The 442090-nt window shown below is 66.0% G+C and carries 483 protein-coding genes, 10 tRNA genes and 2 pseudogenes (1 of these 495 cut by a window edge); 233 read left to right on the forward strand and 262 right to left on the reverse strand.

Translation table 11 applies throughout. The annotated features are described in order from the left end of the window. Positions 1 to 6 precede the first annotated feature (6 nt). From DM818_RS15100 to DM818_RS00015, 3 genes are all read left to right on the forward strand, one after another. On the forward strand, positions 7 to 150 hold the full coding sequence (locus DM818_RS15100; RefSeq protein ID WP_268891831.1) for a YegP family protein: 144 nt from the start codon (positions 7 to 9) through the stop codon (positions 148 to 150). A gap of 148 nt (positions 151 to 298) precedes the next feature. Next, the gene (locus DM818_RS00010; RefSeq protein ID WP_079988834.1) at positions 299 to 757 is read left to right on the forward strand and encodes a type IV pilin; all 459 of its coding nucleotides are present in this window, start codon (positions 299 to 301) and stop codon (positions 755 to 757) included. Positions 758 to 1208: 451 nt separating this feature from the next. After that, positions 1209 to 1415: a cold-shock protein gene (locus DM818_RS00015; protein ID WP_075936280.1), complete on the forward strand. Its 207-nt coding sequence runs from the start codon at positions 1209 to 1211 to the stop codon at positions 1413 to 1415. A gap of 39 nt (positions 1416 to 1454) precedes the next feature. Here DM818_RS00015 and DM818_RS00020 read toward each other — a convergent pair whose 3' ends face one another. Together DM818_RS00020 and DM818_RS00025 are read right to left on the reverse strand one after the other, a co-directional pair. After that, positions 1455 to 2021: a metallophosphoesterase gene (locus DM818_RS00020; protein WP_075936279.1), complete on the reverse strand. Its 567-nt coding sequence runs from the start codon at positions 2019 to 2021 to the stop codon at positions 1455 to 1457. A 100-nt stretch (positions 2022 to 2121) separates the two neighbouring features. Then, positions 2122 to 3564: an amidase gene (locus DM818_RS00025; RefSeq protein ID WP_075936278.1), complete on the reverse strand. Its 1443-nt coding sequence runs from the start codon at positions 3562 to 3564 to the stop codon at positions 2122 to 2124. A gap of 395 nt (positions 3565 to 3959) precedes the next feature. Here DM818_RS00025 and DM818_RS00030 point away from each other — a divergent pair, with 395 nt between their 5' ends. Then, the gene (locus DM818_RS00030; RefSeq protein WP_153952177.1) at positions 3960 to 8534 is read left to right on the forward strand and encodes a hypothetical protein; all 4575 of its coding nucleotides are present in this window, start codon (positions 3960 to 3962) and stop codon (positions 8532 to 8534) included. A gap of 34 nt (positions 8535 to 8568) precedes the next feature. Here the strand turns inward: DM818_RS00030 and DM818_RS00035 are convergent, their stop codons facing one another. Together DM818_RS00035 and DM818_RS00040 are read right to left on the reverse strand one after the other, a co-directional pair. Further along, positions 8569 to 8748: a DUF1040 family protein gene (locus tag DM818_RS00035; protein ID WP_075936276.1), complete on the reverse strand. Its 180-nt coding sequence runs from the start codon at positions 8746 to 8748 to the stop codon at positions 8569 to 8571. A gap of 164 nt (positions 8749 to 8912) precedes the next feature. After that, positions 8913 to 9851: an HFX_2341 family transcriptional regulator domain-containing protein gene (locus DM818_RS00040; protein ID WP_153952178.1), complete on the reverse strand. Its 939-nt coding sequence runs from the start codon at positions 9849 to 9851 to the stop codon at positions 8913 to 8915. A gap of 139 nt (positions 9852 to 9990) precedes the next feature. Here DM818_RS00040 and DM818_RS00045 point away from each other — a divergent pair, with 139 nt between their 5' ends. From DM818_RS00045 to DM818_RS00065, 5 genes are all read left to right on the forward strand, one after another. After that, positions 9991 to 11310 (forward strand): hypothetical protein, encoded by a 1320-nt coding sequence (locus tag DM818_RS00045; protein WP_153952179.1) that lies wholly within the window; start codon positions 9991 to 9993, stop codon positions 11308 to 11310. 86 nt (positions 11311 to 11396) lie between these two features. Further along, on the forward strand, positions 11397 to 13019 hold the full coding sequence (locus tag DM818_RS00050; protein ID WP_153952180.1) for a type IV secretory system conjugative DNA transfer family protein: 1623 nt from the start codon (positions 11397 to 11399) through the stop codon (positions 13017 to 13019). A gap of 29 nt (positions 13020 to 13048) precedes the next feature. Next, entirely contained in the window at positions 13049 to 13342 is a 294-nt protein-coding gene (locus DM818_RS00055) for a hypothetical protein (RefSeq protein WP_153952181.1), read from the forward strand. A 122-nt stretch (positions 13343 to 13464) separates the two neighbouring features. Beyond that, a complete protein-coding gene (locus tag DM818_RS00060) occupies positions 13465 to 14391 on the forward strand; it encodes a hypothetical protein (protein WP_075936271.1) in 927 nt (308 codons plus the stop codon). A 117-nt stretch (positions 14392 to 14508) separates the two neighbouring features. Then, positions 14509 to 15498, forward strand: a complete 990-nt coding sequence (locus DM818_RS00065) for a DUF3179 domain-containing (seleno)protein (RefSeq protein ID WP_123124054.1) — start codon at positions 14509 to 14511, stop codon at positions 15496 to 15498. 229 nt (positions 15499 to 15727) lie between these two features. Here the strand turns inward: DM818_RS00065 and DM818_RS15105 are convergent. Continuing rightward, positions 15728 to 16039: pseudogene (locus DM818_RS15105) on the reverse strand (ParA family protein); the annotation flags it as partial. Here DM818_RS15105 and DM818_RS15110 point away from each other — a divergent pair. Together DM818_RS15110 and DM818_RS15115 are read left to right on the forward strand one after the other, a co-directional pair. Then, positions 16020 to 16181 (forward strand): hypothetical protein, encoded by a 162-nt coding sequence (locus DM818_RS15110; RefSeq protein WP_233571947.1) that lies wholly within the window; start codon positions 16020 to 16022, stop codon positions 16179 to 16181. The pseudogene DM818_RS15105 and the gene DM818_RS15110 overlap by 20 nt on opposite strands. A gap of 55 nt (positions 16182 to 16236) precedes the next feature. Continuing rightward, positions 16237 to 16347 (forward strand): hypothetical protein, encoded by a 111-nt coding sequence (locus DM818_RS15115; RefSeq protein ID WP_233571946.1) that lies wholly within the window; start codon positions 16237 to 16239, stop codon positions 16345 to 16347. 236 nt (positions 16348 to 16583) lie between these two features. Here DM818_RS15115 and DM818_RS00075 read toward each other — a convergent pair whose 3' ends face one another. From DM818_RS00075 to DM818_RS00085, 3 genes are all read right to left on the reverse strand, one after another. Beyond that, entirely contained in the window at positions 16584 to 17555 is a 972-nt protein-coding gene (locus DM818_RS00075) for a calcium/sodium antiporter (RefSeq protein WP_123124053.1), read from the reverse strand. Between the two features lie 71 nt (positions 17556 to 17626). Beyond that, positions 17627 to 18142 (reverse strand): PAS domain-containing protein, encoded by a 516-nt coding sequence (locus tag DM818_RS00080; protein ID WP_123124052.1) that lies wholly within the window; start codon positions 18140 to 18142, stop codon positions 17627 to 17629. Between the two features lie 51 nt (positions 18143 to 18193). Beyond that, entirely contained in the window at positions 18194 to 19093 is a 900-nt protein-coding gene (locus DM818_RS00085) for an acyltransferase (protein ID WP_123124051.1), read from the reverse strand. A gap of 453 nt (positions 19094 to 19546) precedes the next feature. Between DM818_RS00085 and DM818_RS00090 the strand changes: the two genes are divergently transcribed. After that, positions 19547 to 19804, forward strand: a complete 258-nt coding sequence (locus tag DM818_RS00090; RefSeq protein ID WP_075936265.1) for a hypothetical protein — start codon at positions 19547 to 19549, stop codon at positions 19802 to 19804. Between the two features lie 14 nt (positions 19805 to 19818). On the opposite strand, the gene DM818_RS00095 is transcribed toward DM818_RS00090, so the two are convergent. From DM818_RS00095 to DM818_RS00120, 6 genes are read right to left on the reverse strand one after another with little or no spacing between them, the layout of a single operon-like run. Continuing rightward, on the reverse strand, positions 19819 to 20217 hold the full coding sequence (locus DM818_RS00095; RefSeq protein ID WP_197738595.1) for a hypothetical protein: 399 nt from the start codon (positions 20215 to 20217) through the stop codon (positions 19819 to 19821). A 9-nt stretch (positions 20218 to 20226) separates the two neighbouring features. After that, positions 20227 to 20904 (reverse strand): carbonic anhydrase, encoded by a 678-nt coding sequence (locus DM818_RS00100; protein WP_123124049.1) that lies wholly within the window; start codon positions 20902 to 20904, stop codon positions 20227 to 20229. A gap of 48 nt (positions 20905 to 20952) precedes the next feature. Next, positions 20953 to 21735: a 5'/3'-nucleotidase SurE gene (gene surE / locus DM818_RS00105; protein WP_123124048.1), complete on the reverse strand. Its 783-nt coding sequence runs from the start codon at positions 21733 to 21735 to the stop codon at positions 20953 to 20955. Positions 21736 to 21772: 37 nt separating this feature from the next. Then, complete coding sequence (locus DM818_RS00110) at positions 21773 to 23164, reverse strand: small ribosomal subunit Rsm22 family protein (protein ID WP_075936262.1); 1392 nt, start codon at positions 23162 to 23164, stop codon at positions 21773 to 21775. Continuing rightward, positions 23161 to 23877 (reverse strand): NAD(P)-binding domain-containing protein, encoded by a 717-nt coding sequence (locus DM818_RS00115; protein WP_075936261.1) that lies wholly within the window; start codon positions 23875 to 23877, stop codon positions 23161 to 23163. Before DM818_RS00115 ends, DM818_RS00110 begins: the two co-directional genes overlap by 4 nt. Before the next feature lie 40 nt (positions 23878 to 23917). Further along, complete coding sequence (locus DM818_RS00120) at positions 23918 to 25090, reverse strand: M24 family metallopeptidase (RefSeq protein WP_075936260.1); 1173 nt, start codon at positions 25088 to 25090, stop codon at positions 23918 to 23920. An 89-nt stretch (positions 25091 to 25179) separates the two neighbouring features. On the opposite strand from DM818_RS00120, the gene aroA reads away from it, so the two are divergent. Both aroA and aroC read left to right on the forward strand, forming a co-directional pair. Continuing rightward, entirely contained in the window at positions 25180 to 26463 is a 1284-nt protein-coding gene (gene aroA, locus DM818_RS00125; RefSeq protein ID WP_075936259.1) for a 3-phosphoshikimate 1-carboxyvinyltransferase, read from the forward strand. 162 nt (positions 26464 to 26625) lie between these two features. Beyond that, complete coding sequence (gene aroC / locus DM818_RS00130) at positions 26626 to 27849, forward strand: chorismate synthase (RefSeq protein WP_075936258.1); 1224 nt, start codon at positions 26626 to 26628, stop codon at positions 27847 to 27849. Here aroC and DM818_RS00135 read toward each other — a convergent pair whose 3' ends face one another. Continuing rightward, entirely contained in the window at positions 27850 to 28059 is a 210-nt protein-coding gene (locus DM818_RS00135) for a hypothetical protein (RefSeq protein WP_075936257.1), read from the reverse strand. Between the two features lie 59 nt (positions 28060 to 28118). Here DM818_RS00135 and DM818_RS00140 point away from each other — a divergent pair, with 59 nt between their 5' ends. Together DM818_RS00140 and DM818_RS00145 are read left to right on the forward strand one after the other, a co-directional pair. Further along, positions 28119 to 28859: a hypothetical protein gene (locus DM818_RS00140; protein WP_075936256.1), complete on the forward strand. Its 741-nt coding sequence runs from the start codon at positions 28119 to 28121 to the stop codon at positions 28857 to 28859. Between the two features lie 40 nt (positions 28860 to 28899). Next, positions 28900 to 28983, forward strand: a tRNA-Ser gene (locus tag DM818_RS00145). 4 nt (positions 28984 to 28987) lie between these two features. Here the strand turns inward: DM818_RS00145 and DM818_RS00150 are convergent. Beyond that, entirely contained in the window at positions 28988 to 29728 is a 741-nt protein-coding gene (locus DM818_RS00150; RefSeq protein ID WP_075936255.1) for a competence/damage-inducible protein A, read from the reverse strand. Positions 29729 to 29819: 91 nt separating this feature from the next. Between DM818_RS00150 and DM818_RS00155 the strand changes: the two genes are divergently transcribed. Next, positions 29820 to 30134, forward strand: a complete 315-nt coding sequence (locus tag DM818_RS00155) for a DUF5785 family protein (protein WP_075936254.1) — start codon at positions 29820 to 29822, stop codon at positions 30132 to 30134. On the opposite strand, the gene udk is transcribed toward DM818_RS00155, so the two are convergent. From udk to DM818_RS00170, 3 genes are all read right to left on the reverse strand, one after another. Then, a complete protein-coding gene (gene udk, locus DM818_RS00160) occupies positions 30131 to 30760 on the reverse strand; it encodes a uridine kinase (protein WP_075936253.1) in 630 nt (209 codons plus the stop codon). The genes DM818_RS00155 and udk overlap by 4 nt on opposite strands. Positions 30761 to 31468: 708 nt before the next feature. Next, a complete protein-coding gene (locus tag DM818_RS00165; RefSeq protein ID WP_075936252.1) occupies positions 31469 to 33106 on the reverse strand; it encodes a tRNA uridine(34) 5-carboxymethylaminomethyl modification radical SAM/GNAT enzyme Elp3 in 1638 nt (545 codons plus the stop codon). Between the two features lie 89 nt (positions 33107 to 33195). Then, positions 33196 to 35406 carry an OB-fold nucleic acid binding domain-containing protein gene (locus tag DM818_RS00170; protein WP_153952182.1) on the reverse strand — a complete coding sequence of 737 codons (2211 nt, stop codon included), beginning with the start codon at positions 35404 to 35406 and terminating at the stop codon, positions 33196 to 33198. A gap of 121 nt (positions 35407 to 35527) precedes the next feature. Here DM818_RS00170 and DM818_RS00175 point away from each other — a divergent pair, with 121 nt between their 5' ends. Beyond that, on the forward strand, positions 35528 to 36349 hold the full coding sequence (locus DM818_RS00175) for a succinylglutamate desuccinylase/aspartoacylase domain-containing protein (protein ID WP_123124046.1): 822 nt from the start codon (positions 35528 to 35530) through the stop codon (positions 36347 to 36349). Here the strand turns inward: DM818_RS00175 and DM818_RS00180 are convergent. Then, complete coding sequence (locus DM818_RS00180) at positions 36346 to 37113, reverse strand: SDR family NAD(P)-dependent oxidoreductase (RefSeq protein ID WP_075936249.1); 768 nt, start codon at positions 37111 to 37113, stop codon at positions 36346 to 36348. The genes DM818_RS00175 and DM818_RS00180 overlap by 4 nt on opposite strands. A gap of 180 nt (positions 37114 to 37293) precedes the next feature. Here DM818_RS00180 and DM818_RS00185 point away from each other — a divergent pair, with 180 nt between their 5' ends. From DM818_RS00185 to DM818_RS00195, 3 genes are all read left to right on the forward strand, one after another. Further along, a complete protein-coding gene (locus DM818_RS00185) occupies positions 37294 to 38613 on the forward strand; it encodes an MFS transporter (RefSeq protein ID WP_075936248.1) in 1320 nt (439 codons plus the stop codon). A gap of 151 nt (positions 38614 to 38764) precedes the next feature. Next, positions 38765 to 39460 carry an amphi-Trp domain-containing protein gene (locus DM818_RS00190; RefSeq protein ID WP_075936247.1) on the forward strand — a complete coding sequence of 232 codons (696 nt, stop codon included), beginning with the start codon at positions 38765 to 38767 and terminating at the stop codon, positions 39458 to 39460. A gap of 65 nt (positions 39461 to 39525) precedes the next feature. Further along, on the forward strand, positions 39526 to 40887 hold the full coding sequence (locus DM818_RS00195; RefSeq protein WP_075936246.1) for a restriction endonuclease: 1362 nt from the start codon (positions 39526 to 39528) through the stop codon (positions 40885 to 40887). A 9-nt stretch (positions 40888 to 40896) separates the two neighbouring features. On the opposite strand, the gene DM818_RS00200 is transcribed toward DM818_RS00195, so the two are convergent. The 3 genes from DM818_RS00200 to DM818_RS15420 form a co-directional block, all read right to left on the reverse strand. Next, entirely contained in the window at positions 40897 to 41844 is a 948-nt protein-coding gene (locus DM818_RS00200) for a mechanosensitive ion channel family protein (RefSeq protein ID WP_153952183.1), read from the reverse strand. Between the two features lie 619 nt (positions 41845 to 42463). Next, positions 42464 to 43282, reverse strand: a complete 819-nt coding sequence (locus tag DM818_RS00205; protein WP_153952184.1) for a transcriptional regulator TbsP domain-containing protein — start codon at positions 43280 to 43282, stop codon at positions 42464 to 42466. A gap of 148 nt (positions 43283 to 43430) precedes the next feature. Continuing rightward, entirely contained in the window at positions 43431 to 43565 is a 135-nt protein-coding gene (locus tag DM818_RS15420) for a DUF7503 family protein (RefSeq protein WP_449272345.1), read from the reverse strand. A 371-nt stretch (positions 43566 to 43936) separates the two neighbouring features. Here DM818_RS15420 and DM818_RS00210 point away from each other — a divergent pair, with 371 nt between their 5' ends. Both DM818_RS00210 and DM818_RS00215 read left to right on the forward strand, forming a co-directional pair. Next, positions 43937 to 45847, forward strand: coding sequence for a hypothetical protein (locus DM818_RS00210; protein ID WP_172977265.1), 1911 nt, complete (start codon positions 43937 to 43939; stop codon positions 45845 to 45847). 42 nt (positions 45848 to 45889) lie between these two features. Next, positions 45890 to 46855, forward strand: a complete 966-nt coding sequence (locus tag DM818_RS00215) for a hypothetical protein (RefSeq protein ID WP_143823764.1) — start codon at positions 45890 to 45892, stop codon at positions 46853 to 46855. 108 nt (positions 46856 to 46963) lie between these two features. On the opposite strand, the gene DM818_RS00220 is transcribed toward DM818_RS00215, so the two are convergent. Next, on the reverse strand, positions 46964 to 47302 hold the full coding sequence (locus DM818_RS00220; protein WP_143823763.1) for a hypothetical protein: 339 nt from the start codon (positions 47300 to 47302) through the stop codon (positions 46964 to 46966). Positions 47303 to 47384: 82 nt separating this feature from the next. Then, positions 47385 to 48311 (reverse strand): sulfide-dependent adenosine diphosphate thiazole synthase, encoded by a 927-nt coding sequence (locus DM818_RS00225; RefSeq protein ID WP_075936240.1) that lies wholly within the window; start codon positions 48309 to 48311, stop codon positions 47385 to 47387. Positions 48312 to 48467: 156 nt separating this feature from the next. Here DM818_RS00225 and DM818_RS00230 point away from each other — a divergent pair, with 156 nt between their 5' ends. Further along, positions 48468 to 49106, forward strand: a complete 639-nt coding sequence (locus tag DM818_RS00230) for a class I SAM-dependent methyltransferase (RefSeq protein ID WP_123124045.1) — start codon at positions 48468 to 48470, stop codon at positions 49104 to 49106. 82 nt (positions 49107 to 49188) lie between these two features. On the opposite strand, the gene DM818_RS00235 is transcribed toward DM818_RS00230, so the two are convergent. The 8 genes from DM818_RS00235 to DM818_RS00270 all read right to left on the reverse strand — a co-directional run bounded on the left by DM818_RS00235 (position 49189) and on the right by DM818_RS00270 (position 57697). Then, positions 49189 to 50358: a branched-chain amino acid ABC transporter permease gene (locus DM818_RS00235; protein WP_172977326.1), complete on the reverse strand. Its 1170-nt coding sequence runs from the start codon at positions 50356 to 50358 to the stop codon at positions 49189 to 49191. A 151-nt stretch (positions 50359 to 50509) separates the two neighbouring features. Then, positions 50510 to 51496, reverse strand: a complete 987-nt coding sequence (locus DM818_RS00240; RefSeq protein WP_123124606.1) for a branched-chain amino acid ABC transporter permease — start codon at positions 51494 to 51496, stop codon at positions 50510 to 50512. A gap of 8 nt (positions 51497 to 51504) precedes the next feature. Further along, positions 51505 to 52218 carry an ABC transporter ATP-binding protein gene (locus DM818_RS00245; protein ID WP_123124044.1) on the reverse strand — a complete coding sequence of 238 codons (714 nt, stop codon included), beginning with the start codon at positions 52216 to 52218 and terminating at the stop codon, positions 51505 to 51507. Next, positions 52215 to 53006 (reverse strand): ABC transporter ATP-binding protein, encoded by a 792-nt coding sequence (locus DM818_RS00250; protein WP_075936237.1) that lies wholly within the window; start codon positions 53004 to 53006, stop codon positions 52215 to 52217. The genes DM818_RS00245 and DM818_RS00250 overlap by 4 nt, the downstream gene beginning before the upstream one ends. Next, positions 53007 to 54416 (reverse strand): ABC transporter substrate-binding protein, encoded by a 1410-nt coding sequence (locus DM818_RS00255; protein ID WP_075936236.1) that lies wholly within the window; start codon positions 54414 to 54416, stop codon positions 53007 to 53009. A gap of 157 nt (positions 54417 to 54573) precedes the next feature. Next, entirely contained in the window at positions 54574 to 55278 is a 705-nt protein-coding gene (locus DM818_RS00260; protein ID WP_075936235.1) for a helix-turn-helix domain-containing protein, read from the reverse strand. A 69-nt stretch (positions 55279 to 55347) separates the two neighbouring features. Further along, positions 55348 to 56901 carry an AMP-binding protein gene (locus DM818_RS00265; RefSeq protein WP_153952185.1) on the reverse strand — a complete coding sequence of 518 codons (1554 nt, stop codon included), beginning with the start codon at positions 56899 to 56901 and terminating at the stop codon, positions 55348 to 55350. Further along, positions 56894 to 57697, reverse strand: a complete 804-nt coding sequence (locus tag DM818_RS00270) for an alpha/beta fold hydrolase (protein ID WP_075936233.1) — start codon at positions 57695 to 57697, stop codon at positions 56894 to 56896. The genes DM818_RS00265 and DM818_RS00270 overlap by 8 nt, the downstream gene beginning before the upstream one ends. Positions 57698 to 57981: 284 nt before the next feature. Here DM818_RS00270 and DM818_RS00275 point away from each other — a divergent pair, with 284 nt between their 5' ends. Then, a complete protein-coding gene (locus DM818_RS00275) occupies positions 57982 to 60054 on the forward strand; it encodes a PAS domain S-box protein (protein ID WP_449272348.1) in 2073 nt (690 codons plus the stop codon). A gap of 9 nt (positions 60055 to 60063) precedes the next feature. On the opposite strand, the gene DM818_RS00280 is transcribed toward DM818_RS00275, so the two are convergent. The 3 genes from DM818_RS00280 to DM818_RS00290 all read right to left on the reverse strand — a co-directional run bounded on the left by DM818_RS00280 (position 60064) and on the right by DM818_RS00290 (position 65124). Next, positions 60064 to 61617, reverse strand: a complete 1554-nt coding sequence (locus DM818_RS00280) for an ATPase domain-containing protein (RefSeq protein ID WP_153952187.1) — start codon at positions 61615 to 61617, stop codon at positions 60064 to 60066. 60 nt (positions 61618 to 61677) lie between these two features. Then, a complete protein-coding gene (locus DM818_RS00285) occupies positions 61678 to 62943 on the reverse strand; it encodes a saccharopine dehydrogenase family protein (protein WP_153952188.1) in 1266 nt (421 codons plus the stop codon). Positions 62944 to 63030: 87 nt separating this feature from the next. After that, positions 63031 to 65124 carry a hypothetical protein gene (locus tag DM818_RS00290; protein ID WP_153952189.1) on the reverse strand — a complete coding sequence of 698 codons (2094 nt, stop codon included), beginning with the start codon at positions 65122 to 65124 and terminating at the stop codon, positions 63031 to 63033. Between the two features lie 228 nt (positions 65125 to 65352). Here DM818_RS00290 and DM818_RS00295 point away from each other — a divergent pair, with 228 nt between their 5' ends. The 3 genes from DM818_RS00295 (at position 65353) to DM818_RS00305 (ending at position 69199) form a co-directional block, all read left to right on the forward strand. Beyond that, entirely contained in the window at positions 65353 to 66978 is a 1626-nt protein-coding gene (locus DM818_RS00295) for a spermidine synthase (RefSeq protein WP_153952190.1), read from the forward strand. A gap of 45 nt (positions 66979 to 67023) precedes the next feature. Next, on the forward strand, positions 67024 to 67998 hold the full coding sequence (locus tag DM818_RS00300; RefSeq protein WP_075936227.1) for a DHH family phosphoesterase: 975 nt from the start codon (positions 67024 to 67026) through the stop codon (positions 67996 to 67998). Between the two features lie 196 nt (positions 67999 to 68194). Next, positions 68195 to 69199 (forward strand): HEAT repeat domain-containing protein, encoded by a 1005-nt coding sequence (locus DM818_RS00305; protein ID WP_153952191.1) that lies wholly within the window; start codon positions 68195 to 68197, stop codon positions 69197 to 69199. 98 nt (positions 69200 to 69297) lie between these two features. On the opposite strand, the gene DM818_RS15265 is transcribed toward DM818_RS00305, so the two are convergent. The 5 genes from DM818_RS15265 to DM818_RS00325 form a co-directional block, all read right to left on the reverse strand. Then, complete coding sequence (locus DM818_RS15265) at positions 69298 to 69429, reverse strand: hypothetical protein (RefSeq protein ID WP_268891802.1); 132 nt, start codon at positions 69427 to 69429, stop codon at positions 69298 to 69300. A gap of 17 nt (positions 69430 to 69446) precedes the next feature. Next, complete coding sequence (locus tag DM818_RS00310; RefSeq protein ID WP_153952192.1) at positions 69447 to 69917, reverse strand: hypothetical protein; 471 nt, start codon at positions 69915 to 69917, stop codon at positions 69447 to 69449. Beyond that, positions 69917 to 70480, reverse strand: a complete 564-nt coding sequence (locus tag DM818_RS00315) for a signal peptidase I (RefSeq protein ID WP_153952193.1) — start codon at positions 70478 to 70480, stop codon at positions 69917 to 69919. Before DM818_RS00315 ends, DM818_RS00310 begins: the two co-directional genes overlap by 1 nt. Positions 70481 to 70526: 46 nt before the next feature. Next, positions 70527 to 71492 (reverse strand): TasA family protein, encoded by a 966-nt coding sequence (locus DM818_RS00320; protein ID WP_153952194.1) that lies wholly within the window; start codon positions 71490 to 71492, stop codon positions 70527 to 70529. Positions 71493 to 71585: 93 nt separating this feature from the next. Further along, complete coding sequence (locus DM818_RS00325) at positions 71586 to 72926, reverse strand: TasA family protein (protein ID WP_153952195.1); 1341 nt, start codon at positions 72924 to 72926, stop codon at positions 71586 to 71588. Positions 72927 to 73236: 310 nt separating this feature from the next. On the opposite strand from DM818_RS00325, the gene DM818_RS00330 reads away from it, so the two are divergent. After that, positions 73237 to 73764 (forward strand): DUF7344 domain-containing protein, encoded by a 528-nt coding sequence (locus DM818_RS00330; protein WP_123124038.1) that lies wholly within the window; start codon positions 73237 to 73239, stop codon positions 73762 to 73764. A 28-nt stretch (positions 73765 to 73792) separates the two neighbouring features. On the opposite strand, the gene DM818_RS00335 is transcribed toward DM818_RS00330, so the two are convergent. The 9 genes from DM818_RS00335 to DM818_RS00375 all read right to left on the reverse strand — a co-directional run bounded on the left by DM818_RS00335 (position 73793) and on the right by DM818_RS00375 (position 84453). Further along, complete coding sequence (locus DM818_RS00335) at positions 73793 to 75589, reverse strand: L-aspartate oxidase (RefSeq protein WP_153952196.1); 1797 nt, start codon at positions 75587 to 75589, stop codon at positions 73793 to 73795. A gap of 166 nt (positions 75590 to 75755) precedes the next feature. Beyond that, positions 75756 to 76748, reverse strand: a complete 993-nt coding sequence (locus DM818_RS00340) for a DoxX family protein (protein ID WP_153952197.1) — start codon at positions 76746 to 76748, stop codon at positions 75756 to 75758. Positions 76749 to 77101: 353 nt separating this feature from the next. Continuing rightward, positions 77102 to 78352 (reverse strand): RNA-guided endonuclease InsQ/TnpB family protein, encoded by a 1251-nt coding sequence (locus DM818_RS00345; RefSeq protein WP_153952198.1) that lies wholly within the window; start codon positions 78350 to 78352, stop codon positions 77102 to 77104. A 188-nt stretch (positions 78353 to 78540) separates the two neighbouring features. Then, positions 78541 to 80235, reverse strand: coding sequence for a ribonucleoside-diphosphate reductase subunit alpha (locus DM818_RS00350; protein ID WP_123124036.1), 1695 nt, complete (start codon positions 80233 to 80235; stop codon positions 78541 to 78543). Between the two features lie 2 nt (positions 80236 to 80237). Then, positions 80238 to 81248 (reverse strand): ribonucleotide-diphosphate reductase subunit beta, encoded by a 1011-nt coding sequence (locus tag DM818_RS00355; RefSeq protein ID WP_123124035.1) that lies wholly within the window; start codon positions 81246 to 81248, stop codon positions 80238 to 80240. 150 nt (positions 81249 to 81398) lie between these two features. Beyond that, the gene (gene nrdR, locus DM818_RS00360) at positions 81399 to 81902 is read right to left on the reverse strand and encodes a transcriptional regulator NrdR (protein ID WP_075938382.1); all 504 of its coding nucleotides are present in this window, start codon (positions 81900 to 81902) and stop codon (positions 81399 to 81401) included. 187 nt (positions 81903 to 82089) lie between these two features. Then, positions 82090 to 82590 carry an acyl-CoA thioesterase gene (locus tag DM818_RS00365; RefSeq protein ID WP_075936217.1) on the reverse strand — a complete coding sequence of 167 codons (501 nt, stop codon included), beginning with the start codon at positions 82588 to 82590 and terminating at the stop codon, positions 82090 to 82092. A gap of 185 nt (positions 82591 to 82775) precedes the next feature. Then, positions 82776 to 83534, reverse strand: coding sequence for a CoA-transferase subunit beta (locus tag DM818_RS00370; protein WP_075936216.1), 759 nt, complete (start codon positions 83532 to 83534; stop codon positions 82776 to 82778). A 1-nt stretch (position 83535) separates the two neighbouring features. Beyond that, a complete protein-coding gene (locus DM818_RS00375) occupies positions 83536 to 84453 on the reverse strand; it encodes a CoA transferase subunit A (RefSeq protein WP_197738597.1) in 918 nt (305 codons plus the stop codon). A 206-nt stretch (positions 84454 to 84659) separates the two neighbouring features. Here DM818_RS00375 and DM818_RS00380 point away from each other — a divergent pair, with 206 nt between their 5' ends. Then, the gene (locus tag DM818_RS00380) at positions 84660 to 85475 is read left to right on the forward strand and encodes an alpha/beta fold hydrolase (RefSeq protein WP_075936215.1); all 816 of its coding nucleotides are present in this window, start codon (positions 84660 to 84662) and stop codon (positions 85473 to 85475) included. Here the strand turns inward: DM818_RS00380 and DM818_RS15120 are convergent, their stop codons facing one another. Beyond that, entirely contained in the window at positions 85476 to 85940 is a 465-nt protein-coding gene (locus DM818_RS15120; protein ID WP_075936214.1) for an iron-containing alcohol dehydrogenase, read from the reverse strand. On the opposite strand from DM818_RS15120, the gene DM818_RS00390 reads away from it, so the two are divergent. Continuing rightward, the gene (locus DM818_RS00390; RefSeq protein WP_075936213.1) at positions 85920 to 86279 is read left to right on the forward strand and encodes a glutathione S-transferase C-terminal domain-containing protein; all 360 of its coding nucleotides are present in this window, start codon (positions 85920 to 85922) and stop codon (positions 86277 to 86279) included. The two genes, DM818_RS15120 and DM818_RS00390, sit on opposite strands and share 21 nt — an antisense overlap. Positions 86280 to 86291: 12 nt before the next feature. Here DM818_RS00390 and DM818_RS15270 read toward each other — a convergent pair whose 3' ends face one another. Then, positions 86292 to 86417: a hypothetical protein gene (locus tag DM818_RS15270; RefSeq protein WP_268891803.1), complete on the reverse strand. Its 126-nt coding sequence runs from the start codon at positions 86415 to 86417 to the stop codon at positions 86292 to 86294. Between the two features lie 228 nt (positions 86418 to 86645). On the opposite strand from DM818_RS15270, the gene DM818_RS00395 reads away from it, so the two are divergent. The 3 genes from DM818_RS00395 to DM818_RS00405 all read left to right on the forward strand — a co-directional run bounded on the left by DM818_RS00395 (position 86646) and on the right by DM818_RS00405 (position 91669). After that, positions 86646 to 88655, forward strand: a complete 2010-nt coding sequence (locus DM818_RS00395; RefSeq protein ID WP_153952199.1) for a hydantoinase/oxoprolinase family protein — start codon at positions 86646 to 86648, stop codon at positions 88653 to 88655. Next, entirely contained in the window at positions 88652 to 90262 is a 1611-nt protein-coding gene (locus DM818_RS00400) for a hydantoinase B/oxoprolinase family protein (protein WP_123124033.1), read from the forward strand. Before DM818_RS00395 ends, DM818_RS00400 begins: the two co-directional genes overlap by 4 nt. Before the next feature lie 102 nt (positions 90263 to 90364). Beyond that, positions 90365 to 91669, forward strand: a complete 1305-nt coding sequence (locus DM818_RS00405; protein ID WP_123124032.1) for an acetamidase/formamidase family protein — start codon at positions 90365 to 90367, stop codon at positions 91667 to 91669. A 27-nt stretch (positions 91670 to 91696) separates the two neighbouring features. Here DM818_RS00405 and DM818_RS00410 read toward each other — a convergent pair whose 3' ends face one another. After that, a complete protein-coding gene (locus tag DM818_RS00410; protein ID WP_123124031.1) occupies positions 91697 to 91957 on the reverse strand; it encodes a ubiquitin-like small modifier protein 1 in 261 nt (86 codons plus the stop codon). Between the two features lie 76 nt (positions 91958 to 92033). Next, positions 92034 to 93905 carry an ATP-binding protein gene (locus DM818_RS00415; protein WP_153952200.1) on the reverse strand — a complete coding sequence of 624 codons (1872 nt, stop codon included), beginning with the start codon at positions 93903 to 93905 and terminating at the stop codon, positions 92034 to 92036. 199 nt (positions 93906 to 94104) lie between these two features. On the opposite strand from DM818_RS00415, the gene DM818_RS00420 reads away from it, so the two are divergent. The 5 genes from DM818_RS00420 to DM818_RS00440 all read left to right on the forward strand — a co-directional run bounded on the left by DM818_RS00420 (position 94105) and on the right by DM818_RS00440 (position 97484). Next, entirely contained in the window at positions 94105 to 94671 is a 567-nt protein-coding gene (locus tag DM818_RS00420) for a hypothetical protein (protein WP_123124028.1), read from the forward strand. A gap of 51 nt (positions 94672 to 94722) precedes the next feature. Then, the gene (locus tag DM818_RS00425) at positions 94723 to 95175 is read left to right on the forward strand and encodes a hypothetical protein (protein WP_123124027.1); all 453 of its coding nucleotides are present in this window, start codon (positions 94723 to 94725) and stop codon (positions 95173 to 95175) included. After that, a complete protein-coding gene (locus tag DM818_RS00430; RefSeq protein WP_075936206.1) occupies positions 95172 to 95387 on the forward strand; it encodes a hypothetical protein in 216 nt (71 codons plus the stop codon). Before DM818_RS00425 ends, DM818_RS00430 begins: the two co-directional genes overlap by 4 nt. Before the next feature lie 48 nt (positions 95388 to 95435). After that, positions 95436 to 96347 (forward strand): DUF7139 domain-containing protein, encoded by a 912-nt coding sequence (locus DM818_RS00435; protein WP_123124026.1) that lies wholly within the window; start codon positions 95436 to 95438, stop codon positions 96345 to 96347. Between the two features lie 114 nt (positions 96348 to 96461). Further along, positions 96462 to 97484: a hypothetical protein gene (locus tag DM818_RS00440; protein WP_075936204.1), complete on the forward strand. Its 1023-nt coding sequence runs from the start codon at positions 96462 to 96464 to the stop codon at positions 97482 to 97484. A 30-nt stretch (positions 97485 to 97514) separates the two neighbouring features. Here DM818_RS00440 and DM818_RS00445 read toward each other — a convergent pair whose 3' ends face one another. Then, positions 97515 to 98882, reverse strand: a complete 1368-nt coding sequence (locus DM818_RS00445; RefSeq protein WP_153952201.1) for an outer membrane protein assembly factor BamB family protein — start codon at positions 98880 to 98882, stop codon at positions 97515 to 97517. Positions 98883 to 99192: 310 nt separating this feature from the next. Here DM818_RS00445 and DM818_RS00450 point away from each other — a divergent pair, with 310 nt between their 5' ends. Further along, complete coding sequence (locus tag DM818_RS00450; RefSeq protein ID WP_075936202.1) at positions 99193 to 99567, forward strand: tautomerase family protein; 375 nt, start codon at positions 99193 to 99195, stop codon at positions 99565 to 99567. Positions 99568 to 99638: 71 nt separating this feature from the next. Here DM818_RS00450 and DM818_RS15275 read toward each other — a convergent pair whose 3' ends face one another. The 6 genes from DM818_RS15275 to DM818_RS00475 form a co-directional block, all read right to left on the reverse strand. Beyond that, positions 99639 to 99764 carry a hypothetical protein gene (locus DM818_RS15275; RefSeq protein WP_268891804.1) on the reverse strand — a complete coding sequence of 42 codons (126 nt, stop codon included), beginning with the start codon at positions 99762 to 99764 and terminating at the stop codon, positions 99639 to 99641. A gap of 111 nt (positions 99765 to 99875) precedes the next feature. Further along, a complete protein-coding gene (locus DM818_RS00455; RefSeq protein WP_123124024.1) occupies positions 99876 to 102203 on the reverse strand; it encodes a PAS domain S-box protein in 2328 nt (775 codons plus the stop codon). A gap of 57 nt (positions 102204 to 102260) precedes the next feature. Further along, complete coding sequence (locus DM818_RS00460; protein ID WP_075936199.1) at positions 102261 to 103040, reverse strand: TSUP family transporter; 780 nt, start codon at positions 103038 to 103040, stop codon at positions 102261 to 102263. Positions 103041 to 103082: 42 nt separating this feature from the next. Further along, positions 103083 to 103454, reverse strand: coding sequence for a DUF7522 family protein (locus DM818_RS00465; RefSeq protein WP_123124604.1), 372 nt, complete (start codon positions 103452 to 103454; stop codon positions 103083 to 103085). A gap of 118 nt (positions 103455 to 103572) precedes the next feature. Next, on the reverse strand, positions 103573 to 103872 hold the full coding sequence (locus tag DM818_RS00470; protein WP_123124023.1) for a MarR family transcriptional regulator: 300 nt from the start codon (positions 103870 to 103872) through the stop codon (positions 103573 to 103575). 134 nt (positions 103873 to 104006) lie between these two features. Further along, positions 104007 to 104363, reverse strand: a complete 357-nt coding sequence (locus DM818_RS00475) for a DsrE family protein (protein ID WP_123124022.1) — start codon at positions 104361 to 104363, stop codon at positions 104007 to 104009. Between the two features lie 124 nt (positions 104364 to 104487). Here DM818_RS00475 and DM818_RS00480 point away from each other — a divergent pair, with 124 nt between their 5' ends. Beyond that, entirely contained in the window at positions 104488 to 105888 is a 1401-nt protein-coding gene (locus DM818_RS00480; protein WP_153952202.1) for a dihydrolipoyl dehydrogenase, read from the forward strand. Here the strand turns inward: DM818_RS00480 and DM818_RS00485 are convergent, their stop codons facing one another. Together DM818_RS00485 and DM818_RS00490 are read right to left on the reverse strand one after the other, a co-directional pair. Further along, positions 105889 to 106338 carry a UPF0179 family protein gene (locus DM818_RS00485; protein ID WP_075936195.1) on the reverse strand — a complete coding sequence of 150 codons (450 nt, stop codon included), beginning with the start codon at positions 106336 to 106338 and terminating at the stop codon, positions 105889 to 105891. Between the two features lie 25 nt (positions 106339 to 106363). After that, a complete protein-coding gene (locus tag DM818_RS00490) occupies positions 106364 to 106774 on the reverse strand; it encodes a DUF5820 family protein (RefSeq protein ID WP_075936194.1) in 411 nt (136 codons plus the stop codon). Positions 106775 to 106854: 80 nt separating this feature from the next. Here DM818_RS00490 and DM818_RS00495 point away from each other — a divergent pair, with 80 nt between their 5' ends. Both DM818_RS00495 and DM818_RS00500 read left to right on the forward strand, forming a co-directional pair. Next, positions 106855 to 107229 (forward strand): secondary thiamine-phosphate synthase enzyme YjbQ, encoded by a 375-nt coding sequence (locus DM818_RS00495; RefSeq protein WP_075936193.1) that lies wholly within the window; start codon positions 106855 to 106857, stop codon positions 107227 to 107229. 39 nt (positions 107230 to 107268) lie between these two features. Continuing rightward, positions 107269 to 108699: a DASH family cryptochrome gene (locus DM818_RS00500; protein ID WP_123124021.1), complete on the forward strand. Its 1431-nt coding sequence runs from the start codon at positions 107269 to 107271 to the stop codon at positions 108697 to 108699. Here DM818_RS00500 and DM818_RS00505 read toward each other — a convergent pair. The 8 genes and pseudogenes from DM818_RS00505 to DM818_RS00540 form a co-directional block, all read right to left on the reverse strand. Then, complete coding sequence (locus DM818_RS00505; protein WP_075936191.1) at positions 108696 to 109070, reverse strand: hypothetical protein; 375 nt, start codon at positions 109068 to 109070, stop codon at positions 108696 to 108698. The genes DM818_RS00500 and DM818_RS00505 overlap by 4 nt on opposite strands. A 74-nt stretch (positions 109071 to 109144) precedes the next feature. Beyond that, a complete protein-coding gene (locus DM818_RS00510) occupies positions 109145 to 111133 on the reverse strand; it encodes an AMP-dependent synthetase/ligase (protein WP_153952203.1) in 1989 nt (662 codons plus the stop codon). 75 nt (positions 111134 to 111208) lie between these two features. Next, positions 111209 to 111646, reverse strand: a complete 438-nt coding sequence (locus DM818_RS00515) for an Hsp20/alpha crystallin family protein (protein WP_123124020.1) — start codon at positions 111644 to 111646, stop codon at positions 111209 to 111211. Between the two features lie 90 nt (positions 111647 to 111736). Next, positions 111737 to 111811 (reverse strand) — tRNA-Glu (locus tag DM818_RS00520). A 103-nt stretch (positions 111812 to 111914) separates the two neighbouring features. Then, positions 111915 to 112739 (reverse strand): annotated as a pseudogene (locus tag DM818_RS00525) (fumarylacetoacetate hydrolase family protein). Continuing rightward, positions 112736 to 113083, reverse strand: a complete 348-nt coding sequence (locus tag DM818_RS00530) for a cupin domain-containing protein (RefSeq protein ID WP_123124019.1) — start codon at positions 113081 to 113083, stop codon at positions 112736 to 112738. The pseudogene DM818_RS00525 and the gene DM818_RS00530 overlap by 4 nt, the downstream one beginning before the upstream one ends. Continuing rightward, a complete protein-coding gene (locus tag DM818_RS00535; protein ID WP_123124018.1) occupies positions 113080 to 113868 on the reverse strand; it encodes an SDR family oxidoreductase in 789 nt (262 codons plus the stop codon). Before DM818_RS00535 ends, DM818_RS00530 begins: the two co-directional genes overlap by 4 nt. Positions 113869 to 113912: 44 nt before the next feature. After that, positions 113913 to 115880: a 3-hydroxyacyl-CoA dehydrogenase/enoyl-CoA hydratase family protein gene (locus DM818_RS00540; protein WP_123124017.1), complete on the reverse strand. Its 1968-nt coding sequence runs from the start codon at positions 115878 to 115880 to the stop codon at positions 113913 to 113915. A gap of 140 nt (positions 115881 to 116020) precedes the next feature. Here DM818_RS00540 and DM818_RS00545 point away from each other — a divergent pair, with 140 nt between their 5' ends. The 4 genes from DM818_RS00545 to cysE all read left to right on the forward strand — a co-directional run bounded on the left by DM818_RS00545 (position 116021) and on the right by cysE (position 120844). After that, positions 116021 to 117493, forward strand: coding sequence for an ATP-binding protein (locus tag DM818_RS00545; protein WP_123124016.1), 1473 nt, complete (start codon positions 116021 to 116023; stop codon positions 117491 to 117493). A 27-nt stretch (positions 117494 to 117520) separates the two neighbouring features. After that, positions 117521 to 118198 (forward strand): TIGR00266 family protein, encoded by a 678-nt coding sequence (locus DM818_RS00550; protein ID WP_123124015.1) that lies wholly within the window; start codon positions 117521 to 117523, stop codon positions 118196 to 118198. 72 nt (positions 118199 to 118270) lie between these two features. Continuing rightward, complete coding sequence (locus tag DM818_RS00555; protein ID WP_123124014.1) at positions 118271 to 120208, forward strand: serine hydrolase domain-containing protein; 1938 nt, start codon at positions 118271 to 118273, stop codon at positions 120206 to 120208. Positions 120209 to 120337: 129 nt separating this feature from the next. Beyond that, entirely contained in the window at positions 120338 to 120844 is a 507-nt protein-coding gene (cysE, locus tag DM818_RS00560) for a serine O-acetyltransferase (protein ID WP_075936183.1), read from the forward strand. On the opposite strand, the gene DM818_RS00565 is transcribed toward cysE, so the two are convergent. Beyond that, positions 120841 to 121419, reverse strand: coding sequence for a DNA-3-methyladenine glycosylase family protein (locus tag DM818_RS00565; RefSeq protein ID WP_153952204.1), 579 nt, complete (start codon positions 121417 to 121419; stop codon positions 120841 to 120843). The genes cysE and DM818_RS00565 overlap by 4 nt on opposite strands. A gap of 3 nt (positions 121420 to 121422) precedes the next feature. Beyond that, entirely contained in the window at positions 121423 to 122766 is a 1344-nt protein-coding gene (locus DM818_RS00570; RefSeq protein WP_075936181.1) for a RimK family alpha-L-glutamate ligase, read from the reverse strand. An 83-nt stretch (positions 122767 to 122849) separates the two neighbouring features. On the opposite strand from DM818_RS00570, the gene DM818_RS00575 reads away from it, so the two are divergent. The 8 genes from DM818_RS00575 (at position 122850) to DM818_RS00610 (ending at position 130070) form a co-directional block, all read left to right on the forward strand. Further along, the gene (locus DM818_RS00575; protein ID WP_075936180.1) at positions 122850 to 123869 is read left to right on the forward strand and encodes a succinylglutamate desuccinylase/aspartoacylase family protein; all 1020 of its coding nucleotides are present in this window, start codon (positions 122850 to 122852) and stop codon (positions 123867 to 123869) included. Positions 123870 to 123933: 64 nt separating this feature from the next. After that, positions 123934 to 124329, forward strand: a complete 396-nt coding sequence (gene sdhC / locus DM818_RS00580) for a succinate dehydrogenase, cytochrome b556 subunit (protein WP_075936179.1) — start codon at positions 123934 to 123936, stop codon at positions 124327 to 124329. After that, positions 124326 to 124697, forward strand: a complete 372-nt coding sequence (locus DM818_RS00585; RefSeq protein ID WP_075936178.1) for a succinate dehydrogenase hydrophobic membrane anchor subunit — start codon at positions 124326 to 124328, stop codon at positions 124695 to 124697. The genes sdhC and DM818_RS00585 overlap by 4 nt, the downstream gene beginning before the upstream one ends. Next, entirely contained in the window at positions 124694 to 125602 is a 909-nt protein-coding gene (locus tag DM818_RS00590) for a succinate dehydrogenase/fumarate reductase iron-sulfur subunit (protein ID WP_075936177.1), read from the forward strand. The genes DM818_RS00585 and DM818_RS00590 overlap by 4 nt, the downstream gene beginning before the upstream one ends. A gap of 51 nt (positions 125603 to 125653) precedes the next feature. Continuing rightward, positions 125654 to 127489, forward strand: a complete 1836-nt coding sequence (locus tag DM818_RS00595; RefSeq protein ID WP_075936176.1) for an FAD-binding protein — start codon at positions 125654 to 125656, stop codon at positions 127487 to 127489. Between the two features lie 268 nt (positions 127490 to 127757). Next, positions 127758 to 128942: a bifunctional sugar-1-phosphate nucleotidylyltransferase/acetyltransferase gene (glmU, locus tag DM818_RS00600; RefSeq protein ID WP_075936175.1), complete on the forward strand. Its 1185-nt coding sequence runs from the start codon at positions 127758 to 127760 to the stop codon at positions 128940 to 128942. A 34-nt stretch (positions 128943 to 128976) separates the two neighbouring features. Further along, positions 128977 to 129828 carry an SDR family oxidoreductase gene (locus tag DM818_RS00605; RefSeq protein ID WP_075936174.1) on the forward strand — a complete coding sequence of 284 codons (852 nt, stop codon included), beginning with the start codon at positions 128977 to 128979 and terminating at the stop codon, positions 129826 to 129828. Between the two features lie 50 nt (positions 129829 to 129878). Further along, a complete protein-coding gene (locus DM818_RS00610; RefSeq protein WP_075936173.1) occupies positions 129879 to 130070 on the forward strand; it encodes a DUF7576 family protein in 192 nt (63 codons plus the stop codon). On the opposite strand, the gene DM818_RS00615 is transcribed toward DM818_RS00610, so the two are convergent. From DM818_RS00615 to DM818_RS00635, 5 genes are all read right to left on the reverse strand, one after another. Further along, entirely contained in the window at positions 130059 to 130439 is a 381-nt protein-coding gene (locus tag DM818_RS00615; RefSeq protein ID WP_153952205.1) for a hypothetical protein, read from the reverse strand. The two genes, DM818_RS00610 and DM818_RS00615, sit on opposite strands and share 12 nt — an antisense overlap. Before the next feature lie 52 nt (positions 130440 to 130491). Next, positions 130492 to 130635, reverse strand: coding sequence for a hypothetical protein (locus tag DM818_RS00620; RefSeq protein ID WP_153952206.1), 144 nt, complete (start codon positions 130633 to 130635; stop codon positions 130492 to 130494). Between the two features lie 83 nt (positions 130636 to 130718). Next, a tRNA-Thr gene (locus DM818_RS00625) sits at positions 130719 to 130792 on the reverse strand. A gap of 41 nt (positions 130793 to 130833) precedes the next feature. Continuing rightward, positions 130834 to 131286: a GNAT family N-acetyltransferase gene (locus tag DM818_RS00630; RefSeq protein WP_075936171.1), complete on the reverse strand. Its 453-nt coding sequence runs from the start codon at positions 131284 to 131286 to the stop codon at positions 130834 to 130836. Next, positions 131286 to 132473 carry a phosphoglycerate kinase gene (locus DM818_RS00635; RefSeq protein WP_075936170.1) on the reverse strand — a complete coding sequence of 396 codons (1188 nt, stop codon included), beginning with the start codon at positions 132471 to 132473 and terminating at the stop codon, positions 131286 to 131288. The genes DM818_RS00630 and DM818_RS00635 overlap by 1 nt, the downstream gene beginning before the upstream one ends. A gap of 119 nt (positions 132474 to 132592) precedes the next feature. Here DM818_RS00635 and DM818_RS00640 point away from each other — a divergent pair, with 119 nt between their 5' ends. Genes DM818_RS00640 through DM818_RS00655 form a run of 4 tightly spaced genes read left to right on the forward strand, consistent with a single transcriptional unit; the run spans position 132593 to position 136602 of the window. Then, positions 132593 to 133699 carry a branched-chain amino acid ABC transporter permease gene (locus DM818_RS00640; RefSeq protein ID WP_075936169.1) on the forward strand — a complete coding sequence of 369 codons (1107 nt, stop codon included), beginning with the start codon at positions 132593 to 132595 and terminating at the stop codon, positions 133697 to 133699. Beyond that, positions 133696 to 134994 carry a branched-chain amino acid ABC transporter permease gene (locus DM818_RS00645; protein ID WP_075936168.1) on the forward strand — a complete coding sequence of 433 codons (1299 nt, stop codon included), beginning with the start codon at positions 133696 to 133698 and terminating at the stop codon, positions 134992 to 134994. Before DM818_RS00640 ends, DM818_RS00645 begins: the two co-directional genes overlap by 4 nt. Beyond that, on the forward strand, positions 134987 to 135877 hold the full coding sequence (locus tag DM818_RS00650) for an ABC transporter ATP-binding protein (protein WP_079988828.1): 891 nt from the start codon (positions 134987 to 134989) through the stop codon (positions 135875 to 135877). Before DM818_RS00645 ends, DM818_RS00650 begins: the two co-directional genes overlap by 8 nt. Continuing rightward, complete coding sequence (locus DM818_RS00655) at positions 135874 to 136602, forward strand: ABC transporter ATP-binding protein (RefSeq protein WP_075936167.1); 729 nt, start codon at positions 135874 to 135876, stop codon at positions 136600 to 136602. The genes DM818_RS00650 and DM818_RS00655 overlap by 4 nt, the downstream gene beginning before the upstream one ends. Before the next feature lie 3 nt (positions 136603 to 136605). Here DM818_RS00655 and DM818_RS00660 read toward each other — a convergent pair whose 3' ends face one another. Genes DM818_RS00660 through DM818_RS00675 form a run of 4 tightly spaced genes read right to left on the reverse strand, consistent with a single transcriptional unit; the run spans position 136606 to position 140048 of the window. Continuing rightward, entirely contained in the window at positions 136606 to 137904 is a 1299-nt protein-coding gene (locus DM818_RS00660) for an ABC transporter substrate-binding protein (protein ID WP_123124013.1), read from the reverse strand. 60 nt (positions 137905 to 137964) lie between these two features. Continuing rightward, positions 137965 to 138723 carry a GTP cyclohydrolase III gene (locus DM818_RS00665; RefSeq protein ID WP_123124012.1) on the reverse strand — a complete coding sequence of 253 codons (759 nt, stop codon included), beginning with the start codon at positions 138721 to 138723 and terminating at the stop codon, positions 137965 to 137967. Further along, on the reverse strand, positions 138720 to 139424 hold the full coding sequence (locus tag DM818_RS00670; protein ID WP_075936164.1) for a YIP1 family protein: 705 nt from the start codon (positions 139422 to 139424) through the stop codon (positions 138720 to 138722). Before DM818_RS00670 ends, DM818_RS00665 begins: the two co-directional genes overlap by 4 nt. Positions 139425 to 139463: 39 nt before the next feature. Next, complete coding sequence (locus DM818_RS00675) at positions 139464 to 140048, reverse strand: thymidine kinase (protein WP_075936163.1); 585 nt, start codon at positions 140046 to 140048, stop codon at positions 139464 to 139466. An 85-nt stretch (positions 140049 to 140133) separates the two neighbouring features. On the opposite strand from DM818_RS00675, the gene DM818_RS00680 reads away from it, so the two are divergent. Further along, the gene (locus DM818_RS00680) at positions 140134 to 141150 is read left to right on the forward strand and encodes a hypothetical protein (protein WP_075936162.1); all 1017 of its coding nucleotides are present in this window, start codon (positions 140134 to 140136) and stop codon (positions 141148 to 141150) included. Here DM818_RS00680 and DM818_RS00685 read toward each other — a convergent pair whose 3' ends face one another. Continuing rightward, on the reverse strand, positions 141151 to 141705 hold the full coding sequence (locus DM818_RS00685) for an NADPH-dependent FMN reductase (RefSeq protein ID WP_075936161.1): 555 nt from the start codon (positions 141703 to 141705) through the stop codon (positions 141151 to 141153). 105 nt (positions 141706 to 141810) lie between these two features. Between DM818_RS00685 and DM818_RS00690 the strand changes: the two genes are divergently transcribed. Continuing rightward, positions 141811 to 142410 carry a hypothetical protein gene (locus DM818_RS00690; RefSeq protein WP_153952207.1) on the forward strand — a complete coding sequence of 200 codons (600 nt, stop codon included), beginning with the start codon at positions 141811 to 141813 and terminating at the stop codon, positions 142408 to 142410. A 9-nt stretch (positions 142411 to 142419) separates the two neighbouring features. Here the strand turns inward: DM818_RS00690 and DM818_RS00695 are convergent, their stop codons facing one another. Next, entirely contained in the window at positions 142420 to 143334 is a 915-nt protein-coding gene (locus tag DM818_RS00695; protein ID WP_075936159.1) for an A/G-specific adenine glycosylase, read from the reverse strand. Positions 143335 to 143419: 85 nt separating this feature from the next. Between DM818_RS00695 and DM818_RS00700 the strand changes: the two genes are divergently transcribed. Next, the gene (locus tag DM818_RS00700) at positions 143420 to 143740 is read left to right on the forward strand and encodes a hypothetical protein (protein ID WP_075936158.1); all 321 of its coding nucleotides are present in this window, start codon (positions 143420 to 143422) and stop codon (positions 143738 to 143740) included. A gap of 12 nt (positions 143741 to 143752) precedes the next feature. Here the strand turns inward: DM818_RS00700 and DM818_RS00705 are convergent, their stop codons facing one another. Together DM818_RS00705 and DM818_RS00710 are read right to left on the reverse strand one after the other, a co-directional pair. Continuing rightward, positions 143753 to 144475, reverse strand: coding sequence for a DUF547 domain-containing protein (locus DM818_RS00705; protein WP_123124011.1), 723 nt, complete (start codon positions 144473 to 144475; stop codon positions 143753 to 143755). Positions 144476 to 144532: 57 nt separating this feature from the next. Then, entirely contained in the window at positions 144533 to 145486 is a 954-nt protein-coding gene (locus tag DM818_RS00710; RefSeq protein ID WP_123124603.1) for a prenyltransferase, read from the reverse strand. A 65-nt stretch (positions 145487 to 145551) separates the two neighbouring features. On the opposite strand from DM818_RS00710, the gene DM818_RS00715 reads away from it, so the two are divergent. The 3 genes from DM818_RS00715 (at position 145552) to DM818_RS00725 (ending at position 148019) form a co-directional block, all read left to right on the forward strand. Next, positions 145552 to 146256 (forward strand): hypothetical protein, encoded by a 705-nt coding sequence (locus DM818_RS00715; protein WP_123124010.1) that lies wholly within the window; start codon positions 145552 to 145554, stop codon positions 146254 to 146256. A gap of 30 nt (positions 146257 to 146286) precedes the next feature. Further along, positions 146287 to 146790, forward strand: coding sequence for a peroxiredoxin family protein (locus tag DM818_RS00720; RefSeq protein WP_075936155.1), 504 nt, complete (start codon positions 146287 to 146289; stop codon positions 146788 to 146790). Between the two features lie 65 nt (positions 146791 to 146855). Continuing rightward, positions 146856 to 148019, forward strand: a complete 1164-nt coding sequence (locus tag DM818_RS00725; RefSeq protein ID WP_123124009.1) for an AI-2E family transporter — start codon at positions 146856 to 146858, stop codon at positions 148017 to 148019. Here the strand turns inward: DM818_RS00725 and DM818_RS00730 are convergent, their stop codons facing one another. Next, entirely contained in the window at positions 148020 to 148304 is a 285-nt protein-coding gene (locus DM818_RS00730) for a PadR family transcriptional regulator (protein ID WP_075936154.1), read from the reverse strand. 161 nt (positions 148305 to 148465) lie between these two features. On the opposite strand from DM818_RS00730, the gene DM818_RS00735 reads away from it, so the two are divergent. Beyond that, positions 148466 to 148735 (forward strand): amphi-Trp domain-containing protein, encoded by a 270-nt coding sequence (locus DM818_RS00735; RefSeq protein ID WP_075936153.1) that lies wholly within the window; start codon positions 148466 to 148468, stop codon positions 148733 to 148735. 178 nt (positions 148736 to 148913) lie between these two features. On the opposite strand, the gene DM818_RS14850 is transcribed toward DM818_RS00735, so the two are convergent. Genes DM818_RS14850 through DM818_RS15425 form a run of 3 tightly spaced genes read right to left on the reverse strand, consistent with a single transcriptional unit; the run spans position 148914 to position 150462 of the window. Then, positions 148914 to 149060 (reverse strand): hypothetical protein, encoded by a 147-nt coding sequence (locus DM818_RS14850; protein WP_172967132.1) that lies wholly within the window; start codon positions 149058 to 149060, stop codon positions 148914 to 148916. Between the two features lie 37 nt (positions 149061 to 149097). Continuing rightward, positions 149098 to 150009, reverse strand: a complete 912-nt coding sequence (locus DM818_RS00740; RefSeq protein ID WP_075936152.1) for a DUF1028 domain-containing protein — start codon at positions 150007 to 150009, stop codon at positions 149098 to 149100. 30 nt (positions 150010 to 150039) lie between these two features. Then, positions 150040 to 150462 (reverse strand): DUF7528 family protein, encoded by a 423-nt coding sequence (locus DM818_RS15425; protein WP_449272349.1) that lies wholly within the window; start codon positions 150460 to 150462, stop codon positions 150040 to 150042. Between the two features lie 152 nt (positions 150463 to 150614). Here DM818_RS15425 and DM818_RS00750 point away from each other — a divergent pair, with 152 nt between their 5' ends. From DM818_RS00750 to DM818_RS00760, 3 genes are read left to right on the forward strand one after another with little or no spacing between them, the layout of a single operon-like run. Next, a complete protein-coding gene (locus DM818_RS00750) occupies positions 150615 to 151328 on the forward strand; it encodes a DUF7117 family protein (RefSeq protein ID WP_075936150.1) in 714 nt (237 codons plus the stop codon). 43 nt (positions 151329 to 151371) lie between these two features. Further along, entirely contained in the window at positions 151372 to 152559 is a 1188-nt protein-coding gene (locus DM818_RS00755) for a CaiB/BaiF CoA transferase family protein (protein ID WP_123124008.1), read from the forward strand. Beyond that, the gene (locus DM818_RS00760; RefSeq protein ID WP_075936148.1) at positions 152556 to 153632 is read left to right on the forward strand and encodes a LeuA family protein; all 1077 of its coding nucleotides are present in this window, start codon (positions 152556 to 152558) and stop codon (positions 153630 to 153632) included. The genes DM818_RS00755 and DM818_RS00760 overlap by 4 nt, the downstream gene beginning before the upstream one ends. A gap of 108 nt (positions 153633 to 153740) precedes the next feature. On the opposite strand, the gene DM818_RS00765 is transcribed toward DM818_RS00760, so the two are convergent. Together DM818_RS00765 and DM818_RS00770 are read right to left on the reverse strand one after the other, a co-directional pair. Further along, positions 153741 to 154235 (reverse strand): NUDIX hydrolase, encoded by a 495-nt coding sequence (locus tag DM818_RS00765; RefSeq protein WP_123124007.1) that lies wholly within the window; start codon positions 154233 to 154235, stop codon positions 153741 to 153743. Beyond that, positions 154235 to 155134 (reverse strand): tetrahydrofolate dehydrogenase/cyclohydrolase catalytic domain-containing protein, encoded by a 900-nt coding sequence (locus tag DM818_RS00770; RefSeq protein WP_075936147.1) that lies wholly within the window; start codon positions 155132 to 155134, stop codon positions 154235 to 154237. The genes DM818_RS00765 and DM818_RS00770 overlap by 1 nt, the downstream gene beginning before the upstream one ends. Positions 155135 to 155310: 176 nt before the next feature. On the opposite strand from DM818_RS00770, the gene DM818_RS00775 reads away from it, so the two are divergent. Further along, positions 155311 to 155616: a hypothetical protein gene (locus DM818_RS00775; RefSeq protein WP_075936146.1), complete on the forward strand. Its 306-nt coding sequence runs from the start codon at positions 155311 to 155313 to the stop codon at positions 155614 to 155616. Here the strand turns inward: DM818_RS00775 and glyA are convergent, their stop codons facing one another. Continuing rightward, positions 155617 to 156888, reverse strand: a complete 1272-nt coding sequence (glyA, locus tag DM818_RS00780) for a serine hydroxymethyltransferase (protein WP_075936145.1) — start codon at positions 156886 to 156888, stop codon at positions 155617 to 155619. Positions 156889 to 157218: 330 nt separating this feature from the next. Here glyA and tbsP point away from each other — a divergent pair, with 330 nt between their 5' ends. Together tbsP and DM818_RS00790 are read left to right on the forward strand one after the other, a co-directional pair. Continuing rightward, on the forward strand, positions 157219 to 158028 hold the full coding sequence (tbsP, locus tag DM818_RS00785; protein ID WP_075938374.1) for a transcriptional regulator TbsP: 810 nt from the start codon (positions 157219 to 157221) through the stop codon (positions 158026 to 158028). 44 nt (positions 158029 to 158072) lie between these two features. Next, positions 158073 to 159791, forward strand: coding sequence for a YcaO-like family protein (locus DM818_RS00790; RefSeq protein WP_075936144.1), 1719 nt, complete (start codon positions 158073 to 158075; stop codon positions 159789 to 159791). On the opposite strand, the gene DM818_RS00795 is transcribed toward DM818_RS00790, so the two are convergent. Together DM818_RS00795 and DM818_RS00800 are read right to left on the reverse strand one after the other, a co-directional pair. Further along, positions 159788 to 160951, reverse strand: coding sequence for a DUF63 family protein (locus tag DM818_RS00795; protein ID WP_123124005.1), 1164 nt, complete (start codon positions 160949 to 160951; stop codon positions 159788 to 159790). The genes DM818_RS00790 and DM818_RS00795 overlap by 4 nt on opposite strands. Positions 160952 to 160976: 25 nt before the next feature. Further along, positions 160977 to 161798, reverse strand: coding sequence for an inositol monophosphatase family protein (locus DM818_RS00800; RefSeq protein ID WP_123124004.1), 822 nt, complete (start codon positions 161796 to 161798; stop codon positions 160977 to 160979). A 64-nt stretch (positions 161799 to 161862) separates the two neighbouring features. Between DM818_RS00800 and DM818_RS00805 the strand changes: the two genes are divergently transcribed. Beyond that, the gene (locus DM818_RS00805; RefSeq protein WP_075936141.1) at positions 161863 to 162123 is read left to right on the forward strand and encodes a hypothetical protein; all 261 of its coding nucleotides are present in this window, start codon (positions 161863 to 161865) and stop codon (positions 162121 to 162123) included. Positions 162124 to 162153: 30 nt separating this feature from the next. Further along, the gene (locus tag DM818_RS00810; RefSeq protein ID WP_123124003.1) at positions 162154 to 162597 is read left to right on the forward strand and encodes a hypothetical protein; all 444 of its coding nucleotides are present in this window, start codon (positions 162154 to 162156) and stop codon (positions 162595 to 162597) included. Between the two features lie 275 nt (positions 162598 to 162872). Here the strand turns inward: DM818_RS00810 and DM818_RS00815 are convergent. Continuing rightward, positions 162873 to 162956: transfer RNA gene (locus tag DM818_RS00815), tRNA-Leu, on the reverse strand. Positions 162957 to 163038: 82 nt separating this feature from the next. On the opposite strand from DM818_RS00815, the gene DM818_RS00820 reads away from it, so the two are divergent. The 3 genes from DM818_RS00820 to DM818_RS00830 are packed head-to-tail and all read left to right on the forward strand — an operon-like array spanning position 163039 to position 165157. Beyond that, a complete protein-coding gene (locus tag DM818_RS00820) occupies positions 163039 to 163524 on the forward strand; it encodes a DUF309 domain-containing protein (protein ID WP_123124002.1) in 486 nt (161 codons plus the stop codon). Positions 163525 to 163561: 37 nt separating this feature from the next. After that, positions 163562 to 164428, forward strand: a complete 867-nt coding sequence (locus tag DM818_RS00825; RefSeq protein ID WP_075936138.1) for a hypothetical protein — start codon at positions 163562 to 163564, stop codon at positions 164426 to 164428. A gap of 39 nt (positions 164429 to 164467) precedes the next feature. Next, positions 164468 to 165157: an MBL fold metallo-hydrolase gene (locus DM818_RS00830; RefSeq protein WP_075936137.1), complete on the forward strand. Its 690-nt coding sequence runs from the start codon at positions 164468 to 164470 to the stop codon at positions 165155 to 165157. Here DM818_RS00830 and DM818_RS00835 read toward each other — a convergent pair whose 3' ends face one another. Next, entirely contained in the window at positions 165158 to 165775 is a 618-nt protein-coding gene (locus DM818_RS00835; RefSeq protein ID WP_075936136.1) for an MBL fold metallo-hydrolase, read from the reverse strand. An 80-nt stretch (positions 165776 to 165855) separates the two neighbouring features. On the opposite strand from DM818_RS00835, the gene rqcH reads away from it, so the two are divergent. Genes rqcH through DM818_RS00850 form a run of 3 tightly spaced genes read left to right on the forward strand, consistent with a single transcriptional unit; the run spans position 165856 to position 169784 of the window. After that, positions 165856 to 167958 (forward strand): ribosome rescue protein RqcH, encoded by a 2103-nt coding sequence (rqcH, locus tag DM818_RS00840; RefSeq protein WP_123124001.1) that lies wholly within the window; start codon positions 165856 to 165858, stop codon positions 167956 to 167958. Between the two features lie 40 nt (positions 167959 to 167998). Next, positions 167999 to 168682, forward strand: a complete 684-nt coding sequence (locus tag DM818_RS00845) for a DUF4013 domain-containing protein (RefSeq protein WP_075936134.1) — start codon at positions 167999 to 168001, stop codon at positions 168680 to 168682. A gap of 34 nt (positions 168683 to 168716) precedes the next feature. Further along, the gene (locus DM818_RS00850; RefSeq protein ID WP_075936133.1) at positions 168717 to 169784 is read left to right on the forward strand and encodes an mRNA surveillance protein pelota; all 1068 of its coding nucleotides are present in this window, start codon (positions 168717 to 168719) and stop codon (positions 169782 to 169784) included. Between the two features lie 101 nt (positions 169785 to 169885). Here DM818_RS00850 and DM818_RS00855 read toward each other — a convergent pair whose 3' ends face one another. After that, complete coding sequence (locus DM818_RS00855) at positions 169886 to 170632, reverse strand: MBL fold metallo-hydrolase (RefSeq protein WP_075936132.1); 747 nt, start codon at positions 170630 to 170632, stop codon at positions 169886 to 169888. An 83-nt stretch (positions 170633 to 170715) separates the two neighbouring features. Here DM818_RS00855 and DM818_RS00860 point away from each other — a divergent pair, with 83 nt between their 5' ends. Continuing rightward, a complete protein-coding gene (locus DM818_RS00860) occupies positions 170716 to 173433 on the forward strand; it encodes an ATP-dependent helicase (RefSeq protein WP_153952208.1) in 2718 nt (905 codons plus the stop codon). On the opposite strand, the gene DM818_RS00865 is transcribed toward DM818_RS00860, so the two are convergent. Both DM818_RS00865 and DM818_RS00870 read right to left on the reverse strand, forming a co-directional pair. Beyond that, complete coding sequence (locus DM818_RS00865) at positions 173430 to 173624, reverse strand: hypothetical protein (protein WP_075936130.1); 195 nt, start codon at positions 173622 to 173624, stop codon at positions 173430 to 173432. The genes DM818_RS00860 and DM818_RS00865 overlap by 4 nt on opposite strands. Positions 173625 to 173667: 43 nt before the next feature. Beyond that, on the reverse strand, positions 173668 to 176349 hold the full coding sequence (locus DM818_RS00870; RefSeq protein ID WP_153952209.1) for an AAA domain-containing protein: 2682 nt from the start codon (positions 176347 to 176349) through the stop codon (positions 173668 to 173670). 79 nt (positions 176350 to 176428) lie between these two features. On the opposite strand from DM818_RS00870, the gene DM818_RS00875 reads away from it, so the two are divergent. Next, entirely contained in the window at positions 176429 to 177043 is a 615-nt protein-coding gene (locus DM818_RS00875; RefSeq protein ID WP_123124000.1) for a hypothetical protein, read from the forward strand. Here the strand turns inward: DM818_RS00875 and DM818_RS14855 are convergent. Continuing rightward, positions 177040 to 177192, reverse strand: coding sequence for a hypothetical protein (locus DM818_RS14855; protein WP_172977269.1), 153 nt, complete (start codon positions 177190 to 177192; stop codon positions 177040 to 177042). The genes DM818_RS00875 and DM818_RS14855 overlap by 4 nt on opposite strands. Before the next feature lie 82 nt (positions 177193 to 177274). On the opposite strand from DM818_RS14855, the gene DM818_RS00880 reads away from it, so the two are divergent. The 3 genes from DM818_RS00880 (at position 177275) to DM818_RS00890 (ending at position 178494) form a co-directional block, all read left to right on the forward strand. Beyond that, positions 177275 to 177727, forward strand: coding sequence for a hypothetical protein (locus tag DM818_RS00880; protein ID WP_123123999.1), 453 nt, complete (start codon positions 177275 to 177277; stop codon positions 177725 to 177727). Between the two features lie 114 nt (positions 177728 to 177841). Then, positions 177842 to 178117, forward strand: coding sequence for an AbrB/MazE/SpoVT family DNA-binding domain-containing protein (locus DM818_RS00885; RefSeq protein WP_123123998.1), 276 nt, complete (start codon positions 177842 to 177844; stop codon positions 178115 to 178117). Further along, positions 178114 to 178494, forward strand: coding sequence for a PIN domain-containing protein (locus DM818_RS00890; protein WP_123123997.1), 381 nt, complete (start codon positions 178114 to 178116; stop codon positions 178492 to 178494). Before DM818_RS00885 ends, DM818_RS00890 begins: the two co-directional genes overlap by 4 nt. On the opposite strand, the gene moaA is transcribed toward DM818_RS00890, so the two are convergent. The 3 genes from moaA to DM818_RS00905 are packed head-to-tail and all read right to left on the reverse strand — an operon-like array spanning position 178495 to position 180921. Continuing rightward, the gene (gene moaA / locus DM818_RS00895; protein WP_123123996.1) at positions 178495 to 179472 is read right to left on the reverse strand and encodes a GTP 3',8-cyclase MoaA; all 978 of its coding nucleotides are present in this window, start codon (positions 179470 to 179472) and stop codon (positions 178495 to 178497) included. It abuts the gene before it with no gap. 40 nt (positions 179473 to 179512) lie between these two features. Continuing rightward, positions 179513 to 180283 carry an archaeal proteasome endopeptidase complex subunit alpha gene (locus DM818_RS00900; protein WP_075936125.1) on the reverse strand — a complete coding sequence of 257 codons (771 nt, stop codon included), beginning with the start codon at positions 180281 to 180283 and terminating at the stop codon, positions 179513 to 179515. Positions 180284 to 180285: 2 nt separating this feature from the next. Continuing rightward, a complete protein-coding gene (locus DM818_RS00905; protein WP_075936124.1) occupies positions 180286 to 180921 on the reverse strand; it encodes a proteasome subunit beta in 636 nt (211 codons plus the stop codon). A 126-nt stretch (positions 180922 to 181047) separates the two neighbouring features. Between DM818_RS00905 and DM818_RS00910 the strand changes: the two genes are divergently transcribed. Next, entirely contained in the window at positions 181048 to 181377 is a 330-nt protein-coding gene (locus DM818_RS00910) for a 4Fe-4S dicluster domain-containing protein (RefSeq protein ID WP_075936123.1), read from the forward strand. 42 nt (positions 181378 to 181419) lie between these two features. Continuing rightward, on the forward strand, positions 181420 to 183270 hold the full coding sequence (locus tag DM818_RS00915) for a PAS domain-containing sensor histidine kinase (protein ID WP_079988827.1): 1851 nt from the start codon (positions 181420 to 181422) through the stop codon (positions 183268 to 183270). Here the strand turns inward: DM818_RS00915 and tmcA are convergent. After that, on the reverse strand, positions 183261 to 185558 hold the full coding sequence (gene tmcA / locus DM818_RS00920; protein WP_075936122.1) for a tRNA(Met) cytidine acetyltransferase TmcA: 2298 nt from the start codon (positions 185556 to 185558) through the stop codon (positions 183261 to 183263). The two genes, DM818_RS00915 and tmcA, sit on opposite strands and share 10 nt — an antisense overlap. A 72-nt stretch (positions 185559 to 185630) precedes the next feature. On the opposite strand from tmcA, the gene DM818_RS00925 reads away from it, so the two are divergent. From DM818_RS00925 to DM818_RS00965, 9 genes are all read left to right on the forward strand, one after another. After that, positions 185631 to 186653, forward strand: a complete 1023-nt coding sequence (locus DM818_RS00925) for an NADP-dependent oxidoreductase (RefSeq protein WP_075936121.1) — start codon at positions 185631 to 185633, stop codon at positions 186651 to 186653. Positions 186654 to 186853: 200 nt separating this feature from the next. Further along, positions 186854 to 187216 (forward strand): 50S ribosomal protein L7Ae, encoded by a 363-nt coding sequence (gene rpl7ae / locus DM818_RS00930; RefSeq protein WP_075938372.1) that lies wholly within the window; start codon positions 186854 to 186856, stop codon positions 187214 to 187216. Positions 187217 to 187220: 4 nt separating this feature from the next. Next, positions 187221 to 187445, forward strand: a complete 225-nt coding sequence (locus DM818_RS00935) for a 30S ribosomal protein S28e (protein WP_075936120.1) — start codon at positions 187221 to 187223, stop codon at positions 187443 to 187445. Further along, complete coding sequence (locus tag DM818_RS00940) at positions 187445 to 187825, forward strand: 50S ribosomal protein L24e (protein WP_075936119.1); 381 nt, start codon at positions 187445 to 187447, stop codon at positions 187823 to 187825. The genes DM818_RS00935 and DM818_RS00940 overlap by 1 nt, the downstream gene beginning before the upstream one ends. After that, positions 187822 to 188301 carry a nucleoside-diphosphate kinase gene (gene ndk, locus DM818_RS00945; protein ID WP_075936118.1) on the forward strand — a complete coding sequence of 160 codons (480 nt, stop codon included), beginning with the start codon at positions 187822 to 187824 and terminating at the stop codon, positions 188299 to 188301. The genes DM818_RS00940 and ndk overlap by 4 nt, the downstream gene beginning before the upstream one ends. A 71-nt stretch (positions 188302 to 188372) precedes the next feature. After that, complete coding sequence (locus DM818_RS00950) at positions 188373 to 188621, forward strand: hypothetical protein (protein WP_075936117.1); 249 nt, start codon at positions 188373 to 188375, stop codon at positions 188619 to 188621. A 306-nt stretch (positions 188622 to 188927) separates the two neighbouring features. Beyond that, a complete protein-coding gene (locus DM818_RS00955) occupies positions 188928 to 190586 on the forward strand; it encodes a hypothetical protein (protein WP_075936116.1) in 1659 nt (552 codons plus the stop codon). Between the two features lie 108 nt (positions 190587 to 190694). Beyond that, positions 190695 to 191147 carry a hypothetical protein gene (locus DM818_RS00960; RefSeq protein WP_075936115.1) on the forward strand — a complete coding sequence of 151 codons (453 nt, stop codon included), beginning with the start codon at positions 190695 to 190697 and terminating at the stop codon, positions 191145 to 191147. 72 nt (positions 191148 to 191219) lie between these two features. Further along, complete coding sequence (locus DM818_RS00965; RefSeq protein ID WP_075936114.1) at positions 191220 to 191783, forward strand: hypothetical protein; 564 nt, start codon at positions 191220 to 191222, stop codon at positions 191781 to 191783. Between the two features lie 7 nt (positions 191784 to 191790). Here DM818_RS00965 and DM818_RS00970 read toward each other — a convergent pair whose 3' ends face one another. The 5 genes from DM818_RS00970 to DM818_RS00990 are packed head-to-tail and all read right to left on the reverse strand — an operon-like array spanning position 191791 to position 195045. Beyond that, positions 191791 to 192498 (reverse strand): DUF2270 domain-containing protein, encoded by a 708-nt coding sequence (locus DM818_RS00970; protein ID WP_123123995.1) that lies wholly within the window; start codon positions 192496 to 192498, stop codon positions 191791 to 191793. Then, the gene (locus tag DM818_RS00975; protein ID WP_123123994.1) at positions 192495 to 192911 is read right to left on the reverse strand and encodes a helix-turn-helix domain-containing protein; all 417 of its coding nucleotides are present in this window, start codon (positions 192909 to 192911) and stop codon (positions 192495 to 192497) included. Before DM818_RS00975 ends, DM818_RS00970 begins: the two co-directional genes overlap by 4 nt. Before the next feature lie 46 nt (positions 192912 to 192957). Continuing rightward, positions 192958 to 193419: a DUF6691 family protein gene (locus DM818_RS00980; protein WP_075936111.1), complete on the reverse strand. Its 462-nt coding sequence runs from the start codon at positions 193417 to 193419 to the stop codon at positions 192958 to 192960. Then, the gene (locus tag DM818_RS00985; RefSeq protein ID WP_075938371.1) at positions 193416 to 193871 is read right to left on the reverse strand and encodes a YeeE/YedE family protein; all 456 of its coding nucleotides are present in this window, start codon (positions 193869 to 193871) and stop codon (positions 193416 to 193418) included. Before DM818_RS00985 ends, DM818_RS00980 begins: the two co-directional genes overlap by 4 nt. Before the next feature lies 1 nt (position 193872). After that, positions 193873 to 195045, reverse strand: a complete 1173-nt coding sequence (locus tag DM818_RS00990) for an MBL fold metallo-hydrolase (protein WP_153952210.1) — start codon at positions 195043 to 195045, stop codon at positions 193873 to 193875. Between the two features lie 242 nt (positions 195046 to 195287). On the opposite strand from DM818_RS00990, the gene DM818_RS00995 reads away from it, so the two are divergent. From DM818_RS00995 to DM818_RS01005, 3 genes are read left to right on the forward strand one after another with little or no spacing between them, the layout of a single operon-like run. Beyond that, the gene (locus DM818_RS00995) at positions 195288 to 195536 is read left to right on the forward strand and encodes a sulfurtransferase TusA family protein (RefSeq protein WP_075936109.1); all 249 of its coding nucleotides are present in this window, start codon (positions 195288 to 195290) and stop codon (positions 195534 to 195536) included. Continuing rightward, entirely contained in the window at positions 195533 to 196078 is a 546-nt protein-coding gene (locus tag DM818_RS01000) for a DsrE/DsrF/DrsH-like family protein (RefSeq protein ID WP_075936108.1), read from the forward strand. The genes DM818_RS00995 and DM818_RS01000 overlap by 4 nt, the downstream gene beginning before the upstream one ends. Before the next feature lie 39 nt (positions 196079 to 196117). Next, positions 196118 to 196681: a class I SAM-dependent methyltransferase gene (locus tag DM818_RS01005; protein WP_075936107.1), complete on the forward strand. Its 564-nt coding sequence runs from the start codon at positions 196118 to 196120 to the stop codon at positions 196679 to 196681. A gap of 2 nt (positions 196682 to 196683) precedes the next feature. Here DM818_RS01005 and DM818_RS01010 read toward each other — a convergent pair whose 3' ends face one another. From DM818_RS01010 to mvk, 20 genes are all read right to left on the reverse strand, one after another. After that, on the reverse strand, positions 196684 to 197757 hold the full coding sequence (locus DM818_RS01010) for a methionine synthase (protein WP_075936106.1): 1074 nt from the start codon (positions 197755 to 197757) through the stop codon (positions 196684 to 196686). Beyond that, positions 197754 to 198749, reverse strand: coding sequence for a 5-methyltetrahydropteroyltriglutamate--homocysteine methyltransferase (locus tag DM818_RS01015; protein ID WP_075936105.1), 996 nt, complete (start codon positions 198747 to 198749; stop codon positions 197754 to 197756). Before DM818_RS01015 ends, DM818_RS01010 begins: the two co-directional genes overlap by 4 nt. 44 nt (positions 198750 to 198793) lie before the next feature. Beyond that, positions 198794 to 199393: a HemK2/MTQ2 family protein methyltransferase gene (locus DM818_RS01020; protein WP_075936104.1), complete on the reverse strand. Its 600-nt coding sequence runs from the start codon at positions 199391 to 199393 to the stop codon at positions 198794 to 198796. Then, the gene (locus tag DM818_RS01025; protein ID WP_079988826.1) at positions 199386 to 200573 is read right to left on the reverse strand and encodes a mechanosensitive ion channel family protein; all 1188 of its coding nucleotides are present in this window, start codon (positions 200571 to 200573) and stop codon (positions 199386 to 199388) included. Before DM818_RS01025 ends, DM818_RS01020 begins: the two co-directional genes overlap by 8 nt. After that, positions 200573 to 201409: a 16S ribosomal RNA methyltransferase A gene (locus DM818_RS01030; protein ID WP_123123992.1), complete on the reverse strand. Its 837-nt coding sequence runs from the start codon at positions 201407 to 201409 to the stop codon at positions 200573 to 200575. The genes DM818_RS01025 and DM818_RS01030 overlap by 1 nt, the downstream gene beginning before the upstream one ends. A 46-nt stretch (positions 201410 to 201455) precedes the next feature. Next, positions 201456 to 202037 carry a DUF655 domain-containing protein gene (locus DM818_RS01035; RefSeq protein WP_075936102.1) on the reverse strand — a complete coding sequence of 194 codons (582 nt, stop codon included), beginning with the start codon at positions 202035 to 202037 and terminating at the stop codon, positions 201456 to 201458. A 41-nt stretch (positions 202038 to 202078) separates the two neighbouring features. After that, on the reverse strand, positions 202079 to 202435 hold the full coding sequence (locus DM818_RS01040) for an RNA polymerase Rpb4 family protein (protein ID WP_075936101.1): 357 nt from the start codon (positions 202433 to 202435) through the stop codon (positions 202079 to 202081). 4 nt (positions 202436 to 202439) lie between these two features. Beyond that, a complete protein-coding gene (locus DM818_RS01045; RefSeq protein ID WP_075936100.1) occupies positions 202440 to 202730 on the reverse strand; it encodes a 50S ribosomal protein L21e in 291 nt (96 codons plus the stop codon). Between the two features lie 100 nt (positions 202731 to 202830). Further along, the gene (locus tag DM818_RS01050) at positions 202831 to 203097 is read right to left on the reverse strand and encodes an elongation factor 1-beta (protein WP_075936099.1); all 267 of its coding nucleotides are present in this window, start codon (positions 203095 to 203097) and stop codon (positions 202831 to 202833) included. 2 nt (positions 203098 to 203099) lie between these two features. Further along, positions 203100 to 203279, reverse strand: coding sequence for an HVO_2753 family zinc finger protein (locus DM818_RS01055; protein WP_075936098.1), 180 nt, complete (start codon positions 203277 to 203279; stop codon positions 203100 to 203102). Positions 203280 to 203327: 48 nt separating this feature from the next. Continuing rightward, on the reverse strand, positions 203328 to 203873 hold the full coding sequence (locus DM818_RS01060) for a DUF2391 family protein (RefSeq protein ID WP_075936097.1): 546 nt from the start codon (positions 203871 to 203873) through the stop codon (positions 203328 to 203330). Next, the gene (locus DM818_RS01065) at positions 203874 to 204731 is read right to left on the reverse strand and encodes a 3-hydroxyacyl-CoA dehydrogenase family protein (protein ID WP_075936096.1); all 858 of its coding nucleotides are present in this window, start codon (positions 204729 to 204731) and stop codon (positions 203874 to 203876) included. A 37-nt stretch (positions 204732 to 204768) separates the two neighbouring features. Further along, positions 204769 to 206166: a zinc ribbon domain-containing protein gene (locus DM818_RS01070; protein WP_123123991.1), complete on the reverse strand. Its 1398-nt coding sequence runs from the start codon at positions 206164 to 206166 to the stop codon at positions 204769 to 204771. Then, on the reverse strand, positions 206163 to 207341 hold the full coding sequence (locus tag DM818_RS01075; RefSeq protein WP_075936094.1) for a thiolase domain-containing protein: 1179 nt from the start codon (positions 207339 to 207341) through the stop codon (positions 206163 to 206165). Before DM818_RS01075 ends, DM818_RS01070 begins: the two co-directional genes overlap by 4 nt. Before the next feature lie 62 nt (positions 207342 to 207403). Further along, entirely contained in the window at positions 207404 to 209113 is a 1710-nt protein-coding gene (locus DM818_RS01080; RefSeq protein ID WP_123123990.1) for a glutamate--tRNA ligase, read from the reverse strand. Positions 209114 to 209158: 45 nt separating this feature from the next. Further along, a complete protein-coding gene (idsA3, locus tag DM818_RS01085) occupies positions 209159 to 210196 on the reverse strand; it encodes a geranylfarnesyl diphosphate synthase (protein WP_123123989.1) in 1038 nt (345 codons plus the stop codon). Further along, positions 210193 to 211545: a ribonuclease J gene (locus DM818_RS01090; RefSeq protein WP_123123988.1), complete on the reverse strand. Its 1353-nt coding sequence runs from the start codon at positions 211543 to 211545 to the stop codon at positions 210193 to 210195. Before DM818_RS01090 ends, idsA3 begins: the two co-directional genes overlap by 4 nt. A 219-nt stretch (positions 211546 to 211764) precedes the next feature. Then, on the reverse strand, positions 211765 to 212556 hold the full coding sequence (locus tag DM818_RS01095) for a GIDE domain-containing protein (protein ID WP_123123987.1): 792 nt from the start codon (positions 212554 to 212556) through the stop codon (positions 211765 to 211767). 62 nt (positions 212557 to 212618) lie between these two features. Next, the gene (locus tag DM818_RS01100) at positions 212619 to 213356 is read right to left on the reverse strand and encodes an isopentenyl phosphate kinase (RefSeq protein WP_143823759.1); all 738 of its coding nucleotides are present in this window, start codon (positions 213354 to 213356) and stop codon (positions 212619 to 212621) included. Then, positions 213349 to 214332 carry a mevalonate kinase gene (mvk, locus tag DM818_RS01105; RefSeq protein ID WP_075936089.1) on the reverse strand — a complete coding sequence of 328 codons (984 nt, stop codon included), beginning with the start codon at positions 214330 to 214332 and terminating at the stop codon, positions 213349 to 213351. The genes DM818_RS01100 and mvk overlap by 8 nt, the downstream gene beginning before the upstream one ends. Before the next feature lie 84 nt (positions 214333 to 214416). On the opposite strand from mvk, the gene DM818_RS01110 reads away from it, so the two are divergent. Further along, positions 214417 to 214923, forward strand: coding sequence for a hypothetical protein (locus DM818_RS01110; protein ID WP_075936088.1), 507 nt, complete (start codon positions 214417 to 214419; stop codon positions 214921 to 214923). 10 nt (positions 214924 to 214933) lie between these two features. Here the strand turns inward: DM818_RS01110 and rpsB are convergent, their stop codons facing one another. From rpsB to DM818_RS01190, 16 genes are all read right to left on the reverse strand, one after another. Further along, on the reverse strand, positions 214934 to 215689 hold the full coding sequence (gene rpsB, locus DM818_RS01115) for a 30S ribosomal protein S2 (RefSeq protein ID WP_075936087.1): 756 nt from the start codon (positions 215687 to 215689) through the stop codon (positions 214934 to 214936). Then, on the reverse strand, positions 215686 to 216882 hold the full coding sequence (gene eno / locus DM818_RS01120) for a phosphopyruvate hydratase (RefSeq protein ID WP_123123986.1): 1197 nt from the start codon (positions 216880 to 216882) through the stop codon (positions 215686 to 215688). Before eno ends, rpsB begins: the two co-directional genes overlap by 4 nt. After that, positions 216879 to 217055, reverse strand: coding sequence for a DNA-directed RNA polymerase subunit K (locus DM818_RS01125; RefSeq protein ID WP_123123985.1), 177 nt, complete (start codon positions 217053 to 217055; stop codon positions 216879 to 216881). Before DM818_RS01125 ends, eno begins: the two co-directional genes overlap by 4 nt. Further along, entirely contained in the window at positions 217052 to 217246 is a 195-nt protein-coding gene (locus tag DM818_RS01130; RefSeq protein ID WP_075936084.1) for a DNA-directed RNA polymerase subunit N, read from the reverse strand. Before DM818_RS01130 ends, DM818_RS01125 begins: the two co-directional genes overlap by 4 nt. An 11-nt stretch (positions 217247 to 217257) precedes the next feature. Next, the gene (locus DM818_RS01135; protein ID WP_075936083.1) at positions 217258 to 217656 is read right to left on the reverse strand and encodes a 30S ribosomal protein S9; all 399 of its coding nucleotides are present in this window, start codon (positions 217654 to 217656) and stop codon (positions 217258 to 217260) included. Then, a complete protein-coding gene (locus tag DM818_RS01140; RefSeq protein WP_075936082.1) occupies positions 217650 to 218087 on the reverse strand; it encodes a 50S ribosomal protein L13 in 438 nt (145 codons plus the stop codon). The genes DM818_RS01135 and DM818_RS01140 overlap by 7 nt, the downstream gene beginning before the upstream one ends. Then, positions 218084 to 218434, reverse strand: a complete 351-nt coding sequence (locus DM818_RS01145) for a 50S ribosomal protein L18e (protein ID WP_075936081.1) — start codon at positions 218432 to 218434, stop codon at positions 218084 to 218086. Before DM818_RS01145 ends, DM818_RS01140 begins: the two co-directional genes overlap by 4 nt. Before the next feature lie 33 nt (positions 218435 to 218467). Continuing rightward, positions 218468 to 218552, reverse strand: a tRNA-Leu gene (locus DM818_RS01150). A gap of 101 nt (positions 218553 to 218653) precedes the next feature. Then, positions 218654 to 219400 (reverse strand): DNA-directed RNA polymerase subunit D, encoded by a 747-nt coding sequence (locus DM818_RS01155; protein ID WP_123123984.1) that lies wholly within the window; start codon positions 219398 to 219400, stop codon positions 218654 to 218656. A gap of 1 nt (position 219401) precedes the next feature. Continuing rightward, entirely contained in the window at positions 219402 to 219782 is a 381-nt protein-coding gene (locus DM818_RS01160; RefSeq protein ID WP_075936079.1) for a 30S ribosomal protein S11, read from the reverse strand. Continuing rightward, a complete protein-coding gene (locus DM818_RS01165; protein WP_075936078.1) occupies positions 219779 to 220309 on the reverse strand; it encodes a 30S ribosomal protein S4 in 531 nt (176 codons plus the stop codon). The genes DM818_RS01160 and DM818_RS01165 overlap by 4 nt, the downstream gene beginning before the upstream one ends. Continuing rightward, complete coding sequence (locus tag DM818_RS01170) at positions 220309 to 220827, reverse strand: 30S ribosomal protein S13 (RefSeq protein WP_075936077.1); 519 nt, start codon at positions 220825 to 220827, stop codon at positions 220309 to 220311. The genes DM818_RS01165 and DM818_RS01170 overlap by 1 nt, the downstream gene beginning before the upstream one ends. A 24-nt stretch (positions 220828 to 220851) precedes the next feature. Further along, positions 220852 to 220934 (reverse strand) — tRNA-Ser (locus DM818_RS01175). 127 nt (positions 220935 to 221061) lie between these two features. Then, the gene (locus tag DM818_RS01180) at positions 221062 to 221613 is read right to left on the reverse strand and encodes a hypothetical protein (protein WP_123123983.1); all 552 of its coding nucleotides are present in this window, start codon (positions 221611 to 221613) and stop codon (positions 221062 to 221064) included. A 208-nt stretch (positions 221614 to 221821) separates the two neighbouring features. Continuing rightward, complete coding sequence (locus DM818_RS01185) at positions 221822 to 222031, reverse strand: hypothetical protein (protein WP_075936075.1); 210 nt, start codon at positions 222029 to 222031, stop codon at positions 221822 to 221824. Beyond that, positions 222028 to 223068, reverse strand: coding sequence for an Mrp/NBP35 family ATP-binding protein (locus DM818_RS01190; RefSeq protein WP_075936074.1), 1041 nt, complete (start codon positions 223066 to 223068; stop codon positions 222028 to 222030). Before DM818_RS01190 ends, DM818_RS01185 begins: the two co-directional genes overlap by 4 nt. Before the next feature lie 137 nt (positions 223069 to 223205). Here DM818_RS01190 and DM818_RS01195 point away from each other — a divergent pair, with 137 nt between their 5' ends. Together DM818_RS01195 and DM818_RS01200 are read left to right on the forward strand one after the other, a co-directional pair. After that, positions 223206 to 223979, forward strand: coding sequence for an alpha/beta fold hydrolase (locus DM818_RS01195; protein WP_159436318.1), 774 nt, complete (start codon positions 223206 to 223208; stop codon positions 223977 to 223979). Positions 223980 to 224173: 194 nt separating this feature from the next. Next, positions 224174 to 226057: a sensor histidine kinase gene (locus DM818_RS01200; RefSeq protein WP_153952211.1), complete on the forward strand. Its 1884-nt coding sequence runs from the start codon at positions 224174 to 224176 to the stop codon at positions 226055 to 226057. A gap of 7 nt (positions 226058 to 226064) precedes the next feature. Here DM818_RS01200 and DM818_RS01205 read toward each other — a convergent pair whose 3' ends face one another. Further along, on the reverse strand, positions 226065 to 227096 hold the full coding sequence (locus DM818_RS01205) for a tyrosine--tRNA ligase (RefSeq protein WP_075936071.1): 1032 nt from the start codon (positions 227094 to 227096) through the stop codon (positions 226065 to 226067). Between the two features lie 142 nt (positions 227097 to 227238). Between DM818_RS01205 and DM818_RS01210 the strand changes: the two genes are divergently transcribed. The 3 genes from DM818_RS01210 to DM818_RS01220 are packed head-to-tail and all read left to right on the forward strand — an operon-like array spanning position 227239 to position 229060. Continuing rightward, positions 227239 to 227481, forward strand: a complete 243-nt coding sequence (locus DM818_RS01210) for a hypothetical protein (RefSeq protein ID WP_075936070.1) — start codon at positions 227239 to 227241, stop codon at positions 227479 to 227481. 47 nt (positions 227482 to 227528) lie between these two features. After that, entirely contained in the window at positions 227529 to 228695 is a 1167-nt protein-coding gene (locus tag DM818_RS01215; protein WP_075936069.1) for a thiolase C-terminal domain-containing protein, read from the forward strand. Next, positions 228692 to 229060 carry a Zn-ribbon domain-containing OB-fold protein gene (locus DM818_RS01220; protein WP_075936068.1) on the forward strand — a complete coding sequence of 123 codons (369 nt, stop codon included), beginning with the start codon at positions 228692 to 228694 and terminating at the stop codon, positions 229058 to 229060. Before DM818_RS01215 ends, DM818_RS01220 begins: the two co-directional genes overlap by 4 nt. On the opposite strand, the gene DM818_RS01225 is transcribed toward DM818_RS01220, so the two are convergent. Continuing rightward, positions 229057 to 229425, reverse strand: coding sequence for a thioredoxin family protein (locus tag DM818_RS01225; RefSeq protein WP_075936067.1), 369 nt, complete (start codon positions 229423 to 229425; stop codon positions 229057 to 229059). The two genes, DM818_RS01220 and DM818_RS01225, sit on opposite strands and share 4 nt — an antisense overlap. Before the next feature lie 115 nt (positions 229426 to 229540). On the opposite strand from DM818_RS01225, the gene DM818_RS01230 reads away from it, so the two are divergent. Beyond that, positions 229541 to 230680 carry an acyl-CoA dehydrogenase family protein gene (locus tag DM818_RS01230; protein WP_123123980.1) on the forward strand — a complete coding sequence of 380 codons (1140 nt, stop codon included), beginning with the start codon at positions 229541 to 229543 and terminating at the stop codon, positions 230678 to 230680. Here the strand turns inward: DM818_RS01230 and DM818_RS01235 are convergent. Further along, a complete protein-coding gene (locus tag DM818_RS01235) occupies positions 230677 to 231450 on the reverse strand; it encodes an enoyl-CoA hydratase/isomerase family protein (RefSeq protein WP_075936065.1) in 774 nt (257 codons plus the stop codon). The genes DM818_RS01230 and DM818_RS01235 overlap by 4 nt on opposite strands. A gap of 87 nt (positions 231451 to 231537) precedes the next feature. Here DM818_RS01235 and DM818_RS01240 point away from each other — a divergent pair, with 87 nt between their 5' ends. Continuing rightward, on the forward strand, positions 231538 to 232515 hold the full coding sequence (locus DM818_RS01240; RefSeq protein WP_075936064.1) for a PLP-dependent cysteine synthase family protein: 978 nt from the start codon (positions 231538 to 231540) through the stop codon (positions 232513 to 232515). Here the strand turns inward: DM818_RS01240 and DM818_RS01245 are convergent. From DM818_RS01245 to cyaB, 5 genes are all read right to left on the reverse strand, one after another. Continuing rightward, entirely contained in the window at positions 232512 to 233201 is a 690-nt protein-coding gene (locus tag DM818_RS01245; protein ID WP_123123979.1) for a hypothetical protein, read from the reverse strand. The two genes, DM818_RS01240 and DM818_RS01245, sit on opposite strands and share 4 nt — an antisense overlap. Beyond that, positions 233198 to 234034, reverse strand: a complete 837-nt coding sequence (locus tag DM818_RS01250; RefSeq protein WP_123123978.1) for a hypothetical protein — start codon at positions 234032 to 234034, stop codon at positions 233198 to 233200. The genes DM818_RS01245 and DM818_RS01250 overlap by 4 nt, the downstream gene beginning before the upstream one ends. Positions 234035 to 234068: 34 nt before the next feature. Then, positions 234069 to 234521: a DUF5804 family protein gene (locus DM818_RS01255; protein ID WP_075936061.1), complete on the reverse strand. Its 453-nt coding sequence runs from the start codon at positions 234519 to 234521 to the stop codon at positions 234069 to 234071. A gap of 196 nt (positions 234522 to 234717) precedes the next feature. Next, a complete protein-coding gene (locus DM818_RS01260; RefSeq protein ID WP_123123977.1) occupies positions 234718 to 235950 on the reverse strand; it encodes a methionine adenosyltransferase in 1233 nt (410 codons plus the stop codon). A gap of 59 nt (positions 235951 to 236009) precedes the next feature. Then, a complete protein-coding gene (gene cyaB, locus DM818_RS01265) occupies positions 236010 to 236561 on the reverse strand; it encodes a class IV adenylate cyclase (RefSeq protein WP_123123976.1) in 552 nt (183 codons plus the stop codon). An 84-nt stretch (positions 236562 to 236645) separates the two neighbouring features. On the opposite strand from cyaB, the gene DM818_RS01270 reads away from it, so the two are divergent. After that, positions 236646 to 237566: an FKBP-type peptidyl-prolyl cis-trans isomerase gene (locus DM818_RS01270; protein WP_075936058.1), complete on the forward strand. Its 921-nt coding sequence runs from the start codon at positions 236646 to 236648 to the stop codon at positions 237564 to 237566. 45 nt (positions 237567 to 237611) lie between these two features. Further along, on the forward strand, positions 237612 to 237908 hold the full coding sequence (locus DM818_RS01275) for an HNH endonuclease (RefSeq protein WP_075936057.1): 297 nt from the start codon (positions 237612 to 237614) through the stop codon (positions 237906 to 237908). Here DM818_RS01275 and DM818_RS01280 read toward each other — a convergent pair. Continuing rightward, positions 237905 to 238504 carry a MinD/ParA family ATP-binding protein gene (locus tag DM818_RS01280; RefSeq protein ID WP_075936056.1) on the reverse strand — a complete coding sequence of 200 codons (600 nt, stop codon included), beginning with the start codon at positions 238502 to 238504 and terminating at the stop codon, positions 237905 to 237907. The two genes, DM818_RS01275 and DM818_RS01280, sit on opposite strands and share 4 nt — an antisense overlap. 107 nt (positions 238505 to 238611) lie before the next feature. Here DM818_RS01280 and pyrB point away from each other — a divergent pair, with 107 nt between their 5' ends. From pyrB to DM818_RS01305, 5 genes are all read left to right on the forward strand, one after another. Further along, positions 238612 to 239514 (forward strand): aspartate carbamoyltransferase, encoded by a 903-nt coding sequence (gene pyrB / locus DM818_RS01285; RefSeq protein WP_075936055.1) that lies wholly within the window; start codon positions 238612 to 238614, stop codon positions 239512 to 239514. Continuing rightward, positions 239511 to 239972, forward strand: coding sequence for an aspartate carbamoyltransferase regulatory subunit (gene pyrI / locus DM818_RS01290; protein WP_075936054.1), 462 nt, complete (start codon positions 239511 to 239513; stop codon positions 239970 to 239972). The genes pyrB and pyrI overlap by 4 nt, the downstream gene beginning before the upstream one ends. Before the next feature lie 162 nt (positions 239973 to 240134). Next, the gene (locus DM818_RS01295) at positions 240135 to 241001 is read left to right on the forward strand and encodes a hypothetical protein (RefSeq protein WP_075936053.1); all 867 of its coding nucleotides are present in this window, start codon (positions 240135 to 240137) and stop codon (positions 240999 to 241001) included. Positions 241002 to 241047: 46 nt separating this feature from the next. Continuing rightward, positions 241048 to 241251 (forward strand): DUF1918 domain-containing protein, encoded by a 204-nt coding sequence (locus DM818_RS01300; RefSeq protein WP_075936052.1) that lies wholly within the window; start codon positions 241048 to 241050, stop codon positions 241249 to 241251. Position 241252: 1 nt separating this feature from the next. Beyond that, entirely contained in the window at positions 241253 to 241693 is a 441-nt protein-coding gene (locus tag DM818_RS01305) for an RNA-binding protein (protein ID WP_075936051.1), read from the forward strand. A gap of 3 nt (positions 241694 to 241696) precedes the next feature. Here DM818_RS01305 and DM818_RS01310 read toward each other — a convergent pair whose 3' ends face one another. The 3 genes from DM818_RS01310 to DM818_RS01320 form a co-directional block, all read right to left on the reverse strand. Next, positions 241697 to 243295 (reverse strand): BCCT family transporter, encoded by a 1599-nt coding sequence (locus DM818_RS01310; RefSeq protein ID WP_153952212.1) that lies wholly within the window; start codon positions 243293 to 243295, stop codon positions 241697 to 241699. 249 nt (positions 243296 to 243544) lie between these two features. After that, a tRNA-Leu gene (locus DM818_RS01315) sits at positions 243545 to 243629 on the reverse strand. 33 nt (positions 243630 to 243662) lie between these two features. Beyond that, on the reverse strand, positions 243663 to 244181 hold the full coding sequence (locus DM818_RS01320; protein WP_075936049.1) for an MOSC domain-containing protein: 519 nt from the start codon (positions 244179 to 244181) through the stop codon (positions 243663 to 243665). A 72-nt stretch (positions 244182 to 244253) separates the two neighbouring features. Here DM818_RS01320 and DM818_RS01325 point away from each other — a divergent pair, with 72 nt between their 5' ends. After that, complete coding sequence (locus tag DM818_RS01325; protein WP_075936048.1) at positions 244254 to 244604, forward strand: hypothetical protein; 351 nt, start codon at positions 244254 to 244256, stop codon at positions 244602 to 244604. Positions 244605 to 244729: 125 nt separating this feature from the next. After that, complete coding sequence (locus tag DM818_RS01330) at positions 244730 to 245038, forward strand: cyclin (protein WP_075936047.1); 309 nt, start codon at positions 244730 to 244732, stop codon at positions 245036 to 245038. On the opposite strand, the gene DM818_RS01335 is transcribed toward DM818_RS01330, so the two are convergent. Genes DM818_RS01335 through DM818_RS01355 form a run of 5 tightly spaced genes read right to left on the reverse strand, consistent with a single transcriptional unit; the run spans position 245039 to position 248677 of the window. Continuing rightward, a complete protein-coding gene (locus DM818_RS01335) occupies positions 245039 to 245530 on the reverse strand; it encodes a phosphopantetheine adenylyltransferase (protein ID WP_075936046.1) in 492 nt (163 codons plus the stop codon). A gap of 47 nt (positions 245531 to 245577) precedes the next feature. Next, positions 245578 to 246033 carry a helix-turn-helix domain-containing protein gene (locus tag DM818_RS01340; protein ID WP_075936045.1) on the reverse strand — a complete coding sequence of 152 codons (456 nt, stop codon included), beginning with the start codon at positions 246031 to 246033 and terminating at the stop codon, positions 245578 to 245580. Positions 246034 to 246088: 55 nt separating this feature from the next. Further along, positions 246089 to 247159, reverse strand: a complete 1071-nt coding sequence (locus DM818_RS01345; RefSeq protein WP_075936044.1) for a glutamate--cysteine ligase — start codon at positions 247157 to 247159, stop codon at positions 246089 to 246091. A 44-nt stretch (positions 247160 to 247203) separates the two neighbouring features. Beyond that, the gene (locus DM818_RS01350) at positions 247204 to 247833 is read right to left on the reverse strand and encodes a fibrillarin-like rRNA/tRNA 2'-O-methyltransferase (RefSeq protein ID WP_075936043.1); all 630 of its coding nucleotides are present in this window, start codon (positions 247831 to 247833) and stop codon (positions 247204 to 247206) included. Then, positions 247826 to 248677: an NOP5/NOP56 family protein gene (locus tag DM818_RS01355; RefSeq protein WP_075936042.1), complete on the reverse strand. Its 852-nt coding sequence runs from the start codon at positions 248675 to 248677 to the stop codon at positions 247826 to 247828. The genes DM818_RS01350 and DM818_RS01355 overlap by 8 nt, the downstream gene beginning before the upstream one ends. 97 nt (positions 248678 to 248774) lie before the next feature. Between DM818_RS01355 and DM818_RS01360 the strand changes: the two genes are divergently transcribed. Then, complete coding sequence (locus tag DM818_RS01360) at positions 248775 to 251234, forward strand: PAS domain-containing protein (RefSeq protein ID WP_153952213.1); 2460 nt, start codon at positions 248775 to 248777, stop codon at positions 251232 to 251234. Between the two features lie 53 nt (positions 251235 to 251287). After that, the gene (locus DM818_RS01365) at positions 251288 to 251770 is read left to right on the forward strand and encodes a dihydrofolate reductase (protein WP_075936040.1); all 483 of its coding nucleotides are present in this window, start codon (positions 251288 to 251290) and stop codon (positions 251768 to 251770) included. 1 nt (position 251771) lies between these two features. On the opposite strand, the gene DM818_RS01370 is transcribed toward DM818_RS01365, so the two are convergent. Then, positions 251772 to 252773 carry a lysylphosphatidylglycerol synthase domain-containing protein gene (locus tag DM818_RS01370; RefSeq protein ID WP_075936039.1) on the reverse strand — a complete coding sequence of 334 codons (1002 nt, stop codon included), beginning with the start codon at positions 252771 to 252773 and terminating at the stop codon, positions 251772 to 251774. 245 nt (positions 252774 to 253018) lie between these two features. Between DM818_RS01370 and DM818_RS01375 the strand changes: the two genes are divergently transcribed. From DM818_RS01375 to DM818_RS01430, 12 genes are all read left to right on the forward strand, one after another. Further along, complete coding sequence (locus DM818_RS01375) at positions 253019 to 253465, forward strand: DoxX family protein (RefSeq protein WP_075936038.1); 447 nt, start codon at positions 253019 to 253021, stop codon at positions 253463 to 253465. A gap of 48 nt (positions 253466 to 253513) precedes the next feature. Further along, a complete protein-coding gene (locus DM818_RS01380) occupies positions 253514 to 254086 on the forward strand; it encodes a flavin reductase family protein (RefSeq protein WP_075936037.1) in 573 nt (190 codons plus the stop codon). Positions 254087 to 254152: 66 nt separating this feature from the next. Next, positions 254153 to 255130 carry an aldo/keto reductase gene (locus DM818_RS01385; RefSeq protein WP_123123975.1) on the forward strand — a complete coding sequence of 326 codons (978 nt, stop codon included), beginning with the start codon at positions 254153 to 254155 and terminating at the stop codon, positions 255128 to 255130. A 42-nt stretch (positions 255131 to 255172) separates the two neighbouring features. Beyond that, positions 255173 to 255880, forward strand: a complete 708-nt coding sequence (locus DM818_RS01390; protein ID WP_153952214.1) for a YqjF family protein — start codon at positions 255173 to 255175, stop codon at positions 255878 to 255880. A gap of 27 nt (positions 255881 to 255907) precedes the next feature. After that, a complete protein-coding gene (locus DM818_RS01395; protein WP_233571937.1) occupies positions 255908 to 256390 on the forward strand; it encodes a PH domain-containing protein in 483 nt (160 codons plus the stop codon). Further along, complete coding sequence (locus DM818_RS01400) at positions 256380 to 257933, forward strand: PH domain-containing protein (protein WP_075936034.1); 1554 nt, start codon at positions 256380 to 256382, stop codon at positions 257931 to 257933. The genes DM818_RS01395 and DM818_RS01400 overlap by 11 nt, the downstream gene beginning before the upstream one ends. A 37-nt stretch (positions 257934 to 257970) precedes the next feature. After that, positions 257971 to 258549 carry a DUF998 domain-containing protein gene (locus DM818_RS01405; RefSeq protein ID WP_075936033.1) on the forward strand — a complete coding sequence of 193 codons (579 nt, stop codon included), beginning with the start codon at positions 257971 to 257973 and terminating at the stop codon, positions 258547 to 258549. 39 nt (positions 258550 to 258588) lie between these two features. Then, positions 258589 to 260226, forward strand: coding sequence for a potassium channel family protein (locus tag DM818_RS01410; protein ID WP_075936032.1), 1638 nt, complete (start codon positions 258589 to 258591; stop codon positions 260224 to 260226). 40 nt (positions 260227 to 260266) lie between these two features. Continuing rightward, the gene (locus DM818_RS01415; RefSeq protein ID WP_123123974.1) at positions 260267 to 262720 is read left to right on the forward strand and encodes a penicillin acylase family protein; all 2454 of its coding nucleotides are present in this window, start codon (positions 260267 to 260269) and stop codon (positions 262718 to 262720) included. Further along, positions 262717 to 263061 (forward strand): hypothetical protein, encoded by a 345-nt coding sequence (locus DM818_RS01420; RefSeq protein ID WP_075936030.1) that lies wholly within the window; start codon positions 262717 to 262719, stop codon positions 263059 to 263061. The genes DM818_RS01415 and DM818_RS01420 overlap by 4 nt, the downstream gene beginning before the upstream one ends. A gap of 33 nt (positions 263062 to 263094) precedes the next feature. Next, on the forward strand, positions 263095 to 263889 hold the full coding sequence (locus tag DM818_RS01425; protein WP_075936029.1) for an HAD-IIA family hydrolase: 795 nt from the start codon (positions 263095 to 263097) through the stop codon (positions 263887 to 263889). A 36-nt stretch (positions 263890 to 263925) separates the two neighbouring features. After that, positions 263926 to 264084, forward strand: coding sequence for a hypothetical protein (locus tag DM818_RS01430; protein ID WP_153952215.1), 159 nt, complete (start codon positions 263926 to 263928; stop codon positions 264082 to 264084). An 89-nt stretch (positions 264085 to 264173) separates the two neighbouring features. Here the strand turns inward: DM818_RS01430 and DM818_RS01435 are convergent, their stop codons facing one another. Next, positions 264174 to 264557 (reverse strand): Hsp20/alpha crystallin family protein, encoded by a 384-nt coding sequence (locus DM818_RS01435; RefSeq protein WP_075938367.1) that lies wholly within the window; start codon positions 264555 to 264557, stop codon positions 264174 to 264176. 241 nt (positions 264558 to 264798) lie between these two features. On the opposite strand from DM818_RS01435, the gene DM818_RS01440 reads away from it, so the two are divergent. Continuing rightward, on the forward strand, positions 264799 to 265050 hold the full coding sequence (locus DM818_RS01440; protein WP_075936028.1) for an MTH865 family protein: 252 nt from the start codon (positions 264799 to 264801) through the stop codon (positions 265048 to 265050). 40 nt (positions 265051 to 265090) lie between these two features. After that, entirely contained in the window at positions 265091 to 265660 is a 570-nt protein-coding gene (locus DM818_RS01445; protein ID WP_075936027.1) for a peroxidase-related enzyme, read from the forward strand. Here DM818_RS01445 and DM818_RS01450 read toward each other — a convergent pair whose 3' ends face one another. Continuing rightward, positions 265661 to 266317 carry a DUF4396 domain-containing protein gene (locus DM818_RS01450; protein ID WP_075936026.1) on the reverse strand — a complete coding sequence of 219 codons (657 nt, stop codon included), beginning with the start codon at positions 266315 to 266317 and terminating at the stop codon, positions 265661 to 265663. It abuts the gene before it with no gap. A gap of 113 nt (positions 266318 to 266430) precedes the next feature. Here DM818_RS01450 and DM818_RS01455 point away from each other — a divergent pair, with 113 nt between their 5' ends. Next, positions 266431 to 267000 (forward strand): AsnC family transcriptional regulator, encoded by a 570-nt coding sequence (locus tag DM818_RS01455; protein ID WP_075936025.1) that lies wholly within the window; start codon positions 266431 to 266433, stop codon positions 266998 to 267000. A gap of 38 nt (positions 267001 to 267038) precedes the next feature. Continuing rightward, on the forward strand, positions 267039 to 267434 hold the full coding sequence (locus tag DM818_RS01460) for a hypothetical protein (protein WP_153952216.1): 396 nt from the start codon (positions 267039 to 267041) through the stop codon (positions 267432 to 267434). On the opposite strand, the gene DM818_RS01465 is transcribed toward DM818_RS01460, so the two are convergent. Further along, positions 267435 to 268961 (reverse strand): cryptochrome/photolyase family protein, encoded by a 1527-nt coding sequence (locus DM818_RS01465; protein WP_075936023.1) that lies wholly within the window; start codon positions 268959 to 268961, stop codon positions 267435 to 267437. It lies immediately after the preceding gene. A gap of 96 nt (positions 268962 to 269057) precedes the next feature. Between DM818_RS01465 and DM818_RS01470 the strand changes: the two genes are divergently transcribed. Beyond that, a complete protein-coding gene (locus DM818_RS01470; RefSeq protein WP_075936022.1) occupies positions 269058 to 269534 on the forward strand; it encodes a halocyanin domain-containing protein in 477 nt (158 codons plus the stop codon). Between the two features lie 40 nt (positions 269535 to 269574). After that, positions 269575 to 270174: a uracil-DNA glycosylase family protein gene (locus tag DM818_RS01475; RefSeq protein WP_075936021.1), complete on the forward strand. Its 600-nt coding sequence runs from the start codon at positions 269575 to 269577 to the stop codon at positions 270172 to 270174. Here DM818_RS01475 and DM818_RS01480 read toward each other — a convergent pair. Then, positions 270171 to 271055, reverse strand: a complete 885-nt coding sequence (locus tag DM818_RS01480; RefSeq protein WP_153952217.1) for a haloalkane dehalogenase — start codon at positions 271053 to 271055, stop codon at positions 270171 to 270173. The two genes, DM818_RS01475 and DM818_RS01480, sit on opposite strands and share 4 nt — an antisense overlap. 76 nt (positions 271056 to 271131) lie before the next feature. On the opposite strand from DM818_RS01480, the gene DM818_RS01485 reads away from it, so the two are divergent. Continuing rightward, positions 271132 to 272445 (forward strand): ubiquitin-like small modifier protein 1, encoded by a 1314-nt coding sequence (locus DM818_RS01485; RefSeq protein WP_153952218.1) that lies wholly within the window; start codon positions 271132 to 271134, stop codon positions 272443 to 272445. Here the strand turns inward: DM818_RS01485 and DM818_RS01490 are convergent. The 4 genes from DM818_RS01490 to DM818_RS01505 form a co-directional block, all read right to left on the reverse strand. After that, on the reverse strand, positions 272439 to 273044 hold the full coding sequence (locus tag DM818_RS01490) for a hypothetical protein (protein ID WP_153952219.1): 606 nt from the start codon (positions 273042 to 273044) through the stop codon (positions 272439 to 272441). The genes DM818_RS01485 and DM818_RS01490 overlap by 7 nt on opposite strands. 311 nt (positions 273045 to 273355) lie before the next feature. Continuing rightward, positions 273356 to 273429: transfer RNA gene (locus DM818_RS01495), tRNA-Arg, on the reverse strand. 52 nt (positions 273430 to 273481) lie between these two features. Then, positions 273482 to 273766, reverse strand: a complete 285-nt coding sequence (locus tag DM818_RS01500; RefSeq protein ID WP_075936018.1) for a twin-arginine translocase TatA/TatE family subunit — start codon at positions 273764 to 273766, stop codon at positions 273482 to 273484. A 108-nt stretch (positions 273767 to 273874) separates the two neighbouring features. Beyond that, positions 273875 to 274102, reverse strand: a complete 228-nt coding sequence (locus DM818_RS01505; RefSeq protein ID WP_075938365.1) for a twin-arginine translocase TatA/TatE family subunit — start codon at positions 274100 to 274102, stop codon at positions 273875 to 273877. 85 nt (positions 274103 to 274187) lie between these two features. On the opposite strand from DM818_RS01505, the gene DM818_RS01510 reads away from it, so the two are divergent. Continuing rightward, entirely contained in the window at positions 274188 to 274997 is an 810-nt protein-coding gene (locus DM818_RS01510; protein ID WP_075936017.1) for an HD domain-containing protein, read from the forward strand. Positions 274998 to 275085: 88 nt separating this feature from the next. Continuing rightward, positions 275086 to 276336, forward strand: coding sequence for an MFS transporter (locus DM818_RS01515; RefSeq protein ID WP_123124599.1), 1251 nt, complete (start codon positions 275086 to 275088; stop codon positions 276334 to 276336). Here DM818_RS01515 and DM818_RS01520 read toward each other — a convergent pair. The 7 genes from DM818_RS01520 to DM818_RS01550 all read right to left on the reverse strand — a co-directional run bounded on the left by DM818_RS01520 (position 276333) and on the right by DM818_RS01550 (position 283159). Further along, positions 276333 to 276938 (reverse strand): RAD55 family ATPase, encoded by a 606-nt coding sequence (locus DM818_RS01520; protein ID WP_075936016.1) that lies wholly within the window; start codon positions 276936 to 276938, stop codon positions 276333 to 276335. The genes DM818_RS01515 and DM818_RS01520 overlap by 4 nt on opposite strands. Next, positions 276935 to 277672, reverse strand: a complete 738-nt coding sequence (locus tag DM818_RS01525; protein WP_235907900.1) for a response regulator — start codon at positions 277670 to 277672, stop codon at positions 276935 to 276937. Before DM818_RS01525 ends, DM818_RS01520 begins: the two co-directional genes overlap by 4 nt. Positions 277673 to 277788: 116 nt before the next feature. After that, positions 277789 to 277859: transfer RNA gene (locus tag DM818_RS01530), tRNA-Gly, on the reverse strand. A gap of 233 nt (positions 277860 to 278092) precedes the next feature. After that, complete coding sequence (locus tag DM818_RS01535) at positions 278093 to 278746, reverse strand: class I SAM-dependent methyltransferase (protein WP_153952220.1); 654 nt, start codon at positions 278744 to 278746, stop codon at positions 278093 to 278095. 37 nt (positions 278747 to 278783) lie between these two features. Next, positions 278784 to 280898, reverse strand: a complete 2115-nt coding sequence (locus DM818_RS01540) for a type II secretion system F family protein (protein ID WP_123123968.1) — start codon at positions 280896 to 280898, stop codon at positions 278784 to 278786. Continuing rightward, positions 280898 to 282544 carry a type II/IV secretion system ATPase subunit gene (locus DM818_RS01545; RefSeq protein ID WP_079988948.1) on the reverse strand — a complete coding sequence of 549 codons (1647 nt, stop codon included), beginning with the start codon at positions 282542 to 282544 and terminating at the stop codon, positions 280898 to 280900. Before DM818_RS01545 ends, DM818_RS01540 begins: the two co-directional genes overlap by 1 nt. Positions 282545 to 282643: 99 nt before the next feature. After that, positions 282644 to 283159 carry a DUF7549 family protein gene (locus DM818_RS01550; RefSeq protein WP_075936011.1) on the reverse strand — a complete coding sequence of 172 codons (516 nt, stop codon included), beginning with the start codon at positions 283157 to 283159 and terminating at the stop codon, positions 282644 to 282646. 92 nt (positions 283160 to 283251) lie between these two features. On the opposite strand from DM818_RS01550, the gene DM818_RS01555 reads away from it, so the two are divergent. From DM818_RS01555 to DM818_RS01595, 9 genes are all read left to right on the forward strand, one after another. Continuing rightward, the gene (locus DM818_RS01555) at positions 283252 to 283701 is read left to right on the forward strand and encodes a DUF5793 family protein (RefSeq protein WP_153952221.1); all 450 of its coding nucleotides are present in this window, start codon (positions 283252 to 283254) and stop codon (positions 283699 to 283701) included. Positions 283702 to 283738: 37 nt separating this feature from the next. Continuing rightward, the gene (locus tag DM818_RS01560; RefSeq protein ID WP_075936009.1) at positions 283739 to 285097 is read left to right on the forward strand and encodes a phosphomannomutase; all 1359 of its coding nucleotides are present in this window, start codon (positions 283739 to 283741) and stop codon (positions 285095 to 285097) included. An 87-nt stretch (positions 285098 to 285184) separates the two neighbouring features. Beyond that, the gene (locus DM818_RS01565) at positions 285185 to 286315 is read left to right on the forward strand and encodes a BMP family lipoprotein (RefSeq protein WP_172977270.1); all 1131 of its coding nucleotides are present in this window, start codon (positions 285185 to 285187) and stop codon (positions 286313 to 286315) included. 7 nt (positions 286316 to 286322) lie between these two features. After that, positions 286323 to 287879, forward strand: coding sequence for an ABC transporter ATP-binding protein (locus DM818_RS01570; RefSeq protein ID WP_153952222.1), 1557 nt, complete (start codon positions 286323 to 286325; stop codon positions 287877 to 287879). Continuing rightward, positions 287876 to 289132, forward strand: coding sequence for an ABC transporter permease (locus DM818_RS01575; protein ID WP_123123965.1), 1257 nt, complete (start codon positions 287876 to 287878; stop codon positions 289130 to 289132). Before DM818_RS01570 ends, DM818_RS01575 begins: the two co-directional genes overlap by 4 nt. Then, complete coding sequence (locus tag DM818_RS01580; RefSeq protein ID WP_123123964.1) at positions 289125 to 290303, forward strand: ABC transporter permease; 1179 nt, start codon at positions 289125 to 289127, stop codon at positions 290301 to 290303. Before DM818_RS01575 ends, DM818_RS01580 begins: the two co-directional genes overlap by 8 nt. A gap of 35 nt (positions 290304 to 290338) precedes the next feature. After that, a complete protein-coding gene (cdd, locus tag DM818_RS01585; RefSeq protein WP_123123963.1) occupies positions 290339 to 290731 on the forward strand; it encodes a cytidine deaminase in 393 nt (130 codons plus the stop codon). A gap of 48 nt (positions 290732 to 290779) precedes the next feature. After that, the gene (locus DM818_RS01590) at positions 290780 to 291601 is read left to right on the forward strand and encodes a nucleoside phosphorylase (RefSeq protein ID WP_075936004.1); all 822 of its coding nucleotides are present in this window, start codon (positions 290780 to 290782) and stop codon (positions 291599 to 291601) included. Between the two features lie 96 nt (positions 291602 to 291697). After that, positions 291698 to 292897, forward strand: coding sequence for a sensor histidine kinase (locus tag DM818_RS01595; RefSeq protein ID WP_075936003.1), 1200 nt, complete (start codon positions 291698 to 291700; stop codon positions 292895 to 292897). A gap of 16 nt (positions 292898 to 292913) precedes the next feature. Here DM818_RS01595 and DM818_RS01600 read toward each other — a convergent pair whose 3' ends face one another. Further along, positions 292914 to 294086, reverse strand: coding sequence for an NAD(P)/FAD-dependent oxidoreductase (locus DM818_RS01600; RefSeq protein ID WP_075936002.1), 1173 nt, complete (start codon positions 294084 to 294086; stop codon positions 292914 to 292916). A gap of 47 nt (positions 294087 to 294133) precedes the next feature. Beyond that, the gene (locus DM818_RS01605; RefSeq protein WP_075936001.1) at positions 294134 to 294673 is read right to left on the reverse strand and encodes an Rrf2 family transcriptional regulator; all 540 of its coding nucleotides are present in this window, start codon (positions 294671 to 294673) and stop codon (positions 294134 to 294136) included. 106 nt (positions 294674 to 294779) lie between these two features. Between DM818_RS01605 and DM818_RS01610 the strand changes: the two genes are divergently transcribed. Continuing rightward, positions 294780 to 295700 carry an NAD-dependent epimerase/dehydratase family protein gene (locus DM818_RS01610; protein WP_075936000.1) on the forward strand — a complete coding sequence of 307 codons (921 nt, stop codon included), beginning with the start codon at positions 294780 to 294782 and terminating at the stop codon, positions 295698 to 295700. Between the two features lie 35 nt (positions 295701 to 295735). After that, a complete protein-coding gene (gene rocF / locus DM818_RS01615; RefSeq protein ID WP_153952223.1) occupies positions 295736 to 296623 on the forward strand; it encodes an arginase in 888 nt (295 codons plus the stop codon). Here rocF and DM818_RS01620 read toward each other — a convergent pair. Continuing rightward, positions 296620 to 296814: a heavy-metal-associated domain-containing protein gene (locus tag DM818_RS01620; RefSeq protein WP_075935998.1), complete on the reverse strand. Its 195-nt coding sequence runs from the start codon at positions 296812 to 296814 to the stop codon at positions 296620 to 296622. The two genes, rocF and DM818_RS01620, sit on opposite strands and share 4 nt — an antisense overlap. A gap of 72 nt (positions 296815 to 296886) precedes the next feature. On the opposite strand from DM818_RS01620, the gene DM818_RS01625 reads away from it, so the two are divergent. After that, on the forward strand, positions 296887 to 297168 hold the full coding sequence (locus DM818_RS01625) for a hypothetical protein (protein ID WP_075935997.1): 282 nt from the start codon (positions 296887 to 296889) through the stop codon (positions 297166 to 297168). Here DM818_RS01625 and gyrA read toward each other — a convergent pair whose 3' ends face one another. Both gyrA and gyrB read right to left on the reverse strand, forming a co-directional pair. Then, entirely contained in the window at positions 297169 to 299643 is a 2475-nt protein-coding gene (gyrA, locus tag DM818_RS01630; protein ID WP_075935996.1) for a DNA gyrase subunit A, read from the reverse strand. It lies immediately after the preceding gene. After that, on the reverse strand, positions 299640 to 301553 hold the full coding sequence (gene gyrB, locus DM818_RS01635; protein ID WP_075935995.1) for a DNA topoisomerase (ATP-hydrolyzing) subunit B: 1914 nt from the start codon (positions 301551 to 301553) through the stop codon (positions 299640 to 299642). The genes gyrA and gyrB overlap by 4 nt, the downstream gene beginning before the upstream one ends. Before the next feature lie 174 nt (positions 301554 to 301727). Between gyrB and DM818_RS01640 the strand changes: the two genes are divergently transcribed. The 5 genes from DM818_RS01640 (at position 301728) to DM818_RS01660 (ending at position 308761) form a co-directional block, all read left to right on the forward strand. Continuing rightward, positions 301728 to 304121, forward strand: coding sequence for a DNA topoisomerase VI subunit B (locus DM818_RS01640; protein ID WP_075935994.1), 2394 nt, complete (start codon positions 301728 to 301730; stop codon positions 304119 to 304121). Position 304122: 1 nt separating this feature from the next. After that, positions 304123 to 305226, forward strand: coding sequence for a DNA topoisomerase IV subunit A (locus DM818_RS01645; protein WP_075935993.1), 1104 nt, complete (start codon positions 304123 to 304125; stop codon positions 305224 to 305226). A 664-nt stretch (positions 305227 to 305890) separates the two neighbouring features. After that, positions 305891 to 307126: a carboxylate--amine ligase gene (locus DM818_RS01650; protein ID WP_075935992.1), complete on the forward strand. Its 1236-nt coding sequence runs from the start codon at positions 305891 to 305893 to the stop codon at positions 307124 to 307126. A gap of 46 nt (positions 307127 to 307172) precedes the next feature. Then, positions 307173 to 308510, forward strand: a complete 1338-nt coding sequence (locus DM818_RS01655) for an LLM class flavin-dependent oxidoreductase (RefSeq protein WP_075935991.1) — start codon at positions 307173 to 307175, stop codon at positions 308508 to 308510. A gap of 65 nt (positions 308511 to 308575) precedes the next feature. Beyond that, a complete protein-coding gene (locus tag DM818_RS01660; protein ID WP_075935990.1) occupies positions 308576 to 308761 on the forward strand; it encodes a hypothetical protein in 186 nt (61 codons plus the stop codon). On the opposite strand, the gene DM818_RS01665 is transcribed toward DM818_RS01660, so the two are convergent. Genes DM818_RS01665 through DM818_RS14860 form a run of 3 tightly spaced genes read right to left on the reverse strand, consistent with a single transcriptional unit; the run spans position 308762 to position 310455 of the window. After that, positions 308762 to 309496 carry an MBL fold metallo-hydrolase gene (locus tag DM818_RS01665; protein ID WP_075935989.1) on the reverse strand — a complete coding sequence of 245 codons (735 nt, stop codon included), beginning with the start codon at positions 309494 to 309496 and terminating at the stop codon, positions 308762 to 308764. It lies immediately after the preceding gene. Continuing rightward, the gene (gene psmB, locus DM818_RS01670) at positions 309497 to 310252 is read right to left on the reverse strand and encodes an archaeal proteasome endopeptidase complex subunit beta (protein WP_075935988.1); all 756 of its coding nucleotides are present in this window, start codon (positions 310250 to 310252) and stop codon (positions 309497 to 309499) included. A gap of 47 nt (positions 310253 to 310299) precedes the next feature. Then, a complete protein-coding gene (locus DM818_RS14860) occupies positions 310300 to 310455 on the reverse strand; it encodes a hypothetical protein (RefSeq protein ID WP_172977271.1) in 156 nt (51 codons plus the stop codon). Here DM818_RS14860 and DM818_RS01675 point away from each other — a divergent pair, their 5' ends adjacent. From DM818_RS01675 to DM818_RS01685, 3 genes are read left to right on the forward strand one after another with little or no spacing between them, the layout of a single operon-like run. Further along, complete coding sequence (locus DM818_RS01675) at positions 310456 to 310719, forward strand: hypothetical protein (RefSeq protein ID WP_143823757.1); 264 nt, start codon at positions 310456 to 310458, stop codon at positions 310717 to 310719. Continuing rightward, positions 310716 to 311072 (forward strand): DUF555 domain-containing protein, encoded by a 357-nt coding sequence (locus DM818_RS01680; RefSeq protein WP_075935987.1) that lies wholly within the window; start codon positions 310716 to 310718, stop codon positions 311070 to 311072. The genes DM818_RS01675 and DM818_RS01680 overlap by 4 nt, the downstream gene beginning before the upstream one ends. A gap of 49 nt (positions 311073 to 311121) precedes the next feature. Continuing rightward, positions 311122 to 311661 (forward strand): CBS domain-containing protein, encoded by a 540-nt coding sequence (locus tag DM818_RS01685; RefSeq protein WP_075935986.1) that lies wholly within the window; start codon positions 311122 to 311124, stop codon positions 311659 to 311661. On the opposite strand, the gene cmk (DM818_RS01690) is transcribed toward DM818_RS01685, so the two are convergent. From cmk (DM818_RS01690) to DM818_RS01705, 4 genes are read right to left on the reverse strand one after another with little or no spacing between them, the layout of a single operon-like run. Then, positions 311658 to 312269, reverse strand: a complete 612-nt coding sequence (gene cmk / locus DM818_RS01690) for a (d)CMP kinase (RefSeq protein ID WP_123123959.1) — start codon at positions 312267 to 312269, stop codon at positions 311658 to 311660. The two genes, DM818_RS01685 and cmk (DM818_RS01690), sit on opposite strands and share 4 nt — an antisense overlap. Positions 312270 to 312303: 34 nt before the next feature. Continuing rightward, positions 312304 to 313278, reverse strand: coding sequence for a phosphoribosylformylglycinamidine cyclo-ligase (purM, locus tag DM818_RS01695; protein WP_075935984.1), 975 nt, complete (start codon positions 313276 to 313278; stop codon positions 312304 to 312306). A gap of 39 nt (positions 313279 to 313317) precedes the next feature. After that, complete coding sequence (locus DM818_RS01700) at positions 313318 to 313944, reverse strand: metalloprotease (RefSeq protein WP_075935983.1); 627 nt, start codon at positions 313942 to 313944, stop codon at positions 313318 to 313320. Next, complete coding sequence (locus DM818_RS01705; RefSeq protein ID WP_153952225.1) at positions 313941 to 315443, reverse strand: TraB/GumN family protein; 1503 nt, start codon at positions 315441 to 315443, stop codon at positions 313941 to 313943. The genes DM818_RS01700 and DM818_RS01705 overlap by 4 nt, the downstream gene beginning before the upstream one ends. A gap of 135 nt (positions 315444 to 315578) precedes the next feature. Here DM818_RS01705 and DM818_RS01710 point away from each other — a divergent pair, with 135 nt between their 5' ends. After that, the gene (locus DM818_RS01710) at positions 315579 to 316139 is read left to right on the forward strand and encodes a response regulator (protein ID WP_075935981.1); all 561 of its coding nucleotides are present in this window, start codon (positions 315579 to 315581) and stop codon (positions 316137 to 316139) included. Here the strand turns inward: DM818_RS01710 and DM818_RS01715 are convergent. Further along, positions 316114 to 317151: a PAS domain-containing sensor histidine kinase gene (locus DM818_RS01715; protein ID WP_172977272.1), complete on the reverse strand. Its 1038-nt coding sequence runs from the start codon at positions 317149 to 317151 to the stop codon at positions 316114 to 316116. The genes DM818_RS01710 and DM818_RS01715 overlap by 26 nt on opposite strands. An 85-nt stretch (positions 317152 to 317236) precedes the next feature. Here DM818_RS01715 and DM818_RS01720 point away from each other — a divergent pair, with 85 nt between their 5' ends. After that, positions 317237 to 317716, forward strand: a complete 480-nt coding sequence (locus DM818_RS01720; RefSeq protein WP_153952227.1) for an acyl-CoA thioesterase — start codon at positions 317237 to 317239, stop codon at positions 317714 to 317716. 5 nt (positions 317717 to 317721) lie between these two features. Here the strand turns inward: DM818_RS01720 and DM818_RS01725 are convergent, their stop codons facing one another. After that, complete coding sequence (locus DM818_RS01725) at positions 317722 to 318162, reverse strand: universal stress protein (protein ID WP_075935977.1); 441 nt, start codon at positions 318160 to 318162, stop codon at positions 317722 to 317724. Between the two features lie 69 nt (positions 318163 to 318231). Between DM818_RS01725 and DM818_RS01730 the strand changes: the two genes are divergently transcribed. After that, on the forward strand, positions 318232 to 318690 hold the full coding sequence (locus DM818_RS01730; protein ID WP_075935976.1) for a hypothetical protein: 459 nt from the start codon (positions 318232 to 318234) through the stop codon (positions 318688 to 318690). 6 nt (positions 318691 to 318696) lie between these two features. On the opposite strand, the gene DM818_RS01735 is transcribed toward DM818_RS01730, so the two are convergent. Beyond that, positions 318697 to 319254, reverse strand: coding sequence for a YbhB/YbcL family Raf kinase inhibitor-like protein (locus DM818_RS01735; RefSeq protein WP_075935975.1), 558 nt, complete (start codon positions 319252 to 319254; stop codon positions 318697 to 318699). 80 nt (positions 319255 to 319334) lie between these two features. Here DM818_RS01735 and DM818_RS14865 point away from each other — a divergent pair, with 80 nt between their 5' ends. Beyond that, positions 319335 to 319508 (forward strand): HEWD family protein, encoded by a 174-nt coding sequence (locus DM818_RS14865; RefSeq protein ID WP_172977273.1) that lies wholly within the window; start codon positions 319335 to 319337, stop codon positions 319506 to 319508. A 65-nt stretch (positions 319509 to 319573) separates the two neighbouring features. Next, a complete protein-coding gene (locus tag DM818_RS01740; protein WP_153952228.1) occupies positions 319574 to 319744 on the forward strand; it encodes a hypothetical protein in 171 nt (56 codons plus the stop codon). Here the strand turns inward: DM818_RS01740 and DM818_RS01745 are convergent. Genes DM818_RS01745 through DM818_RS01760 form a run of 4 tightly spaced genes read right to left on the reverse strand, consistent with a single transcriptional unit; the run spans position 319741 to position 324616 of the window. After that, a complete protein-coding gene (locus DM818_RS01745) occupies positions 319741 to 320175 on the reverse strand; it encodes a universal stress protein (RefSeq protein ID WP_075935974.1) in 435 nt (144 codons plus the stop codon). The genes DM818_RS01740 and DM818_RS01745 overlap by 4 nt on opposite strands. Positions 320176 to 320205: 30 nt before the next feature. Next, complete coding sequence (locus DM818_RS01750; RefSeq protein WP_075935973.1) at positions 320206 to 320715, reverse strand: gamma carbonic anhydrase family protein; 510 nt, start codon at positions 320713 to 320715, stop codon at positions 320206 to 320208. Between the two features lie 37 nt (positions 320716 to 320752). Then, positions 320753 to 321712 (reverse strand): DUF368 domain-containing protein, encoded by a 960-nt coding sequence (locus tag DM818_RS01755; RefSeq protein ID WP_153952229.1) that lies wholly within the window; start codon positions 321710 to 321712, stop codon positions 320753 to 320755. A 6-nt stretch (positions 321713 to 321718) separates the two neighbouring features. Then, positions 321719 to 324616, reverse strand: a complete 2898-nt coding sequence (locus DM818_RS01760) for an oligosaccharyl transferase, archaeosortase A system-associated (RefSeq protein WP_172977274.1) — start codon at positions 324614 to 324616, stop codon at positions 321719 to 321721. Between the two features lie 89 nt (positions 324617 to 324705). Here DM818_RS01760 and DM818_RS01765 point away from each other — a divergent pair, with 89 nt between their 5' ends. The 4 genes from DM818_RS01765 (at position 324706) to DM818_RS01780 (ending at position 328032) form a co-directional block, all read left to right on the forward strand. Then, positions 324706 to 325641 carry a glycosyltransferase family 2 protein gene (locus DM818_RS01765; RefSeq protein WP_075935970.1) on the forward strand — a complete coding sequence of 312 codons (936 nt, stop codon included), beginning with the start codon at positions 324706 to 324708 and terminating at the stop codon, positions 325639 to 325641. A gap of 62 nt (positions 325642 to 325703) precedes the next feature. Next, the gene (locus DM818_RS01770; protein WP_075935969.1) at positions 325704 to 326795 is read left to right on the forward strand and encodes a glycosyltransferase; all 1092 of its coding nucleotides are present in this window, start codon (positions 325704 to 325706) and stop codon (positions 326793 to 326795) included. A 45-nt stretch (positions 326796 to 326840) separates the two neighbouring features. Beyond that, positions 326841 to 327818 (forward strand): S-layer glycoprotein N-glycosyltransferase AglJ, encoded by a 978-nt coding sequence (aglJ, locus tag DM818_RS01775; protein ID WP_075935968.1) that lies wholly within the window; start codon positions 326841 to 326843, stop codon positions 327816 to 327818. Between the two features lie 4 nt (positions 327819 to 327822). Continuing rightward, positions 327823 to 328032: a ribbon-helix-helix domain-containing protein gene (locus DM818_RS01780; RefSeq protein ID WP_075935967.1), complete on the forward strand. Its 210-nt coding sequence runs from the start codon at positions 327823 to 327825 to the stop codon at positions 328030 to 328032. Here the strand turns inward: DM818_RS01780 and DM818_RS01785 are convergent. Continuing rightward, positions 328029 to 328394, reverse strand: a complete 366-nt coding sequence (locus DM818_RS01785; protein ID WP_394329547.1) for a hypothetical protein — start codon at positions 328392 to 328394, stop codon at positions 328029 to 328031. The genes DM818_RS01780 and DM818_RS01785 overlap by 4 nt on opposite strands. 78 nt (positions 328395 to 328472) lie before the next feature. After that, entirely contained in the window at positions 328473 to 329132 is a 660-nt protein-coding gene (locus DM818_RS01790) for a hypothetical protein (RefSeq protein ID WP_075935965.1), read from the reverse strand. A gap of 75 nt (positions 329133 to 329207) precedes the next feature. On the opposite strand from DM818_RS01790, the gene DM818_RS01795 reads away from it, so the two are divergent. After that, positions 329208 to 329696: a cupin domain-containing protein gene (locus DM818_RS01795; protein ID WP_075935964.1), complete on the forward strand. Its 489-nt coding sequence runs from the start codon at positions 329208 to 329210 to the stop codon at positions 329694 to 329696. Here the strand turns inward: DM818_RS01795 and DM818_RS01800 are convergent. Continuing rightward, on the reverse strand, positions 329693 to 329977 hold the full coding sequence (locus tag DM818_RS01800) for a DUF5779 family protein (protein ID WP_075935963.1): 285 nt from the start codon (positions 329975 to 329977) through the stop codon (positions 329693 to 329695). The genes DM818_RS01795 and DM818_RS01800 overlap by 4 nt on opposite strands. Positions 329978 to 330233: 256 nt before the next feature. On the opposite strand from DM818_RS01800, the gene DM818_RS01805 reads away from it, so the two are divergent. The 8 genes from DM818_RS01805 (at position 330234) to DM818_RS01840 (ending at position 338356) form a co-directional block, all read left to right on the forward strand. Continuing rightward, on the forward strand, positions 330234 to 331430 hold the full coding sequence (locus DM818_RS01805; protein WP_075935962.1) for a LeuA family protein: 1197 nt from the start codon (positions 330234 to 330236) through the stop codon (positions 331428 to 331430). A gap of 271 nt (positions 331431 to 331701) precedes the next feature. Then, the gene (ilvB, locus tag DM818_RS01810; protein ID WP_075935961.1) at positions 331702 to 333438 is read left to right on the forward strand and encodes a biosynthetic-type acetolactate synthase large subunit; all 1737 of its coding nucleotides are present in this window, start codon (positions 331702 to 331704) and stop codon (positions 333436 to 333438) included. Continuing rightward, positions 333435 to 334070 carry an acetolactate synthase small subunit gene (gene ilvN / locus DM818_RS01815; RefSeq protein ID WP_075935960.1) on the forward strand — a complete coding sequence of 212 codons (636 nt, stop codon included), beginning with the start codon at positions 333435 to 333437 and terminating at the stop codon, positions 334068 to 334070. The genes ilvB and ilvN overlap by 4 nt, the downstream gene beginning before the upstream one ends. Then, entirely contained in the window at positions 334070 to 335098 is a 1029-nt protein-coding gene (ilvC, locus tag DM818_RS01820; protein WP_075935959.1) for a ketol-acid reductoisomerase, read from the forward strand. The genes ilvN and ilvC overlap by 1 nt, the downstream gene beginning before the upstream one ends. Then, a complete protein-coding gene (locus tag DM818_RS01825; RefSeq protein ID WP_075935958.1) occupies positions 335091 to 335306 on the forward strand; it encodes a hypothetical protein in 216 nt (71 codons plus the stop codon). Before ilvC ends, DM818_RS01825 begins: the two co-directional genes overlap by 8 nt. Positions 335307 to 335379: 73 nt before the next feature. Next, on the forward strand, positions 335380 to 336798 hold the full coding sequence (gene leuC, locus DM818_RS01830; RefSeq protein ID WP_153952231.1) for a 3-isopropylmalate dehydratase large subunit: 1419 nt from the start codon (positions 335380 to 335382) through the stop codon (positions 336796 to 336798). Beyond that, complete coding sequence (gene leuD / locus DM818_RS01835) at positions 336798 to 337394, forward strand: 3-isopropylmalate dehydratase small subunit (RefSeq protein ID WP_153952232.1); 597 nt, start codon at positions 336798 to 336800, stop codon at positions 337392 to 337394. Before leuC ends, leuD begins: the two co-directional genes overlap by 1 nt. Further along, complete coding sequence (locus tag DM818_RS01840; protein WP_123123955.1) at positions 337391 to 338356, forward strand: isocitrate/isopropylmalate dehydrogenase family protein; 966 nt, start codon at positions 337391 to 337393, stop codon at positions 338354 to 338356. The genes leuD and DM818_RS01840 overlap by 4 nt, the downstream gene beginning before the upstream one ends. Before the next feature lies 1 nt (position 338357). Here DM818_RS01840 and DM818_RS01845 read toward each other — a convergent pair whose 3' ends face one another. From DM818_RS01845 to DM818_RS01875, 7 genes are all read right to left on the reverse strand, one after another. Beyond that, positions 338358 to 338543, reverse strand: coding sequence for a hypothetical protein (locus DM818_RS01845; protein ID WP_123123954.1), 186 nt, complete (start codon positions 338541 to 338543; stop codon positions 338358 to 338360). Continuing rightward, entirely contained in the window at positions 338540 to 338983 is a 444-nt protein-coding gene (locus DM818_RS01850; RefSeq protein WP_153952233.1) for a DUF5799 family protein, read from the reverse strand. The genes DM818_RS01845 and DM818_RS01850 overlap by 4 nt, the downstream gene beginning before the upstream one ends. A gap of 108 nt (positions 338984 to 339091) precedes the next feature. After that, positions 339092 to 339484 carry an OsmC family protein gene (locus tag DM818_RS01855; protein WP_123123953.1) on the reverse strand — a complete coding sequence of 131 codons (393 nt, stop codon included), beginning with the start codon at positions 339482 to 339484 and terminating at the stop codon, positions 339092 to 339094. Positions 339485 to 339553: 69 nt separating this feature from the next. Continuing rightward, on the reverse strand, positions 339554 to 340276 hold the full coding sequence (locus DM818_RS01860) for a metal-dependent hydrolase (protein ID WP_123123952.1): 723 nt from the start codon (positions 340274 to 340276) through the stop codon (positions 339554 to 339556). A 137-nt stretch (positions 340277 to 340413) separates the two neighbouring features. After that, a complete protein-coding gene (locus DM818_RS01865) occupies positions 340414 to 340719 on the reverse strand; it encodes a hypothetical protein (RefSeq protein WP_075938358.1) in 306 nt (101 codons plus the stop codon). Between the two features lie 40 nt (positions 340720 to 340759). Further along, entirely contained in the window at positions 340760 to 341038 is a 279-nt protein-coding gene (locus DM818_RS01870; RefSeq protein WP_075938357.1) for an ArsR/SmtB family transcription factor, read from the reverse strand. 46 nt (positions 341039 to 341084) lie between these two features. Then, the gene (locus DM818_RS01875; RefSeq protein ID WP_123123950.1) at positions 341085 to 342371 is read right to left on the reverse strand and encodes a ferritin-like domain-containing protein; all 1287 of its coding nucleotides are present in this window, start codon (positions 342369 to 342371) and stop codon (positions 341085 to 341087) included. 158 nt (positions 342372 to 342529) lie between these two features. Between DM818_RS01875 and DM818_RS01880 the strand changes: the two genes are divergently transcribed. From DM818_RS01880 to DM818_RS01910, 7 genes are all read left to right on the forward strand, one after another. After that, positions 342530 to 343519 carry a PLP-dependent cysteine synthase family protein gene (locus DM818_RS01880; protein WP_123123949.1) on the forward strand — a complete coding sequence of 330 codons (990 nt, stop codon included), beginning with the start codon at positions 342530 to 342532 and terminating at the stop codon, positions 343517 to 343519. 51 nt (positions 343520 to 343570) lie between these two features. Beyond that, the gene (locus tag DM818_RS01885; protein ID WP_153952234.1) at positions 343571 to 343750 is read left to right on the forward strand and encodes an HVO_2922 family protein; all 180 of its coding nucleotides are present in this window, start codon (positions 343571 to 343573) and stop codon (positions 343748 to 343750) included. A 40-nt stretch (positions 343751 to 343790) separates the two neighbouring features. After that, on the forward strand, positions 343791 to 344216 hold the full coding sequence (locus DM818_RS01890; RefSeq protein ID WP_075938353.1) for a GNAT family N-acetyltransferase: 426 nt from the start codon (positions 343791 to 343793) through the stop codon (positions 344214 to 344216). 77 nt (positions 344217 to 344293) lie between these two features. Further along, positions 344294 to 345517, forward strand: a complete 1224-nt coding sequence (locus tag DM818_RS01895; protein ID WP_123123948.1) for a sensor histidine kinase — start codon at positions 344294 to 344296, stop codon at positions 345515 to 345517. 220 nt (positions 345518 to 345737) lie between these two features. Continuing rightward, positions 345738 to 346898: an ABC transporter substrate-binding protein gene (locus DM818_RS01900; protein ID WP_123123947.1), complete on the forward strand. Its 1161-nt coding sequence runs from the start codon at positions 345738 to 345740 to the stop codon at positions 346896 to 346898. Next, positions 346891 to 347811, forward strand: a complete 921-nt coding sequence (locus DM818_RS01905) for a thioredoxin reductase (protein ID WP_123123946.1) — start codon at positions 346891 to 346893, stop codon at positions 347809 to 347811. Before DM818_RS01900 ends, DM818_RS01905 begins: the two co-directional genes overlap by 8 nt. A 54-nt stretch (positions 347812 to 347865) precedes the next feature. After that, entirely contained in the window at positions 347866 to 348453 is a 588-nt protein-coding gene (locus DM818_RS01910) for an NAD(P)/FAD-dependent oxidoreductase (protein WP_123123945.1), read from the forward strand. A 22-nt stretch (positions 348454 to 348475) separates the two neighbouring features. On the opposite strand, the gene DM818_RS01915 is transcribed toward DM818_RS01910, so the two are convergent. Next, positions 348476 to 349255 carry a helix-turn-helix transcriptional regulator gene (locus DM818_RS01915; RefSeq protein ID WP_123123944.1) on the reverse strand — a complete coding sequence of 260 codons (780 nt, stop codon included), beginning with the start codon at positions 349253 to 349255 and terminating at the stop codon, positions 348476 to 348478. A gap of 157 nt (positions 349256 to 349412) precedes the next feature. On the opposite strand from DM818_RS01915, the gene DM818_RS01920 reads away from it, so the two are divergent. Further along, positions 349413 to 349898, forward strand: coding sequence for a universal stress protein (locus DM818_RS01920; protein ID WP_075938347.1), 486 nt, complete (start codon positions 349413 to 349415; stop codon positions 349896 to 349898). 1 nt (position 349899) lies between these two features. Here DM818_RS01920 and DM818_RS01925 read toward each other — a convergent pair whose 3' ends face one another. Continuing rightward, the gene (locus tag DM818_RS01925) at positions 349900 to 351282 is read right to left on the reverse strand and encodes a hypothetical protein (protein ID WP_075938346.1); all 1383 of its coding nucleotides are present in this window, start codon (positions 351280 to 351282) and stop codon (positions 349900 to 349902) included. A 96-nt stretch (positions 351283 to 351378) separates the two neighbouring features. On the opposite strand from DM818_RS01925, the gene DM818_RS01930 reads away from it, so the two are divergent. Next, positions 351379 to 352647, forward strand: coding sequence for an outer membrane protein assembly factor BamB family protein (locus DM818_RS01930; RefSeq protein ID WP_123123942.1), 1269 nt, complete (start codon positions 351379 to 351381; stop codon positions 352645 to 352647). A 44-nt stretch (positions 352648 to 352691) separates the two neighbouring features. After that, the gene (locus DM818_RS01935; RefSeq protein ID WP_075938344.1) at positions 352692 to 353759 is read left to right on the forward strand and encodes a hemolysin family protein; all 1068 of its coding nucleotides are present in this window, start codon (positions 352692 to 352694) and stop codon (positions 353757 to 353759) included. Here the strand turns inward: DM818_RS01935 and DM818_RS01940 are convergent. Then, entirely contained in the window at positions 353753 to 354652 is a 900-nt protein-coding gene (locus DM818_RS01940; protein ID WP_075938343.1) for an SDR family NAD(P)-dependent oxidoreductase, read from the reverse strand. The two genes, DM818_RS01935 and DM818_RS01940, sit on opposite strands and share 7 nt — an antisense overlap. Positions 354653 to 354754: 102 nt before the next feature. Between DM818_RS01940 and DM818_RS01945 the strand changes: the two genes are divergently transcribed. Together DM818_RS01945 and cbiE are read left to right on the forward strand one after the other, a co-directional pair. After that, positions 354755 to 356050: a cobyrinic acid a,c-diamide synthase gene (locus tag DM818_RS01945; protein ID WP_123123941.1), complete on the forward strand. Its 1296-nt coding sequence runs from the start codon at positions 354755 to 354757 to the stop codon at positions 356048 to 356050. Positions 356051 to 356132: 82 nt separating this feature from the next. After that, entirely contained in the window at positions 356133 to 356822 is a 690-nt protein-coding gene (gene cbiE / locus DM818_RS01950; protein ID WP_123123940.1) for a precorrin-6y C5,15-methyltransferase (decarboxylating) subunit CbiE, read from the forward strand. Here the strand turns inward: cbiE and DM818_RS01955 are convergent. Genes DM818_RS01955 through DM818_RS01965 form a run of 3 tightly spaced genes read right to left on the reverse strand, consistent with a single transcriptional unit; the run spans position 356819 to position 358340 of the window. Then, entirely contained in the window at positions 356819 to 357265 is a 447-nt protein-coding gene (locus DM818_RS01955) for a protein-tyrosine phosphatase family protein (protein ID WP_123123939.1), read from the reverse strand. The genes cbiE and DM818_RS01955 overlap by 4 nt on opposite strands. Positions 357266 to 357299: 34 nt before the next feature. Continuing rightward, complete coding sequence (locus DM818_RS01960; RefSeq protein ID WP_075938339.1) at positions 357300 to 358103, reverse strand: SDR family oxidoreductase; 804 nt, start codon at positions 358101 to 358103, stop codon at positions 357300 to 357302. A gap of 30 nt (positions 358104 to 358133) precedes the next feature. After that, positions 358134 to 358340 carry a hypothetical protein gene (locus DM818_RS01965; protein ID WP_075938338.1) on the reverse strand — a complete coding sequence of 69 codons (207 nt, stop codon included), beginning with the start codon at positions 358338 to 358340 and terminating at the stop codon, positions 358134 to 358136. 70 nt (positions 358341 to 358410) lie between these two features. Here DM818_RS01965 and DM818_RS01970 point away from each other — a divergent pair, with 70 nt between their 5' ends. The 7 genes from DM818_RS01970 (at position 358411) to hflX (ending at position 365752) form a co-directional block, all read left to right on the forward strand. Continuing rightward, complete coding sequence (locus tag DM818_RS01970) at positions 358411 to 359169, forward strand: fumarylacetoacetate hydrolase family protein (RefSeq protein ID WP_153952235.1); 759 nt, start codon at positions 358411 to 358413, stop codon at positions 359167 to 359169. A gap of 45 nt (positions 359170 to 359214) precedes the next feature. Further along, positions 359215 to 359625, forward strand: coding sequence for a DUF1648 domain-containing protein (locus DM818_RS14870; RefSeq protein ID WP_075938336.1), 411 nt, complete (start codon positions 359215 to 359217; stop codon positions 359623 to 359625). Next, on the forward strand, positions 359622 to 360248 hold the full coding sequence (locus DM818_RS14875) for a DUF1648 domain-containing protein (protein ID WP_075938335.1): 627 nt from the start codon (positions 359622 to 359624) through the stop codon (positions 360246 to 360248). Before DM818_RS14870 ends, DM818_RS14875 begins: the two co-directional genes overlap by 4 nt. Before the next feature lie 26 nt (positions 360249 to 360274). Continuing rightward, entirely contained in the window at positions 360275 to 361591 is a 1317-nt protein-coding gene (locus tag DM818_RS01980) for a phosphoribosylamine--glycine ligase (RefSeq protein ID WP_123123936.1), read from the forward strand. A 149-nt stretch (positions 361592 to 361740) separates the two neighbouring features. Then, on the forward strand, positions 361741 to 362565 hold the full coding sequence (locus tag DM818_RS01985) for a molybdopterin synthase (RefSeq protein WP_123123935.1): 825 nt from the start codon (positions 361741 to 361743) through the stop codon (positions 362563 to 362565). Positions 362566 to 362758: 193 nt separating this feature from the next. Beyond that, the gene (locus DM818_RS01990) at positions 362759 to 364360 is read left to right on the forward strand and encodes a GMC family oxidoreductase (protein ID WP_233571936.1); all 1602 of its coding nucleotides are present in this window, start codon (positions 362759 to 362761) and stop codon (positions 364358 to 364360) included. 135 nt (positions 364361 to 364495) lie between these two features. Then, a complete protein-coding gene (gene hflX / locus DM818_RS01995; RefSeq protein WP_123123934.1) occupies positions 364496 to 365752 on the forward strand; it encodes a GTPase HflX in 1257 nt (418 codons plus the stop codon). Here hflX and DM818_RS02000 read toward each other — a convergent pair. Genes DM818_RS02000 through DM818_RS02010 form a run of 3 tightly spaced genes read right to left on the reverse strand, consistent with a single transcriptional unit; the run spans position 365746 to position 369000 of the window. Next, positions 365746 to 367218 (reverse strand): CoA-acylating methylmalonate-semialdehyde dehydrogenase, encoded by a 1473-nt coding sequence (locus DM818_RS02000; protein WP_123123933.1) that lies wholly within the window; start codon positions 367216 to 367218, stop codon positions 365746 to 365748. The two genes, hflX and DM818_RS02000, sit on opposite strands and share 7 nt — an antisense overlap. A gap of 42 nt (positions 367219 to 367260) precedes the next feature. Beyond that, positions 367261 to 368493, reverse strand: a complete 1233-nt coding sequence (locus DM818_RS02005; RefSeq protein WP_153952237.1) for an iron-containing alcohol dehydrogenase — start codon at positions 368491 to 368493, stop codon at positions 367261 to 367263. Positions 368494 to 368541: 48 nt separating this feature from the next. Further along, positions 368542 to 369000, reverse strand: a complete 459-nt coding sequence (locus DM818_RS02010; RefSeq protein ID WP_075938329.1) for a CopD family protein — start codon at positions 368998 to 369000, stop codon at positions 368542 to 368544. Positions 369001 to 369189: 189 nt separating this feature from the next. Between DM818_RS02010 and hisC the strand changes: the two genes are divergently transcribed. Genes hisC through DM818_RS02035 form a run of 5 tightly spaced genes read left to right on the forward strand, consistent with a single transcriptional unit; the run spans position 369190 to position 373548 of the window. Further along, complete coding sequence (gene hisC, locus DM818_RS02015) at positions 369190 to 370257, forward strand: histidinol-phosphate transaminase (RefSeq protein WP_075938328.1); 1068 nt, start codon at positions 369190 to 369192, stop codon at positions 370255 to 370257. Continuing rightward, positions 370254 to 370757: an adenylate kinase family protein gene (locus DM818_RS02020; RefSeq protein WP_153952238.1), complete on the forward strand. Its 504-nt coding sequence runs from the start codon at positions 370254 to 370256 to the stop codon at positions 370755 to 370757. Before hisC ends, DM818_RS02020 begins: the two co-directional genes overlap by 4 nt. Then, positions 370754 to 371362 carry a CDP-alcohol phosphatidyltransferase family protein gene (locus tag DM818_RS02025; protein WP_075938326.1) on the forward strand — a complete coding sequence of 203 codons (609 nt, stop codon included), beginning with the start codon at positions 370754 to 370756 and terminating at the stop codon, positions 371360 to 371362. Before DM818_RS02020 ends, DM818_RS02025 begins: the two co-directional genes overlap by 4 nt. A gap of 42 nt (positions 371363 to 371404) precedes the next feature. Further along, positions 371405 to 372373 carry a phosphomevalonate decarboxylase MvaD gene (gene mvaD, locus DM818_RS02030; RefSeq protein WP_153952239.1) on the forward strand — a complete coding sequence of 323 codons (969 nt, stop codon included), beginning with the start codon at positions 371405 to 371407 and terminating at the stop codon, positions 372371 to 372373. Between the two features lie 56 nt (positions 372374 to 372429). Further along, the gene (locus tag DM818_RS02035) at positions 372430 to 373548 is read left to right on the forward strand and encodes an NAD(P)/FAD-dependent oxidoreductase (RefSeq protein WP_123123930.1); all 1119 of its coding nucleotides are present in this window, start codon (positions 372430 to 372432) and stop codon (positions 373546 to 373548) included. On the opposite strand, the gene DM818_RS02040 is transcribed toward DM818_RS02035, so the two are convergent. Genes DM818_RS02040 through thiE form a run of 5 tightly spaced genes read right to left on the reverse strand, consistent with a single transcriptional unit; the run spans position 373549 to position 376938 of the window. Then, positions 373549 to 373908: a hypothetical protein gene (locus DM818_RS02040; protein ID WP_123123929.1), complete on the reverse strand. Its 360-nt coding sequence runs from the start codon at positions 373906 to 373908 to the stop codon at positions 373549 to 373551. Next, positions 373908 to 374717 (reverse strand): hypothetical protein, encoded by an 810-nt coding sequence (locus DM818_RS02045; protein ID WP_123123928.1) that lies wholly within the window; start codon positions 374715 to 374717, stop codon positions 373908 to 373910. Before DM818_RS02045 ends, DM818_RS02040 begins: the two co-directional genes overlap by 1 nt. Positions 374718 to 374768: 51 nt before the next feature. After that, positions 374769 to 375491, reverse strand: coding sequence for an SDR family oxidoreductase (locus tag DM818_RS02050; RefSeq protein ID WP_123123927.1), 723 nt, complete (start codon positions 375489 to 375491; stop codon positions 374769 to 374771). Continuing rightward, positions 375491 to 376306, reverse strand: coding sequence for a hydroxyethylthiazole kinase (thiM, locus tag DM818_RS02055; RefSeq protein ID WP_075938320.1), 816 nt, complete (start codon positions 376304 to 376306; stop codon positions 375491 to 375493). Before thiM ends, DM818_RS02050 begins: the two co-directional genes overlap by 1 nt. Continuing rightward, positions 376303 to 376938, reverse strand: a complete 636-nt coding sequence (gene thiE / locus DM818_RS02060) for a thiamine phosphate synthase (RefSeq protein WP_075938319.1) — start codon at positions 376936 to 376938, stop codon at positions 376303 to 376305. The genes thiM and thiE overlap by 4 nt, the downstream gene beginning before the upstream one ends. A 184-nt stretch (positions 376939 to 377122) precedes the next feature. On the opposite strand from thiE, the gene DM818_RS02065 reads away from it, so the two are divergent. After that, positions 377123 to 378778 carry a thiamine pyrophosphate-binding protein gene (locus DM818_RS02065; protein ID WP_153952240.1) on the forward strand — a complete coding sequence of 552 codons (1656 nt, stop codon included), beginning with the start codon at positions 377123 to 377125 and terminating at the stop codon, positions 378776 to 378778. A gap of 2 nt (positions 378779 to 378780) precedes the next feature. On the opposite strand, the gene DM818_RS02070 is transcribed toward DM818_RS02065, so the two are convergent. Together DM818_RS02070 and DM818_RS02075 are read right to left on the reverse strand one after the other, a co-directional pair. Next, the gene (locus DM818_RS02070) at positions 378781 to 378960 is read right to left on the reverse strand and encodes a hypothetical protein (RefSeq protein WP_153952241.1); all 180 of its coding nucleotides are present in this window, start codon (positions 378958 to 378960) and stop codon (positions 378781 to 378783) included. Between the two features lie 7 nt (positions 378961 to 378967). Continuing rightward, positions 378968 to 379456 carry an Lrp/AsnC family transcriptional regulator gene (locus DM818_RS02075; protein ID WP_075938316.1) on the reverse strand — a complete coding sequence of 163 codons (489 nt, stop codon included), beginning with the start codon at positions 379454 to 379456 and terminating at the stop codon, positions 378968 to 378970. A gap of 312 nt (positions 379457 to 379768) precedes the next feature. Here DM818_RS02075 and DM818_RS02080 point away from each other — a divergent pair, with 312 nt between their 5' ends. Further along, on the forward strand, positions 379769 to 381940 hold the full coding sequence (locus tag DM818_RS02080) for an amino acid permease (RefSeq protein WP_153952242.1): 2172 nt from the start codon (positions 379769 to 379771) through the stop codon (positions 381938 to 381940). Positions 381941 to 381949: 9 nt separating this feature from the next. On the opposite strand, the gene DM818_RS02085 is transcribed toward DM818_RS02080, so the two are convergent. From DM818_RS02085 to DM818_RS02105, 5 genes are all read right to left on the reverse strand, one after another. Then, positions 381950 to 383329, reverse strand: a complete 1380-nt coding sequence (locus DM818_RS02085; RefSeq protein ID WP_075938314.1) for a PAS domain-containing sensor histidine kinase — start codon at positions 383327 to 383329, stop codon at positions 381950 to 381952. A 199-nt stretch (positions 383330 to 383528) separates the two neighbouring features. After that, complete coding sequence (locus tag DM818_RS02090; RefSeq protein WP_153952243.1) at positions 383529 to 384758, reverse strand: ABC transporter substrate-binding protein; 1230 nt, start codon at positions 384756 to 384758, stop codon at positions 383529 to 383531. Positions 384759 to 384989: 231 nt separating this feature from the next. Continuing rightward, the gene (locus DM818_RS02095; protein WP_394338841.1) at positions 384990 to 385985 is read right to left on the reverse strand and encodes a metal ABC transporter permease; all 996 of its coding nucleotides are present in this window, start codon (positions 385983 to 385985) and stop codon (positions 384990 to 384992) included. Next, on the reverse strand, positions 385982 to 386734 hold the full coding sequence (locus tag DM818_RS02100) for a metal ABC transporter ATP-binding protein (RefSeq protein ID WP_233571935.1): 753 nt from the start codon (positions 386732 to 386734) through the stop codon (positions 385982 to 385984). Before DM818_RS02100 ends, DM818_RS02095 begins: the two co-directional genes overlap by 4 nt. After that, positions 386716 to 387765: a metal ABC transporter substrate-binding protein gene (locus DM818_RS02105; protein WP_123123923.1), complete on the reverse strand. Its 1050-nt coding sequence runs from the start codon at positions 387763 to 387765 to the stop codon at positions 386716 to 386718. Before DM818_RS02105 ends, DM818_RS02100 begins: the two co-directional genes overlap by 19 nt. Before the next feature lie 217 nt (positions 387766 to 387982). Here DM818_RS02105 and katG point away from each other — a divergent pair, with 217 nt between their 5' ends. From katG to DM818_RS02125, 4 genes are all read left to right on the forward strand, one after another. Further along, entirely contained in the window at positions 387983 to 390139 is a 2157-nt protein-coding gene (gene katG, locus DM818_RS02110) for a catalase/peroxidase HPI (protein WP_268891832.1), read from the forward strand. 123 nt (positions 390140 to 390262) lie between these two features. Then, the gene (locus tag DM818_RS02115; RefSeq protein WP_123123922.1) at positions 390263 to 391375 is read left to right on the forward strand and encodes an aminopeptidase P family protein; all 1113 of its coding nucleotides are present in this window, start codon (positions 390263 to 390265) and stop codon (positions 391373 to 391375) included. Positions 391376 to 391488: 113 nt separating this feature from the next. After that, positions 391489 to 391785: a DUF7552 domain-containing protein gene (locus DM818_RS02120; RefSeq protein WP_075938308.1), complete on the forward strand. Its 297-nt coding sequence runs from the start codon at positions 391489 to 391491 to the stop codon at positions 391783 to 391785. Between the two features lies 1 nt (position 391786). Next, positions 391787 to 392572 (forward strand): DUF7260 family protein, encoded by a 786-nt coding sequence (locus DM818_RS02125; RefSeq protein WP_153952244.1) that lies wholly within the window; start codon positions 391787 to 391789, stop codon positions 392570 to 392572. 6 nt (positions 392573 to 392578) lie between these two features. Here DM818_RS02125 and DM818_RS02130 read toward each other — a convergent pair whose 3' ends face one another. Both DM818_RS02130 and DM818_RS02135 read right to left on the reverse strand, forming a co-directional pair. Continuing rightward, complete coding sequence (locus DM818_RS02130) at positions 392579 to 392953, reverse strand: DUF7475 family protein (RefSeq protein ID WP_123123921.1); 375 nt, start codon at positions 392951 to 392953, stop codon at positions 392579 to 392581. Between the two features lie 27 nt (positions 392954 to 392980). Continuing rightward, positions 392981 to 394087, reverse strand: a complete 1107-nt coding sequence (locus DM818_RS02135; protein WP_153952245.1) for a glycosyltransferase family 4 protein — start codon at positions 394085 to 394087, stop codon at positions 392981 to 392983. A gap of 82 nt (positions 394088 to 394169) precedes the next feature. On the opposite strand from DM818_RS02135, the gene DM818_RS02140 reads away from it, so the two are divergent. Genes DM818_RS02140 through DM818_RS02165 form a run of 6 tightly spaced genes read left to right on the forward strand, consistent with a single transcriptional unit; the run spans position 394170 to position 399872 of the window. Then, positions 394170 to 396104 carry an aldo/keto reductase gene (locus DM818_RS02140; protein WP_123123919.1) on the forward strand — a complete coding sequence of 645 codons (1935 nt, stop codon included), beginning with the start codon at positions 394170 to 394172 and terminating at the stop codon, positions 396102 to 396104. Further along, positions 396101 to 396907 carry a CDP-alcohol phosphatidyltransferase family protein gene (locus DM818_RS02145; RefSeq protein ID WP_075938303.1) on the forward strand — a complete coding sequence of 269 codons (807 nt, stop codon included), beginning with the start codon at positions 396101 to 396103 and terminating at the stop codon, positions 396905 to 396907. The genes DM818_RS02140 and DM818_RS02145 overlap by 4 nt, the downstream gene beginning before the upstream one ends. 22 nt (positions 396908 to 396929) lie before the next feature. Beyond that, positions 396930 to 397685, forward strand: a complete 756-nt coding sequence (locus DM818_RS02150) for a GTP cyclohydrolase IIa (protein WP_153952683.1) — start codon at positions 396930 to 396932, stop codon at positions 397683 to 397685. Further along, positions 397682 to 398683 (forward strand): zinc-dependent alcohol dehydrogenase, encoded by a 1002-nt coding sequence (locus tag DM818_RS02155; protein WP_075938301.1) that lies wholly within the window; start codon positions 397682 to 397684, stop codon positions 398681 to 398683. The genes DM818_RS02150 and DM818_RS02155 overlap by 4 nt, the downstream gene beginning before the upstream one ends. Further along, a complete protein-coding gene (locus tag DM818_RS02160) occupies positions 398680 to 399075 on the forward strand; it encodes a 6-pyruvoyl trahydropterin synthase family protein (RefSeq protein ID WP_075938300.1) in 396 nt (131 codons plus the stop codon). The genes DM818_RS02155 and DM818_RS02160 overlap by 4 nt, the downstream gene beginning before the upstream one ends. Continuing rightward, positions 399072 to 399872: an SAM-dependent methyltransferase gene (locus DM818_RS02165; RefSeq protein WP_153952246.1), complete on the forward strand. Its 801-nt coding sequence runs from the start codon at positions 399072 to 399074 to the stop codon at positions 399870 to 399872. The genes DM818_RS02160 and DM818_RS02165 overlap by 4 nt, the downstream gene beginning before the upstream one ends. Here the strand turns inward: DM818_RS02165 and DM818_RS02170 are convergent, their stop codons facing one another. The 12 genes from DM818_RS02170 to DM818_RS02225 form a co-directional block, all read right to left on the reverse strand. Further along, the gene (locus tag DM818_RS02170; protein ID WP_153952247.1) at positions 399873 to 400412 is read right to left on the reverse strand and encodes a phosphatase PAP2 family protein; all 540 of its coding nucleotides are present in this window, start codon (positions 400410 to 400412) and stop codon (positions 399873 to 399875) included. A 31-nt stretch (positions 400413 to 400443) separates the two neighbouring features. Beyond that, positions 400444 to 400908, reverse strand: a complete 465-nt coding sequence (locus DM818_RS02175; RefSeq protein ID WP_153952248.1) for a metal-dependent hydrolase — start codon at positions 400906 to 400908, stop codon at positions 400444 to 400446. A 7-nt stretch (positions 400909 to 400915) separates the two neighbouring features. Continuing rightward, positions 400916 to 401986 (reverse strand): phosphotransacetylase family protein, encoded by a 1071-nt coding sequence (locus tag DM818_RS02180; protein ID WP_153952249.1) that lies wholly within the window; start codon positions 401984 to 401986, stop codon positions 400916 to 400918. Further along, complete coding sequence (locus tag DM818_RS02185; RefSeq protein WP_153952250.1) at positions 401983 to 404094, reverse strand: acetate--CoA ligase family protein; 2112 nt, start codon at positions 404092 to 404094, stop codon at positions 401983 to 401985. Before DM818_RS02185 ends, DM818_RS02180 begins: the two co-directional genes overlap by 4 nt. 120 nt (positions 404095 to 404214) lie before the next feature. Next, positions 404215 to 405483, reverse strand: coding sequence for a Glu/Leu/Phe/Val family dehydrogenase (locus DM818_RS02190; RefSeq protein WP_075938294.1), 1269 nt, complete (start codon positions 405481 to 405483; stop codon positions 404215 to 404217). 68 nt (positions 405484 to 405551) lie between these two features. Beyond that, positions 405552 to 406982 (reverse strand): NAD(P)H-hydrate dehydratase, encoded by a 1431-nt coding sequence (locus DM818_RS02195; protein ID WP_123123917.1) that lies wholly within the window; start codon positions 406980 to 406982, stop codon positions 405552 to 405554. 38 nt (positions 406983 to 407020) lie between these two features. Next, positions 407021 to 407302 (reverse strand): acylphosphatase, encoded by a 282-nt coding sequence (locus DM818_RS02200; RefSeq protein WP_123123916.1) that lies wholly within the window; start codon positions 407300 to 407302, stop codon positions 407021 to 407023. Positions 407303 to 407339: 37 nt separating this feature from the next. Further along, positions 407340 to 407738: an arsenate-mycothiol transferase ArsC gene (locus tag DM818_RS02205; protein ID WP_153952251.1), complete on the reverse strand. Its 399-nt coding sequence runs from the start codon at positions 407736 to 407738 to the stop codon at positions 407340 to 407342. Further along, on the reverse strand, positions 407735 to 408862 hold the full coding sequence (gene arsB / locus DM818_RS02210) for an ACR3 family arsenite efflux transporter (protein ID WP_123123915.1): 1128 nt from the start codon (positions 408860 to 408862) through the stop codon (positions 407735 to 407737). Before arsB ends, DM818_RS02205 begins: the two co-directional genes overlap by 4 nt. After that, the gene (locus DM818_RS02215; RefSeq protein WP_153952252.1) at positions 408855 to 409232 is read right to left on the reverse strand and encodes an ArsR/SmtB family transcription factor; all 378 of its coding nucleotides are present in this window, start codon (positions 409230 to 409232) and stop codon (positions 408855 to 408857) included. The genes arsB and DM818_RS02215 overlap by 8 nt, the downstream gene beginning before the upstream one ends. Before the next feature lie 99 nt (positions 409233 to 409331). Then, positions 409332 to 410249, reverse strand: a complete 918-nt coding sequence (locus tag DM818_RS02220) for a DNA-3-methyladenine glycosylase family protein (protein ID WP_153952253.1) — start codon at positions 410247 to 410249, stop codon at positions 409332 to 409334. Between the two features lie 87 nt (positions 410250 to 410336). Continuing rightward, complete coding sequence (locus DM818_RS02225) at positions 410337 to 410576, reverse strand: UPF0058 family protein (RefSeq protein ID WP_075938287.1); 240 nt, start codon at positions 410574 to 410576, stop codon at positions 410337 to 410339. Between the two features lie 152 nt (positions 410577 to 410728). On the opposite strand from DM818_RS02225, the gene DM818_RS02230 reads away from it, so the two are divergent. Beyond that, positions 410729 to 411127 carry a translation initiation factor IF-2 subunit beta gene (locus DM818_RS02230; RefSeq protein WP_075938286.1) on the forward strand — a complete coding sequence of 133 codons (399 nt, stop codon included), beginning with the start codon at positions 410729 to 410731 and terminating at the stop codon, positions 411125 to 411127. Here the strand turns inward: DM818_RS02230 and DM818_RS14880 are convergent. From DM818_RS14880 to DM818_RS02240, 3 genes are all read right to left on the reverse strand, one after another. Further along, complete coding sequence (locus tag DM818_RS14880; RefSeq protein WP_172977275.1) at positions 411124 to 411300, reverse strand: DUF7836 family putative zinc-binding protein; 177 nt, start codon at positions 411298 to 411300, stop codon at positions 411124 to 411126. The genes DM818_RS02230 and DM818_RS14880 overlap by 4 nt on opposite strands. A 43-nt stretch (positions 411301 to 411343) precedes the next feature. After that, a complete protein-coding gene (locus tag DM818_RS02235) occupies positions 411344 to 412324 on the reverse strand; it encodes a transcription initiation factor IIB (RefSeq protein ID WP_075938285.1) in 981 nt (326 codons plus the stop codon). 212 nt (positions 412325 to 412536) lie between these two features. Further along, a complete protein-coding gene (locus DM818_RS02240) occupies positions 412537 to 412764 on the reverse strand; it encodes a hypothetical protein (RefSeq protein ID WP_075938284.1) in 228 nt (75 codons plus the stop codon). A 73-nt stretch (positions 412765 to 412837) separates the two neighbouring features. Between DM818_RS02240 and DM818_RS02245 the strand changes: the two genes are divergently transcribed. Continuing rightward, positions 412838 to 413350 (forward strand): RDD family protein, encoded by a 513-nt coding sequence (locus tag DM818_RS02245; protein WP_123123913.1) that lies wholly within the window; start codon positions 412838 to 412840, stop codon positions 413348 to 413350. Here the strand turns inward: DM818_RS02245 and DM818_RS02250 are convergent. The 5 genes from DM818_RS02250 to DM818_RS02270 form a co-directional block, all read right to left on the reverse strand. Then, positions 413342 to 414463 (reverse strand): ABC transporter ATP-binding protein, encoded by a 1122-nt coding sequence (locus DM818_RS02250; protein ID WP_075938283.1) that lies wholly within the window; start codon positions 414461 to 414463, stop codon positions 413342 to 413344. The two genes, DM818_RS02245 and DM818_RS02250, sit on opposite strands and share 9 nt — an antisense overlap. After that, positions 414460 to 415356, reverse strand: a complete 897-nt coding sequence (locus DM818_RS02255) for a carbohydrate ABC transporter permease (protein WP_075938282.1) — start codon at positions 415354 to 415356, stop codon at positions 414460 to 414462. The genes DM818_RS02250 and DM818_RS02255 overlap by 4 nt, the downstream gene beginning before the upstream one ends. After that, positions 415353 to 416288, reverse strand: a complete 936-nt coding sequence (locus tag DM818_RS02260; protein WP_153952254.1) for a carbohydrate ABC transporter permease — start codon at positions 416286 to 416288, stop codon at positions 415353 to 415355. The genes DM818_RS02255 and DM818_RS02260 overlap by 4 nt, the downstream gene beginning before the upstream one ends. A 33-nt stretch (positions 416289 to 416321) precedes the next feature. Further along, on the reverse strand, positions 416322 to 417866 hold the full coding sequence (locus tag DM818_RS02265) for an ABC transporter substrate-binding protein (RefSeq protein ID WP_153952255.1): 1545 nt from the start codon (positions 417864 to 417866) through the stop codon (positions 416322 to 416324). 132 nt (positions 417867 to 417998) lie between these two features. Further along, positions 417999 to 418283, reverse strand: a complete 285-nt coding sequence (locus DM818_RS02270) for a DUF357 domain-containing protein (protein WP_075938280.1) — start codon at positions 418281 to 418283, stop codon at positions 417999 to 418001. Positions 418284 to 418365: 82 nt separating this feature from the next. Between DM818_RS02270 and DM818_RS02275 the strand changes: the two genes are divergently transcribed. Genes DM818_RS02275 through DM818_RS02300 form a run of 6 tightly spaced genes read left to right on the forward strand, consistent with a single transcriptional unit; the run spans position 418366 to position 422612 of the window. Beyond that, positions 418366 to 419412: an NAD(P)/FAD-dependent oxidoreductase gene (locus DM818_RS02275; protein WP_075938279.1), complete on the forward strand. Its 1047-nt coding sequence runs from the start codon at positions 418366 to 418368 to the stop codon at positions 419410 to 419412. Between the two features lie 57 nt (positions 419413 to 419469). Further along, complete coding sequence (locus DM818_RS02280; RefSeq protein WP_075938278.1) at positions 419470 to 419754, forward strand: DUF7545 family protein; 285 nt, start codon at positions 419470 to 419472, stop codon at positions 419752 to 419754. Positions 419755 to 419800: 46 nt separating this feature from the next. Continuing rightward, the gene (locus tag DM818_RS02285; RefSeq protein ID WP_075938277.1) at positions 419801 to 420178 is read left to right on the forward strand and encodes an FAS1-like dehydratase domain-containing protein; all 378 of its coding nucleotides are present in this window, start codon (positions 419801 to 419803) and stop codon (positions 420176 to 420178) included. A 50-nt stretch (positions 420179 to 420228) separates the two neighbouring features. Next, the gene (locus tag DM818_RS02290) at positions 420229 to 421107 is read left to right on the forward strand and encodes a DUF106 domain-containing protein (RefSeq protein WP_075938276.1); all 879 of its coding nucleotides are present in this window, start codon (positions 420229 to 420231) and stop codon (positions 421105 to 421107) included. Positions 421108 to 421167: 60 nt separating this feature from the next. Continuing rightward, entirely contained in the window at positions 421168 to 421743 is a 576-nt protein-coding gene (cmk, locus tag DM818_RS02295; protein ID WP_075938275.1) for a (d)CMP kinase, read from the forward strand. Next, positions 421740 to 422612: an RNA-guided pseudouridylation complex pseudouridine synthase subunit Cbf5 gene (locus tag DM818_RS02300; protein WP_075938274.1), complete on the forward strand. Its 873-nt coding sequence runs from the start codon at positions 421740 to 421742 to the stop codon at positions 422610 to 422612. The genes cmk (DM818_RS02295) and DM818_RS02300 overlap by 4 nt, the downstream gene beginning before the upstream one ends. Here DM818_RS02300 and DM818_RS02305 read toward each other — a convergent pair. Continuing rightward, the gene (locus DM818_RS02305; protein WP_075938273.1) at positions 422604 to 423506 is read right to left on the reverse strand and encodes a mechanosensitive ion channel family protein; all 903 of its coding nucleotides are present in this window, start codon (positions 423504 to 423506) and stop codon (positions 422604 to 422606) included. The two genes, DM818_RS02300 and DM818_RS02305, sit on opposite strands and share 9 nt — an antisense overlap. Positions 423507 to 423592: 86 nt before the next feature. Here DM818_RS02305 and DM818_RS02310 point away from each other — a divergent pair. Both DM818_RS02310 and DM818_RS02315 read left to right on the forward strand, forming a co-directional pair. Then, positions 423593 to 423663: transfer RNA gene (locus DM818_RS02310), tRNA-Pro, on the forward strand. Positions 423664 to 423934: 271 nt separating this feature from the next. Beyond that, positions 423935 to 424375 (forward strand): type IV pilin, encoded by a 441-nt coding sequence (locus DM818_RS02315; RefSeq protein ID WP_123123908.1) that lies wholly within the window; start codon positions 423935 to 423937, stop codon positions 424373 to 424375. 294 nt (positions 424376 to 424669) lie between these two features. Here the strand turns inward: DM818_RS02315 and DM818_RS02320 are convergent, their stop codons facing one another. Next, positions 424670 to 425704: an LLM class flavin-dependent oxidoreductase gene (locus tag DM818_RS02320; protein WP_123123907.1), complete on the reverse strand. Its 1035-nt coding sequence runs from the start codon at positions 425702 to 425704 to the stop codon at positions 424670 to 424672. Between the two features lie 61 nt (positions 425705 to 425765). Then, positions 425766 to 425993 carry a hypothetical protein gene (locus DM818_RS02325; protein WP_075938271.1) on the reverse strand — a complete coding sequence of 76 codons (228 nt, stop codon included), beginning with the start codon at positions 425991 to 425993 and terminating at the stop codon, positions 425766 to 425768. Positions 425994 to 426166: 173 nt separating this feature from the next. Here DM818_RS02325 and DM818_RS02330 point away from each other — a divergent pair, with 173 nt between their 5' ends. Continuing rightward, a complete protein-coding gene (locus tag DM818_RS02330; protein WP_148040768.1) occupies positions 426167 to 428077 on the forward strand; it encodes a PGF-CTERM sorting domain-containing protein in 1911 nt (636 codons plus the stop codon). Between the two features lie 85 nt (positions 428078 to 428162). Here DM818_RS02330 and ilvD read toward each other — a convergent pair whose 3' ends face one another. Next, positions 428163 to 429914 (reverse strand): dihydroxy-acid dehydratase, encoded by a 1752-nt coding sequence (ilvD, locus tag DM818_RS02335; RefSeq protein ID WP_153952256.1) that lies wholly within the window; start codon positions 429912 to 429914, stop codon positions 428163 to 428165. A gap of 105 nt (positions 429915 to 430019) precedes the next feature. On the opposite strand from ilvD, the gene DM818_RS02340 reads away from it, so the two are divergent. Genes DM818_RS02340 through DM818_RS02350 form a run of 3 tightly spaced genes read left to right on the forward strand, consistent with a single transcriptional unit; the run spans position 430020 to position 431972 of the window. Next, complete coding sequence (locus DM818_RS02340) at positions 430020 to 430841, forward strand: aldo/keto reductase (protein WP_123123905.1); 822 nt, start codon at positions 430020 to 430022, stop codon at positions 430839 to 430841. A 29-nt stretch (positions 430842 to 430870) separates the two neighbouring features. Continuing rightward, entirely contained in the window at positions 430871 to 431551 is a 681-nt protein-coding gene (locus DM818_RS02345; RefSeq protein WP_075938267.1) for an MBL fold metallo-hydrolase, read from the forward strand. A gap of 46 nt (positions 431552 to 431597) precedes the next feature. Then, positions 431598 to 431972, forward strand: a complete 375-nt coding sequence (locus tag DM818_RS02350; protein ID WP_075938266.1) for a hypothetical protein — start codon at positions 431598 to 431600, stop codon at positions 431970 to 431972. On the opposite strand, the gene DM818_RS02355 is transcribed toward DM818_RS02350, so the two are convergent. From DM818_RS02355 to pyrG, 3 genes are read right to left on the reverse strand one after another with little or no spacing between them, the layout of a single operon-like run. Next, on the reverse strand, positions 431973 to 432299 hold the full coding sequence (locus DM818_RS02355) for a DUF7126 family protein (RefSeq protein ID WP_075938265.1): 327 nt from the start codon (positions 432297 to 432299) through the stop codon (positions 431973 to 431975). 40 nt (positions 432300 to 432339) lie between these two features. Then, entirely contained in the window at positions 432340 to 433257 is a 918-nt protein-coding gene (gene guaA / locus DM818_RS02360; RefSeq protein ID WP_075938264.1) for a glutamine-hydrolyzing GMP synthase, read from the reverse strand. Then, positions 433257 to 434879, reverse strand: a complete 1623-nt coding sequence (pyrG, locus tag DM818_RS02365) for a glutamine hydrolyzing CTP synthase (protein ID WP_075938263.1) — start codon at positions 434877 to 434879, stop codon at positions 433257 to 433259. Before pyrG ends, guaA begins: the two co-directional genes overlap by 1 nt. Before the next feature lie 170 nt (positions 434880 to 435049). On the opposite strand from pyrG, the gene DM818_RS02370 reads away from it, so the two are divergent. From DM818_RS02370 to DM818_RS02385, 4 genes are read left to right on the forward strand one after another with little or no spacing between them, the layout of a single operon-like run. Next, on the forward strand, positions 435050 to 435469 hold the full coding sequence (locus DM818_RS02370) for a universal stress protein (protein WP_123124592.1): 420 nt from the start codon (positions 435050 to 435052) through the stop codon (positions 435467 to 435469). After that, a complete protein-coding gene (locus tag DM818_RS02375; RefSeq protein ID WP_075938261.1) occupies positions 435466 to 437697 on the forward strand; it encodes an amino acid permease in 2232 nt (743 codons plus the stop codon). The genes DM818_RS02370 and DM818_RS02375 overlap by 4 nt, the downstream gene beginning before the upstream one ends. Positions 437698 to 437756: 59 nt before the next feature. Beyond that, positions 437757 to 438380 (forward strand): rhomboid family intramembrane serine protease, encoded by a 624-nt coding sequence (locus DM818_RS02380; protein ID WP_075938260.1) that lies wholly within the window; start codon positions 437757 to 437759, stop codon positions 438378 to 438380. Between the two features lie 23 nt (positions 438381 to 438403). Beyond that, on the forward strand, positions 438404 to 438667 hold the full coding sequence (locus DM818_RS02385) for a hypothetical protein (RefSeq protein WP_075938259.1): 264 nt from the start codon (positions 438404 to 438406) through the stop codon (positions 438665 to 438667). Positions 438668 to 438674: 7 nt separating this feature from the next. Here the strand turns inward: DM818_RS02385 and DM818_RS02390 are convergent, their stop codons facing one another. The 3 genes from DM818_RS02390 to DM818_RS02400 are packed head-to-tail and all read right to left on the reverse strand — an operon-like array spanning position 438675 to position 440389. Beyond that, positions 438675 to 439271 (reverse strand): alpha/beta hydrolase, encoded by a 597-nt coding sequence (locus DM818_RS02390; protein ID WP_075938258.1) that lies wholly within the window; start codon positions 439269 to 439271, stop codon positions 438675 to 438677. A 20-nt stretch (positions 439272 to 439291) separates the two neighbouring features. Further along, positions 439292 to 439927 carry a MogA/MoaB family molybdenum cofactor biosynthesis protein gene (locus DM818_RS02395; protein ID WP_075938257.1) on the reverse strand — a complete coding sequence of 212 codons (636 nt, stop codon included), beginning with the start codon at positions 439925 to 439927 and terminating at the stop codon, positions 439292 to 439294. 24 nt (positions 439928 to 439951) lie between these two features. Beyond that, on the reverse strand, positions 439952 to 440389 hold the full coding sequence (locus tag DM818_RS02400) for a hypothetical protein (protein WP_075938256.1): 438 nt from the start codon (positions 440387 to 440389) through the stop codon (positions 439952 to 439954). Between the two features lie 89 nt (positions 440390 to 440478). Between DM818_RS02400 and DM818_RS02405 the strand changes: the two genes are divergently transcribed. Together DM818_RS02405 and DM818_RS02410 are read left to right on the forward strand one after the other, a co-directional pair. Then, positions 440479 to 441516 (forward strand): zinc-binding dehydrogenase, encoded by a 1038-nt coding sequence (locus DM818_RS02405; protein WP_153952257.1) that lies wholly within the window; start codon positions 440479 to 440481, stop codon positions 441514 to 441516. Further along, positions 441513 to 441794, forward strand: coding sequence for a hypothetical protein (locus DM818_RS02410; RefSeq protein ID WP_123123902.1), 282 nt, complete (start codon positions 441513 to 441515; stop codon positions 441792 to 441794). Before DM818_RS02405 ends, DM818_RS02410 begins: the two co-directional genes overlap by 4 nt. Here the strand turns inward: DM818_RS02410 and DM818_RS02415 are convergent. After that, positions 441791 to 442090 carry the 3' portion of a MaoC/PaaZ C-terminal domain-containing protein gene (locus DM818_RS02415; RefSeq protein WP_075938253.1) on the reverse strand. Its footprint extends 138 nt past the window's final position, so the window shows 300 of its 438 coding nt (coding positions 139-438); the start codon falls outside the window, past its right edge; it ends in the stop codon at positions 441791 to 441793. The genes DM818_RS02410 and DM818_RS02415 overlap by 4 nt on opposite strands.

Here is a 442090-nt window from a genome sequence, read left to right on the forward strand (position 1 = left end):
ATCAAGATGTTCCCATTCCGGTGGCGGAGTCGCTATCGGAATGGGAACATCTTGATGGACGGCGGTGAAGGGTACGCGAGTCGGAGTGGCGCTCGCGACGGTATCGAGAGTGTCAAGCGAAACGCACCCAACGCCAAGCGAACGGAGTAGGCGGGTAGAAGGCCAGTACACGCGGGATTGATACTGGCAAGCTGTATTCTGCCTTCTTTCAACCGATCAATCCAGCAGTGTCTCGGGAGAGACAGTCGGCTTCTTCGGTGGTTTGATTAAATCCGTTGGCTAAGAGAACAGTACGACAGTGGGGGGAGACGGTGAACTACGGGATGACTCGCGAGGAGTCTCATCTGTTGTCGGTGTCGTGCTGGTCGTCGCGCTGGCGGTAGCTCTGGCAGGCATTATCTCGACCTTTGCACTCGGATTCACCGACGGGCTTCGAGAGCCCGCACCGAACATCGCACAGTCAAGTGGGGCATTCGTGCCACAGGACGGCACCGACGGTGGAATCGTGTTACTCACGCACGAAGCCGGAGATACCGTCCAGATCGCAGATGTGGAAATCGCAGTACGGGCCAACTGCCGTGAGGGGACCAAGCAGGGGCGAATCGTGAATCTTCCTGCTGGAAACGAGAATGCGATTCGGGTCCCTGATGGGCAAATCGAAGGGCAGAATATCTTTGACGAGCGGTCGCTGAACGCGATCGATAATCCGGTGAGTCAGGTCAATGACGGAGGAGCCTTGTTGCAATCAGCGTACTAGGCCGGCGAGACGATCCTCTTTCGGCTCCCGAAGAACAAGTGCGAACTGACGTCAGGTAATACGGTGACTCTCCGAGTGGTGCACACACCGTCAGAATCGGTGATTATCAGAAAGCAGCTGACAGCGTGAGTTAGCGCGTGAAAGCAGGTTTATCAGCCGCACCAGCACTGATGTGCGGATTCTCTCGTGTGGACCGATCGTGACTCACTGCTCTGCACGGATTGCAACGAGGGCACGGATGAAGCAAACGGTGAACGATCGACTGCAGACACACACCTCGTTTCCGGTGAGATACGTTCACGAAATAACATTAATCGTACACTTTCTACAGTTGATGGGCAGCGTATATCTACCCGGATAAAAGCAGAAATTGTGGTTTTGTCAGCGAGGGGGTCGTGGTACCTTGACTCTCGGAAGGGTTATACCTTACACCGGCCTTGATTTGTTTGCAATGGCAAACGGAAAGGTTGATTTCTTCAACGACACTGGCGGCTACGGTTTCATCTCGACTGACGACGGCGACCTCGACGACGACGAAGACGTGTTCTTCCACATGGAAGACGTCGGCGGCCCGGATCTCGAAGAAGGGACTGAGGTTGAGTTCGATATTGAGTCGTCCCCCAAGGGACCTCGCGCATCGAACGTCGTTCGGCAATAACGAGGACTACACTGTTGCCTCTGGCAACAGACGTGTTCTTCAATTTTTATTTGTGTCTAGTGCTCGCTCAGCAGCGGCACGGTCACTGAACTGTTCACCACAAGCGAGATACTCGACGAGACGATCAACTGCCAGCGGCCGGTACCCCAGCAACTCAACCGAGAAATTCACGCGCCGGGAACCATGGTCGATGAACGGGAATTCCTCCGGCCAGTTGTTGTGGTGGTGTCCGTGGAGGAGCCAGCCCGTCGGATTCGACGGGCCGGCTGCTGGGTCGTGAACGACGTGGAACGGAACACCGCGGTGAGTAAACCGCGTTTCCTCAACGAACTGCACGTGATCCAACTGGTCCAAGACGATGTTGTCGTGGTTCCCGAGGACGAAGACCATCTCGCCGTTGAGCTGTTCCAGCCAATCGAGCAGTGCAGCCGCTTGTGAACGGATCGTCAAATCGCCACCGTATACGACGGTATCGTCTGGGGCAATCTGACCGTTCCACCGCTCGACCAGCGTCTCGTTCATCTCTTCGATTGAACTGAACGGCCGGTCGCAGTACTCGATGATATTGGTGTGGTCGAGATGGAGATCAGAGATGAGGTAATCCATTATCTGTCAGTGTGGATTCGACTACTCATACGTTCCCCTAGGGCGCGTGATAATATCTCACTCGCTGGTGGGATATTGGTGTCTTCTCCGGTGCTCACACTCAGGCCGGATAGCGATCCTGCCACGGCCGCACCCGTTCGTACGCCGCACTTGCAGCGAGGACCGTCTCCTCCGCAAGTCGTGGCCCGACGAGTTGGAAGCCGACCGGCAATCCATCGTCGGTTAGACCCGCAGGCAGGGTTCCAACCGGCTGCCCGGTCATGTTGAACGGTTGAGTGAGTAGCCAACCACGGCGTGGCTCGATCGACTCACCGGCAATCTCGGTCGGTAGCTCACCAATCTCGAACGGTGGCACGCCAAGCGTCGGGCACACGAGTAGATCATACTCGTCGAACAGGTCGGTCATGCCTGCCAGCACCTGCGTCCGAACGCGTTGGGCGGCGGTGAGCGCCTGTGTCGACACCGACTCGGCGTCCAGAATCGTCTCCATCGTCGAGTCAGTCAGTTTGTCGCGGTCGGCACCGCGTGGGTCAAGCCCCTCTTCCGTAAGCCCGTCGAGCAGCCCTTCCCACAACACCGTCGCAAAGGTGTAGTACGCATCGAGGATGTCCTCGTTGGAGAGCCCGAAGTCGGGGTCAGCACGCTCGACGGTCGCACCAGCGGTGGCAAATGCATCGACTGCGTCGCCAACAAGCGTGCGAACGGACTCGGCGACTGGATACACACCCAAATCGGGACTGTAGGCGATTGAGAGGTCAGCAATCGGCTCATCTATCGCATCAGTGTACGAGTGAGTCGGTGTCGGTAGCGAGAACGGATCGGCTGGATGGTCGCCAGCCATCACGTCAAGCATGAGCGCGGCATCCTCGACTGTCCGTGCGAGCGGGCCGATATGGCTGAACGGCGTGTGATGGCTGTACGCGTTCCGCGTGTCTGCAATCGGCACGCGACCAAACGTTGGCTTGAATCCGAATACGCCACAACAGGACGCTGGTGTTCGAATCGACCCACCAGTGTCCGACCCCTGCGCGAGAGGGACAAGGCCGTCTGCCAGCGCTGCTGCGGCACCGCCCGATGACCCACCGGCGACGTAGTCTGGATTGAACGGGGTCCCAGTGTCGCCAGCAACTCGGTTGTGCGTTGTACACCCCAGCCCGAACTCCGGCGTATTCGTCTTGCCGACGACGATTGCGCCGGCGTCGATGAGCCGTTGAGCAAACGGATCCGTTCGCTCTGCGACATTGTCCTCGAACAGGAGTGACCCAGACGTTGTGCGGACGCCTTCCACATCATCCAGGTCCTTGATCGCAATTGGGACGCCGTGGAGCGGGCCATGTGGCTCTCCAGCAGCGAGTGCTTGTTCAGCCTCCACTGCGGTCTCGCGAGCGCGGTCAGCCGTGACGGTGACGAACGCGTTGGTCCGGTCGTTTCGGGCCCGAATCCGTGCGAGCGTTTCGTCGACAACGGTCGTGATCGAGCGGTCGCCCGCACGTATCTCGCGTGCAAGCTCTGCTGCCGACTGGCGGTGGAGTGGTGGACTCATGCTACTCTGGCCGTCACCGGGGTAGTTTGAAAAGCTATCTGCTACTGTGGCGGTGCATCTGTTCGCTAAGCCGATCTTATCATCACTGCTGTTAGTTTATCTGGTTGGTCTGATTAGCTAACCAACAGATTTCCAGCACGACACACCGCAGCGTTCAGTCCACAGCGTATTAAGAGAACGACCCTGACGCTACGTGGCTGTCCCTACCGCGGAACTCCTGATACGGGAACACGGCTGGTCGTCGTTTCAGTGGTGAGAGACTGTGTATCGGGCGCTGCGAACTAATCTTAATTATTGTTATCGTTTACCACGGGGATATTTATCACCATGGCGATAACGGCCCGACATGCTGTCATCGAACAAGGAGGAAACTGGGAGGAGAGACCGCTAAGCAGATGGCTTGCCGCTTTGCTGTCAATATCGATGGCGAGTACAGTGGAGCCGAATATCTCGACCTGGACCACGAGGACTCGGGGCTAATTACGACCGACCGACGCGATGGGGACCGGTACCACGAGTGTCCGCGGGAAACAATCGGTGACGACGAGTTCTGTCTGTTTCACCAGCTCCCGCACGAAGATCCACGGGAGCCAGACGATGTGTATCCGTGGCTGGACGCAGCACCAAGACGCCGCGACGACAAATTCACCGACGGCGTTGTGAGTCGCGTCTTCCGGCGGGCGGTCGAGGGGACGCTCGGGCCTGATGATCCACCCTGTGACGTTGTCGACGGATTTTCCTCGGAGCAACGCACGCACCTTCGCCGTGTCTTCATCGGTAGTCAATTCGATTACTTGGATCTCAAAGACCGGGAACTCGACACTCCCGGACGCCATTCGATCGATCTCCGGCTTAGCCACATTCGAATCTGCAATCTGAACTACGTTCGGATTCGGACGACACTGCAGATGGATGGGGCAGAAATCGGGATTTTCACGGCCAGAAACGGGCATATTGACGAGAGTCTCATCCTCGATGGAATCACCTGTGGCGAGATGGGGCTCAGCGGTGAGGGGGTCCGGACATCGCCCCGGTCTAACTTCGGTGAGCGCGAGCACACGAAATGCTCTATCCACGGGTCCGAGATTGGCTTCATCTTCAGCATGAAAGACGCCCACGTCAACTCGGATGTCACATTCTCCTACGCACATACACACGCCCATCTGGACCTTGCAAACAGTGATATCTCGGGAAAACTGTGGGGCAGCGGGTTCCACGCGGACAACTACGTCTCGCTGGACGGTATCGACATTAGCGGCGACTGCAACATAAAAAATCTCGCGAGCGACCGGTATCTGTCCATCCGGGAAGCCCGCGTTGATGGCGACTGTGAGAGCCAGCGTGTCGATACTGGTCGCTATATCTCGTTGCAAGCGAGTGAGATCGGCGGTGACTGTAATCTGCGCGAGGCATCGACGGGGAGCTACGTGCGGGTCAACGCTGTGATCGGTGGCGGACTCTCGCTTTCGCGAGCGACGATTGAAGACGATATCAAGCTTGGCGAGTGTCACGTGGGGGGCGTGTGTACGCTCCAGAAGACGATTCTCACGCAGGATTTAAATTTCGAAGGGCTAGCCGGAGGCTTCGACATTCGAGCGGCACAGGTTGGCGGAAACATCAATTTCGAGGAGGGGTCCGTCGCGCCCCAGGCCGCAGTCTCTGGACTCCCCGAGTGGATGGATATGCCGACGCCCGCCGATCGAGAGTACGAGCTACGGGTGCGAAAGACACAGGTCGACGGTGGGATCTTCGCTCCGGAAGCTGTCATTCGTGGGTCGGTTAGCATAGACGAGTCAGACATCGACTATCAGTTATCGCTGACCAGTGCGCTCATCACCAACTCGCTGGAAGTGATTCACAGCACGACACAGGTCGTCATCGGGGATGCAGTGCAAGCGGGGTCGATAACACTAGATTACACGACCGTCGATCTGTCCGTCCGGATTCGACGCGCAACCGTCTTTGGGGGCATCTCTCTCGACCATCTCATCGTCGGCGACGACGTTCCCGCAGGCGGGCTTGACTACGGGCTGACACGCACGAACGAACGCGCCTCGCTCGGTGGTGTGAATCTCACCGGGAGCTTTGTCGGTGGACTCTCGCTCGAGCGGAGCGAACTCGACGGCGGCGTTGAGATGTCGTATCTCACGAACACCGGTAACGTTAATCTCGTGAACGCGACGCTCGGGGAGGCATTTGTCGCGAAGTACACGACGACGTTTGGAGATCTCAATGCCGAGTTCGCAACTATCGGTGATCAGGCCAACATCACAGACTCGCTCGTCTGTGGCACCGTGAATCTAAATCACGCTACAGTCGCCAATTCACTGGTGCTGGGGAGTGCGAGCACGTTCGGGAGCGTGCTAATGCGAGCGGCCGAAATTGGCACGGGCGCTGCCCAGTCGAGCGCTGCTGTTCAGCTGTCAAACGCTGCCATTGGTGGCCATCTGAACGCCCGTGAGTCGACGTTCGGTGCAGATTTCAATTTAGCCGGTGCGACAGTCGGTGGCGGCGTCTATCTTGAACAGACGACCTTCGAATCTACCCTCAGGCTTCTTGAGGCCGACTCTGTCCGGCAAGGACGCATTTCGACAACGATCGAAGATAGTATCCGGTTGAACAATGCCGTCATCGAGGGGAACTTCGAACTCTCGGTTACAGATCAAACGCGCACGCAGATTCGAGGCATTATCGACCTTGACGGCGTGACCGTTCACAGTGAAACCGAGGTCGAACTCCCGGCGGCACGATACAGCCCGCGAGTGGTGTCGCTCCGCGGTGCGGAGCTACAGCATGGGACGTTTAGTTATGCCGAGTCTGCAGACACCCTTCCGGGACGATACATCCCCGAGTCTGCGTCACAAGAGACGACGGACGATCCAGACGCCTCCGAGACTGACGCTGCGGGGGACACACCCCAAACGGATGATGATGAGTCGCTTCCGATGCTTCCGGACCTATCCATTTCGAGAGACGAGTATACAGATGTTCCGAGGACCGTCCTCAATCTTGAGCGGGCTACGGTTGGCGACCTCTCGCTGTTTCCGGAGACGCCACAGCCGACCGACCATGTCCACATCCTCGAGACGACATTCAACGGCTTTCGATTCAGTGCCGTCAGGGAAGATTTCAGAAACAGCGATTGGTCGGTCCATGAGGTGCGTGGCGGACAAGAGGGCTACCGGGACTTAGCGGTCGCGAACGCACTGCATGAAATTATCGGTGAGGACGACGAATCACCTGTTGACCGCGAGCACATTGCAGATCGCGCGCTGGAGTTGTTCACCGCCGGACTCGATGACCCAGACTCACTCCGCGAGATGATCTCGCTACCGGCGGACGCGCGCAATCAAAACTCCGCAGAGATTGAGGTCGCAGTCGAGAGCATGGCCGCGCTGGCGGCTGAATCCGACCGGCCCGTCGTCTCGCCACTAATCGCCTCAATCAAGCAAGGTGAGTTTTCGACGACGCGACAGCCACTCACTGCATGTATCCCGTTCACGCGGCTGGCGCGGCAGCTCAACCGCCTGCTGGCTCGCCAGATCATCTTGGATATCCCGGAAGACACAGCGATTGACGCGCCGAACGACACCCGACGCGGCATCGGGCTGATCGCCCAGCAATTCATGATTGCACTTCGGACGTCACAGACCGCTCGAGAGCTGATCTACACGGGAGACCAGAACAACGACCGGCCGACGGTGGGCGACGTGCTTCTGGAAGCGGGCATCGAACCACAACAAGCTGTCAAACCGATACTACAAGCCTCAGTTCCCGACTTATCCGTCGCGCTTGCGTACGCGTTAGATTCCGATTATGAGGGTCTGGACCTCCCACGGGCCGGGATGGACACAGTCGTATACCTCGCAGCAAGTCCCCACCGACCTGGTGGTGCGCTGTTATTACCCAAGGGCGAAGAGATGACGTATCACAATCCCGACCTGGCTCCCGGGGGCATCGGCTATGATGCAGTCACCATCGAAGGGCTTGTCAATCAGGCCCGGTGGCGTGTGTCGGTGCTGGCTGCCATTGAGGAAGCCGACCCGGGTGTGGTCAGACCTACACCTGACCGGATCGAGGCGACATACCTCGCGTTGAAAAACGCCGCGAGCGATGTCGGTGATAATCGAGCAGCGGGTGAATTCTTCACACAGGAAAAGACCTGGGCACGTGCTCGACACCGGCTGTTGAGTAGTCGTCGCCTCCGAGCCAGAGTTGCGCAGTATCGACGACGGCTACGGACGGTGTTACCGCAGGCCGTCCAACCAACCCCGACCGGGCAGGGTGGTGACTCGTCTGATGGGTCAGCAAGTCACGGCGATGGAACCAATGCTGACGCGGGCGATGAAGCGGCCGACACTGAGGCGAACGGAAACGGCGAGCCGGTTGAAGCGACGACTGAGTCAGCCAATCCCGATATCGAAGCGCAGGATGACTCCTCTACCGAAGCTCAAACCACCGCCGAGACGAGCTCTGCAGACACGGCAGAAAACGCGCAAGAGGACGCTCCTCCCGAAGAAGCAGACCCGGCAGAAACGGACGCAACGGCCGTCACGTCGAGCCGGAATCGGTCGCTCGCAGCCGACTCAGAGCAGAAAGCGCTCAACGAGCCACTGGTTCCCGTCCTGTACGCCTACGTGGCGAACAAATTCTTTGACCTGATCGCTGAGTACGGGGAGAAGCCACAGCGTGTCATCGGCTATTCGATACTCGTGGTTATCGCGTTCGCCGGTGCCTTCGGTGGGATCTGGGGGCCAGCCGGCTTCGATACCGGGGGAACGGCTCCGTACGAGCAGCCAATCCTCGGGTACGTGATTGTGAGCCTTGCCTCATTCACGGCATTCGTCATGGGCGGGTCAACCATCATCGCAGCGCCGCTGCTTCGGTTCGTGGCGTTGGTGGAAGCGTTCCTCGGGGCGTTCCTCGTGGGACTGTTCATCTTCGCCCTCACCCGATCAGTGCACCGCTGACGACGCGGCTTTCCTCGAACCGTGGCAGATGCCGCTATTCGACGTCGTCTTCGATGACTGCCAGCAATTCGTCCTCCTCCATGTAGAAGGGGTCTTCATATCCGCACTCATTCGCAATCTTGTAGAGTAGCTGTCCGAGTCGCAGGTCTGGATGCTCCTGCCAGTACTCTTCAACAGCCTCCAGGGTCACCGGAATGCGGTCTGGGTCGCGCATTGGGCGTGTGGACCGTCTGAGCGAACTTGATTTATCGGGCTGGCTTTCTCACGGGGCGCGAACAGTGAGACCAACCCATGCGAGATCACCTGGATGAAGCGACCAGACCCTTGAGTTGCTGTGCTGGCTCACAGCGTTCACGGCTTGTTCAGTTCACAAGCGATTCAATCGCCATCATCAACTGGCGGCTCGGCTCCATCGGCTTGCATCGATCTGAATCCAGAGACGAGCCAATCCGGCAGCGAGCCACCGTGGCGACGGCGTTGTTGATTTTCGAACGCGATGACGTCCTCGACTTTGTGTCGGAACGCCCGAAGGACGTTTTCTCCGGCCTCCGTGAGCTGGAGCTGGCTTGACCGGCCGACTGATTCCACCTCGATGTATCCCCGCTCGGCAAGCGGGTTCACGATGTCCGTGTTGATGTACCGATAGGCGCTGTTCCGGTGGTCGCCGACGGCGTCGAACCCGTCGCGGACAAGTGCGTCCTTGGCGGTGCCATCTTCAGTAACCAGCGTCTCGACGACCGATGCTAACCCAGTAAACTTCGTCTCGTACTCGGAACTTGCTGTGAGCTTGAGTCCGTGGTCGATGAGATGCCGCTTTTTCATCCGCGCAGGGCCGCGGTTGACACCTGCGATAATCGCCATTCCGGCGACGAGCTGCCAGCCCGGTGACTGAATGACGTGATCGGGGAGCATACTTCCGGAGACGAACTCACGGGCCTCTGCACCGTGTTCGACGTCGATATCGAAGGCCCGGGCGTCGGTCGCAGCATCCATGCACGCGAGTGACGCGCCGACCGCGGCGACGCGACCCCCGGCTGCGATATTCACGAACACAGCATCCTGGTCGTTGTCATACTCACTCGCCAGTGTCGTCACTAGCCCCATGACAACGTAGAGGTCGTCGTGTGGACACGGGTGCGTCTCGACGTCGATACCTGCAGCACCGAGTTCATCGGTAAGCGTGGCGACCGTCTCACCGTTCGCGAGCGAGGCGTCGGAGAGAAGATGAACGACGTCGGCCCCCTGCTCGACTGCCGGTTCGACGACAAATTCGACTTCCCGCTGGACGGGCACGATGTGAACGCTCTCCCCGAACATACACGTGGTATGCTCGGACACGGCATAAAATACTGTTTGCGACTATCCTGACAATCAGCATGCCTGATGGGTTTGGTCAGTGCTCCTCGCTTGGCGTAGCCGGGGGAAGGCTAAGTACTCGGCTGCAGAGACACCGAGCGTGGGTGACCCCGACCCAGCAGATGACGCCGACGAGGCGGAGACGTTGGTGGATGAGCTCGCCCAAGCGCGGTCTGAAGACATTCCCCATCACGTCCTCGCGATGGATGCAGACGCACTTCGGCACCGCATTGCAACGGCCGAGGACGTGATGGTGGTCCACGAGAGTCTGCGAGCGCTGACGGTCCAAGTTGACGTCGGGCCGACGCCTCACGATGAACGTACAACTGAGGCACTCATGACGGCGCTCACTCGCCACGACAACGAGCGACTTGCCGTCGCAGCCGTCTCGTACTGCCACCAAGTCAGCCAGGTCGTTCCGGAGCGCGTCGACGAGTACACACGACCGCTCGCAGTTGTGTTAGCTCACGACCAGCCACCGGTGCTGAGTGACCTCTCCACCGACGCGCATCATGGCAGCCTTCGAACGATAATACGCACGCTCAACACGGCGGCTGAGGTGGATGCCAGCGCGGTCGTCCCGTGTATCTCAGGACTTGCGCATTATCTCGACGCCTGGCCGTCACAGCGGAGTCTCCTCGGGTGGATTGTCCAACTGTTCGAACAGGTCGCGATTCCCGATACGGAGACCATCCAATCACGGCCAGCCCATCGACCCTTTTACCGCTGGGGGGTTGTCACGGGCCACGCGACGGCGTTTGCTCCGCACGTGCAGACGCTCGCAAGTGTGACCGATATCTGGGATGAGGTGTGTCGTGGTGCGCTCACAGTCTTGTACGCCGTCACCCGTGCATCGCCGGCGGCTATCGAACCGGCACTTCCAACTGTGATTGACACCTGGCATGCTGCTCACTCCGACCGGCGGTCGTGGATTTGGCTGTACGGCATCCTCTCGGTGGCTCTTGACGAGACACCGGCACTGTTCGACGGCCACGTAGACCGGATTGTCGATGGGATCGCCCGTGACGTGGCCCGGCTGTACGCGCCTCCGCTCGTCTCCCGAGAGCGGTTGACCCGGGCACGGGCCGCACTCCCTGGACAGATGGCGGTGCTCGTTGCCCTCTCGGCTGTGTTTCCAGCGTCGACGGCACGAGCGATGCGCGAGACACGGCTGGCTGAAGTACTGCGCGGTGTTGATGGTGCGATTGATGATCTCACTCCGATGTTAGTGCAGCCCCTCTCGAACAGCGAGCACAGAGCGTGTCACGTGCAATTTTTGGAGCTATTGCATTCCATCGCAACTCGCTATCCAGCGGCAATCGAATCGCACACTGACGTCTTGCAACCGCTTGCAACAGATGGCTCACCAGATGTCTCCCAAGCCGCTAGAAGACTCCTCGCTGCTGCTGGCCTGAACTGATCAGACACGGCGATTGTCAGGACTGTCATGACAGTCTGGACTGTCAGTAACAAGCACCCTTACCGGCTCTCTCCCTCCGACTGTGTATGGGAGAGCGCTACGGCAAGACCGATGGCGACCGACTGGACGTGTCGAACATTCGCGATGGGGACCACGTCGCTGTCGTGTCCGAAATTGTCACGGAAACCCACCAGTCGACACGAACGGCACACCTCAAAGTGAGCGCTACGGGACCGGAAGCCACCGCAGCACCGATCGACGTGGCGGTGCCGTGTGACGCCCTCGACGTTTCGAGGTCGCTGCAGCAGGGGTCACGGCTCCGACTTTCGGTTCGCGACGGTAAGCTCACGGACGCGACATTTGCGCTTGACAAAACGATTCGCGCAGCTGCTGCCCAGTTGCCCACTGATCGCTATGCCGTTCCCGTGACCTGGAGCGGGACGTCAGCTGGGCAGACCCAGCTGACAAACCACGTCCAGCCACTGGCCCGGAACCACTCACTGCTGGTGACAGGTGAACCGGGCGCTGGCAAGACCGAGTTCATCAAACTGCTCCTCCCACAAATCGAGGCCCGACCGGATGAGCCGGTGGTCGTGTTCAATTTCAAAGACGACTACTCCGAGTGGGCACTCCACGAGACGAATCGCGAGGTCGTTCGCCTCTCGCTTGACGGCTCGACGGACTACTGGAATATCTTCCGCGAGGTCGAAGACGAAGATACGTTCGCTCAACTCGGCCATACGCTGTTTGATGAGGCCGAACGCACTGCGAAGAACCCGTTCTTTCCCCGCACAGCCCGACAGCTCACCGTCGCGGTCATGACGTATCTCCACCGTGAGGCGAAGCGAAGCAAACACAGCGCCGACAATCGGGAACTCGTCTCGTTCCTGAATCGGTTCGGGAACAAGGACGTCCACCAGCTCCTCGACAGCGACGAACACGCGGATCTACGCGGGGCAATCAGCGCAATCAACCCGGATGCATCGAAGCAATCGGTCGGGGTGTACTCGACGCTCCAATCAATCGTTCAGGAGGTGCTTACGGGCGATTTCGCAGCAGCAGATGGCGAGTTTTCAATTCGGGAGTACATCGAGAACCCCGATAACCGACTACTGCTGCTCGATTATCCGATTCGAGAGGGCGACCGAATGGGGCCCATCTACAAGTTCTTCATCGACCGAGCGATCCAGCTCATGATTGATGACCCCAACCGAGGTGGGTACTTCGTCCTCGATGAGTTTGCTCGTGTCCCGCAGTTGGAGATGCTCGACACACTCGTGGCCACCGGACGGGCCCAACAGACCCAAGCCATCCTGGGCGTCCAGAGCCTCTCCCAGCTCGCGCAGCAGTACGGCGACGCGACAGTGGATTCGATCCTGAGCGGGCTCACACAGGAGGTGCATCTCCGGTCGGGTGACCAGCGGACCGTCGAGTACGTCCGCGACCGGCTCGGGACGAGCGACCAGGTGACGTACTCGTTTGCCGATGAAGCGAGCGTGAACGGCAAGCCGGTCACGAAGACGGTGTCAAGCACACCGATGACCGGCCAGCTACAGCGACTCGGTGACGGCGAAGCGATTATCTACGCGACACGTGGGTGGGTCCACGCGAAGCTTCCCATGTGGAATGAACTCTCCGAGGCGACCCAGCGTGAACTCAGGAAAACGCCTCACCACTCGCTCGGTCGGACGGGTCGGGACGATGACTAACTGAATACAGGTCACTAGCGATCAGCACAATGACAGAGACGTTAGACGCCCGGTACAACTACGCCGACGACGTCGACCCGACAGCCGCCGAGTTTCTCGGTAGCGCCCACGATATCGCCTACGGCGAATCGGGGCGCACGGCAACCGGTGTGAAGGAGATTTACTCCGCAGAGGGCGAACGGCTCGGCGACATTGTCGTCTGGGCGCGCGACCTCCCGGCCGGCCTGAATGATATCTATCGAGTCGAAACGGATGCCGACGGCGAATTTGTCTCCGTTGAGACGGGCGACGATATTGCCGACGCCTTTTATACCGTCCGTTAGCTCAGCCTCTGGTCACGTAGAGGGATAGTCTGCGCTCAGCCCTTGGCGGTTGAATAAATCGACGAGCGTTCCCACGACAGTATACGAGCCACTTACACTGGCGGTCTTCTTACTGACGGGTGATGCTCACGGATCGCCTCCGTCGCTGGGTCCTCTTTGATGGGTCACGGCTCACCGTGACCGCTGTCGGGCTCATCGTCGCATATCTGCTCCTCGGGCCAATCGGGCACATTCTGCTCTCGCAGGTGATCACGCCCGACCACAGTATTCAGGGCTCTATTCCGCTGGTAACGACGTTCCTGAGTGGCGATCTCCTGCTCGTCTCTATCGTCGTCTCGGTTAACTCACTGTACACGAGTCAGGAACAGACGCCACTCGACCAGCAGGCTGAGCGGATCGAGGCTGTCGGTGAGTTCCGAAACGAGTTCGAGGAGCTCGTCGATGAACCGATTAGCCCGTCTGAGCCGGTTCGGTTTCTCCAACTGCTCACCGGCGCGATTCTCTCGGAGGCGCAGACACTCAGGAACGGTGGCGCTGATAACGTGGATGTCGATGCTGACGTGAAGGAGTTCGTCGCCGAAATCAGCGAGCAAACCGAGCGCGTCAACAGCCAACTGGAAGATGCAACCACGTCCCTCGATCTGGTGTTAGCGACGCTGAGCTACGAGTACAGCCGACTTGCAAACGGCCTACGGCGCTTCCGGAGCCAGTACGGTGATGACCTGACCGACGCGGAGCGCGAGCGAATCGAACGGATGCTCGCGTTGCTCCGACACTTCGCCACCGCACGCGAGTATTTCAAGACCCTGTATCTCAGCCGCGAGTTCGCACGCCTCTCGAAACAGCTCCTGTATCTCTCACTTCCGGTGATTCTGATGGCGTCGTTCGTGCTCCTACACAGCAGTATCATCCCCGAGACGCACGACATTACGACGGTGCTCATCATCTTCGCGCTGTCGCCGTTCTTCCTGTTGGCGGCATTCACCGTCCGCGTGGCGACGGTGACAATCAGGACACGGGCAGCCGGGCAGTTCGTCGTCGAGGAGTAATCCTCCGAACCACGCCCGCCGTGCAATCGCGGCGTCTGCGTTCCTCGCATTGCAGTCCGTTTCGGTCCGCCAAGCAGGGGACCCAGCGGTTATACACACGCCAATCGTGTGCTGCATATGGATATCCAGGACGTGCTTCCGCAAGATTCGATTCCGAGTATCGACGAGCCGTCGTTTGGCGCGTCGTACTTCGGTGACGACGACGATGACGTCATCGTCGTTGGAAGCGATCCGCCACGCGCGTATCCGGTTCGCATCCTCAGCTATCACGAAATCGTCAACGACGTACTCGATGGAAGCTTCCACTCCGGTACGTTCACATCTTCAGACGCCTCCGACGAGCAGCTTCCAATCGCGGTTACGTGGTGTCCCATCTGTGCCAGCGGCATTGTCTACGTCCGCGCGGCGGGTGGGCAGGTACTGACGTTCGGTACCTCCGGAAAGCTCGCTGACGACGCGCTCGTGATGTACGACCAGGAGACCGAATCGGAGTGGAAACAACCGCTCGGAGAAGCCATCACTGGGCCGCTCGACGGGGAGTCACTGCCGGTCGTCCCTGCGTCCATGATGCCATGGCACCAGTTCCGCGAGGCGTATCCGGATGGCATCGTGCTACAGCCTGTGTACGGCGGCGAGCGCGACCCGCGGGAGGGCTCGCCCAAAACGGCGTACGACATGACGCCATACGAGCGATACGAGTCGAAGGAGGCATTCGGCCTGCGAGCGATGCGTGGCGAAGGACCGGAACGGACGTGGGACAGAGACGACATCAGCGCGAAAACGACGGTACTGGGCATTGTCCACGATGGCGACGCGGTGGGGTACCCGCTGCCCATGATTCAATCGGAAGGCGGTGTCGTCTCTGATTCCGTCGGTGGACGCAGCGTGCTCATCGTCAGTAGTGGCGATAATATTCACGCCTTCGCGCATCCAGGCGGCCAGTTCGAATTTCGCGACGAGACGCTGTACGGCGACGGTGTGTCGTGGAACCTCGCGACCGGAGAAAGCAGCGACGGCCGGCAGTTGACACGGCTTCCAGCCCGCCGTCTTTACGCGTTCGCGTGGCAAGATGACCACGGCCGAGAGAGCTTTTACGGACTCAACTGACTCCTCTGGAGTGCATCTCAGGTTGTGGTAGTGTCTTCTGTCCGCTCACAATCTGCACAGAATCGCGTATGCCGCCGGAAATGCCCTGAGCGGATATTTGTGGTAATTTCCACCGCGTTGCACGATAGATAGTTTCGTTCAAATCCAGGGGCATTAGCTGATGTCCTGGCCCCATTCGCGAAACTGCTCAGTGATTGCCTCAGGGTCCGCAGTGGCCACAGTTGCTTCGGAAGATTTCGCCCATTGGCTCTGCTTGATCGGCCTCGCGCTGGAGACACTCGTTAAGATCGGCCAGCATGTTGTGTTCCGAAACGATGTCTATGTCGTGTTCTGCAGTCCTGATGAGGTCGTGGAACTCCCCCTTCGGTCGACGACTCATGTGTCGAACGAGGGTATCAACTGGTTCACTGCGGTCCAGATCCGCCCCAAGGAGACGGCTCAAGCCGCCGTCCTGTGGGTCCAATGGGACCACGAGCACGTCCAGGCCGGCGCGGGCGTGTGCGACGGCGAGATTCGCGGTAGTGGTTGACTGGTTCAGCAAGCGTGCTGAGGAGGCGCTCCGGACCCGCGTGTCACGATTCGACTCACGGCTCGGACTCGATGACGTGCCCGTATGGGTCGGAGAAATTGATGACCGGTGGGTGAGTACGACGATGAAACGGTTCGTCTCAGTTGGCGGTTGATTTTGGTACCTTTCGAATCCAAGATTATGCCATCGTTCACGAATTAGCCCACTCAGTGCATGGAGAACACGTCGACGCGTTCCGGAATACGGTCGGTGCTCTTCTCCCCGACTACGAAGATCGTCGTGAATGGCTCAGAGTGAACGGGAACGCTCTGGCTATGTGATAGCCTCCGCCCTGTCCTGTGCGTATTTGCGTGCATGAGCGCACAATCAGTCCTCGTTTGAGGAACTCAACAACGAAGTTATGCTCACCATCGCTCTCTGTTTACATCCGGTTGGGTTCTGAGGCCTAGGACGGCTGATTTCGGCACCATCAAATCTAAAACGCCGCTATTTTTCACAGGACTCCGTAACGGATCTCATCGAGCTGAACAAAGTCGAACAGCGCGAGAGCCGGTAGCTACCGGATTCCGAGCACCCACCGTACGATTTCTGAGGCGGTGAACAGCCCACCCTCCAGCCGCGACAACACCCGACCGGTCCAGAGCGCAGCGACCATGAGCAGGGAGACGACAGCCAGCCACGCGAACGTCTCCAGTGCCACGCCACTCACCGCGAGTGGACGCACGACGGCCGCAACGCCGAGTATTCCGGTGACGTTGTAGATGTTGCTCCCGACGACGTTGCCGACCGAGACGCCGAGACTCCCCCGCTGGATGGCGACGAGCGAGACGGCAAACTCCGGGGTCGAGGTGCCGGCCGCGACGATAGTGCCGCCGATGACCCACTCGGAGATGCCGGCGCCGCGCGCGAGTTCGGAGGCAGCGACCACCATGAAGTCGCCGCTCACCAACACCACCGCCAGCCCGCCGACGAGGAGCGCGACGTCGCGGCCGCGGAAGCTGACCTGCTCGGTGACCGCACGGGTCAGGCTCGGGGTGTCGGCCGAGTCGTCGGCCGCCGACGGCTCCGGGCGATTAGTGCGGAGCAGATAGGCGGTGTAGCCGGCGAACAGCCCCACCAGCACGACGCCCTCCAGTCGCGTGACCTGGAGGTCGGCGAGGGCGATACCGCCGACGGCCGTGGCTGCGAGTAACGCGAGTCCGTCGCGGTGGAGCAGCGACTTCTGAATCGGTATCACGCGCAACAGCGAGACCACCCCGAGGATGAAGGCCAGATTGTAGATGTTCGAGCCGAGCACGTTCGCGACCGCGATATCGCCGATTCCCTTGAGCGCGGCATCGACCGAGACCGACAGCTCCGGCGTGGAGGTGCCCATCGCGACGATGGTGAGCCCGATAGTCAAATCCGAGAGCCCGAACCGGCGCGCCAGTCGGACGACGGCGTCGACCAGCAGCCGCGCTCCGACCCACAGCCCGAGTATCGAGAGGACGATGACGCCGAGTTGGACGACTGGCCCACCTTGTACCATCGCACGTAGAGACCAGGCAGCGACCAATCAATGTTTGGTACTCGTCCACACGTGTACCCGACGCTATCGTCTCACCCGTCAAGCCGCTCTTGAATCCCGAACCAATGGGTGACGGTACCGGCGTCGTCGGGAACCGGCACGAGCGAGACGCGATTCCGGAACCGCTCGCCGTCCTGTCGGTAGTTCCACAGCTCGACGGTCGCCGGCTCCCACGTCCGGAGAGCCTCGTGGAGTCGTTCGAGGGGGTCGGGTTCGGTGTCTGGCCCCTGGAGAAATCGGGGGTTTTCCCCGACGAGAGCATCGAGGTCATAACCCGATAGCTCCCGGAAGTAGCGGTTCGCGTAGAGAATCGGATTATCCTCGTAGGCGGCACCGGACAGTACCACGCCGAAGGGGGCGTCGTCGAGCACCCACGCCTTCCAGAGCAGCCGTCGCTCGCGGTCGAGGAGTTCGTCGGTGGGAACGGGGACGGCGTCGGGGTCGAACGACTCGTACGGCTCGACCGAGGCGACGTACTCGGTCGCGGCGGCGGCGAAGGTCGCCGGCTCGCTGGTGAGTAGCTCACGGAGCGCCGCTCGGTCGATCATCACACGCGTGTCGGTGGGCGACGAGAAAGGGGCTGTCGGTTGTCGATATCGTCAGCTCTCGCCGGGCGGTGAGAGCGTCCGGCCGAACTCGTCGAACTCCTCCAGCGAGTCGGGGTACTCACTCGGGAGGGCGCGCTGCTCGCGGTTGTCGGTGAGCGGGCCGATTTCCTCGGCGACGGGTTCCCAGCCGGGTTTGACCTTCACGCTCTTTGCCGGCGTGCCGGTGGCGATGTGGTGGGCGGGCACGTCACCGAGCGTCGTGGAGCCGGAGCCGACCATCGCGTTCTCGCCGATGCGACAGCCGGCCGTTATCATGGCCCCGTAGCCGAGTCGCACGTCGTCGGCCAGTATCGTCTCGTAGTTCGTCACGTCCGTCTGGTCGACGGTGTCGTGGTTGTGGGTGTGTATGTGCGCCTCGTCGGCGACGGAGACGCGGTCGCCGATGGTGAGCTTCCCCCGGTCGTCGAGCAACACGTTGTTGTGGACGACCGCGTTGTCGCCCATCTCGATGTTGTGACCGCACTGAATCTTGATACCGCCGAAGAGCCGGAGCCCGTCGCCGGCCTCGGCAAAGAGGTGGTCGGCGAGCACCTGCCGGAACGGAAGCGCGAAGGCGAGGTTGTTCGCCAGCGGCGACTGGTCGAAGCCGTTCCAGAGATAGCGGAGACACTTCGCCTCCTGAAGCGCCGACAGCTCCTGTTCTGCCCAGCGCTCCGTCTCGATGAGCGCGTGTTCGGGGTTGTAGCTCTCGACGCGCATCCGCGTCATCGGCGGGAGCGACTCCCCGGAGAGATACCGCTCGTACGTCTCCGTGTCGTCGTACAAGTCGGCGAGAATCTCTCCGACCGCCGCGGCGGTGTCTCCCGCAGAGAGCCGTCGGTCGACGTACTCGACGGTCTCGTCGATTGTCGCCTGTACCGCGGGCGGCACCTCGACGTGCCGCTTCGTCATTCGTGGGTCGCCCCCGCGCTCGCGACGACAGCAGTTTGTGACTCGGTCCAGCCCACTATCCGGACATCCGCTCTCATATCTCCTTCTATGACTAATATCCGATAAGTGCTTTGGCGGTACGCATATGTTTCGTATCAGTTTCTGCCGTATATCTGTGTGAACATACAGTTATTTGAACTCATCCAGGAGTAGCCAGCGACTCGATAGGGCGCGCTGGGGGATAATCACGGCTGGCTCGTACAGTCGAGTGTCGGAGGGGTTTTACGGCGTCGGGGACCAACAGTAAACTGACGGCACGGTTGGACAGCCACCTTTCAGCCTACGTGGTTTCCACGTGGGTGTGCCGCTGTCTTCCCTACCCCGTCTTTCCCAACACCGACGAGCGGCGCGGCCGTGTCTGGATGTTACGTGCGTATGCGACGGGTCTATATTCCACGCATGGTAGTAGGTAGCGTGGCACGTGAGGAGCTGTCCTCGACCGGACGCCGACTGTTGGGGGCCATCGCCCAACTGCAGCGGCGCGGACGGCTCGAAGACATCAGAGAGCGGGCGCCACACACGCAGCGACTCCAGTATCACCTCGCGATGCTCGTTCGGGACGGCTACCTGACCGTGACCAACCGTCACCCCCAGGAGTACATCCTCACCGACGCCGGAACGAGGGCGCTGACGGAGAGAGACACAGCGACGCATCCGAGCGTCGGCGTCTGAGCGCAGCATCCTCGTTATCGTGAGTCGATACACTCGCCGGCAGTCTCGACCGCCGTCTCGGTGACTCGCACCTGCCCGTCGTACAGCAGACAGTCGTCGGCGTTCCACGCGAGCGACCCCGACCAGTCGTCGCCCGTGACCGTGAGTTCGTGGCGACCGCTCTCGCCGACGACGACCTCGAACGCCCGAGCGACGCCGGCGTCGATTCGGTCCGTCTCCTCCTCGTAGGTTTCGCCGTCCGGCCCGGTGACGGTCACCCGTGCGTCGACCGGGTCGGCAGTGTCGTTGCTGACCGTGAGGTCGAGTCGTCCGGGGTCTCGGGTCGAGGAACAGCCCGCGAGCGCGGACGCGAGCGCCGCGCCCCCGAGCAGAAGGGTTCGTCTGGTCGACCCTGATGGGGTGTGTGGTGGCACGAAAATCACTCAGTAGTCCCAGTAGCGGTTCACGCGGGAAGCAATTTCGGGGTGCGTCTCGCGGATGGTCTCGGAGTTGCGCTCGCCGTCGACGTTGATGACGTGGACCTCCCCGCGGTCGCCCCCGTAGCGGTCCTGGAAGTCGTACACACAGCCGGCGAGGGTTACGTCCTCGGAGACGTGTGGGCTGTCGGAGAGTGCCGAAATCTGTGCGTCGACGTTGTACTCGACCAGCCGGTCGATGGCGGCAGCGCGGTCGAGGTCGTGCGGGAGACGTTCAACGCCCGCCTCCAGTCGGGGGGCGAGCAGGTCGATGCAGTGTTCGATGCCCGGCGGCTCGGATACGTCACCGGCGAGAGCGTCGTACGTCGCGGTGACGGCTCCACAGCCGGTGTGCCCGAGGACGACGGCCGTCTTCGTGTCGGTGTGAACGAGCGGATACAACACGTCACCCGAGACGACGGTCGCGCCGTCGTGGACTTGGACGACGCGATTCCCGATGTTGCCGACGGTGAACACCTCCCCCGGCTGGTCGGTGCCGAAGGCGTCGGCCTGGAGCACGCGCGAGTCGGAACAGCAGACGGTGACGGCGTCCGGCTGTTGGCCCTCCTGCAAGTGGCCGAAGGAGCCGGCCACGCGTTTCGTGTGCTCCCGGTTGCCGGCGAGCAGCGAGGCGAGGGTACTCATGCCGGCGCTACGCCAGGGGTGTAGTTGGCTCTCCGAGAACCGGCAATCTTAGCCGTCGAACTCGGCGGCCAGCGCGTCGAGACCGGGGTGAAACTCGGTGGTGTGGGGAGCGGTGAGCGGGGAAACCGACACTTTTCCGTCGACGACGGTGCGGCGGTCGGTCCCTTCGGCGTCGGGGATGTCGCCGTCGGCCATGCGCTTCCAGATGCGGTCTTTGATGTGGATGGTGTCGCCGTCGCGTTCGGCGTCCATGTCGTAGGTGTGGCTCGGCCGCGTGACGACCATCTCGGTCGGGGCCTGCTCCGCGACCGGACAGTTGACGTTGAGGTAGTCGGCGTGTTCGAAGACGCCGGAATCGAGCGTGTTAGCGACGAGATACTCGGTCGTGTCGGCGGCGAGGGCGTAGGCGCTCGCGGGCGTCTCCGTCTCTGCGAAGACGAAGTCCTCCGACAGGGGGACGTACAGCGAGACGGCGATTGCGGGCACGTCGAAGAACGCGGCCTCGACGGCAGCGGAGACCGTGCCGGAGCGACCGAGCACGTACTCGCCGAGGTTCGCGCCCCGGTTGCAGCCGGAGACGACGATGTCCGGGTCGATATCGAGTGCGCCAAGCGCCGCAACGACGCAGTCGGTCGGCGTCCCTTCGACGGCGTAGCCGTACTCGTGGGTGCGGATATCGACCTCGTGGTTGAGCGCGCGGCCGACGGCGGACTGGTCGTCGACGGGAGCGACGGCCGTGACGGTCACGTCGTCCATCGCGTCGAGCGTGCGGTAGAGAACGCCGAGTCCGGCGGCGTCGATGCCGTCGTCGTTCGTGAGGAGTACGTCCATGCTGGCCGTTCGGGGCCGAACGGAAAAGGGTACCCGACTATCCGGCGCGGTCGACGACCGTCTCGTCGTCGACGACCAGATTGTACGACTCCTCGTCGTCGTTCCACAACAGGAGCGCGTTCTCGAACACCAGCGGGTCGCCGTAGTCGGCCCGCGAGAGGTCGGCGTTCAACATCGACTCCCGGGTGAGGACGGCGTAGTGGTCGGTCGACTCGGAGCCGTCGCTCACCTTGTACAGTGGGTTGCCGCCGTCGCTCAGGTCGTGAGAGAGCTTGAGCGCGACGCAGTCGACGCGGTTGGAGACGTGCGACTCGCTCTCCGCGAAGCGGGCGAACCGGCCCGTATCGAGGGCGATATCCACCATCTGTGCGTCGTCGTGGCGAACCACCGAGAAGGCGTACTGTACGTCGACGTTGACGAACTCACCCTCGCGGCCGGCCGCGGCGTCGAGCGCCTGCTGGAACGCCGGCACGTCGAGGTCCGGACGCACGTCGAAGCTCCAGCCGCGGTCGGTCGGGCGGGCGTTCTCCCAGAGTCGAACCTGCGGCCCCCAGACGCCGTAGCCGTCGCGTTCGAGCGCGCGCTCGGTCTCGCGCAGCCCGATAGCTGCCTCGCGGTCGGCCGGCGCAATCCCCACGAGCGAGCCGTCGGGCGCGACCGACTCCATGTAGCGACCGGCGACGGCAGCCGGGTCGGCCAGCTCCGAGAGCACGTTCGCGAACAACACCACGTCGAACTCACCCTCGGGCGTGAACGCCTCGGCCGTCTCGCGGTGGAGCGTCACGTCGAAGCCGGTGCGCGTCTCCTCGGCGACGCGCTCGAACACGTCGGCCGCGGCGGACGGCTCGACGGCGTGATACTCCACGAGCGTCTCCTCGGGGAGGAGATCGTGGATACCAAGCATCGGGCCGCCGACGCCAGCACCAACGTCCAGAACTCGAAGCCGGGTCGAGAGCAGGTCGGCGTCGGCGAGCCGCGAGAGCACGTACTGGACGACGGCGTAGTTGTCGGGGAGGTGATACAGCGCGTACGCGAGTGCGGTCTGGCGGTCGTACTCGACCGGGCTTCCCGCGAAGTACTCCGTTTTCATGTCGCGAATCGTCTCCCGTAGCGAGTCGCCGCTCTCGCCGTCGGGCCAGCCGCGACCGTACGCATCGACGAGCAACTCCTCGAGCACGGTGCCGTACTCGAACGGGAACGAGTCGACGCCGGTGAACGTGACCGACAGCGGCTCCTCCTCGACGGGGACGAACGTGCCGTCGTCGCGCTCGCGGACCCCGAGTTCGACGGTCGATTCGCGCAGAATCTGGCGGACGACAGCCGGATGCGGTTGGCCGTCGACGTACTCCCAGATCTCCTCGGGGTCGATGGGGCGCACCTCACGAAGATATCGGGCGTTGTCCCGCACGGACTGGCGTTTGTCCGTCATTCCGCCACCTCCGAGAACAGGTCGGCAAGCGAGTCGGGGTCGGACGCGACGCGCTCGGCCGCCGCGGCCACCTCCTCGGCTCCGTCAAAGCGGCGCTGAATCTCGGCGTAGACGGTCGGGTCGCCCGACGTAACGGCGTCCGAGAGCTCCGACAGCGGTCCGGAGATGGGCGTGTGGAACGGTTCCGGCACCTCGTCGGCCGCGAGCGCGAAGGCGAGGACGGCGGCGTGGGTCTTCGCCTGTACCGTCTCCATCGCCTCGTCGTGTTCGCTCGCGGTCGTCTCGTAGAGTTCGTTGCCTGCAGCCGTGAGCGCGTCGAGCGCTGCGGTCGTCCGGTCGTCGGGGGCGTCCTCGACGACGGCGATAGTTCCGGGTTCGTTATCGGGTGCGAACAGCGGATGCGTCGAGACGCGCGCTGCGTCGGGGAACGAGTCGCGCAGTGCGGCGAGCGTGTCGCGCATCTCGCCGGTCACGTCGATGACGGCGTCGGCGCGGCCGGCATACTCGCGGGCCGCCGGCTCGATTGCCGACATCGGGACGGCGAAGGCGAGGAGGTCGTACGAGCCGCCGGTGTCGGTGCCGACTCCGAGGTCGGCGGCGACGGCGTCGGCGCGGTCGGTGTCGGTGTCGGTGACGGCGACGGTGTGTGTCGCGGCGAGTCGCTCCGCGAGCCACCGACCCATCGCCCCGGCTCCGACGACGAGAACGTTCATACACGCGGTTGCGCCGAGCGGCGCAAAAGCCGTTCGTTCGCTACAGGACGAGTTGTTCGGGATACTCGGTGTAGTTCTCGTAGCCGTCCTCGCGGACGATGACGATGTCCTCGATGCGGACGCCGCCGAATTCGGGGTCGTAAACGCCCGGTTCGATGGTGACCACCATCCCGGCTTCGAGTTCGTTCTCCGTCGTGGAGACGCGCGGGAACTCGTGGATGTCGAGCCCGACGCCGTGGCCGGTCGTGTGGATGAACCCGGTGCTCGTCTCGGGGTCGTCACGGAGCGTCGGAATACCGTTGTCCTGATACACGTCACAGACCGCGTCGTGTACGTCACTGCCGGAGACACCCGCTTCGAGCGTGTCAAGGGCCGCCTCCTTCGCCTCCTGCGTGATGTCGTACCACTCCCGGATGGTGTCGGAGGGTTCACCCTTCACGAAGGTCCGGGTCATGTCGGCGTAGTAGCCGGTGGCCTTCGAGCGCGGGAAGATGTCGATGACGATTGACTCGTTCGCGCGTAGCGGTCCGGAGCCGCGGTCGTGTGGGTCGGCGGCGTCGGCACCGCAGGCGACGATGGTCGTATCCAGCGCGTGGCCCTCACGGATGAGCGACACTTCGATTTCCTCGGTGACGCGCTCGCTGGTGAGCGTCTCGCCCTCGTAGATGAGCGTGCCGTCGTCGGCAACCTCCGCGTCGGCGATGAGCGACTCGGCGGTCGCCATCGCGCGCTCGTTGGCGCGCTGGGCCGTTCGCATGTGCTCGAGTTCTTCCTCGTGTTTGACCGCGCGAATCTCCTGTATCACGTCGTCCTCGTCGGGCGCGACCGAGATGCCCTGCTCGCGGAGGCCGTCGGCCAGCCCGACCGGGAAATCAGATGGCGTGGCGACGGACTCCACGTCATAGGTGTCACAGAACTCCGTGCGGATGCGGTGGCCGGCCTCCGAGGCACCATGCTCCTGTACCTTCGCCCGATAATCGTAGTCTGCGGTGCGTTCGACGGTCGCGGCGCGGGCCTCGCGCTCTGCGCGGCCGTACTCGAGCGAGCTCACGAGGAGATGTACCTCGCCGTCGTACAGCGTCGTGAACGGATCCGGCGCGGTGAACCCGGAGAGGTACCGCTGGTTCGCGTCGCTTTCGTCTGCCACGACGAGATAGCCGTCGAGGTCGTGTTCGTCGAGATACTCGTCGAGGTCGGTGAAGTCGGGGTCCATGTTCCGGAATCGGACGCCCCGAGGCAAATGCCTACCGCCCGCGTGGTCGGGGTCGGCAGGCTGATTAGTCCCCCCGAGCGAGACGGAGTATGCAACGCACGATTCACCCGTCCACGGTCGACGGGGTCGTCCGCGCGCCGCCGTCGAAGAGCTACACGCACCGGGCGATACTGGCTGCCGGCTATGCGGGCGAGACGACCGTCACGAACCCGCTCGACTCGGCAGACACACGGGCAACGGCACGGGCTGTCGAAGCCTACGGCGGGACGGTTACCCGCGGCGAATCGCAGGTCGTGGTCGAGGGGTTCGACGGCAGGCCGGAGGTCCCCGACGACGTTATCGACTGTGCGAACTCCGGGACGACGATGCGGCTGACGACGGCAACCGCATCGCTTGCCGACGGATTGACCGTCCTCACGGGGGACGGGTCGCTCCGGTCGCGCCCGCAGGGGCCACTCCTTGACGCGCTCGGTGACCTCGGTGGACGGGCGGAGTCGACGCGCGGGAACGGACAGGCACCGCTCGTCGTTGGTGGAAACATCGACGGCGGCGAGGTCGCGATTCCCGGCGACGTGTCCTCACAGTACATCACTGCGCTGTTGATGGCTGGCGCGGTGACCGAGGAGGGTATCGACATCGAGCTGACGACGGAACTGAAGTCAGCGCCGTACGTCGAGATAACGCTGGAGTTGCTCGACGCGTTCGACATCGAGACGCACCGGACGGACGACGGCTTTCGCGTGCCCGGCGGCCAGCAGTACGCGACCGAGGCAGGGACGTACGCCGTGCCGGGCGACTTCTCGTCGATGTCGTATCTGCTCGCTGCTGGGGCGCTCGCTGCCGACGAGGACGGCCTGCTCGTCGAGGGAGCCGAGCCGAGCGCGCAGGGAGATTCGGCCATCGTCTCGATTCTCGACGAGATGGGCGCGACGCTCGATTGGGACCGCGACGCGGGCGAGATTCGCGTCGAGCAGTCGGCGCTGTCGGGTGTCGAGGTCGACGTGGGCGATACGCCGGACCTGCTGCCGACGATTGCGGCGCTCGGCGCGGTCGCTGACGAGACGACGCGCATCGTGAACTGCGAGCACGTCCGCTACAAGGAGACGGACCGCGTGAGCGCGATGGCCGACGAGCTAACGACGCTCGGTGCGTCGGTCGAGGAACAGCAGGACGTGCTCACGATTCACGGCGGCGAATCGTCGCTGACCGGCGGGACGGTCGCCGGACACGACGACCACCGCATCATCATGGCGCTCTCGCTCGTCGGACTCGTCGCCGGGCCGGTGACGGTCGAGGGAAGCGACCACGTCGACGTCTCGTTTCCGGGCTACTTCGAGACGCTGCGGTCGCTGGGCGTCGACGTTCGCGAGTAGGGGCACACAGGTGACGGCCGCGGGTCCCGGCCGAGTCGTCACGCACCCGCCTCGGTCGACCGGGGCAGTTCACCAGCGCATGACGCCGGTGGTCCCGGCCTGCTATTTGAACGCTCGCCTCTATTGCAAGGTTCAAATGGGCGCACGCCCGACTTCGTGGTAATGAACGGCAATCGCTTCGGGCGGCTCTTCCAGTTCACGACGTACGGCGAGAGCCACGGGGACGCGATGGGTGTGACCGTCTCCGGCTGTCCCGCCGGCGTCGAACTCGACGAGGAGCAGATTCAGGAAGACCTCGACCGCCGGAAACCCGGCCAGTCGATGATTACCACCTCCCGTGGCGAACCGGACGAGGTCACCATCAACTCCGGGACGCTAGAGGGGTACACGACGGGCACGCCAATCGGGATGGTCATCCAGAACAAGGACGCCCGCTCCGGCAAGTACGAGCCGTTCGTGACGGCTCCCCGCCCGAGCCACGGCGACTACACCTACTCCTCGAAGTTCGGCACGCGAAACTGGGGCGGCGGCGGTCGGTCGTCTGCGCGAGAGACGGTGAACTGGGTCGCGGCCGGCGCGGTCGCGAAGGCCGTGCTGGACCAGTCGGAGCACGATGTCGAAATCAAGGCCCACGTCAACCGCATCGGCGATATCGAAGCCCCGGAAGTGAGCTTCGAGCAGATTCTCGAACACAGCGAGACGAACGAGGTTCGGTGTGCAGACCCCGACACGGCCGAGGAGATGCGCGAGGCCATCGACCGCTACCAGCAGGAGGGCGACTCCATCGGCGGCTCCATCTACTTCGAGGCGCGCGGCGTGCCACGCGGGCTGGGTGCGCCCCGGTTCGATTCGTTCCCGGCGCGGCTCGGCCAGGCGATGTTCTCGATTCCAGCAACGACCGCCGTCGAGTACGGCCAGGGGAAAGAGACCGCGAGCGTGCGCGGGAGCGACCGCAACGAGGACTGGGAGTTCGACGACGGAAGCCGCGACGACGTGGTGAGCGAGAAGGGCGACCCGGTTCCGGTCGGCAACGACCACGGCGGGCTACAGGGCGGTATCACGACCGGCGAGCCGATTTACGGCGAGGCGACGTGGCACGCGCCGACCTCGATTCCGAAGGAACAGCGCACCGTCGACTGGGAGAGCGGAGAGGAGAAGGACGTACAGGTCGTCGGCCGCCACGACCCGTCGCTGCCGCCGCGTGCGGTCCCGGTCGTGGAAGCGATGCTCTACTGTACGGTGCTCGACTTCATGCTGCTGGGCGGTCGCATCAACCCCGATCGGCTCGACGGCCAGCCGGGCGAGTACGAGACGGCGTATCACCCGTCGTCGCCACAGGAAGACCCCGACGACGCCGCGACGAGCGCGGAGTCCGTCGACGAGTAACTACCAGTAGCCCGGATTGCGGAGCCACTCGCGACCTCTCATGCCGAGGACGGAACCGACGAGCAGCGACAGGATGAGCAGTCCGACGACCGCACCGGCCTGTGTCGGAAACATCCCGAGGGTGTTGCGAGCGAGGACGGTGAGCGAGCCGACGACGAGCACGACGATACCGGCTCCGAGTAGCGCAATGAGCGGGCGTTCTCCGTTCATACCTCTTCTCGTCGCCCCCGAGATAAAAAGCTCAAGGTGACGCCGCGTCTCCTGCCGGTATGACAACTATCGCGGTTCTCGTCGACCCGCCTCGACCGGGACTCGTCGTACCCGACATCGCCGAGGCGACGCCGCTGTCGCCAGAGCAGTGTGGAGACCTCTACGCCGCGATGACACGCGACGTGGTTCGGACGATTACGACGAGCGGTGGGGACCTGCTCGTGAACTTCCGGCCCGACGAATCGCTTCCAGAGTCCCACCGTCGCGGCGATGGAACGGCCGAAACCGAGATTCGCGAGGTCGTCTCATCGGTCGTGGACGACGCCCGCTTCGAGCGACAGGTCGGCGAGACGTTCGCCGGCCGCGCGGGCAACACCGCGAGCCACCTGCTCGACGCCGAGGAGGTGCAGTCGGTCGGCATCCTCACGCCCGAAGCCGTCTTCACCGCGCGCCAGCAGGTGGACGCCGCAGCGATGAAGATTCGCACGACCGAGACGGTTCTCGGTCCGACGACCGACGGCCGGGTGTACTACGCCGCCTTCCGTGAGGAAATCGACTTCCAGGGCGCGTACGACGCGCCGGCGGTCGAGTCGCTCACCGACCGCACGCTCGATATGGGCAACGACGTGGATTTCCTCGCGTATCTCCCGGTCGTGGAGACGGCCGCTGACCTCGCGAACGCGGTCACGACGATTCGGACGCGCCAGCGCGCGGGCAGTCGCGTCCCCGAGTCGACCGCCGCGTGGCTCGACGAGGTCGGGCTGTTCGTCGACGCCGACGGCGGCCTCCGGCTGGACTAACCGAAAGGTCGAAACCCCCTCGTCTGATACCGACGGGTGTGGTGGGATGGCAGAGCGGCCTATTGCGCCGGTCTTGAAAACCGGTATCCTCACGGATTCCTGGGTTCAAATCCCAGTCCCACCGTCTTCTACTCCGGTTCCGGAACCGTCTCGACGCGCTCGCGGAGCCACGCGACCGTCCGCTCGATTTCAGCTTCGTCCTCGCCGACGACCTTCAGCCGGTTCGGGGTGTCCGGGTCCGCCGGATAGCTCCCGACCTCGGTGTCGAACTTCTCCCGCACCTCGGTGAGCACGTCACCCATCGCGCCCTCTGGAGTCGGCGTGTACAGCGTCCGGGAGTCGGTGTCACCGTCGAACTCGTCGGCCACGAGTTCGAACATCGCCTTCATCTCGTCCGGGATGCCCGGGAGGACGTAGACGCCGTCGACGGCACAGCCGGGGGCCCAGCCCGCGTCGGTGACGAGCGGGCGCGCACCGGCCGGGAGCGAGGCGCTGTCCTCGAAGTCCATGTCGAACTCGTACTCGCTGGCCAGGTCCGGATTCGCATCGCGGAACGCCTCGCTCTTGGCGAGCAGTCCGTCGCGCACGTCCTCGAACAGCTCGCGCTCGCGCCCGAGCCCGTCGGCGACGGCGACCATCGTCACGTCGTCGGGGGTACCGCCGAGACCGCCGGTGACGACGACGGCGTCGTACTCCTCGCGGAACTGGCGGGTCCAGCGCGCGATGGTGTCGTGGTCGTCGGGGACGGTGAGGATTCGCCTGACGGTCGCGCCGCGTGTCGTAATCTCGTTGGCGAGCCACGCGGCGTTCGTGTTCGTCGTGTCGCCGGCGAGAATCTCGTCGCCGACGGTGAGTAGGGCTACGTCCATACCCACATTCGCAGAGGGAGCGACAAAAGGGGTCTCTCCCCGCGCCGGGGTGGACGAAAACGCTTTTGCGACCGCTGGCCCCACCTTCGGTATGGACTGGCCGCACGACCCCGACGGGGAGGAAGGAAGCGAAGGGATGCGAAAGTTCGGACACGCCGTCATCGTCAAGAAGATCGACGAAGACGAGTCGTTCCCGCTCCAGAAGTCCGAGTTCGTCGAGGAGTACGGCGACGACCCGGTCCGGATGGACCACGAGACCGTCGTCTCGCTTGCCGACGTGTTCGAGTACGTCGAGGAGGACACCTTCGACGACCTCCTTCACTTCCACAAGTGCATCGGGCAGGGGCTGCGCGACTCGCCACACTGGAAGTACAACCCGTTCGTCGGCGAAGACCAGACCGCCTAGAAGGGTCGTTCCTCGCCACCGACGACGCCGTGGACCTGCTCGCGAAGTAATCCGACTGCCGTGTCGTTTGCCCCCTCGGGGATGATGAGGTCGGCTTCCTTCTTCGTCGGCTCGACGAACTGCTCGTGCATCGGCTTCACCGTCGAGAGATACTGCGAGATGACGCCGTCGAGTTCCCGCCCGCGCTCGATGACGTCGCGGCGAATCCGCCGGATGATGCGCACGTCCGCGTCGGTCTCGACGTAGAGATTGATATCCAACAGCTCGCGGACCGTCTCGTCGTGCAGCGTGAGGATTCCCTCGACCATCACCACGTCGCCGGGGTCGACCGTCGTCGTCTCGTCCGTGCGGTTGTGAATCGAGAAGTCGTATTCGGGCATCTCGATTGTTCGGCCCTCACACAGCGCGAGCAGGTGCTCGCGGAGGAGTTCCCAGTCGAAGGCGTCGGGGTGGTCGTAGTTGATCTGTTCGCGTTCGGCCATCGGCGTGCCCGACCGGTCGGCGTAGTAGTTGTCGAGCGGGACGAGCGTGACGGAGTCGACGCCCGACGTGATTTCGTGGGCGATGGTCGTCTTCCCCGCGCCGGTCCCCCCGGCGATTCCGATAACGAGTGACGGCACTGGCATTGTCCCTTATTCTGTGTTGGTCGTGATGAGCGTGTGGATTTCGCGCTGTTTGGTATGAATTCGACAGCACCGCGACCACGCTCGTTGCTTGGCTTCGGGACCGCACTGTTTGCTCCGATTTCGACGGTACCGCGACCACCCTCATTGCTTGGCACCGGGGAAACAGCACCGCAACCGCACGCTCGCGTGTCGCTACGCTCCCGCTCGCTAGCCCGCGGCCTCCGGCCGCTCTCCCAACCTTTCCCCACACCGCACACGCGCCACGGGCGCGGTGCGGTAGGCCACCGCCACGGTTGCCTGTGCGGTTGGCGTGAGCCGGCGCGCCTCGTGCGCGCCTGTCGTCGCGAGGGCACCGAGCGACGGCTTGTCAGAGCGTGCTCTGACAGTGGACGAGCGAATGCAGTGAGCGAATCGGTTGGGGAGGTGTGTGGGCTGTTGCTGTGAGTGGGGCAGAAAGGGGCGGGCGTGTCGCGCGTGTTCGGTCGGGTCCGTGACCTCTATCAGGAGCGAGCACCGCGAGCGACCGATATGTCACGGGGACAGAGGGAGAGCGACGCTCTCCCAGGCAGCCGGCGGTGCAACCGCCGGCAAGACCGCGACACGCCCGGGGCTTTCAAGATGTGCTCACCGACGTAGCAACATCCAGCAAGCGACGCGCTCGAAGAACTCGGACAGTTCACCACACAGCAGTCAAAGCAATCAGAACGTTCAGAGTCGGGTACTGACGTACGGGCCGTCCTGATAGTAACCCAGCTTCTCGCGGTAGTACTGGCGAACGCCAATCCCCGAAATCACGGAGAGCTTCTCGTAGCCGGCATCGCGAGCCAGCTTCTCGGCGCGGGCGAGCAACTGCTTCCCGTAGCCGCTGTGCTGGTGGGTGTCGTCGCTCTCAGATTTACCGACCCCGACCTCGCTGCCGTAGACGTGAAGCTCCCGAACGATTGCGCCGTCCTGTAGCTCGCGGCGAACGGGGTCGTTCGGGAACCGGAGCCGACAGAACCCGACCAGCAGGTCCTTCTCGAAGTCCTCGACGGAGATGAAGTGTTCCGTGCCGCCGCCGGCCTCGTACGTCTGGACGCGAAGCTCGATGTTCTCGGGCGTCTCGTCGTTCATGCCGGCCTCGCGACACCGGATACACTCACACTCCCAGCCGTGTTTCTCCATCTCCTTCCACGCGAGCTGGCGGAGATTCGACTTCCAGACGCCGGCGTCGATGTGGTCGGCCGGGATGTCGCGCTGGACGCGCTGGAGCCGGGTGTACCGGGGCACCATCGACTTGATTTCCGCGACCAACTCGGCGGCCTCGTCGTTCGTCAGCGGTTCGTACTCGCCGCGTCGCCACATGTCGTAGGTGAGCGTGTCGCGGACGACGAGCGTCGGGTAAATCTTCAGGTAATCCGGCTTCCAGTCGGCGTGTTCGAAGATGCGGCGGAAGTCCTCCAGACACATCTCCTTCGACATGCCGGGCTGGCCGGGCATCATGTGGAAGCCGACTTTGAATCCGGCGTCGCGGAGCCGACGGTTGGCGTCGATGCTCGCCTGCACGCCGTGGCCGCGGTGCATCTCGCGGTTGACGCGCTCGTAGGTCGTCTGCACCCCGACCTCCACCTTCGTCCCGCCCAAATCGAGCATCCGGTCGATCTGCTCGGGGTCACACCAGTCGGGCTTGGTCTCGAACGTCGTGCCGATGTTGCGGACGGCCGCCGTCTCGTTTTCCGCAATCACGTCCTCCAGATACCGGAACGGGTAGTCGTCTTGCGCGAACGACTCCGTCTCGGAGGGGTTCGGCTCCGCCGTCGGGTCGAACTCGTTCATCGCCTCCAGACACCGCTTCACGAACCACTCCTGGTAGTCGTGGCTCCGGGCGGTCATCGTCCCGCCCATCACGATGAGTTCCACCTTGTCGACGGGGTGGCCGATTTGGCGAAGCTGGTTCAGGCGGAGCGTCACCATCCCGTAGGGGTCGTAATCGTTCTGAACACCGCGGGCCGCCGCCGGCTCGTGGCCGGTGTAGCTCTGGCTCGAATCGAACTCCGAGGCCGGTCCCCCCGGACAGTAGAGACACTTCCCGTGCGGGCAGGTGTGCGGGGAGGTCATCACGGCCACTGGCGAGACGCCCGACGCGGTGCGCACCGGCTTGCGCTGGAGCACGGCTTCGAGGTCCTCGCGCTTCCCGTCCGGTGCGGCATCGAGGATGTCCGCGTGTTTCGGCACGGAGTCCGCGCCGAACTTCGAGCAGGCGTCGAGCTTCGCGCTCTCGATGTCGTCTTTCTCCAGTTCACCCGCGAGCACGCGCTCGGCGAGGTGGCGACACACCTGCTCGAACGGTTCCGCCTCGGTACTCATTACCCCCGCTTGGCTATCCACCGGCAAGTGTCACACGGTTCTGCGAGCAGAGCGGGGCGCGAAAAGCGAAAGTCAGACCGCGACGACGACTACAGCTGGTCGACGACCGCGTCGAGCACCGCGTCGACGCTGTCCTCGCGGCGACCCGAGAGGAACGAGAGCTTGCCGACGCGCAGCGCCGTCACGTCGATGCCGGCGTCGCCGACGGTCTCGGCGGCCTCCTCGGCGACCTCGGTCAGGTCAATGTCCTCGGTGGTGCGGACGTACAGTTCGTCTTTCCCGTAGCCGACGACAACCGGCGTGTCGTCGCGGTGGCGGCGGTGGAGCGTATCGAGCAGGAGGAACTTCGGCGGGAAGTCGTACCGGTGGGTGTACGCCTCCATGTCGAGGACGGACACCTCGGTGTCGCCGACGGTTCGCGTCTCGATGTTCTCCTCTGCGGTCGTCAACTCGGCGTCGAGCTTCTCCGTGAACTGCTCGGAGACGTTCGCCGCGAGTCCGACCTCCTGGTCGAACAGCAGGTCGATGATGAGTTCGCGCTTGTCCTCGTAGCTCTGGTAGAACGCCTCCAGCGCGATTGCCTCGCGGAGCTGGCGGGCGGCCTCGGCGTCGATGCCGGCCTCGGCAGCGAGGTCGGCGTACGCCTCCGGCGTCTCCTCCCAGAACGTCACGGCGGGCAGGTGACCCAGGTCAGCGCGCACGTCGTCGTTGACGGCGGCGGCGACGTTCGCCGCGACGGTGCCGGCGGTCCGGTCGGTGACCGTCGCGGTCGCAGTCGCGAGTTCGTCCGCCCGGTCGGCGGTCGCGAGCGAGTCGACGACGACCGACTCGACGCCGTAGATGTCGAGCATCTCCAGCCCGTCGAGTGAGTCCTCGGTGGAGCCGGCGGCGGCGAAGACGAACAGCGGGAGCTTCTCGTCGTGGCGCTCCTTGTTGTCCAGCATGCGGCTGGTGTCTTTCGTCGCGTCGGCCATCCCGTAGCTGCCCTCTTCGAGCGGGCGGCGGTCGAAGTAGTGGTAGGCGGCGTCGGAGCTGGCGTGCTCCTCGCGCACGAGCGGCAGGACGGCGCGCTCGATTGCCGCTCCGGCCACGTAGCCGTCCGTCGTGGCCGCGTGGCGCACGACGACCGGGCGCGACGCGAAGACGGCGCGGCGAATCGCGGTCGCGACCGACTCGATGTCGTCCGTCGCGGCGACGACGGTCTCGTCGTCTGCGAGCGGTTCGAACGCGTCGGGAGAGGCCTCGGCGTCGAGCGCCTCCTGCATGCGCGATTCGACCGTCGCCTTCTCCTCGCCCTCGAGTTCGACGAGTCCTTCGGTCTCGACCTGGAGTTCGTCGCGGCGGACGCGCACCTCGCCGTCGAGTCGGACGATGTCGCCCGTCTCGATATCCGGGTAGGCGCGGACGCCGGCCTCGACGAAGGCCGCACAGTCAACGACGCCCGACTCGTCACCGAGTTCGAACACCGTCGGGCCGGAGGTCTGGCGCACGGAGACGACCTCGCCTTCGAGTCGCACGTCGGCGCCGACGTGTTCACGCAGCGCGTCGACGGCGACGCGGGCGTACTCGTCGTCGGATTCCTGGTCGGCTTCGGTCGTTGCTTCGACCTGCACGGCACCGCCGTCGTTCGGCTCCGCCGGCTCTGCCGGCTCCGTCGCCTCGTCGGTCTCCGCGTCGGCGGTGACGGGCTCCGAATCGGATTCGGCGTCGGCGGGTTCGGCTACCGGCTCCGATTCTGGTTCTGTTTCCGGTTCTGGCTCCGGTTCGGCTTCGTCCGCTGCGTCTGGCGTCTCGCTCACGTCATCGGGGTCAGCGGCAACCTCCGCGTCCGCGTCGGTGGCGACGCGCGACTCCTGGTGCGTCTCCGCCGGCTCGGTTGCCTCACTCGCGTTTCCCGAATCAGCCTCCTCCTCGTCGTCCTCGTTCTTAAGGCGGTCGCCCTCCGGCTCGTCGACGAGCGTGCCGCGGAACTCGCGGTCGGTCTGGCGGATGGACCAGCCGAGGTCGACGTCGCCGTTGTCGCGCACGTTCGTCACCTGCACGCAGACGGCGTCGCCCGGCTCCCAGTCGAGAGATTCGAGCCGCTTGTCGAGCTTCGAGCGGTGGAGTAGCCCGGTCACGCGGGGCGAGAGGTCGACGAAGACGCCGAAGTCGGCGTAGCCGTCGACGACACCGCGGTAGAAACGGCCCTCGGTGAGTTGGTTCGCGCTATCGCCGCGGAAATCGAACAGTACGTCCTCTTGGTGGGTGTCACAGATCGGCCCGTCAGTCGACGTGCCGCAGACAATACAGGTTCCCATTATCGGGTAGTGTGGTCGGGGGGTAAAACTGTTGTCGGAATCCGCGCGTTTCTCGGCTCCTGGCCCGCAGGTCCACCGCATCCGGGGCTCTCATATGCCCCCGTCGCGAACCTCCGGGTAGATGCGCGTCGAGCAACTGGGTGAGGGAACGCCAGAAATCGCAGTCGTCGGCTCGATTCACGGCGACGAACCGTGTGGTGCACGTGCCGTCGAGCGGCTGCTCGCCGAGTCGCCAACGCTCGACAGACCCGTCAAGTTCGTCATCGCGAACGAGCGCGCGCTCGCCGAGAACGTCCGCTACGTCGACGAGGACCTGAATCGCGCGTTCCCGGGCGACCCCGACGCCGACACACACGAGGGACGGCTCGCGCACGAACTCACACAGGAGCTGCGCGACTCCACTATCTTCTCGATGCACTCCACGCAGTCGTACGCCGCGCCCTTCGCGCTCGTCGACGAACTCGACCCGCTTGCCGCCTCGGTCGTCCCGTATCTCACCGTCGAGGCGCTCATCGAGACGGTGAACTTCTCCGAGGGCCGACTCATCGAGTCACAGGACGTTATCGAGGTGGAGTGTGGATTACAGGGAAGCGAACGCGCCGCCGAGAACGCCTACGACCTCACTCGGCAGTTCCTGGGTGCGGTCGGGGCAATCGAACCGCCACAGGAGCCGCGCGACGACGTTCCCGTCTTCCGGATGGAGCGCATGCTCCCGAAGCCGCCCGCGAGGGAGTACGAGACGTTCGTGACCAACTTCGAGCGCGTCGCGGAAGGCGAGACGTACGCCCGGGCCGACGACGAGCTGTTCGTCGCCGACCGACCCTTCTATCCCATCCTGCTCTCGCCGTACGGCTACGAGACGGAGTTCGGCTACACCGGCGACCTCGTCGGCCGACTCGACGAACAGGCGATTCCCGGCCCGGAGCCGACGCCCGAACGCTAGTACCAGGTCGCGCCGCCGTCGACGCCGATTTCCTGGCCCGTGATGCGTCGCGCGTTCGGCCCGGCGAGGAAGGCGACCTGTGCTGCCACCTCCGCTTTGCTTGCGGTGTAGTCGGGAAGCGCGAAGTCGTCGGGACCGATACGGAACGGCTCCGCGTCCGCTACGTCCGCGAGCCGCTCCTGTTTCGCGATGACGTCCTCGATGCGGTCCCCCTCGACTGGCCCGGGCAACACCGTGTTGACGGTCACGTCGTCGCGGCCGAGTTCGCGCGACAGGGTGCGCGTCACGCCGACCAGCCCCATCTTCGATATCGCGTAGGGAAGCCGGTTCGGATACGGCTGTTTCCCGCCGATGGAACCGATGTTGATGACGCTGGCCTGTCCGCTCGCGCGGAGGTGGTCGCTCGCGTGTTTCGCACACATCGCCGCGCCGGTCGTGTTGACCGCCACGGTCTCCTGGATGTCCTCGGGCGAGAGCCGGTCGAACGGCTGTGTCGGACCGGCGACGCCCGCGTTGTTGACGAGACAGTCGAGTCCGCCGAACGTCTCGACCGTCTCGGCGACCGCCGCCTCGATGCTCTCCTCGTCGGTTACGTCCGTCTCGACGGCGAGTCCCTGCTCGCCGAGGGCGTCGGCCGTCTCGTAGATGCCGTCACTCCTGGCCGCACACGCGACGGACGCGCCGTGGTCCGCGAAGGTGTGTGCGATCTCTCTCCCGATGCCGCCGCTCGCGCCGGTGACGAAGGCCGTGATATTCTCTAGCACGAGCGGTGACCCACCGGCTGTGAACAAAAACGTATCTCCGTGGCTGTTCAGCGAGCGGCGAACGGTCGCTCGTCCGACGGCTCAGACCGTGATGATTTCGTCGTCGTCCTCGCGAGCGAACTGCTCGCCTGACCGAGCAGACGGTACCGCTATACCGCGAGAGGACAACCGTCGTCCCTAGTGGCGTCATCTCAGGCCGCGGCGAGTGGGCAAGCGGAGCCAGTCCCATCTCCGTCGGCCCGGCGACGGGTGGCGGTGGTCGTCGCAATCGTCTTCATCGACCTGCTCGGGTTCGGCATCATCATCCCCGTGCTCCCGTTTTACGTCCGCTCGTTCGGCGTCAGCGACGTGTTCATCGGCCTGCTCGCGGCGTCGTACTCCTTCGCCCAGTTCGTCGCTGCGCCGGTCTTGGGGCGCATCTCAGACGAGCGGGGCCGCCGACCGGTTCTCATGCTCTCGGTCGGAGTGGCGGGCGTCGCCTGGATTCTCTTCGGATTCGCATCGGAAATCGGGACGACGGTCGGGACGACAGTCGGACTGGGCGTGCTCTTCGGCGCGCGACTGATAGCCGGGGCCGCAGGGGGGAACATCGCAACGGCGCAGGCGTATATCGCCGATGTCACGCGGCCCGAAGAGCGCACTGGTGCACTCGGACTCGTCGGTGCGGCATTCGGACTCGGATTCGTGTTCGGGCCGGCCGTCGGTGGCCTGCTCGCGAGCGACGCCGTCGTCACAACCGCGCGGAGCGTGCTCCCAGGGTTCGTCCCGGTGACGCAGTTCTCGCTGCCGAGTTTCGCCGCGGCCGGCTTCTCGTTTCTCGCGCTCGCCGCGACGGCCGTCGTGCTAGAGGAACCGGAGCGCGTGCGGACCGGCGGCCGGCACACGACGTTCGTCACGCAGTTCCGGACGGCGCTTGCCGACCAGACGCTCCGCCCGCTCGTCGTCGCGTTCTTTCTCACCTCCCTCGCGTTCGCCGGCATGACCGTGATGTTCGTTCCGCTGCTCGCGGATTTCTTCGGCTACGACGCCACGACGGCCGCCCTCTTTCTCGCGTATCTGGGCGTCCTCGGCATCATCAATCAGGGTGTGCTCATCGGATGGCTCTCGCGACGCCTCGGGGTTCGACGAGTAGTGCGGGTCGGCGTCGCGGCGTTGTTCTGTGCGCTCGTCCTGCTCGGCGTCTCACCGCTTGCAGGCACCGCGCCACTCGTCGCCGGCGCGCCCGACTGGCTCACGGGCGGGCTCGCAGTGTTGCTCGTGTTCGGGGCCCTCGCCTCGTTCGGCAACGGTGCCATCACGGTCGGACTCGCAGCCCTCGTTTCGGAGGGGGCATCCGAGGGGACACAGGGTGCAGCGTTCGGTGTCACACAGGGTGCCGGGAGTCTCGGTCGAACGATCGGTCCCCCGCTCGCGTCGGTAGCGTACGTGCTCGTCTACTGGTCCCCGTTCATCGCCGGGGCACTGGTGTTGATTCCGGTCGCGGTCTTGCTGCGGCGGTGAGTGCCGGTGGCAAGAGGGAGGAGAAAGAGGGAGCGAGTGTTACGCAGCGAGCGAGCCTTCGTGTGACTCACGGCCGACGCTATCGAGAAAGACAGATTGCTCCAGGTTCGTCGTGGCGAAGGCTTATCGCGACGCCTGCTCGGGTGTTCGTATGACACAGTCGACCGAGTACGAACACGAACTGACGGGGAGTCGCGACGAGATTGCCGCCCTTCTCACCGGGGTCGCGGACGGACTCCGGACGGGAGCGATTCGACTAGGTGACACGGCCGACGCCGTGGCCGTCACCACCCCGGAGGAACTCACGCTCGAAATCGAACTGGAAGTCGAGGACGACGCGGTCGAACTAGAGCTGGAACTCGAGTGGCCGGCCGAGGCGGGCTCCGTGTCCGCCGTCGAGGCGGCGGCTTCTGAACCGTCACCGCGGACCGAGGCCGACGGGACCGACCCGACGAACGAAGAGGCGGACAGCGGGAGAGCAGGCGAATCCGAGTCCGAATCCGAGCAAGCCGCAGAGGACCCGGACGACGCGGAAGCGACGATAGGCGAGCAGACACCGGGTACAGAGACAGACAGTGCAGCGTCGACGAGTGAGGAGTCCGGCGACATGGACTCGCTCATCGGGGCCGCGGACGAGTCACGCTCGCTCGCGCAGTTCGAAGTGTACCGGGCGCGCGACAGCACGTGGCGCTGGCGACTTCGCCATCGCAACGGCAACATCATCGCGACCGGCGGTCAGGGGTACACCCGCAAGCACAACGCCGTGAAGGGTCTCCGCAGTGTCATGGTGAACTCGCCGGACGCGCCAATCGGTGAGGAGGCAGCCGACGCGTGGCCGCTGGAGTGACCACCGACGGCGTCTCCACCACGGGAAGGGCTAAGCCACGCCCGCTGTAGGGTACTGTAACAGCCATGCCGATTCTGGATGAGCTCTCCGGCTTCGAGTTCGAGGACGTGATGGAGGACGTGTTCCGGAACCTCGGCTACACGAACGTCCGACAGGCAGCGAAAACCGCCGACGAGGGGCGGGATATCCTGATGGACGAACAGGTGAACGGCACGACCCGGGGGGTGGTCGTCGAGTGCAAACACACCGGGACTGTCGGCCGGCCGGTGGTCCAGAAGCTCCACTCGGCGATTGCGACCTACGACTTCGACGGCCCCAAGCGGGGTATCGTCGTCACGACCGGGACGTTTACCGGTCCGGCGACGGAGTACACACAGCGGCTCCGGGACAACGACGACCCGTATCCGATCGAGCTCATTGACGGGAAGCGGCTCCGGTCTATCGCCGAGGAGGTCGGACTCGACCTGTACAACGGTCGAATCGAAATCCTGTGTGACGAGACGCTCCGGCCGACCGACCCGACCGGCGGCATCGGTGCGCCCGTGCGAGAGGCGTTTCGCGACATCGAGAACCTCGACGGGGCGACGCTCCCGGCGCCGACGACACACGCCACCTTCGAGCCGGTCGTCCTGATTACGGCGACCGTTGATGCCGTCTTCGAGACCTCCGTCGGCGTCATCCACCGCATCAACGAACGGACACAGTTCGTCGTCCGGGCCGGTCGCACGCGACCGCAGATACTCGACAGCGCAGTCGCGACGCTCGTCTCGGAGAACCGCAGACAGACCGTCGCGCTGGACGAACTCGACCTCGCGGACGAGTTCGACGACCACGAGGTGCACCGCTTCGGTCAGACGGAAACCGAGTACAAGGAGTGGGCCGTCGACCGCCTCCGGCAACACCACACGACGACGGTCTCGTATACCGGTGACAACAACGTCGATTACGAGAGGGAGTGCGTGCCGAACCAGTCGGATATTTCGGTCCGGTCGATCGAGCCGGTGTATCTCCCCGACGTTCGCCAGACGACGGAGATTCACGCCCACTCGTACCCGTACGGATACTACGCCGCCGGCCCCTCTCGCGTCACCCACGAGGATGGCATCCACGAGTGCGTCCAGTGTGGCGACACGGACGCGGCGACGTTCACGTTCTGTGCGAACTGCGGGAGCATCAACTGCGAGTCGCACATCAAGACGGAGCGGCTGGAACAGGACCCCGTCTGTACTGGCTGTGCCGTGACCGACCGGTTTGCCTTCCGAACGAAGTACTTCTACAGCGAGGCGAACCGGGACGCGTTTGCAGCCGAGTACGACGCGATGGCCGTCCACGAGAAGGCACAGGAGAACGTGCCCGCGGCGATTGGAGCGGTCGTCGGACTCGTCGGCGTGCTCGCGCTACTGCTGGTGCAGGCGGGCGTGGTGTGAGGTGGACGTTTACCGATTCCGGCTCACCGGGAACTTCACGCGCTCGGGATGGTCGTTGAATCGCGCTAAGATCGTCTCGTAGAGGGCATTCTTCGCACGGGTCCCGCGACGCGGGTGGACGATGTAGCGCAGTCGAAGCTCGACCCACGACTCCTGTTGGACGATATTGACGGTCGGCTTGTCGTTCACGTCGAGTTCGACCGGGGTTTCGTGTAACCGCTCGCGGTACTCCGCTACCTGTTGGGCCATCTCCTCGCCGAGCTGCTCCGTCGCCGTCTCGACCATCAACTCCGAGGCGAACGCCACGTCCGTCTCGTAGGCCACCTGCACCGAGAGCTCGTTCCAGACCGACTGGACCCCCTCGCCGTAGAAGTTCACGACGCGGGCGGACAGGACGGTACTGTTCGGGACAGTGACGATGCGTCCGGAGGGTTGATTCGTCGAGACGAGGTCGCCGCCGATCTCCCACACCTCCGTGACGAAGAAATCGATAGAAACGACATCGCCGCGCATCTCCTCGATCGCGATGCGGTCGCCGACCCGGTACGGTCGCTTCACGATGATGTACAGCCAGCCGATGAGCGAAAACAGCGGCTGCTGGAGCGCGAAGGTGATTGCGAAGCCGAGGACGCCCAGCGAAAACAGGACGCTCACCCACTCGCGGGTGATGATACCGAAGCCCGTGATGAGGGCGAGCCCGCCGAACACCAGTCGGAGCAGGTTCCGAACGTCGTGGCGACGGCGCTTGCTCTCCGTCCGTGCAAGCAGGTAGCTTCCGAAGATGTCGTAGCCGGCAAGCAACGCGAACAGCACGGCCGCCATCGAGAGCCCCGTGAGTAGTACCGGCTCCAAGCCAGTATCGAGAACGCGTGTCCCGATGCCGACGCGGTCCACCAACCGCCGGCCGGCGTACAGCGCTCCAGCCCCCACCAGTGCGAGATAGCCAGTTCGACCCATACTGTCGGACCTCGCCCCACGGCCAGAAAGGTGTCCATCCGCGGGTCGCGATTGAGGCCAGTCGAGTGCTTCCCCACAGCGTTCGCCATCGCGACGAATCGTCGCACGTCCGGGAGACGCTGTGACTACGCTCGCGACCACCGGGTCGGTAGAGTAGCAGATGTCCAGAGTACGAGAAACGACCGATTCAGCGCGACGGCACCAGTGAGTGGACCCACGCCGCCGCCGACAGTCAGGACGGGGGTCCAACGGCGCGGCGACCACGCAGCGATTCACGCCTGGGTGGCCGATAGACGGCTTGCGAAGGCCGTCCTCCAGTCGTGACGAGGCCGTCGGATTCATCCCACACAATTATTCATTTGGAATCAGTACGGTTCAGCCATGCAGTGTCAGGTGTGTGGGTGGACTCCCGACGAGGCAGTTCCGAAGCCGGAACAGACGGCGGTGATGGTCGACCACTTCGAAGCGGCGCACCCAGAGAAGCTGGAGTGACGCCGACGGAGGTGAACCTCCGGACGTGGTTCTGCGCCGCCAGACAGGCAACTGGCAAAAGCAGCAGGTCACGAGGCTGTTGTTCCGTGTCCATTCCCGGGAGAAAGCCGACGGGGAAACCGGCTACTCAGAGAACGGCCTGCGCGGTCGCGACCAACTCGTTCAACGGCGCATCTTGGAGGTCTTGATCGGTCAACAGTAGCCGTTGACGCGGGCGACCGACGGTCTCGCGTTCGATCTTCTCGGTCGTGAGTAGTCCGGCGTTCTCGAGTTCCTTCTTCCGAGTCGAAAACCGCGCGGGGCTTCCGATCTGGATCCGCTCTGCCCACTTCGTCAGCTCTCGGTACTGCGCTCGGTTGCGCGCCGCGAGGAGGAGGAACGCGTGGACTTCGTCGAGCCCGTCGGACATCGCACGGCTCCCCATCGCGGTGCTCAACATCGTCTGGACGTCCGTCTCGAAGCTCTCGTCGAAGTTCTCGCCGACGGTTTTCATCACCCGCGAGTACGGCGGGGTACTGATATCGGCCGTCTGGGCCGACTTCCACAGCGACGCGACGGTCTCGCGGACGTTCTCCAACACCGGCACCGCCGACGTTCGCAGCGTCGGGACGGATTCCATCCCCGACAACAGAACCGTCGTCACCTGTGACTCGGTGAGCACGAGCGGCTGGAGCGTCCCATCTTGGTCCTCGATAGTCCGGATGGTTACGTCGTTGCGGGACGAAATTTCGGCGATACGCGTCGCCGTCGTGAATTCATGCCGCAACCGCTTCAGTGGCTGTGGCGTCGTGAGAATCCGCACGTGGTCTCCCCAATCCGGATCGTTGAGCCGACCGAGCGCCTGGAGCGTTTCGAAGTTCGGCGCGACGACCGTGACTTCGGCGTTCGTCGTCTCGATTGCCTGCTGGAGGCTTTCCTCGCGAGTAATTACTTCGGCGTTTGTCATGGCTCAAACTATCGCTCAATACTATTATGCGTTGTCCAGAAATTGAACATCCAGCCTACCGGTAGACATCGAATACTGTCCAGAGCTACCTGAGATAAACCCCAGATAATCAAATAGCCAAACAGATTAGCAACACAAAGTTCCAGAATCAGGGACCTGAAACGGTTATACCGCCCATTGCGGCAACGGAACCAGTTATCTGCGACAACACCAGTAGCGTCGTCAGGAGTACCGCTGTTAGTCGTGGGCTATTCTTGAGGTGGGTGCGAATGGTGTCTTTCATCAACAGCAGCACGTCAAGTCGCCTGCGTATTATACGTCGTGTCTACAATTCAAATAAATATATGTATTTCTCACTGAAATTAAGTCCGGACGCAGTATTACTATCGTCAAGATATAACACGTTCCTAATGGAAATATGCGTATTATGAATCAGATAAATTTCTCATCAACGTCCCGTCCTGTGATTAACGCGATTATATGACGGGCGAGGCTGGAATCTCTATTCGGGCAAACTCACAAAGACTCCAGATAGCCGACCCCGTCACTGGCGAGCAATACACAATTCAGACGGATCAAATCCTACGTCCGTCGCAAACTGATGGCTCACTCGGTGTACCAATCTCAGAGACAGTCCGTATTTACGCAAGTTCGATGGTGATTGATACCCCTGCAATGACTTATATCCGGAATTCAAACGGCGAAATTACTGACGAACTTACATACGATGATACTGTCTCATACCAAGCAGGATCGTGGCTAGTCGACCTCCACACTCCTGTTAAGACATACATCCGTGTAGAAGGTCCATTCTCAGTGACTGTCACCACTGATACTGTCGAAATTGAGACCAAGCACCTTTCAGATGTCACAATCGGTGTCCGAACCTATCGCCGTCATCCTACAACAACAATCACCACGACTGAGAATCCATCTGACATTGCATCTACAATCTCGCACCTCTCAGCGGGGTTGGAGACGCGATCACCAGAGCGATCGTTTCCGACCCTCCGGAACCATCCTCCGGCGGTTGAGGTTGGCGAACAGCTCTCGATCCCGTCGGCCATCGAGGGTTCAACTTCACCAGTCACTATCTCCCACCCATACACATACTCAAACCTCTATGCTGTCGCCCCACTTGCGTACTATCTCGATGCAACACTAACTGAGGGCGACCCCGCAATCCATGTTGACGGTCACGGCACTTGGGAACTTCCCCCCGACACATTCTCTGACCGATGCGCACAGTTGCTGAAGCAGTGTGTCTTGCTTGATTGTTTGACACGGACAGAAGGCCTCTATCCGACAATCCTTGAAGAACGGGTGCAGGTAGACTCTACTCTCGATATCGACTGGAAGACCATCTATTCTACCTCATTTGCGAACCGTACGGCGACGTACCTTGATATCGAGTATACAGAAATCGAGGACGTAGTACCGACGTGGCATGCGCGCGGATATGTACCACCTCAAGGCCAGTCTGTAGAGTACCTGCCGCATTTTTTGGATCAACTTACACCGATTGAAGCAATCGAACCAGAGCAGGTGCGTGGTGACGATGCCCGAAGACTTGCCTTACAACGGTTTCGCGAGAGTAACGATGTCCTGATGCGATCGGGGTCTGGGCAGTCGACATTTGACCAACAAATTCCTTTCGTCGATATTCCGACGCCGCCAGAGCGTGAGGCCCTGTGGGTTGGTGAGAGTATTCCGTTCGGTGCAAATCATCTACTCGCTGCCGGCATCCAGCGGTATCACGAGGCTGACCAGCCTGATGATTCTGAGATCACTGTTACCCTCGTGTGTAACGACAGCGAGATGACCGAGGAGATTGAAAGCGCCGAAGATATCTACGGCGCTCGCGAGAACGTTCGTCTCCGGGTCGATGCGTATCGAAATTTGACGACCGAACAGCTTGCAAAGCGGCTCACAGAGCCTTCTGATTTATTCCACTTCGTTGGCCACGCGTCGACTTCGGGTCTGCACTGTCCAGACGGTGTGCTCTCGCCTGCAACAGTGGATTCTGTTGGAACGCGCGCATTCTTTCTTAATGCGTGTTCGTCGTATCTGCCAGGGCGGGAACTCATTGAAGCCGGTGCAATCGGGGGTGTCGTTACATTGAGCGACGTAAACGAGCAGTCTGCACAACAGGTCGGTGTGATGACGGCGAATCTCCTCAGTATCGGATTCTCCCTACGAAATGCGCTGTGGATCGCTCGCGAGCAGAGTGTCGTCGGTAGCCAGTATATTTGCGTGGGGATGGATAGTCTCTGGCTAACACATCCGGACGGAGGCGGACTATACGCTGTTGACCTCACAGAGAGTTCGGTTGGCTGGCGCATTCGAGGGGCAAGCTATCCATCACTTCACGTTGGTATCGGTTCGATGATTGGCTACCCACTCGACGCAGAGGATCGAATGTCCCTCGTCGGTGGCAGTTTCCTTCGTCAAGAAATATCCGATGACGTTCTCAAATCCTTTCTTGAAGCCGATGAGAGCCCTGTACGGTACGACGGTGAGTGGACGTGGAGCGACCAGTTGCTCGAGACGTTGTGGGAGACCTGAGCATGGACGAAAGTTGAAGTCGGCGTACTCACAGCGACTCGTATGAAAGACATCGTCGCGACGGCCCTCGACAGTGCACGACAGCACCCCGATGCGTCTTCCTCTGCCGACGCCGGCGAGTTCGGTTTGCCTCGCTTCTGTTACATCGGCTGTGGCTCGTGGGGGTGTCAACGCGTTGCGGGCGGACTAGCCGACCGGAGCTACGACAGCCCCCCGCAGCTACCGCTCCAAGAACTTACCAGAAATATCTGCGTTGGAGACCGAGAAGCGATGCCTCCAGTCCGCGCCGACGAGTGGGTTGGTCACGACGCTGTCCGTAACGGGGAGTGCGATGGCTGTCACGACCAGCTTGCTGTAGACGCCACCGACGCCGACATCTGTCTGCTCGCGCTATCGCTCACGGACGCAACTGCAGTGGCGACAGCCGTTACCCTCGCGAGGAACGCGGAGGAGACGCCGGTCCTCGTCTTTGCGGCAACCGACGGGGAGCACGAGGACGGGACACTACAGCGTCTCGCGGCCGCCGCAAACGCGACGCTCCTGTTTGACGAGACTGTCGTTCGTGGTGGTCCCCTCGGCACCGCGGCGACACCCGCTAGCGAACTTGTTGCGCGGCTCGTTCGCGAGTTCGTGACGGACGCCGTCGAGCTGCCGACCATCTCTAGCGCGATCGGGACCCGGTATCCGCGCGTCGCCTCGCGCTGGGACACCGGCGGGCTGGCGATTCCCTCACTCGCACGACTGAGCTCCGAGACCACGACCGCGTCGACGCTCCGCGAGTCGCTGCTACCGCTCGCCCGCACGTCCGTGGAGACGGAGGCCTGGGTCGGGTACGTCGTCGGTGGAGAACAGTTCACGCTAGACGAATTCAATCGGCTTCGAACTGCCCTCCGGGCGACTGTTGGGGAGCGTGCGGCCGAAGAGGGGGTGCTTGCCGGACGCATCCATCCCGACTTGGACGACGCGCGCTACCTCACGCTTCTACGGATGGTCGGCGACCGCAGCTAGTTCGCCGGGGCAAGCGACACCTGTGGCTGCTCGCGCGTGGAGCCTACACACGGTCCGACCGAGACTGTTCCGGGTCACGAGGATAACTACAGCAGGTGTGTCGTTGCCCTACCACCGCACCGACCGGACGAACGTCGCCGCCCGCGACGGTGAGGGACACTCGATCTGTCCGGCGGTGTCCGCGACGACCCAGTTGTGTTGTTCCCGGCGGAGCGTCATCGAGCCGGTGGGACCGATTGCCACGAAGCGCCGCTCGGCGTCGCGGTCCCGATACACGGTCCACGACTCGGCCGCATCGACCTGCTGTAACGCCGTGACCAACACCGCCGGCGTGTCGCCGACGCGTGTTTCCGCGAGCGGCTCCATCGAACTGCGGCGTGCACAGCGCTCGTGATACCGTTGCATCCGGAAGCTCCGACCAGTGTCGTCCCCACCACGAGGTGCCACATGTTCACAACGGATTCCGAGTACAAAAGCGGTACTCGGGAACCGACGCTCGGGTGGGCGTTCGCTCGGCCGTCCGGGCCGTTCAGTCGTCAGCAGGTGTCGGACTCGACAGTTCGACCGCGCCGGCGTCGACACCCAACTCGTCCATGGCGGCCTGGGCGACGCGCTTGCCGGACACCAACATCGCGCCGAAGGTCGGTCCCATCCGTGGGAGTCCGTGGACCGTTGCGGCTGCCATTCCGGATGCCAACAGGCCGTCGTGGACCTTCCCGGTGTGCTCGACGACGGCGTCTTCGCTCTCGGCGACCCACATCGAATCGTGGCCGGGGGAGTCGTGGCCGGGTGCGCCGTAGCTCTCGTCGTCGGTCTGGTCCATCCCGGTCGAGTGCTCGGTGGCGTGTGCGATTCCGTCGGCCGTAATCACGTCTCGCTCGTGGAGCTTCGAGACGACGACCGCGTCGTGGCCGGTCGCGTCGATGACCAGGTCCGACTCGACGGCGATGGGGTCGACGCACGTGATCTCGCGCGGGAGCGCGTGGACCGGCGTCCAGTTCATCACGATGCCGCCGACACGGTGGTCGTCTCGAATCACCACGTCGGTGAACTCGGTCATGTTCTGGACGCGCGCACCGGCATCACACGCGGCCTTGATGAGCCCCGAACACGCTTCCGGCCCGCTCGCGACGTACAGCCCGTCGGCCTCGTCGGTCGCCTCGTACTCGACGCCGAGGTCGCCGAGAATCGTCTGTGCCGGCGACCGGACCGTCACCTTGTTCATCAGGAAGCCGCCGAGCCAGAACCCGCCGCCGAGGTAGTTGTTCTTCTCGACGACGGTCACGTCGACGTCGCGGTCGGCAAGCTCTTTCGCGGCCATCAGCCCCGATGGACCGCCACCGACGATGATGACCTCGGCTTCGGTGCTGTCCATGAACTCGTCGTGCCAGTCGTCTGCGATTGCACGGGTCACTTCCGCTTCGTCGACAGGCGCGAACCCATCAAAGTCGAACATACAACTAGGTAGTATTGCTAAGTAATAATAAAGCCCAGGGAGTGGTCGCGTCCCAGTTAAGAACAGCTGCACCGTTGAGGAAGCGAGACCTCAGGCAGATACGTCCCCACAACAGCCAAGATAGCCCCCGTGGTGTAGGTTTATAATGTGTGTGAGATGGTGAGCGACACCCCAGAACATCGGTTCTTTGCGGCGATATACGACCCTGCAACGGCGGTGGCTGAACGGACCGTCCTGCGTCCCCACCGAGAGTATCTCGTCGAAGAGCTCGGCGAGTCTGTGCTCGATCTCGGTGCCGGAACCGGCGGGATGTTTCCCTATCTCCCGACCGGAGGAGAGCGGAGGCTCCACGCTGTCGAACCGGATCCGCATATGTGCCGGCAGGCCCTCGCGAAAGCAGCAGAGCTGAACCTCGATATCGACATCAGTGACGCGAGTGCCGAGTCGCTTCCGTACGCTGACGACCGGTTCGACACCGTGATCGCCTCGATGGTCTTCTGTACGATTCCGGACATTGAGACTGCACTAACGGAAGTGTCGCGCGTACTGAAGCCCGGCGGGGAGTTCAGGTTCTTCGAGCACGTCCACGCCGACGGCTGGCGGGGCCGGGTGCAGACTCTCGCCACGCCAATATGGCGACGCCTCGCCGGCGGGTGTCATCTGAACCGGCGAACTGTTTCGCACCTGACCGCATCACGGTCGTTCGATGTCGTCGAAATCGACCGGCTGGACTTCGGAGTGACACCTGTTTGGCCGTTCGTTCGCGGGCGGCTCAGAAAGCGTCGCGGACCGTAGTCGAGTCTCAATCGTGTGTTGTGCTGTTGGACGGAAGCCACGGCGAGAACGCAGTCGACAGAATAAGGAGAACGCGTGTCCGTTAGCTTCGCCACCACTGCTGAACGCGGCGTGGAATCGCTTTCGCGAGCACGCCGCCGTATCGCATCCGTAGCGTCCCGAGCACGCCGTTGGGGACGTACAACACGAAGAGGACGAACAGGACACCGACGAACAAGGCGGCGTGCCCGTTCAGGAACGTGTCGATTGCCTCGGAGACGGTCACACCGTTGAACAGTTCGGTCGATAGTGTTCCTTCGCCAAGATTGGCACGGAGGTAGGGGAGGAGGCCGCCGCCACCGCCTTCCTTCGAGAGGAACTCACGCGCGCCTTGGTCGAACAGCCGTCCGTAGAGTGGCCCCGCAAGCGTGCCGAAGCCGCCGAGAATTGACGCGAGGAGCGCATCACCTGCGACGAGGAAGTAGAATCCGTTCTCGGGCGTGACGGACCGACGGAAGCCCGCGAAGAGTGCACCAGCAACGCCGGCGAAGAAGCCAGACATCACGAACGCGGACAGCTTGTACACGTAGGTGTTGTAGCCGATTGCGCGTGCCCGTTCCTCGTTTTCCCGAATCGCAATCAGTACACGACCGAACGGCGAGTGAACCAGTCGCTGGAGCAGCAGATAACAGACGAGAACGACCGCGCCGATAGCATAAAACGACACCTCAGTTGCCGACAGCGAGATGAAGCCAAACAAGCCCTCGATGGAGTCGCCCGTGAGCTGACCGATTGCCACGCTGAGCGATTCGACGCCGGGGATACCGATTCTGAACCCCTCGGTCGTCCCGGTCACAGCGACACCGTTCCGTGGCGCTGAGCCGACGAAGTCCCAGTCGCGGATGAACACGTACAGCACCTGTGAGAAGCCGAGCGTAATCATCGCGAAGTAGACGCCCGAAAGGCGGAACGATACGCTCCCGATGAGGAGTGCAACAACGGCTGCTGCAACGCCGGCAATCACTAACAGGAGCATGAACGGTGTCTCCGGGCCGAGAAGCGGAAGCTTCCCGTTCGCCGCGAGCACGACGAGATAGGCACCTGTTCCGTAAAATGCCGCGTGGCCGAAGGAGAGATACCCCGTGTATCCGCTGATGAAGTCGAACGACATCGCAAAGAGCGCGAAAAACAACACGACCACGAGCGTCTCGATTCGCGGGAGGAGTGCGGTGAACTCTGCGGACAGCGGTGAATTGACCGCCAGCGTGTAGATACCCGGATAGACGGCGAATACGAACACGACTGCCAGGTGGACCAGGTGGTCGCGCGCGTAGCGTAGCGGCCACGCGATGTCCGATTCCACCCGGTCGCCGTGTGGTTCGGACTGTCCGTCGGCAGCATCCGACGAGACAGCGTCGGAGGAGCTAATGGCCCCCCACCTCCGAGACGCCGTAGAGACCCTGCGGTTTCACGATGAGCATGACCACGAGCACGAGGAACACCATCATCTCGGGGAGTCCTGTGAAGTTGATGTGGTTCTGGAACCACCACGTCATGGTAGAGTCGACGAAACCGACCAACAGCGCAGCCACGACGGTCCCACGGAACGTCCCCAGCCCGCCCACGATAACGACAACGAAGGCGGGGAGGAGCGTCTCTGCGGCGAGGGGGACCGACGCGCCCCACGCGGGATCCCAGGCGAGTAACACACCGGCCGCGCCGGCGATACCGGTTCCCAGTGCAAACACGACGGTGAAGACCCGCCGAACGTCCACACCAAGTGCCGAGAGCATCTCGCTGTCCTCACTCCCGGCCCGGATGAACAGGCCGTACCGTGTCTGAGTCAAGAAGAGGTGCACGCCGGCGACAGTCAAGACGCCGAACAGAATCTGGAACAGTTCGAGACCGCCGATTGACGCACCGAAGATATCGACCGACTCGCGCAACACCGTCGGTTTCGTCCCGAGGACCGCCTGCCAGACGGTCGACGGCTGCAGCCCGTAAAACAGGATGACGATACGGGCGAGTTCGTCTAAGACGAGCGCGACGCCGAACGTCAGGAGAATCTGATACAGCGGTGGCCGGTCGTAGATGCGCCGGACCAGCTGTGTCTCGATTCCGGCCCCGAGCGCGGCGAGCACGCCGAACGCGACGACAATCGCGACGGCAAAGCCCAACAGCCCGGTCACGGTGGTACCGCCAGCAGCCAACGTCACCAAGACGAGTCCACCGAGGTACGCACCAATCATCGTAATCGAGCCGTGAGCGAAGTTCAACACCCCCATGAGACCGAAGACGAGCGTCAGCCCGGAGGCAATCATCACGTACAGTCCAGCCTCGGCGAGGCCACGCACGAGCACGTCGACTACGTTCCCCGGCGAGAGGAACTCGACGAGCGCATCGATAAACAGCAGTGACATCATGCCGAGAGATACCTCCGGAGCCGATCCGAGTCAGTGTCTACGTCTGCCGTTGCGCCGCTGTCGACGACCGTCCCGTGGTCGAGAATATAGAACCGGTCAGCGACATCGAGGGCCAACGGAAGGTTCTGCTCGACGAGAAGTATCGTCGTTTCCGCCGCCGTTTCTGCAAGGGTATTCGCGACGGTTTCGACAATCTTCGGAGCAAGCCCCTCGCTGGGCTCGTCAATCAACAGGAGGTCGTTCTCACCGACGAGGCCGCGAGCGATTGCGACCATCTGCTGTTGGCCGCCCGACAACGCCCCGGCGCGCGCGTTCTGTCGCTCGTCGAGGGCGGGGAACGTCTCGAACACGAGGTCGAGTTTTTCTTCAACCGCGGCCGCGTCCGGCACTGCAGCCCGAATGTTCTCGGTGACGGTAAGCTGTGAGAACATCCGTCGGTCCTCCGGAATCCACCCGATACCGCGCTCGGCTACCTCGTTGGTGTCGAGCCCGACGAGGTCCTCGCCGCGGTAGCGAACAGCTCCGTCGCGCGGCTGCGTGAGTTGGAGCACAGACCGAATCGTCGTCGTTTTGCCGACGCCGTTGCGCCCCATCAGAGCCACGACCTCACCTTCGTGTACCTCGAGGTCGACACCCTCGAGAATGTGGCTGTCGCCGTAGTAGCTGTGGACGTTCTCCAGCTCTAACAGCGGTGGCTCCCCTTCACTCATGCTGGCTCACCATCGGTCGCCAAGTCGCTCTCCGTCGGGTCGTAGCCGCCGAGATACGCCTCCTGAACGGCCGGGTCGCCGCGGACGGCTTCGGGCTCGTCGTCGGCAATCACCGCACCTTGGTTCAACACGACTACGCGGTCGGACACCTCCATCACGATGTCCATGTTGTGTTCGACCAGCAGCACGGCGTGGTCGGTTGCGACGTCCTCGATGAGGTCGATAATCCGTCCGACACTTTCTGAGGAGACGCCTGCATTCGGCTCATCCAAGAGGAGTACGTCCGGGTCGCCCGCGAGCGCGATACCGACTTCCAGTTGGCGCTTTGCGCCGTGAGAGAGCGCACTCGCCGGGGTCTCAGCTGCGTCGGCGAGCCCGACGCGGTCGAGGACTGCGTACGCCTCGTCGAGATACCGGTCGAGCGCGCCCGCGTTACGCCAGATGTTGAGCCGGTCCGGGCCGGCCGCTTGAGCCGCGACGCGAACGTTCTCCAGGACGGTTGCCCCGGGAAACACGTTCGTCACCTGGTACGACCGGTGGATACCCATCGCCGCAATCTCGTGCGGCTCAGCGCCGACGAGTGACCGCTGAGCACCGTCGTGGGGCGTGAATTCGATTTCGCCGTCGGTCGGGGAGAGGGCTCCCGTGAGGAGATTGAAGAAGGTCGTCTTCCCGGCTCCGTTGGGGCCGATTAGCGAGCAGAGCTCATTCTCCGCAAGCTCGAAGTCGACGCTATCGACGGCGGTGAGACCCCCGAACCGCTTCGTGAGTCCGTTGGTCCGGAGCATCTACAGCGAGCAGTTCATCTCGTCACTGTCGGCCGGGATAGTCGTCTCGTCCGCGGAGACGCGCGCGACCGGCTCGCTCGGCTGAACAGCCGCACCCCACGCGTCACTCCACTCGTCTGCCGTCGGCACGACGTCTGCGACGGTCATCTCGGAGCGCGCCTGGTTGTTGTACCCCTGGAAGGTGTACCCGCCTTCGCCTTTCGGGGTGTCTGTGACGGTCATCTCCCGCATCGCACTCGCGATGTCTGCCCCGTCGGTCGAACCGCTCTCCTCGACCCCCTGCACGATTGCCGAGGCGGCGGTGAACGTTCCAGAGGTAAACAGGTCTGGCACCCGGCCGTAGGCGTTGACGTACCTGTCGACGAACGTGTTGTTGATTTCGTTGTCGTACTGGTTCCAGTGGTAGCGGGTGGTGAACGGTCCGACACCGAGTCCGTCCAGCTTCTCCTGTGTCAGCGGCGTTCCCAACTGATTCTGGAGCAAGCCGCCGACGACGTTGTTGGTGATTTCGGTCGCGAAGCCACCGAACACCGTGAAGTCGTAATCACCCTGCAGATACGACGTGAACAGCGCCGGCAGCGTCGCGACGGTGAACCCGCCGACGATGCCCTCTGCACCCGCCTCGACGGCGTTGTCGAGCAGTCCCTCCCACTCGCCGTACCCCTGTGGAACGAACCGCTTCCCGACGATTTCGACCCCCTCGTTCCGGAGAACCGACTCGTAGTTGTTGACGACTGCGCGACCGAACGAGTAATCAGCGCCGAACAGAAAAACTCGCGAGACGTCGGATTCGCGTGCCACGTACTTGCCGCCGGAGCGCGCATCCATCGCCGTGTTCTCCGAGGCGCGGAAGATTTGTTCCCCACAGGTTTCTGCAGTTGCCGTCGCGGATGCGGACGCAGCAGGTCCCATCATGTACGGGACGCCCGCCTGCTTGGCGACGGTTTCGGCAACGCGGCTGGCCGCGCCTGAGGACGCACATCCAAACAGCATATCCACGTCTTCGCCGGTGACGAGGTTCGTCGCCAGCGACTGCGCGTTGTCGGCCGAGAACTGCGTATCTCGGATGTACAGCTCGTAATCGACGTCACCGACTGTGACCGTCTGTGAGCCGGATTCCGCGGTGACGCTCGGCTCCTCACCCGCCTTGTACGCGAGACCAGACGAGAACCCCCACACGCCCTGCTGGCCGTAGTACTGGAGGTCTCCCGAGATTGGTTGTAGTACGCCGATTTTGACCGTTCCTGCTGCGTTTGTCCCTTCCATTGTCGTTCCTGTTGGCGTCGTGTCTGTGTCTGTTCCGTTGCCACCGCCGTCGCCGTCGGTGCTGCTGGAACAGCCAGCGAGGCCAGCGAGGCCCGCCGCCCCAACTGTCGCCAGTGCACGTCGTCGTGTGATACCTGGGCTCATACAAAACTACCCTCATTGTATACCCCCATCAACTGCATCGTTAATATGTGAACATTGCCCACAGCAGCCGGTAGACGCGCTGCTATCGGCAAACGAGTGCGAACCTAGTCACAGCGGTGGTCCACCACTGAAAGTGGGGTCGAAGCGCGCAGTTACGTCACTTGTCGAGTTCGGTCATCACGTCGACCACCCGGGAGAGCATCTTCCGTTGCCCGCGCCGGAGATTCTTCGAGACCGCTGGCTTCGAGACATCGAACTCATCAGCGAGGGTGCTGAGTGTCGCGGACCGGGGACTCTCGAAATACCCCTCGTTGGCGGCCGTCTCAAGCGTCTGTCGCTCGACATCCGAGAGGTCCTGACACCCTTCGATGAGCTTCATCGCCGCGCCGGCGTTCTGGACGAACCCCTGTAAGTCGGGCATCTCCGGCGTCGTCCGTTCTAAGACGGTGTACTCGTTGTCTCTGTCGAGTCGAGAGAGCGTTCCGTCCGCCTCACCAGCGTCGTCGAAGCCGACGTGCCACACCTCGGAGCCGTCTGCGATATAAAACGGACCGGTGATGTATCCGCCCCCTTCGCGAATCGTTCCCATCGCAGCCGTCTCGTCAATCGCGGTTCGGATGTGAGCAACACCGTCCGTCTTCGAGATGAGATCGTACTCGTGGAGTGCATCGTGGTCGTGGAGCGTGTCGAGACCCTCATCGAGTGCGAAGGGGTCACTCGCCTCGACAGCCATTCGGGTTTGTAGCTGTTGTCGCGCCGTATCGAACTCCCAGTGAACCGCGGAGAAGGCTAGCTCGTGTTCCTCTGTCGCGTGGATGAACGGACAGTCGTACTGCTCCATATCCAGCGTGACATCAATCATAGCGCTCCCCGTTTCCGGTAACATTTGCACCGCAGAACATAAATCTATCCCAAACAATCATGTTGATGTCTACGATGAGTCGCCAAACCGGTCGCTAACGGCGTCTCTATCGATTTTCGACGGCCCGGCGTGAGGGAACTCGTCGACGAACGCGAGCGTCTTCGGATGTTTGAACCGCGCCAGCCGGTCGTCGAGAAACGTTTCGAGCCGCTCGATTGTGAGCGACTCGTCGCCTTTGATGACCGCTCGTCCGACCGTGCCCCAGGTCTCGTCTGGGACGCCGATAACGATTGCCTCCTCGATGTCTGGGTGGTCGGTGAGCGCATCCTCGACCTCGGCAGGGTAGACGTTCTCCCCGCCGCTCACGAACATGTTCTTCTTCCGTCCCTCGATGTAGTAGTAGCCGTCACCGTCGGCCCGGGCCAGGTCGCCGGTGGACACCCAGCCGCCGCCGAAGGTCGCTTCTGATTCGCTCGGGGATGCGAGGTATCCGTCGGCCGCAGCGGGGCTGGACAGTTCGAGCTCGCCCACATCGCCCGTCGGAACGGTGTTCCCGTCGTCGTCGACGACGCGGACACTGACGTGCGGACCGGGGACCCCAACTGAGGCTGCCTTCTCACGCGGCCAGTCGTCGGGCATCGCGAAGTTGTTCGGCCCACACTCCGTCAGCCCGTACCCTTGCGAGAGGTCGACGCCGCGGTCCCACCACGTCTCCAAGACATCACGCCGGCAGGGGCCACCGCCGGATTTGGCAAATCGGAGCGAGGAGAGGTCGGTCGCGTCCCACTGCTCGTGAGTCGCCATCATGCGTAACACGGCAGGAACAGCGACTAACACGGTGGCGTTTCGCTGAGCGAGCACTCGCAACACCTCCCCGGGGTCGAACTCCCGAGCGATAACGACGGTTCCGCCGACGTGGAAGAGTGGCACCGTCAACACGTTCCACCCCCCGGTGTGGAACATCGGGAACGGCATCGGCGTCGTGTCGGTCTGACCGAGGCCCCAGGCGGCGATTGTCGTCATCGAGTTCCAGTACACCGCTCTGTGGGGGATGACCGTCTCTTTGGGTGTTCCGGTCGACCCACCGGTGTGCAAGAGCAAGTGTGGGTCTTCGAGGCTGGCCGGTGACTCCGTTGGCGTCGCTGGCGCCCTCGTTCGAGCAGTATCCAGCGATGTTCCACAGGGCGTGTCGGTTTTCGCGTCCGGATTCTGTTCACCGACGAGGAACGTTTCGGGGTCATTGGCCCCCGACAGCAGCGGGTCGAACAGCTCTGTAAGCGACGCCTCAACCACGAGAGCAACGGGGTCGACTCGCGCTGCTAACTCTTCGAGTTCGGGAGGGGCCAATCGGTGGGAGACGGGGGCGAGCACCGCCCCGAGTTTTCCCGTCGCAAAAAAGAGGTCGACCAGTGCGGGCCGGTTTCGCGAGACAGCAAGCACGTGGTCGCCGGCTTCTACGCCCGCCTCAGTGAGGGCTGTAGCCGTTTTCTCGGCGCGCTCATCGAGCGCTGCGTACGTGTACTCCGTTCCGGTCGTCGCGTCGACGAGTCCGACCCGGTCCGGGGAGAGTGACGCGCGCCGGCGGCTCCAGTCACCGACCCAGTCGGGGGCGAACTCAGCCATCGGTGAGAAATGCGCTCAGTCGCTCGTTCACTCGGTCGGCCTCCTCGATGAAAAAGAGGTGTGAGCCGCCCTCGACGATCATGGCGTCGGCGTCGTCGATTCCATCGAGTAGGAGTTCACTGTTCTCGACGGGGAGCACGCGGTCGGCCGTACCATGCATCACAAGCGTCGGCACAGCAACGTCGTCCAGCCGGTCTGCCACGTCGAACGCAGCGACAGCGCCCGCCTGCGCCTCACGCGCGACTGGAGGCGCATCCGAGTCGACCCTCGCGTCGATAATCGACTCGATGAGGTCCGGATTCGCGTCCATGAAGCCGTCTGTCACCGCCGGAGCCATCTTGTGTCGGATGGCCTCGCGTTCGGTCGCGCCTTCCGGTACGTCGAACATCCGTGCCATCGTCTCGTCTGGTGTCGGGACGGCGTCGTCCCCGCCCGGTGACGTACACGCGAGCGTGAGCGACGCAGCCCGGTCGTACGCGAGTGCGTACTGAAGCGCGACCATACCACCCATCGACGCTCCGACGACGTGTGCCGCGGTCGTGTCGGTTGCATCGAGGACCGCTTCCAGGTCCCCGGCCATCGCTTCGATACTGTACGGCGGGTCGGGGACCGTCGATTCGCCGGTGCCGCGATTATCCCACAAAACAACGCGATACTCGTCGGCGAGCGCGTCTGCCTGCCACTGCCACATCCAGCGCCCGTAGCCGAGTCCTTCACAGAAGACCACCGTCGGGGCAGACGCCTGCCCACGAACCTCGTAGGCGATCTCGACCCCGTCGTGTTCTGCCAGAGGCATATCTACTCCCACAACACCCCCCACTATCAACAGGTCCATTCACATGTTAACCCAGTCGCGAGCGGGAGCACACCGCTCACCAGTAGCTCGGTTACTGAAGTGACGACCCGCGTCCGGCAGAAATGATGTATTCTCAATGTATCAGAGTCACCGGTAGCATTTTATTAGTGAACTGCTTGGCTGCGTACGCACCGACTACCAAGCAGTTCGCTCGACTCACCCCAGTGTCCACACCCAGCCCAATCCGCGTCCTGCACGTCGATGACGAGCCAGGCTTCGGCGACATGGTCGCAGAGTTCCTCGAACGAGAAGATGCGCACCTCGACGTGACGACAGCGACGAGTGCCGCTGACGGTATCGAGCGGCTGGAGGAGACCCAGTTTGACTGTATCGTCTCCGACTACGACATGCCCGACCAGAACGGGCTCCAGTTTTTCGAGTCGGTCCGAGACGCCCACCCGAATCTCCCGTTCATTCTATTCACGGGTAAGGGGAGCGAGGAAATTGCGAGCGATGCAATCTCGGCCGGCGTCGACGACTACTTACAAAAGCAGGGTGGCACTGGCCAGTACACGCTGCTCGCCCACCGAATCACGAACGCGGTCGCACAGTATCGGTCCGAACAGGAGATAGAGGCCAGCCAGGAACGGCTCTCGCTGTTCTTCGAACAGTCACCGCTCGGCGCGCTCGAGTGGACCGCGGAGTTCGATATCGCGCGGGCTAACGAACAGGCCGAGGAGATTCTCGGATTCGCCGAGGAAGAACTGGTCGGCAGCTCGTGGCGGCGGCTCATCCCGGAGGCCGAACAGGACGGCGTCGCCGAGATGTTCTCCGAGATGCTCGCCGAGTCGAAGGCGTACGACGTCGAACAGGAGACCATCACCAGCGACGGCGAGCGAATCATCTGTGAGTGGCACCACCGCGTCGTCAGGGACGAGCTCGGTGACATCGTCACGGTGTTCTCGAAGTTCCAGAACATCAGCCAGCGAGTCCGACGTGAGGAGAAGCTCGCCAAGGAGCGTGCGTTTACCGAACAGGCACTCGACACGCTCGACGACGTGTTCTACGTCGTCGAGGCCGACGGGACGCTCACGCGGTGGAACGAGCGCTTGAGCGATATCACCGGCCGCTCCGACGTCGAACTGGATGGGAAAGACGTTCAGACGCTGTTTTCACCAGCCGACCGCGACAGCGTCAGCGACGCAATCGAGACGGCTGTCGAGGCGGGGACAGCGACCGTCGAGGCGAGCTTGCTCACCGCGGCGGGTGAACCGACCCCGTACGAGCTCACCGGCAGGCGGTTGACCGACCCGCACGGCGAGTTCGTCGGCATCGTCGGCATCGGGAGGGACCTCTCGGAACGCAAAGAGCGCAAGGCGGAGCTTCAGTTCGTTCACGACCTGCTGGACCAGACCGAACAGATTGCCGATGTCGGCGGGTGGGAACTCGAGATGGAGACGGGAGAGATGTTCTGGACGGCGCATCTGTTCGAGATGCTGGGCGTCGACTACGAGGACGCGCCGCCGCTCGACGAGGCGCTCGACGTGTACGTCGAAGAAGACCGGGAACGCGTCGCAAACGCAATCGAGACGGTGGTCGCGACGGGCGAACCAGCCAAGGTCGAAGCCCGGTACGAGCGTCCGGACGGGGAAATTCGGTGGTTCGGCGTGCAGGGCGAGCCCGGTATCGAGGACGGCGAGGTGACGCGGATTCGCGGGGCCGTACAGGACATCACCGAGCACAAGCAGCGCGAGGCGCAACTGGAGCAGTTCGCATCCATCGTGAGCCACGACCTCCGAAACCCGCTGAACGTGGCAGAAGGGCGGCTCGAACTCGCACGACAAGAGTGCGACAGCGAGCACTTGCCCCGCGTCGCACAGGCCCACGAGCGGATGAGCGACCTCATCGCGGACCTCCTCGACCTGGCGCGGGGAGACGGGCGGGTGGGCGTGATAGAGCGTATCGACCTCGGAGCGCTTGCGGGAGAGTGCTGGGACGCAGTCGAGACGGGGGACGCGACGCTGGTGAACGACGCCGAGAGCCATTTCCACGCCGACCAGAGCCAGCTCAAGCAGTTGCTCGAGAATCTGATTCGAAACGCAATCGAACACGGCGGCGACGACGTGACGATTACGATAGGCGACCAGCCCGGCGGCTTCTACGTCGCCGACGACGGCCCGGGAATTCCACCCGAAGACCGCGAGCAGGTGTTCGAGCCGGGGTACTCGACATCGACGGACGGGACCGGATTCGGACTGAGCATCATCAAACAGATTACCGAAGCCCACGGCTGGACCGTCAACATCAACACCAGCGCCGACGGCGGGGTACGGTTCGAAGTTACGGGCGTCGAGTGACCCTGTCGGTCAGTGGTCGTCGTCGACGTACGGGTTCGCTTCGGCGTACGGGTTCTCGCGCGTCTGCGGTGGGTGTTGGACGCGGACGTACGGCGGTTCGTCGATGTACTCCACGAGCGAGGTCGTTCCGACGAAGCCACACGGTGATTTCCGGAGCGCGAGATACTGTCGCCCGGCGTCATCCACCCACGTGTCGAGAACCTGCTCGACGGAGTCGCGGTAAAACGCCGCGACCTCGTCGGGCACCGTGTTCGGATTCAGCACTTCGAGCAGGGCGCTGTCGGGGTCGAGGAGTTGCGCCTCCTCGAAGTACCGGACCCGGCGGGCGGCCTCGTGACCCAGCGTGTGGACGATGGCGTTCCCGTTCACCAGCGAGTACGTCGTCCCGTCGGTTTCGTCGTGGAGGCGCTTGAGTAGCTCCGTCACCGTCTCGGGGTCGTGTTCGGGGGTGAAGACACACGACCGGCTCTCGTCCCACGTGCCCACGAGGTCGACGACCGCGAGCTGCCCGGAGTCGAGAAACGCCTCGACGTCGTAGCCGTGGCCCGACAGGAGCTGTTGGGTGCGACTTTCCCGTAGCTCGATCGTCGGCACGAGAATTACTTTCTCGTCCGTTTCGAGCCCGTGACGCAGGAGCGCGCTGAAGAAGACGTTGAGATTCGCCCGGCCGTCGTGTTCGAGTAAGACGCCCGCACCACGCACCAGTCCGCCGCCGGCGAGTGCGTCGAGTCCATCGATACCGACTGGCGTGTGTGCGTGGTCTTTCAGCGCCGGGGGTTGTGAACGCCGTTCCGGAGCCAGCCGAAGCCCGTCGGTCCCGAACTCGACTTCCATCTCGCGGCGGTCGTAGTCGACGCCCCGCATCTTCGTGATTCGGAGGAAGTTGTGCGGGTCGTCCTCGATGGGCCGCTGCGCGAGTTCGATAACGCCGTGGGTCGTGAACTCGAGCGTCTCCGTCGTCCTGTCGTTCCCCTGCTCGGCCGTGAACAGACTCGTCGCGCCGAACTCGTCGGAGAAGAACCGAATCAGGTCCAGGACGGACCGGCGGAACCGCTGTGGGTCGTTCGCGATGACCGAAAGCCCGGAGACGCTGTCAAGGACGACGCGGTCGACCGGGCCGAACCGTCCGAGATACTCGCGGACGTACTCGGGGGTAAAGGGGAGACTGAACCCCTCGGCGAGCATCTCGTCACCCTCGTCGTCGGCCGCCAGCGTCTGGAGGGTGAGTTCCTCCTCGCCGCTTTCGATCGTCTTGCCCACGCTGGCGTGGATCGAGGTGACGGAGAGGTTCTCGTGTTCGAGTTCGAACGCGAAGTCGGCAAACGACTGTCGGAGTTCGTCGATGGTCTGTTCGGTGCTGATGTAGAGACACTCCTCGCCTGCATTGAGTCCCGCCTGGAGGAACTGCATCGACAGCGTCGACTTGCCGCTTCCGGGACCACCGATGAGTAGCGTCGATCGGTTTGCCGGGTAGCCGCCGTCGAGCATTCCATCAAGCACGCGCGACCCGCTGGAGACAGAAGTATGACCCGTCATCTGTCCCCGTATACGGTCAACGCACATAATAAAACCACCTCTCAGTATCTGGGCTGCAACCGCCCCAGCGTCTCCCGTGGGAACTGCTCAGTCGCTGTGGCTCACTGTCTCGACGCTCGCAGTGAAGCCGACATCGCGAAGCCGGGCCGCGAGCGGCAGGCCGATACCCGACGCCGGCGTCAGGACGCCGCCGCTCAGTGGCGAATCCACCTCGCCGCGAACCAGACACACGCCCGCCTCACCGAGCATGCGTGCGGTCGCGCCGTAGCCCGGGTCCCGGTCGGCACCGAACTCGGCCTCCACGGTGAACGGTCCGGCCGTCGCCGTGCCGCGTCCGACGATGCGGACCGTAAAGTGTCCGTTTTCGATCTGCTCGTCGCTCGGCCCCTCGCCCGGGTCAGGGAACACGTACCGCTGAATCCCGTTTCGAATCGGGTCGACAGACATGGCTGCCGTGAACGCGCCGAGTCCGCCGGCGATGAGTGTTGCACGAGCGGCCCCGCCAACGCCGGAGCCGGTCGGGATGCGCTCCGTGCAGCGGAACTCGCGGCCCCACGGGTAGCCGAGCACGGCGTTGCTCCGTCGGACGATACGCTCGTTCACCGGAGCCATCGGCGACGGGCTGGTCCAGCTCGACCGAAGCCGGTCGTTTCGCGGCAACGGGTGTGTTCCCGGGTCGACGCCGCTCCGTTCGCCAGGCGGCGCCAGCGAGTACGGATTCCGTAGCGTCTGTCTGGCGAGCGGGTCGTTCGACACGGCGGCGAACAGTTCGCCGAAGCTGGCGAGCGTGCCACCGCTGACCCCACCACTACTTCGTTCTAGGTAGATGCGAACCGTCTCGCAGGCCCCGCCGAACTCCGCTCGCGCGTGCGACTGAACGAGCAGCGTCCCGATGTCGGCCGGCACCGAATCGAACCCGCAGCTGTGGATGATGCGCGTCTCCGACTCGACCGCGTCGTCGTGATACCGGTCGATGATTTCTCGGACCCAGTTCACCTCGCCGGTGAGGTCACAGTAGTCGGTTCCGGCGGTGACACAGGCGTCGACCAACGGCGTTCCGTACCGCGTGTACGGTCCGACGGTCGTACAGACGACGCGCGTCTGTTCGGCCATCGCGCGAAGCGTCTCAGGCTCCGTCGCGTCGGCAATCACGGTGGGGAGTTCGTCCCACTCGGCAGCTTGCTCGACCAGTTCGGTCTCGACGGCGGCGAGTCGGTCGCGGTTCCGACCGCCCAGAGCGAGCGACAGCTCGTCGGGAGTGTACTGCCTGGTAAGATACTCGGCCACGAGATTGCCGGCGACGCCGGTCGCACCCCAGACCACGAGGTCGTACGGTCGCTGTGAGTCGGTCATCTACCCGGTGTTGGACCTATACCGTCGTAAATCACCGCGGTGGTCGGTGGGGAGTCAGTAGTGGTGGCCGACTCGCGTTTGCATGTGTTAGGCTTGTTCGTCGGTTTCCCACAGCCTCTCGATGAGCTCATCGCCCCACGTCCATTCTCCGTCGTACCAAACTGGAGATGGTTCAACAGAGAGGTAATCGCGGAGGATTGCGTCCGACACGTCATCTCGAATAATTGATTTACCGACAATTGAGGTCGTACCGTCTTGTGTGAACTTGTGCGTGATTAACGAACCAACGCCGAAATGTAGTGAGGGATACGTTTCTGCTTCCACCCGCCATCCCGTCTCGTTTTTATTTAATTGTATGCTGCTGTCCATACTCGATTCCTTCGGGGTGAGCCAGAGGCTATCCATGCCAACACACATATACTGTCCACCGGTGACGCTCTGCGTGCGGGCAATCAACAGTGCATTTCGGAGCGAGAATCCAATACTCAGCAAGTTTGCTGTCATCACTCCAACCTGTGTAGCTGCTTCTTCGGTCACGTCACTGAGCGTCACGACGCCACCAATTGCTCCCTGCTCAACGAGTTCACGACCGGGAATGTACGACGAGCACGCGTTCAGTACGAACGCTCGGGTCCCAACCGAATCCAATGTTTGAGGCGAGAGAATACCGTCCGGGCAGTGTAATCCCTCTATTGAGGCGTGACCAACAAAATGGAACAGGTCTGAGGATTTCTTGAGCCGTTCAGCAAGCTGGTCCGTTGTCAGGTTCTGATACACATCGACGCTCAACTGGAGGTTCTCACGCGATCCGTAGATGGCCTCAGCCTGTTCGACTTCACTTTGCATCTCACCCTCGTTACAGACCAGGGTCACGCTGATTTCTGATCCGCTTGGCTGCTCTGCCGCGTGATAACGCCGAACTCCTGTTTCCAGCAGATGGTTCGCTCCGAAAGGAATCTCTGCCCCTGTCCACAGTGCTTCTCGTTCTGGTGGTTCCGGTATCTCAGTAAATGGGAGTTCTTGACTGAATGTTGACTGGCCCACTGCTGCGCGATCAAGTACATTTTCGGTTTGGACAAATTGACCCAGTGCTGCGTCCCGTGCATCATCTCCCTGAATCGGGATTGGGCGGTGTACTTCGACCGGTATCAACTGGTCGAGTAAGTGAGGTAATATGCTCGCACTGTCGGCAGTCGGCGGTACATATCCCCGTGCAGGCCACTCCGGGACCAGATCAGAAATTGTATCGTACTCGACATTAAGATACTGTGCAGTTCGTTCAGCTAACGAAACGTCGTACAGTTCTGTCCAATCGAAATTCAGTTTCTCTTTCAGTTCCGTCTCTGCTTCCAGCGTCGTCGGATACAACCCATCAGAACGGGTGAGACAGTCGAGAAACACACACTGCTTGAGAAGTTCCACACACTGCTCGGCGAACGACTCCCGTGGTAAGTTCCACGTTCCGTAGCTATCGATATGAATCGCTGGCTCCCCCTCGGTCAGCGTCGCGTTCAGATAAAACGTAACCGGGGCTGCAGCGTAAAGATACTCGTACTGAAACGGCAACGAGAGCGTAATCGACGAGTCGTGGCGTGTTACACTATCAGGAATCCGCAGTTCGTCACCGATTTCGATATCTGGCGGGTGGTTCCGAAGCGTCTGGAACGAACGTTCGGGCGAGAGCGTTTCGAGTCCCGCCGAGAGTTGCGAAATCGCCGTTGCGATGTCTGCTGGCTCGCGGGTTGTAGTAATCGTATCTGTTGGGTGGCGGCGAAGACTACGCACGGCCAGCACGATTTCGCTTGATGTTTCCCACTCAATCGTTACATCGTCCGGGGTGGTCGTGACCCTGAACGGGCCATGAATCTTAGCGTACGATTTTATTGGGCCTGCCAACTCCAGAAGCCACGTACCATCTTGTCGTGAGATAGTCTCGTTAAATCTCAGTGTATGTATATTCGTGCCATCCTCCTCACGTAGACGCACCCAGGCTGCCGCATCCACAGTGAGTCTTTTCGCCTTCAGCCGAACGGTCTGTGACACCGGAACAGCGAGGTCGTCGTCGCTCGGCGTCGGCGTCACCGGCTGATCGGCGTGAATCGCATACTGCTCGCCAGTGACCGGGTCCGCAATCCTGAGTGTCGACCCGTCTGCCTGTATCGAGATGGCGGTATCAGTCACAATGAGTTACTTCCACGCCGACACCCGTAATGTAGATTGCTATTTGATTGCTAGAAGACGATTGTTAATGGAACATACCAGAGCATCTGTGATTATACGTCACGCACTGGTAGCTACCCGAAATCGCTTCGCTGAGTAGCCGCTGACGACTCGAGCGACCAGTCTGGGGTCGAACTTAACAAATCTGCACACGTTAAGCGGGTAATGGGTTTCGTGAATCGGTTTCGGATGAGTGGGCCCGAGGTTGCGGTGTTCGTCTCCGGGGTGTCGAGTATGGGGCTCGAAATCCTCGCGGGACGGGTCGTCGCGCCGCAGTTCGGGAGCTCGATCTACACGTGGGGGAGCATCATCGCCGTCTTTCTCGCCGCGCTGAGTCTGGGGTATCATCTCGGTGGGAAACGCGCAGGAACGCGGGCGACGACCGACCGGCTCGTGCGCCTGCTCGTCGGCACGGCCGGCTACGTGGCGCTGCTCATCTTCTTCGGCGACCAGCTACTGCTCTCGACGACCGCGTTCCCCCTCCCGAGTCGCTTCGCCTCCCTTCCGGCGGTGATACTCATGTTCGGGCCGCCGACCTACCTGCTCGGGTTCATCAGTCCCTACGCCGCACAGCTCTCACAGAAGGAGGGAATCGGCGAAGCCTCCGGACACGTGTACGCGCTCGGCACTATCGGGAGCATCGTCGGGGCCTTCGGTACGACGTTCTTCCTGATTCCGTACCTTTCGGTGACGTACATCTACCTCACGCTGGGGGGCGTCGCAGTTCTGACGGCGCTGTATCTGGCGCTGCCCGACGACAGCGTCTCGGTGCTCCCCGCGATTGGCGCGGTCGTCCTCTTGATCGCCGCGACGACGACCGGGGCGCTCGGCTACACTGCCCGCGGCGAGGTGGTGTACGAGACACAGACGGCGTATCAGGAACTGGAGGTCATCGACGGGGGTGACACCCGGACGTTGTATCTGGACGGCCAGCGCCACAGTGCGATGGACAAGTCGAATCCGACGCGACACGTCTTCGAGTACACCCGCTACTTCCACCTGCCGTATCTCTACGCCTCCGACCCCGACGACATCGACAGGGTGCTGTTCATCGGCGGCGGGGGATTCAGCGGTCCCAAGCGCTTCGCCGCCGAGTACGATGCCACGGTCGACGTCGCGGAGCTCGACCCCGAAGTCGTTCGGGTCGCCGAGGAGTACTTCCGCGCCAACGAGTACGACATCAACACCTACGTCCAGGGGGGTCGCCAGTTCCTCCAGGGGACCGACAACAGCTACGACCTCGTGGTGTTGGACGCCTACAAGCGCGACAAGGTACCGTTCCAGCTCACGACGCGCGAGTTCATGGACCTCGTGACGGAGCGGCTCTCGCCAGACGGGATGGCGGTCGCGAACATCATCTCCTCGCCGTCCGGGCCGGCCTCCGAGTTCTACCGGGCGGAGTACAAGACGATGAACGCGTCCTTGGAGCAGGTGTACGCCTTCCCGACCAGCGACACCGGAGCCATCCAGAATATCGAACTCGTCGCGACCAAGAGCGACACGCGGGTGACACAGGAACAGCTTCGCGAGCGCAACCAGGACCGCGAGATCGGCATCGACCTCGCGGACGCAATCGACGGCTACACGACGGACGTGCCGACCGACGACGTGCCCGTGTTGCGCGACGACCGCGCGCCCGTCGACAGACTGCTGGACTCGATGGTCGGCCAGCGCTACGTCATCGAAGAGACCGGCTCCGGGAGCGGAGACGACGACACGAATACGACTGAGCCTGCTGCGGCCCGGGGTGACCCAGCGCTGACGGTCCGTGATAGTGGGGCCGTCACCCGCGGGCAGGGTCTACACATACGTTAACACAGCCCCGGAGAGGTTTTCTATCCCGCCTGGCTTGTGTGTCGCATGTCCGTCGAGGCGGTCGCGACCGTACTCGCGCGCCACGACCACATCTCCGTCGTTCCGCACCAACAGGCGGACGCCGATGCGCTCGGGAGTGCAATCGGTCTCGCGACGACCGTCGCTACCGATGCCGACATCGTTCTCCCCGATGGCCTCGCACAGGGAGGCCGCCGACTCGCCGACGGGCTCGACGTAACACTCACTGGCGTCGACTCGTGGACGCCGCCGTCGGACACTGTCGCCGTCGCCGTCGATACACCCTCGACGGCCCGCCTTCCCGGACTCGACGTCGGGACGGTTGACGCCCCGCTCGTTGTCATCGACCACCACGAGCCCGGGGACCTCTCCGCGCTCGCGACCGCAGAGTACCGGAGTACGGCGGCTGGAGCGACAGCCGCGCTCGTTCCGACCGTGGCGGCGGCGCTGGACCGGCCGCTTCCCCCGACGGGTGCGATTGGGCTTGCGGTCGGCCTGTACGCCGACACGCAGGGGTTAGCCGGCGCTGCCAAGTCGGAACTGCAGTGTTTCGGGGAGTGTGTCGCCACAGCCGGGTCGCGGGCGGGTGAAATCCCACCGTTGTTGAGGAGCCGTAGCCCGGGCTTCAGCCGTCGGATGGCGGGCGTCAAAGGCGTCGTCCGTGCAGACGGCTTTCGTGCCGGCGAGACGCTCGCACTCGTGACGACTGTCGGTGGAGAACAGAGCGCCGTCGCGACGGCGTTGCGGAGCGCCGGCGCGGACTACGCGTTCGTCGTCTCCGACCGCGACGCCGAGACGTGGGTCGTCGGACGCACCCGCGAGGAGACGGCACCGCTCCAGTCCATCCTCGACCCGTTGGTCGAGGGGTTCGGCGGCCAGTCGGGCGGACACCCGGAGGCCGCAGTCGCGAAATTACAGACGACGGAGACGGAAGCTGTGCGAGCGGCTGTGCGTGACCATCTGGCGACGGTACTCGACAAGTCGCTGACCGAGCTTTCCTGACGCACTCGGCCGTGTCTAGTGTTCAGACGACGTAGGCGAGTGTAGCGAGACCGGCCGTTTCGAGCACCAGTATCAGCATCGTCAAGCGGACTGCGAGCGGCGAGCCGGATACACGGGCGTGGACCACTCCTCACCGGCGCGGAACCACCGGATTGAAGCGACCGGTCGCGAAAGCCAGCCACGTACGGCTACGCCGATGAGCGACCTGGACCAGCCGCCGACGCCCGATTGCCTGCTTGAGCGTCTCAGACGAGGGGCCCGAGAAGCGACCGCGTGTCTCGACCGCCTCGACGCGGCCGACGCTGAAACCCGCAAGCGTGCCCTGCAGGCAGTTCAGGCTGTGGCTGAGGAGTCGCCACGCTCTTTTTCCGCGCTCACCCGTCCGCTCTCGGTGTTCCTGACCGACGACGACCGAGCCGTCCGGCTCACGGTCGCGAAGCTGTTCGTCACGCTGGCACAGTCCGAGCCTGCGGCCGTCGTTTCTGTCGCGGACGAACTCGCCGACCGGCTGGCCGACGAGGGGGAGTTCTACTACGTCCGGGCGCGGAGTGCGGAAGCGCTCGGCTACGTGGCAGCCGACTCGCCCGACGCTGTCACCGACCCGGAGACGCTGGCCGACCTCCACATCGGACTGGCGTTCGATGAACCCGAGGTGAGAGAGAAGCTCGCGAAGGCGCTGGCGTACGTCGCAGTCGGTACTCCGGAGCGACTGCGCCACCACGTCGATTCGCTGGCCGACCAGCTCGACGACGACAACGAACTCGTCCGGTACCATCTCTGTACGGCGCTGGTCGTCGTCGGCTGTGCGTCTCCGGAGACGTTGCTCGACGTCGCGAAGCCGCTCCGACGGCAACTCGGTGACGAGAATCCGTACGTGCGGGGGCGGGCGGCCGAAGCGCTTGGCCTGCTCGCAGTGTCCGACGCTGGCGTCGAGATAGAACGCGAATTAGAGAGTGTCGCAACCGAGGACGACGCTCCGCCGTTCCTGACCGACCGGGTAGCGTTCTGTCGCCGGCAGTTAGCGACCGAAACCTCTGTCGAACCCCCCGACGGAGTCGGCACTATCGAGTCGGTTCGAACGGGAACCGACGACGTGGTCGAGGAGATGAACGCGTCCGCGGACGGAGTGTGTTCCCACTGCGGACTCGTGTTGTCCGAGACAGGGCCACCGATGTGTCCACAGTGTGGTGCGCCCCGCTGACGGTCTCTGACACCCCGATTTCGAGCGAAGGCGTCTCACCCGCGAGCGAACACCTCGCTCGACGGACCCGGGTACTCACAGCAGAGCTATCGACATCCTCACGGCAACGCCGGCAGCAACTGTGTGGCGCTGAGGTGCGTGTCGACGACGCCACCCAACGCGAGCAGTAGGAATGCGACGGTGAGGAGCAACAACACGTCCCGTTTCGATATCCCTTGTGCGCTGGACATCGTTCCTCGGTTCCTGCTTATCCTGTTGGTGTACTGGTCGTGTTCGTCGCCGGCGTTCCGGTCGGTCCGGGCGTCGGCGTCGGACTTGCTGTCGGCGTCGGACTCGCTGTCGGCGTCGGGGTCTGCGTCGCCGTTGAGGTGGTAGTACTCGTTTGTGTCGGAGTATCCGTTGCTGTTGGGGTCGGCGTCGGAGTATCCGTCGCCGTCGGGGTTGGGCTCGGTGTAGCCGTCGGTGTCGGTGCCGCCGTCGGCGTTGGGGTAGCCGTAGGTGTCGGGGTCTCCGTCGGTGTATCGGTGTCCGCTGGCGTATCGGTACTCGTCGGCGTCGAGGTGGCTGTCGGGGAATCGTCGCCGACGAACTCTACCCCGATACCGATGCTCGAGGAGAAGCCTGCACCGCTGCCACCGCCACCGAGCACACCGGCACCGAGCAGCGCGACGGCGACCAGCAGCGCCGCGAGTAGCGTGCGAGCGCGAGCGCTACCCATCAGTCACCACCCCCGTCGGGGAGTTCGTTCGCGTCGCTGGACTCTCCGCTATCTGCTCCACTCGCCGTCGCGTCGCGGTACAGCGAGACGACCTCGCTGACCGCCAGTCCAGTCGCGGGGAGTATCACGAACACCAGGAGGCCGGCGTCGGAGCTCGCAAACGAGACGACGTGTCCGATGAGCGGGATGTGGAACTGCACCACCCCGACGACGTTCTCCGTCGGCACGGGTTGCGGGTCGACGTCCTCATTCGCGTCGCCCTTCGTTCGGAACGCCGTCTCCCCGTTCTCGTCCAACACCGCGACGACGCGGTGGGTAACGAGCTGGTCGCTTTCGGGGCGCTCGTAGGTGATGACTTGGTTCTGTTCGATCTGTGGCGTCGGCTGATCATCGACGACGACAACGTCGCCGGCATTGATTTCAGGCGACATACTGTCGGAGAGCACGACGTAGCTGTGGCTCGCGCCCGCGACCTGCGGGACGGCGTAGACGACGAACGGCAACACGGCTAGTATGAGGACGATAGCCCCGATTGTCTGACCGCTCGGGAGTCGAGCTGTCATTCGATGGTCACCCGCTGTCCCGTCGTTCGATTGCAGCGACTCGGAGTCATGCTTGTAGGTTCACCTCGATGTCGAGTTCGACGGTCTGACCCGCCAACTCCTCGGCATCGTCGTCGACCTCCCAGTCGACGAACAGTTCGGTCGTGGCGCCGCTGGCTAACCGAGCGGCGGCGGCAGTGCATCTCTCGCCGCCCCCGTCCGTCAGTTCCGCCAGTTTCCGTGGGCCGAAGAGCACTTCCCGGCCACCGTCGTCGGTGTCCAGACCGATTTCGACCGTCAGGACCTCGGCCAGGGAATCGCTGTCACTGTCGTCGTCAGCCCGTTGGTCCTCTTCCTCTTCCTCTTCCTCTTCCTCGGTATTCTTTGATTTGTTATTCTTGCTACCCTTCTCCTCGGCGCGGTCGGAGTTACCCTGTCGTTGCCCGTTTCCGTCGCCGGTCTCTGAAGCGTGCTTGCACGCGTCGTTCTCGTAGGTGATTCCGCCGATGGAAACAGACGCGATATACCCGTTCTTGCCGCCCGACTTCTTGAGTAATCTCGTCTCTCCGCCGGGCGAGACGGTCCGCTTGCTCGTCTCGCCGTCTCCGTACTCGACAGTTGCCCGGACGGGGTCAGCAGATTCGTCCTCGAACTCGACTTCCGCTGTCCCACAGCCGTTGAAGTCAACATCGGCGACGGCGTCGGCGTCCGTCCCACTGGATGCCCCACCGTTCGGATGGCTAACATCAGATACGCAGAGTGCGAGACCCGCATCCAGCGTGCCGGTGTTCCTGAGAGTCACCCGCTCAGTGTCCCCTGCTCCGGGCGCCACGCCGTCAATGGTGATGACTGGGTCCGCACCCTCGTCGACAGAGAGTGACACCGTCCCGGCCTTGACCGAGATATTCCGCTGTTCGTCGTCCGAGAACAGCGACCACGTTCCGACGCCCGCGGCGCTCATCGAGCCACCGATGGTGGCGAGACCCGCCAGTAGTCGCCGCCGCGAAAGCGTTGTGAGGGTATCGTCCGTCATTCGCGTTTCCCGTGTAGACGACCCACCGGCGGATTTGAACCGCCGTAATATCAAGATGGGCCAGATATGATTACAACATTTTAATAACCCATCTCAGGGCTCAAGATCGAGAGATAGTTCCTCACCAGTTGCAAGCTTGACTGTGACATCATCAATCCATGCCTCTAGGTCCGGCGATGTACTGTTGGTTTGGAGAGAAAGCGCCTTGACTTCCTGATTTTGGTAGTCAAAGGTTGACGACAAGCTACTGTCGTAGTTCGTCCAATCAATCGGGCCGCTCCCGAGGTCAGAGAGCGTCGGGAGCACCGGGCCACCAACACTATTACCGCCCTTATGACCGGAATCGTCGAATACCAGTGTATTCGAGGCGCCATTTCTGGTGCTGAATGTGTTCCATTCTCCGGTGGTGAAGTTTGGACTGCCTGCCCCGTTGGCGTCTGATGGTAATGCAACTAGTCGGCTGTCGTACCAGCTAGCGCCGTCATTTCCATCGCCTTCTGGTCGTGTGTAGATTAAGAGGTAGATGTCATTCCCAGCGAGCGGGGCATCTTTGTATAAGGAGTAGGAAATTTCGGTGATTTCATCAATTGTATAGCCAGAGAGCGTTGAGATTGATGAGAAATCACCTGCAAAGTAGAAACCTTGCTTGTACTCGCCACCAGTTGCGTTGCCAGTACCAGAGGATGAGTGATCAACAGTCCCCCACGCACCACTACCGCTAACCGAGATGTCAGGCGTGCCTGAGTCTCCGGTGGTATCCCACGGGTTGGAGAATCCAGCCCCCTGACCGTACGGCGTGTCGCCGCTGAGAACGACATCTTTGCCCTGTGCCTCCTGAAGCAACTCAAGGGTAAAATCGACAGAAACACTGTCGGTTTGAATTACGTTTCCAGCGGCTTCGTCAATCTCCCACTGGATATTAAAGTCCTTGACGCTGCTGCCAGAAATAGGCTCGTTAGGGTTGAACTGAACGTTCTCCATCCCAGAAACCAATCCGGATGTGAACATATTACCGCCGATGTCTAACTCTAGACTGAGATAATCTGCAAGTTCCCCAGAACTCCCTCCAGTGGATGAATCGCCGGCCTGTCTCTCTGGCTCAACTAAGCCATTTTCAGCGCTTGAAACAGAATCAATGTCAACATTTAGAAATCCACTGATATTCCCGGCGTTTCGTAGTGTGGTTGTTGCGATCCCTGTGTCGCCCGGTGCTGCGCCGGTAACGCTCAGCGTTGTCGTTTCAGAGCCGTCGTTACCATCTGCAGTGAGGTTGAGTGTACCTGCAGTAACACTATTTCCAGTGCTTTCCTCGGTATCACTAAACAGGGCAAACGTCCCCGCGCCCGCACCTGCGGACGCGACGCCGATGGTGCCCAGTCCCGCGAGTACTCGTCGCCGATTCAGCTCGATCGTAGAGTCGCTTTCGTCTGACATAGTGTAGCCCCCACACACCCACCAGAACGGGGTGTGTTACAGGAGATGCCTGGGGCTACACCCCCTTTTTAATGAACTGCTTACACGTCTGTAAGCGACGAGTACAGAACTGTACGGCGAGTCTAGCCAGATTCAAGCCGAGCTTTCGGAAGTGTAACGGCCGCTTAATCACCGTAGAGACGGTCTGTGGCCAACCCCGCAACAACCGGTCGGATAATTCAACCCGGGGAAACTGTTAAGTAACAAGTTGTTCGTGATTAACATGATGGGGATTGCTCAGTCGTCCACATCGTCGGGGATCGGGGGAGAGATGAGCCGAACGGAGGTTTTCGATATACTCAGTAACGACAGACGACGACACGCGCTTCATTACCTACTCTCCCGCGAGAGCGGGGCCGAGATTGGTGAGTTGTCAGAACAGATTGCCGCGTGGGAAAACGACGAAGCTATCGAAGAGGTCACCGCCGACGAGCGGCGACGCGTCTACGTCTCGCTCCACCAGACCCATCTCCCGCGGATGGACGAGGCCGGCGTGTTGCAGTACGAAAACTCCAGGGACACCATCGAGTTGACCGAGCGCGGCGAATCGCTGCGCGTGTACATGGAAATCGTCGAGGGGAACGATATTCCGTGGAGCGAGTTCTACCTCGGGCTCAGCGCGCTGTCGGCATCACTCCTTGCTGCGCTCTGGATGGACGCGGCGCTGCTCAGTCTGGTTCCCGATCTCGCGTGGATGTGTGTGGTCGTCCTGCTGTTCGGCATTACCAGCGTCGCGCACATCTACTACGCGGACCAGCGCCGACTGGGGAGCGACGGCGCGCCACCGAGCGCGAAATGAGCCGGGCGACGACAGAAACCGAACTGCGTTACTCCAGTTGGTGGTAGTCCAGCTCGTACCCCTTATCGAGCGCTTCTTGGACCGTCTCGCTAGGAGTACCGACTGCCGCAGTGTGTGTCGCCATCCCGCCAACGTCAGCACGCTCGAAGTAGATGTTCTGCTGCCACTCGGGGTCGGTGTTCGGGTGGTCGGTCCGGTAGTGTGCCCCACGGGACTCAGTTCGCTGGAGCGCACCGCGCAGGACGGCTTCTGCGTTCCACAGCATGAATCCGACGTTGACAGCGAACTCGAAGGAGTCGCTGGTGACCGGGCCAACGTCCATGTCGGAGGTTCGCTCTCGGAGCGCATCCAGTTCGTCAAGCCCCGTCTGCAGTGACTCTTCGTCGCGGAGGATGCCGGCGTGCTCCCACAAGAGGTCCTGCAGGTCGACGAACACCTCCATCACATCGTGGCTACCGTCTTGTTCGGCCAGCGACGCGAGGTCGCGAAGCTGTGGCTCTACCATATCACCGATAACGCGGTCCGAGAGCCGACTCGGGCCGTCGACGCGCTCGGCGATGTGCTTGCCGGCGACGGTACCGAACGCGACGGTCTCTGCCAGCGAGTTGCCGCCCAGACGGTTCGCGCCGTGGACGCCCGCCATCGTCTCTCCGATAGCGAACAGTCCGTCGACGCTCGTCTCGCCGTGTTCGTCGACGGCAACGCCGCCCATCCCGTAGTGGGCGGTCGGGGCGACTTCGACCGGCTCGGACGCCATGTCGACGCCGAGACTCTGGAACCGCTCGTACATTCTCGGCAGTCGCTCGCGGATGAACGACGCGTCTCTGTGTGAGATGTCCAGATACACGCCGCCGTTCTCGGTGCCGCGCCCCTCGGCGACCTCCTGTGCAATCGCTCTCGCCACGACATCGCGCGCGTCGAGTTCCATCTGGTCGGGCGAATACCGCTCCATGAATCGCTCGCCCTCGGCGTTGTACAACCGTCCGCCCTCCCCCCGGACCGCCTCGGTCACGAGCCGTCCACCCCACGGTGCCCACTCGGGGTCGTCCTCGTCGACGGCCATCCCCGTCGGGTGAAACTGAACGAACTCCATGTCCATCAGCTCCGCACCAGCATCGTACGCCAGCGCCGGTCCATCACCGTTGTTCTCGTCGTCGCGAGAGGTGTGACGGTTGTAGATAGCCGCGTAGCCGCCGGCTGCGAGCACGACCGTCCCGGCGTTGAAAACGACGTATTCGCCGGTGTCCATGTCGAAGCCGACGGCCCCGTATGCCTCCTCGCCGTCGGAGAGCACGGAGGTGATCATCACGTTCTCGCGGTAGGGGACGGATAGGTCCTGCGCGCGGTTGACGAGTGCGTTCAGCATGGACTCGCCGGTGTGGTCACCGGCAAAGGCCGTGCGGCGGAACGACTGTGCGCCGAAGTAGCGCTGGTCGATGTCGCCGTCGTCGGTGCGGGAGAAGTCCATTCCCCACTCGTCGAGTTCACGAAGCCGGTCGGGCATCTGCTTCGTGACCGTCTCGACCTTGTCGGGGTCGTTGAGGAAGTGTCCCTCGTTGAGCGTGTCGGCTGCGTGAATCGCCCACGAGTCTTCGGGGTCGTGGGTCCCGAGTGCACCGTTAACCCCACCGCGCGCCCACGTGGTGTGTGCGTCGCCGTGGCCCCGCTTCCCGAGGACCAACACGTCATCGACACCACGTTCTGCGAGTTCGATCGCCGTACGAGCGCCGGCCGCGCCGGCCCCGATAACGAGGACGGACACGTCGACGATGTCGTACTCCGGAACGCTCGTGCGGTCGCTTCCGGTCGTCGCTGAGTGGTTCACACTGTAGATAGGGGACTGTAGCGGTTTAGGGGTTGCGCGCGTGCGTGCGCGCGGACCAGCAACTCTCTCCGGCTACGACCGACATAGACCGTTTTAGCTGGTATTAATCACAGTACCAGCTGCTCGTATTCCTGAAAAGAGGCGCACCGGCGTCCCGAACTCCGGGTCAGGTGGTCGGGGACAGGCGTTGCGTAACCGATGACACCGACAGTGCGAACGGCCCGCTCCCAGTGACCATGAGGACGGACGCTAGCCCGAACAGCGAGATGTGCGCGAGCACCGGGTCGTCCGGAAGTCCGAACAGCGTCAGCGTGAACAACACGAAGGCGACGGCGGCAACCCCGCGGGTCGCGACGCCGGCAATCAGAAGCACCCCGACTGCCATCTCGGCGAGACCGGCCCCGACGACCCACAGTTCGGCGCTGACCGGGACGACACTCGTCAGGTCGTACTTCGCGACCACGGCGAGCGCCTGTCCGCCGTTGAGCAGTTTCTGCGTCAGTCCCAGGTAGATGAAGTTCACGCCGAGGGTGGCACGAACTACCGGGCCGACGAGCGACCCCGAGACGCCGACGGAGTTCAACAGCGCGTCGGGGCGATACCGCTGGAGGTCTAGCCGGCGCACGAGCGTCCCGTCGGTGACTGCGAGCCGCCGGACCATTCCGTCCGCACTCGGCTGGCCCGCCCCGAGTAAGATGATTGCGAGGAAGCCGCCGACGTACTCGAACGCGAGAAACAGCGGCGGCTGGAACGGCAAGACGACGAGATACGCGAGTAATCCGGCCGCGGCAGTCAGCCGGGTCGCAAGCCCGAACAGCAACAGGAAGCCGAGCCCGACCTGAAGGATGCGCGCCGGGATTGGCACCGCCGGAGTGATGAAATACCCCGCGAAGCCAGCGCCGACGAGCGGTAATCCCAGCGAGAGCCGGACCATCCACGGCAGATACGGTCGGTACGAGGCCAGCGTCTGTCGGGCGACGCGAATGTCAGGGAATTCGCTCAGTCGGGGCGCGAGCAGGAGCCCGACGAGTCCAGCGACTGCACCCCCGGCGAGCAGGACGACGGCGACGGGGTCTGCGAGCACGTCGTCGAGAAGGTTGACGAACTCCCGGGCCGCCTCTGCGGGGGCGACGTATCGAACGTGGAGAGGGAATATCATGCTCGTCTCCCGGGTTCAGTTGCTCGTTCGAACACGCCCGCGGAGTGTCTGTCTGCGCTGTGTGTCTCCGCGGGGCTCGCGTGGAGTCTGCACATACCGTCGCTACGGGCTTGCGACCGTTGAACGTTCCCACCACCCCCACGGCAGGACAAGCCCGTCATGCTCGTGATACTGGGCTTGTCCTGTTCACAGCGGAGCCTACCAGTCGAGACTGCCCCCTGCTCTGGTGCTCCGTCACCTGCGTCTCGAAGGAGTTTTTCTCCTTGTTCGAATCGATTCGTTCAGACATCCGTGACATCCTCCCCGCCGTGAACGGCGGGGCTTCCCGTCCCGCAGGTGGGATATTTGCCGGTCTACGACACGACCTGTTCTCTCGTGGTGAACGTCCCGCTCTCGCGGTCGAACAGGTGTGTCGATGGCTGTGCCACACAGCCGTTACTCCTATCCTCTCCGTGAGGACTCGGAGTTATTTTCTGGCGCATATTTTCCGCCCCGTTGCAATCCGCGTTGGCTACCAACTCACACGACGAGCAGACGTACAAGCCACGTTCAACACGGTTTGACTTCGTGTCGTCACCACATTGTGAACACGTTTTCGAAGTGTCCCACTCGTTCTCTTTCAGCACCTCGACACCGCGAATCTCTCCTTTGTAGTCGAGGTACTGGTAGATGCGGTCGAACGCCCACGAGTGCAGCTTCTTGTTGCCGGTCTTGCCCCAATCCGACTCACGAACCTTCTCGGGCCAACTCACCGCGAGCGTGCCGACACCGCGTTCGACACACTCTGTGATGATGGCGTCTGTCAGGGTGTGGTAGAAGTGCGTCTCGCGCTCTGTGAGTTTTCGACGTGCCCACATCGACTTTTCAGATGGGCCGTTTTCCCCTTCGGTGTCGTACTCTGCTCGGGTGAAGTAGTGCTTGTCTTGCTTGAGCGAGTTGCCAGGATACAGGACGTATTCGTTGGGGAAGGCGACCGTGGCGATGTTCTTAATTCCGAGATCGATTCCCGCCACTCCGTTGCCAGCAGAGCCGGTGGTTTCGAGTTCGACTTTGCAGACGAAGTGCAGTTCCCACTCCCCACCATTCCAGACGGCGCGAACGTTCTGCACCTTGGTTACTTCTGAGAGGTCAACGTCGGGGCGGGTCTGGTACTCGCAGAGCAGGAAGTCCGAGCGGTGGTCTTTCAGGTTCTTCCCCTTCGAGAGACGAACGCGGTTGTTCTCTGGGTCGTGTTTGAACCCGTCTGTTTTGAACGTGACCGTACTCTTGGGGCGAGTGTCGCCATGTTTGCGGTAGCCGGGCGGATTCGCCGTGTCGTCTTTGTGTCGCAGGTCGAACCACGACTGGAAAGCGTCGGAAAGTTCTTCGATGACTTTCTGACTGGATTGTGCGTTCAGGTCTTTCCAGCACTCCCGGTTCTTCATGTACGCTTTGAGCGTTCCTTCGTCTGGGATTTCGCCGGTTGCGTTCCAGATTCGGTCGGCTGTCCAGCGTGCGACGTTCCAGATTTTTGAGGCGAAGTCTCCGAGCGAATCGAGGCCATCGCGTACCTGTCGCTGGTTCTGAATGGACCCAACATAGGCGCGCGTGACCTCAATCGCCATACATAGCCTATGTTGACAAAATTACTTAATGGTACGGATGAACGTTGAATATCCGGTCTGCCATCGGCAGTGGGTTGTGAGAGAGTTGTCGGATTCATTCCCGCCCTGAAGGGCGGGATTCTCTCCTCGCAGAAAGATAGGGTGGCGTAGGTTACACAGACCACCGTATCATACCGACCAATGGGAGATCAACTCTCACAGGCCTTGCATTCGAGAATGTCCCGGCTGAATTTCTGTGCAGCGTTCACGCTATTTTGATAGTAGAGACTCTTCACCCCCTTCTCCCAGGCCGAAATGTAGAGCTGATTGATCTCCTTGACGCTCACCTCACTCGGGTCGATGGAGATGTTCAGGCTCTGTGCCTGGTCGATGTACGTCTGCCGCTGTGCTGCCTGATTGATAATCGCCATCTGTGGGATTTCGGCGAAGGTTTTGAACACGTCTTTTTCTTCGTCGGTCAGGCAATCGAGATGCTGCACGCTCCCGTCTTTCTGTGCGATACTGTCCCAAACTTCTCGCTCGTCTCTGCCTCGCTTCTTCAGGATCGCCTCGAGGAACCGATTTTTCTGCGTCGACTTCAGCTTCGCGCCGTCGCGGACGAAGTAGTTCGACTTCAGCGGTTCGATGCTCGGACTGACCTGGCCCAGGATGACACTGCTGGACTTCGTCGGGGCCACGCTCATCGTCGTCGTGTTCCGGCGACCGTACCCCTCGAGCACCTCCGGTTCGCCGAACTCGTCGGCAAGCCGGCGACTCTCCTCGTAGCTCCGCTCTCTGATGGTGCTGAATATCTCCTGGTTTTTCTCCATCGCCTCCATGCTGTCGAACGGAATCATCTCGCTCTGGAGGTAGCTGTGCCAGCCGAGGACGCCGATACCGATTGCTCTGTGCCGTTTCGCAAACCGCACCGGGCGCTCCATGAACTGCGTCCCCTCCGCCTCCTGTATGAACTCCTCCATGACGGCATCGAGGAACCGCGTCAGCGTCTCCACTGCGTCGGTGTCCTTCCACTCGTCGTAGTGGAGCGCGTTCATCGACGAGAGACAGCAGACGAAGCTCTCGTCCTGCGTGGCCGGCAGTGCAATCTCGGTACACAGGTTCGAGGCGTTGATCTCGTATCCCTTGTCTTTGTAGACCTGTGGCTTCCCCTCGTTCATGTTGTCCCGGAAGATGATGTACGGGACACCGATGTTGATCCGTGTCTCGATGATCTCCGCCCACGTCTCTCGCTTCGCTTCGTCGCCGTCGACCATCGCCTGGAACCAGTCGTCACCGATGATGACGCCGTAGTAGATGTCCTGGACGGGATCTCCCTCGGTTTTGATGTTGAGCCACTCCTCCAAGTCGTCGTGCTCAACATCGATGTACCCCGCGAACTGGCCCCGCCGCGTCTCACCCTGGCTGACGACGTTGATGATCGTGTCGAACAGCTCGGTGAAGCTGTAACTCCCGTTGCTCTTGCCGTTGTTCGTGATGGGGCTGCCTCGGGGCCGGATTTCGCCAAAGTACCCGCTGGTGCCGCCACCCAGCTTGGTCATCTCGCCCACTTCGGCCTGCGTGTAGAGGATGCTCTCCATGTTATCCTCCATGTAGCTCCCGAAGCAGCTGATCGGGAGCCCCCGGTCCAGACCGAAGTTCGACCACACGGGACTCGCGAGGCTGTAGAACCCCCGGCTCATGTACTCGTAGAACTTGTCCGCGAAGCCGTCGTCGTCTAGGATCTCTTCAGCCCGCTCCCCGATCTCCCTGACGCGCTCTTCGGCCGTGACGCCCTCCAGCAGGTACCCCTCGTCGAGGAACGCCCTGCTATCCTCGTTCAGCCAATAGAATGGTTCCTCGTGCTGCCGTTTCACATCGTCGAGTGCTGGCTCTAATTGTGACATCGTTAAAACATATCCTCCGCGGTCACGCTCTGCGCGTGCTTGTTGTACGTGGTCGATCGCTTGCTGAAGAAGTCGTTGTCCTTCGTCATCAGAATCTCCTCATCGAACCATCGCGTTTCCTCAAGCAGGTCCTCGTCCGGCTCGAATATCGGCTCTACACCGACGTTCTTGAGACTCTGGTTGAACCGGTCCCGCAGGAACGTGTCGACGTGTTCCCGAGGGAGGAACTCCAGTTCGCCCTCAGCAAATATCCAGTCCAGTATCTCCATTTCGGCCTCGAACGCCTGTCGACAGGCCTCCTGCACCTCTTCGTCGAACCCCTCACCGAAGAGGCCTGGATTCTCCTCGCGAATCGTCTCCACTAGTTCGACGCCGAACAGTCCGTGGATCTGCTCCTCCTTGCTGGTCGCTTCGACGGCATTCGCGATCCCTTTGAACTTCTTCTCGTGTTTATCGAAGCTCATCATGATGAGGAACTGCGAGAACAGCGAGACGTGCTCGACGAACGCGGAGAACAGCAGGATACTCATCACGTACTCCTGTTCGTCGTCACTCTCACCCTTTTCAAGGTACTCGTCAAGGTACTCGATTCGCTTCTCGATTGCCGGCACATCGGTCACCGCCTCGAAGTCCTCCGTAATCCCCAAGATGTCGAGGAGGTGGCTGTACGCGTCCATATGTCTGACCTCACTCTCCGCGAAGGTCATGCCGACGTTCCCGACTTCCGCCTTGGGCATCTCGTCGTAGATATCTGCCCAGAACGTTTTGACCTGAACCTCGATCTGTGCGATAGCCAACATCGTCCGTTTCATGACGGTTTTCTCGCCAGGAGTTGTGTTGGTCTTGAAATCTTGAACGTCTCCTGAGAAGTTGAACTCCGTGTGAACCCAGTAGCTGTTCCGTATCGCATCCTTGTAGTCGAGGAAATCGGCGTACTCGTACGGTTTCAGCTGCGTTCGTTCTGAGAAGATGTCGGTCTCTGTCTCTCTCCCTGTCGTTTTGTTTTCAGTCATTAGCACGTCCCCCGGAGGAATCGGCCCCTGTTGGTCGGGTTCTGTTTCCGTCGTTCATTGGTTCAGTGCGTTCGAGTACAGTCGTCTCGATGTCTGTGCGTGTCCGGTCGAGAATCGACCGGCTGTCCGGTGTCGTCGTTAATCGTTGGCTCATGAGTTCGGTGGATCGTCGTCTGGTGCGGCCGGTTCGAAGTCGTCGACTTCGGCATCGAGCACCGCATCGAGCTCGCGGAGAAACTCCTCCGGCTCTGAGAACGCTTTGTACACCGAGACGAATCGGATGTACGCGACCTTGTCAATCTCGCGCAGCCGCTCGGAGACGAGCTCGCCGACGAACGTCGAGGAGACAATTTGGGTGTCGCGACCCTGTACCGTCGCCTCGATTTCGTCGACGAGCTCCGCCACCGCCGTCGCCGACACGTCTCGCTTCTCGACTGCTCGGTCGATGCCCGCGCGGAGTTTCGCCCGGTCGAAGGGTTCGATGGTTCCGTCGCGTTTCTTCACCTGGAGCGAGTCCCACTCCGGGCGCTCGTACGTCGTGAACCGGAACGAACAGCGCTGACACTCGCGGCGTCGTCGGACCGACGACCCGTCGCCGCTGCTCTCGGTGTCGATGACGCGCGTTCGCTCGTGGCCGCAGTCGGGACAGTTCATAATTGCCATTAGTCGTCACTCCAGGCTCTTAACCCCCATATGTAGGGGCTTCAGATGTGAGCCGCAATATCTGGTGTTGGCGCGATTCACATAAACCCTTCCCAAATAATTTGATGTAATACAATCTTACTTGTTCTACGTCGTCACACGGGGGGTGAGACGCCCGCGAGAACCGTCGTGGCGATTATCAGTCGTCGGCTGTCTCGGCGAGCGCCTGCCGGCGCTCCTGTCGGCGGGCCAGGGCCTCGTCCCGCAGTTCCTGTTGTGCCGTCGACGGACACTCCAGGTCCGGGACGGCGGCGGGCGTCTCGTCTGCATCCAGCGCGACGAAGCTGAAGAAGGACGTCGCCGCGTCGGCCGATTCGCCCTCGGCCGGGCGCTCTGCTTGTACGTCTACCTTGATGTCCATGCTCGTCTCGCCGGTGTCGAACACGTAGCCGGTGATGGTCACGACATCGCCCAAGTCGATGGGGGCGATGAAGTCGACGTGGTCCATCGCGGCCGTGACGACCTGACAGTTGGAGAACCGTCGCGCGGAGATTGCCCCACAGATATCCATCCAGTGGAGGACAGAACCGCCGAGCGCGCGGCCGAGGTTGTTCGTGTCGTTCGGCATCAGAATCTCGCTCATCTCCGTGTGGGAGCTATCGAGCGTCGCCGTCTCGCTCGTGTGTCGCGTCGATGGCATACGTCCCCTGCGGCGAACGGCTACAAAATACTATTCAAATTGCAATTACACAAGCTAGCTTGTTCTTCCGGGGCATCATATCGGCCGCTGGCCGCTGTTCGACTCGACAGCTGCTCCGCGGCGCGGGTCGGTCCACAGTCGAGTCTCGCGGGAACGAATCAAAACGAGAACACGAGGAATCCGGGTTACTCCGTGTAGATGCCGTCGGGGTCGAGGTCCTCGCGGATGAGAGCAATCTCTTCCGGCGTCGGGGTCCGCGTCTCCGACACGTCGTCGGCAACGGTGAGGTCCCAGCCGGTCGCCTCCTGAATCGCTGCTTCCGTCGAACTCGGGTGAATCGCGGCGAGATACATCTCGCCCGACTCGTCGAACCGGAGGACGCCCTTGTCGGTGATGACGGCCTCCGGCCCGCCGCGAAGCCCCAGCTCCGTGCGATTCTCTCGTCCGCCGACGTAGCCGGGACTCGTGATGAAATCCACCTCCTCGGGGAATCGCCGCTTCGTGTGTGGCGTAATCATAATGGTCCGGTGGGTGTTGCTCGCGATTTCACACGCGCCGCCACTCCCCGGCAGTCGGACGGTCGGGTCGTCGTAGTCGCCGATAACGGTGGAGTTGATGTTGCCCTCGCGGTCGATTTGTGCCCCGCCGAGAAAGCCCACGTCGATGCGTCCGGCCTGTAGATAGTTCCCGAAGCTCTGTGTCATCGGCACGACGCTCTTGGCGTTCGACGCCAGCACGGGGTCACCGATCGACAGCGGTAGCTGTGAGGGGTTCGAGTCGATAGTTCCCGACTCGTATATCATCTCCAACTCCGGCGCGTGGGTCCGCTTCGCCAGGTTGCAGGCGATGTTCGGGACCCCGACGCCCACGAGCGTCGTGTCGCCGTCTTCGAGTTCCTGTGCCGCGCGGGTTATCATCAGTTCGGTGTCAGTGTACGGTGGCATCTCAGTACTCCCCCATGTCGATGGGCGTCGCGTAGTTGGTCGTCGGCTCCAAGTCGAGCAGTCGCTTCGGCGTCAGCTTCTCCAGATACTCGCGACGGTTGTCGACGCCGTAGACCCACTCGTCGAGCCACTCCTGTGTCCCCTCGTGGCTCTGGCTCTGCTCGTCCCACGTCAGGTACGCCTCGTTGTCACGGCCGTAGTACCCCTGCGCGTACGAGGGGTGTGAGCCGTACGGCTCCTCGACGACGTAATCGACGACCGAATCGGGGATGAACGTCCGGTTCGGGTCGGACCGAATCACGTCCTCGTCGACGATTTCCTCGACGCTCAACACGACCGTGTCGGCGGCGAAGGCCGCCTCGACGATTTCGCCCAAAATCCCCCACAGCTGTGCGCTGCCGTCCTCGGTGGCCCGCTGTGCGCGGACGATCGCCACGTCGGGGTTGAGCGCCGGCACGACGGGAATCTCGTCGAGGTCGCCGTCGTAGGGGTTGTCGATCAGTCGTATCGCGTCGGTGTGCTCGATGTAATCGGAGCCGACGTACGAGCGCAACGGGAGGAACGGAAGCCGTCGCGCACCGGCCTCAAGGCGGGTGACTAACCCGAAGTGCGAGTACTCCTCGAGCCCGATGGCGTGGGGTACCGCCTCCTCGACGGCGCGTCGGAACGCGCGGAGACTTCCGACGCCGGGGTTGCCGGCCCACGAGAAAATCACGTCGTCCACGCAGCCCGCTGCGATGAGCTGGTCGTAGATGAGGTCCGGTGTCGCTCGTGCGGCCGTGAGTCCCTCGTACCCCTGCCGGATGATTTCGTGTCCCGCAGCGAAGGGTATCAGGTGGGTGAACCCGCCGAGATAGATGGTCTGGCCGTCCTCGACGGCGGCGTCGATTGCCCCCGCCATGTCCAGTTGTTTCGACATCTCACACGCCCCGCGGAGCTTCGATTGTATCTCTGTTGACAGCCATGACACAGAGTACCGAGGACACCAACATAAAGTCACAGATGCCGGCGGGGGCCTCTCATGTTCGTGAGCCGACTGTCACAGCGCGGTCGCGACCGCCGGTGTCGCACAACACAGCCCGGCCCCGGGAAACAGTGAAGTCCCCGGCAGTGCAGCGTGTTCCAATGGACTCCTGGACCGTCTCGGGCGGTGACAACACCGATATTCGCGTGGATGCGACGGGACCGGCAGACGCTCGCCGGGTCGTCTTCCTGCACGGCTACTCACAGAGCCGCTTGTCGTGGCGCGAGCAGTTCGACTCCCGGCTGGCCGAGTCGTATCGTCTGGTCGCCCCGGACCTTCGGGGTCACGGGCGCTCGGGAAAACCCGAGGACGCCTACGACGAGTCGGCGCTGTGGGCGGCCGACCTAGCGGCCGTGTTCGACAGCGCCGGCGCCGACGCGCCGGTGGTGGTCGCGTGGTCCTACGGCGGGTTGGCCCTGCTCGATTACCTCGCCGAGCGTGGGACCGACAGGGTTGCCGGCATCAATCTCGTCGGGGCGGTGTCGGCGATCGGAACCGAGTCGGCGACCGAGCGGCTGGGGAGCGAGTACATCGCGCTCATGGACGGACTGACAGACACCGACGCCGAACGGAGCATCGAAGCAATCGAGGGACTCGTCCGAGTGTGTCAGGCGGAGCCGCCCTCGGAGCGGGAACTCGCGTTGATGGCCGGCTACAACGCGCTCTGTCCACCACGCGTCCGCGACGCGCTCCGGTCACGGACGGTCGACCACGAGGCGCTTGCGACCAGCGTCGACCTCCCCGTGCTCGTCACCCACGGCGCGGACGACCGAGTGGTCGACCCGGCGACCGGTGAGCTACACGCGGAGAACCCCCGCGCGCAACACAGCGTCTACCGCGGCGTCGGACACTCGCCGTTTCTCGAACGGCCGGAGCGGTTCACTCGTGAGCTGCTCGCGTTTCTCGACGACCTGTAGCTACCACGCGTCGCGGAGCACGCCCTCGACGGCGTCGGCGTCGACCGCCACGCCCTCCGGCCGGGCGTCCATCAGGCCGTCCTCGACGATTTCCACGGCGATGCTCGGAAGCGACGCCTCGCGCAGTTCGTCGATGTCGCGCAGCCGGCTCGGGAGCCCGAGGTCGTCACGGACCGACTCGACGCCTGCGACGGCCGCCTCAGCGAGTTCGCCGTCGTCCGTGGCCTCGGTTCGTGCGCCGAACGCTCGCGCCAGCGCGGTCCGACTCCCGTCGACCTGCTCGAAGACGAATCGGAGGACGTGGGGCGCGACGACCGCGTGGATGGTCCCCTGGTGAACGTCGTAGTCGTGGGAGAAGCCGTGGCCGAACGCGTGGATGATCGAGGCCTTGTACCGGCCGGGAGTGGAGATGCCGTACTGTGCGAGCACGACGCCGTCGCCGACGTGTTCGACGCCCTCGACCACTGGGACGACGTGCTCGCCGACCAGCGGTATCTCGCCGATGACCGACTCACGCTCGCCGACGTGCGCATGTTCCCGACGCTGATTCGGTTCGACGAGTGTTACCACACGGCGTTCAAGTGCAACAGGCAGTATCTCCACCAGTACGACAACCTGTGGCCGTATCTGCGCGACCTCTACCAGACGCCGGGCGTCGCCGAGACCGTCCGCATGGAGCATATCAAAGACGACGGCTACTACCAGGGGGAGCTCACGCCGATTGGCCCACAGCTCGATTACGAGGCCGCACACGACCGAGACCGGCTTCCGACGGCAGCCGACGTGTCGTCGCAGTCGCCGTAGCGCGCCGGGCGGCTAAATCGCGGCTCCGATGAGGAAGACGATCGCCGCGAGAACGAGCGCGCCGATGGCGACGTACGGGAGCGGAATCCCGGCCACGCTAGCGGAGGTCTCCGCCTCATCGTCCGGCGACTCAGCCATTCAGACTCGCGCCTCGGTCGGGACGGCGCGGTCGGCTGCGGGAAACGACGACGCGCGTGGGAGCGGTGGGACGAGCACAGTCGTAGTACGGACGCTCGGAACGTATCTCTTCTGGACGACGGGAGACGCACACCGACGGCGTCCCCAGCAACGCTTTTGATGAAATCGCTGTTGTATACCCACGAGCGACACGGACATGAGCAAGCAACGAACTGGACGGGAGCGCTCGTGGTAGCGGTGCCACGCGTGAGCGTCGATGTCGGTGGCACCTTCACCGATGTCGCGCTGCTGACGGAGGCGGGGCTCGCGACCGCGAAGGTCCCGTCGACGGAAGCACAGAGCGAGGGCGTCGTAGCTGGCATCGAGAAGGCGTGCGAGCGGGCGAACATCGCCCCGAGCGATATCGAGGCGTTCACCCACGCGATGACCGTCTCGGTGAACGCGCTGTTGGAGCGAACGGGGGCCGAAACGGCCCTCGTGACGACGGCCGGGTTTCGTGACGTGCTCGAAATCGGCCGCCAGACGCGGCCGTCGCTGTACGACCTCGACGCCGAGAAGACGCCGCCGCTCGTCCCGCGCAGGAACCGGTTCGAAATCGCCGAACGGACGACCGTCGACGGCATCGAGGAGCCGGTCGACACGGCGGACGTACACGCGCTCGCCGACGAACTCGAGGACGCGGAGAGCGTGGCGATCTCGCTGCTTCACGCCTACAGGGACGGTGCCAACGAATCCACGGTCGCCGAGATACTCAGAGAGAGGCTGGACGTTCCGGTTTCGGTCTCACACGAGGTGTTGTCCGCCTTCCGCGAGTACGAGCGCACGTCGACGACGGTAGCCGACGCGTACGTCCGGCCGGCGATCGATTCGTATCTGGGCGAACTCACCAGCCGAGCCGAGCGGCTCGGGATTCCGTCACCTCGGGTGATGCAGTCGAACGGCGGGATTGCCGACGCCGAGACCGTGCGAGACCACGCGGTCACCACCGTGCTGTCGGGACCGGCGGCGGGCGTCGTCGGGGCGGCGACGAGCGCCGAGCGGTCGGTCGACCCGACCGAATTCGAGGGGTTCGTCACGTTCGACATGGGTGGTACCTCCAGCGACGTGAGTCTCGTCCGAGATGGGGAAATCGCCCGCACGACGGACGGTGAAGTCGGCGGCCACCCGATTGCGACACCGATGGTCGACGTGACGACGGTCGGGTCCGGCGGCGGCTCGATTGCGTGGGTCGATGCCGGCGGTGCACTCCGCGTCGGACCGGAGTCGGCCGGCGCAACCCCCGGCCCGGCCTGCTACGGGCGCGGTGGCACCGAGCCGACGGTGACCGACGCAAACCTCCTGTTGGGGTATCTCGGCGAGGACGCGACCCTCGGCGGCGAGGTGTCACTCGACGCGGACGCTGCACGCGAGGCGTTGGCATCGCTGGCCGACGAGGCGGGGCTGGATTCCGCCCGCGAGGCAGCGGCCGGCGTGTACCGAGTCGCGAACGCGAAGATGACGCGTGCGATTCGCTCCGTGACGGTGGAACGCGGCTACGACCCTCGGGAGTTCGGTCTCGTGGCCTTCGGTGGGGCCGGCCCGATGCACGCGACCGCACTCGCCGAACGCCTCGACATCGACTGCGTCGTCGTGCCGCTCGCAGGCGGTGTCCTATCCGCGTACGGGCTGCTCGGCGCAGACGAACAACACGACGCCGTACGGACCCATCGGACCGGACTCGCCGAAACGGAGCCCGGTGAGCTGGAAGCGGTGTACGATGACCTCACCGAAGACGCCCGCGGTCAGAGCACGCTCGGCTCCGAGCAGCACGTCGAGCGGACGGCTGACCTCCGGTACGCCGGACAGAGCTTCGAACTGGAGGTCGGGGTGGACGACCCGCTCTCAATCGAGGCGATGCGGGACCGGTTCCACACGGCCCACGAGCGCGCATACGGGTACCAGATGGACGAGCAGGTCGAACTCGTCACGCTCCGCGTCGCTGCGAGCGTCGAAAACGACGTTCCTCCGACTAGCTACACGGGTGGCGATGACACGCCGGTACGGAACCGATACGGCGTGTTCGACGGGAGCCGCCGGACGATACCGGTGTACGTCCGGGAGAGCCTCGCTCCGGACGAGAGAATCGACGGACCAGCGGTCGTCGAGGACGACGAGAGCACCGTCGTCGTCCGCCCGAGCTGGACCGGTACCGTCCGCCCGGACGGAACGCTGGTGTTGAATCGGGGTGAGCAGGCGTGAGTCTCGACGCGGTCTCGCTCGAAGTGCTCCGCCACCAGCTGTCGGGCATCGCCGAGGAGATGGGCCACGTCCTGATTCACGGCGCGTACTCTCCGAACATCAAGGAGCGACAGGACTGCTCGACTGCCCTCTTCGATGCTGAGGGACGGATGGTCGCACAGGCGGAGCATATCCCCGTCCATCTCGGAGCGATGCCGGAGGCCGTCGAGACCGTGATGGCTCGCGACCCCCAGCCCGGCGATGCATACGTGCTCAACGACCCGTTCGACGGCGGGACACACCTCCCGGACGTGACGATTGTTGCGCCCCTCGTCGTCGAGGGAGAGATCCTCGGATACGGGGTCACGCGCGCCCACCACGGCGATATCGGAGGAATGACTCCCGGCAGTATGCCCGCCGGTGCGACGGAAATCTATCAGGAGGGGCTTCGGCTGCCCGCAGTCAGGCTCGTGGAGAACGGCACCCTCGACGAGGACGTGGTGTCGCTCGTCCTCGCGAACGTTCGCAACCCCGACGAGCGGCGGGCCGACCTGCGGGCACAGTTGGCGGCCAACGACCGCGCGAACGAGCGGATCGCCGAGTTGGTCGAGAGCCACGGTCGCGAGCGAATTCTCGATGCGTTCGACGCGGTCATCGACTACTCCCGCGAGCGCACCGAGAACGAAATCGCGACGATTCCCGACGGGACCTACGAGGCGCGCGACGTGCTCGAAGGGGACGGCGTCACCGACGAGCCGATTCCGATCGCGGTGACCGTCACGGTCGACGGGGAGACGGTCGCGGTTGATTTCGACGGGACCGCCGACCAGGTGGACGGCAACATGAACGCGCCGTTGTCAGTCGCGAAGAGCGCAGTCTACTTCGTCGTTCGTGCGGTGACCGACCCGGACATCCCACCCACGGACGGCTGTTACCAGCCGGTCACGGTGCGTGCGCCGGCAGGGTCGTTGCTCAACCCGACACAGCCAGCCGCTGTCGTCGGTGGAAACGTCGAGACGAGCCAGCGTGTCACGGATGTCGTGCTGGCCGCCTTCGCCGAGGCGCTCCCCGAGGAGATACCGGCACAGGGGCAGGGAACGATGAACAACCTCATCATCGGTGGTCGCACCGAGACCGACTTCACGTACTACGAGACGATTGCTGGTGGCTTCGGCGGGCGACCGGCCCGCGACGGCATGGACGGCGTGCAAGTCGGCATGACGAATACGCTCAACACACCGATTGAGGCGCTTGAAGCGGAGTATCCGCTGCGCGTCGAATCCTACACGCTTCGTCCAAACAGTGGTGGCGATGGCCGCTACCGTGGTGGGCTCGGACTCGTCCGGTCGGTGACCGTCGAAGCGGATGCGACCGTCTCGCTACTCACCGAGCGCCGGCAGGTCTCCCCGGCAGGGACGCGCGGCGGCAACGACGGGACGACGGGCGAGAATTACATCGACGGCCAGAGAGTGCCCGCAAAGACGACCGAGACGGTTTCGGCGGGAACGACGGTGACGGTGAAGACGCCCGGCGGGGGCGGCTACGGCGACCCTGACGAGCGAGCAGCCGAAGCCCGAGCGAACGACCGCCGGGACGAGAAGACGGGAGCCGATGCCGACGACACCTGAACTCGAAGAGCCGAGGCGAACCGCCGGAGAATCGACCGAGAGACGGCAAAACGGCCGTGGTGCATCAACGGTTAAGCTGGATGCTACCGATACACACACCGTATGTCTCAACAGGTTCAGGAGGAGTTAGACGTCGACGTGTTCACGCTGGGACTGGTCGGTCCCGAGCAGGAGTGGGCTGGCACGGTCGCCGACGGAGGCACGGTCCGCACCCACACGCCGCCGGCCTGCTGGGGGCCGATGATTACGCCGGAGTTCCGCGGCGGCCACGAGGTGACCCGGCCGATTCGCGTCGAGAACGCCGAGCCCGGCGACGCGCTCGTGGTCGAAATCAACGACGTGGAGGTGACGAGTCTCGCGACCTCGACGGGGAGCATGGCCGAACGCGAGGGTGCCTTCGGCGACGACCCGTTCGTCGACCACGTCTGTCCGGAGTGTGGCACCGAGTGGCCCGACAGCATCGTCGAGGGGACGGGCGAGGAGTCGATTCGGTGCGCGGAGTGTGGCGCGAACGCCTCCTCGTTCGGCTTCGAGTACGGCTACACGGTGGCGTTCGACGACGACCACACGGTCGGCGTGACGGTCGGGCGCGACGGCGCGGATATGCTCGCCGACGACGCCCACGAGGCGATGCAGCTCCCGGACAACTCGCGTCAACATCCGATTTTGCTCTACGGTCCCGACGAGATGCCGGGGGCACTCGGTCGGCTGCGGCCGTTCATCGGCAACATCGGCACGACGCCGGGCGAGGAGTATCCCGACTCGCACAACGCCGGCGACTTCGGCCAGTTCCTCATCGGTGCCGAACACGACTGGGGCGTCGAGGACGAGGCGGCCCTGGAGTCGCGAACGGACGGCCACATGGACTCGAACGACGTGCGCGCCGGGGCGACGCTCATCTGTCCGGTGCGCATCGAGGGCGGCGGGCTGTACGTCGGTGACCTCCACGCCAATCAGGGCGACGGCGAACTCTCTCTGCACACGACGGACGTGAGCGGGAAGACGGAACTGGAGGTCTCCGTCGTCAAGGACGTGAATCTCGACGGTCCGCTGCTGTTGCCGAACGAGGAGGACCTCCCGCACATCGCGAAGCCGTACACCGACGCCGAGCGCGAGGCCGGAGCGGCTGTCGCCGACGAGTACGACGTCGACGAGCTTGCCGACGCCGCACCGGTCCAGTTCATCGGCTCCGGCGCGACGATTAACGAAGCCACCGAGAACGCCTTCGACCGGGCCGGGAACCTCCTCGGGATGACCGAAGGCGAGGTGCGCGGCCGCTGTACGTTCACCGGCGGCGTCGAGGTTGCACGCCTGCCGGGAGTCGTCCAGCTATCCATGCTCGTCCCGATGGACCTGCTCGAGGAGACGGGGCTGGCCGAGACTGTCCGGGCGACGTACGACCTGTAACGTTCGGCGCGGGACTCGGAGGCGTCGTCACCCGCCCTGCATCGCGGGAAACAGCTTCACGTCTGCGTCTGGCGGACAGTCAGTGTCCATCGTCGCTTTCTCGCCGTCGACGACGACGCGCACGCTCGGTCGAAGCTCCCCGTCGCAGTCGACCAGATGCGAATCGAGCTTCGGGTACGACTCGCGGAGCGCAGCGACGACCCCGCCGACCGTCTGGTCTGCCGGCGAGAGCGCGACCGTCTTGCTCCCGGTCACGGACCGCAGCTGTCCGTACACCTGAATCTTCATAGGCCGAGTATCGGGGAGTAGCGACAAGAGTTGTGTGGCGCGGGAAACGGTACAGTTCGACCGCCTCGGAGACGCGTTACGCCTTCGCGGGCGAGGAGGACCGCACTCCAGTCACCTCGAACCGTGCACCGCCGGTCTCGCTGTCCGTGACACGGACCTGCCAGCCGTGGGCGTGGGCGATGGACCTGACGATGCTCAGTCCGAGTCCGGTGCCCTGCTCTCGGGTCGAGTACTCCCACCCGAAGACGTCGTCGCGTGCGTCCGGCGGAACACCGGGACCGTCGTCCTCGATGAAGAAGCCGTCCGGGAGCGATCCGACGCGAACCTGCACGTCGTCGCCCCCGTGTTCGACGGCGTTTCGCAACAGGTTCTCCAAGAGCTGCTTCACGCGTGACCTGTCACCGAAGAACGCCTCGTCGACGTCACCGCCGGTGGTCAGTGTGGCATCGTCCGTCGCGACCACCTCCCAGCACTCGTCGGCCAGCGAGTCGAGGGTGATCGGCTCCGTCTCCTCGATTTCCATCTCCGCTCTGGTCAACGAGAGGAGGTCCTCGATGAGTTGTTGCATGCGGTTGAGGGCGCGTTCGACGGCGTCGAAGTGTTCGGCGTCGCCCGTCTCGCGGGCCATCTCGAGCCGGCCCTCGAAGACGCTCAACGGATTGCGGAGGTCGTGGCTGACGATCGAGGCGAACCGGTCGAGCCGTCGGTTCTGCTCGGTGAGCTGTTCGGTCGTCTGTTCTCGCTGGAGTTCGTAGCTCGCCCAGTGGGCAAGCAGGTCGACGATGGTGACCTCCCAGTCGCCGAACTGCTGTTCGCGCGGCTCGGTGTCGTAGAAACAGAACGTCCCGTACACCTTGCCGTCGACGATTACGGGGGCACCGAGATAACACGATACGCCCCACTCTGCGTAGCCCGCGCGCTCGGTCTCCTCGGGCGTATCTCGTTGCACGTTGCCGGCGACCAACGTCTCGGTCTCGCTGGCGACGCGTTCACAGTTCGTCGCCTCGACCGGAACCACGTCGCCTGCTTCGATATCATCGTTGTCGGTGTCGACGACTTCGAAGATGTACTCGTCGCCGTCGATGTGCGACAGCGAGCCGTACTCCGTGCCGAGTTCGTCCCGGCCGAGCGCGAGCAGCGCCTGAATCTTCTCGGTGAACGACGTGTCGCGGTTGGCGGTGAGAGTGTGCATCTCACGCAGGACGCGTTCTCGGTGTTCGAGCGTCTGCTCGCGCGGTCGTTGCTCGGTGATGTCGCGGAAATAGATGGACAACCCCTGTTCGGACGGGTAGGTGCGAATCGAGAGCCACGCATCCAGCGGCTCGTAGTACTCCTCGAACGTGACCGGCGTCTGTTTCTTCAGCGCCTGATGGTGCTTGTTGTAGAACGTCGTCCCGACGGCCTCGGGAACTTCCTTCCAGAGGTGGCGGCCTTCGAACACCGCGGTCTCCGGATTGTATCCCATCGCGCGGCCGAGAATTTCCCGTCCCGCGTCGTTCGTGTACGTAATCTTCCACTCTCGGTCGACGGCGAAGAAGCCGTCGGTCATCCGGTCGAGGATGTCCGAGCGGTCCTGCTCGGCCGCCTTTCGCTTCTCGATGCTGTGGCTATCGACGACGTAGCCACCGAGTTCGGACACCGGCTCGGCCGTGCCGCGCGATTCGACCCAGTGCCACGACCCGTCGCTCTCCCGAAATCGGTACTCGACCGCTTCGACGTCGCCATCGACCGCACCGGTCGTCAGTCGCTTGAACGAATCGAGGACGCGCTCTCGGTCCTCGGGGTGGACGTGCAGAAAGACGTTTTCGCCGACGAGGTCGGCATCGGCGTAGCCGAGAAGGCCGAGTCCGGGACTCTGGTACCGAACGTCTCCGGTTTCGTCGATGACCGTCAACATCCCCGTCGACTGCGAGAGAAGAGCTTCATACGCAGACGTGGACAACTCCATGCTAGAGGGAGCCGGCCGGTGGATATAAGCATTCTTGCGGTGGGTTAATCGCCGTTTTCGGAGCCATGGGGCCGGCTTTCGCGTGAATCGGAGTTGCGACACCGCTCGCGGTCTCTGCCCCGCCTCGGCAGGACCGGCAACCGCCGGTCCCGGCGTAGCGACCACGAATGATTTGTCGCTCCGAGATATACCCGGACGTATGGACTGTCCCCGGTGTGGTGGCGACGTAACCGTCTTCGAGCTCGACGAGGCGGTTTCGCAGGTGTGCGAGGAGTGCTCGCACGTGGGGGTGCTGGCCGACCACCGGCGAGAGGACGCTCCAATCGAGTCGTGGGATGACGCGTTAACCCGGTTCCAGGCGGTGTTCCCGGAGGCTATCCCGGACGGTATCGCCCGCGTCGACGATGACACCGCACCGCCGGACGCACCGACGGACGACGATTCGTCTGCCGGCGGCGAGTTCCAGTTCCGCGGCACTCTCGAGTCGACGACGGTTACTGAATCGGAGCCGGGTATCGACGTTTCGGCCGGCGACTCGCGGCGGGACACACTCCAACGCGGCGACGCAACCGTCGTCGCAGTCTCTGACCCTGACGCGAGCGATGCGGACGGGGACCCTGCGGCCAACGCCGGCGACGGTGCCGGTGACACAGACTCCGCGGCCGCTGCTACCGAAGAAGCCTCGAACGGCTCTGCCGGGTCGGCTGCGGGTGATACGGAGAGCGGCGACGGGGACGCGGCAACCGACCCGGACGAGACGGCGTGACAACCCCGTGTGAGTGCCGACTGTTTTGTACCGTCCCGAGAAGAGGGAGATATGCCGACCGTTGAAATCACGGACGACCAACAGGAGCGGTTCGCTGCGATTCGAGACCAACTGACGGCGGCACACGCCGGCGAGTACACCTCGGTCCAACCGACCGACGTGATGGCGTACCTGCTCGACGTGGCCGAAGCGGCCGACGACCCGACGGCTGCGACGGGAGACGCGCCGAGTGCGGCTGCCGACACGGCGGCGACAGCCGACGATGCGGCGACGGACGAGACGGAGCCGTCCGACGGCGGGTCGGAGAGCGACCAGGAATCCAGTGGTCCGGCCGGCGGTGTCGGAGCGGGCCCCGGGATGTTGAATCTGCTCGAAGACCACGAGGAGAAGTGGCACGAGGCCGAGGGCGATGCACGCTACGAGGTCGAGTTGCCCGACGATACCACCGAGACGGCCCGGACGCGTGACGACGTGAAGGCGATTCTGTTCAAACACTACCGATGACGCTACTCGACCGCGTGCGACGGTGGCTGTTCGGTGGAGACGACGCCGAGTCGTCGGAGACCGAGTCGGAGTCGGCGTCGGCAAACGCCGGCGAGCAGCGGCTCGACCCCGATAACGTCACGCAGACCCGAACCACGAGCGACGACGACGCCGTCTCGCAGTTGCAGGATGTCAAACGTGAGGAGACGGACGAGGAGCGTTCCGACGGCTGAGGGGTTCGAGCCAAACTATCATATTCACCGGGTGAGTACCGTCGCTCGATGACCGAGGACGACACCACCGACACGCCCCCGGAGAATGCGCTGCTCGGGCTCTACGAGCGATACATCGGTGAGCCGGAAACAGAGTCAGAGGTGTATCTCGGCTTCGGTCTCTTCTTCGCGGGCGTCGCGTGTGCCGCGATCGGACTCGTGTTGTTCGTCGCCGGAGCCAGCCTCTACGGTCTCCGGACCGCCGGCTACTTCGCGCTGGCACAGCCGGGGTATCTCCTCGGAATGCTCTCGGTCCCCCTCGCGCTGCTTTCGGTCGTGGTGCTGTTGCCAACCGAACGCCGGGCACAGGTCGCCGGACTCGTCGGCATCGCCATCACCGTCGTCGCGAGCATCGCCTTCCTGCTCTCGTACCCCGAACGGTGGTTCGAGTTCGGGACACAGAACACGCTTCTGGTGGTCGGGACCTACGCAGTCGGCCTCGCGCTCTTGGCCGCCGTCACCGGAAGCGCGCTCGTCGCCCACCAGCTGGAGCGGGCACAGACGACCGCGACCGTCCCTGACGAGACCGCGACCGAAGAGCCGGAAGAACACATCAGCGACGAGGAGGTGCAGGCCGACATCGACGCGGCCATGTCCGACGTCGAACTCTCCTGGGGCGGTGTCGAGAAAGATAACAACCGGGACCTCTCGTTTCGCGAAGACTACGCCGACGACGCGGGCGGGAGCCTGAACGCCGAGGCCGAAACGACGGTCAACCCCGGGGGCGTCGACGCGCAGGTCGAGGGGCTTCGACAGCTCAAGGGCGGCGACCGTGACGTACAGACATCGGAGTCGACGGTCGACGACCAGACCGCGGCGCTGAACGAGCTCAGAGAGCAGAAGCGCGACGACGAGGTCGACCCCGTGGCCGACGACTCCGAAGGTGTCGTCGCGCGGCTGCGCTCGTGGCTGTCGAACTGAGTCGTCGCGCTACAGTGAGCTGTATTGACGTACAGACCGCGGGAGAGATGGCAGCAATTACGCTGAACGAAAACGGCGAATAGATTTATGAGATAGGGCCGCCGGGGTATCTGTATGGCAATTGGTCTCGACGTGGGCACGATGAATATCCTGTCGGCGAGTCAAGAGGGAACCGACACGGTGTTCGTCCAGCAGCGAAACTCATTCGTGGAAATCGAGTACTCCGACATGGCCGAGCAGATGCTCTCCCGGAGTGACGTGCTCCACATCCGCAAGGACGACAAGGTGTACGTCGTCGGTGACGACGCGTTGAACTTCGCGAACATCTTCAACAAGGAGACGCGCCGTCCGATGCAACACGGCATCCTCTCCAGCGACGAGCAGTCGGCCATCCCGATGATGAAGCTCATCATCGAGCAGGTGGTCGGCGAGCCGGACCGCCCCGGCGAGCGGCTGTACTTCTCCTCGCCCGCGGACCCCATCGACAGCGACCTCTCGACGCTGTACCACCAGAAGACCATCGAGTCGTTCCTGAACGACATGGGGTACGACGCCGAGCCGATCAACGAGGGGATGGCCGTCATCTACTCCGAGCTGGCAGACCACTCGTTCACCGGGCTGGGCATCTCCTTCGGTGCCGGGATGACGAACGTCTGTCTCTCCTACTACGCGGTGCCGGTGATGAAGTTCTCCGTCGCCCGCGGTGGCGACTGGGTCGACGAACAGGCCGCTCAGGCGACCGGCACGCCGGTCGATAAGGTCACCTCAATCAAGGAGGAGGACTTCGCGCTGGACTTCCAGACCGACGTCGGCGGCGTCGAGGGCGCGCTGTCCATCTACTACGAGAACCTGCTCGAGTACGTCATCGAGAACATCGTCGCGGAGGTCGACGAGGAGGACATCGAGGAGGGTCTCGACGTCCCGGTCGTCGTCACCGGTGGGACCGCCAGCCCGGACGGGTTCAAAGAGCTGTTCCAGGACCACCTCGAAGGCTCCAACATCCCGTTCAGCATCAGCGAGGTGATGCACGTGGACGAACCGCTCTACAGCGTTGCTCGTGGCGGGCTCGTGGCCGCTCGCTCGGACGAACAGGACGACAGCGCCGGCCAACAGCAAGCCGAGGCCGGCGAGGACTGAGTCGCTGTCCGGTCGACCGGACCGGGTCGCTCAGTCGTCGCGGAGCTGGCCCCCGCAGTGTGGGCAGTACGCGTCTCCCGGAGCGTCCGTCATATCGGCTCCGCAGTGAGGACAGAAGCTCACGCTGTCGGCACCGGCGCTCGATGACGCTGCAGTGGGCTCTCGGTTGGCCGTCGCAGTCGACTGACCGGCCGGCTCGGCTCTGTCGAAGACGTTGGTGTTCGACGCGCCGGCGTCCGCTCGGTCGGGCGTGTCGGAGACACGCTTGTCGACCGTCTTCGATGCCGTCGTTCGGCCGTCGTGGTGGCCGAGCGTGCCCAAGAGCACTCGCGACCCACGGCTGTCGACATCGGGGGACTCTGCAGCGATAGCGTACACCGTGGCATCCTGCCCGCCTACGTAGACGGTTCCGTCTTTGACCGTCGGCGAAGACTGGACCGGGTCGTCCGTTTCGAACGCCCAGCGTTGCCGACCGGTCTCCGTATCGACCGCGTACAGACGCGTATCGTGGCTGCCGATGTACACCGTCGATCCCGCCACCGTCGGCGAGGAACGTATCGAATCGGCTGTTTCGAACTGCCAGCGCCGTCTCCCGGTCGCCGCGTCGATCGCCTCGAGATTCGTCGTCCCGACGTACACGGTTCCGTCGGCGACCGTGGGAGAGGTTCGTATCGACCCCGCTTCCGGATCGAACCGCCACCGTTGTGTTCCGGTCTGCGCGTCGATCGCGTACACCTTTCCGGAGTAGTCAATCCCCCCTGCGGAATCGCTGGCGACGTACACCGTTCCGTTTACCACTGTCGGCGAGGACCGAACCTGGTCGTTCGCCTCGAATGCCCACCGCTGTCTCCCGTTCGCCGTATCGAACGCATACACGTGGTCGTCGTCACACCCGACGTAGACGGTGTCGTCCACGACCGTCGGGGACGAATTGAACCCCGCTTCGAACGTCTGTGTCCACCGCTGTGCCCCGGTCGCTCGGTCCACGGCGTAGAAGCCGCTGGACCCGTCGTACAGATCCACATCGCCGAAGAACACCGTATCTTCAGAAATCGTCGCGGACGTAAAGACCGTACTTCCGTTCTCGAAGGACCAGCGGAACTCTCCGGTGCGCGCGTCGACAGCGCACAGACAGCCGCTCGTGCCCAGCGAGACTTGGAAGTAGACCGTCCCGTCAGCCACGACTGGCGAGGAGTTCCGAAAGGTGCCAGAGAACACGTCTTCCACATCCGAGATGTCGAACTGCCACTCCTGTCGCCCCGTACTCGCCTGCAGCGCGTGGAGATGGCCGGCGTCGTCGCCGACGTACACGGTCCCGTCGACAATCGTCGGAGACGAGTTGACGGCGTCGTCGGCGGTGAAACGCCACTGCTCGGTACCGGCGGCGTTGGTGTTCATGGTACGGGATGTATCGCCATCCCCTATAATTCATAGTTGTGGACGGTACGCCCGACAGCACCTCGTGGAGAGACCGGTGGGCGACCAGTGCATTCGGCGACACTACACCGCCCACCGACGCACAGTTCACCTTCTGACACTGTTGTGCGTTCCAGCCAGCATCATTATGCTCCACAGCTATCGTATAAAGAGCACGCGAGCCTGATGCCGCGGCGTCCGCGGTTCGGTCGGTGGGGTTGGATTCGTGGATGTGTCCGCTGAACGCCGGCGTCAGCGGAAGCTAAATCCGTCTTCACGGACGACTACGCTCATGCCGTTGTTGCAGTTCGACACGAGTGCACCGCTATCCGACGCTGACAAGAGCGCATTTGCAGCCCGCGTCACGGAGTTGTACACCGCCGAGATGGACACGACAGCCGGGCACGTCGCCGTGACGTTCCGCGACCGCGAGCGGTCGGACCTCTATCTCGGGCGAGCCGTCGACGGTCCGCTGCTGTTTCTCGACGCCGAGATTCGCCGCGGCCGGTCACACGAGCGCAAACGCGCGTTCGGACTCGCCACGATGGAGTACGCCGGCGCGGAGTTCGACATCCCCGAGGAGAATATGAAAGTCGTCTTCACCGAACACCCCGGCGAGTCGATGATGGGCGTCAACCGCGTCGGGGGCGAGTGGCGTCCGGAGTAAGCCCTCCCGACCGTGGGTCAGAGACCGGAGTGCTCGGGTGTGACCGTTCTCTGTGCTCGCGTGCGCCGTTGTTACCTCCCGAACCAGCGGAGCACCGCACCCACGAGTGCGACAACCGCACCGAGCGTGAACGTTCCGGGAAGCGGGAGGGCGAACAAGACGCCACCGAGCGCCACGACGGCCGTGGACGTTCGCATTGTGCTGATATCTCTCCCGGGCCATTTGTGTCTACTGGCGAGCGGCACCAACTCCATCGGCCTCGAACGGTACAGAAACGACGGCGGAGCCGCTCGATTAAGACAAGGAACTCACGATGGGTCGAGCACCTCGACCCCGGTTATCTCGAACCGAGCACCGCCGGCTGGACCGTCAATCACGTGAACGTCCCAGCCGTGCGCCTCGACGACTTGCTCGACGATCTGTAATCCGAAGCCGGTGCCGTTCGTCGATGTCGAGTAGCCTACGTCGAACACCCGGTGGCGTTCCTCGGGCGGGATACCCGGCCCGTCGTCTGCAATCGCGAAGCCGCGGTCGGTCTTGTGAACGCGGACTGTGACCGCTGGTCCGGCGTGGTCGATGGCGTTCCGAAAGAGGTTTTCGAGCACCTGTCTGAGTCGGTCCTCGTCGGCCAGGACGTGCGACCACTCGCCGGCTCCCTCGCCGTCGACGATGAGTTCGGCGTCCTCGTGGGCGTCGGCGACGAGACGCCACGCAGCGTCGACAGTCGCACGGAAGTCGACAGGCTCCGTCGCTCCGATGTCCTGTCCCTCCGAACTGAGCCAGAGCATATCCTCAATCAGCCGTTGCATCCGGTCGAGCGCGTCGCCGATCTGGTCGAGGTCTTGGCTATCGCAGTCGGCCCGGGCCAGTTCCAACCGTCCCTTGGCGACGCTCATCGGGTTCTGCAGGTCGTGAGAGACCACTTCCGCGAACTCTTCGAGCCGCTCGTTTTGCCGTTCGAGCTGGCGCTCGTTCGCCTTCTGTCGGCTGATGTCACGCCCGACGCCCACGAGTCCGACCGTCTCCCCGTCCGGGTCGGTGAGCCGCGCGCCGGTGAACTCGTAGGGGATTCGCTCGTCGTCGGCCGTGAGCAGTTCTGCCTCGATCGTCGCCCGGCCGGTCTCGAACGTCTCTTCGATCGCGCCCGCAATTTGTCGTCTCTCGTCGGGCGGGAAGAGTTCGACAGCCGCCATCGTATCAAGTTCGTCGTCGTCGTAGCCGGTGACCGTCGAGAGATGGCTGTTCCAGCGTCGGAACGTCCCGTCGACGTTGACGACGTAGAAGATGTCGTTCAGCGTATCCAGCGCCTGCTCGATGAACAGCTGTTCTTCCTCCAGCTTGGCCTCTCGCTCCCGCCGCTGTTCGTTCCGGCGCGCGCGATGTACCAGGTCGGCGATGTTGCCGGCGAACTGGATTTCGTCCTCGGTCCAGTCGCGCGCGCCGTCGACGTGTTCGTGACACACCATCCCGACGAACTCACCTTCCGACCGAAGCGTTGCATCCAGCAGGGCGTCGATATCGTTGGGTGCCAGATACTCGTCGGTGAGGTGGGTCGTGCGGGGGTCCGCGTCGGTGTCCTCGACCGCGAGCGCCCAGTTATCTTGGAGGGTGTCGAAGTAGTGAGGGTAGTCGTCGACGGCCAGTTCCATTCCGCGCTCGTGGCTCCCGGACGCTCGGTCGTAGTGGTCGACGCACCGGACGACCCCGTCCGTCTCGTCCAGCAGCCAGACGTTGACTCGCTGGACGTCCAGAACGTCCGCCGCCGTTTCCGTAATCCGTCTGACCGCGGGCTCGAAGGCCCCCGCTGTGACGGCGTCGTCGGTCGCTAACTCGACGAGCGCCTCGCGCTGGCGCTGTTGGCGGGTCTGTCGGCGGTGGGCTTCGGTGATGTCGCGAAACTGCGAGAAGACCGCCACCACGTCGCCGGCGTCGTCGGTGACCGCACGGTTGTGCCACTCGCAGACGATTCGCTCACCGTCGCCGGTGACGTTTTCGTTGACGCTGTGGTATCCGCCGGAGGCGTTCAGGATATCCGTCACGACCGCGGCGACGTCTTCCCGGTCGGATTCTGGGACAATCGTCTCCCACTGCTCCCCGACCAGCTCCGCTTCCGACCGCCCGAGAATCGCCTGGGCGGCCTCGTTGACCCGCTGGAAGCGGAACTGGTCGTCGAACTCGATGACACCGAGGGGGGACTGCTCGAAGAACAGCGACAGCCGCTCCTGGCTCGCGTCCAGCCGGCGCTGCGAGCGGTACTGCTCGACGGCGTTGATGATGCGGTTGGCGAGAATCGTGTACTGGCTCTTTCCGGTGTCTTTCTGGAGGTAATCCGTCACGCCGGCCGAAATCGCCTCGCTGGCGATTTCTTCGGACCCTTTGCCGGTGTAGAGAATGAACGGAAGATCCGGATACTTCTCGCGGACGGTCTTGAGAATCTCCAACCCGTTCATTTGGGGGATGTCATAATCGGAGACGATACAGTCCAGGTCGGTCTCGGCTAAGATACGCAGCCCCTCGTCGGGCGTCGTCGCGGTTTGGACCGTGAACCGGTCGTCCTCTCGCTGTAAGAAGGTCGCGGCCATCTCACTCAAACTGGGTTCGTCGTCGATGTGCAGGACGGAGATTGCATCGGCCATCCGTGTACGTCCCCGAATCGAGACGTGCGAGCACAATGTAGGTTGGGAAAGCGGGATTCAGCTGAGACCGACCTGTAGCAGCCGGAGTCCGATGCCGGTGAGCAGCAGGAGGACGAACCGGTCTCGATGGGCGTCTGCGACCGCCGTCTGCAGTCGTTTGCCGATTTCCACGCCGACGATCGCCGGTGCGGCCGCAGCGACCGACGCGAGGACGACAGTCCGCGACGGATACAGCCCGAGCACCCCCGCCGCGGCGACGCGAACCCCGTTGAGACCCAGAAACACCAGCGCGACGACGCTGACGAACAGCCCATGGGACAGGTCTCGGCTCTTGAAATACGCGATGAGCTGGACACCGACGTTCGTCCCGCCGAAGACGAGCCCGGAGAGCGTCCCGACTACGCCCATCATCCACCACCGTTCGACGAAACACCGTTGTTTCATCCAGTCAACTCCGGGCACATCGACGACCGTCTGTGCGGTCGCGACGAACGCCAGCGTCACGACGCCGAGTCCGACTCGGAGCGGACCCGCGGGCACTTCCTCAAGCACCACCATCCCGAGGAGCGTTCCGAGGGCTGCAGTCGCGAACACCGGAAAGAAGCGACGGCCACAGCTCCGGAGGTCAGCCGGCGAGACATCACGGGCAATCGAGAGATTCACCCCCAAGATGGGGAGAATCATGAACACGACGGCGGTGGACGGCTCGATTCGACTCGCCAGCGCCATCGTCCCGACGAGCGCGAAGCCGAAGCCGGCGACGCCGTTGACGACGCCCGCGAGCAGAATCACGGCCGCGAACGCCACGAGGACCGCGGGTGCGAGACCGAGTACCATCAGTTGCGAGTGGGGTTGCGCGTCACGTACCGAAGGGGCGAATCACTCATCGTAGATGTCCCCTCTGATGTCCTCGACGAACGTCGCGAGCCTGCTCGCTGCGACCGTGTCCAAGAGGACGACGGTCCCGCTTGCGTCGTCCCGAGGGAGATGGACGATAACTCGCTTCTTGAACAGGCGGACAGTAGCGGTTAGCTCCCCTTCGCGTGCTGTCGCGGCCGGGCTCTCACGCCGCCCCTGGTCGGTACGGATATCTGCCAACAGCTCCGCTTCGAGGTCTGACCCGTGAAGCTCGGCGACATCGTCTCGCCGGTACAGGTCCCGATGGTCGTCGCCGTCGTAGATGATGACGGCCTGAAGCGCGTCGCCGGCGTGTGAACGCAGATGTGCGACGAGGGCATCGGGCGTCGTCATATCCACACCACTCCGGTTGAGCGCCGGCGTTTCGAAGTGAACGGAGACACGGGCATGACGGCCCGTTCGTTAGCCCGCGGTGACATAACACTACTGTCTCGCGCGCCGTCTAGGGCGTTCACTCCGCGACCAGCGGGCGGCGCCGTCGGGAGCGATCGTCGCTGTTGTCGGTCGTGACCGAGTACAGCGTCTGTCTGGCGTCCATGATCAGCGGTCGGGTTTCGACGACCCCAGCGTCTTGCAGTTCCGCGAGCGCGTCGCGGACGGTTCGAGCGGGCAGCAGCGTTTCATCGACGAGCTGGCGTTGCGTCGCTTCCCCTTGGTTGGCGAGCACCAGCGCGACCAGCTTCACGCTCGGCGGATACCCCTCGATTGCCTCGCTGAGCGCCGGGAGGTCGGTGAATGTGAGTCCAGCCATGTCCGGAGGGACGCGAGTATCGTATTTATCAGTACAGCGGCAGTGCATCCGTACTGCACAGCCGCGCCGCTGGCGTGTCCGTTCGCGTGTAAAAATCGCCGCTGACCGACGCGACTATCCCGCTGATTGCCGCGTTAGAACGTGATGATTTCGTAGTCGTCGTCGACGAGCGAGCGGATGCTGGGGTGGCCGTCGTTGTCGTCGATCTGGACGACGCCGGCGTCGGCGACGGCCTCGTCGACGCCGAAGGCTCCCGAACAGTAGTCACAGGCGGAGGCGTCGGCCTTGACGCTCTGATACAGGTCGTGATAATCGTGGTCTTCGGCTTCCAGTTCCGGAATCCACTGGGTCCCTGCGCCGTCGAAGATGAGTTCGAGCTCGTCCTCGTCGTTGTCGGCGAACTCCTTTGCGGCCTCCAGCCCGTTGACGAGGCGACCGAGGTTCGTGTGTCCGTCCGTTCCTGCCAGAATTACAACTGCTGCGTTTGCCATTGTACACCGACCAACGCCGGGGGAGGTAAAAGCGAGTCGGGTCCCGGAACCGAGGTGTGGACAGCGTATCCCGGTGTGCAGCCGGTTACCGTAGCTTGATACCCGTGCCCGGCGACCGGCGAGTATGGACGACGTGGACTTTCTCGTCATCGGTTCCGGCTCTGGACTCGACGTGGCGAACGCGGCCGCGAGCCGCGGCCAGTCGGTCGCCGTCGTGGAGAAGGGACCGATGGGCGGAACCTGTCTGAATCGTGGCTGCATCCCATCGAAACAGCTGCTGTATCACGCCGAGGTGATGGAAACCATCGAGGAGGCGGGCGAGTTCGGTATCGACGCCGCGGTCGAGGACGTGGCCTTCGCCGACATCGTCCGCGAGGTGAACGAAGACGTGTCGGGCGACTCGGAGTCCATCCGTCGGGGGCTGGAATCGTCCGCACGACACACCGTCTACGACGGGGAAGGACGGTTCGTCGACGACCGGACGGTCGAAGTCGTCGACGGCCCGGACGCGGGCGCGACGGTCCGCGCCGAGACGGTGCTCGTTGCCGCGGGCACCCGTCCGAGCGTGCCGGACATTGACAGACTTGACGAGGTGTCGTATCTGACGAGCACGGAGGCGCTCCAGTTGACCACGCCGCCCGAGGAGCTTGTCATCGTCGGCGGCGGCTACATCGCCGCCGAACTCGGTCACTTCTTCGAGACGTTCGGCAGCGACGTGACGATCGTCGGTAGACGGCCGAACCTCCTTCCGGAGGCCGACGAAGAGGTCGCCACGGCGTTCACCGACCGCTACGCCGACCGATTCACGCTCCACACGGGCCACGCTGCGACGCGCGTCACGGAAACCGAGACGGGTATCGAACTCGACGCGCGCCCGTACGAGTACGGCGACGACGGCGCGGGCGTCCACGGCGACCCGGTGACCGTGACCGGCGACGAACTGCTGGTCGCGGCGGGGCGAACCCCGAACACAGACACTCTGAATCTGGACGCGACGGGCGTCGAGACCGACGACCGGGGGTACGTCGAGACGGACGAGTATCTCCAGACGGACGCGGAGGGCGTGTGGGCGCTCGGCGACATCGTCGGCGAGTATCTGTTGAAACACAGCGCGAACCACGAGGCGAAGGCCGTCGTCAGAAATCTGTTCGGCGACGACCCGGAGCCGGTGGCGTACGACGCGATGCCGTTTGCCGTCTTCGCCTCGCCCGAGGTCGCCGGCGTCGGCGCGACGGAGGCCGACCTCGACGGCGACTACGCGGTCCGGACCTACGAGTACGGCGACACCGCGCGGGGGGATGCGATGCACGCCGACGGCTTCGTGAAGGTCATCATCGACCTGGAGGGGGCGATTCTCGGCTGTCACATCATCGGGCCGGAGGCGTCGAACCTGATTCAGGAGGTCGTCGTCGCGATGACCGCCGGCTCGGGGACGGTGCGGGATATCCGCGAGGCGATCCACATCCACCCGGCGCTGTCGGAGGTCGTCCAGCGCGCGTTCTCGGGGTCCTTCTCCCGCCCCTGATTACTCCTCGGCGGCGGCAAACTCCACGAGCGTGAGGTCGCGGTCGAGCATGCAGTAGTCGTGTGGCGGCTCGCCCTCGACCTCGGCGATGCGGTACTCGGCGTCGAACGACGCGCCGGCCGGCTCGCAGAACTCGTGGCTCGGACACCCCGTGTGCGGGCAGGGACCGGCGAGTTCGGCCGTCGAGCCGGCGTACGCCGACTTCGAGAGCACGTTCGCCCGAATCGGCGCGGGCGTCACCTCGACTGCCTGTACCCCTTCGTCGTGGACCGCACAGTCGAGCGTCTGCGTGTTCTCGCGCACCGTCTCGACGGTGTAGCGGCGACCCTCGGTCAGATTGAGACACTGGTCGCGGTAGGGACACCCCTCGCAGGCCGTCGCCTCCCCGCCGTAGACGAACTCGGTCCCCGGCTCGGCGAGCCGTGTCCCGATGAGCGTGACCGTAGTCATAGCCGACGAGAGGCGTCCCGCGACCCTAAAGCTCCCGTTCCGGGGAGTCGGTTGCTCCGTCGCGGCCGGTCAGTTCGTCCAGCTTCGCGAAGTACGTCTCGCGAGGCACCTGATACAGTCGGCGGTAGTCGACATCTCCCTCGGTGAAGCGGGCGGCGAGGTCGCGTGCGCCAGCCAGCGCGCTGTCGCGCGAGGGGAACGTCTCGTCGTCGCGGGCGACCTCCGGCTCCAGATACAGGGTGACGTACCACGGGGTGTCGGGGGAGGGGTCGCGCTCGGCTCCGGGCCGGCGCGTCCGCTTGCCCTGCGTGATGTAGATGGTCGGCAGACAGGCCGCCGGGAAGCTGCTGCCGTTGAACACGTCCGGACGGTACGCCCACACGAGCTTCGTCTCTCCGTCGTTCCAGCGGTCCCACCCGTCGGGGAGGTCATCCATACCGGTGGTTCGCCGGCCGACACAATCAGTACGGCGGTCCGGGGTGTGGCTTCTTGTCGCCGGAACGCGTGGGCCAGCCCATGCAGTTCGAGGTCGAGACGGACGAGGACACGAGCGTCACCGACATCACCGACGAGGTCTCCGGAGCAGTCCCGACTGGGCGCAACGGAACCGTCTCGGTGTTCGTCCCGCACACGACGGCGGGCGTCGTCATCAACGAGGCGGAGCCGCGGCTCGAAGCCGACATCGCGCGGTTCGTCGGCGGCATGGTCCCCGACGCCGAGTGGCACCACGACGAAGTCGACGACAACGCACGGGCACACCTCGCCTCGATGGTCCTCGGCCGGGACGTGACGGTTCCGGTCATGGACGGTGCACTCGACATCGGCCGGTATCAGTCTCTCCTGCTCGTCGACTGTGACGGGCCGCGGGTCCGGAGCGTCGACGTGGTGTGAGTCCCCCACGGCTTTGTCGCGAGCAGCCGTACGTGGGGTATGGACACTGCCGTCGTCTGGTTTCGGCGCGATTTGCGACTTCACGACAACGAGACGCTCGCCCGCGCGGTCGCGGACGCGGACCGCGTCGTCCCGCTGTACGTCTTCGACGATAGCGAGTACGCCGACTCGCGCTACATCGACGAACCGAAGACCGGTGAGTACCGCGCCCAGTTCGTCCGCGAGTCCGTCGCCGACCTCCGCGCGAACCTCCGGGCCCGTGGCGGCGACCTGCTCGTGCGCCACGGCGACCCGACCGACCTCGTCCCGGCGGTGGCAGCCGAGCACGACGCCGACGCGGTCTACTTCCAGACGATGCCCGCGACCGAGGAGCTGACGACGGAGAACGCGACGAAGGCCGCCCTCGCGGATGCGGGAATCCCGACCGAACGGTTCTGGACCCACACGCTGTATCACCTCAACGACCTGCCCACGGGGGTCGATTCCATCGACGACACGTACACGCCGTGGCGCAAGGAAGTCGAGCGCGAGGCGACGGTTCGCGACACCACCGAGACCCCGGCGAGCGTCGAGACGCCGGACCTCGATGTCGGCGGGATTCCGACGCTCGCCGACCTGGGGCGGTCGGAGTCGGAGCCGGACGACCGGCGAGCAATCGACCACCGGGGCGGCGAGTCCGCGGGCCGCGAGCGCGCTCAGACGTACATCTGGGAGGAGGACCGCCTGCGCGAGTACAAGGAGACCCGCAACGGGCTGCTCGGCGCGGACTACTCCTCGAAGTTCTCGGCGTGGCTGTCACAGGGATGTCTCTCGCCCCGGTGGCTCCACGAACAGGTCGAGGAGTACGAGACCGAGCGCGTCTCGAACGACTCGACCTACTGGCTCATCTTCGAGTTGCTGTGGCGCGATTTCTTCCAGTTCCAGTTCATCAAACACGGCGGCGACTTCTTCGGACCACAAGGGATTCGCGGCCGCGACGCGGGCAAGGAGTGGCGACGCGACGAACAGGCCTTCGAGCGGTGGGCCGCCGGCGAGACGGGCGTCCCGTTCGTGGACGCGAACATGCGGGAACTGAACGAGACGGGGTACATGTCGAACCGCGGCCGCCAGAACGTCGCCTCCTTCCTCACCGACGTGCTCGAAGTCGACTGGCGGTGGGGTGCGGCGTACTTCGAATCCCGGCTCGTCGACTACGACGTGTGCTCGAACTGGGGCAACTGGGCGTATCAGTCCGGCGTCGGCAACGACTCGCGGGACAACTATTTCAACGTCCTCGGGCAGGGGGAACGGTACGACTCCGGGGCGGCGTACATCAGCCACTGGCTTCCCGAACTCGCCGAGCTACCGGCGGAGTACGCCCACCGACCGTGGAAGCTGAGCGACGAGGAGCAGGCGCGCCACGGCGTACAGGTCGGAATCGACTACCCGCGGCCGATGGTCGACATCGAAGAGTGGTATCGGATGCACTAGCTGTAGTGTTGTTCTGCGAGCGTGAGCAGCGCACGCGGTGACACCTCGGTGTCGGTACCGAAGGCGACGAAGACGCCGTCGCTCACGTCGCCCGTGGGCCAGAAGTGCGCGACGAGTCCGTCCTCAAACAGTCGGAGCTTCCCCCTGATTTCCCCAAGCTCGTGAAACAGCGACTCCTGGAACGGCTGTTCGATGTCCTGTAACACCACGTCGTCGTGGATATCATCGAAGTCGACGGTAGTGTATGCATCGGTGGCGTCTTCGTCGATGTAGTGGATCTCGTAGCTACCCTCGTTGTACGTCGCCACGACGCGTAGCCCGTCGCCGTGTCGCTCGCGCAACTGCTCTACGAGTGCCGTCGCCTCGCTCACTGTTGCTCACCGTGTATGTCCATACCACGGATAACACGCGGCCCGTTGATAAGGTCGGTGGGCAGTCGTGGAGATTACTCCTCGTCGCGGCCGTACATCTCCTCAATTTTGTGGTCGTACTCCTCCATCACGTTCCGGCGCTTGAGCTTCATCGACGGCGTGAGCATGTCGTTGTCGGGCGTCCACTCGACGCCGACCAGCCGGAACTCCTTGATCTGTTCGTGTTTCGACAGCGACTCGTTCACCTCGTCCACCTCGGCTTGGACCCACTCGCGGACGCGCTCGTCGGCCGCGATGGCCTCCTCGTCGTCGGGCAGGTCGATGTCGTTCTTGTCGGCCCAGCGTTCGAGCGCCTCCATGTCCGGGACGAACAGCGCCGCGATGAACTTCTCGTTGTCGCCGACGACCATCGCCTGTGCGATGCGTTCGCTGGTGGCGAACTCGTCTTCGATCGGACCGGGCGCGACGTTTTTCCCCGTGTCGAGGACGATGAGCTGTTTGAGTCGGTCGTGATAGACGAGATAGCCGTCGTCTGCCGCCTCGATGATGTCGCCCGAGCGGAACCACGGCTCGTCGCCCTCGCCCTCTTCCGGGTCGGTGAAGGCGCTCTCCGTCGCGTCCGGGCGGTTCCAGTAGCCGTCGGTGACGTTCGGCCCGCGAAGCAGGAGTTCACCGATTTCGCCCTCGGCTTTCGCCTTCTGGTCGCCCGAGACGACCGACGGGTCGAGCTTCGCCTCCATCTCCGTCAGCGGCGGACCGAGCGTCCCCGACCGGAGGTCGTCCGGCGGGTTCGTCGACACGACTGGGGAGGTCTCCGTCAGCCCGTACCCCTCGTGGATGGGTAGCCCCATCCCCTCGAACAGCTCGGCGAGCCGCTGGGAGAGCGAGCCGCCCCCGGAGATGAACATCTCGATGTTGCCGCCCATCGTCTCCTTCACCGAGGAGTAGACGAGTCGGTCGGCGAGGGCGTGTTTCGCCCGGAGACCGAGTCCCGGATTCTCCGCGCGTGCGTAATCGCGTGCGACGCCGATGGACCACTCGAAGATGGACTCGCTCACGTCCGAGCCGCTTGCCTGCTCGCGCATCGTCGCGAAGACGCGCTCGTAGATGCGCGGGACGGAGGTCGCGGAGGTCGGTTTCACCGTCGCGAGGTCGTCTGCAATCGTGTCCGTCGACTCGGCGTACGCGACCGTCGCGCCCGAGGCGAACATGACGAAGTGACCGGACGTGCGCTCGTACACGTGCGCGAGCGGGAGGAACGAGAGCGCGCGGGTGTCGGTACTGAGCGTCGGTACGTCGTCGTCCCGGTCGGGCCGGTCGGCGAAGCGCCGCCGGACCTGATTCACGTTCGCGCGGAAGTTCCGGTGTGTCAGTTGGACGCCCTTCGGCTTGCCCGTCGTGCCGGAGGTGTAGATGAGCGACGCGAGGTCGTCCATCGACTGCTCGTCGAGCCACCCCTCGAACGCCGCGTCGTCGTACGCCTCGCTGCCCTGCTCGTACACCTCGCCCAGCGAGAGGATGTCGTCGCGGTCCTCGTGACCCTCGAACTCGTCGATGACGACGATGAACTCCAGGTCGAGGTCCTCCTCGATTTCGAGCAGCGTGTCGAGCAGCTCGGCGTTCTCACAGACGACGCCGGTCGCGCTCGGGTCGTCGAGCAGATACTGGGTCTGCTCTGCCGACGACTCCGTGTAGACGGTCGTGACGGTCGCGCCGGCGGACAACAGCGCGAGGTCGGACTGCGCCCACTCCATGCGCGTGTTGGCGTAGATGCCGACGCGGTCGTCGTGTTCGACGCCCAGCTCGCGGAACCCGGCCGCGAGCGAGCGGACGATGTCGGCCAGCTCGTCGTACGTGACGGACGCAAACTCACCGGTCGTCGCGGTCGGGAGCACGTCCGGCGTGAGCGAGCGGTCGTAGACCCCACCCTTGTACCACTGGGCGTCGCGCGGGCCGTTCCGGTCGACGCTGTCGAAGAACATTCGGGGGATAGTGGTCTCGCCGATGCTGGGGTCCGAGTAGGAGGATTCCGCGCGGAACCACTCGGTATCTGTCTCAATCATTGCTTACAGACTCCTCTACGGGCTAGGGCTTCAATCTACGCCCTCGGAGCCTCCGGGGGCGGCCGGAAAATCGGGTCAGTCGATGTCGATGCGGTGGCTGTCGACCGGCTCGTCGACTGGGAGGTGGATGTCGAGGACGCCGTTCTGGTAGCTCGCCTCGATGCTCTCTGCGTCGATGGTGCCGGGGACGTACAGGGATTCGCTCACGCGTCGCGAGCGGCTGTGTGTGCCGTGTTCGTCGTTCGTCTCGACTTCGTTGGTCGCGGTCAGGGTGAGCCGACCGTCGTCGAATCGGAGGTCGATATCCTCGGTATCGAAGCCGGGGAGGTCCGCCACGATGCGGTAATCCTCGCCGTCGGCCTCGAGCGTCAACAGCCCGTATCGGTCCGCGGCCGACCGCTGGGGCCGCCACGACCGCACGTCGCCGACGCTGTCCGCCATCGACTGGCGCATCCGGTCCATCAGTTCCTCCATCTCGCTGAACATCTCGAACGAACTACGTCGGGTACTCATGTTTTCTTTCACCAACTATCATAAAGGACCGCTGCGGGCTTAACCCTCGCGAGAGCCGTGATAGCACGCGCTCGGCGGTTGAGAAGTATGTGCACCATTAGGGATTTGAACCCTAGTCCTCGCCTCGAAAGGGCAAGATGATTGGCCGGACTACACCAATGGTGCGCACTTCGGGGTAGTGGGGAGGTATGAATAAATGCTTCCTTCTCGGGTGGGGGCGCGACCGCAACCGCCGGCGGGCGCGAGCGTACGGCTGCTCGCGCACCGCTCACTCGCGCACGACCGGCGCGGCGACGGAGCCGACGGACTCGACTACTGCCTCGACGGTGTCGCCGGGGTCGATGTGGGCTGCGCCGGGAGTTCCGGTCGAGAAGAGGTCGCCGGGGCGGAGCGTCGCGACCCGCGAGTGGAACGCGACCACCTCGCGGGGCGAAAACAGCATGTTCCCGACGCGGTTCGCGGCGCGTTGCTCCCCGTTATACCGCGTCTCGACGGTGAGCGAGTCGAGCTTCAACGGCTCGTCGGGCACGGCAATCGCGCGACCGGGAACGAGGAACGTATCGTAGCTCTTCGCGCGCGTCAGAAACCGTGGATTCCGCCGGAGCACGTCCTCGGCGGTCATATCGATGAGCGGGAGGTAGCCGGCGACGACATCGTCAACGTCGGCTTCTGAAACGTTTCGTCAGGTGCGCCCGACAACGACACCGAGTTCACCCTCGGCCGTGACCCGCTCCGTCTCGCTCGGCGGCGGGAGCCGAATCGGGCCGCCGGGCGCGGTGAGTGCGCTCTGCGGCTTGAGGAAGCTGGCCGGCTCCTCGGGACCGTCCTCGTCTAACTCGCCCGCGTGTTCGACGTAGTTCAGCCCGATACCCCAGAGTTTGCCGAACGCAGCGAGCGGCGCGCCGAACGCGAGACTCGATTCGCTCGTCCGTGTGGCCGTCGCGTCGTCGGGGGACCCGAGTGTCCCCGCGGCAGCACGCGGGAGGGCGTCACGCACGGAATCGAGGTCGGGATGGACCGAATCGAGTGGCACGTATCCTTCGTCGTCACCGAGCAGCGGGTCGCCGGTCGCGGTGCGGGCGAGATATCTCATTCCTCGCGGTCGGTCCAGAAGTCGAAGTCACGTCCGGGCGCGAACACGTCGAGCCCGACCGCGAGCTCCTCGCTCTCGTTCTCGACGCGGTGAGGCTCGTTCGCCTCCAGCAGGACGGAGTCGTTCTGTTCGAGGGTGACGGAGTCGTCTTCGGTGACGACGGTGAGTTCTCCCTCCAGACAGAGACACACCTGCTCGTTCTCGTGGTCGTGCATCGGCGAGGAGTGGCCCGGCGGCTTCTCGAACCACTCGAAGCTGAACCGGTCGCTGCCGGCCATCGAGACGCGCCGCCAGCCGTCCTCGGGTTCGTACGTCTCGGCCTCCTCGAACGGGACTGGCTTCATAGATTTGCGCCGGTCGCGCCGCCGTCGATTGGGATGGCCGTCCCGTTGATGAAGCCCGACAGCGGCGAGGAGAGGAACGCAACGGTGTCGCCCAACTCCATCGGGTCGCCGATGCGTTCGAGCGGGTTCCCCGCCCACTCGTCGAGTCCCTCCTCGTAGCTGTCGTACTCGCCGCGCTCGACGGCCGCGTCGACGAGATTCTCGATGCGGGCCGTCTCGTGTGGGCCCGGTAGGACCGCGTTGGCCCGAACCTCGGGCGCGAACTCCTTCGAGAGGGTCTTTTCGAGCCCGATGACGCCCATCCGGACGGAGTTTGACAAGACGAGCGAATCCAGCGCTTCCTTCACGCTCCGGGAGGTGATGGTGACGATGGTGCCGCCATCACCAGCTTCGAGATGTGGTTTCGCGGCACGCGCCAGTCGGACGACGCTCATCACGAGCAGGTCGTACGCCTCCTGCCAGTCCTCGTCGTCGGTGTCTATGAACGCACCCGACGGTGGGCCGCCGGCGGAGGTGACGAGGTGGTCGAGACCGTCGAAGGCGTCGACGGTCTCCTCGACGAGGCGCTCGGCGTCGTCGGCATCAGTCAAGTCACCGGGGAGGGCGATGACCTCGCCGGTCGCGACGGCCTCGACCTCGGCTTTCGCGTCGGCGAGTCGCTCCTCATCGCGGCCGTTGATGGCGACGTTGGCTCCCTCGCGGGCGAGCGCCTTGGCCGATGCTTTGCCGAGTCCGCTGGAGGAGGCAGTCACGAGTGCTGCGTTTCCGTCAATGGCTAAATCCATGGCTCGGATACCACAAGCGAGCGAAAAAACGATTCCGGAGGCGGTTATTTGCCTTCGAACTCCGGCTCGGAGTCACCCATGAAGGCCGTGATACCCTCCATCAGGTCGTCCGTGCCGAGCAGGTGGCCGAAGGACTGGGCTTCAAGTTCCAGTCCGGCGTCGAGGTCCTCCGCGCCCTTCAGCATGACCTGCTTCGTGAGCGCACGCGAGACCGGCGGACCGGCCGCCATATCCGCGGCGAGTTCGTGAGCGCGCTCCTCGAACTGGTCCGTCTCGACGACCTCGTTCACCACGTCGTACTCGTACATGGTGTCGGCGTCGAACCGCTCTGCGGTGAAGATAATCTCCTTGGCGCGGGACATCCCGACGAGTCGCTGGAGCCGCTGGGTGCCGCCCCAGCCGGGGAGCAGCCCGAGGTTGTGCTCCGGCAGACCGAGTTCCGAGCGCTCGGAGGCGAGTCGATAGTCGGCACACATCGCCAACTCGAAGCCGCCGCCGAGGGCGAATCCGTCGATGGCGGCGACAATCGGAAGCGGCGACTCCTCGAACGCGCCGAAGGTCGACTGCCCGTTGCGCGACAGTTCGATACCGTCGAGCGGGCTGGCCGAGGAGGCCATCGAGGACACGTCGGCCCCGGCCGAGAAGGCGCGGTCGCCCTTGCCGGTGATGAGGACCGCACGCACCTCGTCGTCGTCCTCGAACTCAGCGAGCGCGTCGCCGAGTTCCTCCAGCATCTCGGCGTTGACGGTGTTCATCCGTGCCTCGCGGGAGAGCTCGATGTGGCCGACCATGTCTCCCGGGTACGCGAGGTCGATGGTAGAGTAGCTGCGCGTCTCCTCGGTGTCGCCGTCGCCGTAGAAGCCGCCCTGCTCGGCCGCTTCGCGCAGCGCGTTGCTCACGTCGAAGCGGGAGTGGCCGTCCGTCTCGCCGAGCGATTCGAGCATCTCGACCAGCCGGTCGAGCCCGATGTTGTCGGCGAGCTTCGCCGGTCCCTCCGGGAAGCCGGCACCGAGCATGACCGCCTCGTCGATGTCGCCCGGGTTCGACACGTCGTTCTCGACGAGGTGGCCGACCTCGTTTGCCATGATGGCCGCGAGTCGCACCTTGATATCCTCGCTGCCGGCGTCCGTCGGGATGTCGACGCCGCCGTTCTCGTAGTCGTAGAAGCCCTCGCCAGACTTCTTGCCGTACTGCTCTGCGTCGACGGTCTCCTTCAGGAAGGGGGCCGGCTCGTAGGCGTCACCGAGCACCTCGTAGAGATACTGGAGCACGTGGTAGGTCACGTCGTTGCCGACCTGATCGCCGAGTTCGAAGGCACCCATCGGCAGCCCCATGTCGAACTTCGTCGTCGAGTCGATTTCGGCGACGGTCGCCTCGTCGTCGGAGACCATCCAACAGGCCTCGTTCATCAGCGGGACGAGGATGCGGTTAACGATGAAGCCGGGCGAGTCCTTGTGGACGCGAATCGGCGTCTTACCGAACGACTCGGCCAGCTGCTCGACGGCGTCGAGCGTCGACTCGGCCGTATGCGCGCCGGTGATGACCTCGACCAACTGCATCCGAACGGGCGGATTGAAGAAGTGCATCCCGCAGAACTGCTCGGGACGGTCGGTCACCTCCGAGAGGTCCGTAATCGACAGCGAGGAGGTGTTGGTCGCGAAGATGGTGCGGTCGGGCGCGTACGCCTCTACCTCGCTGTACACGTCCTTCTTAATCTCCATCTTCTCCGGCACCGCTTCGATGACCACGTCGGTGTCGTCGACGGCTTCCTCCACGTCGACGAGCGGGGTGACGCGGTCGGCAGCGGCGTCGGCCTCCTCCTCGCTTATCTGTTCTTTCTCCGCGAGCTTGTCGAGCGACCAGACCAGCTGTTCGTAGCCGTTCTCGACGAACTCGCTTTTGATGTCGCGCAGTCGCACCTCGTAGCCGGCGAGGGCAGCCACTTCGGCGATGCCGTGGCCCATGCTCCCCGCGCCGAGTACGGTAATTGTCTCGATATCGTCGAACTCCATGTCTCATGGTCTCTCGGCGACCGTTTCAACGTTTCCGTCCGCCGAACGAGGAACGCGTCGACCGTGGTCCGGTGTTTATTTTCACCCGACGCCCGGCCCCCTACTTAATTACTGGAGGCGTGAGATGGGATGGGTGAGCGATGACGAACGAAGAGGGACGAGCACGTGCTGGGCTCGTGTTGGTGGCGGTCGGGCTGGTACTGCTCGCCGTCTCGGCGTACAACACCTACGAGAACGTCGCCATCAGGGGCGATCCGATGTTGCCGGCCGCGGCGGAACTCGTCGTGCCGCTCGTCGCCGAGCTAGCGCTCATCGGCTGTGGCCTGTGGGTGTACAGACGGCCGGGGCTGCGACCCTACCAGCGGGAGATTCTGACGTGGACCGGCGTCTCGGCGCTGGGCGTCGTCGTAGTCATCGGCTGGCAGGTGTTTCTCCAGCAGTTTCTCACCGGCTTCCAGCCGATCTACATTCTCCCGAGCGTGCTCGCAATCGCGGCCGCCATCGGCGCTGCGGCTGGGGTCTACGCTAGCCTTCAAGCAGGCCGGCGCGCCGAACTCAACGAGATGCGCAACCAGTTCCGGACGCTGTTCGACAACGTCCCCGACCCTGTCGTCGGGGTGAGCGACGACGAGAAGCTCACCGTCCAGCTGGTGAACCCGGCCTTCGAGGAGGTGCTCGGTATGCCCGAGACCCGTATCGTTGACACCAATCTGGCCGAGCACATCGTCGACCGCGACACGACCTCCGCACGATTCCCGCGCCAGACCCCGACCGAGGAGGCGTGGGTCGCGGAGGACATCCTCGTAGAACTCAACGGGCGGCGACGGCGACTCGCTAGACTGGAGGCCCCGTTCGATGGGGCCGATTCCCCCGCACAGACCGGCTACGTGTTGTACGTGGACGTGACCGACGAGCGGATGCGCACCGAACGGCTCCGGGTGCTCACCAGAATCCTCAGACACAACATCCGCAACAAGATGACCGTCATCAACGGGATGGCCGGCTCACTCGGTGAGGATATCGCCAGCGCGAAGCGACAAGAGCAGCTCGACCGGCTGACACAGGCGAGCCGCGAGCTGACTGAACTCGCCGAGCAGGCACGCAACATTGACGAACTGGTCACGGAAGCCGAGGAACGACCCGTCGACCTCGCCGAGACGCTGCGAAAGGTGGTCGACGGACTCCGCGAACAACACCCGGAGGTGACCTTCTCGCTGGACGAACTCACCCCGGCCACCGTAACGGCGACGGCCGCACTCCCGGCAGGTATCGAGGCCATCGTCCAGAATGGCGCAGAACACAACGAGAATCCCGACCCGCGCGTCGATATCGCGCTCGACGTGGTGGACGGCGACTACGCCGAGATTCGGGTTGCGGACAACGGGCCCGGCCTGGACGAGGAAACCCACGCTCTGGTAACTGGGCAACAGGAGCCGACGCAACTCTCCCATCTCGACGGCCTCGGCTTGTGGCTGGCGCGGTGGGCTGTCGCCGACGCCGGCGGGAGTCTGGAGTTCGACAGCGACAGCGGGCTGACCGTCAGGATTCGACTCCCGATAACCGATACCGTCGACGTTGGGGACAAAGAGTTGCTGACCCAACAGGTTAAGTAGCTGAGCGACAACTCACTGTCCGAAACGATGGAGTACGAGTTTACACACCAACCGTCGTTTACGCAGTTGACAGTCACGCTGGACGCGGGCGAGTCGGTCGTCGCCGAGCCGGGGGCGATGGTCGGTCACTCCTCTAGCGTCACGATGGAGACGGGAACGAGCCGCGATGGACTGCTCAGTTCGGCGAAGTCGCTTCTGGGAGGCGAATCGGCGTTCGCCAACGAGTTCACCGCGAGCGACGGCCCGGGGACGGTGCGGCTCGCCCCGCCGTCGCCGGGAGATGTGATGGCCCAAGAGCTACACGACGAGACGTTGTACACTGTCGACGGGGCCTTCCTCGCGGCGACCGGCGATATCGATATCGACTCTGAACTCGGCGGGCTGAAGTCGATGCTCGGCGAGGCGAGTCTCACCCCGCTGGCGCTGAAGGGGACGGGCACGGCCTTCGTCGACGCCTACGGCGGGCTGGCGAAACTCGAACTCGACGCCGGAGAATCGTACGTCCTCGACAACGAGCATCTCATCGCGTGGGACGACGACATCGAGTACTCCGTCGAGCGGGTCGGCGGGCTGAAATCCACGCTGTTGAGCGGCGAAGGACTGGTGTTCGAGTTCACCGGCCCGGGAACCGCGTGGTATCAGACCCGGGACCTCGACGCGCTGGTGTCGGTGCTCGCGCCCCGGCTGCCGAGCCAACAGGAGTAACCGCGTCGGAGGGAGGAGCGCTATCACGTCACTCATCCGAACGTATTTGTACCCGCCTGCAGAGACGCGGGTGTGAAACAGCCGTCAGTCTCCCGGCGGCGCGTCCTCGCCGGGGCAGGGGCGTGTGCTGTTGCAGCCAGCGGCTCGTCGGTAGCGAGTGGCGCGGCCTCACCCCCACAGTCAGGACCACAGCCCGAGCTTGAGACGCGCGTCGATGAGCTAGTCGCCGCAAGTCTGGAGGAGTACGACGTTCCGGGTGCGACCGTCGCCGTGGTGTCGGGCCGCGGTGCCCCGCTTACGAAGGGGTACGGTCGGGCAAATCGCGAGCGTGACACGCCGGTGGATTCGACGACGACCTTCCGGGTCGGCTCCGTATCGAAGCCGGTGGTCGCGACGGCACTGATGAACCGTGTCGAGCACGGGGAACTCGACCCAACGACGCCTGTCTCGGTCTATCTCGACGCGCCGATTCGCGGGCATCCGGGCAAACCGCCTACGCTCGAACAGCTCATCACCCACCGTGGTGGGTTCGAATCGACGAACCGCGGACTCTGGATTCCGGAGTCGGCACCGCTCAAGTCGCTGGCGGCGTACCTGCGAGAAGAGCCACACCATCAGGTTCGGGAGCCGGGGACCGTCGGCTCGTACTCGAACTTCGGCTACGCGCTTGCCGGCCAACTGCTCGCTGCGACAAGCGACAAAGCGTTCGCCGGCGCAATCGCCGACGAGCTGCTGCAGCCGGCGGGGATGACGCGAAGCAGCTTCCGGCAGCCGCTGCCGGACGCCGTCGCGGAAGCGCACGCCACCGGCTACGGCTCCAGTGGTAGCTACGCGCAAGCCTCGTTCCCGCGTGTCGGACTGCGACCGGCGGGGTCGCTGTCGACGACGGCGGAGGATATGGCGCGGTTTCTCCAGCTTCATCTCCGAGACGGTGTTCTCGACGGCGAGCAGGTGCTCGAACCCGGCACCGTCGCCGCGATGCACGAACAGTGGGCGACACACGACGAGCAGCTCGACGGGATGGCATTCGGGTTCATCGAGGACGAACACGGCGACACGAGAACGCTGTGGCACAACGGGGCGACACTGTCGTTCTACAGCGAGCTGGTCATCGTTCCGGAGCACGATTTCGGCGTGTTCGTCGCATTCAACACCGACTCCGCGAGGAACGCGGCGACGGATATCATCGACGGACTACTCGACTGGGCGCTGCCCGAGCAGACGGAATCGACGCGCACTCCCGACGGGACTCCGACCCGTGCCGAGGAGCTGACGGGAACATACCGGTCGCTCCAGCAGTCACACACGTGGCACGACGCCCTCACCTCGACGCTGAACGCGCCGACGGTAGAGATTCACGTCGCCGACGACGGCGCGCTCGTCACTGACGCGGGGGGAACGACGAGCCGGTGGATCGAGATTGCGCCGCTGGTCTTCGAGCGAACGGACGGGAGCCGTCGTCTCGCCTTCGGAGAGCGTGACGGCGATATCGAGTATCTGTATCGGGGCGGGAGTCCAACCGCGTTTGCGCGCATCCGCACCCTCGACCGGCTGTGGCTCCACGGACTGTTCGTCCTCGCCACGGTAATCGGGATGCTTTCGACCTCTCTGCGGTGGTCAGAGACGACCCTGTATCAGCTCCTCCGAGATGGTGACGGAGCAGTGAGCAGACGGTTGTACACGGCGCTCGATGACCGGACGACACGGGCGCGGCTGGTCGCCAGAACCGCCGTGACGCTGTTGACGGGGGGACTCACGCTGGCGTTCGTCCATCTATCGGTGAACCCGTTGGCCGTACTCTCTGCGCCGCCGTTCAGCTTCCGCGTGCTGTTCGTCGGGACGGTTGCTGGGCTCGTCGGAACGCTCGCGAGCGTCGGCTACGCGGTCGACGAACTCCGGCACGACAGGTGGGAGCGTGGCGAGCGTGTCTACTACGGCCTCACGACAGCGGCCCTCGCGGGCTTTTGTTTGTTCCTGTGGCGGTGGAATCTGCTGTTCCCGCCGGCGTGACCGGCCTACGCGCCCGGTGAAACCACGTCGCAGGACAACGGTAGCGTTTTCTTCGCGGGCGGGTGAGACGGGCGTAGATTCGCGTGTCCCGGCCGGGCATCCGGCGAGGGACAGCGTCCCCGCTCGTCTATGTTCAACCGAGTTCGCGACGATATCCGGACCGCGCTCGCGACCGACCCCGCCGCCACGTCGGTCCCCGAGGCACTGCTGTATCCGGGGCTGTACGCCGTCTGGCTCCACGTCTTGCTCGTTCACCCGCTGTGGACGCGGGGGTGGCGGTTCACTGCGCGACTGCTCTCGCAGCTCGGTCGGGGACTCACCGGCATCGAGATTCACCCCGGCGCGACCGTCGGCGAGCGCGTCTTCATCGACCACGGGATGGGCGTCGTCATCGGCGAGACGGCCGAGGTCGGCGACGACGTGAACATGTACCACGGCGTCACGCTCGGCGGGCGGTCCAGCGAGCGCGTGAAGCGACACCCGACCGTCGAGGACGACGTGACGCTCGGGGCGAACGCGACGCTCATCGGCGATATCACGATTGGAGAGGGTGCGACCGTCGGTGCTGGCGCGGTCGTCGTCGACGACGTTCCTGCGGGCGCGACGGTCGTCGGGAACCCGGCCCGGGAGGTCTAATCGACGGCGCGCCAGAGATACCGGCTCGCGTACGACCGGTACGGCTGCCAGCGCTCGGCGTGGGCACGCATTCCGGCGCGGTCGTCCGTGTCGTAGCCGTACAGTTCGGCCATCCCCTTTCGGATGCCGAGGTCCCCGACCGGAAACACGTCCTCGCGAGCGAGCACGAAGATGAGAAACATGTCCGCGGTCCACGGACCGACGCCGCGAATCTCGGTGAGTCGGTCGCGCACGCCGTCGTCGGCCGTCTCGCGCAACTGCGCCACGGAGAGGTCGCCCTCGGCGAACGCGCGGGCGATGTTCTCGACGTACTCGACCTTCTGGCCCGAGAGACCGACCTCGCGGAGCGCGTCCGAGTCGGCAGCGAGTATCGCCTCCGGGGTCACTTCGAACCGGTCGAAGAGCCGCTGTTCGATAGCGGCCGCCGAGTCGGTCGAGAGCTGCTGGTTGCACACCGAGACGATGAGCCGTGCGAACGGGTCCGCGGCGGGGGTCACGTCGAGTGGGCCGTGGTGCTCGACCAGCGGCGCGAGTTCGGGGTCGCGCGCGAGCACGTCGTACGGGTCGTCGGCCACGGTTTACTCCTCCAGTACGCCCTCTGTGGGCTGGGCGTCCTCGTCGTCGGCGCGCCGACGCACGTCGACGCGGTAGTGTTGGAGGATGTCGCGCCCGAGCAAGAGGGGGTACTCCATGTGGCTGCGGTCCTCGATGCTCGCCGTCACGGTGTGTTGTCGGCCGCCGATACCGACCACGAGGTCGACGACCGGGCGTGATTTCCCGCTCTTCATCGAGCCGGATTTCACCGTGACGATATCCTTGATCGGGCCGGTGCCGATGTCGGCGGCGAGCTTCGAGTCGATGCTCGTCCGGGTCGCGCCGGTGTCGGACTTGGCGAAGACGGTGTCCTGTCCGCGCGTCCCCATCGCGACGACCTCTTCGATGTAGCCGATTGGCGCTTGTTCGTCGGCGGGGGCGGGCTGTTTGCGTGGCATGCAGTCGGGCTTGGAGTCGTCGAGCGTCGCCGCGAGTTCGTACACCGCTTCTTCGTTCACCTCGCCGCCGGCACGCTCGATAGCGAGCCGAGCGATGAACGGTGCGGGCGAGCGGCCGGTCGCCTCGAACAGCCCTTTGAATCCGGCCGTCGGGTTCACTTCGAGGATGTAGTAGCCGTCTTCGCCTTCGACGATGTCGACGCCGGCGCAGTCGAGACCGACCACGTCGGCGGCGCGCTTCGAGAGCTGTCGCACCTCGTCGTTGAGGGCGTCTGTCGCGTCCGTCACGTCGCCGCCGAGCGCGACGTTCGTCCGCCAGTCGCCCTCCGGCGCGTAGCGGTTCATCGCGCCGACGACCTGTTCGCCGACGACGTAGACGCGGAGGTCGGAGTGGCGCTGTTCGTCGTGGTCGATGAACCGCTGGAGAAACGCCTGCCGCGACCCGACCATCGGGTTCACCGGCTCGCCGGCGTCGATCTTCCACGTCCCGCCGCCGTGGGTGCCGATAGCCGTCTTGTAGACGACCTCCTCGCCGAACTTCTCGCGGTCGGCGTTGAGCAGGTCGGCGGACAGCGCCATGAACGCGTCCGGAACGGGAAGGCCGGCCTCTGCGAGGGCGGTGCCAGCGGCGAACTTGTGCATCGCCGTCATCGTCTCGGTCGGGTGGTTCAACATCGGGCGCATCCGGTCGAGCATCGTCGCGAGACCGAGCGCCTCCGCCGGCTGTTCCTCCTTCGAGAGGAGCAGTCGGTTGATGATGATATCCACGTCCGGTTCGAGCGTCACGTCGCCGTCGGCGATGTCGACCGAGAGCGTGTCGGCACGGAGCCACGCGGCCTCGAAGCCGAGCCGTTCCACCGCGTTCAGGATTGCTTTCGTCTCCTTGGAGTTGTGGAGACTCAACACGCCAACGGAGATGTCGTCGTTCATATCTGAGGAGTGCGTCGCGGTCTGAAAACCCTGCCGGATAGCGTCCGACGCGGCTTTTTGTGCGCTCACGGCGGAGACTCCGTATGGCAGACTCGTTCACGTACGATGGGGGAAGCGTCGCACCCGGCGAGACGCAGAACCTCCGCTATTCGGTCTCCGAGACCTACCTCGGTGACCCGGTCCGGATTCCCGTCACGGTCGTCAACGGTGAGCGCGACGGGCCGACCGTCGTCCTCTCGGCGGCGGCCCACGGCGACGAACTCAACGGTATCGAGGTGGTGCGGGAGGTGGCACACGAGTGGGACCACGCCGACCTGGTCGGCACGCTCGTCTGTCTCCCCGTCCTGAACGTGCAGGGGTTCATCGCCCAACAGCGGTATCTGCCGATACACGACCGCGACCTGAACCGGTCGTTTCCGGGGAGTCCAGACTCCACGAGCGCGAAGCGAATCGCCCACCGCATCTTCCAGAACTTCATCGCGCCCTGTGATTTGGGCATCGACTTCCACACCTCGACGCGCGGACGGACGAACGCGGTTCACGTCCGTGCGGACATGGACGACGAGGGTGTGTCCCGTGTCGCGAACGCGTTCGCCTCGCACGTCATCATCGACTCGACCGGGCCGTCGGGGGCACTCCGGCGCGAGGCGACCGCCGCAGGCGTCCCGACCGTGACAGTCGAGATGGGCGAGGCACACCGGTTCCAGCGGTCGCTCATCGACCGGGCGCTGGCCGGGACGTTGTCGGTGCTCAACGAGTTCGGCGCGCGGACGGACGGCGTCGTCTCGTGGCCCGGCTGGCGGACCGTCATCGGCGACGACGACGAGAAGACGTGGCTCCGGGCCGACGTTGGTGGGCTGGTGGAGATGCACCACGAGCGGAGCGCGCTGGTCGAGGCTGGAGAGCGCGTCTGTACGATTACGAACCCGTTCAAGCGGGAGTCGGGGGCGATACGCGCGCCGTTTACCGGGCTGCTCGTCGGCGTGTTGGAGAATCCGCTCGTCTATCCGGGGAATCCGGTGTGTCACCTCGTCGAGTTGGACGAAGCGACCCGGCACGCGGTGGAGATGCACCGGTCGTCGCGGTCGGAGCCGCAGGGGTGAGCCGGTCAACGTAGACCGCCGAGAAGGCAACTACTATGTCGAGGCGGTCCTGACACACAGACGCATGAGTCAATCGTACGACCGAGGCCTCGTTGAGGACTTCGGTCGGTGGACGGAGTTCTCCGCCGGGATGTGGGCGTGGATCTTCCACAAGTTCACCGGCTGGGTCCTTGTCGGCTATCTGTTCACCCACATCGCTGTCCTCTCGACGGCGATGCAGGGGTCACAAGCCTACAATAGCACGATTCAGGGCCTCGAAGGACTGCTCCTCGTCCGATTCCTCGAAGTCGGCCTGCTGGCGGTCGCCGTGTTCCACATTCTCAACGGCATCCGCCTGCTGCTGGTCGACCTCGGGCTCGGACTGGAGTCACAGGACCGCACCTTCTACGCGTCGCTCGTCGTCACGGGCGTCATCGTAGTCGCGAGTATTCCGACGTTCCTGATGGGGAAACTGGCATGAGTGAACGCTACTCTTCGTTCGAACCGAAAGGCACGCGCTGGCTGCTGCAGCGTCTCACGGCGGCGTTTCTCGTCATCGTGTTGGCGTTCCACTTCATGCAGCTGCACTTCGTGAACCACGCCGCAGACGTGACGTTCGCCGGCACGAGCGCCCGGATGAGCCAGCCCGGCTACTTCGCCGCGATGGTCGGCTTTGGCCTGACGGCGACGTTCCACGGCGTCAACGGCGTCTACAACGGACTCGTCAATCAGGGACTCGACGGCACCGGCAAGCGGGTCGTGAAGTACGGCCTCATCGTCGCCGGACTGCTGCTTTCCGCACAGATTCTCCGACTGGCGTTCGTTATGGCAGGAGGGAGTATCTCATGAGCACAGGAATCACCGAAACCGAAGACGACGGTACAGAGACGCAGACGCAGGCCGTGGGGGCCGCGCGCGCTGCCGGTGAGACGTACACCGAGATGGACAGCCAGGAGATCGAGGCGGCAAACGAGGAAGCGCGACGGCGCACCCGCGAACTCGTCGAGGAGGCGGACCGCACGGTCAAGCTGAAGGTGTTCCGCTTCGACCCCGAGGTTCCCGAGAAGGAGGAGCCACGGTTCGACACGTTCACCGTTCCGTTCTCGAAGGGGATGACGGTGCTCGACGCGCTCATGTGGGCGCGCGACCAGTACGACTCCTCGCTCACGTTCCGCCACTCCTGTCGACAGGCGGTGTGTGGCTCGGACGCGCTGTTCGTCAACGGGCGACAGCGCCTCGGCTGTAAGACGCAGGTCGCAGACCTCGCCGACAGCGGCATCCCGAAGAAGGTCCGCATCGAGCCGCTCCCGCACGCCGAGGTCGTCAAGGACCTCGTCGTCGACATGGAGCACTTCTACGACCAGATGGAGTCCGTCGAGCCGTACTTCCAGGGGGAAGACACCCCTGACGGACTCGAAGAGCAGTACCAGTCGCGTGAGAACCGCGAGAAGGTGAAGATGTCCACGCGCTGTATCTGGTGTGGCGCGTGTATGTCCTCGTGTAACATCGCGGCGGGCAACAACGATTATCTCGGCCCGGCGGCCATCAACAAGGCCTACCGGTTCGCGATGGACGACCGCGAGGGCGAGGACCTCACCGAGCACCGACTCAACATCATCGAACAGGAGCACGGCGTCTGGCGGTGTCAGACCCAGTTCTCCTGTACTGAGGTGTGTCCGAAGGATATCCCCCTGACGGAACACATCCAGGAACTGAAGCGTGAAGCGGTCAAGAAGAACCTGAAGTTCTGGTAACCGCGTCACTCCTAAACGTATCCAACACCAACCAACAATAACCACAGACCAATGCACGAACACGACGTAATCGTGGTCGGTGGCGGCGGAGCCGGACTCCGTGCTGCCATCGCTGCCCACGAAGAAGGCGCGGATGTCGCCATCGTGACGAAGCTCCACCCGGTTCGCTCGCACACCGGTGCGGCGGAGGGTGGAATCAACGCGGCGCTTCGCGACGGCGACGACCCGAAGGACCACGCGTACGACACGATGAAGGGGTCGGATTACCTCGGCGACGCCCCGGCGATTGAGACGCTGTGTGAGATGAGCCCCGAAGAGACCATCCAGCTCGAACACTGGGGAATGCCGTTCTCGCGAGAGGACGACGGGCGCGTCTCACAGCGACCGTTCGGCGGCCTGTCGTTCCCGCGGACGACGTACGCGGGCGCGGAAACCGGCCACCACCTGCTCCACACGATGTACGAGCAGGTCGTCAAGCGAGGGATTACCGTGTACGACGAGTTCTACGTCACCGAACTCGCGACCACCGACCACCCGGATCCCGAGGAACGGGAGTGTCACGGCTGTATCGCCTACGACATCAAGAGCGGCGACCTCGTCGGCTTCGAGGCGTCGGGCGGCGTCATCCTCGCCACCGGCGGCGACGGACAGGCGTTCGACCACACGACCAACGCGGTCGCCAACACCGGCGACGGACTGGCGATGGCCTACCGCGCGGGCGTTCCGGTCGAGGACCCCGAGTTCGTCCAGTTCCACCCGACCACCCTCCCGAGCACGGGCGTGCTCATCTCCGAGGGTGTCCGCGGTGAGGGCGGCATCCTCTACAACGGCGACGGCGAGCGGTTCATGTTCGAACACGGCTACGCCAACAACGACGGCGAACTCGCCTCTCGCGACGTCGTGTCGCGCGCCGAACTCACCGAGGTGAACGAGGGCCGCGGCATCGAAGACGAGTACGTCTATCTCGACATGCGCCACCTCGGCGAGGAGCGCGTCGTCGACCGCCTCGAAAACATTCTGCACCTCGCAGAAGACTTCGAGGGCGTCGACGGGCTGGACGAGCCGATGCCGGTCAAGCCCGGCCAGCACTACCACATGGGCGGCATCGAGACGAACGAGAACGGCCACACCTGCATCGACGGGCTGTACGCCGCCGGCGAGTGCGCCTGTGTCTCGGTCCACGGCTCGAACCGACTGGGCGGCAACGCGCTGCCGGAGCTCATCGTGTTCGGTGCACGTGCGGGCTACCACGCCGCGGGGCGCGACCTCGGTGAAGCGCGTATTCCGACCGGCCCGAGCGCTCGTACCGAAGACGAGACGGGTCTCGACACCCCCGTCTCTCCGGGCGCAATCGACCAGCCGGACCCCGATGCCGTCGCCGACGGCGGCGCGATGACCGCCGACCCGGCCGCGACGGTCGAACGCACGCTCGACGGCGAGCGAGCCCGCGTTGAGGAGATGATGGAGCGAGACGGCATCAACCACGCCGAGATTCGCTCCGACCTGCAGGACGCGATGACGCAGAACGTCAACGTGTTCCGCGAGAAGGAGGGCATCCAGGACGCGCTGGAGACGATTCGCGACTGCCGCGAACGCTACCAGAACGTCGCGGTCGCCGACCCCTCGCGCACGTTCAACACGGACCTGCTCCACACCATCGAGACGCGCAACCTCATCGACGTGGCCGAGACCATCGCGCTCGGCGCGCTCGCACGCGAGGAGTTCCGCGGTGCCCACTGGCGCGCGGAGCATCAGGCGCGCGACGACGAGGACTGGCTCAAACACACCATGATTGCGTGGAACGACGGCGAGCCCGACCTCTACTACACCGACGTGCTGCTCGAAGGCGAGGAGAAGACGTACGAGCCGAAGATTCGCTCCTACTGACGCACTTTTTTGCTGTTCGGGTGCGCTTCGCGCACCACTCACAGCAAAAACCTGCACTAAAAATACGCAGCCGGCGCTCACGCCGTTCGCGCCGGTGAACCGCTCGCACGGCGAGCGGATGCTTATGTGTGAAGCCGCGGCCAACGAGCGCATGCGCTGGTAATCCGTCGGTCACGGGACGAGACGGGAGTGCGACGCACCGTGGCCGGCGTCGAGTCGCCTGTTCGCCAAGCAGTACACCTAACGACGTGGCCGGCCAGCCACCGGTATGCACGCTGTCATCCTCGCCGCCGGAGAGGGGACGCGGATGCGTCCGCTCACCGAGTCGATACCGAAGCCGATGTTGCCGGTCGCCGACCGGCCGCTCGTCGCCCACACCGCCGACGCTGCCGTGGCTGCGGGCGCAGACCGACTCGTGTTCGTCGTCGGCTACGAGGCCGACCGCGTTCGCGACCACTTCGGCGAGTCGTATCGAGGGGTTCCGGTCGCGTACGCCACGCAGGACGAACAGTTGGGGACGGCACACGCGGCCGCCGCGGCCCGCGAGTATCTCGACGACGACTTCGTGGTCCTGAACGGCGACGACCTCTACGACGAGGACGCGCTAACTGCGCTGTTCGAGCAGTGTCCCGCCGTCGGAGCCTACACGGTCGAGGACCCGCGGCCCTACGGCGTCTTCTCGATCGACGACGGTGTGGTGACGGATATCGTCGAGAAACCCGCGGACCCGCCCAGCAGCCGCGTCAACGTCGGCGCGTACCACTTTCCGGCCGAGGCCGCCGACTGGCTCACCGAGGTCGACCGCTCCGACCGCGGCGAGTACGAGATTACCGACGTGCTCGCGCGCGTCATCGACGCCGCCGAGGTGTCGGCCGTTCCGGTACGCCGGTGGCTCGGCGTCGGGCGCCCGTGGGAGCTGCTGGAAGCCAACGAGTGGAAGCTCGCGGAACTGGACCGACACGTCGACGGCGAGGTTCACGAGCGGGCAGAGCTACGCGGCTCTGTCGTGGTCGAAGCCGGTGCGACAGTCGACGCTGGCGTCGTCGTCGAGGGACCGGCGCTGATTCGGTCGGGAGCCGATGTTGGCCCGAACGCGTACGTCCGCGGTGCGACACACATCGGGCAAAACGCCCACGTCGGCAACGGCGTCGAGCTGAAAAACACCGTCGTGATGCGGGAGACGAACGTGCCGCATCTCTCTTACGTCGGCGACAGCGTCCTCGGCGAGCGAGTCAACCTCGGCGCTGGAACGCAGGTGGCGAACCTCCGCCACGACGGCGAACCCGTCGAAACCACGGTGAAAGGTGAGCGCGTCTCGACGGGTCGCCGGAAGTTCGGCGTCGTCGCCGGACCGGACGCGAAGACGGCCATCAACACCTCACTGAACGCCGGCGTCGTCCTCTCGGCCGGCGCGACGACCACGCCCGGCGAGTCGGTTCTGCGGGACCGGTAGGGACACCTATTATCTAGGGGGCCGTTGTGCCGGTGTGTCACTGAGCAAACCCGACCTGAGCGGACAGACGGCGTTCATCACAGGAACGACCCGCGGCATCGGCAAGCAGTTCGCGCTCGCGCTCGCGGAGTGTGGCTGTAACATCGTCTCGACCGGCAAAACGACCGACGACACCGACGACCAGCGGCTCGAAGGGACAATCGAACAGACTGCCCGCGAGGTTCGCGACATCGGCCCGGGGGCGCTCGCAATCGAGTTGAACGTCCGCGAGGAGGAGAACGTCGAGCGCGCGGTCGAGAAGGCGATCGACGAGTTCGGCCAGATTGACATCGTCATCAACAACGCCAGCGCCATCCAGGCCGTCTCGACGGTCGACCTGCCGGCCAACCGATTCGACCTGCTGACTGACGTGAACGTCCGGGGAACGCAGCTCGTCTCGCGAGCGTTCGCGGACCACCTACGCGGACAGGAGTCGTCGTGGCTGTTCGCGAACGCGCCGCCGGTCACCGTCGACCGTGCGCCGGGGTCCGGCCCGTATGCGTGGTCGAAGCTCGGGATGTCGTTTCTCACCCTGTCGCTGGCGGACGAGCTCGCCGGCGACGACGTTGCGTGCAACACCATCTGGCCGGTCACGGCAATCGACACGCGCGCGACCCGCTACTTCGAGATGGGCACCGAAGACGACTGGCGGACGCCCGAAGTCATGTCCGACGCGCTCCTCGAGATTCTTTCCCGTGACCCGGCGACGTGTACGGGCAACAGCTTCTACGACGAGGAGGTGTTGCGAGAGGCTGGCGTGACGGATTTCTCGGAGTACAACCTCACCGAGGGCGACCCGGCACCGACCTCCGCACACATGTTCGACCCGAGCTACGAACGCCCGTAGGAATCGCCGCCGTGGGTACGGCTAAGTGTGCGTGGCAGTAGATATCGACAATGAAGGACCCGACCTCCGATCTGGGCGAGGATATCTCGCCGGACGAGGCCCCCGCCTGTGAGTGGTGTGGCGACTCACTCGCGAACGCACCCAACCGTCGCACCCGGACGTGGGTCGAAGACGGAGAAGTACAGCGGCTACAGTTTTGCGACGACGCGTGTCTCCGGTCGTTGCGCGACTCACAGGAGTGACTCGCCCAACACGATGACAGAGAGGTTGTTGGCGAAGACGACCAGCCCGGCGAGGAGGAGAAGGCCGACGAACGCTTCGATGCCGTAGGCGAACGCCCGCTGGTATCGCTCGTCGGTGGCTTCGAGCAGGAGAATCATCGCTCGGAAGCTCACGACCACGGCGACCAACACGACGAGGTGAACGGCCACGATGGTGGCGAACCGACGGGTCAACAGCCACCGCATTAGCGGATTCGTCTCGGCTTGAGCGCCGTAGAGCGTCGCTGCACCGGCCGTCGTGAGCAGGTCGACGGGGATGAGCAGGAACAACACGACGGCGACCCAGCTCCAGTAGTCGTCGGTCCACTCGTCGAGGTGGTCGCGCTCCATGTCGGAAAGACGGTCGCAGAAGGGATAGGTTCGGGTGCTTCGAGCGCGGCGGTCAGTGGCTCGCGCCGCCGTGGTCGCCGTCGCCGTCGTTGACCTCCGACAGGATGTCGGTGACGTAGTGGACGCTGGCGACGGCAAAGAGGATCAACACGAGGACGACAATCGCGATCGATGCGAGGACGACGGTTTGGCTCATATCCGTACGTTCGTCCGGTGTCGGACAAGAAAGTATCTATGCATCGTCGTTGTGTCGGTGCCACGAGGACGTGGGCCGCCTGAAGCCAAGGGGGGGATTTGAACCCCCGAACTCCCGATTACAAATCGGGTGCGTGCACCACCCACGCTCCCTTGGCACATCTGCTCTTCCGTTGTCGACCCTTGTATCGGTTTCGCGTTACGGTCGCCGTTCCATCTCGACTCGATGAGGCTCGAAACCGTGGTCGCGGTAGAACGACCGCGCGCGCTCGTTCGCCGCCAACACGTCGAGCGCGATTCGGTCTGCACCGCCCTCGCGGAGCGCGTCGACCGCAGCCTCCAACAGCGCCGTGCCGATTCCGTTACCGCGGTGTGGCGCTGTGACGTACAGGTTCTCGATGATTCCCCTGTCGTACTCCTGCTCGAAGACGCCTTGCTCCGGATAGAACGTGGCGAAGCCGACCGGTTCGTCGTCGACGCGCGCAATCCGGACCCCGCCGACCACGAGCCGCTGTGAAAGCGACTCGCGAATCTGGTTTTCGTTCGCCGTGACGCACAGGTGCGAGCCGTGTGCTCGCTGGTCGCGCGCGAGGTCGAGCCACAACTCGACGAGTGCGTCGAGCGCACTCGCGGTCGGCGTAGTGAGTTCCATCAGTCGTCGAGAACCTCGACCGCGGGGAGGGTCCCGCCGGTCAGCATCCGCAGCGCGGCCCCCCCGCCCGTCGAGACGTGTGTGAAGCCGTCGAGGCCGAGCGAGCGGAGCGCGGCAGCAGTGTCGCCGCCCCCGACGATACTGTGGTCGGCGCGGATCGCTGCCTCGTACAGCTCTCGGGTCCCGAAGGCGAACAGGTCGTCCTCGAAGACGCCGGCGGGTCCGTTCAGGATGACGGTACCGGCGTCTTCGAGGATGTCGGCGTACGCCGAGACCGTCCGGGCACCGATATCCATCGCCGGCTCTGTGGCCGGCAGCGACTCGGTGTCGATTTCGACGCGCTCACCGTCGCGCTCGACGGCCACGTCGCGCGGGAGATACAACCGGTGGCCGAACTCGTCTAGGAGTTCGCCGGCCTGCTTGACCGCCTCGGGCGAGCGGTCGTTGACGATTTCGGCGGAGGCGGCACCGAGCGTGACGCCGTTCGCGAGCAGGAAGGCGTTGCCGACGATGCCCGCGGTGAGAACGGCGTCGGCGAGCCCGCGTTCGAGGACCGACCGCGCTACGTCGATGGAGTCTGCGACCTTCGCGCCCCCGAGAACGTAGACGCGCGGCTCCGGCGATTCGTCGATACCGCCGAGCACGTCGAGCTCCGTCTCCATCACGCGCCCGGCGTAGGACGGGAGTCGCTGCGGGAAGCCGACGAGCGACGGCTGTGACCGGTGTGCAGCGGCGAAGGCGTCGTTGACGTACGCGTCGAGCACCGGCGCGAGCTTCCCGACGAGGTGGGTGTCGGCCGCCTCGCTCGGCTCCCACTCCATGTACTCCTCGCTGTAGAAACGGGTGTTCTCCAACACGAGAATCGTACCGTCATCGAGAGCTCGGACGCGCGAGCGCGCGTTCGCGGAGAAGGTAGAATCACAGTACTCGACGGGCGCGTCGAGCAGTTCGTCGAGCCGCTCGGCGTGCGGTTCGAGAGTTTCGAACTCGTCGCCCCCGGGTCGTCCCTGGTGGGCGAGGACGACGGTCCGAGCGTCGGCGGCGGCGAGTTCGGTGAGCGTCTCGATGTGTGCCCGCAGACGGGCGTCATCGGCGAGCGTCGCCGCCTCCGTGAGCGGACTGTTGATGTCCACTCGAACCCCGACAGCCGCGCCGGCTGCGTCGAGCGAATCGAGCGTCCGTACCATACCCGAGGTTCCCGCCGGTCCGGTCAAAGGTGTTTCCTTTAGCAGTCTGTGTCGGGCGTTCTGTGGAACGATAACCCTTTATACGATGCACGTCGGACGAATGAGCATGATTCACACACATGGGAGCTAGTGCAGCAACCGCACGCAGTCGGGAACTTCTGGCCCGCCTCGCCCTCGTCCTCACGGTCGGTGGCGCCGCGGTGTTACTGCTCGATCTGCTCGCACAGCTCGCGCGGGTGGATCTCTGGATACTAGGCGGTGAGCTGGCATTCTCACAGCTCGTGACGTATCTCTGGACGGGGCTTATCCTCGGATTGATTATCGGACTCGCCGGGGTCGGGCTCTCCTTGACGTACAGCATTCTCAACTTCGCCAACTTCGCGCACGGCGATTATCTGACGCTGGGTGCCTTCTCCGGCTGGTCGGTCGCGTACGTCATCGCCGGGCTCGGCACCATCGACCTCGCGAGTCTCATCCTCGTGGACGCACCGTCGAGTAACGTGGGCGCGAGCGTGACCAGCACGCCCGTTGCCGTCATCTTCGGACTGCTCGCCGCAATCATCGTGACAATCGTGCTCGGGCTGGGGCTCGATAGAGTGGTGTACAAGCCGATGCGCAACTCCGAGGGCATCTCGCTGCTCATCGCCAGCATCGGTGTCGCGTTCATCCTCCGATACCTCGCGGCGCTCATCTTCGGAACGGGTCGCCGTGGCGTCACGGCCGCAGGCGAGGTTCCGAGCATGACCCTGCTCGGCGTCAGCGTCAACGCTCACCAACTGACAATCGTCGTCGTGGCCATCGTCGCGATGTTGGCCATCCATCTCCTCTTACAGCGGACGAAAATCGGGAAGGCGATGCGAGCGATGGCCGACAACCGCGACCTCGCACGGATTACCGGAATTCCGACCGAGCGCATGATTACCGCGACGTGGGTGCTCGGCAGCGGGCTCGCGGGGGCATCGGGGTACATGCTCGTGCTCACGCGCGGGACCCTCGGCTTCAACGACGGGTATCTGCTCTTGTTGCTCATCTTCGCTGCGGTCATCCTCGGCGGAATCGGGTCCGTCTACGGGGCCATCGTCGGTGGCCTGCTCATCGGTATCACGAGCCGTGTCGCACTCGTCTGGGTGCCCGGTGAGTTCGGTCGCCCGGTCGCGTTCGGGCTGATGATTCTGCTCCTGTTGTTCCGACCGTCCGGCCTGTTCGGGGGGGTGGAGACAGCATGAGCACCGACACAGAGGGCCGCTCGCGGCTCGTGACGGATTCGGGATACATCGCGGGAGCGATGTTGCTGTTGTACGTCGTCTTCCTCATCCTGGGGACACTGCAGGGATACCCGCTTGAGGGTATCATCTCCAGTCTCCAGCGCGTGACCTTCCTCGTCGCGGTGTACGGACTCGCCGTGCTCGCGTTGAACCTCCACTGGGGATACGCTGGGCTGTTCAACATCGGCGTTGCCGGCTTCATGGCCGTCGGTGTGTACACCAGCATCATGCTGACCGCGCCGGTGGGTGCGAGTCCGCCGGGACTCGGTCTGCCGCTTCCGATTGGTATCATCGGCGGGATGCTCGCGGCCGCATTCGTCGGACTCATCGCCGGATTGCCGGCGCTGCGGCTTCGTTCCGATTATCTCGCCATCATGACGGTCGCAGTGAGCGAGATTATCCGATTTACCTACAACTCCAACACGTTCAGCCAGTACACCGGCGGTGCAAGCGGCTTCGGCTCGATTCCGCCGAGCCCGATTCGAGAGCTGCTCTTACAGGACGCCTCGTCGATCATCTCGGAGCCGACCGCGCTCGGTGCAGCCGTCTTCGGATTCATGGAGTTCCCGGGCATCGAGCAGCTCGAAATCGGGCGAGCGCTCACGATAAACATCTTCTCGACGCTGCTCATCGTGCTCGTCTTGATCGTCGTCTATCTGTTCCTCGTGCGGGCGGTGAACTCACCGTACGGGCGCGTCCTCAAGTCGATTCGCGAAGACGAGGTCGCGGCCCAGTCGCTCGGGAAGAACACGAGCCGCTTCAAGCTGAAGACGTTCATGCTCGGGTGTGCCCTGATGGGACTTGCCGGCATCATGTGGTTCGGCGCAGTCGGGCAGAGCTCCGTCTACCCGAACGCCTTCCGCCCGGAGATTACGTTCTACATCTTCATCGCGCTCATCATCGGCGGGGCCGGCTCGAACACCGGGAGCATCCTCGGTGGTGCGCTGTTTGCCGGCTTGCTGTTCGAGGCTCCGCCGCGGGTCGCGACCATCCTCACCGACGCGCTCGGCGTCTCGAACACGCCAGACACGATTATCGCCGCGTTGGCACCGATAGCGAGCGGGCAACTCACCCCGATGCTCGGCTTCCTGCTCGACAACATGAGTCAACTCCGATTCATCTTCGTGGGCGTACTGCTCATCTACCTGATACAGCGGCGACCGGACGGGCTGTTGGGCCACCGCTCGGAGATTGCGGCGGCCACGGACCTCTCGGTCCGCCCGTCACAGTCACAGGGAGGTGAGACCGATGAGTGACGAACCCGGACCGGCGACGACGAACATCCCGGACGACGTGGAGACGCCCGACGAACTCGACCCGGAGAGCCACGACTCGGCGGTCGAGGAGGCGGCAAAGCGAACCCCGCGGGGAATCCCGCTGCGCGTCGACGGGCTTCGCAAGGAGTTCGGCGGTATCACCGCCGTCGACGGGGCCAGCTTCCAGGTCGAAGCCGGCTCGCTGACGGGCCTCATCGGCCCGAACGGGGCCGGCAAGTCGACGACGTTCAACTGCATCACTGGCGTCCACAGGCCGACGGCCGGGCAGGTCCAGTTCAACGGCGAGAACATCACCGGGCTGGAGCCACACGAGGTCGCAAACCGCGGGCTCGTTCGCACGTTCCAGATTGCCCGTGAACTCGAGGAGATGACCGTCCTCGAGAACATGATGCTCGCGCCGAAACACCAGCGCGGCGAGTCGATTGTCCGGTCGGTGACGCCGGGGCTTCGGCGCGACGTGATCAGTCAGGAAGAGGAACTCCGCGAGGAGGTCTGGGAGATGTTGGAGTTCTTCGAGTTAGACCACCTCGCCGAGACGGAAGCCGGAACGCTCTCCGGTGGCCAACGGAAGCTGCTGGAGATGGCGCGCGCGCTGATGACCGACCCCGAGATGGTGTTGCTCGACGAGCCACTCGCGGGGGTGAATCCGACGTTAGAGGAGAAGCTCCTCGAACGGATTCACGAGCTACGGGAGGACGGGTACACCTTCCTCTTCGTCGAGCACGATATGGATATCATCATGGAACACTGTGAACACATCATCGTCATGCACCAAGGGAAGGTGTTGGCCGAGGGTGACGCCGACGACATCCGCAACAACGAAGCTGTCGTCGAGGCGTACCTCGGGGAGGATATCTCGTGAGCGACTTCAAGACGAGCGACGAGGGATTGTTGCAGGTGTCGGCGCTGGACGCCGGCTACGGCGACCTCCAGATTCTCACCGGCGTGGACATGAACGTCGACGACGGCGAGTACGTCACCATTGTCGGCCCGAACGGGGCCGGCAAGTCGACGGTGATGAAGTCGGTGTTCGGCCTCACGACGTACATGGACGGCACCATCGAGTTCCGCGGCGACGAGATCCAGGGAAGCAACCCCGAGGACATCATCCACCTCGGACTCAGCTACGTCCCACAGAACGGGAACATCTTCGAGTCGCTCAGCGTGCGGGAGAACCTGGAGATGGGTGCGTACATCCTCGACTCGGTGCCCGAAGACCAGATTCAGGCGGTGTACGACCGCTTCCCCATCCTCGAAGAGCGGAGCGAACAGGAGGCCGGCACGATGTCCGGCGGTCAACGCCAGATGCTCGCGATGGGTCGGGCGCTGATGCTCGACCCCGACCTGCTCATGTTGGACGAGCCGTCGGCCGGGCTCGCGCCCGACCTCGTTGAGGAGATGTTCGACCGCATCGACCGTATCAACGAGGCCGGTACCTCGGTGTTGATGGTCGAGCAGAACGCCAAGGAGGCGCTGCGCCGCTGTGACCGCGGCTACGTGCTGGTCAACGGCGAAAATAGATACATGGATTCAGGTGAAGCCCTGCTCGGAGACGAGCAGGTCAGACAGGATTTCCTCGGCGGCTGAGGATTAGCTGTACTGAATCTCGTCGATGGTGCGGATACCGCCGCCTTCTTCGAAGCCGAAGTACTGGTAGGTCGCCGCCTGCAGGTCGCCGTTCTCGTCGAAGTCGACGGCGCTGGAGGCACCGACGTACTGAATCTCGGTTCCCTCTGCGGCCATCGCGAGCCCCTCGCCGAGGTTGCTCGGCATCACTTCCTCGCCGCCGGGGTTGGCGACGTTCTGCATCTCCTGGGCGATCGCCGCACCGTCGTTCTCACCGGCGGCCGCGTTGGCGAGCAGACAGACTGCGGTCGCGTCGAACGCCTGCGAGGTGAACACGCCCGGCTCGCTGTCGTACTCGTTTTGATACTGTTCGGCGAAGTAGTCACGACCCGGTCCGGCGGCGAGGGGAGCCGTGCCCTTCACGTTCTCCATCGCGTTGCCGACCTCCGAGGGGAGCGCCGAGTCCTGGAGGCCGTCCGTGACGAGAATCGGGAGCGAGCCGTCGTAGTTGGAGTAGTAGTCGCGGAACAGCTGAATCCCCGATTCGGGGTAGCCGATGACGATGAGGATATCCGGGTCGTCGGCGAGCGCGTCCGAGAGTCGCGCGGCGTAGGAGCTCTGTGACTGCTCGAAGGCGACCGTCGTCTGGACGGTGCCGCCGTCGCTCTCGAATGCCGACGAGAAGCTCTCGGACAGCAGCTGTCCGTAGGAGTTGTTGACGTACAGCGTCGCGGCCGTACTCGCGTTTTCACGCTCCATCGCGACCTGCGAGAGCACCTCACCCTGAAGCGCGTCCGTCGGCGGGGTGCGGTAAACGAGACCGTTGTCTTCGAGGTCCGTAATCGCGGGGGAGGTGGACGCCGGCGAGCAGCCGACGATGCCGTTCGGGATGAGGACGTTCTCGTACACGGCGATGGAAACCTCGGAGGAGGCGGCTCCCGTAATCGCCGGGTACCCCTGATTGTTCAGGTTGTTCGCAGCCGAGACCCCGGCATTGGGGTTCGTCTGGGTGTCGCCGACGGTGTAGTCGAGTTCGAAGGGGTTGTCCTCGTCGTCCTCGAGCAGGGCGAACGGGAGAATCGCACCGTCGCGAATCGCGGTGCCGAGGCTGGCGAGGTCGCCGGTCTCGGGCATCAGGACGCCCTGTCGGAGCGTGCGGTCGGTGGAACCGCCGCCACCGCCGCCACCACCACCGCCGCTGCTGTTGTCGCCACCGTCGCCGCCATCTCCGTTGTCGCCGCCACTGGAACAGCCGGCGAGTCCGGCCATCCCGGCGACGCCGAGACCGCGAAGCACAGTTCGTCGATTGAGTCGTTCTGACATACCACGCGTGGGTAACGTGGGAGGGGTAATAAACGTGCGCACCGGTGCGACCGTTGCGGGTTACCGGAACTCGACGGTCGTCTCCTCGTGGCGACAGGTTTCGAGCGCGTGTTTCGCGTCCATGCCGGCCGCCTGCGCGGTTCGTGCTCGACCGACACCGACCTTCAGTTCGACGCCGACGTCCTCGCGGACGTGGTCGATAGCCGACTGGTAGGCGTCGCCGTCCATCGCCGGACAGACCGCGATGATGTTGTCGCCCCCGACGAAGAAGGAGAGCCCGTCGTGTTCCTCGCGCATGTGCTTCATCAGGCTCGCGTACCCCTGCTCGATCTGGATGAAGGAGTCGTACTCGTTGAGCTGGTCGGTGTACTTGCCCGTGGCGTCGTTCACGTCGAAGTGCGCAATCTGTACGTCCTCGTCGGTGCGGTCGGCCTCGGCGAGCGGGTCACCACGGAGCACCTCGGTCCGGGCGGCGTCCTGTGCGGAGCCGGCCTCCTGGAGGTGTTCGGTGGCCGTTCCGAGCGCTCTCGTGGGGTTGGCGTCCGTCTCGACGCCCAGCGAGATGGTGACGGGGTAGCGGTTGCTGACCGACTCCTGAATCAGGGCGTGGTCGTCGGCGTCCAGCCCGTTCGTCACGGCGATCATGTTGTCGAAGCGGGTGAAGAAGACGTACCCCTCGCGGTTGCCGAACAGCTGTGAGAGATCGGCGTACAGCCGGGACTGGAGCGTCTGGAGGTCCACCTCGCGGCGCGGCTCCGGCGTCACCGTCCACGGTCCGTAGTTGTCGATTTGGATGAGCGTAATCTGCGTGTTCGTCACACCGGCGGTTCGCGGGCGGCGAGTAACTGTGTTTCCATCTCTCCCGCCGGCGGCGAACGCGAGATGATATCGACGCCGACGAGCGCCTCCAGCGAGTAGAGCCCGCCGAAGAAGTAGCCGAACACGATGACGGCCGGAATCGCCACGACGACGACTGCACGCGGGGTCGAGATATTGTGGACGGTCGCCATCCCGACGACGAGCAGTCCACAGCCCCACAGCGCGAGGCCGACACGCCACGCGGCCACGACCTCGGCAACAAGGGGTGTTCCCGCGAGCATCGGTGGCACCCCGACGCCGGCGAGTGCCATCGGCGCGGTCGCGTACGCGAGCACCTGCACGGTCTTGCTCACCCCGCCGCGGTCGCGCACGAGCGCGATGGTCAACACGACCTGCAGTGCGGCGACGAGGTGGAGACCGACCGGGCCGATGATGAACGTCGCGAGGAGCAATCCCACGAGGACGGACGCCGCCTCGCTCGCGAAGAACCCGGGGCGAGCGGAAGGAAGCGTGGCGAACCGCGTCGCCGTGTAACAGAAGGAGACGACGATGACGAAGCTGAGTCCCGGCGACTGGTCGCCCGGCGAGATGCCGTTGTGGAAGAAGCGCCGCGGTCGCGTGAGCAGTTCCAGCCACGCCCGCACCAGCCCGCGCGGTCCGCGCTCGCGGCCCCCTTCGGGATTCTCGACCCACGTAGTCACACCGAGACGTTACAGGGGCCCGGACTAAGCGGTTCCGGGCTAGTCCCGTCGGACGACGTGGCAGTTGCGACACCGCGCCTCGTAGGACTCCTCCGCGCCGACGAGCACCGTCGGGTCGTCGTAGTGGGCCGGCTCCCCCTCGATGAGTCGCTGATTGCGAGAGGCCGGCTCGCCACACTGCGAGCAGATCGCTTGGTACTTGTCGACGTACTCGGCGATAGCCATCAGCTCCGGGAGCGGGTGAAACGGCTCGCCGCGGAACGTCTGGTCCGTGCCCGAGACGAGGACGCGTCTCCCCTCGGCGGCCAACTCCTCGCAGGCGTCGACCAGCGACCCCGAAAAGAAGTTCGCCTCGTCGATGGCGACGACCTCCTCGCCGTTGAGCGCGTCGTGAATCCCGGGACCGGGGTCGTCGCTGTCGACGACGGTGGCCTGAATCTGTTGGCCGACGTGGCTCCCGATGGTGGCCGTGCCGTAGCGGTCGTCGAGCGCGGGCGTGAAGGCGGCGACCGACTGGCCCGCGATTTCCGCGCGACGGACGCGACGGAGGAGCTCCTCCGTCTTTCCGGAGAACATCGAGCCGGTCACGACCTCGACCCACCCGCTGTTCGTGATGGCGTGCATACTCGGGTGCACGCGGTCACGGAGAAAGTCGTTGCGTTCGTCAGTGGTCGTGCGTGTTTTTATTCCCGGACCCCACGCGACGGGTATGCCCTCCAGACGAACAGTGCTTGCCGCCCTCGGTACCGTCGCCGTCGCCGGCTGTACGCAGTCGGGCGAGATGGGAACGGCTCCGGCGACCCCGTCGCCGACCCCGACGCCGGAACCCACCCTGCCGACCGGCGTCACACGGGTCGACAGCGGGTTCACCATCGACGCGTCGGCGATAGCCGCGACCGACGTGACGGTCGATGCGAGCACGGTCCAGTACACCGAGCCGACTGAAATCACGTACGGCTTCAACGGGATTGTCGACGGAACCCGACTCTACGAGCCGACCGGCGACGACCGGCTCCACTACGGACAGGCGATACCGACGGACGAGACTCCGGGCGTGCGGCTCATTCCGGTGTACGACGGCGAGCAGTTCACCTATCGGGCGTACGCCAACGCCGCGTTCCGGGCGGCGGCGGAGTGGCACCTCGCGGTGCTTCGGCTCCCGGAGTTCGCCCCCGACGGGGAGACAGGCGTCGTCGAATCCCGACAGGTGACCTTCGAGTCGGTGGCGAACACGGCGTTGGGCGTGGTGTCGGCACGAAACGAGCCGCTGGGTGTGCCCCCGACGGAGCCGGCCGGCGTCGCCGTGTTGAACTACGAGTACGACACACAGGAGCGCCAGCCGGACGACGCGGTGGGAGTCGCGCTCGTGCCCGCAGCCCGGACGAGTCCGACGCCAGACACACCGGCGGTGGCGTTCGCCTTCGAGTTCGACGGGGGCGGTGACGGCTTCGGCACGGGGACGAACGACCGCGTGACGATTACCCACGAGGGTGGCGACACCGTCTCGGGCGAGTCGCTGTCGGTGACGGTCGACGGGAGGGCGGTCGCTGCGACCACAGGAGTCGCGTACGAGACGCAGTTCCCGTCGTCGGTGCAGGCGGGTGACGCGGCCGTCGTCACGGCGACGGAGGCGGGGGCGCTCGAATCGGGTGCCGAGCTTCGCGTCGTCTGGTCGGGCGAACGGTCGAAGCAGGTGCTCGCCGCGGCGGCGCTTCCCGAATCGTGACTACTCGCGGACGCGCTCGTCCGGTTCGATCGCCGCGTACGCGACCAGCTGTTCGCCCAGTTTCGCGACGCGGTCGGCGTACTGCTGGTCGGTGAGCACGCCGTCCTCGAACCGGGAGCTCGCGTTCTGTATCGCGACCTGGTGGGGGACGACCCACGCGCCGACGGCGCGCGCGACGATGCGCAGGTGGTCGAGCGGGCTGGAGGAGTAGCCGCCGCCGGCGACGGTGAGCAGGCCGACGGTCGTCTCGTCGAACTCGTCGAAGCCACAGTAGTCGAGCGCGTTCTTCAACACGCCCGAGTAGGAGGCGTGGTAGTTCGGCGTTCCGAGGATGACGGCGTCGGCGCGTTCGATCCGCGCGAGCAGGTCGGCGCTGTCGCCCGGTGCATCCTGGTCGTGGTTGTACGGCGGGAGGTCGAACGCCCGCAGGTCGATGAGGTCGGTCTCGACGTGGTCGTAGTCGGCCGCAGTATCGAGGGCGTGCTCGCAGGCGAGTCGCGTGTAGCTGGTCTCGCGGAGGCTGCCGACGAGCGCGGCGACGCGAACGGTGTCCATACTCCCACTGTCGGGTCGCCGTACATATCGGCTGTTGTCGGGGACGCGCTCTCGGCGGCGAAGGTTTTTGTTCTCCGGCTATATGTCGTTCAGCCGTGGGGAAATATGTCACTTGCTGATGCACATCGACCGACGAATCGTCGCGAACGCTACAGTTTGATGGCCGACGCCGCCTCTCGACCCTTCGCCGCGGGCGCGGTCGCGGTTCCGCTCGTGCTGCCGGTCGTGGGGTATCTCTCGGGTGACGTTCGTGTCATGTTCGCCGTCCATCTGTTCCTCGGGGCGTTCTGGTTCGGGACCGCGGTGCTCGGTGCGGTCGTGCTGGGACCGGTCATGGGGTCGCTCTCCGAGGGTGCGAACGTCGAGTTCGCCAAGGGGTTCGTCCCGCGGATGAACCTCCTCATGGAGCCGGTATCGGTCGGCGTCGTCGGGTCGGGCATCGGGCTCGCGGCCATGATGGGGCTGTGGGCGTCGCCGTCGCCGTCGCTGTGGGCCGCACTGGCAATCGCGACCGCGCTGCTCGTGCTCGGCTTCGGCCCGCTCCACTCGTTTACCGCCGGGATGTTCGATGAAATCGCGGCCCAGGACACCGACCACGAGCGGCTCGCGGAGCTGAACAAGAAGTACGGCATGTTGAGTCTCGTCGAACTCGTCTTGATGATTGCCATCGTCGGGACGATGGTCGGGCTGCGGTGGGGCGTCTAAGCTACTGAGTTAGCTTCGGAGCCGGACCGTCGCGTCCTCGGTTTCGTCCTCGATATCGACCAGTCCGTCGTCCGCGAGGTCAGAAAGCAGTCCACGCAGCCACTCGCGGCCGTACTCGCCGTCCGGCGTGTAGTCGACGCGGACCCGGTGGCCGAGGGTGTCGAGTGGCAGTTCCTCGTGTTCGCCGAGGAGCTTGACCACGCGCCCCCGCATCTGTCGGCGGCTCCCCTCGAAGCTCGGCTGTGTCGGCACGTCCGGCGCGGTGAAATCACCGGTCCGGTAGGCGTGACACCACTCGCGGAGGGGGCAACTCGCCTCGTCACACTCGGGCGTCTTCCCGCAGGCGACGCCGCCCAACTCCATGATGGCGTTGTTCCAGACCCGGGACTCGCCGGCGGGCATGAGGTCGTTCGCCGCCTCTTCGAAGGCGCTGTCGTCGTCGGGCACGTCGAACACCCGATGGAGGACGCGTTTCACGTTCGTGTCGACGACGGCGTCGCCGTTGTTGAACGCGAAGGAGGCGACGGCGTTGGCGGTGTAGGGACCGACGCCCATCAGCTCCTGTAGCTCGTCGGGCGACTCGGGAAAGGAGCCGCCGTACTCGTCGCGGACCTGCCGGGCGGCCTCGTGGAGATACGTCGCACGATTGTTGTAGCCGAGCGAGTGGCTGCTCCAAAAGCCGACCACGTCAGACTGGGCCGCGGCGGCGAGCGCATCCACGTCGGGCCACTCCGCGAGGAAATCGTGGTACGCCGCCTCGACACGCGAAAGCTGTGTCTGCTGACTCATCACCTCGCTCACGAGAATCCGGTAGGGGTCGGTCGTCTCGCGCCAGGGAAACGAGCGGTGGTCGGTCTCGTACCACTCGACGAGCGCGGACTGCACGGCCGACACGTCCTCGGGTAGCGGGCCGGACTCCGTCATTACCCCGTGTAGCCGTGACGCCCGTTTTAGCGTGACGTTTACCCAAACCGGGGGTAGTTATGCGGCTCGACCGCGTTCGTGAGGTATGACGCTCGACCACCTCCAGACGGACGTAGCAAACGCGGCTCGCGAGTTGGGCGACGAGTGTGTCGTCGACCTCGACGCCGAGACGCGCAACGAACTCGCGCTGTTGTCCGCGGCGTACGGCACCGACGACCCCGCCGAACTGTTCCGGCGCGCGATTCACGGCCTGTTCCAGCGACAGGTCGAGACCGGAAACATCGACTTCCATCTCCGCTCGGAGTACGACTGCACCTACGACGAGTATCTCTCCGGGATGACGTTCGCCGAGATGACGGGCCAGCAGACTCCCGAGCCGAACGACGACCGCCGCTATCAGTTCTGAGTCCCGTCGACGCTACTCTCGCGTGTCGAACTGCCGGGGAACGCGCGTCCAGTCGTACCCGTCGAAGCTGAGCGACGGACTCGCCCCGCGTGGAACCTGGCCGTAGTCGCGCAGAAACGCCCGCAGTCCCGAGGGGCCGCCGAAGTCTCCGATGAACCAGAGACAGACCCGCGGGACGCGGACGCGGTCGGTCGCGGCGTCGTACTGTACGTGCTGGGCGAGATACTGCTCGGTGGCGTCGTCGAGGGCTCGGTCGACCGTCTCGGCGTCGTACGAGAGAATCGCCGGGCAGCTCGCCGCTCCGCAGTTGAGCGCGAAGTGAATCCGCGGGTCGACCGGAAGCCGGTAGGCCGGGCCGAAGCCACACCGAGCGAGCCGCGGGAGGTAGCCGAGCCCGTACTTCGACTGTCTGTTTCGCATGAGGCCATGTTCGATGTCGTCGAGGCTCACGTCGATGCCAGCGACGGTGATGGCGGTCGTACGGAAGAAGCGCCAGCGCGACTCGAACAGTTCGGGCCGACGGTCCAACAAGAGCTGTGCACCGGCGTTGTAGACGTTGAGCCAGAAGGCGAGCGCGGTTCGGCGGTCGGTCCGTACCTCGGCGAGCGCGTCCTCGTCGAACGCGGCGAGGGTTTGTTCGTGTGCCTCCGTCGGCTGTTCGCGCCGGACGCGTTCGAGAAGCTGTCGGGCGACTGTCGAGGGTGTCGCTGCCGTGTCGCCCGTCGTGCTACTCATTGCCCCGGCGTAGGCGGTATCGGAACTAAACCGTTGTGCGGGCGCGCTCGGGAGATCTCAGACGCCGGCCCACCACCAGCCCGCGGTCAGGGCGACCGCGAGGACGACCATCGCGGCGACGGCCGGTAGCGGACTCCGTCGCCGGGTCAACGTCGTCCAGCCCCACAGGAGGAACGGTACCGGTGTGAGGTGGGCCGCGGCGACGACGGGCGGAAGGAGTCCACCCCGCCAGAGTGCGAGCGTCGCAAGCGCGGCCGACACGGCGAGAGCGGCGTACGCGCGTCTGAGCCGCGTCGGTCCCCACCGGACGGCGAGCGTTCGCTTGCCGACGCGTTCGTCGGCCGCTCTGTCGGGCCAGTGGACCGCGAGCAGATTACAACCGACGACGAGCGTGAACGGGACGACGACCGCCGCGGCGCTCGGCGTCGGAGGTGCGACGACCGCAACCCCGTACACCGGGAGGAGTAGCCCGCCGAGCACCATGTTCACCGGTTCGCCGAGCCCGCGTCTGACGAGTGCGACCGGCGGAAGCGAGTAGGCGACGCCGGCAACGAGGATGGTCGCGGCGAGCGCGACGGCAATCGGGGAGAGCGGTCCAACACCACCCACAGCGAGCAGTGCGACGGCAACGGCTCCGGTCCCGAGGGTCGCCCGTCCGAGAAACGACGCCGGAAGGCCGGTTTCGGCGAGTGCGCCGCTCCCTCCGGAGAAGGGAGTTCGGTCGGCGAGCGCGTCCGTGTCGGCGTCGGCGTACTCGTTCGCGTAGTGGACCGCGACCGCGACGGCGAGCAGGACGACCCCACCGACGAGCACGGCGGGGGTGAGCCGCGGAACGAACGTCGCGGCTGCGACTGGCCGGCCCGTCGTCGCCATCCCGACGCCGAGCGCGTACAGCAGGCCGATGAGTGCGAGCTGGCTCGGGCGACTGGCCGCCCACAGCGCCCACAGGTGGGGAACGCGTTCGACGAGCCAGGAACGAAGTGTGTCGATGCCGTCTCTTGTGTGCGACATCGGGTAGATGTACCGGCGCGTCGGAGTGACCGACACGCTGATTGTGACGCCAGCGAAGAGTGTGTATGAGTCGCAGAGCCGCCGAATCGGGGTTCGAACTGTTCTTGGACCCGACGATGACGGCCGTTCGCCGCGAGTTCAGCGTCGAGCGCGCGCCCCGGGGAACCGGCTTCGGACTCGGGGGGCGGGTCGTCGACAGACTGCGGGAGAACAACGACGCAATCGAGCGACAGCTCGTCGCCGGCGAGTTCGACGCCTACCGCGAGCGGTCGCTCGCGCAGTTTCGCGTCCTGCTCGATGCCGTCGAGAGCGACGAGGAAATCGAGGCGTTCGCCGATGAGTTACTCGCACACGACAGCTACGTGGAGGCGGTCGACGAGACGGCGACGCCGGCACAGCGAGCAGCCGTCGAGGAGGACGTGCTCTCGCGACTGGAACGGCTCGGCACGGGACTCGAACCCGTTCTCGACCGGCCGGAAGACGACTTCTGGGCGGCCGCGAACGCGGCGTACAGCCGGGAGGCAGCGACGACGCTCGTGCAGGAGGCGTTTCCGTTCACCGAGCCGCTGTCGACACACCGGAACGTGTTGACCTTCGAGGTCGAGGCCGACCCGAACGAGCTGCTCGACAGCGCGCTGCTGCCGACGCTGCCGACCGCGAGCATCGACTACACGGACGAGGCGATTCACGCGATGACGCGGGCCGAACGACAGGTGGTCGCCGACCTCACCGACGAGGTTCGCTCGCGGTTCGAGGCCGAGGAGGAGTGAACCTTTGCCGATTGCCGGCGTAGGTCGGGTATGAGTACACAGGTGCCGGAGTTCTCGCTGCCGAACGTCGCCGTCGGTCCGGACCCGTTCTCGCTGTCGGCGCTGTCAGACGACGTTGCGTTCGTCGTCGTGTTCTTCCAGCGCGACCACTACTGCACGAACTGCCGGAAGCAGGTCCGGGACGTGGCCGAGCGCTACGACGCGTTCCGACAGCGGGACGCCGAAGTGGTCTCTATCGTTCCGGAGCCGCGCGAGCAGGTCGAAACGTGGCAGGAGCGCTACGACCTCCCGTATCCGCTGTTGGCCGACCCGGACGCCGCGGTGGGAGACGCGTACGACCAGCCCGTGCGATTCGGGCTGTTGGGTCGGTTCAGCGACTTCTTCGGCCGGATGCCGGAGGTCGTCATCATCGACCGGCGCGGTCCCGAGCCGGAACTCGCGTACGCCTACGAGGGGAGTTCGACGTTCGACCGGCCGGATATCGACACGCTGCTCGCGGAGCTTGACGACCTCCGCGAGGAGTCAGCCGAATAGGGGAAGGCTGTGCCGTCGGTCGACCTCGTAGGAGGACTTATCGGCCGGGCCTCACATCAGGGGGTATGAGACTCAGGGACGTGAGCCGGGGGACGGTCGCGTGGTGGGCGCTCGGCGGGTTTCTGGCCGTCCTGCTCGCGTCGGTCGCCAACCGGTTCCTCGGGACGCTCGCGGTCGCGCTGTTCGTCTACTACGTCTCGCGACCGGTCTACCGACGGCTCCGAGTCCGGCTGCCCGCCTCGCTGGCCGCCGTCAGTTCCATCCTCGTGTTGGTGGTGCCGCTGTTTCTGCTCGTGGGCTACTCGCTCACTATCGGCTTGCGGGAGTTCAACGCCGTCGCCAGCGGCACCGACCTGAGTCGGTTCGAGTCGGTGGTCAGGCCGTACACGAACGTCACGGCGAGCGTGAGCGACCCGGCCGCGCTGCTCGACGACCCGGACCTCGTCGCGACGCTGCAGAACACGCTTGCGACCGGCCTCGACTATCTCGGCCTGATTGGGTCGGTGTTGCTCCGGCTGTTCATCATCGTCGCTATCGTCTTCTATCTGCTCCGCGACGGCCCGCGGCTCGGTCGCTGGCTCCTGAACCGGTTCGGCGACGACGCCGGTATCTTCGAGCAGTACACCCGGGCGGTGGACCGCGACCTCTACCGCGTCTTCTCTGGCAACATCCTCAACGCCGTGTTCACGGCCGCCATCGGCGCAATCGTCTACTCGGTGTTGAACGTCCTCGCCATCGGCGGCCCGCAGATACCGTATCCCGCACTCATCGGTCTACTGGCCGGAGCCGCCTCGCTCATCCCGGTCATCGGGATGAAGCTGGTGTACGTCCCCGTCTCCGGCTACCTCGTCGCGACGGCCGCGTCGAGTCCAGACCCGGTGTTCGCGATGCCGATTATCTTCACCGCGTTGTCGTTCGTCGTCGTGGACACGATTCCGGACCTCGTGTTGCGTCCGTACGTCTCGGGGCGGAATCTCCACGTCGGATTAGTCATGTTCGCGTACATCTTCGGCCCGCTGGTGTTCGGCTGGTACGGCATCTTCCTCGGCCCGCTGGTGTTGATTTTCATCGTCCACTTCGCGCGGGTGGTGTTGCCGGAGCTCATCTCCGGAACGGAGATACGCCCCTTCGCCGTCGACCCGGCGGTCGCGACCGAGCCGGTCGAAGAGGTGCGCGAGGAGTCGACTGTCGAGTCGGCCGTCGAACGAATCGAAGACGGCGAGTCGTAATCAGGCCTCGTCGCCCTCGAGATACTGTCGTTCCCAGTCGCGGCGCGCGTCGATCTCCCGCCGGCCGCGCCGCGTCAGGGTGTAGTAGTTCGTCCGCTGGTCGATTTCGCCCTTTTCGACCAGCCCTTTCTCCACGAGCGTGTCGAGATTCGGGTAGAGTCGGCCGTGGTGAATCTCCTTCTCGTAGTACTCCTCTAACTCCTCTTTGATCTGGAGTCCGTGGGGTTCCTCGTTGCCGGCGATGACGTACATGAGATCACGCTGGAAGCCTGTCAGGTCGTACATACCGGCCACGTACGTGGCGAGAAATAAATATATCTTCGGAGTTACACGCCCGCGAACCGTGGTTCGACGGCGTCTCCCCGGTGACGCGGCCCAGTGATTCGTGACACGCACGGTATAGGTCCGACGGGATAGCTTATTCGTGTCCGCGACGTGTACATAGTATGGAAGAACAGTTGTTCACGTTCGAGCGCGATACCGACCGAGCGACCATCGCACAACTGCTCCGCGACGTGGCCGACAATCTCGCGGCCGGGGAGCCGGTGCAACTGTCCGCCGGCGAGGAGTCAATCACGCTCGACGTACCGAGCCAGGCCGAGTTCGAGGTGCAGGTGGAACGGGAAACCGAAGGCGACGAGACGGAACTATCGGTCGAGTTCGAAATCGAGTGGGACGAGACCGACGGCGGAGACGCGCCGCTGTCTGTCGAGTGAACGGAAAGCGAGTGGAAAGCGGCCACCCAGAGAAAACCTGGGTAGCCGCTTGCCGCCCTGAATTGGTCCCCGCTGACGCTTCGGCCCTCCAAAGCGAAGCGTCACCAGATGAAACACGTCTGTGTGGTATAAAGCTGCCGACCGTGACACACGATGTCAAACGGACTGACAGTTCTACTCAGATGTACTCCTCTTCGAGCACCCAGCCGAGCGACCGCTTGTAGTAGGTGAACATCTGTCTGACCCGTTCGTGGTTCATCTCCTCGCTCTCGAGCTGCTCTTTGATGAATTCGTACTGCTCGCGCACCTCTGCTTCGTCACGCATACGTCCCCGTTCGGGGGGGAGGGGCAAAAGCCCCGGCCTACACGCGGTCGAGTCGCGAGAGCCCGTGCCAGATAGCGTCGACGAGCTGGGATTCCCCCTCGCCGTCGGCGTCGTCCCAGCCGTTGGCGAGTGCATCCTCGAGCACGTCGAGCGAGTGGTTCTCGAAGTTGTTCAGCCCGCGGAACGACTCCAGGGCATCGCGTGCGCTTGCGTCGAACGTCTCCGACGGGTCGCCCTCGTAGAGCCCGAGGTCCGCGAGCGTCTGCTGGACGGCCTGTGCAGTCTCTCCGGTCAGGTCGGTCGTCTCGGCCGGCGGCTCGCGTTCGAGCAGCGTCACGTCGTAGAGCTTGAACACGCGTTCCAGTTCGTCGATGGGCGCATCGTGGTCGTCGACGCGCACGTCGATCCAGCGGTCGTTACCGCCGTCGTAGCCGCCCTCGGGCTTGACGACGTACATGGCGGCCGACTGCTCGCCGCGGGAGTCGCCGCCGGCCTCGTTACCCGCATGGAGCGCAGCGAGCAGGCGCTCGGGAAGCCCGCCGTCGGTCTCCTCGTAGGTGTCGGCCATCGCGTGGAGGGTTGCCTCGTTTTCGAGGATATTTCCCTGGACCGTGTACGTCTCACCCTGGATGTCGCCGGCGGTGTCGAAACACTCGTCGCCGGTGAAGGCGGCGACGGAGCCGTTGCGACCGACCACGCCGACCTGCCGGGATTCGGCCTCGCTGTCGCCGGCGGTGAGCGTCTCGACCACGGCCTCGGCGTCGTGGCCGCGACGGAGCAGGTCCAGTCCGGCGGGCCCGTACTCGACGTTGGCGAACGACTGGGTGGCGATTGCGCCGGCGTCGGCGCTGGCAAAGGGGACGACGGAGCCGACGCTGACGAACTTCGACTGGACGCCGACGCCGACGGCGCGGGTTTCGGGGTCGCGAGCGACGATAGAGAACGTCATACGCCAGCCTCGCCCGCCCGCGACAAAAGATTAGAGCTTCCGGACGGTGAGCGGCTGGCGACTCGACAGCTCACAGTCGAAGCGCGGATGCTCGACGAAGTGGCGCAACACGATGTGTCGCCGGCTGTCGGTCAACCCGCTGCCGGAGAGGTCGTCTGCGGTGAAATCCGTCGAGAGTGATTCGTACAGGTCGGTGAGCGCTTCGAAGCTCTCGAACACCTTGCGGTGGCCGGCGGAGCCAGCGCCGCGGCGCGCGACGACGTAGCTGCCGTCGGCGCGACACTCCCCGCTGGTGTAGACGTACTCGCGGGTGCCGGTCAGGGCGTCGCCGAGCTGCTGGCGAAGCTCCGTGGCCGTCTCGGTGTCGAGTACGTGTTCCTCACCGTCGACGTGTAGAAGCAGTTCCTGTGAGTCCCGGGAGACAGTTACATTACCGTCGAATTTCCCGGCCAGCCGCCTCGCGGCGACTTACTCTATCCTCGTGTAGCGTCGGTGTATCCGACATATCCACTCGTGGGAGCCTCTAGTACTTAAACCCACGTGGTGTGGCAGATTTCGACACGGTCGGACAGAGGGGTTTTCAGCCGGCGGGTCGACCACGGAGTATGAAGGTTCGCGGCCACCGCGAGTGTCAGGACTGTGGCACGCGCTGGACGTACTACGAGACCGGCAGCGTGGAGTGTCCGAGCTGTGGGAGCCTCCGCAGCGTCGGCGTCGACGAGGAGCGGCAACTCCACACCGCGACGGCCGCGACGCTCGATTTGCGCGAGGCGCAGTCGCTTGTCGACGAGCAGCCGCTCCGGACGGTCGCCGAGCGGGCCGTCGAGGCGACCAGGGAGTTCACCCGCGGCTACGGCTTCATCAGCGGCGGTGAGGTGCAGCCGCTCGACGACACGTATCTGGCTGCGATGGAACTTCGGACGGTCGCGGACACGGTCGGGCGGGCGACGAGTGTCACCGACAGCGAGGAGTCGTACTTCCTCGCGCTGTTGGCGGGCGCAGCGGACGGCGAGCGACCCCCACGCGAGCAGGTCCCCGACTCGCTGACCGACTCGCGGGGACTCGCGTACGCCAAGGCGGTCGAGCAGTACCGCGAGGACCTCCGGACGTATCTGGACGAACACCCCGACGAGGCGGCGAGTGACCTGCTGGGTCGCCTGCGCGGCCACGTGAAGCGCGCGCTCGCGCTCGACGGCGCGATTCCGACCCGAGACGCCGAGACGCTAGTCGAGGCGGCCCGTGGTATCGGGTCGTACGTCGCCGACAGTGACGAGACGGCACTCGCAACGGCAGAGTCACGACTCGACGCGCTTGCGTGACCGCCGGGATAGCTTATTTGCGCCGTCGCGTGCTGGCTTCGGTATGAACGGACCGCTCGCCGGCCTCCGGGTACTCGACTTGTCAGGGATGATCGCCGGCGGCTTCGCGACGATGACGCTCGCAGACCACGGTGCCGACGTGGTGATGGTCGAACATCCCGAACACGGCGACCCCATCCGCGAGTGGCCTCCCTTCGACGGCGACCACTCGCTGTGGTGGAAGGCGCTCGCCCGAAACAAGCGCTGTGTCACCCTCGACATGAACTCCGACGAGGGGACCGCCCTCGTGCACGAGCTGGCCGCCGAGGCCGACGTCGTCATCGAGAACTTCCGACCCGGGACGCTCGAATCGTGGGGACTCGGTCCCGACGCCTTACACGAGACGAACGAGGACCTCGTCGTCGTCCGCATCTCCGGCTACGGGCAGGACGGGCCACTCGCCGAACAACCCGGCTTCGGAACCGTCGCGGAGGCGATGTCCGGCTTCGCACACGTCAACGGATTCCCCGACAGCGAGCCGCTCCTGCCGCCCATTTCGCTCGCTGACCTCGCGGCTGGCCAGTACGCCACGATGGGTGCGCTGTTCGGTGTGTTCGACACCCTGACCGGCGGGACCGGCCGGGTCGTGGACGTGTCGCTGCTGGAGTCGCTGTTCCGGATGTTCCCGAGCGTGCCCGAGAAGTACGACCGGCTGGACGAGGTGGACGAACGCACCGGCAACCGCCACCCGAACGCCGCACCGCGCAACGTCTACGAGGCCAGCGACGGCTACGTCGCGCTGTCGGCTTCCTCACAGCCCATCTTCGAGCGGGTCGCCGAGTGTATCGGCCGTCCCGAACTCATCGAGGCGGACCGGTTCGCGACGAATCGCAAGCGCGTCGAACACGCCGCCGAGCTCGACGGCTACATCGAGGCGTGGATGCAGGAGCGAACCGCGACGGAGGCGGTCGCGGCACTCACCGACGCCGACGCCGTCGCCTCCGAGATCTACGACATCTCCGATATCCACGCCGACGCGCAGTACGACGCCCGGGAGGCAATCGTCACGGTCGAAGATTCCGACCTCGGACCGGTGGAGACCCACGGTGTCGTCCCGAAGTTCTCGGGCGAAACGCGGGGTGTCGACCGGCTCGGACCGGGTCACGGCGAACACAACGACGAGGTGTATCTCGACGAGGTCGGACTCGACGAGGACACCTATACGTCGCTGCGCGAGGAAGGCGTGATATGAGACTCTGTGACGTGACGCTGCGAGAGGCGGTCCAGCTCTCCGACCGCGAGTACACGGTCGACCAGCGCGTCGCCGCTGGCGAGGCGCTCGACCGGCTCGACCTGCCGTTCGTGCAAGCCGGGTTCCCGGCCGTCGGCGAGGCGGAACGGGAGGTGACGGCGACGCTGACGGACCGACTCGACGCCGACGTGGTCGCTATTGCCCGCGGCGTCGAGTCGGACGTGACCGCGGCGCTGGAGACGGGCGCAGACGTGGTCGAACTGTTCGTTCCCGTCTCGGACAAACAGTTAGCACACGTCGTCGGCAGGTCGCGCGAGGAGATGTACGAAACCGCCAGCGAGCAGATTGCACAGATTCGCGACGGCGGCGCACAGCCGCACCTGACCCTGATGGACGGGTTCCGGACCGACGAACGAGCAATCGCGTCGGCCTTCGAGCGATTCGACTGCCCGATCGTCGTCGCCGACACCGTCGGTGCACGGACGCCCTCGTACGTGGCCGGCTATCTCCGGACCCTCGCAGACCTCGGCGTGGACCTCTCGCGGGCAGGCGTCCACTTCCACGACGACCTCGGATGTGCGACGGCGAACGCGCTCGTCGCCGCACAGACGGGCGTCGACCGCATCGACGTGTCGGTAGCGTCGCTCGGTGAACGCGCCGGCAACCCCGCGACGGAGGAGGTCGTCACGGCAATCGTACAGGAAGGTGGCGACCCCGGGGTACAGACCGAGCAGCTGATTCCGACCGCGGAGTCGGCACTCGACGCGCTGGGCGAGTCGGTCGACGCACGCAAGCCCGTGTTGGGGCGGGAGGTAACGACCCACGAGTCGGGCATCCACACGGACGCGATGCTCGCCGACCCGTCGACGTTCGAGCCGTTCGACCCCGCGACCTTCGGCGGCCAGCGCCGGCTCGTCTTCGGCGCTGGAACGGGACGGGGCGCGGCCCGCAAGCTGCTGGAACGCGTGGAGCGTGAGGCGACCGACGAGCGCGTCGAGACCCTGCTCGACAGGCTCGCCGCCGAGGGGCCGGTCGAACTGGACGAGGCGCTGTCGCTCGCGAACGACGTGTAGCGAACAGGCGACCATTCCTCCGACAGCGGTCGGTCGCGCACCCGCCTCGGCGCGCTGTCGGCACGTTCCTATCGCACACGGCGGGTGGTGCGGCTTCGCGTATGAACCTCAGTCCCGCAGGCGGGTGACGAGGTCGCGGTCGAAGGTGTTCTCGGGAAGCGTCTCGCGCCACGCCACGTCGTCGATTGTCTCTCCGTCGATGCCGGGGTCGGTAGCGAGCGTCGTGTCGGTCGGCTCACCGCGGAAGGTGGCGAACCGGAACGCGAACTCGCGGTCGTCCTCAGCGTGGACGAACGTCTGTTCGGTGACGGCGAGCAGGTCCGTGATCTCGACCGTCACGCCCGTCTCCTCCCGCACTTCTCGGGCCGCACCTTCCGCGTGGGTTTCACCGCGCTCGTGCATCCCGCCGGGGAGAAACCACTTGTCGCCCTGCTGGACGAGCAGGACGCCCGCGTCGGTCTCGACGAGCGCACCGACCCCCCACGAGGTCTCGTGTTCCTCGCGACTCCGGGCAGACTCCCAGCGGTCGGGCGCGAGCGTCTCGTGCTTGTTCGGCCGGGCGCGGACGCCGTCGTAGCGCGCGATGAGGTCGTCGGGGTCCACTACGGCAGGGCAACGTCGACGCCGGTCTGCTCGCTCGCGGCCTTGACCGTGTTCCACAGGAGCATCGCACGGGTCATCGGACCGACGCCACCCGGCACTGGCGTGATGGTGTCGGCCACCTCGCGAGCGCTGGCGAACTCCACGTCGCCGACGAGTTCGTACCCCTTCTCCGTCTCGGCGTCGACGCGGTTGATACCCACGTCGATGACGGTTGCGCCCTCTTTCAGCATCGTGCCGTCGATGAACTCCGGAACTCCGACCGCCGCGACGACGATGTCGGCGCGTTTCGTGTGGGCTTCCAGATTCTCGGTCCGGGAGTGACACACCGTCACGGTCGCGTTGCCGGTGTCGTCGTTCTGTGCGAGCAGATTCGCCATCGGCTTGCCAACGATGTTCGACCGACCGACGACGACGGCCTCTGCACCCTCGGTTTCAACGTCGTACTGCTCCAGCAGTTTGAGAATCCCGTGGGGCGTACACGGCTTGAACCGGGCGTGCGACGGGCCAGCGACCATCCGCCCGACGTTCTCGGGGTGGAAGCAGTCCACGTCCTTCTCCGGGGTGACGGCGCGGAACGCCTCCCGTTCGTTCACCTGCTCGACGAGCGGACTCTGGACGAGAATCCCGTGTACCTCGTCGTCGGCGTTCAGGTCGGCGATGGTCTCATACAGTTCGTCGGCGGGCGCGTCGTTGTCGAGTTCGACGTGGATGCCGTTGATGCCGACCTCCTCGCAGTCGCGCTGTTTCATCGACACGTACGTCTCGCTCGCGGGGTCGTCGCTCATTAACACCGTCGCGAGTCCCGGCACCGTCCCCGCCTGCTTGAGCGTCGAGATGGCGTCCGAGAGGTCCTCGCGAATCTCCGCAGCGACGGCGTTGCCGTCGATGACTTCGGTCATACCCGACGGTCCGAGTCCCACCGGTATCAAACTCCCGCATTCGTGTCTACACTCCCCGACCGAGACACAAAAATATGCAAGAGTGTGCTATTTTCGCCCTTGCTCGCGACGCCAACACGCGCTATCGTGTCCCTTTCGGCACAATTCTTACCCGCGAATCAGCCCTACATTCGGGTATGGACCGAGGCCGTCTCCTCGCCGGGGTGTCGGTCGTCGCCGTCCTCGCGACCGGCGTCGTCGCGACCGTCTCACGCGGGTCGGCCGTCGGTATCGTCACCCACGCCGCGGCGACGCTGCTCGCGGCGGTCGCTCCCGTGCTCGCGCTTGCACGAAAGCAGTGGCTCGTGCTCGGCGGATTGCTCGCGATTGCGATAATAACGGGCGTCGCGTGGACAGTCGGGAGTCTCGGCGGCGCGGCCCATCTCGTCGCCGGATTCGCGTGGTGTGTCGCGACGGCGGTGCTCGTCCTCGAAACGGGGTAGCTACTCGTACAGCGGGTGAGCGTCGGTCAGCTCGTCGACCTCGTCGCTGGCGGCGGCGAGCACGTCCTCGTCGTTCGGCGCGTCGACCACGTCGGCGATGATGTTGGCGACGCGGACCATCTCGGCCTCGCCGAAGCCGCGCGTCGTGAGCGCGGGCGTGCCGGCGCGGATGCCCGAGGGGTTGAACGGCGAGCGCGTCTCGCCGGGGACGGTGTTCGCGTTGAGCACCAGCCCGATCGATTCGAGCGCTTCCTCGGCGTCGCTGCCGGTCGTATCGGGATGTGAGGGTCGCAGGTCCACGAGCACGAGGTGGGTGTCCGTGCCGCCGGAGACGATTTCGAGCCCGCGCTCGTCGAGGTGGTCGGCAAGGGTACGGGCGTTCTCGACGACCCGCTCGGCGTAGTCCTCGAAGCCGGGCTGGAGGGCTTCTTTGAAGCCGACGGCCTTGCCCGCGACGTTGTGCATCAGGGGACCGCCCTGCGCGCCGGGGAAGACGGCCGCGTCGATGTCGTCGGCGTACTCCTCGTCGCACATGATGATGCCACCCCGACCCGCGCGGATGGTCTTGTGCGTCGAGCCGGTGACGAAGTCCGCGACGCCGACGGGCGACTGGTGGACGCCCGCGGCGACGAGTCCCGTGATGTGGGCGATGTCGGCGAGGTGGTAGGCGTCGACGGCCGCTGCGGCCTCCTGGACGCGTTCGAACTCGACCTCGCGCGGGTACGCGGAGTAGCCCGAGACGATGATGTCGGGGTCGAACGACTCGGCCGTCTCGCGCAGCCCGTCGTAGTCGATGTAGCCGGTGTCGGGGTCGACCTCGTACTGTTCGACCTCGTAGGTCTTGCCCGTGAAGTTGGCCGGGTGACCGTGGCTGAGGTGGCCACCGTGGTCGAGTTCCAGCGAGAGAATCTTGTCGCCGGGGTCGAGGACGGCGGTGTAGACGCCCATGTTCGCCTGCGTGCCGGAGTGGGGCTGGACGTTGACGTGGTCTGCACCCCACAGCTCCTCGGCGCGCTCGATGGCGAGTTCCTCGACGGTGTCGGAGGGACCGCAGCCGGCGTAGTAGCGCGCGCCGGGATAGCCCTCGGCGTACTTGTTCGTGAACGCGGACCCCTGTGCCTCCATGACGGCCTCGGAGACGTGGTTCTCGCTCGCAATCATCGCGAGGGTGTCGCGCTGGCGCTGTTTCTCCTCGCCGAGCGCGTCGGCGATCTCGGGGTCGATGTCGCGGACCGTCTCCGGCCGCGGCTCGCGGGCAGACTCCTGGCTCATGGATACCGCTTCGACCCGACCCGTAAGAATGTACTCGTCTCCGGCAACCTGGGAAGCAGAAGCCATTGCTTCACCGATGCGCGACTCCAAACAATTCTTCGACGCTGACTCTGTCGTTCGTCGCGAGCAAGCGAACTTTCACGTGTCCAAGTTCCGGTGACGTCCTACCACCGGGTGTTATCAGTCGCGTTCGCCGACTCCGTCTGTCGGTCTGTTCGGACATCGAACGGGCATGGACGGGGGGATGCGTCGTCACGGGGTGTGATACCGCAAGACGTAGCCGACCCAGCAACTTTATATCACGATATTACGTAACGATTTCTAATGTCTATCGAGACAAACGTATTCGGGGACACCGTCGACGGCGTTCTGGGGGAAGTCCTCGGGGGAGCCAGCGACGAGGTGTTCCTCGTCAATCCGACGGTGGGGACGCTTGAGGCACTACTTGACGTGCTCGACACGGCGACGGTGCGCGTGAACGTACTGGCCGCCGAGTCGCAGCTCAAGGAGCTTTCTCGTGACTTCAAGCTCGCGAGCCGGGCGGCGGACTACGAGGACGACGGCCGGCTCACGCTGTCTATCTACGACGAGCCGGCAAACACCGTCGTCGTGACCGAGTCGTTCACGACCGCGCTCGTCGCCGGCGGGTCACAGGTCGCCGGGCTCACGACGACCGAAGAAGGGTTCGTCGACGCCACGTACGACCGGTACGCAGCCGCCTTCGAGGACGCGAACGCGTTCGACCTCCGGACCCCCGGGACGACCCACGTGAGCGAGACGCTGGCCGAGAGTCTCGGCGAGCAGACCGCGGCGGACTTCGAGGCGGCACTCGCCGCGATGGAGACGGCTCGGGGCGACGGAACCGACCTGAGTGAGGTGACCGTCGCGCTGCTCGTCGCCGCTAGAAACGAACAGCTCCTGTACGACATCTCGAAGTGGGGCGAGGACACGGGCGTCGCCTCGAAGGCCACCTTCTCGCGCACCAAGACCGACCTCGAAGAGCGCGGAATCATCGACACCGAGAAAGTCCCCATCGACGTCGGCCGCCCGCGGCTCCGCCTGAAGCTCGCCGACGACCGACTCAAGAACGTGTCGGCCTCCGAACTCGCCTCCGTTGCGCAGTCCGTTCTCGCCAAGTAGACCGGATAGCCGGGCTTTTTCTCGCGGCAGCCGCGAGTCGGAGTATGCACGTAGGACTCGTCGGAAGCGGCCACGCCGCCACCGCCGTCCGACAGACCGTCGCGGGCGCGGTCGACTCGGTCACCGACATCGACCCCCGCGCGCTCGGCGAGGTCGACTTCGCCGTCGCCGTCGGCCCGGCGGGCGCGACCGGCTTCGAGACCGCAACCGAGACCGCGCGCGAAACGGGAACGCCGTGGCTGGCGGTCGAACTCGGCGGCGTCGGCGGCCACGCACTCGACGGCGTCGACGCGGCCGTCTCTGGATTCGCCCCCGGACAGGGCTGTTTCGACTGTCTCCGGGCGCGCGTCGCAGCAAACGGCGGAGACGTGGAGCGGGCACGGACGAGCGACGCCGACGCGCGCCTCGCCGGTACGCTCGCCGGACGCGAACTCATCCGACTGGCGAACGGCGAGGAGTCGGCAGCACTCGGGGGAGTCATCGAACTCCCCTACGCGACCCGACGACTTCTGCCGGTTCCGGGCTGTGACTGTGCCGGCCCGCGCAGCCACGACCTCGACCGCGAGCACGCGCCCCGGGACCTCGACGGCGCGCTCGCGGCCGCAGAACGGACCGTCGACTCGCGGGTCGGTCTCGTCCACGAGGTCGGCGAGGCCGAATCGTTCCCCGCACCCTACTATCTCGCGACGCTCGCCGACACGACCGGTTTCTCCGACGCGCAGGCGAACCGACAGGCCGCCGGCGTCGCGACCGACTGGAACCGCGCGTACATGAAGGCGCTCGGGGAGGGGCTGGAACGCTACGCCGCAGGCGTCTACCGCGAAGACGCGTTCGAGCGCGGGTCGCCGGCGGAGACCCCCGACGGCGTCGCACCCTCGGCGTTCATCACCTCGCCCTCGTTTACCGCCCCCGACGCCGAGCGCTCGATTCGCTGGTACCCGGGCGAGCACATCGAGACGGGCGCACGCGTCAAACTGCCGGCCGAGTTCGTCCAGTTCCCGCCGCCGGAGACGCGCCATCGACCCTCCATCACGACCGGACTGGGGCTCGGGAACGGCGGTATCGAGGCGCTGCTCTCGGGGCTGTACGAGGTCATCGAGCGCGACGCCGCGATGTTGGCGTGGTACTCGACGTTCGAGCCGCTCGGGCTGGCCGTCGACGACGAGCGCTACCGCGACATCGAGAAGCGCGCGCGCTCGGAGTCGCTGTCGGCGACGGCGCTGCTCGTCACCCAGGACGTGGACGTGCCGGTCGTCGTTGCGTGTCTCCACCGCGAATCCGGGGAGTGGCCTCGTTTCGCAGCGGGGATGAGCGCCGACCTCGACGCCGACGCCGCCGCGGCTGGCGCGCTGGAGGAGGCACTGCAAAACTGGCTCGAACTCCGCGGGATGGGGAAACAGGAGGCGACGGCGCAGCCGGGGGCTATCGGTTCGTACGCGGAGTTCCCGCCGACGGCCCGCGAGTTCGTCGCCCCCGAGACGACGATTCCGGCCGACTCGGTCGGCCCGGACGAATCGCTGGCTGGCGAGGCGGAACTCGACGCGCTCGTCTCGCGAGCCATCGACGCGGGGCTTGACCCGTACGCCGCGCGGCTCACGCCACGCGACTTAGCACAGCAGGGCTTCGAGGCGGTGCGCGTGCTCGTCCCGACGGCACAGCCGCTGTTCACCGACGAGGCGTACTTCGGGGAGCGAGCAGAGCGCGTTCCGGGTGAGTTGGGCTTCGAGCCGCGACTCGACCGCGACCACCACCCGTATCCTTAGATACCGAAGGTGACCCGGAGCATGTCGCGCGTTCCGGGACCGAGTCCGACCGCGAGAATCGCGACGAGCAGAAGGATGGCGTAGCGCGGCTCGTCATCGAAGATGGTGTCGTCGAACACCCAGACGACGGCTGTCGCGGCGACCAGTTTCACGACGAGGAACCCCCACGAGAGCCCGATGACGGAATCGAGGCCGGCCGGCTGAATCGCGTCGACCACGCCGACGATGATGTCGTTGAACGGGTGTTTCGCGCCGTACTGGAGCGCGTTGCCCGCGCTGTCCACGACGCCCAGTTCCCCCGTCCAGTCGGCTGCGATGACGTTCGCCACCCCGTCGATTGCGTGACCGAAGATAACGACCAGCCCGACGTAGCCGGTACCGGCGTTGATACCCGGCTTGTACCGCTGTGCGAGCCGGTAGATGCTGACGGCGAAGAGAACGGAGAGACCGACGGTGACGCCGGTCACCTGCGGGTAAAAGCCCGCGCCGTCGACGGTCCCGGTGAGCCGCGTCGGGACGAAGTAGAGGAGGTAGCCGACGGAGCAAAGTACGAGCACCCAGCCGGTCGCGAACAGCTGCCGGCCGTAGCGCTCGACGTAGCCGCGCCGTTCGGCGAGGACGCTGGCGACGACGGTCGCGAGCGTGATGAAGAAGACGGTGAAGTAGATAATCGGCGAGATGATGAGCGTGTTCCACGGGTACGCGAGAATCTGGGCCGCCCCCTCCGGAATGGAGTCGTTGGCGTCCTCGATGACGCGCAGTGCCCCGCCGAAGAACATGAACGGGACGAGCGCGAAAAACAGCTGTTTCGTGTCGCCGATTTCGAGCCGGTGGAGCAGCGTGAGCACGCCGACGAGGAAGAAGACGAGCGAAATCGCGTACCCGGCCTCGCTGACGAGCGTATAGCCCGGCTCCGCGACGATGCCGGACGCGTCCTGACAGGCGACGGTCGAGTAGAACAGCTCGGTCGTGCCGCCGTCCATGACGACACAGACGGCGTTGTTGGCGTCGGCGTACACCGGACCCCAGAAGTAGTGCCAGAGGAAGCGGTCCCAGACGAGCTCGGGCGCGAGCAGGACGCCGAACCCGAACGCGAGCAGGGCGGTCGTGAACGTCGCGAGCCACGCCTGCGCACGCGACCACGAGCGGGGCGAATCCATACCGGCGAAGCGGGGCGGGAAGGTTTCAGGATTCCGGTCGCCCGGTTCGAACCGCCTCCACGGCCTGTGTCGCGTCGAGCAGTTCCTCGTGGGCGTGCCCGTTCGAGGCGACCAGCCCGCGGGAGTCGTGTCGCCACGGGTCGCCGTGTACGTCGGTCACGGTGCCGCCCGCCTGTTCGACGAGGAAGACGCCGGCGACTGTGTCCCACGGGTTCGTCGTCGTGTTGGTGAACGCGCCGTCGAGTTGGCCCGCGGCGACCATCGAGAGCGCGGCCTGTGCGCTCCCGTAGCGGCGGCAGTCGCCGAACCGCTCTGCCGTCTCCCGGCACGCGGCGGCGTACTCGTCCCGGCGGTCGTGGGGCCACCACACCGTCGGCGAGACGGCCATCGCCTCGGGGTCGGTGCGGTCGCTGACCTCGATTGGCTCGCCGTTCATCGCCGCGCCGTCACCGTCGCTGGTGTACACGTCACCGAGCACGGGGAGGACGTTCGCGGCGGCGACGGGGCTGCCGTCCTCGACGGCGGCCACGCTCGTCACCCACAGCGGGATGTCGCGCACGAAGTTGCTCGTCCCGTCGATCGGGTCGACAATCCACGCCGCGCCCGACTCCGGCACCTCCTTCAGCTCGTCGTCCTCCTCGCCGACGACCGCGTCCTCGGGGTACTCGGTCGAGATCGCGGCGACGACCTGCCGCTGGGCGTCGCGGTCGGCCCGGGTCACTACGTCCGTCTGGTTCGCCTTCGTCTCGACGGGTACGTCACGCCGGAAGAATCCCTCCGCGACGGCACCACCTGCACGAGCGGCCCGCTCCGCGAGGTCCGCTCTCCGTGTTCCGTTCTCGCTCATGCTCACCCACGAACACCGGCGCGCAAAGGGGCACCGATTTGTGTGCCGACACGAATCGCCCGGTATGCACACGCTCGCGAAGCGGATTCACAACATCACGCCCCGGCCGATGGTGCTCACCTTCGATGACGAGACGACCCGCCGAATGGAGATTTCCTCGGCTGAGTTCTTCCAAGAGGCGTTCCAGGCAGAAGGCGAGAGCGACGGCACGCGCTACCGGTTCGTCTCCGACGGCGACGACGACCCGCTCGTGGCCGCCCGCGAGACCGACGACGGCTGGGAGCCGGTCGGCGAGGTCGTTGCCGTCGAGCGCGTCGAGTCGTAATCTACTCCCCGCTGTAGACGTACCCTCGGTATGGCCCAACTACCCCACCTCGTCGAGGACCGCGGCGAGCTGAAGCTGAACGCGTCCATCAACGGGACGCGCCGCGACCTCGTGCTCTCGGACCGCGGTAAATCCCTCCTCGTCGACGACCTCGAGTACGAGAAGGCCGACGTCGTCCCCTTCACCGTCGTGAAGGCGCTCGTGCTCGCCGGCGGCGCGTCGGTTCCCGAGGGACAGGACGCCCGCGACGCGGCGTGGGGATTGAGCGGTGCGGACGGCGGCCGAGACCCCACCGCAGAGGACTGTTATCGAACTGCGGAGTATCTCCGCGCCGTCGAGGTGAGCGAACGCGCCGTCGAGACGCTCCGTGAACACGTCCGCGAGACCGACCTCTCGACGTATCTCAACGCCGACGAGATTACCTCGAACGCCGAACGGGTCGGCAAGCTCTCGGATATCGCTCGCGACCTGTAGCTATCGCTCGACGGTGTGAAGGTAGGATGATGCGGGGGAAGACCACTCCGAGAGTCGTCTTCCTGCACTGCCGAGGCAGTGCGGGGGAGGGGATTTGAACCCCTGGACCTCCGTGAGACGTACCGTCTCACGTGCTCTCGTTCGCTTCGCTCACGAGAACTCTACAGGAGCGGAACTTGAGTCCGCCGCGTGCTGTTTTCAGCAACCGCTAGTGAGGATTGAGAGATGCGGGGGAAGACCACTCCGAGAGTTGTCTTCCTGCACTGCCGAGGCAGTGCGGGGGAGGGGATTTGAACCCCTGGACCTCTACAGGAGCGGAACTTGAGTCCGCCGCGTTTTCCAGGCTTTGCTACCCCCGCACGCATCCCCGAGTCGGTGGTCGGGTGTCAAAACGATTGCGACCGCCGACGGAGTTACCACGCTGGACGGTGAGAGACACCCGTGGACGACCACACCACCGACCCGGACGTACCACCGCCGATTCGCGGCCAGCCGACGGGCTTTCTCCCCGACACGGGTCGGTGGGAACACGACACGCTCCGGCGCGCGACCGCACACGGGGTTCGGCTGTTCAACGCCGGGCAGTACCACGAGGCCCACGACTGCTTCGAGGACGAGTGGTACAACTACGGCCGCGGCACGACGGAATCGAAGTTCCTCCACGGGATGGTGCAGGTCGCCGCCGGCGCGTACAAACACTACGACTTCGAGAACGACGCCGGCATGCGGTCGCTGTTCGAGACGGCGCTCGAGTATCTGCAGGACGTTCCCGGTGACTTCTACGGCGTCGACGTGCGGGACGTGCGAGAGACGATGACGGCGGCGCTGTCCGACCCCGACAGGCTCGACGGCTGGCGCATCGAACTCGACGGCGACACGCCCGACGCCGACCGGTGGGACGAGGCGTACGCCGAGCGACTCCACTGACTCGGTGCGTTGATACCGCCGGAGGCGAATACGCTGTATGGAGTGGTACTGCACCGAGTGTGGCCGCCCCAGCGACACCAACGGCGGGACCTGTGAGTGTGGCTCCACCTCCTTCGAGCGGGCGGTCGTGCAGGTGGCAAAGGAGTGTACGACCTGCGGGACCCGCGTCCCGGAACACACCACCACCTGTCCCGACTGCGGGTTCACCGGCTTCGAACCGCTCGGTGAACCACAACCCCGCGACGAGGGGAGCTACATCGAGTGGCGGTGTGAGAAGTGCGGCAACGAACACCCCCGCCACACCCCGCCGTGTGACCGCTGTGGCCACGAGGTGTTGGAACGCGTCCGCGTCGACGCCGCCGACTTCGACGTGGACGAACACGTCGCGGGCTACGACGAGCCCGGCGACGGCGGCCTGTTCGGCTTCTCGCGCTCGCAGGCGTTCGGCGGTGTGCTCATCGGCAGTATCGTCGTCGTCTTCCTCCTCGGGACGGCGGGCATCGGTCCGGCGGCCGACCTCGGTGGCCCGGCTCCCCCCGACCCGGCGGTCGTCGAATCGAGTCTCGTCGCCGAGGTGAACGACCAGCGGACGGCCGCCGGGCTCGACCCGCTCGTCGAGGACGGTGAACTGACGCGTATCGCGGCGACGCGCACCGAGCGCGCGGCCGGCGACGGCCAACCGCAGGGTGCGAGTGCGGCCTTCAGCGAGGCGGGCTACGACTGCGCCGAGCCGATACTCACCGGCTATCGGATTCCCGACGCCAGCGCCGACGCGGACCTCGGTGCGCGCATCGCCGACCGGGTGACGGACGACGAGCCGCGGCTCGGTGGCGCGGCAGAGCGCGTCGGCGTCGACGCGCGGGTCGTCGACGGAACGCTATACGTTGCCGTCGCCGCCTGCTGACGGGGACACAGATATACGCTCGCGCGCCGAGTTGTCGGTATGGTACGCCGGCTCGCCGACGGGCTGTGGCTCCTTGAGTTGGGGCTGGTCCCACCGTTCGCGACGAACTGTTATCTGGTGGACGACGGCGAGGCGGTGACGCTTGTCGACGCCGGGCTGCCGATAAATTATCCGTCGCTCGCGACGGAACTCGGTCGCGTCGGCTACGAACGGCTCGACATCGACCGCGTGCTCTTCACGCACTACGACATCGACCACGTCGGCGGGGCGCGCGCGCTGCGCGACCGCGACGTGCCGATGTACATGGGCGAGCGCGACGTGGCCCTCGTCACCGGCGAGTGGGACCCGAACCTCGTCCACCACAAGGGGCTGTTCCACCGCATCGCGCGGCGACTGTTCCCGCTCGACGGCCACGACCTCCGACCGATAGCCGACGGGGAGGCGGTCGGGAACTTCACGGCTCACCACACGCCGGGACACAACCCCGGCCACACCGTCTACACCCACGAGGGGTTGGACGCGGCCTTCCTCGGTGACCTCGTGTGGGCCACTGACGGGGAGTTCACGACCCCGTTCTGGCTGGACTCCTACGAGATGCGGGCCGTCCGCGAGAGCGCACACGCATTCGCCCGCAACCACGAGTTCGCGCGCGGGCTCGCGGCCCACGGGGAGCCGGTTCTCTCGGGCGCGAGCGACCACCTCCGGGCCGTGACCGACGAGTTCTGGTAGCTACTCCGCGGGCAGGACGTACCGGTCGAGCTTCGCAGACGCATTGGAGAGCACGTTCGAGCCGTGGAAGACGAGTCCGGTATCGAACGCGTAATCGGTGAGTTTTTCGAGCGACTGCTCCGCCTGCCCGAGGTCCTGGGTGTACTTCCCGGGCGGGAGGTGAAAGCCGCCGGCGAGACCGCGCTGGTCGGAGCCCGACACCGCGTCGGCGAGAATCGCGTAGTCGTCGTCCGTCGCAATCAGGGCGTGCTGGTGGCCGACGTGACCCGGCACGTGGACGGCCTCGAACGGTCCGACCGCATCCCCGTCACCGTAGAAGCGGTCGACGGACGGTGTCTCCTCGGGGTCGGCTCCGACCGGGAGAGCGAGGTCGGCGTCGTAGCTGTCGAGGACAGCAGCGATACCACCGCTGTGGTCGCCGTGCATGTGAGTGATGACGACCCGCTCCGGGACGATGCCGGTCTCCTCGATTTCCGCGAGCAGCGTCTCGGTCGTGTCCGGGAGGCCGGTATCCACGAGCGTGCCGTCGTCGGTCAGATACGCTCGGATGCGGTCGTACGCGTCGGGCTCGCCGCGACACAGCAGTTCGTGGACACCGTCGATGGGTTCAGTCGCCATACCGGGTGGACGGTCGGCCGGCGCAAAACTGTGTGGCCCGAAGGCGACAACGGTTTCCTCCCGACCCGAGAATGGTGGCTATGGACCAGAAGCGAGCCATGTCGAGCGTGGATATCCGTGCGCTCGCGACCGAGCTTCGCGACTACGAGGGCGCGAAGGTCGACAAGGCGTATCTCTACGACGACGACCTCCTCCGGCTCAAGATGCGGGACTTCGACCGCGGCCGCGTCGAACTTATCATCGAGGTGGGCGACCCCAAGCGCGCCCACGTCGCCGACCCCGACAACGTCCCCGACGCACCCGGCCGGCCGCCGAACTTCGCGATGATGCTTCGCAACCGGCTCTCGGGGGCCGACCTCGTCGACGTGCGCCAGTACGAGTTCGACCGCATCCTCGTCTTCGAGTTCGCGCGCGAGGACGCGAACACGCTCGTGCTCGCGGAGCTGTTCGGCGACGGCAACATCGTCGTGATGAACAAGGATAGAGAGGTTATCGACTGTCTGGACACGGTGCGGCTCAAGTCGCGGACGGTCGCCCCCGGCTCCGTCTACGGCTTCCCGTCCTCGCGATTCAATCCGATGACCTGCTCGCGGGAGGCGTTCGACGCGAAGATGCGCGATTCCGACACGGACGTGGTGCGGACCCTCGCCACCCAGCACAATCTCGGGGGGCTGTGGGCCGAGGAAATCTGCACCCGTGCCGGCGTGGACAAGGAACTCGACATCGACGACGCGGACGACGAGACCCTCGCCGAGGTGTTCGGTGCGCTCGAACGGCTGCGCGAGTCGATTCGAAACGGCCAGTTCGACCCGCGCGTCTACTGGGAGAGCGACGACGACGGCGAGCGCACCCGGCCGGTCGACGTGACGCCCGTCCCGATGGACGAACACGAGGGGATGGACTGTGACAGCTACGACCGGTTCACGGGCGCGCTCGACGAGTACTTCTTCGAACTCGACCGCGAGGAGCCGACGCCGGGCAGTTCCCGCCCGGAGTTCGAAGAAGAGATCGCGAAGTTCGAGCGCATTATCGAACAGCAGAAGGGCGCTATCGAGGGGTTCGAACGGGAAGCCAACGAGGTGCGGGAGCGCGCGGAGACGCTGTACGGCAACTACGACCTCGTGGACGAGATTCTGACGACGGTGCGCGAGGCGCGCGAATCCGGCGTCCCGTGGGAGGAGTTGGAGACGACGTTCGCCGAGGCGGCCGAGGCCGGCAACGAACGCGCCGAACGCGTCGTCGGCGTCAATCCGGAAGCCGGCGAGGTGACCGTCGAACTCGACGGAACGCGGATCGACCTCGTGCCGGAAGACGGCGTCGAGAAGAACGCCGACCGACTGTATCAGGAGGCGAAACGCATCGAAGGGAAGAAAGAGGGCGCACTCGCGGCCATCGAGGATACGCGCGAGGATCTCGAAGACGCCAAACAGCGCCGCGACGAGTGGACGGCCGACGACGCCGAACCCGACCCCGAGCCCGAACGGACGGGCGAGACCGACTGGCTCGCGAAACAGAACATCCCGATTCGTTACGACGAGCAGTGGTACGAGCGGTTCCGGTGGTTCCACACCAGCGACGGCTTCCTCGTCATCGGAGGGCGCAACGCCGACCAGAACGAAGAAATTGTCAAGAAGTACATGGAAAGCGGCGACCGCTTCTTCCACGCACAGGCCCACGGTGGACCAGTGACGGTACTGAAAGCGACCGGCCCCTCCGAGCCGTCGAAGGATATCGACCTGCCCCAGTCCTCGAAGGAGGAGGCCGCCCGGTTTGCGGTCACCAACTCCTCGGTCTGGAAGGACGGGAAGTTCGACGGCGACGTGTACATGGTCGAGCCGAGTCAGGTGTCGAAGACGCCCGAATCCGGCGAATACCTCGAAAAGGGCGGCTTCACGATTCGGGGCGACCGCACCTACTTCGAATCGACGAGCGTCGACTGTGCGGTCGGCATCCAGTGTGAACCCGAAACGCGCGTCCTCGGCGGGCCGGAACGCGCCATCGAGGACGACGTGGAGACGTACGTCACGCTCGAACCCGGGCAGTACGCCCAAAACGACATCGCGAAGCTGTTGTACCGAGAGTTCAAGGGTCGCTTCGCCGACGAGTCGTTCCTCCGGAAGGTGGCCTCCCCGGACCGGATTCAGGAGTTTTGCCCGCCGGGCGGGTCCCGGATTCGCGAGTAACGCCGGCAACGTTCATATCCTCGGCGAGCCACGGAGACGTATGTTCGAGGATGCCCTCCGATTCCCGTTCGCCGGCGACGACAGCGCACGCAGTCTCCTCATCGGCGGTGTGTTGGTGTTGCTCTCGCCGTTCGTGTTGCCCTTGCTCCCCCTGTTCGGCTACTACCTTCGCGTGGTGAAGGCGGGCATCGACGGCGACGAGACGCCGCCGGTGTTCGAGGAGTGGGTCGAACTCAGCGTGGACGGGCTGAAGGCCGTCGTCGTCAGCTTCGTCTACTTCCTCCTCCCGCTGGCGTTCACCGTCATCGGCGCGCTCGTCGTCGGGGCCGGGGCGATACTCGCACAGGAGCGTGCGGTCACGGGAGTCGCTACCGGCATCGGCATCGTCGGTGCACTGTTCGCACTCGCGAGCTTCGTGACGATTCTGCTCGCCACCTACGTGTTCCCGGCCGCGCTGGCGAACATGGCTCGCAGCGGCGATATCGCCGATGCGTTCGAACTCTCGACCGTCCTCGGCGTGGCCTTTTCGGTCGAGTATCTCGTCGCCGGACTGCTCGGTATCGCGGCCGTCATCCTCATCGGTATCGTGAACACCGTCGTGACCGTGTTCACGCTGGGGCTGTTCCTCCTGCTTGCCGTCTTCGTCCAGTTTTACGCGCAGGCGGTGTTCTTCTATCTGTTCGGCCGCGGCTACGCGAACGCGCGCGGCCTGCAGCCCGAATAACAGGGTCTTTTTCTTCGGCTCTCACAGTCGAGGTATGCGTATTGCCGACCGCCAACAGCGCGAGGGCGACCGCGAGCGAATCACGGTCGTCCCCGAGAGTCTCGATGACCTGTGGCATCTCACCTACGTCATCGAGCCGGGCGACCGGGTCGGCGGCGACACGACGCGGCGCATCCAGCGCAACGACGACCAACTGCGGGATTCCGGCGGCGAGCGCGAACACATGTGGGTCGAACTCGCCGTCGACGACGTGGAGTTCGCGAAGTTCGCGAACCGACTGCGCGTCGGTGGAGAGATCGCCGACTGCTCGCGAGAGGACCAGCTCGGCTTCCACCACACGCTCAACGTCGAGGAGCGCACCGAGCTCGAAATCGAAAAGCAGTGGCAAACCGACCAGCTCGAACGGCTCCAGGAGGCCGTCGAAGCGACCGAAAACCCCGAGGTCGCCATCGCCACCGTCGAGGAAGGGGAGGCGTACGTCCACACCGTCGAGCAGTACGGCGTCGAGGAGCGCGCTGCCATCACTAAGCCGACCGGAAAAGGGGAGTACGCCCGCCCGCGCGAGGAACTGTTCGACGAGCTCGGGGCCGTCCTCCGGCGTACGGACGCCGAGGCAATCATCCTCGCCGGACCGGGGTTTACCAAGCAGGACGCGCTCGATTACTTCAGCGAGGAGTACCCGTCGCTCACGGAGCGCATCACGACGGTCGACACCTCGGCGGCGGGTGGCCGTGGCGTCCACGAGGTGCTCAAGCGCGGCGCTGTCGAGGAGGTGCAGGTCGAGACGCGCATCGCCGAGGAGGCGGGACTCATCGACGAGCTCACCCAGCGCATCGGCGAGGGAGCGAAAGCCACCTACGGCATCGACGAGACGATGCAGGCCGCCGAGTTCGGGGCGGTCGAGGAGCTGCTCATCCTCGACAGCCGGCTCCGGAAGGAGCGCGCCGGCGAGGGAGAGTGGGACGTGGACGCGAACGAACTCATCCGGAGCGTCGAGCAGAAGGGCGGTGACGTGACCGTCTTCTCCAGCGAGTTCGACCCCGGTCGCCAGCTCCAGAATCTGGGCGGGGTCGCCGCGCTGTTGCGGTATCGGCTCGAATAAGCGAACAGACGAGCGGCCGCGGCGCCGGGATTGCTCGTACCACGCCCTCGTCTCCCGGCGGCCAGCGGTCAGGTCACGCGGCCGGTGGGGCGGCTTCGGTGTTAAATCTCGACCGCCAGCCCGTCGCGAGCCATCCGGACTCGCCCCTCGAAGTTCTCGCGCACGGCGTCGGTCATCTCCCGGTGTCTGCCGTCGGTGTGCGGGTAGAGGTGGGTGAGATACACCTCCTCGATGTCGCGTCCGGCGAGCAGCTCGCCGAGTGCAGTGGGCGTCGGATGATTTGACACGTCGACGTCGTCGGGAAACGAGCAGTCGTGGGCCAGGACGCTCGCGCCGTCCGCGAGGTCGGCGACTGGTTCGGTCGCCTCCGAGTCGCCGGAAAAGCAGAACGCCCCGTCCGTCGAGTCGTGCGTGACTCGGTAGGCGAGACAGTCCATCGAGTGGACGGTCTCCGTGGCCTCGATGTCAAAGCCGGCGACGGTCGCGGTTCCGGGTTCGATGTCTCGCACCGTGAGGTCGACGCGGCCGCGGAGATACTCGTGCGCGTCGAGCAGGTCATCGAGGAGCGATTCGGTGCCGGCCGGCCCGACGACGGTGAGGTGTTCCTCGCCGACGAGCCAGCGCGCCTTCAGCAGGGCGAGCAGGTCGGAGACGTGGTCGAGGTGGTGGTGGGTCAACAGGACCGTATCGGTGGTCTCGTAGCCGCCGCGGGTGTCGGCGAGCGCCCCGAGGACGCCGCTCCCGCAATCTACGAGCAGGCGGTCGCCGTCGGCGTCGAGCAGGAGGCCGGTCTGGTTTCGCTCGCCGGTGGGCATGGCGCTGCCGGTGCCGAGAAACGTGACGCGCATATCCGAAGCTGTGCGGGTAGCGTCTTGTGCGTTGGCCTTCGACGGGCACAACGGACTTCAGGGTGCCAGCCCTACCAGTGTGTATGAGTGCGCGCGAGCGGCTCGCCACGCGGGAGGACATCGAGTTCGACCCCGAGCGCGTCGACATCGACGACGGCCACGTGCTCGACCGGCTCGAACCCGAGACCCAGGAGTGGTGGCTCGACCAGTTCGGCGAGTTCGTCCCCGAGAACGGCGGCTTCTTCACCCCGCCACAGAAGGAGGCGATTCCGCTCATCGACGAGGAGCACAACGCCCTCGTCTGTGCGCCCACCGGCTCGGGGAAGACGCTCGCCTCCTTCACCGCCATCATCGACGACCTCGTCGGCCGCGCCCGCACCGACGAGTTGGATAATTCTGTGTACTGTCTGTACGTCTCGCCGCTGAAGTCACTCGCCAACGACATCCACCGAAATCTGGCCGAGCCGCTTGCGGGCATCTCCGAGCGGTGTCCCGAGGACGTCGACGTGCGACAGGCGATTCGCCACGGCGACACCTCCGATTCCGAGCGCCAGAAGATGTTGAAGGAGACGCCGCACATCCTCAACACCACCCCAGAGACGCTCGCCATCCTGCTGAACTCGCCGAAGTTCAAGAAGAAGTTAGAGAGCGTCGAGTACGTCGTCGTCGACGAGATTCACTCGCTGGCAGAGAACAAGCGCGGGACCCACCTCTCGGTGTCGCTGGAACGACTGGAGGCGATGTGTGACACCTCGCCGACGCGCATCGGCTGTTCGGCGACGGTCGAACCCCTCGACGCGGTCGGGGAGTTCCTCGTCGGCTACGAGGACGGGGAGGCGCGCGAGTTCGAGATTGTGGATGCACGATTCGTCCGCGAGTTCGACATGGAGCTGGCGTGTCCGACCGACGACCTCATCGACACGCCTCCGGAGGTGGTGAGCGAGCGCTTCTACGACGACTTGGCGGGACTCATCGACGACCACGAGAACACGCTCGTGTTCACGAACACGCGCTCCGGAGCCGAGCGGGTCCTCTCGAATCTGCGGGAACACCACGGCTTCGACGAGTCGGATTCGGGGTGTCACCACGGCTCGCTCTCGAAGGAACGGCGACAGGAGATCGAGGGGCGGCTGAAGGAGGGAGGCATCGACGTGGTGACCACGTCCACGTCGCTGGAACTCGGCATCGACATGCCCCACATCGACCTCGTGGTGCAGGTCGGTTCGCCGAAATCGGTGGCGTCGCTGCTCCAGCGCGTGGGACGGGCGGGCCACCAGCTCGGCGAGACGGTCAAGGGGCGCGTGTACGCGCTCGACCGCGACGAACTCGTGGAGTGTGCCGTCATGCTGAAGAAGGCCGAAGAGGGGTTCGTCGACCGGGTGTTTCTCCCCGAGGGCGCACACGACGTGGCGACCCAACACGTCTACGGGATGGCCATCAATCAGGTGCGGCCCGAGACCGAGGTGCGAGAGATTCTCCGGTCGGCGTATCCGTACCGCGACTACGGCGACGCGGAGTTCGAGTCGCTGTTCGCGTACATGACCGGCGACTACGACGGACTGGAGGAGAAGAACGTCTACCCCAAGGTTTGGCGCGACACCAACGACCCGCCGAGCGGCGACCACCACTACGAGGAGTACGACGTCGGACAGGACCTCATCGGCAAGCGCGGCCGGATGGCACGCGTCATCTACATGACGAACCTCGGGACCATCCCCGACTCCTTCGACATCGACGTGTACGTGCGCGGCTCCGACGAGTGGGTCGGCCAACTCGACGAGGAGTATCTCGACACGCTGGAGAAGGGGGACGTGTTCGTGCTCGGCGGCTCGAACTACCAGTACAGCTACCGCCGGGGGACGAAGGCGTACGTCGACCCGACGAGCAAGGCCGCGACGGTCCCGTCGTGGTACTCCGAGCGACTCCCTCTCTCGTATGATCTCGGCCGCGAGATTCTCGACTTCCAGCGGGAGATGGTCGCCACCCTTCAAGAGGGTGGTCCGCCGGCCGTCCGCGAGTGGCTCCGTGACCTCCCGATGGACGAGAACACGGTTCGGGCGCTCGCCCGGATGTACGACGAACAGCTCCGGTACGCGGGACCGGCGTCTGTCTCGACGCACGACCGGCTGGCCGTCGAGGTGGCGTTAGACCGCGACGAGTACCGCCGCCACTACCACGTCCACTCGGCGTACGGCCGGCGGTTCAACGACGGGCTGTCGCGGCTGCTCGCCTATCACGTCGCCCAGCAGACGAACGCGAACGTCCAGCTCGCGGTCGCGGACAACGGCTTCACGCTCACGCTCCCGCTGAACCGGAAGGTCGACCTCCGGCGCATTATCGAGGGAATCGACCCCTCGGAGATACGCGAGGACCTCCGGGCGAGTCTCGACGGCTCGGACCTGCTCAAGCGCTACTTCCGTATCAACGCCACGCGGTCGCTCATGATTCTGAAGCGGTACAAGGGCCACGAGAAGACCGCCGCCCAACAGCAGGTCTCCTCGGAGATGCTGCTGTCGTTCGCGCAAGAGCTCGAGAACTTCGCCGTCATGGAGGAGACGTACCGCGAGATTCTGGAGGACAAGCTCAACGTCGCCGCGCTGGAGGACGTGCTCGCGTCGGTGTCGGACGGCGAGCTGGAAGTGGCGACCCAGACGGTCGATTCCCCCTCGCCGCGGGCGTTCGGGCTGGCGACGCTGATGGCCAGTGACGTGGTGTTGGCTGAAGACGAGTCGGCGGTGCTACAGGAGTTCCACGCCCGCGTGCTGGAGGAAATCGGCGACGACGCGACGGTCCACGACTAACCGCGGATGCCGTAGTAGCCGGCGACGACCCCGACCGTCGCCGGGATGATGATGACGGAGACCGCGTTGAGCAGGCTGACGTTCGGGTCCGCGTAGAGGAGCTGCCACCCCCACGTCGTCGCGGTAATCGAGACGACGGCGAGCGACAGGAGCAACAGCCGCCGTCCCGTCCCCATGTCCACGCGGTTCACACTGGAGCTACGTCTCACTCGAATTAACCTTTTTCCGACGGCGTCACGCGCGTGCCCAGTCGAGCAGGCGGTCGTAAAACGGCTCGCTCGCCAGCGTCTCGGCGTCGCCGACGAGCGCGAGCGCCTTCTTCGCCCGCGTCAGCGCGACGTTCATCCGGCGGGTGTCCTCGAAGATGGGACCGTCGAAGCCGCCCGTCGCGACGAAGGAGATGACGATGACCTCCGTTGCCGACCCCTGAAACCGGTCGACGGTGTCGACGGTCGTATCCGGGAGCCGCTTCGACAGTTCGGCGACCTGTGCCCGGAACGGCGCGATGACGCCGATTTCCGAGCGCGGAACGCCCGCCGCGACGTACGACTCCACGATGTCGGCGACGCGGTCCGCTTCGGTGCGGTTCGTGTTCCCCGTCTGCTCGCCGTCGGGGTCGACGAACGCCACCTGTTCGCGGAGTTCGGGGGGCAGGTCGTCGGTGTCGACGCCGATGTCGGCGAGCGTCTGGCCGGCGACCTCGGGGGTCGCCGGGCGCAGTTGCCCGTCGTAGAACTCCCGTGAGGAGAACCACTGAATCTGTTGTGCCATCCGGTACTGGCGGTCGAGCAGCACGCCGGCCTCTGGAGCCTGCTCGATGAGTCGCTCGAACAGCGAGGTCTGGAGGTCGTTTTCCGCCCGCACGACGGGCGGGAGCTGTTGGTGGTCGCCAACGAGCACGAACCGGTCGGCGCGGTTGACGGCGGCGAGCGTCCCCGGTTCGGTGAGTTGGCCGGCTTCGTCGACGACGGCCACGTCGAACTCCTGTTCGCGGACGGCGCGACTCCCGCAGGAGGCGGTCGTCGCGGCGACCACCTGCGCGTCGGCGAGCGTGCCGGTCACCTCCTTCGGGTCGCCGGTCGTCGCGAGCCGTTTGTCCTGCATGTCGGCGCGGACGCCCGACTCGGTGCCCACGCGGACGAACGACTCGAAGCCCTGCTCGCGGAGCGCTTCGAGCGCGTTGTCGACCGCGCGATTCGTGAACGCGCTCAGAAGGACGCGCTGGCCGTCGGCGACGAGGGCACGGACCGTCTGGGCGAGGGTGTAGGTCTTACCCGTTCCCGGTGGACCGTGGACGAGCGCGAAGTCGTCGGCGCGCACGGCCTTGTTGACGGCCGCGTCCTGTGCGTCGTTGTTGTCGATGTAGGTGCGTTCGGGCCCGGAGAACTCCGGCGGGCGCTGTCCGAACAGCACGTCCTTCTCGTCGGGGTCGCCCTTCAGAATCGCGTCGTGGAGGGCGGCGAGCTGACGGGCGACGTTGAGTTCCGAGGGGTACACGTCGAGCCGCCGGAGGTCGAACGGTTCGTCGGCCGTGACGACCACCTCGTCGTCCAATCGCTGGATGCGCGCGAGTTCGGCCGTTCCCCGGGTCGGGTGGCCGTCGCTCGCGAGCGCGATATCGCCCTCGCGCAGCTTCGACACTGCCTCCGAGGTTCGGCGCGCGCGCAGTTCCCACGAGCCGTCGGGGCGTTCCGTCCGGCCGACCGGGTCGAGGTCGACGAGCGCGCGGTCGTCGTCGGCGCGTTCGGCCGCCGTCTGTTCCCACAGCTTCCGGTACTCGGCGTGGACCTCGCGGCGCTCCTCTTCGAGCGCGCGATAGAACCGGTCGAAGTAGTCGCGCTCGTGGTCGGGGACCGGCGTTCCAATCTGGCCGGCCTTCGACTCCTGGTCCAAGCGGCCGGAGACGACCATGCAGGTGTCCTGCTCGAAGCAGTACTCACAGACTGCGTCGGCCTCGTAGCCGGTCGGCACGTCGAAGTCGTGTTCCATCGCGGCGATTTCGTTGCGCTGGCGGACGACGTACTTCAGGAGGCCGACGCCCATGGAGAACTCCTTGGCCGGCGAGAGGTCGCCGTTCTCCTCCGTGCGGTCGAGGGCGTTGTTCTTGGTGTACAGCAGCGTGCCCGTGTCGGGGGCCGCCGCGCCGATGCTCGTTCCCTCGCGGCGAGCCTCGTGTTCCCCGAGCACGAGCGCGTAGCAGGCTGCCTGCACCTTGTCGTGAAAGCGGGGGTCGCGCTTGAGATTCTTTCCGGTCTTGAGTTCGACGGGCATCCCGCGGCGAACCGCGTCCGCCCGGCCCTTGATGCCGAACGTCTCCGAGAGCAGCGTCTGCTCTGAACGCCACTCGTCTTCCTCCGTGAGCGTCCCTTGCGCGAGCCACCCCTCGATAGCGCCGGCGTTCTGTCGCACCTCCTCGGCGACGGCGTCGCGCTCCTTCTCGAGCAGGCCGATATCGAGTCCGGCCTCGGCGACCCGCTCCTCGATGGACTCGTCGAGGTCGTGTCCCCGCAACAGGTCGCCGAACACCTCGTGGACGACGGTCCCGCGCACGACCGGGTACGCGAGCGGGGTCGCGGACAGCTTGTTCAGGTAGTACATCCGCGGACACTGGACCCACGCGCGCACGTCGGTCACGTCCACGAGGAAATCCGGATTCACGACGACGAAGGTGTCACGGCCGGTGGCGTACTGCGTCTCGCCCTGGTACTCGCGCTCGTCGGGGTCGACGACGAGCAGGTCCATCCCGGCTTCGAGCACGGCGGCCGTCTCGGTCCACTTCCCCCACAGCGTGACCGTGACCGGGTCGCGTGTTCCCCCTTCGGGGCGAATCTCCACCTCGGCGAGCTCGCCGGTCCCGTTCGGGGTGTCGACTGTCCGTGGCTCCTCGCAGGCGACGACGGGACCGCGAATGTTCACGGCCGAAGGTGGCTCGCGCTGTGAAAAACGCTGTCGGTCGACCCGGTTCGTTAAGCCCTGTCGCGAGTAGAGTCGACGTATGGAGTATCTCGCCTTCGCGCTGGCGTGGCCCCGGTTCATCGACAAGCCGCTTCGCGAGGCGAAACGCGAGGCGCTCACCGACCACGTCGCCCCGCTGTTCGACGCGCTCGAACTCGACGGCGACATCGAACACTGGTCACACAGCTTCTGGGGCGGTGACGAACTCGGGACGAAGGTGATTCGCGTCGTCGCCGCGAGCGACGACCCCGAACACGCCGCCGCACAGACCCGGGCCGCCCTGACGAGCTACGACTCCGAACACTACCGCATCGAGGCCCCTCACGAGCCGGAGCGATTCCGCGCCTTCTGGGGAGACGGTCTCGACACGTGGCTGGAGGCGCGGGCGCGACTGTCGTCGCTGTCGGTCGCGGCTATCGAGGAGGAACTCGGCAAGCCGCTCGCGTGGCACGCCCGACAGAACCGGCCGGGCCACATCTGGGCGAACCAGCTCGGTCTGACCTACATGGACGAGGCGTCGGTGTACGCTCGCCTCGCCGACGGCTATCTCGAACAGCTCCCGCTGGAGAACGCCGACGAGGAGACGAAGGCCGCGATGGCGAAGGTACGCGACCACCTCGGCGAAGCAATCGACGGGCTACCGGAGCTGGGTTAACGCCACTCGTACACCCACCAGCTGAGTCCCAACAGCAGGACGCCGAAGCCGAGCGTCGTCGTCGCCGGCTCGGGGAAGATGACGAGTGCAGCGCCCGCGGCGATGAGCGTCGACGGTGCGAGTTCGCCGGTGTACCCTCGTGGTGCCATGTTCGAGCGGGCGGACGCGAGCCTGAAAATAGTGTGTGGGGGAGGCCGCGAGGATTATGGGTCCCCCGTTCCAAACTCGGGCATGTACACTGGGCAGACGGAACAGCCCTGCTGTCTCTGTGACGACCCCGAGACGGCCCACCGTATCGATATCTTCCCGCGGGCCGTCCAACTACTGAAAAACAGCGGCCCAATCGCGTGGCGCGACATCGAGGGCGAAGTCTCCTTGCACTTCTGTGAGAGCGACTGGGAGGTCGTCCGCGAACTCGTCTTGGAGATGGGGATGCTCCCCCTGGGACGGTGTAACGCCGCCCGCGCGTCGATGGTGTTCCGCGAGGACTTCGAGGCGCTGCTCAACGACGTGCGCGACGAACCGAACCAGACGCCGCTGGAGCGTCGCAAGCGCGAGCAGGCCGAGGAACACGTCGCAGAGTACCCCGATAGCAACGTCAGCGAGCGCGACCTCGTGGAGGCGCGGATCATCCTCGATGCGCTCAAAGAGTTGGGCGTAGACGAACAGCGCGCCGAGCCGTAGCGTTCGTCGTTATCGAGAGATCACAGACGCGAAGTCGGAGGAAGATGAGCAAGTAGTTCCACAGAAGCGAGATATGTGGTAAAGATACTTATTTCGTGACACATAACCACGAGTATGTCAGTGGAAACCGACGCGAACGGTCGCCTGTATCTCTCCTCGGAGATGCGCGAAAAGTACGGCGAGCGGTTTCACATCGTCGAGTACGAGGATAGAATCGAACTCATTCCGATTGATGACGACCCGCTGGAGGCAGTTCGTGAGGCTGCAGGCGACGCGTTCGACGACAAGTCGGTGGAGACCCTCCGCCGAGAGGCACGCGAACAGGCGGCCGAAGACGCCACAGCAGGCTTCGAGCGCGAGCGCGACGAGTCCAGTGAGGGCGAGTCGTGACGACGTACGTCGAAACAGATGTTGTGTTGGCACTCACCAAGGAGTCAGACTGGCTCAAGGAGCAAGCAGAACAGGCACTCGACGAATACGACCTCGTTACGGCTCCGTACACGTATCTCGAACTGCTCCTCATCCACGAACGCCACGAGTACGATTACACCGCGTTGATATCGAATATGCTTGAACTGGTTCCGGTCAACAGCGATGAAGACCACCAAGTCGTCCTGAAGGCTGTTCGCTACTTCGAGGAAGGGATGACAGCGTTCGACGCGTTCCACGCGGCGACGGCCGAGGGTCACGGCTATCGGATTCTCGGCTCGGACAGCGCCTACGACGATATTGACGTGGAACGAATACCACTAGAGCCAGACGGATAGTCAGTCCGCAGTCCCGGTCTCCAGATACGCCTCGTTCACGGTCCACTCGCCGTCCTCCTCGACCAGATACTCGCCGTAGTAGGGAACGCGATTGGCGACCGTCTCGCGGAACGTCTCGCGCATCTCGGCGTTCGTCTCGCCGAGCGGCCGGTGGTCGTCGTGGCGGTTGAGACACCCCTTGAGCTTGCCGTCGTGGGTGACGCGCACCCGGTGGCAGTTAGCACAGAAGTCGCGGTTCCCGACGGGGTCGACGATTTCGACGAGTCCTTCGTCGCTCTCTCCGTCGATATGGTAGCGCCGGCGGTCGTGCATCTCGCGGTGTTCGACGCGGGCGGCTTGCTCTTCGAGCCAGTCGTGCACCCGGTCGATGTCGATTGCCCACTCGGGGTGCCCGGCAATTTCGGGCATATACTCGATGAGCTGGAGCCGAAGCCCGTCCGTGTTCGCCACGCGGTCGACCATCTCGGGGACGTAGCCGGCCGTCTGCTCGAAGACCACCATGTTCAGCTTCACGGGCGCGAGTCCGGCATCGAGCGCCGCGTCGACGCCGTCGATGACCGACTCGTAGGCTCCAGACTGCGTGAGTTCGCGGAAGGCGTCGGGGTCGAGCGTGTCCTGTGAGATGTTGACCCGCGAAAGTCCGGCCTCGCGGAGCGTCTCTGCCCGGCCGGGGAGAAAGGTCCCGTTCGTCGTGAGCGAGGTCGTCATCGAGTCGGGGGTCCGGCGGACGATTTCCTCCAGGTCACGCCGGAGCATCGGCTCGCCGCCGGTGAACTTCACCGAGTCGATGCCGAACTCGGCGGCGACTTCGAGGGTCCGGACGACCGCGTCGGTGCTCATTTCGGCGTCGCTGGGGTCGAGGGGGCCGCGCGTGTCACCGAGTCCTTCGTTGTGACAGTAAACGCAGTCGAAGTTACACCGGTCGGTGAGCGAGACGCGGAGTCCGGATACCTCGCGGTCGAAATCGTCCGACAACACGGACGCAGAAAGTGGTGGGAGCTACTTAGCTTCGCCGTCGTTACTCCTCGTCGTCCTCGTCGCTCTCCTCGTCGGGCGCGAGACCGTTCCCCTCAATCATCTCGTGGAGTTCGGCGTCCGATACGGAGCGGAACCCGTCGCCGCTCACGATAGATGCGCTCATGCCCTCGGATTCGAGACCGCCCTCGCTGGCGTCTTCGAGCGCGTGGAGCGCGAGTTCGAGCGCGCCGTCGGCGTCGGTGTCGCCCTCGTACTCGGCCTCGAGATACCCCTGAATCTTCTCGGAGTTCCCCCCGATGGCGACGGCCTCCCACTCGTACGGGGTGCCGGACGGGTCGGTCTCGAACAGGTGCGGGCTGCCGTCCTCGTCGATACCGCCGACGAGCAGGGCCGCGCCGAACGGGCGCGCGCCGCCGGCCTGGGTGTACTCCTGAATGTAGCCCGTAATCTCCTTCGTCAGCGCCTCGATACCGGCGTCTTCACCGAATCGGAGCCGCTCGACCTGCGCCTGTCGGCGCGCAACGTCGACGAGCTGGCGGGCGTCGGCGACGTGACCGGCGCTCGCGACGCCGACGTGGTCATCGACTTTGTGAATCTTCTCGATACTGTCTGCGACCTGTAGCGACGAGCGGAGCCGCCCGCTGGCGACGAAGACGACACCCGCGTCGTCGTCGTTCTCGTAGCGGATACCGATGCTCGGCGAGCCGCGCTTGATTGCTTCACGCGCGTACTCGACCTGATACAGTCGCCCGTCGGGGCTGAAGATGTTCGTCCCGCGGTCGTACGCCTGCTGTTGTGAGTTTCCTTGCATGATTAGAGTTCCTCCGCAGAGAGTTCCTCGCGCTCGATACCCTCACTCGTAATGTGCGCGACGAGCGCGCCGTTGCCGGACGCGGTGTCGCGTGCGCTCGCTGCCTTCACCGCCTTCAGCGCGGCCTCCTCGGCCTCGTCCATGCTCATGCCGTCCTCGTACTCGCCTTCGAGCACGCCGTAGGCCATCTGCATCCCGGAGCCGGTCGCGCCGTAGGTGTCTTCCATGAGCCCGCCGGCCGGGTCGAGCGAGTAGAGGTGGCCGCCCGACTCGTCGACGCCGCCCAACAGCGGGACGACGCGCATCCCGCGGATGGCGTTGGCCGCCGTGGTCGAGAGCGCCTCCATGCTCATCTCCTTGCCGCGGCGCGTCTCGTACAGGCTGGTCTGGGCCTGCAGTTGGTCGGCGAAGTTCTGGCCCGCGCCGACGCTGCCGGAGATGGTGATGGCCGCCGACGGGTGAATCTCGATGATTTTGTCGGCGTTCTTGTTCGAGACGAACCGGCCGCCGAGACTCGCCCGGCGGTCGGTGGCGAGCACGACCCCCTCGTCGGCGACGATGCCGACCGTGGTCGTGCCGGTCTTGAATTCCTCGGGGGTACTCTCGGATGTACCCTTACCTGAAGTGAATCCTTCCATACTCACCCACTAGGAGGGGGGCCTTCATATACTCTTTCGAATATCCGGATTCGCCCGCTGACAAAAGGGCTATACGCGCTGATGGGAGGTGCCCGAGGTTAAGTGGTCGCCGGGCGAACCACCTGTATGGCAATCGACCCGCAGTTCGAGCAGTCACGAGAGGTGGTCGAGGAACACGACGGACACCGCGTGTGGGGACCAGTCGAGGAGCCCGAGGAGCTGGGCATCCACGGCACCCACGTCGCCGTCGACTTCGATATCTGTCTGGAGGACGGCGCGTGTCTGGAGGACTGTCCCGTCGACGTGTTCGAGTGGGTCGACACGCCGGGCCACCCCGAGTCCGAGCGCAAGGCCGACCCCGCGAACGAGTCGCAGTGTATCGACTGTATGCTGTGTGTTGACGTGTGTCCCGTCGACGCCATCGACGTGGACCCCGGCCGAGAGAACCGCATCTGAGCGCGGAGATACTGTTTTCACTCTCGGAACCCTCTCTCGGGTATGACCGCGCCGACTCGTGTCGTCTACGCTGGGACGACGGCTGAGAGCCCTCCCGAGGGTGTTACCGACGCGTTCGACGTGGAGGTCGCGACCGAACACGACGCCGTCATCACCGCGGTGGCGACCGCCGACTGTCTCGTCGTCGCCGACATCGACTCGCCGCTCTCGCTCGTCGCGTCCGTGCGCACGGTGTCGTCGCTGCCCGTCGTCCTCTACGGCGACGGCGACGAGCGGTTCGTCAGCGACGCCGTCTCCGTCGGCATCAGCGAGTACGTCGCCCGGAGCCGCGACGGCGACGCGGCGAGACTGGCGACAGCGATAGCCGACGTCGTCGCCGACAGACTGGGGACGGCGCTGCTCCAGACCGCCCTCGACCGCTCGCCAATCGGGACGCTCATCCTCGACAGCGAGCGCCGAATCACGTGGGCGAACGACGCCGTCTGTGACTACTTCGGCCTCGACCGCGAGACGATTGTCGGGCGGTCGAAGCCGGAGCTCCTGCGGGAGGATATGGCCGACGTGCTCGCGCCGGGCCAGACGTTGACGCGCGACGTGCTGGCCAGCTACGACGCCGGCGAGGATATCGAGCGCTTGGAGCTACACGTCACGGGAGGGTCGGTCCCCGAGCGGTGGCTGGACTACTGGAGCATCCGGCTCACACCGGGAGACCAGCCCAGCCCCCGCGTCGAGCAGTTCTACGACATCACCGAGCGCAAGCGGCTCGAAGCCGAACTCTCCTCGGAGCTCGACGCGCTCGAACAGCTCTATGAGGTGTCGGCGAGCGACCGACCGTTCCGCGAGAAGGTGACCGAGCTGCTCGAATACGGCACGGAGCGGATGGACGCGAGCATCGGAGCACTCAATCAGATCGACGGCGACGTACAGCGGAACGTCGTGGCCGTCGGCGACGGCGCGGCGTCGATACCAACCGTGACGCCGGCCAACGAGGCGTTCTGTCGCCGGACCGTCGAGAGCGACGGTCTCGTCGCGGCCAAGAACACCGCCGACGAGTTCGGCGACGACACGGCCGTCGAGCGGTGGGGAGCAGTCTGTTACATCGGCGGCAAGGTCGTCGTTGACGGCGAGCCGTTCGGGTCGCTGTGTTTCATGGACGGCGAACCCAAGAGCCGGGAGTTCTCCGCGTTCGACGAGACGTTCGTCCGCCTGCTCGCGCGGTGGGTGAGCTACGAGCTAGAGCGCGAACAGGCTGCCGCGGAGCTGGCGCGGGAAAACGAGCGGCTCGAACGGTTCGCGTCGGTCGTGAGCCACGACCTCCGGTCCCCGCTGTCGGTGGCGACGGGCTACATGCAGATGGCCTACGAAGACGGCGACGAGGACGCCTACGAGCGCGTCGTCAACTCGCTCGAACGCATGGACGACATCATCGACGACGTGCTGGCGGTGACGCGCCAGGGCGGCGAGGTGACGGACCCGACGACGGTCGACCTCGCCGCCCTCGCGCGGAGTGCGTGGGAGGTGACTGACGCCGACGCCGCGACGCTCACAGCCGACTCCGTCACCGTCGAGGGTGACGCCGACCGGCTCCAGCGGCTGTTCGAGAACCTCTTTCGCAACGCCGTCGAGCACGGCGGCGCGACGGAGATACGCGTGGGGCCCCTCGACGACGAGGACGGCTTCTACGTCGAGGACGACGGCTCCGGCATCCCGGCCGAGGACCGCGAGCAGGTGTTCGACGACGGCTTCACCACCTCCGACAGCGGAACGGGGTTCGGACTCGCCATCGTGAAGGCCGCCGCCGAGGCCCACGGCTGGGAGCCGTCGGTCACCGAGAGCGCGTCCGGCGGGGCGCGCTTCGAGTTCACGCCGCGGACGAGCAGCATCTACGCCTGATACCGGGCGCGTTCGCGGGCGACCGTCTCCGTGCCGTACGCGTCGAGTAGCGTTTTCATCGCCTCGCCGAACGCGAGCGCACACTGCCGAGTGGAGACGTAGTCGAGGTCGTCTGCGACCTCTTCCCACGGGCGACACTGGAGCGCCTTCGCGACGAGCAGTGCGGCATCGTCGCCTGTCACGACCCCGTCCGCGAGTCCACGGAGCGCGAGCGTCTGGAACGGTCGCGGGGCGAAGTCGTAGTGGCCCGGGCCGTAGGCGGCCGCGGCGACGGCACGCCACTCCCGCTGCGTCAAATCGAGCGAGAACTCGCCGTCGACGGCCCGAAGCGTTCCGGCGACGATGGCCGGCTCACACCCGGCGAGCCCGTCAGCGAGCACGGAGCCGATGCGCCGGCGGAACCACCGGTCGTTGCGCGCGAGCAGGTCGTCGCCGGCCTCGGTCAGCGGGTGAACCAACAGCGTCGAGTGTTCGCCGGAGCGGTCGTTGCGCGTCGTGGACAGGTGGACCGTCCGGTAGCCGGCCGCCCGCCAGAACCGGAGCAGCGGCGGGGTCGCACCGAAGCCGACGCCGAGATAATCGAAGGGACCGCCCGCTCGTTCGTGACGGACGGCGAGCGGGTCGCGGGCGTCGGTGTTGCCGGCGTGGGGTGCGCTCGTCCCGGCGGTCGAGAACTCCTCGCGAATCGAATCGAGGAGCTTGGTACCGAGCCCAGCGTCGCGAGCGCGTTCGTGGACGGCGATGCGAACGACGCGAAGCCCGCGCGGCAGTCCGGCCTCGGGGTCGCGAAGTTGCGAGGTGAGCAGGTCCGGCAGCATGTTGCCGGGGACGCGCTCGCCCTCGTACATCCGTTCACAGCGGCCGGGCGAGAGTCCACCCTCCCACCCGAGGAGGGCGACGGCGACGACGTGGCCCTCGTGGCGGAGCGCGCGCACGGTGAGATTCGGCCCGTCGAGCAGTCGGGCGAGGTCGTCCGGCTCCGTCCGGTAGTGGGCGGCCACGAGCAGCCCGAACGTCTCGCGCAACAGGTGTTCGTCTGCGAGCAGCGCGTCCGGGTGAGTTTGAACGTACTCGGTCGTCTCCGGGGTTGCATCCGCAACGAGCGGGGCGACCGGCGGACGGGCGTCGAAACACAGCGCCCGGAACGCCCACACCTCGATTGGGTCACAGGGCGCGTACCGAATCGGGTCGGCGAGGGTCGGCTCCGAAATCGTGCGGTCGGTGTCGCGGAGCCAGTCGCGAAAGCGCACGTCGAAGCCGCGACCGGCCCCCTCGTACCCGTGGACGGTGGTGGTGAACGCGATCGGAACCTCGGTCTCGACGAGCGACTGGAGGATTCGAACGGGGACGGCGGCGGCCTCGTCCACCAGAATCACATCTGCCGTCTCGTCGTCAACAGCCTCCGGCGGTGGGGCGTACCTGATTCGCCCGTTCGTTGCGAGCACGGGGTGTTCTGCGGGGCGGTCGCGGAACGCGTCGAGGCTCCGGAGCGTCGTCTCGGCGCGGTCGAACACCTCGGCGGCGTTCTGGTAGCCCGGTGCGGTGACGAGCACCTCGTTTCCCTCGGCAGCGAGGGCAGCGGCGGCGAGTCCGGCGGCGGCGGATTTCCCGCGCCCGCGGTCGGCCTCCACGACGACGACACCGTCCGGGTCGCGCAGCGCCTCTAGCGCGTGGACGGCGTCGCGCTGGTCGGCCGTGAGACACGCCTCGTACACCGCCGCCGGGAAGTCGTGGGCGTCGGGAACGTCGGGAGCCGGGGTCGGTCGACGCGGAGCCGGGTGAGTACGCCCGTCAGCCGCCCACGTCTCGGCGTCGGCGTCGTAGACGGCGATACCGCGGTGGGCGCGCATCGTCGCGGCGAGTCGCTCGCGGAACCGACCGGTCACGTCCGCCCGCTCGAAGGGGGGTATCGCGAGCCGTTCGGTGAAGCTATCGTCGGTCGTCGGCCACGCGTCGAGCGGCGGGGCGAGCACGAGCAGGAGTCCGCCGCCGTCGACGGCACCGACGGCGCGGCCGAGGGCGTTCGGCCGGCAGCTATCGTGACAGTCCGCGACGACGGCCTCGCGGGTGCGCCCGAGCAAGTCGTCGGAGCTATCGGTGCGCAGATGCTCGGCCGGACAAATGTCGCCGTCGCTGAGACAGGTGGTGTCGGTACCGTCGATGTCGGCGGCTTCGAGAACCCGGCGAGCCGCGGCGTAGCAGTGCTCACGCGACCCGTGGACGAGGAGCGCCCGGCGCTCGTTCGTCGTCCGGGCTTCCTCACGTAGTGCGCGCACGGTCGCGTCCATACCCGTGAACGGGCGAGCGAGCCGAAAGCCGGTTTCGGTACGGTCAAGGGGGCCCCGCGTGGAGACGGGTGCATGGAGACACGACAGTGGACGCTGGCCTCGCGGCCGACGGGAGAACCGACGATAGAGAACTTCGAACTGCAGAGCGTGGAGCTGGACGACCCAGGTCAGGGCGAGGTGCTGGTCCACACCCTGTATCAGTCCGTGGACCCCTACATGCGCGGCCGGATGCGAGACGCCGAGAGCTACGCCGACCCGTGGGAGGTCGGGGACCCGATGCGCGCCGCGGTCGTCGGTGAGGTCGTCGAGTCTGCCCACCCGCAGTTCGAGCAGGGCGACGTGGTGCAGGCCGAGGAGGGGTTGTGGGCCGAACACGCCGTCCTCGACGGCGACAGCCTCCGTCCCGCACGGACGGGCGCGGCCCCGGTCTCGACCGCACTCGGCGTGCTCGGGATGCCGGGCGTGACGGGCTACTGGGGGATTCTCGACGTCGGCTCCCCACAGCCGGGCGACACGGTCGTCGTCAGCGCGGCCGCCGGCGCGGTCGGCAGCGTCGTCGGACAGGTCGCCAAGCTCGGTGGGTGTGACGTGGTCGGCATCGCCGGCGCGGACGAGAAGCTGGAGTGGCTCACCGAGGACCTCGGCTTCGACGCGGCAATCAACTACAAGACGGAGAACGTCCACAAGCGCCTGCGCGAAGAGACCGACGGCGTCGACGTCTACTTCGACAACGTCGGCGGCGAGGTGACCGACGCGGTGTGGGACCTGCTGAACGTCCGCGCCCGCGTCGTCGTCTGTGGCCAGATTGCGCTGTACAACGCGACGGAGGTGCCGACCGGGCCGCGAAAGCTCGCGAAGCTCATCGAGACGCGCGCGACGGTCGAGGGCGTGCTCGTGCGCGACTACGGTCCCGAGCAGTGGGGCGAGGCGCTCCAGCAGCTGGGCGAGTGGGTCGCGACCGGCGAGGTCGACTACCGCGAGAACGTGGTCGACGGGTTCGAGAACGCGCCCGACGCGTTCCTCGGCTTGTTCGAGGGGGTCAACATCGGCAAGCAGGTCGTGAAGGTGAGCGACGCCGAGTACGCCGATATCTGACGAACGGCCGTGCGACAGCGGCCCACAGCCGGCCGCGTTCGGACACCCTTTTATGCTCGCGTTCGGTATGACAGGCTACAGCCGACACGCAGTTGTGATGCCCCTAGCCAAGGATTAACGCGGTACGGGAAACTGTGCCGTAGACCCACTCGGGTCGAGGCGGGGGGGTGCGAGCTGACGTGTCGGAGGTGACCACACACATGCCAGTATACGTAGACTACGACGTTCCTGCAGACCTCGAAGACGACGCCCTCGCGGCGCTCGAGGTTGCACGGGACACAGGCGCGGTGAAGAAGGGTACGAACGAAACGACGAAGGCAGTCGAGCGCGGCAACGCCGAGCTCGTCTTTGTCGCAGAGGATGTCTCCCCGGAGGAGGTCGTGATGCACCTCCCCGAGATTGCGGGCGAGCGTGACATCCCACACATCTTCGTCGAGACACAGGACGACCTCGGACACGCGGCCGGGCTGTCGGTCGGCTCCGCCGCCGCCGCCATCACGGACGCAGGCGAGGCCGTCAACGACGTCGAGGATATCACCTCGAAGGTCGAGGAGCTGAACTAAGCCCATGTCGGCAGAAGAGACTGAGAGCGACGCCACGTCCGCCGAGGTCATCGAGGTCGTCGGAAAGACCGGGATGCACGGCGAGGCGATGCAGGTAAAGTGCCGCATCAAGGAGGGTGAGAATCAGGGCCGCATCATCACGCGGAACTGTCTCGGTCCCGTCCGCGTCGGTGATGTGGTGCAACTGCGCGAAACCGCCCGAGAGGCGGACTCCATCGGAGGTCAGTAATGCCACGAACGCGAGAATGTGATTTCTGTGGCGCGGACATCGAACCCGGCACGGGGACGATGCTCGTGCTCAACGACGGTAGCACACACCACTTCTGCTCGGCGAAGTGCGAGAAGAACGTCGACCTCGGGCGCGAAGCCCGCGACCTCGAGTGGACCGAGTCCGGTCAGCGCCAGTCCGGCCCGCAGACGACCCAGCCGGAGCCGGAACCGGTCGAAGAGGTCGAGGACGCTGACGAGGAGGCTGAAGCGACCGAGGACGCCGAAACCGAGGCGTCCGAGGAGTCGGACGAATCCGACACCGAGGAATCGGAGGCCGAAGCTGAGGAAGCTGAGGAAGCCGAGGAAGCCGCTGCCGACGAGGAGGACGACGAGGAATGAGCCACCACGACGAGCGGACGTTCGTGATGGTCAAGCCCGACGGCGTCCAGCGCGGTCTCATCGGCGACATCGTCTCCCGGTTCGAGGACCGCGGGCTGAAGCTGGTCGGCGGGAAGTTCATGGAGATCGACGAGGAGCTCGCCCACGAGCACTACGGTGAACACGAGGACGAGCCGTTCTTCGACGGACTCGTCGAGTTCATCACCTCCGGCCCCGTCTTCGCGATGGTCTGGGAGGGTGCCGACGCGACCCGACAGGTCCGCAACATGATGGGCGAGACCGACCCGGCCGACTCCGCGCCGGGCACCATCCGCGGTGACTTCGGTCTCGACCTCGGTCACAACGTCATCCACGGCTCCGACCACGAGGACGAGGGAGCCAACGAACGAGAGATCGACCTCTTCTTCGACGAGGAGGAACTCGTCGACTACACGCTCGACGCGGCGGCGTGGGTCTACGAGGACGAAGACCACTGAATCGGCGACTCCTCTTTCGGTTTCGCGGCGTGAGCCACAGCTTTTCGTGTCAGTAGCCACAACTGTCGAATATGGGCAAAGAGCTACTCACGATACTGTCGGGCATCGTTCAGATACTGCTGCCGCGGCGCGTGCTCGCCGTCGCCGGCAAGGTACTGCTCGCTGGATACGAGAACCCCGAGGACCTCAAGCCAAAGGAGTGGTACGTGAAGGCCGTCCGCGTACAGGGACTCGTTACGGTGCTCGTCGGCCTGCTCGGCCTGGCGAAGAAGAAAAAACAGGCGCGTGGCGGTGCAGAGAAGGACGAAGCCGAGGCCTAATCGCGGCAACAGCTATTTTTGCTCGCTCTCGTGAACGTGACACGTGAGCAAGAATATCGTCCGGTAGCCGAGACCCCGGTCGACCGACGCGCTCGCCCGTCGGTCGACGCCGGAACCAAGAGTATTAATATCGTTGACAGCAATGATGAGGGCGACTGACATTGGACCACCTGCACGACGCAGCCACACAGCAGCCGGAGGTTTGTTTTTCTCGCGGTCCGGAGCAGTCAGTCGTCGATGCCGCCTGTCGCGTATCGGACGGCCAGAGAGCCGGTGCTGTTGGTCCACTGACGGGGGTGACCACTCGTGAGTGACGGCAACGACAGCGTACGACGGTTCACCGAGTCGTGGGACGGACCGACGACAGATATCGAAATCGAGTCCGTCGCGGTCGACCAACTCACGGCGGGAGACCACATCGTCGTCTCGCCGGGTGAGCGGATTCCGCGCGCCGGCAGACTCATCGCCGTCGACGGGAGCGATGACAGAGCGCCGGCGTTCACGGCCGTCGGCGAGACGTGCCGCGTCGAGACCGACGAGGGCGTCGAGTCTCGGTCGGTCGGGAGCCGAGTCGCGGCAGGCGAGTCAGTGCGCGACCGGACGGTCATCGTCGAGGTCGGTCGTGGAGGGGTGGCGACGCTGCTACCGACGGGGGCGCTCGGATTCTCCGGCCGGCTCGGCGGGCGTATCGCCGTCGTCACGCTCGTCGTGCTCATCACGCTCGCAGGGGCTGGCGTGGGTGCAATCAGCATGTTCGGAGGGGGAGGCGGGGGCGACCCCGTCGGCCCCGGAACTCCGACCGAGACACCGCCAGCACCGGAGGTGACAGTCACGCCACCGGGAACGGCGACGCCCGAGTCGTCAGAGACGCCCACTCCGCCTGAGGAAACACCGACGGGACCGACATCAGGAAGTGACGCGCCGACGGCGACCGCAACCCCTGGAACGGATACGCCGACGGGGACGGCCACGCCGACAGCCTCGCCGACGCCGACAGCTACGTCCACCAGCGGCGGGAACACGGGTGGAGACAGTGGAACCGACGACGCCCAGCCGCCGCGCGTCAGCGTGGACGCCGAGGCCGGCGACCCACCGGCGTACCAGGCTGCTGATGGCCGGGTTTCGTCCGTCTCGGGGACGGTTAGCGGGAGCGTGTCGTGGTCCGGTGTCGACGCCGACAGCGTCGTCATCGTCGTCCAGACGTGGCTCCCCGGCGCGGGCTGGGCAGAAGTGGAACGGGTGACGGTGTCGGGGGCTGCACTCGACGGCGGGACCGTCGACCTCGAAACCGCTCTCGGGAGCGTCGAGTACGCCGACGCGGCCCGGACGGGCGGCTTAACGAACCCCGACCCGGGAACGACGGCCACCCGAACTGGCCGGGTCGCGGTGACGGCGGTCGCGTTCGCCGACGGCGCTGAGGCCGCGCGCACGACCGTCGAAGACGAGTTCGAGACGACAGTCGAACACGTCGAGTTCGACCTCGCCCTCGGCTCGGCGTCGGGTGACGGCGGGTCGTTCTCCTTCGACGGAGGGGCGACGGATGCGCTGACGCCCGGCCAGCGAGTCGCCCTCGTCGGAAATCTCACGAACACCGGGGAGATGGCCGGACAGCTTTCGATCGCCCGCGTGAACGTGACCGACTTCGAGAACGGGCAGACAGCACCCGAACGGGCGGTGGATTCGACCGGCGGGGACCCCGGTGTCGGTGCGGGTGAGCTGTCCGAAGCGCTCGAAGTTCGGGTTCTCGTGCGCGACGGGGACGGCGAGACGAGCTACGCTCTCGGCGGCGAGGACAGCTACGTCCCGCTGTCGGCGCTGACGGACGGAGAGACGGCACTCGGGACGCTCGATGCGGGAGAGACGGCAGAGCTGACCGTCGAGATGCGCGTCCCGCCGGACGTGGGCAACGAGATACAGACGGACTCCGTCGACATCGACTTGGCGTTCGCGTTGACGAGTGCGTAACCCCACCCGTCTGTGTCTCGCCCGACGAGCCAGGAATCACACTCGGCGGTGACCCGCGGCCGAGCGGCGAGGGGAGTGTTTACGTTCCCGCCGTTGGGAGACACGGACATGACCGACTCCAGTTCCGGTTCCTCGCGCGTCTCCGTCTCGACCGAGGGACAGAGTCCGTCGCTCGTCGTTCGTGCGGTGTACTTCCTGCTCGTCGGGTGGTGGGCGAGTGGCGTCTGGCTGAGCGTCGCGTGGCTGTTGAATCTCACCATCATTCTGATGCCGGTCGGGATCAAGATGATAAACTACGTCCCGAAGGTCGTCTCGCTCAAAAATCGGACCATCGAGATGGAGACGCTCACCGACGAGGACGGAACCACCACCGTCTCACAGCGGTCCAGAGACCAACACTCGCTGCTCGTCCGGGGCGTCTACTTCCTGCTCGTCGGCTGGTGGGCAAGCGGCGTCTGGATGTCGGTCGCGTGGGTCGCCTCGGTCTCCATCGTCGGGCTTCCCGTCGCGGTGTGGATGTACAGCCGTCTGCCGTACGTCGTCTCGCTGTACCGGTACTGAGATTCAGCAGGGTTCACGCCGAGAGAACATTCCCGAAACGACTTTCACCACTTTCGCCGAACGGGTGGACGTATGTCCACCAGAATTGACAGAAACGACGTGCCGGTCGTGTCGGGTGTCGTCGCCGGGGTCGCCGCATGGGTCGTCGGCTACGTGCTCACGTACGCCGTCACCGCCGGGTCGATACGGAACAGCCTCATCGGCCAGTTGCTCCAGAACAGCGACGGCGGGGGCGTTCCACAGGCGGTCGGACTCGTCTTCTACAACGCTCACTTCGTCCAGACGGTCGTGGAGGCCGGCTTCCTCGGCTCCTCGGCGGTGAGCTTCATCGGCGGCGAGAACGGCTTCACGCCCGTGTTGTACGTCGTGCCCGTCGTCGTCCTCCTCGCGGCAGGAGTCGCCGTGGCCGTGCAATCCGACGCGGACGACGCCGCCGCCGGCGCGAAGGCGGGCGGAACCGTCGCGGTCGGCTATCTCGTCGTCTCTGTCGTCGGCGTCTTCATCATGCAGGTCGGGTCGGGAAGCACTTCGGCCGCCCCGGACCTCGTGACGGGAATCGTCCTCGCTGGCGTTCTCTACCCGGCTATCGTGGGTGTTGTCGGCGGGGCGCTGGGCGGTGAACTCGTCGACAGATAGGTTACTGTCACTCGTGGGGACTGCGGAGATTCTCCTGCCGGAGTTCGTCTCTGGCGCGCCACGTTCGGGGACGGACCGCGACGACGAGTCCACAGGCGAACGCGACGGCGACCGTCGCGGTGACGACGTCCCCGGGCACCATACCGATGGCCGCGCTCGCCGGCCACGACACCGAACTGAACGCGGTGACGCGCACGACCCACGCGCCGTTGAGGATGGCGAACAGCGGGAGATACACCCGGCGCAGGCGGTGGGCGATAGCCTCCTCCGCGGAGATTTTCAGCGTCGGCTGGTGGTAGTCAGCCGCGAGTCGCTCACGCCAGCCGTCGGTCGGCTCGCGCGTCGGGTCCAAGCCGAGCGCCCAGACATTCCGCTGGAGCGTTCGGACCCGCGACCGCCACATATCGTACGCTCGATACCGGCGCGCCTCGATGACGAGAAACAGCCCGACAGCGAGATTTCCGATGAGCAGGACGTAGTGGGGGTTCGACTGAGTGGTGAACGCCCACGTCAGAATTGCGGCCAACAGCAGGACGGCCCAGTTGGTCGTCCGGTCGAGCCGCTCTCGCCACAGCTTCATGCGGTGAACCTCGCCGCGGTAGAGATGTGCCATCGCGCCGGAGGGACCCATCTCCGTATCGAGCAGCCCGCGACCGACACCGGGGTCAGCACCGCCGAGAGTGTCCTCGACGGCGTCGTCGGTTGCGTCGGTCATTCCGGATCGGGGGGTGTCGGCTCCGTCGACTCGCTCGCCCGGTCTTCGTACTTGTCGCGGAACTCAGCGATGAGCTGGCCGATCGTCGCGTACCAGTCGTTGAGCAGCCGCTGCATGTCGTCTGCAATCTCGTCTGGCGCGACCGGCGAGAACACGTCGTAGTAGCTGCCCGACTCGAAGCTCTCTCGATCCTTCTTGACGATGCCGGCATCGAGCAGCCGCTGGAGCGACCGGTAGGCGGTCGTGCGCTCGCGGTCGATTTCCTCCGCGAGTTCGTCGACGGTAAGCGGGTCGGCGGACTCGACGAGCAGCCGAAAGACGCGCCGGTCGAGGTCGTTGAGTCCGTGGAAACAGTCGAGTAACGACTCACACTCCAGGTCCTGTTCCAACATCGCGGCCATCGAGTCTGGCATTATCGAACCCCTCCGAGAGGGACGGCGAAAACGCTTGTGCGCGGCGTCATGCGCCCACCCCGTCGGGGTCGTCTGCTCGCACTACGTCGCGGAGCCACCCCTGCAGGTACGCGCCGGCGAACATTCCGGCGATGGCCCACAGAATCGGGAGGTTGCCGACGCCGAGACTCGCGTAGGCCGCGCCGGGACAGATACCCGACAGTCCCCAGCCGACGCCGAAAACCCCGCCGCCGAGCAGAACGTTCGAATCGAACGTCTTCAGCCGACGACCGTACGGGCGACCGGTGAGCGGGGCCCGCTTGCCTGATGTGACCGCGAGCGTCACCGTCACAGCCGTCACGGTCGCCGCACCGCCCATGACGAGCAGGAGCCCGAAGTCCTCGAACTGGAGGAAATCGAGCACGACCTCCGGGCGCGCCATCCCGCTGACGGCGAGTCCGACGCCGAAGACGAGTCCGCCGACGAACACCGCCGGCAGAAACAGCGGGTGCTGGTCGTGGTCGCTCACGGCGACACCCCCAGTGCCGCGACCAGTTGTGCGGTCCCGACTGCGACGGCGACGAAGGTGGCGACACCGACGAGCGAGGTACGCGACCCCGAGCCGATGCCACAGACGCCGTGGCCCGAGGTACACCCCTTCCCGAGTCGGGTGCCGACGCCGACGAGTAGCCCGCCGACGGCGAGTCGCCACGGCTGTACGTCCGTCGTCCACGGGCCGTCGCCGAGGGTGAAGGCGTACGCGGCCGCGCCGAGCACGATAGCGACGGAGAAGACGACACGCCAGTCCCGGGAGCCGCGGTATTTCTGGAACCGCGGCCGGTCGGAGGCGTACGAGAGCGTGGATTCGAGGAACGTGCTCGCGCCGGCGGGGATAGCCGTCGTCAGGTAGATGACCGCCGTCCCGAGACCGATGAGGACGCCGCCGACGAGATACGGAAGCCAGCCGTTGGGAAACAGCATCTCACTCACCCGCCGCGCAGTTGTTCGGGCCGAGTTCCATCGTGAACGCGTCCTCGACGCTCGGGGTCGTCGCTCCGAGGTTGGCCGCGATGATCTCCTGGTAGTTCGCCGGGCGTGGCGGCATGTTCGCGAGCACGCGGTCGACGAACGTCTCTTTATTCACGCCGAGCAGCGGCAGTCGGTCGACCACACTGGCGAGCGTGGCCAGATGGGCACCGTCCTCGCGGGCGGTCTCCGCGTCGCCGAAGTGTGCCGGCCCGACCAGCGTGTCCTCGGGAAGCGTGAGCAGTCGGTCGTGGAGGGTGTCGTACAGCTGCTCGGCCGCGGCGCGTGCACCCTCGTCGCCGTCTTCGAGGTCGGGACGGGCGACGCTGTCCAGGAACAGCGTGTCGCCGGTGAGCGCGAGGTGGTCGTCGACGCGGTAGGTCGTCATGCCGGAGGTGTGGCCCGGCGTCGGGCGCACGGCGACGGTTGCTCCACCCACCGTGAGCGTATCACCACCGTCGACCGTGCGCATCGCGTCGGCGTCGACGACGCCACGAGCCGCGGCAGCAGCGGGAATAATCATCGCTGCGCCGGTCGCGTCGGCGAGGTCGCGCAGCCCGCTCACGTGGTCCGCGTGGATGTGCGTGTCGAGCACGTACTCGATGCTCGCGTCGAGGTCGTTGGCGTGGGCGACGTAGCGGTCGGTGAACGCGCGCAGCGGGTCGACGACGGCAGCCTCGCCCTCGCTCACAATCATGTACGCGAGACAGCCCGAGGAGGGGCGGCGGTACTGGCGCACGAGCGTCCCGGACGGCAGTTCGATGTCGGTGTGCTCGTACAGCCGCGCCCAGCCGCGCATCCCGTCTTCGAGGTGGGAGGTATCGTAGCCCGCGTCGGCGAGCAGTTCCGCGACGAACTCGCTGGATTTCCCCTTCGCACAGACCACGACCACCGGCTCGTCGGTCGGCACGTCCGCTACGAGGTCGGCGTCGAAACCGTCGAGGAACTCGAAGTACGGGACGTTCACCGTGCGGACGGTCGGCCCGTCGATGTGCCACGTCTCGTACTCCGATTCCGCTCGCGTGTCAAGTAGAGTTACGGATTCGCCGGCGTCGATGCGCGCTTTCAGCTCGGCGGGCGTCGTCGGGACGATTTCGGCGTCCGTCTCCGGAAACATCGGTTTGCTCATACCCCCATTCGTGGGTTCGTCTTCAAAAGGATTGCGTTAGTATTGCAACTACTATGCAATCAGTAGAAGAGTAGAAGCTCGCCGATGTAGCCTGAGAGAGATAGATATGGGCAGCAGAGGCTAATTTAATCCATTATAGTGCAGTGTAGCCGATTTGCCGGTGTGCAGTCGCCCAGAGTGGGTTGCACGACAGGCGAAGGTCTCTTGTCGCGCCGCACCTGATTGCAGTTCGATTGCAACCCATGACGGACACTCCGACGGAGACACTCGACGTGAAAGGTGAAGCCTGCCCGATGCCGGTCGTCAAGACGAAGCAGTCGGTCGACGACCTCGGTGCCGGTGAGGTGCTGGAAGTGCACGCGACTGACTCGGGAAGCGTGAGCGATATCGACGGCTGGGCGGCGGGCACGCCCGGCGTCACCCTCGTCGACCAGGCCGAGACGGACGACGGCGGCGAGACGGTGTACGTCCACCGGGTGCGCGTCGAATGAGCACCGCATCGAGCGAGGCGAGCGAACGAATCGCACAGTTGGAAGCGCGCATCGAGGAGCTGGAAGCCGAGGACACGGGCGACGAACGGTCGATGGTCATCGTCGCCACGCAGGGCACCCTCGACATGGCGTACCCACCCCTGATTCTCGCGTCGACGGCCGCGGCCTTCGACTGGGACGTGACGGTGTTTCACACCTTCTGGGGGCTGGACATTCTCCACGAGGACCACGCCGAGAATCTCCAGTTGAGCGCGGTCGGCAATCCGAGCATGCCGATGCCGAACGCCGTCGCCGCCCTCCCGGGAATGGACCGGCTCGCCACGGCGATGATGGAGCGGAAGATTGCGGACAACGACGTGGCGACGGTCGAGGAGCTGCTCGACACCTCCATCGCGATGGGCGTCGAGCTACAGGCGTGTCAGATGACCATCGACCTGATGGGCTACGACGAGGAGCGCTTCCACGACGGCGTCACCGTCGGCGTCGGCGCGGCGACAGCGCTCTCGCGCATGGCTGACGCCGACGTGCAACTGCTCGTATGAACCGCGGGCTACTTCGGCCCGCGCGTGGAGGGGTGTGATATGGGCCACCACACGTTCGACGCCGAGAGAGCCGCCACGCTCGAAGACGCCGGCCGCCGCTACCGGTACGTCTCCCGTGAGGAACTGCTCTGGAAGCTCGCGCTCGACGGCACGGAGACGGTCGCGGACCTCGGGAGCGGCACCGGCTTCTACACCGACGACGTGGCGGCCCACGCCGGCCACGTCTACGGGGTCGACATCCAGCCGGCGATGCACGACTTCTACCGGCAGAAATCCCTACCCGACAACGTGGAGCTACTCGAGTCGGACGTGGCGACGCTTCCCGTCAGAGACGACGCGCTCGATGCTGCGGTTTCGACGATGACGTACCACGAGTTCGCGAGCGACGACGCGCTCGCGGAGCTCGCGCGGACGATTCGGCCGGCGGGACGGCTCGTCGTCGCCGACTGGTCGGCCGACGGCGAGGGCGAGGCGGGGCCGCCGCTCGCGGAGCGGTACGACCTCGATGCCGTCACGACCGCGCTCACCGCGGCCGGCTTCGAGATGGAGTTGGCCGCCGACCGGCCGGAGACGCTGTTCGTCGCCGCGGTTCGAGAGGAGTAGGGTTAGTCGTCTGCGGGGGCCTGAGTACCGGCGTAGCCGACGTCGATTTCGCCGGCGTCGAGTTCGGCCTCGATTTCGCGGGCGGCCTGCACCATGTTCTCCATCTTCCCGTAGGCGACCTCGCGGGGGAGGAGCTTCAGCCCGCAGTCGGGGCTGACGGTGAGTCGCTGTGGCGGAACGACCTCGAAGCCCTTCTTGATGTTCTCCTTGATTTCGGCGACGGACTCGACCTCGGCGACGTGGGCGTCCACGACACCGAGCGCGAGGTCCTTCGTGAACTCGTCGGCGGTGAACACGTCCAGCTGCTCGTAGTTCCCGTTCGCGAGCTCGAGGTCGTACTCGTCGACGGGGTACTCCAGCATCTCGGGGTAGATGCGCGAGTAGTCGCCGTAACAGACGTGGAGTCCGATGCGAACGTCGTCGGGGATGCCCGCGACGATGTGTTCGAGACACTCGCCGACGATGGCGTGGTCGTCTGGCGTGGTCGCGAGCGCCGGCTCGTCAATCTGGATGTAGCGTGCGCCGGCGTCGACGAGTCGCTCGATTTCCTCGTTCACGAGGTCGGCGAGGTCGTACGCGAGCTCCTCCTCGCTCTCGTAGGCCTCGTTGAACGCCCAGTTCGCGAGCGTGTACGGGCCGGTAATCGGCACCTTCACCGGGCGGTCGGTGACGCCGGTCGTGAACTCGAACTCGTCGACCAGCCACGGCTCGTCGTATTCGACCTCCTCGGCGACGGAGGGCTTGTCGAAGTAGTTGTGGCCCCACACCTTCACCGGGCCGTTGAACTCGTAGCCGTCGATGCGGTGGGCGAAGAACTCGACCATCTCGTTGCGGCGCATCTCGCCGTCGACCACGGCGTCGAGTCCGGCGCGCTCGTGCTCGTTCGTGATGAGCCGGCAGGCGTCGTCGTGGGCCTCGTCGAGGTGGTCGTGGTCGAAGTCATACTCCTCGTCGTCGGTCAGCTCCTCGGCGCGGTTCAGCCACTTCGGCTTCGGATACGAGCCGACGACGGTGGTGAGGAGGAAGCTGTCTGTCGGGTGGTTCGGCGGTCGGAACTGTGCTCGGTTGTCGCTCATTGTGTCACCTCTTCGAGGTCCGCGGCGTTCGCAAGCGTCTCTGCCTTCGCTTCGGCCTTGTTGACGGGCAGATAGAACAGCTCGGTGTTGCTCGTCAGGTAGGCGGTGTCGAACTCCTGGGCCGGGATCTGGGCGTCGAACCACTCGAACCGCTCGCGGACGGTCTCCGGGTCCTCGAGCAGCGTGTTCTGTCCGTCGACGACGCCGAGTGCGACGGAGTCCTTCGTCCCGTACTCCTGGACGTTGTAGACGTTCTGCTCGTGGTTCGCGATGAGGTCGAACCCGATGGCGTCGACGTCGGCGTCCATCAGGTGGGCGTACACCTTCTCGTCGAGGGCGCCGTAGAACGGGTGGACGACGACCTCGGCGTCGGTCGCCTCGGCCACGGCGTCGATAGCCTCGCTGGCGAGCGCGTCGAAGCCGTCCTCGGGGGCGTCCTCCACGAGCGACGGTTCGAGCAGGAACAGCGTCTCGTGGGCCGGGAACTCGGCCACCTCGCCCGCGAGGAACTCTGCGACCGCGTTCAGGAACGCCGACCGGTCGGGGTAGTGTTCGTTCGTCGCGAGTTCGGCGAGCGTGTACGGTCCCGGGAGGACGGCCTGCAGGTCGTCGGTCAGCTCCGCGGCCGCCTCCAGTTCCGCTGCCACGTCACCGCTCGGCGTGAGGTCGTCTGCGACCACCGGCTCGCGGTAGAAGTTGTTGTTGTCGTAGTAGCGGACGATACCGCGGGTCTCCACGTTGTCGTGGACCGTCAGCGGGTGCGCGAGCATGTCGTCCCACCGACCCTGGCCTTCGGTGACGCGGTCGAGTCCAGCGTCACTCTGCGTCTCGACGAGTTCCTCGCGTACGTCGCCGTACGTCTCGGCCAGCTCGCCCGTCTCGTCGCCGGCGATGAGGTCGGACTTCTGGTGGCCCTTCAGGTCAGACAGCCGGTCTTTCGCCCAGTCGGGGAGGGGAAACAGCCCCGGCGTCGTCGCGACTAGTTCCGTCATTACGAACACGTGGACATACCGCGGCTTAATATTTCCGAAGCGTTCTAATGCTTCTTAGTAATTTCGAGGATGGCGAGCCGCTCGAACGGGAACGACTCCTCCCTGGCCGTCTCTGCGGCGAGGTTACGCTCGGCGGCGTAGCCCGCGACCGCCTCGATGTCCGTCAGCGTCGAGACGAGCAGGAAGACGACGCCCTCGGGGGTTAGTACGCGAGCAACGTCGTCGAGGAACGACTCGATGACCGCACGGCCGGTCTCACCGCCCGTGAGCGCGCGTTCCATCCAGTCGTCGCGCTCGGCCGCCTCGTCGCGCGGGAGATACGGCGGATTGAACGTCACGGCGTCGAACGTCTCGGCGTCGAACGGACGCGTACAGTCCCCTCGGACCACGTCGAGCGAGATGGCCTCTTCGCGGGCGTTGTCACGCGCCTGCCGACAAGCATGGGGATTCACGTCGCTGGCGACGACACTTGCCGCGGTTTCGCTAGCGATTCGCCCGGCGACGTAGCCAGACCCCGTCCCGACATCGAGGACGCGGTCAGAATCGTCGACGGACTCGACGGCCACGTCCGCGAGCAGCTTCGAGTCCTCCGCGGGCTGGTACACCGCCGTCTCCATCCCGCGCTGGTCGGCCAAGTCACCCATTATGATCACTCGCCTCGTCTGGGGTGTCTCCGGCGTCGGACGAGTCCGCATCGACGGAGCGCACGTCCAGCCCGCCGGTGTGTTCACGCCCCGAGAGCACGCGCTGCGGGAACGGAATCGCGATGTCGTGCTCCTCGAAGGCCTGCTTGACGGCCTCCATCACGGCGTTTTGGGCGGCCCACTTCTTCTGTATCGTCGGGTCCGAAATCCAAAATCGGAGGTTCAGCGTGACCGCGCTGTCGCCGAACTCCTTGACGACGACCTCCGGTTCGGGCCCGTCCATCAGCATCTCGATGTCGTCCATCGCCTCGGTCGCGATGCGGCAGGCCTCGGGCACGTCGGTGTCGTAGTCGACCCCCACGTCCGTCTGCACGCGGAGTCGCTCGTTGCGCGACCGGTTCGTAATCGCCGAGTCGGTGATCTGGTCGTTGGGTATCATCACCATCTCGTCGTCGAACGTCTGGAGTCGCGTGTTGACGATGGAGATGTCGGTGACGACGCCCTCGTTGTCGTCGATTTCGACCCAGTCGCCCACCTCGAACGGGCGCGAAAAGAGGAGGACGAAGCCGGCGAGGACGGCCCCGAGCGTCTGGCGGGCGGCCAGTCCGAGCACCACACCGAGTGCGCTCGCGGACAACAGGAGGTTCTGTGCCGGAATCCCGTACAGCGTGAGCGAGAACAACACCGCGGGGATGAACAGCACAATCTGGACGAGGTGGTGGAGCACCTCCCGCTGGTGGGAGGTGATGGCGTTGCGACTCTCGCCGACCCGGATGAATCGCTTTGCGACCCGCGTCGCCGTGTAGGTGATGCTCAACGCGACGAGGACGATGAACAGTCGCACCCCGGCGACGGGTGACGGGCTGACGCTGTCGAGTGCGAGTCTGACCGCCGGCGTCCGTCGCCAGACCACGACGAGCACGCCGGCAGAACAGATGCTCAACAGCGTCGCGACCGCCACCTGAAGCCCCTCGGCACCGTCGTCCGTGAGCCGCCGCTTCAACAGCGGGCCGGACCGATAGACGAGATACGTACCGAGCAGGAAGCCAGCGAGCGCGACGAGGCTGACGAGATACTGCATCGGCCGCGTCGGTGCGAGCGTGTCCGCGAGTTCAAGCGCGAACTCCGACGGCTCCGGCGGCGTCCCCGGCGTCGGCGTGGCCGTCGACTGGCCCGCCATCACCGACCGACCTCCCACGCGACCGTGGCGAGTTCGGCGAACTCGGCGGGCGTCACGTTGCCGGCTCGCTTCGAGAGCAGCGTCTCGTCGGCGGCGTCGACGACGGCGTCACCGTCTGCCAGCCCGGAGATGTGGGTCGTGTTTCTGATCGCGTTGCGCATCGTCTTCCGGCGCTGGGTGAAACACGCGGTCACGAAATCCAAGAAGAACTGGTCGTCGGGCACCGCGTACTCGGGGTCGCGCGGCGTACACCGGACGATGGCGCTCTCGACGCGGGGCTGTGGATCGAACGCCTCCTTCGGGACGGTCTCGACCAACGCCACGTCGGCGTAGTGGCCCGCGGTGACGGAGAGCCGGCCGTACTCGTCGGTGCCGGCGTCGGCGGCCATCCGCGCCGCGAACTCGTACTGGAACATCAAGACGAGCGGGCGCTTCTCGGGGAGGAGCCGGAAGGCGAGTTCCGAGGAGACGCCGTAGGGGAGATTCGAAACGCAGGCCGAAAACTCGGGGAGGGACACGTCGAGCGCGTCGCCCTCGACGACGGTCAGCCGCCCGGCGTCGACGGCGTCGGCGAACTCCCGGCGGAGAAACGCCGCCAGGTCGGGGTCGCGCTCCACGACGGTGACGTGTTCGCCCGCGACGAGCAGCCGGTCGGTCAACGCGCCCGTGCCGCCGCCGATTTCGAGGACGTGACTGGTGTCGGCGTCCGCGGGGAGGTGCGTCGGTATTCGATCGAGCACCCGGTCGTCGACGAGGAAATGCTGGTCGAACTCCGGGTCACCCCGCTTCGCCCGGCGAATGAGGGCGTCCGGGTCGCGATACTCAGGGTCGGTCACTACCCGTGGGTTTGCGGGCGGCGGAGAAAAGCCTTCACGAGTCGGCTCACTCGGCGACGAAGATGCGGTACTTCAGGTCGTCCTCGCGAAGCTCTTCGAGGATGCGGTCGATTATGGTCTGTTTCGGGTCGTGAAGTCCCGAGACCCGGTCTGACACCTCTTCGAACGACTCGAACGGCTTGCGCTTTCGCTCGTCGAGGATGTCGTTGCGGAGCTTCTTGCCGATGCCAGGGAAGAGATTCAGCTGGTGGAGCCGAATCGTGATTGGTTGCGCCTCGTTGTAGTAGTCGACGAACCGGCGTTCTTCCTCCTCGATGAGGTCCTCGATGACGTACGCCAGTTCCGACTGCGCGCCCCCCGAGAGGTCGTCGTACTCGACGCGTCGGCTGCGTTTCACGTCGTCGCTCTGGTCGTCAGCCGGCGCGAGCGTGAGTTCGTTGCCGACGAGCACGTGGGCGTCGTCCGTCAGCGTTAGCTCGTACAACCGGAACGCGTCGGTGTCGAGTCCGTACGCGATGGGCGTCGCCTGCGATGGCGGGCGATTGTCCGACGGAAGACCGTTCGGAAGCACGTCCAGCGTGACCACGTCGATACGGTCGCCGGACGACTCGCTGTCGGCGTTACTCATACTGGTTTGTACGGCAACGGTGTATTTAAAATCCGCCGCCCTCAGGCGTACTGCGAGACGACGTTGAGCACGTCGTCGAGTTCGTCGCCGGACAGCGAGTAGCGCTCCTGTGCGTAGATGGACCGCAGTTCCGCACGGTCCTCGGGAAGTAAGTCGGCGATTTTGTAGGCGGTCGCCTCGGACACCTTCTCCAGCTCCAGCAGGTCCGCGACGAGCGCGCGCGAGTCCTCGGCCGAGAGGTCACCGAACCGGTTGGCGTGTTCGATTGCACGCGCCAGCTCGTAGGGCATCTCGGGGCTGTCCTCGCCGGACCGCTCCTCCTCGATGACTTCGAGTTCCTCTTTCACCTCGCTGGTGGTGAGATACTCCTCGTCGACGATCTCCTTGAAGATGGTCATCGGGTTACTCCTGCCGGCGGAGATGTGCCGGACTCGAGATGAGCGTCTTCTCCTTGCCGCCGTCGGTGATGAGCACCTTGTACGCGCGGCCCTGCGACCCCTCGATTTCGCCGGTCTGCCCGTCGAAGCGCGGGTGGAAGCGGCCCTTGTGGACCGACGGGTCGATTTTGAGATGGACCTTCTCGCCGGCCTCGTACTCCTCGACCGAGCGCCGTGGCGGGGAGGTGCCGCGCTCTCGGGGCTTGTTCTTGAGTTTGTTCCGCGTACCGTGGAGGGGTCCGTTGGAACTTGGCATTGTCGTACCCCACGGTAACCCGGTCAGCGTTATAAAACGTGCGTTCCGCCCCGGCCGCGCCGCTGGCGGACGAAACGACGCAAAAACGCAGCGAGCGAAGCTACAGTCGACCCTGCGACTCGACTTCGAGCGACTCGACGCCCTCGACGGTCGAGAACGCCTCCTCAACGGCACCGCTGCCGCCGGCGTCGTCGGGGACGATGACGGTCGGCAAGAGTGCGACGAGACCGAAGGCCACGTCCTCGCGCTGGAACCCGTTGATTTTCGCGCCTTCCGGGAGCGACTGCTCGAGTCGGTCCTGGAGCGCGTCGAGGTCCACGTCGGGGCTTTGCGGCATGACCTTCATTTTGACAGCGACCTGTCCCATCGTTACGGCCCCGTGAACCCGCAGTCCGGGCACTCGTAGAGGTTGCTCTGTTTGCGACACGTCGCACAGCGGAAAATCTCACAGCCACAGTCCGGACAGTCGAACCGGGCGGCCGCCGTGCCGGAGATGTTGATTCCACAGGAGACGCACTTGCGTGCGCGCTTCTGCTCGGTTTCGCTCATACTCACGCGTCGGTGTGCGCGCGGTTTAACCTTTGTCAAAAGGGGCGATTACGAGCCTGGCAGGATATCACCCAACGCCGCGCCGATGGACATCGGCACGAACGCGACGGTCGTCGTCGCGACCGCGAGCAGCGGCGACCCCCACTCGATTCGCCCCCATCCGGTCAGCCCGAGCGCCGCGACGAGAAACGTCACGCCACAGATGCCGACCATCCGACGGGGCACGATACCGAAGAACGGCTGGTGGACGCGCACGTCCTGGAAGTCGGCGACGTAGACGATACCGTAGACGATAGCGACGGCCACGGCAATCGTCGCGAGGAGCTGAAGCGGTCTGGTCGCGAGGTAGCTACCGACCTCGTTGGTCCCCCCTTCCACGAACATCGGGATTCCGAACACGAGCGAGCCGATGGCCGCCTCCGAGAGGTCGGTCCGGTCGAAGCCCACGATGACGTTTCCGCGGCCGCGGGGCTGGAGTTCCGTCACCTGCTCCATCAGTTCGCCGACGTGCTCGCGGGTCGCCGGGTCCACCCGGTCGTGGAGCTCCTCCAACTCGTCGATGATGTCGGCGTGGTCGGAATCCGAGTCGCTCATCTACTTGACCGGCTCGCCGTCCTCCCAGACGTAGAACCCTTCGCCGCTTTTCTTCCCGAGCTTGCCGGCGCGGACCTTCCGCTTGAGCACCTGTGGCGGCTTGAACCGCTCGCCCAGCTCTTCGCGCAGATACTCCAAGATGTCGAGCCGCACGTCGAGTCCGACCACGTCCGTCAGTTCGAGCGGCCCCATCGGATGCCGATACCCCAACTCCATCGCGGCGTCGATGTCGGCCGGGGCCGCGACGCCGGACTCGACCATGCGCATCGCCTCACAGCCGAGCGCGACACCCAGCCGCGAGGAGGCGAATCCGGGCGTGTCGGTGACCGTCACGGCCTCTTTGCCGATGTCGGCGACGAACGACTCCGCTCTGTCGCGGGTCGCCTCGCTCGTCCGTTCGCCGAGGACGACCTCGACTAACCCCATGATGTACGCGGGGTTGAAGAAGTGGAGTCCGACGCCCCGACTCGGGTCGTCGAGACAGTCCATCACGCTCGTCACGGACAGCGAAGAGGTGTTCGTGCCGACGAGCGCGTCGTCGGCGAGCACCGGGTCGACCTCGGAGAGGACGGCGTGTTTCAGCTCGATGTCCTCGGGGACGGCCTCGACGGCCAGCTCCGCACCGGCGAGCGCATCGAGTTCGGTCGTGGTCGTGAGCCGGTCGAGCGCGGCGTCACGTTCCGCGCCCGTGAGCTTCTCGCGGTCGACGCTCCCGTCGAGATTGCTCGCGACGTGGTCGCGCGCCTCCCCGAGCACGGACTCGTCTACGTCTCGCAGCGTTACCTCGTGGCCGGCGACGGCACAGACGTGTGCGATATCGCGGCCCATCGTTCCGGCACCGAGTACGGCGACGTGCATACCGGCCCGTCACGGCGAGGGGGAAAAGTCGTTCCGCCTACGTGGTCTGCACTTTGAATCCGTAGCGGGTGACCCCCTCCTGCGTGTAGATTTTTCGCTGGACGGACTCGACCTCGTCGCCCACGGCCGCGTCGCCGACGACCATCGCTGGACTGCTCGCCGTCTCCTCGTCGGGCGTGTCGAAGGCGACGATGGCGACGCCGAAGGCCCCGGATTTGGACTGGAGCGCCTCGAACTCCGGGGGAGCACCTCCGGAGCCGATTTCGGTCTTCGCCTCGACAGTACCCGTTCCGGCGAGTGCGACCTCCTCGAACTCGACGAGCGTGTCACAGCCGCGACAGGCACCCTCCGGCGGGAAGGTGTAGGTGCCGCAGTCGGGACACCGGCCGGCGACGAGTCGGTGGCGTTGCGGGAGCGATCGATGCCACGTCGGCACGGAGACGTACGCGCCGCCGCCGTCCGGCTCTTCTGCCGTGATTTCGCCGCGCAGCCGGAGGTAGGCGGCGTAGCTGACCGATTCGCCCGCATCGAGCGAAATGGCGGTCGATAGGTCGTCGTCGCGCTCGAAGACGAGCGCGTCGGCCCCTGCGCCCGACCCCCACGAGGCCGCGAGGACGCGTTCAGCGCCATCCTCGAAGGCCGTCGCCAGCCCGAGCGGGACCGAGGCCGCGCCCGTATCGCCGAGCGTGGAGACCGTCTCCGCGGCGTGGATGGTTTCGGTCTCGACGCCCATCGCCCCGGCCGCGCGGTAGGGCTGTTTGCCGTCGGGCATCTGGACGGCGGCTGCGTCGAGGTCACCGGTCTCGACGCCGTCGACGGCCGCGCCGAGCGGGCGCGCGAAGGCGTTCCGGTCGTACGTGCCGGCGTCGATGCTGTCGACGGTGTCGCTGCCGCGCTCGCGGAACCGCGTTCCGGGGTACGCCTCGGTGTGAGTCGCCGAGTCGGCGACCACGACCGGTGCGTCCGGCCCGACGAGGAACGCCGCTGCGCCGGCACCCGCGGCGTGCTCGCGCGCGTCGTGCGGTTCGCCCTGCGGGCAGTCGGACACGACGACGAGCCCGCAGTCCGGTTCGGCGGTGAGTGCCGAATCGAGCGCCTGCGTGCCGGCGCGCGTACTGCCGGTGAAGACGCGGCGAGTCGCGTCGGTCGACACGCCGAGCAGCGAGCCGAGTCGCGCGGTCAAATCTTCCTCTTCGAGCGGCGGGGTCGTGCTCGCGAACGCGAGCCAGTCGACCGACTCGGGAGAAACGTCGCCGGCATCGAGCGCGCGGGTCGCAGCCTCCCACCCCATCGTCAGCGCGTCCTCGTCGGCATCGGGGACGGCGGTCGTCTCGACACCGGGCGCGTGGAAGGAGTCCCACGCGTCCTCGAACTCCTCGGCCGCGATGCGGTAGTCGGGGGCGTACGCGCCGACTGCGGTGAATCCGTAGCTCATTGTTCCACCTCCTGTTCCCGCTCGAAGACGTGGACGACGGCAGCACCGCCGGAACCGCCGACGTTGTGGGTGAGTCCGACCGCGGGGTCGTCGAGCTGGCGGTCGCCCGCCTGTCCGGAGAGCTGTTTGTACGCCTCGACCACCTGTCCGGCACCGGTCGCGCCAATCGGGTGACCCTTCGACTTGAGTCCGCCCGAGGTGTTGACCGGCATCTCGCCGTCCATCTTTGTCGCCCCCGACTCGATGTACTCGCCGGCCTCCCCGCGCTCACAGAGGCCGATATCCTCGTAGGCCATCAGCTCGGCGATGGCGAAGCAGTCGTGCACCTCGGCGAAGTCCAGGTCGGCGGCGGAACGGTCGGCCATCTCGTAGGCCTCGTCCGCGGCGCGTTTCGAGGCCGGCACGCCGGAGTAGGTGTCTCGCTGGAACAGGCCGACGCGGTCGGAGGAGGCACCGACGCCGGCGACGCGAATCGGGTCGTCGGTGAACTCATCCACCACGTCCTCGCTGACGATGAGCGCCGTCGCTGCGCCGTCGGTCGTCGGACAGCAGTGATACAGCGTGAGCGGGTCCGCGACCGTCGGGGCGTTCATCGCGTCCTCGAGCGTGCACTCGAAGCCGAGCTGTGCGTGGGGGTTCTTCGCGCCGTTCGAGTGGTTCTTGACGGCGACGTGCGAGAGCTGCTCTTTCGTCGTGCCGTGTTCGCGCATGTGGGCGGAGGCCATCTGCGCGTACACGCCGGAGAACGTCGTTCCGGAGAGCCGTTCCCACTCGGTTTCGCCGGAGACGCCGAGCCAGTAGCGCACGGCGTCGCCGGAGGCGTCGGTCATGATTTCGACGCCGCCGGCCAACACCACGTCGGCCATCCCCGATTTGACGGCCTGGACGGCCTGGCGGACGGCGTAGCCCGAGGCGGCACACGCGTTCTCGACGCGCGTGGTCGGGACCCCGTGGAGCCCGACGTGTTCGGTGACGGCCGGCCCAGAGAGACCGAGCTGGCGACCGCCGACGCCGAGCGTGCCGACGAACGCCTCGTCGATGCGGTCCGGGTCGATGCCCTCGGGAACGGCGTCGAGGGTGTTCTCGTAGGCCGTCGCGAACAACGACCGGTACGATTCATCCGGGAAGCTGCCGTAGTCGGACTGTCCTGCGCCGACGAGATACGCGTCGGTCACGGTTGGCTCACTCGCATACGGGTATCACCACGCCCGAGGTAAAATAACCGACTACTGAGGCGTTACTCGTGGGTGAAGTAGACGACCGTCTCGCGGTCGGTCTGTTCGTCGATGCGGACGAAGCCGATGCGCTCGAACTGGAGCAGGTCGTCTTCCTCGTAGGATTCGATAGCCGGCTCGCCGAAGCAGGCCACGTCACCGTCCATCGTCCGCATCCGGACCGAGACGGAGCCGTCGGTCGGCACCCAGTGGACGACCGGCACGTCCTTCTCGCGCACGATGTCGATGGACTCGTCGGTGTACACGAGCGTGTCGCCCTCGCGCCCGAACGGCCCGAACCCCTTGAGCCAGACGCGCTCGCCGACCGCCGGCACGTCGTCGGGTTCGAGCATGACCGAATCGCCGACCGGGATGTCGCGCTCGCCTCTGTCCTCGTGGTCGGGGTGGACCGGCGGGTGCGCGGAGCCGGGACCGCCGGCGATTTCGAAGCGGACGCCCTCGCGGACGGCGAAGGCGCGGTCCGTCTCGTCGTCCACCAGTTCGCGGTTGTGCGCGTAGATGTTCGACATCGGGAGGTCTACGTCGGAGGTGGAGGTGCCGAGTTCGACCATCGCGTCGACGATGGCCTGGCCGCGAATGCCCCGGCGGCGCAGCGACTTGATGGTCGGCACGCGGGGGTCGTCCCAGCCGTCGTACTCGCCGGCCTCGATTTTCTCCTTCAGCGTCGAGGTGGAGAGTTTCACGTCGTAGGCGTCCACCTGCACGTGGCCCCAGTGGACCACCTCGGGGTACTCCCAGCCGAAGTAGTCGTAGACGAACCGCTGTTTCTTCGCCGAGTCCTGCAGGTCGATACCGCGGATGATGTGGGTGACGCCCGTCAGGTGGTCGTCGATGCCGGACTGGAAGTCGAGCATGGGCCAACACCGGTAGTCGGCGGCTTCCTCGCGCGGGTGTGGCGTGTCTATCATCCGGAAAGCGACGAAATCGCGCAGTGCAGGATTTTTGTGCTCGATGTCGGTGCGCACGCGCAGGACGATATCGCCCGACTCGTACTCGCCGTCGACCATCGCGTCGAACTCCTCGTGGACCGTCCCGGCGTCCTTCTCGCGGTGCGGGCAGGCCTCGCCGCTATTCTTCAGCTCGGAAAACTCCCCCTGCGGGCAGGTACAGGTGTAGGCACCGCCGGCGTCGATGAGCTCGCGGGCGTGCTCGTAGTAGATGTCCAGCCGGTCGCTGGCGCGGTACACCTCGCTCGGCTCGAAGCCGAGATACTCGATATCCTCGAGGATGGCGTCGTAAGCATCGAGGTCCGGACGCTTCGTCTCCGGGTCGGTGTCGTCAAAGCGGACGATGAACTCACCGTCGTACCGCTCGGCGTAGGTGCCGATGACGGCAGGCATCCGCGCGTGGCCGATGTGCCACGGGCCGTTCGGATTCGGCGCGGCCCGCATCTTCACGCCGTCTTCGGTGTTCGAGAGGTCAGGCAGGTCGTGTTCGTCCTCCTCGTCGTCGGCGTCGAGTTCGGCGACGGCCTCGGGGTCGAGTGCTTCGAGGCGGTCGCGCTTTGCCGACTCCTCGAGCCCGTTCACGCGTTCGATGACCGGCGCGATGACGCCCGGAATCTGGTCGCCGTGCTCGCGGAAGTCCGGATTCTCGCCCAGCAGCGGCCCCATGATGGCCCCGACCTGTGCGTCGCTACCGTGTTTGAGCGCGTTGAACAGCGCGGCCCGCTCGGCCTCGCGTTCGACTCGCTCGCGGAGGTCCTCGTCCATTATCGGTACCTGACCCGCGGGCGCGAAAAGGGCGTGGGTTCGCCGTCAGTACTCCCGGGTGATGAGGAAGTCCGCGATATCCTCGAGCAGCGACCGCGCCTCGTTGTCGGGGAGCCGCTGGAGCCGCTGTTTCCCGTTCTCGACGTGTTCCTCGGCGAGGTCGCTGGCGAACTGAATCGAGCCGACGGATTCGAGTTCCGCGACGGCCTCGTCGATGGTCGCCTCGGTGACGGCCTCGGGGTCGTCGGTGTCGACCAGACTCTCGATGTCGACGCCCTGCTCGCGGGCGTGGAGCGTAATCGCGGTCCGTTTGCCCTCGACGAGGTCGGAGCCGCGCTGTTTGCCCAGCTTCTCGGAGGGCGTCGTCAGATCGAGCACGTCGTCGTGAATCTGGAACGCGCGCCCGATGTCGATGCCGTACTGGTGGAGTGCGTCGACGGTCTCGTCGTCGGCACCCAACAGGATGGCCGGGATGGCGGCCGCAGCAGCGTACAGAACGGCGGTCTTCAGCTCCACCATCTCCATGTACTCGTCGGTGGTCACGTCGCCGCGCCCCTCGAACTCCACGTCGAACGCCTGCCCCTCACAGATTTCGGTGCAGGTGGTCGCGAGTTCATCGAGCGCGCGGACCTGTCGGTCCGGTGGTGCGCCGGTCTCCAGCATGTACTCGAAGGCCTTCGAGTAGAGCGTGTCCCCGGCGAGGATGGCCGTGCCAACGTCGTACTCGCGGTGGACCGACGGGACCCCGCGACGGAGGTCGTCGTCGTCCATGATGTCGTCGTGGATGAGCGTGAACGACTGGATGACCTCGATGGAGACGGCACCGCTCATCAGGTCGACCGGCTCGTCGGTGAGGTCCGGGAACGACCGGTACGGCTGGGTCTGCGGGTCGGTGTCGGTGAGCGCCTCCGCGACGAGCAACAGCAGCGTCGGTCGCAGGCGCTTCCCACCGGCGGTGAGGAGATACCGGGAGGCCTCGTAGAGCCGCTCGGGTCGCGCCAGCGGTAGCTGTTCGTCAATCGCGTCGTTCACCTCCTCGCGACGGGCTTCGACAGCCGCGCGGACGCGCTCTTTGCAGCTCATTCGACCAGGTTGATGATGTTGCCGTTGCGCGTTACGTGGAGGTCACGTCCGAGCGTGTACCCCTTCTTGGCCGCGAGGTCCACGTACGGCGCGAAGCCTTTCATGTCCTGGTGGGCCGGGATGACGTTCTGGGGTTCGAGCGCGTCGAGCATCTGGTAGTGGCCCTCCTCGCGGAGGTGGCCCGAGACGTGGATGTCGTCGTAGATGCGGGCACCCTGCATGCCGAGCAGCTTCTCGGACTGGTAGCGCTGCCCCTCGTTGGTCGGCTCCGGGATGACGCGGGCAGAGAACAGCACCTTGTCACCCTCGTCGAGCTGGTACGGCGTCTCGCCGCGACCCATCCGGGTGAGCATTGCACGCGGCTCGCCCTGGTGGCCCGTCACGATGGGGAGGAAGTTCTCCTTCCCCTCGTTCATGATTCGCTTGAACGTCCGGTCGACGGACTTGCGGTGGCCGTACATCCCCACGTCGTCGGGGAAGTCAACGAAGCCGAGCCGCTCTGCCGTGCCGGAGTACTTCTCCATCGAGCGGCCGAGCAGGACCGGCTGGCGGCCCATGTCCTTGGCGAACTCGACGAGCGAGGAGACGCGCGCGATGTGAGAGGAGAACGTGGTGGCGACGATACCGCCGTCGTAGTCCTCGATGGACCCCATCACGTCCTTCAGGTGACCGCGGGCGGTCGACTCGGAGGGCGTGCGGCCCTTGCGACCGGCGTTGGTACAGTCCTCGATATACGCGAGCACGCCGTTGCCCTCGCGGCCGATCTCTCGGAACCGGTCCATGTCGATCGGGTCGCCGATGACCGGCGTGTGGTCCATCCGCTTGTCCAGCCCGTAGACGACCGCGCCCTCGGGCGTGTGGACGACCGGATTGATCGCGTCGATGATGGAGTGGGTGACGTTGACGAACTCCAGTTGGACGTTGCCGGAGTCACCGATTTCGAGCATCTCGCCCGCCTCCATCTTCTGGAGGTCGTTGTTGACGCCGAACTTCTGTTCGCCCTCGATCTGCTGTTTCACCAGTTCGATAGTGAACGGCGAGGCGACGATGGGTGCGTCGTACCGGTGTGCCAGCTTCGAGATGGCACCGATGTGGTCGAGGTGGCCGTGCGTCGGCACGATAGCCTGCACGTCACCCTCGAGGTCGCTCATGACGCGGTCGTCAGGAATCGCCCCCATGTCGATGAGGTCGAGGCTGTGCATTCGTTCCGTCTCTACGTTGTCGTGGATGAGGACCTTCGACAGGTTCAGCCCCATGTCGAAGATGACGATGTCGTCGCCAGCGCGGACGGCAGTCATCTGCCGACCCACTTCCTCGTAGCCGCCGATTGTTGCAATATCGATTTCCATAGATTTACCTCCGAGGGGCCGCCACGAGTGCGACCGGCGAGTACCCGCAACTGTCGTCCGATACGGCACGCGCGGGTGACAGTCGACCGGAACGGTGGCCCGAAAGCCAGCCGTCCACGACTGTCGAAGCCGGTCGCCCGCTTGGTCCGGGGCGACCGCGTCTCGGTTACCTGTCACTCTCGTGGCCAGCCGTAAAAGTGTCGTGGGTCGTCGGTCGGGTCAGGCGACGACGCCGGCCGCAAGCAACCCGACGCCGAGCAGCGTCACGAGAACGCCGCCGACCAGTCGCCACCGCGCCGACGAGGACTGTGCGTCGATGAGGTCGGACTCAGAGCGGTTCGAGACGATGAATCGCTCGGCGTCGCGGTGACCGTCGTCCGCGCTCGCGACGATTTCGAAGTCGTTCGCGCCGAACGACTGGGCTCCGACGCGGGTCGCCGTCCCGAGCACGTACACCTGTTCGCCCGCCTCGATGGTGTGTTGCGTGTAGCGTCGGTCCCCGACCTGCTGGCCGAAATCCAGCGCCTTGATGAACGCCTCACTCGGCCCGCCGGGCGTCGAGTCCATCGCGAGAAACTCCCGTATCGGGTCCGGCAGCGGCTCGTCGACGCCGATTTCCCGCTCCCACCGGCCGGCGGGGTCGAACTCCAGGGTCGCATCCTCCGGGCGCACGAGCACGCGGTCGGTTCCGTCGTCCAGATAAAACGCCGTCGCGTACGACCCCGATCCCTCCGTGCGCCACGAGGAGTGTTTCCCCGACTCTTCCCACTCCTCGATTTCCCACGAGGCCGCGACGACCTCGTCGTCGGTGAAGGGCGCGGGAAACAGTCCGTCGTCCGTCGCCTCGCTTTCGCCCACGACCTCGACCGGTCCCGGAGTGAGTTGGAGAAGCTCGGTCGTCTCGGTCGACTCGATGAGATTTCGCGTCGCGCGCGTCTGCCAGCCCGAGTAACAGAGGTAGCCACCGATACCAACGCCGAGGACGCCGAGAATCAGGAGGAGCGGATTCACCGCGGGTCACCGTCGTGCATACGCCGACTGCTCGTGGCACTCAGTTGAATCTTGACACTCGCCTAGCCGATGCGCGTCCCCGGCCGCTCGCCGGCGAGGAAGGGACCGACACCCGCGGCGTCGAAGATGTACGCCGGCGAGTCGAGCGCGAGCAGCTCCCGCACCTTCGCCGCCATCCCGCCGGTCACGTCCGTCGACTCGCTCCCGCCGAGGACGTGGGCCACGTCGTCGAACGCCTCGATGGTCGGAATGACGTTCTCCTCGTTGTCGAGGACGCCCGGTACGGCAGAACAGAGGCCGACACGCTCTGCCCCCAGTGATTCGGCCAGTGAGACGACCAGTTCATCGCCCGAGAGGATGGTCACGCCCTCACCAGCGTGGGCGACCACGTCGCCGTGGAGCACGGGGACGAAGCCCGAATCGAGCATCGTCTCGACACTCGCGGTCGGGAGCGTGAGGTCGCCGTCGGTGTCGCGTGCGGCCACCGAGAGCGGGTGGACGGGGACGGCAGGCACGCCGGCGTCAGCGAGCGCCGCGACCACGGCGTCGTTGAGGGTTCGCATCGCGTTCGTGATATCGCGGGCCGCCTGCGCGTCGCGGCTCCCGTCGGTCCGGGAGATACCGTGTCGGCTAGCGTGGTGGTGGCCGAAGCTCCCGCCGCCGTGGACGACGACGAGCGGGTCGTCGAACGCAGCGATGTCGGCAGCGAGTCGCGCCAGTGACTCGGTCGCGACGGTCTCTGGTTCGTCCTTGTCGGTGACGACGCTCCCCCCGAGCTTGAGAATCGTCGGGCTACTCACGGCGAACGCCCTCCGTGTCGAGTTCGGCGCGGAACGCCGTCTCGCAGGCCGTCGTGTACTCGAGGGCGGTCAGGGTTGCGTCGCTCTCGTCGAGCGCGACGACACAGCCGCCACCGCCGGCTCCCGTCAGCTTCGCCCCCATCGCCCCCGCGCCGCGGGCACCCCACACCATCGCGTCCAGCGACCGCGCCGAAACGCCGAGCGCGGAGAGCAACCCGTGGTTGAAGTCCATCAGTTCACCGATCCGGGCGACGTCGTCGTCGCGGAGCGCGCGCTCGCCTTCTCGCACGAGGTCGCCGATCGACGCGACGGTGTCGGCGGCGAACTCGTACTGCTCGCGGAGGTCGCGCACGCCGGCGACGAGCTCGCCGGTGTTGCCGGCACCACCGTCGTAGCCGACGACGAACGGGAGGTCCGGCGGGTCCGGCAGTCGCTTGCAGTCGTCGCCCTCGACGCGGACGGCCCCGCCCATCGCCGAGCAGAAGGTGTCGGCCCGCGAGGCCTGCCCCTCCTGCACCTCGTGTTCGACGCGGTAGGCGCGGTCGGCAAGTTCGGTCGCCGAGAGTTCGACGCCGAGTTCACGCGTCGCGGCGTCGATGCCGGCGACGGCGACGGCGGCCGACGACCCGAGTCCCGCACCGAGCGGGATATCCGACTCGATAGTAACGGAGAAGCCGGCGTCGGGCGCGTCCGCGGCGTCGCGCGCCTGTGCGACCGCGCCGTCGACGTACCCCGTCGCGGCCGCCACGAGGTCGCCGGGGACGTTCACGTCGGCGTCGTCCGGGTCGTCGCCGTAGGTGACGGTGAACCCGTCCAGCGAGAGGTCCTCCGCCTCGACGCGGATGCGGTCGTCGTCGCGTTCCTCGACGGTGACGCGCGCTCGCCGACCGACGGCACACGGCACCGCCGGCTCCCCGTAGACGACGGCGTGCTCCCCGAACAGATACACCTTGCCGGGAGCACTCGATGTTGTCATATCTCGTCGTGACTCCGCGCTCGGGTTAAGTGTGTTCGATACGCGCTGGAACAGGACTAAGCCGCCGCCGCCGTAACTGTCGCCGTGTCCGTCCTCGATGCCCGCCGCCATCTCGACCGCACCCTCTCGGAGCTGGCCGCCGAGTACGGGAATGTCGACGTGGTCGGTGAACGCCGCGAGGTCGAGCCAGACGTGTACGACCGCCTGCGTGAACGCGCGGCCGCCTTCGACGGGCCCGGGGGCGCAGGTGCGTGGGTTCGTGACCCCGACGGTCGCGTTCTGCTGGTCGACACCGACGAGGGGTGGGCCGAGCCGGCAGCCACCTGCCGTCCCGGACAGGAGTACGTCGAGTGTGCAGAGACCGCGGTCCGCGAGTACGGACTGAACGTCTCGCTCACCGGCTTGTCCCACATCCACGTCCGGTATCTCAGCGACTGGACCGACCGCGACCCGCTGCCGCAGCCGTTCGCCGTCTTCTCGGCGCGAGCGACGGGGACGCCGACAGACGGGGCAGCGTGGCACGCGACGCTTCCCGATGACCTGCTGTACGCGTATCTGCAGGAGCTACCGCTGTCGGGCGCGAGAAAGTAGAAACGCGGCCTTACAGTTCGGTCTCGAAGTCTTCGAGCGCGTACGTCGGCTCCGCGCCGCGCTTGTCGAGCGTCTCGTTGGCGAGCAGCCAGTAGACGACCGACAGCGCCTTTCGACCCTTGTTGTTCGTCGGGACGACGAGGTCGACGTTCGAGGTCGTGTTGTTGGAGTCGCACATCGCGATGACCGGGATACCGACGGTGATTGCCTCCTTCACTGCCTGGGCGTCACCGATGGGGTCGGTCACCACGACCACGTCCGGCTCGATGTAGCCGTCGTAGTCGGGGTTGGTCAGGGTGCCGGGGATGAAGCGGCCGGTGCGGGCGCGTGCGCCCACGGCCTCGGCGAACTTCTCGGCCGGGAAGCGACCGTACTGGCGCGAGGAGGCGACCAGAATCTGCTCCGGCTCGTAGTTCGAGAGGAACGACGCCGCGGTGCGGATGCGGCTGTCGGTCTGGGACACGTCGAGCACGTACAGCCCGTCCGTGCGGACCCGGTGGATGAACCGCTCCATCGACTTGGTCTTCTGCTGGGTCCCGATGTGGGCACCAGCAGCCAGGTAATCCTCGACGGGGATGAGGAGGTCTGCCTCGTCGTCCGGCATGACGTCCTCGTCCAGCATCGGTGTCTCGTCGCTCGATTCGTCTGTGTCATCAGTCTCGGCGACCGGCTCCGGGTCCTCGGACGGAACGGCACCGGTCTCGCCGGTGGGCTCCTCCTCGACCTCGGATTCGGCCGCTTCGAGACCTTCGTCGTTGTCGCTCATGCGTTTGCCTCGATTCGGATTAGTTCGTTCAGCTTGGCGGTTCGCTCACCGCCGACCGCGCCCGTCTTGATGAACGGGGCGTCGGTCGCGACGGCGAGGTGTGCAATCGTCGTGTCCTCCGTCTCTCCGCTCCGGTGGGAGACGACGGCGTCGTAGCCGTTCTCACGGGCGAGTTCGATCGCGTCGAACGCGTCCGAGAGCGTGCCAATCTGGTTCGGCTTGACGAGAATCGAGTTTGCCGCACCGGCCTCGATACCCGCCGCGAGCCGCTCCGTGTTGGTGACGAACAGGTCATCACCACAGACCAGCGTCTCGTCGGAGACGCGGTCGGTCAGTTCGGCAAAGCCCTCGTAGTCGTCTTCGTCCAGCGGGTCCTCGATGTACGCGAGGTCGTAGTCGCTCGCCAGTCCGGCGATGTGCTCGATCTGTTCGTCTGGCGTGCGCGTCGTGTCCGCGTAGACGTACTGCTCGCCGTCGAACAGTTCGCTCGCGGCCACGTCGAGCCCCATGCGAATCTCGAAGCCGACCTCGTCCTCGACGGACTCGATGGCGGCCGAGACGATGGCGAACGCCTCCTCGTCGGTGATCGACGGGGCCCACGCCCCCTCGTCCCCCTTCGCTGCGGGGATGTCACGCTCGGCGAGCAGGTCGGCGACCGCCTCGTGGACGGCCGCGTTCGCGAACACCGCATCCGTCACGCTGGGTGCGCCGACGGGTGCGGCGAGGAATTCCTGGATGTCCGTCGCGTCGGCGGCGTGTTCACCGCCACCGACGACGTTCCCGAGCGGCGTCGGGAAGCCGTCGCCGCGGAACGCACCACCGAGGTGCTGGTACAGCGGCGCGCCGAGCATGTCGGCCCCCGCCTTCGCTGCGGCCATCGAGACGGCGACGGCGACGTTGGCTCCGATGCCGGAGAAGTCGTCCGTGCCGTCCGCGCCGTGGAGCGTCCGGTCGACCGTCCGCTGGTCGCCGGCGTACACCTGTCCCTCGATACGCGGGACGGCGCGCTCGCGAGCGTTCGCGATTGCCTCCTCGGCCGGGAGTTCGACGGCCTCGTACTCGCCGGTCGAGGCTCCGGACGGAGCCGCCGCGCGACCGAAGCCGCCGGACTCGGTCCGGACCTCGGCTTCGACCGTCGGATTCCCCCGCGAGTCGAGTATCTCTCGCAGCCGCACCTCGGTGATGAGCGTCACGTCTCGTCACCTCGCCGCACGGTGAACGGAAGCACACCGGCGTCGTACTCCTCGGCCGCGATGAGGATCGGCTCGGTCTGGTTCGTGTCCACGAGCACGGGCGCACCGTAGCTCACCTGCAGGGCGCGTGCCCCGAGGAGTCGGGCCTTCTCGTATCGGTTGTCGGTTTTCATTGGTATGGAGCAACGATGTCGACGAGGTCTTTGTGCGAGACGAGCATGCGTCGACAGCAGGCGCGGTCCACGCCGAGCTCGTCGAGCACCTGTTTGGGGTTCTCGTCGCCCTCGCGGGAGCGCTCTTTGAACTCCTCCCAGTGCTCACCGACGACCTTGCCGCACGTGAAACACCGAACTGGAACCATCATGTGTGAATCACCTAGCGGTAGGACTTCTGGTAGCGAGCCCGCGCACCGGGACCGCCCCACTTCTTCGATTCGGACTGCCGCACGTCGTTGACCAGCAGCGAGCGGTCGAACGAGAGGTACGCGTCGCGAAGTTCGGCGTCGTTGTTGTGCTGGACCAGCCCGCGCGCGATGGCTGTCCGGGCGGCGTCTGCCTGCCCGGCGAAGCCGCCGCCGCTGATTTCGACGTCGATGTCGATATCCTCACGGAGGTCGGCCTCCGCGATGCGGAACGGTTCGAGCATCTTCAGCCGGGACTGCTCCGGTTCGACCAACTCGACCGGCTGGCTGTTGATGCGCACCTTACCAGTGCCGTCGCTGACGGTCGCCCGTGCGACGGCGGTCTTCTTCTTGCCGGATGTGTTCGTTACCATGTGACGTTTGCACCAAGTTCCTCGGACACCTCGGCGAGCGAGGTGAATTTGATGTTCGACAGTCGGTCGAGCGACGTGCCCTCGAGCACCTCACCCTCCTCGTCGTGCGGATTCCCGACGTAGACGCGGACGTTCTCGAACGCCTCGCGGCCGTTCGTCGTCTTGTACGGGAGCATGCCGCGCACGGCTCGCTTGAAGATGCGGTCCGGGCGCTTCGGGTAGTAGGGGCCGCTGTCGGAGCCGACCTCCGCGCGCGTGCGGTACACGTCCATCGTGGCCTCTTCGTTCCCCGTGATGACGGCGCGTTCGGCGTTGACGATAGCCACGCGGTCACCGTCGAGGGCCTGCTGTGCGACGTTGGACGCGACGCGACCGACGATGCAGTCGCGGGCGTCGACGACGAGATCTGCGTCGAACTCTGCTGTGTTCATCGAATCACCCGAACGTCGTTGCCGTCTGGGTTGTTCTCGAGCGCTTCCTCAAGTGTCTGGGTCTCACCAGCGGCCTCGATCTTCGTCTCGGCGGAGCCGGAGAAGTCGACGGCGGCGACGGTGACGTCCTTGCGGAGCGCACCGGAGCCGAGCACCTTGCCCGGCACGAGTACCGTCTCGTCCTCGCGGGCGTACCGCTCGATACGACCGAGGTTGACCTCCGCGTGGGTGCGCCGGGGCTTTTCCAGCCGCTCGGCGAGGTCTGCCCACACGTCTCCACCGCCGTTGCGGGCGGTCGATTTGAGGTCGGCGATGAGACTATCAAGTCTCGGATTTGTCTTACTCATTCGGTATCACTCTCCATCTGGTAGGAAAATGGATGCAGGGAGCAGGATTCGAACCTGCGAACGTCTACACGACAGCGCCCTGAACGCTGCGCCTTTGGCCTGACTTGGCTATCCCTGCAGGCAGACGACCGTACCACACGCCCGTACGTAACCCCTTCGGTGTCGCCGCCGCTGACAGAGCCAGCGGACGCGACCGAAGTGTGGGCGTGTGTGGTCATCTTACAGTTGGACTGCGGATTCCAGTTCGTCCGCGCGAGCGCGGAGTGTGCCGACGGCCTCGGTCACGAGCTCGTCGACGCTCATCGACCCGTCCGTCTCCACCTCGAAGACGAACGCGTTCGGCACGTCGTGGACCTCGATCTCCTTGCCGTCGTAGCGGTTCGTCAGGTCGTTGTCGAACGCCTCGGCGGGGATGAGTTCACCATCCTCCTCGATGACGCCGCGCACGACCTGCGGCTCTTCGTCCTCGAACTCGCCGCGGTCGCCGACGACCTCCACGCGCTGGAGATGTCGGTAACCGACGGCCACGCCGCCCTGGTGTTTGGCGTGGGACTTTCCGGTGTCGAGGACGGCGTCGGCTTCGACTTCGAGCCGCTGGTCCTCCTTCAGTTCGATAATGGGGATGCCGTCGGTGGCAGGCTCGACGAGTCCGTCGCTCGACACGAGGTCGCCCGAGTAGGCCGTGTCCGGCCCCTCGACGTCGATGGCGAGCGTGACGACATCGTCCTCGTCGAACTCGCTCGGGGGCGTGGTCAGCGGGACCATCCCGAGTCGGTGGGCGATCTGCTCGTCGAACATCACCGACGAGTTCTCGACGACCCGCACTTCGTCGATCGAGAGCGTCGGCACGTCGGCCACCATCGCACGGCGGATACCGTTGGCGAACGCCGGTTCGATATTGCGCACGAGGAACCGCGCCTCGGTGTCGCCCCGCTCGATGAACTCTACGGCGTACTCCTCGCTCATCTCAGAACCCTGCGTTCTTCGGTGCGCGCGTTCCGTCGTGCGGAATCGGAGTTACGTCCTCGATGCGACCGATTTCGAGCCCTGCGCGTGCGAGCGCACGAATCGTCGCCTGCGCGCCGGGGCCCGGAGACTTGTTGAGGTTCCCACCGGGGCCGCGCACGCGGACGTGCAGTCCGGTGATGCCGGCCTCCTGGATGTCGTCGGCGACCGCCTCGGCCATCTGCATGGCCGCGTACGGCGACGCCTCGTCGCGGTTTTGTTTCACGACCGTCCCACCGGATGATTTCACGATGGTCTCCGCGCCGGTCACGTCCGTTACTGTGATGATCGTGTTGTTGAACGAGGCGTACACGTGTGCGACGCCCCATTTCTCGTCACTCATTCTTGGTCACCTCCTGCACGCTCGGGGTGCAGGTCGTCTGCGAGCGGACTCCGCTCCTCGTACTCGAGGTCGTCCGATGCGCCGGATTCGACTTTCATCGACGGCGTGGAAACGCGTGCGCCGTCGAGCGTGATGTGGCCGTGGTTGATGAACTGCCGCGCCTGGTTCGGCGTGTTCGCCAGTCCAGAGCGGTAGACGACCGTCTGGAGCCGTCGTTCGAGCACGTCGGTCAGGTCGAGCGACAGCACGTCGTCGAGGCTCTCGTTCTCGTCGAGGATGCCGTAGCGCTTGAGCCGGGCGAGGAACTCCGCGCCCGCCTCGGCGGCAACTTCGGCGTCGCCCTGTGCGTCGCCGAGCAGGTCACGCGCCTCCTGTCGGTAGCTGCGAAGCTCGGACTGTGCCCGCCACAGTTCCTCCTTGTTCTTCAGCCCGTAGGTTTCGAGGGTGCGCGCCTCGTCGTCGATGCGCTCGCCCTGGAACGGGTGGTTCGGCGTCTCGTAGAACTTCGTGTTCGAACCGAGGGGCATTACTCTTCACCTCCCTCGGCTTCCTCAGCCTGCTGTTCCTTGATTGCCTCGACGTTCACACCGATGGTCCCCTCGGTACGACCGGTGGACTTGGTGCGCTGTCCGCGGACCTTCTGGCCGCGTTTGTGTCGAACGCCACGGTACGAATCGATCATCTTCATGCGGTTGATGTCGCGTCGACGCGTCATCTCGAGGTCGTTGCCGAACTCGTGGGTCGACTCGCCGGTGAAGTAGTGGTCCTGGTGGTTGACCATCCACTCGGGAATCTCGTCGGCGAGATTCTCGACGGTCTCGACGACGCGTGCGATGACGTCCTCGTCGAGCGAGCCGAAGACCGAGTCGCGGTCGACGTCTGCCTTGGCTGCGACAATGCGGGCCGTTCGCTGGCCGATTCCGTTCAACTCCATCAGTGACCGCTCGACGCTCTTCGTCCCGTCGAGGTCGGTCTGGCCGATGCGGACGAAGTACTGAATGTCCTCGTCTTCCTCGGCGTCTGTGTCTGGTTCTTCCGCGCTCATATCTGTGATTATCGGGTGGGTGAGCGTTGCGGCGGGGATTCGAACCCCGGGGGCATTACGCCACTGAGTTAGCAACCCAGCGCCTTGGGCCACTTGGCTACCGCAACACGCGGTCGTGTATCTTCGCCCAGCAGACCTGGACTCGGGGCCTCGGCCCCTGCATCGAGTGCGTGTGTAGGAACTCGGCTTGCCCACTTAAGCATCACGAACCGAACGCCGGTGTGCCACCGCTGATCACGCCGCCGTCGCCGGCTGCCACGCCCCCTCAGTCGGGAGCGGCCGAGGACAGCCGGCGAGCGACCCTGTCACCGAGGCAGTACAGCCCGCAGGTCGCCCGTTCTCTAGGGTGAACAGCCGATGGCCGTGGTCGTCCGGAAACAGCCCCGGCGGATTCGATCCAGAGAACGACACGCCAACGCGGTACTGGACACCTGGCCGACAGTCGCTCGCCGTCGAATTCGCCGACGTGGAACGGATTTGCAACACGAATGTCGAACGGTCGCTACCCTGCTCGGATACTCTGTCGACGCGCGCCGACAGGCTCGCGTCCTTGTTGTCGGTCGCAATCGTTCCGACGGATTCGTACCCCGGCCCGCCGCCCAGACTGCTTCGGCTGTAGTCGGTCAATTCGTCCAGACACCCGCGGTCGAGTATCTCGAACTCGGTGACCTGTGCCTGCTGTGGCCCTGTGTGATTGCTGAATCCGGGGAGCGCGTTCACCGGAACAGCCGTCAGAAGCAGTCCGACGACGACACCGGCCACGAGGAACTGGACTCTGGAAGACATCTATCCAGAGCGAGAATGCGCGACTATTAGTGATTCTGGTCCGACACGAGCATTCAAATCGGAAGCCGAGGCCACCACCGACATGAGTTGACGAGCAGCCCGGACCGGTCACGGCGGGAGCGCGGGCAACCGCGGCGGCAGCAACCGTGTGACGCGCCGGTTCGGAACGCAGATGCGTCGCCTGTTCGCTACGACGGACACTCTCGAGTCAATCGCGCGCCAGCGTGCCTCGGTCTTTGATCTCGAAGATCGTTTTCACGTTCCGGTACACGTCCTGCGGGTCGGTGTCTTCCTCCTCGTCGTAGAGGTCTGAGACGCGATAGAGAATCGCCGCGAGCTGTTCGGACTCGGAGCTATCCCCCCGCACGTCCTCGGCGACCTCACGCAGGAGTTCGCGGTACTCGTCGGCGTCGCTCATCGGTTCGCGGTGCGCTGGCGGTGGACGATTCCCTGCATGTCGGCCGTCTCGCGGACGAACTTGCGGAACGCCGCTCCCGTGTCGCTCTCGTCGTCCAGCACGACCGGCTGTCCCGTGTCGCCACCCTCGCGCACGTCGGGGTCGAGGGGGAGCTCACCGAGGAACGGCAGGTCGTTCTCGTCGGCGAACCGCTGGCCGCCGCCGGAGCCGAAGATATCGTGGACGTTCCCGCAGTCGGGACACTTGAACCCGGACATGTTCTCCACGATACCGAGCACAGGGGTGTCGTGCTTGCCGAACATGCGCAGCCCCTTGCGCGCGTCGTCGAGCGCCACCTCCTGTGGCGTCGTCACGATTACCGACCCCGAGATCGGTACCGACTGGAGCAGCGTGAGCTGTGTGTCGCCCGTCCCGGGCGGAAGGTCGACGACCATGTAGTCGAGTCGCCCCCACTCCACGTCCTCAACGAGTTGGGTGATGAGCTTGTGAATCATCGGGCCGCGCCAGATGACGGGGTCGTCCTCGCCGACAAGGAAGGCCATGCTCATCAGCTTCATGCCGAAGCGTTCGGGCGGGACGATGGTCTCGTCCGGCGTCGCCTGCGGTCGCTCGTCGCTCTCGACCATCCGCGGGACGTTCGGGCCGTACACGTCGGCGTCGAACAGCCCGACGCTCGCACCCATGTCCGCGAGGCCGGCCGCGAGGTTGACGGCGACGGTCGACTTTCCGACGCCACCCTTACCGGAGGAGACTGCGATGACGTTCTCGACGCCCGGAAGCACCTCCTCGTCGGGGTCGAGTCCCCGGTCGACGTTGGCCGCAAGCTCGACGTCGAGTCCCTCGGCTTCGAGCAGTTCACGCACCTCGTCTGCGATGTCGGTCTCGACGGGCGAGTACGGTGCCCCGAGCGCAAGGTCGACGGTCACGGCGTCGCCGTCGAGTTCGATGCTGTTGACCAGTCCCAACGAGACGATATCGTCGCCCAGCGCTGGGTCCTCGACTCCGCGCAGGATGTCACGGACCCGCTCCTCGTTCATACTCCGGGTAGCCGTCACCACCGAATAAGAATTGTGTCACGCCACCCGACCGAGGAGACTGCTTTTGGCCACGCCCCGAGAGATACGAGACGATGGGCCCATTGCCTCGGCGCGGAACGGTGGCGGGACATCCGTACGTGAGCTACGGAACCGGCCCGCCGCTGCTCGTCGTTCCGGGCGTGAACGACCCCCTCCTTCCGGCCGGCAGCCGGGCGTGGTTCGACGGCGTGCTATCCGGCTACTGCTACCGACAGGCGAGGGCGTGTGCAGCAGCCGGTGTCCCGCGGACGGTGTGGTACGTCTCGCGTCCGGCCGCGAGCGGAGCAGCGACGGCAGCGGCGATGGCCGACGGCTACCGAGCTGTCCTCGATGAGCTTGGGCCGGTCGACCTGCTCGGCGTCTCAATGGGCGGCTTCGTCGCGCTCGAACTCGCACGCGGCGACGACCGGGTTCGGTCGGTCACCCTGGCATTGGCCGCGGCTCGCCTCTCCAGACACGGACGGGAGTCACTGGAAACGTGGGACGCGTGGGCCCGCGGTGGGCAGTGGGCGAAGGTGTACCGCGCCGGACTCGCCGCCGTCACCAGCGGCTGGTGGAGTCGGCTGACGGCACCGGCTATTCGGCCCTTCGAGCGGCTCCGCGACCACCCGACCGAAGCGTTTCGGCGCTCGCTCGCCGTCGCAACGAGGTTTGACGCGATGCCGTGGCTCTCCGAGCTATCGGTGCCGAGTCTGGTCGTCGGGGGCACCGCCGACCCGTTCTTCACGACGACGGCGTTTGCGACCACCGCAGACGCGCTCGGGGGTCGGTACGAACGGCTCAACGGCTGGGGACACGACGTGTTGATAGACGACGGCCGGCGCGTCGACGAGCCGATAGCACGGTTCCTCAGTCGATGCGAGAGCGCGTGAGCGTCGCCGTCCACGACGCCGGCGCGCACCCGAATGAACAACGGGGGTAGATTGCGAACCACGGTCGTATCCTCCCGGTTGTAGTAGCGTGGAGTCGCCGGAAATCGCGGGCAGAGAGCCTCGCGGACGCGAAGCCGACTCCCCGGCTGACGACCACCACCAACGCTTTTGGCCGATTCGAGTGACGTTCGACCATGGACCTCTCCGGCCGGCCCGAGCGTGCGCTTGCGGGCCTTTCAGTTTGTGCGCTGGGTGCCGGTCTCGTCACCGTTCCCGTGCTCGACATGTACGAAGACGTCACCGTCGGGGGGAAGCCGATCTACTCGACCGTTATCGAGAACTCGATTGGGCTGTTTCTCGCCTTGCTACTCGTCGCCGGCGGCTTCTGGATCGCCTCCCGAGACTGGGAGTTCCGCTACGTCCGTCGGATGATCGTCTGGACGTGGGGTATCGCCGCCGGCTTCGGCTTCGTGTTCACGTGGGTGCTCGGCATCCAAATCGGGCTTCAGGGAGAGTACAAACCGATAATCATCGCGCTGGACGCGATTCTGCTGGGGAGCGTCGTCGCCTTCGGCGTCGGCGTCTTCGACGTGCGCCGAGAGCAGGGCAAACAGCGTGCGGACAGAGAGCAAAACCGGGCGGCCGCGCTGTTCGAAAACACCGCAGACGACGTTGCTGCGCTCCGCGTCTCGCCCGAACGGGTCGTCACGCTCTCGACGAACAGCGTCTTCGACGACAACTTCGACGACGCCGCGGCCGTCTTCGAGGAGGTGATTCGGGCGGCCGGAATGGAGTCCCGCACCGCGTTCATCGAGTACATCGTCGCCGGCGAGCCGTTCGAAGTGGAAGTGACCCTCGACGACCGCGGGGAACAGCGTGACTTCATCGCGCAGGTGACGCCGTACGACGAGACCGACGGCAACGTCGCAGAGCTGTTTCTCGTGTTGACTGACGTGACAGAGCAAAAACAGCTCGCTCGCGAGCGGGTCGCTCGCAGCCGCATCGAACAGCTCCACCAGTCGGCCTCGGAGATGGCGAATGCGCCCGACGACGACGAGGCGTTCGACCTCGCGATGAGCGCGGCAGAGCAGTCGCTCCACTTCGACAGCGCCGTCCTCTGCATCGACGACGAGCCGGTACGGACCAGCGGGACGGACGGGCTGCTCGACGAGGCTGCGGCCGACAGGATTGCGCTCGACGAACAGCCGCTCGTCGTGCGGGACGGCGGGTTGTCGGTGACGCGGCGAGACGACGAGGAGATACTGACGATTCCAATCGGTGGCCAGGGGCTGTTGCAGGCGAGCAAGCGCGGCGAGAGCTTCGAGGAGAGTCAAATACGGGCCGGTGAGCTGTTGACGACGCATCTGCGCGAGACCTTACGACGGCTCGAGCGCGAACAGACCATCCGGGAGGAGCGTGAACGCATGGAGTTTCTCAACCGCATCCTCCGTCACGACCTCCTCAACGGGATGAACGTCGTCCGGATGCAGGGGCAGTTCCTCGAATCGAGCGTCGACGACGACGACCGCGAGCGCGTCGAGACGATTATCGACCGCGTCGACTCGATGACCGACCTCGTTAACACGATGCGCTCGTTCATGAAGGCGGTCATCGAGGGGAACGAACACGAGCTGTTCGCGATGCCGCTGGACGAGGAGCTGACCGACGCCATCGAGGATGCCCGCGAGGCCCACCCCACGGCCGTCTTCGAGGTCGACGGCGTCTTCCCCCCCGTCGAGGTGTTGGCCGACGACCTCATCTCCGAGCTGTTCCACAACCTGTTGACCAACGCCGTCGAGCACAACGACGCCGACGAGCCGCTCGTCCGCATCACCACCGAGACGACCGCAGACAGCGTGCTCGTCCGTATCGCGGACAACGGTCCCGGTATCCCCGAGGGGATGCGCTCGCGCGTGCTGGAGAAAGGGGAGAAGGGAGCAGAAAGCGAGGGAACTGGGCTCGGACTCTACCTGTGTGAGGAGATAATCAGCACGTACGACGGGGAGATGCGCGTCAACGAAAGCGAGCTCGGTGGTGCGGAGTTCGAGTTGGAGCTGCCCCGCGCCGACGCCGAGTAAGCCGCGATTACTCGTACGCGTCCGGGTAGGCGTTCGCCAGCAGTTCGGGCTGGCTCGTGAGTCGCTCCCGGACCGGGTCGATGACCGCGGAGATTGCCGCCGCCGCCCCCGGCTTCAGGTCGGCGGGGTGAAGCTCACCGGAGACGTAGTCGCGTTCCAGTTCGTCGTACGTTTCGTAGACGAGATTCCCGCCGTACTCCTCGGGGCGTTCGACCGTGAGCGTCTCGCCGCGCTCGTCGAACACCGGGAAGACGAGGTACTCGAGGTATTCGAGAACGCCGTTGTCCTCGACTTCGCCTTGTGGACAGTAGGCCCCCTGAATCTTCTCGTCGACCTCGTCGGGCGAGTCGGTGAGGTTCACCTTCGAGGTGGCGTCGGAGGCCGACATCTTCCCGCCGGTCAGTCCCGAGAGCAGGGGCGCGAAGACGCAGGCCGGCTTCTCGTCCTCGTCGAACAGTTCGCGAGAAAGCATGTAGATGCCCCGCTGGTCGATACCGCCGTAGGCGATGTCGGCATCGAGCGCGAGCACGTCGAGACTCTGCATCAGGGTGTACACCAGGCCGCCGAGCTTGGGGTTGTCGGACTGGCGGACGACCTCGCTGCCAGCGCGTTTCGCCCGCGAGATGGTGGTGTCGGCGATGAGCCGGTAGAGCTCGAGCGTGTACGGCTCTTCGAGCTGGTAGTCGGTGCCGCGGACGAACTCCACGTCGTCGGGGTCGCCGCCGGCGGCCTCGATCATGCCGCGGATGGCCTCCTCGTAGTAGGTCGAGCGGGCCTCCAGTAGCTCGAAGGGGGATTTCTCGTCGTCGAGGTGGGCGTGGAGGTCGGCGACGAGGACGGTCACCTCGAGTCCGGCGGCGACGAAGTCGGCGAGCTTGCGCATCGTCGTGAAGTGGCCGATGTGCATCTCGCCGGTCGGCGCGTAGCCGATGTACGCGTGGGGGTTCTCGCGTTCTTGCAGCAGCGTCTCGATTTCTTCCTCGGTGACGGTTTCCTCGGTGTACCGCGTAATCAGGTCCGTGCGGTCGCGGGCGTTCATGCTCGCAGTTTCGGGGTGAGGTGGATAAAACGTCTGTTGTCGCGTGCGACACCCCGAACCGGAAGGGGTAACTCGGAGCCACTACATCTGGAGGTATGGAGATGCGTACGGAGCGACGGGGACGCGCTCGGGGGCGGAACTGATGGTCGGTCCCATCAGCTCCGAGGAGCGCGACTCCTTCGCGTTCCGCGTGAAGGCCGGACTGACTGCGATTGTTGCACTTTCTGCGGGGCTCATCGCGGTGCAGGCGGAGGCGTCGCCGCTGGCGATTCTCGTCGTCACCCTCGCCGGTGGCGTCATCGGCGCGCCGCTCATCTGGCTCGCGATTCCCGGCTCTGGCGGGAGGGAACAGCGCGACCCCCCGGACCGGGAGTTCCGGAAGTAGCCGCCGACAAGCGGACCCTTGATTAGCGCTCACACACGAACAGCAGTATGACTCGCGCAGCAGTCGTCGGCGCCGGCATGACCAAGTTCGGCGTCCACGACACACCCCTACAGGAACTGTTCGGCGAGGCAGCCTTCGGCGCGCTCGATGACGCGGGCGTGACGACCGACGACCTCGATGCGCTCTACTTCGGGAACGCGATGAGCGGACAGGCCGAAAACGAGACGCACCTCGGCCCGCGCGTCGCCAGCCACATCGGCGCGGCCGGACTCGAAGTCCAGCGGTTCGAGGACGCCTGTGCCACCTCGGCAAACGCGTTCAAAAACGCCGTCCGGGCGGTCGACGCCGGCGTCCACGACGTCGTGCTCGTCGGCGGCGTCGAGCGGTGTACGCCCGAGACCGGAAAGGACACTCCGGCGATGACGCGCATCTTCGCGTCCGCCTCCCACCGCCAGTACGAGCAGCCGACCGGGCTGACGTTCCCGAGCGTCTTCGCCCTCCTGACGAAACGCCACATGCACGAGCACGGGACGACCGAGGAGGACCTCGCGGCCGTCGCCGTCAAGAACCACGCGAACGGTCGGCTGAACCCCCGCGCCCACTTCGGGAAGGAGACGAGCGTGGAGGAGGTGCTCGACGGTCCCGTGGTGGCGGACCCGTTCCGCCTGATGGACTGTTGTCCCTTCTCCGACGGCGCGAGCGCGGTCGTCGTCGTGAGCGACGACCTCGCTGACTCCTTCGACGCGCCCGTCGACGTGACCGGCGTCGGCCACGCGACCGACGTGGTGCCGATTGCCGACAAGGCCGACCTGCCCGCGACACAGGCCGCCCGCGACGCCGCGACCGAAGCGTACGCGCAGGCCGGCATCGAGGCGGACGACGCCGACTTCGCGGAGGTCCACGACTGTTTCACCGGCGCGGAGATTCTCGCCAGCGAGGCCATCGGCTTCGCCCCCGAGGGTGAGGGTGGGACCTACGCGGCCGAGGGCCGCACCGCGCTGGACGGCGACCGACCCATCAATCCGTCGGGTGGCCTGAAGGCGAAGGGCCACCCCATCGGCGCGACGGGGACGGCCCAAATCGTCGAGTTGACCGAACAGATTCGCGGCACGGTCGGCGAGCGACAGGTCAGCGACGCGAACGTCGGCGTCGCGCACAACCTCGGCGGAGACTCTGCGACCACCGTCGTCAGCGTCCTGGAGGGTCGCGCATGAACCTGACGTACGACGAGTGGGCCGCGGCGGTTCGCGAGGGCGAACTGCTCGGTCTCTCTTGTGACGCGTGTGACCACACGAACGGCGTGCCGACGGGCGCGTGTCCCCACTGCGGGAACCGCGACCTCACTCGGGTGTCGCTCCCGACGGACGGCGTCGTCCACTCGGAGACGACCATTCAGGTGCCGCCGGAAGGGTTCGAGGAGCGCGGCTATCAGGTCGCGGTTATCGAACTCGGCGACGCGAAGGTGATGGGACGCATCGACGGGGACAGCGAGCGCGTCGCTATCGGCGACGAGGTTGTGCTGTCGGGCGTAATAACGGAAGACGACGACCACCCCGCGCCGCTGTTCGCGTCGGCTTAGGCGAACTGGTCTGCGAGGTAGACGATGATGGGGGCGTCTTCCTCCTCAACGAAGCGAGCGCGCTCCTCGCCGTCGAGTTCGACGACGACCGTCGGAATCAGCTCGATGCCGTACTCCTCGACCAGTTCGCCCGACTTCGAGCCGTCGTCGTTCTTCTCGACGGGGTGGTGGTGAATCTGCTCGTCGGGGATGCCGGCGGCTTCGAGCGCGGCACCGAAGTCCGGAAGCTGTGACCGGCAGTCCTTACACCAGTCGCCGCCCCAGACGCGGATGGTCGGGTCGTCCAGCCCCGCGAACGTTTCGACGGCGTTCTCGTAGGAGGCCGCGTCCCACGTCGGATTCGGCCGCATGGTTTCGAGTTGCATACCGGAGGGAGGGAGGGTCCGGGGCGATTTAGCAGTTGTCGTCCCGCCGGCTCGGGTCGTTCCGGCGGGTGAACACACCTCCACGAATTAACCGTCTGGCACCCCAAATCGAGGTATGCAGGCATTATCGCCGGAACTGCAAGCGTACGCCGAGCGCGTCGAGGAGGTCGCGTCGGAGTTCGAAGACGAGGCGTACACGTGGGAAGGGGACATTCCGTGGGAGAACCTCCAGTTGCTCGCCGACGAGGGGGTGTACTGTCCGTCGATCGACGAGACGTACGGCGGGCAGGGGATGTCGGACCTCGCGTCGGTCGTGTTGACCGAGGCCGTGAGCCGGGCCTGTCCGGACACGGGCTGGTTCGTGTACACCCAGTCGATGGTCGGCCCACGCGCCATCGACCTGTTCGGGAGCGAGTCGGTGAAAGAGCGGTATCTGCCGGGCGTGACCGCTGGCGAGGACCACATCTCCATCGCCATCTCCGAACCCGACGCCGGCTCTGACGTGGGAAACATGACGACGACCGTCGAGGAAGAGGACGGCCGACTCGTCTGTAACGGCGAGAAGATGTGGGTCGGGGGAGTCCCGTTCTCCGACGTGGCCGTCACGTGGGTCCGGTTCCCGGAGGGGCTCGGCTCGGTCGTGCTCCCGCTCGATGACCCCGGCATCGAGGTTGTCGAAGAGTACCGAAACATGGCGGGGTACAGCCAGACTCACTTCAGTATCGACGACGTGGAGATTCCGGCGGACCACGTCCTCACCCGGGGCGAAGACGGCTTCAAACAGCAGTTGGTGTCGCTGAACTGGGAGCGACTCGGCAGTTCGACGCTCGCCATCGGGTGGGCCGCGGCCGCGCTGGAGCAGGCGCTCGCGTACGCGGACGGGCGCGAGCAGTTCGACCAGTCGCTCGACGACTTCCAGGGCATCGAGTGGAAGCTCGCCGAGATGTATCGTCAGTTGGAGACGGCTGCCGGCGTCGTCTACAACACGGCCGCGAGCGCAGACGGCCACGAGAGTGCACCCTCGCGGCTCAAGACCTCGGTCGCGAAGCTCCACGCCTCGCAAATCGCCGAGGAGGTCATCAGCGAGGCGGTCCAGGTCGTCGGCGCACGCGCCTACCAGCAGGGCCACCCGCTGGAGTATCTCTACCGGCTGGCCCGAGGCCGCCGCATCGCGGCCGGCACCGACGAGATGCAGCTGAACACCATCGCGCGGGCGCTGAAGGAAGACGGGGTCCCGAAGGTCTCGGAACGTTAGCGGTCGAAGTCGGGGTCGCGGCCCTCGTTGAACGCCGCGACCGCCTCCGCGTGTTCCGGGTCGGTGACGCACTCCCACTGGTACTCGCTCGCGAGCTGACAGTACTCCTCGAAGGAGCGGGTCGGGTCCACGAGGTCGTTCGTGCGGCGGACGGCCGTCGCGGGCTTGCTCGCGATTTCCCTCGCGAGGTCGGTCGCCGCCTCGAGCGGGTCGGGGCTGGCTTCGACGGCGAGCCCGATGTCGACGGCCGCCTCGGGCGTGATATCGCGGCCGGTGAGCAGATACTCGCGGGCTTTCGCCTCGCCGATGAGCCGGGGCAACAGCCACGCGCCGCCGTCGCCCGGGATGAGACCGATGTTGACGAATCCCTCCCGGAGGAGCGATTCCTCGCCGACGACCCGGAGGTCACACGCGAGCGCGAAGTCACAGCCAGCCCCGACGGCCGGCCCGTTGACGGCCGCGATGGAGGGCGTCGACAGGCCTCGGAGTTTTCCGACCAGCTGTTGGATGAGCCAGAGGTACGCGCCGTACTCCTCGGGCGACTGGTCGTCCCAGTCGGGCATCTCGGTCGTGTCCGCGCCGGCACAGAAGCCGTCGCCCGCCCCTGTCAGGACGACCGCGTAGGTGTCCTCGTCGTTCCCGGCGCGCCGGACCGCGTCGTTGAGTTCGAGCACCGTCGTCCGGGTGAATGCGTTGTACACCTCCGGGCGGTCGATGGTGATGGTCGTGATGCCGTCGTCCGTCTCGTAGCGAATCTCGTCGTACTCCACACCGGGTGTACGGCTGACGGTCACATATAACGGGCGGCGACCCGCGAGACCGTAGCCCCCTTATCCGTCGCTGGCGAACGTCGGCCAATGAATCGGAGCGTACTCGGCACGGTTGGCTCTCCGCTCGTGCAGGTGGAGTCACCCCCCGGCAGCATCGTCGCCGCGAAGGTGGAGTCGCGCAATCCGGGCGGGAGCGCGAAGGACCGTCCCGCCCTCGCCATGATTGAGGCCGCCGAGCGCGCCGGCGAAATCGAGCCCGGCGACACCATCGTCGAACCCACCTCGGGGAACACGGGCATCGGTATCGCGATGGTCGCCGCGGCGCGCGGCTACGACGCCATCATCGTGATGCCGGGGTCGAAATCCCCCGAACGCCAGCGGATTATGCGGGCCTACGGCGCGCGCCTCGACCTCGTGGACGGGGATATCTCCGACGCGAAAGACCACGCCGACGAGCTGGAGGAGACGGAAGACGCCGTCCAGCTCCGACAGTTCGAAAACGAGGCGAACCCGCGTGCCCACTACGAGACGACGGGCGAGGAGATTCTCGAGCAGGTCGACGGGCGGGAGATTGACGCGCTCGTCGCCGGCGTCGGGACGGGCGGGACGATTTCCGGGGTCGGACGGCGACTCCGCGAGGAGCACCCGGAGATGGATATCATCGCCGTCGAACCCGAGGACAGCGCGGTGCTCTCCGGGCGCGAACCGGTCGGCGACTCGTTTCAGGGGATGGGGCCGGGGTTCGTCTCGCCGAATCTGGACCGCGACCTGCTCGACGGCGTGGAGACGGTCTCGCTGGACGCCGCCGAGGCGGAGGCGCGCCGGCTCGCCCGCGAGGAGGGGCTGCTCGTCGGTCAGTCGTCCGCGGCGTCGAATCTCGCCGCCAAGCGCGTGGCCGAGCGGCTCGCGACCGACGCGGACGTTCCGGGACCGGACACGCAGACGAATCTTCTCGACGGCGAGCCGGAAGCTCCCGAGCGTGAGTTACCCGCGGACGCGCCGCTCATCGTCACGGTGTACTGGGACTCCGGCGAACGGTACATGTCCACGGGGATGTTCGACTAGCGGCGGGCCAGCGCGCGAACGACCAGCTGGAGGATGTGGACGAAGACACCGGCGACGGCGACGTAGAGCCCGATAGCTTGCATCGCCGTGTTCAGCCCGCGGTTCTCGCGAATCTCCCACATCTCGTAGCCGAGCCGGAAGAGGAAGCCGAGGAAGATGGCCACGAAGCCGACCAGCAACACGACGGGGATGAACGAGCCGGCGAGGATGGCGACCAGTCCGACGAGGAACGCGCCCGTCGCGATTTTGCCGTAGTGGTCGAAGTCAGTGTCCGAGCGGGCGTAGACGTAGGTGCCGATGCCGGCAGTCATCGCGACCGTGGCGGCGCCCGTGATACCGAGCGCGAGGAGTCGCACGTCGGCAGCGAGGAAGGAGAGTATCCCGCCGCCGAACAGCCCGAACCCTGCTTCCAGCAGGACGACACCCACCAGCGTGAGCGGCGTCGTGTTGTTCTTGAAGCCGCGCTCGGCGAGCAGTTCGCCGACGGTGATGACGGCTCCGTAGACGAGCGAGCCGACGATTGGCACCGCGAAGACGATGCGGTTGATGCCGGCGAGCGGGGTGAAGGCGACGGCGTACATCAGAATGACGTTCAACGCCATGAGGCCGGTCGCGCCGCCGATTGCCTGCCACTCGCGCGCCGCGAGCAGGAAGCCCTCGTTCGACTGCGTCTCGTAGCTACTCATGGAGTCGTGGAGTCGTCGGATGCCGAAAAGCGTTCGCGTCCCTCTGCAGGCGACAGGTCGAACGCGTCGTGGACGAACGCCATCGTCGCCGCGTCGAAGACGAGTCCGACCGGCGCGAGCACGGCCAGTCCGCCGACGACACCCGGAACGCCGAGATTGACGAACAGCGCGGTCGCCGGCAGCGAGATGATGGCGGTCGCGAGGAGATACCGACCGGCGTACGAGAGTGCCGGCCCGCCAGCGCTCGTGAACTGGTAGCTCCGCACGAGCGCGGTGAGGAGATCTCGGTCGTCGGCCACGACCAGGTGTAACGCGGGATAGAGGAAGTAGCCGCCGGCGAGTATCAAAACGGCGAGAACGATGAGAAACAGCGGGAAGATGAGCGTGAACACCAACGCGGCGAGCACGTAGACCAACACGAGCAGCTGGAAGCCGAACATCGGGGCGAAGTAGCGGCGGGCGTCGGCCAGAAACTGCGGCTGTTCGTCGGCGAGCGCGCGGTGTATCGTCCCGAGGTAGCCCGCGGTGAGCGCGGCCGTTGCGACCATCGAGAGCAGGGCGAAGCCGACCGCGGCGGGACCGAACTGATTGACCGCCGTCCGGACGCCGCCGGCCCCGACTTCGGCGGCGGTATCGGGGAGACTCAGGAACGCCCACCCGCCCGTGACGGGAAACGGGAACGAGAAGGAGACGCCGACGTGGAAGTCGGCGTTGCCGAGCTGGGTGAACTTCTCCGCCGAGAGGAGGGCGACGGCGAACGGGACGACCGCGAGCCACCAGACGCCATCGAGGCTGGCTCGCGCGCGAGCGAGATACGGCTGGAGGGAGACCATACCGGGTCGTGTTCGTCCGCCTACAAGTCAGTTGCTACGCGCCGAACTCGGATTCGGTCACCCGGACGCGAACCGTCTCGTCGACTTCCCGGAGGTCGTAGTCGGGGAGCTCATGGCCGGTGCGGGCGACGAACATCGGCTCGACGAGTTCGCCGTCGTCGACGCCGTACACCTTCAGATACCGGTCGGTCTCCTCGGGCGCTATCTCGTCGTCGCGGACCTGCCGCGCGAGATCGCGCGAGAGCCACTCCTCGTCGCTGACAGAGGGTTCGAGCACGAACGCGGCGTCGGCGAACCGGACGAGATACCAGTTCAGGTCGTTGAGCAGCGAGACGGCCGCGCCGAGGCTGACGGTTTCGACGGCGACGGTGTTCTCGTACGGTTCGGCGAGCGAGTAGGTCGCGAGCGCGTTGCGTGCGGTCTCGCGGGAGACGAGTTCGTAGCGGAGATTCACCTCCGGGTCGCCGACGAGACACACGCGGGTCATACTTCGAGCAACGGAGGCGACGGCAAAGCGGTTTCGTTCACTTGGTCGAGCAGTGAGTCCACAGCAAGCATACGCCGAACGAAGTGAGGCGTTTCACCGAGCCGACCGGAGGGAGGCTCGGCTGCGTTGCGGTTTTTGGTGCAGATTTTTGCAAGGAGTGGTGCGCGAAGCGCACCCGACGCAGCAAAAAGGTGCGTTAGAAGGTAGAGAGTTCGCCGTCGATGACGCGCTGGGTGATACTCGACACGTCGGCGAGTTCGCGGTCGACGACGGCCTCGACCTCCGCTTCCACGTCGGCAATCTCGACGCCCTCTTCGGTGACGAGGGCGGCGTCGGCGACGTGCGGGTCGTCGATCGGCTTGCCGATCTGTGAGAGCAGGCGAATCCGAATCTCGCGCAGCCCGTCGACCTCGGCGACGACGGCCTCAGCGATCTGGGTGGCGAGCAGATTGTAGATCTTCCCGATGTGGTTGACGGGGTTCTTGCCGGAGGTGGCCTCCATCGACATCGACCGGTTCGGGGTGATGAGCCCGTTGGCGCGGTTGCCGCGGCCGACGGAGCCGTCGTCGCCCTGCTCCGCGGAGGTGCCGGTCGTGGTGAGGAACACGGAGTTGTGGTCGTAGTCGTCGGCGGTGTTGACGTGGACGGTCACGTCGCGGTCGGTGTACTCGCCGGCGAGGTCGATGACGAACTCGCGGACGGCGGCGACGTTCTCCTTGTAGGCTTCCAGCGAGTCGACGTAGCTGTCGACCATCGCGACGGCCAGCGTCACGTCGATTTCGTCCCCCTCGCGTTTGCCCATCACCTTCACGTCCTGTCCGATGGCGGGGTGGCGCTCGCCGAAGCTGCCGTTGAGCTCGCGCTCGGCGTTGAGCACGATCTGTTCGGTTTCCGTCAGCGGGGCGTGACCGACACCGAAGGAGGTGTCGTTGGCCTTCGGAATCTGTTTGCCTTCCTCGCCGAAGACCTCCTGGAGGTCGCCCGAGCCCTCGCCGAGTTTCACGTCGACGATGACCTCGGTGCCGAAGTCGATTTCCGGGAAGTTCTCGGCGAAGTAGTCGCGGGCGGCGCGGAGCGCGATGGTCTCGGTGGGGATGGTGTGGTGGCGGACGACCTGTCCGTTCTCGTACTCGGCGTACTCCTTCGTGGCGCGACCGGTGATGAGCAGATAGATGGGTTCGACGACCTCACCGCCGCCGTAGGCGGGCGCGGAGGTGCCGGCGACCAACTGCGTCTCGTCGGTGTTGTAGTGGAGCACCTTGCCGACGCGGTCGAGATACGCGCGGGCGAGTGCCTGCGAGACGTGTTCTGCGATGCCGTCGGAGATGGAGTCCGGGTGGCCGAGCCCCTTTCGCTCGACGATCTCGGTCTCTTGGTCTTCCACCGCGCGGCCGGCGACCGGCTCGACGCGAATATTGCGGTCTGTCATTGTCTCCGATACCTCGCGGGCGGTTCTATAACTTACGGAAACACCGCAGCCACGGAAAATTACTGCTGCGTATCGGATTTCGAGAGCAACAGCCCGAGATAGGAGGTCCGGATACCCTCGTCGGGGTCGGCTCCGAGGTCGGCAAGCAGGTCGCGAGCGCGGTCGCGGGCGGCCGGTATCTCGGCTTCGGTCTCGACTTCCGTCTCGATTTCGACGAACTCCCCGAGGTCGGTGACGGCGTCGAGAGTGACGGTGTAGCCGTCGAGGGCGTAGAAGACGCGGTCCTTCTCGACGGTGGCGGCCGGTTCGAAGCCGAGCCCGTCGAGAATCCCGCGCACCGCCGTCTCGTCCGCGACGACCGTCTCGTGTTCCTCGCGGGTCTTCGACTCCGCATCGAGCAGCGGTCCCTTGTAGGTGAGTTTCGCGACCGACTCGTCGTCGTCGCGTTCGACGCGGACCCGGACGGCCTCGTCGGTCTCGGCGAAGTCGCGGTGGGGTGCATCGTAGTAGGTGTCGGTTTGGGTGACGGACCGGACGCGGGTCGCGCGGGCGTCGAGTCGCTCGCGGAGGGGGTCGTGGTCGGCGCGGAGTTTGAGTTCGACCTCGTACACAAGGCGGTGTGAGCGGGCGAGACGCAAAAACGCGCCGACGGGCGAAACGTGATTGTTAAGGGTGCGACGTGAGTTTCGTGTGGTATGAGTGAGGAAGCCGACGAGACCGAGGAGACGGAGACGACCGGACTGCAGGACGGCGACTTCGTCCGTATCGCTTACACCGCCCGCACGACCGAGGGCGGCCAGCTCGTCGACACGACCGACGAGGAGGTCGCAGAGGAGGAAGGCGTCGCCGACCAAGGCGAGTTCGAGCCGCGCGTCATCGCGCTGGGCGAACAGCATCTCTTCCCGACCGTCGAGGAGGACATCATCGGGAAGGAAGCCGGCGACTCCGGCTCCGTCACCGTCAGCGCAGAGAACGCCTTTGGCGAGTACGACGAGAGCGAGGTCCGCACCGTCTCTGCGGACAAGATTCCGGAAGACTCCATGCGTCCTGGCGCACAGGTTGAGATCGACGGCGACCAGGGGTATCTCGAGACCATCGTCGGCGGCCGCGCACGCGTCGACTTCAATCACCCGCTGGCCGGCGAGTCCGTCGAGTACGAGTACGAGCTCCTCGAAGAGGTCGAGGACACGCTCGAACAGGCGAAGGGGCTGTTCAGCATGTTCCTCGACGTCGACCTCGAGATGCGACTCGAAGAGGAGGAAGTCGAGGAGACGAGCGTCGAGGAGCCAGAGGACGACGAGGGCGAGCCGGAGACCGTCACCGAGACGGTCCAGAAGACGACGCTGTACATCGAGTCCACGCCGCAGCTGGCCATGAACCAGCAGTGGATGTTCCAGAAACAGCAGATCGGCCAGCAGGTCATCGACCAGACCGGCATCGACCGCATCATCATCGAGGAGGTCATCGACGGCTCCGGTATGGGCATGGGTGGCATGATGGGCGGCATGGGCGGTATGGGCGGCATGGGTGGCGGCGCAGAGGATGCCGACATTGAGGAGGCGCTCGAAGACGCCGACATCGACGCCGACGAACTCGCCGCAGAGATCGAAGAGTAACGGTCAGACGCGCGATTTTACTGTTTTCACCCCCTCCGTACAGCCATGTCCGACGAGTCGGAGCCGTGTGCGTTGTGCGGTCGCTACGGCGACGCGCTCCCGATGGAGCGTCACCACCTCGTCCCCGAACACCGCGAGGAGTCGCCCGTCGTGCTGGTCTGTTCGCCGTGTCACGACCAACTCCACGCGCTGTTCACGAACGAGGAACTCATCGAGGAGTACCACACCGCAGAAAAGCTGCGTGGGGCCGACCGGATGGCGTCGTATCTCGGTTGGATTCGCACGACGAACAAGACGAGTATCGACGTGCGAACGAGCAACGACGTGCGACAGCGGCGCTAAACGAGCCGCCGCCACAGCCGGTCGTACGCCCGACGGGCGCGTCGCCACGCCGGCCGAGCTGCGGCTTGAATTGTCGCCGTCACCGCGGGCCGAAGGCGCGTCGCTGGCCCCGACTCCTCGGCTCGGGTCACGACCGTCGCAATCGGCGGCGCGTCGAGCCGACGCGCCATCGTATCCGTCTGCTCGGCCGCGCGAACGCCGCGTTCGGTCGCCGTCGTCGCGAGGACGGTCCGGCTGGCGAACCGGAGCGGTCGCGTCGCGTCCGGGCCGGCCCCCGCGGGGCAGTCGATGAACACCGGTCGCGTGCTCTGGGCCAGCCGCGCGAGCGCGGATTCGTAGTCAGCCGTCGGCGTCTCGTAGCTCGCTCCGACGACGGTGATACCGTCAGTCGCATCGCCGGCCTCGGAGAGCGAACCGCCGGCCGCGAGCGTCTCGACGCCGCCGGTGTCGACGCCGGCCCGGCGCGCGAGGTCCGGACAGTCGCGGTTCGCGTCGACCACCACCGGCGCGTAGCCGACCCGAGCGGCGGCAGCGGCGAGCCCGAGGGCGGTCGTCGTCCGTCCGACACCGCCCTTTCCGCCGGCGACTGCGAGCACACCGGGCGTGCGTCGTCATCGGATAAAAACGTCGACCGCACCCGACCACCGGACGAGAGAGCCGCGTGCCGAAAGCTTGGTAGTGCTCGCAGTCGCGGAGACACATAGTGCGCCACGACCACCTCATCGGCGCGAAACAGCTCTCGCGGGCGGACATCGAATCGGTGCTCGACCGGGCCGCCGAGTTCGACGCCGACCCGACCGCCTTCGCCGACGCGCACCCCGATGCGCTGTTGGCGCTCTGTTTCTTCGAGCCGAGTACCCGAACGAAGATGAGCTTCGAAACCGCCATCAAGCGGCTCGGCGGCGACACCGTCGACATGGGGACCGTCGAGTCGTCGTCGGTCAAGAAGGGCGAGTCGCTCGCCGACACGATGCGCGTCGTCGAAGGATACGCCGACGGCATCGTCCTCCGCCACCCGAGCGAGGGGGCGGCTCGCCTCGCCGCCGAGTTCGTCGACGTGCCCGTCGTCAACGCCGGGGACGGTGCCGGCCAACACCCCTCACAGACCTTACTCGACCTCTACACCATCCGGGAGAACGCCGGGCTGGACGACCTGACGGTCGGCGTGATGGGCGACCTGAAGTACGGCCGCACGGTCCACTCGCTTGCCGGCGCGTTGACGAACTTCGACGCCCGGATGCACTTCATCAGTCCCGATTCGCTCCGGCTCCCCCGGAACGTCCGATTCGACCTCCACGAGTCGGGCGCAGTGGTGAAAGAACACACCGACCTCGACGCCGTGCTCGAAGAGTTGGACGTGTTGTACGTCACGCGCATCCAGCGTGAACGCTTCCCCGACGAGAGCGAGTACCGCGCCGTCGCCGGCGAGTACCGCATCGACGCCGAGACGCTCAACGACGCGCGCGACGACCTGACGGTGATGCACCCGTTACCCCGCGTCGACGAAATCGCGCCGGATATCGACGACACCGACCACGCCCGCTACTTCGAACAGGCCCACAACGGCGTCCCGGTCCGGATGGCGCTGCTCGATTCCATGCTATGACAGACACCGAACTCCGCGTCTCCAAGATTCAAGACGGCACCGTCATCGACCACATCCCCGGCGGCACCGCGCTCCACGTGCTCGCCGTCCTCGGCATCGACGGCTCCGGCGGCGAGGAGGTCTCCGTCGGGATGAACGTCCCCTCCGACCGGCTCGGCCGGAAGGATATCGTCAAGGTCGAAGACCGGGAGCTGAGTGCCGACGAGGTGGACGTGCTCTCGCTCATCGCCCCGCAGGCGAGTATCAACATCATCCGCGACTACGAGGTGTCCGAGAAGTCGCGCGTCTCCCGGCCCACGGAGGTCGTCGGCGTCCTCTCGTGTCCGAACGTGAACTGCATCACCACCGGCGACGAACCGGTCGATTCGGTGTTCGACGTGCTCGACGACGGTGTCCGGTGTCGCTACTGCGACACCATCGTGCGCGACGACGTGGCGTCGCTCATCGAGAGTACGTAGACCAGAAAGAATTTTACGCGCGACTGCGAGCAATCTAATGATGTCGAAGAAACTACTCGTCGCCGCCGTCGCACTGGTCGCCGTCGTCGCGCTCGTCGCGCGTCGGTAACAACCACCCCTTCTTTCGAACGACTTACCCCCGAGCGTCGGCTACCGCGGAGCATGTACGGGGTCGTCACGCGGAATCCGGAAGACATCGAGTATCCGGAGTTCGAGCGGAACTTCTTCGAGGTGAAAGACGTGTCCGGGCGGTCGAACGAGCCGCTCGAAGACGCGGTCAGCATGATTTCCTGTTTCGGCGACAACGCGGCCGGGAGCGAGAACGACGAGCTCGTGCCCGTCAACCCGGAGGGCCAGGAGGCGACCCGCGACCGCCAGTTCTTCGACTGGGCGTACGTCTGTCCGACCCACGAGGGGTACCGCGAGGGGCTGCTCGAAATCATCGAGGATTGCGCCGAGGTGAACGCCGACGTGCGACTCGACGACGTGGGGTTTCCCCGCCAGGAGTACTGCTACTGCGACCGGTGTAACGCCCGCTTCGAGGAGTGGGTAGAGAGTAGACACGAGGCGGGCGAGGGCCCACCGCCCGAGGAGACGACCGTCGACGACCGCTACGAGTGGCGCAGCGAGGTCATCACCGAGTTCGTCCGGGAGGCCACCGACCGGATTCCCGGTCGGACCTACTTCACGCTGTATCCGGACCCCTACGGCGACCATCTCTACGAGCGCGCCGGGCTGGATTTGGACGCGCTCGAACCGCTCGTCGACGAGTTCGTGGTTCCGCTGTACGACACCCACTACGGGACGACCTACTGGCTGGAGACCATCGCATCGGGCTTTCGCGACCGACTGGACACGCCGATGTCGGTCGAGCTGTACGCGGTCGACGTGGACATCGACAATCTCCTGCACGCCGTCGAGGTGGCGGAAGCGTACAGCGAGAGCGTCCTCTTCGGCTACGACGCCTCGAACGCGCGGGCCGCGCTCCGGCGACAGGAGGCCGAGACGCAGGAGGGCGTGGAGTGGTAATCCGACGAAACGACGCGCTTTTTGCTCGTTCGCTGGAATCGCGGGTATGAGCTTCGAAGAGGACGACGAGGTCGTGCTGCACGACGAGCACAGCGAACACGACGGCGAGGTCGGCATCGTCCAGAGCGTCTCCGAGACGATGTTCGGCGACGAACAGTACGTCATCTCCTTCGAGGACGGCCAGGAGGCCGGCATCGCGGCCGACTCTCTGACCGCCGCCGAGGAGAACAGCGAGGACGACGAGGAGTAACGTGGCGTCGGTCCCGTTCCACTACGTCGACCTCCGGGCGTTCTGTTACGTCACGGAAGACAGAAAGCGCGTCGCGGACGCGCTCCGGACGTTCATCCCCGACGACGACGAGTTGGAACTGGACTACGCCGAGACGGAGGGGTTCAACGGCGACCGCATCCTCGTGGTCTCCATCCGGCTGGAGCGCGCAGACGAGATGCGCCACGTGTTGTCGAAACTCACCGAACTGGACGACATCGACACCGTCGTCAGGGAACTCGACCACCGCGTCGACGAGGACTGCACCTTCTTCCTGACGCTGGACAAGCAGGCCGCGTTCCGCGGTGACGTCGTACGGGGCGACGGGATTACCCTCCGCGCGAAGGTGGAGGCGTATCCGGCGAAGAAGGAACACGCCGTCGAGAACGTCGCCGAGACGCTCGCCTCGCTGCGCGGCGACTAACCGTCAGTCGTCGTCGGCCGGCCGCTCGGTCGGCTGTGGTCCCGCTTTCTCCTGGGTGAACACCGCCGCGCCGTACCGCGAGGAGAGCCGCCAGAGGAAGCTGCCGAAGGCGGCCACACAGACGAACGCGAACGGTGCGCCCGTGATGATGACCGACGAGCGGAGCGCGTCCGCGCCGCCCAGCACGACGAGAGTCGAGGCGATGATTCCCTGCAGGATGCCCCAAAAGAGTCGGTTGACGCGGCTCGGCGACGCCTCGCCGCCGGTGGTCAACATCGCCACGGCCAGCGTCGACGAGTCGGCCGAGGTGGCGAAGAAGGTCACTACGAGCACGAAGAAGCCGACGCTCCAAACTGCACCGAGGGGAAGCGCGCCGAAGAGCGCGTAGCCGGCGACCCCATTGCCGTACTCGGAGATCGCGCCGATGATGTCGGCCGCGCCGGCCTGCTGGAGCAGCATCGACGTGCCGCCGATGACGGTGAACCAGACGACGGAGACGGCGGACATGCTCACGAAGCCCGTGAACAACACCTGTCGAATCGTCCGGCCGCGGGAGATGCGCGCGAGGAACAGCCCGACGAACGGTGCCCACGCGAGATACCACGCCCAGTAGAACACCGTCCAGTAGGAACTCCACGACGCGCCGCCCTCGACGCCGTTCCCGGTAAAGAGGCTCATCGCGAAGAACTCCGAGAGGTAGGTCCCGACCGCCGCCGTCCCGAGGTTGAGAATCTCGAGCGTCGGACCGAGGAGGAACGTCACCGACAACAGTCCCATCATCAACGCGAGATTGAAATCCGAGAGCCGGCGAATCCCGCGGTCGACGCCGGCCAGCAGCGAAATCGTGAACACCGTCGTGATGCCGACGACGGCGAGGAGCGTCTCGACGCTGCCGAACTCGACGCCGGTGAGGTACGTCACCCCGGTGAGCAGTTGGGTCGCGATGAAGCCGAGCCCGGTCGCGATACCCCCGAGCGTAGCGATGACCGCCAGCGTGTCGACCGTCCGCCCGACGACGCCGTCCAGATTCTCACGTCCGAGTATGGGAATCAGCGCCGTCGACACGCGGAACGGTGCGCCCCGATTGTAGACGTAGTACGCGACGGGAATCCCGACGGCGAGATACGCCCCCCACGCCGACAGCCCGTAGTGGAAGAGGCTGTACGCGAGGGCCGGAATCATCGCCGCGTCGGTCTGTGGTGCCGTCTCGGCGAACAGCGGCGGCACCGTCTGGAAATGCGTAATCGACTCCGACGGGCCGAAGAAGACGACGCCGGCGGAGAGTCCGGCGGAGAAGAACATCGCGAGATACGAGAACTGTCCGTACTCTGGGTCGCCGTCCCCGAGTTTGATGTTCCCGTACGGACTGACCATCAGGTACGCACCGATAGCGACCAACAGCAGGACGCTCCCGAGATACAGCCACGCGAGGTTCTGCCCGACGACGGTAAACGCCCGATTGATACCCGTCTGCACGAGACTCGTCCGGAGACCGGCGAGTGCCACGAACGCGAGTGTCACCACCAACCCCCCGACGAACGGCACGGGGTCGATTTCCGTGAGGAACCGCGCGATGGGTCCCTCGTCGCTCTCCTGACTCATAGCAGTCGCATACGACACACAACGGTCGCGATTCGGAAATATTGTGTGCGAGAACGGGCGACATACCGGCGCAGTCGGGTGTTTCGTGTCGCATCGGCGAGTACAGAATTTCGGTGACGGCGTCGTCCCCCTCGTCACTCCGTTCCTCAGTGCGTGGGACCGGATTCGAACCGGAGTCGCTCGCGTCGCTCGCGACAGGGTTCAGAATCCGTGGCACAGACACAACTCTCACGGTCGTTCGAGTCGGTATGCGTGGGACCGGATTCGAACCGGCGGACCTCTACAGGACAGCGTCCTAAGCGCTGCGCCGTTGGCCTAGCTTGGCTACCCACGCGCGTCCCGAAATCCGCCGACGCGAACCAAGAAGCTAACGTTGTGACTCGCGGTCGCGAATCGCCGCCGCCAACCCCTCGCCGTCGAAGGCGGTGTCTTCCAGATACTCGATGGCGTCGCCGACGCCGAACGGTCCCGGTTCGACTACGTCCGCACAGATACCCCCGCGGTCCCGGAGCGCGTCCATCAGTCCGTCGAGTTCGGCGACCGCCTCGACGTGGCGACACGGCGGGCGCGGCCGCGTCCCCTCGAACACCGCCTCGCCGACGCGAAAGCGGGCGTCGAGGAGGTCGGACAGGTCCACGTCACGGGTGACGACGTTGCGGCGGTGTTGGCCCTCCGAGAGGTCGAGGCCGACCTCCTCGCGGATGCGGTCGAGGGCCTCGCCGGCGACGAAGGTCACCGCACACACGTCGAACGGGGAGTAGTAGCCCGTTCCGCGCTGATACCGGTCGCCGGCGAGTCCACCGTCGACGGCTTCGATTCGTTCGACGGAGTCCATCGGCGCACTCCCCTCGGCTGTCGTCCAAATCTGCGTGACGCGTCCGGCCATACGGTAGTTCAGTACGCGAGCGGCAAAGCAGTAGCCCCGAAGACACTTGTCGGTGGTCGCACAGGCACGGATATGCCCTCCCGACGTGCGGTGTTAGCGACGACGGCCGCAGCGGTCGCAGCCACGGGTGGCTGTCTCTACGACCACCCCGACCCGGAGCCGACGCCGAACCCGAGTTGCGACCACGCGAGCGTGAGCGACCTCCGAATCGACCGGACGGAGACGGAGTCGGGCGAACGACGGTACGCGGTCGTCGAGGTGGCCGTGACGGAGCTACCGGCACCGGCGCTCGTCGCGGAAATCACTACGTGCGACGGGAGCGAGCGGCTGCGCCGGTCGCTGTCCGAGACCGGAACACAGGAGTTCAGGTTCGGCCCGTACGAGTGTCTCGACGGCATCACGCCGCAGTTTGCCGACTGCTGAGTTGAACTCCGGTACATCCCCGTTCCGACTGCCGGAGACTCGAAAGCAGACGGGAACGCGCGTCTCGTCGGGCACGCCCCCTCAACCGTGGGAAAATTGAAGCCGCTCGGTGCCCGACTCGCGGTATGTACCGCGCGAGCGACGAGGTGGACAACGAGGCGTGGCTCGCCGACCTCGAACGCGCCTGCGACCGGCTCGACCTCCCGAGCGAGACGCGCTCGCGGGCCGCGGATTTGTTCTTATCGACGGTGCCGGACGGCGACCGGTCGAAGCAGCCGGCGCTCGCGGCGGCGCTTTACGTTGCGACGCTCGCCACCGGCGAACGCCGGTCACAGGGTGAGGTGGCCGACGCCGTCGGCGTCTCGCGGCTCTCGGTCCAACAGCGCTGGAAGTCGCTGATGGAGTCTGCGGGGCTGGAGCCGCCGAGTTGGTAGCTACTCGCGTGTCGCCTCGCGCCCGTCGCGGTCGGGTGTGAGGTTGCCGTGCGCGTCGATTTCTCCGTTGACGATGCGCGTCGAGGAGATGATACCGCCGTCCTCTGCGGTGACGTGGTCGACGACCTCGATGTCGAGCGGGTCGAGTCCCTTCTCGCGGCGAATCTCGTTGATCGTCTCGCCGCCGTCTTCGGTTTCGGGCGAGACGATGAGCACGTCGAAGCCGGGTTCGGTGGCGATACCGGTCGGCTCCGTGAGTTCGCGAATCTCGAACTCGCGGTCGTGTTCGGTCGCGAGGTCGGAAAGCGCGGCCGCGAGGTCGGCTTTTCGCTCGTCGAACGGGCGGACGTAGCGCTCTTCGTTGCGCGTCTTGGGCGCGAGCGAGTCGCTCGTCAGCCCGACGGTCACGTCGCCAAGCTCGAAGGCGCGAGCAAAGAGTGCGCGGTGGCCGTCGTGGACCGGGTCGAACGTCCCCCCGAGCGCGACCTGCATATCCGGTCCAGAGCGGCCCCCGGTAAAGCCGTTCCGCTCGGCTCCCGTCAGTCGTCGTCGCTGACGGAAATCGAGACGGGCCCGTCCCCGCGGCGGTCGCGCTCGCGGGCGTCGTCACCGAGCACGGCGTCGAGTTCGAACACCGTGTTCAGCTCCGCCTGCACGTCGTCGACGATGTCGGCCACGAGTTCGCTGGGTGCGATGGTCTCGTACTCGTAGGGGTTGTTGCCGGCCCCCGCCGCGGAGCGCTTTTCTCGCAACACGATACCTTCCTGGTGGAGTGCGGCCAGCGACTCGCGGACCGTGCTCGGATACAGCCCGGTCCCCTCGGCGATTTCCTCGCTCGTCGCCGGGGCGTGTGTCCGGAGATACACGTAGATGCGCGCTCGCGTCTCCGTGTCGAGCACCCACGCGAGTAAATCGAGGATGCGGTCGTCGAGCCCCTCTGTCGCCGCCAGTCGTTGTCGCGGCTCCCCACCCGTCTCGGAGTCGTCAGAGCTCATCGTTCGGTCGATGGTGAGGGGTTTCGAAGGAAAAAACGCCACGCTCAGCGTACCCTCACAGTGTCAGCGACGCACACAGTTCATCGAGACTCTCCTCGCGGAGTCGCCGCTGCTCGCTCGCGCCCGACTCCGCGTCGTACAGCTCCTTGATGCCGGTGACGCCGAGTCGTTCTGCCTCCCGGTCGACGAGTTCGCCGAGCGGGACCGACCGCTCGAACTCGCGGTCCAACAGTTCGGCGTCGTGGCCGTGGCGGAGCGCGCGCCACTTGTTCTCGTCTAACGGCTCGCGCCGGTGGCGGTACCCCGACTCGCCGTCGTCGTAGCGGGCCGCGAGGTCCTCGACCAGCGCCTTCGTGTACTCCACGAACGCGAGGACGCGTGCGGGGTCGGATTGGCCGTCCGGCGTTCGCACCTCCACCGTGCCGTGGCCCGAGTGGGGCCGCACGTCGTACCACAGCTCCCCGCGGTCGTTGATACTCCCCGTCTCCACCATCGTGCGCTCGAAGTCGGCGTACGCCTCGAAATCCCGGAACGTCGTCGGCATCCCCGTGTTCGGCAGGTTCTCGAAGATTTTCGCGCGTGCCGAGGATAATCCCGTGTCGAAGCCGTTCCAGAACGGCGAGTTCGCGGAGAGTGCCAACATCACGGGCAGCGCCCACCGAATCTCGTTTGCGATCCACGTCGCCTTGTCGGCGTCGTCCACCCCGACGTGGACGTGGAGTCCGGCCGTCGTGTTCCGGTGTTGCGGGTACTGGATGCGGTCGAGCTGGGCGCGGTAGCGCGGCTTCGAGGCGTGTTCGAGTTCCCGCCACTTCGCCAGCGGATGCAGGCCGGCGGCCGCGATCTGGTAGCCGTGCGCCTCGGCGTGTGCGACGAGCGCGGCCCGGACCTCGCGCACCTGTTCGCGCGCCTCAGCGAGCGACTCACACCGGGGCGTCTGTATCTCGATAACAGATTTGAACAGTTCGTGGTCGAGTTTCCCCTCCAGCGTCGCGGGCGGGTCGGAGCCGTACACGAGCGTGTCGGTGCCGGCGGTGGGGCGACCGTCCTCGTCGACGACGAAGAACTCCTCCTCGACACCGAGCGTGCCCATCCGGTCGAATGCGTCCGCCGACCCCAGTTCCATCGCCCGAGAATCTGCCCCCCGCGGGTAAAGTGGTTCCGCTCGGCCTACTTCGGTCGGGCGACGACGCCGAGGTGCGAGTCGTGGAACGGCTCCAGTCGCCGGGTTTCGAGCACCTCGTACGCCTCCCGCAGCGTGGCGAGTTCGCGCTCGAACACCTCGCTCGGGTCGGCGACGACGTCCTCAGAACGCGCTTTGATGGCCGCGAGCAGCCGTCCCTCGCCGTCGAGGAACTGCGCGTTCGCGTTCGCCACCGCCGCCTGTCCGCGCGTCGCCACGTCCTGGACGATAACGTCGACCGGCTCCACGACGTGGGCGTACGTCTCCGGCTTGCGCGCGTCCTTCAGGAGTGGGAACAGTCGGTCGCGCGGCTCCGCGGCGTCGAGTAGGTCCCGCGTCGGCCGGGGTGCGAACTCGACGGCGTACGTCGGGCCGGCGAAGTCGGCGACGTGGGAGACGGTCGTGCCTGCTGCCGCGCCGAGATACAACACCGTCTCGCCGCCGGCGAGTCCGGTGTCCATCCCCGTTTCCAACATCGCACCGAGCTTGGAGCGTCTGGCGTCCCACGCCCGCCACTCGCCGTCGGTCGGCTCACCGTACACCGGCTCACCCTGCGTGGCCAGCCGCGACTCCCCGTCGAACTGTCGGCGCTCGACGCCGTCCGGGAGCTCACTCATCGTCGTCACCCTCGGCTCGCGCCCGAATCGTCGCCATCCGTTCTTCCAGCTGGGTCTCTATCTCGGGGTTGAACTCCCCGCGGTAGTGGTCGCCGCGGGCAGCGATGGCGAGTTTGCCGGCCAGTGCCCGCGCAGCGCTCCCGCGGTCTGCCTGTCGCGTCCCGCGCACGTACTCGTGGGTGAAGATGACGCCGTGTTTGGGGGAGGGTGCACGCCCCCGGAGGTGGGCAAACAGCGCGTCTTCGGCCCCGAGCACCTGTATCGTGCCGGCCGGCTTCTTCGCCAGCGACTCCAGGCCGCCGGCGAGCGCGATGAGCCGCGCCGCGAGCACCGGTCCCGCGAGTCGCGCGAGGTTCGGCGCGACGGACGGAGCGGTCTGTTGGATATACTCGCGGAGGTCGTCGGCCTCGTCCGCGAGCCCGGCCACCCGGTCGGCTAACGCGACTACCCGGCGCTCGGTCGGGTCCGTCGGGTCGCGCTCGGCGATGTCGCGCGCGCCTTCGATACCCGTGCCGGCGTCGGGAAACAGCGACCCGGCCCACTCCTGGACGCGCTCTGCCAGTTCGTTGGCCGTGCGGTCGCAGTCGTCCATCCCGCGAACCGCGTGGATGAGCTGTCGGTCGCCGGCGCGTTCTCCCTCGCGGACGGCCGCCTCCGTCGCCGCCATCGTCACCTCGTGGAGCCGGTCGTAGTACGCCTCCTCGTCGGCGGCGACCCCCTGCTCTGTGGCCAGCGTCGGCCAGTCGGCCGGGCGCGCGGCGCTTCCCGTTCGGACTCGCTCGCTCGCGGTCTCGACATCGCCGGCGTCGACCCCCGCGAACCACGCGTCCGTCTCCTCGGTCATACCCCCCGTTGTCGGTCCCACGGTAAAGCCGTTCGTGACTGCGCGCGACCGGCGGTGAACACTACGCCTTTCACCCCTGGTCTCGTCGTACGAGATAATGGACGGACGCCGCGGAGAGCTACGACTCGCAGTCCCCGAACAGGTGGACTGCCCGCTCGTCGACGAGCTCGCCGCGGCCGACGGCGTCACCGTCGAGGAGACGCCGCTCACGGACGACGACCTCGGCGAGCGGTACGACTGTGCGGTCGTTCCCGTCGGCGGCGGTGACGCCGAGCCAATCGAGCCGACCCTCCCCACGCTGTACGTCGCCGAGCCGGCGGCGCTGTCTGCCCTGCTCGGCGCACGAGCCGATGCGGTCACGCCCGAGGCCACCGTCGAGGAGGCACTCGCACGCCTGCGGGCGCTGGCCGGGTCGGGAGCGGGAGCCGACGCACCGGCAGTCGACCGGATGAGCGACGGATACGTCGCCGTGGACGGCGAGTGGCGGGTGACGCGCGCGAACGACGCGGGAAGGTCGGTGTTGCGCGAGGCGCTGGAACTCGACGACGGACAGCTCGTCGGGCGACAGCTCTGTGACTCGCTGACCGACGCCGTGGAGCCGTCGCTCCGCGAGACCTGCCGCGAGGTCGCCCGGACGGGAGCGCCGGCGACCGTCGAGACGCGGTTCGAGCCGCTGGACGCGTGGTTTTCGGTCCACGCGTACCCCGACACCGACGGCGTCTCCCTGTATTTCCGCGAGATATCGACCGAGAAGGGTCTCCAGACGGGGTACCGGGCGCTGTTGGAGACGGCACAGACGCTGCTCGCGGCGACGGACCCGGACGAGATCGCGACGACGGTCATGGAGACCATCGTGGACGAACTCGGCTACGAACACTGCGTGGTCCGGCTGGTCGACGGCGACACGCTCAGACCAGCGGCGATGAGCGAGCCGGTTGGCGGCGAGACGGCGACGCGACCGACCTACAACCGCGACGAGGGACTTCCGGGCGAGACACTCCAGCGAGGCGAGCCAATCGAGGTGCCGGACCTCGACGCGGCGGGCGTCGACATCGGAATCCCGGACGTGCGCTCCACGCTCACGGTGCCGATGGGCGAACAGGGAACGATCTCGGTCGGCGCGACGGAGCCAGACGGGTTCAGCGAGGTCGACACGCAGCTACTGGAGGTGCTCGCGCTCGTCGCGACGGCGGCGCTCGAACGCGACGACAGGCTCCAGCTGCTCGGCCGGTACCGGGCGGCGCTCGAACGCACGAACGAGATGGCGTTCGCGCTCGACGCCGGCGGCAACCTCACGCTGGCGACGGAGTCGCTGGCGAACCGGTGGGGGTACGACCGCGACGAGGTGCTCGGGCGGAACATCTTGGAGTTCGCCAGCCGGGAGTTCGTGGAGTCGCTCAGCGAGCAGCTACAGCGAGGCGAGGACTCGATGACAATCGAGGCCACCGACGAGGAGACGAATCTGGGCGTGCCCGTCGAGATACAGCTGTCGGCGATTACGCCCGGAGAACCGACCGCCGGCGTGGTGGGTATCGTCCACGATATCTCTGCGCTTGCCGAGACCCGCGCCGACCTCGAACAGGAACAGGACCGGTTTCGCTACCTGTTCGAGCAGCTACCGAGTCCAGCCGTCGAGGTGCGACTCGACAGCGGCGAGAAGCGTATCGAGCGGACGAACGCCCGCTTCGGGGAGCTGTTCGAGACCGACGGGGAGCAGAGCGAGGGGCGGCCGCTCGACGCGGTCGTCGAGGCACCCACGGACCGGTCGCGCGACGAGCAGATGCTCACCGAGGGGTCGACCGCAGAACGGCGCGGCGAACGGCTGACGACGACGGGCAGACGGACGTTCATCATCCGGACGGTCCCGTTCAGCATCGGGGGTGAACGCCGACTGTTCAGAATCTACATCGACATCACGGAAGAGACGAGACGCCAGCGTCAACTGGAGATGCTCCACCGGGTGTTGCGTCACAACCTCCGCAACGAGTTGACGGTCATCGGCGGGAACGCGCAGAGTCTCGCGACGAGCGCGGAGCGTGAACAACACCGGGCGCTCGCGGAGGCAATCGTCGACTCGGCTGACGCACTCGAAAATCTCAGCGACACGAGCGCGATGATTCGGCAGATCTCCACGACGACCGACTCGACCACCGGCGATCTCAGGAACCTGGTGGACGAGGTGTTGGAGTCGGTCGCGCGCCCGACGCTGGAGGTGACGGTCGACGTACCCGAGGGCGTCACCGTCGTCGGCCGACAGTATCTCGGGCGCGCCCTGCGGGAGCTACTGGAGAACGCGATCGAGTTCGGCGAGAGCCCGGTCGCCGTGCGGGCGACGCCGGACGACGCGACGGTCGATATCGCGGTTTCGGATTCGGGCGACGGCGTGCCCGAGCGCGAGCAGGCGGTCATCGCAGGCGGTCTGAGCATCTCCCAACTCGACCACAGCCGCGGGCTTGGGCTGTGGGTCGTCTCCTACGTCGCCGAGTCGCTCGGGGGGCGGCTCCGGTTCGAGGACGACGGCACGACGGTGGTGCTCGCGGACCTACCGATTGAGTGAGCACGGCCTGCCGACACGAGAGGATGTTTATTTCGACGCCACGAGACGCCGACGTGGAACTCATCTCAGTCGCCGCGATCGCGGAAAACCGGGTTCTCGGCAGCGACGGCGAGCTACCGTGGCCGAGCATTCCGGCCGACAAGCGCCAGTACCGCGAGCGCATCGCCGACTGGCCGGTGGTGCTCGGCCGGCGGACGTTCGACTCGATGCGCGACGACCTGCCGGGGAGTATCCAGCTCGTACTCAGTCGCTCGGAATCCGACTTCGGGGTCGAGTCGGCACGCCACGCCGCGGGCGTCGACGAGACGCTCGACATCCTCGACGCGCTTGGACACGAACGCGCGTACGTCATCGGCGGTGCCGCCATCTACGAGCTGTTCCAGCCCGTCGTCGACCGGATGGTGCTCAGTCGGATTCCCGGCGCGTACGACGGGGACGCGTACTTCCCGGAGTGGGACCGGGACGCGTGGGAACTCACCGAGCAGACGCCGTACGAGGAATTCACGCTAGAGGAGTGGGTTCGCGACCGCGAGTGAGCTACGGGCGGCGCGCGCGGAGGAAGGCGACGGCGATTCCGCCGCCGGCGAGCGAGACGACGAGTTCGAAGGTGCGGACGACGAGCACGCCGGCGGCGGCGCTCGCGGCCGGGACGCCCGTCGTCGCGACGAGCGCGCCGGCCAACAGGAGGTCGTACGCTCCCACGCTTCCGGGGATGGGGACGACGCTCGCGGCCTGCGGGAGTGGTATCAGTGCGATGACCGCGACGAGCGCGACCCCAGACCCGGTCCCGGAGAGTGCGACCCACAGCGCGCTCGCGGTGAGACACTGTTCGAGGAGACCACCGACCGCGATGAGCGCGACGAGACCGGGCGCGTCACGGAACGCCGCCGCGCGGGTGCGGAATCGGTTCACCGCAGCAGCGACGCGCTCGCGGCCGTACTGTTCCGTGCCGAAGAGTCCAGAAAGCGCCGCGGCGACAGGCGTGAGCGCGGCGACGGCGACACGGGCCAGCAGGTCGCGTGCGAGGACGAGCGCGATACCAACGAGCGCGAGGGCGACGGCGGCACCGGCGAGGGTGACGAGCAGCGACCGCGGAGCCGTCCCGCCGGCGAGCAGGAGGGCGACGAGAACCACCGAGAGGAGCAGTTGGGCGGCCGACTTGACGTATTTCGCGACGCTGCGCACTCCGAGCGCCTCGCTGTAGTCGGTCCCCGTCGCGACGGCGAAGAACTGCGCCATAATCGGCTCGGAGCTGACCGGGCCTGCCGGGCTGAACACGTCGAAGAAGTCGCCGGCGAAGGCGAACAGGACGCTTCTGCTCCCCGAGAGTCCGCCGTTCAGCGGTCGGACCGAGGCCCACACGCCGATACCGTCGACGGCGGCCTCGGCCAAAATGAGGACGGCGACGACGGCGACGGCCCACCGAGGGACTGCGGACAGTCGTTCGAACACGGCCGTCGGCCCGACGAACCAGAGATACCCGCCCAGTGCACTCCCGCCGAGGAGCGCGCCGAGCAGAAACCGGACGCGTCGGTGCACACCGGACAGCGGGAGGTCGGCGACAAAAGCCCTCCGTGCGACGCGTCCCGGTCGTGGTCGCGCGCGGTTCGTGTCACGAACCCACAAACTGTGAGCACGGGGGTGAATCGGCTGCGGCGATTGTTCCCAGCATACCAGATAACACGCGTGTAATGCGGTGACACCGGGGTTCGCAAATAGGTATATACCCGAGCGTTGTACGGAGTAGTGATGGAATCTGACAACGTTTCGACGGTGATGTACCGATGAGTCTAACGGCGCTGCAGGCGGACTTCCTCGCCCAGTCGGGCGCGGCCGAGATTCTCCTGCTTGCACGAATCATCTTCGGCGGCACGCTCGCGTTCATGGGGCTGAACCACTTCATGGACCTCGAGACGATGACGGGCTACGCGGAGTTCAAGGGACTTCCCGCGCCGCGGTTCTCCGTCGTCGCCTCGGGTGTGATGCTCGTGCTCGGCGGGCTGGGTATCGTGGCCGGTGTCTACCCCGTACTCGCTGGGGGCACGCTCGCCGTCTTCCTGCTCGTGTCTGCCGTGACGATGCACGACTTCTGGGCGCAGGACGACCCCGAAGAGCAGCAAAACGAGATGACCGCCTTCCTGAAGAACATGTACGGGACCGGTGCGGCGCTCGCGTTCCTCGTCCTCGGCGGCGCGGAGTGGGCCTACGCGGTCAACCTCGGACTGTTCTGACGCCGGCGAACGACCCGCACTTTTCTCACCCGCCCGCGAGAACGACGTATGGACATCGAAGTCGCGGAGGGTGACTCGCTGTACCGAACGCTCGCGGGCGCGGTCGTCCCGCGTCCGATCGGGTGGATTTCGACCCGCAACGCGGACGGCGACAACCTCGCGCCGTACTCGTTTTTCAACGTCGCGACGCCGAAGCCCCCGACGCTGGCGTTCTCGGCCGGCACGGCCGCGGCCCGGAAAGACACCGCGCGCAACGCCGTCGAGACGGGCGTGTTCGCCCACAGCGTCGTCACCGCCGACCTCGCCGAGGCGATGAACGCGACGAGCACCAGCCACGAGGTCGACGAGTTCGACCACGCCGGCCTCGCCAAGCGGGAGTGTGAGACCATCGACGCGCCGTCCGTCGCGGCCTCGCCCATCGTCTTCGAGTGTTCGGTGGTCGAGACGGTCGAGCGGGGCGTCTCGACGCTCGTGCTCGGGGAGGTGCAGTACGTCCACGTCGACGACGAACTAACGACCGACGGCAAACTCGACACGACGAAACTGGACGCGCTCGGCCGATTGGCCGGCTCCGAGTACACCCTGACGCGCGACCGGCGCTCGATGGCGCGCCCCGAGTAGCCGCGACTCGACCCCGAGCCGCTGTCGGCGACATAGATTTTTGTCCCGGCCGGGCATTTCCCGCGCATGGAGTACACCACGCTCGGCAACACGGGCATCGAGGTGTCGCGCATCTGTCTTGGCTGTATGAGCTTCGGCGACCCGGACTGGCGCGAGTGGGTCCACGGCGAGCAGTTCGGTCACGACCTCGTGGAGCGCGCCATCGATTTGGGTATCAACTTCTTCGACACCGCGAACATGTACTCGCGCGGCGAGAGCGAGCGGATTCTCGGCGACGCGCTCTCGGGATACGACCGGGACGCGCAGGTGGTCGCGACGAAGACCTACTTCCAGATGCGCGACGACGACCCCAACTCCGGCGGGCTGTCGCGGAAGGCCATCGAGCAGGAACTCGACGCCTCGCTCGACCGACTCGGCATGGACACCATCGACCTGTACCAGACCCACCGGTGGGACTACGACACGCCAATCGAGACGACGCTGGCCGCGCTCGATGACGCCGTCCGCCGCGGGAAGATTCGCCACTTCGGAGCGTCCTCGATGTGGGCCCACCAGCTCGCGACGGCCCACGCCGTCGCCGAACGCGAGGGGTACGACCGGTTCGCGACGATGCAGAACCACTACAGTTTGGCCTACCGCGAGGAGGAACGCGAGATGCTCCCCTACTGCGAGCAGGAGGGGATGGGCGTCATCCCGTGGTCGCCGCTGGCGCGCGGCTTCCTCACCCGGCCCCACGAGGAGTACATGTCGACGACGCGCGCCGAGACCGACGACTACGCGCTCGAACACCCCTACCCCGACAACGGGGGGAAGGAAGTCAACGAGCGCGTCGAGGAGCTGGCCGCCGAGTACGACGCCGAGATGGCACAGATTGCGCTCGCGTGGGTGCTCGGGAAGGATGCCGTCACCGCACCCATCGTCGGTGCCTCCTCGATTGAACATCTGGAGTCGGCCGTCGAAGCCCTCGATATCGACCTCTCCGACTCCGATGAGGAGTGGTTAGAGGAGCCGTACGGAGCCGTCGAGGTGTCGGGCCACGCCTGAGCCGGCGTCACGCCCAAGAGGCTCGCAGCCCTACTCTAGAGTATGAGCACCGACAGTCGCAACTTCGCAGGTCCGGCGGTGCTGTCGATGGTGTGGCGGGACGCCCTGTTCGCACACTGGGAGGTACCACCCGAGCGCATCGAGGAGACGCTCCCCGAGGGGTTGTCCGTCGACACCCACGAGGGGAAGGCGTATCTGGGCGTCGTCCCCTTCGTCATGGACGACATCAGCCCGCGCGGGATTCCGTTCGGGCTCTCCTTCGGCGAGCTGAATCTCCGCACGTACGTGCGCGACGCCGATGGCGAGCCGGGGATTTACTTCTACAATCTGGACGCCGACGACCGACTCGGCGTCCACGTCGCGCGGGGACTGTTCCAGCTCCCGTACTACCGAGCCGACATCGACGTGGAGCACGACGGCCAGGCGGTGAACTTCCGGTCGCGACGCGTCGGCGACGGCGAGCCGGCGGCGTTCGACGCCACCTACGAGCCGGCCGGCGCGCGACTCGACGCGGAGAAAGGGAGTCTCCCGCACTTTCTCACGGAGCGCTACCGCTTCTACACGGAGGGGCGCGGCCAGCTGTTCTACGGCGACATCGACCACCCGCCGTGGCCGCTGACGGAAGCCGAGGTGGAGATTCGCGAGAACGACCTGTTCCGGGTGAACGGATTCGAGGAGCCGGAGTCGGAGCCGTTCTTCTACTACGCCCCCCGGACGGACGTAACCGCCGGGCGCATCCATCGGGTGTGATTTGTACCCGGGCGTGGTGGCGAACGTATGGCAACTGAGATGGCCGACCGACAGACGCTCGATTCGGGGGTACGCGTCGTCTGGGGCGTCTGGGCGCTCGTCGGCGCGCTCATGCTCGCGGGCATCGCCGGCGCGGCCGGCTTCGCGACCGTCGCGCAGATTCTGCTCCCCGCGGGCGTGACGTTCCTCGTCGTCGCAGGTCTCGGCGTCGTGTACACGCTTGCCCGCTACCGGGCGTGGTGGTACGCCGTGCAGGCGGACTCGCTGCATCTCTCGCGGGGCGTGCTCACTCGCGTCCACACGGTCGTTCCGTTCGTGCGCGTCCAGCACGTAGACGTGTCGCGCGGGCCGCTCGAACGCGCGCTCGGCCTGTCGTCGGTCGTCGTCTACACCGCCGGCTCGCGGGGGGCCGACGTGACGATTCCGGGGTTGACGCCCGACCGCGCCGACCGCCTCCAACAGCGGCTCAAGCGGTTGGCAATCGACGCCGAGGGGGAGGATGCCGTCTAAGCTCGATCCGCTTTCGGTTCCGTACCGAGTCGCCGTCTCGCTGTCGCGGTTCGGCTGGCTGCTCGTCGTCGGGACCGTCTCGGCCGGCACCCAGCGACTACCGCTTCTCGTCGGGCTGTTCGGGATTGTCCTGTTCGCGGCGCTCGCGTATCAGGTGGCGTACGTCCGCCGGTTCGAGTACGAACTCACCGAGGACACCTTCGACGTGTACTCGGGGGTGTTCTCCCGCCGGAGCCGCGAGATTCCCTACCACCGCGTCCAGAACGTCGACGTGACGCGCAACGTCGTCCAGCGCGCGCTCGGCATCGCCGAACTCGCCATCGAGACGGCCGGCGGCGGCGAGACGGAGGCGACCCTCCGGTATCTGGACGCCGACGCCGCGGACGACCTTCGGGCCGCGCTCAGCCGGCGCAAGCGCGGTGAGAGCGAGGCCGGCGACGCGGAGCCGACGCCCCGCGAGCGCGAGGCGCTGTTCTCGATTACCACGCGCGAGCTACTGTTGTTGGGCGTGGTCGGGCTGGATTTGCGACTGCTCTCGTTCATCGCCGTCGCGCTTCCCGTCGTCCTGCCGTCGGTCTCGGAGGCGACGCCGCTGTTCGACCTCCTGCAGGTCGCCCCGTTCCTGCTTGCCGGACTCGCCGCGCTCGCGCTCGCCGCCTCGATGGTGCAGGCCGTCGTGAGCTACTACGGCTTCGAACTCCACCGCGAGGGCGACGAACTCGGCTACCGCCGGGGGCTGGCAAAGGAGTACAGCGGGACGATTCCGCTGGATAAGGTCCAGTCGGTCGTCTTGACGGAGAACGTGCTCGCACGACGGCTGGGCTACGCGTCGGTTGCCATCGAGACGGCCGGCTACTCACCGTCCGGCGACTCGACCGGCTCGCAGTCCGCGGTGCCGCTGGCCGAGCGCGACCACGCCTACACCCTCGCTCGCGAGGTCGAGTCGTTCGGCGACCCGACCTTCGAGCGGCCGCCGAAGCGCGCCCGGACCCGGTACGCCGTCCGGTACGCGCTCGCTCTGCTCGCGCTCACTGGACTCGCAACGGCCGTCGTTCGACTGGTCGAGTTCACGCCGCCGGTGCCGACGGCCGCGCTGCTTGCCGGGCTCATCCTCGTCCCCGTCGCGGCGCACCTCAAGTGGGCGAATCTCGGCTACGCGGTCGGGGAAGACCACTTCGTCGCGCGCGCCGGCTTCTGGAGCCGTCGGACGCAGGTCGTGCCGTTCTACCGCATCCAGACGGTTGCGGAACAGGCGACCATCTTCCAGCGCCGGCGCGACCTCGCGTCCGTGGTGGTCGACACCGCCGGCACCCACGGCTGGAGCGCGCCGAGCGCCCCGGATATCGACGCCGACAGGGCGAGTGACCTGCGCGAGACGCTCGAGGCGCGGCTGCAGGCGGCGCTGCGAGCGCGACGTGACACCGTCGAGTCGGCCGTGCGACGGGTCGATACCGAGGAGACAGCCGCCACGTCGGCCGGAGACGCGGCCGGCTCGGAGTCGACGGCCGACGGACCGGGAGACGACGAGCGACCACCGGAGTGAGAGGCGGCTTTTTGTCGGTCGAGCGAAACGAACGGGTATGAACACGACACAGCGGTCGGTCGCGGTCGGCGTGGTCGGCGTACTCGTCTCCTTCGTCGCCATCCTCACCGCGGTGGGGACGGCGTCGTGGTTCTCGTGGGCGGGCAACGCGCTCTCTGATTTGGGTGTCTCGTCCGGCGTCGCGCGACCCATCTTCAATTACGGGCTCGTTGCGACGGGCGTGATTGCGCTCGGATTCGTGCCGGCGCTGTGGCAAACCGCAGACCACCTCGCCCACCGGGTCGCGGTCGTCCCGTTCGTGATTGCGATGGTCGGCGTCGCCGGAGTGGGGCTGTTCCCGTCCTCACAGGAAACGCCGCACGCGATTGCGGCCATCACCGCGTATCTCGCGTTCATGGCGACGCCGGCGGTGTACGGCGTCGGTGACCTGCTCGTCGGTGCGCGCCGGCGGGGCGTCGCGACGATTGCGAGCGCGCTCGTCCACCTCGGCTTCTGGGTCGTGTGGGCGACACAGTTGCAGGACGTGTTGCCGGGGCTTGCGGTGCCAGAGTTCGTCGGCTCGACGCTGTTCAACGCGTGGGTCTGTTACACGGCGGCGCGGTTGTGGGACCGGTGAGTCGGACACAGTTTTAGGGGCGCTCCCCGAATCGCGGGTATGGCTACGTGGCGACGACAGACAGCGAAGTTCGTCGCCGGAATCGCCGTCACCATCGTCGTGTTCACGCTGTTGTACGACTACGGGATGACGGCCTTCGACAACCGTCCCCGGACGCTGCTCGAGTCGCTCCAGGTCGTCGTGGAGACGTTCACGACGACGGGGTACGGCTCCGACGCGGGGTGGAACTCCCGGGTGATGACGCTGTTCGTCATCGTGATGGACCTGACCGGGGTCGTCCTGATTTTTCTCGCCCTGCCGGCGCTCGCGTTTCCGCTGCTCGAAGAGGAGCTCTCGACGACCGTGCCGACGAGCACCGACCTCACGGACCACGTCGTCGTCTGTGGCTTCAGCGAGCGGGCCGAGACGCTCATCGAGGAGCTAGAGTCGCGGGGCGTCGACACCGTCATCGCGGAGCCGGATCGCGACACGGCGCTCGAACGCTACGAGGACGGCTACACGGTCGTCCACGCCTCGCCCGACACGGTGGACGGGCTGCTCGCGACGAACATCGTCGAGGCGCGCGCCGTCGTCGCCGACATCTCGGACGAGATCGACACCAGCATCGTCCTGACGGCGAAGGAGCTCGCGGCCGACGTGCGGGTCGTCACCGTCGCGGAGGAGCTCGACCACGCCCGCTATCACGAGCTCGCGGGCGCAGACGAGGTGTTGTCACCCCGGACGCTGCTCGGCGAGAGTCTCGCTCGGAAGGTGACGACCGCCGTCTCGACGGACCTCGACGAGCCGGTCGAACTGGGCGAGAACTTCGATATCGTCGAGCTATCGGTGCGACGCGGGAGCCAGCTCATCGGCTCGTCGCTGGCCGAGAGTCGCCTGCGCGAGGAGACCGGCGTCAACGTCATCGGACTCTGGTTCGACGGCGAGTTCCAGAGTCCGCCGGACCCGACGGCCACCATCACCAGCGGGACGATCATGCTGGTGAGCGGCCGCGACGACCAAATCGAGATGCTGCGCGAGCGCACGCGGACGGACGTGCGTCGACACGAGTCGGGCAAGACGCTCGTCGTCGGCTACGGCGGCGTCGGCGAGGCGATCTGTCGGATGTTGACCGAGGCGGGCCACGAGCACACGACGGTTGACAAGCGGGATATCGAGGGGGTGGACGTGGTCGGCGACGGCACCGAAGTGGAGACGCTACGCAGAGCCGGTATCGAGGAGGCCCGGACGGTCGTGCTCGCCATCGCGGACGACGCCGTCGCGGAGTTCGCCACGCTGGTCTGTCGCGACCTCGCGCCGGATGTCGAGATTATCGTCCGGGCCCAACAGCGCGAGAGCGTGAAGAAGCTGTACCGAGCGGGTGCCGACTACGCCCTCTCGCTGGCGTCCATCTCCGGGCGGATGACTGCCGGCACCGTCCTCGACGAGGAGGTCCTGTCGATGACGACGCAGGTGGATATCGTCCGGACGGAAGCCCCGAAGCTCGTGGGGCTGACCCTCGCCGAGGCGTCGGTGCGTGCCGAAACCGGCTGTACGGTCGTCGCCGTCAAGCGCGAGGGCGAGGACGACCCCATGACGGACGTGGGACCGGACTACCGGGTGCGCCGGGGCGACCAGCTCGTCATCGCCGGCACGGACGAGGACGTCAACCGATTCAACGAGCGGTTCGGAAACTCCTAACGGGAGATACACTTTACTGTCGAGCGCGCTGGCGGTAGGTATGAACGACAGACGCGGCGCGGTCGCCGCGGTACTCGCGCTCGCACTTCTCGTCTCGGGAGCCGTCGGCGCGGGAGGGTTCATCTCGCTTGCTGCACCCGGCAGCGGCGACGCGTGGACCGCGACCGCCGACGCGAACGACCGGAGCATCGGTGCAAAGGCCGACCGCGCGCTCACCGGCCCGACGAGCGTCGAGTCGCCGTACGGCGAGGCGACCGTCCGCTACGACAGCGACGGAGTCCCGCACATCGAGGCCGACAACGAGACGGCGCTCTACTACGCCGTCGGCTACGTACAGGCGCGCGACCGCCTGTTCCAGATGGACCTCCAGCGCAGGCTGATGCGGGGTGAGACGGCCGAAATCGCCGGCGAAGCCGCCGTCGAGAACGACCGGTTCTACCGGAAGATGGACTTTGCCGGCGCGGCCGAAGCCTCGTGGAACGCGACGAAGGACACCGAGGCGGGCGACGCGACCCGGGCGTACACCGCCGGCGTCAACCACTACATCGACACGGAGCCGCTGCCGACGGAGTTTCAGGCCAACGACTACGCGCCCGACGAGTGGACGCCCGTCGACTCGCTGCTCGTCGGCAAGCTCATCGCGTGGCAGCTCACCGGCGACTTCCGCGACCTCGAACGCGCGACGGTCGCCGACAGCTTCGAACCGGGTGCGGTGAGCGAACTCTACCCCGAACAGCTCGCCCACGACTCAACGATTATGGGTCGCTCGCAGGGCGGAGAGGTAACACCGGCGAGCGCGCGGCCGAGCGTGTCTCCACAGACCGCGCCGCAGGGTACGACCGGTGATTTCGCCGGGCTGTACGACCGCTACTCGACGTACGAGCGCTCGCTCGGCATCGGGTCGAACTCGTGGGTCGTCTCGGGTGACCACACCGACGACGGTGCGCCAATCGTCGCGAACGACCCGCACCTCTCCCTGACGGTGCCGCCCGTCTGGTACGAGATGCACCTCGACTCCCCGGAGATGAACACGCGCGGCGTCGCCTTCCCCGGCCTGCCGTTCGTCGTCATCGGGCGCACCGAAAGCGTCTCGTGGGGGTTCACCAACGTCGGGGCGGACCAAACGGACCTGTACACCTTCGAGCAGCCGACGAACGACACCTACGTCTACGACGGCGAGGTGCGCGAGGTGCAGACGGAGACGGAGACCATCGAGGTGGCGAACGGCCCGGACGCCGAGGTGGAGATACGCAAGACGGTGAAGGGGCCGCTGCTCGAGCGCGGCGGACAGGAGGTGGCCGTCTCGTGGCTCGGGCTGACCGGGACGCGTGAGGGACAGGCGACATACGACCTCAACCACGCCGAGGACCTCGATGCCGTGAGCGAGGCGCTCAAGACGTTCGACACCCCGACCCAGAACATCGTCGCGGCCGACCGCGACGGCGGGACGCTGTTCCGCACCACCGGGAAGTACCCCTACCGGTACACCGACGGCGAGCGCGTCTCCGGTGAACTGCCGTTCAACGCGACGGCCGGCGAGGGGAACTGGCGCGGCTGGACGCCGTACGGGCAGACCGACTGGGACGCCGGCGGCTTCGTCCCCTTCGACGAGGTCCCCCACGTCGACAATCCGGACGTGCTCGCGACTGCGAACCAGCGGACGACCGACGAGCCGGGCTTTTATCTCTCCTACAGCGAGCGATTCGCCGACCCGTACCGGGGCGCGCGCATCTACGAACGCCTCGAATCCCGGGTCGAGAGCGACCAGCCGGTGACCGCCTCGTTCATGCAGGAACTGCAGCGTGACACCCGATCGCTGGCGGCGGCCCGCTATCAGGAGCCGCTACTCGATGCTCGCAGCGAGATGTCGGCCGACGTGCGGGCCGAAGCCGACCGGCTGGAGGGGTGGAACGCCCGGATGGACCGCGACTCCCGAGCCGCGCTCCTGTACGCGCTGTTCCGTGAGGAGGTGCGTTCGGTCGTGTTCGGCGACGAGTTCGCGGCCGAAGGCCTCGATTCGAGTTACTACCCACACCACACGACGCTCCAGAATCTCCCGGCGGACAGCGAGTGGTTCGACGACGAGACGACGCCGGCGCGCGAGACGCGCGCGGACGCCTACGCGACCGCGTTCGAGCGAGCGGTCGACCGCGCCGGTACGGAGGGGTGGCGAACCTACGGCGACTACAACGTCGTCGACTTGGACCACCAGTTCCCGGTTGCGTTCCTCGATTACCCGGAGCTACCGACCGACGGCGGCCCGTTCACGGTGTCGAACTTCCGGGTGACGAGCGACGCGGGGTCGTCGTGGCGGATGGTCGTCTCGGGCGATGAATCGTACGGCGTCATCCCCGGCGGCCAGTCGGGCAACCCGTACTCGCCACACTACGCCGACCAGCTCGACCCGTGGGCGAACGGCGGCTACCACCCGATTCCGACCGAAGCGAGCGGCCCGGTCGTCATCGCCTTCGAGGACGAGGAGGGAGACGCATGAGCTACCTGACGCCCGACGCGCTCGCTCGATTCCGTGACACGGAACGCGCGACGCAGGCGATGGTCGTCGCCTACGCTGTCGGTCTCGTCGCGACGTACGTCCATCCGCTCGGTCTCGTCGTCGGCGGTGCGCTGCTGGGGCTGACGGCGTCGTCGGTTCGGGATGCGGTCGTCCTCGGCTCCGAGTTCGGCGTGACCGTTCTCGTCGCGTGGGCCGGACTGCTCGTCTGGTACGGCGTGCTCGGGTCGGTCGCGACGGCCGTCCCGCTCATCTACGTCGCGCTCGCGTCGGCGCTCGCGATTCCGCCGCTTGCTGCCGTCGCGGTGCGCGGACTGGTCTGAGCCGTTTTTCACACTCCCCCGCGTAGCGCCGGTATGGATATCGACGCCGTCGTCGTCGACCTCGACGGAACGGTGTATCTCGGCGACGAACTGCTGGCCGGCGCACGCGAGGCCATCGAGACGCTCCGAGCGCGGGGGTACGACCTCCTGTTCGTGACGAACAATCCGACCCGGAGTCCCGCGGGCTACGTCGACCGGCTCGCCGACCTCGGCGTCGAGGCGACGGCGTCACAGATTCTCTCGGCCGGCACCGTGACGGCGGAGTTTCTCGCCGACCGCCACGCCGACGAGTCGGCGTTCGTCATCGGCTCGGACGGCCTGCTCGCACAGCTGGACGACGCGGGCGTCACCGTCACCGAGGACCCCGAGCGCGCCGACGTGCTCGTCACCTCCCACTCGTATGAGTTCGACTACGAGGACCTCACCCACGGCCTGTGGGCACTCGACGACGACACGGCCTTCTACGGGACGGACCGCGACCTGACCTACCCCAACGACGACGGACGCGAGTACCCCGGGTCGGGGGCGATTACCCGCGCCGTCGCCGGGGTCGCCGAACGCGAACCGGACCGCGTGCTCGGAAAGCCGTCGGGCGTGATGGTGGAACTCATCGCCGACCGACTCGCCCGTCCCGAGCGCTGTTGTATCGTCGGTGACAGTCTCGACACCGACATCGCGCTCGGCGAGCGCGCCGGCATGACGACGGTGCTCGTCCTCTCGGGTCGCACCGACCACGTGGCGGTGGAGGACGCGCCTGTCACACCCGACTACGTGCTCGACGCGCTCGGCGACCTCCCCGCGCTGCTCGACGACCGTGGTAACGTCTGACAAAGACTTATGCCGGCTGGTGTGCAAGTCGTTCACATGGAGATGACTGATAATCCATACGAGTACGGTGACGAACAGATGGACGGCGGCCTCGAAGGCCAAACGCCGGAGGGGTGTGAGAACGGCGGCGACGCCGTCATCGTCGACGGCGAGTCCGTCAGCTACAGGAGCTACCAGGCGCGCAACGGTGGCTGATAGCTAGCCGACGCCACCGGCTACGCGTTATTTTTGCAGAGACGACGAAAACGAGCAGCTACGGCGTCAAGACGCGAGGGGGAGCGGCGTCACCCCTCGATATCGATGGTCATGCCGGTCGCCTGCTCGGTGGCGATGGGCAGTGTCACCTCGAGCACGCCGTTGGTGTAGGCGGCGGCGATCTGCTCGTGGTCGACCGCCTTCGGGAACCGGAAGGAGCGGTGGTAGGTGCGCTTGCGGCCGCGCTCCTCGTCGACGTGCTCTGCGGCGACCGTGAGCCGACCGTCGTGCCACGTCAGGTCGATGGCCTCCCGGTCGTACCCCGGGAGATCGACGGTGAGGACGTACTCGCCGTCCTCCTCGTACAGTTCGTAGTCGTCACCGTCGAACAGTCCGAGCGGACTGTTCGCGCCAAACACTCTGCTCGGAAGGTCCAATCCCTGATTCCAGCGTGCTGGCATCGATTCGACCATGTCGTTCACCTCCGCTGCAGTGGAGCATACGGCATCGAGAATATTGAATTTTATTCGGGTTTTGTAACCAAATCACGTATTCTCGCGGCGCGTTTCCCGATATCGCTACCGATTTCGGGTCAGCCGACACGGACGACAGGAACGAGCGCGGAGGGCGACCGACACGAATAAACGCACTGTGCGTTTTCGATGTGTGGTACTCGAATAGTATATAAGTGAGGTGGCCGACAGTACGACCGCTATGGTAGACAAAGCAGAACTCCGCGAGCAGATGGAAGAAGCGTTCGGCGAAGCAGACTACCCCATCAGCAGCCCGATGGACCTCGTGCCGGCGCTCCCGAACGGCCCGGGCACGAAGTTCGAGTCCGGCGACTTCTCGATGACGGCGATGGAGCTGAACACGAAGCTCGGTGGCGGTGACTTCCCGTACGAGTCCGTCGAGGCGTTCGTCGACGACGTGCTGGCGAACCTCGAAGAGCAGGGCGAAATCTGAGCGCCGGCAGAATTAACTCACGCCCCGGTGAGATGCCGGTATGACAGAGCCGATGGGTCGCTTCGAGACCCCCGCGCTGGCGGAGTTACCCGACGACGTCCGCGAACGCATCGAGACGGAGACAGAGGAGGCCGGCTTCACGCCGAACGTCTTCTCGGCGTTCGCCTACAAGCCGAGCCACTTCCGCGCTTTCTTCGAGTACCACGACGCCATCATCGACGACGCGGCCATCGAGCGGGCCGAAATCGAGATGCTCATCGTCACCGTTTCGGGCATCAACGACTGTCTCTACTGCGTCGTCGCTCACGGCGCACTCCTGCGTATCTACAGCGGTCGCCCGAAGCTCGCCGACCAGCTCGCCACCAACCACCGGAGCGCCGACCTCACGGAGCGTCGCCGCGCCATGCTGGACTTCGCCGAACTCCTCACCGAGTCGCCGGGCGAGGTCGACGACGCCGCGGTCGCGGCGCTGAAGGAGGCCGGCTTCTCCGACGAGCAGGTGTGGGACATCGCCACCGTCGTCGCCTACTACAACCTCTCGAACCGCCTCGCGACGGTCGCGGATATGCGACCGAACGACGAGTTCTACACCCTCGGCCGCGGCGAGTAATCAGGTCCCTCGGGGGTCGGCCATTCCGCCTTTCACGCCGACCGCGACCAGTCCGACGTTCACCGGATACGCGACGAGGAGACCGACGCTCAACGAGAAGACGAGCCCGGACCAGAAGAGCACGGAGCCGATGGGCGCCTCGCCGGCAATCCAGATGTCCGTCCCGATTGCGGTCACCTCCATCACGGTGATCGAGGGCGTCTCCGAGTAGAGCGCGTCCGTCACCGCCGTCGTGAGCGATTCGCCTTCCTGGACGAGCGGGCCGACGGTGAGCGCGAAGCCGGCGAGATACGCACACGCGAACGTCGTCGCCGCGACGCCCAGCGTCGACAGCGAGAGGATGCCCGCCGCAACGACGACGCCGACGACCTCGCCCGCGCCACACCCCGAATAGCAGTGGGCGACCGAGCGAAACCCCCGCCGCCACAGCGTATCCGCGGGAATCGCCGACCGGCCGCTGTAGGCGTAGACGATGAGCCCGAGCGGTCCGGAGTACAGCACCGTCAATACCCAGACGAACTGCATCAGCGGGGCGAGGTGGCTGTTGTGCGCCCGGAGGTCGTACGCGAAGACGGCCAGCGAACAGGCGACCAGAACGACCCAGGCGGCGAGCACGCGCGGGTCGGTCAGCACGGCTCGGAGGGCCTCCACGACCATGTGCCGGCGTTCTCACGACAGTAGTATGCATCTTGGGGCGACGAGCGTGTCGTAGACAGGAATCTGAACTCGACGGGCGTGAACACTTTGGGGTGAAACGACCAACCGCCGGTATGCCACTCGACGAGACGGACTTCGAGATTCTCTCTCTGCTCGCGGCGGACGCCCGTCGGCCGTACAGCGACATCGGCGACGTGGTCGATCTGTCTGGACCGGCCGTCTCCCAGCGGGTCACCCGGCTGCGTGAAAGCGGCGTCATCGACGGCTTCACCGTCAGTCTGAACCGCGACCAACTCCGAGCTGGCGTCGGGGTACTCGTGACCGTTCCGAACCCCGGAGACGTGGACGCGCTCCGCGACCGACTCGCCGCGGCCGACGGCGTCGAAGGCGTGTTCACCGCCGTCGACGGGACGGTCCGGTTCACGGGCCGGACGGCCGCGGACGACGTGCGCTCGTGGGTGAGCGAACTGGTCGCGTCGGACAGCTTCGACGTGGAACTGCTCGACAGCGTGGCGTGGGAGCCGTCGGTCGCTGGCGGCGGCTTCGCCGTCGCCTGCGCGGAGTGTTCGAACACCGTCGACTCCGAAGGGGAGTCGATTCGGCTCGACGGGGAGACATATCACTTCTGTTGTTCCTCCTGTCGCGCGCGCTTCGAGGAGCGATACGAGCGACTCAGCGAGTGAGTCGGAAGGCAGTTCCGGACGCCGCCACAACGAGGGGTATGCTCACGCCGACCAGACAGTACGGGGCCGCCATCGCGCTCGCGTCGGGACTGTACTCGCTGTTCGCGATGGACGGGGGGATGGCGTCGACGGCCGGCACGGTGATGGCCGTCGTCGGGGCCGTCGCGGTCGTCCACGGTATCGTCCTGCTCACGCCCGTCGCCGACCGACTCGGGAACGCCAGCGGCCCGCTCATGGTGGGCTACTCGCTCGTCATGCTGGTGAATCAGGCCGTCGCGATGGATTCCGGCGGCTCGTCGACCGACATGGGAATGGGGATGGACAGCTCGCAGATGGGTGAGATGATGGCTCTCGACGCGGGGATGGTGGCGCTCGCCGCACTGATGCTCGTCTCCGGGCTCATCATGACGCGAACCGACGAGACGGGGATGTAGCTACAGTTCCATCGACTCGGCCATCGACCGCACCTCGCTGGCTCGTTCACGAATCGCAGCCATCTCCTCGTCGTCCTTGTTCTCGAGGTGGGAGTAGACCAACCCCATCCGGTGATTGTCGCCCAAGCTGTCCTCGTTTCGGTCGAGAAACTCCCAGTAGAGGGTGTTGAACGGACAGGCACCCTCACCGGTGGCCTTCGTGTGGTAGTAGTCACAGTCGCCACAGTAGTCGCTCATCTTGTTCACGTAGTTGGCGGAGGAGGCGTACGGCTTCGTCGCGAAGATGCCCCGTCCGAACGAGCCCATCTCGACGACGTTGGGCGTCGTCACCCAGTGGTAGGCGTCGACGTAGCCGGCGTGGAACCAGTCGTTGAGTTGCGCGGGTTCGACGCCGTAGATGAGCGCGAAGTTCGAGAGGATCATCAGCCGCTCGATGTGGTGGCTGTACCCTCGTTTGCGCACGCCGTCGACCACGTCGGAGAGACACCGCATGTCGGTCTCGCCGGTCCAGAACGCCTCGGGGAGGTCCTCCGTCGCGTCGAGTTGGTTCGCCGAGGCGAGCTCCGGCATCCCCTCGCGGTAGGTGTGGCGCATGAACTCCCGCCAGCCGAGCAGCTGCCGGACGAACCCCTCGACGCTGTTGAGCGGTGTGTCGGGCTGTTCGCGGGCTCCCTCGATGACGGCCTCGATGACCTCGGCGGGGTGGAGCAGGCCGACGTTGATTGCCCCGGACAGGAGCGCGTGGTTCAGCGACCACTCGTCGTCGAGCATGGCGTCCTGATACGGGCCGAATTCGGCGAGCCGCTCGTCGACGAACGTATCGAGCGCGTCGAGCGCTTGCTCGCGCGTCGTCGGCCAGAAGAACGGCTCCGGGTCGGCCCACTCCGGGCCGGGCGGGTCGGTGTCGTAGCTCCCCGACAGATTCCGCGCCCACTCCCACACCTCGCGGGTGGTCGCGTCCATCTCGTAGCGGGGCGGGTCGGGCGTCTCGTACTCCTCGCCGGGGAACTGTTGATTCTCGTCGTCGTAGTTCCACTCCCCGCCGACGGGGTCGCCGTCGACCATCAGGTAGCCGGTCTCGCGGCGCATGTACCGGTAGAAGTTCTCGTGGCGATACGGCGGGTCGCCGTCGCCGGCGTGCTCGTCCCACTGCTCGCGCGTCGAGAGGAACAGGTCGTTTTCGACCACCTCAAGCGTGCCGCCACGCTCCTCAACGAGCGACTGGAGTCGGTCGCTCGTGCCGTAGGAAGGTGATTCCATCACGACGAGGTCGTCGTCCGGATAGCTCTCGAAGTGGGCGTCGAAGCCGTCGGCGAACGTCTCACACCGGTAGTAGTCGACGGTCGTGCCCGACTCGCGCAGGCGGTCGCGGAACTGTCGCATCGCGGCGAAGACGAGGGTGAGCTTGTGCGGGTGGTACGCGCGCCGGCGGGCGAAGGCCGTCGCCTCGATCATCACGACGCGGTCTGCGTCTGCGACGGGACCGTACGCCGGGTGGAGCTGGTCGCCCAAGACGAGCACTGCCATACCGGGTGTACGGGCGAGGGGGCGAAGAAACCACGCGTCGGCGTGTGTCACTCACTCTCGAAGGAGACTTATTCGCGGCCGTCCCCTCCCTCCGGTATGGACGAGTCTACGTTGACCCGGCGGCGACTGCTCGGGACACTCGGAGCTGCGGGCGCTGTCGGCATTGCGGGCTGTAGCAGCGGTGGAAACGGCGGCGGGTCGACGGGGGGACCGGAGGAGCGCGTCTCGACGTTTCTCTCCAGTGGCCGCCCCGCCCGCGGCTACGACGAGATCATCGACATGACCGGGCAAGACGAGGTGGTCGTGGAGGTCGGCGCCGGCGGAAACGGGCTCGCCTTCGCGCCCGCGGCGGTCCGTATCTCCACGGAGACGACCGTCTCGTGGCAGTGGACCGGCCGCGGCGGCCGCCACAACGTCGTCGCCGCGAGCGACTCCGACTTCGACTTCCAGAGCGGGAGCCCGAAGCTAGAGGCCGACCCGTTCGAGCGGTCGTTCGACGACGCCGGCGTCGGTCTCTACTACTGTGGTCCCCACCGGTCGCTCGGCATGGAAGGGGCGCTCATCGTCGAGTAGCAGAGGCGAGCTTTTTGTCACCGACCGCCTCAGAGTCGGTGTGGAGACGGTTACGACGGAGACATCCAACCCGTTCGGGATGCGTATCGACGGCCCGGCGGTGTACGGTTACGGGGACGCCAACGCCGATTTTCACGTGTTCGGGGACTCGCCGGCTCGCCACGGCGGCGCCGAGACGGGCGTCCCGTTCACCGACGGCGAGACTGGCCGCCGGCTGCAGGCGCTCGTTCACGAACTCGGCTTTGCGGCCGACGCGTACGCCGACGAGCCGGAGCTTTCGAACCTGTATCTCTCCTACATCCATCCGGGAGAGGGTGAGCCGACCCCCGCGAGCTACGCCGACCAGGAGCGGTTTCTGGACGCGGAACTGCGAGCTATCAACGCGCACATCCTCCTGCCGGTCGGAGACCGCGCGTTCGCGTACGCGCTCGAACACCACACTTCGGTGCGCGACAAGACGGACCCGCGGACGAGTGAGATGCACGCCACCCCCGTCCGGGGGCGTGGCTTCCTCGTCATTCCGGTGAAGGAGCCGACGGAGTGGACCGAGACCGACCGCGAGCGGCTGTTCGCGACGCTGCGAGAGCTGCTCGACGGTGATTACAGACAGACGAAAGGCGTCGCGACGACGATCGGTTAGGTTCTGTCGACGAACGCGACAATCTGTTCTGCGATTTCCTCGCCGGCGTCCTCCTGCAGGAAGTGACCACCGCCCTCGATCCACACGTCGGGCTGGTCGCTCGCGGTGGGGAGATGCTCGCGCAGCGAGTCGCGGTTGTCGTGGGTAATCGGGTCGCTGTCGGAAAAGAGCACGAACGCCGGCTTCTCCCACTCGCCGAGTCGTTCGGCCGCTGCACGCGTCATCTCCGCGCCGTCGCCGCCGTTCTTGCGCGGCACCATGTCAGGCCACGCCCGCGCGCCGGCTTTCAGTTCCGGCGTCGGGTACGGGGCCTCGTAGGCGGCGAGCGTCTCGTCGCTGAGTTCGGTTACCGTCGCGTTCTGGATGAGCATGTCCAGCGGGAGGTCGTCGGTTCGCTCCACGAAGTCGCGGAACTCCTCCCACGCGTCGGGCATCTCCTGTGTGCCGGTGGGTATCCCCGTGTTCATCGGGACGAGTCGGGCGAACCGCTCCGGATTGTTCGCGGCGAGCGTCAGCCCGAGAATCCCGCCCCAGTCCTGACACACGAGGGTGATGTTCTGGAGGTCGAGGTCGGTGATGAACCGCTCGAAAGCGTCGTAATGCATCCGGAAGCTGTACTCCTCGCGGTCGGTGTACTTGTCCGAGCGACCGAAGCCGATTGCGTCGGGGACGACGACCCGGCCCCGCTCGGACAGCCCGGGAATCAGCTTCCGGTAGAGATACCCCCACGTCGGCTCGCCGTGGAGACACAGGAAGGTCTCCTCGCCCTCGCCGACGTCGACGTACGCCATCTCCGGGTCGCCGACCGAGACGCGCTCGACCGGGTAGTCGTACTCCTCGAACGGGCCGATGTCGTCGCCGCTCGCGTCGTGTAACGCCATTGGCGTCTCCACACCCGGAGCCGACAAAGGCGTTGTCCACGGGAACACTCTTCACGCGTTCCGGTGAAGCCCGTGTATGCAGATTACGTGCGAGCTTCACGGCACCGTCCGAGAGGCCTACGGGGCCAAGACCGCGACGGTCGCGCTCGATTCCGGGGCGACGGTCGGAGACCTGTTGAACACACTCGACGGCGGAAACGAGCGGGTCGCCCCGCTCGTTCGCAACGGCGACGGCGGGATTCGCCCCCACATCGCCGTCCACGTCAACGGCGAGAGCGTCGCCGCGGGCGAGGGCGCGGCGACCACGCTCGCCGGCGGCGACGAGGTGACGATTCTACCGTCCGTCTCCGGTGGGAAGCCGACGCTCCCCTTCGAGATGGAGACGGTTCGACTCGGGAACGCCGCCTTCGAGGGGTTGAACAACTGCTACGTGCTCGGACTGGAGGACGACGCCGAACTCACGCTCGTCGACACCGGCTTCCCGACCGACGAGACGCGCAGCGAACTCGACCGCGGACTCGCCGACATCGGCATCGACTTTGCTGATATCGACCGGATTCTCCTCACCCACTGGCACGGCGACCACGCCGGACTCGCCGCCGAGATTCAGGCGGCGAGCGGCTGTTCGGTCCACGTCCACGTCGACGACGCGCCGCTCGTCGACGGCTCGGAGGCGACACAGGACATGGACGACCCGGCCTTTCGTGACACGCTCACCAAGTGGGGGATGCCGCCACAGAAGCAGACGGATCTGGCGGAGTTCCTCGACGCGAACGCGGCGGCCTACACCCGGCCGACGGTCGAGACGTTCACCGACGGCGACCGGTTCGATCTCGGGAGCGTCGAACTCGAAGCCGTCCACCTCCCGGGCCACACCGTCGGTCTCTGCGGCTTCGCCTTCGACGGCCACGACGGGAGAGAGCTATTTTCCGGCGATGCACTGCTTCCCTACTACACCCCGAACGTCGGCGGAGCCGACGTGCGCGTCACCGAACCACTCGCGGCGTATCTCGACACGCTCGTCCGCATCATCGACGGCGAGTACGAGCGAGCGTGGCCCGGTCACCGCGGGGCCATCGTCGACCCGACCGGCCGCGCAGCCGACATCATCGACCACCACCGCGAGCGAACCGAGCGGGTGGTCGACGTGCTCGCCGACGGTCCCGCGACGCCGTGGGAGGTGTCGGCCGAACTGTTCGGATCGCTCCACGCGATTCACATCCTCCACGGGCCGGGCGAGGCGTTCGCCCACCTGAACCACCTCGAAGACGCCGGCCTCGCGGCGCGTGACGGCCGAGCGTACGAACTCACGACGACGAATCCGGCGACTACAGAGTTGTTCCCGACGGTCGCCGACCGACTCCGCCCGGGCTACGAGCCCGTTCACTGAGTCTGCCACCGCCGCCCGGCGAGCAGACAGACGGCCCCGAGCAGGAGTGCGGCCGGCGTGAGCGTCGCGGGAAGGATGGGGTACGCCGTCTCGACGGCGGCGTACGGCGAGCGTTCGAGCGTCGTCACGAGCCACGAGACCGCCTCGGGACCGGCGTAGGGAACGAGACAGAAGCCGACGGCGATGGCCGCGGTCGTCCCGCCGGTGACGAAACCGGTCAGCGCACACAGCTCCTCGACGACGAGTATCGTCTCGGCGCGCTCGTCCGAGAGGGAGTCGCTGTGCTCTCTGAGCACACCGAGTATCGACAACACGAGCGCGACGAGCGCGAGCATCGCTAACGCGGTGAGCGCGACCAGACTCGTGTACGTCGGGACCGTTCCGGGGTCGACCAAGATGTTCATTCCGTCCGGAGAGACGAACGCGAAGACGCCGACTGCGACGCCGAACGCGAACAGCACCACGCCGAGCCGCTGGAGCTTCTCTGCGAGCGACCACGGAAACACCGAGACGCGCTGGACGCGGAGCCGTTCGTACGCAGACCCCTCCGTCAGCGCGGCGGCGACCGGGTCGTCGTCACGCGTGTCATCGGTACGCATTACCATAATTCAGGTGAGCGAGCCAAAAAACGCTGTCCCGAACTCCGGCAGACGCAACGGAAAACAGACGCGGCGCGAGTAGAAATCGCCACCGATGAGACGAGTTGAGTCGTATCGAACGAAAACCGGACGCGGCGGGAGTGAGCAAACGCGAAGCGTTTGCGAGCTACGCCGCGGCCGCGACGAGCGAAGCGAGGAGCGGACGCGGCGGGATTCGAACCACGGTCGGACGTGCTCGCTTCGCTGCGCGCGACCTCCCTGATTCGAATCCCTTGGAGACGTTTTCACGCCTCGCTTCGCTCGGCGGAAAACGGACGCGGCGGGATTCGAACCCGCGATCTAGAGGTTAGGAACCGCTCGCCTTGGTCCACTAGGCCACGCGCCCTCACTGGAGCGTTGCCACTCTGGGGCAAAACGATTGTGAACAAGGAAGTGGCTCAGTTCTTGTCCGTCGACTCCTCGAACTCCACGTCTTCGTCCTCGGCGTACTCCTCGCGCGTCTCCTCGATTTCCTCCTCGCTCGCGCCGCTTTCTCGCATCTCCTGTAGCTCCTGTTCGACCTCCTCGCGGCCCTTCTGGAACTCTCCCATCGCCTCACCCGTCGAGCGGGCGAGCTTCGGAATCTTGTTTGCACCGAACAGGAGCACCGCGATACCGAGGATGATGAGCAGCTCCGGACCGGCAGGAATCCCGAACTGTGCTGGAACAAGTGTCTCGAACATCTATATCTGAAGGTACTCCCTTGCGACTATATGCTTTTTCCTCGCCGCGGAGCCGACAGATACCGTCGCGACGCTCGCCGTCGGGGAGAATCGAGGGTAACAGCCGAGTCAGTCTGCGGTCTCGGTCGCTGACTCGTCGCCGTCGGCGCGCACCTCGTCGAGTTCCTGTTGGATATCCGCACGGCCCTTCTGGAACTCACCCATCGCCTCGCCCGACGAGCGGGCGAGCTTCGGAATCTTGTTCGCGCCAAACAGGAGCACGGCGACGGCGAGGACGATGAGCAGTTCCGGGCCGGCGGGGATGCCGAACTGTGCTGGAACAAGTGTCTCGAACATGATGTACACCGACGAGTTCGGGGGTGGCGTTGTAGCTCTTTCCCGGTGGGCGAACGCTTTTCGCCGTCGCGTGGCTCCCCACAGTGTGAGCCGACTCGACGACGACACACCGCGATACGACCCGGCTGCCGCCCACGCCTTCCCCGACGAGCGACTGAACGACGTGCTCGAAGCCGTCGCCGACGACGAGGAGATACAGGCGTATCTCGACGCACAGAACGTCAACCCGGTCCAACGGAAAGGGTACAACGACCACGGCGCGAAACACATCGAAATCGTCCGCGACCGCGCGCTGTGTCTGTATGACCTGCTCAAGAAGCACGACGTGGAGTTCAACGGCGCACGCCAACAGGGACTCGACGAGGCCGACGAGCCGGTCATCGTCGCGCTGGCGGCGACGCTCCACGATATCGGCCACGTCGTCCACCGCGACGACCACCCCTACTACTCCATTCCGCTCGCGGCGGATATCCTCGAACGACTCCTCCCCGACTTCTACGACACCACAGAGCGCGTGAAGGTGACCGGCGAAATCCTCCACGCCATCCTCTGTCACCACACCGAGGAGACGCCGCTCACCCTCGAAGCCGGCGTCGTCCGCGTGGCGGACGCACTCGACATGGAGCGGGGCCGCTCTCGGATTCCGTACGAGCGCGGCGGTCGCGGGATCAACACGCTCTCCTCGCAGGCGATTGAGGGCGTCTCGCTGACGAGCGACGACGGCCACGTCGTCGTCGAAATCGAGATGACGAACGCCGCCGGCGTCTACCAGGTGGACGAGCTATTGACGGCGAAGCTGCGCGACTCGGGACTGGAGTCACACGTCCGCGTCGTCGCCATCAACACCCACAGCGGGGACGGCGACGAGCAGTTGGTCGAGCGCATCGAGCTGTGAGAGGTAGCGAGTCTTTTGTGGCTGCCGTGTGTCAGTTCGAACTGTGGGCTCGTCGCTTCGCGTCTTCAGGGACCCGGAGTTCCTGGCGATGTCGGGGACCGCCTTCGCCCGCGCGCAGGCGTACTCGACGGTCGCCATCGCGCTCGCCCTGTACGCCGGTATCTTCGACGTTAGCTCGACGGTCGAGGGGCTGTTCGGGACGGCGTTTGCACTCGTCCAGCTCATCATCGTCTTACCGCTCGGCCGCGCCATCGACACCGGCAACGCAAAGCGGTGGCTGCTGTTCGGACTCGGGCTGAACGTCGTCGTCTTCTTCGGCTTCATGGCCATCTCGAACGTGGCCGGCGTCATCGTGATGCGCGTTTTCCAGGGTATCGCGGCGAGCATCCTCTGGCTCACCGGCTCGACGGTCATCGGTGAAATCTCCGGCGAGGACGAACAGGGGCTGTGGCTCGGCACCTACAATCAGGTCGGAGCCTTCTCCTCGCTCTTTGGCGACCTCGTCGGCGGGGCGATACTCGCCGTCTTCGGGTTCACCGCCGCCTACAGCGTGCTCGCCGGCGTTACCCTCGCGGCCGGCACGCTGGTCTACTTCGTCCTGCGCGACAACCCCGGCGGGAAGAAAGACCCCGAGGAAGCCACCGGCCGCGAGACGCTTGAATCGCTGCTCTCCCTGCCGACCGTGCGCGCGCTCGTCGGCTTCCGGTTCGGACTCTCCTTCGGGAAGATGGCCGTCATCACGTTCCTCCCCATCTACGCGCACACGGAGTTCGGGATGAACCCCTTCATCGTCGGGGGCCTCCTCGCCGGCGGCAAGCTGACGAAGGCGCTCACGCAGGGGTACGTCGGCGACCTCACCGACCGGTGGGGGAACAAACACCTGTTCATCGCGACGGGCGCGGTGTTGTACGCCGTCGGCGCGCTCTTGATTCCGCTCGCCGGTGTTGCGCGCGGCACGATTCCCGGCGTGACCCTCACGCTCCCCGACATCCCGAACGCGCCCGCGGGGGCCATCGACCTCCCGCCGGCGTTCTTCGTTCTCTCGGGAGCCTACATGGTGTGTGGCATCGCGGACTCGATTCGGCTCCCCGCGAGCATGGCGATGTTCGTCGAGGAGGGCGAGAAGTTCGACGCCGTCGGGGGAGCCTTCTCGCTGCGCTCGGTGGCGTGGAAGGTCGGCCAGGTCGTCGGACCGGTGACGGTCGGATACGTCTGGGACGCAACGAGCGTCGGCGTCGCCTTCGGACTTGCGGCGATCCTCATCGTCGCCGCGACGGGGGTGTTCCTGGTCGTGTACGAGACACCGACACCGGGGCCGGAACCGACCGTCGGCGATTAGCTGTAGCCGCTGCCGCGCAACGCGATGTCATCTTCCTCGATGGTGGCCTCGCTGTCGAACAGCGTGCGAATCGTGTTCGTCTCCTGCTCGTCGTGCATCCCCGGCTGGAGCGTGAAGATGCCGAACAGGCCAGCGGAGTCGAGCCGGCTCGTGAACACGTGGAGGAACCGGAACACCGTCTGCACGTCGGCGTACATCAACAGCGTGGAGACGGAGTCGATGACGACACGCGCCTCCGTCGCCGCCCCCCGCTCTTCGAGCAGCTGGAGCTGCTTGGCGAAGGCGAGGCTCAAGCCGGTCAGGTCGCCCGGCGAGCCGACCGCACGCACCGAGACGCCGTCGATTTCGCCGTCGTCGCCGTCGCCGGACACGTCGACGATGGCGAACCGTTCGGCCGGGATGTCGATGCGTTCGCCCAGCGCGTCCAGGATGCGGCGGGGCGACTTGTTCGTGCTGATGAACACGGCCGCCTCACCGTCGGCGAGTCCCTCGGCGACGGCGTCGTAGACCCGCTCGCGCGCCTGCGACGCGTCGCCCGAGACGAGCACGCTCGTCCCCTCCGAGAAGGTGACCTCACCGAAGCCGCTCACGTCGTAGCTCATTGGGTATCCCCCTCCGTCTCGTCTTCGTCGTCGGGGTCGTCTTCCAGGTCGCGAACCATCGCGACCATCTCGGTGTCGTCGATTTCCGCGAGCGAGTCGTCCAGTTCAGACCGGAGCGTTTTGATCTCATCCGTGAGCGATGCGTACTCGTCGCTGGCGGCGAGTTCGGACTCGGACTTGCTCGACTGGAGCAGCGACTGCTTGCGGGTCAACGCGTACAGCCGCCGGCTCATGTCGGCGATGTTCTCGCGTTCCGCGAGCTCCGTCACGGTGTCGATGAGCGTCTCGCGCTCGATCGGCTTCGTGAGATACTCGTCGAACCCCATTCCGATGATATCGAAGTCCGGTTCGACGGCAGTCACCATCGCGACCCGACAGCTGTTCGATCGGCTCCGTATCTCCGACAACACTTCGTCGCCGGTCATCTCGGGCATCAGTCGGTCCAGGAGAACGACATCGACCGTCTCGTCGAGAATATCGAGCGCCTGCGAGCCGCTCGATGCGGTCTTCACGTCGAACTGCGAGGTGAGCCAGCGGGAGTAGATATCGAGAAGTGCCTCCTCGTCTTCGACGAGCAACACGGTCGTCTCATCCACACCCATCTTGTGACACCTTACTCGGGCACTCCTTATGAAGACCGTGGCTATCGGTTCGTCACGGTCGGCCAGCAGCCCGGAGCGAGCACTCGCGGAGCCGTCGTGAACCGCGCCAGCGGTCGAGCACGTTGCGCTCACGGGTCGCGACCACGCTCACCCCCCGGTCGAGGGCGCGCTTGACGGCCACGTTGCCACGTGTGCAACGGACACGGGGACGGTACCTCGGCAAGTGCGCTCATGAGTCGAGAAGGCCATGTGCCGGCCGGGAATTGAACCCGGATCGTTGGCTTGGAAGGCCAAAGTCATACCATTAGACCACCGGCACTCGTTCACTGCGTTCACTCGTGCCGTCGTTCGCAATCCCTGCGGGATTGCTCACCACCGGCACTCTCGTCGTGTTCGTGGCACCGGTCGTCTCGCGTGGACGTAACGACCGGTACCGCGGTGTGATTGTGTCGTGGTCGTGCTCTCGTCGGCACGCACGTCGACACATGTGTCGTGAACCGACGGCCGGAGACCGTCCGTTCCCACACTCACCTCAGCGTACCGCGTCTACCCCTATGTGCGTTTCCCTTCACACCCGACAACGGCAAAGCAGTTGCCGTCCTCGGTGAACGTCCGTTCGACCGCGAGGTCACTCGCAGCGAGGTCGCGTTCGAACTCGTCGGGGTCGTAGATGTGGTAGTACCGGGGGACGGTGTCGCCGCCCGGCAGCGTCCAGTCGACCACCGTGTCGAACCCCTCCGTCTCGTCGAACGTCGAGTGAGTCGTCGACCACACGCTCACGAGCGCACGGCCACCCGGCGCGAGCACGCGCGCGAGCTCGTCCAGACTCGCCCGCCGCGTCGCCTGGGAATCGAGATGGTGGAGGGTGGCGATGTAGACGCCGATATCGACGCTGTCGGCCGCGAAGGGTAGCCGGTTGACGCTCCCCTGTACCCAGTCGGCGTCGTAGTCGGTTGCGCGCTCGACGGCCACTCCGAGCAGTTCCCGCGAGAGGTCGAGTCCGATGGCTCGGTCACAGCAGTCGGCGAGCAGTTCCACGTGGCGGCCGTTGCCACAGCCGAGGGCGACGCCGACGGCACCCGACCGACCGTCCAGAAACGCCGGAATCTGCGGCCACGGGTGGGCGCGCGTCCGCGAGAAGTGGTCCGCGATGCGGTCGTACGTCGCCCTGACGCTTGCCGCGTCGGCGACCGCGCTCGGCTCCATACCACGGCTGGGGAAGCCGGCCGTTTAGCCCGTTCGCTTAGACGCCGATGCCGCTGCCGCCGAACGCCGAGGTGAATCGCGCGATGCCGCCGTTCGCGCTCACCCACTGGATGGCGAGGAAGACGAGGTACGAGAGCAGTAGCATGACGCTGGCGTGTTTCAGCCCGTCGCGCAACGTCCCTTCGGACATCTGCCCGCCGACGATACCCGACATCGCGCTCTGGACGATACCCGCGTGGATGAACACGAGCGCGTAGGCGTCTTTTTGCTCCTCGGTGATACCCTGAATCGGCGCGGCTCCCGCCCCCTCGGCGGAGAACTCGCCGGCCGTCGGCAGGTTCGGAATCAACACGAGCACGATGACGCCCACGACGAGCAGAAACACCATGAACGAGATGTAGATGACGACGAGATACGTCATGGTCTCCTGCTGGCGGCGGCGCTTCAGCTGCTGGTCTGAACGCGCCTGGTTCGCCGCGATGCGCAACACCGGCCCGATTTCGTTCGACGCGCGCATCGAGTTGGTCAACAGCGTCGTCACGCGGGTCGTCGAGGGGGTCTTCACGCGCGTCTCGAACCGGTCGAGCGCCTCCTCGACGGTCGCGCCCCACTGGATATCACGCCAGATGCGCTTTGCTTCGTCGTCGAGCGACCCCATGTCGCTGCGGTGGATGCGCTCGAACGACGTGACGACCGACAGCCCCGCCTCGTTGAGACTCGCCAGCCGGTCGAGCATATCCGGCAGCGAGGAGGCGACCTTCTGGACGCGGCGGTTCCCGATTTCGTAGACGATGCCGAAGGTGACGACGACGAACAGCGTCGCCTGAATCACGGCGTCGTCGAAGGTGCGCACGTCGAGCATCCCGCCCGTGAGCGGGGCGGTCAAGTCGAGATAGCTCGGTGCCTGCACCAGCACGAACAGCCCCGCGAGGGGTACGGTCACGTACAACAGCAGTTCGGGCCGGTCGATGATGTTCTCGACCGGATTCGAGAGGAACCGTCGGAACCGGCCCACGCGGCGGTGGATGCGGAGCCGGAGGATGTTCTCTCGCACCTCGGGCGTGCGGACGCCGCCGTCTGGAATCGCGTCGACGCCGACGCTCGGGCGCTCGCGCGACTGCTCGGCTGCAGCGCCCCGGAGCGGCTGGGTGATATCCGACAGATACGCGATAAAGGCGACGTTCAACGCCGGCAAGACGAGATACGTGATGACGCGAATCGGGACGAGCGTCCCGCCGGTCGTCAGCCCCATGATGAGCAGAATCGTCACCAGAAATAGCATGCCGGCGACGACGATAGTGACGTAAATCTCGGCGGCGGTCGCCAACACGTCCAGAATCTCCTGTTGGCGCTCCTCGGCTTCCTCGCGGTAGCGCTCGTACTCGTCGTGCAGAAACTCCGAGAGGTCCTGGCCCGACTGGAGGACGCTGGTGAGGTTCTCCGTGAAGCTCTCGAACTGGTCGGACGGCGTCCGGTCGGAGATGTCGCGAATCGAGGAGACCAGGTCGGCCCCGAACAGATTGATGTTCCGAGATGCGACCTCGAACTCCTCGGCTCCGGTGCCGAACACGTCCTTGTTGTCGGCGATGGTCTCCATCACCTTCGGGAACGGCATCCCGCCGCGCGAGAGCGCGTAGACGAACGCGACCATCCGGGGCATCCCGGCGTCGATTTCCCGGGCGCGGGAGTCGGCTCTGACCGCCGGCACCTGCCAGCGGAGCACGTACGACAGCCCGGCGGCACCTCCGCCGAAGACGGTGCCGCCGACGAGCAGCAACACGAAGTGGAGGACGCCGAACCCCTGCAGAACGGGCGGCAGGGTGTCGACGACCGGAGCGCCGCCGAGCCGCTCGATGCCGACGACTCGGATGATGCCGCCGGTGGCGTAGCCGCCGACGACGACCCCGGCGAGCGCCGCGAGACTCGTGTACGTCAGCGTCTTGGCCTGGTAGATGCGGTACGGCTCGCCGATGCCGGCCGCACGGAGCGTTCGCTCCCGCTCGGTGTCGGGCGGAATGTTCGGCCCGTCGAAGGCGACCCAGCCGACGCGGCTGAACAGCCGTTCCAGCCACCGGACCGTCGGCGCGACGGCCAACAGCACGAACAGCGCGAGCGCGAACAACAGGGGGACGAAGACGAGCGGCGAGACCATCAGTCGTCGCTTGCCTCTGCGGTCACCGGTGGCTGGTCGGTGTCGCCGTCGGTATCGATACCGAGCGCGTCCATCGTCGCCTCGGCGTCGGCGTAGTACTCGTTGACCAGCGCCGTGAACTGCTGGTAGTTCGTGATGTTCTCGTCGCGGAGATGCGAGAGGAACCGGCGGCGGCGGCGCATCTCCTCTAACAGCTCACCCTGTGACCAGCCGCGCTCGCGGCGAATCTCGTCGAGCAGGTTCCGATTCCCGACCGAGAAGGAGTCGTCGGTCGTCGACCACTCGAAGGCGTTGGAGTAGTCGAGTTCGCCCGTCCGCTGGTCGATTCCGTCGATTTCGGAGATGGTCTTCGACCGGCGCACTCGTTCGCCGTCGAGTCGCGCGAGCACCTGCACACAGAGCACGTCGAGCGACTGCACCATCGGTCGCGGGACGTTGATGGGTTCGTTTTCGAGCCGGTTGATGACCGTCTGCACCGAGTCGGCGTGCATCGTCGACAGCGTCGTGTGGCCGGTGTTCATCGCCTGGAAGAGCGTGATCGCCTCTTCGCCGCGCACCTCGCCCACGAGGATGTACTCCGGGCGGTGTCGGAGCGCAGAGCGCAGGAGGTCGTACATCGTCACGTCCGACTCCTCGTCGAGCCGGTCGCGGGTCACCGAGGAGAGCCAGTTGTCGTGGTACAGCGAAAGCTCCCGGGTGTCCTCGATGGTGATGAGCTTCGAGCGGGGCGGGATGAACATCGAGATGGCGTTCATCGAGGTGGTCTTGCCCGACGCCGTACCGCCGGCGAAGATGATGTTCTTGTTGTTCTCGATAGCGATCCACAGGTAGGCCATCTGCTGGAGCGAGAAGGTGCCGAACTGGAGGAGGTCGATTGGCGTGAACGGCTCCTCGCTGTACTTCCGGATGGTGAACGCCGACCCGTGGGGAGTGACTTCCTCGCCGAGCGTGAGCTCCGCACGCGAACCGTCTTGGAGCGTGGTTCCGACGATTGGGTTCCCGACCGAGATGTGTTGGCCCGCCTGCTGGGCCATTCGGATGACGAAGGAGTCGAGTGCCTCCTCGCCGAACGAGACCGTCGTCGCGATGTCCTGGTAGTCGTCGTGGTAGGCGTACAGCGGAATCTCGTAGCCGTCACACGAGATGTCCTCGATGTTGCTGTCGTGCATCAGCGGGTCGAGGCGACCGAAGCCGCGGAACCGTCGCCACAGATAATACACGAGCGCGTGGAAGCCGGCCGGCGAGAGCACGACGCCGTAATCCTCGATGCGGTCGCGCAGTTCCTCCCGCAGCAAGGCTTCGGGGTCGTCGTTCTCCTGTCTCTCGCGGTAGAGCAGGGGGTTGCGAACGTCGTCGTACAGCGAATCCAACAGCGCGGCCTGGTCGTCGGTGAGCGTCGGCTCGACGACGTGGTAGCGGTGTTCGTTCTCGTCGTCGTCGTAGCGGATGGAGGCGTACGAGAAGGGGGCGTTGAGCCAGTAGCGTTCCACCTCGTAGCCGACGGCGTCGATGGGGTCGTCGGGGACGAGTCGGCTGTGGCGACGCGGCGAGTAGTTCTCGTCGGTGAGTTGAGAACCGCGGATGACCGAGAGCACGCGCTCGAATATCGCCTTGAACCCCTCCTCGTCGCTGGCGTCGACGCGCATCTGGTCGCTCAGGTCCGGCGTGGATTCTGACATTCGGTGAGTGCCTCCCAGCGGTGTTGTCGTATGTGACCGCTCCGAGTACTTAAACACACGCGGCCGTCACGCCTGCTCGCCGGGCTGGGTGTGGGTACCGAGGAGGGTGACGCCCAACAGCGGGACCAGCACGGCACCGACGGGGATAGCGACCCCGGGAGCCGACTGGAAGATGCGGACCGTGGAGACGAGGAGACAGCCGCCGGCGAGGGTCAACAGCCCGCCCATCACGCGGACTGGCGAGACGGGAAGCCGTCGTTCGACGGCGTCCTCGCGGCTGTAGTAGACCAGCGAGAAGAGGAAGGCGACACCGACGAGGACTGCCCCGGCGAGCCAGACGTAGTAGGCGGTCTGGAGCGCGGCGTTCGACCCTTCCAGCCCCGGCGCGGCCCAGACGGGGACCAACAGGTCGACGTTCAGGTCCGCGCCGAAGAGAAACTGGAACATCGCGACCGGGAACCGGACGGTGATGAGCGAGACTCCCTCGTTGGTCGCGAACGAGACCGACCACGGGAGCAGCGTAGCGAGCCACGCGGAGACGACGGCGAGTTCGCCGGCGTGGTCCGATTCGACCCATGACATACTCCGAGGGGGACGCGTCGTCGGTAAAAGGTACCGACAGTCGCCTGCCGCCCCCGTTACGTTCTTCCGCGCGCGCCACGAAGCTATTACAGATGCGGCGCGACTACTTCACAATCGACGCAAGCAATCTCGACACGCCGGGGGTGCCGACGGTCGCAATCGACTTCGAAGGGCCGACCGAACAGCTGGTCGAGCGACTCACACGCACCGACGGCGAACCGCTCGCGAGCGACGAAATGGACGTCGCCTTCCGCCTCCAGGGGCCGGTCGAGGACGACCCCGAGGGCGTCGTCGCGGTGACGAACCGCGTCACCGGCGAGTTCGTCCTCGAACTCAACGCCGACAGCGAGGACGTGCTCAAGTTCATCGAGGCGGCCCGCGAGTACGGCAAGGAGGCCGGCGAGTCCCACCGCTACCGGATTCGCGTGAGTATCGACGGCGACCAACTGCTCGAACAGGAGAAGGGAACCTTCCTCGTGTACGACGCCAACGGCGACCTCCTGCGCCACCACTCGCTGATTCCCAGCGGCGTCGAACTGTAGTCGGTATGCTTGATACGTCGCGCCGAGAACGGACCGTATGACACGGTTCGGAACGGCTGGCATCCGGGGGAGCGTACACACAGAGGTCACCCCTAACCTCGCGCTCGGCGTCGGCCGGGCGACCGCGATACAGGCGCGTGAGACGACCGACACCCCGACGGTCGTCGTCGGGCGAGACGGCCGGACGACTGGGTCGGCACTCGCCGACGCGCTCGCCGCCGGGCTTCAGTCCGGCGGGGCAGACGTGGTTCGGCTCGGACAGGTCCCGACGCCGGCGCTCGCGTTCGCCTCGCAGGGACAACGCGGCGTCATGGTGACCGCGAGCCACAACCCCCCGACAGACAACGGGCTGAAACTGTTCGTCGACGGCGAGGAGTACGACCGCGAGCTGGAGGAGACCATCGAAGGGTTGGTGACGAGCGAGGAGCCGCCCGTCGCGTGGGACCGGTTCGGCGAGAGCGAACGGGCGAGCGTGCTCTCAGAGTACCGCGAGGCCGTCGCGACCTACGCCGAGCAGTTCGGAGCCGACCCGACCGGCGTTCGCGTGGCCGTCGACTGCGGGACGGGCATGGCCAGCGTCGCGGCCCCGCAGGTGTTGCGGGCGCTCGGAGCGGACGTGGTCGCGTTGAACGCGCAGGTGGACGGCCACTTCCCCGCCCGCGAGTCGAAGCCGACGGCCGAGACGCTGACCGACCTCCGGGCGTTCGTGCGCGACGGCGAGTTCGACTTCGGAATCGGTCACGACGGGGACGCGGACCGCATCGTCATCGTCGACAGCGGGGGCGAGGTCGTCCACGAGGACACGGTGCTCGCGGTCGTCGCGGGCCGATACGTGCAAGAAAGCGAGGCCGCGGACCCGGTGGTCGTGACGACGCCGAACGCCTCGGCCCGCATCGACGAACACGTCCGGGCCAGCGGCGGACGCACCGAGCGCGTCCGGCTGGGCGCACTCCACGAGGGCGTCGCGACCGCCTACGAGACCGGCGCGGAGGGCACCGAGGTGGTGTTCGCGGCCGAGCCGTGGAAGCACGTCCACACGCAGTTCGGCTCGTGGATCGACGGCGTCGCGAGCGCGGCTGTGCTCACCCGACTCGTCGCGGAGGCCGGACTCGACGCGCTCCGCGAGCCGATTACGGAGCGCCCCTACCGGAAGGTGTCGATTCCGTGTCCGGACGACGAGAAGGAGCGCGTGATGGCGGCCGTCGAGACGGCGCTGCCGGAGGCGTTCCCCGAGGCGAGCATCGACACCGAGTACGGCGTCCGTATCGAGCGCGACGACGCCTCGTGGGCGCTCGTCCGCCCGTCTGGCACCGAGCCGTACATCCGGCTGTACGCCGAGGCCGACGACGTGGACGCCCTCGTCGCGTCGGTGCGTGATGTCATCGAAAGCGTATAACAGTACCATGCGTTGAGAGGCGTTCTCACGGCTCTGCCGTCGGTCTACCGTAGCGTTTATCCTCGAAGCCGGTAGTGTTTAGCCAACATGAAACTGGGTAGGCGGCAGTTCATCACGGCGGCGGGGGTAACTGGCATCGCTGGACTCGCAGGCTGTTCCGGCGGGCCATCGAGCGACACAACGGCGACAGACGCCGACGGCGAGGAGACAGACACCGACGGCGGGGCGAACGCGGCGACGAACGTCGGCATCGTCTACGCGACCGGCGGTCTCGGCGACGGCTCGTTCAACGACCAGGCCCAGCAGGGACTCCAGCAGGCGGAGTCGGAGTTCGATCTCCAGACCAACTCGCTGCAGCCACAGGAGGTCTCCGAGTTCGGGAGCCTCCAACAGCAGTTCGCGAGCTCCACCGACCCGAGCTACGACCTGATATCCTGTATCGGCTTCCTGCAGGCCGACGCGCTGGGCGAGACGGCGACCCAGTACCCCGACAAGGACTTCCAGATTGTCGACAGCGTGCCGACGAACGACTCGGACGAGCAGTACGACAACGTCGCGTCGTACACGTTCCGCGAGCACGAAGGCTCCTATCTCGCCGGCACGATGGCGGGGCTGTTGACGCTCGACTCCTTCTCGGCGGGCGCGGGTGAAACCGGGTCTGACTCGACGAATCTCGGCTTCGTCGGCGGCGTCGAGTCGTCGCTCATCCAGAAGTTCGAAGCCGGCTTCGTGGCCGGCGCGAACGCGGTCAACACGGACATCGACGTACAGACCAACTACACCGGCTCGTTCAACGACCCGAGCGCGGGTCGCGAGGCCGCAGCCTCGATGTACTCCAGCGGGAGCGACATCGTCTTCCACGCCTCTGGCAACACCGGGACCGGCGTCTTCCAGGCCGCACAGGAGGCCGGCAAGTTCGCCATCGGTGTCGACCGCGACCAGTCGGTCACCCGGGAGTCGTACGCGGACGTGATTCTCGCGTCGATGGTCAAGCGCGTCGACACGGCCGTCTACAGCGCAATCGAGGCGAAGGTGAACGACAACTTCGAGACCGGCGCGACGACCACGCTCGGGCTCGACGACGACGGTGTCGAACTCGTCTTGGGCCAGCAGCTCGGCGGCGAGCTGCCCGACAGCGTCGTGACCGAGGTCGAGTCGACGCGGCAGTCGATTATCGACGGCGAAATCGACGTTCCGTCCGACCCGAGCAACGTCTAACCGGTCGATGGACAGAGCCGTCCATCTCGACGGAATCACGAAGCGGTTCCCCGGCGTCCTCGCCAACGACGACGTGACGCTCGAAGTCGAGCGGGGGAGCGTCCACGCCCTCCTCGGCGAGAACGGAGCCGGCAAGACGACGCTGATGAACGTGCTCTACGGGCTGTACGAGCCGACCGAGGGCCGCGTCGTCGTCGACGGCACCGAACGCGAGTTCGACGCGCCAGCCGACGCCATCGATGCCGGCATCGGGATGATACACCAGCACTTCATGCTCGTGGACCCGATGACGGTGACCGAGAACATCACGCTCGGCAACGAGCCACGCAAGTGGGGCGGGCTGGCAGTCGACCGCGCGACCGCACGCGAGGAGGTGCAGGAGCTCAGCGACCGCTACGGCTTCGCGGTCGACCCCGACGCCACCATCGCCGACGTGAGCGTCGGCGTCCAACAGCGCGTCGAGATTCTGAAGGCGCTGTATCGCGGCGCGGACACGCTCATCCTCGACGAGCCGACGGCCGTCCTCACGCCACAGGAAGTCGAGGAGCTGTTCGCGGTGTTCGAGGAGCTGACCGACGCCGGCAAGACGATTATCTTCATTACCCACAAGCTGGGTGAGGCGATGACCGCGGCCGACGACATCACCGTCTTGCGCGACGGCAAAGGCGTCGCGACGGTTCCCGCGGCGGACACGACCCGCGAGTCGCTCGCGGAGATGATGGTCGGTCGCGAGGTGCTCATGGACACCAGCGACCGGCCCCACGACCCCGGGGCGGAAACGCTCCGCGTCGAGGGGGTCAGCGTCACCGACGACCGGGACGTGACGGCCGTCGAGGACGTGAGCTTCAGCGTCCGCGAGGGCGAAATCTTCGGTATCGCCGGCGTCGACGGCAACGGCCAGGCCGAGCTCATCGAGGCGATCACCGGCCTGCGCGAGCCGACCGGCGGGCGAATCGAGTTCGAGGGCGAAGACGTGGCCGACTGGTCGCGCCGCGACCGCATCGACGCCGGGATGGCGTACGTACCGGAGGACCGCCAGGATCGCGGGTTGGTGATGGATTTCGACCTCACGGAAAATGGGATTCTGGGCAGCCAACACGGCAAGCCGTTCACCGCGAACGGCCGCATCGACTGGGACGTTGCTCGTGAACACGCGTCCGAGGTCGTCGAGACGTACGACGTGCGACCGCCGGATATCGACGCGCAGTCGGCGGCGCTCTCGGGCGGGAACCAACAGAAGTTCATCGTCGGCCGGGAGTTCGAGCGCGACCCGTCGCTGTTCGTCGCCGCACACCCGACCCGCGGTGTCGATATCGGGTCGACGGAGTTCATCCACGAACGCCTGTTCGACCTGCGCGGCGAAGGGGAGGGCGTGCTCGTCGTCTCCTCGAAGCTCGACGAGGTACAGCTGCTCGCAGATAGACTCGCGGTGATACACGATGGAACCCTGATGGCTGTCGTCGATCCAGACGACGTGACCGAAGAGGAGCTCGGACTGCTGATGGCCGGCGAGCAGCCGGCCCGACAGCTTGAATCGCGGCGTGTCGACGGGGGTGAGCCGTGAGCGCGCGCGACCGCATCGAGCGCGCGCTCACCCGGCTCGTCACCGCCTCCACGACCGAACGGTTCGCCATCAGTCTCGCGGCGCTATTCGCGTCGATTCTCGTCGGGACCGTCCTCATTCTCGGGGCCGGCCGCATCACGGAGTGTGCGACGGCGACGTTCGTGCTCACGCACCCGACGCCGTTCGGCTTGCCCCGTCTGTTCGAGATGGGCTTCTGTTACAATCCGGTCACCGTCTACGACCGACTCTTCCTCGGTGCGCTCGGCGACCCGCTGTCTACCGGCTGGGACCCGTTCGGCCGACAGATGGCGCTCACGCTGCGTGAGACGACCGTCCTCCTGTTCACCGGGCTCGGCGTCGCCGTCGCCTTCCGCGCCGGCATCTTCAACATCGGCGCACAGGGACAGCTCGTCGTCGGGAGCTTAGCGAGCGCGCTGGCCGTGTTACAGGTCGCACCGCTCGTCGGTGGAATTCCCGGCACCGTCGTGAGTCTGACCGTCGGACTGGCGGTCGGTGCCCTCGCCGGTGGCCTGTACGCCGCGGTGCCCGGCCTCCTGAAGGCGTATGCGGATGCGAACGAGGTTATCACGACCATTATGCTGAACTTCATCGCGACCGGCGTCGTCGGCTATCTCGTACTCAACCACGTGAAAGACCCCGACAGCTTCGCGACCCAGACCCGCACGATTCCCGACCACGCGAACTTCCCGACGATACTCTTCGACCCGAGCGCGAACTTCTCGGTCCTCGCGCTCGCGGTCGGCGTCGTGCTCGTCGGCGTCATCTACTATCTGCTCGCGCACACGGCCTTCGGCTACGACGTGCGGACGAGCGGACTCCAGCCGGAAGCCGCCGAGTACGGCGGCGTCGACGCCAAGCGAACCATCGTCGCGAGCTTCGGGCTCTCGGGTGCGCTGGCCGGCGTCGGTGGCGCGCTGTACGCGCTGATGATTCTTGGCAAGTTCCAGACCGGCGTGCCGTCGTACGGGTTCGACGGCATCACCGTCTCGATTCTCGCCGGCAACAACCCGCTCGGCGTCGGCTTTGCCGCCTTCCTCTTCGGCATCCTGAAATCCGGGGCCGGGGTCGTCAACTTCGCGACGGAGGTCCCACCGCAGTTGGTCGCCACGCTGCGCGGGCTCATCATCCTCTTCGTCGCGATGCCGGAGTTCTTCCGGCTGCTCGGCGGCCGGATGAAGGGCGTCCAGCGGCGTCTCGGTCGCGAACAGGAGGGAGGTGAGACCGATGCGTGAGGCGCTTGCCGACGTGCGAAAGCGGCTCACGCCGCGGACGCGGACGCAGAAAGCAGCCCTCGCGGGCGGCACAGCGGCCTTCCTGCTCGTCGTCGTCGGTGGCGTGTTGCGCCCGGAGACGATTCTCGGTGTCCTCCTGAGCACGCTCGTGGAGGAGCCGACCGCGGAGTCGGCCCTGCGGCTCGCCGTCCCGATTACGCTCGCCGGGCTCGGCGGAATCTTCGCCGAGAAGAGCGGCGTCATCAACATCGGACTCGAAGGGTTGCTTATCATCTCGGCGTTCGTCGCCGTCTGGATGACCGACGTGACGGGGAATCTGGTCGCCGGGTTCGGACTCGGCGTCGTCGCCTCGACGCTGCTCGCCCTGCTGTTTGCGGTCGTCTGTATCGAGTTCCGCGCCGACCAGATTATCGCCGGACTCGCCGTCTGGCTCATCGCGCTCGGGCTCGCGCCGTTCATGTCGCAGGTCATCTACGGGGGACCGAACACCGAGAGCGTCGGCACGGTGCCGACGCTGACGGAACTGTTCGGCTTCCTGCCGACGGCCGGAACGCTACCGCAGCGAATCGCCGCGCCGACGGTCGGTATCGGCCCGGTCGACGTGCTGTTGGGTGTCGTTGCGAGCGTGCTCACCCGGCCGCCGCTGTATCTCGCCGACGTGCTGCTCGACGCCTCGCTGTCGGTGTATCTGATGTTCCTGATGGTCGCCGTCTCGTGGGTGTTGCTCTACCGGACCAGCTTCGGTCGGTGGGTCAGAGCCAGCGGCGAGAACCCGAAGGCGCTCGACACCGCCGGCGTGAACGTCTCGCGCGTCCGGTATCAGGCCGTCCTGCTGTCGGGCGTTCTCGCCGGGATGGGCGGGGCCGCGCTCGCGCTCAGCATCGGGCAGTTCACCGGCAACGGCCCGACGATGGTGAACGGCAAGGGGTTCATCGCCATCGTCACCTACCTGTTCGGCAACTACAATCCGGTCGGGGCGTTCCTCTCCTCGCTGTTGTTCGCGGGACTGGACGCGATGCAGGTCGGACTCCAGACCGCGGGGACGGGCATCCCGAGTTCGCTCGTCCGGGTGATTCCGTTCGTGATGGTCATCGTCGTGCTCGCGCTGGTCGGTCGCACGCGGATTCCCGAGGCCGCGGGCGACTACTACGACTCCGGCGAGGACCGATAGTCACCCTCTTTTTGCTCTCTCCCGACAGGGCGCGTATGGACCCGGAGACGCTGTTGGACCGCGCTCGCGACACGCTCGATGATGCCTACGTCCCCTACTCGGAGTATCCGGTCGGGGCCGCACTGGAGACGGCAGACGGGACAGTCTTCGTCGGCTGCAACATCGAGAACGCCAACTACTCGAACGCGCTCCACGCCGAGGAGGTGGCCGTCGCCGAGGCCATCAAACGGGGCCACACGGAGTTCGCGCAGTTGGCCGTCGTCTCCGCGAGAGAAGACGGCGTCACCCCGTGCGGGATGTGTCGCCAGACGCTCGCGGAGTTCGCCGAGGAATCACTCCCTATCTACTGCGGCGAGGGCGAGGAGTACGCCGAGTACACGCTCGGCGAACTGCTCCCGAACACAATCAACCGCGGAATGTTGGAGTAGCTCGCGACGAAGGGATGGACCTACGTGGGCGCTCGCCCAGACTCGGGTATGGACGACAGCGAGAACCCAAACAGCGAGGTTCAGTACCATCTCGGCATCGGTCCCGACGACACGGCCGGCCCGGTGCTCTTGCCGGGTGACCCCGAGCGCGTCCCGAAGATCGCGGAGGCGTGGGAGAGCGTCGAAGAGACCGGCCACCACCGCGAGTACCGCACCATGACCGGCCGCTACGAGGGTGAACCGCTCACCGTCACCTCGACCGGCATCGGCTCGCCGGGTGCGGCCATCGCCGTCGAGGAACACGCCAACCTCGGCACGGGGACGTTCATCCGCGTCGGCTCCTGTGGTGCCATCCAGCCGGAGATGTCCGTCGGCGACCTCGTCATCACGACCGGCGCGGTCCGACAGGAGGGGACCTCGAAGGAGTACGTCCGCGAGGAGTATCCCGCGACCGCCCACCCGGAGGTCACCACGGCGCTCGTCGCGGCGTGTGAGGAGCTCGGCTACGACTACCACTGTGGCGTCACCTGCTCGACCGACTCGTTTTACGCCGGCCAGGGTCGCCCCGGCTTCGGCGGCTTCGAGGCCGCCGAGGCCGACGGGCTCGTCGAGGAACTCCAGAACGCCGGCGTCCTCAACTTCGAGATGGAGGCCGCCGCCCTGCTCACCATCGCGAATCTCTACGACCTGCGGGCGGGGGCGGTCTGTACCGTCTACGCGAACCGCGTCACCGGCGAGTTCCGGACCGAGGGCGAACGGCGCGCCGGCGAGGTCGCCTCCACGGCGGCCGCGATTCTCGCTGCGATGGACCGCGTGAAGGCGGACGCGGGCGCAGACCGCTGGCACGCCGGGCTGACGCTGGACCGGTAAGCGACTTCTCTTCTGCCGCGTTTCTGTCTTTTAATACCAGTTCCCTATGTAATTAAGGGACAATCGCTTGTAGGTTGAAATGGATTGACAACGCACATGGAAGATAGCACCACTGACATGTGGTCGCGCCGGTGGGTCGCAGCCATCGGCGTCGGCTTCCTCGGAGCGCTGGCACTCGAGTTGCTCGCGTACCGAGTGGGCGTGGTCAGTGGCGCTGAGCGAATTCCCCAGACCGGCCAGTTTCTCGTCGGGGTCGCGACCACGGTAGGGGTGGCCGCCGCGTTCATCGTCGCGGACCTCCGTCTCACCGACCGGCGGCTGTTCGACCGATACGGCGGGCCAATCGTGCGCCGCATCATCGCGGGGGGCGCGCTCTTTTTGACGGTGAACGTGGTGTTTCTGCTCACCGAACCGGGACTCACCACGGCGGAGCTGTTCGGGTGGCTCCGGTGGGCGACTGTCGTCGGCAGCGGCGCGGGACTCGTCGTCGGGCTGTCGCGGGCGCGAGCCATCCAGAACGCCGTCGAAGCCGAGCGCAACGCGGTCCGGGCGGACATGCTCGAATCGCAGCGAGACGTGCTCACTTACCTGAACAGTCTCCTCAGACACGAGGTGCTCAACGGGACGAACGTCATCACCGGCTACGCGAAGCTGCTCGAGGAAGTCGAAGACCCGGACAGTCAAGAACACGAGCACGCGACCGTCATCAGGCAACACAGCGAGGACGTGGCCGGCGTCATCCAGAACATCAAGGCGTTTCTCACGGTGTTACAGGGCGAGACGACGACCGGCCGGTACGACGTCGCCGCGGCGATTCCGGAGCTGCTCGACCGGGCGCGGGAGCTGGACGAGACGACACGCGTCGAGTACGACGGGCCACAGCAGGCGGTCGTCCGGACGACCGAGGTAATCGACCGCGCGCTGTGGAACCTCGTCTCGAACGCCGTCGAACACACCCCCGCCGGCACCACCGTCCGGGTGTGCGTGGACTACACCGACGCCGAGTGTCGTATCGCAGTCGTCGACGACGGCGACGGCATCGACCCAGAGACGAGAGCGACGCTGTTCGAGCGCCCGGAGTCGAATCTCAGCCGCGGCGGCTTCGGCCTGTATCTCACCAAACAGCTCATCGAGGCGTTCGACGGCACGATTGCCGTCGAGACGGACGATTCGGGGACGACGGCGACCGTGACGCTGCCGGTTCCAGACGAGACGGACGGGAGCGTCGACCCCGGCACGCAGCCGGGAACCGATCAAGAGACGGAGTCGGGTCGGTCGACGGCGACCGTCGAGTAAGAAGTCGCGACCGGCGTTACATGTCGGGGAACGCGCGCGCGGCGGCCCCGAGTCCGGCAACGTCGTTGATCCAGCGAGCGGCGACGGTCTTCTTCAGGAGTTCGGCCGGCAGGCCGCCGAACGTCTCGACGACCTCGTTGACGCCCACGACGTTGTGGGCGACGGCGTCGTCACCGACTGAGATGAGCGTCCCCTTGTCCTCGTGTTGCCAGGTTTCGAGCGGCTGGCCGCGGGCGGTGCGCGCGAGGTTCAGACCGGCGACCTCTGCGGCCTGCCACGCCGCCTGTGCGGTCGGCGGGGCCGGATTCTCCTCGCCCGGCTGGTCGATGAGCGCGGCGTCGCCGATGGCGAAGACGCGCTCGTCGCTCGTCGTGAAGTCGTGTTCGGAGTTGATGCGGTGGCTGCGCTCGTCCTGCTCCACGTCGACGGTCTGGGCGGCGTCCTGGCCGGTGATACCGCCGGTCCACAGGAGCACGTCGTAGTCGAGTTCGGTGTCGTCGCCGACGTAGACGGTCTCGTCGTCGACCTCGCCGATGAACTCGCCGGTGAGGATGTCGATGTCGGCGGCCTCAAGCAGCTTCGTCAGCTTCGCCTGCACGACCGGGTCGTTGTTCGGGAAGACGTTGTCCAGCCCCTCGACGAGCGAGATTTCGATGGGGGCGCGGTGGCGGTCGCGGAACTGTGCGATTTCGCCGGCCGACTGAATTCCCGACAGGCCGGCCCCGCCGACGACGACGTGTGCCGGGTCGTCGGTCGTGGCCTCGGCGGCGGCGTCTTTGACGGCGTCGTGGATTTCGAGGGCGTCGTCCAGACTCTTCAGGGTGAGCGAGTGCTCGCGCAGCCCGTCGATGCCGAAGAAGGCGGTCTGGGAGCCGAAGGCGACGAGCACGTAGTCGTAATCGACCGTCGAGCCGTCGGCGAGTTCGATGGTTCGCTCGTCGGTGTCGAGCGCGTCGACGCGCTCGTTGATGAACCGCGTCGAGGGAGCCTTCAGCGACTCGCAGTCGAAGGTGATCTTGTCGCGCACCGACGGGTCGCGGATGACGCGGTGAGACTCGTGGAGAACGAGGTGGTGGTCGACGTCAGAGATCCAGGTGAGGTCGGCCTCACCGTCGAGTTCCGCTTCGAGTCGTTTCACGGCACCAGTGCCGGCGTAACCAGAACCGAGTACGACGATATCGTCGGTCATATCACCGATAGGTGGCCATCAGATACAAAGTCTGCGGAATACGGCGACTATTTCACCGGCGTCTCGCCGTCTGCGGGCGCGCGCATCTCGTCGATGGTGAGGATGAGACTGTTGTTCGTGTCGTCTTTCCCGTCGAGCGTGCCGTCGATGCGGAGCTTCGAGAGCGGCGTCGGACCGACGACGATGGAGTCGCCCTCGTGGAAGTCGCTGATGGAGCCTTGCATCCGAATCTCGGCGCGACACAGCTCGGGGTGGTGGACGCTCGTCAGGTCAATCTCCTGAACGTTCGCCCCCTCGATGGCCTTGCCGTTGTGCTGGAACGGCACGTCGGCGGCCTGGTCCATCTCCTGGAGTTCGAGCGCGTCGAACGCGGTGCCAGTCGGCTTGTAGCCACCCTTCGGGCCGGGGACACCCTCGACCAGCTGGAGCGCCTTCAGACTCTGCATCTGGTTGCGAATCGTCCCGGGGTTCCGGTCGACCTCCTCGGCGATCGCTTCGCCCTTTACCGCGCTCTCGGTCTCGCGGTGGAGGTTGATGAGCGCCTCCAGAATCTTCTTCTGGGAGGGCGTGAGTTCGATTGATGACATTGCGTTCGGCTTGGGTAAGGCTCGGCATAAAGCCGGCGGTGGGCGGGTGGGGCGGCGTCGAGCGGGGACCGGCACGCACTTGGTTGCCGCGGACGGCTCGGGGAGTATGAAGGGACAACGCGTACTCGTGACCGGCGGCGCGGGCTTCATCGGCTCGAACCTCGCGAACCACCTCGCCGACGAGAACGACGTTACCGCGGTCGACGACCTGTATCTCGGGACGCCCGACAACCTCGACGACGGCGTGGAGTTCCACGACGCCTCGGTGCTCGACGACGACCTTCCGGCCGACGTGGACGTGCTGTTTCACCTCGCCGCGCTCTCCTCGCGCCCGATGCACGAGGAGGACCCCGCTCGCGGCGCGCGCGTCAACGTCGAGGGGTTCATCAACACGGTCGAGCAGGTGCGCGACCACGGCTGTGAGACGGTCGTCTACGCCTCCACCTCCTCCATCTACGGCGACCAGACGGAGCCGTCACACGAGTCGATGGACGTGGAAGCCCGCACCGGCTACGAGGCCTCGAAGCTCGCACGCGAACGCTACGGCGAGTACTACTCCAACTTCCACGACATGAGCATGGCCGGGATGCGCTTTTTCGCGGTCTACGAGGGCTTTTCCGGCGCGGAAGAGCACAAAGGCGAGTTCGCGAACCTCATCACGCAGTTCGCCCACCGGCTCGCAAACGGGGAGCGCCCGGACATCTGGGGCGACGGCACCCAGACCCGCGATTTCACCCACGTCGACGACATCGCGCGCGGACTCGAACTCGCGGCCGACCACGAACTCGACGGCGTCTACAACCTCGGCACCGGGCAGTCGTACTCGCTGAACGAGCTGGTCGACCGGCTCAACGACGTGCTCGGCACCGACATCGAGCCGATTCACTCCGAGAACACCATGACGAACTACGTCCACGACACGCTCGCGGACGTGTCGAAGATGAAGGAGGCCACCGGCTGGGAGCCACAGATCGACTTCGAGGAGGGGCTTCGCCGCGTCTGCGCGCCGTATCTCGACGACGAATAGCCACGACTTTTCTCACTCGCCCGTCGAGTCGGGGTATGAACGTCCGTATCATCGGTGTGCCGATGGACCTGGGAGCCGACCGCCGTGGCGTCGACATGGGACCGTCGGCGATTCGCTACGCCGGTCTCTCGGATGCGCTCGCCGACGCCGGCCACGAGTGCGTCGAACTCGGCGACGTGAGCGTCCCCCGGCCGGAGAATCTCGACGCCCCGAGCGGTCGGGCGAAGTATCTCGCCGAGACGGAGACGGTGTGTCTCGGCCTCGCCACGCAGGTCGAGGCGACCATCGACGCCGGCGGGTTCCCGCTCGTGCTCGGGGGCGACCACTCGATTGCCATCGGCACCGCTGGTGGCGCGGCGACACAGGGCGACACCGGCGTCGTCTGGTTCGACGCCCACGGCGATTTCAACACGCCCGACACGACACCCTCGGGCAACGTCCACGGGATGTCGGTCGCGGCTCTTCTCGGTCGGGGCGAGTTCGCCGACAGCGACTGGGCACACGCGCCGAACATCGACCCGTCGAACGTCGCGATGGTCGGGATTCGCTCGCTGGACGACGCCGAGCGCGCGGCGCTGCGCGACAGCGAGGTGACGGTGTTCACCATGTCGGATATCGACGAGCGCGGACTGCCGGTCGTGACGGAGGAAGCACTCGCCGTCGCCGGACAGGCGGACGGGATGCATATCTCGCTCGACATGGACTTCCTCGCGCCCGCGGAGGCACCGGGCGTCGGGACGCCCGTCCGGGGCGGTGTCACCTACCGCGAGGCCCACGCCGCGATGGAGGCCGTCGCCGACCGACTCGACAGCGTGCGCTCGATGGAGGTCGTCGAGGTGAACCCGATTTTGGATTCACACAACAAGACGGCGGAGCTGGCCGTCGAACTCATCGCCTCGGCGCTTGGCAAACGGATTCTCTAAGCCGGCTCGTAGCCCGCGTCCGCAATCGCCGTTCGGACGGCAGCGAGGTCCGGGTCGCCCTCGATTTCGAGCGTCTCCGTGGTCTCGTCTGCGCGTGCACTAGCCACGCCCTCGACTGCCGTGACGGCGTCCTCGACCGTCTGCTCGCAGTGGTCACAGCTCATCCCGTCGACGGTGAGTGTCTTCGTCATGAGCGAGCGTAGTCGGTCGCGAGGCTTGAATCTGCGCCCAACAGTTTTGCCGGTCGCACCCTCAGAGGTGGTATGCTCTCACTCGGGCGACGCGAACTGGTGGTGGGTGTGGTCGGCGTGTTCGCGCTCCCGCCCGTCGCCCTGCTCGCGGCGTCGGCACTCAACGTCTCCTTGTCCGGCGGCGTGGTGGCCGCCATCATCGGCGCGCCGCTGTTCGTCATCGCTGCCGGGCTCGCGTATCTCGCTAGAGAAGTCGCCTCGCAGGCTGACGAACCCGCACTCGTCGACGAGCAGCTCGGTGACGCCCTCGACATGACGAGCGAGGAGTACCGAGAGCTGACCGAAGAGAAGTAGCTACTCCTCCGTCACGTCGACGCTCGCGACCCAGTCGCCCTCGTCGAGTCGCATCACGGTGACGCCCATCGTGTTTCTCCCCTGCCGGGAGAGTTCGTCCACGGTGGTTCGCATAATCTGGCCGGATTCGCTCATGATGACGAGCCCGTCCGTCTCCTCGACGGCCGACAGCGAACAGGCCTCGCCGTTGCGCTCGTTCGTCTTGATGTCGACGAGTCCCTTCCCGTAGCGGGACTGGCTGCGGTACTCGGACAGCGAGGTCCGCTTCCCGTAGCCGTTGCGCGTCACGGTCAACAGGTCGCGGTCGTCGTCCTTTCTGGCGGTGACGAGACCGGCGACCCGGTCGTCGCCTTCGAGCTTGATACCGTTGACACCGCGGGCGGACCGCCCCATCGACCGGGCCTCCGTCTCGTCGAACCGAATCGTCATCCCCTGGCGAGTACCGATGACGATGTCCATCTCGCCGTCGGTCACCTCCACGTCGACGAGTCGGTCACCCGCTTCGAGTCGGGTGGCGCGAATTCCGCCGGAGTGGACGTTCTCGAACGCCGAGAGTTCGGTCCGCTTCACGTAGCCGTCTTCGGTCGCCATCGCCAGATACCCCTCCTCGTCTTCCACGTCGTCCACGTCGACGACCGCGGTGACCTCCTCGTCGGAGTCGAGGTCGATGACGTTCACGACGTTCGTCCCGCGGGCCGTGCGGGACATCTCGGGAATCTCGTAGGTTTTGAGCCGGTACACCTGCCCGCGATTCGTGAACACGAGCAGGTAGTCGTGAGTGTTCGCCTGGAAGACGGCGGAGACGCGGTCGCCTTCCTTCGGCCGGACGCCGATGATACCCTTCCCGCCGCGGTTCTGCGGGCTGAACTCCGCGATGGGCATCCGCTTGATGTAATCCTCCTCGGTGAGGACGACGACGGTGTCCTCCTCGGGGATGAGGTCCTCGCGGGTGACGGAGCCGGTGTCCTCGACGATGGACGTGCGGCGGTCGTCGCCGTACGTCTCGCGCATGTCGCGGAGTTCGTCTTTGATGACGCCGAGCAGTTCGCTCTCGTCGCCCAGAATCGTCTCCAGTCGCTCGATGGTCGCCTGCACATCCGCGTACTCGCTTTCGACCTCGCCGACCTCCATCGAAGTGAGCGAACCGAGCTGCATCCGGACGATGTGGGCCGCCTGCTCCGTCGAGAGCCCGAACTCCTCGCGCAGGCCGGCCTTCGCGTCGTCGCGGTCGTCGCTGTTCCGGATGAGGTCGACGACGGCCTCGGCGTTTTCGAGCGCCTGAAGCCGGCCTTCCAGGATGTGGGCGCGGTCTTGTGCCTCGTCGAGCCGGTACTGCGAGCGCCGGCGCACGACCTCGCGCCGGTGGTCGACGTACTGTTCGAGCAGCTGTTTCAGGTTCAGGACGCGCGGCTGGTCGTCGACGAGCGCAAGCGACAACACCGAGAAGGTGCGTTCGAGGTGTGATTCCAGCAGCTGATTCTTGACGACCTCGGTGTTCGTACCGCGCTTCAGGTCGATGACGACCCGCACGCCGTTGCGGTCGGACTCGTCGCGGATATCCGCGATGCCCTCGATTTTCCCCTCGTTCACGTCGTCGGCGATGCGCTCGATGCGCCGCGCCTTGTTCTCCTGATACGGGAGTTCGGTGACGACGATGCGGTCGCCGCCGCTGTCGCGTTCCTCGGTGTCGATTTCGGCACGAACCCGGAGTTTGCCGCGGCCGGACTCGTACGCCTCGTGAATCCCCTGTCGACCGACGATGTTCGCGCCGGTCGGGAAATCCGGCCCCTTGACGTACCCCTCGCCGTCGGGACCGACGATGAGGTCAGACACCGAGCAGTCGGGGTTGTCGATGAGGTGGATGGTCGCGTCCACGACCTCGCGCAGATTGTGCGGCGGAATGTTCGTCGACATCCCGACCGCGATGCCGGAGGCTCCGTTCAGGAGGAGGTTCGGCACCTTCGCCGGGAGCACGTCCGGTTCGGTGAGCCGGTCGTCGTAGTTGGCCGTGAAGTCGACGGTGTCCTCCTCGATGTCGGCGAGCAGTTCCTCGGCCAGCGAGTCCATGCGCGCCTCCGTATACCGCATCGCTGCCGGCGGGTCGCCGTCGACGGAGCCGAAGTTCCCCTGCCCGTCGACGAGCGGGTAGCGCAGGGAGAAGTCCTGTGCCATCCGGGCGAGCGCATCGTAGATGGACTGGTCGCCGTGTGGATGGTAGTTCCCCATCACCTCGCCGACCACGTTGGAGGATTTCCGGTGGCCGCTGTTGGAGGTGACGCCCATGTCGTGCATGGAGTAGAGGATGCGCCGCTGGACGGGCTTGAGTCCGTCGCGGGCGTCCGGGAGCGCGCGCCCGACGATGACGGACATCGCGTAGTCGATGTAGCTCTGTTCCATCTCGTCGTCGATGCGGACGTTCCGCACCTCGCGCGCGATGTTCGCGTCGAGCGTCGGGTCGGTGTCGTCGGTGCTCATATATCCACCCACTCCGCGTCGTCGGCGTGCTCCTTGATGAACTGTTTGCGGGGAGCCACGGCATCACCCATCAACACGGAGAACATCTTGTCCGCGGCGGCAGCGTCCTCGACGGTGATGCGCTTGAGGATGCGCGTCTCCGGATTCATCGTCGTCTCCCACAGCTGTTTGGGGTTCATCTCGCCGAGTCCCTTGAACCGCTGGACCTGGTCGGGCGAGCCGTCACACACATCTTCGACGATCTCTTCGCGTTCCTGTTCGGTCATGGCGTCGTACGTCTCACCCTTGTAGCGGATGCGGTACAGCGGCGGCTGAGCCGCGTAGACGTAGCCGTTCTCGATGATCTCCGGCATCTGCCGGTAGAGGAAGGTGAGATACAGCGTCCGGATGTGTGCACCGTCCACGTCGGCGTCGGTCATCAGGATGATCTTCTGATACCGGGCCTCCTCCACGTCGAACTCGTCGCCGACGCCGGTACCGAGCGCGGTGATGAGGTCCCGAATCTTCTCGTTTTCGAGCACGCGGTCGAGCCGGTGTTTCTCGGCGTTGAGAATCTTCCCGAACAGCGGGAGAATCGCCTGAAACTCCGGATTGCGCGCCTGCTTTGCACTCCCGCCCGCGGAGTCACCCTCGACGATGAACAGCTCGGCCTCCTCGGGGTCGCGGGTCTGACAGTCCGCGAGCTTGCCGGGGAGGGAACTGGAGCCGAGTGCGGATTTCCGGCGCGTGAGTTCTTCGGCCTTCTTGGCGGCGAGTCGAGCCTTCGCAGCCTCGACCGCCTTCCCGACGATTGCCTCGGCGGTGTCGGGGTGCTCTTCGAGGTACGCCGTGAACTGCTCGTGCATCAGGCCCTCGACGATACCCCGGACCTCGGAGTTGCCGAGCTTCGTCTTGGTCTGGCCCTCGAACTGCGGGTCCGGATGCTTAATCGAGAGCACGCCGGTCAGTCCCTCGCGGATGTCCTCGCCCTTGAGGTTGCCGTCGAGGTCGCTACCCATCCCGTGTTCGTCGGCGTAGTCGTTGACGACGCGGGTGAGGGCGGTCTTGAACCCGGTCATGTGGGTGCCGCCCTCGCGGGTGTTGATGTTGTTGGCGAACGCGTGAATCGACCCCTGGACGCCGTCGGTCGCCTGGAGCGCAACCTCGACCTGGATTCCCTCCTCCTCGCCGTCGAGGTAGACGATGTCGTCGTGTAGGGGGGTGCGCGTCTCGTTGAGATACTCGACGAACTCGCGGATGCCGCCGTCGTACTGGAACCGCACGTCGGTGTCGTCGCGCTCGTCGACGAGCGCGATTTCGACGCCCGGATTCAGGAAGGCGAGTTCGCGGAGCCGCGTCTCCAGCGTCGAGAAGTCGTAGGTGGTCGTCTCGAAGATGTCGTCGTCGGGCCAAAACCGGATGGTCGTGCCCGTCTCCTCGCCGTCTTCCATCGGCCGAATCTCTTCGAGGTCGTCCTGTGGCTCACCGTGGTCGAAGTCGTGGCGGTAGACGTAGCCGTCGCGTTTCACCTCGACTTCGAGCCACTTCGAGAGCGCGTTGACGACGCTGACGCCGACGCCGTGGAGGCCGCCCGACACCTGATACGACTTGTTGTCGAACTTCCCGCCAGCGTGGAGGACGGTCATGATGACTTCGAGGGCGGGGCGGTCGTACTCGCTGTGGGTGTCGATCGGAATCCCTCGACCGTCGTCGCTGACGGAGACGGAGCCGTCCTCGTGGAGGGTCACCTCGATGGTGTCACAGTGACCGGCCAACGCCTCGTCGATGGAGTTGTCGACGACCTCGTAGACGAGATGGTGGAGCCCGCGGTCGTCCGTCGACCCGATGTACATCGCGGGTCGTTTCTGGACCGCCTCGAGGCCTTCGAGGACCTGAATCTGGTCGGCTCCGTAGTTTGCTTCCTTAGACATACACGTAGTTGGCATACGTACGTGCGCCCCTCGTATAAGTCCACTCGTGCGCGCGTCACCCGCGCGCGCTCGTGAGTCCCCGATGGTACTCAGCCTCGTGTTGGCGTCTGCCAACTGCTTTACTTTCACCAAGCTACCGCGACTGTTTTTACCCCCGACGGGCAAGGTCGGACAATGACTGCAAAGCAATCCACGCTCGACACCGGCGGGGGCGAGACCGTCGCCGACGAGCTGGCAGAGTCACAGCGGGCCATCTCCATCGCCGAGTTCTTCGAGAAGAACAAGCAGATGCTCGGCTTCGACTCCGGCGGGAAGGCGCTCGTCACCGCCGTCAAGGAGGCGGTCGACAACGCGCTCGACGCCACCGAGGAAGCGGGCATTTTGCCGGATATCTACGTCTCCATCGAGGAGGCCGGCGACTACTACCGGGTCGTCATCGAGGACAACGGACCCGGCATCACGAAAGAGCAGATTCCGAAGGTGTTCGGGAAGCTGCTGTACGGGAGTCGGTTCCACGCCCGCGAGCAGAGCCGCGGCCAGCAGGGCATCGGGATTTCGGCCGCGGTGCTCTACTCGCAGCTCACCTCCGGGAAACCCGCGCGCATCACCTCGAAGACCGGCTCACAGCAGACGGCCCAGCAGTTCGAGTTGACCATCGACACCGACTCGAACGAGCCGGACGTGGACCTCGCGGAGGAGACGACGTGGGAACGCCCCCACGGCACCCGCATCGAGTTGGAGATGGAGGCGAACATGCGCGCTCGCACCCAGCTCCACGACTACATGAAGTACACCGCGGTCGTCAACCCCCACGCACGATTGGAGTTCACGGAGCCGAAAGCCCACGAGAAGTACGAGCGCGCGACCGACCAGCTACCGGCCGAGACGAAGGAGATCCGCCCACACCCACACGGCGTCGAACTCGGCACGCTCCTGAAGATGCTCGCCGCGACGGAGTCGTACTCGCTGTCGGGGTTCATGCAGGAGGAGTTCACCCGCGTCGGCACGAAGACGGCAACCTCGGTGCTTGACGCGTTCCGCGACCGTCACTTCGGGCGCGAGATGACGTGGCGACCGCCGGCCGCGACCGAGGAGGCCGACATCGCCGCCGAAGTCCGGGAAGCCACCTCGAACAAGGGGGCCGAGGCGACGGAGGCGTTCGCGACCACCATCGCAGAGACGATACGCGAGCGCGAGCGCATCGCCCACAGCGAAATCGTCTCCATCGTCGCCGACGCCGCCGACGAGACCGGAGAGACGTTCGGGAAGACGTTCGGCGAGGCCGTCCGAGAAAACGCCGTCGCGGCCGCGTGGTACGCCTGCACCCGCGAGCGCACGGCGAATCTCTACCCCATCGTCGACGAGGCGACGACGAAGCGAAAAGACGACGCCGCAGTCGAGGGGTTAGCCCGCCGGCTCGGCGAGAAGTTCACCGAGAGCGACGACACGCGCGACCGGGCGTCGTTCGACACGTTGACGGCGTACGTCGACCGCGCCGCCGACATGACCGAGGAGCACGACGACGAGACGTTCGGCGAGACCGCCCGCGAGAACATCGCCGAGGCCGTCTGGCAGGTGATGGTGACCGTCCCCGACGACCCGCCGAAGGTGTCCGCCGTCGTCGAGGACCGCGACACCGCGGCGCAGTTTCTCGAAGCCATGCGCGAGACCGACATCCTCTCGCCGCCGACGGACTGTCTGGCCCCGATCACGGCGGAGTTGGTCGAGCAGGGCCTCCGCAAGGAGTACGACGCCGACTTCTACGCCGCGGCCACCCGCGACGCCGAGGTGCACCGCGGCGACCCGTTCGTCGTCGAGGCCGGCATCGCCTACGGCGGTGACATCCCCGCCGAGGGGAACGCCGAGGTGCTCCGGTTCGCGAACCGCGTCCCGCTCGTCTACCGGCTGGGCGCGTGTTCCACGACGGGCGTCGTGAAGCGAATCAACTGGCGCAACTACGGGCTGGACCAGCCCGGCGGCTCCGGGATGCCGAACGGCCCGGCGGTCATCATGATTCACGTCGCCTCGACGAACGTCCCGTTCACGAGCGAGTCGAAGGACGCCGTCGCGAACGTCCCCGAAATCGAGGACGAAATCGAGCTCGCGCTCCGGGAGGCCGCACGGGAGCTGAAATCGCACCTGAACGAGCAGCGCAGCCTCGAAAAACGCCGGCGCAAACAGAACGTGCTCGTCGACATCCTCCCGGAGATGGCCCAGAAGCTCTCCGAGGTGACGGGTCGCGAGTCGCTGAACATCGACGACTCGCTGGCGCGCATCATGAACAACGTGCTCGTCGAGCGGACGGTCGAGGACGAAGCGGTGGAGTTGACGGTCCAGAACCACGGCAGTTCGGGCGCGGCCTTCGAACTCACGGATATCGTGAGCGAGGACCCCGGCGACGTGGACGGCGCGACGGTCGTGGAGATGGACGGCGAGTGGTTCGTGAAGTGGTCGGTCGACGTGGGGGGCGGCGAGGGAGCGACGATTACGTACGAGGTGAGCGACGACGCCGCGTTCGATATCTCTATCGACGGCGTCGAGACGGAGAAAATCACGGTGAACGCATAACATGAGCGAAGTTGACCCAGATATCCAAGACGAGAAGGCGCGGAAACGACTGATAGAGCTCGCCGAGAAGTTCTACGACCAGTTCGAGGGCGGCGACGTCCCCTCGATGGAGATTCCGACCCGGACGAAGACGAACATCGTCTTCGACGAGGAGTCGGGCGTGTGGGTGCTCGGTGACCGCACCTCCACCCGCTCCGCGAACTCGGTTCGGGGCGCGAAGAAGCTGCTCAAGTCCATCTACACGACGGAGTTCCTCGAGCGGCAGTTGGAGGAGAATCGCTCCTCGACGCTGCGTGAACTCTACTATCTGAGCGAGTCGTGGGACAACGAACACGCGCAGTTCGACAACCAAGACGAGTCGAACCAGCTCATCGAGGACCTCGAACTCGTCTCGGGCGTGACCCGCGAGGATTTCCACATGCGTCCGGAGGAGTCGGGCGCGAAGGTGATGGGGCCGCTCCACATCCGCGAGCAGACCAATCGCGGCGACCGCGACATCCACTGTCAGGACGACGTGGGACAGGGCGGCTACCAGATTCCGAACAACCCCGACACCATCGAGTTCCTCGGCTGCGACGCGGAGTTCATCCTCTGTGTCGAGACGGGTGGCATGCGCGACCGCCTCGTCGAGAACGGCTTCGACGACGACTACGACTGTCTGGTCGTCCACCTCGGCGGCCAGCCGGCCCGGGCGACCCGCCGGCTGACCAAGCGCCTCCACGACGAACTCGACCTGCCGGTGGCGGTGTTCACTGACGGCGACCCGTGGTCGTACCGCATCTACGGCTCCGTCGCCTACGGCTCCATCAAGTCGGCCCACCTCTCGGAGTATCTCGCCACCCCCGAGGCACAGTTCGTCGGCATCCGCCCGCAGGACATCACGGAGTACGACCTGCCGTCTGACCCGCTCGCGGATTCGGATACGAACGCCCTCGAATCCGAACTGGAGGACCCGCGCTTCCAGACGGACTTTTGGGAGGAGCAGATTCAACACCAACTCGACATCGGGAAGAAGTCCGAACAGCAGGCGCTCGCAGCGCGTGGCTTGGACTTCGTGACCGACGAGTATCTGCCCACGCGACTGGACGAGATGGGAATCCTGTAACGGGGGTTCTTGTTTTTCATGTTTGGTATGGATTTGACACCACTGCGCTGTCTCGGCTGACTCCGACAGCACCGCTCTGATTGCTGGAGACCGCGCTGTTCACGCTGACTTCGATAGCACCGTGACCGTTCTCGTTGCTTGGCCTCGGGACCAGCACCGCGACCGCGCCAACCCTCCCCCGGACCGCACACGCGCCACGGGCGCGGTACGGTAGGCCACCGCCACCGTTGCTTGTGCGGTCGGCGTGAGCCGGCACGCCTTGTGCGCGCCGTCGTCGCGAGGGATGAGTGAGCACCGCGAACGAATCGGTTGGGGAGGCTCGTGGACGGTGCTGTCGGGGGGACTGAAATGGGCGGGTGTGTCGCGCGCGTTTGGTCGGTTTCCGTGACCACTATCGGGAGCGAACGCAGTGAGCGACCGATATGTCACGGAGACAGCGGGAGAGCGACGCTCTCCCGGGCAGCCGGCGGTGCAACCGCCGGCACGACCGCGACACGCCCGGGGCTTTCAGACTGTTCGAGTCGCCGACGTAGCCAAATTCACTGAGCGACACGGCCGGAGCTTTCGGGCTGACAGTACTGGGGGAGCAGTCAGATGCATCGAAAGCAGAACCAAGCGAGACAATCCCGTAGTTTTTCAGCCGCACACACCGAACGACGGGCGAATGACAGACGCCTTCCTGCCGTTTGACGAACTGCTCGAAACGGTCGAGCAGCGCCGGTTCGACCGTCCGCCCGCCGTCGTCGCGAACGCGCACGTCACCGGCCTGGGCGTGGCGCGTGCGCTCGCGACCCACGACGTTCCCGTCATCGCCCTCGACCGCTCGGGCGACGGCGTCGCCCCGCGCTCGGATGCGGTCACCCTCGCCGGCGAGGTGACCTACCCGCTCGACGACAGCGACGGCTTCCGCGAGGACGTAGAACGGCTGGCCGACGCGCTCGACCACGACCCCGTCGCCTTTGGCTGCATGGACGAGTGGGCGCTCGCGTTCGCACAGGAGGAGCCGGCAGGGGTTCGACTCCCCTTCGCCGACTACGAGGTCATCGACGGCGTGCTCGACAAGTACGCGCTGTACGAGCGCGCCGAGCGGCTGGACGTGCCGTACCCGGAGACGCACTTCCTCGAAGAAACGGACCCGGCCGAGGCCACCGCCGCGTTGGAATTCCCGTTCGTCGTGAAGCCCGCGCGCAAGCGCCGGTTCGAGGAGGCCATCGGGACGAACGTGCTCGAAGTCGCCGACGAAGCCGAGTTCATGGATATCGTCGAACTCGCCGACGAAGAGGAGATGCGCATCATGGCACAGGAGAAGGTCGACAAGGCGACCGGCCAAGACCGCTCGTTCGCGTCGTACGTGCGCCCGGACAACGGCGACACGCTCGGGGTCGTCGGCAACGCGCGGGTCCGGTATCCGACCGGCTACGGCACCTCGTGTGTCGTGGACAGAGTGGACGAGCCGGTCATCGAGGAGCGCGCGACGACGATGCTCGACGACGCCGACTACTACGGAATCTCCGAGTCGGAGTTCGTCTACGACACGGACCGCGAGGAGTACGTCCTGCTGGATATCAACACCCGGCCGTGGAAGTGGATCGGAATGCCCGTCGCGGCGGGGGCGAATCTTCCGATGGCGGCGTACGCGGACGCCGTCGGCACGGAGACGGTCCACACCGGTCCGCTCGACACCCGGTGGGTGTATCTCCCCGACTACCTCCGGCTCAACTTCGAGGATCCGACCTTCGAGGACGTGCTCGCGCCCCGGGAGTGGGAGACGCTGCTGTCGGGGGCGTTCCACTCCGGACAGGGGTTGACGACGGGCGTGTATCTCCCATCGGACCCCGGACCGGCGTACGCACTCCTCGAAACGGAGTTCGCCGAACGCGAGTACTACTGCGCCTGCTGATTGTCGCGACCGTGGGCCATTAGCCAACGGCGGGCAGAGTGGGGATATGCAGCTGAATCTCTTCACGATGAACGCGGTGACACACGTGTCGCCGGGGCTGTGGCGGCGGCCCGGCGACCGCGCGGCCGACTACACCGACCGCGACTACTGGACCGACGTGGCCCGCACCGCCGAGCGTGGCGGCTTCGACGCCGTCTTCTTCGCCGACGTGCGCGGCATCTACGACGTGTTCGACGGCGCACGCGAACCGGCTATCCGGCGGGCCGTCCAGACCCCCTCGAACGACCCGCGCTTCCTGATTCCGGCGATGGCCGAGGTGACAGATGACCTCGGTTTCGCGGTCACGCGCTCGACGACGTACAATCAGCCGTACGAACTCGCGCGGGAGTTCTCCACGCTCGACCACCTCACCGACGGCCGCGTCGCGTTCAACATCGTCACCTCGTATCTCGACTCGGCGGCGCGCAACCTCGGCGTCGGCGAGCGACTCGACCACGACGACCGCTACGACCGCGCCGACGAGTTCATGGACGTGTGTTACGCGCTGTGGGAGGAGTCGTGGGACGACGACGCCGTCGTGCGCGACCCCGACACGGACACCTACACGAATCCGGAGGGCGTCCACACCATCGACCACGACGGCGAGTGGTTCACCGTCGAGGGACCACACGGCTGTGAGCCGTCGCCACAGCGCACGCCGTTCCTCTATCAGGCCGGCGCGTCCGACCGCGGCCGCGAGTTCGCCGCCGGCAACGCCGAGGCCGTCTTCTGCTCGTATCCGACGAAGGCCGGCGTGCGCGACTACGTCGAGGACATGCGCGACCGCGCCGAGAGCCACGGCCGCGACCCCGACGCAATCGGCTTCTATCCGGGTATCGTCACCATCGTCGGCGAGACGGAGGAGTTGGCCGAGGCGAAGTACGACCACTACCGCGACATGATTGACGTGGAGGCGGTGTTGGCCCTGCTCTCTGGATTCATGGACATGGACCTCTCCGCACTCGACCCCGACCAGCGGGTCGAACACATCGAGACGGAGGCGATGCAGGGGGCGGTCAACGCCTTCACGAAGGCCGACCCCGACCGCGACTGGACCGTCGCGGAGATGGCTCGCTTCGCCGGCCTCGGCTCCACCTCACCCGTCGTCGTTGGCACGCCGGAACAGGTGGCCGACGAACTCGAAGCGTGGTACCGCGAACTCCCGATTGCTGGCTTCAACGTGAAGGAGGTCGCCCGGCCCGACTCCGTCGAGGACTTCGTCTCCTTCGTCGTCCCCGAGCTCCGCGAGCGGGGCCTGCTCGACGCCTCGGAGGGGGACACCCTCCGCGAGCGCGTCACGAACGGCGGTCCACGGCTCCCCGACGACCACCCGGCCCGTCGCTGACGGGCGGTTTCAGCCGGCGAGAACGCGAACACCCATTTATATCGCTGTTCACGCTACGGCCAGCTATGTCTCCCCAGCGCGAGCAGCCGGAGCCGTGTGCCAGCGGGACGCTCCTCGACGCGCAGATTCTCCGGGCGCAGGGGGAGGTTCGCCGCGCACAGCACGCGCTCGACGCGACGGGGGAACGGGCCGCAGCGCTGGCGGTCGCGGCGACCGAGTTGGAGTTGTTACGGCGCGAGCAGATCGAGTAATCAGCGGGCCGGCTCGTCGAGTACGACCGGCACACCCCGGCCGGCCACGTCCACGACGAAGGCGTCGGCGTCCGTTTCGAGCACGTCGAGCGTGTCGTAGTGAATCGGGAGCACGAGATTCGGGTCGAGCGCCTCGGCCAGCGCCGCGGCCTCGTGGCGGTCCATCGTCGGTCCCCCGCCGATTGGTGGACAAAACAGCGACACGTCGAGCGCGGCGTGGCCGTCGAGCACGTCCGTGTCCCCGGGCCAGAAGACGGTCACGTCGCGGTCCCACACGCTCGGGAGGGTGAGGTGGTAGCCGCAGCCGCGACCCTTCGGGTGGGGCACGTCGCCGTCGCGGTCGTTGTACGCCGGGACGGTCCGGACGAACACCTCGCCCGGCCGGGGACCGTCCTGTCGGTCGCCGGTCGCGGGACCGACAGCGATGTCGGTCTCGCTGTCGACCCACCGGACCTCGTAGGGGAGGTCGGCGGGCCGGTCCACGTCGCGGTCGATGCGGTTCGTGTCGATACCCTCGAAGACAACGAGCGTGGCGTCGTCGGCTGCGACCTGGCGGACCGCGTCGCTGTCGTAGTGGTGGGCGTGGGTGATACAAATCACGTCCCCGTCGTTCGGTTCGATACCGTCGAGGACACCGTAGCGGCCGGGGTCACAGTAGACGACGACACCGTCGCCCGCGAGCCGGAGGGTGGCGTAGCCGAGCCAGCGGACCGTCGTGCCGTCGTGGTGGACCATTCAGACGAGGTCGTCGAACTGCTTGTGGCCCTCGATGGCCACGCCGTCGTCGGTGATTTCGGCGAGGTAGATACCGTTGCCGGAGCCGGTGTCGCGCTCGACGGCCGACTTGATACCGCGGGCGGCGACGGTGCGCGCCTCGTCGAGCGTCAAGTCGTCCGCGTACTGGCCTTCGAGCACACCGTAGGCCATCTGCATCCCGGAGCCGGTGACGGTGTAGTCGTCGCGCATGACGCCGCCGGCGGGGTCGAGCGAGAAGACGTGGCTCCCCTCGGCGTCGACGCCGCCGAGGATGGGCGACACCATGAAGAAGGGACCGCCGCGCAGGAAGTTTCCACAGAGGGTGGAAAGCGCCTGCATGCTCATCTCGGAGCCGCGGCGCGTCTCGTAGAGGCTCGCCTCCGCGCGGATGGTGTCGATGAACGACTGTGCACCGCCGACGGAGCCGGCCATCGTGAGCGCCGCGGTCGGGTGGACCTCCTCGACCTTCTGGACGTCCTTGTTGGAGACGAAGCGGCCGCCGAGGGAAGCGCGCATGTCCGTCGCCATCACGACGCCGTCGGGCGTCGTCAGGCCGATGGTCGTCGTGCCGGTCTTGTTGACGCTGTCGAGGTCGGCCTCGGTCACGTCGCTTTCGGGCAGTTCGCCGACCTCCGGCTCGTAGGGGTCGAAGTCGGGGTCGAGGTCGAAGCCGGTGTCGAGGTGTCGCGGGCTATCGAGCTCGTCGAGCTCGTCGAGAGAATCCTCCTGACGCATTACCTGTTATTCGGCGGGCGGGCTGATAAACGCCACCCTTCGGCCGCTCACGAGAGGCGCTTGTTCATCCGCTCGAACAGTCGCCCGGACGGCGTCGGCAGGCCGAGTCGCTTGGCGACCAGCGCGACCGGCATGAAGGCCAGTCCGGCGAGGACGGTCAGTTGGTAGGCGAACAGCATCGAGAGGCGGGTGAGTCGTCCCATGTGGGATACTCGATGGCGAGGCCACTGACGTATATAACTCTTCCCCGGGCCACCGCCTCGATCGACGCCGACATCGCGTCGCTGTCGTGTGGTTCCCAGATTCGTGATGCGTCGTGTCCGATGGAGGGGTGGCGCGCCGGTTCGGACGTGTGTTCACCAGCCGTTGCCGGGGAGATTTCCATAAGTTATGTGAATCCACCGACGAACGTGCGCGGCGACGGATTCCGTACTGTCAAGTTCGCCGGCGAGAGAGAGATAGTATGACAGATTATCTGGTCGCGATGGAGGCCGCGTGGTTGGTGCGAGACGTGCAGGAGGTCGACGATGCGATTGGCGTCGCGGTCAGCGAGGCCGGCAAGCGACTCAACCAAGCGGACATGGACTACGTCGAGGTCGGTATCGGCGCGACCCCGTGTCCCGCCTGCGGGGAGCCGTTCGACTCCGTCTTCGTCGCCGCAGACACCGCGCTCGTCGGCATCCAGATGGAGATGAAGGTGTTCAACGTCGAGTCGGAACAACACGGCCAGCGCGTCGCCAAGAAGGAAGTCGGCGGCGCACTCCGCGACGTGCCCCTCAAAGTTATCGACACGATGGAGATGGACGCACAAGACGAGTAAGAAACGGCATTACCAGTAGTTTTAGGGATAACTACTGCTCATTAGCGGTATGGAGCTACCGACGCCCGCAGACCTCCGGGAAAAGCGGAAGTCACTGGAGTTGACCCAAAGCGAGCTAGCAGACCGCGCGGAGGTGTCACAGCCGCTCATCGCACGCATCGAGGGTGGCGACGTGGACCCCCGGCTCTCGACGCTCCGGCGTATCGTCACCGCGCTCGAAGAGGCGGAAGGGAACGTCCTGAAGGCGCGTGATCTGATGCACGAAGAAATCATCAGCGTCTCGCCGGACGACTCAGTCCGGGAGGCCGCCCGCGTGATGGACGCCGACGCCTACTCACAGCTTCCGGTCCTCGAACACGAGCGACCCGTCGGCTCGATTTCGGAGTCGGACCTCGTCGGTCTCGGCGAGGAGGCCCGCGAACAACCAGTTTCCGAGCACATGAGCGAGTCGTTCCCGACGGTCGCGGCCGACGCCAGCATCGACGAGGTGCGACACCTGCTGGAGTATTACAAGGCCGTGATGGTGACGGAAAACGGCGAGGCGGTCGGTATCATCACCGAGGCCGACGTGGCCTCGCGGCTCTCCTAGGGTTCGAACTCCGGCACGACGAACTCCCCTTCGTCGGCCACGGGGTCGTATTCGCGGACGGCGTTGAGCACGAGACCCAGGAGTGCAGACTCCCCCCAGCGCGCGCTGTTGAGGGCGAGGTCGTAGATGGAGCGGTCCTCGATGTCGATACCGTAGTACGACTCGTAGCGTGCGGCGTCGACGGCCTCACGCACCTGCATCTCCGCGGCCATCTCGTCGCGGTCTTCCGTGCGGTCGAGTCGGACCTCCTCGGGCGCGTCGAGCCAGATTCGCAGGTCCGCGCGGTTGCCGGCCAGCCACCCCGCGAGCCGGGATTCGAGGATGAACCCCTTGTTCGCGGTCCCCCACGTCTCGGCGATGGTCCGGAGCCGACGGTCGAGCGCGCGGTCGAGTTCCTCCGACTCGCCGGCGCGTGCGGTGAGCTGTGAGAGGCTCAGTCCGCGCTCCTCGGCGATTTCACGGAACAGCTCGCCGCCGGAGACGTACCCGCAGCCGAGGGCGTCCGCCAGCCCGCGACACAGCGTGGTCACGCCCGACCCCGGCGTCCCCGAGACCGTGATGAAGAGATTCTGCTCGCTCTCGTTTTCCGTCGTGTCGGCGATAGCCATACCGACCGTTCGGCCCCCCGTCACAAAATGCTCCCTACAGCGACAGCCCGCGAATCTCGACGCCGTCGCCTTCGCGCACGGTGCCGATGACGCGGCCGTCCGTCGCGTCGGCGACGCGCTCGGCGTCGGGCTCGGGCAGCGCCGCGACGAAGCCCGTCCCCATGTTGAACGTGCGGTGCATCTCCGCGTCGCTCACGTTGCCACGCTCCCGGACGAACTCGAAGACCGGGTGTGGCTCGAACGCGTCGGTCACGTCGTACTCGTGGTCGCCCATCCGCGAGAGGTTACTCCAGCCGCCCCCGGTGATGTGAGCACAGGCGTGGGTCTCGGCGTCGTGGAGCGTGGACAGGAGGTCGGTGTAGATGCGCGTCGGCTCGAGCAGCGCCTCGCCGACGGTGTCGTAACCGTCGTACGGGAACGGGTCGTCGTAGCTGCCGCCGTCGCGGGTCGCCGCCTCGCGAGCGAGCGTCAGCCCGTTCGAGTGGATGCCCGAGGACTCCCAGCCGACGAGCGCGTCGCCGACCTGCGCCTCGCCGGCGAACACCTCGGCTTCGGTCGCCAGCCCGGCACACGTCCCCGCGAGGTCGAGTCCCTTCACGACCTCGGGCATGACGGCCGTCTCGCCGCCGATGAGTGCCATCTCGGCCCGGCGTGCACCCTCGCTGAGTCCCTCGCCCACCTGCTCGGCGAAGCGCTCGTCCGGCTCGTCGACGGCGAGATAATCGACGAACGCGACGGGCGTGACTCCGGCGGCGGCGAGGTCGTTCACGTTCATCGCGATACAGTCGATACCGACCGTGGAGTAGTCGCCGAGCGCCTCGGCGACGAGCAGTTTCGTCCCGACGCCGTCGGTCGCGAGCGCGAGATACCGGTCCTCGCCGATGGGGACCATCCCGGCGTAGTCGCCCTCGAACTCGCCGACTGCGCCGACCAGGGCGGCCGTCGCCGCCTCGCTCGCCTCGATATCGACCCCCGACTCCGCGTACGTGAGTTCCTCCTCGTCGGTCATACTGGGAGTCGTCACGACCACCGCAAAGTGATTGCGGTCTCAGAAGGGGAAGCCGACGAACAGCAGGCTCGCGACCGCGACGCCGGCACAGACGATGAAAACGGCCGCGAAGCCGGCCGTCCCCCACTGCCGGCGGACGGTCGCCCCGTCGAGGGGGCCGAACGGAATCATGTTGAAGCCGGCGAGCAGCCCGTTGATGGTGACGCCCAACTGCCCCGTCGCGCCGAGCACCCCGCCGGCGAACAGCAGGGGCAAGAAGACCACGACGAGCACGAGATTGACCGCCGGGCCGGCCACCGCGATGAGGCCGTGCTCGCGGGGCGTGATGTAGCCGCGGTGGTGGACGGCACCGGGGGCAGCAAACAGGAAGCCGGCCAGGCCGCCGACGACGGCCAGCCCGAGCATCGTGTAGTCGGCACGGAAGACGGCCTCCTGTCCGAACCGGACCGCCGTGAGCTTGTGCGCGAGTTCGTGTGCGAGGAAGCCGACGCCGACGGTCGCCACCGTCGCCCCGAAGACGGTCGCGAGATACGACAGCGGCACCGTCGGCTGGGGGATGAGCGTGTAGGCGCTCGCCCGGATGATGAAGAAGGTGAACGCGACCGACAGCAGTCCCCACGCGGCGACGATATCCCGCCGTTCGCCGGGGTAAAACTGGACGTTCATACCAGATTGACGATGATGTCGATGCTGTTCTGGACCGCCTGCCCCATCAGCCGTATCACTCCCTCCGGGCCGCCGATGTCGGCGAACAGATACCGGATGAAGACGGTGCCGAAGACGATGGTGCCGACGAAGGAGCCGACGTTCGTCAGGGCGACGACGGCGATGAGCCGGAACAGCGGCACCTGCCGCATCTCGGCGAGCAGCGTCCGAATCGGCAGCTCCTCGTTGCTCGCCAGCTCGTTCAGCGTCGAGATGTCGCCGACGTTCACGTCCAAGTATCGGAGTTCGACGTAGCCGGCGAACCAGCCGGGCGCGAGCAAGGGGTTAATCGAGGTGAGCCACGCGACCGCGCCGCCGGTGGCCGCGGAGGTCCAGTGTGCGCCCGCGAGCTTCGCGAGTCCGGCGGCGAAAATCCCGTTGACGAGGAACCACGCGCCGAAGACGCGAAGCAGGAACGCGCCCGAGGCCCCCTCGACGCCCGTAATCGTCGCAATCGCGAGCAGGGCAAAGAAGACCAGAAAGCCGAGCGTGAACAGATAGCCGAACAGCTTGTAGACGGAGAAGCCGGACTTCTGGGTGCCGACCAGGGAGTCGTGTGGCGGGAGCGTCTCGGGGTCGTCGAGATACGACTGGATGCCGGCGCGGTGGCCGGCACCGACGACGGCGACGACGTGTTTGCCCGACTCGCGGAGCGCGACGAGCCGGTGGGCGATGTAGGCGTCTCGCTCGTCGATGAGCGCCTCCGCCCCGCCCGGGGAGAACTGCCGGAACTCCTCCATCATCGCCGACACCACGTCCGTGTCGGTGAGTTCGGACATGTCGAACTCTTCGAGTTGGTCCTCGTCGGGTGCGGTGAGGATGAACAGCGCGACGAGCGTCAGTCCGACCGCCCCGCCGACGACGGCGGCGACCAGCAGGAAGTCGGCGACCAACAGGAGGATGGTCGGGGCGGCGATGTTCGCCGGAACGACCACCGGGCCGACGAGGGCAACAATCGGGAGCGCGAGCATCCCACCGATTGCCGCGCCGAGACCGAGACCGACGGCGACGGGGTCGCCGGCGCCGAGCGCGAGCGAGCCGACGAGCTTCAGCTTCTCGAGGCTCGACAGCCGCGCCCAGAACCGCTGGACCGTCATCTGGATGTCGCGGTCGACGAGCGCCACGTCGATGCCGAGCCGTTCTGCGGTCTCGACGCCGGCGAGCATGTCCGCACCGGGCGTGATGTCGAACTCGTCGCCGAGTTGCGCCTGCACGTACGAGAGGAGCCAGTAGGCGAGAAACTGGAAGATGGTGTTGCCACGGAGGAGGTCCGAGGCGTCGAGGTCCTCCGGCGTCCCTCCCTTCATCTGGCGGTAGCGGCCGTCGTCGAGTTCGACGGCGACCACGTCGGGTCGCTCCGTCTCGATGACGCGCTCGACCTCGTCGACGCTGTCGGCAGAGACGTGGGCGGTTCCGACTAGTCGTACCGCACCCTCACCGGAGGGCGGCTCCTCGCTCATTGCGTCACTGTTCGCCGCCGGCGGTTTGTAGCTGTCGGGGTGCGGCGAGCGGCGGGGAGTCAGTAACCCCACAGTTTGAAGCCCCGTTCTGCCGTAGGGGTAGTATGATGCGCAAGCCGACCGAGGTGTCCGGCGGTGAGTGAGACACCGACGGTGCTCGTCGTGGACGACGAGGAGAGCGTCGCGGAGGGGTACGGTCTGTGGCTCTCCGGCGACTACGAGGTTCGCGTGACGACCGGCGGCGAGGAGGCGATCGACGCCCTCGACAGCGACGTCGACGCCGTGCTGCTCGACCGGCGGATGCCCGGACTCTCGGGCGATGAGGTGCTCGACCGCATCCACGAGCGCGACGACGCCGACCCGCGGGTCGCGATGGTGACTGCCGTCGACCCGGACTTCGACATCATCGATATGCCCTTCGACGCGTACCTGACGAAGCCCGTCGAGCGCGAGACGCTCCTCGACACCGTCGACCAGCTCGTCGCGCTTTCCGACCACGACGACACCGTCAACGAACGGTTCCGCGTCGCCGAAAAGAAGGCGAGTCTCGAAAAGCGGAAATCACAGAGCGAGCTCGAAGACAGCGAGAAGTATCAACAGCTCAAGCGGCGACTCGAAGAGCTGGAGGAAGAAAGCGAGGACGCGGTCGACGGGATGGACCACGACACGTTCACGACGGCGATTCGCGATCTGTGAGCGCCGGCCGAAGCTCGATACACACCCGTTCGTCCTCGAAGTACAGCGACCCGCCGCGCCCCTCGACGATCCACTTTGCAATCCACAGCCCCAGCCCGTCGCCGTGAGTGAGCTGTGACAGCTCCGTCTCGTCTGACAACACCTGTTTGACCTGTGGCGGCAGCGTGTTGCCGTCGTCGTGAATCCGGACCGCGACGTACTCGTCTCGCAGCCGGTCGTGGGTCACCTCGACGCAGTCGGCGTCGCGCTCGGCGGCGCTTTCGAACACGTTCGAGAAGACGCGCTGGAGCTTGCCGTCGCTCTCGACGGGAAGCGTCTCCGGCAGCTCGTTTTGCACCGCCAGCCCGTGTGTCCGACCCATCTCGTGACACACCTCACGGAGGAGTCGCGCCGCGTCGATGGTTTCGGACTCGGGCGTGGCCGACAGCTCCGACTCGGCGACGCGGGCCTTCTCGTCGAGGCGAGCCACGTCGAGTGCCGTCTCGTGGATGGTGGTGGCGGCCTCGGCGACGGTGTCGTCGTCGGTTCGGGCGGCAATCGTCTCGGCGTGTGCGGAGATGGCGTTCATCTCGTTGCGCAGCGTGTGACGGAGCACGCGGGTCAACACCCGCTGGTAGCGCTCCCGGCGCTCGTCTTCGGACACGTCGAAGTAGACGATGAGCGCGCGGTCGCCGTCGAACAGCGGGATGCCCGACGCCTGGAACGTCCGGGGACCGTCCGCGGTCTCGCGCTCGACCGTCTCGGTGACGACCTCGCCCTCGCGGACGCGTGCACGGTTGTCGTCGAAGTCTTGCGTGTCCTCGGAGCTGAGCCACTCGGCCAGCGGGCTGTCGAGCACGTTGTCGCCGTCGTAGCCGAACACCGACTCGAAGGCCTCGTTCACGTCGACGATGTGGTACTCGCCGTCCCGCCAGACGACTTCGAGCGCCGCGCCGGGGAGGTTCGCGAAGAGGTTCCGAAACCGGTCGCCGCTCTCGTCGCGACCGTCGACGGACCGGGGGGTATCTGACATTGTATTCAGTACGCTACTTCGACACTTCAAATCGGGGGGCGGAGTGAACCACAACCGCCTTTCCGGCCCGGAGCGACCGACCGCTATGGACGACGCTCGACTCACCGACTCCTTCACGGAGATGACGGAGCTACTGTTGCCAGACGACACGAACAATCTCGGCCGCGCACTCGGTGGCGCGGTGCTCCACTGGATGGACATCTGTGGGGCGGTGGCTGCGATGCGGTTTGCCGGCAATCAGTGCGTCACCGCCTCCATCGACCACGTGGATTTCCTCTCGCCAATCGACCTCGGCGAGGTGGCCGTCATCGAGGGGTACGTGTTCAACGCCGGCGAGACGAGCGTCGACGTGCGCGTCGACGTGCGTGCAGAAGACCCGCGCATCGGCGAGTCGCGCGCGACCACCACCTCCTTCCTGACGTTCGTCGCGCTCGACGAGGACGGCGCACCGACGGCGGTGCCTGACCTCGTCTGCGAGACGGCAAACGAGGAGGCGCTGCGCGAGCGCGCGCTGAATCAACGCCGCGAGCAGCTTTCCAGTATCTCAGACAAACTTGAGGAGTGAACGGCTCACCGGACGACGACCACCGGACAGTGGGCGCGGCGGACGACCGACTCGGCGACCGATCCGAGGAGGACCCGGGAGAGTCCCGTACGGCCGTGGCTCCCGATAACGATAGCGTCGGCGTCGGTATCCGACGCGTGCCTGACGATGGTCTTCGCCGGCGGCCCGTGCTCGATTGCCGTCTCGATACGACCCGTGAACGCCTGGTGGTCGGCCGCGCGCTCGCGGGCCTGCTCGAAGCGCGTCTCGGCGCTGTCCCGGCGTGCGGTCTCCCAGCTTTCGAAGTAGTGGCCGGCCCCGCCTTCGACGGGGGCACCGTAGCTCGCCGCGGCGACATCGAGGACGTACAACAGCCGTATCGTCGCGTCCGGGTAGTCGTCGAGCGCCCGCGCGAAGGCCCGCTCGGCCATCGGCGAGTCGTCGTACGGCACGAGTACGGTCGACATGCCACAGCTACCGGGGCCGGTGCGTAAAACATCCGGGTGGGTTTTGACCGCGGGGGCGCAACCCCGAGTATGACCCTCGACGTATCTACGCCGCCGGTGCCCGAACTCGCCGTCGGACAGGACGCTGGCAGCTACGACGACGCCGACCCACAGAGCGACGAGTACCGCCGCGAGGAGCTACAGGAACTGCTCTACGACGGCGCGTGGGCGGACGCCTTCGAGCAGTGGACGCAGACGACGCCGGTCGAGGAAGCCGACTGGGAAATCGTCCGCGACCTCAAGTTGACGAGCCGGTTCGACTTCTTCTGGGACGACTTCGCCGACCGCGTCGGCTACCACGCCCCCGGACTGCCCGAAGACTGGAAGGAACGCGACCTCCACCCCGAGTTGGAGTCGTGGTCGCGCGTGTCGCGTATCAACGCCGGGCTGACGGAGTTCGGCCAGCTCGTCTGTGACGTGTTGAAGACAGAGTACATCGACTGGGAGTCCTCGTTCGAGCCGCCGGATGACCTCCCCGACTTCGAGTAGCTGTCGCTACTCGCGCCGGTAGCTCGCCATTTTCAGCTTCGAGACCAGCGTCGCCGACTCCAACTCCTCTTCGAGCGCGTCCCGCGACGCCCCCGGCTCCAGTCCGATGTCGCGCTGACACGCGTACAGCGTAAACCACTGTTCGTACGACTCACCGGGCGGGGGACACACCGGAAGATAGCCGACATTGCCGCGTTCGTTCGTTCCCTGGACCCCGCCGTCGAGTTCGTCGGGGCGACCGCCGGTCGGGACTCCCGCTGGAATCCGACCGATATCCGGGGGGATGTTCCACGCCGTCCACAGCGTCACCTGCGAGCCGATGTCGTTCGGGAAGGTGAACTTCAACGCGAGGGACGTCGTCTCCGGCGGGATACGCTCGACGTCGACGGCCGGCGAGACGCCGTCGCCGTCACACGTGTAGCGAGGCGGGATGGTGCCGCCGTCGAACGCCGGTAGCGAGTACGCGAACACGGCCGGCGTCGGGGTGCCGCCATCGGTCCCACAGCCGGCGAGACCGGCGGTGAGTCCGGCACCGAGCGTGGCAAGCAGCCGTCGTCGTCGCATTGGATTCGCTTGGAGCCGACGGGGTATAGTGGTCCCGACACGCCGCAGGGTTGAAGCAGGCTGCGAGCGGAGAAGAGAACATGGGAATCGAACTCGTGCCGCCGACCGAGCGGGTGTGCGAGCGGTGTGGCCGCCACGACGAGTGGGACAGCGAGACCGAAAACTGGGTCATCGTCGGCGAGACCGGCTCGCCCACCTGCATCCACGAGTGGGACATCAACGGGACACACGACCCGATCGCCGGGACGGCCTGAGCTTCACTTTCACTTTCACCGCGCGGTAGGCGGAGGTTAAGTATGCTATCGCGCCCACAGCCGGTATGTCGAGTACCAGCAGCCCGTCGTTACCACCGGCAGCGTGGCTCGCCGGCGCAGACGGCGTCGACGTGACCGGACTGTCGCCGGCCAGAATCCAGGCGTACGCGACTCGGACCGACGGCGACGTTCACCTCGAACGCCGCGGCGACCGAACCCGCCTGTACGTGAGTTAATCCTTCTCGGCCTTCCGCATCACCGAGACGACCGGCCGGTCTGCGTCCATGAGCAGCGTCTGCGTCTTCGAGCCGAACAGCGCCTTTCCGACGGGGGAGCGCTTGCGCCCGCCGATGACGAGATACCGCGCGTCCACGTCGTGTGCCACGTCGATGATGGTCTCGGCGACCGGACCAACCTCGCCCCGGAACTGCGTGTCGCCGATGCCGCCGAGTGTCCCCCGCGTGACTCGGCGCGCGAGACTTCGCCCCGCCTCTTCTGCGTCCTCGAGGAAGTAGTCGGGCGTCGAGTCCTGCCGGTCGGCGAACTCGGCGCTCGGCATGACGTGGACGGCAAGCAGCGGCTCGTCGTACGCGTTCGCCAACTCGAAGCCCGTCCGCACGACCCCATCCTCCTCGTAATCGCCGTCGACTGCTGCGAGAATTGTCATGTTTCCATCCCTGTCGCGGGGGCTAAAGTATCATGGGGAATCGAGGCGTTCGCTCGTCTCGGCGTGGCGCGCGGCGAGTTCCACGTAGCGGTCACCGGCGGCCGCCCACGGCGACTCCTCGTACTCCCGGACCACCTCGGCGGGGACGCCGGCGACCAGCGTCCGCGCCGGCACGTCGGTGCCCTGCTGGACGAGCGCGTTCGCGGCGACCATCGCCTCCTCGCCGACGACGCTCCCGTCGAGCACGGTCGACCCCATCCCGACGAGCGCGCGCTCCTCGACCGTCGCCGCGTGGACGATGGCGTTGTGGCCGACCGTGGCTGCGGGACCGACTGTCGCCCCCTCGTGACAGACAGCACCGTCTTGGACGTTTGCGCCCTCGCGGACGACGATTTCGCCGTGGTCGCCCCGGAGAACCGCATTGGGCCAGACCGAGGCGTCGGCCTCGAGTGTCACGTCGCCGACGACGACCGCCGTCTCGTCGACGTGGCTCTCCTCGTGAATCTGTGGCTCCGTCCCGTCGAAGGTGCGAACGACCATGCGCGTCGTGGCTGTCCGCGCGACTAAGCTCTCCCGGTCAGACCGCGAGGTCGTCGGTGGCGTAGTTGAGGCCGCCGACGAGTAACGCGCCGACCGCGACAGCCACGAGCACCCCGACGGCGACACCGGGAGTCCACTGCTCGACGTTGCCCGCGACACGGACCGCCGGGACGCGGAGCGCACCGACGATGAGCGCGACGAGGAAGGTGAGCGTCGCCCGTCGGTAGGTGGTGAGCGCGTACCTGACGGCGTGTGAGATGGTGAGCAGGCCGACCAGCGCACCGGTGACGAAAACCGCGACGACGAGTCCGGTCGCGAGGAGTGTCGTCCCCGCAACGCTCGCACCGAGCAACTGGTCGATGAACTGCCCCGGTATCTCGGTCATGTACTCGTACAAGCCGAGGAGCACGAGGAGGAACGAGCCGGAGACGCCGGGCAACAGCATCGCCGAGACGGCGAGCGCCCCGGCGAGGAAGACGAACGGCAGCGTCGGATTCGTGGCGGCGGCGGTCGCCTCCCCCGAGACGAGAAAGGCGAGCGAGAAGCCGGCGACCGCGGCGACGACGTCGCGACGGTCCGTGAGCCACAGCTCACCCCGGAGGACGACCGCGCTCGCGCCGATGAGTCCGAAGAAGAAGGCGTAGGTCACGACGGGGTAGCCGGTGACCGCGGCGTGCATGAGACCCGACATGACGACGACGGCGGTCACGACGCCGAGTCCAAGCGCCGTGAGGAACGGCACGTCCATCGCGACGAGTCGCCGGGCGAACTGCGTGCGACCCTCGCGAGTGTGGAGTCGCGAGAGGCCGGCGAGAGCGCGCGGCGACAACGCCGTGAGCGCGCCGATGAGTCGCTCGTAGATGCCGACGATGAGCGCAATCGTGCCGCCGGAGACGCCGGGGACGGCGTCGGCCGCGCCCATACAGATACCCTTCAGGTAGACGACGACCAGCGACCGGAGGCCGCCGACCTCGTCCGTACGGGCGCGTGCATCCATGGAGTGTTACGGCGCGAGTTCAGGCGTCGGAGCCATCATCTCGGTCGTGTTCGACTCCTGTGCGCCCTCGGGGCGGTCGATGACCGTCCGTTCGAGCGTAATCGTGGCGCCGTCCTCCTCGCCGAGCACCTGGCCTTCGGTCACGTCGGCCGTCGCGTTGTAGCGGTCGGTGACGAGCGTCTGCTCGTCCGTCTCGACCGGCGTCGTGAACTGGTAGGGACCGGCGGCGCGAACACTGACGTTCGTGTAGCCGGCATCGACGCCGTACTCCTCGTAGCCGGTCGTCGAGTACGGGAGCCGGAACGTCGCCTCACCGTCGGCGTCCGTCGTCACCTGCTGTTCGTAGACGAACGTCTCGGGCTGGCCGGTCCCAGTGTACTGGAGTTGTCCGTCGACGACCGTCGGCCGCTGGCGCTCGCGGGCGGTCATGTTCATCTGGACCTGTGCGGTGACGGTCGTGTCGGCCGGCCCCTCGACGGTCACCTCGGCACCCGGAACGCGCTCGAACGTCTTGACCGCGGCGCGGCGCGGGTCACGCGCGGACGATTCACTGCTCGCGTGGACGAGCCGGAACTGTTCGAGCGCCTCGACGGTCTCGGTCGGCGTGCCCGGCACGCCGCCGATCTGTGCGGTGCCGTCCTCATCGACGAACTCCTGTGCGGCGCTCATGTTGGCGAACCGGCGAGTGAGGTTTCCTTGCGAGGCGACCGGAATGCCGCGATTCAGGTCCCAGTCGTAGACGGTGACGCTGCCGTCGTCGTTGACCGGCGACATGCGGCTCCCGTGGCCCTGATACAGGCGGACGCGGAGACTCTCGTAGGCGCGCTGTGAGCTCAACAGCGTGAGCGTCCGCGCGAGGCTGTTGTCCTGCTGTTCGATGACCTGGTCGATGGAGGAGGACGTGTAGATGTACTGCTGGAGTTCCGTCGCGTTCACGTCGTAGTCGGTGAACGCGGTCGGGGCGCTGTACTTGCGCGTGCCGGGCATCCCGAGCTGGTAGTCGACCATGACGTATCGGGTCTGCTCGCCGTTGCCGTTGTCGAGCATGCCGGTCGCGGTCTCCTCGTCGGGCGCGAGCAGCACGTCGGCCGCGTAGCCGGCGTTCTGCTGGAACGGGTTCGCGTTCGGAATCCGCTCGCCGAGGACCGTAATCCAGTGGCCGTAGTCCCACCACGCGAGGGTGCCGTACTCGCCGTCGGCGTACTGGTAGTCGTCGGTGCGGTCGTAGGTGCCGAGATACTCGAGGTCGCTCGGCGTCCCGTCGCCGTAGGCACCGATTGCGGGCGTGTTCTCGTTCATCCAGTCGAGCGTCCCCGTCCACCGGGTCACCTCACCGGGGTTCGCGGACCCCTGCGCGACATCGACCGCGTTGTAGCGTTGGGTCCCTGCCTGCGTCTGCTGGGAGATGGTGCCGACGGCAAGCGGAGCGGCGACGACGAGCAGGACGGTCAACACCGCCATCACCTGGTAGGCGGTCGGCTGCTCCATGGCGGCGATTCGCTCGCGCACGTCGACGATGCCGAACGTGAACGCGGCCGCGTAGCCGGTCAGCGCGGCGACCGGCACCGCGAGGTAGTAGCCGAACCGCTGTTGGGTGATCGCGGCGAGGAACATCCCGCCGAAGAGCACGAGCACGAGCAGCAGGTCGCTGCGCGGCTCGTCGTCGGTCGCGAGCCGGTAGAGGGCGACGACCGCTCCGACGAGGGCGACGTAGAATCCCAGCCCGAAGCTCTGATAGAACCGCGAGCCGACCTCGGCGAGCGGAATCGGCTGTGCCTCCTGCACGGTCCGGGACTCCTGGGTCGCGGTGTAGCCGAAGATGCGCGACACCTGCCCGACGAAGTAGTCGAACGTCTCGGGAAGGACGAGTGCGAACGCACCGAGCCCGACGACGCCGACGCCGAGCACACCCAGCGGGTAGAGTCGGGCGTCGAGCTCGCGGTCGTCCCACAGGCGGGCGAACGCCGCGAGGAAGCCACAGCCGGCGGCAAGTCCGACACCGAGCAGCGGCTGGAGCAGCGAGAGCTTCACCGCGTCGATGGTGAACACGTCGATGGTGACCAGCGTGAGGAGCGCGAAGACGACGCCCATGATCACACCGACGAAGAGCACGTGGTCGGGGCTGACGCCGCGGACCTGATACAGCGCGGCGGCGAGCGCGAAGAAGATGCCGAGCAGGCCGACGAAGAAGACGGCCGGCGGCCACGTCCAGACGTACACCGCGAGCGCGAGCCCGGAGAGCCCACCCCAGACGAGCGGGCGACGCATGGCGTCGAACTCACGCTGGGCGAGCAGTTCGAAGATCGGTTTCTCCGCCATAGCGACCCGAAGCGTCGCGGCGATGGTCGCAGCGGCGACGGCGAAGAAGAGCACCTCGGCGATGTGGTGGTCGGAGCTACCGACGAGTCCGCGCTGGAGGAACGCCCCCGAGGCGAGCGACAGGAAGAGCACGGAGACGAGCCCGCCGGTGCGGTCGGAGAGACCGCGCGCGAGCACGTAGATTGGGAGGAGTGCGAGGGCACCGAAGACGACCGGCGCGAACAGGTGGACCATCTGGACGGTCTGTTCGCTCGGGCTGCCGAGGCCGATGACGAGTGCGGCCGTCGCGATGAGCTGGTCGAACAGCGTGCCGAACTGGCCGACTGCGACGCCTTCGGGGTAGCCGGTCCACGGGTCGAAGCCGATGGTAAACGGCCAGTGTTCGACGGTGTACTGAACGGCGCGATAATGGTACCACGGGTCGTTGCTGGCAAACAGGACGCCGTCGTCGGTGACGTACTGTCGCCACCCGCGCGTGCGCACCCACGCCGCGAACAGCACGGCGAGTGCCAGAAGCGGGATATGATACACCTCGCGGAGCCGGTCGAACACCGACTGCTCGCGAGATTCGGCGGAGTCACTCATTGGTTCGAAGTGCTCGAAAACACGCATAAGCCTTCTCATGTCCCCGACGAGAGACAAGACCCATATCGCCCGCCCGTGGAGTGGTCGGCATGCAGGTGTCAGTCGTGGTCTGTACCCACGAGCCGGACCGCTACACCGACCTCCGGGCCGCCGCCGACTCCGTGCTCGCGGGCACGTACGACGACGTGGAGGTCGTCCTCGTCTCCGACGGGTCCGCGCGCGTGACCGAGCTGATGGAACGCGACTACGGCGACCACCCCGACGTGCGAATCGCGAGCCTCGATGCAAATCAGGGACTGCTCGTCGCTCGCAACCGCGGCGCGGCCGTCGCGACGGGCGACATCGTCGCGTTCATCGACGACGACGCCGTCGCCGCCCCCGACTGGCTGGAGAAACTCGTCGCCGCCCACGAGACCCACGACCGCCACGCGACGGGCGGCCGGATGGTTCCCCGGTGGGTCGCCGACAAGCCCGACTTTCTCCCCGAGGAGTTCTACTTTCTCATCGGCGCGGCCCATCGTGGCTTCGGCCCCGAGGGCGACCGCGAGCGGGCGGGCGAGATTCGCAACGGAATGGGGTCGAATCTGGCCTTCCGCGCCGAGACGTTCGAGACGCTGGGCGGCTTCGAGCCGACCGTCGGCGGCCGGAAGGGCGACAAGCAGATGCAGGGCGGCGAGACGGAGCTGTGTATCCGGCTCGCGGACGAGTTCGGCGAGGGCGTCTGGTACGTCCCCGACGCAATCGTCGAGCACAGGATCTACGACTACCGGACGGACCCGGTGTGGCTGCTCAAACGCGCCTTCTGGCAGGGCGTCTCGAAGCGCGGGATGGCGCGGTTCGTCCCCGAGTCCAGCGGCGACGAGACCGCTTTCCTCGGCCGGCTCGCGGGCGAGTATCTCCCCGACCGCGTTCGCGGACTCGTCTCGGAGCCGACGAGCGCGAGGCTCCAGCAGTTCCTGATGTTGCTCGTCTTGACCGTCGTGACAGGGCTCGGCTATCTGTACGGCTACTACCACTGGCGGTGAGTCGGCACGGACGGCGAACGAGGGGAGACAACGAATAAGGGCCGACGCCGAGAGCATCGCGTATGACAGACATCGCCGTCGTCCACGGTAACTATCTCGCGCACGGTGGCGGCGAAGTGGTCGCCGAACGGCTCGCGGAGACGTTCGACGCGCCGCTGTACTACGGATTCGGCAACGACGACGCCCTCCCGGACAACGACACCGACCACGTGAGCCTGTTCGACGACTCGCTGCTCGCTCGCTGGAAGGAATCCCCGCTCGTTCGCGACGCGTTCTACGTCTGGGCGTTCCAACACGTCCCCCAGCTCCACGAGTACGACGTGCTCGTCCAGAGCGGGAACGAGCCGGGGTGGTACGTCCCGCCGGACGACCAACCGGTGGTAAAGTACGTCCACTCGACGCCGCGGGCCGCCTACGACCGGTTTCCGGACAAGGGCGGCGACCCGCTCGTCCGCGCGTACGCGTTCGCGACCCGCCTGCTCTACGCGCAGAACCTCGCGTATCCCGACGTGTACGTCGCCAACTCCGAGCTTATCGCGCGCCGGGTGCGCCGCTACTGGGGTATCGACGACGTGCGCGTCGTCTATCCGCCGGTGCCGGTCGACAGCTACGAGGTGCGTCCCCACGAGGAGCGCGACGGCTTCTTCTTCACCTTCTCGCGGCTGGACGAGTCGAAACGCATCGACGAGATCGTGCGCGCGTTCGCCGACCGCGACGACCGCCTCGTCGTCGGCGGCGACGGGCCGGAGGCCGACCGCTTGCGCGAGATAGCGACGGACAACGTCGAGTTCCGGGGATTCCTCTCGGAGTCGGAGAAACGCGACCTGCTCGCACGGGCACGGGGATTCGTCTTCGCGGCCCGCAACGAGGATTTCGGTATCGTCCCCGTCGAGGCGCTGGCGAGCGGGACTCCCGTCGTCGGGGTCCGTGACGGCTACACGCGCTATCAGATTCACGACGGCCAGAACGGCCTGTTGTACGACCGTGGCAGTGAGAACCTCGCTGCGGCCCTCGACCGCCTGCAGGAGTCGGGCGTCGAGTGGGACGCCGAGCGAATTGCGACAGCGGCCGAACAGTACGGCGAGACCGCCTTCGAGCAGGGGATGCGCGAGGCCGTCGATGAGGCGCGCGAACGGGTGCGAATCGACCCGTAACCGCCTGTCGGAAGCTTTTCACAGGCGGGGAAACCACCTCGGCGTATGAATCCCGCCGAGGTCTGCGTCCTCCTGCCGGCCATAAACGAGGCCGAGACCGTCGGCTCCGTCGTCGCCGGCTTCCGCGAGGCTGGCTTCGACGAGGTGCTCGTCGTCGACGGCGGGTCCGACGACGACACGCGAACGCGAGCGCGGGAGGCCGGTGCCCGCGTCGTCAAGCAGCGCGGCCACGGGAAGGGACAGGCGATTCGACAGGCCATCGACGAGGAGATTCACCGTCCCGTGGTGTTGATGGCCGACGCCGACGGCACCTACGACCCGAGCGACGCCGAGCGCATGCTGGACCCGATTCAGCACGGCCGGGCCGAACACGTCATCGGCGACCGGTTCGCGAATCTCGAATCGGGGGCGATGACCCGGCTCAACAAGGTCGGCAATCGCCTGGCGAACCGCGTGTTCGGGATTATCCACGGGAAACGACTCGGCGATATCCTCTCGGGATATCGCGCCTTCACCCGACAGTCGTTCCAGCGGTACGCCCTCTCGGCTGACGGGTTCGGCATCGAGACCGAACTCTCCGTCGAGGCGGTCAAACACGGCACGACCGTCGAGGTCGTTCCCATCACCTACCGCGCCCGACCCGCCGGCTCGGAGACGAACCTCCACCCGATTGCTGACGGCGCGCGCATCTTCGCGACGCTGTACCGGCTGGCGAAAACCAGCAATCCGCTCTTCTACTTCGGCTCGGTCGGCTCCCTGTCGCTGCTCGCCGGGCTGGTGATTGCCGTCTACGTCGGCGTCGAGTGGTTCCTGCGGACCCCGCCCGTCTCGCACGAGGCGCTCACCGTCGTCGGGGCCGCGGCCGTCATCCTCGGGGTCCAGCTACTCGTGTTCGGTGTGTTGTCGGACGTGATTATCACGGCGAACCGCGAGCAGACCCGCCGGATGGAGCAGTTGGTCGAACGCCTCGCCGACGACGACGAGGAGCCGCCGAAACGCAAAACAGCCGGGAGCGACGAGTAGCGGTGTGACCGACTACACCACGGTTTCGATTCCGAAGGACCTCGCCGAGCGCGTCGACGAGACCATCGAGGGGACGAGCTTTTCATCGACTTCCGACCTCGTCCGGTTCCTGCTGCGGAGCATCGTCATCCAACACCAGCAGGGCGGGGAGCTGACGGAAGCCGAGTTTCAGGAAATCGCCGACCAGCTCCACGACCTCGGCTACCTGCGTTAACCCTCGAAGGGCGTCTCCTCCGGCTCGACGTCGAGGACGGTGAGTGGCAGTTCCGTTCCCGAGCGGTCGAAGGCGGCGAACGAATCGCGGTCGTACGGCGGGACGGCGACGAAGACGACGCTGTGGAAGTCGTCGGTCGTGACGACGTCCAGCGGCCCGTCTGGGTGTGAGATGAAGCGACCGTCCGAGTCGGGCGTCCCGATGTCCATCCCGAAGACGGCATCGAGCGAGCCGGCTGCGTCGGGCAGGTAGAACTCGGTGAAGACCGGCTGGGCCGGGTCGAGCGTACAGCCGTCGAGGTCGCCGGCCGGCTGTGTCACGAGCGCGACGGTCAGCGACTTCGGGTCGCGGTCGCTGGCCATCTCCAGCAGCACGGTCACGAGTCCGCGAGTGAGATACGGCACACGAGCACGGAGGTGCGTCGCGGGTATAACAGTGACTCAGAGGAACTCGCGCAAAGCACCGAGATACGCCTTCGGCAGTCGGCGGCGCGCGTTGTCGACGGCGTCGCGAATCAGCATCGTCGTCTCCGCGGCGATGCCCGCGCCGTGGCCGACGCGCACTCGCTTCGTGTCGTACTCGCGCAGCGACCGCGGCGGGAACAGCCGCAACATCGGGTGGACGCCGATCGGTTCGTCGCCGGCACAGAAGTAACCGACCGTCCCGAGCGCCTCGGGGACGACGAGCGTCTCGCCGTCGGTGAGAATCGCCTCGTCCCACACCGGCACGCCGAGGTCGATACAGTCGTAGTCGGTGTCGTCGAGGAACGCCTCGATTGGTTCGGCGCTCCCGTCGAGTTTCTTGTCGACGCTCATCCACGACGGCGCGTACACGGGCACGTCGTGGCGGTCGGCAAACACCTCGGCGTCGCGGACGTGACGGTCTAAGAGGATAGCGACGCCGCCGACCTCGCCGCGGTCGGCGTAGAGTTCTTCCACGCCGTCGGCGTCGACCGGGTCGACGAGCAGCGTGCCGGCGTCGGTCGCGAGCGCGTGCGAGGCGCGTTGCATCCCCTCGTCGGGGTACGCAATCCAGCCGACGCCGTCGTCGGCGTCGTCAATTTGGCGCGGCTCCGTCGTACCGTCCCCCTTCATTGGCATACCACGAGTGAGGGGCGGCGGGCTAATAAGCCCCACAGCCGCACACGCTTTGGTCGTGTGCGACACAGTGTCGCTGTGACCGACCACGAGTACGAACACGTCGTCGTCGACGCGCTGCCCGACGCCCCGAACCCCACCCGCCACAAGAAGGAACTCGACGAGGCTGTCGGCGCGAGCGAGTTCGGCTTCAACGTCATCGTCGCGGACCCCGGCGAACGAATCCCGTGGGGGTACCACCACCATCCCGACCACGAGGAACTGTTCTACGTGCTCGACGGGACCCTTCGTGTCGAGACAGCGGACGGAGACCACACCGTCGAGGCGGGCGAGGCGTTCTTCGTTCCCGCCGGCGCGCCACAGAAGGGTGTCGCCGGCGCGGACGGCTGTCGGCTCATCGCGGCGGGCGCACCGAAGGACAGCGACCGCGCCGTCATCGAGGAGGAGTGTCCGGCCTGCGGTGAGGTGACCAACCGCGACTACCGGGTAGAGGGCGACGGCTACGTTCTGGAGTGTGCGGGCTGTGGGGCGGACGTGGACGAACTACGCCCCGGCCCGGAGAGTTAGAGTCGGTCGGTGTCGATGTCGCGGCCCGGCGGCGAGACGACGAGGAAGCCGCGAAAGTGCATCAGCTCGCCGCCGAGGTCCGTAATCTCGGTGGCGAAGCCGGCCGCAAGCTCGGAGAGGTCCCCCTCGATGTCGAGCACGAGGGTGTTGCCCGCCTCGACGAGCGCAATCCACTCGGCGTCGGGCGTCTCGCCGTCTAAGATGCCGAGCACCACGCTGTCCGTGTCGGGCACGTCCATGTCCCCTTCCGCCGACTGCAAGTCGAGTTCGAACTCGCTCATAGCTACCCGTGGACGCCCGGCGGGCAAAAATCCACGCGCCCGCCGGACGGTGGGTTGTGCGCGCCCCAGCCCGACCAATTTCTGAACGTTTGACCTGTGTATTCCGAATAGAATACCATCTACACAGAATTGTAGATATGAGTGTGCTAAAATCGGGCGAATGTCTCGCGCGAGCCGGCAACAACTGTGTCGACACAACGATTAAATACCGTGACCCCTCTGAATTGAGATACCATGACACAAGAGGTAACGTCGACTGAGTCGGCGGGTCGAGTTCTTCGCGGGCACAGTATCTAATACCCCCGAAATCGACGAAGCACGGATTTTCGACACCACGCTGCGCGACGGCGAACAGTCGCCACGCACGTCCTTCTCGTACGAGGACAAGCGCGAGATAGCGGCGGTACTCGACGAGATGGGGACCCACGTCATCGAGGCGGGGTTCCCGGTCAACTCCGACGCGGAGTTCGAGGCCGTCCGCGACATCGCGGAACACACGAAGGGGACGACCTGCGGCCTGGCGCGCGTCGTGGAAGGAGATGTGGAGGCAGCCCTCGACAGCGGCGTCGAGATGGTCCACGTCTTCGTCTCCACGAGCGACGTGCAGCTGCAGGACAGCATGCACGCGACCCGCGAGGACGCGGTCGAGCGTGCGGTCGCCAGCGTCGAACGGGTCAAGGAAGCGGGCGTGGAGTGCATGTTCTCGCCCATGGACGCGACCCGGACGGAGGAATCGTTCCTGATCGAGATTATCGAGGCGGTCAGTGCGGCCGGCACGGACTGGATTAACATCCCCGACACCTGCGGCGTCGGGACGCCGAGCACCTTCGCCGACGTGGTGCGGACGGTGTTGGACCACACTGACGCCAGCGTCGACGTGCACGCGCACGACGACTTCGGGCTGGCGTCGGCCAACGCCCTCTCGGGCTTCGAGGCCGGGGCGACGCAGGCGCAGGTGTCGGTCAACGGCATCGGCGAGCGCGCCGGCAACGCCGCCTACGAGGAGGTCGTGATGGCGCTGGAGTCGCTGTACAACTACGACACCGGCATCGACACCACCCGCATCACGGAGCTGTCGCGGCTGGTCGCAGACCGCAGCGACATGCCGGTGCCGGACAACAAGCCCGTCGTGGGTGCAAACGCGTTCGCCCACGAGTCGGGGATTCACGCGGCCGGCGTAATCGAGAACAGCGACACGTTCGAGCCGGGCGTGATGACCCCGGAGATGGTGGGTGCAACCCGCGAGCTGGTGTTGGGAAAACACACCGGCCAACACTCCGTTCGGGAGCGGCTCACCGAGCAGGGGTACGACCCGACGGACGACGAGGTGCGCGAGGTGACGCGGCGGGTGAAAGACCGCGGCGCCGAAAAAGAGCGCATCACCGTCGCCGTCTTAGAGCGGTTCGCCGACGACATCGGCATCAAGAAGCGGGAGTCTGAGGTCAGAACGTGAGGGCGACACCCGCGACCGCGCCCGCCGGCGAGCACCGCGCCCGCCGTCGCGGTAACGTTTGCGCGAGTGTGTGCCGTTTTATTTACCCACGACGAGTGACGCGTACAGATGGCCGACGCACACGCTCTGGTTCGTCCGACCGTGAGCGTCGCGCAGCTTCGTATTGTAGGGGTCTGAGCCCCTACAGTACCTATTTTCCACCGACCGTTCGCACCGTTTTCGACCACCAGCCACCCCTACCGATGGCACGACACCACCACACCACGAACCGATGAGTAGCGAACAGACAACAGCCAGCGACGAAGCCGACGAGCCGACGCCGGTGACGACGGGCGCGGAGTCGGTCGTCCGCGCGCTGGAGAACGCCGGCGTCGAACACCTGTTCGGCGTGCAGGGCGGGGCAATCATGCCCATCTACGACGCGCTGTACGACTCCGAGATGACGCATCTCACGATGGCCCACGAGCAAGGGGCCGTCCACGCCGCCGACGCCTACGGCGCGGTCGACGGTGACCCGGGCATCTGTCTGGCCACCTCCGGGCCGGGCGCGACGAACCTCGTCACCGGCATCGCCGACGCGGACATGGACTCCGACCCCGTGGTCGCGTTGACGGGCCAGGTGCCGACGGATTTCGTCGGTAGCGACGCCTTCCAGGAGACGGACACGACGGGCGTCACCCGCCCGATTACGAAGGAGAACTACTTCGCGGACGACCCCGACTCCGTCGGCGACACCGTCGGCGAGGCGTTCGCGATGGCAAACCGCGGCCGACAGGGACCGACGCTCGTCGACCTCCCGAAGGACGTCTCGAACGGCGAGACCGACCGCGAGCCGGGGCCACCGCGCACCCCACCGACGTACGTGCCGGCCGAGACGGCAGACGAACGCGCCGTCGGCCGCGCCGCCGACGCGCTCCAGCAGGCCGACCGCCCCGTCATCCTCGCGGGCGGGGGCGTCATCCGCGCGGAGGCGAGCGAGCAGCTGGGCGAGTTCGCCATCGAACACGAGATTCCGGTCGTCACGACAATGCCCGGTATCGGCGCGTTCCCGGAAGACCACGAGCTCTCCCTAGAGTGGGGCGGGATGCACGGCACCGGCTACGCCAACATGGCGCTGACGATGACCGACTGCATGTTCGCCGTCGGGACGCGCTTCGACGACCGCCTGACCGGCGGCGTGGAGACGTTCGCGCCCGACGCCGAAATCATCCACGTCGACATCGACCCCGCAGAAATCTCGAAGAACGTCGAAGCCGACTTCGGGCTGGTCGGCGATGCCCGCGCGGTCATCAAGCAGTTCGCGGCCGCGATGGACCGCTCGCCGGACACCGCCGACTGGTGTGAGCGGTGTACCGACTGGAAGCAGGAGTACCCCCTCGATTACCACATCGAGGAGGACGCGCCCGTCAAACCGCAGTTCGTCGTGGAGGCGGTCGACGCCGCGACAGACGACGACACCGTCGTCACGACCGGCGTCGGCCAACACCAGATGTGGGCCTGCCAGTACTGGACCTTCACCCAGCCCCGGACGTGGATTTCGAGCCACGGACTGGGGACGATGGGCTACGGCGTGCCCGCGGCCATCGGCGCGCGCGTCGCGGCCGACGACGACCAGACCGTCGTCTGTTTCGACGGCGACGGCTCCTTCCTGATGACGTGTCAGGAGCTGACCGTCGCGGCCCGCGAGCAGATGGACATCACCGTCTTCGTGTTGAACAACCAGTTCATCGGGATGGTGCGCCAGTGGCAGGACGGTTTCTTCGAGGGCCGCCGGATGGCCTCGGAGTACGACTGGATGCCGAAGTTCGACGCCGTCGCCGAGGCCTTCGGCGCGGAAGGGTTCACCATCGACGACTACGACGACGTGGAGGGCACCATCGAGGAAGCCCTCGACTACGAGGGACCGTCGGTCGTCGACGTTCGCATCGCCCCGGAGGAAGACGTGTTCCCGATGGTGCCAAGCGGCGGGGACAACGGTCTCTTCGCCCTGCGAGGTGAGCACCTGTGAGCCGCGAGGAGAGCGAACCGCCCGAGTCGGGGCTGCTCGGTCCGGACCCGGAAAACCGGGAGCGACCCGTCGGGCGACGCAACAGTCAGGGAATCCGCATCGACCCCGAGACGGAGGCGACCCGCGAGCCGCGCCGGACGACCATCACCGCGCTCGTCGCGAACGAGCCGGGCGTGCTGTCGAAGGTGACCGGGCTGTTCAGCCGCCGGCAGTACAACATCGAATCGCTGACCGTCGGAACCACACAGAACCCCGACTGGTCGCGCATCACGGTCGTGGTCGAGGAGCCGGACCCGAACATCGACCAGATCGAAAAGCAACTCGACAAGCTCGTCCCGGTCATCCACACGCGCGAACTCGAACGCGAGGCCGTCGAGCGCGAGCTCGTCTTGGTGAAGATGGACGCCGACGAGCCGGACAAGGTCCACGCCATCACCGAGATGTACGAGGGGCGCACCCTCGATGCCGGTCCCCGGACCATCACGGTCGAGTTGACCGGTCGCGAACAGAAAATCGACGACGCCCTCGACGCCTTCGAGCAGTTCGGCGTTCGCGAGATAGCCCGCACGGGACGAACGGCCCTCGCCCGTGGCGAGACGAAGACATCCATCGCACCGGAGCGACTCAAATAATGACAGAGATATACTACGACGACGACGCTGACGAATCGGTACTGAACGACACGACGGTAGCCATCCTCGGCTACGGCAGTCAGGGTCACGCCCACGCCCAGAACCTCGACGACTCGGGCGTCGACGTGGTCGTCGGACTGCGCAAGGGGTCCTCTTCGCGCAAGGCGGCGAAGGCCGACGGACTCGACGTGGCGACCCCGGTGGAGGCCGCCGGTCGCGCGGATATCGTGAATCTGCTCGTGCCGGACACGGTCCAGCCGGACGTGTACGACGCCATCGCCGACGAACTGGACGCCGGCGACACCCTCCAGTTCGCCCACGGGTTCAACATCCACTACAACCAGATCACGCCGCGAGATGACGTGAACGTCCAGATGGTCGCCCCGAAGTCGCCCGGCCACCTCGTCCGGCGTAACTACGAGCACGACGAAGGAACGCCGGGGCTGCTCGCGGTGTATCAGGACGCGACCGGCGACGCCCACGAGACCGGGCTCGCGTACGCGAAGGCAATCGGCTGCACGCGCGCGGGCGTCATCGAGACGACGTTCCAGGAAGAGACCGAGACCGACCTGTTCGGCGAGCAGGCCGTCCTCTGTGGGGGCGTCACCTCGCTCGTCAAGCAGGGGTACGAGACGCTGGTCGAGGCGGGGTACTCGCGCGAGATGGCCTACTTCGAGTGTCTGAACGAGCTCAAGCTCATCGTGGACCTGATGTACGAAGGCGGCCACGCCGAGATGTGGGACTCCGTGTCCGACACCGCCGAGTTCGGCGGGCTGACCCGCGGTGACCGCATCGTCGACGAGCACGCCCGCGAGAACATGGAGGACGTGCTCGAAGAGGTCCAGAGCGGCGAGTTCGCCCGCGAGTGGATTTCGGAGAATCAGGCCGGACGCCCGAGCTACACCCAGCTTCGACAGGCGGAGAAGAACCACGACATCGAGGACGTGGGCGAGGAGCTGCGCGCGCTGTTCGCGTGGGGCGGCGACGAGGAGGAACAGGAGACCGAACGGGTGTCCGCCGATGACTGAGCTGGGCGACATCGAGCACACGAACCCCTACACCGGGGAGTCGTTCGGCGAGACACAGACGTACGGCCGCGGGCGGTTCGTCGCCGCCGACGGCGGCGAGCCGGCGAGTGACCGCGACGACGCGGAGGCGTCACTCGGTGATATCTCGCACACACCGCCGCGGAACGCCCCGAGCGCCAACGGCGTCTACGACAGCACAGACCGATGAGTTCTGTGAGACATTCCTGCTCGCGTCGCTGCGCGGGCCGTGACTCACAGCCTCATGCTCGCGGGGTGCTCGCATGAGTTCCGGAACCTTGTACGACAAAGTGTGGGACCGCCACAAGGTCGCGGAGCTGCCGGACGGTCGCGACCAGCTGTTCATCGGGCTGCACCTGATGCACGAGGTGACGAGCCCGCAGGCGTTCGGCATGCTGCGCGAACGCGACATCGACGTGGCGTTTCCGGAGCGGACGCTGGCGACGACCGACCACATCATCCCGACGGACCCGGCAGCACGCGACCGCCCCTTCGAGGACGACCAGGCCGAGACGATGTTGCAGGCGCTCGAGTCCAACGTCGAGGAGGCCGGCATCGACTTCTACGGGCTGGAGTCCGGCAAGCAGGGTATCGCCCACGTCGTCGGGCCGGAGTTGGGCGCGACCCAGCCGGGCCAGACCATCGTCTGTGGCGACTCCCACACCTCGACGCACGGCGCGTTCGGGGCCGTCGCGATGGGTATCGGCACCTCACAGATTCGGGACGTGTTGGCGACGGGCTGTATCGCCGCCGAGAAGATGGACGTGCGCCGCGTCGAGGTGACCGGCGAGCTGTCGGACGGCGTCGCGCCCAAGGACGTGATTCTCCACATCATCGGCGAACTCGGCGTCGACGGCGGCGTCGGTCACGTGTACGAGTACGGCGGCGAGGCAATCGAGGCGATGGACATGGAGGGGCGACTCTCCGTCTGTAACATGTCCATCGAGGGCGGTGCCCGCGCGGGCTACGTCAACCCCGACCAGACCACCTACGACTACCTGGAGGGTCGCCAGTACGCGCCCGAAGGCGACGAGTGGGACCGGCTGGTCGCCGACTGGGAGACCATCGGCTCGGACGACGACGCCGAGTACGACGACGTGGTGACCGTCGACGCCGACGGCCTGGACCCGATGGTGACGTGGGGTATCAACCCCGGACAGGTCACCGGCATCACGGAGCCGATTCCCTCGCCCGACGACTTCGAGGGGAAAGACCGCAAGAACGCCGAGACCGCGGTCGAGCACATGGAGATTACGCCCGGCGAGACGATGGAGGGGTACGAGGTCGACGTTGCCTTCCTCGGCACCTGCACCAACGGTCGGGTCTCCGACTTCCGGCGCGCCGCCGAGATCCTGGAGGGGAACACCGTCGACGAGGGCGTGCGCGCACTCGCCGTCCCCGGTTCCGAGACCGTTCGCACCCGGTGTGAAGAGGAGGGTATCGACCAGATATTCAAAGACGCCGGCTTCCAGTGGCGACAGGCCGGCTGTTCGATGTGTCTCGCCATGAACGGCGACTCGCTGGAGGGCGATGAGGTGTGTGCCTCCTCGTCGAACCGGAACTTCATCGGGAGACAGGGGTCGAAGGAGGGCCGAACCGTCCTGATGTCGCCGGCGATGGTGGCTGCCGCCGCCGTCGAGGGCGAGATTGCTGACGTGCGGACGTTCGGAGGTGGGAACTGATGGTGCGTTCCATCACGCGCGTCACGGGGACGGGTATCCCCATGCGCGGCGACGATATCGACACCGACCAGATTGTTCCCGCGCGATTCCTGAAGGAGATTACCTTCGACGACATGGGCGAGTACGCATTCTACGACGCCCGCCGCGACGACGAGGGAAATCTCAACGACCATCCGTTCAACGAGTACCACGGCGCGAACATCCTCGTCGTGAACGACAACTTCGGCTGTGGCTCCTCGCGTGAACACGCGCCACAGGCGCTGATGCGCTGGGGAATCCGGGCCATCGTCGGTGAGTCCTTCGCGGAGATCTTCCGCGACAACTGCAAGTCGCTGGGAATTCCGACCGTGACGGCAGACACCGACACCGTCGACCGACTCCAGTCGTTCATCGAGTCGAACCCCGAGGCCGGCGTCGAGGTCGACATCGAGGAGGAGCGCGTCGTCTACGAGGGCAGCGAGGTCGGCGTCGGCGTCGACCCCTCGATGAAGGAAGCCCTCGTGGAGGGGAAGTGGGACACCACGGCGCTGATGTACCAGAACCTCCCCGAGACGCGGAAGGTCGCGAACGAACTGCCGTACGCCAACGTGGAATGACGGAGACCGTCGCGGTCATCGAGGGCGACGGCGTCGGACGGGAGGTCGTTCCCGTCGCCGTGGACGTGCTCGCTTCCGTCGGGGAGTTCGAGTTCGTCCACGCCGACGCCGGCGACGCGGTGGCCGAACGGACGGGCGAGCCGCTCCCGCCGGAGACGTACGAGACGGTGGCCGAGGCCGACGCGACGCTGTTCGGTGCGGCCGGCGAGACGGCCGCAGACGTGATTCTTCCGCTGCGAGAGGCCGTCGGCTCGTTCGTCAACGTCCGGCCGGCCCGCGCGTATCCGGGCGTGGACGCGCTCCGCCCGGAGACTGACGTGGTCTTCTTGCGTGAGAACACGGAGGGGGTCTACGCGGGCCACGAGGACCGCCTCTCGGATGACCTCTCGACGCTGACGCGCGTCACGACGACGAGCGCGAGCGAGCGACTCGCCGAGTTCGCCGTCGAGTTCGCGCCCGACGGCTTCCACATCGCACACAAGGCGAACGTGATGCGCGAGACGGACGGACGCTTCCGCGATTCGGTCCAGCGGGTCGCCGGCGAGCACGGCGTCGAGACCGAGGAGGTCCTGATGGACGCGTTCGCGACCAGACTCCCGCTCGACCCCGAGGCGTTCGACGTGGTCGTCTGTCCGAATCTCGCGGGCGACGTGTTGTCCGACCTCGCGGCCGGGCTCGTCGGGGGACTCGGCCTGCTCCCGTCGGCGAACATCGGTGCCGAGAACGCGCTGTTCGAACCGGTCCACGGCACCGCGCCCGACATCGCCGGCGAGGGAATCGCGAACCCCGCGGCGACGGTGTTGTCGACCGCGATGCTGTTAGAGCATCTCGGCTACGACGAAGAAGGAACGCGCGTCCGCGACGCAGTCGAGTCGGTGCTCGCCGACGGGCCGCGGACGCCCGACCTCGGCGGCGGCGCGTCGACGGACGACGTGGGCGACGCAATCATCGACCGGCTGTAGATTACTCTTCTTTCGGCACGACCCGGCCGAATCCCGCCGGCGTGACGGTCGCGAGGAACGCGACTGTCCCGACGACGACGGCGACGAGACCGACGAACAGGGCCGGCCCGTCTGGCATCGCGGGCGCTGACGCGATGACGGCGAGCAGAATCCCGAACAGCAGCGCGTCGCGCGTCCGGTCGCTCATTCTTCGTTGCGGTAGGCGGCGACGATGTCCTCCCACGTCCCGCGTGATTCGAGGTGCGACTGGAGTTCGTCGGCGTACTGCTGGGTCAGCTGCTCGGCCTCGGCCACCTGGTCGGAGAGGTCCTCCTCGTCGTCGCCGCCCAGTCCCAAGGCCGAGGTGACCTTCCCGAGGATGCCGCCGCCGGAGTCCTGCTGTTGGCCGCCCATCGGTCCCTGGGCGGTCATCTTCTGGACCTCCGGCATGATGTCTTCCAGGTGTCCGGTGTCGGCGTACAGCCGCGGCTCGTCGCCGTCCTCGATGTCGAACTCCGTCGCGGTCATGATGAGCCCCCACTCCTGTCGGGAGAAGCTGCTCGCCTCGACGCGGTCGTCGAACTCGGTGTCGACGCTCATTCGCGCGCCGACGAGACGGTCCTGCCAGCCGGAATCGTCATCGCTCATACCCGGTGTGGGAGCGCACCCGACATGAGGGTGTCGTCGCTGTCGACGGAACGGGCGAGGGAAGGTAGCCGTCGCTAGCGACCGGAATAAAAACGGAGAAACGGCGTGTTACTCGACGTTGATCTCGGCGTACATGCCCTCGTGGAGGGCGGCGTGGACGTGACAGATTTCCTCGCCGAGTTCCACGAGCGCCTCGACCTGCTCGTCGTCGAGGTCGTCCTCGACGTGGAGCGTGAACTTCACGGAGTCGTCGACGATGTCGTCGTCGTCATCGAGGTCGGCCTCCGCCTCGGTCTCGATTTCGCCGAGTTCGAGGTCGTGTTCGCGCATCGCGCCGGCACGGAACGCGAACGTGTAACAGGAGGCATAATCGGCGAGAAGTACCTCGTTGGGCGAGGGCCCTTCCTCCTTCGTCGCGTCGATGGAGAGTTCGTAGTTGCCGACACGGCTGGTCGCGGCGAAGCCGCCTTCGTTGACGGTGTGGGATTCGAGGTCTGCCATTACACGCTATCGGACGACCGGCTGAGTTAAAAAGGTACGCAGATGCCGTGTGAACTGTTATCGCGGGCCTTACAGGGTGAACGTCTCGTCGCCCTCGAGCACGACGACCTCGGCGTCGGAGCCGGTGCCGGCGACCTCGCTCTCGAACTCCTCGGTGTCGATTTCGATTGGCGGGAACGTGTCGTAGTGCATCGGAATCGCGTAGTCCACGTCGAGCCAGTCGACGGCGACGGCCGCCTGCATCGGTCCCATCGTGAAGTGGTCGCCGGCCGGGACGGCCGCAACGTCGGGTTCGAGGAACGGTCCGATGACGTCGCGCATCTCGGACATCAGCGAGGTGTCGCCGGCGTGGTAGAACGTCTCGCTTTCCTCGTCTTCGACTTGGGTCGGCTTCGTGTCGGAGATGACGAACCCCGCCGGCGGCCCGGCGCTGTACTCGTAATCGGTCATGATGCCGTTGGTGTGGTCTGCACGGACCATGGTGACGAAGGCGTCGCCGGCCTCGACGGTGCCGCCCATGTTCATCCCCATCCCGCCGATGAGGTCCTCGTAGCCGAACTCCTCGGTCGCGTAGGTCGCGAGCTCGGGGACGGCGATGAGCGTCGCGTCCGAGAAGGCCTCGGCGTGAGCGATGTGGTCTTCGTGGCCGTGCGTGAACAGGACGTAATCGGGCGTGTCGATGTCCGACGGCTCGAGCTCCGTCTTCGGGTTGCCGAAGAACGGGTCGATGAGCAGACTCGTCTCGTCGACTTCGACGCCGAACGTGGAGTGGCCGTACCAAGTAATTTCCATGACAGGAGACAGTACACGCGCCCGGAACATAACCGTTCAGGCTCGTCGGCCACGCGGGCGAGCCGAGGACGCTCTGGCGTCGTCGGGATTCGAGTTCCGGCCGGGAAAAAGCGGGGGATGAACGTCACGCGGGCGCGTCAGTCCAGCGTGACGTAGGTGAGGAAGGCGACGGCGACGGCTTCGAGCACGTGAAACGCCGCCATCGCGACCCATGGCCCGTTGGGGACTTGCTCGCTGAACCACACCGACAAGACGGGGTCGAGCGAGTAGACGTAGAACGCAAACCCGTTCTCGATGAGCAGAATAACCGCGAACACGAGCATCCCGAGCGTCTGGCGCGAGCGAATCTGCCGGTAGTTCTTCCCCCAGACGACGACGAGGACGCTCAACAGGAGGAGCGTCACTGCGGTCGCCGCCTGTGCCGCGAGTATCCAACTGTTCATCGTGGGTGGCTCCGGGGTGGGGTGTGGGTCGGTCGTGTGGTCATGAGTCGAGTTGCGTGATGATTGTTTCGACGGTGTCCCAGTTGGCGCGGGCCGTCTCGCTCGGGAGGTAGACGGCCCCGTAGTCGTCGCCGCTGGACTCGATAACGTCGTTGTCCGCCAACACGTCGAGATGGTGGCGAATCGTGTCGTAGTTCAAATCGAGGTGGTCGGCGAGCTGGTTCGGATTCCGGGGGCGGTTGTCGAGGGCTTGCAGGATGCGAATGCGGTTGGGACCGCCACGCGTTCCTGCGAGCGTGTACCATAAGACCGCCTCCATTGTGTCGAAATCACACGCCGGGTGTACCTAAGTGCGTCGTCGCGGCTCAGTTCACGATGAACTGGCTCGCGACGTCTTCGACCTCGCTCATGGTCTGTGGCTCGTCGACGCCGTTCGGGAACGGCGAGGTCGCGTTCAGCTCGTTGAGGAAGCTGGCGTGGCGGGCCTCGACGCTGTGGATGGAGATGGCCGCGTTGAACACGGCGTCGTTGGAGACGGTCGGGGCGGCACCCTTGTACGCGGCGACGCCGGTGTTTTCGAGCGCCTGTGCGACGCCGAGGAACTCCGAGGGGGTCTCGTAGCCGAAGTCGTACTCGGCCTCCATCACGGGATCGCCGCCGAGCTGGTTCACCGTGTCCGTGAGCGCGGTCACGTGGGCGGCCTCGTGTTCGCCGACCACGCGCAGGTGGTCGGGGACGGCCATCCGAACCTCGTCGCCGTAGACGGACAGCGCGTCCGCGTTCATCAGCTCGTCGTCGTTGAACGTCTCCAGCCCCTCGCGGTAGAACGCGTTCTCCAGGTGCTCCAGCGTCAGCGCGTAGTTCAGGACGTTCACGTCGGTCGTGTCGTCGTCTGCCTTGCGGTCGTGCGTCGGACGGTCGTCGCCCGTCTCGTAGACGCTCGGGTCCACCTCGGAGGTGATGAACTGACTCGCGATGTCGAGCACCTCGCTGATGGACTGGGCCTCGTCCACGGCGTTCGGGAACGGCATATCGCCGTTGACGAGGTTGAGGAAGCCGGCGTGGCGCGCCTCGACGCTGTGGATGCCGGCGGCGGCCGCGAGCACGTCGTTGTTGACGACCTGCGGGGCCGCGCCGGCGTAGGCGGCAACACCGGTGTTTTCGAGTGCCTGCGCCACGCCGAGGAACTCCGTCGGCGTCTCGTAGCCGAAGTCGTACTCGCCTTCCGAGACGGGCGTCCCGTTCAGCTGTTCGATGGTGTCGGACAGCGCGGTCACGTGGGCGGCCTCGTGTGCGCCGGCCGTTGCGAGATACTCGGGCACCTCCATGCGGATTTCCTGACCGAAGTTGGAGAGTGCGTCCGCGTTCATCAGCTCGTCGTCGCTGAACGTCTCCAGTCCCTCGCGGTAGAACGCGTTCTCCAAGTGCTCCAGCGTCAGCGCGTAGTTGAGCAGCGGCACGTCGGGGGCAGCCATCGGCTCCGGGGTCGGCGTGTCCGTCGGCTCGTCGGTCATCGTCGGTGTGTCGGTCGGTGCATCCGTCGCCGTCGCGCCCGGTTCGTCGTTGCTCGAACAGCCGGCCAGCGCCAGCGTACCGAGGGTGGCCGTCGTGCCGAGGAACGCGCGTCGGGTCGAGTCCTGTGGGTCTGTCATTGCTACACCCCCACCGAGCCACCGTGTACTAAAAGAAATTTTCCGAACTTTGACATAAATTCGGCCGGAGTCGGGCCGAAGGCTCTCCCAATTTCCCCCCAAATTCAGCGCTCGGAGGACACCCCCACCGTTTTGGCCGCGACCCACGGCGGGTCAGTATGGCAATCGACGAATCGACCGTCGGCGAGACGCCGCTCGTCGAACTCGATGCGGGCGTCGCCCCGACGCTGCTCGGCAAGGTGGAGTGGCTGAACCTGCCGGGCGTCGGCCACGGCGGCGGCTCGATCAAGGCGCGCATCGCCGTCGCGATGCTCGACGCCGCCGAGGCGGCGGGCCACCTCCCGGGCAGGACGATACTGGAGGCGTCGTCAGGGAACACGGCCCGGGCGCTTGCGCGCATCGGCGCGGCCCGCGGCTACGAGACGGCCTTCGTCGTTCCCGAGGACCTCGGGAGCGGGAAACGCGCCGCACTGGAGGCCGCTGGTGCGACCCTCCACGAGGTTCCCGCAGAGGAGGGGTACGACGCCCTGCTCGACCGCGTCGAGGAATTAGCGAGCGAGTCGGGCTACTGGCACGCGGGTCAGTACGAGAACGCGGCGAACCCCCGTGCCCACGAGCAGACGGGTCGAGAGATATGGCACCAGACCGACGGCGCGGTGACGGCCTTCGTCGCCGGAGCGGGAACGGGCGGAACGGTCACCGGCGTCGGACGCGTGCTCCACGCGCGCAATCCAGATGTGCGCGTCGTCGGATTCGAACCCGAGACCGAATCACACGGGCTTCACGGGCTGAAGTATATGCGCGGCGGTGGCTACCACCCCGACACCTACGACGAGTCGGTGATAGACGAAAAGCGGTATCTCGCGACGGAGCCGGCCCGCGTCGCAGCGCGCGACCTCGCGGCGCGGTACGCCGACGCCGACCTCGAAATCGTCGACGCGGGCCGACACGACGAGGCGACGATTCGCGCGACCCTTCGCGTCGACGGAGACTTCCTCGTCGGACCGACGGGCGGCGGCGGGGTCGCGTGCGTGCGCGGCCTCGACCGCGAGGGCGTACTCGACGAGTCGGATACGGTCGTCGTGCCGCTGTGTGACCGCGGCGACACCTACGCCGACGGGGAGCTGTGGGGCGACCGGCTCTCCTGAGCGTGTGAATCGTCACCAACTGTTATGCGTCCGGGCCGAGCAGAGCCGGTGATGTCAGCCACATTCGAGCTGTACGAGGACAAAGAGGGGAAGTATCGCTGGCGGCTCCGCCACACCAACGGGAACATCATCGCCGACTCCGGCGAGGGGTACGCCTCGAAACAGAAGGCCAAGCAGGGTATCGAGTCGGTGCGGAACAACGCCGCCGACGCCGGCATCGAAGAGCAGTGAGAACCGACACACAATAACCGCCGAGCCTGCATCCGTCGGTATGGAGACTGCCGTCTTCGCGCACGACGACCCCGCCTTCGAGGACGCGCTCGACATCCGGACCCGGGTGTTCGTCGACGAACAGGACGTACCGATGGACCGCGAGGTAGACGGGAAGGACCCGGACGCGACCCACTTTCTCGTCTCCGACCCCGCCCCGGTCGCCGTCGCGCGCACCCGCGAATACGAGGACGGTCTCAAAGTCGAGCGCGTGGCCGTCCTCGCCGACGCCCGCGGCGAGGGGTACGGTCACGCCGTGATGGACGCCGTCGAGTCGTACGCGAGCGAAGCAGGGTACGACCGGCTCGTCCTCGACGCGCAGGTTCCGGTCGTCGGCTTCTACGAGGCGCGGGGCTACGAGATACAGGACGACGAACCGTTCGAGGACGCCGGCATCCCGCACCGTCGGATGGCGAAGCCGGTGTGAGCGACGCGAGCGGCGTCCGGGCGCGTGAAACTTGGCGTCGAAAGCTCTATCGGCCGTCGCGGAGTGGTATCGGTATAATGGAGGGGAGAGAAAGCCGGGCCGAAGGGCGGTGGATACGGACCGCGCTGGCGGGGCTCGGTGCGGGACTCCTCGTCGTGACGCTGGGCGAGATGGCCTTCTGGTTTGGCGTCGTCGGACTCCTCGAGCCGACGTTCATCGCCGGAATCGCGATGAGCATCCCCGCGTGTCTCGCCCTGCTTTTCGGGAGCTACCGGCTCCCGGAGACGGTGGTCACGCCCGAATACTACCCCCGTATCGCGCTGTTGACCGTCGGTGGTGGAGCCGTGTTCGGCCTGTTCTCGTTTCTCACCGGCGTCACGTTCCTGCCGTCGGTCATCTGGGCGCTGGTCGGCTCGGTCCGGTGGGGGCTCTCGCTTGGAACCGGTATCGGCTTCGTCGTCGGCTTCCTGAACGCCCGGAGCATCGAGCGTGCGCTCGCTGCGGAGCGAAGTTCGATTCGCGCCGAGGCGACCGAACAACAGCGGGAGTATCTCACCTACGTCAACGGACTGCTCCGCCACGAGGTGCTCAACACCGCGAACGTCATCAGCGGAAACGTCGACCTCGCGCGGGAGACGGCCAGCGACGAGGTCAAAGGGCGGCTGGACACCATCGAGCGACAGGCGACGGAGCTGTCGACGGTCATCGAGGACGTGCGGTTTCTGACCGACGTGGTGCGAAACGAGCGCGTGTTGGAGCCGGTCGAGCTTCGCCCCGTCCTGGAGCGTGAACTGCGCCAGCTCACGGACCGCCACGACGGAGTAGAGACCGAACTCGACATCTCCGGAGACGTGGTCGTCCTGGCTGACCCCCTGCTCCGGCGGGTGTTCGCGAACCTGTTCGAGAACGGGGTCAGACACAACGACAGCGAGACGAAGCGCGTCGCCGTCTCCGTCTCGCAGGTGGACGACACCGTCCGCGTCGACATCACGGACAACGGCGAGGGCGTGCCCGAACGGCTCCACGATGACCTGTTTTCACTCGACGTGCGGGAGCACACGACGCACGGATTGGGACTGAAAATCGTCGCCAGACTCCTCGACCGCTACGACGGCGACGTCACGCTGACCGAGACGGGCGGGGCGGGCACCACGGTCACCGTCATCCTCCAGCGGGCGACGAGCGAAACCGACGCCGCGACCGACGGCTCGCGGGCCGCACAGGCGGGGAGTTCGGTAGGGACTCAGTTGTTCGGCGGCGTCTCGCGAGACTCGACGGACGCACAGCGAGGACACCCCTGATTCACCAGGGTGTTGTACGTCCGGCCGCAGTCATCGCAGGTGTTCGTGTTACCCATGGGTACTATTCACAGGTAATGGTTGTAAAGACGGTCCATGATATATCAGCGACGGCGAGTGCTAAAGCAACATTCACACGAATATTTATCCGGTCTCGGATGACTGAGTATTAGGCCGGCCGAAAAACCACAACGGTTTTATCTAGTTAGGCGGGCCAAAAAGTATGGACCAGACGGACATCGTGTCGCGACGGACACTACTGGGAACGGGAGCGGCGACGGCCGCCGGGCTGCTCGCCGGCTGTAGCGGACGATCCAGCGGTGGGACACAGACGGACGAGTCGGCGACCGACGCAGCGGAACCGACGGCGACCGCTACGCCCGAACAGCACTCGGTGACGATGGCGCCGGTCGGAACCGTCGAGTTCGACGAGGTTCCGGAGCGCTGGGTGCCGTTCACGGGCGATTACGCCGACATGGGAGTCGCGCTCGGGCAGGCAGACGGGCTGGCAGGTATCGGGGTGCCGGCTCGCTACGGCTCACATCTCTACGAGGAACTGCCGGGTGTGTCGGTCGACACCGACGCCATGACCGCCCTCTACAGCGAGGGGACCGACAAGGAGACGTTCTACAGCATCGACGCCGACGTGCACGTCATCGACCCGAACTTCGCCATCAATCGGCTCGGCTGGAGTCAGGGCGACGTGGACGAACTCGCGGACAACGTCGGCCCGTTCGTCGGCAACACCGGCTTCACGCACGTCTACGACTGGCACGACGACTACCGCTACTACTCCATGTACGAGACGCTGGAGGTGCTGGCGGAGCTGTTCGACGAGCGCGCTCGCTACGAGGCCTTCGCCGCCTACCACGACGAGATACTCGCCGACGTGGAGTCCCGGCTCCCCGAAGCGCGCCCAGATATCGCCCTGTTGTATCCAGCGGGCGTCCCGCCGGAGGGCTTCTACCCGTATCTGGTCGGCGAGGGGACCACCTCGAAGCAGTGGCGCGACCTCGGCGTGGGCGACGCGCTCGCGGCCGACGGGATTACCGACGCACAGGCCGGCGGGGGCACCATCGACTTCGAGACGCTGCTTGATATCGACCCCGACGCGCTCGCGATTCGGCTCCAGGGTGAGGTCTCCGAGACGTACTTCGACGAGGAGATTCGCACTCCCCTCGAAGAGCACGACGTGGCGAGTGACCTCACGGCCGTCCAGAACGACCGCGTCATCTACGCCGGACTCACCTACCAGGGACCGATTATCCACCTGTTCCAACTCGAAGCCGCGGCACAGGGGCTGTACCCCGAGGAGTTCGGCGGCGAACAGCTGTTCGACCGCGAGCGCGTCGCCGACATCGTGACGGGAGAGTTCGATGGCTGAGGCCGACCACGACGTCGTCGTTGTCGGCGGCGGTCCGTCGGGGACCGGCGCGGCGGTGTTCACGGCGCGGTACGGGCTCGACACCGTGGTCTACGACCGCGGGAACGCCGCGCTCGCGCGGGCCGCCTACGTCGAGAACTACCCCGGCTTTCCCGAGGGTATCGACCCGGCGACGCTCACGCAGCTGTTCCATGACCACCTCGACGTGGCGGGCGCGAGGCGGATTCCCGACCTCGTCGAATCCGTCAAGCGCGTGGACGGCGAGCGCGAGGGCGACCCCGCCCGGTTCCGTGTCACCCCGGCCGACGGCGAGGCGGTGACGGCGCGGTACGTCGTCGCCGCGGCGTGGTACGACGGCTCGTATCTCCGGCCGCTGGACGCGTCGATGTTCGAAACCGAGACGCACCACGGCGAGGAACGCGAGCAGTTGGACCGCGATGTCGCCGACGACGACGGGACGACGCACATTCCGGGACTGTACATCGCCGCCCCGACGGACGGTCGGAACGCGCAGGCCATCGTCGCGGCCGGCCACGGCGCGCACGTCGCGCGGACGCTCATCGCCGCGGAGCGCGAGGCGGAGGGGTTGTCGGGCGGACTCGTTCCCGAGTACGACTGGGTGCGGCCCGGCAGCACCTTCTCGGGCGAGTGGGCGGACCGCGACCGCTGGCGAGAGTGGGTCGCGAACGAGCGCGGCGAGGACGACCTGAGCGAGGAGCGGGCCGTCGAGCTCCGCGAGCGATACATCGACCGCGCGTTCGCGTCGAGTCTCACCGACGAAGCGGTCGAGAGCCGCAAGCGAGCGGGAGTCGCCGCACTGGTCGACCGGCTCGACACGGACGCCGTGCTCGATGCCGTCGACGACGACGCGATCGCGGCGTATCTCGCAGAGGACGCGACCGCCGACGACTGAGTGTGCGGTAACGACCCACGCTACGCTTTTTGACCCGACGCACGTGGATTGTGTATGACAGATGTAGTTGTCATCGGCGGCGGCCCCGCCGGTCTGAGCGCGGCACTGTTTACGGCCAAGAACGGTCTGGAGACGACGGTCTTCGACACGGACGGCACGTGGATGCACAAGGCGCATCTGTTCAACTATCCGGGCATCGGCTCCGTCGACGGCTCGAACCTGCTCGACACGATGCGCGAGCAGGTGGACGACTTCGGCGTCGACCGAAAGCAGGGCGTCGAGGTGACCGATGTGGCCGCGACCGACGGCGGCTTCGCGGTTACGGCCGACGAGGAGAGCTACGACGCCGACTACGTCGTGCTCGCGACGGGCGCGAACCGCGATCTCGCCGAAGGGCTCGACTGTGCGTTCACCGACGAGGACATCGTCGACGTGGACGTGACGATGGAGACCTCGGTCGAGGACGCCTACGCGACGGGCGGGATGGTCCGCGCCGAGGAGTGGCAGGCCGTCATCTCCGCGGGCGACGGTGCCGCCGCCGCGCTCAACATCCTCACGAAGGAGAAGGGCGAACACTACCACGACTTCGACGTGCCGTCGGACGCCGAAGCGGTGTTCGGCTCGATGGTCGACGAGGAGTGACCAGCCGCCGTTTCCGTATTTTTCAGACGTCGAGTGGCGACGCCGTCGCCCAGTAGCGCTCGAAGGTGTCGTGTGCCCACCCGAGCACGCGCCCGTCCTCGCTTTCGACCAGCGCGCGCAACACCTCGCCGTCGTCGCGCAACAGGAAGTAGACGGTGTCGTCGGCGACGCCCATCGCGAAGGAGACCGGCTGGTCGGCCACCCTGATGCTCACGGAGTCGCTGTCGGCGACGGCGCGAAACTTCGCCCACAGCGCCGGGGCGTCTCGCAAGGGTTCGATCGTCGCGTCGGTCACGACGGCCTCGAACTGCTGGGTCCCCTCGACGGTCGCCGCGTGGAGCCGTTCGACCATGTCGCGGTTGAGTGCGTACGAGAGGATGCGGTGTTGGCGGGCGTCGGCGGTGAGTTCGAGCGCGCGCTTCAGCGGGCCGCTCGGGTCGGTCGTCGTCGGGCGCGTAATCGTCGCGTCGTGGAGCGCGGTCAGGTCGATATCGAGGTCGTCGGTCGGGAGCCACGGCGCAACGTCCCGCAGGTGTTGTTCCGTCTCCACGACGGTGAGGAGGTCGGCGAAGCCGTCGGCGAGGAGCCCGCCCAGCGGCGTCGCGACGTACCCCTCGTCGGTCCGGCGAATCCAGTCGTGCTCCTCGAAATCGCGGATGATGCGGGTGAGCGTCGGCTGTGAGGCCCCCGTCGCCTCCCGGAGGTCGCGCCGGGAGTGTGGCGCGTCGGCGACGGCGCGCAACACCGCCACGCGATTCGGCGAGCGCGCGAGGAACTCGATTGCTTCGAGCGGCTCCGTCATACCGTGGCCTGTGGTTCCATGCGGCATAGGTGATGCGGTCGAGTTTCACGGCGTGAAACACCGACGCGGGGTGTACGCTCCCGCGGCGGTGAAACCCCGTTCCCGTATGAATCGGTTTCCGGACACCCCTATACCGTATCCGACCCTCCACGGTAGTATGAGCGTCTTTCCGCAGTCGTCCGCCGATTCGCCACAGAAGTCGGTGTCGGGACCGTCCGCACCGGGTGTGTTCGACCGTATCGTCCTCGCCGTCGACGAGGACACGGACGAGACCGTCGCCGAGACCGCCGTCGCACTCGCCGCGGCCCACGACGCGACCCTCGACGTGCTCTCGGTCGTCCGCATGTGGTCGACGGTGGACAACTGGGACGCGGCCGTCGAGCGTCGCGAGGCAAGCGCGGAGCGCGCACTCGATGTCGCCGGCGAGATTGCCGCCGGGTCGGGCGTCGAGGTGCGAAAGCGACTCCGCTACGGCACGCCCGCCGAGGAAATCGGGCTGTACGCCGAGGGGAACGAGGCCGACATCGTCGTCGCCGGCGAGCCGTCGCGCGGTCGCCTCGGCCGACTCTTCTCGGGTCGCGCGACGATGGGCGACGTGCGCCGCGCCGTCTCGATGCCCGTGATGACGGTCCCGAGCGTCTGAACTACCCGACGACCGGTCGAGAAATTATCCACAGCGACAACACGGTGTAGCCGACCATCAACACGACCAGTGGGAAGTGACCGCGGCGGGCGGTTGTCGGCGACGGATACCGATGTATTGCGACCCGGTGTGCGGCGACGACAGCGACGACGTGTCCAGCGACGACGAGCACGACCTGTGAACCCCAAAACATCGGAAGCGACAGCCATCCGAGCGGCGAGACCGCGACGCCGGCAGTGAGTTCGAGCAGGCGCGCGAGGTTCTCGACGACGTACGGGTAGTTGTGCGCCACGTCGTACGCCGCGGCGATTGGGAGGACAGTCGGCGCGAACGCCAGTGGTGCCCCCTGATTGGTGTCGAGTCCGCCACTGCCGAGCGCGGCGAGTGTATCACCGGCCCGCGCGGCGAGTTCGAAGAGTAAAACGAAGCCGACGAGTCCGAGCACGTACAGCAAAATTCCCGTCGATGGACCGAACCCAAGCAGGTCACGGGCATCGAACAGGAGCGTCTGATACGTACGGGTGTTCGTGAAGCCGTCGAAGCTGACGGTGTACACCGCCGCGACGACGAAGGCGACGAGCGAGTCGTGAGCGAACGGGCGCGTGCTCCCTCGCCACGGCGGACGGAGTGAGACGGCGAGCGACCCCGACTCGGTGCGTGTAGTCGAAACCGGTGCAACCCGACCGAGCAGACGGTAAAACACGCCGAGCGGGTCGGCACGGTCGAACCACTCCGACCCGAACAGGACGCCGCCAGCGACCATCGCGAGCGCGTACAGCGCAATAGTGACGCTCGTGAGCGCCGGCGAGCGCGGAATAATCGTCGCGTTCTCGACGAGGCCGACCAGCAGGAGAAAGCCGGCGACGGCGGGCCACGAGCCGAGCCGCTCGGGGTAGGCTCGCGCGGCGAGTTCGCGCCCCTCCAGTCGACACAGCCCATCGTAGAGCGCGCGCCACGGCGAGAGCACCCGCCAGGGTGACCCGACGAGGACAGCGACCAAGCCGATGCCGCGGAACCACACCGGCCACGTGAACACGGTGGCGAGATTCTCCGCAGCGACCTGTCGACCGGTGTAGCCCGCCACGAGCGCCCCCGCAACGGCGAGTCCGAAGCCGAGCCGTGCGACTCCAGCGAGGAGTCCGACCGCGTACGCGTCGACTGTGGCGACGGTCCAGCCGTCGCCGTCGCTCGGGTCGTCGCCGACAACCGCGAGCCACAGCGCCGTCAGCGCGACCGTGCCGGCCGCACCGACGAACAGCAACGAGAGGGGGATCGGCGCGTCGAAGCGAGACCCGCCAATCTCGTGGGCGCTGGCGACGCCGACGGACAGCGGTGCGAGCACGGCGGCCGCGGCGAGCACCGACAGCCGCCGACGGCGTACCATGTTCCGGCGGTAGGCGACGGCCGCGAATAACACTCGTGGTTCGACCGTCGAAACGGAGAGCAGAGGGGTCTTTGTCCACGGTCACCTATCCGAGCTATGCGACGTCGAACGACGGCGGCGGTGGTTACCATCTGTGCTATGCTGGGAGCCCTCGCACTGTTCGGCCTGGTCGCCGGACCGAGCGGACAGCTCACGAGCGAGTGGGTGAGCGATACGCCGCGAGAAAACTCCGTGAACCACCACGCCGTCGGAGTCGGTCCGGATAGCGACGTGGTGCTCGCGCCCGTCGCCGAGGTGCCACGCGACGAGGTGACGATGACGCGCACCTCCTGTTCGCTGGTCCGGCTCGCACCGGACGACGGCACGACGTCGTGGCAAACAGAGATGCCTCCCGAGGACTGCGTGACACACGCGCTGACGGAGCCGGCTATCGGTGATATCGACCGCGACGGAGCGATGGAGGCACTCATCGCCACGACGGAGAACGCGCTCATCGCTTACGAAACAGACAGCGGGAGCGAGCAGTGGCGCGTCCCGCTAGACACCTTCGGCTACGGGCGACCGACGATTGCCGACCTGTCGCTCGGTCCCGGCCCCGAGGTTGTCGCCAGCGACATCGGCGGGGATGTCGTCGCAGTCCACGGGAACGGCACGGTGGCGTGGCGGCAGTCGCTGAACGAGACGGGCTGGGAGCGAACGACGGTCTGGCAGTCGCCGACCGTCGCAGATTACGACGCCGACGGCGATAGCGAGATACTGCTCGGCAGCAACAGCGGACCGGTGCTGTTGTCGGCAACCGGTGCTATCGAGTGGCAGCGCGAGGGTGGGGCGACCTACACCGCGACTGCACAGACCGACGACGACCCCGCGATGGAGCTGTTTACCGCCGACACCGACGGCGTCCGCGCGTACGACGGGCGGACGGGAGCGCTCGACTGGGAGCGCGAGTTCACCGACGCGCGCATCCGAACGGCGACGGATGGTGACGGCGACGGGCGCGTCGAGCTGTACGTGGGCCGGCTCGGCGGCGAGGTGGTCGCGCTCGACGCCCAAACGGGTGAGACAGAGTGGACGACCGCACTGACTGACGCCGACGACACGATTGTTCCGCCACCGGTGCTCGGTGACGTGGACGGTGACGGCGACCACGAAGTGGTCACAGCGCTGAACGATGGCACTGTCGCAGTGCTCGGACCCGAGACGGGCACACAGTTGGCGCTGTATGAACGACCGGTCCCGCTGTGGACCTTCCCAACGGTGGCTGATCTCGATGACGACGGCGCGGCGGAGGTTCTCGCCCGGTACGGCGACGGACGCGTGGTCGCGCTGTCGTATGAGTCACGCGAGGGGCCGTTTGGCCTGTAGCAAGGGCAAGCTCATTAGTTGCTCCCGGGCGAACGGCCGGGCGAATGAACGCGACAGAAATCGGGATACGACTGGCTGCCGGTGTCGGACTAATCTTACTGAACGGTTTTTTCGTCGCTATCGAGTTTGCGCTGACGCGCGCCAGACAGTTCGATAGAGACGAGTTCGTCGACGGGAGCGCCGCCCTCGAACGCGCCTGGGAGATGACACAGGAGCTGGAGCTGTATCTCACCACCTGTCAGGTCGGGATTACCGCCTCCTCGATTGCAGTCGGTATCGTCGCCGAACCGGCGCTGGCCGCCCTCTTCGAGCCGCTGTTCGCCGGGAGCAGACTCGCGACCATCGGCGCGGGCGCGCTCATCGGCTACTTCATCATCAACCTCGTCCACCTGACCCACGGCGAGCAGACGCCGACGTATCTCGGCGTCGAGCGGTCGCGGTTCGTCTGCCGGTGGGGTGCACGGCCGCTCCACTGGTTTTACGTCCTCATCTCGCCGATTATCACGCTCGGCGACGCCGTCGCGAAGTGGACGCTGAGACTGTTCGGCATCGAGATGACCGGCGCGTGGCTCGAAACCGAAGAGGACGCACTGGAGTCGCGTGCCCAACTTCGAACCCGGCTCAGCGACCTGCTGGAGGAGGGTGAACTCACGCGCGAGCGCCGCGAGGAGGTGCTCGGCGCACTCGACGCCGACGAGCGACCGATTTCCGACATCGTCGTCGACCGGGAAGACATCGTCGCGCTCTCGACGACGGCCTCGCCCGCGGAGAACTTCGAGCGCATCCGCGATACGCCACACACCCGCTTCCCACTCGTCGACGGCGACCTCGACTCCTTCGAAGGCGTCGTCTACGCGCCCTCGATTATCGACAACTACGAATCGCTGAAAGACGGGAGCGTCGCCTTCGCCGACATCGCGGCCCCGTCGATGACCCTGCCCGCGAGCACGACCATCAGCGACGCGTTCGACCAGTTCCAGGCCGAACAGCAGGAGCTCGCGCTCGTCGTCTATGACGGCGAGGTGGTCGGCCTGCTCACCGCGACGGACGCGCTGGAGGCCATCATGGGCGACATCGAGGACCCGCTCGACCCCGACTCGTCGAGTCAGTAGCCGGGGTCCATCCGCATCGTCTCGAAGCCGTCGGTGAGTTCCTCCCACCTGGATTCGATTTCTTCGGGCGTCCAGCGACCCTCCGCGTCGATATCCTTCGAGAGAGTCCGCTCGCGTTCCGGATCCGAGACGATGGAGAGGTTTCCGCCCGCGATGGCGAGCGTGACGCCGTTCACGTCCGTGGCGGCCTCGCTCGCGAGGAAGACGGGAACGGCAGGCACGAGCTGTGGCCCCATGGACTCCTCGTCGAGTCCCTCCATGCCGGGGAGGTCCTCTGTCATCCGGGTGAGCGCGGTCGGCCACATCGCGTTGACGCGCACGTCGTACTGGTGGAGTTCGCGCGCAGAGGTACGCATCAGTCCGAGGATGCCGGCCTTCGCGGCCGAGTAGTTCGACTGGCCGGGGTTGCCGGCTGCGACCCCGCTGGAGACGCAGGTGAGCGAGCGCTGGCGGTCGAATCCGTCCTCCGCCTTCGACCGCTCGCGCCAGTGGCGCGACACCGCCCGCACCAGCGAGAAGTGGCCCTTCAGGTGGACGTTGACGACGGCGTCCCACTCGGCTTCGTCCATGTTGAACACCATCGAATCACGGAGGATGCCGGCGAAGTTGATGACGCCGTGGACGGCTCCGTACTCGTCGACGGTGTCGGCGACGAGCCGTTCGGTGTATTCGAGGTCGCTCACGTCCCCGAAGTGGGCCATCGCCTCGCCGCCCGCATCCTCGATTCGTTCGACCGTCGATTCGGCCGGCTCCGGGTCCGTCCCCTCGCCGTCGACGGCCACGCCGAGGTCGTTCACCACGACCGTCGCCCCGTGGTCGGCCATCGCGACCGCCGTCTCCTCGCCTAATCCACCGCCCGCGCCGCAGACAATCTGTACTGTGTCCTCGAGCATCACACGCGACTACGAGTACGGGGTATATCAGTCCCCCCGGCGCGTCGCGCCACGACCGGCCAGTGTTGCAACGCTTATGTCCCGAGCCGACCAGCGGCCGGTGTGCGCGGTATCGTCCTCGGCGGCACGAGCTCCGGAACGGGAAAGACAGTCGCGACGCTCGCCGTGCTGCGTGCGCTCCAACGCGCGGGGAAGACGGTCCAGCCCGCGAAGGCCGGTCCCGACTTCATCGACCCGAGCCACCACGCCGCCGTCGCCGACAAGCCCTCACGGACCCTCGACCCGTGGCTGCAGGGAGCCGACGGGCTTCGTCGAACCTACGCCCGTGGGACCGGCGACGTGTGCGTCGTCGAGGGGATGATGGGGCTGTACGACGGCGACGTGGCCTCGACCGCCGACGTGGCCGCGACCCTCGGTTTGCCGGTCGTGCTCGTGGTCGATGCGTCGGCCGGAATGGAAAGCGTCGGCGCGACGGCGCTCGGCTTCCGCGAGTACGACGACCGCATCGACGTGGCCGGCGTCATCGCCCAGCGCGCCCACGGCGGTCGCCACGCCGAGGGGATTCGGGCGGCGCTTCCCGACGGCATCACCTACCTCGGGCGCGTCCCGCCGGACGACCGGCTCGCGATTCCAGACCGCCATCTCGGATTGGAACTCGGCTCCGAATCGCCCGTCCCGACCGAGGTGTTGGACGACGCCGCGAGCCATCTCGACACCGAGCGGCTGCTAAACGTGTGTCGCGAGCCGGAGCCGCCGGAGCGCCCGACGGGCAGCCGCGGTGCCGATGCGGTTGACGCGCGCGTCGCGATGGCGACCGGTCCGTCCTTCGCCTTCCGGTATCCGGCCACCGTCGAGCGGCTGCGCGAGCGCGCGACGCTCGTCACGTTCGACCCGCGTCACGACCCGCTGCCGGACTGCGACGGCGTCTATCTCCCCGGAGGGTACCCCGAACTGTACGCCGAAGCGCTCTCGGCGTCGGAGGCGCTCGGGACACTGGCCGACCGCGCAGCCGAGGGACTCCCCGTCTTCGGCGAGTGTGGTGGCCTGCTCGCGCTGGGCGAATCACTCCGCGTCGACGGCGAGACCCACGCGATGGCCGGCCAGCTCCCCATCGACGCCGAGATGCACGACCGGTATCAGGCCCTGGACCACGTCGAACTCGATGCGCGCCGGGACAGCCCGGTTGCGAGCGCGGGCGAGACGCTCCGAGGCCACGAGTTCCACTACTCAAGCGCGCGCCCGGCGAGCGATGCGCGGTTCGCCTTCGACGTGGCGCGAGGCGATGGCATCGACGGGAAGGACGGCGTGACCGAACACGCAACCCTCGGGACGTACTGCCACGTCCACGCCGAAAGCGGGGCGTTCGACTCATTTCTCGAGTCCGTCGCTGGCGAGTAGCGACCGGGTCGTCTCGGTTTCGTGGAGACCGCTCGTCCCGACGAACGGACTGATACCCACGGCGGGTAAACCAGGAGGACGAATGGGTGAACGCGACTTCGACACGGGACAGAGAGTACCGGTGGTCGGTATCGGCCCCGGGAGCGACGACTACCTGACCGTCGGCGGGCGGCGTGTGCTCCGTACGGCCGACGTGGTGGTCGGCTTCACGACCGTCCTCGACTGCGTTGATGAACACGTCGGCGAGCGTCTCGACTGCTCGTACGACGACCAGACCGAACGGCTTGCCGAGTTCGGCGAGCGCGTCCGGGACGGCGAGTTGGGGGTCGCGGTTGCGATGGGCGACCCGAACTGCTCGGGAGGACAGTTCGTCGACAGAGTGCGCGCGGCGGTCGGCGAGGTTCGGGTCTGTCCGGGCGTCTCGTCGACGCAGGTGGCTGCCGCCCGCGCCGGCGTCGCGTACGACGAGGCCGCAATCGAGAGTCTCCACAAGCGCGGTGACTGCGCCGCCGAACGCGACCGACTCCGGGCCGCGCTCCCGGAGCGCGCGCTCATCGTGCTTCCGCTTCCGTGGCAGACGATGCCGGAAGATATCGCCCGCGACCTGCTTGCGTCACATCCAGAGGCCGGCGACCGCCGAGCGGTCGTCTGTGAGTCGGTGACGCTTCCCGGGGAGACGCTGACCCGGACGACGCTCGCCGAACTTGCCGACGGAGCGGACGGCGAGTCGGCATTCTCTGATTTATCGGTGCTCGTGGTGCAGCCACCCTAGTTCGCGGCGAGATAGCAGACGCCGAGCAGACACAGTGCCGGGTGCGCGACCGCCACCCGCCGGCGGGCCGCGACCAGTCCGAACGCCTCGTGGAATCCCCGGTTCTCGCGCGTGGCAATCACCGTCGCCGCGACTGCCGTGCTTCTGGAGACGCCGGCTCGACAGTGGACGAGGACGCTATCTCGCTCGTGTGTGAGTCGGTGAGTCGTCTCGACGGCGGCAGCGAAGTCGGCGTAGTCGTTACCGGGACCGTCCACGAGTGGATGGTGGTGTGTCGTCGCCGCAGTCGGGTCGGCGGTGAGCGAAACGACGGCATCGAAGGAGTGGTCTGGCGCGGCCCGATTACCGAGGAACAGCGTCTCGGTGAGCCGGCGACACTCGCGCCCGTCGGCCGCGTATCCGAGCGGACGAGCGGCCAGATTGCTCGACACGTAGCTAGTCACCGGGGGCGAACCGCGGTGGTGTGTGGTCGGGCGTCTACCGGTCCAGCCCGAGATCGTTGCTCATCGAGTTGCCGGGTCGCGGAATCCCCTTCGCGGTGTAGGTCTCGCCGGCGACGAAGGAGGCGGCGGGCGAGGAGAGGAAGACGGCGAGGTCGGCAATCTCCTCCGGGTAGCCGATGCGGCGGTGGGTCTGGTCGCGGTCGGGCATGTCCGACTCGTCGATGCCGAGCGTCTGGGCGACGCCGGGCGTCTGGATGAGTCCGGGGGCGATGCAGTTGACCCGGACGCCGTCGTCGGACCACTCGGTCGCGAGCGTCTCGGTCAGTCGGATGATGCCGGCCTTGGCCGCGCCGTAGTGACTCTCGCCCGGGGCGGCGTGCTGGCCGTTGACCGAGGCCATGTTGATGATGACGCCTTCCGTCTCGCCGTTGCGGAGATACTTCCCGGCGACGTTACAACAGCGGTAGGTGCCACCGAGGTTCAGATCGGTGACGGACTCCCAGCCGTTCTCGGAGATGTCCTCGAAATTGGCGACGAACTCGCCGCCGGCGTTGTTGATAACCACGTCGAGCCCGCCGAGCTCGTCGGCGGCGTTCTCGAAGAACGCTTCCACGTCGTCGCGGTCGCGCACGTCACACTCGAAGGCGACGGCCTCGCCCGGCACGTCGGCGTCGTTGATGTCGTCGGCGACGGGACCGACGCGGTCCATCGACCGCGAACAGATGGCCACGTCCGCGCCCGCGGCGGCGAACGTCTCCGCGATTGACTGCCCGATACCCTGTGATGCGCCTGTGATGAGGACGCGCTTGCCCTCCACGCTGAAGTCCGGTTGCTGCATAGCGGAGTGGCTCGCGCGACCCACTTCGCTCTATCGTTCGCGTCGCCCGAGCAGGAGGATGCCACCGAGGATCGCGAGGCCGGCGGCGAACAAGAGCACGACGAGAACGAGGGGGCCGCTGTTCCCGAGCAGGAAGGTTCGGACGGCGGCGACCGCGAGCGCGAGCACGGCGACGAGCGCGCCGACGAGCCACCCCGACGGCGAGAACTCCTCCTCGGAGCGTCGTGGTTCGACCATACGAGAGGAAGTGGCGACAGCCGTATGCCTCTGTCGGAACGCCTACCTTCCCCCTCTCGCATACGCCGGTATGCGACAGCTTCGATTCCGCGACCCCGACGGTGACGTACGACTCGGCGAACTCGACGGCGACGAGGTTACCGCCTTCCCGAAGCAGGCCAGCCGACTCGACTCGACAGCGACGTTCTCACGTGAGGCAGTCGAGACGCTTCCCCCGTGTGAGCCGTCGAAAATCGTCTGCGTCGGGCGCAACTACGCCGACCACGCTGAGGAGATGGGCAGCGACGTGCCCGACCGGCCGCTCTTTTTCCTGAAGCCGCTGAACGCGGTCGCGAGCGACGGGGACGACCTGACGCTGCCGAGCGGAAAACAGCGACTCGACTACGAGGCCGAGATTGCGGTCGTCATCGGCGAGCGCGCGACGGACCTCGACGAGCACGAGGCGATGGAGTACGTCGCCGGCTTCACCTGCATGAACGACGTGTCCAACCGCGACGACCAGCAGGAGGAACAAAACTGGGTCCGCGGGAAGGCGTTCGACGACAGCGCACCGCTCGGGCCCGTGCTCGCGACGCCGGACGAGGTGCCCGAGGACGCGCACATCCAGTGTCGCGTCAACGGCGAGACCAGACAGGACTCCACGCGCGAGCATTTCATCTTCTCCGTCCCCGAGCTGCTGGCTGACATCACGAGCTACGTCACCCTCGAACCCGGCGACGTGCTCTCGACCGGAACGCCGGAGGGCGTCGGTCCGCTCGACGACGGCGACACCGTCGAGGTGGAACTGGAAGGCGTCGGCACGCTCACGAATACGGTGACGATTCCGTAACGCGAGCGGGCCAGTTTTATCGCGGTCGGGGGGCGAGAGACGAGTATGGTGCGACGCTACGAGTGGGTCGTGTACGGACTGCTCACGGCGACGGCACTGCTCGGTGTCGTGTTGTGGGGTCGGCTCCCCGATTCGATGGCGATTCACTTCTCCGGGGGCGGAACCCCCAACACGTTCGTCCCGAAGCCGGTCGGCGTGGTGCTCGCGCCGGCAATCGGTATCGGCGCGGTGGTGATTATGCAACACGGACCGTCGGGGCTGTCGAGGAGCTACGAGTCGCCGGCGATGAAGCGCGCGAGCGCGCTGTTTGCCGGCAGCGTGGTCGCGCTCGCACAGCTGTACGTGTACGCGTGGAACCTCGGCTACCGGTATCCGACGTGGATGCTCCTCACGCCGGTGTTTGCCGGCGCTGTCGTGCTCATCGCCTACCGCTGGCGGACGGAGGGGATGACGTGAGCCTCCGCCGCGTCGACATCGTCGGCGCCGGCGCGACCCTGCTGACAGCGCTCGGACTCGCAGCCGTGTACGGGCGACTCCCCGAACGGCTCGCAACCCACTGGAACCTCGCGAACGAGGTGGACGCCACGATGACGAAGCCCGTCTTCGTCGCCGTCTCGCTCGCGCTCGTCGCCGGAACGTACGGCTTCATGCGCGTCGTGCCGCGGCTCGATCCCGACGCCGACGTGTCGGAGCCGCTGTACGAGACGGTCGTTATCGTGACGGTCGGGTTCATCGTCGCCGTGAACGCCTACGTCGTCGCTGTGAATCTCGGCTATCCGATTCCCGTCGACGTTGCCGTTCCCGTCGCGCTGGCAGGACTGTACGCCGCGCTCGGGACGGCGATGGTGCGATTCGACGCCTCGACGCACGGGGCGTGGCCGACGACACCGGCGGGCCGCGCGTACGTGGCCGCCGTACTCGGCCGGAGCTTCCAGCTCGCGGCGGTATTGGTGCTGGCCGCGCTCGCGTTCCCCGCCTATACGACGCCGCTGGTCGTCGGTATCACCGTGGTCGCGCCGCCGCTCGCGCTCGGGTACGCCGCGGTGACGCTGGAGAAGTCGGGGCGACGGACACCCTGAAACCCCCCCGGCGAGAAGCCCGACTCATGAGCACCGAACGGTTCCTGTTCGTCTCGGCCGACGCCGCACTGATTACCGACCTCGCCTGGCAGGTCCACGAGGAAGGCCACGACGTGAAATACTACATCGACGCCGAGTCGGACGAGGAAATCGGCGACGGCTTCGTCCCCAAGACCGAGGACTGGCGCGGCGAGGTGGAGTGGGCCGACGTGATTATCTTCGACGACATCTGGGTCGGTTCCGACATCGGGACGGGCGAACTCGCACAGGAGTTGCGCGAGCAGGGGAGGGCCGTCGTCGGCGGGACGCCGAACACGGACCGGCTGGAGGAGGACCGCGGCTACGCGATGGACGTCCTCGAATCCGAGGGCGTCAACACGGTCGAACACCACGTCTTCGAGTCGTTCGAGGCGGGGATTCGCCACGTCGAGGAACACCCCGCACCGTACGTCATCAAGCCGCTGGGCGAGGTGCAGAACGTGAAGCGACTGCTGTACGTCGGCAACGAGGACGACGGCAGCGACGTGGTGGACGTGTTGCGCGCCTACGAGAAGGCGTGGGGCCACCGGATGAAAGGGTTTCAGCTCCAGCGGAAAGTCGAGGGCGTCGAGGTCGCCGTCTGTGGCTTCTTCGACGGGGAGCAGTTCATCGACCGCGTCAACTTCAATTTCGAGCACAAGAAGCTGTTTCCCGGCAACATCGGCCCCTCGACCGGCGAGATGGGGACCTCGATGTTCTGGGCGGGAAAGAACGAACTGTTCGAGGAGACGCTCGGGAAGCTCGAAGAGTGGCTCGCAGAGGAGGGGTACGTCGGGAGTATCGACCTCAACTGCATCGTGAACGAGACGGGCATCTATCCGCTCGAGTTCACCCCGCGGTTCGGCTACCCGACCATCGCCTTACAGGAGGAGTCGCTTGACTCCGGCACCGGGGCGTTCTTCGCCGCGCTCGCCCGCGGCGAGAACCCATCGCCCGAGGTACATACGGGGTATCAGGTCGGCGTCCGGGTCGTCCTCCCGCCGTTCCCGTTCGACGACGAGAAGACCTACGACGAGAACTCCCGCAACGCGGCCGTCGTCTTCCAGTCGGAGTCGCGCGAGGGCATTCACTTGGAGGATACGAAACGCGTCGACGGCCAGTGGCGCGCGGCCGGCGAGAGCGGGATGCCGCTCGTCGTCACGGGGAAAGGCGAGACGATGCACGCCGCTCGCGAGCAGGCGTACGGGCGGGTCGACGACGTGCTCATCCCGAACCTCTACTACCGGGACGACATCGGCGAGCGCTGGGTGGACGGCGACGGCGACAGATTGCAGGCGTGGGGGTATCTCGGGCCGGGTAACTAGCGGGGCCGCGCGGACGACCGCGAAAATCAAGGCGAAAGCGAAAGCCCGGGAGAGGGACACCGTTAAGCCTCAAGCTACCACACCTGGGGACAACGACGCCGAGCGGTGAGACGCCAAGCTGCTCCCGCCAGGACGACCCAGATAGATTCATGAAGGTACTCGGCATTGTCGGTCCCGCTGATTCGGGAAAGACGAGGCTCACGGAGCGGCTCGCCCGCGCGCTCGACGGGCGCGTCGCGACGGTCAAGCATCTGACGCACGCACCCGACATCGACACGACGGGCAAAGACACCGCCCGCCACCGTGCGGCCGGCGCGGAGACGACGTACGGACTCACCGACGAGGGCGGCTGGTTCGCGACCGGCGAGACGCGAACGCTCGACGGGACGCTCGCCGCACTTGCACCCGACTACGAGTACGCACTCGTCGAGGGGTACAGCGACGCGCAGCTTCCACAGGTGGAACTCGGCGGGCGGACAGGAGACGGGGAGACGCTGCTCGAAGCCGCCGACGCAGCGGCTGTCGATATCGAGGAGCTGAAAACCCAGATCGAGGCGACCGGGCCGTTCGAAACGCTCGGCTCGCTCGTGGCACGGGTGAAAGCAAGCAGCGACGGCGACCGTGCGGGTGCGATTGCGACGTTCACCGGCCGAGTTCGCGCCAAGGACGACCCCGGAGACACCCCGACGGAGCGGCTCGACTTCGAGAAGTACGACGCCGTCGCCAACGAGCGGCTCCGGACCATCAGACGCGACCTCGAATCACGGGACGGCGTGTTCGAGGTGCGACTCCACCACCGGACGGGAGCCATCGAAGCCGGCGAGGACATCGTGTTCGTCGTCGTGCTCGCGGGCCACCGGGCGGAGGCGTTCACGGCCGTCGAAGACGGTATCGACCGGCTGAAAGACGAGGTCCCGATATTCAAGAAGGAGGTCACCGTCACCGACGACTACTGGGTCGACGCCGACGGCTGAATCGAGCGGGCGACTGCCGTGGAAGAAGGAACGGCGGCGGGGAGTCGTCGACGCGGCTAATCCGTGTCTGCTGTTCCCGGCGACGGTCTCGTGAATCCCGTTACGGCTCCATCGACGAAGCGCAGAGTCGACGGTATCACACAGGTGGAAACGCCTAAGTTTAGGCTTACCTAATCAGCGCCGTGAGCAGACGGTGAGTGACACCGAGGTGTGCGTCGTCGGCGCGGGGCCGGCCGGCGCGCTCGTGGCGAACAGGCTGGCGAGCGCCGGCCACGACGTGACGATACTGGAGGCCGGTCCCCGGTTCGAGGAGCGCGACACGGAGCGGATGGAGCAGGCGCTTCGCCCGGGGCTGTCGGACCTCGGCGTCTGGGGGATGGGCGGCCCCCGGGACGCCTTCTCCACGACCGGGCGATTCTACCCGCTGAACAGCACGCGCGTGAAGGGCGTCGGCGGCTCGACGAACCACTGGCAGGGGATGGTGTACCGACTCCACGAGGCCGACTTCGCCGGCGAGAACAACGGCCCGGCGTGGCCAATCTCGTACGACGACCTCCGGCCGTACTATCTCGCCGCGGAGCGAGCTATCGGCGTCGCGGGCGACTCGGAGAATCCGTACGCGCCTCCCCGCGAGGAACCGCATCCGATGGGCGCGTTTCCGCCCTCCTACTCGGACTCGCTGTTCGCCGAGGGGTGCCAGCAGGTCGGCGTCACGACCCACTCGGTCGGGAACGCGCGCAACTCCGAGGCGTACGACGACCGGGCGGCGTGTGTCGGCTACGGCACCTGCAAGCCGGTGTGTCCCTCGGGAGCGCGGTACGACGCCACCCACACGATTGCTGCCGCCGAGGAACGCGGCGTCGAGGTCATCGCGAACGCGCCGGTCCAGCGGCTCGACACCGACGCGTCGGGCGAGCAGGTGACCCGCGCCGTCTACGTCCGGGAGGGTAGCGAGCGCGAACTGACGGCCGACCGGTTCGTGCTCGCGGCCGGCGGCATCGAGATTCCGCGGCTCCTCCTGCTGTCGGCCGACGACAGCCACCCGGACGGGTTGGCGAACGGCTCCGGTGCCGTCGGGCGCTACTTCCACGAACACGTCTTCGCCGGCACGGGCGGGCGCATCGACGAGCCGACCCGCCAGAACCACGTCGGGTTCATCACCTCCGAGAGCCACCAGTTCTACGACGAACCCGGCGCGGGCACGGAGACGATTCCGGACAGCGACGAGCCGCTCGCCCCGTTCAAACTGGAGTTTCTCAACTACGGCGGACCGTCCGGCACCGGACAGGCTATCGTTCGCCGTGCGCTTTCCAGCGATAGCTGGGGCGACGACCTCCTCGCGGAGTTGCGCGAGGGCTACGGGAATCAGTTAGCGATGGGTGGGCTCGTCGGCCAGCCACCGCGTGCCGAGAACCGCATCCGGCTGGACGAGGGGACGACGGACGACCACGGAAACCCAGTCCCCGAAATCCAGTGGACGCTCGATGAGACGACGAAACGGACGATTCGCCGCGCGACCGAAATCCAACGCCACATCTTCGAGGCGGTGGGCGCGCGCATCGAGTGGCAGACGACGCCCGAGACGACCGGCCCGGCCGCCCACCACATGGGAACCACCCGGATGAGTAGCGACCCCGAGTCGGGCGTCGTCCGTCCCGACTGCCGGACCCACGAGGTGTCGAATCTGTGGGTCGCCTCGTCGTCGGTGTTCCCGAACGGCGGGGCGTTGAATCCGACGCTCACCATCGCCGCGCTCGCACTGTTGTGTGCGGATTCGGTCGCCGAAAGTTTGTGAGCCAGTGACATTCTGGGAGTAGATTCTTCTCATTCCACTCGAAAGAACAGATGTCTGATGCCCAATCCCGTCTGCTGACCGGCGTTCACGCACGTCGGTTACGCTCGCACCGTTTTCGACCGACGGGATTCACCAATGACAGGAACGATACTCGCAACACGGACAGCGGACGGAACAGGAGAGACAGACGAACTTGAACGGTTGGCCGAGACAGCCGGCTACGACGTACTCGGGACGGTCACCGCGACCGGGCCACGCGACGCGACGTACAACCTCACGCCGGGAGCAGTCACCGACCTCGAAGCCCGGGTGCGAGAGACTGGCGCGACCCGCGTCGTGGTCGATAACGACCTCACGCCCGGACAGGCACACAACATCGCGACGCGACTCCCGGACGAGGTTGAACTCATGGACCGACGACGGCTGGTGCTCACTGTGTTCGAACAGGGAGCCGGGAGCAAGGTCGCACGGCTTCAGGTTCGGCTCGCGCGACTGGAGTATGAACTACCTCGGCTTCGGGCGGCCATCAACCGCGACGAGGCGACCGAGATAACGAGACACGACGAGGAGGGGAAACCAATCGAGGACCACAAGCGGCGTATCGACGCGACGAAACAGCGGCTGGCACAGCTATCTGACCCGACTGCTGACCGACTGGCGCGTCGGGCGAAGGCAGGGTTCGATACGGTCGCACTCGTCGGCTACACCAACGCTGGGAAGACGACGCTCCTGCGGCGACTGGCCGACGAACTGGCCCTCAATTCCGACCACCACGACGACGAGTCCGGCGAGCCGACCGTCCGCGACCAGCTATTCGAGACGCTCAACACGACGACCCGCCGCGCGACCTGTTCGGGACGACGGCTACTGTTAACCGATACCGTCGGGTTCGTCTCCGGCCTGCCCCACGAGTTCGTCGCCGCCTTCGAGTCGACGATGGCGAGTGCACGCCACGCCGAACTCGTCTTGCTCGTCGTGGACGGCTCCGACCCGCGTGCAGACATCGAGCGTAAACTGACCGTCGCCAAGGAGCAACTGACCGACGCCGATGGGACGGTTCTCCCAGTTGTGAACAAAATCGACCGGATAGACGACAGCAAGCGGGCCGAGATTGTCGAACTGTTCGAGACACCGCCGGTTTGGGTGAGTGCGACCGACGGCTCGCTTGACGCGTTGCGCGTGGCGATTGTCGACGCACTTCCGACCGCAGAAACGACGCTGACCGTACCGAACAGCGATGGCGCAATGACACTCGTCTCGTGGTGTTATGACCACGCCGAGGTGCGCGAGATACAGTACGGCGACGAGATAGCGATACGAGTGGCCGGCAAGCCGTCGGTCATCGAGGAAGCAGAGCGAAAAGCAACTAACGTGGAGTTACCGGTTCAGTAATCCCACCGCTCGATGGCGATTTTCTTGTCGGTGTAGAAGTGGATCATATCTTCGCCCTGCGCGTGGAGGTCACCGAAGAAGGAGTCCTTCTGCCCGCCGAAGTGGAAGAAGGCCATCGGCGCGGCGGTGCCGGCGTTGATAGCGAGGTTGCCGGCCTCGGCGTCCTCCTTGAACTTCCGGGCGTCGCGCCCGCTGTCGGTGAACAGACTCGCCGCATTGCCGAACCGGCTCTGGTTCATCGTCTCGATTGCCTCGTCGATATCCGAGACGGTGGCCAGCGAGAGCACCGGGCCGAAGATCTCCTCGTCGACGATGGTCATGCCGGGTTCGACGTTCTCGAACAGGCAGGGACCGAGGAAGTTGCCGTCGCCGTCCGCCTCCCAGTCGCGGCCGTCGTGGATGAGGTCGGCCCCCTCGTCGATGCCCGTCTGTATCATCTCGCGAACCGACTCCTCGTGTTCGGGCGTGATGAGCGGGCCGATGGTGGTCTCGTCGTCGAGTCCGTTGCCGAGCACCTGCGACTCGACTTCCTCGAGCGCCGCTGCCCGGAACTCGTCGTACACCGACTCGTCGACGAGCACCACGTCGTTGGCGAGACACCGCTCGCCCGAGCAGGCCAGCGCGGAGTTGACGGACTGCTCTGCGGCGAACTCCACGTCGGCGGATTCGGCGACGATGACGTGATTCTTCGCGCCGCCCTGGGCCTGCACGCGCTTGCCATTGGCGGCGGCCGTCTCGTAGACGTGCCGGGCGATTGGCGTACTGCCGACGAAGGAGACGCCTTCCACGTCGTCGTGTTCGAGCAGGGCGTTGACGGTGTCGGGACCGCCGTTGAGCAGGCTGACGACCCCCGGCGGGAAGCCGGCCTCGTCGATGAGTTCGAACAGGTACTGCGAGGTGAGCGGGTCGCGCTCGCTCGGCTTGAGGACGAAGGCGTTGCCCGTCGCGACGGCGTACGGGAGGAACCACAGCGGAATCATCCCCGGGAAGTTGAACGGCGTAATCGCCGTGTATACGCCCTGTGGCTGGCGGACGGCGCTCTCGTCGATATCCGGCGCGGCGTGTTGAAGCGTGCCCGACTGCATCATCGACGGTATGCCGCAGGCGACTTCGACGTTCTCGATACCGCGGCGGAGTTCCCCGCGCGCTTCGCCCAGCGTTTTCCCGTGTTCCTCGACCAGCGTGCGCGCCATGTCGTCTTGATGCTCCTCGAGGAGTTCCTTCAGCTTGAACAGCGGCTGGATGCGCTCCTCGACGGGCTGTTTGCTCCACGTCTCGAAGGCGTCGAGCGCCTCGCCGACCGTCTCGTCGACGTCCGACTCCGAGCTGAATCGCGTCGTCGCGAGCGTCTCTCCCGTCGCCGGATTGACGACCGGGTGCGACTCGTCGCCGGTCGGGTCGGTCCACTCCCCGCCCGCGTAGTTGCGTACGGTCTCGGTTCCCGTGACTGCGCCAAATGGTGCCATGGGACAGAGGCGTGACAGAGGGGTATAAATCTTGATTCGCCGTTAGCTTCGCCGCGGGCTGTCGGGCGCGAGCGCATCGTCGTACAGCCGGACGAACAGCTCCTCGATTTCCGTCTGTGTGGGTTTGCGCGGATTGTTGTCGGGCGACCCCGAGTCGATGGCGTCCTGTGCCATCTTCTCGACCACGTCGAGATACTCCTCGCGGGGCGGGACCGTCCCGTACTCGTCGAGGTAGTCGGCGAGGTCGATGTCCGAACAGAGGTCGTGGACACCCTCCACGGCGGCCTCGGCCGCGGCGCGGTCGCTCATCTCCTCGTCGGCGACGCCCATCGTCCGGGCGATATCGGCGTAGTCTTCGGGCGCGGCGATGAGTGAAAACTCCATCACGTACGGGAGGAGGAGTCCGTTGGCCAACCCGTGCGGGATGTGGAGTTGTGCGCCGAGGGGCCGCGCCATCCCGTGGACGAGCGCGACCGAGGAGTTCGTGAACGCCTGTCCCGCCTGAAGTTGGCCGATGAGCGTCTCCGTCCGGGCTTCGATGTTCTCGCCGTTGGCCCACGCCTTGGGGAGCGCGTCGGCCATCCGCCGGATGGCGTTGGTCGCGAAGTCGTCGGAGACGCTGTAGGACTTGACGGAAACGTACGCCTCGATGGCGTGGGTGAGCGCGTCGATACCGGTGAAGGCGGTGTGGCTCTGCGGGAGCGACACCGTGAGTTCGGGGTCCTCGATGGCGACGGTCGGGACGACGTTCTTCGAGACGATGAGGAACTTCGTGGACGTGGACTCGTCGCTGACGACGACAGACCGGGTCGCCTCGCTGCCGGTGCCCGTCGTCGTGTTGACCGCGATAATCGGCGGCGTCGGGTTCGGCACCCCCTCGTAGCCGGCCTTGTCGACGCCGAAGTCACGGATGTTGCCGTCGTTGGCCGCGAGAATGCCGACTCCCTTCCCCGTGTCAATCGAGGAGCCACCCCCGAGCGTGACGATAACGTCACAGCCACCCTCGACGTACCGCTCGTGGGCGGCCTCGATGTTCTCGACGGTCGGGTCCGGGCGTACGTCGTCGTAGACGACGACCTCGACCCCGGCATCGGTGAGCAACTGCTCGATGCGCTCCCCGTGGATATCGTAGATTTCGGCGGAGGCGACCAGCAAGGCGGTGTCGCCGTAGGTGTCGGCGTACTCGCCGACCGTTTCGACGGCTCCGCGACCCAGTTCGATTTTCCCCGGCGAGACGACGAGCCGAGATTCGTGTGCCGGTGTACCAGATGGCATGGTCGTGTGTCACAACCACACGACATAGATGTTACGAGAGGGGGACTCTCAATACGGAGCGACCGGCGAGGCGAGCAGTCCGGCGTCGACGAGCAGGAGCACGGCGACGACGGCCCCGGCACGGAAGAACGGTCGGGCTTCGCGGGCCGGCTCCCGGAGTTTGTCGGCGTCGAGTCCCTCGCGGAGCCGCGCGCTGCCGATTTCGACGAGCGCCGTGAGCACGAGCCAGAGCACGAGCATCGCGAGCACGAGGTGGCCACGGAACGTTCCGGTGAGCATCTCGATGGTGTAGAAGTTCCCTGCCTGGTGGCCGCCCGTCAGGAAGAGGACGACGGCCGAGCTCCGGGAGACGGTCGTGAGCCGGCCGGCGATCTGTTTGAGCGCGTCCGGCTGGATGTTGCCGGCGACGGCAGTTGGGTTCACGGCGAGCGCGACGTAGAGCACGCTCCCGGTGAGCAGTGCACCGAAGACCATGTGAAGCACGTAGGAGATTGCGTCGACAACCATATTCCGAAGTAGGGGGCGGGCATCCTGAATCCACCGCTCGCGGCGCGTAGCTGACCGGCGGTCGTGCGTTTGCACGCGGTGTGAGTATCCACCGCTCGTGTACGGCGCACGCGGTGTGAGCATCCACCGTTCGTGCACCACGCACGCGGTGTGAGCACGCTTAAGAGTGCCCCGCCGTTTTCACCGAGTATGGAACCACGAGACCTCTCGACCCACGTCCCCTACGAGGCGGGCCGTGGCATCGAGGAGACCGCCCGCGAGCTCGGGATGGACCCCGACGAGCTGGTGAAGCTCTCCTCGAACGAGAACGCGTGGGGACCGTCGCCGAAGGCGGTCGTCGCGCTCCGGGAGTCGGCTGCGACGGTCCACGCCTATCCGAAGGCCTCACACGCCGACCTGACTGCGGCCCTCGCGGACCGGTTTTCGGTCGCAGACGAGCAGGTGTGGCTCGCCAACGGCGGCGACGGTGCCCTCGATTATCTCGCTCGCGCCCTCCTCGCACCCGGCGACGAGGTGCTCGTCTCGGACCCCGGCTTCGCCTACTACGCCATGTCCGCCCGCTTCCACCACGGACAGGTGAACGAGTACCCGATTCGGAAGGAAGACGACTTCGAGCAGACCGCCGCGGGCGTGCTCGAGCACTACGACGGCGAGCGAATCGTCTACGTCACCTCGCCGCACAACCCCGCCGGCACGGAGATGCCACTCGAGGAAGTGACGAAGCTGGCCGACGCCACCGACGAGGAGACGCTCGTCGTCGTGGACGAGGCGTACGGCGAGTTCTCCGAGACCCCCTCCGCGGTCGAACTCACCCACGAGCGCGACGACGTGGCCGTCCTCCGAACCTTCTCGAAGGCGTTCGGGCTGGCCGGCTGTCGGCTCGGCTACGCCATCGTCCCCCACGACTGGAGCGAGGCGTACGCCCGCGTCAACACCCCCTTCGCGGCGAGTGAACTCGCCTGTCGCGCCGGCCTCGCTGCCCTCGATGACACGGAGCACGTCGAACGGACCGTCGAGGGCGTCCGCGACGCCCGCGAGTACATGTACGACAACCTCGACTGTCCGACCTGGGAGTCGCAGGGGAACTTCGTGCTCGCGGAGGTGGGCGACGGCACCCGCGTCTTCGAGGCCGCGAAACAGGAGGGCGTCATCATCCGCGACACCTCCTCCTTCGGCCTGCCGGAGTGTGTTCGCATCACCGCCGGCACGCCCGCCATGACCGAACGCGCCGTCGAGGTCATCAACGGGGCACTATGAGGGTCGCCGTCACCGGGACGCCGGGGACGGGCAAGACCACCGCCGTCGACGCCGTGGAGACGGCCCTCGACGTGGTGCATCTGAACGAGGTCATCAAATCCGAAGGGTTCGACACCGGACGCGACGGCCAGCGCGGCTCGCTCGTCGCCGACATGGACGCGCTCGGTGAGTGGCTCGGCGACCGCGACTGTCTCGTCGAGTCGCATCTCGCCCACCACTTCCCAGCCGACCGGGTCATCGTCCTCCGGTGTCACCCCGACGACCTCGAAGCGCGGCTCACCGAGCGCGGCGAGAGCGCGGAGAAGGCCAGCGAGAATGCAGAGGCAGAAGCACTCGATGTCGTGCTCTCGGAGGCCGTCGCGAACCACGGGCAGGACTCCGTCTACGAAATCGACACGACCGACCGGACGCCCGAGGAAGTGGCACGCGAAATCGAGGCCGTCGTCGCCGGCGAGCGCGAGCCGTCGGCCGGCACGGTCGATTTCATCGGGTGGCTATGACCCTCGACCAGTATCGCAGCGTCTCCGACCGCCTGCTCGCTCCCGTCGTCCGGGTCGCGATTCGGCTCGGCCTGACGCCGAACGCCATCTCCGTCGTCGCCATCGCCACGGCGGGCGCAGCAGGCGCGGCCTACTGGCTCGCCGCCCCCGGCTCGCTGTTGTATCTGCTCGGCGCGTTCCTCGTGCTCGCGAACGGGCTGCTCGACGTGCTCGACGGGATGGTCGCCCGCCAGACCGAGACCGACTCGCCGGGCGGTGACCTCATCGACCACGTGCTCGACCGCTACGCCGACATCCTCCTGCTCGTCGGGCTGGCGGGCGGCACCGGCGAGTTCGCCATCGGGCTCGCCGCGGTCACGGGCGTCCTGATGACCTCCTATCTCGGGACGCAGGCGCAGGCCGTCGGCTTGGACCGCGTCTACGGCGGCTTGGTTGGCCGTGCCGACCGGCTCGCCATCATCGGTATCGTCACCGGCCTCGCGGCGTTCACGACCGTCTCGTATCAGGGGCTGTCGCTCGTCGGTCTCCTGCTCGTCTTCTTTGCCGTCATCGGGCACGTCACCGCACTCCAGCGCTTCTACTACGCGCTGCGCGCGCTGGAGTGAGCGAGCGGTCGTTTTAAGCCCGCCACGCTACCCCCTCCAGACATGAAAGCCACCGCGAAGGCCCACCCGATTCAGGGGCTCATCAAGTACCACGGGATGCGCGACGCCGAGCGTCGCTTCCCGTATCACGACTCCATCAGCGTCTGTACGGCCCCCTCACACTCGAAGACGACCGCCGCGTTCGACGAGTCGCTCGACGGCGACGAAATCGTCATCGACGGCGAAGCCGTCGACGGTCGCGGGCGCGAGCGCGTCGAGATGGTCGTCGACCACGTCCGCGAGCTGGCCGACATCGACGCCCCCGTTCGATTCCACTCACAGAACAACTTCCCGACGAACATCGGCTTCGGCTCCTCGTCGTCCGGCTTTGCGGCCGCGGCGATGGCACTCGTGGAGGCTGCCGGGCTCGACATGACCCGGCCCGAGATTTCGACCGTCGCGCGCCGTGGTTCCTCCTCCGCTGCGCGGGCGGTGACGGGCGCGTTCTCCCAACTCGACGCCGGGATGAACGACGAGGACTGCCGTGCCCACCGCATCGAGACGGACCTCGAAGACGACCTCCGTATCGTCGCGGCGGAGGTGCCGGCGTTCAAACACACCGAGGCCGCCCACGACGAGGCCGAGGCCTCCCACATGTTCGAGGCGCGACTCGCCCACATCCACCAGCAGATGTCGGATATGCGCGACGCGCTCCGTCGCGGTGACTTCGACGAGACGTTCGAGCTGGCGGAACACGACTCGCTGTCGCTTGCCGCGACGACGATGACCGGCCCGGCCGCGTGGGTGTACTGGCAGCCCGAGACGCTGGAGATCTTCGAGACCGTCCGCGAGCTTCGCGGCGAGGGCATCCCCGTCTACTACTCGACGGATACCGGCGCGTCCGTCTACGTGAACACGACCGCCGAGTACGTCGACCGCGTGGAGAGCGCCATCGCCGAACTCGTCCCGACGCGCGTCTGGGAAGTCGGCGGTCCCGCCCGGATTCTCGACGACTCCGAGGCGCTGTTCTGACGCCGCGGCGAGGACACACGCAGGGGGTTCAAGCGGCCGGCGCACCAACGTCGCGTATGCACGTTGCCGTCTTCGGCGCTGGCTACGCCGGGCTGACTGCGGTCCGCCGGCTCGAACGCTCACTTCCCGACAGCGTCGACCTGACGCTCGTCACCGACGAACCCTATCATCTGGTCCAACACGAACTCCACCGGGCGATTCGCCGCCCGGACGTGACCGACACCATCTGTCTCCCGCTGGAAGACGTGACCGGCCGCGCGAGGCTCCGTATCGAACGCGTCGAGTCGGTCGACCCCGCGGGCGGCACCGCGACGCTCGCCGACGGGGAAATCGAGTACGACTACGCCGCCGTCTGTCTCGGAGCCGAGACCGCCTTCCACGGGCTGGACGGCGTCGAAGAGCACGCGATTCCGCTCAAGCGACTCGAACACGCAGAGCGCATCCGAGCCTCGGTTCACGCCGCCGAGGGCGGGGATATCGTCGTCGGCGGGGGCGGTCTCTCCGGGATTCAGGTCGCCGGCGAACTCGCCGCGCTCGCCGACGAGGAGGAGTACGACGCGAACGTCACGCTCGTCGAGCGGAACGAGTCGGTCGCGTCGGGCTTCGAGCCGGCGTTCCAGCGCGCGATTTCCGAGGAACTGACCGAGCGGGACGTGACGGTACAGACGGGCGTCGGCGTCACCGGCGCGGACGACGATCACGTCCATCTCGACACCGACGAGTCGCTCGCCTACGAGACGCTCGTCTGGACCGGGGGCATCCGCGGCCCGGACGCGCTGGCCGGCGAGCGCGCCGCGACCCGCGAGACGCTGCGCGGCGAGAACGGGACTTTCTACGTCGGCGACAGCGCCCGCGTCACTGACGCGAACGGCGCGGCGGTCCCGGCGAGCGCACAGACCGCGCTCCGCGAGGCGAAGGTGGCAGCGGACAACATCGCCGCGCTCGCAGAGCACGACCTGTCAGAGGCGGGCGGCTTCGCGCCGTCGCTGGACCGCTACAGCTTCGACTCGCCGGGGTGGGTCGTGACGGTCGGCGACGGCGCGGTCGCGCAGGTCGGCCCGACCGTCCTCCGCGGGCAGGCGGCCCGCACCGCGAAGGCGAGCATCGGGGCGGCACACCTCTCCTCGATAGGGGCGATTACGAACGCCTCGACGCTGGTGCGCGACGAGCTGTAATCAGATGAAGGGGACGCCGACGGCCGACGGAGAGGTGACGTTCGCGGCCGCGAGCACGGAGAGCACGACGACTGAGGCGACCCACGCGACGAGCGCGATACCCGCGGCGGCCGTCCAGCCGACGCGGTAGCGACTGCGCACGACGAGCAGATACGCCAGCAGCGTCGCGACCGGGCCGACGATTGGGACATCGCCCACGAGCCAGCCGACGACGCCCCACACGAGGGCCCCGAGGGCGGCGGTCACGACGGCGTGGCTGTAATCGCGACTCGACGCGAGCAGACTCGCGCCGACGTGGATACCGATACCGCCCACGAGTAGGCTGACGACGAAGACGACGATGTTGTCGGAGAGTGCCATCACCCGTCCGAGGCGGGCCTCGCTGAAAGTGATTGTGTCGGCGACAGCCCGTCGGGAAGGGCGGTCGCGTCGACCAGCGGCGTCATGAGTGCGTCCGACTCGGGGAGGTCGGCGTCAAGTCCGGCCGCGGTCGCGACGGTGGCGAGGAAGGTCGCCTCGCGACACGGCAGGTCGGTGGCCGTGCCCGCGACGCCGCCGTCGTGGTGGGCGAGGACGCCTTCGATGCCGCGTCCGACGGCGGCCGGGTCTCCGTCGAGGACGCCTTCGAGGAACGCGACGCGGCCGCCGTAGAGCCGCCGTTCCTCGCGGCCGGTCGTCTCGAAGAACCCCTGTCTCGTGAGTCGCGTCGTCTCGGCCGCGAGGCGGTCGGTGGCTTCGGCCACGGTCTCGGCGTCGCCGCCGGCCCCGGCAGCGAGCGCACGGTAGTAGTCGATGTCGAGTGCGCCTCGCTCATCGAGGTCGGGGAGCGTCGCGTGTTCGACCGCCCGCAGGAGTTGTCGAGCCAGCCCCGGAACGGCCTGCTTTGCGCCGGCGAGCGTCGCTGCACGCAGCGCGAAGTACCGCTCGGCCACGACGTTCGTGCCGGCGTCGGCCGCGCCGGCGTGGAGGTTGCTCGCCGCGTCGAACCGCCGGCGCGCGCCGTCGGAGTCGGCCTCGATGGCGAGGAGTCCTGCGGCGACCTTCTCGCCGAGTGCAGCCGTCGTCGCACGGTACGGCCCGACGTTCTCGGGAACGCCGCGGGCAAGTTTGTCCGTCCGGTCGGCGAACGTCTCGCGTTCCTCGGCCAGCCAGCCGTCGAGTCGCTGCATACGCGACGTAGGTGCGACGGCGGGATACTACTCCGGCCGAACCGGTTCGGCTCAAAACCGCTCGTAGATGTCCTCGCGAAAGAGGTCGAGTTCGGTGACCGCCGCGGGCGAGGATTGTGAGAGGACGTACGCCACCGCGTCGGCCACGTCCTCGACGGCGAGTTCGGCGTCGGGGTCGAGTCGGTCACTGTTCGGCTGGTCGCGGAACTCTGCACCGAACTCAGTCGGTACGCCTGAGGGGTTGACGACGCCGACCTGTACGCCCTCGGGGCCGACGCGGCCGGCGAGACTCGCGGCGAAGCCGCGGAGCCACCACTTCGAAGCCGCGTAAATCGGGGTGGCCGTGCTCGGATACTTTCCCTTGTAGCTCCCGAGGAAGACGACCGCACCCGACCGCTCGCGAATCGCCGGCAGCGCGGCCCGAACCGTGTAGAAGGCTCCCTTCACGTTCACGTCCGTCACCTGTTCGAACTGGTCGAGGGAGAGCTCCGACAGTGGCACGTCCGGCTGTTCGCCCGTGCCGGCGTTGACGACGACGCCGTCGAGGCGGCCGAACCGGTCGAGCGTCGCGTCGACGAGACTCGCGACGGCCGCGGGGTCGGTCACGTCCGTCGGAACGGCGAGTGCATCCGTCGGCAGGTCCTCGCGCACGCGGTCGAGTCGACTCTCGCTTCGGGCGGCGAGGACGACCCGGTAGCCGTCGGCTGCCAGTCGACGGGCAGTCGCGGCCCCGATCCCCGAACTCGCCCCCGTGACGAGAACGACCTCGGCCATCAGTGCAGTTCCGTGATGCGCTCCTCGTCGGGCGCGGCTTCGGCGGCGTCGAGACCGGCGATAGCATCGAGGAACGCCGTCCGGTAGCTGGCCGGCCCCTCGAAGTCGCCGTACGCGCCGGCGGCAGCACGCTCACCGGCGCGGCCGTACGCGAGCGTCCCCGCGAGCACGGCGTCGAGGGTGTCTGTGACGGCACCCGCGAAGACGGCCTGTGTCACCCCCTGCATACAGCCGGTGCCGACGAACTGGCCCATCAGTTCGTGGCCCGCCTCGATTTCGAAGGCGCGGTCGGCGGTCGCGACCACGTCGGTCGCTCCGGAGGCGACGACGACCGCTCCGGTGTCGGCGGCCACGGCCGTCGCGTCGCGTGCAATCTCCGAGTAGTCGCCCACGGACTCGACCCCCCGAACGTCGGCCGTCTCGCCGGCGAGCGCCGTGATTTCGCCGTAGTTCCCGTTGATGACGGCGATGTCGAGGTCGGTCGTGAGCCGCCCTGCGGTCTCGTCGCGGGCCGGCGTCGCGCCCACGCCGACCGGGTCGAGGACGATGGGCACGTCGTGGTCCATCGCCGAGCGGCCGGCCGCGAGCATCGTCTCGACGCCCTGCTCGTCGGTCGTCCCCATGTTGAGCAGGAGTCCGTCGGCGCCGGCGACCATGTCGACCACGTCGTTCTCGTCGTCGGACATCACCGGCAGCCCGCCCCAGAAGAGGGCGGCGTTGGCCACGTCGTTCACCGTGACGGCGTTGGTGATACAGTTGACGAGCGGACTCACCTCGGCGATGGCGTCGAAGGCACCGTCGAGGTCGGGGTTCATTGCTCGACCCCCGCGCCGACGACGGTTTCACGCAGCGACCGGGTCGCAGCCTCCGGGTCGTCGGTGTCGGTAATCGCGGAGATGACCGCGACGCCGTCAGCGCCGGCCGCGATTACGTCGCGGGCGTTCGTCACGTCGATGCCCCCGATACCGACGAACGGGATATCGACGGCCGCGTCGATTGCGCGAACGGCGTCGAGCCCAATCTCGGACTCCTCGGGGTCGGTCTCCTTCGACCCGGTGGCGAACACCGCGCCGACGCCGAGATAATCCGCGCCCGCGGCCGCCGCTTCCTCGGCGGCTTCGACCGTCGACACCGACCGGCCGATGATGGCATCGCCACCTAACTGCTCGCGGGCGACTCCGACGGGGAGGTCGTCGTCCCCGAGGTGGACGCCGTCGGCGTCGATGGCGGCCGCGAGGTCGACCCGGTCGTTGACGATGAGGGGAACGTCGGCCGCGCGCGTCACCTCGCGGAGCCGTCGGCCGAGGTCGTACCGCTCGCGGACGCTCGTCGCCTTCTCGCGCAGTTGCACCACGTCGACGCCGCCGGCGATGGCCGCCTCGACCGTCTCGACGGTCGGATGTGTCGAAAAGCGGGCCTCGGTCACGAGATACGTCTGTAAATTCATCGGTGGTAGTTACTGGTGGTCGCGATAAGGGCGTTTCGCTCGCTCATCTCCACCGAACAGTCCGGGCTACACAAAATCGAGTAGCTACGACAGCAGCTCGCGAGGGCCCGCGAGCGACTACTCGACCGGAAGAGCGCGTCACCCCGTCCGGGGGATATTTACCCGAAAGTGGCGACACCACCGCATGGACGATTCGAGCGACGCGGCTGCGACCGTCGGCGAGGCGGTTGTCGCGGCGATGGCCGAGGCCGGTATCGACGCGGCGTTCGGCATCCCGGGCAAGCAGACGCTCCCGCTGAACGAGGCGATGGCGAGCAACGATATCCGGTACGTCGTCGCCCGCCACGAGACCGCGGTCAGCCACCAGGCGTGGGGGTACGCCGAGACGACGGGCCGGCCTGCGGCGACGGTCGTCATCCCCGGCCCGGGCGACCTGAACGCGGCTAACGGGCTGAAGAACGCCCACAACGACTGTACGCCGCTGTTTCACCTCGCCGTGGAGACGGCCCCGGAGGTGCGCGGCGGCGACGGCATCCACGAGACTCCCCCGGAGGTGTACGACGAACTGGTGAAGGCAAACTACACCGTCGCGTCGCCGGCGAGCGCGGCCGCGACCGTCACCGAGGCGGTCGAGGAGGCGACCACCCACCCCAAAGGTCCCGTCCGCGTCGGCATCCCGAAGACGTTTCTCGGACAGACGGTCGCGTCGGCCGCGGCGGGCGCGCGCGACGAACGCGGCCCGAAACAGCCGGCTTCCGACGCCCTCGCGCGGGCGAGTGCCCTGCTTGCCGACGCAACGCGACCGGCGCTCCTCGCGGGAGGTGGCGTGCGGGCGAGCGACGCCGCCGGGAGCCTCGAAGCGCTCGCCGACCACCTGAACGCGCCCGTCGTGACGACGTACAAGGGGAAAGGCACGCTCGCCGAGGACCACCCGCTGTCGGCTGGAGTGTTGTGCGGCGGAACCAGCCCGGCGGTGGCGTCCGTTCTCGAAGACGCGGACGCGCTGCTCGCGGTCGGGACAGATTTCGACGCCGTCGCGACCGGCGAGTGGGGGTACGACCTCCCCGACCGCCTCGTCCACGTCACCTACCACGCGAGCGATATCGGGACGGGATACGACCCCGCGGTCGGCATTCTCGCGGATGCTGACGCGACGCTTCGGGCGCTCCGCGAGTCGCTGCCGGCGGGCGACGGCGACGGAGAGCGGCGAGCGCAGGACGCGCGGGCCGCCGACCGAGCGCGGCTCGACGCACTGGTCGATACGCACGACGGAAACCCCACCTCCGTTGAGGCGCTCCGGGCCGTCCGCGAGGCGGTCCCGCGGGAGGCGACGGTGGCGGTCGACGCCGGCGGCTTCCGCATCTGGGCGCTCGTCGCCTTCCCGGCGTACGGCCCGCGCCGGTACGTCAATCCGGGGTCGTGGGCGACGATGGGAACCGGGCTTCCGTCGGCAATCGGGGCGACGGTCGCGAACCCGGACCGCGAGGTCGTCGCGCTCACCGGCGACGGCGGCCTGATGATGTGTCTCCACGAGCTCCACACGCTCGCCGCCGAATCGCTGGAGGTGACGGTGGTCGTCTTCCGCAACGACGACTACGCCATCATCAGCGAGGAGGCGACCCGGAGCTACGGGCTCAAAGAAGTCGCCTACGGCTGGGGCGACACCCCGGTCGAGTTCACCGCGCTCGCGGAGTCGATGGGCGTGGCCGGCTACAGCGCACACGCGGTCGATGAAATCCCCGCCACCGTCTCCGAGGCGCGAGCGAGCGACGGGCCGGCGCTCGTCGAGGTGCGGACGGACCCGACGGAGCCACAGGCCAGCGAGTGGATGCGGCGGTGAGGCTACGACTCGGCCGCGTACTCCAGGATGCGCGGCGTCACGAGAAACTCTGCGACGGCGAGCAGCACGATGAACCACCGCGTCGCTCCCTCGGCCGCGGTGAATGCGAGAAACAGGAGCGCAGTCGCGCTCGCTGCACCGATACCGTAGCGAATGAGGGGACTGTCGAGGGTACTGCTCATCGGTCGGTCACCCCTCCTCGGGCGGCGCGTCGGCGTCGTCGAGGAATCCGTGGTACGGACAGACGTACTCGTCGCGGATGAGCTGTTCGTCGACGACCCGAAGCCCGGCCGCGTCGAGTTCCTCGCTGATGCGGTTGAGGTCGTCGTGGTCGCGGCCGATGGCGTTCACGTAGACGTTCCGCTCGCCGGTCATGATTTCACGGACGGCGGTCACCCCACGAATCGTACGGGCCTCGTTGGCGAGTTCATCGCGTTCGGGAATCGGTGCCGTACAGATAATCTTCGTGTACAGGGGGTAGCCGGCGAGGTCGTAGTCGATGTCGATGTGGTAGCCACGGATGACGCCGCTTTCTTCCAGCTTGTTGAGCCGGGTCCGAACCGTGCTCGAAGACAGTCCCAGCTCCTCTGCGATATCGGTGGACGACGTCGAGCGCGCGTCCTGCTGGAGATAGTACAGAATATGCTTGTCGACAGAGTCCAACTCGCCGTCTTTCATGGGTGGTGACCGTTGGGCCGCGGGCGCAATATAAGCTTGTCACGCCGGTGCGCCCGGAACGGCACAGGTCATGGGTGTGTTACCATGCACCAGCATAGACAACAGTAACGAACTATAATGCCGCCTTCCGTGACGAATCGTCAATAAGAGCGGTCGATTTATCTGTTTCCGTCACCGAATGTATGTACACAGCAATGCGACGTATCTATCTCTCCACGAGTACGCCATCATGAAGTTCGGGCAACTCAGTACACACCACGGTTCGGTCAACGCACAGGCGGTCTCGGTCGTCGCGCGGGCCGGTGAGACGAGATGAAGGAACTCGAACGGGACCTCGGACTGCCGTCGGTGCTCGCTATCAGCATCGGCGCGATGATCGGGAGCGGTATCTTCATCCTGCCGGCGCTCGCGCTCGACATCGCCGGTCCGTCCGTCATCTTCGCGTACGCGCTGGCCGGACTGCTCGTCGTTCCGGCGGCGCTCTCGAAGTCGGAGATGGCGACCGCGATGCCGGAAGCCGGCGGTACCTACATCTACATCGAACGCGGGATGGGACCGCTGCTCGGTACGATTGCCGGCGTCGGAACGTGGTTCTCGCTGTCGTTCAAGGGGGCACTCGCGCTCGTAGGGGGCGTCCCGTACCTGCTCATCCTGTTTGACCTCCCGGCCGAGCCGGTCGCGTTAGGGCTGGCGGCAGTGCTCATCCTCATCAACATCGTGGGGGCGAAACAGACCGGCCGGCTCCAGGTGGTCATCGTCGTCGTGATGCTCGCGGCGCTGGGCTGGTTCGCGGCCGGGAGCGCACCGCTCGTCGAATCGGCGAACTACGCGGACTTCTTCGGCGACGGTATCGGCGGACTGCTCGCCGCGACCGGGCTGGTGTTCGTCTCGTACGCGGGCGTTACGAAGGTCGCGAGCGTCGCCGAAGAGGTCGAGGATCCGGGCCGGAACATCCCGCTCGGCATCCTCGGCTCGCTCGGCTTCACGACGATACTGTACGTCGCAATCGTGTTCGTCCTGGTCGGCGTGACCGACCCGGGAACCATCGCTGGCTCCGACACGCCGGTGGCGATTGCCGCCGAGGCGACGCTCGGCCGACTCGGTGAAATCGTCATCATCATCGCGGCCATGCTCGCGCTCATTTCGACGGCGAACGCGGGGATTCTCTCGTCGTCGCGGTATCCGCTGGCGATGAGCCGCGACAAGCTCGCGCCGCCGTCGCTGGCCGACGTGAGCGACCGGTTCGGCACGCCGGTGAACGCCATCACGCTCACGGGCGCGGTGTTGCTCGTCTTGATCGCGTTCGTCCCGATTCTCGACATCGCGAAGCTCGCGAGCGCGTTCCAGATTCTGGTGTTCGCGCTCATCAACCTCGCGCTCATCGCCTTCCGCGAGGGGAGCGCGGAGTACGAACCGGAGTTCACCTCGCCGCTGTACCCGTGGATGCAGGTGTTCGGGTCCGTCACGGGCCTGCTCCTGTTGACTCAGATGGGGTCGGTCGCGCTCATCGGTGCGGCCGTCATCATCGTCGGGAGCGTCCTCTGGTATCTGTTCTACGTCCGGTCGCGGGTCGACCGCGAGGGCGCGGCGACGGACGCCGTCCGGCGTCGGGTCGGTCGTGACGTGCTCACGGAGACGGAGGCCGCAGTCGACACCACCAGCCGCGAGGTGCTCGTCGCGCTCACGAAGAACCTCGACGAGAGCCGAGAGCGCGCGCTCGTCGCCATGGCCGCCGACATGGTACGAGCAGACGACGGCCGCGTCGTCGTCGCGCGGTTCGAGGAGGTGCCCGACCAAGCGCCGCTCACCGAGGACGTGACGACGCAGTCGCCGGCCGACCGCTCGTACGAGACCCGCATCGAGGGGTTGTCTGCGGAGTTCGACGTTGACATTGAGGCGGACGAAATCGTGAGCCACGACACCAAACACGCGATGGTCAACTTCGCGCGCGAGCGGGGCGTCGACTCCATCGTCGCGGAACACGAGCCGCTGCGGCTCCGGTCGCGGCTGTTCGGCGACCCCATCGACTGGGTCGTCCGACACGCCCCGTGTGACGTGTTGCTCGTCGACAATCTCGGATACGACCGGCCACAGCGGATTGCGCTGTCGGGCGACGGTGACCCGTATCCGCCACTCGCGGTCAACGTGGCCGGGGCCTTCGCCGCCGCGAACGACGGCGAGGTGTCGCTGTGGTACCCCGCCGACTGGCAGGGCACGGAGACGTACAGGGAGACCATCGCCGAGTACCAGACCGAGCTTTCGGAGCTACTGTCGGTGCCGGTGCGAACGAAATCCGTCGGCAGCGATCAACAGACGGACGCAGACGTGGTGGTACGGCGCGGAACCGACCAGCGACTCCGCGGCGCGCTGTTCGACAGCGGACCGGCGCTCCCGAGTCCGGGCTGTACGACGGTGACCGTGTACCCACACGAGTCACAGCGACCGAGTCTCGGCCGCCGGCTGCTCGAACGGCTCACGTTCTGAACGGGCGCGTCAGGCCCGTGGGAGCGTCACCGAGAACACGGCTCCCCGCTGCTCGTCGGGGACAAGCACGTCGTCGGGAGCCTCGCCGGCGCCCGTGATATCGAGTCGGCCCTCGTAGCTGCGAACCATCTCTCTGACCAGATACAGCCCGAAGCCGTTGCTCGGCTCGTCGAGCTCGGAGACGCCCTTCTCGAGAATCGCGTCGCGCTGGTCGGGCGGGACTCCGGGACCGTTGTCCGCGACGTGGACCGTGACGCCGGCGGTCGTCCCGCCGGAGGTCTCTCCCCCACCTTCGTCCGACGGAGAGGCAGGTCGCTCGGTCGACGGCGAAAACGATGTCTCACGCGCCGTGACGGCCACCCGCGGCTGGTCCGTGTCGTTGTGGACGACCGCGTTCGTGAGGATGTTCTCGAACACGCGACCGAGGAGTCCGTCGGCGAGTACGGCGTCGGGCACCTCGTCCAGCCCGCGAGTGGTGACCTCGACGGCGGAGTAGCTGCCCTCAAGCAGATCGATCTTCTCGCGGAGCGTCTCGGGAAGCGACATCGGCTCGCGCTCGTGTGGCCCGTCGGTTTCGAGCGCCGCCGTGAGCTCTCGCATCGTCTCGATCAGTTCCGTGAGGTCGTCGACGCGGTCGCGAATCACGTCGAGATGCTCGTTGACGGGGTCGTCCGCGTCGAGGCGGGTCCGGGCCGTCTGCGTCTCGACGTTGACGACGTTGAGTCCGTTGAGGATGTCGTGGCGTATCGTCCGGTTCAGCAGTTCGAGCCGCTCGCGTTCCCGTTCGATTGTTCGCTCGTACTCGTGGCGCTCGGTCAGGTCACGCGTCACCTTGGTGAACCCGCGGAGCGTCTCGTCGTCGCCGCGAATCGCCGTGATGGTCACGCGCGCCCAAAACCGGCTGCCGTCCTTGTGGACCCGCCACCCCTCGTCCTCGACGCGGCCGTCTCGGGCCGCGGTGGCGAGATTCCGCTCCGGCCGTCGGTGCTCGCGGTCCTCGGCGGAGTAGAACGTCGAAAAGTGGTCGCCGACGATTTCGTCGGCGTCGTATCCCTTGAGCTGTCTCGCCCCCTCGTTCCACGTCTGGACGATACCGTCGGGCGTGATGAGGAAGATGGCGTAATCGGAGACGGTCTGGACCAGCTCCTCGAACTGGACCCGGTCGCGGGCGGGCGCGGTCTCGGTCGCTCGCCACCAGATCGTTGCCCCCTCCGGTCCGGTCTTCTTCTGTAGCGTCCCCTCGGTCGACAGACGCTGCAACACGTCCTCGATAATATCCGGGTCGCCGTCGAGGTGAGAACGAAGTTCGGTCGTCGTGTGCGGCTCCGTCCCGACGGAATCGAGGACGGCCCTTCTAATGTCCGCCCGCGCTGTCGGTGAGCCGGTCATCTATCTGTCCCGCGTGTGCCGGCTGTCGATACAGCCGTTCAGCGAGCGGTTACCGTCGCGACCGACTCGACTGCGATGCACCGACGGCGCGTCCTGCGGTCGTTCCCCCACGTACATGGTCTCGTCTACGAGCGAGAGCCAAATTAATCAGTTGTTTCCAGAAGCAGTTCCGGTTACTCGTCGTGTCAGTAGCGGCTTCTCAGAGGGTTCCGGTGAGGATGTCGCGGACGCGACCGTGGTCGAACAGCCGGTCGTCGCTACCGAAATCCGGGTAGCTGTCGCCGTTCTCGTACCCCGGCCACGCGCCGAACTGCTCGGGGTAGAGCTGCTTTGCCGTCATCTCGAGCTGGAAGAGGTTCATCAGCGGCCCCTGCCAGCGGGTCCCCTGTGCGTACACGCGGTCGTTCTGGACCGCCGAGAGGTCGCTGGCGACGGGGTCGTCCCGCAGATTCTGCTGGAGCTGGTCGAAGTCCACGGAGTCGGTCACCGTCCAGAGCGCGAGAATCGCGTCCGGGTCGGCCTCGACGACCGCCTCCATGTCGACCTGATTGAACGCGGCACCGTCGAACTCCGCGTCGGCGAACGCGTCGACGGCCCCCAGCGGCCGGGTGTGGGTGTTCCAGTACCCCTCGGCGTTCAGCCGAAGCACGTAGATGCTCGACAGGTCGGTCGAGAGGGAGAGATACGCGACGCTCGGGCGGTCGGACTCCGCCGGAAGGTTGGAGTCGACGGTCCCGAGCAGTTCCTCGTGGACGGACGCCATCGCCTCGTAGCGGGCGCGCTCGCCGTACAGCGACGCGACTTGCTCGAACAGGTACCAGAGACTGTTGTACTCGTAGTCGTCTGCCCACGCCTGTGGCGGCGTCGCCTGATAGCTGCTGTAGTAGTTACCGAACCACGGGCCGACGTTGTCGGCGATTTCATCGATGTCGGTCCGGTTCCAGTTCTCCTGTGTCGTCACCCACGCGGGGTCGACGAGATGGAGGTCGCTGTCGAGGGCGTACAACTCCTCCTTGCCGAAGCCGTAGCCGCCCGCCTTGTCAGCCCACTCGATTTCGACGCCGTCCATCCCGGCGGTGAAGTACTCCATCGCGGCCGCGGTGCCGTCCCACCACAGCGAGTTCACCGTGTCTCCCTGCCCCAGCGCCGTCGCCATGTCGGGGAACCACGGGAAGTGTGTGAAGACGTTCGTCGGCGGCTCGTCGAGGGTCACCTCGCCGACCGGCGAGATGGTGCCCGTGTACTCCTGTCGGGGCGTCTCGGTCGCCGTGGCGTCGGCGTCGGTGTCCGTCGCGGTATCCGTCGCCGTCGGCTCCGACCCGCTCTGGCTCGAACAGCCCGCGAGCAGTCCGCCACCCACCACCGCGCCGCCGTATTTCATGTACTCTCTCCGCGTCGGTCCCACCCGCTCGTTCGAATCGTCGACCATACTCTTAGGCCACCCTAAATATACAAAAGGGTTCTGAAGATTAGGTCGGCCAAACTTACCCCTCTCGTAGCAGCGTTCGACAGTTCTGTATCGCGATTAGTAGTTTATGCTCGGAACTGCGGCCCGACCGAAGACGTCACTCGAATCGGAACTCAAAGCGCGTGCCGTCGGGTTCGCTGTCGGTGACGGCGAGCCGCAAGCCGGGGGTTTCGGCGACACTCCGGACGATGCTCAGTCGCCGGTAGAACCGTCGTCGGTCGTCGTGATTGCCCCCATCTCCGGGCTCGCGTCGTCGCCGTGGCCGTCCTGTACTCGGCCGACCGCGACCGCGGCCACGTAGATGGCGACCGCACAGAGCACGACCACGCCGCCCGCGGTCGCGCCAGCGTAGTAGGCGACGGCGATACCGAGTACGACCGACAGTTCCGCGAGCAGCACCGAGACGACGAGCGATTCGGTGAAGCTGCGTGACACCTGCGTCGCCCCGGCGACCGGGACGACCAGCATCGCGGCCACGAGGATGACGCCCATAATCTGCATCGCGCCGACGACGACGAGCGCCGTCGTCATCACCATGAGCCGATTGTACCATGCCACGGGGAGGCCGGACACCGCGGCGGCCGTCTCGTCGAAGGTGACGTACAGCAGTTGATTCCGGGTGAGTCCGACCACGCCGACGACGACGGCGAACAGCACGAGCAGGATGGCCGCGCTCTGTTGGGTCACCGTCGAGAGGTTGCCGAACAGATACTGGTCGACGCTGACGGTCAGCCCGCCGGCGTTGATGCTGATGAGCGTCGTCCCGAGCGCGAACCCGGTCGAGAGCACGATGGCCATCGACACGTCGTTGTACGCGTCGGTCGCCTCGGAGATGAGTTCGATGAACAGCGCGGCGATGACGGCGACGACGACGGCCGTCAGATACGGCGTCACTCCCAGGTCGATGACGGCGTTGAGGAACAAGCCGACGGCGACCCCGGCGAAGGCGGTGTGGGCGAGCGCGTCACCGATGAGCGCCAACTGCCGGTGGACGAGGAACGTCCCGATGAGCGGGGCCATCACGCCGATACAGAGGCCGACGAGCAGCGCCCGGTGCATGAACGCGTACTCCAGGATGCCGAGGCCGGTGATTCGAAACAGGACGTTCATGAGCTCAGACCAGAGCGACAACAGCCAGTAGAGCGGCGCAAGCACCGTGTCGAGCGTCGTCTGGAGGGCGATGTTCACGACGATTCCCCCATGACCGCGGCGGTGCCGAACGCCCGCGCCAGCGCGTCGCTCGCCGTGAACTCTGCTGTCGGCCCGTCGAAGTAGATGCGGCGGTTGAGACAGACGACCCGCCGTGCGTGGTCCGTGACCGCCCCGAGGTCGTGTTCGATGAGGACGACGGTGATACCGCGGTCGTTCAGCGACGCCAGGAGTTCGTAAAACGCCTCGACGGACTCGGCGTCGACGCCGACGGTCGGCTCATCGAGCACGAGCAGGTCCGCCTCGCTGGCGAGCGCCCGCGCGATGAACGCCCGCTGGCGCTGGCCGCCCGACAGCTGCGTGATACGGCGATTGGCGAACGCCGACATCCCGACGGTGTCGAGCGCCTCGTCGACGATGTCCCAATCCGCCGTCGAGAGCGTACCGAAGCCGACGTGTGGGAATCGGCCCATCTTCACCACCTCGCGGACGGTAATCGGCATCTCTTTCGAGGCGCTGGCGTGTTGGGCGACGTAGCCGAGTCGGGAGCCGTCGTCGAAGGCGTGGGCCGGCTCGCCGAACAGTCGTGCGGTGCCGCGGTCGGGTTCCAACAGCCCGAGCATCAGCTTCATCAGCGTCGATTTCCCCGACCCGTTCGGCCCGACGACGGCGAGATGCTCGCCGGCGTCGACCGTGAGGTCGATATCTTCGACGACCGGCGTCGCGGTGTAGCCGAACGTGACGTTCGAGAGGTCGATGACGCGCTCGCTCACGCGAAGTTCCTCCACTCGTCGGCCCAGCCGTCGGGACCGGCCGCCTCTGGCGATTTGTTGCCGAGCACGACCTCGAAGGTGGGCATGTTGATGTTGTACGCGATTTCGGCGTAGCCCCACTCCGCCTCGACCCAGTCCTCGCGAACGCCTGCGTACGGGGTGACCGGAAAGTAGGCCTCTGCCTGCGTCTCCTCGATGAGTTGGACGGCGGGGCGGCGCGCCTCGAAGACGCCGTTGGCGATGTAGCGGATGTCGTTCTCGGCGATGACCTGCTGTGCGCGGCGGATATCCTCGGGAGCCACGTCACCGCTGGCTGCGAGATTCGTCACGAGCGGGCGCATCTCCACGTCGTAGCGCACACCGATATACTGGAAGGCGTTGTGAGCGGCGAGCTGTACCACCCTGCGAGGTGCGGCGTCGAACATCGCCCGATAGTCGGCGTGAATCGCGTCAAGCGTCTCTGTCTTGTACGTCTCGCCGTTCGACCGGAGTTGTTCCTCGTGGTCGGGCGCGAGGTCGACCAGTCCGTCGGTGATGTTGTCGACCGATGTCTTTGCCCGCAGCGGGTCGAGCCAGAAGTGGGGGTCGAGCCCCTGTCGGTCGCCGACCCCCTCCTCCTCGCGGTCGAGGCTCGCGGCGAGGTCGACCAGCTCGACGCCCTCGCGGGAGTTAATGAGTCGGGTGTCGATGTTGTCGTCGTCGAGCGTCTGGATGGCGCGGTCGGCCCACGGCTGGAACCCCGGTCCGACGTGGATGAACGCGTCCGCCTCGATGATGTCCCGCGTGACGCTGGCGTTCGGCTGCCAGCCGTGGCCGTGGAGTCCCGTCGGTACGAGGTTCTCGATTCGGACGGGCGTCCCCGCGGCGACGTTTCGGGCAAAGTCGTAGAAGCTGAAGAAGGAGGCGACGGCGACGGGACCGTCACCGGCGTCGGTCGCGTTGCCGAGACAGCCCGCAAGCCCGGTCGCGACTGCTCCCGCGCCTGCGGCGAGCGCCCGGCGTCTCGACAGCCGAGGGTTGCTGTCCGCACGGTGAGTCGTCTGCATGAGTGCTCGATGGTTAGACACCACAGCCTATAGTTCTACGCTTCGAAACACAGAATTAGATTTGTCTAATTCACGTGAACGCGAGCGCGAGAGGTGAGCCAGAGAGACGCTAACGGTTGTCACCCTACGACTGGAAAACCCACAGACTGCACGCCGGCGTGTCGCTTGTTGAACTGGGGCACGGTCATATACCAAACGAAATCTTAACCCTCAGCCCATACAGTACACTTACATGAGCAAACGAAACGAGGACTGGTGGCCGAACCAGTTGCAGCTCGACGTTCTCGACCAGAACGCGCGCAGTTCGAACCCCCTGGACGATGAGTTCGACTACGCCGAGGAGTTCCAGAAGCTCGACCTCGACGAGGTGAAGGCGGACATCGAGGAGCGGCTGACCGACTCACAGGACTGGTGGCCGGCCGACTACGGCCACTACGGCCCGCTGATGATTCGGATGGCGTGGCACAGCGCCGGAACGTACCGGACGGTCGACGGGCGCGGCGGTGCCGGCGGCGGCCGCCAGCGATTCGCCCCGCTCAACAGCTGGCCGGACAACGCGAACCTCGACAAGGCGCGGCGTCTGCTGTGGCCCATCAAGGAGAAGTACGGGCAGAAGCTCTCGTGGGCGGACCTGATGGTGCTTGCGGGCAACGTCGCCATCGAGTCGATGGGATTCAAGACGTTCGGCTTCGCCGGCGGCCGCGAGGACGCCTTCGAGGAGGACAAGGCGGTCGACTGGGGCCCCGAAGACGAGATGGAGACCTGGGACCGCTTCGACGAGGAGGACTTCCTGCAGGAGCCGCTCGGCGCATCGGTCATGGGGCTCATCTACGTCAATCCGGAGGGACCGGAGGCGAATCCGGACCCCGAGTGGTCCGCAGAGCGCATCCGGACGACGTTCAGCCGGATGGCCATGAACGACGAGGAGACCGCCGCGCTCATCGCCGGCGGCCACACGTTCGGGAAGGTCCACGGGTCGGACGACCCCGAGAACCTCGGCCCGGAACCGGAAGCGGCCCCGATCGAGTCGCAGGGCTTCGGCTGGGAGCGTGAGGACACCGACGGTCCGGTGAAGGGCGGCGAGATGATTACGAGCGGTATCGAGGGCCCGTGGACTCAGTCGCCGACGGAGTGGGACATGGGGTATCTCAACAACCTCCTCGAGTACGAGTGGGAACCGCACAAGGGTCCCGGCGGCGCGTGGCAGTGGCAGCCGACCGACGAGTCGCTCGAAGGCAGCGCCGAGCCGGCCCACGACGAGGAGGACGCGGCCACCCCGATGATGCTCACGACCGACGTGGCGCTCAAGAAGGACGACGACTACCGCGAGGTCATCGAGGAGTTCCAGGACAACCCGATGAAGTTCGGGATGGCGTTCGCGAAGGCGTGGTACAAGCTGACCCACCGAGACATGGGTCCGCCGACGCGGTTCCTCGGTCCCGAGGTGCCCGAGGAGACGATGCTCTGGCAGGACCCGCTGCCGGAGGCGGAGTACGACACCATCGACGACGCAGACGCCGCGGAGCTGAAGGAGACGATTCTCGCCACCGACCACTCGGTGTCCGAGCTGGTCGAGACGGCGTGGGCGTCCGCCTCGTCGTTCCGCGAGAGCGACATGCGCGGCGGCGCGAACGGCGCACGCGTGCGGCTCCGCCCGCAGCGCGACTGGGAGGTCAACAAACCCGAACAGCTCTCGCAGGTGCTCGACACCTACCGCGAGATCAAAGCCGACTTCGACGAGTCGGGCGAGGAGAACGTCCGCGTCTCGCTCGCGGACCTCATCGTGCTGGGCGGAAACGCCGCCGTCGAGCAGGCGGCGGCCGACGCCGGCTACGACGTGGAAGTGCCGTTCGAGCCGGGTCGCGTCGACGCGACCGAAGAGCAGACCGACGCCGAGTCGTTCGAGGCGCTGAACCCGCGCGCTGACGGGTTCCGCAACTTCCAGGCCGACCGCGACGACCGCCCCGCAGAGGAGGCGCTCGTGGACAAGGCCGACCTGCTCGGGCTGACGGCCGACGAGATGACGGTGCTCGTGGGCGGGATGCGCATGCTCGACACCAACTACGACGACTCCGACCACGGCGTCTTCACCGACGAGCCGGAGACGCTGACGAACGACTTCTTCCAGAACCTCCTCGGCATGGAGACCGAGTGGGAGGAGACCGACGAGGAGGGCGTCTACGAGGCCTACGACCGTGACACGGGCGAGGTCGTCTGGACGGGCACCCGTGCGGACCTCGTCTTCGGGTCGAACTCCCGGCTCCGCGCCATCGCAGAGGTGTACGGTGCCGACGACGCGGAAGAGACGTTCGTCAACGACTTCGTCGACACGTGGCACGAAGTCATGACGGCAGACCGCTTCGACCTGGAGTAACCCCGCGGCCGCGACCGATTTTTTCGCCGTCGACCCCCGACCGTGAGCGCGGCGAGTCTCGGGTCGACCGACGCTACGCCCGGCGACCGAACCTGCTTTCTCGCCGGACGGAAACGAGCGCGTATGGACCGACAGCAGCGCGTCGAAGCCTGTCGTCGCGAGCTCGCGAACGCGGACGCGGCGGCGGCAATCATCTTTCCCAGCATCGACATGGCGTATCTCTCCGGCTTCACCGACGAGCCGATGGAGCGGGTGTTGTTCCTCATCGTCCCCCGCGAGGGCGACCCGGTCTTCGTCGCCCCGGAGATGTACGACGAACAGATTCGCGACGCCTCGTGGGTCGAAGATATCCGGACGTGGGGCGACGGCGACGACCCGTACGCGCTCGTCGAGACGGTCGCAGCGGCGTTCGGGTTCGCGGGCGAGCGCATTCTCGTCGACGACCGCATGTGGGCACAGTTCACGACGGAACTGCGCGAGCGGTTTCCGGACGCGACGTTCGGTCTCGCGAGCGAGGCCGTCGGCCCCCTGCGGCTCCGGAAGGACGACGCCGAACTCGCGGCGCTGCGGGCTGCGGCGTCAGTTGCCGACGCGGCGAGCGTGGCGGTTCGGTCACTCGGTGGCGACGCGGTCGGGCTGACCGAGCGCGAACTCGCGGCACGCATCGAGACGGAACTGACGACTCGCGGCGGGGACGGCGTCTCCTTCGAGCCAATCGTTGCCTCAGGTCCCAACGGCGCGAAGCCCCACCACCGGCACGGCGACAGAGAAATCGAAGCCGGCGACCCCGTCGTCCTCGATTTCGGAACGCGCGTCGACGGCTATCCGAGCGACCAGACGCGGACCGTCGTCTTCGAGGGGACGCCGCCCGAGCCGTTCGAGCAGGTCCACGAAACGGTCCGCGAGGCGTTGGAGGCCGGCGTCGACGCCGTCGAGCCGGGCGTCACCGCACACGAGGTCGACGCGGCGGCCCGGCAGGTCATCGAGGACGCCGGCTACGGCGAGCAGTTCATCCACCGGACGGGCCACGGGCTCGGGTTGGAGGTCCACGAACCGCCGTACATCGTCGAGGGGAACAACCAGCCGCTCGAACCGGGGATGGTGTTTTCCGTCGAGCCGGGCATCTATCTCGACGGCGAGTTCGGCGTCCGTATCGAGGATATCGTCGCCGTCACCGACGACGGCTGTGAGCGACTGAACGACTCACCGCGCGGCTGGCGAGGAGAAGGCCGGTAGAACGGTTTTGGCCGTCCTAAAAATCGGAACGTCTTTACTGTTTTAGGTAGACCTAACCTGCATGGAACGGGAGCGAACGAGCCGTCGACGCCGACAGGACGGAGGGGAGACGGATGAGTGAGTCGTCGTTACACGCGCTGCGCGACCGCATCGAGACGCTGGCGAGTGAGACGGGAAGCTACTATCTGGTCTGTGCCCGGTGTGGCGACCGACCGGTGCCGGCCGCGACGCTCAGATTCGAGAGCCGTGCCGTCGCGCGCGTCGCCGCAGACGTGACAGCGCAGTACCGGAGCCGGCTCCGGGAGTACGACCCCGCCTTGCCCCGCTACGAAATCATCGTCTGTGAGACCGGCCCGGAGACGGGGTCGCGACCGTTCGACGCCGGACTCGCCACCCACTCGGAGGCGTAGGATGGCCGTCGAGACTCACATCGACGACGCCATCGAGCGCGCGAGCGACGAGCGCGCTGTTATCGCAGACAAACGGGACGCCATCGCGCAGTTCACGGAACGCGTCGCCGAGCTGTCGCCGGCGTCGGAGGCGACCGCGACGCCCGCCATCGCGACGACCGGCGGACTGGCCGAGGGAAGCGACGCCGGCGACAGCCGGTGTCGCACGGTCCGACAGGCGTTCGCCGAGACGGTGTATCCACACGCGCTCGATGAGATCGAGGGGACGGAGTCGGTCCACGCCGCCATCGGCAACGAACTCTCCGAGGAGTTGGCCGTCGCGCTCGCGCCGGCGACGGACGCGGCCTTCTCCGCGACGCTGAAGCGTGCACTCGTCAACGAGGCGGAGTCGCGCCGGGCGGAGACAGCCGTGTTGGTTCGCGCGCTCGGACGCGAGGTCGACCAGCTACAGCGGGCCGAGACGCTCGTCGAGGAGGTGACGGGCTGGATTGACGAGGCGGAGGAGACGCCGCTGACCGAACTCGGCTTCGACGCCCTCCACGCGCGCCACGAGCGACTCGCCGACTACCGCGACCGGTGTGAGACCGTCGTCAGCGAGCGGCAGGCGTTTCTCGACGGGACGACCAACACCGGCGCGGACGTGGGCGTGAGCCACCGGCTGTTCCCGTCGTATCTGTACCAGTCGTTCCCGGACGAACATCCGGCGCTCGCGACCGTCGCCCGCCTCGATTCTACCTGTGAATCCTGTCAGCGGGCGGTCCGGGCGCACCTCACCCGGCGAGCGTAGCTACTTCTATCCCTCGCGTTGAATCAGGACGACGAGCACTCCAATCAGGGCGACCTGAATCGCCTTGTCCACGTAGCCGAGCGTGGAGAAGCTCCCCGCGTTAAGAACGTACCACGCGACGATCTGTCCGAGCGTCCACAGCGCGCCGAGCGCGTAGAGCGGCTGTCGTGGGACGTCAACGTCGAGCGCGAGCACGGCGGCTCCGCCGAGGAAACCGATGCCCGCGACGGCGAAGCTGATGCCGTACGTCGAGAGTCCGTACAACGAGACCAGATACAGATGCAGGAGTCCGGTCGCGACCGCGAGCGCGATGCCGGCCCAGTGGACCGAGGTGAGCGACCCCGCCTGGACGCCCCCACCTGTTGCTTCTCGAGTTCCCATACGTCGTGTGAGGGCGTGACACGACTTTTAGTTGAGGGTCGCGGAGACGTGCTCTCGAATCTCACTGGCGAACCGGTCGCTGGCGAATCGGTCGCGAGAGAGAAACGGCCGGAGGTCGCTGTCGAGTGCCGCGGCGACCGTCTCGGCCGCGCCCTCGATGCCGTGAAACAGCAGTCGGTCGTCGCCGCCGAGCACGTCGACCTGTCCGCCCTCGTTGGGCGCGAACGGGACCATCCCGGCGGCGGCGTACTCGGCGACGGCCATCCCGAAATGCTCGGTCGGCTTCATGTTGAGTCCGTAGCGGTAGCGACCGAGCAGCGTCTCGACGCGGTCGCGCGACACGTCGGTTTCGACGCGGACGCCCTCGCTGCGTGCGGCCGCCGACTCGACCCGGCGGACGTACTCCCGGTAGGCGGTCGGCGCGGAGCCGACGACGCGACAGGTGAGGTCGTACCCGCGTGCGCGGAGCCGTTCGACCACCTCGATGGCGTTGAGGACGCGCTTGTCCGGCGCGATGCGCCCGAGCACGAGCACGCCGGCGTCGCGGTCGACCCACGGGCGACCCTCGATTGGGTCGACGGGCGGGTGACACACCGTCGGGCGGACCCCGTAGATGTCGGCCGTCACGTCGGCGGTCCACGCCGAGTTCGCCAGCAGCCGGGTCGGCCCCTCGAGCTGGCTGCGGTCGGGCGCGGCGAGTCGCGACCAGAGACCGTCGAGTGGCCCAGTTTCCCCGGCGTCGACGCGGTCGACGTAAAACTGCGGAAAGTGGACGTACTGCACCGACGGCCCTGAGATTGCGAGTTCGTTCGCCGTGCTGACGACGACATCGAACTCGCCGCGGCGACGGCGGAGATACGCTCGCAGAAGCACCGACCGGGCGGGGAGTTGGGGGCCGAGACGCGGCGCGGCGCGGTTCAGCCCGGCCGCGAGTGCACGGCTTCCGGGCGGCGTCGCCACCGTCACGTCGAACGGTACGTCGAACTTCGCGGCCACGCGCTCGGGAGCCGTCGCCGACAGCGTGAACAGCGTCACGTCGTGGACGGCGTCGAGGGCGGCACAGACGTGGAGACACACCATGTCCGCACCCCCCTCGAAATCGAGCGTGTTGTGGAACACCGCGACCTTCGCCATACGCCTCGTGGGGGCGCAGTCGGCTTGAACCCTGTCGCCGGCGGCGACAGTGTATTGGTGAACGCACCCACAGTTTGCGGTAGTGAACTGCTTGGTAGTGGGAGCCGGCAGCGTGGCACGCGAGTACGTCGCCGGCGTCGCGGACACGGACCTCACCGTGACTGGTGTCTGTGACCTCGACCGCGAGCGCGCGAGTGCGCTCGCCGCCGACCTCGACGCGACCGCCTACACCGACCTCGATGCGATGCTCGCCGCGGAGTCCGCGCCGCTCGTCGTGAATCTCACGAGCCACGAGGCACACGCCCCGGTGACCCGCACCTGTCTCGACGCGGACCGACACGTCTTCTCGGAGAAGCCGCTGGCGATGGACGCCGCGACCGCAGCCGACCTCGTTTCCCTCGCTCGGGACCGAACCCTCGCGCTCGGCTGCGCGCCAGCGAACCCCGCCGGCGACGTGCAGCGACACGCCCGAACGCTGCTGGCCGACGGCCGACTCGGCGACGTGCAGTTCGTCACCGCGACGGCGAACGTCGGCCGCGTCGGCGCGTGGCACGACCGCCCCGACTCCTTCCTCCGCGTCGGGCCGCTGTACGACGGTGGCGTCTATCCGCTCACCCTGCTCGTCGCGTGGTTCGGCCGCGTCGAGCGGGTCCGGCGGGCCGACGCCCTCCCGCTGTGGCCCGGGGACGCCGACCCGGACGAAAGCTACACCGACGCGCCACACGTCGAAGCGACCCTCGAGTTCGCCGACGGCCCGACCGTCGCGCTCCGGGCCAGCTTCTACGTCGACCACCGGAGCCGCGAGTTCTACGGGCTGGAGTGTCACGGCGACGACGGCACCCTGTATCTGGACGACACCGGCGCGCTCGCCGCCGAGGAGTCGGCCGTCACGGTCCGGGGCGGGGACCGTGAGCCGACGACCGCCCCTCATCCGGTTCCGCGTCGCGAGCAGTCGCGGCTCGAAGCCGTCGAGCGACTGGCCGACTCGGTTCGACAGGGAACCCCGGACCGGACGACCGCGTGCCGCGGGGCACACGTCGTCGCGGTGTGTAACGCCGTCGAGGCGGCTGCCGAGACGGGTGGCGGGGAAGCCGTCGAGACCGACGCTCCCGCGGGAACGTGCCCCAAGCGCGTCTGGCGACCCGAACCCAGCACTGCCGACAGGGCGCTACATCTTCCACCGGTCGGCTTCGGCTGTTCGCGGTATCGCCACGGCGACTACGTGACGCCGGCACTCGGCGCGGCCGTCGACGCCGGCTATCGGCTGTTCGACACGGCGGAACTGTACGGCAACGAGTGGCGACTCGGCGACCTGCTCGCCGACGGTCCGGACCGCGACACCGTCTTCCTGCTCGGGAAGCCGTGGCGCACGAACCACGGCCCCGGTCACCTCGAACGCGCCTGTCGCAGCTCGCTCGCGGAGCTCGGAGCCGACGCCTTCGACTGCTACGCGCTCCACTGGCCCGGCGCGTGGGAACACACCGGCCCCCTCTCGCAACTCTCGAAGAAGCCGGTGGCCGAACAGGAGCGGGTGACGTTTCCAACCGACGAGAACGGAGACCCGGCACGCGCGAGCCACACCCTCCTCGATACGTGGCGACGGATGGAGGCTCTCGTCGACGAGGGGTTGGCCCGGACGCTCGGACTCTGTAATGTGACGCTGCCGCAGTTGGCCGCCGTCGCTGACGAGGCGCGGATTCCGCCCGCTCTCGTGCAGGTGGAGTCGAATCCGTACGCTCCCCGTCACACCCTCGTCCGGTGGTGTCACCGCCACGGCATCCGCGTCGTCGCTCACTCGCCGCTCTCGACTGCGCTTCGCGATGACTCGGTCGTCCGGTCCGTCGCCGACAGACACGACATCGCGCCGACGACCGCGCTGTTGGCGTGGCAGGTCCAGCGGGGCGTCGTCCCGATTCCGACGACGACCGACCCCGCACACGCGACGGCGAATCTCGCGGCCGCGCGCCACCGACTCGACGAGCAAGGAATGGCACAGTTGGACGGGCTAGTCCGATGAGCGCCGACGCCTTACGCCGGCGCTGGTGGGCCGTCGTCGTCGCGAGCGCGCTCGCGACCGCCGGTGTCGGGGTGCTCGTCGCGCGTGCGCTCTCGCCAGCCGCGGGGGGACGGTGGCTCGCCGGCGCGCTCGCTCCGGTGGTCTTTCTCGCGTGGTTCCTCCGACGCACGCTCTCGGAGAACCGACCGCCCGAGGACGCCCCCGAATCGGGCGTCTATTCCACCCTCGGGGTGGCGAACGGAATCACCGTCGGGCGCGGCTGGCTCTACGCGTGTCTGGGTGGGTTCGTGCTCACCGTCCCGCCGACCGGGACGGCGTGGCGGTGGCTGCCGGCCGTCGCGTACGGCGTCGGTATCGGGCTCGACTGGGTCGACGGCGCGGCCGCCCGAACCGTGAGCCGCCGGACGCAGTTGGGCGAGCGACTCGACCTCGCGTTCGATACGATGGGGTTCCTGCTCGCGCCGGTCGTCGGCGTCGTCTGGGGGGCGCTTCCGGTGTGGTATCTGTCGGTGTCGGCCGCGCGGTATCTGTTCAAGCTCGGCTGCTGGCTCCGGGAGTACCGCGGGCTTCCGGTGGGAGAGCTGCCGGAGAGCCGCGTCCGACGGCCGCTGGCCGCCCTCCAGATGCTCACCATCGCCGTCGCGCTCGTCCCCCTCGTGCCGGCGAGCGTCGCGTGGCCGCTCGCCACGGGGGCCATGATTCCAACGCTCGTGGTGTTCCTCCGCGATTATCTGTCGGTTACTGGACGACGGAACGAAGCAAACGCTAAAGAACGTACACCCGTAACCCGAGTAGATGAGTGACGTGTCACACCATGGCACCCGGATGGTCGCCCTGCAGATCGACGACTACGGTCCGTGGACGACCACGCCGGAGCCACGACGGGAGACTGACCTCCAGGCGCTCCAGTCGCGGCTGTTCGCGACCGTCGCCGACTTCTTCGCCCGGTTCGACGGCTACGCCTTCGCCGACCGCTACGACAACATGGTCGGCGTCGCGAACGGGGCCGACCCGGCCGTCTTCGAACGGCTCCAGACACAGGTCGCGAATCAGTACCCCGTAACGGTAAGCGTCGGCGTCGGCACGGCCGGAACGCCCCGGACGGCGCTGGAGGCCGCCAACGGCGTCCTCCAGCAGGCCGGCAGCGCACAGGACGCAGACCGGACCGAGGTCCACGACCACCGGGTCGTCGACGACGCGACGACGGGGACCGTGACGATTGCCCACTTCGACGTGGTGGACGCGACGGGCACCCTGACCGACCGCGTCTCGTCCGCCGAGGCGGGCCACACCATCCGCCGCGCCGTGCTCGAACTCCGCGAGCAGATGTGGGAGCGCCACGGCGCGGTCACCCAGTTCGTCGGGGGCGACAACGCCATCGCCGTCTGTCCGTCGCTGACGCCGTCGAAACTCGACGCCGTCAACGACCACGTGCGCGAGACGACGGGGGTGGAGCTACAGGTCGGTATCGGACGCGGGCCGACCGCCCACGCCGCCGGCGACGACGCGAAGCACGCACTCGAACACTGCCGCGAGACGGGCGAGCGCATCCACGCCGCGTTCAGCCTCGTCGAACGATGATCGACGCACGCCGACTCTACTTCACGGACCCCTGCGAGGTCGAGGTCAGAACCGTCACGCTGGACGCCCCCGACGAGGGCGAAGTCGTCGTCGAGACGACCGAGTCGGGCATCAGTCCCGGCTCCGAACTGCTCGTCTATCGGGGCGAGTTCCCCGAGGAGACCGCCGTCGACGAAACCATCGAGGCGCTCGCCGGCACCTTCGAGTATCCGCTGCCGTACGGTTACGCCGCCGTCGGCACCGTCACCGACTGCGGCGCGGGCGTCGACGAGTCGTGGCGCGGGCGCACCGTCTTCGCCTTCGAGCCACACGCAGACCGGTTCGTCGCGTCAACCGACACGCTCGTCCCCTTACGCGAGGGAGTTACGCCGACGGAGGCCACCCTGCTCCCGTCGGTGGAGACGGCGACGAATCTCGTCCTCGACGGGGCACCCCGCGTCGGGGAGGAGGTCGTCGTCTTCGGCGCGGGACTCGTCGGGCTGTGTACCGTCCACATCCTCTCGGAGTTCCCGCTGTCGGAGCTGACGGTCGTCGAGCCGGTTGACACGCGCCGACGCCTGGCAGCGCAGTTCGGCGCGGACCGAACTATTACACCCGCGGCCGTGGGGAGCGACGCCGCACCCGCGAATACTGACATGGTGTACGAGCTGTCCGGCCGCCCGACGACGCTCGACGACGCGATCGAGACGGTCGGCTACGACGGGCGCGTCGTCGTCGGCTCGTGGTACGGGAAGAAACGCGCGCCGATCGACCTGGGCGGGTCGTTCCACCGCGACCGCATCAGCCTCGAATCCAGTCAGGTGAGCACCATCGACCCCGACCTCCGGGGGCGGTGGGACCGCGAGCGCCGGTTCGACGTGGCGTTCGACCACCTCCAGACGCTCGACACCGAGCGGCTGTGCGGCGAGGCGTTCGCCTTCGACGCCGCGGCCGACGCCTACCGGACACTCGCGGACGGCACCGTCGAGCGACCACACGTCACCTTCACCTACCGATGACAGCACCAGAACCATACACGCTCACCGTCCGCCGCGAGTTCGTCGCCCAACACTACCTCACCGTTCCCGACCCCGGGCCCGTAGAGGGGGAGCCACACAGCCACGTCTTCACCGCCGAGGTGGCGTTCGCCGGTCCAGAGCTGGACGAGTACGGCTACCTCGTCGACATCGACGCCGTCGAGGAGCGGCTCGACGCGCTGGAGACCCGCTACCGGGACACCCTGCTCAACGACCTCCCCGAGTTCGACGGGCAGAATCCGAGCGTCGAGCGGTTCGCGGCGGCGTTCGGCGACCGACTGGCCGACGACCTCACCGACCCGAACCCGACCACGCTCACCGTCCGGCTCTGGGAGGACGACCTCGCGTGGGCGAGCCACGAGCGGAAACTGTGACCGCCGACGGTCACGACCACGGCAGACGCCGCTACCTGACTGCAAAGCACTCTGTCGACAAGCGGGCACGCAACGAACAGGTCCGACAGCGACTGCTCGCTGAACTGCCGGCTACCCCCCGAGTGGTCGAGTGGGGACCCGGCGTCGGGCTGTCGGTTCCGACGCTGTGCGACTGGACGAATCTCGACGCCTACCACGGTATCGAGGCCGACCCGACGCTGGCGGCGTTTGCTCGGTCGCTCGTCCCGCGGCTGTTCGCCCGGAGCGGGGAGGACGCCCCCGACGCAGCGTTCACCGTCGGTGACGCGCTCGCGACGCGGACGGAGCCGTGTGACCTGCTGTACGCACAGTCGTTCTTCGACCTCGTGCCGGTGGAGTCGGCACTCGATGCCGTACGGGAGCGCGTCACCCCCGGCGGCCTCGCGTACGCGCCCCTCACGTTCGACGGGAAGACGACGTTTTTGCCCCGCCGTCCGAACGACGAGGCGGTACTCGGAGCGTTTCACGACACCATCGACGCGACCGACGGCCGGAGTCGGGCGGCGACCACACTTCTCGACGCGCTCGGCGAGCGCGACGCGACGGTGCTGGCCGTCGGGAGCTCTGACTGGGTGGTTCGGCCGCGCGCGGGCGCGTATCCGGCCGACGAGCGCTACTTCCTGTCGTCGATTCTCGACATCATCGAGGATGCGCTCGGCGGACAGGCGGCCGAGTGGCTCGCGGCGCGGCGAGAACAGCTTTCCGCCGGACAGCTCACCTACGTCGCGAACAACCACGACGTGCTGTGGCGGCCCTGATTACCGGTCGGTGAGCGGCGACCACCGAGCGAGCACGACCCCGGCGAGCGCGACGGCTCCGACGCCGATTGCGACCCCGGCGAACGTATCCGTCAGGTAGTGGGTGCCGAGATAGACGCGGGAGACGGCGACCAGCAGCGCGAGCGGGGCGACGACCCCGACCGGTAGTTCATCGGAGCGCCACGCCGTGAGCGCGAACACCGTGCCGGCGGCCGCATGACCCGAGGGAAACGAGGAGGCGACGGCCTCGCCGGTGGTCTGACACACGGGCATCGGGGGGAACGGGCGCGCGACGACCGCCATCAGGGTCGCGACGACGACGCCGGTGATGGCGAGGGCGATACCGGCGCGTTCGGTCTCCTCGCGCCAGCCGGCAGCGAAGAAGAGTCCGAGGAAGACGAGCGCCGCGGTCGCGGAGCCGAGTCCCGTGACCGAGGTGAGCAGTTTCGTCGCCAGCGGCGACCGGAAGTCAGCGAGCAGCAGTGCGGTCTGCGTGTCGAGCGCGAACAGCCAGTCGAGCAGCCTCCCGAGCGCATCCATCGCCGTACGTATCGAGAGAACGCCGATAGACCTACCGGTGGTCGCTCGCCCGCGCCCGGAGTTCTCGGCTCACGACCCACGCCGCAAGTAACCAGATACCCACCTCGATGAAGAAGGAGCGACTCCACAGGTAGTACCAGACGAACTCGCCGGGCGGAATCGCGAGGGGCGTCGGCGGCTCGATGAGGGGCCATCCGAGGAAGTACGCGTCCGTCGGCCGGCCGTTGACGACGATGTGGAGCGCGTCGGCAGCGAGATGCGAGGCCCACCCGACGGCGAGCACGAGCCACCGACCCCCGCGGAGCGCGAGGACGACGAACACGGGCGCGAGCAGCGCCGTGTGCCCGACGGTGTGGAACAGGTCCACCAGCCCCGCTGAGGCGAGCGGCTTGTCCACGAGGTCGGGGAGCGCGGCTCCGATGACGGCGGCGACGACGGAGAGGCCGCGCGCTCGCGCGAGCAGCCACGCAATCACGAGGTGGGTGGCAAACAGCACGACCGTCTCAGTCCCCGCCCGTAGTCCCGACGAGCGCGTCCACGTCGGCGTGTGTCTCCAGCAGGTCGCGCACGACGGCGACGGTCTCCTCGTTCTGCGTTCGGCCGCCGCTGATGATTGTCTCGGCGCGCTCGACCGTCGTGAGCGTGTCGCCCGGGACGGAGAGCACGGGCGTGTTCGACTCCTCGGCCTTGCCGAGCACCGACCCCGAAGGCTGGTGGCCGCCGGTGAGGACGAGACACCGGACGCTGTTGGCCTCGATGGCCGCCGTTGCGATGTCAGCGCGGTCGCCCCCGGTGATGACGGCCGTGTCGCGCGACCGCCGGAAGTGCCGGAGCGCGGCCTCGGCACCCATCGCGCCGACGGCGAACCGCTGGACGAGCACGTCTTGGTTCCCCTCGACGAGCGTGTCGGCACCGAGTTCGTCCGCCAGCTCCGCGACGGTGACGCCAGTCAGTTCGGGGGCGACGGGGAGAATACCGAACACCGGGACGTCGCGGGTAGAGAGATACGGCACCACGTCGGACTCGACGGCGTCGTAGGTGGCGTCGTCGACGCGGTTGAACACGACGCCGGCGAGCCGGTCGCCGATGTCCTCGATTGCGGCGAGTACGTCGTCGATGTCGCCCGGCTCGGTGTACTCGGCGACGAGCACCACGTCGGCGTCGAGGAGTTCGGCCACTTCTGGGTCGGTCAGACCGACAACCCCACCTGTACGCACGTTCCCGCCCCCCTCGATGAACATCCGGTCGGTTCCCTCGGCGAGCCCCTTGTACGCCTCGCGGATGCGGTCGTTGAGCTCCGTGGTGTCCTCGCGGCCGCGGATGGCCCCCTCGATGAACGTGGGCGAGTAGACGACCGGCTCCATCTCGTGCATCTCGGCGTCCGTCCCGAGGACGGCGCGCGCGAGCATCGGGTCCTCGTCGAGCGTCTTGCCGACGACGCTCTGGAGGCGCGTCCCCTTCGGCTTCATGTAGCCGACCGATTGGCCCCGGTCGGCGGCGATGCGGGCAAGGGCGACGGTGATCGCGGTCTTGCCGGTGCGTTCGGCTGTTGCTGTGACGAGTAACGGGTTCATTGGAGTTGCTCGGGGTCGACGGTGAGTCGCAGGTCGACGGCCCGGACCCCGTCGGGCGTCGCGACCAGTGGGTTCACGTCCAGTTCCACGATGCTCGGGAAGTCGGCCACCAGCTGGGAGACGCGCCGAATCGCGTCGACGGTCGCGTCCAGATCGACGGGCGTGCGACCGCGCGCGCCGCGCAACAGCGGCGCGGCGTCGATGTCGGCGGTCATCTGTTCGGCCTCGCCCGCGGCGACCGGCGCGAGCCGGAAGGTGGTGTCTTCGAGCACCTCCACGAAGACGCCGCCCAGCCCGAACATGACGAGCGGGCCGAACTGCGGGTCGCGGTGGCTCCCGACGATTGTCTCGACCCCGTCGTCGAGGTCGAGCATCTCCTGCACCTGCACGCCGAGAATCCGGGCGTCCGGCTGGTAGCTCCTCGCGCGGCTCACCAAATCCTCGTACGTGTCCGCAACGTCGGCGGCCGAGACGCCGACCCTGACGCCGCCGATGTCGGACTTGTGGAGGATATCCGGCGAGACGATTTTCATCACCACGTCGCCGTCGATGCGAGCAGCGACCTCGGCGGCGGCGGTCGGGTCGTCCACGACCTCGCCCTCCGGCGTGGGAATCCCGTAGGCGTCGAACAGCTCCATCGCCTCGACGCCGAGACGGTTGTCGCCCCGCTCTTCCACCTGCGAGAGAATCTCGCGGACGCGCTCGCGGTCGGCGTCGATTGGTTCGGGGGCCTCGTAGCGTCGCCCCCGGATGTCGCGGTACTCGGCGAGCGCCTCCAGTCCGGCGACCGCGCGGGCGGGGTCGAAGTAGGAGGGAATCGACCGCTCGCGAAAGGTCTCGCGGGCGGGCGCGAGCGTCTCGCCGCCCATCAGACAGACGGCGACCGGCACGTCGTGGGCTGTCGCGGTGTCGGCGACTGCGTCACCGAGCGCAGCGAAGTCCAGCGTAGCGGTCGGGGCGGTGATGACGACCGCCGACCCAACGTCGCCGTCTGCGAGGGTCGTGTCGAGGGCGGTCTGGAGTCGGCCGACGTCGGCGTCACCGATTACGTCGACCGGATTGTACACGTTCGCCTCAGCGGGCATCGTCCCCTGCAGGTCGGAGATGGTCGCGTCGGAGAAGGAGGCGAGCCGGAGGCGGTCGGCGTCGCCGACGGCGTCGGTCGCCATCACGCCCGGACCGCCGGCGTTGGTGACGACGGCCACGCCGTCGGAGTCGGGAACGAGGCCGCCGGCGAGCGCGCGGGCGCTGTCGAACAGCTCCTGCACGGAAGTCGCACGGAGCACGCCCGCCGCGTCCAGTCCGGCCTCGTAGGCGCTGTCCGCGCCGGCAATCGCACCCGTGTGTGAGGAGGCGGCCTGCGCGCCGGCGTCGGTCCGGCCCGACTTCACAACGACGACCGGGGTGTCGGGCGTCGTCTCGCGGGCCGCCGCCACGAAGCCCCGCCCGTCGACGACGCTCTCCAGGTAGCCGACGATAACGTCCGTGTCGGAGTCGTCTCCCCACGCCCGGACGAAGTCCGTCTCGTCGAGGACGCTCTTGTTGCCCAGCGAGACGATATCGTTGAAGCCGAGACCCGCTTCGAGCGCCCAGTCGACGACGGCGGTGACGAACGCGCCCGACTGGCTCATGAACGAGACGTTGCCCGCGGGCGGAAGCGCCGGGCCGAAGGTGGCGTTCATCGACAGCGAGGTCGCCATCACGCCGAGGCTGTTGGGGCCGACGAGCGCCATGTCGTAGGCTTCGGCCGTCTCCCGGAGGTCACGTTCGCGGGCCGCACCGTCGGCTCCTGTTTCGCCGAAGCCGGCCGTCAGGACGACGACGTTGTCGACGCCGGCCTCGCCACACTCCTCGATAACGTCGAGCACGTAGTCGGGCGGGACGGCGACGACGGCCACGTCGGCGTCCGCCTCGGCGACGCCATCGAGACACGGCTCGCCGAGCACCGTCTCGCGGCGCGGATTCACCGGGAGCGTGGTGCCGGCGTAGCTGTCGAGGAGATTCTCGGTGACGGCTCTGCCGACGGACCCCTCGCGTTCCGTCGCGCCGACGACGGCGACGCGGTCGGGGTCGAACAGCCCGGCAACGTCGGCCGACCCCTCGGTCATCGCACACCTCGGTCGCGAGACGCGAGCGCGGTCGTACGTATCGTGTGTATCATCCTCGAAGGGAGTTGGCACCCGCGACACAAGAAGCTACACCCGGTGGCGTTCGTGCGGGTCGAGCGATTACGGGAACAGTCCGCGCATCTCGTGGGCGCTGCCGACGCGTTCGAGCGCGACGATGTAGGCCGCGGTCCGGAGGTCCGGCGCGTCGCGGGCCGCGTAGGCGTCGAGCGTCTCGTCGAAGGCGCGCGCCAGCCGGGTTTCGAGGTCGTCGTTCACCTGTTCGAGGTCCCACGAGTACTGCTGGGAGTTCTGGACCCACTCCAGATACGAGACGATGACGCCGCCCGCGTTCGCGAGGATGTCGGGGACGACCGGGATGTCGCGCTCGCGGAGGATCATGTCGGCGTCGAAGGTCGTCGGACCGTTCGCGGCCTCGACGATGGCGTCGGCGCGGATGTCCTCGGCCACGTCGGGCGTGATGACGTTCTCGATGGCGGCGGGGATGAGCGCGTCCACGTCGAGCCGGAGCAGGTCGCCGTTGGTGATTTGGTCGGCGTCGTCGTAGCCGTTCGGCTCGTCCTCGTAGCCGGCCATCACGCCGTTCTCGGAGATGTACTGCTCGATGGCCATCACGTCGAGACCGTCGGGGTCGTGGAGCGCGCCGGACACGTCGGAGACAGCCACGATATTCGCACCCATCGAGGAGAGCAGTCGGGCGGTGACGGAGCCGACGTTTCCGAATCCCTGCACGGCGATGGTGGCGTCTTCGAGTCGGCGGTCGAAGAAGTCGAACGCCCGGCGGGTGGTGACGGCGACGCCACGACCGGTCGCCTCGACGCGGCCCGCGGTGCCGCCGACCTCGATGGGTTTGCCCGTCACCACGTCGGGGATGACGTAGCCGCCGTACATCGAGTAGGTGTCCATCATCCACGCCATCTCCTGTCCGCCGGTGTTGATGTCCGGGGCCGGCACGTCCATGTCGGGACCAATCATCCGGCGAATCCCCTCGGTGTAGCGGCGGGTGAGACTCTCCACCTCGCGGTCGGACATGTCGTTCGGGTCGACGACGACCCCGCCCTTCGCGCCGCCGTACGGGAGGTCGACGAGCGCGGTCTTCCACGTCATCCAGCCGGCGAGGGCCGTCACCTCGTCCTGCGTGACGCTGGGGTGATAGCGGACGCCGCCCTTGAACGGGCCGCGCGCGGAGTCGAACTGACACCGATACCCCTCGTACACCTCGACGCTCCCGTCGTCGCGCTCGATGGGAAGCGTCACCTTCAGCGTGCGCTCGGGGTGTTTGAGTCGCTCGAACACGCCGGCGTCGATGTCGGCGTACGGCTCGGCGTTGTCCATCTGGGCGAGCATGTTGCCCAGTGCGTCCTCTGCCATACGCCCCCGTGACGGCCGTCGTATTTAAGCCATGTTACTTCGGCCGAGTCGCGACAAAACTTGCGAGGCTACTCGCCCTCGAAGGCGCGAGGGAGCGTCTCCACGAGGTCACTCGCCGTGAGGCCCGCGCCGTGAGACTCGTGGAGGATATCGCCCGCCCGACCGTTAGCGTACGCGCCGACGGCCGCAGCGTCGCGGGGTCGGAGCAGGCAGGCGAGCGCGCCGACCGTCCCGGCGAGCACGTCACCGGTCCCGCCGACGGTCATGCCGGGGTTGCCGGTCCGGTTGCGGCGGGTGCGCTCGCCGTCTGAAATCACGTCCTCGGCCCCCTTCACGAGGAGCGTGTGGCCCACCTCGGCCGCGAACGATTCGACCAGCGCAGCCCGGCGTTCGGGGTCGTCGGCCGTCTCGCCACCCATCGCGCGGAGTTCGCCCTGGTGTGGCGTACAGACGAGCGTGGCGTCGGTCTCGACCTCGGGGACGACCTGCAAGGCGTCGGCATCAACGACCGCGGTTCCGTCGTACTGTTCGAGGAAGGAGCCGACGGCATCGAGGGTGTCGTCGTGGTCACCCAGTCCCGGCCCGAAGACGACGGTGTCGTGCTCGCGCGCACGGGGCAGAATCTCGTCGACGTGGGCGGGGGCGAGCCGCGTCCCGTCGTAGCCGTGGACGATGAGGTCCTCCGCGTACCCCTGTACGTCGCTCGCAATCGCGTCCGGGCAGGCGACGCGCACGAGGTCGGCCCCGGCCCGGAGGGCGGCCTGTGCGGCGAGTGCTGGCGCACCGGTGTAGGGACCGCCGCCGACGACGAGCACCTCGCCGTGGTCGCCCTTGTGCGAGTCGGGGAGCCGGGAGAGCCGAAGCAGGTCGCCGCTGGCGACGAACGTCTCTGCGGCGGCCGGAATTCCGATGTCGGCGACCGTCACGTCGGCGTCGAGATCGGCGAGACCGGGCTTGGTGTCGTGGAAGGTGACGACCGACTCGGCGTCGACTGCGACCCCCGCAGCGGCACCCGTGTCGGTATCGACGCCGGAAGGCGTATCGACCGCCAGTACGGGCGCGTCGGCGTCGTTGAGCGCGCGTGCGACTGTGGCCTCCGGCTCGCGGAGCGCACCGGTCACGCCAGTCCCGAGCATCGCGTCGACGGCGAGTGCCGGCGAACCGAGGTCGAAGTCGCGCGAGTCGGTGACGACGCGCGTGTCGATATCCGTCTGTTCGAGCGCGTCCCAGTTCTCGCGGGCGATGTCGGTGGTGATGGTCTCGGGGCGACCGAGCAGGTGGACGGTCACGTCGCGCGTCCGCAGGAACCGCGCGGCGACGAGGGCGTCACCGCCGTTGTTGCCGCGGCCACAGACGAGCGCGACGCCGTCGCCCTCGTCGGTTCGGGCACGCACCTCGCGCGCGACCGCGTTCCCGGACGACTCCATCAGCTGTTTGCGCGGGACGCCGAGCGCCTCGCTGTTCGCGTCCACGACGGCTATCTCGTCGCTCGTAATCATACCGGTGACTTCGACAGCCGAGGAGTAAAAGCCAGGCGTCAGCGCCGAATCGCGAAGCCGTCTTCGCCCTCGGGGTCGGTGTACTCGACGGTCACGTCCTCGACGCGGGCCTGTGGACTCCCCTCGTGACACCACTCGACCATCGCCGCCACCTGCTCGCGTGGCCCCTCGAAGACGGCCTCGACGCGCCCGTCGTCGAGATTCTCGACCCAGCCGTCGACGCCGCGTTCGCGGGCGGCGTCGCGGGTGGTCGCGCGGTAGAAGACGCCCTGTACCCGACCGGAGACGAAGACGTGTGCGCGGGTTCGGTCCTCGCTCATGGGGATGGATACGCTGGGCGAAAGGAAAACGTCGGGGCTATTCGAGCGAGTCGAACAAGCTGACGACGCGGCGCTCGACTTCGTCGCGGATCGCGGCGACTTCCTCGGGGGATTTGCCGTCGGGGTCGTCGAGCGCCCAGTCGTGGCTCTCGACGCCGTCGGGGAGCGTGAGCGTCGAACAGCCCATCGTCGCGACGACGGTCGAGCGGGCGAGTTCCTCGTCGGTGATGGCCCGTGGCGTCCGGTCCGAGAGGTCGATACCGACCTCGCGCATCGCGTCGATTACCTCCGCGTGGACGGAGTCGGCGGGACGTGTGCCACCAGTTACGATGTCGTAGTCGAGGGCGCGGCGGTCGCGCTCGCGCTCGGCGAAGGCGGTGGCCATCTGCGAGCGGCCGGCGTTCTGGACACAGACGAAGGCGAGTGTCGTGGTCATGATTGTGAGAGATTCGACGTGTTACGCCAGTCGAGACGGCGTTGGAAGGCGAGCGCGACGTTGACGAGCGCGAGCAGGACGGGCACCTCAATGAGCGGGCCGACGACGGTCGCGAAGGCGACGCCGGAGCCGACACCGAACACCGCGACCGCGACCGCAATCGCGAGTTCGAAGTTGTTGGAGGCGGCGGTGAAGCCGATGGCCGTCGTCGTCTCGTAGTCCGCGCCGGCGGATTTCCCCATCGCGAAGCTCACGAGGAACATCACGACGAAGTAGACCGTGAGCGGGACCGCGAGCAGGAGCACGTCGCCCGGCGTCGCGAGGATGCGGCCGCCCTGCGTGGCGAACATCACGACGACGGTGAACAGGAGCGCGATCAGCGTGAGCGGGTCGATACGCGGCACGACCGTCTGCTCGTACCACTCCGTGCTCTTGGCGCGCGTGCCGACGTAGCGACTCAGGAAGCCAGCGGCGAAGGGAATCCCGAGGAAGACGGCGATGGCCTCGATGACCTGTCGCGGCGAGACGGCGAAGCTGTCGATTTGGGTCGCGAGTGCGTCGAGCCCCAACAGCGAGGGCGCGACGAGCGCGAACAGCCAGACGTAGACGCCGTAGGTGAGAATCTGAAAGAGGCTGTTGAACGCGACGAGCCCGGTGACGTACTCGGTGGAGCCGTCGGCGAGCTCGTTCCAGACGAGCACCATCGCGATACACCGCGCCATCCCGATGAACACCAAGCCGAGGAAGTACTCCGGGCGGGCGGGCAGTCCGGGCACGACGCCGCCGAAGAAGACGACCGCCAGCCCGAACATCAGCGTCGGCCCGATGAGCCAGTTCTGGACGAGACTCAAGCTGAGGACGCGCCAGTTCGAAAAGACCGCGCGCAGTTTGCCGTACTCCGCTTTCGCGAGCGGCGGATACATCATCAGGATGAGTCCGATCTCGACCAGTCGGAACCGTTCGATGGGGGCGGTCACGTCGGGCGCGAGCGCACCGAGTCCGACGCCGACCGCCATCGCGCCGAGAATCCAGACGGAGAGATACTTGTCGAGGAAATCCATCGAGCGCGGGTCGCCACAGGCCTCACAGCCGCAGTTCGGCCCGTGCTCGTGGACCTCACTCATCGATGGTCCCGTCGAGGACGGTCACGAGTGCGACCGCCCGGGTCGTCGCCCGGTAGTGTTTCCAGCGACCGTCGGTCCGGCTCGCGACGAGTCCGGCGTCAGTCAGCTTCGAGAGAGCGTGACTCAGCCCGCTCTCGGAGATATCTGAGAGATGATTCAACTCACAGACACAGAGTTCACCGTCGGCGGCCACGAGTGCACGCACCAGTCGGTAGCGCGTCTCGTTGGCTAACGCAGAGAGCACGTCGAGCCCCTGTAACCCACCGCCGAGCGATTCCAACTCCTCGAGTCGCTGCTGTACGTCCTCGTCGCGACACGAACCGAGTTCGTCTTCGAGATACCGGCCGAGCCGGTCTGCGGACTGTGCCATCAGTACAGTTGAGAACCCGTTCAACTGTAAGCGTTGCGCGTCTGTGGCGACTACGGAGTCGCACATAGCCACACGGAGTCAAAGGGAGGCCCAGAGCGGCTACTCGCCGCCGGTGCGGAGATAGAAGAACACGTAGGTCTGTGCGTAGCCGGCGTAGCGGTCGCCGAACTGTCGGCGAATCTTCCGGGAGGTGTCGGCGTAGTTGTCGCCGTCACAGTCGGGGTAGTACTCCTCGATTGCCGTCTGAATCCACGTGTCGAGGGGGACGGCTTCGAGGAAGTCGAGCGAAAAGAGGAGCACGCAGTCTGCGACCTTGTCCCCGACGCCGACGAACTGGGTGAGATACTCGCGTGCGGCCTCGTAGTCGAGGTCGCGCGCGTGTGCGGGGTCAGCTTCCCCGGTGGCGACCATCTCCGCCGTGCGCTGAACGTACGGCGCACGGTAGCCGAGCGAGAGGTCACGGAGGTCGGCTTCCGTGGCCGCAGCGAGCTGGTCGGGCGTCGGGAACGCGAAGTAGGTGTCGCCGTCGAAGGTGACCCGCTCCCCGTACTGCTGTGCGAGTCGCATGCACATCCCGTGGATGCGTTCGACGCGCATCTGTGCCGAGCAGATGAAGGAGACGAGACACGGGAACGGCGGGTCGCGCACGAGTCGCATCCCGCGATACTCTGTAAAGGCTCGCTCCAACAGCGGGAGGTCGGGACAGTCGTCGATGATGGCGTCGAGGTCGTCGTCCAGTCGGAGCAGACGGGTGAGGTACGCAGGTGCCTCGGGCGTGGACGCCTCCCACTCGACGTGATCGTCAAGCTGGCGGACTCGTATTACCTGCGGCTCGTCGGTGTCGGTGAACGTTGCCGGCAGTACGGTGTGATACCACGCGTCGCTCCCCCACGCGTGGTCGTCTTCGAACATGCCGTCGTCGGCGCGGTCCCAGAGATACGTTTGGCCCGACTCGACGGTCGCCTGCATGTCGAAGCCGCCCGGAAGCTCGGCGACAGAAATCGTCCCCTCGTGCATACCCGCAGTGGGTGGCGCGCGCGCTTTGTGGTTGCGATAGCGGTCGCTGTCGGGCGGGGTGGCCTGTGGACCCTGGCGTCCGAGGAGTTAGTCGGCGGCTGCCGGCGTCGGCTGCTGGGTCTGTTCGTCCTCCATACCGTCGGTCAGTTCGTCTGCGAGTGCAAACACTGCCCGCTTGTGGTCGGTCTTCGATTTGTGGATAGATGTCGGCCGCACGCCGAGAGAAGCGTAGTCGTCGTGTTCGATGGTGGTGTCTGAAAGCTCTTCGTAGTGGGTTCGTACCTCCGCGAGAAGCCCGTGGAGGTGAATCAGCTCCTGCTTTTTCATGGACAACCACCGCTTACGCTTGGAGGGTTATATTATTATCCTGAGAACGTGTACCACACATTCGTGTATATCGGCAGCTACCGGCAATAACGGCCGTCTTCCGGGGACGGAGATGACGAACGGCTTTTGCGCGGCCGGCTACACCCTCGGGTATGAGCTACGACGACCATCTCGACCGCGCGCTGGAAGAGACGGACGCAAGCAGCAGTGCGAGTCGCTTCTCGCTGCCGGACCCGTCGCTGCGCGCCGACGGCAACTTCACGCTCTTGGAGAATCTCAACGACATCGTGACCCGGCTCAACCGCGACACCGACCACGTCGTGAAGTATCTCCAGACGGAGCTCGGCACCGCGGCGAGTCTCGACGACGGCCGGGTTCGGCTGACCGGCTCGTTCAAAGAGTCACGCGTGCGCGAGGCGCTGGAGGCGTACGCCGACGACTTCGTCATCTGTCCGGAGTGTAACCTCCCGGATACGAAGCTCGTCGAGGAAAACGGAACGACGTACAGACAGTGTGAGGCCTGCGGTGAGCGGACGCGCGCCGAAAGTTAGAGCGTCTGCATCGTTTCGAGGTCGCGTTCGGTACGGGCGAACTCGGAAAGACGGTTCTCGGCGTTACAGTCCGGACAGTAGAACGTCTCGGACGGGTCCGGCAGGTCGTTGGGCGACTCCTCCCAGCTCTTCTCGCAGTCGGGACACAGCAGCCGGACGTAGGTTTCGACCATATCCGAGCCACGACGGCCGCCGGTGAAAAACTTTGGAACTCCTTTACGCGGTCGCGACGCCCTCGGCCTCCAGCAGCTCCTTGTAGCGGTTGCGGATGGTGACCTCGGAAATGTTGGCGACCTCCGACACCTCCGACTGTGTCACCTTCTCGTTGGTGAGCAGCGCGGCCGCGTACACTGCGGCGGCGGCGAGTCCAACGGGGGACTTGCCCGAGAGCATGCCGTCCTCGCGGGCCGCTTCGATGAGCTCGCGGGCGCGAATCTCGGCCTCGTCCGAGAGGTCGAGGTCGGAGGCGAACCGGGGAACGTAGCTCTCCGGATTCGCCGGCGCGACCTCCAGCCCGAGTTCGCGCACGACGTAGCGGTAGGTGCGCGTCAGCTCCATCTTGTCGATGCGCGACACCGAGTGTACCTCGTCGAGGCTGCGGGGGACACCGGCCTGTCGCGCGGCGGCGTAGACGGCCGCGGTCGCGACGCCCTCGATGGAGCGACCGGGCAGCAGGTCCTCGTTGAGCGCGCGGCGATAGATGACGGAGGCGGTCTCGCGGACGTTCTCCGGCAGGCCAAGCGCCGAGGCCATGCGGTCGATTTCACCGAGCGCCTGCTTGAGGTTACGCTCCTTGGAGTCGCGGGTGCGGAACCGCTCGTTCCAGGTGCGAAGCCGCTGCATCTTCTGGCGCTGGCGATTGGACAGGGAGTTGCCGTAGGCGTCTTTGTCCTGCCAGCCGATGTTCGTCGACAGCCCCTTGTCGTGCATCATGTTCGTCGTCGGTGCGCCGACGCGGGACTTCTGGTCGCGCTCCGCGGAGTCGAACGCGCGCCACTCCGGGCCGCGGTCGATATTCGTGTCGTCGACGACGAGCCCGCAGTCGCCACAGACGGTCTCGCCGTGTTCCGCGTCGCTCTCCAGGCGGCCGCCACACTCCGGACACGTCAGCTCGGACTCCTGTTCGCTCTCGTTTTCGTCTTCGTCGGTCGTCTCCGTCTCGGTTCCTCGGTACGTGCGAATTTGTGAGTTACTCATGATAGGGTTGGAAAACTCAGCGGGCCAGAGAGGTGGAGAGAGGTAGATGGCCGGTGCCCGCTTGCTAACTGTTAGTTAGTTAGCCTAGTATATAAAGATTGTGCCAGCAGCTGCTCAATTCCCCCGTATACGGCGGTTCTCGTCGTGCGAACCCCGGAGAGGGACTGGAGAAACGCCCGTTTCGGGTAATCGATACTGAAAAACGCTTCTATCTACTTCATGTCCGACGGCAGGGTGACGGCGGCGTAGACGATGATGCCGAGCGTCACGAGACCGAAGACGGCGGAGTCGATGGTCCACGACTGGGCGATGCCGTACAGACCGTAGGTGGCTGCACCGAGCACGGTGACGGCGACGGCGTGTTTCCACCGGAGCTTGATTGCGCGAAGCACGGGGTTCGGTTCGACGTACTGGGTCTCGTTGGCGTTACTCTGTGACATACTCGCTTGTCCGCGTGGGGGGACGTAACTGTTGTGGGAACACGCTCATAAGCGGTGCCGACCTGCCGGAGATATGGCCGACGAGAACGCACCGTGGTCGAGCCGGCTCGTCTCACTGTACCCCTCGCGCAAGCCACCAGAGCCACAGCTCGACACTGCGGGGGAACGGGGCGTGCTCCGCGACCGCATCCTCGCTGCGGGGTTCGACGCGCTCGTCTGTTTCGCCGTCATCGAAGCCCCGCTCCTGTGGGTCCTCGACGTGGTCTCGGCAGGCCAGTTCGGCGAGTCGGCCCTGTTTTGGGTCGTCGCCGTCGCCGGGCTGCTCCCGCTCGTGAGCACGTACGCGTTCGCCTTCGAGTGGCAGTACTCCCGTACCCCGGGGAAGGTGTGGCAGCGACTCATCACCGTCTCCGACGACGGGACGCCGTGTACGCTGTTCGCGAGCGCGCTCCGGAACCTCGCGCGCTATCTCGATTATCTGGGCGTGCCGCCGCTGGCGCTGGGCGTGGCGATTGCGGCGTTCGACGACGAGGGAAAACGAGTCGGCGACCGTATGGCAGAGACGGTCGTCGTCAGGTCACGATAGCTGCGTCTTGTTGCGGACGGCGGTGGAGCTACCGATCTGCTCGCCGGAGTCCGCGTCGAACAGCATGATGTTCTTGTTGTCGAGTTCCAGCCCGTACTCCTGTTTGTCACCGACGAAGTCGGGGTGGGTGACGACCGTGATCTCGCCGAACGGCGTGTCGAAGAAGCTGTGTGTCGCGTCGCCGAGCGGCTCATCCAGCTTGTGGGATGCCTGAATCCCGGCGTCCGAGTCGTCGACTACCTCGATATACTGGGGGCGGATACCGACGCGCACCGACCGGCCGTCGTAGCGGTCGAGCAGGCCGTCAGGGCGCGTGATATCGTAGCTGTGCTCGCCGACTTCGACCGACGCGCCGCCGTCGAGCGAGACGGTGGCGTCGAAGAACTGCGCGGTCGGCTGCCCGATGAAGCTCGCGACGAACTCGCTCTTCGGGTCGTCGTACACCTTCTTCGGCGGGCCGACCTGTTCGAGGTTGCCGTCGTTCATGACGGCGACGCGGTCCGAGAGCGTCATCGCCTCCTCCTGGTCGTGGGTGACGTACAGGACGGGACAGCCAATCTGGTCGGTGACCTCCTCCACGATGGGCCGGAGCTCTCGCTTCAGCTTCGCGTCGAGGTCGCTCATCGGCTCGTCGAACAGGAAGACGGTCGGGTCACGCACGAGCGAGCGCCCGAGCGCGACGCGCTGTTGTTGCCCGCCGGAGAGGCTGGCCGGACTCTTGTCCAACTGCTCTGTGATCTGAAGCAGCTCAGCGGCGTCGTCCACCTTCTTGTACCGCTCTTGTTTGGACTCGCCGGCGATTTTCAGCCCGTACGCCATGTTGTCGCGCACGCTCATGTGCGGATACAGGGCGATGTCCTGAAACAGCAGGGCGATGTCGCGCTGCTGTGGCGGCAGGTCGGTCACGTCGTGGTTGTCGAACGTGATAGTGCCGCCGGAAGGGGTGTCGAGCCCGGAGACGCACCGGAGCGTCGTGGTCTTGCCACAGCCGGACGGGCCGACGAGCGTGATGAACTCGTCGTCGTGGATTGTGAGGTCGATACCATCGACGGCGACGACTGCGTCGCTGCCGTCGCCGAACACGCGGGAAACGTTGTCGAGTGTGACTGTCATAGTGAGCGAATCTGGAAGCCTTTCAGTAGGTAACTCTGCAGGAAGTACGCGAACAGGAGCGGCGGAATCGTCGTCAGCATGGAGACGGCCATCACCTGCCCCCACGGCGCGCCGTAGCCCGTGTTGATGAGCTGGAGCAGGCCGGGAGCGAACGTCATCTGCTGTTGTTCCGGCAGCAGGATGGACGCGAAGGTGTAGTCGTTCCACGCGAGCGCGAACGCGAACAGCGCCGACGCGATAATCGCCGGCTGCGTCTGTGGAATGACCACGTCACGGAAGCCGCGCCACCGGCTCGCACCGGCGACCCACGCGGATTCCTCCATCGCCTCCGGAATCGTCTGGATGTACTTCCACATCAGCCAGACGGAGAAGGGCATGGAAATCGCCGTCAGCGCGACGATGAGTCCCACGCGCGTCCCCAGTAGTCCGAGGTTCCGCCAGATGAGATACAGCGGCAGTCCGAGCACGATGGGGCTGAACATGTAGCCGAACAGGAGGAACCGTGCGAAGTTCTCCTTGTGGCCGAACTCTAATCGCGCCAGCCCGTAGCCGGCGATGAGCGAGACGATGACGACCAGCACAATCGTGCCGAGCGTCACGACGACGCTGTTGAAGATGAACGTCCCCACGGAACTCCCGATGAGGTCGGTGTAATACTCAAGCGTGAACGTCTCCCCGGTCGGAAGCCACGAGACCGCCTCGCGCCCGCTGCGCGTCTTCAGCGAACTCTGGAGCATCCAGTAGATGGGGAACATGATGAGGACGAAGAAGAACGCCGCGCTGAGCGAGAGCAACAGCTGATACAGCGTGTCCGCCGTCCGGAAGTCGAGCCCGAAGATCCCGCGGATGGAATCCGGGTCGAGTCCGCTCTCGTCGGGTGTGTCGGTGCTCATGTCTCCACCTCACTGCTCGGGTTGAACGCCTTGAAGTAGGCGATGCCGCCGATGGCGAGGAAGACGAACATCACGACTGCGAGCGCGTTCGCCAGCCCGAGGTTGAAGTTCTGGAACCCTTCGATGTACGCCAACACCGGGAGGGTGGTCGTTGCACTACCGGGACCGCCCTGCGTCAGCGTCCAGATGAGATCGAACTTGTTGAACATGAAGATAGACCGGAGCAGCACCGCAACGAGGATGACGCCCTGAATCCGGGGGAGCGTCACGTCACGGAACATCTCCCACTTGTTCGCGCCACACACGCGTGCGGCCTCGTAGAACCGCGACGGAATCGAGCGCAGCTGCGCGAGCGTGAAGATGGTGATGAACACCGAGAACTTCCACGTCCCGATGAGAATCAACAGCGGCATCGCCAGCGAGCGCTGGCCGAGCGGCGCGTCGTTCGGACTCCACAGCCCGAGCAAGTTCGCGCCGAGTTCCTGAATCACGCCGAAGGACGGCGAGAGCATGAACGTCGCGAGCAGCGTCACCACGATGGTCGGAATTAGGTACGACGTGAACACGACCGCCGTGATGAGCCGCTGGGCGCGGTTGATTCGGTTGAGCGTCATCGCCATCCACAGCCCGACGATGAGCTGGAGGATGGTGCTGCCGACCATGAACACGACACCACGGATGAGGGAATCCCAGAATCGGTCGATCTGGAACACCTCAACGTAGTTTTGGAGACCGACGAACGGCCACGTCTGTGCGGCGAGCGACACCTCGTGCAGCGAGGTGTACACTGCATACCCCACCGGGATGATTGAGATGACTAGATACAGCAGGATAACCGGCAGAATCGACAGAAAGCCGACGTGCCGTTCCGTGAGCGGGAGCTGTGAGAGCGAGAAGCCGCGCTGGTCGCCGGTCTTGACCTCACTCGCCATGTGACCACCTCCGCGCTGACAGAGCTACCTGCGTCATCGATCGAATGCTTCTCGGGCCTCTTCCATGAGTCGTTCTGCTTCACCCTTTCCGTACTCGTAGGCTTCCTGCGGGGTGCTGCTTCCGGTAACGACGTCGTTCACCATCTCAGCCTGGTGGAACGAGCGGAAGTAGTAGACGCCAATCGGGCTGTTAGCCAGCACGCCCGGCTCATCGTTGCGACCGTACGCGGTCGGGAAGATGTCGTTGGCAACCTTCCGCATCTGTTCGAGCGTCTGTGGGTACTCCTGGAACTGCTGATAGCTGCCGAACTCCTCGCTGTCGACGACATCCGAGAAGGCCGGGAGGAATCGGCCCGGCTCTGTCTCGTACATATTGCGACCACGAGTCTCGTCCTGGCCGTAACAGTACGAGAGGAAGTCACGGCCACCCTCCGTCATGTCTGCGGAGTCGAAGAGGTGGTGGCCGTCCATCGTCGGGTTCTCAAGCAGCGTGTCCTCGCGAGCGATGCCGCCCTCCTCCCAGAGCGGGAGAATCTCGACGCCCGTGTTGTTGACGATAGCATCAACGCCAGCGCCGGCTGCCGCACTAACCGGCCACGCGTTGAGGTGGTACTGCTGTGCGAAGCTTCCGCTGACCCAGTTCTGGATGGAGCTACCCCAGCCGAGCGAGGTCGGGTCGTAGGAGTACTCTGCGAGTTCACCCATGAACTCAAGCAGTCGGACGATGGTGTCCTCGTTCTCCTCGTAGAGAAGCTCAACCTCGGCCTCCGCGAGATTGTCCGCGTCGGGGTTGACGAATCCGAGTTCGGAAGCACCCATCAGCCCGAGATACGTCTGGAACTCGTCGTGTGCCTTGCCGGTTCGCTGGCCGGCGAGCCCGAAGCCGCGCACGTCCATGTCCGACTCGTCGATGACGCGGGCGTTCTCCAGCATCTCCTGGAAGTTCGTCGGCACCTCCAGCCCGAGCTGGTCGTACACGTCGGTGCGGTAGAGGAACGTGCCCACGTACGCGCCGTGTGGCAGCTCGTAGTAGGTATCCGTTTCGTCCTCGCGCTGGATGCTGTACGGGCTCCCGATGAGTTCACCGTTCAGCTCCTCTGCCTGCTCGACCACGTCGCCGACATCGGCGAAGTACCCCTCCGCGAAGAAGTCGCCGACCTGCTCGAACGTCGAGGAGTTCATCTCCGGCGGGTTGCCGGCCTGCACGAGCCGGCCGAGCTCGCTCTCCTGATTGCCGGAGAAGCCGGAGTAGCGGACGTTGACGGTCGTCCCGTCCTCGTTTTGGGACTCGAAGTCGGGGACGAGCTCGTCCTCCCACTTCGTCTGCCACGCTTCGTTGCTGTAGTCGGTGATGAACAGCACTTCACCGCCGACTTCGCTGCTTCCACCGTCACCGCCACCGTCACCGTCGCCACCACCGCTTCCGTTGCCGCCACCGCCGTTGCCGTTACCGCCGCTCGAACAACCGGCGAGTGCTGCTGCGCTCATCGCCCCGGCCGCCGACAGCGCCTTCCGGCGACTCAGCGACCATTCCTCGTCGATGTCGTCAGGGACGACATCCATGTCGTTATCTGCCATAGTCGTTCATCTGTGCTAATTCAACCATGATAAATCTACTGGCCATTCACTGCCATGTTCAATTATTTTGTTACCAACGTACGCTGAAAATAGTACATACGTTTCCGCTGGTTAGTTCGACGGGGGAATGTATTAAACTGTGAATAGGTGACCGTCGGTCGGCACGTCGAACAAACCGATGCGCGCGCCCGCGTCAAGCCACGCGTGCCCGTACGAGAAGGCGGCGAGCGCGTTGACGGGGTCGTCGTTCGCGCGGAAGTGCTGTCCGTCGTCCAGATACGACTCGGCCATCTCCAGACACTCCTCTGCGGCCTCGTACAGCGGCGAGTCGGGACGAGCAGCGACGGTCGCCGCCTCCAGCGCCTCGGCCAGTAGCTCCCCGTAGCGGTCCATCTTCTCCTCTAGGTCGGCTGGCATACCCGCGCTTGCGTCCGTACCCGTTTGATGGTTCGTACTTCGCTGGCGCAAGCTAATTGTGACTCCACCGGCTACCCGTAGTATGACCGAATCACCCGAACACCGGCGGCTCATCGTCGCCGGCACCGGTATCGCCGGCCTGAGCGCCGCCATCTACGCCGCCCGTTCGAACAACGACCCGCTCGTTCTCGAAGGGGTCGAACCCGGCGGCCAGCTCACCCTCACGACCGACGTGGCGAACTATCCGGGGTTCCCGGAGGGCATCGCCGGCCCAGACCTCGTGAACAACATGAAAGAACAGGCCACGCAGTTCGGGGCCGAGATTGACCACGGCGTCGTCGTGGACGTCGACGACTCCACGCGACCCTTCGAGGTCGAACTGCGCGACGGGACCCGCTACACCTGTGACGCGTTCATCGCCGCCTCGGGTGCGAGTGCCCGCACGCTCGGCGTCCCCGGGGAAGACGAACTCATGGGCTACGGGCTCTCGACGTGTGCCACCTGTGACGGCGCGTTCTTCCGCGACGAGGAGATGCTGGTCGTCGGAGGCGGCGACGCCGCGATGGAGGAGGCCAGCTTCCTGACGAAGTTCGCCTCCACGGTCCACATCGCCCACCGTCGCGAGGAGTTCCGCGCCGAGGACTACTGGATCGACCGCGTGAACGAGCAGGTCGAAGCGGGCGACATCGAGATTCACCGCAACACCGAGCTGCTGGAAATCCACGGCTCCCCCGAAGAGGGTGTCGACCACGTCACCCTTGCGGAACACCCCGAGGGCCACCCCTCCGAGAAGCTAGACGACCCCGACACCCGGACCTACGACTTCGACGTGGGCGCGGTGTTCTACGCCATCGGTCACACCCCGAACGCCGAGTATCTCGACGGGACGGACGTACAGACCGACGAGGAGGGGTACATCATCACGCAGGGTGGCCGCGGCGGCGGTCAGACCGCGACCGACGTGGACGGCATCTTCGGTGCCGGCGACGTGGTGGACTTCCACTACCAGCAGGCCGCGACCGCCGGCGGCATGGGCGTGAAGGCGGCCCTCGACGCCGACGACTACCTCGAAGACGAGGCGCGGGCAGCAGCCGGCAGTGAACTCGAGGCGGCGGCAGACGACGATTAGACCCACGTCGGAGTTCCGAACCCACAGGGTCAAGGGTCGCGCACGCGAGACATCGGTATGGTAGACAACACGGTCGAACTGACGCTATCGGGTCCGGACGGCGACGACGAACTCACGCTTCCCGCGCCCCTCATCGACATGTTCTCCGAGAACGACGAGTCGGCCGCTGAGGTCGTCGGCGACCTCGCGATGATCAACGCCGCCCAGCAGATTCACGCCGCGACGGCACACGGGCAGGGCGAGCCGTCCGAGGAGCTGGAGGCCGTCGAGTCGCTCCTGATGAGCCAGTTCGAAGAGCGGTTCGGCCAGACGTTCGGCGAGATGACCGGCCACCAGCACTGAACCGCAGTCGCCACAGTTTCTTTGTCACCGTCCGCGACCGACGGGTATGGATATCGAGCCGGGACACGTCGAGGTCGCACAGCGGACCTTCACCGAGGCGGACGTGCAGACGTTCGCCGAGGTGAGCCGCGACCGCGGCGACCACCACCTCGAACGCGACGACGAGGGGCGACTGCTCGTCCACGGGCTGTTGACGGCGACGCTCGCCACCGAAATCGGCGGCCGGTTCACCGTGCTCGCGCGACGGATGAGCTACCAGTTCCGGCGGCCGGTGTACGCCGGCGAGACGATACGGTGTGAGACGGAGTTCACGACCGTCGAGGAGCGTTCCGACGGCCGGACGGAGGTCGTCGCGGAGGCGACGTTCACGCGCGAGCGCGACGGCGCGGTCGTGGTGACCGGCTCGTTCGACGGGGTCGTCTGAGCGGGCGAGGTACCGCAGGAGTCAAATCCTCCCGCTCGCAATGGACGGTAATGGGACGAATCGAGCGGAAGGTCGACGAACTGCTCCGAGAGGACGCGTCGATGCGCGAGCCGCTGGAGTTTCTCCTCGACCACGACGGCCCGATAACGTGGGGAGAGGCCTCCGAGGAGATGTCGAGCGGTGAGTGGGGGCGACTCATCGAGAAAGGCGTCCTGACGGACGCCGGCGAAGGGTTCGAACTCGCCGACGCCGAAGAGGTCGAAGCCGGCTTGGCCGAAGACACCGAAAGCGACGACGGCGACGGCGTCGACCACGACTCCTCGTGGTCACAGTACGACAAGCTGGCCGGCGTCGCGGCGGTCTCGATGATGGCCGGCTACGCCATCACGCCGATCGGAAACGCGGTCGGAAGCACGCTCGACCTCGTGCTCGGCCCGATTCAGGCTGCGCTTCCCTTCTACGGCGTCATCCTCGTGTTAGCCGTCCTGACGGGACTCGTCACCTCGCTGCTGCAGGCGAACCTGATGGACACCGAGGTGATGGCACAGTACCAAGAGCAGATGAAGTCGATGCAACAGCGCCGCAAGGACGCACAGGAGCGGGGCGACGACGAGGAGCTCGAACGCATCCAGGAAGAGCAGATGGAGGCGATGGGCGACAACATCGGGATGTTCAAAGAGCAGTTCCGCCCGATGGTGTGGATTATGCTCGTCACGATTCCGGTGTTCCTGTGGATGTACTGGATGGTCCGCAACGGGCAGGTCACCGGTGCCGGCGTGACGATGCCGCTGCTCGGTGAGCGAGGCTGGACGGAGGGTGCACTCGGGCCGCTCCGGACGTGGATCCTCTGGTACTTCCTCTGCTCGATGAGCTTCAATCAGCTCATCCGGAAGTCGCTGAACCTCCAGACCACGCCCGACACCTCGTAAGCGGGTCACACACCGTCCGCCAAGGGTAATCTCTTTTACCGCGACTCCCGGAAGGGAGACATGCTGATTACCATCTCCGGCCCGGCCGGCAGCGGGAAGTCCACGGCCGCCGCGGCACTCGCCGACGAACTCGGCTACGACCACGTCTCCGGTGGTGACATCTTTCGCGAACTCGCCGCCGAGAAGGGGTTGACGCCGCTCGAGTTGAACAAGCTCGCCGAGGAGGACGACGCCATCGACCGCGACCTCGACCGGCGGCTGCGCGATTTGGCAGCGAGTCGTGATGACCTCGTCCTCGAATCCCGGCTGGCCGGCTGGATGGCCGGCGAACACGCCGACTTCCGCATCTGGCTCGATGCACCCCTCGACGTGCGCGCCGAACGCGTCGCCGACCGCGAGGACAAAGACCCCGAACTCGCTCGCACCGAGACCGAAGCCCGCGCCGACAGCGAGGCGAAACGCTATGCCGACTACTACGACATCGACATCGGCGACCTCTCCATCTACGACCTCGTGTTGAACACCGCCCGGCTCGGCGAGAAGGGGATGATCGAGCCAATCGTGGCCGTCATCGAGGCGTACAACCCCGAGGGCGACGAGGGGAAGACGCCGGTCACCGTCGACTACGAGTTCTGACGATGCGGGCTCCGCCCGACGAGCGCACGCCGGAGGAACTGCTCGCGTTCGGCGTCGTCAATCTGGACAAACCTCCGGGGCCGTCGGCCCACCAGGTCGCCGGCTGGATGCGCGACCACGCCGACCAGGAGCGTGCCGCCCACTCGGGGACGCTCGACCCGAAGGTGACGGGCTGTCTCCCCACCCTGCTCGGGACCGGCGTCCGGCTGGCGCAGGTGTTCGACGACGCCGTCAAGGAGTACGTCGCCGTCCTCGAACTCCACGGCCGCACCCCCGCGAATCTCGACTCGGTCGTCGCCGAGTTCGAAGGCGAGATTTACCAGAAGCCGCCGCGCAAGAGCGCCGTCGCCCGCCGGCTTCGGGTTCGCGAGATTCACGACCTCGACGTCATCGAGACGGACGAGCGTCGTGTCCTCCTCCGGGTGCGGTGTGAGTCGGGCACCTACATCCGGAAGCTGTGTCACGATATCGGACTCGCGCTCGGTACGGGTGCACACATGGGTGACCTCCGGCGGACGGCGACGGCGACGTTCGACGACACCACGCTCGCGACGATGCACGAGTTCCACGACGCCGTCACCGAGTGGCGCGACCACGGCGACGAGACGTGGCTCCGTGAGGTGGTACAGCCGGCAGAGCGCGTCCTCCGAGACGTTCCACGCGTCACGGTCGCAGAGAGTGCCGTCCCCGAAATCGCGGAGGGCGCACCGGTGTACGCGCCCGGCGTCCTCGAGAGCGAGACGAGCGAGGACGGAACGTTCGTGGCCTGCTACGCCCCGAACGGCTCCGTCGTCTGCATCGGCACGCTGGTCGGCGACCCGGCGGCGACGAGCGGCCCCGTAGTCGAGTTGGAGCGCGTGTTACTCTGATTGCGCCGCGGATTCGGCGTCGTCTGCGTCCTCGGCGTTCTCGACGCTAATCTCGCCCGTGAGCTGCTGGTACGGGTACGGCATCTCGATGCTCTCGGCGTCACACCGCTCCTTGACGGCCTGGACGTACTCCGAGCGGATGCGGCTCACGTCGGCGCGCGATGGGTCTGCAATCCAGAAGCGGGCGTTGAGTCCGACGTACGAGTCCGCGAGTTCGGTGAGCCGGACGCTCACGCCCGGGTCAGCGAGTATCTCGCTGTGGGCGTTCGCCTCCTCGATGATAACGTCGCGGGCGTGGTCGAGGTCCTCCTCGTAGCCGACGCCGAAGAGGAACTGGAGCCGGCGTTTGTCCTTCGCGACGGGGTTTTCGAGCGCGGTGTTCGCGAGTTCGCTGTTCGGGACTGTGATGAGCCCGTTGTCGAAGGTGCGGACCCGCGACACCCGAAACGAGATGTCCTCGATGATGCCCTCGTTGTCGTTCCACTCGATCCAGTCGCCGATCTTCACTTTCGGGTCGCCGATGAGGAACGCACCCGCGACGAGGTTGCCGATGAGGTCCTGTGAGGCGAAGCCGATTGCGAGAGTCAACGCTGCGACGATGGTTGCGAGCGACGAGAGGAGATTCCCGAAGCCGGCGACGGCAAAGCCAATCGTGACGGCGAGAAAGCCGACGCCGACGAGGGTGAGCTTTCTGGCCGGCTTCACGAGCGTGTCGCCGGCTCCCCGCGCCTGCAGAGTTCGCTCCGCGAGCGGGACGAGGAGTGCCTTCCCGACGTAGTAGACGACCGCGACCGTGAGCAGAAACGTCGCCGCGTTCGTCGCGAACTCGACGACGTTCGGAACGAGCGTGTTCTGGACGTACTCCCGTATCGTTGCGACCTGAAGTGGTGTCACAGCCCAATCTCTCGCGGCCGCTACATAACTTCGGAGGACGCGAAACGACACGCTTAACGGCGAACCCGTATTTCTTTCAGATGCTTGGGACCGTGGGGTAGTGGTATCCTCTGCGGATGGGGTCCGTTGGACCCGAGTTCAATTCTCGGCGGTCCCATACCAACTTCAAATCACCCTTATAGCGACGTATACCACCGAGAGCGCGTTCTCAACACAGGACAGTTGCTCGTATCGCACCGACCACGCGCCGGGAGGCTACGGCGTCTGGAGCCACCGTCTTTTAATACGAAAACCGGCGTTTGTCCGGACAACGGCCCACGAGACGGTGCGACTGCTCGCGGCGAGCAGTTACTCCCCATGGAACGAAACACGACACTCGTGTTGCTCACCCCCCATGCTCACACCTGACGTGCGGCCGGGATTCAACAATGGATATTAAGAACCTCTTCGACGACGACTCGGCAGTTTCGCCGGTCATCGGCGTGATTCTGATGGTCGCCATCACGGTGATTCTGGCGGCCGTCATCGGCACGTTCGTCCTCGGTCTGGGCAGCAACGTCCAGAGCGCACCGACGACGCAGTTCAGCTTCGATTACAGCGATCCGGCAAGTGGCGACGGACAGATCGTTACCGTCACCCACGATGGTGGTGACACAATCGATCCGGCTGCACTGTCTGTGCAGTACACGAAGGCGAGTGACGACACTTCGGCCACGAAGCAGTGGGCCGATGCAAGTGTCTCGGAAGTCTCGTCCGGTAATTCGATTGAGACTGATAGTGCGGCAAAGTCTGGCACCACGGTCCGAGTCGTTTGGGCACCAGAAGGCGGTGACACCTCCCAGACACTCTCGACCAGTCAAGTTCCGTAACGCGGTAAACTACAGTTCGCAATCTTTCTTTTGACGACCACGACGTTCAGGAGTCTCTGCTCCGTGTGTGGCTTGTACAGTTTGCGCTCACAGACACAGGAGCAGCAGCTACGTCGAGTTTGGACACGGGACGGCGAACAGCCGTCCCTGGGTTGGTCGCTGGACCAATGAACATACACGGTGTCGGGGACGCACCCGTCCGTGTAGCTACACCGATGTAGCGGATCTCATTAAGCGTAGGGACTCCCTCACAACACTGAGCCGCAGTAGAATGCTCACGCTCTCGCCGACAGGTTACGCCGGCCGCGGCGCGACGCCGACCGCCTCGGCGATGAGTTCGTGCGACCGGAGTTTCGTCTCGTGGTCGGGCGCAATCTGCTGGAGCATCACCTCCTCGGCACCGAGCCGGTCGGTGAGCTGGTCGAACAGGCTCGCGAGCGTCTCGGGACTACCGGATATCGCACGCGGGAACTCGCCGTCATCGAGGGTCGGGGGGGTCGGCTCGGGGACGCCGCCGAGTTCGTCGATAGCCGCCTCGACGGTGGGTCGGGATCCGACCTCGCCGCGTTGTATCCGTTGATACGAGGCCTCGGCGACGGCGCGGTAGCGGGCGGCTTCCGCGTCGGTGTCGCCGGCAATCGCGTTGAGCGCGACCATCACCGTCGGCGAGTCGACGCCGACCGGCGAGTCGGACGGCTCGAAGTGCTCGCGGTAGGTCTGGCAGGCGCGCTCGCCGAAGCCCGGGCGGATGAATCCGGCAAAGCAGTAGGGCAAGCCGAGCTTGCCGGCGATTTCACCGCTCGACGGACTGGAGCCGAGCACCCACGGTGCGGCCGTGCCGGTCCCCGACCGCGGGAGTTCGATGTCGCTGTACGGATGGTCGTCGGGGAACTGTTCGTACAGATGTGAGATGACGGCTTCGATTTTCTCGGTGTGGTCCTCGTTCGGGTTCTGGACGCGACGGCTCGTCTGGAGCGCCCGGTCGACCGCGGGCGAGCCGTTGGCCCGACCGAGTCCGGCGTCGATGCGGCCGGGTGCGAGCGCGTCCAGCGTGGCGAACACCTCGGCCACCTTGTACGGGCTGTAGTGGTTGAGGAGGACGGCTCCGGAGCCGAGGCGAATCGAGTCGGTCGCGCCGGCGAGTCGGCCGAGTAACACCTCCGGCGTGGTGCCGGCGAGCGACTCGCCGCGGCCGTGGTGTTCTGCGACCCAGACACGCTCGAAGCCGAGGGACTCAGCGTGTCGTGCAGTTTCGACCGTGTTGGCGAAGGCGTCGGTCGCCGTGCCGTCACGGGGGACCGGCGAGAGGTCGACGAGCGAGAGGTTCACGATTATGCTTGGCGTGAGGAGATAAAAGCGCTTGTCCGGCGAGTCAGATGAGTCGGGGGAGTCAAGAGAGTGCCCGGCCGGCCGGAGAGACGACGTACCACGTCCGCGGTTCGTTCCCGAGCTGGTGGACGAATCCGGAATCGACGAGCGCGTCGACGACGGCGTCGGGATTGTCGATACCGTTATTGGCAGCGGCGATGTGGAGGTCGGCGGCGGAACAGCCCGCAGGGTTCACACGTATTTCGCGGAGGAGCGCCAGGTGGGGGGTCGACAGCGACTGTTGGGACATGATACATGAATACGGGTGCTTTGAGTATATAGCTACCCGGTAGCTACGGTCGGTTTCGACGGAGAAAAGCTGTCAGAGTAAAATACTTTATAATGAATCGCGTACACCTGCGCGTATGGGTACGACTGCTGTCCTGAATCTGACCCGCTCGACTCGCCGTGGGGTGGTCGGCTGTGCGTAGCCGACTGCTCGCGGTTGTCTTTGCTGCCCTCCTCATCGCGACGCCGATGGCCGGTGTCGCTGGTGCACAGGAGTCACAGGAAGACGGTCCCGAGTGGCCGACGCCGCCCGAGGCGGATAGCGCGTACGTGACCGACGACGGCGACGTCGTCCTCGTGTACGAGCAAGAAACGGAATCCCCGACCGGCGGAACCGTCGAGACCGCGAACTTCGGGCTCGACGTGGGCGAGGGCGTTGCACACGCCCTGTTCGTCCAGAACATGACGAGCGCATCCGAGACGACCGGTGAGTTCACGACGGTGCTCGACCCGGACCGCATCGCCGCGAACGGCTCGCTGGCGACGCCGTCGCCGGACGCGCTCTCGTCGTTCTCGCTGAACGCGGACCTCGTCCAGAGTGATACCGAGGCGAACGCCGACTTCTCGCTCGAGGCCGGTATCGACGAGAGCGCCGGCGTCGGCGGATTCGTCGAATCGGCCGACCTCGAAAACGAGCTGCGCGTCGGTCCGGACCGACTCACCGCCGACGGTCAGCTCTCCTTCTCGACCGGCTTCGGTGCCGGCACGGAACAGAGCCAGTCGTTCACGGTGACGGAAGACGACAGCGGCTACACGCTCGATGCGGCCCAGAATCGGCCGGTGTACTCCTACTCGGTCGACAACTGGAACACCCGCAGTGCGGCCGAACAGACCATCACCCAGAACTACGGCTCGCTTGCGACCCAACTCGGCGGCGAGGCGTCCGTGACCCTGGAGTCGTACTCCTTCTCGAACGCGACGGACTCCTACGCCGACGGGATGCTCGACGTGGAGTTCACCGTCGAGTACACCGGCATCGACGACGGGCTCTCCGAGCAGGTCGCCACGATGCTCGCGTCCTCCGAGCAGTACGACCTGACCCAGTCCGAAGCCGAAACGGTCGGCGAGCAGATCGCCGAGATGCAGATCAACGAGGCCAGCGTCTCGACGAGTACCGGCGACGGAGCGAACGAGTACAGCTACAGCGCCGACGTTGAGAACTACGACGGCGCACTGCGTGCCTACTACACGGTGCTCCAGTCGGCGTCGATGCCGGCCGGCACCTCGCTGCCCGCCTCCTACAACGCGAGCTTCGAGCGAATCCAGCAGACGCTCGACGCCCAACAGGAGTCCGGCATGGTCCAGACGTTCACCCTCGACGGCTCCGTCTCGCAGGCCGACAGCGGCACCGACGTGACGCTGAACGCCGGCTACGAGACCGAAAACTGGGAAGCGTACCGACAGGCGCTCGCCGACCGCGACATCGAACTCGCCAGCAGCGAGATGAGCCTCCAGGCCGGTCTCGACGGTGACGAAATCACCGCCGACGGCTCCGTGACCGTCCAGCAGGACGAACTCGTCTCGAACATGCTGAGTTCGGTGACGAGCACGACGGAGAACGGCTCCGACGTGAGCCGGCTCGCACAGGCGTTCGAGGACGCCGGGTTCCAGCGTGCACGCACCGACATCTCCGTCAGCGACGGACAGGTCCAGATGGAAGCGGGTGCGTCGTTCCGCAACATGCAACAGCTCGCCTCGGTGTATCAGGAGCTGTCGGGCGCGGAGTCGCTCCCGTCCACCATCGTCGGTGAGCAAAACAGCTCCGACAGCTCAACCGTATACATGCGCCTGTCCGGTGCCGTCAGCGCCGACGCCACCGAGGAGGACGTGCGCGCGCTCGAACCCGTCGGCGAGGACACCGAAGTCAGCCTCGCGGGCGATCACGACCGCACGTTCCCGAGCGTCGACGTCGAGAACGCCTACGACTACCTGAACATCGACCGGTCGACGGGTACCGACACCAGCGAGGGCTCACAGCCCGGCTTCGGTGTCGCCGTCGCGCTGGTCGCACTCGCCGGCGCTGCCTTCCTCGCGCGCCGCGAGTAACCAACAGGTTCGGTCTTTCTTTCGACTGCGTTCAGTTGCCGACAGCCGTCGCTCTCGCGTCGAAAACAAGCGGAAAACGGCGAGACTACCGCTTCGCGCCCGGATTCGTCACGGCACCGTTGGCCGCGGAACCGAACGTCTGGCCGTACTTCGCGAGCACGCCGGTCGTGTAGTTCGGTTCCGGCTGGTCGCGCTCGTCGAGGCGTCGTTCGAGTTCCTCGTCCGAGAGGTCCACCTCCATCGTGCGGTCGTCCACGTCGATACGGACCACGTCACCGTCTTCGAGCGCGCCGATCGGCCCGCCGACGTAGGCTTCGGGGGCGACGTGCCCAATCATCGGGCCGCGCGTGGCTCCCGAGAAGCGCCCGTCAGTGAGCAGGGCCACGTCGTCCTCGTGGCCGGCCCCGACGACCGCCGCCGTCACGCCGAGCATCTCGCGCATCCCGGGACCGCCCTGCGGCCCTTCGTTGCGGATGGCGAGCACGTCGCCCGACTCGATGTGCCCCTCCTGCACGTATGCCATCGCGTCCTCTTCGTTCTCGAAGACGCGAACCGGTCCCTCGTGGTACCACTTGTCCTCGCCGGTCACTTTCAGGACCGCGCCGTCGGGCGCGAGGTTGCCGGTGAGAATCTTGATTGCGCCCTCCTCGTGGAACGGGTCGTCGACGGGCGCGAGGAAGTCCTCGTCGATGTCCGCGTCGGCGGGAAGGTGACCGCTGGCTTCGAGTTCGGCCAACTCCTCGCTGATGGTGTTACCGGTGACTGTCGCGGCGTCGCCGTCCATGTAGCCGCCCTCGACGAGCCGGCGAACGACGACCGGAATCCCGCCGACCTCGTGGAGGTCGTTCATGACGCGGGTGCCGCCGGGCTGGAGGTTCGCAATCTTGGGCGTTCGCTTCGAGATCTCGTCGAACTCCTCGATGGAGAGGTCGATGCCGGCCTCGGCCGCGAGCGCGAGCAGGTGGAGCACGGCGTTGGTGGAGCCGCCGACGGCGACCTGCAGGGCGATGGCGTTCTCGAAGCTCGTCTTCGTGAGGATATCCGAGGGTTTGCGGTCGGCTTCGACACACTCCAAGACGAGTTCGCCCGCGCGCTCTGCGGTCTGGTAGCGTTCCGGGGCCTCTGCGGGCGGCGAGGCAGACCCGAGCGGGGCGAGTCCGAGCGCCTCCGAGATGGACGCCATCGTGTTGGCGGTGAACATCCCACCACAGGAGCCGGCACCCGGACAGGCGTCGTGTTCCATCTCCACGAGTTCGTCTTCCGTCATCTCGCCGGAGGCGACCGCGCCGACCCCCTCGAAGACGTTCTGGACGGTTATCTCGCGGCCCTCGTGGTTGCCGGGCATGATGGAGCCGCCGTACAGAAAGACGGAGGGGAGGTCGGTCCGGATGGCGGCCATCATCATCCCCGGGAGGTTCTTGTCACAGCCGGCGACGGTGACCAGTGCGTCCATGCGCTCGCCGAAGGAGACGAGTTCGACGGAGTCGGCGATGACCTCACGTGAGATGAGTGAGGCCTTCATACCCTCCGTCCCCATGGAGATGGCGTCGGAAATGGTGATGGTGCCGAACTCGATCGGCATCCCGCCGTTGGCGTCCACGCCGTCGAGGGCGGCCGTCGCCACGTCGTCGAGGTGGACGTTACACGGGGTGATGTCGGCCGCGGGATTCGCGACCCCGACCATCGGGCTGGCGAGGTCGTCGTCGTCGAACCCCATCGCGCGGAACATCGCGCGGTGTGGGGCGCGTTCGGCCCCTTCGGTCACCTCACGCGACCGGAGGTCGGCGTCCTTCTCGGGGATGTCGGGTGTCTGCTCTGGCGGCTCCTGCTGGCTCATAGTAGCCGCTTGCGTTGGACAGGGATAAGGATGCACGCCCGCACAGATGTTGCAGCCACACGCCCCCGCCCACAGGTCTATTCGCGTGCCGCCCGTATCCGAGGTATGGACCAGACGACACTCACGGTCGGTGGAACGGAGGTGCCGGCGCTCGGCTTCGGCACGTGGCGGCTCACGGGCGAGACCTGCTATACGGCCGTCAGGGACGCGCTCGACGTGGGGTACCGCCACCTCGACACCGCACAGGCGTACGGCAACGAGCGACAGGTCGGCGATGCACTCGCCGACAGCGACGTGGACCGAGAAGACGTGTTCGTCACGACGAAGCTCAACGTCGGCAACCGCGAGTACGAGGACGTACTGCGAACGACCGAGGAGTCGCTCGCCCGGCTCGGGCTCTCGACGCTCGATTTGCTGCTCATCCACAATCCGGCCCAGCGCACGCCGGTCGAGGAGACGCTCGACGCGATGTGTGGCCTCGTCGCCGACGGGAAGGTGCGACACATCGGCGTCTCCAACTTCAACATCGACCGGCTCGACCGCGCCCGCCAGCACGCAACGGAGCCGATTTTCACGAATCAGGTGCAGTTCAGCCCCTACTGGCCACAGAGCGGGATGCAGGACTACTGTGACATCCACGACGTGCTGTTGACCGCTTACTCGCCGCTCGGCCACGGTGCCGTCCTCGATGACCCCGTACTCGCCGAGGTCGGGGCACGCTACGACAAGTCGGCCGTGCAGGTCGCGCTCCGGTGGCTCCTCCAGCAGGGGGTCGCAACGATTCCGAAGGCGACGAGTCGCGAACACATCGAGGCGAACTTCGACGTGTTCGACTTCGAACTCACGCCCGCGGAGATGGAGACCGTGCGCCAGCCGTCGCGCGGCCGCGCGCTCAAGGGGTTCGTCCGGGGCCACCTTCCGGGATGACTTAACTCTGCGCGTGACGTACCGTTGGTATGATGAAACAGCTTCGCGAAGGCGTCTGGCAGATCGAGTGCAGCGGCGTCAACGCGTATCTGGCCGACGACGGCGGGACGCTGACGCTCATCGACGCGGGGACGCCCCGCGACGAGCCGACGATTCGGGCCGCAGTGACGGATGCCGGCTACGCGCTCGCGGATATCGAGCGCGTGCTCATCACACACTACGACGTGGACCACGTCGGCGCGCTCGCCGCGCTCGAGTTGGACGCGGACATCTACATCGGGGCGGGCGACCGCGGCTTCTTAGTCGGCGACGAGAAGCCGCCGTTCGGGAATCTAAAGGGTGCACTCCAGCGCGTCACCGGCACGGTCACCACCCCACCGACCGGTGAGGTGACCGGCGTCGCGGACGGCGACACGGTCGGCTCCTTCACCGTCTACTACACGCCCGGCCACACGCCCGGTCACGTCGCGTACGTGAGCGAGGACCTCTCCGTGGCGTTCGTCGGCGACCTCGTGCGCGAGAGCGACGGCGACCTCGGCCCCTCGCCCAAGCCGATGAGCTACGACACCGAGCGCGTCCGCGACTCCATCGAGTATCTGGCCGACGCGGAACCCGCCGTCGAGGTGTTGGCGATGGGCCACGGCGTCCCGTTCGTCCGCGACGGTGCCGTTCGCCTCGCCGAGTTGGGCGAGCGCATCGCCCGTCTGTAGCCGATTCGCCCGTGCGTTTTTGCGGCTGTCACCCCTATCTTTGGGCATGAGCCGGAGCCATCCTGCCCCCACCGGCTGGAGCGAAATCGAACAGCCGCCGGGGATTGTCGAGAAGTACAATCCGCGCGACCCGACGCTGTTCGAGTACGACGGCGCGGAGCCGATTGCCGTCCACGTGCTCCCGGAGACACAGAACGTCCACGACCGCGAGGAGCGGTGGCGCGTTGGTCTCGTTCACGGCGGAAAGACGAACTTCGAGGGTGCCGAGCCGATTCGGACCGGCATCGCCGACCGTAGCGGTGCCTTGGCGGTGGCCGAGGAGTTCATGACCGGCTACGAGTCGCGCGTCCAGTCGGGCGAGCAGACGCTCGACGCGCTGCTTACGGCGTGTTGTGAGCCGGCGGTCGAGCGCGTCGAGTAATCAGGCCGCGGCGACCTCTTCTGCGACGAAGTCCGGGTCCATCAGCTTCGGGTCGAGGATGTGGCCGGCCTGTCCGCGCGCGAAGTCGGGCAGCGAGCCTTCGGCGTAGACGACGACCCGAACGTCGGGGTTCAGCTCCTTCGCGACGGGAATCGAGGTTGCGAGTCGCATCTCGGTGACGACGAGCACGTCCGCCTCGGCGATGCCGGCGGCTTCGAGCGCGTCGCGGTTTGCGGTGCCGGCGGCGGTCGTCACGTCGACACCCTCCGTCGCGAGCGCGTCGCCGAGACGCGACACGTCGTTGCCGGCGATAACAGCGCGGGTCATACACGTGCGTTCGCGCTGACGGTGATAAGCTTGTTCTGTCCTACTCGTACTCGATGGTCGCGGGCGGCTTGTGGGTCACGTCGTAGACGACCCGCGAGACGTTGTCGAGCGTTCCGGTAATCCGCGACTGGATGCGCTGGAGCGTCTGCCAGTCGAGCTCCTGTGCGCGGGCGGTCATTCCGTCGCGGGATTCGACGGACCGAACGGCGACGACCCAGCCGTGGACGCGGTTGTCACCCTTCACGCCCGTGGCCTTCCCGATGACGGCCGCAAAGGCCTGCCACGGCTCGTGTTCTGCCGTCTCCTCTTCGACGACGTGACACGACTCGCGGGCGACCTCCACCTTCTCTGCTGTCACCTCACCGACGATGCGGACGGCGAGTCCCGGGCCGGGGAACGGCATCCGCTCGGAGATGATTTCCTCCAGTTCGAGCGCGCGGGCGACCTCGCGCACCTCGTCCTTGTAGAGGTCGCGACACGGCTCGACGATGCCGTCGAAGTCGACGACCTCGGGGAGTCCGCCCACGTTGTGGTGGGATTTGATGTTCCCCTCGGACTCGATGCGGTCTGGGTAGATGGTCCCCTGCACGAGATAGCGGGCGTCGGCCTCCCGTGCTTCGCGCTCGAACTCGCGGATGAACTGCTCGCCGATGACGTGGCGCTTCTCCTCGGGGTCAGTCACGCCTTCGAGCGCGGTGAGAAAGCGGTCGCGCGCGTCGACGACGCGAAGCCCGTCCATGAACGCGAACGTCTCGCGAATCTCCTCGGTCTCGCCTTTTCGCATCAGGCCGGTGTCAACGTAGACGGCGGTCAGGTGGTCGCCGATTGCCTCGTGGGTGAGCGCGGCGGCCACGGAGGAGTCGACGCCGCCCGAAAGCGCGATGATGGCCTCCTCGTCGCCGACGGCCTCCTGGATCTCGGCTTTCGCCTCGGGGATGAACGACTCGACATCGACCATCAGTCGTCACCTCCGAGGACGGCATCGAGCAGGCCGACGAACGGTGGTGATGCGCGCCCGGGGCGCGAGCGGAACTCGGGGTGGAACTGCGTGCCGACGAAGTACGGGTGGTCGTCGAGTTCGAGTATCTCCATGCGATTGCCTGCACGCCCCGAGAACGTTATTCCGGCGCTTTCGAGTTCGTCGATGTACTCGGGGTTCACCTCGTAGCGGTGGCGGTGGCGCTCGGTACAGGAGTCGCCGTCGTAAAGCTCCGCGGCGAGGGTCCCCTCCTGAATCTGCGTCTCGTGGGCACCCAGCCGCATCGTCCCGCCCATGTCCTCGACTTCGTACTGCTCGGGGAGGATGGCGATGACCGGGTGTGGGGTCTCCTCTTCGAACTCCGTCGAGTCGGCGTGGTCCAGCCCGCAGACGTTGCGCGCGAACTCGATGACGGCCATCTGGAAACCGAGACACAGCCCGAGGAAGGGAACGTCGTGCTCGCGGGCGTAGCGGACGGCCTCGATCTTCCCGTCGGTCCCCCTGGCTCCGAAGCCGCCGGGGACGACGAGTCCGTCGGCGCGTTCTAGCCGGTCGCGGTGTTCGTCGGTCATCTCCTCGGCGTCGACCCACAACACGTTCACGTCGACCCCCTGGTCGAGGCCGGCGTGTTTCAGCGCCTCGTGGACGGACAGGTAGGCGTCTTCGAGGTCGTACTTTCCGACGAGCGCGATGTCCACCTCGCCGGTGGTCTCCTGTGTGACGAGCTCGCGCCACTCGTTTTCACGCTCCGAGGCGGGCAGCGCCTCCTCGGCGAGGTCGAGCCGCTCCATCACGTACTGGTCGAGCCCCTCGTCCTCCACGACGAGCGGAACCTGATACACGTCTGGCACGTCGGGGTTCGAGAACACGGCGTCGGTCGGTACGTCACAGAAGAGTGCAATCTTCTCTTTCGTGTGCTGTTCGAGTTCGTCGTCGGCGCGGCCGACGAGGATGTCGGGCTGGAGTCCGATAGAGCGCAGCTCCTTCACCGAGTGTTGGGTTGGCTTCGTCTTCTGCTCGCCGTTCTGTGAGTACGGGACGAGCGTGACGTGGGTGAACAGGATGTCGCCGTCGTCCTCCTCGTGAGCGAACTGCCGGAGCGCCTCCAGATACGGCATTCCTTCGATGTCACCGACGGTGCCGCCGACTTCGATAATACACACGTCAGACCCCTCGGCCGCCTCTCGAATCCGGCGCTTGATGTCGTCGGTGATGTGGGGGATAATCTGGACCGTCTTGCCCAGATAATCGCCCGCGCGCTCCTTCTCGATGACGTGTTGGTAGGTCTTGCCCGTCGTGATGTTGTGGTCGAAGGTCATGTCGATATCGAGGAACCGCTCGTAGTTCCCCAAATCGAGGTCGACCTCGCCGCCGTCCTTCAGGACGTACACCTCGCCGTGCTGGTAGGGGTTCATCGTGCCCGCGTCGACGTTGAGATACGGGTCGATTTTGACGGCGGTCACGTCGAACCCGGCGTTCGCGAGCAGTCGGCCGGTACTGGCGGCGGTAATCCCCTTCCCCAGTCCGGACATGACACCCCCTGTAACGAAAATGAACTTCCGACCCATGCTCGGGTCGTACTCGGTGAGTTCCGTCGGCATACTGACCGTCGTCGGGGCCACGTCAAAACCGTTGTGAATCCACCGACCCCCGACTGTCGGACCGCCGCCAGAACTGCCCGCCGCGGTGTGAACGCTTATACAGTATCGGCCAGTCGCTAGCAGCATGACCGGATACACGTACCAGCGAACGCCACCGGGGGGACCGTTCCATGGCTAAGGGACAGTTCGGACACGTGCTCGTCCCGGTCGCCTCGGACGCCGACGCGGAATCCACCGCCGAAGCGCTGGCCGACCACCTCGACGCCGACCGCGTCACCGTCGTCCACGTCGTCGAGAAGGCCGGCGGCGCACCGGACAAGGCGGGCGTCGAGCAGCGAGAAGAAGCAGCGGCCGAGGCGTTCGAGCGCTTCGAGGAGGCGTACGGCGAGTCCGTCGAGACGGACATCGTCTACGACACAGACGTTGCGGACGGACTCCTGACCGCGGCCGCCGAGGTGGGGGCCGACGCGCTCGCCTTCACGCCCCGCGGTGGCGGCTGGTTCGAGCGGCTCCTCTCGGGGAGCGTGACCCGCCAGCTACTCGACGAGACGGACCGACCCGTCGTCGTACTGCCCGGGGGCGACCAGTGAGCGACGAGGAACTCGCCAAGGACCTCGGTCCCTTCGCCGCGCTCACCATCGGCGTCGGGACGATGATCGGCGCGGGTATCTTCGTGTTGCCGCGACAGGCGATTACCGACGCCGGCTCCTTCGCCGTCGTCTCCTTCGTCCTCGGCGGCGTCATCGCACTCTTCACGGCCTTTTCCGCCTCCGAGTTGGGGACGGCGATGCCGAAATCCGGCGGTGCGTACTACTACGTGAATCGCGCGCTGGGTCCCTTCTTCGGCTCCATCGCCGGCTGGTCGAACTGGCTCGGACTCGCCTTCGCCTCGGCGTTCTACATGGTCGGCTTCGGCCGCTACATCCAGAACATCATCGGCGTCACCGGGAGCTTGGAACTCGGAATCATCTCGATCGCGTGGGTGAAGATTATCGGGCTGTTCGGTGCGGCGCTGTTCACCTTCGTCAACTACGTCGGCGCGAAGGAGACCGGAAAACTCCAGAACGTCATCGTCGCGATTCTCGTCGTCATCCTCGCGGCCTTTACCATCCTCGGGACGACGCAGGCGAACGTGGCGAACCTACCGGCGGCGACCGGCTACGGGCCGATGTTCGCGACCACGGGCCTCATCTTCGTCTCGTATCTCGGTTTCGTCCAGATCACGAGCGTCGCCGAGGAAATCAAGGAGCCGGGCAAGAACCTCCCGCGTGCGATCATCGGGAGCGTTGTCATCGTGACCGTCATCTACGCGCTCGTGCTCATCGTGATGAGCGCGGCCGTCGAGCCGGGGTTCATCGCGGCGCTGTCCGAACAGCAGATTGCCGTCGTCGAGGTCGGACGGCTCATCTTCTGGCCGCTCGGCACCGCGCTGCTCATCGGCGGCCTGCTGGCGACGGCCTCGTCCGCGAACGCGTCCATCCTCGCGTCCTCGCGCATCAACTTCGCGATGGGCCGCGACCGCATCGTCACGCCCGACCTCAACGAGATTCACGATCGCTACGGCACTCCGTACAAATCCATCGCAATCACCGGCGGGCTGATTCTCGTCTTCATCCTGCTGGCGAACGTGGAGACGCTCTCCACGCTCAGCAGCGTGCTCCACCTCGTCATCTACGCCCTCCTGAACGTCGCGCTCATCGTGATGCGGGAAGCCGACGTGCCGGAGTATCAACCCAGCTACACGGTGCCGCTGTACCCGTTTACACCAATCGTCGGCGCAATCGTCTCGCTGGCGCTGATTTACTTCATCGACCCGCGGGTCATCGCCATCGGCGCTGCCTTCGTCGTCTTCGCCGGGCTGTGGTATCTGTTCTACGCCCGGTCGCGCACCACCAGAAGCGGCGTGCTCGGTGACTGGATTCGCTCGCGCTCCGATGAGCTTCCCGACGCGGCCGTCTCGGCCGCTGCGTCGGTCGAACCCGACGCCAACGATTACCGCGTGATGGTGCCGCTCGCGAATCCGAACACCGAACGCGACCTCATCAAGCTCGGGGCGGCCCTGGCGAAACACCACGGCGGCACGCTCGACGCCGTCCACATCGTCACCGTCCCCGACCAGACGGACCTCCAGTACGCCAGCGAACACCTCGAGGACTTCGATGACGACCCCGGCGCGTTGTTGGAGCGTGCCCGCGTCGACGCCGACGAACTCGGCGTCCCCATCGAGACACACACCGTCATCTCCCACCGCGGCTTCGAGGAAGTGTTCGACGCCGCGACGACCCACGAGGCCGACACCGTCGTCATGGGCTGGGGCGGTGACAGCCACGGCTCGCCGGGCCGTATCGAGTCGGCGTACGACGAAGTGATGCAGAAGCTGCCGTGTGACTTCATCGTCATGAAGGACCGCGGCTTCGACCCGTCGCGCGTGCTCGTCCCGACGGCCGGCGGTCCCGACTCCGAGCTGTCGGCGGCCGTCGCCCGCATCCTTCGGGACGCCTACGACTCCGAGGTGACGCTGTTGCACGTCGCCGACGACGAGGAGGCCGGTCGGACGTTCCTCGAAGGGTGGGCCGAGGAGAACGGTCTGTCCGACGCCACGCTCAGAATTGAGACCGGCGACGTGGAGACGGCAATCGAGCGGGCCGCACAGGACGCCACCCTGTTGTCCATCGGTGCGACCGAACAGGGGCTGCTCTCGCGGCTCGTCTCCGACTCGCTCACGCTGGATGTCATCGACGACCTCGACTGCACCGTGCTCCTGACGGAGACGGCACACGACCGCTCGCTGCGCGACCGGCTGTTCGGCTCGCGGTAGGTCGCGTATTTCGGTTTTCCGAGGTGAAGATTCACTGTCCGTGCCTACCAACGGGGCGTATGGGTACGGTTCCACGGACGACGGCACGCGACGGACGGTCGCCGACCGTCGAGACGCTCGCCGCCCTCGCGGTCGTCTTTCTCGTCCAGTTTCCGCTCTCCGTCGTCGGCTTCGCGCCGCTGTTCGCGCTCACGCCGGCGTTCCCGGTGACGCCGTGGACCCTCGTCACGAGTACCTACAGCCACGCCGGACCGGGACATCTCCTCTCGAACGCGCTCGTCTTGATTTTCGTCGGGCTGGCCGTCGAGCGCACGACGACCCGCCTCCGGTATCACGCGTTCTTCGTCGCGACGGGCGCGGTGTCCGGACTCGCACAGATACTGCTGGCTCCCGTGACGGGGTCGGTGGGCGTGCTCGGCGCGTCGGGTGCAATCTTCGGGCTGTTGGGCTATCTCATCGCCGGAAACCCCCTCTCGATGCGGCTGCTCGACGGTATCGACGCGAGCGCACCGAACTGGGTCGTCCCGCTCGGACTGTCGGCGGTCGGTCTCGTGCTCGCCGTCGTGATGAGCGGGCCGAACTCCGCGTTCGTCGCACACCTCGCTGGACTGGTCGTCGGTCTCGGGGCCGGACGCGCGCGACTGCTCCACGTCGGTCGTCGCGAGTCGACCCACAAGGTATAGACGACGGAGCGCGACACCCGAGTATGCCAACCGTCGACGACCTCCGGAACGACGTTCGAGTTGCGGTCGACCGCTACGAGCGCCGCGAGTCCACCGCGTTCACCAAGGAGGCGCTGGCGGCCGTCGCCGGCGCTGTCGGCGCACCGGTCGAGAAGCCGCTCCCGCCGAAAGGTGAGATGCGCGCGACCATCGCCGCCGAGGTGGAAGGACTCGACGCCGACCGCGACAGCGAGCGTCCCTTCCGGAAAGCGGAGTTAGAGACGCTCGTCGCGACCGTCGCGGCGTAATCAGGAGTCAGGCGGCGAGCGTCTCGCGCAGGAAGCCACCACACCGCCGTGCGACCTTCTGTGACTGCCCGACGAAGTGGTGGTCTGCGCCCAGCGACTCGACGGTGAAGCCGACCGCGCGGGCGCGCTCGACGACGGGTTTCCACTCGGCGGTCGTGTCCCGCTCGCCGTAGAGCACGTAGCCCGGACAGTCGATACTTTCGACGGCGGTGACGGCATCGAGTTCGTCGGAGAGGCGAGACGCGGGCGCGAGCGCCGCGACTCCGCGCACGTCCTCGCGGGCGGCCGCGAGCAGCGCGATACACCCCCCGAAGGAGTAGCCGAACAGCGCGACGCGCTCGAATCGGTCGCGCGCCCACGCGATAGCGTTGCGGGCGTCCGTCAGTTCACCCTCGCCCTCGGCCCACGCGCCGTAGTCGAACCGGAGGGTCGCGGCGTCGGGCGCGAGCTCGTCGCTCACGGCTTCGAGTCGCGTGTCGGTTCGTGTTCCACCCATCTGCGGGTGGGGCGGACAGGCGACGACGCAGGCGTCGGCGTCGGGCGTATCGAGGGTGGCGCGCACGTCACGCGCCCCGGAAACGAGTACCGTCTCGCTGTCGGTCATACGCTCGGTTCGGCGGGGGATTACTTCGCGTCTTCGTCCCCGGACTCGGTGTCTTCGGTCGCGTCCCCTTCTTCGACCGGGTCGTCCTCGTGTCGCGCCAACCCTGCGAGGTGAGGTGCCTCGGGGAGCACGACCTCCCTGACGCCGAGTCGCGCGGCGGTGTTCGAGCCGGGGAGACAGAAGACGGGGACGCCCTCGACGATACCGGCGGTCGCGCGGGTGCCGACGACGCGCGTGCCGACCTCCTCGTACGAGAGCCGGCGGAACAGCTCGCCGAAGCCGGGGAGTCGCTTGGCGAACAGCCGTTCGACCGCCTCGACGGTCACGTCGTCGGGGGAGACGCCGGTTCCGCCGGTCGTGATGACGGTATCCGTGTCGTCGCGCTTCGATAGCTGGCCGACGATGGCCTGTATCCGGTCGTGGTCGTCGGGGACGAGTTCGCGGTGGACGACCTCGTGGCCGGCGTCGGTACAGGCGCTCGCGACGGTGTCGCCGGAGGGGTCCTCGTCCAGCGACCGCGTCGAGGAGATAGTGACGACGCTCACGCCGAGCGTCTCGATATCGTCGTGGTGGTGGTCGTGGTCACCGTGCTCGTGACCCTCATGATGCTCGTGCTCGTGGTGGTCTCCGCCCTCGTCTGCGTTCCCCTCGGTCATACCGGCCGTGGGACGGCCGCGTAGTTAGGCCTCGTGTTCGCGCCCACGGACGAGCGGGACGCCGACGCCGGCGAGAAGTGTGCCGGCGACGATGGGCGCGATGACCTGCTCGCGGTCCCACGGGTCACACGGCTCCCGCTCGGTGCCGGTGAGGACGAGATACGAGTCGTCGCCGCGCGTGACGACCGCGGTCGGGAGTTCGCCGCCGGTGAGCGCACTCCCGCCGGCTTCACGAACGGCGGTGAACAGCGTCCGGTTCTCCTCGCTGAGGTTCGCGAACGCGACCCGGTCGTAGCCGTCGAGCGAGTCGTCGATGCGGTCGGTGTCGGTGATCTGGATGTAGGCGGCGTTGGCACACTGACGGGCGTCGAGCTGGGCGGCCGCGCCGCTGCCGGCGAGCACCAGCCCGCAGACGAACACGGCGAGCCCGAGATACGTCCAGCGTGTCGTCCGGCGCGTCACAGGAGACGGTTCGCCCGTGCGAGCATGGGCCTTTTGCATCCGACCGTGACCTTCGGCACGCCTTTGTGTATCGGGGCTAACACCCGGCTATGAACGGTATCTTCTACGAGGAGCACGGTGACACCGACGTTCTCCAGTACGGTGAGCTACCCGACCCCGAGGTCAGTCGAGACGAAGTGCTCGTGGACGTGAAGGCGGGCGCGCTCAACCACCTCGACATCTGGACGCGCAAGGGGATGCCCTCACCGGGCGAGTTCCCGCACATCCCGGGGTCGGACGCGGCCGGCGTCGTCACCGAGGTCGGCGAGGACGTGACCCGCTTCGAGACAGGCGACCACGTCGCCGTCGCCGCCGGCTCGTACTGCGGCGAGTGTGAACACTGCCGCGCCGGCGAACACTCCCAGTGCGTCGAGTACACCATCATCGGCGAACACTCCACCGGCGTCCACTCCGAGCAGACGACGCTCCCCGAGGAGAATCTCGTCCACGTCCCCGACCACGTCGACTTCGAGACGGCCGCGGCCGCGCCGCTCGTCTTCCAGACCGCGTGGCGGATGCTCCACTCCCGCGCGGAGATCGAGGCCGGCGAATCGGTGCTCGTGCTCGGTGCCTCCGGCGGTGTCGGGCATGCCGCGGTCCAGATTGCCGACCACGCCGGCTGTGAGGTGTTCGCCACCGGGTCGACGGAGGCGAAACTCGACGCGGCACGCGAGCTGGGTGCCGACCACGCCGTCAACTACGAGGAGGAGGCCTTCGACGAGTTCATCGACGAGCAGACGGACGGTCGGGGCGTCGACGTGGTGGTCGACCACATCGGAGCCGCGACGTGGGACGCCTCGATGAACTCGCTCGCGAAGGCGGGTCGCATCGTCACCTGCGGCGCGACCGGCGGTCCGACGGTGGAGGTGAACGTCGCCGACCTGTTCTGGCAGCAGTACGACATCCTCGGCTCGACGATGGGGGCCAACGCCGACATCGACGCCGTCCTCGAGTTGGTCTGGGACGGCACCTTCGAGCCACAGATTCGCGACGTGCTCCCGATGAGCGAGGCCGCCCGCGCCCACGAGATGCTCGAAGAGCGCGACGGGTTCGGGAAGGTCGTCGTCGTCCCCGACAGCGAGCTATGAGCGACGACGAGGACGGATACGTCCACACGCCGGGCGAGGACAGCCACGGCGTGAAGCCAACCGACCGCGACCGCGAGTTCGGCCTCCGCGGCTGGATTCTCGTCGGCTGGCTGTTCGTCTCGCTCATCGTCGTCCCCGGGATGTTGCTGTACATCCCCGAGGCGGGCAACTTCACGAAGTCGCTCGGGCTGGGCTACCGGGACGCCTTCCTCGTGCTCCCGCTGATTCCGGCGCTCGGACTCGGCGTGCTCGGCGTCTGGGCGACGACCCGACCCTAACGCCCCATCAGAATCGACACCGTCCACGAGCAGACGACGGTGTCGTCGCCGCGCCGTATCTCGATGTCGCGCGTCACAATCCCTCGTGAGTCGTCCGACTCGGAGACGCGCATCTCGGTCACCTCGTGGCTGGCGTACAGTTCATCGCCCGGATAGACGGGCGCGTGCCACCGGAGGTTCTCGATGCCGAGTCCCGCGAGGTTGGTGGAGTCGTTGAGGAAGTGCTCCACGAACAGCCGGGTCGCGGTGCCGATGGTGTAGAGTCCGCTGGCGAACACGTCGTCGTACCCCTTCGC

The sequence above is a fragment of the Halosegnis longus genome, assembly GCF_009663395.1.
Lineage (GTDB): Archaea > Halobacteriota > Halobacteria > Halobacteriales > Haloarculaceae > Halosegnis > Halosegnis longus.

Coding starts and splice junctions, on each gene's coding strand:
- DM818_RS15100 (WP_268891831.1), top strand. CDS start 7: ATGTTCCCATTCCGGTGGCGGAGTCGCTATCGGAATGGGAACATCTTG.
- DM818_RS00015 (WP_075936280.1), top strand. CDS start 1,209: ATGGCAAACGGAAAGGTTGATTTCTTCAACGACACTGGCGGCTACGGT.
- DM818_RS00020 (WP_075936279.1), bottom strand. CDS start 2,021: ATGGATTACCTCATCTCTGATCTCCATCTCGACCACACCAATATCATC.
- DM818_RS00025 (WP_075936278.1), bottom strand. CDS start 3,564: ATGAGTCCACCACTCCACCGCCAGTCGGCAGCAGAGCTTGCACGCGAG.
- DM818_RS00030 (WP_153952177.1), top strand. CDS start 3,960: ATGGCTTGCCGCTTTGCTGTCAATATCGATGGCGAGTACAGTGGAGCC.
- DM818_RS00035 (WP_075936276.1), bottom strand. CDS start 8,748: ATGCGCGACCCAGACCGCATTCCGGTGACCCTGGAGGCTGTTGAAGAG.
- DM818_RS00040 (WP_153952178.1), bottom strand. CDS start 9,851: ATGTTCGGGGAGAGCGTTCACATCGTGCCCGTCCAGCGGGAAGTCGAA.
- DM818_RS00050 (WP_153952180.1), top strand. CDS start 11,397: ATGGGAGAGCGCTACGGCAAGACCGATGGCGACCGACTGGACGTGTCG.
- DM818_RS00055 (WP_153952181.1), top strand. CDS start 13,049: ATGACAGAGACGTTAGACGCCCGGTACAACTACGCCGACGACGTCGAC.
- DM818_RS00060 (WP_075936271.1), top strand. CDS start 13,465: ATGCTCACGGATCGCCTCCGTCGCTGGGTCCTCTTTGATGGGTCACGG.
- DM818_RS00065 (WP_123124054.1), top strand. CDS start 14,509: ATGGATATCCAGGACGTGCTTCCGCAAGATTCGATTCCGAGTATCGAC.
- DM818_RS00075 (WP_123124053.1), bottom strand. CDS start 17,555: ATGGTACAAGGTGGGCCAGTCGTCCAACTCGGCGTCATCGTCCTCTCG.
- DM818_RS00080 (WP_123124052.1), bottom strand. CDS start 18,142: ATGATCGACCGAGCGGCGCTCCGTGAGCTACTCACCAGCGAGCCGGCG.
- DM818_RS00085 (WP_123124051.1), bottom strand. CDS start 19,093: ATGACGAAGCGGCACGTCGAGGTGCCGCCCGCGGTACAGGCGACAATC.
- DM818_RS00100 (WP_123124049.1), bottom strand. CDS start 20,904: ATGAGTACCCTCGCCTCGCTGCTCGCCGGCAACCGGGAGCACACGAAA.
- surE (WP_123124048.1), bottom strand. CDS start 21,735: ATGGACGTACTCCTCACGAACGACGACGGCATCGACGCCGCCGGACTC.
- DM818_RS00110 (WP_075936262.1), bottom strand. CDS start 23,164: ATGACGGACAAACGCCAGTCCGTGCGGGACAACGCCCGATATCTTCGT.
- DM818_RS00115 (WP_075936261.1), bottom strand. CDS start 23,877: ATGAACGTTCTCGTCGTCGGAGCCGGGGCGATGGGTCGGTGGCTCGCG.
- DM818_RS00120 (WP_075936260.1), bottom strand. CDS start 25,090: ATGGACCCCGACTTCACCGACCTCGACGAGTATCTCGACGAACACGAC.
- aroA (WP_075936259.1), top strand. CDS start 25,180: ATGCAACGCACGATTCACCCGTCCACGGTCGACGGGGTCGTCCGCGCG.
- aroC (WP_075936258.1), top strand. CDS start 26,626: ATGAACGGCAATCGCTTCGGGCGGCTCTTCCAGTTCACGACGTACGGC.
- DM818_RS00135 (WP_075936257.1), bottom strand. CDS start 28,059: ATGAACGGAGAACGCCCGCTCATTGCGCTACTCGGAGCCGGTATCGTC.
- DM818_RS00140 (WP_075936256.1), top strand. CDS start 28,119: ATGACAACTATCGCGGTTCTCGTCGACCCGCCTCGACCGGGACTCGTC.
- DM818_RS00150 (WP_075936255.1), bottom strand. CDS start 29,728: ATGGACGTAGCCCTACTCACCGTCGGCGACGAGATTCTCGCCGGCGAC.
- DM818_RS00155 (WP_075936254.1), top strand. CDS start 29,820: ATGGACTGGCCGCACGACCCCGACGGGGAGGAAGGAAGCGAAGGGATG.
- udk (WP_075936253.1), bottom strand. CDS start 30,760: ATGCCAGTGCCGTCACTCGTTATCGGAATCGCCGGGGGGACCGGCGCG.
- DM818_RS00165 (WP_075936252.1), bottom strand. CDS start 33,106: ATGAGTACCGAGGCGGAACCGTTCGAGCAGGTGTGTCGCCACCTCGCC.
- DM818_RS00170 (WP_153952182.1), bottom strand. CDS start 35,406: ATGGGAACCTGTATTGTCTGCGGCACGTCGACTGACGGGCCGATCTGT.
- DM818_RS00175 (WP_123124046.1), top strand. CDS start 35,528: ATGCGCGTCGAGCAACTGGGTGAGGGAACGCCAGAAATCGCAGTCGTC.
- DM818_RS00190 (WP_075936247.1), top strand. CDS start 38,765: ATGACACAGTCGACCGAGTACGAACACGAACTGACGGGGAGTCGCGAC.
- DM818_RS00195 (WP_075936246.1), top strand. CDS start 39,526: ATGCCGATTCTGGATGAGCTCTCCGGCTTCGAGTTCGAGGACGTGATG.
- DM818_RS00200 (WP_153952183.1), bottom strand. CDS start 41,844: ATGGGTCGAACTGGCTATCTCGCACTGGTGGGGGCTGGAGCGCTGTAC.
- DM818_RS00205 (WP_153952184.1), bottom strand. CDS start 43,282: ATGACAAACGCCGAAGTAATTACTCGCGAGGAAAGCCTCCAGCAGGCA.
- DM818_RS15420 (WP_449272345.1), bottom strand. CDS start 43,565: ATGAAAGACACCATTCGCACCCACCTCAAGAATAGCCCACGACTAACA.
- DM818_RS00210 (WP_172977265.1), top strand. CDS start 43,937: ATGGTGATTGATACCCCTGCAATGACTTATATCCGGAATTCAAACGGC.
- DM818_RS00215 (WP_143823764.1), top strand. CDS start 45,890: ATGAAAGACATCGTCGCGACGGCCCTCGACAGTGCACGACAGCACCCC.
- DM818_RS00225 (WP_075936240.1), bottom strand. CDS start 48,311: ATGTTCGACTTTGATGGGTTCGCGCCTGTCGACGAAGCGGAAGTGACC.
- DM818_RS00230 (WP_123124045.1), top strand. CDS start 48,468: ATGGTGAGCGACACCCCAGAACATCGGTTCTTTGCGGCGATATACGAC.
- DM818_RS00245 (WP_123124044.1), bottom strand. CDS start 52,218: ATGAGTGAAGGGGAGCCACCGCTGTTAGAGCTGGAGAACGTCCACAGC.
- DM818_RS00250 (WP_075936237.1), bottom strand. CDS start 53,006: ATGCTCCGGACCAACGGACTCACGAAGCGGTTCGGGGGTCTCACCGCC.
- DM818_RS00255 (WP_075936236.1), bottom strand. CDS start 54,416: ATGAGCCCAGGTATCACACGACGACGTGCACTGGCGACAGTTGGGGCG.
- DM818_RS00260 (WP_075936235.1), bottom strand. CDS start 55,278: ATGATTGATGTCACGCTGGATATGGAGCAGTACGACTGTCCGTTCATC.
- DM818_RS00265 (WP_153952185.1), bottom strand. CDS start 56,901: ATGGCTGAGTTCGCCCCCGACTGGGTCGGTGACTGGAGCCGCCGGCGC.
- DM818_RS00270 (WP_075936233.1), bottom strand. CDS start 57,697: ATGCCTCTGGCAGAACACGACGGGGTCGAGATCGCCTACGAGGTTCGT.
- DM818_RS00275 (WP_449272348.1), top strand. CDS start 57,982: ATGGTCGCAGAGTTCCTCGAACGAGAAGATGCGCACCTCGACGTGACG.
- DM818_RS00280 (WP_153952187.1), bottom strand. CDS start 61,617: ATGTGCGTTGACCGTATACGGGGACAGATGACGGGTCATACTTCTGTC.
- DM818_RS00285 (WP_153952188.1), bottom strand. CDS start 62,943: ATGACCGACTCACAGCGACCGTACGACCTCGTGGTCTGGGGTGCGACC.
- DM818_RS00295 (WP_153952190.1), top strand. CDS start 65,353: ATGAGTGGGCCCGAGGTTGCGGTGTTCGTCTCCGGGGTGTCGAGTATG.
- DM818_RS00300 (WP_075936227.1), top strand. CDS start 67,024: ATGTCCGTCGAGGCGGTCGCGACCGTACTCGCGCGCCACGACCACATC.
- DM818_RS00305 (WP_153952191.1), top strand. CDS start 68,195: ATGAGCGACCTGGACCAGCCGCCGACGCCCGATTGCCTGCTTGAGCGT.
- DM818_RS15265 (WP_268891802.1), bottom strand. CDS start 69,429: ATGTCCAGCGCACAAGGGATATCGAAACGGGACGTGTTGTTGCTCCTC.
- DM818_RS00310 (WP_153952192.1), bottom strand. CDS start 69,917: ATGGGTAGCGCTCGCGCTCGCACGCTACTCGCGGCGCTGCTGGTCGCC.
- DM818_RS00315 (WP_153952193.1), bottom strand. CDS start 70,480: ATGACAGCTCGACTCCCGAGCGGTCAGACAATCGGGGCTATCGTCCTC.
- DM818_RS00320 (WP_153952194.1), bottom strand. CDS start 71,492: ATGACGGACGATACCCTCACAACGCTTTCGCGGCGGCGACTACTGGCG.
- DM818_RS00325 (WP_153952195.1), bottom strand. CDS start 72,926: ATGTCAGACGAAAGCGACTCTACGATCGAGCTGAATCGGCGACGAGTA.
- DM818_RS00330 (WP_123124038.1), top strand. CDS start 73,237: ATGAGCCGAACGGAGGTTTTCGATATACTCAGTAACGACAGACGACGA.
- DM818_RS00340 (WP_153952197.1), bottom strand. CDS start 76,748: ATGATATTCCCTCTCCACGTTCGATACGTCGCCCCCGCAGAGGCGGCC.
- DM818_RS00345 (WP_153952198.1), bottom strand. CDS start 78,352: ATGGCGATTGAGGTCACGCGCGCCTATGTTGGGTCCATTCAGAACCAG.
- DM818_RS00350 (WP_123124036.1), bottom strand. CDS start 80,235: ATGTCACAATTAGAGCCAGCACTCGACGATGTGAAACGGCAGCACGAG.
- DM818_RS00355 (WP_123124035.1), bottom strand. CDS start 81,248: ATGACTGAAAACAAAACGACAGGGAGAGAGACAGAGACCGACATCTTC.
- nrdR (WP_075938382.1), bottom strand. CDS start 81,902: ATGAACTGTCCCGACTGCGGCCACGAGCGAACGCGCGTCATCGACACC.
- DM818_RS00365 (WP_075936217.1), bottom strand. CDS start 82,590: ATGCCATCGACGCGACACACGAGCGAGACGGCGACGCTCGATAGCTCC.
- DM818_RS00370 (WP_075936216.1), bottom strand. CDS start 83,534: ATGCCACCGTACACTGACACCGAACTGATGATAACCCGCGCGGCACAG.
- DM818_RS00375 (WP_197738597.1), bottom strand. CDS start 84,453: ATGTCGAAACAACTGGACATGGCGGGGGCAATCGACGCCGCCGTCGAG.
- DM818_RS00380 (WP_075936215.1), top strand. CDS start 84,660: ATGGACTCCTGGACCGTCTCGGGCGGTGACAACACCGATATTCGCGTG.
- DM818_RS15270 (WP_268891803.1), bottom strand. CDS start 86,417: ATGGCTGAGTCGCCGGACGATGAGGCGGAGACCTCCGCTAGCGTGGCC.
- DM818_RS00405 (WP_123124032.1), top strand. CDS start 90,365: ATGTCTCAACAGGTTCAGGAGGAGTTAGACGTCGACGTGTTCACGCTG.
- DM818_RS00410 (WP_123124031.1), bottom strand. CDS start 91,957: ATGAAGATTCAGGTGTACGGACAGCTGCGGTCCGTGACCGGGAGCAAG.
- DM818_RS00415 (WP_153952200.1), bottom strand. CDS start 93,905: ATGGAGTTGTCCACGTCTGCGTATGAAGCTCTTCTCTCGCAGTCGACG.
- DM818_RS00420 (WP_123124028.1), top strand. CDS start 94,105: ATGGACTGTCCCCGGTGTGGTGGCGACGTAACCGTCTTCGAGCTCGAC.
- DM818_RS00425 (WP_123124027.1), top strand. CDS start 94,723: ATGCCGACCGTTGAAATCACGGACGACCAACAGGAGCGGTTCGCTGCG.
- DM818_RS00430 (WP_075936206.1), top strand. CDS start 95,172: ATGACGCTACTCGACCGCGTGCGACGGTGGCTGTTCGGTGGAGACGAC.
- DM818_RS00435 (WP_123124026.1), top strand. CDS start 95,436: ATGACCGAGGACGACACCACCGACACGCCCCCGGAGAATGCGCTGCTC.
- DM818_RS00440 (WP_075936204.1), top strand. CDS start 96,462: ATGGCAATTGGTCTCGACGTGGGCACGATGAATATCCTGTCGGCGAGT.
- DM818_RS00445 (WP_153952201.1), bottom strand. CDS start 98,882: ATGAACACCAACGCCGCCGGTACCGAGCAGTGGCGTTTCACCGCCGAC.
- DM818_RS00450 (WP_075936202.1), top strand. CDS start 99,193: ATGCCGTTGTTGCAGTTCGACACGAGTGCACCGCTATCCGACGCTGAC.
- DM818_RS15275 (WP_268891804.1), bottom strand. CDS start 99,764: ATGCGAACGTCCACGGCCGTCGTGGCGCTCGGTGGCGTCTTGTTCGCC.
- DM818_RS00455 (WP_123124024.1), bottom strand. CDS start 102,203: ATGGCCGATGCAATCTCCGTCCTGCACATCGACGACGAACCCAGTTTG.
- DM818_RS00460 (WP_075936199.1), bottom strand. CDS start 103,040: ATGGTACTCGGTCTCGCACCCGCGGTCCTCGTGGCGTTCGCGGCCGTG.
- DM818_RS00465 (WP_123124604.1), bottom strand. CDS start 103,454: ATGACGACGCCCGATGCCCTCGTCGCACATCTGCGTTCACACGCCGGC.
- DM818_RS00470 (WP_123124023.1), bottom strand. CDS start 103,872: ATGGCTGGACTCACATTCACCGACCTCCCGGCGCTCAGCGAGGCAATC.
- DM818_RS00475 (WP_123124022.1), bottom strand. CDS start 104,363: ATGGCAAACGCAGCAGTTGTAATTCTGGCAGGAACGGACGGACACACG.
- DM818_RS00480 (WP_153952202.1), top strand. CDS start 104,488: ATGGACGACGTGGACTTTCTCGTCATCGGTTCCGGCTCTGGACTCGAC.
- DM818_RS00485 (WP_075936195.1), bottom strand. CDS start 106,338: ATGACTACGGTCACGCTCATCGGGACACGGCTCGCCGAGCCGGGGACC.
- DM818_RS00490 (WP_075936194.1), bottom strand. CDS start 106,774: ATGGATGACCTCCCCGACGGGTGGGACCGCTGGAACGACGGAGAGACG.
- DM818_RS00495 (WP_075936193.1), top strand. CDS start 106,855: ATGCAGTTCGAGGTCGAGACGGACGAGGACACGAGCGTCACCGACATC.
- DM818_RS00500 (WP_123124021.1), top strand. CDS start 107,269: ATGGACACTGCCGTCGTCTGGTTTCGGCGCGATTTGCGACTTCACGAC.
- DM818_RS00510 (WP_153952203.1), bottom strand. CDS start 111,133: ATGATTGAGACAGATACCGAGTGGTTCCGCGCGGAATCCTCCTACTCG.
- DM818_RS00515 (WP_123124020.1), bottom strand. CDS start 111,646: ATGAGTACCCGACGTAGTTCGTTCGAGATGTTCAGCGAGATGGAGGAA.
- DM818_RS00530 (WP_123124019.1), bottom strand. CDS start 113,083: ATGAAGCCAGTCCCGTTCGAGGAGGCCGAGACGTACGAACCCGAGGAC.
- DM818_RS00535 (WP_123124018.1), bottom strand. CDS start 113,868: ATGGATTTAGCCATTGACGGAAACGCAGCACTCGTGACTGCCTCCTCC.
- DM818_RS00540 (WP_123124017.1), bottom strand. CDS start 115,880: ATGGAGTTCGACGATATCGAGACAATTACCGTACTCGGCGCGGGGAGC.
- DM818_RS00545 (WP_123124016.1), top strand. CDS start 116,021: ATGACGAACGAAGAGGGACGAGCACGTGCTGGGCTCGTGTTGGTGGCG.
- DM818_RS00550 (WP_123124015.1), top strand. CDS start 117,521: ATGGAGTACGAGTTTACACACCAACCGTCGTTTACGCAGTTGACAGTC.
- cysE (WP_075936183.1), top strand. CDS start 120,338: ATGTTCAACCGAGTTCGCGACGATATCCGGACCGCGCTCGCGACCGAC.
- DM818_RS00570 (WP_075936181.1), bottom strand. CDS start 122,766: ATGAACGACGACATCTCCGTTGGCGTGTTGAGTCTCCACAACTCCAAG.
- DM818_RS00575 (WP_075936180.1), top strand. CDS start 122,850: ATGGCAGACTCGTTCACGTACGATGGGGGAAGCGTCGCACCCGGCGAG.
- sdhC (WP_075936179.1), top strand. CDS start 123,934: ATGAGTCAATCGTACGACCGAGGCCTCGTTGAGGACTTCGGTCGGTGG.
- DM818_RS00585 (WP_075936178.1), top strand. CDS start 124,326: ATGAGTGAACGCTACTCTTCGTTCGAACCGAAAGGCACGCGCTGGCTG.
- DM818_RS00590 (WP_075936177.1), top strand. CDS start 124,694: ATGAGCACAGGAATCACCGAAACCGAAGACGACGGTACAGAGACGCAG.
- DM818_RS00595 (WP_075936176.1), top strand. CDS start 125,654: ATGCACGAACACGACGTAATCGTGGTCGGTGGCGGCGGAGCCGGACTC.
- glmU (WP_075936175.1), top strand. CDS start 127,758: ATGCACGCTGTCATCCTCGCCGCCGGAGAGGGGACGCGGATGCGTCCG.
- DM818_RS00610 (WP_075936173.1), top strand. CDS start 129,879: ATGAAGGACCCGACCTCCGATCTGGGCGAGGATATCTCGCCGGACGAG.
- DM818_RS00615 (WP_153952205.1), bottom strand. CDS start 130,439: ATGGAGCGCGACCACCTCGACGAGTGGACCGACGACTACTGGAGCTGG.
- DM818_RS00620 (WP_153952206.1), bottom strand. CDS start 130,635: ATGAGCCAAACCGTCGTCCTCGCATCGATCGCGATTGTCGTCCTCGTG.
- DM818_RS00630 (WP_075936171.1), bottom strand. CDS start 131,286: ATGGAACTCACTACGCCGACCGCGAGTGCGCTCGACGCACTCGTCGAG.
- DM818_RS00635 (WP_075936170.1), bottom strand. CDS start 132,473: ATGGTACGGACGCTCGATTCGCTCGACGCAGCCGGCGCGGCTGTCGGG.
- DM818_RS00640 (WP_075936169.1), top strand. CDS start 132,593: ATGGGAGCTAGTGCAGCAACCGCACGCAGTCGGGAACTTCTGGCCCGC.
- DM818_RS00645 (WP_075936168.1), top strand. CDS start 133,696: ATGAGCACCGACACAGAGGGCCGCTCGCGGCTCGTGACGGATTCGGGA.
- DM818_RS00650 (WP_079988828.1), top strand. CDS start 134,987: ATGAGTGACGAACCCGGACCGGCGACGACGAACATCCCGGACGACGTG.
- DM818_RS00660 (WP_123124013.1), bottom strand. CDS start 137,904: ATGTCAGAACGACTCAATCGACGAACTGTGCTTCGCGGTCTCGGCGTC.
- DM818_RS00675 (WP_075936163.1), bottom strand. CDS start 140,048: ATGCACGCCATCACGAACAGCGGGTGGGTCGAGGTCGTGACCGGCTCG.
- DM818_RS00680 (WP_075936162.1), top strand. CDS start 140,134: ATGCCCTCCAGACGAACAGTGCTTGCCGCCCTCGGTACCGTCGCCGTC.
- DM818_RS00685 (WP_075936161.1), bottom strand. CDS start 141,705: ATGGACACCGTTCGCGTCGCCGCGCTCGTCGGCAGCCTCCGCGAGACC.
- DM818_RS00690 (WP_153952207.1), top strand. CDS start 141,811: ATGTCACTTGCTGATGCACATCGACCGACGAATCGTCGCGAACGCTAC.
- DM818_RS00695 (WP_075936159.1), bottom strand. CDS start 143,334: ATGACGGAGTCCGGCCCGCTACCCGAGGACGTGTCGGCCGTGCAGTCC.
- DM818_RS00700 (WP_075936158.1), top strand. CDS start 143,420: ATGACGCTCGACCACCTCCAGACGGACGTAGCAAACGCGGCTCGCGAG.
- DM818_RS00705 (WP_123124011.1), bottom strand. CDS start 144,475: ATGAGTAGCACGACGGGCGACACGGCAGCGACACCCTCGACAGTCGCC.
- DM818_RS00710 (WP_123124603.1), bottom strand. CDS start 145,486: ATGTCGCACACAAGAGACGGCATCGACACACTTCGTTCCTGGCTCGTC.
- DM818_RS00715 (WP_123124010.1), top strand. CDS start 145,552: ATGAGTCGCAGAGCCGCCGAATCGGGGTTCGAACTGTTCTTGGACCCG.
- DM818_RS00720 (WP_075936155.1), top strand. CDS start 146,287: ATGAGTACACAGGTGCCGGAGTTCTCGCTGCCGAACGTCGCCGTCGGT.
- DM818_RS00725 (WP_123124009.1), top strand. CDS start 146,856: ATGAGACTCAGGGACGTGAGCCGGGGGACGGTCGCGTGGTGGGCGCTC.
- DM818_RS00730 (WP_075936154.1), bottom strand. CDS start 148,304: ATGTACGACCTGACAGGCTTCCAGCGTGATCTCATGTACGTCATCGCC.
- DM818_RS00735 (WP_075936153.1), top strand. CDS start 148,466: ATGGAAGAACAGTTGTTCACGTTCGAGCGCGATACCGACCGAGCGACC.
- DM818_RS14850 (WP_172967132.1), bottom strand. CDS start 149,060: ATGCGTGACGAAGCAGAGGTGCGCGAGCAGTACGAATTCATCAAAGAG.
- DM818_RS00740 (WP_075936152.1), bottom strand. CDS start 150,009: ATGACGTTCTCTATCGTCGCTCGCGACCCCGAAACCCGCGCCGTCGGC.
- DM818_RS00750 (WP_075936150.1), top strand. CDS start 150,615: ATGAAGGTTCGCGGCCACCGCGAGTGTCAGGACTGTGGCACGCGCTGG.
- DM818_RS00755 (WP_123124008.1), top strand. CDS start 151,372: ATGAACGGACCGCTCGCCGGCCTCCGGGTACTCGACTTGTCAGGGATG.
- DM818_RS00760 (WP_075936148.1), top strand. CDS start 152,556: ATGAGACTCTGTGACGTGACGCTGCGAGAGGCGGTCCAGCTCTCCGAC.
- DM818_RS00770 (WP_075936147.1), bottom strand. CDS start 155,134: ATGACCGAAGTCATCGACGGCAACGCCGTCGCTGCGGAGATTCGCGAG.
- DM818_RS00775 (WP_075936146.1), top strand. CDS start 155,311: ATGGACCGAGGCCGTCTCCTCGCCGGGGTGTCGGTCGTCGCCGTCCTC.
- glyA (WP_075936145.1), bottom strand. CDS start 156,888: ATGAGCCAGGAGTCTGCCCGCGAGCCGCGGCCGGAGACGGTCCGCGAC.
- DM818_RS00790 (WP_075936144.1), top strand. CDS start 158,073: ATGCACGTAGGACTCGTCGGAAGCGGCCACGCCGCCACCGCCGTCCGA.
- DM818_RS00795 (WP_123124005.1), bottom strand. CDS start 160,951: ATGGATTCGCCCCGCTCGTGGTCGCGTGCGCAGGCGTGGCTCGCGACG.
- DM818_RS00800 (WP_123124004.1), bottom strand. CDS start 161,798: ATGAGCGAGAACGGAACACGGAGAGCGGACCTCGCGGAGCGGGCCGCT.
- DM818_RS00805 (WP_075936141.1), top strand. CDS start 161,863: ATGCACACGCTCGCGAAGCGGATTCACAACATCACGCCCCGGCCGATG.
- DM818_RS00810 (WP_123124003.1), top strand. CDS start 162,154: ATGGCCCAACTACCCCACCTCGTCGAGGACCGCGGCGAGCTGAAGCTG.
- DM818_RS00825 (WP_075936138.1), top strand. CDS start 163,562: ATGGAGTGGTACTGCACCGAGTGTGGCCGCCCCAGCGACACCAACGGC.
- DM818_RS00830 (WP_075936137.1), top strand. CDS start 164,468: ATGGTACGCCGGCTCGCCGACGGGCTGTGGCTCCTTGAGTTGGGGCTG.
- DM818_RS00835 (WP_075936136.1), bottom strand. CDS start 165,775: ATGGCGACTGAACCCATCGACGGTGTCCACGAACTGCTGTGTCGCGGC.
- rqcH (WP_123124001.1), top strand. CDS start 165,856: ATGGACCAGAAGCGAGCCATGTCGAGCGTGGATATCCGTGCGCTCGCG.
- DM818_RS00845 (WP_075936134.1), top strand. CDS start 167,999: ATGTTCGAGGATGCCCTCCGATTCCCGTTCGCCGGCGACGACAGCGCA.
- DM818_RS00850 (WP_075936133.1), top strand. CDS start 168,717: ATGCGTATTGCCGACCGCCAACAGCGCGAGGGCGACCGCGAGCGAATC.
- DM818_RS00855 (WP_075936132.1), bottom strand. CDS start 170,632: ATGCGCGTCACGTTTCTCGGCACCGGCAGCGCCATGCCCACCGGCGAG.
- DM818_RS00860 (WP_153952208.1), top strand. CDS start 170,716: ATGAGTGCGCGCGAGCGGCTCGCCACGCGGGAGGACATCGAGTTCGAC.
- DM818_RS00875 (WP_123124000.1), top strand. CDS start 176,429: ATGGAGTATCTCGCCTTCGCGCTGGCGTGGCCCCGGTTCATCGACAAG.
- DM818_RS14855 (WP_172977269.1), bottom strand. CDS start 177,192: ATGGCACCACGAGGGTACACCGGCGAACTCGCACCGTCGACGCTCATC.
- DM818_RS00880 (WP_123123999.1), top strand. CDS start 177,275: ATGTACACTGGGCAGACGGAACAGCCCTGCTGTCTCTGTGACGACCCC.
- DM818_RS00885 (WP_123123998.1), top strand. CDS start 177,842: ATGTCAGTGGAAACCGACGCGAACGGTCGCCTGTATCTCTCCTCGGAG.
- DM818_RS00900 (WP_075936125.1), bottom strand. CDS start 180,283: ATGCAAGGAAACTCACAACAGCAGGCGTACGACCGCGGGACGAACATC.
- DM818_RS00905 (WP_075936124.1), bottom strand. CDS start 180,921: ATGGAAGGATTCACTTCAGGTAAGGGTACATCCGAGAGTACCCCCGAG.
- DM818_RS00910 (WP_075936123.1), top strand. CDS start 181,048: ATGGCAATCGACCCGCAGTTCGAGCAGTCACGAGAGGTGGTCGAGGAA.
- DM818_RS00915 (WP_079988827.1), top strand. CDS start 181,420: ATGACCGCGCCGACTCGTGTCGTCTACGCTGGGACGACGGCTGAGAGC.
- tmcA (WP_075936122.1), bottom strand. CDS start 185,558: ATGGACGCGACCGTGCGCGCACTACGTGAGGAAGCCCGGACGACGAAC.
- DM818_RS00925 (WP_075936121.1), top strand. CDS start 185,631: ATGGAGACACGACAGTGGACGCTGGCCTCGCGGCCGACGGGAGAACCG.
- rpl7ae (WP_075938372.1), top strand. CDS start 186,854: ATGCCAGTATACGTAGACTACGACGTTCCTGCAGACCTCGAAGACGAC.
- DM818_RS00935 (WP_075936120.1), top strand. CDS start 187,221: ATGTCGGCAGAAGAGACTGAGAGCGACGCCACGTCCGCCGAGGTCATC.
- DM818_RS00940 (WP_075936119.1), top strand. CDS start 187,445: ATGCCACGAACGCGAGAATGTGATTTCTGTGGCGCGGACATCGAACCC.
- ndk (WP_075936118.1), top strand. CDS start 187,822: ATGAGCCACCACGACGAGCGGACGTTCGTGATGGTCAAGCCCGACGGC.
- DM818_RS00950 (WP_075936117.1), top strand. CDS start 188,373: ATGGGCAAAGAGCTACTCACGATACTGTCGGGCATCGTTCAGATACTG.
- DM818_RS00960 (WP_075936115.1), top strand. CDS start 190,695: ATGACCGACTCCAGTTCCGGTTCCTCGCGCGTCTCCGTCTCGACCGAG.
- DM818_RS00965 (WP_075936114.1), top strand. CDS start 191,220: ATGTCCACCAGAATTGACAGAAACGACGTGCCGGTCGTGTCGGGTGTC.
- DM818_RS00970 (WP_123123995.1), bottom strand. CDS start 192,498: ATGACCGACGCAACCGACGACGCCGTCGAGGACACTCTCGGCGGTGCT.
- DM818_RS00975 (WP_123123994.1), bottom strand. CDS start 192,911: ATGCCAGACTCGATGGCCGCGATGTTGGAACAGGACCTGGAGTGTGAG.
- DM818_RS00985 (WP_075938371.1), bottom strand. CDS start 193,871: ATGCTGTTTCCCAACGGCTGGCTTCCGTATCTCGTCGGCGGCGTCCTC.
- DM818_RS00990 (WP_153952210.1), bottom strand. CDS start 195,045: ATGAGCAAACCGATGTTTCCGGAGACGGACGCCGAAATCGTCCCGACG.
- DM818_RS00995 (WP_075936109.1), top strand. CDS start 195,288: ATGACGGACACTCCGACGGAGACACTCGACGTGAAAGGTGAAGCCTGC.
- DM818_RS01000 (WP_075936108.1), top strand. CDS start 195,533: ATGAGCACCGCATCGAGCGAGGCGAGCGAACGAATCGCACAGTTGGAA.
- DM818_RS01005 (WP_075936107.1), top strand. CDS start 196,118: ATGGGCCACCACACGTTCGACGCCGAGAGAGCCGCCACGCTCGAAGAC.
- DM818_RS01010 (WP_075936106.1), bottom strand. CDS start 197,757: ATGAGCGACAACCGAGCACAGTTCCGACCGCCGAACCACCCGACAGAC.
- DM818_RS01015 (WP_075936105.1), bottom strand. CDS start 198,749: ATGACGGAACTAGTCGCGACGACGCCGGGGCTGTTTCCCCTCCCCGAC.
- DM818_RS01020 (WP_075936104.1), bottom strand. CDS start 199,393: ATGGGTGACTTGGCCGACCAGCGCGGGATGGAGACGGCGGTGTACCAG.
- DM818_RS01025 (WP_079988826.1), bottom strand. CDS start 200,573: ATGGCGGGCCAGTCGACGGCCACGCCGACGCCGGGGACGCCGCCGGAG.
- DM818_RS01035 (WP_075936102.1), bottom strand. CDS start 202,037: ATGAGTAACGCCGACAGCGAGTCGTCCGGCGACCGTATCGACGTGGTC.
- DM818_RS01040 (WP_075936101.1), bottom strand. CDS start 202,435: ATGACCATCTTCAAGGAGATCGTCGACGAGGAGTATCTCACCACCAGC.
- DM818_RS01045 (WP_075936100.1), bottom strand. CDS start 202,730: ATGCCAAGTTCCAACGGACCCCTCCACGGTACGCGGAACAAACTCAAG.
- DM818_RS01050 (WP_075936099.1), bottom strand. CDS start 203,097: ATGGGACAGGTCGCTGTCAAAATGAAGGTCATGCCGCAAAGCCCCGAC.
- DM818_RS01055 (WP_075936098.1), bottom strand. CDS start 203,279: ATGAGCGAAACCGAGCAGAAGCGCGCACGCAAGTGCGTCTCCTGTGGA.
- DM818_RS01060 (WP_075936097.1), bottom strand. CDS start 203,873: ATGAGCGACTCGGATTCCGACCACGCCGACATCATCGACGAGTTGGAG.
- DM818_RS01065 (WP_075936096.1), bottom strand. CDS start 204,731: ATGCACGTCGCCGTACTCGGTGCCGGAACGATGGGCCGCGATATCGCA.
- DM818_RS01070 (WP_123123991.1), bottom strand. CDS start 206,166: ATGAGCTACGGATTCACCGCAGTCGGCGCGTACGCCCCCGACTACCGC.
- DM818_RS01080 (WP_123123990.1), bottom strand. CDS start 209,113: ATGGACGAGGACCTCCGCGAGCGAGTCGAACGCGAGGCCGAGCGGGCC.
- idsA3 (WP_123123989.1), bottom strand. CDS start 210,196: ATGAGCTGCAAAGAGCGCGTCCGCGCGGCTGTCGAAGCCCGTCGCGAG.
- DM818_RS01090 (WP_123123988.1), bottom strand. CDS start 211,545: ATGGAAATCGATATTGCAACAATCGGCGGCTACGAGGAAGTGGGTCGG.
- mvk (WP_075936089.1), bottom strand. CDS start 214,332: ATGACAACATCGAGTGCTCCCGGCAAGGTGTATCTGTTCGGGGAGCAC.
- rpsB (WP_075936087.1), bottom strand. CDS start 215,689: ATGAGCGACAACGACGAAGGTCTCGAAGCGGCCGAATCCGAGGTCGAG.
- DM818_RS01125 (WP_123123985.1), bottom strand. CDS start 217,055: ATGAAAACCGACAACCGATACGAGAAGGCCCGACTCCTCGGGGCACGC.
- DM818_RS01130 (WP_075936084.1), bottom strand. CDS start 217,246: ATGATGGTTCCAGTTCGGTGTTTCACGTGCGGCAAGGTCGTCGGTGAG.
- DM818_RS01135 (WP_075936083.1), bottom strand. CDS start 217,656: ATGGTAACGAACACATCCGGCAAGAAGAAGACCGCCGTCGCACGGGCG.
- DM818_RS01140 (WP_075936082.1), bottom strand. CDS start 218,087: ATGAACACAGCAGAGTTCGACGCAGATCTCGTCGTCGACGCCCGCGAC.
- DM818_RS01145 (WP_075936081.1), bottom strand. CDS start 218,434: ATGAGTAAGACAAATCCGAGACTTGATAGTCTCATCGCCGACCTCAAA.
- DM818_RS01155 (WP_123123984.1), bottom strand. CDS start 219,400: ATGAGCGAGGAGTACGCCGTAGAGTTCATCGAGCGGGGCGACACCGAG.
- DM818_RS01160 (WP_075936079.1), bottom strand. CDS start 219,782: ATGAGTGACGAGAAATGGGGCGTCGCACACGTGTACGCCTCGTTCAAC.
- DM818_RS01165 (WP_075936078.1), bottom strand. CDS start 220,309: ATGCCCCTCGGTTCGAACACGAAGTTCTACGAGACGCCGAACCACCCG.
- DM818_RS01170 (WP_075936077.1), bottom strand. CDS start 220,827: ATGAGCGCGGAAGAACCAGACACAGACGCCGAGGAAGACGAGGACATT.
- DM818_RS01180 (WP_123123983.1), bottom strand. CDS start 221,613: ATGTCTTCCAGAGTCCAGTTCCTCGTGGCCGGTGTCGTCGTCGGACTG.
- DM818_RS01185 (WP_075936075.1), bottom strand. CDS start 222,031: ATGAGCGACGCCGACGAGTACCGCGAACTCCTGCGTGAGGTCGCCGAG.
- DM818_RS01190 (WP_075936074.1), bottom strand. CDS start 223,068: ATGAACGAGGAGCGGGTCCGTGACATCCTGCGCGGAGTCGAGGACCCA.
- DM818_RS01200 (WP_153952211.1), top strand. CDS start 224,174: ATGGACCTCTCCGGCCGGCCCGAGCGTGCGCTTGCGGGCCTTTCAGTT.
- DM818_RS01205 (WP_075936071.1), bottom strand. CDS start 227,096: ATGAACGCCCGCGACCGCACGGACCTGATTACGCGGTACACCGAGGAA.
- DM818_RS01210 (WP_075936070.1), top strand. CDS start 227,239: ATGGTCGGTCCCATCAGCTCCGAGGAGCGCGACTCCTTCGCGTTCCGC.
- DM818_RS01215 (WP_075936069.1), top strand. CDS start 227,529: ATGACTCGCGCAGCAGTCGTCGGCGCCGGCATGACCAAGTTCGGCGTC.
- DM818_RS01220 (WP_075936068.1), top strand. CDS start 228,692: ATGAACCTGACGTACGACGAGTGGGCCGCGGCGGTTCGCGAGGGCGAA.
- DM818_RS01225 (WP_075936067.1), bottom strand. CDS start 229,425: ATGCAACTCGAAACCATGCGGCCGAATCCGACGTGGGACGCGGCCTCC.
- DM818_RS01230 (WP_123123980.1), top strand. CDS start 229,541: ATGCAGGCATTATCGCCGGAACTGCAAGCGTACGCCGAGCGCGTCGAG.
- DM818_RS01240 (WP_075936064.1), top strand. CDS start 231,538: ATGAATCGGAGCGTACTCGGCACGGTTGGCTCTCCGCTCGTGCAGGTG.
- DM818_RS01245 (WP_123123979.1), bottom strand. CDS start 233,201: ATGAGTAGCTACGAGACGCAGTCGAACGAGGGCTTCCTGCTCGCGGCG.
- DM818_RS01250 (WP_123123978.1), bottom strand. CDS start 234,034: ATGGTCTCCCTCCAGCCGTATCTCGCTCGCGCGCGAGCCAGCCTCGAT.
- DM818_RS01255 (WP_075936061.1), bottom strand. CDS start 234,521: ATGACCCGCGTGTGTCTCGTCGGCGACCCGGAGGTGAATCTCCGCTAC.
- DM818_RS01260 (WP_123123977.1), bottom strand. CDS start 235,950: ATGACAGACCGCAATATTCGCGTCGAGCCGGTCGCCGGCCGCGCGGTG.
- DM818_RS01270 (WP_075936058.1), top strand. CDS start 236,646: ATGAGTGAGGAAGCCGACGAGACCGAGGAGACGGAGACGACCGGACTG.
- DM818_RS01275 (WP_075936057.1), top strand. CDS start 237,612: ATGTCCGACGAGTCGGAGCCGTGTGCGTTGTGCGGTCGCTACGGCGAC.
- pyrI (WP_075936054.1), top strand. CDS start 239,511: ATGACAGACACCGAACTCCGCGTCTCCAAGATTCAAGACGGCACCGTC.
- DM818_RS01295 (WP_075936053.1), top strand. CDS start 240,135: ATGTACGGGGTCGTCACGCGGAATCCGGAAGACATCGAGTATCCGGAG.
- DM818_RS01300 (WP_075936052.1), top strand. CDS start 241,048: ATGAGCTTCGAAGAGGACGACGAGGTCGTGCTGCACGACGAGCACAGC.
- DM818_RS01310 (WP_153952212.1), bottom strand. CDS start 243,295: ATGAGTCAGGAGAGCGACGAGGGACCCATCGCGCGGTTCCTCACGGAA.
- DM818_RS01320 (WP_075936049.1), bottom strand. CDS start 244,181: ATGGCCGGACGCGTCACGCAGATTTGGACGACAGCCGAGGGGAGTGCG.
- DM818_RS01325 (WP_075936048.1), top strand. CDS start 244,254: ATGCCCTCCCGACGTGCGGTGTTAGCGACGACGGCCGCAGCGGTCGCA.
- DM818_RS01330 (WP_075936047.1), top strand. CDS start 244,730: ATGTACCGCGCGAGCGACGAGGTGGACAACGAGGCGTGGCTCGCCGAC.
- DM818_RS01335 (WP_075936046.1), bottom strand. CDS start 245,530: ATGCAGGTCGCGCTCGGGGGGACGTTCGACCCGGTCCACGACGGCCAC.
- DM818_RS01340 (WP_075936045.1), bottom strand. CDS start 246,033: ATGAGCTCTGACGACTCCGAGACGGGTGGGGAGCCGCGACAACGACTG.
- DM818_RS01345 (WP_075936044.1), bottom strand. CDS start 247,159: ATGGAACTGGGGTCGGCGGACGCATTCGACCGGATGGGCACGCTCGGT.
- DM818_RS01350 (WP_075936043.1), bottom strand. CDS start 247,833: ATGAGTGAGCTCCCGGACGGCGTCGAGCGCCGACAGTTCGACGGGGAG.
- DM818_RS01355 (WP_075936042.1), bottom strand. CDS start 248,677: ATGACCGAGGAGACGGACGCGTGGTTCGCGGGGGTCGACGCCGGCGAT.
- DM818_RS01360 (WP_153952213.1), top strand. CDS start 248,775: ATGGACGGACGCCGCGGAGAGCTACGACTCGCAGTCCCCGAACAGGTG.
- DM818_RS01375 (WP_075936038.1), top strand. CDS start 253,019: ATGAGTCTAACGGCGCTGCAGGCGGACTTCCTCGCCCAGTCGGGCGCG.
- DM818_RS01380 (WP_075936037.1), top strand. CDS start 253,514: ATGGACATCGAAGTCGCGGAGGGTGACTCGCTGTACCGAACGCTCGCG.
- DM818_RS01385 (WP_123123975.1), top strand. CDS start 254,153: ATGGAGTACACCACGCTCGGCAACACGGGCATCGAGGTGTCGCGCATC.
- DM818_RS01390 (WP_153952214.1), top strand. CDS start 255,173: ATGAGCACCGACAGTCGCAACTTCGCAGGTCCGGCGGTGCTGTCGATG.
- DM818_RS01395 (WP_233571937.1), top strand. CDS start 255,908: ATGGCAACTGAGATGGCCGACCGACAGACGCTCGATTCGGGGGTACGC.
- DM818_RS01400 (WP_075936034.1), top strand. CDS start 256,380: ATGCCGTCTAAGCTCGATCCGCTTTCGGTTCCGTACCGAGTCGCCGTC.
- DM818_RS01405 (WP_075936033.1), top strand. CDS start 257,971: ATGAACACGACACAGCGGTCGGTCGCGGTCGGCGTGGTCGGCGTACTC.
- DM818_RS01410 (WP_075936032.1), top strand. CDS start 258,589: ATGGCTACGTGGCGACGACAGACAGCGAAGTTCGTCGCCGGAATCGCC.
- DM818_RS01415 (WP_123123974.1), top strand. CDS start 260,267: ATGAACGACAGACGCGGCGCGGTCGCCGCGGTACTCGCGCTCGCACTT.
- DM818_RS01420 (WP_075936030.1), top strand. CDS start 262,717: ATGAGCTACCTGACGCCCGACGCGCTCGCTCGATTCCGTGACACGGAA.
- DM818_RS01425 (WP_075936029.1), top strand. CDS start 263,095: ATGGATATCGACGCCGTCGTCGTCGACCTCGACGGAACGGTGTATCTC.
- DM818_RS01430 (WP_153952215.1), top strand. CDS start 263,926: ATGGAGATGACTGATAATCCATACGAGTACGGTGACGAACAGATGGAC.
- DM818_RS01435 (WP_075938367.1), bottom strand. CDS start 264,557: ATGGTCGAATCGATGCCAGCACGCTGGAATCAGGGATTGGACCTTCCG.
- DM818_RS01440 (WP_075936028.1), top strand. CDS start 264,799: ATGGTAGACAAAGCAGAACTCCGCGAGCAGATGGAAGAAGCGTTCGGC.
- DM818_RS01445 (WP_075936027.1), top strand. CDS start 265,091: ATGACAGAGCCGATGGGTCGCTTCGAGACCCCCGCGCTGGCGGAGTTA.
- DM818_RS01450 (WP_075936026.1), bottom strand. CDS start 266,317: ATGGTCGTGGAGGCCCTCCGAGCCGTGCTGACCGACCCGCGCGTGCTC.
- DM818_RS01455 (WP_075936025.1), top strand. CDS start 266,431: ATGCCACTCGACGAGACGGACTTCGAGATTCTCTCTCTGCTCGCGGCG.
- DM818_RS01460 (WP_153952216.1), top strand. CDS start 267,039: ATGCTCACGCCGACCAGACAGTACGGGGCCGCCATCGCGCTCGCGTCG.
- DM818_RS01465 (WP_075936023.1), bottom strand. CDS start 268,961: ATGGCAGTGCTCGTCTTGGGCGACCAGCTCCACCCGGCGTACGGTCCC.
- DM818_RS01470 (WP_075936022.1), top strand. CDS start 269,058: ATGGACGAGTCTACGTTGACCCGGCGGCGACTGCTCGGGACACTCGGA.
- DM818_RS01480 (WP_153952217.1), bottom strand. CDS start 271,055: ATGGCGTTACACGACGCGAGCGGCGACGACATCGGCCCGTTCGAGGAG.
- DM818_RS01485 (WP_153952218.1), top strand. CDS start 271,132: ATGCAGATTACGTGCGAGCTTCACGGCACCGTCCGAGAGGCCTACGGG.
- DM818_RS01490 (WP_153952219.1), bottom strand. CDS start 273,044: ATGCGTACCGATGACACGCGTGACGACGACCCGGTCGCCGCCGCGCTG.
- DM818_RS01500 (WP_075936018.1), bottom strand. CDS start 273,766: ATGTTCGAGACACTTGTTCCAGCACAGTTCGGGATTCCTGCCGGTCCG.
- DM818_RS01505 (WP_075938365.1), bottom strand. CDS start 274,102: ATGTTCGAGACACTTGTTCCAGCACAGTTCGGCATCCCCGCCGGCCCG.
- DM818_RS01515 (WP_123124599.1), top strand. CDS start 275,086: ATGTCGGGGACCGCCTTCGCCCGCGCGCAGGCGTACTCGACGGTCGCC.
- DM818_RS01520 (WP_075936016.1), bottom strand. CDS start 276,938: ATGAGCTACGACGTGAGCGGCTTCGGTGAGGTCACCTTCTCGGAGGGG.
- DM818_RS01535 (WP_153952220.1), bottom strand. CDS start 278,746: ATGGAGCCGAGCGCGGTCGCCGACGCGGCAAGCGTCAGGGCGACGTAC.
- DM818_RS01540 (WP_123123968.1), bottom strand. CDS start 280,898: ATGGTCTCGCCGCTCGTCTTCGTCCCCCTGTTGTTCGCGCTCGCGCTG.
- DM818_RS01545 (WP_079988948.1), bottom strand. CDS start 282,544: ATGCGCGTCGACGCCAGCGACGAGGAGGGGTTCAAGGCGATATTCGAG.
- DM818_RS01550 (WP_075936011.1), bottom strand. CDS start 283,159: ATGTCATGGGTCGAATCGGACCACGCCGGCGAACTCGCCGTCGTCTCC.
- DM818_RS01555 (WP_153952221.1), top strand. CDS start 283,252: ATGCGGCGCGACTACTTCACAATCGACGCAAGCAATCTCGACACGCCG.
- DM818_RS01560 (WP_075936009.1), top strand. CDS start 283,739: ATGACACGGTTCGGAACGGCTGGCATCCGGGGGAGCGTACACACAGAG.
- DM818_RS01565 (WP_172977270.1), top strand. CDS start 285,185: ATGAAACTGGGTAGGCGGCAGTTCATCACGGCGGCGGGGGTAACTGGC.
- DM818_RS01570 (WP_153952222.1), top strand. CDS start 286,323: ATGGACAGAGCCGTCCATCTCGACGGAATCACGAAGCGGTTCCCCGGC.
- DM818_RS01580 (WP_123123964.1), top strand. CDS start 289,125: ATGCGTGAGGCGCTTGCCGACGTGCGAAAGCGGCTCACGCCGCGGACG.
- cdd (WP_123123963.1), top strand. CDS start 290,339: ATGGACCCGGAGACGCTGTTGGACCGCGCTCGCGACACGCTCGATGAT.
- DM818_RS01590 (WP_075936004.1), top strand. CDS start 290,780: ATGGACGACAGCGAGAACCCAAACAGCGAGGTTCAGTACCATCTCGGC.
- DM818_RS01595 (WP_075936003.1), top strand. CDS start 291,698: ATGGAAGATAGCACCACTGACATGTGGTCGCGCCGGTGGGTCGCAGCC.
- DM818_RS01600 (WP_075936002.1), bottom strand. CDS start 294,086: ATGACCGACGATATCGTCGTACTCGGTTCTGGTTACGCCGGCACTGGT.
- DM818_RS01605 (WP_075936001.1), bottom strand. CDS start 294,673: ATGTCATCAATCGAACTCACGCCCTCCCAGAAGAAGATTCTGGAGGCG.
- DM818_RS01610 (WP_075936000.1), top strand. CDS start 294,780: ATGAAGGGACAACGCGTACTCGTGACCGGCGGCGCGGGCTTCATCGGC.
- rocF (WP_153952223.1), top strand. CDS start 295,736: ATGAACGTCCGTATCATCGGTGTGCCGATGGACCTGGGAGCCGACCGC.
- DM818_RS01620 (WP_075935998.1), bottom strand. CDS start 296,814: ATGACGAAGACACTCACCGTCGACGGGATGAGCTGTGACCACTGCGAG.
- DM818_RS01625 (WP_075935997.1), top strand. CDS start 296,887: ATGCTCTCACTCGGGCGACGCGAACTGGTGGTGGGTGTGGTCGGCGTG.
- gyrA (WP_075935996.1), bottom strand. CDS start 299,643: ATGAGCACCGACGACACCGACCCGACGCTCGACGCGAACATCGCGCGC.
- gyrB (WP_075935995.1), bottom strand. CDS start 301,553: ATGTCTAAGGAAGCAAACTACGGAGCCGACCAGATTCAGGTCCTCGAA.
- DM818_RS01640 (WP_075935994.1), top strand. CDS start 301,728: ATGACTGCAAAGCAATCCACGCTCGACACCGGCGGGGGCGAGACCGTC.
- DM818_RS01645 (WP_075935993.1), top strand. CDS start 304,123: ATGAGCGAAGTTGACCCAGATATCCAAGACGAGAAGGCGCGGAAACGA.
- DM818_RS01650 (WP_075935992.1), top strand. CDS start 305,891: ATGACAGACGCCTTCCTGCCGTTTGACGAACTGCTCGAAACGGTCGAG.
- DM818_RS01655 (WP_075935991.1), top strand. CDS start 307,173: ATGCAGCTGAATCTCTTCACGATGAACGCGGTGACACACGTGTCGCCG.
- DM818_RS01660 (WP_075935990.1), top strand. CDS start 308,576: ATGTCTCCCCAGCGCGAGCAGCCGGAGCCGTGTGCCAGCGGGACGCTC.
- DM818_RS01665 (WP_075935989.1), bottom strand. CDS start 309,496: ATGGTCCACCACGACGGCACGACGGTCCGCTGGCTCGGCTACGCCACC.
- psmB (WP_075935988.1), bottom strand. CDS start 310,252: ATGCGTCAGGAGGATTCTCTCGACGAGCTCGACGAGCTCGATAGCCCG.
- DM818_RS14860 (WP_172977271.1), bottom strand. CDS start 310,455: ATGGGACGACTCACCCGCCTCTCGATGCTGTTCGCCTACCAACTGACC.
- DM818_RS01680 (WP_075935987.1), top strand. CDS start 310,716: ATGACAGATTATCTGGTCGCGATGGAGGCCGCGTGGTTGGTGCGAGAC.
- DM818_RS01685 (WP_075935986.1), top strand. CDS start 311,122: ATGGAGCTACCGACGCCCGCAGACCTCCGGGAAAAGCGGAAGTCACTG.
- cmk (WP_123123959.1), bottom strand. CDS start 312,269: ATGGCTATCGCCGACACGACGGAAAACGAGAGCGAGCAGAATCTCTTC.
- purM (WP_075935984.1), bottom strand. CDS start 313,278: ATGACCGACGAGGAGGAACTCACGTACGCGGAGTCGGGGGTCGATATC.
- DM818_RS01700 (WP_075935983.1), bottom strand. CDS start 313,944: ATGAACGTCCAGTTTTACCCCGGCGAACGGCGGGATATCGTCGCCGCG.
- DM818_RS01705 (WP_153952225.1), bottom strand. CDS start 315,443: ATGAGCGAGGAGCCGCCCTCCGGTGAGGGTGCGGTACGACTAGTCGGA.
- DM818_RS01715 (WP_172977272.1), bottom strand. CDS start 317,151: ATGTCAGATACCCCCCGGTCCGTCGACGGTCGCGACGAGAGCGGCGAC.
- DM818_RS01720 (WP_153952227.1), top strand. CDS start 317,237: ATGGACGACGCTCGACTCACCGACTCCTTCACGGAGATGACGGAGCTA.
- DM818_RS01725 (WP_075935977.1), bottom strand. CDS start 318,162: ATGTCGACCGTACTCGTGCCGTACGACGACTCGCCGATGGCCGAGCGG.
- DM818_RS01730 (WP_075935976.1), top strand. CDS start 318,232: ATGACCCTCGACGTATCTACGCCGCCGGTGCCCGAACTCGCCGTCGGA.
- DM818_RS01735 (WP_075935975.1), bottom strand. CDS start 319,254: ATGCGACGACGACGGCTGCTTGCCACGCTCGGTGCCGGACTCACCGCC.
- DM818_RS14865 (WP_172977273.1), top strand. CDS start 319,335: ATGGGAATCGAACTCGTGCCGCCGACCGAGCGGGTGTGCGAGCGGTGT.
- DM818_RS01740 (WP_153952228.1), top strand. CDS start 319,574: ATGTCGAGTACCAGCAGCCCGTCGTTACCACCGGCAGCGTGGCTCGCC.
- DM818_RS01745 (WP_075935974.1), bottom strand. CDS start 320,175: ATGACAATTCTCGCAGCAGTCGACGGCGATTACGAGGAGGATGGGGTC.
- DM818_RS01750 (WP_075935973.1), bottom strand. CDS start 320,715: ATGGTCGTTCGCACCTTCGACGGGACGGAGCCACAGATTCACGAGGAG.
- DM818_RS01755 (WP_153952229.1), bottom strand. CDS start 321,712: ATGGATGCACGCGCCCGTACGGACGAGGTCGGCGGCCTCCGGTCGCTG.
- DM818_RS01760 (WP_172977274.1), bottom strand. CDS start 324,616: ATGAGTGACTCCGCCGAATCTCGCGAGCAGTCGGTGTTCGACCGGCTC.
- DM818_RS01765 (WP_075935970.1), top strand. CDS start 324,706: ATGCAGGTGTCAGTCGTGGTCTGTACCCACGAGCCGGACCGCTACACC.
- DM818_RS01770 (WP_075935969.1), top strand. CDS start 325,704: ATGACAGACATCGCCGTCGTCCACGGTAACTATCTCGCGCACGGTGGC.
- aglJ (WP_075935968.1), top strand. CDS start 326,841: ATGAATCCCGCCGAGGTCTGCGTCCTCCTGCCGGCCATAAACGAGGCC.
- DM818_RS01785 (WP_394329547.1), bottom strand. CDS start 328,394: ATGGCCAGCGACCGCGACCCGAAGTCGCTGACCGTCGCGCTCGTGACA.
- DM818_RS01790 (WP_075935965.1), bottom strand. CDS start 329,132: ATGCCAATGAAGGGGGACGGTACGACGGAGCCGCGCCAAATTGACGAC.
- DM818_RS01800 (WP_075935963.1), bottom strand. CDS start 329,977: ATGAGCGAGTTCGAACTCGACTTGCAGTCGGCGGAAGGGGACATGGAC.
- ilvB (WP_075935961.1), top strand. CDS start 331,702: ATGAGTAGCGAACAGACAACAGCCAGCGACGAAGCCGACGAGCCGACG.
- ilvC (WP_075935959.1), top strand. CDS start 334,070: ATGACAGAGATATACTACGACGACGACGCTGACGAATCGGTACTGAAC.
- DM818_RS01825 (WP_075935958.1), top strand. CDS start 335,091: ATGACTGAGCTGGGCGACATCGAGCACACGAACCCCTACACCGGGGAG.
- leuC (WP_153952231.1), top strand. CDS start 335,380: ATGAGTTCCGGAACCTTGTACGACAAAGTGTGGGACCGCCACAAGGTC.
- leuD (WP_153952232.1), top strand. CDS start 336,798: ATGGTGCGTTCCATCACGCGCGTCACGGGGACGGGTATCCCCATGCGC.
- DM818_RS01840 (WP_123123955.1), top strand. CDS start 337,391: ATGACGGAGACCGTCGCGGTCATCGAGGGCGACGGCGTCGGACGGGAG.
- DM818_RS01845 (WP_123123954.1), bottom strand. CDS start 338,543: ATGAGCGACCGGACGCGCGACGCGCTGCTGTTCGGGATTCTGCTCGCC.
- DM818_RS01850 (WP_153952233.1), bottom strand. CDS start 338,983: ATGAGCGATGACGATTCCGGCTGGCAGGACCGTCTCGTCGGCGCGCGA.
- DM818_RS01855 (WP_123123953.1), bottom strand. CDS start 339,484: ATGGCAGACCTCGAATCCCACACCGTCAACGAAGGCGGCTTCGCCGCG.
- DM818_RS01860 (WP_123123952.1), bottom strand. CDS start 340,276: ATGGAAATTACTTGGTACGGCCACTCCACGTTCGGCGTCGAAGTCGAC.
- DM818_RS01865 (WP_075938358.1), bottom strand. CDS start 340,719: ATGAACAGTTGGATACTCGCGGCACAGGCGGCGACCGCAGTGACGCTC.
- DM818_RS01870 (WP_075938357.1), bottom strand. CDS start 341,038: ATGGAGGCGGTCTTATGGTACACGCTCGCAGGAACGCGTGGCGGTCCC.
- DM818_RS01875 (WP_123123950.1), bottom strand. CDS start 342,371: ATGACAGACCCACAGGACTCGACCCGACGCGCGTTCCTCGGCACGACG.
- DM818_RS01880 (WP_123123949.1), top strand. CDS start 342,530: ATGGCAATCGACGAATCGACCGTCGGCGAGACGCCGCTCGTCGAACTC.
- DM818_RS01885 (WP_153952234.1), top strand. CDS start 343,571: ATGTCAGCCACATTCGAGCTGTACGAGGACAAAGAGGGGAAGTATCGC.
- DM818_RS01890 (WP_075938353.1), top strand. CDS start 343,791: ATGGAGACTGCCGTCTTCGCGCACGACGACCCCGCCTTCGAGGACGCG.
- DM818_RS01895 (WP_123123948.1), top strand. CDS start 344,294: ATGGAGGGGAGAGAAAGCCGGGCCGAAGGGCGGTGGATACGGACCGCG.
- DM818_RS01900 (WP_123123947.1), top strand. CDS start 345,738: ATGGACCAGACGGACATCGTGTCGCGACGGACACTACTGGGAACGGGA.
- DM818_RS01905 (WP_123123946.1), top strand. CDS start 346,891: ATGGCTGAGGCCGACCACGACGTCGTCGTTGTCGGCGGCGGTCCGTCG.
- DM818_RS01910 (WP_123123945.1), top strand. CDS start 347,866: ATGACAGATGTAGTTGTCATCGGCGGCGGCCCCGCCGGTCTGAGCGCG.
- DM818_RS01915 (WP_123123944.1), bottom strand. CDS start 349,255: ATGACGGAGCCGCTCGAAGCAATCGAGTTCCTCGCGCGCTCGCCGAAT.
- DM818_RS01920 (WP_075938347.1), top strand. CDS start 349,413: ATGAGCGTCTTTCCGCAGTCGTCCGCCGATTCGCCACAGAAGTCGGTG.
- DM818_RS01925 (WP_075938346.1), bottom strand. CDS start 351,282: ATGGTACGCCGTCGGCGGCTGTCGGTGCTCGCCGCGGCCGCCGTGCTC.
- DM818_RS01930 (WP_123123942.1), top strand. CDS start 351,379: ATGCGACGTCGAACGACGGCGGCGGTGGTTACCATCTGTGCTATGCTG.
- DM818_RS01935 (WP_075938344.1), top strand. CDS start 352,692: ATGAACGCGACAGAAATCGGGATACGACTGGCTGCCGGTGTCGGACTA.
- DM818_RS01940 (WP_075938343.1), bottom strand. CDS start 354,652: ATGCTCGAGGACACAGTACAGATTGTCTGCGGCGCGGGCGGTGGATTA.
- cbiE (WP_123123940.1), top strand. CDS start 356,133: ATGGGTGAACGCGACTTCGACACGGGACAGAGAGTACCGGTGGTCGGT.
- DM818_RS01960 (WP_075938339.1), bottom strand. CDS start 358,103: ATGCAGCAACCGGACTTCAGCGTGGAGGGCAAGCGCGTCCTCATCACA.
- DM818_RS01965 (WP_075938338.1), bottom strand. CDS start 358,340: ATGGTCGAACCACGACGCTCCGAGGAGGAGTTCTCGCCGTCGGGGTGG.
- DM818_RS01970 (WP_153952235.1), top strand. CDS start 358,411: ATGCGACAGCTTCGATTCCGCGACCCCGACGGTGACGTACGACTCGGC.
- DM818_RS14870 (WP_075938336.1), top strand. CDS start 359,215: ATGGTGCGACGCTACGAGTGGGTCGTGTACGGACTGCTCACGGCGACG.
- DM818_RS01980 (WP_123123936.1), top strand. CDS start 360,275: ATGAGCACCGAACGGTTCCTGTTCGTCTCGGCCGACGCCGCACTGATT.
- DM818_RS01985 (WP_123123935.1), top strand. CDS start 361,741: ATGAAGGTACTCGGCATTGTCGGTCCCGCTGATTCGGGAAAGACGAGG.
- hflX (WP_123123934.1), top strand. CDS start 364,496: ATGACAGGAACGATACTCGCAACACGGACAGCGGACGGAACAGGAGAG.
- DM818_RS02000 (WP_123123933.1), bottom strand. CDS start 367,218: ATGGCACCATTTGGCGCAGTCACGGGAACCGAGACCGTACGCAACTAC.
- DM818_RS02005 (WP_153952237.1), bottom strand. CDS start 368,493: ATGCCATCTGGTACACCGGCACACGAATCTCGGCTCGTCGTCTCGCCG.
- DM818_RS02010 (WP_075938329.1), bottom strand. CDS start 369,000: ATGGTTGTCGACGCAATCTCCTACGTGCTTCACATGGTCTTCGGTGCA.
- hisC (WP_075938328.1), top strand. CDS start 369,190: ATGGAACCACGAGACCTCTCGACCCACGTCCCCTACGAGGCGGGCCGT.
- DM818_RS02020 (WP_153952238.1), top strand. CDS start 370,254: ATGAGGGTCGCCGTCACCGGGACGCCGGGGACGGGCAAGACCACCGCC.
- DM818_RS02025 (WP_075938326.1), top strand. CDS start 370,754: ATGACCCTCGACCAGTATCGCAGCGTCTCCGACCGCCTGCTCGCTCCC.
- mvaD (WP_153952239.1), top strand. CDS start 371,405: ATGAAAGCCACCGCGAAGGCCCACCCGATTCAGGGGCTCATCAAGTAC.
- DM818_RS02035 (WP_123123930.1), top strand. CDS start 372,430: ATGCACGTTGCCGTCTTCGGCGCTGGCTACGCCGGGCTGACTGCGGTC.
- DM818_RS02040 (WP_123123929.1), bottom strand. CDS start 373,908: ATGGCACTCTCCGACAACATCGTCGTCTTCGTCGTCAGCCTACTCGTG.
- DM818_RS02045 (WP_123123928.1), bottom strand. CDS start 374,717: ATGCAGCGACTCGACGGCTGGCTGGCCGAGGAACGCGAGACGTTCGCC.
- DM818_RS02050 (WP_123123927.1), bottom strand. CDS start 375,491: ATGGCCGAGGTCGTTCTCGTCACGGGGGCGAGTTCGGGGATCGGGGCC.
- thiM (WP_075938320.1), bottom strand. CDS start 376,306: ATGAACCCCGACCTCGACGGTGCCTTCGACGCCATCGCCGAGGTGAGT.
- thiE (WP_075938319.1), bottom strand. CDS start 376,938: ATGAATTTACAGACGTATCTCGTGACCGAGGCCCGCTTTTCGACACAT.
- DM818_RS02065 (WP_153952240.1), top strand. CDS start 377,123: ATGGACGATTCGAGCGACGCGGCTGCGACCGTCGGCGAGGCGGTTGTC.
- DM818_RS02070 (WP_153952241.1), bottom strand. CDS start 378,960: ATGAGCAGTACCCTCGACAGTCCCCTCATTCGCTACGGTATCGGTGCA.
- DM818_RS02075 (WP_075938316.1), bottom strand. CDS start 379,456: ATGAAAGACGGCGAGTTGGACTCTGTCGACAAGCATATTCTGTACTAT.
- DM818_RS02080 (WP_153952242.1), top strand. CDS start 379,769: ATGAAGGAACTCGAACGGGACCTCGGACTGCCGTCGGTGCTCGCTATC.
- DM818_RS02085 (WP_075938314.1), bottom strand. CDS start 383,329: ATGACCGGCTCACCGACAGCGCGGGCGGACATTAGAAGGGCCGTCCTC.
- DM818_RS02090 (WP_153952243.1), bottom strand. CDS start 384,758: ATGGTCGACGATTCGAACGAGCGGGTGGGACCGACGCGGAGAGAGTAC.
- DM818_RS02105 (WP_123123923.1), bottom strand. CDS start 387,765: ATGCAGACGACTCACCGTGCGGACAGCAACCCTCGGCTGTCGAGACGC.
- DM818_RS02115 (WP_123123922.1), top strand. CDS start 390,263: ATGGACCGACAGCAGCGCGTCGAAGCCTGTCGTCGCGAGCTCGCGAAC.
- DM818_RS02120 (WP_075938308.1), top strand. CDS start 391,489: ATGAGTGAGTCGTCGTTACACGCGCTGCGCGACCGCATCGAGACGCTG.
- DM818_RS02125 (WP_153952244.1), top strand. CDS start 391,787: ATGGCCGTCGAGACTCACATCGACGACGCCATCGAGCGCGCGAGCGAC.
- DM818_RS02130 (WP_123123921.1), bottom strand. CDS start 392,953: ATGGGAACTCGAGAAGCAACAGGTGGGGGCGTCCAGGCGGGGTCGCTC.
- DM818_RS02135 (WP_153952245.1), bottom strand. CDS start 394,087: ATGGCGAAGGTCGCGGTGTTCCACAACACGCTCGATTTCGAGGGGGGT.
- DM818_RS02145 (WP_075938303.1), top strand. CDS start 396,101: ATGAGCGCCGACGCCTTACGCCGGCGCTGGTGGGCCGTCGTCGTCGCG.
- DM818_RS02150 (WP_153952683.1), top strand. CDS start 396,930: ATGGTCGCCCTGCAGATCGACGACTACGGTCCGTGGACGACCACGCCG.
- DM818_RS02155 (WP_075938301.1), top strand. CDS start 397,682: ATGATCGACGCACGCCGACTCTACTTCACGGACCCCTGCGAGGTCGAG.
- DM818_RS02160 (WP_075938300.1), top strand. CDS start 398,680: ATGACAGCACCAGAACCATACACGCTCACCGTCCGCCGCGAGTTCGTC.
- DM818_RS02170 (WP_153952247.1), bottom strand. CDS start 400,412: ATGGATGCGCTCGGGAGGCTGCTCGACTGGCTGTTCGCGCTCGACACG.
- DM818_RS02180 (WP_153952249.1), bottom strand. CDS start 401,986: ATGAACCCGTTACTCGTCACAGCAACAGCCGAACGCACCGGCAAGACC.
- DM818_RS02185 (WP_153952250.1), bottom strand. CDS start 404,094: ATGACCGAGGGGTCGGCCGACGTTGCCGGGCTGTTCGACCCCGACCGC.
- DM818_RS02190 (WP_075938294.1), bottom strand. CDS start 405,483: ATGGCAGAGGACGCACTGGGCAACATGCTCGCCCAGATGGACAACGCC.
- DM818_RS02195 (WP_123123917.1), bottom strand. CDS start 406,982: ATGATTACGAGCGACGAGATAGCCGTCGTGGACGCGAACAGCGAGGCG.
- DM818_RS02200 (WP_123123916.1), bottom strand. CDS start 407,302: ATGAGCGAGGACCGAACCCGCGCACACGTCTTCGTCTCCGGTCGGGTA.
- DM818_RS02205 (WP_153952251.1), bottom strand. CDS start 407,738: ATGACCACGACACTCGCCTTCGTCTGTGTCCAGAACGCCGGCCGCTCG.
- arsB (WP_123123915.1), bottom strand. CDS start 408,862: ATGAGTGAGGTCCACGAGCACGGGCCGAACTGCGGCTGTGAGGCCTGT.
- DM818_RS02215 (WP_153952252.1), bottom strand. CDS start 409,232: ATGGCACAGTCCGCAGACCGGCTCGGCCGGTATCTCGAAGACGAACTC.
- DM818_RS02220 (WP_153952253.1), bottom strand. CDS start 410,249: ATGCACGAGGGGACGATTTCTGTCGCCGAGCTTCCGGGCGGCTTCGAC.
- DM818_RS02225 (WP_075938287.1), bottom strand. CDS start 410,576: ATGAAAAAGCAGGAGCTGATTCACCTCCACGGGCTTCTCGCGGAGGTA.
- DM818_RS02230 (WP_075938286.1), top strand. CDS start 410,729: ATGAGCTACGACGACCATCTCGACCGCGCGCTGGAAGAGACGGACGCA.
- DM818_RS14880 (WP_172977275.1), bottom strand. CDS start 411,300: ATGGTCGAAACCTACGTCCGGCTGCTGTGTCCCGACTGCGAGAAGAGC.
- DM818_RS02235 (WP_075938285.1), bottom strand. CDS start 412,324: ATGAGTAACTCACAAATTCGCACGTACCGAGGAACCGAGACGGAGACG.
- DM818_RS02240 (WP_075938284.1), bottom strand. CDS start 412,764: ATGTCACAGAGTAACGCCAACGAGACCCAGTACGTCGAACCGAACCCC.
- DM818_RS02245 (WP_123123913.1), top strand. CDS start 412,838: ATGGCCGACGAGAACGCACCGTGGTCGAGCCGGCTCGTCTCACTGTAC.
- DM818_RS02250 (WP_075938283.1), bottom strand. CDS start 414,463: ATGACAGTCACACTCGACAACGTTTCCCGCGTGTTCGGCGACGGCAGC.
- DM818_RS02255 (WP_075938282.1), bottom strand. CDS start 415,356: ATGAGCACCGACACACCCGACGAGAGCGGACTCGACCCGGATTCCATC.
- DM818_RS02260 (WP_153952254.1), bottom strand. CDS start 416,288: ATGGCGAGTGAGGTCAAGACCGGCGACCAGCGCGGCTTCTCGCTCTCA.
- DM818_RS02265 (WP_153952255.1), bottom strand. CDS start 417,866: ATGGCAGATAACGACATGGATGTCGTCCCTGACGACATCGACGAGGAA.
- DM818_RS02270 (WP_075938280.1), bottom strand. CDS start 418,283: ATGCCAGCCGACCTAGAGGAGAAGATGGACCGCTACGGGGAGCTACTG.
- DM818_RS02275 (WP_075938279.1), top strand. CDS start 418,366: ATGACCGAATCACCCGAACACCGGCGGCTCATCGTCGCCGGCACCGGT.
- DM818_RS02280 (WP_075938278.1), top strand. CDS start 419,470: ATGGTAGACAACACGGTCGAACTGACGCTATCGGGTCCGGACGGCGAC.
- DM818_RS02285 (WP_075938277.1), top strand. CDS start 419,801: ATGGATATCGAGCCGGGACACGTCGAGGTCGCACAGCGGACCTTCACC.
- DM818_RS02290 (WP_075938276.1), top strand. CDS start 420,229: ATGGGACGAATCGAGCGGAAGGTCGACGAACTGCTCCGAGAGGACGCG.
- cmk (WP_075938275.1), top strand. CDS start 421,168: ATGCTGATTACCATCTCCGGCCCGGCCGGCAGCGGGAAGTCCACGGCC.
- DM818_RS02315 (WP_123123908.1), top strand. CDS start 423,935: ATGGATATTAAGAACCTCTTCGACGACGACTCGGCAGTTTCGCCGGTC.
- DM818_RS02325 (WP_075938271.1), bottom strand. CDS start 425,993: ATGTCCCAACAGTCGCTGTCGACCCCCCACCTGGCGCTCCTCCGCGAA.
- ilvD (WP_153952256.1), bottom strand. CDS start 429,914: ATGAGCCAGCAGGAGCCGCCAGAGCAGACACCCGACATCCCCGAGAAG.
- DM818_RS02340 (WP_123123905.1), top strand. CDS start 430,020: ATGGACCAGACGACACTCACGGTCGGTGGAACGGAGGTGCCGGCGCTC.
- DM818_RS02345 (WP_075938267.1), top strand. CDS start 430,871: ATGATGAAACAGCTTCGCGAAGGCGTCTGGCAGATCGAGTGCAGCGGC.
- DM818_RS02350 (WP_075938266.1), top strand. CDS start 431,598: ATGAGCCGGAGCCATCCTGCCCCCACCGGCTGGAGCGAAATCGAACAG.
- DM818_RS02355 (WP_075938265.1), bottom strand. CDS start 432,299: ATGACCCGCGCTGTTATCGCCGGCAACGACGTGTCGCGTCTCGGCGAC.
- guaA (WP_075938264.1), bottom strand. CDS start 433,257: ATGGTCGATGTCGAGTCGTTCATCCCCGAGGCGAAAGCCGAGATCCAG.
- pyrG (WP_075938263.1), bottom strand. CDS start 434,879: ATGCCGACGGAACTCACCGAGTACGACCCGAGCATGGGTCGGAAGTTC.
- DM818_RS02370 (WP_123124592.1), top strand. CDS start 435,050: ATGGCTAAGGGACAGTTCGGACACGTGCTCGTCCCGGTCGCCTCGGAC.
- DM818_RS02380 (WP_075938260.1), top strand. CDS start 437,757: ATGGGTACGGTTCCACGGACGACGGCACGCGACGGACGGTCGCCGACC.
- DM818_RS02385 (WP_075938259.1), top strand. CDS start 438,404: ATGCCAACCGTCGACGACCTCCGGAACGACGTTCGAGTTGCGGTCGAC.
- DM818_RS02390 (WP_075938258.1), bottom strand. CDS start 439,271: ATGACCGACAGCGAGACGGTACTCGTTTCCGGGGCGCGTGACGTGCGC.
- DM818_RS02395 (WP_075938257.1), bottom strand. CDS start 439,927: ATGACCGAGGGGAACGCAGACGAGGGCGGAGACCACCACGAGCACGAG.
- DM818_RS02405 (WP_153952257.1), top strand. CDS start 440,479: ATGAACGGTATCTTCTACGAGGAGCACGGTGACACCGACGTTCTCCAG.
- DM818_RS02410 (WP_123123902.1), top strand. CDS start 441,513: ATGAGCGACGACGAGGACGGATACGTCCACACGCCGGGCGAGGACAGC.